This window comes from Fructobacillus sp. ESL1096, from assembly GCF_058511985.1.
On sequence record NZ_CP196400.1, the window covers coordinates 930,001 to 1,391,373 of the forward strand.

The 461,373-nt window shown below is 43.8% G+C and carries 425 protein-coding genes, 8 tRNA genes, 1 other RNA gene, 2 pseudogenes, 3 riboswitches and 3 other annotated features (1 of these 442 only partly in view); of the genes and pseudogenes, 363 read left to right on the top strand and 73 right to left on the bottom strand.

The genetic code is table 11. The features are described 5' to 3' along the window. Nucleotides 1-40: 40 nt before the first annotated feature. From ACSYSR_RS04525 to ACSYSR_RS04585, 13 genes are all read left to right on the top strand, one after another. Nucleotides 41-114, top strand: a tRNA-Trp gene (locus ACSYSR_RS04525). Nucleotides 115-116: 2 nt separating this feature from the next. Further along, nucleotides 117-189 (top strand) — tRNA-His (locus ACSYSR_RS04530). Between the two features lie 26 nt (nucleotides 190-215). Then, a tRNA-Leu gene (locus ACSYSR_RS04535) sits at nucleotides 216-299 on the top strand. A gap of 135 nt (nucleotides 300-434) precedes the next feature. Then, a complete protein-coding gene (rsmG, locus tag ACSYSR_RS04540) occupies nucleotides 435-1,151 on the top strand; it encodes a 16S rRNA (guanine(527)-N(7))-methyltransferase RsmG (protein WP_489816024.1) in 717 nt (238 codons plus the stop codon). A 19-nt stretch (nucleotides 1,152-1,170) separates the two neighbouring features. Further along, complete coding sequence (locus ACSYSR_RS04545; protein WP_252773535.1) at nucleotides 1,171-1,929, top strand: ParA family protein; 759 nt, start codon at nucleotides 1,171-1,173, stop codon at nucleotides 1,927-1,929. Further along, on the top strand, nucleotides 1,922-2,821 hold the full coding sequence (locus ACSYSR_RS04550) for a ParB/RepB/Spo0J family partition protein (protein ID WP_489816023.1): 900 nt from the start codon (nucleotides 1,922-1,924) through the stop codon (nucleotides 2,819-2,821). The genes ACSYSR_RS04545 and ACSYSR_RS04550 overlap by 8 nt, the downstream gene beginning before the upstream one ends. 1 nt (nucleotide 2,822) lies before the next feature. Next, on the top strand, nucleotides 2,823-3,026 hold the full coding sequence (locus ACSYSR_RS04555) for a DUF951 domain-containing protein (protein ID WP_047975534.1): 204 nt from the start codon (nucleotides 2,823-2,825) through the stop codon (nucleotides 3,024-3,026). Between the two features lie 33 nt (nucleotides 3,027-3,059). After that, on the top strand, nucleotides 3,060-4,160 hold the full coding sequence (gene ychF / locus ACSYSR_RS04560; RefSeq protein WP_252773537.1) for a redox-regulated ATPase YchF: 1,101 nt from the start codon (nucleotides 3,060-3,062) through the stop codon (nucleotides 4,158-4,160). A 27-nt stretch (nucleotides 4,161-4,187) separates the two neighbouring features. Next, nucleotides 4,188-4,895 (top strand): DUF1129 domain-containing protein, encoded by a 708-nt coding sequence (locus ACSYSR_RS04565; RefSeq protein ID WP_489816022.1) that lies wholly within the window; start codon nucleotides 4,188-4,190, stop codon nucleotides 4,893-4,895. A gap of 3 nt (nucleotides 4,896-4,898) precedes the next feature. Continuing rightward, a complete protein-coding gene (locus ACSYSR_RS04570; RefSeq protein ID WP_047975531.1) occupies nucleotides 4,899-5,588 on the top strand; it encodes a response regulator transcription factor in 690 nt (229 codons plus the stop codon). Nucleotides 5,589-5,590: 2 nt separating this feature from the next. Continuing rightward, the gene (locus tag ACSYSR_RS04575; RefSeq protein ID WP_252773539.1) at nucleotides 5,591-6,718 is read left to right on the top strand and encodes a sensor histidine kinase; all 1,128 of its coding nucleotides are present in this window, start codon (nucleotides 5,591-5,593) and stop codon (nucleotides 6,716-6,718) included. A 4-nt stretch (nucleotides 6,719-6,722) separates the two neighbouring features. Further along, nucleotides 6,723-8,048, top strand: coding sequence for a D-alanyl-D-alanine carboxypeptidase family protein (locus ACSYSR_RS04580; RefSeq protein ID WP_252773540.1), 1,326 nt, complete (start codon nucleotides 6,723-6,725; stop codon nucleotides 8,046-8,048). Nucleotides 8,049-8,156: 108 nt separating this feature from the next. Next, nucleotides 8,157-9,500, top strand: coding sequence for a glucose-6-phosphate isomerase (locus ACSYSR_RS04585; RefSeq protein WP_252773541.1), 1,344 nt, complete (start codon nucleotides 8,157-8,159; stop codon nucleotides 9,498-9,500). Between the two features lie 125 nt (nucleotides 9,501-9,625). Here ACSYSR_RS04585 and ACSYSR_RS04590 read toward each other — a convergent pair whose 3' ends face one another. Then, nucleotides 9,626-10,243 (bottom strand): GntR family transcriptional regulator, encoded by a 618-nt coding sequence (locus ACSYSR_RS04590; RefSeq protein WP_252773542.1) that lies wholly within the window; start codon nucleotides 10,241-10,243, stop codon nucleotides 9,626-9,628. Between the two features lie 169 nt (nucleotides 10,244-10,412). Between ACSYSR_RS04590 and ACSYSR_RS04595 the strand changes: the two genes are divergently transcribed. Both ACSYSR_RS04595 and ACSYSR_RS04600 read left to right on the top strand, forming a co-directional pair. Next, nucleotides 10,413-11,603 (top strand): quaternary amine ABC transporter ATP-binding protein, encoded by a 1,191-nt coding sequence (locus ACSYSR_RS04595; RefSeq protein ID WP_489816021.1) that lies wholly within the window; start codon nucleotides 10,413-10,415, stop codon nucleotides 11,601-11,603. After that, nucleotides 11,596-13,311 carry an ABC transporter permease/substrate binding protein gene (locus ACSYSR_RS04600; protein WP_489816020.1) on the top strand — a complete coding sequence of 572 codons (1,716 nt, stop codon included), beginning with the start codon at nucleotides 11,596-11,598 and terminating at the stop codon, nucleotides 13,309-13,311. The genes ACSYSR_RS04595 and ACSYSR_RS04600 overlap by 8 nt, the downstream gene beginning before the upstream one ends. A 131-nt stretch (nucleotides 13,312-13,442) precedes the next feature. On the opposite strand, the gene ACSYSR_RS04605 is transcribed toward ACSYSR_RS04600, so the two are convergent. Both ACSYSR_RS04605 and ACSYSR_RS04610 read right to left on the bottom strand, forming a co-directional pair. Beyond that, entirely contained in the window at nucleotides 13,443-14,666 is a 1,224-nt protein-coding gene (locus ACSYSR_RS04605; RefSeq protein ID WP_489816019.1) for an ABC transporter permease, read from the bottom strand. Continuing rightward, nucleotides 14,659-15,555, bottom strand: a complete 897-nt coding sequence (locus ACSYSR_RS04610; protein ID WP_489816018.1) for an ABC transporter ATP-binding protein — start codon at nucleotides 15,553-15,555, stop codon at nucleotides 14,659-14,661. Before ACSYSR_RS04610 ends, ACSYSR_RS04605 begins: the two co-directional genes overlap by 8 nt. Nucleotides 15,556-15,951: 396 nt before the next feature. On the opposite strand from ACSYSR_RS04610, the gene ACSYSR_RS04615 reads away from it, so the two are divergent. Beyond that, a tRNA-Glu gene (locus ACSYSR_RS04615) sits at nucleotides 15,952-16,023 on the top strand. 162 nt (nucleotides 16,024-16,185) lie between these two features. Here ACSYSR_RS04615 and ACSYSR_RS04620 read toward each other — a convergent pair. The 4 genes from ACSYSR_RS04620 to ACSYSR_RS04635 all read right to left on the bottom strand — a co-directional run bounded on the left by ACSYSR_RS04620 (nucleotide 16,186) and on the right by ACSYSR_RS04635 (nucleotide 19,003). Further along, nucleotides 16,186-17,259 (bottom strand): site-specific integrase, encoded by a 1,074-nt coding sequence (locus ACSYSR_RS04620; protein WP_489816017.1) that lies wholly within the window; start codon nucleotides 17,257-17,259, stop codon nucleotides 16,186-16,188. A gap of 78 nt (nucleotides 17,260-17,337) precedes the next feature. Beyond that, nucleotides 17,338-18,186, bottom strand: a complete 849-nt coding sequence (locus tag ACSYSR_RS04625) for a PH domain-containing protein (RefSeq protein ID WP_489816016.1) — start codon at nucleotides 18,184-18,186, stop codon at nucleotides 17,338-17,340. 20 nt (nucleotides 18,187-18,206) lie between these two features. Next, nucleotides 18,207-18,608 carry a hypothetical protein gene (locus ACSYSR_RS04630; RefSeq protein WP_489816015.1) on the bottom strand — a complete coding sequence of 134 codons (402 nt, stop codon included), beginning with the start codon at nucleotides 18,606-18,608 and terminating at the stop codon, nucleotides 18,207-18,209. Between the two features lie 8 nt (nucleotides 18,609-18,616). After that, nucleotides 18,617-19,003, bottom strand: a complete 387-nt coding sequence (locus ACSYSR_RS04635) for a hypothetical protein (protein ID WP_489816014.1) — start codon at nucleotides 19,001-19,003, stop codon at nucleotides 18,617-18,619. 144 nt (nucleotides 19,004-19,147) lie between these two features. Here ACSYSR_RS04635 and ACSYSR_RS04640 point away from each other — a divergent pair, with 144 nt between their 5' ends. Together ACSYSR_RS04640 and ACSYSR_RS04645 are read left to right on the top strand one after the other, a co-directional pair. After that, nucleotides 19,148-19,363, top strand: coding sequence for a helix-turn-helix domain-containing protein (locus ACSYSR_RS04640; RefSeq protein WP_489816013.1), 216 nt, complete (start codon nucleotides 19,148-19,150; stop codon nucleotides 19,361-19,363). Between the two features lie 31 nt (nucleotides 19,364-19,394). Beyond that, entirely contained in the window at nucleotides 19,395-19,553 is a 159-nt protein-coding gene (locus tag ACSYSR_RS04645; RefSeq protein ID WP_489816012.1) for a hypothetical protein, read from the top strand. Here ACSYSR_RS04645 and ACSYSR_RS04650 read toward each other — a convergent pair. Then, on the bottom strand, nucleotides 19,531-19,713 hold the full coding sequence (locus ACSYSR_RS04650; RefSeq protein ID WP_489816011.1) for a YegP family protein: 183 nt from the start codon (nucleotides 19,711-19,713) through the stop codon (nucleotides 19,531-19,533). The two genes, ACSYSR_RS04645 and ACSYSR_RS04650, sit on opposite strands and share 23 nt — an antisense overlap. A 71-nt stretch (nucleotides 19,714-19,784) precedes the next feature. Here ACSYSR_RS04650 and ACSYSR_RS04655 point away from each other — a divergent pair, with 71 nt between their 5' ends. The 48 genes from ACSYSR_RS04655 to ACSYSR_RS04890 all read left to right on the top strand — a co-directional run bounded on the left by ACSYSR_RS04655 (nucleotide 19,785) and on the right by ACSYSR_RS04890 (nucleotide 50,280). Continuing rightward, nucleotides 19,785-19,988, top strand: a complete 204-nt coding sequence (locus ACSYSR_RS04655; protein WP_489816010.1) for a hypothetical protein — start codon at nucleotides 19,785-19,787, stop codon at nucleotides 19,986-19,988. Between the two features lie 249 nt (nucleotides 19,989-20,237). Next, nucleotides 20,238-20,459: a hypothetical protein gene (locus ACSYSR_RS04660; protein ID WP_489816009.1), complete on the top strand. Its 222-nt coding sequence runs from the start codon at nucleotides 20,238-20,240 to the stop codon at nucleotides 20,457-20,459. A 64-nt stretch (nucleotides 20,460-20,523) separates the two neighbouring features. After that, nucleotides 20,524-20,706, top strand: coding sequence for a hypothetical protein (locus ACSYSR_RS04665; protein ID WP_489816008.1), 183 nt, complete (start codon nucleotides 20,524-20,526; stop codon nucleotides 20,704-20,706). After that, nucleotides 20,703-21,092, top strand: coding sequence for a hypothetical protein (locus ACSYSR_RS04670; RefSeq protein WP_489816007.1), 390 nt, complete (start codon nucleotides 20,703-20,705; stop codon nucleotides 21,090-21,092). The genes ACSYSR_RS04665 and ACSYSR_RS04670 overlap by 4 nt, the downstream gene beginning before the upstream one ends. A 128-nt stretch (nucleotides 21,093-21,220) precedes the next feature. Beyond that, entirely contained in the window at nucleotides 21,221-21,979 is a 759-nt protein-coding gene (locus tag ACSYSR_RS04675; protein ID WP_489816006.1) for an AAA family ATPase, read from the top strand. Between the two features lie 4 nt (nucleotides 21,980-21,983). Next, entirely contained in the window at nucleotides 21,984-22,586 is a 603-nt protein-coding gene (locus ACSYSR_RS04680; RefSeq protein ID WP_489816005.1) for a DUF669 domain-containing protein, read from the top strand. Between the two features lie 51 nt (nucleotides 22,587-22,637). Then, nucleotides 22,638-23,486 (top strand): helix-turn-helix domain-containing protein, encoded by an 849-nt coding sequence (locus ACSYSR_RS04685; protein WP_489816004.1) that lies wholly within the window; start codon nucleotides 22,638-22,640, stop codon nucleotides 23,484-23,486. Continuing rightward, nucleotides 23,483-23,716: a helix-turn-helix domain-containing protein gene (locus ACSYSR_RS04690; RefSeq protein WP_489816003.1), complete on the top strand. Its 234-nt coding sequence runs from the start codon at nucleotides 23,483-23,485 to the stop codon at nucleotides 23,714-23,716. The genes ACSYSR_RS04685 and ACSYSR_RS04690 overlap by 4 nt, the downstream gene beginning before the upstream one ends. Then, nucleotides 23,703-24,422: a phage antirepressor KilAC domain-containing protein gene (locus ACSYSR_RS04695; protein WP_489816002.1), complete on the top strand. Its 720-nt coding sequence runs from the start codon at nucleotides 23,703-23,705 to the stop codon at nucleotides 24,420-24,422. Before ACSYSR_RS04690 ends, ACSYSR_RS04695 begins: the two co-directional genes overlap by 14 nt. 23 nt (nucleotides 24,423-24,445) lie before the next feature. After that, nucleotides 24,446-24,622 (top strand): helix-turn-helix domain-containing protein, encoded by a 177-nt coding sequence (locus tag ACSYSR_RS04700; protein ID WP_491708344.1) that lies wholly within the window; start codon nucleotides 24,446-24,448, stop codon nucleotides 24,620-24,622. A 7-nt stretch (nucleotides 24,623-24,629) separates the two neighbouring features. Beyond that, entirely contained in the window at nucleotides 24,630-25,061 is a 432-nt protein-coding gene (locus ACSYSR_RS04705) for a helix-turn-helix domain-containing protein (protein ID WP_489816000.1), read from the top strand. Between the two features lie 8 nt (nucleotides 25,062-25,069). After that, a complete protein-coding gene (locus ACSYSR_RS04710; protein ID WP_489815999.1) occupies nucleotides 25,070-25,747 on the top strand; it encodes a putative HNHc nuclease in 678 nt (225 codons plus the stop codon). Nucleotides 25,748-25,770: 23 nt separating this feature from the next. Then, nucleotides 25,771-26,175: a hypothetical protein gene (locus ACSYSR_RS04715; RefSeq protein ID WP_489815998.1), complete on the top strand. Its 405-nt coding sequence runs from the start codon at nucleotides 25,771-25,773 to the stop codon at nucleotides 26,173-26,175. An 84-nt stretch (nucleotides 26,176-26,259) separates the two neighbouring features. Continuing rightward, nucleotides 26,260-26,481, top strand: a complete 222-nt coding sequence (locus ACSYSR_RS04720; RefSeq protein WP_489815997.1) for a hypothetical protein — start codon at nucleotides 26,260-26,262, stop codon at nucleotides 26,479-26,481. Further along, a complete protein-coding gene (locus tag ACSYSR_RS04725) occupies nucleotides 26,481-26,708 on the top strand; it encodes a hypothetical protein (RefSeq protein ID WP_489815996.1) in 228 nt (75 codons plus the stop codon). Before ACSYSR_RS04720 ends, ACSYSR_RS04725 begins: the two co-directional genes overlap by 1 nt. 28 nt (nucleotides 26,709-26,736) lie before the next feature. Beyond that, a complete protein-coding gene (locus tag ACSYSR_RS04730; RefSeq protein ID WP_489815995.1) occupies nucleotides 26,737-27,111 on the top strand; it encodes a hypothetical protein in 375 nt (124 codons plus the stop codon). Continuing rightward, on the top strand, nucleotides 27,108-27,278 hold the full coding sequence (locus ACSYSR_RS04735; protein ID WP_489815994.1) for a hypothetical protein: 171 nt from the start codon (nucleotides 27,108-27,110) through the stop codon (nucleotides 27,276-27,278). Before ACSYSR_RS04730 ends, ACSYSR_RS04735 begins: the two co-directional genes overlap by 4 nt. Continuing rightward, nucleotides 27,278-27,625 carry a YopX family protein gene (locus ACSYSR_RS04740; protein ID WP_489815993.1) on the top strand — a complete coding sequence of 116 codons (348 nt, stop codon included), beginning with the start codon at nucleotides 27,278-27,280 and terminating at the stop codon, nucleotides 27,623-27,625. The genes ACSYSR_RS04735 and ACSYSR_RS04740 overlap by 1 nt, the downstream gene beginning before the upstream one ends. A 120-nt stretch (nucleotides 27,626-27,745) precedes the next feature. After that, nucleotides 27,746-28,135, top strand: a complete 390-nt coding sequence (locus tag ACSYSR_RS04745) for a RusA family crossover junction endodeoxyribonuclease (RefSeq protein ID WP_489815992.1) — start codon at nucleotides 27,746-27,748, stop codon at nucleotides 28,133-28,135. Nucleotides 28,136-28,156: 21 nt separating this feature from the next. Next, nucleotides 28,157-28,567, top strand: coding sequence for a DUF722 domain-containing protein (locus tag ACSYSR_RS04750; protein WP_489815991.1), 411 nt, complete (start codon nucleotides 28,157-28,159; stop codon nucleotides 28,565-28,567). A 290-nt stretch (nucleotides 28,568-28,857) separates the two neighbouring features. Beyond that, on the top strand, nucleotides 28,858-29,007 hold the full coding sequence (locus tag ACSYSR_RS04755; protein ID WP_489815990.1) for a hypothetical protein: 150 nt from the start codon (nucleotides 28,858-28,860) through the stop codon (nucleotides 29,005-29,007). Between the two features lie 26 nt (nucleotides 29,008-29,033). Continuing rightward, the gene (locus tag ACSYSR_RS04760; protein ID WP_489815989.1) at nucleotides 29,034-29,195 is read left to right on the top strand and encodes a hypothetical protein; all 162 of its coding nucleotides are present in this window, start codon (nucleotides 29,034-29,036) and stop codon (nucleotides 29,193-29,195) included. 179 nt (nucleotides 29,196-29,374) lie between these two features. Beyond that, the gene (locus ACSYSR_RS04765; RefSeq protein ID WP_489815988.1) at nucleotides 29,375-30,154 is read left to right on the top strand and encodes a terminase small subunit; all 780 of its coding nucleotides are present in this window, start codon (nucleotides 29,375-29,377) and stop codon (nucleotides 30,152-30,154) included. Beyond that, nucleotides 30,141-31,421, top strand: coding sequence for a PBSX family phage terminase large subunit (locus tag ACSYSR_RS04770; RefSeq protein ID WP_489815987.1), 1,281 nt, complete (start codon nucleotides 30,141-30,143; stop codon nucleotides 31,419-31,421). The genes ACSYSR_RS04765 and ACSYSR_RS04770 overlap by 14 nt, the downstream gene beginning before the upstream one ends. Nucleotides 31,422-31,430: 9 nt before the next feature. Beyond that, on the top strand, nucleotides 31,431-33,005 hold the full coding sequence (locus ACSYSR_RS04775; protein WP_489815986.1) for a phage portal protein: 1,575 nt from the start codon (nucleotides 31,431-31,433) through the stop codon (nucleotides 33,003-33,005). Then, on the top strand, nucleotides 32,971-33,837 hold the full coding sequence (locus tag ACSYSR_RS04780) for a minor capsid protein (RefSeq protein WP_489815985.1): 867 nt from the start codon (nucleotides 32,971-32,973) through the stop codon (nucleotides 33,835-33,837). Before ACSYSR_RS04775 ends, ACSYSR_RS04780 begins: the two co-directional genes overlap by 35 nt. Before the next feature lie 152 nt (nucleotides 33,838-33,989). Next, the gene (locus ACSYSR_RS04785) at nucleotides 33,990-34,523 is read left to right on the top strand and encodes a capsid assembly scaffolding protein Gp46 family protein (RefSeq protein WP_489815984.1); all 534 of its coding nucleotides are present in this window, start codon (nucleotides 33,990-33,992) and stop codon (nucleotides 34,521-34,523) included. Between the two features lie 14 nt (nucleotides 34,524-34,537). Then, the gene (locus tag ACSYSR_RS04790) at nucleotides 34,538-35,446 is read left to right on the top strand and encodes a hypothetical protein (protein ID WP_489815983.1); all 909 of its coding nucleotides are present in this window, start codon (nucleotides 34,538-34,540) and stop codon (nucleotides 35,444-35,446) included. Nucleotides 35,447-35,467: 21 nt separating this feature from the next. Next, on the top strand, nucleotides 35,468-35,803 hold the full coding sequence (locus ACSYSR_RS04795; RefSeq protein WP_489815982.1) for a phage head-tail connector protein: 336 nt from the start codon (nucleotides 35,468-35,470) through the stop codon (nucleotides 35,801-35,803). After that, complete coding sequence (locus tag ACSYSR_RS04800) at nucleotides 35,800-36,087, top strand: hypothetical protein (protein ID WP_489815981.1); 288 nt, start codon at nucleotides 35,800-35,802, stop codon at nucleotides 36,085-36,087. The genes ACSYSR_RS04795 and ACSYSR_RS04800 overlap by 4 nt, the downstream gene beginning before the upstream one ends. A 1-nt stretch (nucleotide 36,088) precedes the next feature. Then, nucleotides 36,089-36,448: a hypothetical protein gene (locus ACSYSR_RS04805; protein ID WP_489815980.1), complete on the top strand. Its 360-nt coding sequence runs from the start codon at nucleotides 36,089-36,091 to the stop codon at nucleotides 36,446-36,448. Nucleotides 36,449-36,566: 118 nt separating this feature from the next. Next, complete coding sequence (locus tag ACSYSR_RS04810) at nucleotides 36,567-36,854, top strand: hypothetical protein (RefSeq protein ID WP_491708337.1); 288 nt, start codon at nucleotides 36,567-36,569, stop codon at nucleotides 36,852-36,854. 9 nt (nucleotides 36,855-36,863) lie between these two features. Beyond that, nucleotides 36,864-37,415, top strand: coding sequence for a phage major tail protein, TP901-1 family (locus ACSYSR_RS04815; protein ID WP_489815978.1), 552 nt, complete (start codon nucleotides 36,864-36,866; stop codon nucleotides 37,413-37,415). Nucleotides 37,416-37,486: 71 nt separating this feature from the next. Further along, on the top strand, nucleotides 37,487-37,864 hold the full coding sequence (locus tag ACSYSR_RS04820) for a tail assembly chaperone (protein ID WP_489815977.1): 378 nt from the start codon (nucleotides 37,487-37,489) through the stop codon (nucleotides 37,862-37,864). Between the two features lie 89 nt (nucleotides 37,865-37,953). Continuing rightward, nucleotides 37,954-38,247: a carbohydrate-binding protein gene (locus tag ACSYSR_RS04825; RefSeq protein WP_489815976.1), complete on the top strand. Its 294-nt coding sequence runs from the start codon at nucleotides 37,954-37,956 to the stop codon at nucleotides 38,245-38,247. Then, nucleotides 38,240-41,116, top strand: a complete 2,877-nt coding sequence (locus ACSYSR_RS04830; RefSeq protein ID WP_489815975.1) for a phage tail tape measure protein — start codon at nucleotides 38,240-38,242, stop codon at nucleotides 41,114-41,116. Before ACSYSR_RS04825 ends, ACSYSR_RS04830 begins: the two co-directional genes overlap by 8 nt. Nucleotides 41,117-41,124: 8 nt before the next feature. Then, nucleotides 41,125-41,916 carry a distal tail protein Dit gene (locus tag ACSYSR_RS04835; RefSeq protein ID WP_489815974.1) on the top strand — a complete coding sequence of 264 codons (792 nt, stop codon included), beginning with the start codon at nucleotides 41,125-41,127 and terminating at the stop codon, nucleotides 41,914-41,916. Nucleotides 41,917-41,951: 35 nt separating this feature from the next. Beyond that, nucleotides 41,952-44,081: a phage tail spike protein gene (locus ACSYSR_RS04840; protein ID WP_489815973.1), complete on the top strand. Its 2,130-nt coding sequence runs from the start codon at nucleotides 41,952-41,954 to the stop codon at nucleotides 44,079-44,081. Between the two features lie 5 nt (nucleotides 44,082-44,086). Then, nucleotides 44,087-44,500 (top strand): hypothetical protein, encoded by a 414-nt coding sequence (locus ACSYSR_RS04845; RefSeq protein WP_489815972.1) that lies wholly within the window; start codon nucleotides 44,087-44,089, stop codon nucleotides 44,498-44,500. Next, complete coding sequence (locus ACSYSR_RS04850) at nucleotides 44,484-45,740, top strand: BppU family phage baseplate upper protein (RefSeq protein ID WP_489815971.1); 1,257 nt, start codon at nucleotides 44,484-44,486, stop codon at nucleotides 45,738-45,740. Before ACSYSR_RS04845 ends, ACSYSR_RS04850 begins: the two co-directional genes overlap by 17 nt. A gap of 11 nt (nucleotides 45,741-45,751) precedes the next feature. Further along, the gene (locus ACSYSR_RS04855; RefSeq protein WP_489815970.1) at nucleotides 45,752-46,933 is read left to right on the top strand and encodes a BppU family phage baseplate upper protein; all 1,182 of its coding nucleotides are present in this window, start codon (nucleotides 45,752-45,754) and stop codon (nucleotides 46,931-46,933) included. A gap of 14 nt (nucleotides 46,934-46,947) precedes the next feature. After that, the gene (locus tag ACSYSR_RS04860) at nucleotides 46,948-47,289 is read left to right on the top strand and encodes a YomQ N-terminal domain-containing protein (RefSeq protein ID WP_489815969.1); all 342 of its coding nucleotides are present in this window, start codon (nucleotides 46,948-46,950) and stop codon (nucleotides 47,287-47,289) included. After that, the gene (locus ACSYSR_RS04865) at nucleotides 47,289-47,420 is read left to right on the top strand and encodes an XkdX family protein (RefSeq protein ID WP_489815968.1); all 132 of its coding nucleotides are present in this window, start codon (nucleotides 47,289-47,291) and stop codon (nucleotides 47,418-47,420) included. Before ACSYSR_RS04860 ends, ACSYSR_RS04865 begins: the two co-directional genes overlap by 1 nt. Before the next feature lie 27 nt (nucleotides 47,421-47,447). After that, the gene (locus tag ACSYSR_RS04870) at nucleotides 47,448-47,747 is read left to right on the top strand and encodes a hypothetical protein (RefSeq protein ID WP_489815967.1); all 300 of its coding nucleotides are present in this window, start codon (nucleotides 47,448-47,450) and stop codon (nucleotides 47,745-47,747) included. Between the two features lie 28 nt (nucleotides 47,748-47,775). Next, entirely contained in the window at nucleotides 47,776-48,087 is a 312-nt protein-coding gene (locus ACSYSR_RS04875) for a phage holin, LLH family (RefSeq protein ID WP_489815966.1), read from the top strand. 12 nt (nucleotides 48,088-48,099) lie between these two features. Then, a complete protein-coding gene (locus ACSYSR_RS04880; protein ID WP_489815965.1) occupies nucleotides 48,100-49,008 on the top strand; it encodes a peptidoglycan recognition protein family protein in 909 nt (302 codons plus the stop codon). Between the two features lie 658 nt (nucleotides 49,009-49,666). Next, a complete protein-coding gene (locus ACSYSR_RS04885; protein WP_489815964.1) occupies nucleotides 49,667-49,873 on the top strand; it encodes a hypothetical protein in 207 nt (68 codons plus the stop codon). A 5-nt stretch (nucleotides 49,874-49,878) separates the two neighbouring features. Then, nucleotides 49,879-50,280 carry a hypothetical protein gene (locus tag ACSYSR_RS04890; RefSeq protein ID WP_489815963.1) on the top strand — a complete coding sequence of 134 codons (402 nt, stop codon included), beginning with the start codon at nucleotides 49,879-49,881 and terminating at the stop codon, nucleotides 50,278-50,280. Nucleotides 50,281-52,017: 1,737 nt separating this feature from the next. Here ACSYSR_RS04890 and ACSYSR_RS04895 read toward each other — a convergent pair. Continuing rightward, on the bottom strand, nucleotides 52,018-52,869 hold the full coding sequence (locus tag ACSYSR_RS04895) for a hypothetical protein (RefSeq protein WP_252773547.1): 852 nt from the start codon (nucleotides 52,867-52,869) through the stop codon (nucleotides 52,018-52,020). A 108-nt stretch (nucleotides 52,870-52,977) separates the two neighbouring features. On the opposite strand from ACSYSR_RS04895, the gene ACSYSR_RS04900 reads away from it, so the two are divergent. Further along, nucleotides 52,978-53,523 (top strand): TetR/AcrR family transcriptional regulator, encoded by a 546-nt coding sequence (locus tag ACSYSR_RS04900; protein WP_489815962.1) that lies wholly within the window; start codon nucleotides 52,978-52,980, stop codon nucleotides 53,521-53,523. A 136-nt stretch (nucleotides 53,524-53,659) separates the two neighbouring features. Here the strand turns inward: ACSYSR_RS04900 and ACSYSR_RS04905 are convergent, their stop codons facing one another. Both ACSYSR_RS04905 and ACSYSR_RS04910 read right to left on the bottom strand, forming a co-directional pair. Continuing rightward, nucleotides 53,660-54,205, bottom strand: a complete 546-nt coding sequence (locus ACSYSR_RS04905) for a hypothetical protein (RefSeq protein ID WP_489815961.1) — start codon at nucleotides 54,203-54,205, stop codon at nucleotides 53,660-53,662. A 531-nt stretch (nucleotides 54,206-54,736) separates the two neighbouring features. Further along, nucleotides 54,737-55,309 (bottom strand): GNAT family N-acetyltransferase, encoded by a 573-nt coding sequence (locus ACSYSR_RS04910; RefSeq protein ID WP_489815960.1) that lies wholly within the window; start codon nucleotides 55,307-55,309, stop codon nucleotides 54,737-54,739. 724 nt (nucleotides 55,310-56,033) lie between these two features. Here ACSYSR_RS04910 and ACSYSR_RS04915 point away from each other — a divergent pair. Continuing rightward, a complete protein-coding gene (locus tag ACSYSR_RS04915; protein ID WP_489815959.1) occupies nucleotides 56,034-57,605 on the top strand; it encodes a DHA2 family efflux MFS transporter permease subunit in 1,572 nt (523 codons plus the stop codon). A 199-nt stretch (nucleotides 57,606-57,804) separates the two neighbouring features. Further along, nucleotides 57,805-57,960, top strand: coding sequence for an NINE protein (locus ACSYSR_RS04920; RefSeq protein WP_489815958.1), 156 nt, complete (start codon nucleotides 57,805-57,807; stop codon nucleotides 57,958-57,960). A 321-nt stretch (nucleotides 57,961-58,281) separates the two neighbouring features. Here ACSYSR_RS04920 and ACSYSR_RS04925 read toward each other — a convergent pair whose 3' ends face one another. Then, nucleotides 58,282-58,410 (bottom strand): hypothetical protein, encoded by a 129-nt coding sequence (locus ACSYSR_RS04925; RefSeq protein ID WP_489815957.1) that lies wholly within the window; start codon nucleotides 58,408-58,410, stop codon nucleotides 58,282-58,284. A 30-nt stretch (nucleotides 58,411-58,440) separates the two neighbouring features. Further along, on the bottom strand, nucleotides 58,441-58,590 hold the full coding sequence (locus tag ACSYSR_RS04930) for a hypothetical protein (RefSeq protein WP_252773554.1): 150 nt from the start codon (nucleotides 58,588-58,590) through the stop codon (nucleotides 58,441-58,443). Nucleotides 58,591-59,112: 522 nt separating this feature from the next. On the opposite strand from ACSYSR_RS04930, the gene ACSYSR_RS04935 reads away from it, so the two are divergent. The 4 genes from ACSYSR_RS04935 (at nucleotide 59,113) to ACSYSR_RS04950 (ending at nucleotide 61,328) form a co-directional block, all read left to right on the top strand. Further along, a complete protein-coding gene (locus ACSYSR_RS04935; RefSeq protein ID WP_489815956.1) occupies nucleotides 59,113-59,676 on the top strand; it encodes a hypothetical protein in 564 nt (187 codons plus the stop codon). Between the two features lie 76 nt (nucleotides 59,677-59,752). Next, nucleotides 59,753-60,028, top strand: a complete 276-nt coding sequence (locus ACSYSR_RS04940; RefSeq protein ID WP_489815955.1) for a hypothetical protein — start codon at nucleotides 59,753-59,755, stop codon at nucleotides 60,026-60,028. Nucleotides 60,029-60,158: 130 nt separating this feature from the next. Continuing rightward, a complete protein-coding gene (locus ACSYSR_RS04945; RefSeq protein ID WP_489815954.1) occupies nucleotides 60,159-60,905 on the top strand; it encodes a gamma-glutamyl-gamma-aminobutyrate hydrolase family protein in 747 nt (248 codons plus the stop codon). Between the two features lie 144 nt (nucleotides 60,906-61,049). Next, complete coding sequence (locus tag ACSYSR_RS04950) at nucleotides 61,050-61,328, top strand: hypothetical protein (RefSeq protein WP_252773558.1); 279 nt, start codon at nucleotides 61,050-61,052, stop codon at nucleotides 61,326-61,328. 55 nt (nucleotides 61,329-61,383) lie between these two features. Here ACSYSR_RS04950 and ACSYSR_RS04955 read toward each other — a convergent pair whose 3' ends face one another. The 8 genes from ACSYSR_RS04955 to ACSYSR_RS04990 all read right to left on the bottom strand — a co-directional run bounded on the left by ACSYSR_RS04955 (nucleotide 61,384) and on the right by ACSYSR_RS04990 (nucleotide 68,936). Then, nucleotides 61,384-61,926: a hypothetical protein gene (locus ACSYSR_RS04955; RefSeq protein WP_489815953.1), complete on the bottom strand. Its 543-nt coding sequence runs from the start codon at nucleotides 61,924-61,926 to the stop codon at nucleotides 61,384-61,386. A gap of 11 nt (nucleotides 61,927-61,937) precedes the next feature. Next, nucleotides 61,938-62,450 (bottom strand): shikimate kinase, encoded by a 513-nt coding sequence (locus ACSYSR_RS04960; RefSeq protein ID WP_252773560.1) that lies wholly within the window; start codon nucleotides 62,448-62,450, stop codon nucleotides 61,938-61,940. Beyond that, a complete protein-coding gene (locus ACSYSR_RS04965; protein ID WP_489815952.1) occupies nucleotides 62,447-63,304 on the bottom strand; it encodes a prephenate dehydrogenase in 858 nt (285 codons plus the stop codon). The genes ACSYSR_RS04960 and ACSYSR_RS04965 overlap by 4 nt, the downstream gene beginning before the upstream one ends. 5 nt (nucleotides 63,305-63,309) lie before the next feature. Beyond that, nucleotides 63,310-64,596, bottom strand: coding sequence for a 3-phosphoshikimate 1-carboxyvinyltransferase (aroA, locus tag ACSYSR_RS04970; RefSeq protein WP_489815951.1), 1,287 nt, complete (start codon nucleotides 64,594-64,596; stop codon nucleotides 63,310-63,312). A 9-nt stretch (nucleotides 64,597-64,605) separates the two neighbouring features. After that, nucleotides 64,606-65,775, bottom strand: coding sequence for a chorismate synthase (aroC, locus tag ACSYSR_RS04975; protein ID WP_489815950.1), 1,170 nt, complete (start codon nucleotides 65,773-65,775; stop codon nucleotides 64,606-64,608). A gap of 84 nt (nucleotides 65,776-65,859) precedes the next feature. Next, nucleotides 65,860-67,296 carry an MFS transporter gene (locus tag ACSYSR_RS04980; RefSeq protein ID WP_489815949.1) on the bottom strand — a complete coding sequence of 479 codons (1,437 nt, stop codon included), beginning with the start codon at nucleotides 67,294-67,296 and terminating at the stop codon, nucleotides 65,860-65,862. 12 nt (nucleotides 67,297-67,308) lie between these two features. Beyond that, the gene (gene aroD / locus ACSYSR_RS04985) at nucleotides 67,309-68,061 is read right to left on the bottom strand and encodes a type I 3-dehydroquinate dehydratase (RefSeq protein WP_252773565.1); all 753 of its coding nucleotides are present in this window, start codon (nucleotides 68,059-68,061) and stop codon (nucleotides 67,309-67,311) included. Next, the gene (locus tag ACSYSR_RS04990) at nucleotides 68,058-68,936 is read right to left on the bottom strand and encodes a shikimate dehydrogenase (protein ID WP_252773566.1); all 879 of its coding nucleotides are present in this window, start codon (nucleotides 68,934-68,936) and stop codon (nucleotides 68,058-68,060) included. Before ACSYSR_RS04990 ends, aroD begins: the two co-directional genes overlap by 4 nt. Nucleotides 68,937-69,817: 881 nt before the next feature. Between ACSYSR_RS04990 and ACSYSR_RS04995 the strand changes: the two genes are divergently transcribed. From ACSYSR_RS04995 to ACSYSR_RS05045, 11 genes are all read left to right on the top strand, one after another. Further along, a complete protein-coding gene (locus tag ACSYSR_RS04995) occupies nucleotides 69,818-71,344 on the top strand; it encodes an anthranilate synthase component I family protein (protein WP_489815948.1) in 1,527 nt (508 codons plus the stop codon). After that, the gene (locus ACSYSR_RS05000; RefSeq protein ID WP_489815947.1) at nucleotides 71,328-71,927 is read left to right on the top strand and encodes an anthranilate synthase component II; all 600 of its coding nucleotides are present in this window, start codon (nucleotides 71,328-71,330) and stop codon (nucleotides 71,925-71,927) included. The genes ACSYSR_RS04995 and ACSYSR_RS05000 overlap by 17 nt, the downstream gene beginning before the upstream one ends. Further along, nucleotides 71,920-72,933 carry an anthranilate phosphoribosyltransferase gene (gene trpD / locus ACSYSR_RS05005; protein ID WP_489815946.1) on the top strand — a complete coding sequence of 338 codons (1,014 nt, stop codon included), beginning with the start codon at nucleotides 71,920-71,922 and terminating at the stop codon, nucleotides 72,931-72,933. The genes ACSYSR_RS05000 and trpD overlap by 8 nt, the downstream gene beginning before the upstream one ends. Next, nucleotides 72,930-73,721: an indole-3-glycerol phosphate synthase TrpC gene (gene trpC / locus ACSYSR_RS05010; RefSeq protein ID WP_489815945.1), complete on the top strand. Its 792-nt coding sequence runs from the start codon at nucleotides 72,930-72,932 to the stop codon at nucleotides 73,719-73,721. Before trpD ends, trpC begins: the two co-directional genes overlap by 4 nt. Further along, nucleotides 73,714-74,439 (top strand): phosphoribosylanthranilate isomerase, encoded by a 726-nt coding sequence (locus tag ACSYSR_RS05015; protein WP_489815944.1) that lies wholly within the window; start codon nucleotides 73,714-73,716, stop codon nucleotides 74,437-74,439. Before trpC ends, ACSYSR_RS05015 begins: the two co-directional genes overlap by 8 nt. Then, complete coding sequence (gene trpB / locus ACSYSR_RS05020) at nucleotides 74,439-75,647, top strand: tryptophan synthase subunit beta (RefSeq protein ID WP_489815943.1); 1,209 nt, start codon at nucleotides 74,439-74,441, stop codon at nucleotides 75,645-75,647. Before ACSYSR_RS05015 ends, trpB begins: the two co-directional genes overlap by 1 nt. Then, nucleotides 75,640-76,437 (top strand): tryptophan synthase subunit alpha, encoded by a 798-nt coding sequence (gene trpA, locus ACSYSR_RS05025; RefSeq protein WP_489815942.1) that lies wholly within the window; start codon nucleotides 75,640-75,642, stop codon nucleotides 76,435-76,437. Before trpB ends, trpA begins: the two co-directional genes overlap by 8 nt. Nucleotides 76,438-76,646: 209 nt before the next feature. After that, nucleotides 76,647-76,750, top strand: a riboswitch (TPP riboswitch). A 120-nt stretch (nucleotides 76,751-76,870) separates the two neighbouring features. Then, entirely contained in the window at nucleotides 76,871-78,187 is a 1,317-nt protein-coding gene (locus ACSYSR_RS05030; protein WP_489815941.1) for a solute carrier family 23 protein, read from the top strand. Then, nucleotides 78,180-79,301, top strand: a complete 1,122-nt coding sequence (locus ACSYSR_RS05035; RefSeq protein ID WP_489815940.1) for a LuxE/PaaK family acyltransferase — start codon at nucleotides 78,180-78,182, stop codon at nucleotides 79,299-79,301. Before ACSYSR_RS05030 ends, ACSYSR_RS05035 begins: the two co-directional genes overlap by 8 nt. Nucleotides 79,302-79,312: 11 nt before the next feature. Then, complete coding sequence (locus ACSYSR_RS05040) at nucleotides 79,313-80,788, top strand: acyl-CoA reductase (RefSeq protein WP_489815939.1); 1,476 nt, start codon at nucleotides 79,313-79,315, stop codon at nucleotides 80,786-80,788. A 2-nt stretch (nucleotides 80,789-80,790) separates the two neighbouring features. Next, complete coding sequence (locus ACSYSR_RS05045) at nucleotides 80,791-81,558, top strand: SDR family oxidoreductase (RefSeq protein WP_489815938.1); 768 nt, start codon at nucleotides 80,791-80,793, stop codon at nucleotides 81,556-81,558. Nucleotides 81,559-81,661: 103 nt separating this feature from the next. Here the strand turns inward: ACSYSR_RS05045 and ACSYSR_RS05050 are convergent, their stop codons facing one another. Together ACSYSR_RS05050 and ACSYSR_RS05055 are read right to left on the bottom strand one after the other, a co-directional pair. Continuing rightward, a complete protein-coding gene (locus ACSYSR_RS05050; protein WP_252773578.1) occupies nucleotides 81,662-82,402 on the bottom strand; it encodes a sulfite exporter TauE/SafE family protein in 741 nt (246 codons plus the stop codon). 655 nt (nucleotides 82,403-83,057) lie between these two features. Beyond that, the gene (locus ACSYSR_RS05055) at nucleotides 83,058-83,576 is read right to left on the bottom strand and encodes an NUDIX domain-containing protein (RefSeq protein ID WP_489815937.1); all 519 of its coding nucleotides are present in this window, start codon (nucleotides 83,574-83,576) and stop codon (nucleotides 83,058-83,060) included. A gap of 171 nt (nucleotides 83,577-83,747) precedes the next feature. On the opposite strand from ACSYSR_RS05055, the gene tgt reads away from it, so the two are divergent. From tgt to uvrA, 11 genes are all read left to right on the top strand, one after another. Further along, nucleotides 83,748-84,965: a tRNA guanosine(34) transglycosylase Tgt gene (tgt, locus tag ACSYSR_RS05060; protein WP_489815936.1), complete on the top strand. Its 1,218-nt coding sequence runs from the start codon at nucleotides 83,748-83,750 to the stop codon at nucleotides 84,963-84,965. Nucleotides 84,966-85,012: 47 nt separating this feature from the next. Beyond that, nucleotides 85,013-85,321, top strand: coding sequence for a preprotein translocase subunit YajC (gene yajC / locus ACSYSR_RS05065; RefSeq protein WP_252773580.1), 309 nt, complete (start codon nucleotides 85,013-85,015; stop codon nucleotides 85,319-85,321). A gap of 137 nt (nucleotides 85,322-85,458) precedes the next feature. Beyond that, complete coding sequence (locus ACSYSR_RS05070) at nucleotides 85,459-87,192, top strand: ABC transporter ATP-binding protein (RefSeq protein ID WP_489815935.1); 1,734 nt, start codon at nucleotides 85,459-85,461, stop codon at nucleotides 87,190-87,192. Continuing rightward, nucleotides 87,185-88,957, top strand: a complete 1,773-nt coding sequence (locus ACSYSR_RS05075; protein WP_489815934.1) for an ABC transporter ATP-binding protein — start codon at nucleotides 87,185-87,187, stop codon at nucleotides 88,955-88,957. The genes ACSYSR_RS05070 and ACSYSR_RS05075 overlap by 8 nt, the downstream gene beginning before the upstream one ends. Before the next feature lie 118 nt (nucleotides 88,958-89,075). After that, nucleotides 89,076-90,305: a glycosyltransferase family 4 protein gene (locus ACSYSR_RS05080; protein WP_489815933.1), complete on the top strand. Its 1,230-nt coding sequence runs from the start codon at nucleotides 89,076-89,078 to the stop codon at nucleotides 90,303-90,305. Between the two features lies 1 nt (nucleotide 90,306). Next, nucleotides 90,307-91,386 (top strand): LTA glycolipid anchor biosynthesis glycosyltransferase, IagA/BgsA family, encoded by a 1,080-nt coding sequence (locus ACSYSR_RS05085; RefSeq protein WP_489815932.1) that lies wholly within the window; start codon nucleotides 90,307-90,309, stop codon nucleotides 91,384-91,386. A gap of 10 nt (nucleotides 91,387-91,396) precedes the next feature. After that, a complete protein-coding gene (locus ACSYSR_RS05090) occupies nucleotides 91,397-92,452 on the top strand; it encodes a lysylphosphatidylglycerol synthase transmembrane domain-containing protein (protein WP_252773585.1) in 1,056 nt (351 codons plus the stop codon). 5 nt (nucleotides 92,453-92,457) lie between these two features. Then, nucleotides 92,458-92,718 (top strand): DUF1797 family protein, encoded by a 261-nt coding sequence (locus tag ACSYSR_RS05095; RefSeq protein ID WP_252773586.1) that lies wholly within the window; start codon nucleotides 92,458-92,460, stop codon nucleotides 92,716-92,718. 20 nt (nucleotides 92,719-92,738) lie between these two features. Further along, the gene (locus ACSYSR_RS05100) at nucleotides 92,739-94,853 is read left to right on the top strand and encodes an LTA synthase family protein (RefSeq protein ID WP_489815931.1); all 2,115 of its coding nucleotides are present in this window, start codon (nucleotides 92,739-92,741) and stop codon (nucleotides 94,851-94,853) included. A gap of 112 nt (nucleotides 94,854-94,965) precedes the next feature. Further along, entirely contained in the window at nucleotides 94,966-96,975 is a 2,010-nt protein-coding gene (gene uvrB, locus ACSYSR_RS05105) for an excinuclease ABC subunit UvrB (RefSeq protein WP_489815930.1), read from the top strand. 87 nt (nucleotides 96,976-97,062) lie between these two features. Then, entirely contained in the window at nucleotides 97,063-99,951 is a 2,889-nt protein-coding gene (uvrA, locus tag ACSYSR_RS05110) for an excinuclease ABC subunit UvrA (protein ID WP_489815929.1), read from the top strand. A gap of 84 nt (nucleotides 99,952-100,035) precedes the next feature. Here uvrA and ACSYSR_RS05115 read toward each other — a convergent pair whose 3' ends face one another. Both ACSYSR_RS05115 and ACSYSR_RS05120 read right to left on the bottom strand, forming a co-directional pair. Continuing rightward, the gene (locus tag ACSYSR_RS05115) at nucleotides 100,036-100,998 is read right to left on the bottom strand and encodes a thymidylate synthase (RefSeq protein ID WP_252773590.1); all 963 of its coding nucleotides are present in this window, start codon (nucleotides 100,996-100,998) and stop codon (nucleotides 100,036-100,038) included. 78 nt (nucleotides 100,999-101,076) lie between these two features. Next, nucleotides 101,077-101,556, bottom strand: a complete 480-nt coding sequence (locus ACSYSR_RS05120; protein ID WP_252773591.1) for a deoxycytidylate deaminase — start codon at nucleotides 101,554-101,556, stop codon at nucleotides 101,077-101,079. Nucleotides 101,557-101,666: 110 nt separating this feature from the next. Between ACSYSR_RS05120 and ACSYSR_RS05125 the strand changes: the two genes are divergently transcribed. The 12 genes from ACSYSR_RS05125 (at nucleotide 101,667) to ACSYSR_RS05180 (ending at nucleotide 111,403) form a co-directional block, all read left to right on the top strand. Beyond that, on the top strand, nucleotides 101,667-102,527 hold the full coding sequence (locus ACSYSR_RS05125) for a bifunctional 5,10-methylenetetrahydrofolate dehydrogenase/5,10-methenyltetrahydrofolate cyclohydrolase (RefSeq protein ID WP_252773592.1): 861 nt from the start codon (nucleotides 101,667-101,669) through the stop codon (nucleotides 102,525-102,527). Between the two features lie 184 nt (nucleotides 102,528-102,711). Continuing rightward, nucleotides 102,712-103,671, top strand: a complete 960-nt coding sequence (locus ACSYSR_RS05130) for an ATPase, T2SS/T4P/T4SS family (protein WP_489815928.1) — start codon at nucleotides 102,712-102,714, stop codon at nucleotides 103,669-103,671. Between the two features lie 3 nt (nucleotides 103,672-103,674). Further along, nucleotides 103,675-104,709: a type II secretion system F family protein gene (locus ACSYSR_RS05135; protein ID WP_489815927.1), complete on the top strand. Its 1,035-nt coding sequence runs from the start codon at nucleotides 103,675-103,677 to the stop codon at nucleotides 104,707-104,709. A gap of 221 nt (nucleotides 104,710-104,930) precedes the next feature. After that, nucleotides 104,931-105,254, top strand: a complete 324-nt coding sequence (gene comGC, locus ACSYSR_RS05140; protein WP_252774427.1) for a competence type IV pilus major pilin ComGC — start codon at nucleotides 104,931-104,933, stop codon at nucleotides 105,252-105,254. Further along, nucleotides 105,238-105,636 (top strand): hypothetical protein, encoded by a 399-nt coding sequence (locus tag ACSYSR_RS05145; RefSeq protein ID WP_252773595.1) that lies wholly within the window; start codon nucleotides 105,238-105,240, stop codon nucleotides 105,634-105,636. Before comGC ends, ACSYSR_RS05145 begins: the two co-directional genes overlap by 17 nt. A 34-nt stretch (nucleotides 105,637-105,670) precedes the next feature. Then, nucleotides 105,671-105,871: a hypothetical protein gene (locus ACSYSR_RS05150; RefSeq protein WP_489815926.1), complete on the top strand. Its 201-nt coding sequence runs from the start codon at nucleotides 105,671-105,673 to the stop codon at nucleotides 105,869-105,871. Beyond that, complete coding sequence (locus tag ACSYSR_RS05155; RefSeq protein ID WP_252773597.1) at nucleotides 105,852-106,316, top strand: hypothetical protein; 465 nt, start codon at nucleotides 105,852-105,854, stop codon at nucleotides 106,314-106,316. The genes ACSYSR_RS05150 and ACSYSR_RS05155 overlap by 20 nt, the downstream gene beginning before the upstream one ends. After that, on the top strand, nucleotides 106,306-106,626 hold the full coding sequence (locus ACSYSR_RS05160) for a hypothetical protein (RefSeq protein WP_252773598.1): 321 nt from the start codon (nucleotides 106,306-106,308) through the stop codon (nucleotides 106,624-106,626). The genes ACSYSR_RS05155 and ACSYSR_RS05160 overlap by 11 nt, the downstream gene beginning before the upstream one ends. 37 nt (nucleotides 106,627-106,663) lie before the next feature. After that, a complete protein-coding gene (locus ACSYSR_RS05165) occupies nucleotides 106,664-107,668 on the top strand; it encodes a class I SAM-dependent methyltransferase (RefSeq protein ID WP_489815925.1) in 1,005 nt (334 codons plus the stop codon). 42 nt (nucleotides 107,669-107,710) lie between these two features. Then, a complete protein-coding gene (locus tag ACSYSR_RS05170; RefSeq protein WP_489815924.1) occupies nucleotides 107,711-108,943 on the top strand; it encodes an acetate/propionate family kinase in 1,233 nt (410 codons plus the stop codon). Nucleotides 108,944-109,114: 171 nt separating this feature from the next. Then, nucleotides 109,115-110,332, top strand: coding sequence for a glycoside hydrolase family 73 protein (locus tag ACSYSR_RS05175; protein ID WP_252773601.1), 1,218 nt, complete (start codon nucleotides 109,115-109,117; stop codon nucleotides 110,330-110,332). Between the two features lie 126 nt (nucleotides 110,333-110,458). After that, nucleotides 110,459-111,403: a GRP family sugar transporter gene (locus ACSYSR_RS05180; RefSeq protein ID WP_252773602.1), complete on the top strand. Its 945-nt coding sequence runs from the start codon at nucleotides 110,459-110,461 to the stop codon at nucleotides 111,401-111,403. A 143-nt stretch (nucleotides 111,404-111,546) separates the two neighbouring features. On the opposite strand, the gene greA is transcribed toward ACSYSR_RS05180, so the two are convergent. After that, on the bottom strand, nucleotides 111,547-112,038 hold the full coding sequence (gene greA, locus ACSYSR_RS05185; RefSeq protein WP_252773603.1) for a transcription elongation factor GreA: 492 nt from the start codon (nucleotides 112,036-112,038) through the stop codon (nucleotides 111,547-111,549). A 62-nt stretch (nucleotides 112,039-112,100) separates the two neighbouring features. Next, on the bottom strand, nucleotides 112,101-114,731 hold the full coding sequence (locus tag ACSYSR_RS05190) for a YfhO family protein (RefSeq protein WP_489815923.1): 2,631 nt from the start codon (nucleotides 114,729-114,731) through the stop codon (nucleotides 112,101-112,103). Between the two features lie 99 nt (nucleotides 114,732-114,830). On the opposite strand from ACSYSR_RS05190, the gene ACSYSR_RS05195 reads away from it, so the two are divergent. Then, a complete protein-coding gene (locus ACSYSR_RS05195) occupies nucleotides 114,831-116,870 on the top strand; it encodes a peptidoglycan D,D-transpeptidase FtsI family protein (protein WP_489816527.1) in 2,040 nt (679 codons plus the stop codon). 80 nt (nucleotides 116,871-116,950) lie between these two features. Here the strand turns inward: ACSYSR_RS05195 and ACSYSR_RS05200 are convergent, their stop codons facing one another. After that, nucleotides 116,951-117,355: a Fur family transcriptional regulator gene (locus tag ACSYSR_RS05200; protein WP_252773606.1), complete on the bottom strand. Its 405-nt coding sequence runs from the start codon at nucleotides 117,353-117,355 to the stop codon at nucleotides 116,951-116,953. Nucleotides 117,356-117,611: 256 nt separating this feature from the next. On the opposite strand from ACSYSR_RS05200, the gene ACSYSR_RS05205 reads away from it, so the two are divergent. The 5 genes from ACSYSR_RS05205 to ACSYSR_RS05225 all read left to right on the top strand — a co-directional run bounded on the left by ACSYSR_RS05205 (nucleotide 117,612) and on the right by ACSYSR_RS05225 (nucleotide 122,038). Further along, the gene (locus ACSYSR_RS05205) at nucleotides 117,612-118,286 is read left to right on the top strand and encodes a VIT1/CCC1 transporter family protein (protein WP_252773607.1); all 675 of its coding nucleotides are present in this window, start codon (nucleotides 117,612-117,614) and stop codon (nucleotides 118,284-118,286) included. Between the two features lie 14 nt (nucleotides 118,287-118,300). Beyond that, on the top strand, nucleotides 118,301-119,017 hold the full coding sequence (locus ACSYSR_RS05210; protein WP_252773608.1) for a VIT1/CCC1 transporter family protein: 717 nt from the start codon (nucleotides 118,301-118,303) through the stop codon (nucleotides 119,015-119,017). Between the two features lie 122 nt (nucleotides 119,018-119,139). Continuing rightward, nucleotides 119,140-120,507: an FAD-dependent oxidoreductase gene (locus ACSYSR_RS05215; RefSeq protein ID WP_420842361.1), complete on the top strand. Its 1,368-nt coding sequence runs from the start codon at nucleotides 119,140-119,142 to the stop codon at nucleotides 120,505-120,507. An 81-nt stretch (nucleotides 120,508-120,588) separates the two neighbouring features. Further along, complete coding sequence (locus tag ACSYSR_RS05220) at nucleotides 120,589-121,452, top strand: YihY/virulence factor BrkB family protein (RefSeq protein ID WP_252773610.1); 864 nt, start codon at nucleotides 120,589-120,591, stop codon at nucleotides 121,450-121,452. Then, nucleotides 121,445-122,038 (top strand): DUF1054 family protein, encoded by a 594-nt coding sequence (locus ACSYSR_RS05225; protein WP_252773611.1) that lies wholly within the window; start codon nucleotides 121,445-121,447, stop codon nucleotides 122,036-122,038. The genes ACSYSR_RS05220 and ACSYSR_RS05225 overlap by 8 nt, the downstream gene beginning before the upstream one ends. Nucleotides 122,039-122,126: 88 nt before the next feature. Here ACSYSR_RS05225 and ACSYSR_RS05230 read toward each other — a convergent pair whose 3' ends face one another. After that, a complete protein-coding gene (locus tag ACSYSR_RS05230; protein ID WP_489815922.1) occupies nucleotides 122,127-124,199 on the bottom strand; it encodes a cation:proton antiporter in 2,073 nt (690 codons plus the stop codon). Between the two features lie 190 nt (nucleotides 124,200-124,389). On the opposite strand from ACSYSR_RS05230, the gene ACSYSR_RS05235 reads away from it, so the two are divergent. Further along, nucleotides 124,390-126,942 carry a M1 family metallopeptidase gene (locus ACSYSR_RS05235; RefSeq protein WP_489815921.1) on the top strand — a complete coding sequence of 851 codons (2,553 nt, stop codon included), beginning with the start codon at nucleotides 124,390-124,392 and terminating at the stop codon, nucleotides 126,940-126,942. Between the two features lie 357 nt (nucleotides 126,943-127,299). On the opposite strand, the gene ACSYSR_RS05240 is transcribed toward ACSYSR_RS05235, so the two are convergent. Next, the gene (locus tag ACSYSR_RS05240) at nucleotides 127,300-128,646 is read right to left on the bottom strand and encodes an HD domain-containing protein (protein WP_252773614.1); all 1,347 of its coding nucleotides are present in this window, start codon (nucleotides 128,644-128,646) and stop codon (nucleotides 127,300-127,302) included. Between the two features lie 81 nt (nucleotides 128,647-128,727). On the opposite strand from ACSYSR_RS05240, the gene ACSYSR_RS05245 reads away from it, so the two are divergent. From ACSYSR_RS05245 to ACSYSR_RS05255, 3 genes are all read left to right on the top strand, one after another. Continuing rightward, on the top strand, nucleotides 128,728-129,168 hold the full coding sequence (locus ACSYSR_RS05245; protein ID WP_489815920.1) for a YwiB family protein: 441 nt from the start codon (nucleotides 128,728-128,730) through the stop codon (nucleotides 129,166-129,168). Nucleotides 129,169-129,193: 25 nt separating this feature from the next. Next, nucleotides 129,194-129,754: a DNA-directed RNA polymerase subunit delta gene (rpoE, locus tag ACSYSR_RS05250; protein ID WP_489815919.1), complete on the top strand. Its 561-nt coding sequence runs from the start codon at nucleotides 129,194-129,196 to the stop codon at nucleotides 129,752-129,754. 83 nt (nucleotides 129,755-129,837) lie between these two features. Further along, a tRNA-Lys gene (locus tag ACSYSR_RS05255) sits at nucleotides 129,838-129,911 on the top strand. Between the two features lie 148 nt (nucleotides 129,912-130,059). On the opposite strand, the gene nadE is transcribed toward ACSYSR_RS05255, so the two are convergent. Together nadE and ACSYSR_RS05265 are read right to left on the bottom strand one after the other, a co-directional pair. After that, nucleotides 130,060-130,881: an NAD(+) synthase gene (gene nadE, locus ACSYSR_RS05260; protein ID WP_489815918.1), complete on the bottom strand. Its 822-nt coding sequence runs from the start codon at nucleotides 130,879-130,881 to the stop codon at nucleotides 130,060-130,062. Further along, the gene (locus tag ACSYSR_RS05265; protein WP_489815917.1) at nucleotides 130,878-132,320 is read right to left on the bottom strand and encodes a nicotinate phosphoribosyltransferase; all 1,443 of its coding nucleotides are present in this window, start codon (nucleotides 132,318-132,320) and stop codon (nucleotides 130,878-130,880) included. The genes nadE and ACSYSR_RS05265 overlap by 4 nt, the downstream gene beginning before the upstream one ends. 270 nt (nucleotides 132,321-132,590) lie before the next feature. On the opposite strand from ACSYSR_RS05265, the gene nrdD reads away from it, so the two are divergent. From nrdD to udk, 33 genes and pseudogenes are all read left to right on the top strand, one after another. Further along, complete coding sequence (gene nrdD, locus ACSYSR_RS05270; RefSeq protein ID WP_489815916.1) at nucleotides 132,591-134,801, top strand: anaerobic ribonucleoside-triphosphate reductase; 2,211 nt, start codon at nucleotides 132,591-132,593, stop codon at nucleotides 134,799-134,801. Beyond that, entirely contained in the window at nucleotides 134,737-135,318 is a 582-nt protein-coding gene (gene nrdG, locus ACSYSR_RS05275; RefSeq protein ID WP_489815915.1) for an anaerobic ribonucleoside-triphosphate reductase activating protein, read from the top strand. Before nrdD ends, nrdG begins: the two co-directional genes overlap by 65 nt. A gap of 231 nt (nucleotides 135,319-135,549) precedes the next feature. Next, nucleotides 135,550-136,338, top strand: coding sequence for a Fe-S cluster assembly ATPase SufC (gene sufC / locus ACSYSR_RS05280; RefSeq protein WP_489815914.1), 789 nt, complete (start codon nucleotides 135,550-135,552; stop codon nucleotides 136,336-136,338). A 1-nt stretch (nucleotide 136,339) separates the two neighbouring features. Beyond that, nucleotides 136,340-137,530 carry a Fe-S cluster assembly protein SufD gene (gene sufD, locus ACSYSR_RS05285; RefSeq protein ID WP_489815913.1) on the top strand — a complete coding sequence of 397 codons (1,191 nt, stop codon included), beginning with the start codon at nucleotides 136,340-136,342 and terminating at the stop codon, nucleotides 137,528-137,530. Continuing rightward, the gene (locus tag ACSYSR_RS05290) at nucleotides 137,511-138,725 is read left to right on the top strand and encodes a cysteine desulfurase (protein ID WP_489815912.1); all 1,215 of its coding nucleotides are present in this window, start codon (nucleotides 137,511-137,513) and stop codon (nucleotides 138,723-138,725) included. Before sufD ends, ACSYSR_RS05290 begins: the two co-directional genes overlap by 20 nt. Next, nucleotides 138,722-139,225, top strand: coding sequence for a Fe-S cluster assembly sulfur transfer protein SufU (gene sufU, locus ACSYSR_RS05295; RefSeq protein ID WP_489815911.1), 504 nt, complete (start codon nucleotides 138,722-138,724; stop codon nucleotides 139,223-139,225). Before ACSYSR_RS05290 ends, sufU begins: the two co-directional genes overlap by 4 nt. A gap of 2 nt (nucleotides 139,226-139,227) precedes the next feature. Next, entirely contained in the window at nucleotides 139,228-140,658 is a 1,431-nt protein-coding gene (gene sufB / locus ACSYSR_RS05300) for a Fe-S cluster assembly protein SufB (RefSeq protein WP_489815910.1), read from the top strand. 3 nt (nucleotides 140,659-140,661) lie between these two features. Further along, a complete protein-coding gene (locus ACSYSR_RS05305; RefSeq protein WP_489815909.1) occupies nucleotides 140,662-140,970 on the top strand; it encodes a metal-sulfur cluster assembly factor in 309 nt (102 codons plus the stop codon). 400 nt (nucleotides 140,971-141,370) lie between these two features. Further along, on the top strand, nucleotides 141,371-142,387 hold the full coding sequence (locus ACSYSR_RS05310) for a HoxN/HupN/NixA family nickel/cobalt transporter (RefSeq protein WP_489815908.1): 1,017 nt from the start codon (nucleotides 141,371-141,373) through the stop codon (nucleotides 142,385-142,387). A gap of 84 nt (nucleotides 142,388-142,471) precedes the next feature. Next, nucleotides 142,472-142,693 (top strand) — a binding site (T-box leader). Between the two features lie 50 nt (nucleotides 142,694-142,743). Further along, entirely contained in the window at nucleotides 142,744-144,123 is a 1,380-nt protein-coding gene (locus ACSYSR_RS05315) for an amino acid permease (RefSeq protein ID WP_489815907.1), read from the top strand. Between the two features lie 358 nt (nucleotides 144,124-144,481). Continuing rightward, a complete protein-coding gene (gene pyrG, locus ACSYSR_RS05320) occupies nucleotides 144,482-146,101 on the top strand; it encodes a CTP synthase (RefSeq protein WP_489815906.1) in 1,620 nt (539 codons plus the stop codon). 106 nt (nucleotides 146,102-146,207) lie between these two features. Next, nucleotides 146,208-148,001, top strand: coding sequence for an excinuclease ABC subunit UvrC (gene uvrC / locus ACSYSR_RS05325; RefSeq protein WP_489815905.1), 1,794 nt, complete (start codon nucleotides 146,208-146,210; stop codon nucleotides 147,999-148,001). 274 nt (nucleotides 148,002-148,275) lie between these two features. Then, complete coding sequence (gene obgE, locus ACSYSR_RS05330) at nucleotides 148,276-149,592, top strand: GTPase ObgE (RefSeq protein ID WP_489815904.1); 1,317 nt, start codon at nucleotides 148,276-148,278, stop codon at nucleotides 149,590-149,592. Between the two features lie 142 nt (nucleotides 149,593-149,734). Next, complete coding sequence (locus ACSYSR_RS05335; protein WP_489815903.1) at nucleotides 149,735-151,105, top strand: DEAD/DEAH box helicase; 1,371 nt, start codon at nucleotides 149,735-149,737, stop codon at nucleotides 151,103-151,105. A 294-nt stretch (nucleotides 151,106-151,399) separates the two neighbouring features. Further along, nucleotides 151,400-152,230 carry a DNA-formamidopyrimidine glycosylase gene (mutM, locus tag ACSYSR_RS05340; protein WP_489815902.1) on the top strand — a complete coding sequence of 277 codons (831 nt, stop codon included), beginning with the start codon at nucleotides 151,400-151,402 and terminating at the stop codon, nucleotides 152,228-152,230. A gap of 127 nt (nucleotides 152,231-152,357) precedes the next feature. Continuing rightward, nucleotides 152,358-153,068: a DUF975 family protein gene (locus tag ACSYSR_RS05345; protein ID WP_489815901.1), complete on the top strand. Its 711-nt coding sequence runs from the start codon at nucleotides 152,358-152,360 to the stop codon at nucleotides 153,066-153,068. Then, nucleotides 153,065-153,667: a dephospho-CoA kinase gene (gene coaE, locus ACSYSR_RS05350; protein ID WP_252773627.1), complete on the top strand. Its 603-nt coding sequence runs from the start codon at nucleotides 153,065-153,067 to the stop codon at nucleotides 153,665-153,667. Before ACSYSR_RS05345 ends, coaE begins: the two co-directional genes overlap by 4 nt. Further along, nucleotides 153,667-155,169: a DnaD domain protein gene (locus ACSYSR_RS05355; RefSeq protein ID WP_489815900.1), complete on the top strand. Its 1,503-nt coding sequence runs from the start codon at nucleotides 153,667-153,669 to the stop codon at nucleotides 155,167-155,169. The genes coaE and ACSYSR_RS05355 overlap by 1 nt, the downstream gene beginning before the upstream one ends. A gap of 8 nt (nucleotides 155,170-155,177) precedes the next feature. After that, on the top strand, nucleotides 155,178-156,134 hold the full coding sequence (gene dnaI, locus ACSYSR_RS05360; protein WP_489815899.1) for a primosomal protein DnaI: 957 nt from the start codon (nucleotides 155,178-155,180) through the stop codon (nucleotides 156,132-156,134). Between the two features lie 97 nt (nucleotides 156,135-156,231). Further along, a complete protein-coding gene (locus tag ACSYSR_RS05365; protein WP_489815898.1) occupies nucleotides 156,232-157,320 on the top strand; it encodes a YibE/F family protein in 1,089 nt (362 codons plus the stop codon). Beyond that, entirely contained in the window at nucleotides 157,317-158,096 is a 780-nt protein-coding gene (locus tag ACSYSR_RS05370; protein ID WP_489815897.1) for a YibE/F family protein, read from the top strand. Before ACSYSR_RS05365 ends, ACSYSR_RS05370 begins: the two co-directional genes overlap by 4 nt. Beyond that, nucleotides 158,080-158,382, top strand: coding sequence for a hypothetical protein (locus ACSYSR_RS05375; RefSeq protein WP_489815896.1), 303 nt, complete (start codon nucleotides 158,080-158,082; stop codon nucleotides 158,380-158,382). The genes ACSYSR_RS05370 and ACSYSR_RS05375 overlap by 17 nt, the downstream gene beginning before the upstream one ends. Before the next feature lie 86 nt (nucleotides 158,383-158,468). Further along, a tRNA-Cys gene (locus ACSYSR_RS05380) sits at nucleotides 158,469-158,539 on the top strand. Between the two features lie 536 nt (nucleotides 158,540-159,075). Beyond that, nucleotides 159,076-159,312 carry a hypothetical protein gene (locus ACSYSR_RS05385; protein ID WP_489815895.1) on the top strand — a complete coding sequence of 79 codons (237 nt, stop codon included), beginning with the start codon at nucleotides 159,076-159,078 and terminating at the stop codon, nucleotides 159,310-159,312. A 402-nt stretch (nucleotides 159,313-159,714) separates the two neighbouring features. Further along, nucleotides 159,715-160,029, top strand: coding sequence for a SemiSWEET family transporter (locus ACSYSR_RS05390; protein WP_059393695.1), 315 nt, complete (start codon nucleotides 159,715-159,717; stop codon nucleotides 160,027-160,029). Nucleotides 160,030-160,270: 241 nt separating this feature from the next. After that, nucleotides 160,271-162,304, top strand: coding sequence for an ATP-dependent DNA helicase RecG (recG, locus tag ACSYSR_RS05395; protein ID WP_489815894.1), 2,034 nt, complete (start codon nucleotides 160,271-160,273; stop codon nucleotides 162,302-162,304). Between the two features lie 42 nt (nucleotides 162,305-162,346). After that, nucleotides 162,347-163,375 carry a phosphate acyltransferase PlsX gene (plsX, locus tag ACSYSR_RS05400; RefSeq protein WP_489816526.1) on the top strand — a complete coding sequence of 343 codons (1,029 nt, stop codon included), beginning with the start codon at nucleotides 162,347-162,349 and terminating at the stop codon, nucleotides 163,373-163,375. Nucleotides 163,376-163,438: 63 nt separating this feature from the next. Continuing rightward, nucleotides 163,439-163,687 (top strand): acyl carrier protein, encoded by a 249-nt coding sequence (locus ACSYSR_RS05405; RefSeq protein ID WP_252773634.1) that lies wholly within the window; start codon nucleotides 163,439-163,441, stop codon nucleotides 163,685-163,687. 109 nt (nucleotides 163,688-163,796) lie between these two features. Beyond that, nucleotides 163,797-164,243, top strand: a pseudogene (locus tag ACSYSR_RS05410) (SprT family protein); the annotation flags it as partial. 57 nt (nucleotides 164,244-164,300) lie between these two features. Continuing rightward, the gene (locus ACSYSR_RS05415) at nucleotides 164,301-164,516 is read left to right on the top strand and encodes a hypothetical protein (RefSeq protein ID WP_489815893.1); all 216 of its coding nucleotides are present in this window, start codon (nucleotides 164,301-164,303) and stop codon (nucleotides 164,514-164,516) included. 99 nt (nucleotides 164,517-164,615) lie between these two features. Then, the gene (locus tag ACSYSR_RS05420; protein WP_489815892.1) at nucleotides 164,616-165,632 is read left to right on the top strand and encodes a substrate-binding domain-containing protein; all 1,017 of its coding nucleotides are present in this window, start codon (nucleotides 164,616-164,618) and stop codon (nucleotides 165,630-165,632) included. A 123-nt stretch (nucleotides 165,633-165,755) separates the two neighbouring features. Further along, nucleotides 165,756-167,099, top strand: coding sequence for an MFS transporter (locus tag ACSYSR_RS05425; RefSeq protein WP_489816525.1), 1,344 nt, complete (start codon nucleotides 165,756-165,758; stop codon nucleotides 167,097-167,099). Nucleotides 167,100-167,282: 183 nt separating this feature from the next. Further along, nucleotides 167,283-167,918: a uridine kinase gene (gene udk, locus ACSYSR_RS05430; RefSeq protein ID WP_252773636.1), complete on the top strand. Its 636-nt coding sequence runs from the start codon at nucleotides 167,283-167,285 to the stop codon at nucleotides 167,916-167,918. A gap of 87 nt (nucleotides 167,919-168,005) precedes the next feature. Here the strand turns inward: udk and ACSYSR_RS05435 are convergent, their stop codons facing one another. Beyond that, nucleotides 168,006-168,857, bottom strand: a complete 852-nt coding sequence (locus tag ACSYSR_RS05435; protein ID WP_489815891.1) for a MurR/RpiR family transcriptional regulator — start codon at nucleotides 168,855-168,857, stop codon at nucleotides 168,006-168,008. A gap of 152 nt (nucleotides 168,858-169,009) precedes the next feature. On the opposite strand from ACSYSR_RS05435, the gene gnd reads away from it, so the two are divergent. The 16 genes from gnd to ACSYSR_RS05515 all read left to right on the top strand — a co-directional run bounded on the left by gnd (nucleotide 169,010) and on the right by ACSYSR_RS05515 (nucleotide 190,631). Next, a complete protein-coding gene (gene gnd / locus ACSYSR_RS05440; protein WP_252773638.1) occupies nucleotides 169,010-169,918 on the top strand; it encodes a phosphogluconate dehydrogenase (NAD(+)-dependent, decarboxylating) in 909 nt (302 codons plus the stop codon). 154 nt (nucleotides 169,919-170,072) lie between these two features. Beyond that, nucleotides 170,073-171,611 carry a gluconokinase gene (gntK, locus tag ACSYSR_RS05445; RefSeq protein WP_489815890.1) on the top strand — a complete coding sequence of 513 codons (1,539 nt, stop codon included), beginning with the start codon at nucleotides 170,073-170,075 and terminating at the stop codon, nucleotides 171,609-171,611. Nucleotides 171,612-171,659: 48 nt separating this feature from the next. After that, complete coding sequence (locus ACSYSR_RS05450) at nucleotides 171,660-173,042, top strand: gluconate:H+ symporter (RefSeq protein ID WP_252773640.1); 1,383 nt, start codon at nucleotides 171,660-171,662, stop codon at nucleotides 173,040-173,042. A 144-nt stretch (nucleotides 173,043-173,186) separates the two neighbouring features. Continuing rightward, nucleotides 173,187-174,797, top strand: coding sequence for an APC family permease (locus ACSYSR_RS05455; protein ID WP_489815889.1), 1,611 nt, complete (start codon nucleotides 173,187-173,189; stop codon nucleotides 174,795-174,797). A 191-nt stretch (nucleotides 174,798-174,988) separates the two neighbouring features. Continuing rightward, entirely contained in the window at nucleotides 174,989-176,416 is a 1,428-nt protein-coding gene (locus tag ACSYSR_RS05460; RefSeq protein ID WP_489815888.1) for an APC family permease, read from the top strand. A 99-nt stretch (nucleotides 176,417-176,515) separates the two neighbouring features. Continuing rightward, on the top strand, nucleotides 176,516-177,850 hold the full coding sequence (locus tag ACSYSR_RS05465) for an aspartate aminotransferase family protein (RefSeq protein WP_489815887.1): 1,335 nt from the start codon (nucleotides 176,516-176,518) through the stop codon (nucleotides 177,848-177,850). A 278-nt stretch (nucleotides 177,851-178,128) separates the two neighbouring features. Then, a complete protein-coding gene (gene alaS / locus ACSYSR_RS05470; RefSeq protein WP_489815886.1) occupies nucleotides 178,129-180,810 on the top strand; it encodes an alanine--tRNA ligase in 2,682 nt (893 codons plus the stop codon). 135 nt (nucleotides 180,811-180,945) lie between these two features. Beyond that, nucleotides 180,946-181,197 carry an IreB family regulatory phosphoprotein gene (locus ACSYSR_RS05475; protein WP_252773645.1) on the top strand — a complete coding sequence of 84 codons (252 nt, stop codon included), beginning with the start codon at nucleotides 180,946-180,948 and terminating at the stop codon, nucleotides 181,195-181,197. Then, entirely contained in the window at nucleotides 181,197-181,628 is a 432-nt protein-coding gene (gene ruvX, locus ACSYSR_RS05480) for a Holliday junction resolvase RuvX (RefSeq protein WP_252773646.1), read from the top strand. Before ACSYSR_RS05475 ends, ruvX begins: the two co-directional genes overlap by 1 nt. 45 nt (nucleotides 181,629-181,673) lie before the next feature. Continuing rightward, nucleotides 181,674-181,973, top strand: coding sequence for a DUF1292 domain-containing protein (locus ACSYSR_RS05485; RefSeq protein WP_252773647.1), 300 nt, complete (start codon nucleotides 181,674-181,676; stop codon nucleotides 181,971-181,973). Between the two features lie 444 nt (nucleotides 181,974-182,417). Continuing rightward, entirely contained in the window at nucleotides 182,418-183,350 is a 933-nt protein-coding gene (locus ACSYSR_RS05490) for an aspartate carbamoyltransferase catalytic subunit (protein ID WP_489815885.1), read from the top strand. After that, nucleotides 183,347-184,615 carry a dihydroorotase gene (locus ACSYSR_RS05495; protein WP_489815884.1) on the top strand — a complete coding sequence of 423 codons (1,269 nt, stop codon included), beginning with the start codon at nucleotides 183,347-183,349 and terminating at the stop codon, nucleotides 184,613-184,615. Before ACSYSR_RS05490 ends, ACSYSR_RS05495 begins: the two co-directional genes overlap by 4 nt. A 4-nt stretch (nucleotides 184,616-184,619) precedes the next feature. Then, complete coding sequence (locus tag ACSYSR_RS05500; RefSeq protein WP_489815883.1) at nucleotides 184,620-185,705, top strand: carbamoyl phosphate synthase small subunit; 1,086 nt, start codon at nucleotides 184,620-184,622, stop codon at nucleotides 185,703-185,705. 1 nt (nucleotide 185,706) lies between these two features. Then, a complete protein-coding gene (gene carB / locus ACSYSR_RS05505; RefSeq protein WP_489815882.1) occupies nucleotides 185,707-188,877 on the top strand; it encodes a carbamoyl-phosphate synthase large subunit in 3,171 nt (1,056 codons plus the stop codon). Between the two features lie 3 nt (nucleotides 188,878-188,880). Further along, complete coding sequence (locus ACSYSR_RS05510) at nucleotides 188,881-189,816, top strand: dihydroorotate oxidase (protein WP_489815881.1); 936 nt, start codon at nucleotides 188,881-188,883, stop codon at nucleotides 189,814-189,816. A gap of 158 nt (nucleotides 189,817-189,974) precedes the next feature. Continuing rightward, nucleotides 189,975-190,631: a glycoside hydrolase family 73 protein gene (locus tag ACSYSR_RS05515; protein ID WP_489815880.1), complete on the top strand. Its 657-nt coding sequence runs from the start codon at nucleotides 189,975-189,977 to the stop codon at nucleotides 190,629-190,631. A 94-nt stretch (nucleotides 190,632-190,725) separates the two neighbouring features. Here ACSYSR_RS05515 and ACSYSR_RS05520 read toward each other — a convergent pair whose 3' ends face one another. Further along, complete coding sequence (locus ACSYSR_RS05520; RefSeq protein WP_489815879.1) at nucleotides 190,726-191,904, bottom strand: ATP-binding protein; 1,179 nt, start codon at nucleotides 191,902-191,904, stop codon at nucleotides 190,726-190,728. A 199-nt stretch (nucleotides 191,905-192,103) separates the two neighbouring features. Between ACSYSR_RS05520 and pcrA the strand changes: the two genes are divergently transcribed. From pcrA to ACSYSR_RS05535, 3 genes are all read left to right on the top strand, one after another. Continuing rightward, on the top strand, nucleotides 192,104-194,353 hold the full coding sequence (gene pcrA, locus ACSYSR_RS05525) for a DNA helicase PcrA (protein WP_489815878.1): 2,250 nt from the start codon (nucleotides 192,104-192,106) through the stop codon (nucleotides 194,351-194,353). An 82-nt stretch (nucleotides 194,354-194,435) separates the two neighbouring features. Next, nucleotides 194,436-196,475: an NAD-dependent DNA ligase LigA gene (ligA, locus tag ACSYSR_RS05530; RefSeq protein WP_489815877.1), complete on the top strand. Its 2,040-nt coding sequence runs from the start codon at nucleotides 194,436-194,438 to the stop codon at nucleotides 196,473-196,475. Nucleotides 196,476-196,553: 78 nt separating this feature from the next. Continuing rightward, entirely contained in the window at nucleotides 196,554-197,699 is a 1,146-nt protein-coding gene (locus tag ACSYSR_RS05535) for a CamS family sex pheromone protein (RefSeq protein ID WP_489815876.1), read from the top strand. A 54-nt stretch (nucleotides 197,700-197,753) separates the two neighbouring features. Here the strand turns inward: ACSYSR_RS05535 and ACSYSR_RS05540 are convergent, their stop codons facing one another. Beyond that, nucleotides 197,754-198,632 carry a hypothetical protein gene (locus ACSYSR_RS05540; protein WP_489815875.1) on the bottom strand — a complete coding sequence of 293 codons (879 nt, stop codon included), beginning with the start codon at nucleotides 198,630-198,632 and terminating at the stop codon, nucleotides 197,754-197,756. Between the two features lie 64 nt (nucleotides 198,633-198,696). Continuing rightward, nucleotides 198,697-198,781, top strand: a riboswitch (SAM riboswitch). An 80-nt stretch (nucleotides 198,782-198,861) separates the two neighbouring features. On the opposite strand from ACSYSR_RS05540, the gene metK reads away from it, so the two are divergent. After that, nucleotides 198,862-200,019 (top strand): methionine adenosyltransferase, encoded by a 1,158-nt coding sequence (gene metK, locus ACSYSR_RS05545; protein WP_489815874.1) that lies wholly within the window; start codon nucleotides 198,862-198,864, stop codon nucleotides 200,017-200,019. Between the two features lie 113 nt (nucleotides 200,020-200,132). Here the strand turns inward: metK and ACSYSR_RS05550 are convergent, their stop codons facing one another. From ACSYSR_RS05550 to ACSYSR_RS05565, 4 genes are all read right to left on the bottom strand, one after another. After that, nucleotides 200,133-201,026: a hypothetical protein gene (locus ACSYSR_RS05550; protein ID WP_489815873.1), complete on the bottom strand. Its 894-nt coding sequence runs from the start codon at nucleotides 201,024-201,026 to the stop codon at nucleotides 200,133-200,135. Nucleotides 201,027-201,506: 480 nt separating this feature from the next. Next, a complete protein-coding gene (gene ppcA / locus ACSYSR_RS05555; RefSeq protein ID WP_489815872.1) occupies nucleotides 201,507-203,024 on the bottom strand; it encodes a phosphoenolpyruvate carboxylase in 1,518 nt (505 codons plus the stop codon). A 150-nt stretch (nucleotides 203,025-203,174) separates the two neighbouring features. After that, the gene (gene rnjA, locus ACSYSR_RS05560) at nucleotides 203,175-204,857 is read right to left on the bottom strand and encodes a ribonuclease J1 (protein WP_489815871.1); all 1,683 of its coding nucleotides are present in this window, start codon (nucleotides 204,855-204,857) and stop codon (nucleotides 203,175-203,177) included. After that, nucleotides 204,857-205,072 carry an RNA polymerase epsilon subunit gene (locus ACSYSR_RS05565; protein WP_252773662.1) on the bottom strand — a complete coding sequence of 72 codons (216 nt, stop codon included), beginning with the start codon at nucleotides 205,070-205,072 and terminating at the stop codon, nucleotides 204,857-204,859. The genes rnjA and ACSYSR_RS05565 overlap by 1 nt, the downstream gene beginning before the upstream one ends. Nucleotides 205,073-205,443: 371 nt before the next feature. Between ACSYSR_RS05565 and efp the strand changes: the two genes are divergently transcribed. The 14 genes from efp to ACSYSR_RS05635 all read left to right on the top strand — a co-directional run bounded on the left by efp (nucleotide 205,444) and on the right by ACSYSR_RS05635 (nucleotide 216,350). Continuing rightward, a complete protein-coding gene (gene efp / locus ACSYSR_RS05570) occupies nucleotides 205,444-206,004 on the top strand; it encodes an elongation factor P (RefSeq protein ID WP_047975283.1) in 561 nt (186 codons plus the stop codon). Nucleotides 206,005-206,082: 78 nt separating this feature from the next. Continuing rightward, nucleotides 206,083-206,532 carry an Asp23/Gls24 family envelope stress response protein gene (locus tag ACSYSR_RS05575; protein WP_489815870.1) on the top strand — a complete coding sequence of 150 codons (450 nt, stop codon included), beginning with the start codon at nucleotides 206,083-206,085 and terminating at the stop codon, nucleotides 206,530-206,532. After that, nucleotides 206,532-206,942, top strand: coding sequence for a transcription antitermination factor NusB (nusB, locus tag ACSYSR_RS05580; RefSeq protein ID WP_252773664.1), 411 nt, complete (start codon nucleotides 206,532-206,534; stop codon nucleotides 206,940-206,942). Before ACSYSR_RS05575 ends, nusB begins: the two co-directional genes overlap by 1 nt. Before the next feature lie 199 nt (nucleotides 206,943-207,141). Beyond that, the gene (locus tag ACSYSR_RS05585) at nucleotides 207,142-207,936 is read left to right on the top strand and encodes a TatD family hydrolase (protein WP_489815869.1); all 795 of its coding nucleotides are present in this window, start codon (nucleotides 207,142-207,144) and stop codon (nucleotides 207,934-207,936) included. Then, entirely contained in the window at nucleotides 207,929-208,513 is a 585-nt protein-coding gene (gene rnmV, locus ACSYSR_RS05590; RefSeq protein ID WP_489815868.1) for a ribonuclease M5, read from the top strand. Before ACSYSR_RS05585 ends, rnmV begins: the two co-directional genes overlap by 8 nt. Next, the gene (gene rsmA / locus ACSYSR_RS05595) at nucleotides 208,497-209,384 is read left to right on the top strand and encodes a 16S rRNA (adenine(1518)-N(6)/adenine(1519)-N(6))-dimethyltransferase RsmA (RefSeq protein WP_489815867.1); all 888 of its coding nucleotides are present in this window, start codon (nucleotides 208,497-208,499) and stop codon (nucleotides 209,382-209,384) included. The genes rnmV and rsmA overlap by 17 nt, the downstream gene beginning before the upstream one ends. 97 nt (nucleotides 209,385-209,481) lie before the next feature. Next, a complete protein-coding gene (locus tag ACSYSR_RS05600; RefSeq protein WP_252773668.1) occupies nucleotides 209,482-209,712 on the top strand; it encodes a Veg family protein in 231 nt (76 codons plus the stop codon). A gap of 69 nt (nucleotides 209,713-209,781) precedes the next feature. After that, nucleotides 209,782-210,504, top strand: a complete 723-nt coding sequence (locus tag ACSYSR_RS05605; RefSeq protein ID WP_489815866.1) for a metal ABC transporter ATP-binding protein — start codon at nucleotides 209,782-209,784, stop codon at nucleotides 210,502-210,504. Next, nucleotides 210,497-211,282 (top strand): metal ABC transporter permease, encoded by a 786-nt coding sequence (locus tag ACSYSR_RS05610; protein ID WP_489815865.1) that lies wholly within the window; start codon nucleotides 210,497-210,499, stop codon nucleotides 211,280-211,282. The genes ACSYSR_RS05605 and ACSYSR_RS05610 overlap by 8 nt, the downstream gene beginning before the upstream one ends. Nucleotides 211,283-211,437: 155 nt before the next feature. Continuing rightward, on the top strand, nucleotides 211,438-212,271 hold the full coding sequence (purR, locus tag ACSYSR_RS05615) for a pur operon repressor (protein ID WP_489815864.1): 834 nt from the start codon (nucleotides 211,438-211,440) through the stop codon (nucleotides 212,269-212,271). Between the two features lie 6 nt (nucleotides 212,272-212,277). Then, complete coding sequence (glmU, locus tag ACSYSR_RS05620; protein ID WP_489815863.1) at nucleotides 212,278-213,654, top strand: bifunctional UDP-N-acetylglucosamine diphosphorylase/glucosamine-1-phosphate N-acetyltransferase GlmU; 1,377 nt, start codon at nucleotides 212,278-212,280, stop codon at nucleotides 213,652-213,654. A gap of 124 nt (nucleotides 213,655-213,778) precedes the next feature. Beyond that, entirely contained in the window at nucleotides 213,779-214,381 is a 603-nt protein-coding gene (locus ACSYSR_RS05625) for a YdhK family protein (protein WP_489815862.1), read from the top strand. Nucleotides 214,382-214,408: 27 nt separating this feature from the next. Continuing rightward, nucleotides 214,409-215,752 carry a dihydrolipoyl dehydrogenase family protein gene (locus ACSYSR_RS05630; protein WP_489815861.1) on the top strand — a complete coding sequence of 448 codons (1,344 nt, stop codon included), beginning with the start codon at nucleotides 214,409-214,411 and terminating at the stop codon, nucleotides 215,750-215,752. A gap of 76 nt (nucleotides 215,753-215,828) precedes the next feature. Then, nucleotides 215,829-216,350 (top strand): hypothetical protein, encoded by a 522-nt coding sequence (locus tag ACSYSR_RS05635; RefSeq protein ID WP_489815860.1) that lies wholly within the window; start codon nucleotides 215,829-215,831, stop codon nucleotides 216,348-216,350. Between the two features lie 59 nt (nucleotides 216,351-216,409). Here the strand turns inward: ACSYSR_RS05635 and ACSYSR_RS05640 are convergent, their stop codons facing one another. Then, nucleotides 216,410-216,661 carry a hypothetical protein gene (locus ACSYSR_RS05640; RefSeq protein WP_252773676.1) on the bottom strand — a complete coding sequence of 84 codons (252 nt, stop codon included), beginning with the start codon at nucleotides 216,659-216,661 and terminating at the stop codon, nucleotides 216,410-216,412. Nucleotides 216,662-217,037: 376 nt separating this feature from the next. On the opposite strand from ACSYSR_RS05640, the gene xseA reads away from it, so the two are divergent. The 5 genes from xseA to recN are packed head-to-tail and all read left to right on the top strand — an operon-like array spanning nucleotide 217,038 to nucleotide 221,945. Continuing rightward, a complete protein-coding gene (gene xseA / locus ACSYSR_RS05645) occupies nucleotides 217,038-218,306 on the top strand; it encodes an exodeoxyribonuclease VII large subunit (RefSeq protein ID WP_489815859.1) in 1,269 nt (422 codons plus the stop codon). 1 nt (nucleotide 218,307) lies between these two features. Next, entirely contained in the window at nucleotides 218,308-218,535 is a 228-nt protein-coding gene (locus ACSYSR_RS05650; RefSeq protein WP_252773678.1) for an exodeoxyribonuclease VII small subunit, read from the top strand. Next, nucleotides 218,528-219,406 carry a polyprenyl synthetase family protein gene (locus ACSYSR_RS05655; protein ID WP_489815858.1) on the top strand — a complete coding sequence of 293 codons (879 nt, stop codon included), beginning with the start codon at nucleotides 218,528-218,530 and terminating at the stop codon, nucleotides 219,404-219,406. The genes ACSYSR_RS05650 and ACSYSR_RS05655 overlap by 8 nt, the downstream gene beginning before the upstream one ends. Further along, entirely contained in the window at nucleotides 219,407-220,237 is an 831-nt protein-coding gene (locus tag ACSYSR_RS05660) for a TlyA family RNA methyltransferase (RefSeq protein WP_489816524.1), read from the top strand. It begins immediately after the preceding gene. A 25-nt stretch (nucleotides 220,238-220,262) separates the two neighbouring features. Next, entirely contained in the window at nucleotides 220,263-221,945 is a 1,683-nt protein-coding gene (gene recN / locus ACSYSR_RS05665) for a DNA repair protein RecN (protein ID WP_489815857.1), read from the top strand. 73 nt (nucleotides 221,946-222,018) lie between these two features. Here recN and ACSYSR_RS05670 read toward each other — a convergent pair whose 3' ends face one another. Together ACSYSR_RS05670 and ACSYSR_RS05675 are read right to left on the bottom strand one after the other, a co-directional pair. Beyond that, complete coding sequence (locus tag ACSYSR_RS05670; RefSeq protein WP_489815856.1) at nucleotides 222,019-223,326, bottom strand: NCS2 family permease; 1,308 nt, start codon at nucleotides 223,324-223,326, stop codon at nucleotides 222,019-222,021. A 260-nt stretch (nucleotides 223,327-223,586) separates the two neighbouring features. Continuing rightward, on the bottom strand, nucleotides 223,587-224,108 hold the full coding sequence (locus tag ACSYSR_RS05675; RefSeq protein ID WP_489815855.1) for an HdeD family acid-resistance protein: 522 nt from the start codon (nucleotides 224,106-224,108) through the stop codon (nucleotides 223,587-223,589). A 306-nt stretch (nucleotides 224,109-224,414) separates the two neighbouring features. Between ACSYSR_RS05675 and ACSYSR_RS05680 the strand changes: the two genes are divergently transcribed. The 10 genes from ACSYSR_RS05680 (at nucleotide 224,415) to ACSYSR_RS05725 (ending at nucleotide 235,813) form a co-directional block, all read left to right on the top strand. Next, nucleotides 224,415-225,692, top strand: a complete 1,278-nt coding sequence (locus ACSYSR_RS05680; protein ID WP_489815854.1) for a collagen binding domain-containing protein — start codon at nucleotides 224,415-224,417, stop codon at nucleotides 225,690-225,692. Between the two features lie 183 nt (nucleotides 225,693-225,875). Next, nucleotides 225,876-226,949 (top strand): glutamyl aminopeptidase, encoded by a 1,074-nt coding sequence (gene pepA, locus ACSYSR_RS05685; RefSeq protein ID WP_489815853.1) that lies wholly within the window; start codon nucleotides 225,876-225,878, stop codon nucleotides 226,947-226,949. Then, a complete protein-coding gene (locus ACSYSR_RS05690) occupies nucleotides 226,949-228,133 on the top strand; it encodes an FtsW/RodA/SpoVE family cell cycle protein (protein ID WP_489815852.1) in 1,185 nt (394 codons plus the stop codon). Before pepA ends, ACSYSR_RS05690 begins: the two co-directional genes overlap by 1 nt. 10 nt (nucleotides 228,134-228,143) lie before the next feature. Then, nucleotides 228,144-228,611 (top strand): YlbG family protein, encoded by a 468-nt coding sequence (locus ACSYSR_RS05695; protein WP_489815851.1) that lies wholly within the window; start codon nucleotides 228,144-228,146, stop codon nucleotides 228,609-228,611. Then, on the top strand, nucleotides 228,611-229,177 hold the full coding sequence (gene rsmD, locus ACSYSR_RS05700) for a 16S rRNA (guanine(966)-N(2))-methyltransferase RsmD (RefSeq protein ID WP_489815850.1): 567 nt from the start codon (nucleotides 228,611-228,613) through the stop codon (nucleotides 229,175-229,177). The genes ACSYSR_RS05695 and rsmD overlap by 1 nt, the downstream gene beginning before the upstream one ends. Before the next feature lie 8 nt (nucleotides 229,178-229,185). Then, the gene (gene coaD, locus ACSYSR_RS05705; protein ID WP_489815849.1) at nucleotides 229,186-229,662 is read left to right on the top strand and encodes a pantetheine-phosphate adenylyltransferase; all 477 of its coding nucleotides are present in this window, start codon (nucleotides 229,186-229,188) and stop codon (nucleotides 229,660-229,662) included. A gap of 110 nt (nucleotides 229,663-229,772) precedes the next feature. Further along, the gene (locus tag ACSYSR_RS05710) at nucleotides 229,773-230,492 is read left to right on the top strand and encodes a helix-hairpin-helix domain-containing protein (RefSeq protein ID WP_489815848.1); all 720 of its coding nucleotides are present in this window, start codon (nucleotides 229,773-229,775) and stop codon (nucleotides 230,490-230,492) included. After that, nucleotides 230,492-232,828, top strand: coding sequence for a DNA internalization-related competence protein ComEC/Rec2 (locus ACSYSR_RS05715; RefSeq protein WP_489815847.1), 2,337 nt, complete (start codon nucleotides 230,492-230,494; stop codon nucleotides 232,826-232,828). Before ACSYSR_RS05710 ends, ACSYSR_RS05715 begins: the two co-directional genes overlap by 1 nt. Further along, nucleotides 232,797-233,792: a DNA polymerase III subunit delta gene (gene holA, locus ACSYSR_RS05720; protein ID WP_489815846.1), complete on the top strand. Its 996-nt coding sequence runs from the start codon at nucleotides 232,797-232,799 to the stop codon at nucleotides 233,790-233,792. The genes ACSYSR_RS05715 and holA overlap by 32 nt, the downstream gene beginning before the upstream one ends. A gap of 287 nt (nucleotides 233,793-234,079) precedes the next feature. Then, nucleotides 234,080-235,813, top strand: a complete 1,734-nt coding sequence (locus ACSYSR_RS05725) for a BspA family leucine-rich repeat surface protein (RefSeq protein WP_489815845.1) — start codon at nucleotides 234,080-234,082, stop codon at nucleotides 235,811-235,813. Between the two features lie 252 nt (nucleotides 235,814-236,065). On the opposite strand, the gene ACSYSR_RS05730 is transcribed toward ACSYSR_RS05725, so the two are convergent. Beyond that, nucleotides 236,066-237,025, bottom strand: coding sequence for a Dyp-type peroxidase (locus ACSYSR_RS05730; RefSeq protein WP_489815844.1), 960 nt, complete (start codon nucleotides 237,023-237,025; stop codon nucleotides 236,066-236,068). A gap of 214 nt (nucleotides 237,026-237,239) precedes the next feature. On the opposite strand from ACSYSR_RS05730, the gene ACSYSR_RS05735 reads away from it, so the two are divergent. The 28 genes from ACSYSR_RS05735 (at nucleotide 237,240) to ACSYSR_RS05870 (ending at nucleotide 276,497) form a co-directional block, all read left to right on the top strand. Beyond that, nucleotides 237,240-238,040: a RecX family transcriptional regulator gene (locus ACSYSR_RS05735; protein ID WP_489815843.1), complete on the top strand. Its 801-nt coding sequence runs from the start codon at nucleotides 237,240-237,242 to the stop codon at nucleotides 238,038-238,040. 107 nt (nucleotides 238,041-238,147) lie between these two features. After that, entirely contained in the window at nucleotides 238,148-238,717 is a 570-nt protein-coding gene (gene ntdP / locus ACSYSR_RS05740; protein WP_047975116.1) for a nucleoside tri-diphosphate phosphatase, read from the top strand. Nucleotides 238,718-238,789: 72 nt separating this feature from the next. Then, nucleotides 238,790-242,395, top strand: a complete 3,606-nt coding sequence (locus ACSYSR_RS05745) for a PD-(D/E)XK nuclease family protein (protein WP_489815842.1) — start codon at nucleotides 238,790-238,792, stop codon at nucleotides 242,393-242,395. Next, nucleotides 242,388-246,512 carry a helicase-exonuclease AddAB subunit AddA gene (gene addA / locus ACSYSR_RS05750; protein ID WP_489815841.1) on the top strand — a complete coding sequence of 1,375 codons (4,125 nt, stop codon included), beginning with the start codon at nucleotides 242,388-242,390 and terminating at the stop codon, nucleotides 246,510-246,512. The genes ACSYSR_RS05745 and addA overlap by 8 nt, the downstream gene beginning before the upstream one ends. Before the next feature lie 97 nt (nucleotides 246,513-246,609). Then, entirely contained in the window at nucleotides 246,610-246,855 is a 246-nt protein-coding gene (locus ACSYSR_RS05755; protein ID WP_489815840.1) for a YqgQ family protein, read from the top strand. Nucleotides 246,856-247,046: 191 nt separating this feature from the next. Continuing rightward, nucleotides 247,047-248,027, top strand: a complete 981-nt coding sequence (locus tag ACSYSR_RS05760; RefSeq protein ID WP_252773701.1) for an ROK family glucokinase — start codon at nucleotides 247,047-247,049, stop codon at nucleotides 248,025-248,027. Nucleotides 248,028-248,167: 140 nt separating this feature from the next. Continuing rightward, a complete protein-coding gene (locus tag ACSYSR_RS05765) occupies nucleotides 248,168-248,743 on the top strand; it encodes a GTP pyrophosphokinase (protein WP_252773702.1) in 576 nt (191 codons plus the stop codon). 63 nt (nucleotides 248,744-248,806) lie between these two features. Further along, the gene (locus ACSYSR_RS05770; protein WP_489815839.1) at nucleotides 248,807-249,616 is read left to right on the top strand and encodes an NAD kinase; all 810 of its coding nucleotides are present in this window, start codon (nucleotides 248,807-248,809) and stop codon (nucleotides 249,614-249,616) included. Nucleotides 249,617-249,706: 90 nt separating this feature from the next. Beyond that, entirely contained in the window at nucleotides 249,707-250,612 is a 906-nt protein-coding gene (locus ACSYSR_RS05775) for an RluA family pseudouridine synthase (RefSeq protein WP_489815838.1), read from the top strand. 82 nt (nucleotides 250,613-250,694) lie between these two features. Further along, nucleotides 250,695-252,062, top strand: coding sequence for a magnesium transporter (gene mgtE / locus ACSYSR_RS05780; protein ID WP_489815837.1), 1,368 nt, complete (start codon nucleotides 250,695-250,697; stop codon nucleotides 252,060-252,062). 194 nt (nucleotides 252,063-252,256) lie between these two features. Continuing rightward, nucleotides 252,257-252,676, top strand: a complete 420-nt coding sequence (locus ACSYSR_RS05785) for a hypothetical protein (RefSeq protein ID WP_489815836.1) — start codon at nucleotides 252,257-252,259, stop codon at nucleotides 252,674-252,676. Between the two features lie 15 nt (nucleotides 252,677-252,691). Then, nucleotides 252,692-255,694, top strand: a complete 3,003-nt coding sequence (locus tag ACSYSR_RS05790; RefSeq protein WP_489815835.1) for a GH25 family lysozyme — start codon at nucleotides 252,692-252,694, stop codon at nucleotides 255,692-255,694. Between the two features lie 140 nt (nucleotides 255,695-255,834). Further along, entirely contained in the window at nucleotides 255,835-257,277 is a 1,443-nt protein-coding gene (locus ACSYSR_RS05795) for a flippase (RefSeq protein ID WP_489815834.1), read from the top strand. Between the two features lie 64 nt (nucleotides 257,278-257,341). Then, complete coding sequence (locus tag ACSYSR_RS05800; RefSeq protein WP_252773709.1) at nucleotides 257,342-257,974, top strand: sugar transferase; 633 nt, start codon at nucleotides 257,342-257,344, stop codon at nucleotides 257,972-257,974. A 34-nt stretch (nucleotides 257,975-258,008) separates the two neighbouring features. Then, nucleotides 258,009-258,632, top strand: coding sequence for a YveK family protein (locus tag ACSYSR_RS05805; RefSeq protein WP_489815833.1), 624 nt, complete (start codon nucleotides 258,009-258,011; stop codon nucleotides 258,630-258,632). A gap of 9 nt (nucleotides 258,633-258,641) precedes the next feature. Continuing rightward, nucleotides 258,642-260,033 (top strand): hypothetical protein, encoded by a 1,392-nt coding sequence (locus ACSYSR_RS05810; RefSeq protein ID WP_489815832.1) that lies wholly within the window; start codon nucleotides 258,642-258,644, stop codon nucleotides 260,031-260,033. Next, a complete protein-coding gene (locus ACSYSR_RS05815) occupies nucleotides 260,030-260,800 on the top strand; it encodes a DUF4422 domain-containing protein (protein WP_489815831.1) in 771 nt (256 codons plus the stop codon). The genes ACSYSR_RS05810 and ACSYSR_RS05815 overlap by 4 nt, the downstream gene beginning before the upstream one ends. After that, on the top strand, nucleotides 260,800-261,990 hold the full coding sequence (gene glf, locus ACSYSR_RS05820; protein ID WP_489815830.1) for a UDP-galactopyranose mutase: 1,191 nt from the start codon (nucleotides 260,800-260,802) through the stop codon (nucleotides 261,988-261,990). The genes ACSYSR_RS05815 and glf overlap by 1 nt, the downstream gene beginning before the upstream one ends. Before the next feature lie 61 nt (nucleotides 261,991-262,051). Then, entirely contained in the window at nucleotides 262,052-262,993 is a 942-nt protein-coding gene (locus ACSYSR_RS05825; protein ID WP_489815829.1) for a glycosyltransferase family 2 protein, read from the top strand. Nucleotides 262,994-263,178: 185 nt separating this feature from the next. Further along, a complete protein-coding gene (locus tag ACSYSR_RS05830) occupies nucleotides 263,179-265,071 on the top strand; it encodes a DUF6020 family protein (RefSeq protein WP_489815828.1) in 1,893 nt (630 codons plus the stop codon). 222 nt (nucleotides 265,072-265,293) lie between these two features. Then, nucleotides 265,294-266,193 carry a glycosyltransferase family 2 protein gene (locus ACSYSR_RS05835; protein ID WP_489815827.1) on the top strand — a complete coding sequence of 300 codons (900 nt, stop codon included), beginning with the start codon at nucleotides 265,294-265,296 and terminating at the stop codon, nucleotides 266,191-266,193. A 16-nt stretch (nucleotides 266,194-266,209) separates the two neighbouring features. Beyond that, entirely contained in the window at nucleotides 266,210-267,148 is a 939-nt protein-coding gene (locus tag ACSYSR_RS05840; protein ID WP_489815826.1) for a glycosyltransferase family 2 protein, read from the top strand. Continuing rightward, nucleotides 267,141-269,024 (top strand): DUF6020 family protein, encoded by a 1,884-nt coding sequence (locus tag ACSYSR_RS05845; protein WP_489815825.1) that lies wholly within the window; start codon nucleotides 267,141-267,143, stop codon nucleotides 269,022-269,024. The genes ACSYSR_RS05840 and ACSYSR_RS05845 overlap by 8 nt, the downstream gene beginning before the upstream one ends. Before the next feature lie 1,240 nt (nucleotides 269,025-270,264). Further along, nucleotides 270,265-271,209, top strand: coding sequence for an acyltransferase family protein (locus tag ACSYSR_RS05850; RefSeq protein ID WP_489815824.1), 945 nt, complete (start codon nucleotides 270,265-270,267; stop codon nucleotides 271,207-271,209). Nucleotides 271,210-271,377: 168 nt separating this feature from the next. Next, a complete protein-coding gene (locus ACSYSR_RS05855; protein WP_489815823.1) occupies nucleotides 271,378-271,821 on the top strand; it encodes a GtrA family protein in 444 nt (147 codons plus the stop codon). Nucleotides 271,822-272,009: 188 nt separating this feature from the next. Further along, nucleotides 272,010-272,735, top strand: coding sequence for a hypothetical protein (locus tag ACSYSR_RS05860; protein WP_489815822.1), 726 nt, complete (start codon nucleotides 272,010-272,012; stop codon nucleotides 272,733-272,735). 164 nt (nucleotides 272,736-272,899) lie between these two features. Then, nucleotides 272,900-274,600 (top strand): DUF6020 family protein, encoded by a 1,701-nt coding sequence (locus tag ACSYSR_RS05865; RefSeq protein ID WP_489815821.1) that lies wholly within the window; start codon nucleotides 272,900-272,902, stop codon nucleotides 274,598-274,600. A 469-nt stretch (nucleotides 274,601-275,069) separates the two neighbouring features. After that, nucleotides 275,070-276,497, top strand: coding sequence for a glycoside hydrolase family 68 protein (locus ACSYSR_RS05870; RefSeq protein WP_489815820.1), 1,428 nt, complete (start codon nucleotides 275,070-275,072; stop codon nucleotides 276,495-276,497). A 122-nt stretch (nucleotides 276,498-276,619) separates the two neighbouring features. Here ACSYSR_RS05870 and ACSYSR_RS05875 read toward each other — a convergent pair whose 3' ends face one another. Beyond that, the gene (locus ACSYSR_RS05875) at nucleotides 276,620-278,110 is read right to left on the bottom strand and encodes a DNA/RNA helicase domain-containing protein (RefSeq protein WP_489815819.1); all 1,491 of its coding nucleotides are present in this window, start codon (nucleotides 278,108-278,110) and stop codon (nucleotides 276,620-276,622) included. Nucleotides 278,111-278,346: 236 nt separating this feature from the next. On the opposite strand from ACSYSR_RS05875, the gene ACSYSR_RS05880 reads away from it, so the two are divergent. Beyond that, nucleotides 278,347-279,270, top strand: coding sequence for an aldo/keto reductase (locus tag ACSYSR_RS05880; protein ID WP_489815818.1), 924 nt, complete (start codon nucleotides 278,347-278,349; stop codon nucleotides 279,268-279,270). Between the two features lie 141 nt (nucleotides 279,271-279,411). On the opposite strand, the gene rpsT is transcribed toward ACSYSR_RS05880, so the two are convergent. Next, complete coding sequence (gene rpsT / locus ACSYSR_RS05885) at nucleotides 279,412-279,663, bottom strand: 30S ribosomal protein S20 (RefSeq protein WP_047974211.1); 252 nt, start codon at nucleotides 279,661-279,663, stop codon at nucleotides 279,412-279,414. 46 nt (nucleotides 279,664-279,709) lie between these two features. Then, complete coding sequence (gene rpsO / locus ACSYSR_RS05890; protein WP_047974261.1) at nucleotides 279,710-279,979, bottom strand: 30S ribosomal protein S15; 270 nt, start codon at nucleotides 279,977-279,979, stop codon at nucleotides 279,710-279,712. Nucleotides 279,980-280,277: 298 nt separating this feature from the next. On the opposite strand from rpsO, the gene gatC reads away from it, so the two are divergent. The 23 genes from gatC to ACSYSR_RS06005 all read left to right on the top strand — a co-directional run bounded on the left by gatC (nucleotide 280,278) and on the right by ACSYSR_RS06005 (nucleotide 309,651). Then, nucleotides 280,278-280,586, top strand: a complete 309-nt coding sequence (gatC, locus tag ACSYSR_RS05895; protein ID WP_489815817.1) for an Asp-tRNA(Asn)/Glu-tRNA(Gln) amidotransferase subunit GatC — start codon at nucleotides 280,278-280,280, stop codon at nucleotides 280,584-280,586. Then, entirely contained in the window at nucleotides 280,586-282,049 is a 1,464-nt protein-coding gene (gene gatA, locus ACSYSR_RS05900; RefSeq protein ID WP_489815816.1) for an Asp-tRNA(Asn)/Glu-tRNA(Gln) amidotransferase subunit GatA, read from the top strand. The genes gatC and gatA overlap by 1 nt, the downstream gene beginning before the upstream one ends. Before the next feature lie 11 nt (nucleotides 282,050-282,060). Continuing rightward, nucleotides 282,061-283,512: an Asp-tRNA(Asn)/Glu-tRNA(Gln) amidotransferase subunit GatB gene (gatB, locus tag ACSYSR_RS05905; protein WP_489815815.1), complete on the top strand. Its 1,452-nt coding sequence runs from the start codon at nucleotides 282,061-282,063 to the stop codon at nucleotides 283,510-283,512. Between the two features lie 153 nt (nucleotides 283,513-283,665). After that, on the top strand, nucleotides 283,666-284,730 hold the full coding sequence (locus tag ACSYSR_RS05910) for a diacylglycerol kinase family lipid kinase (RefSeq protein ID WP_489815814.1): 1,065 nt from the start codon (nucleotides 283,666-283,668) through the stop codon (nucleotides 284,728-284,730). Between the two features lie 2 nt (nucleotides 284,731-284,732). After that, nucleotides 284,733-286,118: a 23S rRNA (uracil(1939)-C(5))-methyltransferase RlmD gene (gene rlmD, locus ACSYSR_RS05915; protein WP_489815813.1), complete on the top strand. Its 1,386-nt coding sequence runs from the start codon at nucleotides 284,733-284,735 to the stop codon at nucleotides 286,116-286,118. A 69-nt stretch (nucleotides 286,119-286,187) separates the two neighbouring features. Continuing rightward, a complete protein-coding gene (locus ACSYSR_RS05920) occupies nucleotides 286,188-286,784 on the top strand; it encodes a GNAT family N-acetyltransferase (RefSeq protein WP_489815812.1) in 597 nt (198 codons plus the stop codon). 93 nt (nucleotides 286,785-286,877) lie between these two features. After that, entirely contained in the window at nucleotides 286,878-289,610 is a 2,733-nt protein-coding gene (gene mutS / locus ACSYSR_RS05925) for a DNA mismatch repair protein MutS (protein WP_489815811.1), read from the top strand. Continuing rightward, nucleotides 289,603-291,762, top strand: coding sequence for a DNA mismatch repair endonuclease MutL (mutL, locus tag ACSYSR_RS05930; RefSeq protein ID WP_489815810.1), 2,160 nt, complete (start codon nucleotides 289,603-289,605; stop codon nucleotides 291,760-291,762). Before mutS ends, mutL begins: the two co-directional genes overlap by 8 nt. 86 nt (nucleotides 291,763-291,848) lie before the next feature. Further along, complete coding sequence (locus ACSYSR_RS05935; protein ID WP_489816523.1) at nucleotides 291,849-292,334, top strand: YehS family protein; 486 nt, start codon at nucleotides 291,849-291,851, stop codon at nucleotides 292,332-292,334. A 129-nt stretch (nucleotides 292,335-292,463) separates the two neighbouring features. Continuing rightward, a complete protein-coding gene (murB, locus tag ACSYSR_RS05940) occupies nucleotides 292,464-293,342 on the top strand; it encodes a UDP-N-acetylmuramate dehydrogenase (protein WP_489815809.1) in 879 nt (292 codons plus the stop codon). A gap of 3 nt (nucleotides 293,343-293,345) precedes the next feature. Beyond that, a complete protein-coding gene (locus ACSYSR_RS05945; RefSeq protein ID WP_489815808.1) occupies nucleotides 293,346-295,445 on the top strand; it encodes a cation:proton antiporter in 2,100 nt (699 codons plus the stop codon). A gap of 2 nt (nucleotides 295,446-295,447) precedes the next feature. Next, a complete protein-coding gene (cdaA, locus tag ACSYSR_RS05950) occupies nucleotides 295,448-296,272 on the top strand; it encodes a diadenylate cyclase CdaA (RefSeq protein ID WP_489815807.1) in 825 nt (274 codons plus the stop codon). Beyond that, on the top strand, nucleotides 296,269-297,282 hold the full coding sequence (locus ACSYSR_RS05955; protein ID WP_489815806.1) for a CdaR family protein: 1,014 nt from the start codon (nucleotides 296,269-296,271) through the stop codon (nucleotides 297,280-297,282). Before cdaA ends, ACSYSR_RS05955 begins: the two co-directional genes overlap by 4 nt. A gap of 57 nt (nucleotides 297,283-297,339) precedes the next feature. Next, nucleotides 297,340-298,704 carry a phosphoglucosamine mutase gene (glmM, locus tag ACSYSR_RS05960; protein WP_252773733.1) on the top strand — a complete coding sequence of 455 codons (1,365 nt, stop codon included), beginning with the start codon at nucleotides 297,340-297,342 and terminating at the stop codon, nucleotides 298,702-298,704. A gap of 119 nt (nucleotides 298,705-298,823) precedes the next feature. Next, nucleotides 298,824-299,525 (top strand): ribonuclease III, encoded by a 702-nt coding sequence (rnc, locus tag ACSYSR_RS05965; protein WP_489815805.1) that lies wholly within the window; start codon nucleotides 298,824-298,826, stop codon nucleotides 299,523-299,525. A gap of 24 nt (nucleotides 299,526-299,549) precedes the next feature. Continuing rightward, nucleotides 299,550-303,107 carry a chromosome segregation protein SMC gene (smc, locus tag ACSYSR_RS05970; RefSeq protein ID WP_489815804.1) on the top strand — a complete coding sequence of 1,186 codons (3,558 nt, stop codon included), beginning with the start codon at nucleotides 299,550-299,552 and terminating at the stop codon, nucleotides 303,105-303,107. A 19-nt stretch (nucleotides 303,108-303,126) separates the two neighbouring features. Then, entirely contained in the window at nucleotides 303,127-304,443 is a 1,317-nt protein-coding gene (gene ftsY / locus ACSYSR_RS05975) for a signal recognition particle-docking protein FtsY (RefSeq protein WP_252773736.1), read from the top strand. Nucleotides 304,444-304,446: 3 nt separating this feature from the next. Beyond that, nucleotides 304,447-304,788 carry a YlxM family DNA-binding protein gene (gene ylxM, locus ACSYSR_RS05980; RefSeq protein ID WP_059393500.1) on the top strand — a complete coding sequence of 114 codons (342 nt, stop codon included), beginning with the start codon at nucleotides 304,447-304,449 and terminating at the stop codon, nucleotides 304,786-304,788. A 40-nt stretch (nucleotides 304,789-304,828) separates the two neighbouring features. Then, the gene (gene ffh / locus ACSYSR_RS05985) at nucleotides 304,829-306,304 is read left to right on the top strand and encodes a signal recognition particle protein (protein ID WP_489815803.1); all 1,476 of its coding nucleotides are present in this window, start codon (nucleotides 304,829-304,831) and stop codon (nucleotides 306,302-306,304) included. A 115-nt stretch (nucleotides 306,305-306,419) separates the two neighbouring features. Beyond that, on the top strand, nucleotides 306,420-307,229 hold the full coding sequence (locus ACSYSR_RS05990) for an HAD-IIB family hydrolase (protein WP_489815802.1): 810 nt from the start codon (nucleotides 306,420-306,422) through the stop codon (nucleotides 307,227-307,229). A gap of 260 nt (nucleotides 307,230-307,489) precedes the next feature. Then, entirely contained in the window at nucleotides 307,490-308,251 is a 762-nt protein-coding gene (locus tag ACSYSR_RS05995) for a class A sortase (protein WP_489815801.1), read from the top strand. Nucleotides 308,252-308,287: 36 nt separating this feature from the next. Continuing rightward, a complete protein-coding gene (ruvA, locus tag ACSYSR_RS06000; RefSeq protein WP_252773740.1) occupies nucleotides 308,288-308,911 on the top strand; it encodes a Holliday junction branch migration protein RuvA in 624 nt (207 codons plus the stop codon). Between the two features lie 107 nt (nucleotides 308,912-309,018). Beyond that, nucleotides 309,019-309,651, top strand: a complete 633-nt coding sequence (locus ACSYSR_RS06005; RefSeq protein ID WP_252773741.1) for a deoxynucleoside kinase — start codon at nucleotides 309,019-309,021, stop codon at nucleotides 309,649-309,651. A 50-nt stretch (nucleotides 309,652-309,701) separates the two neighbouring features. Here ACSYSR_RS06005 and mscL read toward each other — a convergent pair whose 3' ends face one another. From mscL to rpmF, 3 genes are all read right to left on the bottom strand, one after another. Continuing rightward, the gene (gene mscL / locus ACSYSR_RS06010) at nucleotides 309,702-310,154 is read right to left on the bottom strand and encodes a large conductance mechanosensitive channel protein MscL (protein ID WP_252773742.1); all 453 of its coding nucleotides are present in this window, start codon (nucleotides 310,152-310,154) and stop codon (nucleotides 309,702-309,704) included. Nucleotides 310,155-310,194: 40 nt separating this feature from the next. Continuing rightward, the gene (locus ACSYSR_RS06015) at nucleotides 310,195-311,907 is read right to left on the bottom strand and encodes an Rqc2 family fibronectin-binding protein (protein WP_489815800.1); all 1,713 of its coding nucleotides are present in this window, start codon (nucleotides 311,905-311,907) and stop codon (nucleotides 310,195-310,197) included. Nucleotides 311,908-312,039: 132 nt separating this feature from the next. Further along, the gene (gene rpmF, locus ACSYSR_RS06020; protein WP_047974236.1) at nucleotides 312,040-312,213 is read right to left on the bottom strand and encodes a 50S ribosomal protein L32; all 174 of its coding nucleotides are present in this window, start codon (nucleotides 312,211-312,213) and stop codon (nucleotides 312,040-312,042) included. Between the two features lie 224 nt (nucleotides 312,214-312,437). Here rpmF and ACSYSR_RS06025 point away from each other — a divergent pair, with 224 nt between their 5' ends. From ACSYSR_RS06025 to tuf, 7 genes are all read left to right on the top strand, one after another. Next, nucleotides 312,438-313,088 carry a DUF1361 domain-containing protein gene (locus ACSYSR_RS06025; RefSeq protein WP_252773744.1) on the top strand — a complete coding sequence of 217 codons (651 nt, stop codon included), beginning with the start codon at nucleotides 312,438-312,440 and terminating at the stop codon, nucleotides 313,086-313,088. A gap of 61 nt (nucleotides 313,089-313,149) precedes the next feature. Then, nucleotides 313,150-313,274, top strand: a sequence feature (ribosomal protein L20 leader region). 99 nt (nucleotides 313,275-313,373) lie between these two features. After that, complete coding sequence (gene infC, locus ACSYSR_RS06030; RefSeq protein WP_369795887.1) at nucleotides 313,374-313,826, top strand: translation initiation factor IF-3; 453 nt, start codon at nucleotides 313,374-313,376, stop codon at nucleotides 313,824-313,826. Nucleotides 313,827-313,884: 58 nt separating this feature from the next. Continuing rightward, complete coding sequence (rpmI, locus tag ACSYSR_RS06035) at nucleotides 313,885-314,082, top strand: 50S ribosomal protein L35 (protein ID WP_047974238.1); 198 nt, start codon at nucleotides 313,885-313,887, stop codon at nucleotides 314,080-314,082. A gap of 43 nt (nucleotides 314,083-314,125) precedes the next feature. Further along, on the top strand, nucleotides 314,126-314,545 hold the full coding sequence (gene rplT / locus ACSYSR_RS06040) for a 50S ribosomal protein L20 (RefSeq protein WP_252773746.1): 420 nt from the start codon (nucleotides 314,126-314,128) through the stop codon (nucleotides 314,543-314,545). A gap of 277 nt (nucleotides 314,546-314,822) precedes the next feature. Continuing rightward, nucleotides 314,823-316,718 carry a ribonuclease J gene (locus tag ACSYSR_RS06045; protein ID WP_489815799.1) on the top strand — a complete coding sequence of 632 codons (1,896 nt, stop codon included), beginning with the start codon at nucleotides 314,823-314,825 and terminating at the stop codon, nucleotides 316,716-316,718. A gap of 161 nt (nucleotides 316,719-316,879) precedes the next feature. Then, nucleotides 316,880-317,791 (top strand): type I restriction endonuclease subunit R, encoded by a 912-nt coding sequence (locus tag ACSYSR_RS06050; protein ID WP_489815798.1) that lies wholly within the window; start codon nucleotides 316,880-316,882, stop codon nucleotides 317,789-317,791. A 173-nt stretch (nucleotides 317,792-317,964) separates the two neighbouring features. Then, on the top strand, nucleotides 317,965-319,152 hold the full coding sequence (tuf, locus tag ACSYSR_RS06055) for an elongation factor Tu (protein WP_059393490.1): 1,188 nt from the start codon (nucleotides 317,965-317,967) through the stop codon (nucleotides 319,150-319,152). A 123-nt stretch (nucleotides 319,153-319,275) separates the two neighbouring features. On the opposite strand, the gene ACSYSR_RS06060 is transcribed toward tuf, so the two are convergent. Next, a complete protein-coding gene (locus ACSYSR_RS06060; protein ID WP_256470326.1) occupies nucleotides 319,276-319,407 on the bottom strand; it encodes a hypothetical protein in 132 nt (43 codons plus the stop codon). Between the two features lie 63 nt (nucleotides 319,408-319,470). After that, nucleotides 319,471-319,995 carry a hypothetical protein gene (locus ACSYSR_RS06065; protein WP_489815797.1) on the bottom strand — a complete coding sequence of 175 codons (525 nt, stop codon included), beginning with the start codon at nucleotides 319,993-319,995 and terminating at the stop codon, nucleotides 319,471-319,473. Nucleotides 319,996-320,312: 317 nt separating this feature from the next. Between ACSYSR_RS06065 and leuS the strand changes: the two genes are divergently transcribed. From leuS to guaA, 6 genes are all read left to right on the top strand, one after another. Next, a complete protein-coding gene (gene leuS / locus ACSYSR_RS06070; protein ID WP_489815796.1) occupies nucleotides 320,313-322,745 on the top strand; it encodes a leucine--tRNA ligase in 2,433 nt (810 codons plus the stop codon). Between the two features lie 114 nt (nucleotides 322,746-322,859). Then, entirely contained in the window at nucleotides 322,860-325,016 is a 2,157-nt protein-coding gene (locus tag ACSYSR_RS06075; protein WP_489815795.1) for a putative polysaccharide biosynthesis protein, read from the top strand. 178 nt (nucleotides 325,017-325,194) lie between these two features. Next, on the top strand, nucleotides 325,195-326,169 hold the full coding sequence (locus tag ACSYSR_RS06080; RefSeq protein ID WP_252773752.1) for a YitT family protein: 975 nt from the start codon (nucleotides 325,195-325,197) through the stop codon (nucleotides 326,167-326,169). Between the two features lie 76 nt (nucleotides 326,170-326,245). After that, nucleotides 326,246-326,342: riboswitch (purine riboswitch) on the top strand. An 88-nt stretch (nucleotides 326,343-326,430) separates the two neighbouring features. Then, on the top strand, nucleotides 326,431-327,543 hold the full coding sequence (gene guaB / locus ACSYSR_RS06085; protein ID WP_489815794.1) for an IMP dehydrogenase: 1,113 nt from the start codon (nucleotides 326,431-326,433) through the stop codon (nucleotides 327,541-327,543). A gap of 35 nt (nucleotides 327,544-327,578) precedes the next feature. Continuing rightward, a complete protein-coding gene (locus ACSYSR_RS06090) occupies nucleotides 327,579-328,538 on the top strand; it encodes an IMP dehydrogenase (RefSeq protein WP_489815793.1) in 960 nt (319 codons plus the stop codon). 3 nt (nucleotides 328,539-328,541) lie between these two features. Continuing rightward, on the top strand, nucleotides 328,542-330,083 hold the full coding sequence (gene guaA, locus ACSYSR_RS06095) for a glutamine-hydrolyzing GMP synthase (protein WP_489815792.1): 1,542 nt from the start codon (nucleotides 328,542-328,544) through the stop codon (nucleotides 330,081-330,083). Nucleotides 330,084-330,545: 462 nt separating this feature from the next. Here the strand turns inward: guaA and ACSYSR_RS06100 are convergent, their stop codons facing one another. Next, a complete protein-coding gene (locus ACSYSR_RS06100) occupies nucleotides 330,546-331,580 on the bottom strand; it encodes a branched-chain amino acid aminotransferase (RefSeq protein ID WP_489815791.1) in 1,035 nt (344 codons plus the stop codon). A 146-nt stretch (nucleotides 331,581-331,726) separates the two neighbouring features. Between ACSYSR_RS06100 and recU the strand changes: the two genes are divergently transcribed. The 5 genes from recU to ACSYSR_RS06125 all read left to right on the top strand — a co-directional run bounded on the left by recU (nucleotide 331,727) and on the right by ACSYSR_RS06125 (nucleotide 335,727). Then, complete coding sequence (gene recU, locus ACSYSR_RS06105) at nucleotides 331,727-332,434, top strand: Holliday junction resolvase RecU (RefSeq protein WP_489815790.1); 708 nt, start codon at nucleotides 331,727-331,729, stop codon at nucleotides 332,432-332,434. After that, nucleotides 332,431-332,988 (top strand): SLOG family protein, encoded by a 558-nt coding sequence (locus ACSYSR_RS06110; RefSeq protein WP_489815789.1) that lies wholly within the window; start codon nucleotides 332,431-332,433, stop codon nucleotides 332,986-332,988. The genes recU and ACSYSR_RS06110 overlap by 4 nt, the downstream gene beginning before the upstream one ends. Nucleotides 332,989-333,247: 259 nt before the next feature. Further along, the gene (locus tag ACSYSR_RS06115) at nucleotides 333,248-333,631 is read left to right on the top strand and encodes a DivIVA domain-containing protein (RefSeq protein WP_489815788.1); all 384 of its coding nucleotides are present in this window, start codon (nucleotides 333,248-333,250) and stop codon (nucleotides 333,629-333,631) included. A 56-nt stretch (nucleotides 333,632-333,687) separates the two neighbouring features. Next, nucleotides 333,688-334,056: RNase P RNA component class B (gene rnpB, locus ACSYSR_RS06120), an RNA gene on the top strand. A gap of 183 nt (nucleotides 334,057-334,239) precedes the next feature. Continuing rightward, entirely contained in the window at nucleotides 334,240-335,727 is a 1,488-nt protein-coding gene (locus ACSYSR_RS06125; RefSeq protein ID WP_489815787.1) for an ABC transporter substrate-binding protein/permease, read from the top strand. A 117-nt stretch (nucleotides 335,728-335,844) separates the two neighbouring features. On the opposite strand, the gene ACSYSR_RS06130 is transcribed toward ACSYSR_RS06125, so the two are convergent. Further along, on the bottom strand, nucleotides 335,845-336,876 hold the full coding sequence (locus ACSYSR_RS06130; protein WP_489815786.1) for a lactonase family protein: 1,032 nt from the start codon (nucleotides 336,874-336,876) through the stop codon (nucleotides 335,845-335,847). Nucleotides 336,877-337,105: 229 nt separating this feature from the next. Here ACSYSR_RS06130 and ACSYSR_RS06135 point away from each other — a divergent pair, with 229 nt between their 5' ends. The 3 genes from ACSYSR_RS06135 to ACSYSR_RS06145 all read left to right on the top strand — a co-directional run bounded on the left by ACSYSR_RS06135 (nucleotide 337,106) and on the right by ACSYSR_RS06145 (nucleotide 338,933). Further along, nucleotides 337,106-338,266 (top strand): AI-2E family transporter, encoded by a 1,161-nt coding sequence (locus tag ACSYSR_RS06135; protein WP_489815785.1) that lies wholly within the window; start codon nucleotides 337,106-337,108, stop codon nucleotides 338,264-338,266. After that, the gene (locus ACSYSR_RS06140) at nucleotides 338,263-338,775 is read left to right on the top strand and encodes a tRNA (cytidine(34)-2'-O)-methyltransferase (RefSeq protein ID WP_059393471.1); all 513 of its coding nucleotides are present in this window, start codon (nucleotides 338,263-338,265) and stop codon (nucleotides 338,773-338,775) included. The genes ACSYSR_RS06135 and ACSYSR_RS06140 overlap by 4 nt, the downstream gene beginning before the upstream one ends. An 86-nt stretch (nucleotides 338,776-338,861) precedes the next feature. Then, nucleotides 338,862-338,933 (top strand) — tRNA-Glu (locus ACSYSR_RS06145). A 197-nt stretch (nucleotides 338,934-339,130) separates the two neighbouring features. On the opposite strand, the pseudogene ACSYSR_RS06150 reads toward ACSYSR_RS06145, so the two are convergent. Both ACSYSR_RS06150 and ACSYSR_RS06155 read right to left on the bottom strand, forming a co-directional pair. Continuing rightward, nucleotides 339,131-339,406, bottom strand: a pseudogene (locus ACSYSR_RS06150) (tyrosine-type recombinase/integrase); the annotation flags it as partial. Between the two features lie 148 nt (nucleotides 339,407-339,554). After that, nucleotides 339,555-340,355 carry a manganese catalase gene (locus ACSYSR_RS06155; protein ID WP_252773764.1) on the bottom strand — a complete coding sequence of 267 codons (801 nt, stop codon included), beginning with the start codon at nucleotides 340,353-340,355 and terminating at the stop codon, nucleotides 339,555-339,557. A gap of 355 nt (nucleotides 340,356-340,710) precedes the next feature. On the opposite strand from ACSYSR_RS06155, the gene ACSYSR_RS06160 reads away from it, so the two are divergent. Further along, nucleotides 340,711-343,086 carry an FtsK/SpoIIIE family DNA translocase gene (locus ACSYSR_RS06160; RefSeq protein ID WP_489815784.1) on the top strand — a complete coding sequence of 792 codons (2,376 nt, stop codon included), beginning with the start codon at nucleotides 340,711-340,713 and terminating at the stop codon, nucleotides 343,084-343,086. Between the two features lie 175 nt (nucleotides 343,087-343,261). Here ACSYSR_RS06160 and ACSYSR_RS06165 read toward each other — a convergent pair whose 3' ends face one another. Together ACSYSR_RS06165 and ade are read right to left on the bottom strand one after the other, a co-directional pair. Beyond that, nucleotides 343,262-343,762 (bottom strand): hypothetical protein, encoded by a 501-nt coding sequence (locus tag ACSYSR_RS06165; RefSeq protein WP_489815783.1) that lies wholly within the window; start codon nucleotides 343,760-343,762, stop codon nucleotides 343,262-343,264. A 10-nt stretch (nucleotides 343,763-343,772) separates the two neighbouring features. Continuing rightward, complete coding sequence (gene ade, locus ACSYSR_RS06170) at nucleotides 343,773-345,431, bottom strand: adenine deaminase (RefSeq protein ID WP_489815782.1); 1,659 nt, start codon at nucleotides 345,429-345,431, stop codon at nucleotides 343,773-343,775. A 236-nt stretch (nucleotides 345,432-345,667) separates the two neighbouring features. Here ade and glmS point away from each other — a divergent pair, with 236 nt between their 5' ends. The 21 genes from glmS (at nucleotide 345,668) to ACSYSR_RS06275 (ending at nucleotide 375,895) form a co-directional block, all read left to right on the top strand. Beyond that, complete coding sequence (gene glmS, locus ACSYSR_RS06175) at nucleotides 345,668-347,473, top strand: glutamine--fructose-6-phosphate transaminase (isomerizing) (RefSeq protein WP_489815781.1); 1,806 nt, start codon at nucleotides 345,668-345,670, stop codon at nucleotides 347,471-347,473. Nucleotides 347,474-347,618: 145 nt separating this feature from the next. Continuing rightward, complete coding sequence (gene uppS, locus ACSYSR_RS06180) at nucleotides 347,619-348,404, top strand: undecaprenyl pyrophosphate synthase (RefSeq protein WP_489815780.1); 786 nt, start codon at nucleotides 347,619-347,621, stop codon at nucleotides 348,402-348,404. A gap of 90 nt (nucleotides 348,405-348,494) precedes the next feature. Continuing rightward, nucleotides 348,495-349,292, top strand: a complete 798-nt coding sequence (locus tag ACSYSR_RS06185; protein WP_489815779.1) for a phosphatidate cytidylyltransferase — start codon at nucleotides 348,495-348,497, stop codon at nucleotides 349,290-349,292. An 80-nt stretch (nucleotides 349,293-349,372) separates the two neighbouring features. Beyond that, nucleotides 349,373-350,626: an RIP metalloprotease RseP gene (gene rseP, locus ACSYSR_RS06190; RefSeq protein ID WP_489815778.1), complete on the top strand. Its 1,254-nt coding sequence runs from the start codon at nucleotides 349,373-349,375 to the stop codon at nucleotides 350,624-350,626. Nucleotides 350,627-350,704: 78 nt separating this feature from the next. Next, nucleotides 350,705-352,441, top strand: a complete 1,737-nt coding sequence (locus ACSYSR_RS06195) for a proline--tRNA ligase (RefSeq protein WP_489815777.1) — start codon at nucleotides 350,705-350,707, stop codon at nucleotides 352,439-352,441. Between the two features lie 55 nt (nucleotides 352,442-352,496). Then, on the top strand, nucleotides 352,497-356,810 hold the full coding sequence (locus ACSYSR_RS06200) for a PolC-type DNA polymerase III (RefSeq protein WP_489815776.1): 4,314 nt from the start codon (nucleotides 352,497-352,499) through the stop codon (nucleotides 356,808-356,810). A gap of 212 nt (nucleotides 356,811-357,022) precedes the next feature. Then, nucleotides 357,023-358,474 (top strand): NCS2 family permease, encoded by a 1,452-nt coding sequence (locus tag ACSYSR_RS06205; protein WP_489815775.1) that lies wholly within the window; start codon nucleotides 357,023-357,025, stop codon nucleotides 358,472-358,474. Nucleotides 358,475-358,593: 119 nt separating this feature from the next. Next, nucleotides 358,594-358,809 carry a cold-shock protein gene (locus ACSYSR_RS06210; RefSeq protein WP_252773775.1) on the top strand — a complete coding sequence of 72 codons (216 nt, stop codon included), beginning with the start codon at nucleotides 358,594-358,596 and terminating at the stop codon, nucleotides 358,807-358,809. A 2-nt stretch (nucleotides 358,810-358,811) separates the two neighbouring features. Beyond that, entirely contained in the window at nucleotides 358,812-359,387 is a 576-nt protein-coding gene (locus tag ACSYSR_RS06215) for an NUDIX hydrolase (RefSeq protein WP_489815774.1), read from the top strand. Beyond that, entirely contained in the window at nucleotides 359,377-359,685 is a 309-nt protein-coding gene (locus tag ACSYSR_RS06220; RefSeq protein WP_252773777.1) for a hypothetical protein, read from the top strand. The genes ACSYSR_RS06215 and ACSYSR_RS06220 overlap by 11 nt, the downstream gene beginning before the upstream one ends. Before the next feature lie 21 nt (nucleotides 359,686-359,706). Beyond that, nucleotides 359,707-360,384, top strand: a complete 678-nt coding sequence (locus tag ACSYSR_RS06225; RefSeq protein ID WP_252773778.1) for a 5'-methylthioadenosine/adenosylhomocysteine nucleosidase — start codon at nucleotides 359,707-359,709, stop codon at nucleotides 360,382-360,384. A gap of 51 nt (nucleotides 360,385-360,435) precedes the next feature. Then, on the top strand, nucleotides 360,436-361,092 hold the full coding sequence (ytpR, locus tag ACSYSR_RS06230) for a YtpR family tRNA-binding protein (protein ID WP_489815773.1): 657 nt from the start codon (nucleotides 360,436-360,438) through the stop codon (nucleotides 361,090-361,092). Between the two features lie 14 nt (nucleotides 361,093-361,106). Next, nucleotides 361,107-362,441, top strand: a complete 1,335-nt coding sequence (murC, locus tag ACSYSR_RS06235) for a UDP-N-acetylmuramate--L-alanine ligase (protein WP_489815772.1) — start codon at nucleotides 361,107-361,109, stop codon at nucleotides 362,439-362,441. An 82-nt stretch (nucleotides 362,442-362,523) separates the two neighbouring features. Further along, nucleotides 362,524-363,249, top strand: coding sequence for a Bax inhibitor-1/YccA family protein (locus ACSYSR_RS06240; RefSeq protein WP_489815771.1), 726 nt, complete (start codon nucleotides 362,524-362,526; stop codon nucleotides 363,247-363,249). Between the two features lie 81 nt (nucleotides 363,250-363,330). Further along, the gene (gene polA / locus ACSYSR_RS06245; RefSeq protein WP_489815770.1) at nucleotides 363,331-366,021 is read left to right on the top strand and encodes a DNA polymerase I; all 2,691 of its coding nucleotides are present in this window, start codon (nucleotides 363,331-363,333) and stop codon (nucleotides 366,019-366,021) included. A gap of 31 nt (nucleotides 366,022-366,052) precedes the next feature. Beyond that, nucleotides 366,053-366,391: a MerR family transcriptional regulator gene (locus tag ACSYSR_RS06250; protein WP_489815769.1), complete on the top strand. Its 339-nt coding sequence runs from the start codon at nucleotides 366,053-366,055 to the stop codon at nucleotides 366,389-366,391. Between the two features lie 148 nt (nucleotides 366,392-366,539). Further along, on the top strand, nucleotides 366,540-367,892 hold the full coding sequence (gene glnA, locus ACSYSR_RS06255) for a type I glutamate--ammonia ligase (RefSeq protein WP_489815768.1): 1,353 nt from the start codon (nucleotides 366,540-366,542) through the stop codon (nucleotides 367,890-367,892). Between the two features lie 144 nt (nucleotides 367,893-368,036). After that, nucleotides 368,037-371,099 (top strand): mucin-binding protein, encoded by a 3,063-nt coding sequence (locus tag ACSYSR_RS06260; RefSeq protein WP_489815767.1) that lies wholly within the window; start codon nucleotides 368,037-368,039, stop codon nucleotides 371,097-371,099. Between the two features lie 177 nt (nucleotides 371,100-371,276). Continuing rightward, the gene (locus ACSYSR_RS06265) at nucleotides 371,277-372,467 is read left to right on the top strand and encodes a metallophosphoesterase family protein (protein WP_489815766.1); all 1,191 of its coding nucleotides are present in this window, start codon (nucleotides 371,277-371,279) and stop codon (nucleotides 372,465-372,467) included. Continuing rightward, nucleotides 372,457-374,862 (top strand): AAA family ATPase, encoded by a 2,406-nt coding sequence (locus tag ACSYSR_RS06270; protein WP_489815765.1) that lies wholly within the window; start codon nucleotides 372,457-372,459, stop codon nucleotides 374,860-374,862. The genes ACSYSR_RS06265 and ACSYSR_RS06270 overlap by 11 nt, the downstream gene beginning before the upstream one ends. Continuing rightward, the gene (locus tag ACSYSR_RS06275; protein ID WP_489815764.1) at nucleotides 374,855-375,895 is read left to right on the top strand and encodes a 3'-5' exoribonuclease YhaM family protein; all 1,041 of its coding nucleotides are present in this window, start codon (nucleotides 374,855-374,857) and stop codon (nucleotides 375,893-375,895) included. The genes ACSYSR_RS06270 and ACSYSR_RS06275 overlap by 8 nt, the downstream gene beginning before the upstream one ends. 204 nt (nucleotides 375,896-376,099) lie before the next feature. Here ACSYSR_RS06275 and ACSYSR_RS06280 read toward each other — a convergent pair whose 3' ends face one another. From ACSYSR_RS06280 to ACSYSR_RS06290, 3 genes are read right to left on the bottom strand one after another with little or no spacing between them, the layout of a single operon-like run. Next, nucleotides 376,100-376,999, bottom strand: coding sequence for a peptidylprolyl isomerase (locus tag ACSYSR_RS06280; RefSeq protein ID WP_489815763.1), 900 nt, complete (start codon nucleotides 376,997-376,999; stop codon nucleotides 376,100-376,102). A gap of 49 nt (nucleotides 377,000-377,048) precedes the next feature. Continuing rightward, a complete protein-coding gene (locus tag ACSYSR_RS06285; RefSeq protein WP_489815762.1) occupies nucleotides 377,049-377,288 on the bottom strand; it encodes a hypothetical protein in 240 nt (79 codons plus the stop codon). Nucleotides 377,289-377,291: 3 nt separating this feature from the next. Next, nucleotides 377,292-377,720, bottom strand: coding sequence for an HIT family protein (locus tag ACSYSR_RS06290; protein WP_489815761.1), 429 nt, complete (start codon nucleotides 377,718-377,720; stop codon nucleotides 377,292-377,294). Nucleotides 377,721-377,816: 96 nt separating this feature from the next. On the opposite strand from ACSYSR_RS06290, the gene ACSYSR_RS06295 reads away from it, so the two are divergent. Genes ACSYSR_RS06295 through trmB form a run of 3 tightly spaced genes read left to right on the top strand, consistent with a single transcriptional unit; the run spans nucleotide 377,817 to nucleotide 380,482 of the window. Beyond that, complete coding sequence (locus ACSYSR_RS06295) at nucleotides 377,817-378,527, top strand: ABC transporter ATP-binding protein (RefSeq protein ID WP_252773792.1); 711 nt, start codon at nucleotides 377,817-377,819, stop codon at nucleotides 378,525-378,527. Further along, nucleotides 378,524-379,810: an ABC transporter permease gene (locus ACSYSR_RS06300; RefSeq protein WP_489815760.1), complete on the top strand. Its 1,287-nt coding sequence runs from the start codon at nucleotides 378,524-378,526 to the stop codon at nucleotides 379,808-379,810. Before ACSYSR_RS06295 ends, ACSYSR_RS06300 begins: the two co-directional genes overlap by 4 nt. Nucleotides 379,811-379,822: 12 nt before the next feature. After that, a complete protein-coding gene (trmB, locus tag ACSYSR_RS06305; protein ID WP_489815759.1) occupies nucleotides 379,823-380,482 on the top strand; it encodes a tRNA (guanosine(46)-N7)-methyltransferase TrmB in 660 nt (219 codons plus the stop codon). 363 nt (nucleotides 380,483-380,845) lie between these two features. Here the strand turns inward: trmB and ACSYSR_RS06310 are convergent, their stop codons facing one another. Further along, the gene (locus ACSYSR_RS06310) at nucleotides 380,846-381,091 is read right to left on the bottom strand and encodes a hypothetical protein (RefSeq protein WP_489815758.1); all 246 of its coding nucleotides are present in this window, start codon (nucleotides 381,089-381,091) and stop codon (nucleotides 380,846-380,848) included. 208 nt (nucleotides 381,092-381,299) lie between these two features. After that, nucleotides 381,300-382,319 (bottom strand): trypsin-like serine peptidase, encoded by a 1,020-nt coding sequence (locus ACSYSR_RS06315; RefSeq protein WP_489815757.1) that lies wholly within the window; start codon nucleotides 382,317-382,319, stop codon nucleotides 381,300-381,302. A 624-nt stretch (nucleotides 382,320-382,943) separates the two neighbouring features. Here ACSYSR_RS06315 and ACSYSR_RS06320 point away from each other — a divergent pair. After that, nucleotides 382,944-383,165 carry a hypothetical protein gene (locus tag ACSYSR_RS06320; RefSeq protein WP_489815756.1) on the top strand — a complete coding sequence of 74 codons (222 nt, stop codon included), beginning with the start codon at nucleotides 382,944-382,946 and terminating at the stop codon, nucleotides 383,163-383,165. Between the two features lie 139 nt (nucleotides 383,166-383,304). Here the strand turns inward: ACSYSR_RS06320 and ACSYSR_RS06325 are convergent. Beyond that, a tRNA-Arg gene (locus ACSYSR_RS06325) sits at nucleotides 383,305-383,378 on the bottom strand. 175 nt (nucleotides 383,379-383,553) lie between these two features. Between ACSYSR_RS06325 and ACSYSR_RS06330 the strand changes: the two genes are divergently transcribed. The 19 genes from ACSYSR_RS06330 (at nucleotide 383,554) to ACSYSR_RS06420 (ending at nucleotide 403,313) form a co-directional block, all read left to right on the top strand. Continuing rightward, nucleotides 383,554-383,880 carry a DMT family transporter gene (locus ACSYSR_RS06330; RefSeq protein ID WP_489815755.1) on the top strand — a complete coding sequence of 109 codons (327 nt, stop codon included), beginning with the start codon at nucleotides 383,554-383,556 and terminating at the stop codon, nucleotides 383,878-383,880. A gap of 42 nt (nucleotides 383,881-383,922) precedes the next feature. Then, nucleotides 383,923-384,687 carry a nicotinamide riboside transporter PnuC gene (gene pnuC, locus ACSYSR_RS06335; protein WP_489815754.1) on the top strand — a complete coding sequence of 255 codons (765 nt, stop codon included), beginning with the start codon at nucleotides 383,923-383,925 and terminating at the stop codon, nucleotides 384,685-384,687. 171 nt (nucleotides 384,688-384,858) lie between these two features. Beyond that, entirely contained in the window at nucleotides 384,859-385,431 is a 573-nt protein-coding gene (locus tag ACSYSR_RS06340) for a TetR/AcrR family transcriptional regulator (protein WP_489815753.1), read from the top strand. A gap of 140 nt (nucleotides 385,432-385,571) precedes the next feature. Further along, nucleotides 385,572-385,647: a sequence feature (ribosomal protein L21 leader region), on the top strand. A gap of 13 nt (nucleotides 385,648-385,660) precedes the next feature. Then, nucleotides 385,661-385,960 carry a 50S ribosomal protein L21 gene (gene rplU / locus ACSYSR_RS06345; protein WP_047975142.1) on the top strand — a complete coding sequence of 100 codons (300 nt, stop codon included), beginning with the start codon at nucleotides 385,661-385,663 and terminating at the stop codon, nucleotides 385,958-385,960. A 27-nt stretch (nucleotides 385,961-385,987) separates the two neighbouring features. Beyond that, on the top strand, nucleotides 385,988-386,302 hold the full coding sequence (rpmA, locus tag ACSYSR_RS06350; protein ID WP_047975143.1) for a 50S ribosomal protein L27: 315 nt from the start codon (nucleotides 385,988-385,990) through the stop codon (nucleotides 386,300-386,302). A 182-nt stretch (nucleotides 386,303-386,484) separates the two neighbouring features. Then, complete coding sequence (locus ACSYSR_RS06355) at nucleotides 386,485-387,579, top strand: M24 family metallopeptidase (RefSeq protein ID WP_489815752.1); 1,095 nt, start codon at nucleotides 386,485-386,487, stop codon at nucleotides 387,577-387,579. 229 nt (nucleotides 387,580-387,808) lie between these two features. Continuing rightward, complete coding sequence (locus ACSYSR_RS06360) at nucleotides 387,809-389,146, top strand: bifunctional metallophosphatase/5'-nucleotidase (protein ID WP_489815751.1); 1,338 nt, start codon at nucleotides 387,809-387,811, stop codon at nucleotides 389,144-389,146. 32 nt (nucleotides 389,147-389,178) lie between these two features. Then, on the top strand, nucleotides 389,179-390,243 hold the full coding sequence (locus ACSYSR_RS06365) for a YutD family protein (RefSeq protein ID WP_489815750.1): 1,065 nt from the start codon (nucleotides 389,179-389,181) through the stop codon (nucleotides 390,241-390,243). Between the two features lie 121 nt (nucleotides 390,244-390,364). Then, the gene (locus ACSYSR_RS06370; protein WP_252773861.1) at nucleotides 390,365-390,925 is read left to right on the top strand and encodes a biotin transporter BioY; all 561 of its coding nucleotides are present in this window, start codon (nucleotides 390,365-390,367) and stop codon (nucleotides 390,923-390,925) included. A 69-nt stretch (nucleotides 390,926-390,994) separates the two neighbouring features. Beyond that, entirely contained in the window at nucleotides 390,995-392,026 is a 1,032-nt protein-coding gene (locus ACSYSR_RS06375) for a biotin--[acetyl-CoA-carboxylase] ligase (protein ID WP_489815749.1), read from the top strand. Between the two features lie 17 nt (nucleotides 392,027-392,043). Beyond that, entirely contained in the window at nucleotides 392,044-392,658 is a 615-nt protein-coding gene (locus ACSYSR_RS06380) for a non-canonical purine NTP pyrophosphatase (protein ID WP_489815748.1), read from the top strand. Nucleotides 392,659-392,870: 212 nt separating this feature from the next. Next, on the top strand, nucleotides 392,871-393,881 hold the full coding sequence (locus ACSYSR_RS06385) for a tRNA dihydrouridine synthase (RefSeq protein ID WP_489815747.1): 1,011 nt from the start codon (nucleotides 392,871-392,873) through the stop codon (nucleotides 393,879-393,881). 499 nt (nucleotides 393,882-394,380) lie between these two features. Then, nucleotides 394,381-395,517 carry a cation:proton antiporter gene (locus ACSYSR_RS06390; RefSeq protein WP_489815746.1) on the top strand — a complete coding sequence of 379 codons (1,137 nt, stop codon included), beginning with the start codon at nucleotides 394,381-394,383 and terminating at the stop codon, nucleotides 395,515-395,517. 228 nt (nucleotides 395,518-395,745) lie between these two features. Then, nucleotides 395,746-397,287: a UDP-N-acetylmuramyl-tripeptide synthetase gene (gene murE, locus ACSYSR_RS06395; protein WP_489815745.1), complete on the top strand. Its 1,542-nt coding sequence runs from the start codon at nucleotides 395,746-395,748 to the stop codon at nucleotides 397,285-397,287. 2 nt (nucleotides 397,288-397,289) lie between these two features. Further along, complete coding sequence (coaBC, locus tag ACSYSR_RS06400; protein WP_489815744.1) at nucleotides 397,290-398,519, top strand: bifunctional phosphopantothenoylcysteine decarboxylase/phosphopantothenate--cysteine ligase CoaBC; 1,230 nt, start codon at nucleotides 397,290-397,292, stop codon at nucleotides 398,517-398,519. 49 nt (nucleotides 398,520-398,568) lie between these two features. Then, nucleotides 398,569-398,823 (top strand): hypothetical protein, encoded by a 255-nt coding sequence (locus tag ACSYSR_RS06405; RefSeq protein ID WP_252773868.1) that lies wholly within the window; start codon nucleotides 398,569-398,571, stop codon nucleotides 398,821-398,823. 241 nt (nucleotides 398,824-399,064) lie between these two features. Further along, nucleotides 399,065-400,756: an arginine--tRNA ligase gene (argS, locus tag ACSYSR_RS06410; protein ID WP_252773869.1), complete on the top strand. Its 1,692-nt coding sequence runs from the start codon at nucleotides 399,065-399,067 to the stop codon at nucleotides 400,754-400,756. A gap of 72 nt (nucleotides 400,757-400,828) precedes the next feature. Continuing rightward, the gene (locus tag ACSYSR_RS06415) at nucleotides 400,829-402,907 is read left to right on the top strand and encodes a PBP1A family penicillin-binding protein (protein ID WP_489815743.1); all 2,079 of its coding nucleotides are present in this window, start codon (nucleotides 400,829-400,831) and stop codon (nucleotides 402,905-402,907) included. Between the two features lie 49 nt (nucleotides 402,908-402,956). Further along, a complete protein-coding gene (locus ACSYSR_RS06420) occupies nucleotides 402,957-403,313 on the top strand; it encodes a YlbF family regulator (protein WP_252773871.1) in 357 nt (118 codons plus the stop codon). A 184-nt stretch (nucleotides 403,314-403,497) separates the two neighbouring features. Here the strand turns inward: ACSYSR_RS06420 and ACSYSR_RS06425 are convergent, their stop codons facing one another. The 3 genes from ACSYSR_RS06425 to ACSYSR_RS06435 are packed head-to-tail and all read right to left on the bottom strand — an operon-like array spanning nucleotide 403,498 to nucleotide 407,030. Then, nucleotides 403,498-404,847: an aspartate kinase gene (locus ACSYSR_RS06425; protein ID WP_489815742.1), complete on the bottom strand. Its 1,350-nt coding sequence runs from the start codon at nucleotides 404,845-404,847 to the stop codon at nucleotides 403,498-403,500. 57 nt (nucleotides 404,848-404,904) lie between these two features. Next, nucleotides 404,905-405,786, bottom strand: coding sequence for a homoserine kinase (thrB, locus tag ACSYSR_RS06430; RefSeq protein WP_489815741.1), 882 nt, complete (start codon nucleotides 405,784-405,786; stop codon nucleotides 404,905-404,907). Next, on the bottom strand, nucleotides 405,780-407,030 hold the full coding sequence (locus ACSYSR_RS06435; RefSeq protein WP_489815740.1) for a homoserine dehydrogenase: 1,251 nt from the start codon (nucleotides 407,028-407,030) through the stop codon (nucleotides 405,780-405,782). Before ACSYSR_RS06435 ends, thrB begins: the two co-directional genes overlap by 7 nt. Nucleotides 407,031-407,159: 129 nt before the next feature. Here ACSYSR_RS06435 and thrC point away from each other — a divergent pair, with 129 nt between their 5' ends. Beyond that, on the top strand, nucleotides 407,160-408,623 hold the full coding sequence (gene thrC, locus ACSYSR_RS06440; protein WP_489815739.1) for a threonine synthase: 1,464 nt from the start codon (nucleotides 407,160-407,162) through the stop codon (nucleotides 408,621-408,623). A 51-nt stretch (nucleotides 408,624-408,674) separates the two neighbouring features. Beyond that, nucleotides 408,675-409,766: an aspartate-semialdehyde dehydrogenase gene (locus ACSYSR_RS06445; protein ID WP_489815738.1), complete on the top strand. Its 1,092-nt coding sequence runs from the start codon at nucleotides 408,675-408,677 to the stop codon at nucleotides 409,764-409,766. Nucleotides 409,767-409,877: 111 nt separating this feature from the next. On the opposite strand, the gene lexA is transcribed toward ACSYSR_RS06445, so the two are convergent. Next, nucleotides 409,878-410,513, bottom strand: coding sequence for a transcriptional repressor LexA (lexA, locus tag ACSYSR_RS06450; RefSeq protein WP_252773877.1), 636 nt, complete (start codon nucleotides 410,511-410,513; stop codon nucleotides 409,878-409,880). Nucleotides 410,514-410,767: 254 nt separating this feature from the next. Between lexA and ACSYSR_RS06455 the strand changes: the two genes are divergently transcribed. Further along, on the top strand, nucleotides 410,768-410,989 hold the full coding sequence (locus ACSYSR_RS06455; RefSeq protein ID WP_252773878.1) for a YneF family protein: 222 nt from the start codon (nucleotides 410,768-410,770) through the stop codon (nucleotides 410,987-410,989). A gap of 10 nt (nucleotides 410,990-410,999) precedes the next feature. Here ACSYSR_RS06455 and ACSYSR_RS06460 read toward each other — a convergent pair whose 3' ends face one another. Continuing rightward, the gene (locus ACSYSR_RS06460) at nucleotides 411,000-411,635 is read right to left on the bottom strand and encodes a lysophospholipid acyltransferase family protein (RefSeq protein ID WP_252773879.1); all 636 of its coding nucleotides are present in this window, start codon (nucleotides 411,633-411,635) and stop codon (nucleotides 411,000-411,002) included. Between the two features lie 69 nt (nucleotides 411,636-411,704). Between ACSYSR_RS06460 and ACSYSR_RS06465 the strand changes: the two genes are divergently transcribed. From ACSYSR_RS06465 to ACSYSR_RS06565, 21 genes are all read left to right on the top strand, one after another. Next, nucleotides 411,705-412,469, top strand: a complete 765-nt coding sequence (locus ACSYSR_RS06465; protein ID WP_489815737.1) for a tRNA1(Val) (adenine(37)-N6)-methyltransferase — start codon at nucleotides 411,705-411,707, stop codon at nucleotides 412,467-412,469. A gap of 65 nt (nucleotides 412,470-412,534) precedes the next feature. Next, nucleotides 412,535-412,831, top strand: a complete 297-nt coding sequence (locus ACSYSR_RS06470; RefSeq protein ID WP_489815736.1) for a GIY-YIG nuclease family protein — start codon at nucleotides 412,535-412,537, stop codon at nucleotides 412,829-412,831. A 72-nt stretch (nucleotides 412,832-412,903) separates the two neighbouring features. Next, nucleotides 412,904-413,101: a hypothetical protein gene (locus tag ACSYSR_RS06475; RefSeq protein ID WP_252773882.1), complete on the top strand. Its 198-nt coding sequence runs from the start codon at nucleotides 412,904-412,906 to the stop codon at nucleotides 413,099-413,101. A 56-nt stretch (nucleotides 413,102-413,157) separates the two neighbouring features. Beyond that, a complete protein-coding gene (locus ACSYSR_RS06480; RefSeq protein WP_489816522.1) occupies nucleotides 413,158-413,985 on the top strand; it encodes an SPFH domain-containing protein in 828 nt (275 codons plus the stop codon). Nucleotides 413,986-414,206: 221 nt separating this feature from the next. Further along, nucleotides 414,207-414,980: a 30S ribosomal protein S2 gene (gene rpsB, locus ACSYSR_RS06485; RefSeq protein ID WP_489815735.1), complete on the top strand. Its 774-nt coding sequence runs from the start codon at nucleotides 414,207-414,209 to the stop codon at nucleotides 414,978-414,980. A gap of 118 nt (nucleotides 414,981-415,098) precedes the next feature. Then, nucleotides 415,099-415,983, top strand: coding sequence for a translation elongation factor Ts (gene tsf, locus ACSYSR_RS06490; protein WP_489815734.1), 885 nt, complete (start codon nucleotides 415,099-415,101; stop codon nucleotides 415,981-415,983). Between the two features lie 97 nt (nucleotides 415,984-416,080). Further along, nucleotides 416,081-416,806 carry a UMP kinase gene (pyrH, locus tag ACSYSR_RS06495; RefSeq protein ID WP_489815733.1) on the top strand — a complete coding sequence of 242 codons (726 nt, stop codon included), beginning with the start codon at nucleotides 416,081-416,083 and terminating at the stop codon, nucleotides 416,804-416,806. Beyond that, the gene (gene frr / locus ACSYSR_RS06500; protein WP_338348985.1) at nucleotides 416,806-417,351 is read left to right on the top strand and encodes a ribosome recycling factor; all 546 of its coding nucleotides are present in this window, start codon (nucleotides 416,806-416,808) and stop codon (nucleotides 417,349-417,351) included. Before pyrH ends, frr begins: the two co-directional genes overlap by 1 nt. Before the next feature lie 297 nt (nucleotides 417,352-417,648). Then, the gene (locus ACSYSR_RS06505) at nucleotides 417,649-419,010 is read left to right on the top strand and encodes a DUF2130 domain-containing protein (protein ID WP_489815732.1); all 1,362 of its coding nucleotides are present in this window, start codon (nucleotides 417,649-417,651) and stop codon (nucleotides 419,008-419,010) included. Nucleotides 419,011-419,061: 51 nt separating this feature from the next. Continuing rightward, nucleotides 419,062-420,009 carry a glycine--tRNA ligase subunit alpha gene (glyQ, locus tag ACSYSR_RS06510; protein WP_489815731.1) on the top strand — a complete coding sequence of 316 codons (948 nt, stop codon included), beginning with the start codon at nucleotides 419,062-419,064 and terminating at the stop codon, nucleotides 420,007-420,009. After that, a complete protein-coding gene (gene glyS / locus ACSYSR_RS06515) occupies nucleotides 420,009-422,066 on the top strand; it encodes a glycine--tRNA ligase subunit beta (RefSeq protein ID WP_489815730.1) in 2,058 nt (685 codons plus the stop codon). The genes glyQ and glyS overlap by 1 nt, the downstream gene beginning before the upstream one ends. 249 nt (nucleotides 422,067-422,315) lie before the next feature. After that, nucleotides 422,316-424,169: a translation elongation factor 4 gene (gene lepA, locus ACSYSR_RS06520; protein WP_489815729.1), complete on the top strand. Its 1,854-nt coding sequence runs from the start codon at nucleotides 422,316-422,318 to the stop codon at nucleotides 424,167-424,169. A 90-nt stretch (nucleotides 424,170-424,259) separates the two neighbouring features. Next, on the top strand, nucleotides 424,260-425,408 hold the full coding sequence (locus ACSYSR_RS06525) for a zinc-binding alcohol dehydrogenase family protein (RefSeq protein WP_489815728.1): 1,149 nt from the start codon (nucleotides 424,260-424,262) through the stop codon (nucleotides 425,406-425,408). 74 nt (nucleotides 425,409-425,482) lie between these two features. Further along, nucleotides 425,483-426,373: a 50S ribosomal protein L11 methyltransferase gene (locus ACSYSR_RS06530; protein WP_489815727.1), complete on the top strand. Its 891-nt coding sequence runs from the start codon at nucleotides 425,483-425,485 to the stop codon at nucleotides 426,371-426,373. A 20-nt stretch (nucleotides 426,374-426,393) separates the two neighbouring features. Beyond that, nucleotides 426,394-427,137 (top strand): RsmE family RNA methyltransferase, encoded by a 744-nt coding sequence (locus tag ACSYSR_RS06535; protein ID WP_489815726.1) that lies wholly within the window; start codon nucleotides 426,394-426,396, stop codon nucleotides 427,135-427,137. Nucleotides 427,138-427,232: 95 nt separating this feature from the next. Continuing rightward, a complete protein-coding gene (locus tag ACSYSR_RS06540) occupies nucleotides 427,233-427,628 on the top strand; it encodes a hypothetical protein (protein WP_252773893.1) in 396 nt (131 codons plus the stop codon). 95 nt (nucleotides 427,629-427,723) lie between these two features. Further along, a complete protein-coding gene (locus ACSYSR_RS06545; RefSeq protein ID WP_047974465.1) occupies nucleotides 427,724-429,349 on the top strand; it encodes an ABC-F family ATP-binding cassette domain-containing protein in 1,626 nt (541 codons plus the stop codon). Nucleotides 429,350-429,423: 74 nt separating this feature from the next. Then, nucleotides 429,424-430,587 (top strand): hydroxymethylglutaryl-CoA synthase, encoded by a 1,164-nt coding sequence (locus tag ACSYSR_RS06550; protein ID WP_489815725.1) that lies wholly within the window; start codon nucleotides 429,424-429,426, stop codon nucleotides 430,585-430,587. Nucleotides 430,588-430,721: 134 nt separating this feature from the next. Continuing rightward, nucleotides 430,722-431,168 carry a nucleoside 2-deoxyribosyltransferase gene (locus tag ACSYSR_RS06555; protein WP_252773896.1) on the top strand — a complete coding sequence of 149 codons (447 nt, stop codon included), beginning with the start codon at nucleotides 430,722-430,724 and terminating at the stop codon, nucleotides 431,166-431,168. Nucleotides 431,169-431,231: 63 nt separating this feature from the next. Further along, nucleotides 431,232-431,501, top strand: a complete 270-nt coding sequence (locus ACSYSR_RS06560; protein ID WP_252773897.1) for an ACT domain-containing protein — start codon at nucleotides 431,232-431,234, stop codon at nucleotides 431,499-431,501. Nucleotides 431,502-431,545: 44 nt separating this feature from the next. Further along, on the top strand, nucleotides 431,546-432,889 hold the full coding sequence (locus tag ACSYSR_RS06565; RefSeq protein ID WP_252773898.1) for a PFL family protein: 1,344 nt from the start codon (nucleotides 431,546-431,548) through the stop codon (nucleotides 432,887-432,889). Between the two features lie 117 nt (nucleotides 432,890-433,006). On the opposite strand, the gene ACSYSR_RS06570 is transcribed toward ACSYSR_RS06565, so the two are convergent. Next, a complete protein-coding gene (locus ACSYSR_RS06570; RefSeq protein ID WP_489815724.1) occupies nucleotides 433,007-433,267 on the bottom strand; it encodes a hypothetical protein in 261 nt (86 codons plus the stop codon). A gap of 140 nt (nucleotides 433,268-433,407) precedes the next feature. On the opposite strand from ACSYSR_RS06570, the gene xerC reads away from it, so the two are divergent. The 3 genes from xerC to ACSYSR_RS06585 all read left to right on the top strand — a co-directional run bounded on the left by xerC (nucleotide 433,408) and on the right by ACSYSR_RS06585 (nucleotide 436,271). After that, nucleotides 433,408-434,355: a tyrosine recombinase XerC gene (xerC, locus tag ACSYSR_RS06575; protein ID WP_489815723.1), complete on the top strand. Its 948-nt coding sequence runs from the start codon at nucleotides 433,408-433,410 to the stop codon at nucleotides 434,353-434,355. Between the two features lie 73 nt (nucleotides 434,356-434,428). After that, a complete protein-coding gene (locus tag ACSYSR_RS06580) occupies nucleotides 434,429-435,304 on the top strand; it encodes an aldose 1-epimerase family protein (RefSeq protein ID WP_489815722.1) in 876 nt (291 codons plus the stop codon). Nucleotides 435,305-435,377: 73 nt separating this feature from the next. Beyond that, complete coding sequence (locus ACSYSR_RS06585) at nucleotides 435,378-436,271, top strand: type I 3-dehydroquinate dehydratase (protein WP_489815721.1); 894 nt, start codon at nucleotides 435,378-435,380, stop codon at nucleotides 436,269-436,271. A gap of 253 nt (nucleotides 436,272-436,524) precedes the next feature. Here ACSYSR_RS06585 and ACSYSR_RS06590 read toward each other — a convergent pair whose 3' ends face one another. Next, nucleotides 436,525-437,403, bottom strand: coding sequence for an N-acetylmuramoyl-L-alanine amidase (locus ACSYSR_RS06590; RefSeq protein WP_252773903.1), 879 nt, complete (start codon nucleotides 437,401-437,403; stop codon nucleotides 436,525-436,527). A gap of 87 nt (nucleotides 437,404-437,490) precedes the next feature. Here ACSYSR_RS06590 and ACSYSR_RS06595 point away from each other — a divergent pair, with 87 nt between their 5' ends. The 4 genes from ACSYSR_RS06595 to ACSYSR_RS06610 all read left to right on the top strand — a co-directional run bounded on the left by ACSYSR_RS06595 (nucleotide 437,491) and on the right by ACSYSR_RS06610 (nucleotide 443,595). Further along, a complete protein-coding gene (locus tag ACSYSR_RS06595) occupies nucleotides 437,491-439,407 on the top strand; it encodes an ABC-F family ATP-binding cassette domain-containing protein (RefSeq protein ID WP_489815720.1) in 1,917 nt (638 codons plus the stop codon). Between the two features lie 102 nt (nucleotides 439,408-439,509). After that, nucleotides 439,510-440,388 (top strand): DNA-processing protein DprA, encoded by an 879-nt coding sequence (gene dprA / locus ACSYSR_RS06600; RefSeq protein WP_489815719.1) that lies wholly within the window; start codon nucleotides 439,510-439,512, stop codon nucleotides 440,386-440,388. Between the two features lie 184 nt (nucleotides 440,389-440,572). After that, on the top strand, nucleotides 440,573-442,714 hold the full coding sequence (gene topA, locus ACSYSR_RS06605) for a type I DNA topoisomerase (RefSeq protein ID WP_491706398.1): 2,142 nt from the start codon (nucleotides 440,573-440,575) through the stop codon (nucleotides 442,712-442,714). A 65-nt stretch (nucleotides 442,715-442,779) separates the two neighbouring features. Then, nucleotides 442,780-443,595 carry a hydroxymethylpyrimidine/phosphomethylpyrimidine kinase gene (locus ACSYSR_RS06610; protein WP_489815717.1) on the top strand — a complete coding sequence of 272 codons (816 nt, stop codon included), beginning with the start codon at nucleotides 442,780-442,782 and terminating at the stop codon, nucleotides 443,593-443,595. Nucleotides 443,596-443,686: 91 nt separating this feature from the next. On the opposite strand, the gene ACSYSR_RS06615 is transcribed toward ACSYSR_RS06610, so the two are convergent. After that, nucleotides 443,687-444,472 carry a glucose-1-dehydrogenase gene (locus tag ACSYSR_RS06615; protein ID WP_489815716.1) on the bottom strand — a complete coding sequence of 262 codons (786 nt, stop codon included), beginning with the start codon at nucleotides 444,470-444,472 and terminating at the stop codon, nucleotides 443,687-443,689. Nucleotides 444,473-444,550: 78 nt separating this feature from the next. Further along, nucleotides 444,551-445,102 (bottom strand): Ada metal-binding domain-containing protein, encoded by a 552-nt coding sequence (locus ACSYSR_RS06620; protein WP_252773909.1) that lies wholly within the window; start codon nucleotides 445,100-445,102, stop codon nucleotides 444,551-444,553. 195 nt (nucleotides 445,103-445,297) lie between these two features. Between ACSYSR_RS06620 and ACSYSR_RS06625 the strand changes: the two genes are divergently transcribed. The 11 genes from ACSYSR_RS06625 to pepT all read left to right on the top strand — a co-directional run bounded on the left by ACSYSR_RS06625 (nucleotide 445,298) and on the right by pepT (nucleotide 454,496). Next, nucleotides 445,298-446,563, top strand: a complete 1,266-nt coding sequence (locus ACSYSR_RS06625; RefSeq protein WP_489815715.1) for a tetratricopeptide repeat protein — start codon at nucleotides 445,298-445,300, stop codon at nucleotides 446,561-446,563. Between the two features lie 90 nt (nucleotides 446,564-446,653). Next, nucleotides 446,654-447,853 (top strand): CCA tRNA nucleotidyltransferase, encoded by a 1,200-nt coding sequence (locus ACSYSR_RS06630; protein ID WP_489815714.1) that lies wholly within the window; start codon nucleotides 446,654-446,656, stop codon nucleotides 447,851-447,853. Between the two features lie 4 nt (nucleotides 447,854-447,857). Continuing rightward, the gene (locus tag ACSYSR_RS06635) at nucleotides 447,858-448,355 is read left to right on the top strand and encodes a dihydrofolate reductase (protein WP_489815713.1); all 498 of its coding nucleotides are present in this window, start codon (nucleotides 447,858-447,860) and stop codon (nucleotides 448,353-448,355) included. Nucleotides 448,356-448,370: 15 nt separating this feature from the next. Next, nucleotides 448,371-449,222 carry a DegV family protein gene (locus ACSYSR_RS06640; RefSeq protein WP_489815712.1) on the top strand — a complete coding sequence of 284 codons (852 nt, stop codon included), beginning with the start codon at nucleotides 448,371-448,373 and terminating at the stop codon, nucleotides 449,220-449,222. Between the two features lie 18 nt (nucleotides 449,223-449,240). Beyond that, a complete protein-coding gene (locus tag ACSYSR_RS06645; RefSeq protein ID WP_489815711.1) occupies nucleotides 449,241-449,813 on the top strand; it encodes a DUF2140 family protein in 573 nt (190 codons plus the stop codon). Then, nucleotides 449,803-450,030, top strand: coding sequence for a YozE family protein (locus ACSYSR_RS06650; RefSeq protein ID WP_256470328.1), 228 nt, complete (start codon nucleotides 449,803-449,805; stop codon nucleotides 450,028-450,030). The genes ACSYSR_RS06645 and ACSYSR_RS06650 overlap by 11 nt, the downstream gene beginning before the upstream one ends. Nucleotides 450,031-450,053: 23 nt before the next feature. Next, nucleotides 450,054-450,902: a ribosome biogenesis GTPase YlqF gene (gene ylqF, locus ACSYSR_RS06655; RefSeq protein ID WP_489815710.1), complete on the top strand. Its 849-nt coding sequence runs from the start codon at nucleotides 450,054-450,056 to the stop codon at nucleotides 450,900-450,902. Then, nucleotides 450,895-451,659, top strand: a complete 765-nt coding sequence (rnhB, locus tag ACSYSR_RS06660; RefSeq protein WP_252773916.1) for a ribonuclease HII — start codon at nucleotides 450,895-450,897, stop codon at nucleotides 451,657-451,659. The genes ylqF and rnhB overlap by 8 nt, the downstream gene beginning before the upstream one ends. Before the next feature lie 95 nt (nucleotides 451,660-451,754). Next, entirely contained in the window at nucleotides 451,755-452,456 is a 702-nt protein-coding gene (locus tag ACSYSR_RS06665; RefSeq protein WP_489815709.1) for a tRNA (adenine(22)-N(1))-methyltransferase, read from the top strand. Then, nucleotides 452,440-453,228: a Nif3-like dinuclear metal center hexameric protein gene (locus tag ACSYSR_RS06670; RefSeq protein WP_489815708.1), complete on the top strand. Its 789-nt coding sequence runs from the start codon at nucleotides 452,440-452,442 to the stop codon at nucleotides 453,226-453,228. The genes ACSYSR_RS06665 and ACSYSR_RS06670 overlap by 17 nt, the downstream gene beginning before the upstream one ends. A gap of 26 nt (nucleotides 453,229-453,254) precedes the next feature. Continuing rightward, complete coding sequence (gene pepT, locus ACSYSR_RS06675) at nucleotides 453,255-454,496, top strand: peptidase T (RefSeq protein WP_489815707.1); 1,242 nt, start codon at nucleotides 453,255-453,257, stop codon at nucleotides 454,494-454,496. Nucleotides 454,497-454,588: 92 nt separating this feature from the next. Here the strand turns inward: pepT and ACSYSR_RS06680 are convergent, their stop codons facing one another. Continuing rightward, a complete protein-coding gene (locus ACSYSR_RS06680) occupies nucleotides 454,589-454,786 on the bottom strand; it encodes a YjzD family protein (protein WP_489815706.1) in 198 nt (65 codons plus the stop codon). A gap of 217 nt (nucleotides 454,787-455,003) precedes the next feature. On the opposite strand from ACSYSR_RS06680, the gene ACSYSR_RS06685 reads away from it, so the two are divergent. The 4 genes from ACSYSR_RS06685 to ybeY form a co-directional block, all read left to right on the top strand. Beyond that, on the top strand, nucleotides 455,004-458,405 hold the full coding sequence (locus ACSYSR_RS06685) for a DNA polymerase III subunit alpha (RefSeq protein ID WP_489815705.1): 3,402 nt from the start codon (nucleotides 455,004-455,006) through the stop codon (nucleotides 458,403-458,405). Nucleotides 458,406-458,500: 95 nt separating this feature from the next. Continuing rightward, nucleotides 458,501-459,919 (top strand): pyruvate kinase, encoded by a 1,419-nt coding sequence (gene pyk / locus ACSYSR_RS06690; RefSeq protein ID WP_252773922.1) that lies wholly within the window; start codon nucleotides 458,501-458,503, stop codon nucleotides 459,917-459,919. Nucleotides 459,920-460,012: 93 nt separating this feature from the next. Beyond that, on the top strand, nucleotides 460,013-461,014 hold the full coding sequence (locus ACSYSR_RS06695; RefSeq protein WP_489815704.1) for a PhoH family protein: 1,002 nt from the start codon (nucleotides 460,013-460,015) through the stop codon (nucleotides 461,012-461,014). Continuing rightward, a protein-coding gene (ybeY, locus tag ACSYSR_RS06700) for an rRNA maturation RNase YbeY (protein WP_489815703.1) crosses the window boundary here: on the top strand, nucleotides 461,014-461,373 show its 5' portion. The gene runs 123 nt beyond the window's last position; only the first 360 of its 483 coding nucleotides appear in the window; it begins with the start codon at nucleotides 461,014-461,016; its stop codon lies off the right edge, out of view. The genes ACSYSR_RS06695 and ybeY overlap by 1 nt, the downstream gene beginning before the upstream one ends.

Sequence of the window (461,373 nt, forward strand, 5' to 3'; positions counted from 1 at the left end):
TCATCATGTTATTTCGGCGATAGCTGATTGTTAATACCTTAGGGATATAGTTTAATGGTAGAATAGCGGTCTCCAAAACCGTTGATGGGGGTTCGATTCCCTCTATCCCTGCCATGGCGGTAGTGGTGAAGTGGTTAACACACTGGTTTGTGGATCCAGCATGCGAGGGTTCGATCCCCTTCTACCGCCCTAATAAAGTATTTATACTTTATATTGCCCTTGTGGCGGAATTGGCAGACGCGCTGGACTCAAAATCCAGTGGTGGCAACACCGTGTGGGTTCGACTCCCACCGAGGGCATCATGAAAAACCTGGACTTTCGTCCGGGTTTTTTCTTTGGACAAAAAACCGTTGAAACCTTGAATTTTCCCCATTTTTTAGGTATTCTTGTTAAGAGTAAACTAGGCAAAATAGGACCTGGTTTGGAGGATGATTTTGGACCAAGAAGCATTTGTAAAAAGCCTAAAGGAAGCTGGGTTAACATTGTCAGACCAGCAAATTGATCAGTTTGACCGGTATTTTTCCTTGTTAGTTGAGACGAATAAGGAATTTAATTTAACGGCCATTACGGACCTTGAAGAGGTTTATTTAAAGCATTTTTATGATTCGCTGACCTTGGCTTTTTACCAACCCGACTTAAAGGTCGCTGAACCAACATTGATTGATATTGGTTCTGGTGCCGGCTTCCCGGCAATTCCTTTAAAAATTGCTTTACCAAACCTAAAGGTGACGCTGATTGATTCTTTGAACAAACGGGTTAACTTTTTAAAAACAGTTGTTGCAGATCTCGGCTTAAAAAATGTAACGGTTTTGCATGGTCGTGCTGAGGACTTTGGTCAAGACCAACACATGCGTGAAAGTTTTGATTATGCCACGGCCAGGGCTGTTGCGCGCACTGCCGTTTTAGCTGAGTACACATTGCCGTTTGTTAAACTCGATGGACAACTTTTGGTGATGAAGGGGTCGGCTGGTGAAGACGAGTTGCAGGCCGGTCAAAAGGCTTTACAGACACTTGGTGGTCAATTCCAGGAAAGCTTCACTTTCACCTTACCAAATCAGGATCCACGAATGATTCAGATTATTGCTAAGGTACAAAAGACACCAAAGAAGTATCCAAGGCAGGCCGGTACTCCTAGCAAAAAGCCATTATAAAAGAAAAAGGAGCCAGCAGATGGCAAAGATTATTGCTTTAGCCAACCAAAAAGGTGGGGTTGGCAAGACAACAACAAGTATTAACCTGGGTGCTGCCTTGGCAAAAGCTGGTAAGCGGGTTTTGTTAGTTGATGCCGATCCACAGGGAAATGCAACCTCTGGTGTTGGTGTTGACAAATCAGAATTAGAGAATGATGTTTATGAAGTCTTGATTAATGGCGTTGCCGCTCAGGACGCTATTGTTGGTGCCGATACTTTGGATATTTTACCAACGACGATTCAGTTGTCAGAAAGTGAAGTACAGTTAGTTGATCTTCCACGACGAGAATTTCGCTTAAAGGATGCACTAGCACCATTGGCTGATCAGTATGACTATATTTTGATTGACAATCCGCCTTCATTAGGACTTTTGACGATTAACTCCTTCACAGCAGCCGATGCGGTTTTGATTCCAGTCCAAACGGAATTTTACGCTTTGGAGGGTTTGGGGCAATTGCTCAATACGATTGAACTTGTTCGTCAAGGTCTAAATCCTGATTTGGAAATGGCCGGTATCTTATTAACGATGTATGATACAAGAACAAATTTGGCAAGACAGGTGTCTGAGCAAGTACGCAAGTACTTTGAAGACCGGGTTTACCAAACGGTTATTCCGCGGACAGTTCGGTTGTCGGAAGCACCTTCGTACGGCCAGGCGATTATTGATTTTGACCCAAAGTCACTCGGTGCACGGGTGTATACCGAATTTGCTAAGGAGGTCATGGCGCAGTATGGTTAATAAAAGAGGTGGATTGGGTAAAAACATGGATTCGCTCTTTGGATCCAATGGTATTTCAAAGGAAGCTTTGGCCCATTCAAAAACAGTTAGCCGCAATCCGGAGGCAGGGGAGAAAGTTGTTTCGCTTCCCTTAGACCAAATTGAAGCCAACCCGTTTCAACCGCGGCTGCACTTTGATGAAGAATCGATCAAAGAGCTCGCTCAGTCAATTAAAGAAAATGGCCTGTTGACGCCGATTATTGTTCGTCAAAGCGGTGCTAAGTATCAAATTATTGCTGGGGAGCGTCGTTTCCGCGCAACTAAGACTTTGCCGGTGAAGGAAATTACCGCGATTGTTCGAGCAACCAATGACGATACCATGGCGACGTTGGCACTGATTGAAAACTTGCAACGAGATAACCTGGACCCGATTGAAGAATCACGGGCCTATGCCAACTTGATGGCCCAGTTGGATTTAAACCAAACCCAACTGGCTGAAAAGTTAGGAAAAGAACGGACAACGATAGCCAATGCTTTGCGCTTGTTAAGGTTACCCAATCAGGTTCAAGACTTGGTGCAAGCTGGTGAACTTTCCATGGGACAAGCCCGAGCCTTACTCGGTTTGGAAAAAGAAAGTCAGATGAATGCTGTTGTCCAAACGATCTTGAAAGAACAGTTGAATGTCCGCCAGGTTGAAACACTGGTCAAGAGAGTTAACGCCGGTGACCAAAAGCCTGCCAAAAAGGTTGAATCGCCATTTGCTAAGGATTTAGCAAATCGGTTAGAAGATAAATTTGGCACAAAGGTCAAGGTCAACACCGGTTCAAAGGGTGCAGGAAAGATTGAAATTGCTTATCTTTCAGAACAAGACCTGGCTCGAATCTTAAGTATTTTATCAATTGAGGTAGACTAAAATGGCGCAATCAATTGAATATGGTCTTGGTGACCTAGTTGAAATGAAGAAGCCCCATGCTTGCGGAACGAATGCTTGGGTGGTCAACCGACTTGGGGCCGATATTAAAATTACCTGTTCGAACTGTAACCGGACAATTATGTTAACCCGGTTTAACTTTGAAAAGCGCTTGAAAAAAGTCTTAAAAAAGGCCGAAGAAGATTGATTTTTACGGTTTAAGACGAAAGGATAAATAGACATGGCTTTAACAGCTGGAATCGTTGGACTACCTAATGTTGGTAAGTCAACACTTTTTAATGCAATTACAAAGGCTGGTGCAGAAATGGCAAATTACCCATTTGCCACCATTGAACCAAATGTTGGAATTGTCGAAGTGCCAGATGATCGCTTAGCGCGGATTCAAGAAATTGAACCGGCTGATAAGATTATTCCAACAACATTTGAATTTACCGACATTGCCGGTATCGTAAAGGGTGCTTCCAAAGGTGAAGGACTTGGAAACAAGTTTTTGGAAAACATTCGCCAAGTGAATGCTATTGTTCACGTTGTCCGTGCCTTTGATGACGATGAAATCATTCACGTTAATGGTAAAGTTGATCCACTTGATGATATTGACACCATTAATACTGAGTTGGTCCTAGCTGATTTGGAAGCAGTCGATAAGCGCTATGCGAAGGTTGCTCGTGCTGCGAAGGGATCCGATAAAGTTGCTAAGGCAGAAGCTGCTGTTTTGGAAAAGATTAAGCCTGTCTTGGAAGCTGGCAAGGCCGTGCGGACGGTTGATTTCTCAGAAGAAGAAGAAAAGGTCGTCAAGGGCTTATTCTTGTTGACATCAAAGCCAACGCTTTATGTTGCCAATATCGCAGAAGACGATATGGCGGATCCAACCAACTCGCCTTACTACCAAAAAATTAAGGATTTTGCTGATTCTGAAAAGGCTGAAGTAATTGCCTTGTCAGCCAATGCCGAAGAAGAGATTGCTCAGCTAGATGACGACGAAAAGGCCGATTATTTGGAATTAGCTGGTGTTCAAGAACCTGGTTTGAACAAGCTGATTCGCTCTGCTTACCACTTATTAGACTTGCGAACATTCTTTACTGCTGGTGGCAAAGAAACGCGGGCATGGACCTTTAAGGCCGGATACAAAGCTCCACAGGCTGCTGGTGTGATTCATTCGGACTTTGAGCGTGGATTCATCCGGGCGGAAACGATTGCCTTTGCTGATTTGGACGAATATGGGTCTGTTAAGGCCGTTAAAGAAGCTGGTAAGTTGCGATCAGAAGGAAAAGATTACGACGTTCAAGACGGCGATATTATCGAATTCCGTTTCAACGTATAATAAATTTAAAGGACGAAAGACAGTAAGATGACGCAAGTAGATTCGCAATTAAGCAAGAAGAATCAAGACTTTATTTTCCGATTTAAGAAGGGCTTGGCGGAAACTGACAAGCTCAGTAACGAACGCAAGGAAGAAATTGTGCAAACGATTTCTAAAAAGCTTTACGTCGGTCAAAAGGCAGGAAAAACAGCTGCGCAAATGTATGGCTCACCAGCTCAACTTTTGCAAGAGTATTTGAATCCCCGCCGCTTAGCTAAGAAGTTCCACGATTATTCCTTTACATTCTTGGCCACTGATACGGCCTTGGTCTTAGTGATGTTCTTGTCTGGTTTTTTCGCTATTACAATGAGTTTTGGCAAGAGTTCAAGCGAAAGCCAAGGAATCGGTGTTGTCTCAATGCTCTTGCTATCATTCTGGGGTGGTGCGATTTATACCCTGGCAATGCAACGTTTGGTTCCTAATCCAAAGGACAAGCATCCAAAGAAGAAAATGCCGACTTGGTTGTTACTGATTGTTGTTGCGATTTTGTGGGTCGCCGGTTTCACGGCCTTCATGTTTATCCCGACGGTGGTTAATCCGATCTTGCCTCTCTTTGGTAATGTGCTGGTCTTGGCTTTGGCTTGGTTAGCTTACCTGTTGAACCGTAAGCATGCTGGATTGGAACACGGTGGTATTTTAGCTATCTCAAAGTTGTCTCAACAAGCACGGGTAGATGAGGCTAATCAAAAGGAGTAAGGGATGAAAATCTTAGTTGTCGACGACGATCAAGAAATTGCTGAATTATTAGAAATTTACTTGAAAAATGAAGGCTACGAACCCGTGATTGCACAAGATGGGAAAGAAGCCCTTTCAAAATTAAATACTAACCCGGATGTTGCTTTAATGGTCTTGGACATTATGATGCCCAATATGTCCGGCTTAGAAGTGTTAAAGGCTGTTCGGAAGGACACGCATATTCCAATTTTGATGCTTTCGGCTAAGTCTTCTGATATGGACAAGATTCAGGGACTGATTTCTGGAGCCGATGACTACGTAACAAAACCTTTTAACCCTTTGGAAGTGATGGCTCGGATTCGTTCGCTTTTACGGCGGTCTCAAAACATGGTCCAAGAGCAAAAGCCGGATGTTTTGTCGGTGGCCTCTTTGGTTATCAATAAGGATTCCCACGAAGTGAAGACCACAAGTGGTGATTTGGTTAATTTGACGGCCTTAGAATTTGGAATTTTATACCTCTTGGCTTCTCATCCAAACCGCGTGTTCTCTGCCGATGATATCTTCGAACGTGTTTGGCAACAAGAATCTGTTGTTTCTGCTAAGACAGTTATGGTGCATGTTTCTCATTTGCGCGATAAATTAGAAGAAGCAACCCATGGTGACCAGGTTATCCAGACTGTTTGGGGTGTTGGTTATAAGATTGAAGTGAGTTAATTATGGTCAAGAAAAGTACAATTCTGGCGCAAACCGTTTTGTCATTAATTTTGGCTACTTTGACCTCCGCTGGCCTTGCCTGGGTGTTGGTTTTTGACCTCTTACAAGACAAAATGAATTGGTCAGCTCGGCAAAGCTGGCCTTTTTTTTACATTGTGTGGCTATTGCTATTGGCTATTTGGTTAATTCATCTCTGGCGCCGCAGTCGGGAACGTTTGTTATTGCTCAACCTGGCAAAACGACTGTACACCCTTGCTAATCATCCTGATCTTGGTCACAAGTCGAATGGCCATGATGAGTCGGACTTGCCCGAAAACCAAGAACAACGTCAGTTACCAACCTATAGCAACCAAGCACGGCAACTCACGGCTTTAGTCGATCGAGTAGTGGCCGAGTTCAATTTGGCCCATGAGGAACAGTTAGCCGTTGAAAAATCGAAGGATGAGATGATGACGAATATCTCTCACGATTTGCGGACGCCACTAACAGCCATTATTGGTTACCTAGGTTTGGTGGTGACGCCAAATTCGCCTTTATCAGAAGAAGACCAGGCTAAGTATTTAAAGACGGCTTATTATAAGTCCAACCAGATGAAGACATTAGTTGAAGACCTCTTTGAGTTTGCCAAGTTGCAAACAACGCAGGTAAGTTTGAATATCACCGATTTCTCGCTTGGTGACCTCTTTGATCAGGTCCTTGCGAATTATGCCATGGAGGCGGAAAATCGGCACCTGCGCTTTGCAACTAATTTAGACCCAAGTGTGATTGTGATGGCTGGTGACTCGGATAAATTAGCCCGGGTTTTGATTAACTTGGTTGAAAACGCATTGAAATATGGTCAAGGTGCTAGTTTTATTAAATTAACTGGTCAAGTCAGGGAGGCTGGATTGGTGGAAATCAGGGTCATTAATGATGGTCCTGCTATACCTGCTCGTTCGGCTAATCATATTTTTGAGCGCTTTTACCGAGTGGAAGAATCGCGCAACAGCAAGACTGGTGGTACGGGCTTAGGGCTCGCAATCGTGAAGGGCATTATTGACCAGCACAACGGTCAAGTAAAAGTCGAATCAGATGAGACGGCCACGGCATTCGTCATGACCCTCCCACTGAAACAAGTGAAAGAAGAATAGAGTGATGAGTGAAAAGCCAATGTATCGGTTACACGCCGCTAATCGAAAGAAAAAACGTGGGCGGTTTTGGGCCATCCTAATGGCCGTTTTGGTCTTAGCGATAGCCATGATAGGGGCAGGCCTGTATTTCTTGGTACCAGATGATGTTAAATCGTCGATTCAAGCCACGAAAGATCAGCCGGTTAGTTTAAATGTTGATGCCACCTCAGCTGTGGTAATTGATTTAACATCAGGCCAAGTTTTGGGTGAAAAGGATGCCAATAAACAAGCACCGATTGCCTCTGAGAGTAAAATGTTGGTGGCTTACGGCGTCTTAAAAGCAATTGAAGATAACCAATTGAAGTGGACTGACCAGGTAACCGTGCCGGCTAGTGCCGATCTTTCAGCACAAAATGCAGATGCTATTTCCCATTTGAACATGAAGACGGGTGATAAGCTTTCAGTACGCGACCTCTATTGGGCAATGTTTACTAATTCTGCCAATGATGCTGCGCTGACCTTAACGGCTGCCTTGACCAAGCCAGGACAAACGGCACAAGAAACGCTTGAATCCTTGGCAAGTGACCTGAATTTAAAGGGAACTGAATGGTATAACGGTGCTGGTTTGACAAATGGTGACTCTTATAACAATAACGAAGTTACTTCCGCATCTGATTCAGCTGCAAACCATGCATCAGCGATGCAGGTTGCTCAAATTGCTAAGAAGATTATGACAATGGATCCGACCTTAAAAACTGTGACGACCAATCCAACGATAACTTACACAAAAAACAAGACCGTCAAGGTGACGGAGACGTCTGATTTTGGTCAAGGATTTGCCAACATTATCAAAGGCTTGGATAATGAAAACGGCTTGAAAATACTTGGGTTAAAGACGGGTTCGACACCAGAAGCAGGGGCTTGTTTTACGGGTTATGTCGTTGACCAACAGGGACATGAGTTCTTGACAGTTGTGAACAATGCTGCCGATTACACGGATACAAAGCAACGGTTCCAAACGACCATTGATATGGTTAACCAGGTCTTGGCTAAAAAGAAAGCGTATACTTTTACGGCAGGTAAGCAACTGACAAACCACAAGACTGTTGGTGTTGATCATGAGGATCAAACAGTTGCCGTACAAGTAGCAGCAAGCAAGACCTACTGGACAAGTTTGAAAAAATCATTAAAGATACAGCCATTGAAAGACTTGAAGTCTCGCCCCGATGAAAAGAGTACCAACGTGGTGACCTATGCTAAGCCGGAATTGAAGGCGACCTTCCTGCCAGGCCTTGCTGACACGGATAAAGAAATTCCCTTACAGGTTTTGACGGCAACAGCTCAGAAATAGTTTAAAAAATTTGACTAATTTTTAGTCACAGCGTTAACTTTACCGTAAAGGGTGCTATAATAAAAATAGTGAAAGCGTTTACTTTCCGAACAGAAAGGGGTATTCTTCATGGCAGCAATTCATTTTGATTCGAACGGTTTAGAGAATTTCATTGCAGACAACGAGTTGGATGAAATTAAGGATCAGGTCCGCTTTGCGCATCAGACATTGGTGAACAAGACTGGCGCGGGAGCTGACTTTACTGATTGGTTCCACTGGGCTTCGAGCCAAGACCAAGCTAGCTTGGCACCGATTCATCAGGCGGCGGACGCGATTAAAAAGAATTCTAAAGTTTTGGTAGTGATTGGAATTGGTGGTTCTTATTTGGGATCACGAATGGCAATCGACTTTTTGAAGTCACCCTGGCATAACGAATTAGTTCAGGGCGATGAGGTCAAGGTTTACTTTGCCGGTAATGCGATGTCGCCAATGGCCTTAGATGAATTGGACCGGGTAATCGGTGACCAAGATTTCTCTGTTAACGTGATTTCAAAATCAGGAACCACGACGGAGCCAGCTGTTGCCTTCCGGTTCTTTAAGCAACGCTTGGTAGCTAAGTACGGTGAAGAAGGTGCCAAAAAACGTATCGTGGCAACGACAGATGCCAAAAAGGGTGCTTTAAAGAACGAGGCCACTGCCGAAGGGTACCAAACATTGGTCATTCCTGATGGCATTGGTGGTCGATTCTCTGTTTTGTCAGCTGTTGGTTTGTTGCCGATGGCAGTTGCCGGAGTTAATATTGAAAATGTTTTGGCCGGTGCAGCAGCAGCTGAAAAGACGTATAGCAGTGACGATGTCCATGACAACCCAGCCTTAGCCTATGCGGCTTACCGCCGAATTCTTTACGATAAGGGTTATACAACTGAAATTTTGGCTAACTGGGAACCATCGCTGCAATACTTGTCAGAGTGGTGGAAGCAGTTGATGGGTGAATCAGAAGGAAAGAACCAAAAGGGCATTTATCCTTCATCGGCGAATTACTCGACTGATTTGCATTCTCTTGGTCAATATATTCAAGAAGGTCGTCGTGATCTCTTTGAGACAGTTGTTCGTATTGACCATTCAAAGCATGATTTGCCAATCCCAAAGACTGGTAATAATGAAGATGGCTTGCTTTATTTGGAAGGAAAGTCATTGGAAGAAGTGAATAAGACTGCTGCGACTGGCGTTGTCTTGGCCCATGTGGATGGCGGTGTACCAAACTTAGCCGTTTTTTTGGATCGTCAAGATGAAGCTGGTTTGGGTGAATTGATTTACTTCTTTGAATTAGCTGTAGGTGTTTCAGGCTACCTCTTTAACATCAACCCATTCAACCAACCTGGTGTTGAAGCCTATAAGACGGCGATGTTTGCCCTTTTGGACAAGCCGGGCTATGAAGAACAAAGTCAGGTTTACCACGACCGGTTAAAGTAAGACAAAATAAAAACTAGAAACCAAATTTGCATGTGATGCGACTGGGTTTCTAGTTTTTTTGTCTAATTAGCACAGAGCTAAAAAATCGTTATTAGCTGATTTTGCAGAGACTGCTTTGTTGGCAGTTAGACAGCAAAGAATTGGTGGATGGCCTCAACCGTCTTGTCAGAACCAACGAAGTAGATAGTATCACCAGGCATGATATTGGCATAGGGGCCGGGAGACAAGGTGATTTCATCTTCGTGAAGAATGGCAATAATCGTCGCTCCGGTATTTTGCCAAATATTCAAAGACCCGATCGATTGGTTGAGCATCGGTGAATCGACCTCGGGAATAAATTCGTAAGGGGACATGGGATTATTCTTGCGCACACGTTGGGTTTGATCCAACAGGAGTGAAAAACCTTCCTCTAAATTAGCTAGGTCCTCTTTTTGCTTGGCGATTAAGCTTTTAATTTCGCTGTGAGTAGTTTGTAGATCGCGACTCTCTTTGGCTTGATTGAGAAATTCGTGGGCCTTTTCCCGAGAAAGAACTTCGACGCCAGAACCGTGAACAGGCTTGACGATATCGAGATCGGCTAGCACGGAAATTGCCTTGCGGGCGGTTTCAGCGGAAACGCCAAAGGTTGCGGCCAAGGTTGACCGAGCATGGAGCTTTTCGCCAACGAGAAATTGTTTATTAACGATGTGCTCAGCAATTTCCTGAGCGATTTGGTGATAACGGGGTTCTTTAACTTTCGGCATAACCGGTATCCTTTAAAAGAATTAGTGAATAAATATTCTAATTTGACAAAAGTGACCACTAGTGTATGATAATAGAGTGGTCACTATTGACCACCGCTTAAATCCACAACGGTGGTCACTTATTTAGTTTATTTTAAATGAGCAGGATAGTCAACTAATAGGAGGGTTTATGCCAAAAGTTCAGATTAAGCATTTAACCAAAATCTTTGGAAAGCGTCAAAAGGCTGCTTTGAAGATGGTTGAAGAAAATAAATCTAAGAACGAAATCTTTGAAAAGACTGGCTCAACGGTTGGTGTTTACGACATTAACCTTGATGTCAATGAGGGCGAAATCTTCGTCATCATGGGGTTGTCAGGTTCTGGAAAGTCGACGTTAATTCGTTTGCTCAATCGCCTGATTGAACCAACCAGTGGGGAAATCTTTTTGGATGGGAAAAACATTACCCATTACAACAAGAAAGAGATGCTTGATATTCGACGGAAGAAAATGTCGATGGTCTTCCAGAATTTTGCCTTATTCCCACACCGGACCATTCTGGAAAATACAGAATTTGGTTTGGAAATCCAAGGTGTGCCAGCAGCGGAACGGCGCGAACGTGCCGAAAAGGCCTTGGAAAATTCGAAACTTTTGTCCTTTGAGGACCAATATCCTTCACAGCTTTCGGGAGGAATGCAACAGCGAGTTGGCTTGTCACGGGCATTAACGAATGACCCTGACATTCTCTTGATGGATGAAGCCTTTTCTGCCTTGGATCCATTGGTTCGTCACGAAATGCAAGATGAGCTCTTAGACTTGCAGGCAACGGTGAAGAAAACCATTATTTTTATTACCCACGATTTGAACGAGGCTTTGCGTTTGGGTGACCGAATTGCCATCATGAAGGATGGTCAGTTACAACAAATCGGTACTGGAGAAGAAATTTTGACTAATCCAGCAAACGATTATGTTGAAAACTTCGTTGAAGATGTTGATCGTTCAAAGGTTTTGAATGCAGAATCCATCATGATTCCTGGCTTAACAATCAACGCTGATACGGATGGACCAAACGTTGCCTTACACCGGATGTCAGAAGAAGAAGTTTCTGGCTTGGTTGCCGTCGATGGTAACCGAAAGTTTGTTGGGTACGTGACATCTGACGCGGCCGTGAATGCTCGTCGTGAAAAGTTGACTCTGCGTGACGTGATCACAGCAATGCCAACAGTAACGCCTGACACGGTTGTTTCAGACATTATGCCAATCATTTATGACGCCCATACGCCAGTGGCCGTCGTTGATGAAAATCAGAAGCTTCACGGTATTATCATTCGTGGTGCCGTGATTGAAGCGTTAGCCCAAACGGAAGGAGACAATAATGATTAATTTATTATCAGTTGCCAAACTCCCAATCGACTCCTGGGTAACCGATGGGGTTAACTGGTTAACAAAGAATCTATCTGGATTTTTTACAGCGATTCAAAATAGTGGTTCCACTACGATGGATGGCATTACGAATTTCTTAACAGCGATTCCAATGCCAATCTTCATCATTGCCTTGGCATTGATTTCATGGCTGTTGACGCCTAAGAAATATGGTCAACCACTCTTTATCTTGATTGGTTTGGCCTTGGTGGCTAACCAAGGATTATGGTCTGACTTGATGCAGACTTTGACACTGGTCTTGATGGCCTCGGTTGTCTCTTTGGTTATTGGAATCCCAATGGGGATTTGGACGGCTAAGTCGCCAAAGGCCTACATGGTGATTAAGCCGATCTTGGACTTTATGCAGACCATGCCTGCCTTTGTTTATTTGATTCCAGCCGTTGCCTTCTTTGGTATTGGTGTTGTGCCTGGGGCCTTTGCCTCTGTTATCTTCGCCCTGCCACCAGTTGTGAACTTCACTTATCTTGGGTTGCAACAGGTGCCAACTGATTTGGTTGAAGCCGCTGACTCATTTGGGGCAACGACTTGGCAAAAGTTGTTCAAGTTGGAATTACCAAATGCGAAGAACACGATTATTGCTGGTGCTAAGCAAACGATTATGCTGGCTCTGTCAATGGTTGTGACGGCTTCTATGATTGGTGCACCAGGACTTGGTCGTGGTGTCTTGTCAGCTGTTCAACACGCCGACGTTGGTTCGGGATTTGTTAATGGAATCGCCTTGGTGATTTTGGCTATTATCATTGATCGCTTTGTTCAGCGTCTGAACACAGAGCCCGTCTCTGCACCAAAGTTGCCAAAGTGGCGTAAGTTGGCTACTTGGGCAATGTTGGCCGTGATTGCTATCGCCGGTATTGCTGGTAGCATCACTGCTCACCAAGCTTCAGGCAAGAAAGTCAATATTGGTTATGTTGAATGGGATTCTGAAGTGGCCTCAACGAATGTTTTGGCTGAAGCAATGCGTCAGCACGGCTATGATGTGACGATTACCCCACTTGATAACGCCGTGAACTGGCAATCAGTTGCTAACAAGCAAACTGATGCTACGGTTTCAGCCTGGTTGCCAAATACTCACAAGGCTTTGTACGCTAAGTATAAGAATGATGTCGATTTGCTTGGCCCTAATTTGAAGGGGGTTAAGTTAGGTTTGGTTGTGCCAGATTATATGGATGTCAACTCAATTGCTGATTTGACCAACCAAGCAAACAAGACCATTACGGGGATTGAACCTGGTGCCGGTGTGATGGCTGCCGCACAAAAGACGATTGATTCTTATGGTAACCTTTCTGGTTGGAATTTGCAGGCATCATCATCTGGTGCAATGGTTTCAGCATTGGATAAGGCTTATAAGGCTAAGCAACCAATTGTCTTGACTGGTTGGTCACCACATTGGATGTTCAACAAGTACAAGTTGAAGTACCTGGCTGATCCAAAGGGAACAATGGGATCACAAGAAACAATTAATACTGTTGTTCGTAAAAACTTGAAGCAGACGAACCCTGATGTCTACAAGGTGATGAAGAACTTCCACTGGACACAAGATGACATGCAGACGGTTATGCTTGATATCCAAAACGGTAAAACGCCTACAAAGGCTGCCGACGATTGGATTAGTAAGCACAAGTCTCAAGTGAACGCTTGGTTTAAGTAACAATTTGAATCAGGTTCGCCACCGTTTTGATGGTTAATTAAAAGCGACCCAAGCAATTTGATTGCTTGGGTCGCTTTTTGATTTGGGTTACTGTCGGTAAGCCTGGAAGGAGCTGGGGCTGATTTTACCGTTTAAGAGTGCTTGAGGGAAGCTAATAGTTGCTTCAAGATATTTTCATCTGAATAGGACAAAACGTTTTTAGCGTAAAGTTTTTGTCCATATTGAGCAAGCGCCACGAGAGCAATGAGCGAAATGGCCAATGATAGAAGAGCCTGCCACCAGCTGGCATATTGGTTGGCAAGCAAGCTTGGCATTGTTGATTGAGCCATGAAGGGGACATAGGCAAAAATATGAACGAGAATGTTATTGCCACCATTTGAAGCTGAAGCAAGACCAACAATATAGGGAATCATGGCCAGGGTCGTGACGGGGACCATGGCTTGAGAAACTTGTGAATTATCATTGACTAATGAAGCTGCAATGGCTGCTAAAATCAGGTAAAGGCCAGTGGCAACGATGATGAAAATCAAGGAATAAATTAGAAAAGCTGGGGTCAAGGCAGTCAAGTAGGAAAGGGCCTGCTTGACCACTGCAATTTTTTGACCGAAAAGGTTGGTTCCTATTCCTAAGACCACGTAAGAAAACAGTTGGGTAACCAGAAGACCAGTGATACCTAGCAGCTTACCGAAGTATTGTGCCCGAGAAGACGAGGCTGCTAATAGGGTTTCCATAATTCGTGACGATTTTTCATTGGCAATCTCATTACCAATTAAGGATGCATAGGTCGAAACAATGACTAAGACGATAATCGTTATAGCAACTGAAACAGCTGCTTTTGCAGCCTGGTTATTGTCGGCGTTTTCTTGACTAGCGTGACTTTGCACAGTTGTTTTCAGGCTAAACGGTGTCATCAATGCTGCGGTTTGTTTGGGGGTTAGACCATAATTTTCAGCCTGATTCATCAAAAAAATCTTGCTTAAGACCGCTTGTAATTGATCTTTATCAATTTTCGGCGCTTTTGGCTGCATCACTAATGTTCCTTGATCAGCGTTGAGAGTAAGGATGCCGTCAATGCTTTGCTTTTGTAAAGCCGACTGTGCAGAGTGGTCATCGGTAATTGATGAGACCTTGATATTGAGCTTGCTAGCTGTTTGGCTGATGGCCTCACGACTATTGGCCTGTCCAATAACAGCAATTTTGGCTGGTTGGTCGTTTGAAAAGTAGCTAATTCCGTAGCCTAGAAGACCAGCAGCAGCAATTAAAAGGATAGGTGAGATAATTAACCACCAAAAAGATTTTTTCTTAAGGCGACTGAAGTAGGTGTGCTTGGCTACGAGAAAGGTTAGATTAGTCATTGGTGCTGACCTCCGTTTTAAAGATTTCGGCTAGAGTGGGTGGCTGTTGTGAGAAGGCGGGGATGTACCCATTACTGGTCACCGCCTCGAAGATGGAATGTCCAGCCGCTTCAGAGTCTAGCGTCAGCAGAAAGCCACCATCTTTAGCTTCGACATGGTTGACGCCGGTCATTGCTAAATAGTCTGATTTTGTTAAATGAGGCGCTTCAACATAAAGACGGGTTCGGCCAAAGGATTCACGAATTTCCTGAACAGGTCCTTGCAGGACGGTTCGACCCTTTTTAAGCATTAGGAGTTGGTCTGAAATTTGGCTAACATTATCCATATTGTGCGATGAGAAGATAATCATTGCGCCACGATCTTTGAGGCGCTGAATTTCGTCCATAAAAATGGCAGCATTGACAGGATCTAAGCCAGAGAAGGGTTCATCGAGAATCACAAAGTCCGGCTCGAAAATCAGAGCCATAATCATTTGGATTTTCTGGGCGTTTCCTTTTGATAGAGATTGGACTAAGTCCCCTGGTTTTCCAACGACTTGTAAGCGGTCTAGCCAGTCTTGGAGCGCTACTTTTGCCGCTTTTTTGTCCATACCATGTAATTGGGCAAGGTAGACGACCTGTTCTTCAATGGTCTGTTTTTGATAGAGCCCGCGTTCTTCGGGTAGAAAGCCAATTTTTCGACGTAAATTAGCATCGATTGGATGTTGATCCCAGGCAATCGTACCTTCGTCAGCCTGGATAAAGTCTAAAATCATCCGAAAAGTGGTGGTTTTGCCGGCACCATTTTGGCCAATCAAGCCGAGAACTTCACCTGGTTGAAGGGTGAAGGAAAGATTGGCAACGGCTTGGTGACTGCCGAATGCTTTTGATAAGTTGGAAATGGTAATCATGGTCTGCTCCTGACATCTCTAATTTAATGGATGAATTGGGTTTAACTTAGGCTATTCAACAAACGTGGACTAGTTATTTAATACCAAAAATTGATCTTCATCACTTGTTCGAATATTCTCATTATCTCATAGTTTTTCTTTGGGTTCGACAGTAATTGAAGAGAGTTCGGTGTTGATGAAAACGGCTCTTGGGTTGGTGGGTCAGTGTAAATTGTTTGTTAGCTGGTGTCTTTGAGCCTGACAGTCACAAATTTGTGATACAGGCTCTGGTCAAAGGGGTTAACAAGGTAACAATAACGTTTGTTATACCAATAATTTGCTAATAGCAAACAATGCTAAAAAAATAATTGACGGGTGGGCAATAATCTAGTAAACTATTTAAGTATTGTTGACTATGGCCCCATGGTCAAGTGGTTAAGACGTCGCGTTCTCAGCGCGGAATCGAGGGTTCGACTCCCTCTGGGGCTATTTCGGTCTGTTTGGTGCAAATTGCATTAGACAGGCTTTTTTATTTTGTTATTTTAAAAACGCCCACGTTATCACATTTGTAGGCGTTCTTTTTGTAAAACTTTATGAAACGTTGTAAAACGTTTTACAATTATTTTCTTAATTGACTGTATCAAGACTGTATCATTCAAGTGCGTTTAAAAATGATAGAACTCGTTCCTTTTCGGAGGCTCGTTTATGCTCCATCAAATGAGCATAAATACTGATAGTAATGTTGGAATCAGCATGGCCTAACCATTCGGTAATTACTTGAACAGGGACATCATTTAGTATTAGAAAGCTGGCAAATGTATGGCGCAATCCATGGAATGTAATTGGCGTAGCGTGGAATTTTTCGAGCATTAACCGCAGACGTTTATTCACACCATTGTCAGTGGGCGGATATGAAGAAAATTTGCTAGCAAAAATTTGTCCTTGACCAAAATTCCAAGTCTCCATCTCTTCTGCTAAAATTTCAGGAATTGGTATTACTCGATTGGATGATTTTGTTTTCGTTGGCTTATTTACTTTCCTATCACTATCCCATGATTTATTAACGGATATAGTCATTTGATCAAAATCAACGTCATCTTTAGTCAGTGCAGCAACCTCTGCATATCGCATGCCTGTCAGCAGTGAAGTGTATATCATTCGGGCTGATGAGTCCTCTTTTCCTTTCATTTCTTCCAACAGTGCCTTCATTTCTTCAATCTCTAAGAACTTCAAATCAACCGATTTGCTTTTCTTTTCAGAGTATACAGTTGTATTAACTGTGAAATCCTTGTAGATAATCCCTTCGCTGATGGCATATCTCACAAAGGCACTGATAATGCTCCTGATTCTTCTAACTGAGCTTTTCACATGTTCTTTAGCATATTCGTTTAGTAATTTTTGCATATCGGCCGTTTTGACTTCGTTTACTTTTTTATCTGGCCACTTTTCTTTGAGAATGTTAATAACCGTTTTGTACCATTGAGCGCTTTTGTAGTATAAATTTGGTTCTTTAAATATTTCGTACCATTGCTTAAATTCGTCAATAAATAGACGGTTATCGTCTAATTCTTTACCATTCAATTTATCAAATTCGACTTTTTTGGCCCATTGTTGTGCTTTTGCTTTTGTTTTAAATCCTGATTTTACTTTTCGTTTGTCTTTGCCATTTAGTTTGTAGTAAACACTGGCTCCCCATCCATTTGAACGCTTATAAATGCTCGCCATATTAACTCCTTTTTCAAAAAATAGGTACAAATAAAAAGGCCTTTGGCCTTAATTTTGCATCAAATTATTGAATCACTATTAAATCCCAAGTATCTCCTTCTTTTTTGCATCAAACTCTTCTTGCGTAATAGCGCCCATATCAAGCAGCTCTTTTAATTCTTTGATTTGACTTAAGTTGCTTGTTTGTGGCTGCGCTTGAACAGGCTGCTGCGCTTGGAAAAGTTGTTGATTGTCGGCTGTCTTCTTATCTTGAACTGCTTTTTTGAGCTTTTCGACAAAGATAGGGGCATTGCGCTTATCAACGTTTTCAATGGCAATGGTATTTGCGCCGTTTGTAATCATGATGGTGGACAATACTAACTTTGACGAGTAAGAAACAGCGTTGATGTAATCAAATCCAATCTCTTCATAATCTCCTCCTACGAACATGTTCTTGTTGATGAACATCAAGCGGTTATTAGTAATAACAATCAGATATGAACGTCCTTCACGACCACCAGAGACGGCGTAGACAATCTTTTCCTGTGGATCTAAGTATTCATGCAAGTGATTGATTTCTTTTTTAGTACCGAAAAGATTCGAAACGCCTGCTGCTTCTAACTGGTCCTTGATTTCTTGATTTGGGTCTACTATTTCAGGGTCATCACGTAGATACTTTAAACGGTCGTTTTTAGCCTTTTCAAAATCATACTTTTCGCCATTGTTATAGAGCTCTTGTAAGTATTCGTATGGTTCACGCTTGATTTGACCTTGTTTTTTAAAGTCAAATTTCTTGATTCCTAGTTTAGCCATACACTGAGGATGAATAACTTTAGTATAACGACCATTAATTTTATTAATAGGATACCCATGCATAGCAACGCAAACTTCAGAGCACAATGGGCAAATCATTCCTTTAATTTCAGATTTAGCATTTTTGTTATCCATATACTTCTCTCCTTAAAATATTAATTTATAGCAAAAAATTTTACTCGTTCTTCTAGATAGCTAGGAATTCCATAGGCTTCCATAAATTGTAACCAATTGAATTCTTCGGCATCTTCCATATAAATGTTCATCAAGAATTTGATAGCTTGATTATTAGCCATGCGCTCATCTGGATTACCAACGTCATAAGCATGATAAGCAACCATCCTATGAGAATCAGGTTCGGCATGAACAATGTGCATTAGTTCATGGGTAAGTCTGAATGGAGTTTGTTTTTTCAAACTTGAGTTAGCATTGAAAACAACTTGTCTAGTAGATAAATCAGCAACATCAGGAACATCAGGGCTTAATCTATTGGTTGACAACAGCGTTATTCCTTGTCTTTCATATTCATTGATAATTCTTTCAACTATTTGTTTCAAATGTCACCTCACTCACTCTGTCCACTATCCAGAATTCTTTTAATTATATTCCAGTCATCATCAGAAATCGGCTTTCCTCCATAAGTAAGTATATTATGCTCAGGATTTTTTAAATCAAAAGTTTTTTTGTTTTCGTCATGATCTATTTCTTGCTCTTCATAACCAGAAAGGGTCATTAACTCTTTATAAGTAGTTTGGGTTGGATATGATGAAGCAATTATCTTTAACTTGTCAGGACTCGGTTTAATTGGTTGCTTAGTACGGCTATCTCCATTTACTAATGTGCTGAAGTATGTATGCGATACTCTATCGCCTGTTTTTTCAGCCATATCACGGTAACTTCCATTGCGTTTTAATTCTCTTATCTTTAGCGCCAAAGCGTTGTTTTCAAGCATGTAGACACTTCCAATCTGTATAATATGTTGTACGTTGTGTACAGTATACAATACAATTTAAAAAAATAATGTTATTTATGCTTTACACTGTGTAATTCTTGTTGTATAATATAAACATACCTTACGAAAGGGGGAACAAAAACGTTGAGCAACTTACGAAAAATCATGGGATTTTACAATATCAAGGCTACGACACTCGCTAAAGAAACAGGGCTATCCCGCTCAACAATCAATAATGCTATGGACAACGGTGATATTACAAGGTCAACAATGGAAAAGGTAGCAAAGGCTGTAGGGAACGATTTAACCGTTAACGATATTTTTTTTGCTCAAGATGTAAAGCTTGTTGTACATAATTAAAGCAAGATTTACAAAACAGAAAGGAGGAAGCATGAACGAAAAACAAGAACTATCTCAAGAATTAGATAACATTAAAAATATGTTCGATAGTATCGATGTAAATAAAAAGAGCAGTGTTGATACACTACTCTCCGCATCTGCAAAGATTATCCATTTAGCAAACAAAGTTACAGCTTTTCAGAGTCGATAACTAATGTATCTCTGTCAACATTTTCTTTGATTGATTGAATCGTTTTTTCAGCGCTACTTTTCAAAAGATAAGTTTCGCTTTGTGCTACTACTTGGCCATTGTCAGATTTCAATAAGAAATAATATTGGCCATCAACAGATTTTTTAATAACAAAATACAATGTACTATTCTCCTTTCATTTACTAGGCCCTGTAATGCCAGTAATAAAAGGATAGCAAAAAAGGAGAAAGTATGGAAAAGAAAGATAGTTTTCATGAATTAGCAAAAAAAATGTTTCCAAATCCTAAGCAAGAGGTGGTAGAAACACCCAAAAAATTCTATATAGATGGACATCAAATTGATTTCGTCAGTGAAGTGAAATCAGAAGATTTTGGCAAGGACGTAGTAAAAGTGACAATAACGTTTTTTGCTAAAAGCTTTAAATTAGAAAGCTAACTTAGAAGGCGGTGATGAATTGAACGGAACAGCTTATACAAAATTCGACATTAACGAAGAGTACACGCAAAAGCAGGTCATGGATAATCTAGGAATTAAAGCCCATGCAACTTTTAAAAAGTGGTTTAAGGATGATCCGAAATTTCCCAAGCCATTATGGCCGAGTGAAACGCACCCAGTCTATTCGGGTTATGAACTGTATAACTATTTCTTCAAACGAGCTAGGAAATACGCATAGGAGGCGAGAATATGACACTAATGCAATTCAACGATTTACTAATGTTAGCGATTGGAACGGGCGTAACCACGTTATCCATCATGGCGTACAAATACTACAAGCGAGCTCCACTGTTCGATTCATATGACATTGAGAATGATATTACCAATGACATTGTTATTCAGGGAAAACGGCTTGCTAAACATGATTTTAAAATCGCAAAACAAAAAGCCCGCTTGAGTAAGCGAGCTTAAGGCATAAATTTATCCGTCTAAAAATAATTTTATGCCCTAATTATAGCACAAAAGGGGGTTAAACATGAAAACAACAGGTAATTTTGTAGCTGACGATATGTCTTTATACCACCTTAATGGTCGTAATGATGACGAAATTGAAAGAGTGCAAGACAAGTTGGAAAAATTATATATCAAGCAATCTGAATTAAGCGAAGAAATTGAAGAACAAGAGACTTACCTAGAAGAATTGGGGGTGCAAGTATGAGAGATGTATCAATCGTAGATCCATACGGAGAAATCACATCAGGAGTTGATTTAGGGAACGAAGACTTTTTCACTTCGCTGTCGCCCAGTCAGAAAAGCGAAGTGTACTTCAAGATTCAAGAGGTGGAAGGAAATATCAAGAAGTTCAAGAAATACGCACGAGACTTCATGATTGATGGCGGCCAAATTGACGATATTGAAATTGGCGAAGTTAGTCGAAGAGTGACGATTAATGATCCCGAACTAATGCTTAAATACTTGAAATCTTACGGACTAGAGGTTCTTCAATTTAAAGGTGTGACAGACCTTAAGAAAATTCTAAACGAAGAAGAATTTGACGAGGTTACCGTCATCAAAAAGACTGAGAAAGTTAGTTTCAAAAAGTGAGGAATAAAAACATGACTAACTATTTATTGATCGCTAGTTTGACTGTTCAAACATTGAATCTACTATTACTAATTTTTGACCATAACTAATGTTTTCAACAATTAATTCAAACAAAGAAAGGAAAAACCATGATTGAGTTCAAGCCAGGAAAAATTATTCCATCTGGGAATATGTATTTCATCTATGGAGATGGTGGAACGGGTAAAACAAGCCTATCCAAGTATCTCAATGGGAATAAGGTCAGCTTCATTTTTGATGGATCTTACAACGCATTAGCAGACACAACAGATACATTCGTATTTGCATTTGACGATACTGATGCACCAAACATTCAGGCGCAGGTTGATTACTATGTCGATTCAGCGATTAGCAGTCCTAACTTTGACACAATCATTTTGGACAACGTGACGGCACTCCAAAACTGGGTACTGGATAACATTGATGGTCGAAGTAAAGACGGTCGTCAGAATTACCAAAAGTTGCAATCGTGGTTCAGAAATTTGGGAATGAAGTTACGCAAGAGCCGAAAGACAGTTCTCGTAACTGCTCACCAGATTGATAACGGTGCAAGTGGATTAGACGGCAAAGGACGATTTGAGGCCGATATGAATCAAAAGACGTTCAATGCATTGTCAGCACCATTTGACGTTGTTGGACGTATCTACAAACAAGATGGTCAACGATTTATCGACTTTGATCCAGAACAAGGAAATCATGGTAAGAATCGAATTGACGAACGTACTTTGATTAAGGCAAACGAATTGGTAGAGCCTGCTGAGCATAAAGAGCTACCAACAAAAAAGCCACAGAAAGCGCCTAAAAAGGCCGAGAAGACATTTGAAGAACAAGTAGCAGACGTTGCTAATGAATTAGGAAAGCGAGCATAAGACTATGGCATTTGGATTTACAACAGACGAGAACAACGTATTTGGTCAATCAGTACAAGAATCAGGTACTTACAACGTGAAGATTTTGGATTCATCAGAAGCCAAAACGTCATCAACTGGAAGTGAGATGGCAGTCTTTGATTATGAAGTAGTTGATGGCGAATATCAGGGCGGAAAAGTTCGATATGACAACATGGTTTGGAAAGATGGAACTGCGGAAGAAACCGAACGCTCAACAAAGAATTTTAACAATATGGCAGTTTCTGCAGGCGCTAAAAGCGGTGTTCAATTCAGTTCACTTGCTCAATACGTGAAATCAATGATTGGCAAGACAATCAACATCAAAGTTGAATGGCAGACAAGTGATTACACTGGTAAAACTAACCTGACTGTTCGAGCTAAGACTCATGTAGATAGTGATGGTTCAAAGCCAGATGGAATCACTCGTGACATGTTTGAGGCTAAGAATAGTTCGCCAAAGGCGCAAGCACCATCAAGCAACGCATTTGCAAGTAAGCAACCAGAGCAGACTGGATTCAATCCTTTTGCTGGCCAATCAGTAAACAATTCTGAAATCGACATCTCAGATGATGACCTTCCATTCTGATTGGTATAGATATTTATTTTAATGAAACAGTAGTAAGAGAAAGGACTGGAAATGTCAAATACTAGGTTCTTTTCACAAATACCTGCGTGGGTTGACGATTTGGACAATGTGAGTGATTTTCAAGTGCGTTTGCTTGGATTTATTTACACACTATCAAACACGGGGCAACATGCCTTTCCTAGTAATAGCTTTTTGGCTGACAAATACCATAAGACAACACGATCCGTACAGCGAGCACTTAGTGACTTGTATGAAAAGGGGTTGTTAAAAAGCACTGTCAAATACAAAGATGGCACTACAATTATCGAAAAACGGTATTTAGAGTTGATTGAGCCCGGGGTAGGGACACAAACGTCCCTACCTAACGACAAAAATGTCACCCCCCTAGGGACACAAACGTCCCTACCCCAGGGACATAAACGTCCCTACCCTAGGGACAAAAATGTCCTAGATAATAGATTAACTAATAAATTAACTAATAGATTAGATACACATAAGGGCGTTGATGAAGTCATTGACCCCATGCTGGCTTCAAAAATGTTGGCTGCTTATAACAAGGCGACCGAACGAAATAATAAGAACACGGGTACGTTCTCATCGTTAGCGATGAAAAATGTATCACTTGAGGATTTTCAAGATGTACTGAATTACATGGTTGCTACATTCTCTAGCGTGGAGTACATCACGGTTAAGTCACTAATCGGTAGGTTTGAAGAACATTTAACTAGTGCTAATGAACGCGGATTTGTTGATGGCAAAATTCCAAAACCAAAAAATGCCAAGGGTAAGCAAGAGCCAAAGATTGCAACGAATGCTGACATTCAACAGCAGCAAAAACAACCAAATCAGCCGCAAGAAGATTTGATGGCAATTCTGAACGGCAGGAAGACACATGTATGAATAATCGACTAAGGGAGTTGAGACAGGATAACCATTATTCGCTAGCAAACGTTAGTCGATACGCCGCATCAAAGGGTTTGAAGATGAGCACAGCAAGCTTATCAAACATGGAAACGGGCGTGACTAGCGTAAGAGATGTGCAATTGGTTTTGCTAGCAGAATTGTATGGGGTATCCGTTGATTATATTTTGAAGAACGAAAAGGGGAGGCTAGACGATGAGCGAATTTAATTTAATCAATTTGAACGAATCAGCTGGGAAAGAACCGACTGTATCTGCTCGAGAGCTTTATAAAGCTTTGCAAGTAAACTGGCGCTTCTCGGAGTGGTGGAAGTCGGCCAGCCGAACACTGGTTCAAGGACAAGATTTTCAACCCGTAGGTACACCTACGCCTTTAAAAAACCGTAGTGGAATAGCTGTTAAGGTTTTGCAGGATTACCAACTTGATGTTCGTTCTGCTAAGCACATTGCCATGATGAGCCAGACAGAAGTTGGCCGCCAGATTCGTGACTATTTTATCGACATCGAAGAACGTTTCAACGATCCAATGTACAAGATGAGCCAGATGGTTATCTTTGCACAGAATCAAATGAAATTGGTCATGGATGATGCCAAATTTGGTCAGCGTATCAAGTCGAGTAAGGACACCAACAGTGTGAAGACACTAGCCGAGTTCTTGACACAAAATGGTTTCCGAATTGGCCAGAATACGCTGTTCAAATTATTGCGATATGAAGGCTATCTGTGCAGGCGAAAGGGTGAGTCATTCAATTTACCCAATCATCAATTTGTTAAACAGGGATTGTTCGAAATCAACACGACCGAAACCCCTATGGAAAAGGGACAGGTTAGGGTTAATCGAACAACCAAGGTAACTCAAAAAGGTATGGACTACTTTTTGAAACGGTACTGCGAAGAGAAAGAGATAGCGGAATGAATACACGAGAAATCAGCGACAAGATGGCTGATAGATTAAGAGAGGTTCGGGAAAAACACCAAATGAGTCTAACCGATTTGGTCATATCGACCGAAGTGTCAAAGACACAGCTTAATCGTTTTTACAATAGCGACAGTCGAACGTTCACAGAAGAGACTTTCGAAAAACTATGGCGATTTGCCTATTATTACGACAAGTGAGTTAGAAATGCAGAAAATAACACAGGAAATGGCAGACGGAATTATCAGTGAGTTCAAAAAATCTGGAATGGACATCCTGCAGTTTGCTGAGTACACAGGGATTTCGGTTTTTGTTGCAAAGAAATTAATCAACGGAAGGTCGCTTGTATTCAACAGTTCTGTCTACGAAAGATTAGTTATCATTTCCGAAGAATTTGGATTTGGAACAGTTAGCAGTGGGGATTGTGCTGTTAATCGAATCAACTTCATGCTGATCAAGAACAATGTATCGATTGAAGAATTAGCAGACATGGTAGACATGTCAGAAGTCCGTATTCGAGCAGTTATAAAAGGGACAAGCGAGCCGAGTCCAGACGAATGGACGAAAATGGCTAAATCATTGAATGTGTCGAAACGTTACCTAATGGGCATTGATGATAATCCAGGAAGAACAGCGTAAGAGGTCTTATGGAAGTTGCAGGCAAGTTGCTCAGCAAGCGTGGCAATATACTCACAATTCAATTAGATGATGATGTTGATACAGACTTCTACACTGACTCGGTAGGGGTTGTGTTTCGTGATGAGCGGTCGATTACAGCCCAGCAACGCAAGTTCGCATATGCGATTATGGCCGACATTGCTAAATCTGACATTGGTGGCTTCTGGGCAGGCGACAACAAGGCGGTGGAGAACTATTTCAAAGCCAAGTATTGCCTTGATAACGACCTGGACTATATCAGCCTGTCAACTCGGTTAGGCAATCGGACGGAAGCCAACGAGTTCATCAGCATGTTATTGGACTTTAGCCTTGCACATAACGTGACGTTGTCCATAATGCCGATAAAAGAACTCGAGAGCGACTTTGGAAGACGTTTCGAGTATTCGTGCCTGATTAACAAAAAATGCGTTGTTTGCGGAACTAGCAATGGTATTCAGTTCGCTCACTGCAGGGCGATTGGCTACACAATGAGTCGGAAGGATATGAACCATCTTGGCTGGACTGGTATGGCGTTATGCCACGACCACCATATCAATCAACAGCACACAACCGAGTGGGGTATTAAGAAGTTTATGCAACACTACCACTTGCAGGGAGTGCCAGTAGACGAGCGGATTGCCAAGATTTATCACTTGAATTACTGGTAATTGTAATTGGTATAGGAGTAATTATGACTAAAAAATTCACTGAAAAAGAATATCGGAAGATTGTTGAGATTGCTGACAAATATTTTGTGCAACAAAAATTAGTGGTTGCACCCGTTATTATTAAATATATTTATGACGATCTTTTTTTCGACAAAACAGTAGATAACGAAAAAGTCAGAGGATTAAGTCAAGAGCTTTCTTTAATCGCACTTCCAAAATCTCGTGAATGGGCGCATGACCAGTTTGTTGAAACAGAGAAGAAGTACCGTTGGAAATATAAAAAAGTAGATGAGGATGGGGATGCTTACTGGCTTGATAGCCAATTCGAAATAATTGTTTTGGAACGCAATGACTACTACCCATTTACCGAAAAAGAAATAATCGAAGCCGGATATAATCCCGACATGTTCGAACGAGAGTTGGAATGATGGATAAAAACTCACATGATGAAAATGTTGACAAGATTTACAACCTGAATTACTGGTAAAAGTTAAATTGGTATAGGAGATTTTATGGAAAAAGTGAAAGCTATTACGATTTCGTACATGGTTCACAACAAAGAAAATGGTGAATTTTTTTATGACACAAAAAGAGTAGATAAAAAAGATTTCAAAGATGAGAGTTCTTTTGAAAAATTTTTGGAAGATGTTTTTAATCTAAAATCAGAAAACGTGATTTTCGGAAAAGATTTAAAAAAATACAAGATTGATTTCATTTATGAAGAGGTGGAGTGATGATTAAGACACTTGTTAGCACTAAGATTAAGAACTTGACTTATGAAGTCGGAAAAGAAGTATCTATTGGAAGCCAAAAATTAGTTGTTGAGTATATTTATTTGACAAATCGTTATGGAAAGAAATTAGAAAATACGGAAGAGTTTATTGTCACGCTAGAAGGAGGATATACGCTTTCGCTTCCTTATGGCGACTTTGGAATGTTATACCCGAACGAAGAATCATAGTGATGAACGAAATGTTAGAGGTGGAGTGATGAAGAAAATTCCTAAACAAACTTTCAAAGAAGCATTTGACGAAATCGATGAACTATCTTTTATTCGAGACGAAAGTCAACCGGTAATCGATCAAGAATTTGTGAATGGCCATACAGCAGTATACGCGCTGATAGAAGAGTTACAAGAAAATTATGCGCCACCTCTTGAATTGACAAAATCTCAAAAGGATATTTGGGACAAAGCTTATTCAGAAAAAATGGCAAAAGAAGACTTTATCTACTTTATTGACACGCTCTATGTAGAAGATACGTTTACAAATTTATTTACTGAATTGCTTACTGTATTTAGGTCACATAGCCGAGTGCTTATGACTGCATGGCTACACCCTGAATCAATTAAGGTAGTTGAGTGATGATATTAGGCAGCGAAGTGACCCAATGTTATTACAACGTAAATAAAAATATCCAATACTTATTGGCGAACGAAAAAATAAGCTATAAAGAGAAAAAGCGATTGATGAATTTAATTGTTGATGCCGTTTCTAAAATTGTTTATGAAAATGCCGAAGGGGAAGAGTAATGAGAGAGATTAAGTTTAGGGCGTGGGATGGAGAAAAAATTCATCCCGATGTAATTAGAACATTAAGCTTCTGCCTTATTGCAGACAATATAACAGTCGAACAATTCACAGGACTGCATGACAAGAACGGCAACGAATTATACGAGGGCGATATTGTTAAGGTTTACGGATTCTCTAAAGTTACTGTCGGTAAGGTAATTTATGAAGACTATTATTTTACCCTTGATGGATTCTGCGACATAAGTACAGACAGACCAGAAATGGCATTTTCAGAAAGTGAATTTGAAGTAAATTACGAAGTAATTGGCAACATTCACGAGAATCCAGGATTATTGGAGGGAAAATGAAGAGTACGATTGGAATTTATTTGTTGGTGTTGTTTGCAGCCGTTCTAACGGTGTTATCAGTAAGCGTAATATGGGCGTTTATCTACTTGATGTTTAAGTATCTTCGAGATTTTAAATTTAATGGCCATGATTGAGTTCGATTTACACGTTCTTAAATCATATACGCTCAATAAATACATTCAGGCCGAACGCCAGAACCGCTATTTCGGGTCTAAGATGAAGAAGCAGGCAACCAATTACTGCCAGCTAGTTGTACAGCAGGCCATGGTAGACGGTATGCGTTTCGAGTGGCCATGTATGTTGGAGTTGCGGTGGTATGTACCTGATATGCGGACTGATGCAGACAATTGGGCATTTATCAAGAAATTCATTTTAGACGGAATGCAAAAGGCTAATGTGCGGGGAGAAGTATTCTTGCCAAATGACAGTCTTAAATATTTGACTGGATTTCATGAATCTTTTGAAGTTGATAAAGAACGGCCACGGGTCGAAATTAGGGTAAAAAAATAATATAGACAGGAGTATGTTCAGTTGGCGGACAAAATCGACAAATTATTCACTGAATACTTTTCGGGCGAACTTGAGAAAGATATTTCGTTTAGAAAATTTGAATTAAGGACTGCTCATTCAACTGATGAGAACATTGGTGGCGGACGAGTTGAAAACGTCAACAACGAAAAGACAAAAGTTGAGGGCGTACTGATAAAAGAGTATGAAGACCATGAGCTTAATTTGCTCCAGTCAAGATACATTGCTGTTCATGATTTCATTATTGATAGTGATTTGGAATTAGTTAATATGCTTGATTATTATTATGACAAGCGCAAGGAATACGTTTGGAAAAAGGTGTCTAGACTGGTTTTTAAATCAGAAAGGCAATGCAAGTATGACCGAGATAGAGCAAAATACAGATTCCTGTTAAAAAATACTTGGATTAACTAAATGTTGCACTTTTTCAGTTTAAAATGGCGGTAAAATTGTAGTATAGAAACATTAGATATTTGATGTTTCGACAGCGACCAATCTGCTCCAATTACCTTTTTCTTTCTACGTATCAAGTCATGGGGTCGCTGATTATGGATAAAGAGCGGTGCAATCCCGCTTTTATTCTTAGCTTGCCGTAATCCAATCAGTTGGTAGCGAGCATACAGTCATCTCCTGGCGGAAGATGGCTGCGGTACATATAATGACTGTTTCCATTTTGGAAATAGTCTTTTTTATTGGAGGTAATCATGAAAAATAAAATCAAGAAGAATTTAGGTCGTGCGTTCGAATGGATGTGCGTAGGCGCGCTGTACATGACAGCAGTAGGTTTATTTGCTGGAGCAATCGGTATTATTATTTTAGGCATTAAAATTGCCTGGTTTGGAGCAACTTTCTAATGGTGTACGAGGACAAAGATACTAGAATGAAACGTCACAAAGACCAGGCAACTGCCGTTAATAAGCAGTTTGCAACGGTGACGGATGAGCAACCAGACAAACACGATTATCGACATGCTAACATGCGGGCTGGATTTCGATACGGTGTGATTAATTATCATAAACATATGGGGTGGTTGGATGATTAAGAAAGCTAAAGTATTTTTTCATAACAAAAATAAAAAAGCATCAAACGTCAGTCGTAATAAAGGGCTTAGCGTAAAAAGCAGTCATCAACATTTTTTGATTTATAAAATATATAAATAGGACAGCTTAGGCTGTCTTTTTTTGTACATAAAATTAAGTCGAAAGGAGGAGTTGCGATGACATGACAAAACGTGATGAAGCTAAGCAGGACTATTTAGCCGGTATGAAACCAAAAGATATTGCGGAAAAGTATGACGTTTCAGCAGCTACTGTTCGCTCTTGGAAATCTCGTTATTGGAACAACGAAACACCAGATAAAAACGTTGCAACAAAATCAAAAAGTGTTGCAACAAAAAAGGAAAACGTTGCAACAGCAAAAGAGTTGCACCCAGCTGTTAAAGAACTAGATGAAAGCGAACTTAATGACAAGCAAAAAGCCTTCGTTAGGGAGTATGTGAGACTTGCTAATGCAACACAGGCCTATATAAATGCTTATGATTCTGAATACAATACAGCAAGAGTAAATGGGTCGGCTTTACTGACAAATACTGACATTCAAAAAGAAATAAAACGTCTACGCCAGGCTCGATTAGCAGAGCTGGGCATAGGCGTTTTTGAGTTGATTGACGACATGGCCAAAGAAGCTAGGGCTGACATTCGTGACTTCGCTGATTGGGGTTCTGATGACTTTGAATCCATTGAGGAAGAGAGTGGCAAGCAATACACCAAACACAAGTCATGGGTTGCGCTGAAAGACAGCGACTCAGTCGATAGCTGGGCGGTCAAAAAGGTTACAGTAGGCAAAGATGGCCCAATGGTCGAACTGCATGACCGAAATAAAGCACGCAGGGAGTTGCTTGAATACCTTAATGGAAAGGGTGTCTTTGACAATGGCGCTAATAATGGCGAGATGATTATCAATATGGATTCATTCGAGGAGATTAAGCATGACGAAGATTGATTTAAATTTTCATAAATCGGTTGACCAGTCATACTATCAACTATTTTCGAGTCATGATCCATTTGTTGCGATTAAGGGAGCTCGTGGTTCTGGTAAATCTTGGGCGCAGGCTTATAACGTTATCTATGAGATGCTGCGACTACCATATGTTAATTGGTTAGTTATCAGGCAATATCAGAACACCAATAAGGAATCAACATATAACACGCTGAAAAAGGTCATCAATCTACTAGGGTTGAGTGACATTTTTAAATTCACAGTTAGTCCGCTAGAAATTACCATGAAATCAACAGGCCAGAAGATTTACTTTCGTGGTATGGACGACCCGCTGAAAATCACGTCTATTAGTGCTGAGAATGGCTACTTATGCCGAGCATGGTGGGAAGAAGCGTACGAGTTAAAAAGCCGTGAGGACTTCCAGACAGTCGTTGAATCACTACGTGGACAGTTGCCTGATGGTGGCTATTATCAACATGTTCTGACGTTTAACCCGTGGTCAGAACGCCATTGGCTAAAAGAAGAGTTCTTCGATGAAGACACCAAGCGTAATGGCGTGCTTAATTTCACGACAACTTATAAAAACAACAGCCACTTAGATCAGCAGTTTATTAACAATATGATGGAGCTCAAGAAGCGCAATCCTAATCGTGCCAGAGTAGCCGTAGATGGCGAATGGGGTATTGCAGAAGGACTTGTCTTTGAAGACTTGTTTGAGCTTGAAAACTTCGATATTAGCAAGATTCAGGGAAGACAAATCATGGGGCTCGATTTTGGTTTCACTCATGACCCGACTGCCTTTGTTAAAGCTGTTGTGAAAGACAACGATATATACGTCTATGACGGCTTTTACGAACAAGGATTACTAAATGAACCTATGGCACGAAAACTAGCCCAAGGGGGCGCTATGAAGGGAAAAGTATACGCCGATAGCGCTGAGCCAAGGACGATTGCTGAATTGCAGAGTCGAGGTTTGCGCACTATCGTTCCTGTTGGAAAGGGAAAAGATTCCAATCAACAGCGGATGGAGTTCATGAAGAATTATCGTTATCACATCCATCCAAGTGCCAGTTTCTTGCTAGAAGAAATGGAAACATTTACCTATAAGAAAGATAAGTTTGGCAAGATGACTAACGCTGTCGAAGATGGAGACGACCACGCTATTCAGGCATTAGGATATGCACTTGAGCCAATTATCTTTACCAACAAAGATGGCTCTTACATGAATTATCGAGAACGAGTTAAAGCGGCCAAGGACATTGGACTGTAAGGAGAAATTATGCCACAAGAATACAATACTGAGGCCTACACGAGCCTTAGAAATGCACTGATGGTGTACAAGGAAGACGAAACAAAACTAACGCCTGAACGAATTGGACAATTTATTGCCCATCATTACAATAAACAGCGACCACGATTATTGATGCTCGATTCCTACTACAAAGGAATCAATACCAAGATTCATGATAAGAATAGCCGAAGAGTTGACGAGTACGGAGCTGATGTGAGATTGGGACATCCATTTGCCCAAGAAATCGCTGATTTCCACACAGCATTCAGCGTTGGTAATCCAATCACAATTTCTGTTGACAGTGATGGCAATGGAATTGAAGACGAACACGATTTGCTAGACGATATTAATGCGTACAACGATATTGATGCGCTCTACTATGACTTGTTCAATGATATGTCTAAGTACGGCCGAGCGTTTGCAAATATCTATCGTGATTCAGATGACAAGCTGGAGCGTATCACACGCTTAAGCCCCGTTGACACGTTCATTATCTATTCGAATGAAGTTGACCCAGTGCCGTTGGTTGCAGTCCGCTACACGCCAGTAAATGATTTGCAGACTACTGATTCAGCGGAGTATGGCCAGTTCATTATTGAAACTTGGTCTGATAATCAGTACACGATTAGCCTGCCTACCGACATTGTTGGTGGAAGCGTTGTTGACGGGTACGTGAACAGAGAGGCTCAAGATTTGATTGCAATGCCTGTCGTTGAATTCTGGAACAATAGCCAACGATTAGGCGACTATGATGGTGTAATTAGTCTTATTGATGCCTATGATGCTAGTCAGTCCGACACTGCTAACTATATGCAGGATAGCAATGATGCCATGTTGGTCATTCAGGGCGACATCCAAGACCTGTTAGAAGGTGCTGAACTTGCTGTAGATCAAGACGATAAGGAATACTTGGAAAAATTGGTTGACGAAAAACGCCAGCTATTACAAGACATTCGTAAGAGCCGAACGCTATTCTTGAAGTCTGGAATTAGCGCCTCTGGTCAACAGACGAGCGTTTCAGCTAGTTATATTCATAAAGAATATGACAGTGCTGGTGTAGAAGCATATAAGACACGATTGTATAAGAATATTCACTCGTTTAGTCGTACTCCTGATGTATCTGATGACAACTTCGCCAGCAACTCATCTGGTGTGGCTATGCAGTACAAGCAGTTAGGTGTCATTCAGTTAGCTAAGACAAAACGCAGAATGTTCGAGAAAGGCCTGACGGCAATTTATCGAATTATTCAAGAGCTAGAATTGGCTGTGAAAGGTAAATGGGACATTGATTACAACAACATTAATTTCATGTTTACCGACAATCTACCAACTGATGATGTCAATACTATTCAGACATTGCAACAGGCTGGTGCTAGCTTCCCACGAGCTTATCTTGACCGCTTTGCGCCAGGAATCTCAACTGATGAGATGAACAGCCTGCGAGAAGAGCAGGATAGCAATAATCAGGCCATGCAAAACGAAGTAATGCACATCCAGGAACGTGATGCACTGATTAACAGTATTGGAGATGAGACTGATGACGAGCAATCGGGAGAAAGTTAAGCAATTCGCCAATCAACAAGCACTGAACGACAGCAGAAACGCTCAAGCGTTGCAAGAAATTGTGGATGATACTAGCTCTGACTACATGGACTGGTGGTCAGAATTCTTAGGAGAATATCCAGATTTTGAACAGGGCGATTATTCTGGTATACCAAATCAAGAATTAGTGAGCTATCTAGACAGCTATGCTAAGCAGAATGGACAAAATCCTGTCAAAGTTAGCAATGTCGACCAAATGATTGAGTATGCAGTCATTTTATTCACGACTGTTGTGGCCTACAAGGCAATTAAAAAGATTTCTAGTAATCTTAATAGCGAGGCCAATAAAACGGCTCAATTCGGCTTTAAAACGTATGATGTGAAGTCAAAACCAATTGACCACACGTTGGTTAATACAAATTTTGATGGGGTAAATTGGTCCAACTCAATTTGGAAGAATCAAAGCGCCCTTCGTGCAGATCTATCAAACATCATGCGCCAGTCGTTATTGCAGGGCCAAAACCCAGTGACGTACACCAAACAGCTAAAAGACAAGTTCGGTGTGCAAAAGTACCAAGCAGAACGTATCTTACGCACAGAATCTGCAAGAGTTTCGGCATTGCAACAGGCAAAAAACATCAAAAACGCAGGATTTGAGTACATGGAATGGGTAACGGGTGGTGGTGCATGCCGTTATTGCATGGAAATGGATGGAAAAGTGTTCAAAGCCGTTGATTTTGGAGAAGGAAGGTACACCATTCCAAAACACCCTAATTGCCGTTGCTCGTTAACTGGTTTTTACAAGCAAAACAGCAATGATGATAATTCTTCGGATGATGAAGATGATGATTAAGGCATTCACTTAAGTGTGAGTGCTTTTTTTGTACATAAATCGACCTGGGATGTCGTTAAAAGCACCAGAAATCAAATAACGGAACGAAAAGGTGGACTGTGTACCAGTAATGGCGGACAGTGTGCCTTTTGTTGTGTAAAAGGAGAATCGAAATGGCAGAAGAACCAAAAACACCAGAAACTAATGTAACTGATGAAGTCAAGGAAGAGGAAACGCCCAAGACTTACACGCAAGAGGAACTTGATAAGGAAATCGAACGTGAAGCTGAACGGCGGGTTGCCAAAGCCAAGAAAGGCTGGGACGAACAACTTGATGGAAAGTTGTCAGAGGCTAAAACAGAGGGCGCAAAGCTGGCTAAGATGTCTGCTCAAGAAAAGGCAGAAGCAGCGGCTAAAGAACGTGCTGATAAGTTATCTGCTCGAGAAGCAGAGCTTAACAAGCGAGAATTGACAGCGAATGTGCGTGATGTATTGGCCGAAAAGGATTTGCCATCTGAATTGGCCGAACCGTTGGTGGCATTGGGAGATGCTGATTTGATTGCTCAGACTGCTGATTCAATTTCTCGATTGATTTCAGAGCGGGTCAACAAGGAAGTTGACAGCAAGTTGAGCGGTGGCGGGAAACCAAAGGGCTCAGCAGAAAATATTGACACAAAGAGTGATTTAGCGAAATCACTTGGCCTATAAGGGGGAAATAACTAATGGCATATAACTACGTAACTAAGGATGGCGGCGTTTTCGACCAAAAGATTAACCAAGGATTGATTACTTCTGTGTTGGGAAACCAGGCCTTGCAATTTGTGAACGGTGGTAAGTCATTTACATTGACTACGATCTCAACATCAGGATTTAAGCCACATACTCGTGGAACTGGCTACAATTCAGGGTCTGTCACAAACGATAAGAAGGTCTACACAATGGGCCAAGACCGTGATATTGAATTCTTTGTTGATAAGGAAGATGTTGACGAAACTAACCAAGATTTGGCAGTCGGTAACATCACTAAGGTCTTTGTGGAAGAACAAGCCCAACCAGAAATTGATGCATATCGTTTCTCAACGTTAGCAGGATTGGCAAAGACTTCAACTGTTGAAAAGTTGGACGAAACGAACGTTTATACCCGTCTTAAGGCAGCTTTGTTGCCTGTACGTAAGTATGGTGTAACGGACATCATTGGTTTCCTTTCAACAGAAACCATGGACTACTTGGAGCGTTCAAAGGAATTTACTCGTTCAATCACGAACCAAAACGTTGGCCAAACTGCTTTGGAATCTCGTGTCACATCATTGGACGGTGTTCAATTGATTGAAGTACTTGATCCAACATTATTGAATACTAAGTTTGATTTCTCAGATGGATTCAAGCCACAGGCTGATTCACAGGCAATCAACTTCTTGTTCGTTGCAAAATCTGTAACGATTCCAGCTTTGAAGACTCAATCAGTTTACTTGTTCAACCCAGGCGAGCATACAAACGGAGACGGATACTTGTACCAAAACCGTTTGTACCACGATATCTTCGTTAAGGACCGCAAGAAGGATGGCGTATCTGTTTCAATTAAAACGGCTACTACAACTTCTTCTACTGATAGCTCAACGCCAGCTAAGTAATTGGAAAAGGGGGTGTAAGTGATGAGTTCAGCGACTGATTATGCTGTCTTGCTTGACCCTAAGGCGGACATTAACACAAAGCTTATCCTAATTGAAAATGGCGTGAAATCACGTCTGTCAGTCCTGTTAGGATTGCCAAACGGTGTCAACATTCCACCAAAGTTCAACTATATTGTTGACGAAGTGGTGGGGGCTCGTTTTTCACGTCTCGGCAATGAGGGATTGAAGCAATCGAATCAAGATGGTTTAACGCTTGTCTTCCAAGATGATGATTTCGCTAAATTTAAGAATGAAATTGATGAATATAGGTATGGCGATACGTCTAGTCCACGGACGGGACGGGTAACATTCCTATGATTTGTGAAGTGGAAACTTATACGCAAGTGAAAGGGAGTCAAGACCCACGAAAGCCGACTAAACATCAAGATGTGTTAGTTGGTAAGTACACAGTAAACGTGACCAATTTGAGTGCTGCGACTGCTTTTCGAAAGTACGGAACAGCTACTTACGGTCAAAAAGAACTGCGTACAAGCATGCCATTAGATGATTTTGATTATTGCCTAATCGGAGACAAGAAGTATGTGGTGCAAGAACGTCAGACGGTTAATTACCGTCAGTCGATTCTAGTAAAGGAGGCTTGAGATGACTGTAAAAGGGGCTGATGAGTTCAGACGTGCTATGCAGGCCAAGATGGTTAGAACTCCAGCTCAGGTAAAGTCGTTAATTTTATCAACGACTGCTAGCACGCAGCAACAGGCCATGCGACTCGAGCCAATAAAGACTGGTTTCTTGAGGCGTAGTAACAAGATTGATATTCAAGAGTCTCCACTTTGGATTATCGGGACTGTTTCTGCCAATGCGTATAACAAAGACTTTAACTATGGTTATGCACAGGAAAATGGTACTCGGTATATCAAGCCAAAGCTATTCATGTATCAGGCCTACCAAACTCACAAAGAAGTTTTCAAAAGTAATTTAAAGGCGGTGCTCATGAATGGTTAATGAGAAGCCAGATTATCAATTATATAAAACGATTGGCGGTTATCTTTATGACAAATATGGAGACCGCTTTTTTAGTACAGTTCCAGATTTAAAAAGCGAGAAATTCGAGAGTCCGTTGGTGTTCATGGGCGATTATAGCCTGCAGCAGAATACCCAAACTAAGGGCACTCTTGTGTCTCGTGCTTCGGTCACAATTCACGTCTATAACAAGGCGGAAGACCAGTATGACATGGATCAGTTAGAGCAAATCATGGCTGATTTATATGATTATGTGATGAAGCTCAAGCAGACGGACAACTACCTAGTTGAATTTGAGCCTCGATACACGATTAATAGTCGAGCATTCGAGCAAGAGGACAACATTCGGTTGGTCCATGGAACATTAGACGTTACATTTAGAATTTAGGAGGTAGCAATGGCTGACCAATTAGTTAAGCAATCGGGTGGTAAGGCAATTGTCTTTGCTCGCTTGCGTTCAAATCAAGCAACACAGGAAGGTACTCGTGTTGCTTACCAGACAACTTATTCATACAAGTTGTCTCGTGATAGCAAGACAGAAGATACAAAGGACGGCAAGGTAACCAAGGGTGGTGCTTTGGAAGGAACTTTGTCATTGGAATTGTTGTCATCAAATCAAGCAATCGTGCGTGATTTGGAAAGCGCTCAGGTAAATGCCTATTCACTTGATTTCTGGATTGTCTTCACGGACACACCAGGAACAAAGACAGGTACTTATGCAGGTCGTTATATGCGCGCTGATTTGACTTCTTTTGAAGAAACAGGCGATTCTGATAATTCAGTTTCAGTCAAGATTGAAGCCGCTATTCAAGACGGTTATGCACGCCTGGGAGACGTTACCTTGTCAGTGGATAACCAAGACAATGGCTACGCCTTCGAAGACCTTGGAAAGGTTTCCAATTCTGAAACCACAAGCACTAATAGTGCACCAACGTCTACAACTAAGTAATGATGCTAGCGACAACGGCTTAAACGTTCGAATGGGGTGTGAAGCCCACTAAAATTAAGGAGATTATGTACATGTTGAAGTTTGAAATCAATGGTCAAGAGCAAGAATTCAATTTTGGGATGAAGTTTATCCGTGAACTTGATAAGGCAAAGGAAGGACAAAACAATGGCTTGAAGTTTGGCGTTGGATTGCAATACTACTTGGCTTCCTTTATTCAAGACCAAAACCCATTGGCCGTTTCTGAAATCTTATTGGCCGCCAATCATGCAGCAGGCGGTAAGTTGACGACTTCAAAGCTCGACAAGTTCTTTGACGAAGAAGCGGATTATGAAAAAGTAACTTCTGACGTTATGGACCAACTTGAGAAAGGAAAATTTACGAGCCAAAAGGTAGCCGTCTTAACCGCTCAAATGGCAGCGGCGAAGGATCAAGCGGAAGCGAACAACTAAAAAATCTCGATAGCGCAGCTCAATACCACGAAATATTGGTAAATGGACTGCGCTATTTTAATGTGTCGAACGTTGAAGCTATTGAGCGGATGACTCCATTTGAGTACGAACTGCAGATGGAAGCGGCAGAGCTCAGAGAGTTGGACCGCAAGCATACGACACATGAGATGGCATGGGCATACATGGCCGTGCAACAAACAAATAGTAGTGGGGATAAGCTCAAGTACAACACATTCGATAAGTTCTTCGAAAACTCATACAAGAAGGCCTTTAACGAGGTCAAGGAGCGGACGAACCCCACTGTTAGCATGACAGTTAAGCGAGTTGAGAAAGAATATAACCTCGACTTACTCGATAAGTTGGAAAGGAGGGTAAATGGCTGAACAATATGGTGTTAGTGCCGTTTTTGAAGCGAATATAAGTAGCTTTATGGCAGGAATTACGACTGCTATGAGCGGTATGAGCCAGTTTGAAAATAAAACTAACCAATCATCAAATAATGCCTCCAATTCATTGAAAACAGTCGGAAAGGCCATGACAGTTACTGGTGCGGCAACGACTGCTTTGGGCGTTTCTGCTTTAAAGTCTTATGGCACTTTCTCGCAGACAATGAACCAAGCAGCCGTTGTTGCTGGTGGTACTTCTAAAGATATTGGTGGCCTGACAAAGGTTGCCGAAGAGATGGGAAATAAGTTGCCTGTCAGTTCGCAAGAAGCAGCTAATGCCATGCTGTCAATGGCACGAGATGGCGCTAGTTTAAGCACCATTAAGAAAGAATTCCCAGCGATTGCTCAAGCGGCGACCGCTTCTGGCGCTGATTTGCAGACGACTGCTGGTGTTGTTCAACAAGCAATGAACGTTTGGGGTGATTCCTTTGAAAGTCCTGCCCAAGCGGCTTCAATCTTGACACAAACGGCTAATCTTTCGAATGCTTCGATTGAGTCCATGCAACAGGCACTTGCCACCATTGGTGGTACAGCTAAAAATGCTGGTGTCAGCATGCAAGATGCTTCGACTGCGATTGGCCTTTTGACCAACAAGGGATTTAGCTCTGCTCAGGCCTCACAAGATTTGAATCATGCTTTGATTCAAATGCAAGCACCAAGTAAGCAGGCTAAAAAAACTATGGATCAGTTAGGCATTTCATTTACTGATGCACAAGGAAATATGAAGTCATTGCCAGCTATCTTGCAAGAAATTTCGGCTAATATGGATGGCATGTCATCATCCCAAAAGGCAGAAGCATTGAAGAAAATGTTTGGAACTGCTGGAATGGGTGCTGTATTGCCATTGCTTGACTCTATCAAGGATAAGTCAGGTAATACCACGACTTCATGGCAAGCATTTAGTGACCAGATTCAAAAGACATCACAAGATGGTGCGACAGCTACTAAATCACTGGAAGACCAGTCAGCGGAGATGCAACAGAACGTTGGTTCAAAGTTGAAACGACTGAGTGATAACTGGGGTTCTTACCAAAACGCCGCTGCTAGTTCTCAGAGTGGGGTAACTGGCGGACTAATTGATTCAACGAATCAAATTGTGCGTTGGGGAACGACTAGCAATGACTGGTTGGCAAAAGTCAGCCGTTCATTCGTTGGTCTTGCGCCTGTTATTGGTCCAGGGATAACTGCTACAGGTCAGTTCCTGAACAATATGAACCACATTACGAATGCAGCAACTTCAACTGCTAGTGGTATCAAAGGTTTTGCAACGAATATTGGTCCTGCAATATCTAATGCTAAACAGTTTTCTCGTGGAAGTGAAGAAATGGCTGCTGCAGTTAAGACAATGAGTAAAGAAAGTAAAACAGCAACTTTCGTCATGCAGGCACTTAACGTTACATTAGATGCACTTCCTGTTATTGCTATTGTCGCCGCTATTGCGGCCTTAGTTGCTGGACTTATTTGGTTCTTTACCCAGACAAAACTAGGAAAAGACCTCTGGAAAGAATTTGTCGATTGGCTAGGCCAGGCATGGAATGGTCTCGTTGGCGTGGCTAAGGTAGTCTGGCAAGCAATATCAAATGCTTTTACAACCGTTGTTGATGTTGTGAAGGAGATATGGAAACCAATTGGCGCATTCTTATCTGGAATATGGAATGGCTTTGTCGATAGTTTGAAACCAATTATTGAAGCGCTTAAAAATGCATGGAGTCCATTGTCAGAATTCTTTGGCATGCTGTTTAAGGGAATTTTAGTCATTATTGGAATTGCCCTTGCACCCTTGATTGGTACGATCACTGCCATTGTTGGTGCTATCCAAGTGGCATTTGCCTTCCTTGGACCAGTGTTGAGTGGCATTTGGAATGCTATTGTCATCATTATCTCTGGTGTTTGGAATGTGATTGTAGCGGCAATTACCATGTATATCAACGTTGTTAAAGATGTCATTGTTGGTGTGTTTAACGTGATTAAGGACGTTATTCAGACTGTCTGGAACGTTATTTCAGCGATTATCAGTGGTGTCTGGAATATCATTGTGACGATTATTAGTACCGCTATTAACGTTGTCGCAGGCGTTATTAAGGCAATCATGGCCGCTATTCGTGGCGATTGGTCTGGTGCATGGGATGCCATTAAGGGTGTAGCAAGTGCTATCTGGAATGGTATCTCATCGATTATCGGAACGGTTATTAAGACGATTGCCTCTGTCGTTGGCTCAGTTGTTCATGGTATTGCGAATGTCATAAGTGACGTTTGGAATTCAATTACGAATGTAACCAGTAGTATTTGGAACGGCATTAAAAACATTATTAGCAGCGCTATGCACATTGATTTGTTTGGAGCAGGTAAAGCCATTATTGATGGTTTCGTCAAAGGCCTTACATCAGCATGGGAAGCTGGTAAAAAGTTTGTTAGTGGAATTGCGAACTGGATTAAAGACCATAAAGGTCCAATCAGCTATGATGCTCGTTTGCTTGTTCCAGCTGGAAATGCCATCATGTCTGGATTGAATGGCGGCTTGAACAGCGGATTTAATGACGTGAAAAGTAATGTAGCTGGCATGGCATCAGAGATTAGCAATTCGTTTGGAACAGCTAATTTAGCGTACGAAATGACACCAATTACATCAGGATTTGATTTGAATTCTGATGGCACAGTATCAATGTCACTCGATAACCAAAAGCAACCAGCTAATATCAACATTGGTATGGGCCAGAACACTTATTCAACGTTCGTTGATGACATCAGCAATGAGCAGGGTAAGGCATATGACTTGCAGAAGAACAATGCTGTGAACGTCTTTTAGGAGGGACTATGAATTACGATTTCAAGGATCTAAATAAAACGACATCAGCGCCACAGGACAAGTCGATTGAATCTCTTACATTCAATGGGGTCAATATCGAGAGCGAAATACCTGAGTTTTTGACTGTCAACGTTGATGGTCGTGATGGTTATACTCGAAAGTTAAACACTGTTGATAGTCGAAGTGATGGGGACTACTTTTTGAGCTCAAAACTCGATAAGAACACCATCACAGTGAAGTATTTCTTGCTCGCTAACGACACAGAGGATTTTAATCGAGCGTTTACTCGTTTGAAGTTCCTGTTGCAGGGAAACGAGAAAGAGTTCTACTTTGCTGACGAGCCAGAGTTTTCGAGAATTGGAACTGTGACCAAGTTAGAGAATTCTGACCCAGGTTCATTGTCTGTGCAAGGAACGATTGAGATTACATGCAGTGACCCATACCGTCATGGACAGACGAAGGTTGTCAGCGGGTCAAACGTTGTTTACATCAACGACCCACAGCTATTGTATGACCAGAATGTCGACACCATCACGGCAAAGGTTGGTTCAGCCACCAATCAGGTTGTCATGACCATTGGCAACGACTGGAATATGACCTTAAACGGTTCTTTTCAGGTTGGTTCAACCTTGGTATTAGACATCAATAATCGAACGTTGACTAGCAATGGTAATAGCGTTCTGAACACGATTGACATTAGCAAGACCAACATTTTTGAAGCCAAAATTGTGAAAGGAGTACAAGTACGTTGTTCACAGGCAACGGAAATCACGGTTAAATACCGTGTCAAACTGTTATGATTTATCTCTTTGATAAACGGCAAGAAGTCGTTCAAATGATTGAAAAGTCTGATTTAACAGAGGGTACTCTGGACTTGAAAATCAATCAGGCTGCTAAGTTGGGCATCTCTTTGCCACCAGAAAAGTCACTGGATAAAAAGGTGCGTTATCTAGGAATCGAACACCCGTTGAAAGATGGCCAGTTCCTATTGTTGCGCTTGATGACAATCAAAGACAACGAGAATAGCATTGACTATTCATTCTATGAATTGGCTTACCAAGAATTGGGTACGTACACTTATATACAGGACAGACGATTTCCAAACGGTGCAAGTGCTAATGACTTGATGAGTGTGGCTCTTGGTGGCTCGCCATGGAAGTTGGGGCAAGTCAACGTACCTGGAAATCTCCAGACAAATTTTTACTACATCAGCAATCTTGAAGCTATTAACACGGTCACACAAGGACTAGGTGGAGAGGTTGTTTTTTATGTGTCTATTACTGGAAACAAGATTACTGGCCGTTATATGGACTATCTATATCAGCAGGGTAATGACACTTCAAAAGTATTTGTGCATGGCGATAACCTACTAACAGTTGACCGCACTGGCGACAATTCAAGTATTTATACCGCAATTTTGCCACGAGGAAAAGGCGAACAAGTCAGCGAAGGTCAAGGCGATAGCCCAGACGGATATGGTAGGCGTATAAACATTCAAGATATTGTCTGGTCAAAAGATAAGGGCGATCCATTGGATAAACCCAACGGAGATGTGATTCTGGTTGACCATGTAGCAACCCAAGAATATGGCCACATTGATGGCAACGAACGCCTCTTGATTAAGACTTATGACAACATTGATGACACGAATGAGCTGATTAACACTGCTTACCGTGAATTGATGGCCAGCAATCATCCATCTGTCCAGTATTCGGCCACCGTGGCTGAGACTGGCGGACTTGGATTAGGCGATACGGTCTTGATTATGCATAATGACCGCAACTTGTCGTACAAGACACGAGTTTTCGAAGTATCAGTGGACTTGGTTCGGCCAGAGAATTCGAGTTTGAAGCTCGGAGATGATTTGAGTTCGAATAGTCTCACTAGCACCATCTCTTCCATTTCAAGTAACGCCACAGCGGTCTCTAATGGCCTTGCTTGGACGTTTTCAAACGGTGGCCATAATGACACTACTTACAGTCCTGTAGCACCTACAAGCCCAAGACAGGGCAATGTATGGTACAAGTCATTGCCTAATGGCGATACAGAGCTGTACTACTATGATGGCAATGCGTGGGTATTAAGTGCTCAAACTGACTCTCAGTGGAAGAAGAATAGCGCTGAATTGAATGGCGACCATACGGTCTATCGTGGTCCAGATACGCCAAATAACCCGCAACAGGGCGATACCTGGTACAAGGATGATGTCAACGAGAAAAACGGCGTGGCTATGTATTCGTATTCTGGATCAACTTGGGTTAAATTCAACGGCATGACTGATGCCAATCGGCTGCAGCAGGGAATTATTGATGCCAATCGTGTCAACGTCCTTAACCTGGATGCCAATAATATTAGTACTGGTCATTTGTCAGCTAATTTCATTAAAGGCGGACAAATTGATGCTAGCCAGATTAACGTTATTAATTTGAATGTTAATAGTTTGGTTGGAAATATTTCCCAATTCATTCAATCAAATTGGAATGGTAATTATCAGTCAGTTTCAATTGATAATACCGGCATGAAAATTAGCTCAGATAATTTAGTTACAACATTCAATAACTATGGAATTGACTTAAATTGGAACAATCGAAGTCTAGGGTTTATTGGTCGAAACAATTTGGTTTCTGACGCAAATAAATTAGGATTAACAATTAGTCTTAATTCAGAAGCAGATTATTTTAGTCTTGGGGCAAAGAATAAAGATGATCCAAATGGTAATTATCCAACTAAGATGGGTTGGTACCGCCAAGGATTATCGAATTTAGACCCTGGCTTCTTCTTTTACGACACGGTTAATTTCAATCAAGCAATTCATATTAACAGTGGTATTTATGTCAATTACCCATCAGTATCTAACAGAGATTTGAGTAATATGCTATTTAATTTTGCTTTACAAAATTTCAAAATTATCACAGGAATTAGCTATGACGGAAAAGTAACTAATTACATTAATTATAATTGGTAGGAACAATGATAAAAATCGAAAACTCAAAATTGAATGATATCGCCAATTTCTTAGATAAAGCCGAATTATCTGGACGAGTGTCACGTCATAGGACTAAGTTGTTAGGCTCAATTGGGGAAGTCATGGTTGATTTGGCCAAAGATGAGAAGAAAATTATTACTGATAACGGGGCAACGATTGATGAAAAAGGCAATATTGTCGGTTTTCCAAATGACGAAGCACAGTTAGCTGCTCAAAAAGAGTTGGCGGATGTGAAAGTCGAAAAGTCTATCTTTAATGAGCGTGTTGAAGGCCAATTTAGTGGACTATATCATGCTCTTGATAATTATGATAAGGCACTAGCAGGAGCGGAGGCTAACGCCTATGACAACTTGCTTGAGGAATTAGAGGAAGGAGGATATAGTGAGCAAGACAATTAACTTAAATTTGGACACAGCAAAGTCTGATATCCAAAATCCTAAAATTTTATTGAGACAGGGAGATGGGAATTATCAAACGTTGCGAGTGACTATCACTAGTAATGGCGAGCCAACTGATTTGACAAATGCTGATGTCATTTATTTAGGAACGACATCAGCAGACCATAAGATTATTGACTCTAATATCACGAAAGTTGATGCACTGAATGGCGTGATTGACTATCGACCACCTAAGCAGTGGGGACAAGATATGGGTAATTTCAAGAACTCATATTTTGAAATCACGACAGGCGATTCAACTGGGTCAACGGCTTCATTTAAAGTATCTGTGCTCGAAGCGGTTGATTTGAACGCCGAACAAGCAGGCGACTATATCACTGTTGTTGATGGAATCGTGGCCACCGTTCGAAAAGAGCTATCCGATCAATTAGCTGACGTAAAAGTTAAAACGGACAATGCTACTGGGCTAGTCAAGCAGGCATCAGATAACTTGGTTGCCATGGCTCAAAACTACAACACGGATATCACGAATAAGTACAATGACGCTAAGAATAAAGCTAACGATATTAATCAAATGCTGAACACTGGGGCGTTTGCAAAAGTTGGTGCTAGCAATACTTTCACAGCAAATCAAACAATTTCGAAAGATTTGACAGTCAGTGGAGCATTACATGCAAATGCTGATAATGCAGTTCATGCTGATAAATCAAGCTACGCTGATAAGGCTGGTACATCTGGATGGGCAAACGGAGCTGGACAAGCTGATAACGCCACTCATGCTAGTAATGCCGACAACGCAACTCACGCAGTTAATGCTGATGTTGCCAATTCGGCCAAAAGTGCCAATGTAGCCAACAGCCTTAATCCAGCCAACAGTCAGACGGTTAATGACTTGACCGTAAATGGGCGAATTTACGGTAATGCTGTTGTTAAAAATATTAAGATTGGTAAATTAAACGCAGTAATTTCTCGTTTTGGTCCACAGGTTTTCTTGTCAATTCCTACGCAAGATTGGCCATACGATTCTGGTTCTCCATGGACGATAGCGTATGACATGGTCGTACCAATCGGATACCGACCTGTCAGCAAGGCTAATCTGCCAATGATGAATAGATTTGCAACATCATTCATGCAAGTTAATACTGACGGCACTATGTATTTTTCTTCAGAAAGTGTTGATAATTCAACAGGTTTTGAAACTATGGGAAGTTGGTCAACCAACGACTCATGGCCAGAATAAAGGGGAGTTGAATGAATGAAATTGTTCTCAATTTAGACACAACTAAAAACAACATTCCAAACCCGACTGTCATGCTCAGGCAGGGCGATAGTGAATATCAGTCCATTCGGGTAGCGGTCACAGATAACGGCACGCCATTGGACGTCACAAACGCCGTGATTACATTCATGGGCACAACGCCTGCGGGCACTAAAATTATTGACACCAATGTCAGTAAGACTAGTACCGTGGGCGTTTTTGAATACACTTTTCCAAACCAAGCGGGCGGGACGGATGGAGCTTTTGCCAATGCGTATTTTAAGATTACGGATGGAGATAAATTAGGCTCAACCGGCTCATTTAATATACAGGTACTAGATTCCATTGACATGACACAGGCGGAGGCCAGTGATTATGTATCGGTCGTTGATGGCGTTATTAGCTCGGTCAAGTCGCAAGTCGAAAGCAACATTCAGACGGCTACAAGCCAGTTAGATGGGACAGTTGCCAGTGCTCAATCAACATTGAATACAGCAGTCCAAGATGCGACTGAAAAGCTGAATCAGACAATTAATACTAGCAATTACGCTAGTCAGGAATACGTACAGCAGACAGTGACCAGTGGCCTTAATGCTATCAATAAGGTAGCCAATGCAGGCCATGCGGATACTGCTGATAGTGCCACTAATGCTGGCCATGCTACTACTGCTGACAGTGCGGCCAAAGCAGACGTGGTCGAGAAATTAGATGATAATACGTTCTACAGAATGGGCTCGTTCTATACCAAAGGATACTCATTCTTGGGCGGTGGCGTTGAAACATGGTACACACTGATACATCACGGCAGTGCCACTATTGAAGGCGACTTAACTGTCGGCGGAAAAATCAATAATAAGCAGTTGCAATTGACTGACAGAGTAGAAATCAAGACTAGTTTTGGTTTTTCGTTTTTCCTAAAACGGATTGGCCCGTTAGTTATCTGCTACAGCTATGGTGGCTATTCAAGTGACATTAATAATTGGGCCCGACTTGGTGCAATATTACCAATTGGTTATCGGCCATCAGAGCTACAATACGCTCAAACGTTTGTCGGCACTCAAAATATTGTGTTTGGAATCAATACTGATGGGTCCACATACAACGATAATGTTCATGTAGCCCCTGGTCCTGTCTACTTAAGCCTGGTATTCACGACTGCTGATGACATGCCTTAATGAAAGGAAAGGAAATGGAAAATAACACACAATCTACAATCGACAATAATAAGTGGTATTTCAAGTTTGATCCGAACACTTTTGCATTTATTCCGGGTGCAATCAGGTCAGAGGAACAGCCTGAGAATACAACAACAGTCGAACCAAGCGGTGTGATGAATCCCGTTTGGAATCCAAATACTAATTCATGGACTGGGCAATCTATGGAGGATTATTTGGCTGAGCAACGGGCCAATCAACCAAAGGTAGTTGATGCCAACCAACAGGCTTTGAATGCGACAGCTAATGTGCTATTAACCCGCTTGATTGCTCAGGATAAGCGAATTGCTGAACTGGAATCAAAGGAGGCTAAGTGATGTTTGACGTGTTAAAAAATTGGTATGAAATGGGACTGGAAAACAACGATAGCCTGAAGAATTGGGTTGTCGGTGAAATTATTACAGTCGACCAATACCAGCAAATTACTGGTATTGTTTACTCATTTTAAAAAAATAGCAGAATAACAGGAGGAGAAATGTTTGGACTAAGTGCGGGGGATTGGACTGGAATTATCCAGACATCAATCATTGTCGGTGGTACGTGCTATAGCTGTTACCAGGCAATTAAGAAAAACTTATCATCTAGTTTGAAACGTGAGCTAGAAAAGTTAGTCGATAGTACTAACTATCACAATGAGCGACTAACTCAGAGTATTGATAGCCTAGACGAAACAATCAAGGGCATTCGAGTAGATGTCGAAACGCTCGAGACACGGGTATCTAAGCACGATACCCAAATAGCTGTACTACAAGAAGTGACACATTCAGCCGACTGACGTTGGCTTTTTTTATTGGAGGATAATCATGAATCTAACTGACACATTAGTATTGGCAGCTACATTATTGACGATTGCAGCGCCTGCCGAACACGCCTTAGTGCGCTGGCTACGGACAAAGACCAAGAATGGCAATTTGCAACTATTGCTTACATGGGCTGACCAGGCTGTTGCCTTGCTCGAAAAAAGCGACTTGGGTGGCGCACAAAAGAAACAGCAAGCCGTTGATTATGTAGCGACTCGATTGGCTTCTAACAAGCTGACAGGCAAGTTTTCGCAAGAACAGTTATCAGCAGTTATCGAACAAGCGGTGGCGCAATTGAACGCCACTACTAAATAAGGAGGAACAAACATGACAGTATCAGGATTGGCTACACCTTACGGATTTCAAGATTTTCCAAACTACACGGAAGGACGTAGTGCATCAGTTAATAAGATTGTGATCCATCACATGGCAACAACTGACTATGATTCAGTCCCACGTATCTGGAAGACACGAGAAGCTTCCGCACACTATGGCATCGGACAAGATGGACAAATCCGTGCATACGTGGACGAGAACAACACAGCATGGCATGCTGGTCAATGGAATGCTAATTCTTCTTCCATCGGAATTGAGCACGCCAATACGACAGGAGCGCCTGATTGGGGAATTGCTCAGGCAACAATTGATGCCTCTGCCAAGTTGGTGGCAGATATTGCGCAACGTTATGGTTTTGGTCAAGTTGTTCCATATAAGAACCTGTTCCCGCACTCAGAATTTTACGGAACGGCCTGCCCTGGTCAATTAAAGGCTAAGTTGCAGGAGATTGCTGACAAGGCTAACAATATTATCGCTGGAGGTAATGCCAACGTTGCCACGCAGGATAATGGAGGGTCAGCGCCAGCTCCCAAGGTTGATAATCGCTCAGCAGCAATTAAGGAGTTCCAGGATAAGTGGAAGAACCGTTGGGCATTGCGTGGTACTTTCCGCATCCGAACATGCGAAAAGCAGTACAATATGTACCAAGTTTTAACCGATGATTTGAACGTTGAACCAAATTCATGGTACTACAACGGCATTCCTACCGGATTGCTGGAAGATGTGTCTGATCCGGAAGGACGTACATTTGAGGACGGTGCAATTGTTTGCTTTAAAGATTATGTAAACTCAGGCACGATTGATGCCTACGACACTAATACTAATTCAATTGGTATCCTATTCGCTGGGTACTCTGACATGATTTGGTTTGATGCAGATAAATTCTTGGCTCATCCATAATCAACGCCCTTCGGGGCGTACATAAAACAGTGGACCAAACAAATTGATAATTAACATTTTTTTGCCAATTTTTAGAGTGAAATGCCTTTATATCAGTTTTTATAGTAGTGGACCAAGTTAGCACCTTAAAACAGATTCGCAACTTATCACTTTAAAACAACATGCTAACTTGCCAACAACATCCAACTGCAGCCAACCGCGGCCAAATGTTGCGAACCGCATAGTCTTTCAATGATTATGCTATAATCTAATAGAAAGCGACTCGGGCTGTATGCAGTGGGTCGCGGGAATTGACGGGGGAAAACGCAGACGTGCGCCCGTCTTTTTTTTGTGCAAAAATAGCCTAAAACAGTTGACAAACATATATAATAATGATATTATATAAGTATAGAGAAAGGAGGAAAAAGATGAGCGAAAAAAAGCATAAAAAGAAAAAGCCAACCATGCTTGAGATAATTCTTGCAGTAAGTGCGCTACTACAAGCTATTGCTCAACTGATTAGCTCTTTAAAAAAATAAGAAGTAAGGCCCGCAAGGGTCTTCTTCGTGTACGCTCATTTTAACATTTTTATGAAAAATAATAAACCTTCATGGGTAGGATGGACGGCTTTAGTGCTGTCGGTAGTTTCGTTACTAATCGCAATTTATGGTGCAATCAAATGACAGATAAAAAAATGGGTCGGCCTGCAGTTTATGAAAGTTCAACGACTGCACAAAACGAGGCCAATAAGCGTTGGACTGAAAAGAACAAGGAACATAAAAAGTATTTAAATTACCGATCAACATCACGTTCATTCATTCGTAATCTAGCCAGTGAAGACGATTTAAACGAATTGGAACAATTGATTCAGGAAAGAAGAGGTTGATTTAAATGTGCAAATATATCTTAAGTAATCCAACCATAGTGGCAGCAATAATTGGTGTTACTGGTACTTTTTTGACAGTATATATTGGTTATAGAAACACGAATTTAAAGCGTAAGAAAAAAGAAGAAGCGATAAATTTCTTAAATAAGAAGCGGGAAGCTGTTGCTGAATTTTTAGCATTATGTCGACAATATAAAAAGAGTAATCAGAAGGAAGGCGAAAATGAATTAAAATTAATGAAAGTATATTATTTTTTAAAATTAACATACGGCAAACATGATAGTTATATACAACAAAGTATTGACAAGGTTTTCGAAAATAGGGATAGTGATAATACAGATAATTTGAGCGAGTTAGCCAAACAAGTAGAAAAAGACTGCCGAAAAGAATGGGAAAAAATGCGTTGATCATTCATTCGTAAGTCGTCTAGTAAAGAGAAATTAAACGAGATATCTAAGTTGACAAAAGAAGGATTTAAAAATATCGATGAAGAAGGACAGTAATCAAATAGCTAGAGATATTTTTAAAGTGGTAGAACCACTATGGAAGAAACAGCCGAATACACTATATGAGCTTCGTGTAGTCATGCCAAGATTCCAGCATGGTATTAATATATTCTTCGAATGGAATAAGATTGGTATGTCCACCACGTCCAGAGCAATTAAATCATACAAACCGATCCAAGAGGAAGACATTCTAGCAGCGCTTGAAATTTTAAAAAAAGAACATAATATAAATGTGAAATTGTATAACTAGATTAAGTTAACTGCTAGTCACTAAGAACTTGGGGCATACGTGTACCGAACAGAAGAGCCAAGTCAATCGCTGATTGATGAATTGTGATATAACTAAAATTTTCCAATAGAAATCAAAGAATTTGCATATTTATTTTTTGTTATAATGTGAATGGAACGCTATTGTGTCATATTCCATATGACAATAAAAAACACACTCGATTAGGACAAATCGGGAGTGTTTTTTTGTTCACTGTATCAAAACTGTATCATAATGGCTATAAACGGCTATATATCAACACTTTAATACTCCCTCTGGGGCTATTTTTGCCGATGCATTGCAAACAAGCAGTGCATCGGCTTTTTTGTTAGAAAAGGCTCTATATCAGTAGTTACATAAGATAAAAAAAGATAAAAAAAGATAAAAAACAAGTAAATAAATTTGCTAAAAATTTGCTAAATCATGGCAAAATTAGTCCTGTTTGCCCCAAATTTGCCCGAAAAAAATACCCCCCAAAGGGGGTAATCGAAGTTATAAATTGTTCAAATAATCAATTGATTTATCTCTTCTTGAGTTTTTAGTTCATGAATCATGTGGGCATATAATTCTATCGTGATTGTCGTATTCTCGTGTTCTAAGCGCTCAGAAATATAATTGATAACAACACTTTTAGATAACAGCAAACTAACATGAGTGTAATGCCAGTTTTTTGCTATGGGTAGCTAACGTAATTATTGGTTTCTTCAAGCTACTACTTAATAAGTAATCAATGGTCCTTGGGTTGTATATGATTAAATATTAATTATTTTAAAATGTGATTGTTAGAGCGTGTATATTTAACTGGAAAAAAAGTAGAGGGAAGGTGATGGACTTATGCAACTATAAGTATATCAGTAAGATATTTTAGTAATGCTGCTGATGTAAGAAAAATGCCAATTAATGGTTTAGCTCCCGCACTAATTACTCTTTTCGATGCTGTTCATGAAATTAAAAGATCGAAAATCCAAATGAAACGTTTCTATCTTGAGCTATTAAAGCAATTAAGAAAGATTATTTGATTGTTGATTTGGTGTTAGCAAACGGAAGCGATATTTATTAAAAGCAGTTGATCTACTTACTTTTAATAAATTAAATGTTGCACTTAATTTGGCATTGTATATTGGCATTTTTGATGGTGTTCTATAAATATATTTTAAAAAAGTCGATTAAGTGATCTGAAAGAGTGAAAGGTGCCAAGTTAATCATGATCGAGCAGTAAGACTAAATCATACAAGAATTGGCTTATAAATAAACTCGAGATAACGCCTATTGCTGGTTGTGCTTTAAGGGACCATGCTTTGGAATACTTGGGTAGGTAATTTAGCACAACATGTGTAAACGAAAAGGGCTCCCATCGGAAGCCCTTTGTCTCACTTTTTAAATTCTTTAGCTGCTTTTTTTAATGCAATTGGCACAATTAATTTTTGTAACCAATTTGGCTTCTTTGTCGATGCAAAATGAAGTCCATTGTTAAATTCAACCATTAAATGCCATTTATGTCCTTCTAAGATAGCATCCGGAGCTGACTGTGGCAGGAATACACCTAACTTGACATGTAAACCGTTCTGCTTTCCCTTGAATTGATGCATTCCGATAATCTTAGTATCTTGCATATTGTGAGCCAGGAGTGTTTTACCAAGCATAACCATGTCTGTATCAGCATCAGGGGTGATGGGTTTTGCCACACCTCGTCCAGGTACTAAGTGTAAGTAGGATGGATCTTTATACATACCAAATGTTTCGACAATTGTTTGTGTGCCCCCCTTACCAGCTTCAAAGTAGTAATGCTCAGGGTGAATTTTTGATGGCAAGTACAAATTGTTTTCCTTGGCCAGACTTTGATTAAAGAGGATGAATTGAATTAGTGAAATATTATCTGTTTCCACTTCCACAATGGCTTGTTTCATTGGCTTTTGGCCATCGGCTTCTGCAGCAATGTCTTCCCACATTTTATCGGCGCGGAGCAATTCGTCTTTGTAATAATCGAGCATTCCTTGCTTTCCAACTGCCTCTTTACTTTGGGCAAGAAGTTCTTTAGCTTCTTCCAAGGGAAGTTCAATGGCTTCTTCTGCGCTATATTGCTTGCCATCCATTTGAAGAGGAATACCCTTTTCACCAAACTCGTTAAAGACCTTTTCATAGCGGCTAAGTTCCATGTCATGAATTTGTTCTTGCGTAATCATTTCACCATCGATTTTAAATTGAATATTGAAATCTGCCATTTATTTTCCTCCAACTGTCTCGTTTGTATCTTTTAGTTATACCAAGTATACTTGGTGTCAGAAAAAAGAAAATACTTTTTAAGTAAGTTGCACAATTGGAGATTATCTGTGTCAGTAAAAAATAATATAAAGAGAACCAAACAGGTTGATCAATCAATTAATCTGCTGATTTTAGGATTGATAAGATTAATGAATACGAAGCCACTTGAAAAAATAACTATTAGCGAATTGACTAAGGAGGCGGGGTTATCAAGGCGGACTTTTTATCGTCACTTCCAAAGCATAGATGATATACTCACTTTAAAAGTCGAGCAGATCGTTGATAAACTCTATCAAAGAGCTGGATTGAAGGGACAGACGTTGGAGGAAGTTTTAAATGACGCTTATCATGTTTTGCTGTCAGATAAGGTCTTCTTGCAAAGTTTATTAGAAAATAATCATGAGTATTTGTTACAAAAAGTCATTTTACAGAAGCGTGAACAAAGTACGATGGATGTTCCTCATGATCAAATTCATAATTTAACGGCTTATTTTGGGGCCGGTGGTATCAGTTTCGTTATCATCTACTGGATTCATCAGGGGTTTAATCAAAAAATAGAAGAAGTTAAACAGGCCAACAAAGAGCTCGTAACGCATATTAAAAAATTAATGTAATGAATATGGATTCATTTAAAAACAAGATTCATAAAATAGGATAGCGCAGTAATTGTGTATTCCATAATAAAAAGCACCTTGGTAAACCATAAACTGTCCGGCAACCAGGGTGCTTATTTTATTAATATATAAGTCATTAATAGTGTATTGTCTCACTTGAAGAAGCCAAGGGATCAAGATCTTTGTCGCCAATGTGGTTATTATAGTCTTCCCCGTTATAGGTGAATCCTTGTGATTTGCTAGTTGGTTCTTTGGTGAAAATTTGGAAATATCCCATGCGTGCATACATTGCCACTACATTTTCTTTTTTACCATTGATAGTTAAGGTTGCTGGCCAGAATGTAGCACCGTCGGTGTAGTTTTCGTTCGGATCAATACTTCCGTTAGTAGTGGGCAAGGTTGTTTTTGTTTGACCATCATAATAAACGAGGCTGTTATTATTGGTATGTGACTGACTAAATGACGGTTGACTGCTTGAAACTGTTGAATTTGCTGACTCTTGTTGATTGGTTGACTTTGAAATGTGGCTCAAAATTACACTTGATGAGTTATCGCTATTTTTTTCGTCCTTGTTATTATTAGCATTACCGACAAAGTAAAAGCTGACCACCAGAATGACGACAATGGCTAAAACAGAAGTGAATAACAGGCCTTGGCTGTTTTTATTTGATCCGTGTTTCATGGTTATATCTCCGTTAAATATATTTTTTGCTTGCAAGCCCTGGAGGAATTTGTTAATTGTTCGTATCCACCCAATTTTGGTGGTAATTGTGCACGTTTCTCTAAATCTATCAGTAGGTCGATAATAGGTTGTATGTTTGCTTTTATTTCGGGGTACGCGTTATGGCTAAGTGTTGCTTTTCTAGCCAAGTACTGAACCAAGCTAAGCTAAGATTGTCCCCCTTTTCTCAACTGTCTAATATTATTTTGCTTTGTTATTTATCAGAATAATTCTAAATAATTTTATAATAAAAGTATCGACGAATTGTCTTAGCGGTTCAAGAGATAATTTGCCTGCAGCAAAGTCCTTATTTTGAATTTACCAGCGTAGTTTTTGCCTTTATGCCCATTAGTCGACTATTGATAAAAGATTCCAGCGGAAAAGAATAGTACAACTGTTTTGTACTGCGTTTCAATAATTTTGTCATTGCCTTTTTCTAATTCCGTTAAAACTGAATTTAACTGACTGTTAAAATTTATTAGAAATTAGAAACTATTGGTGACGATTGTTTACCTCTAGCTGAGTTTTCCATTCTGATTTTGTTAGTGACCAAACGTTTTCATCGTGGTAACCATCGGATAATCGTTCTTGTTGACGTAACGTGCCATCGAGGGTGAAGCCAGCACGTTTGGCAGTGTTATTACTACGAGTGTTATCTACTGCCGCATGAATGGTCATTTTATGCAAATCATAATCTTCAAAGCCAATTGCACACATCCCTTGAATTGCTTTTTGCATAATGCCTTTTCCGGAAAAATTAGTGCCGAGCCAATAGCCAATTTCAGTATTCTGATTGAGCCAGCTAAAACGGTTGAAGCTGATCATACCAGCAATTTCACCGTGATAAAGAATGACCAGATTGAGTGAAGCTTTTTCGACAAAGCGTTTCATAGTACTTTCCAAGAAGATTTGTTCATCCTGAGGAGATTTCATATTCTGAATCCAGGGGAGCCAGGGCTCAATTTCTTTTTGACTGGCGGTTAATAAATTAAATAGTGGTACTGCATCTTTTTCAGGGGTCGGCAGGGCCAGACTAACTTCCTGATCAATTCGATAAGTAAACATAACTTTCTCCCTAACATTTTCTAAATAGCATAACCTTAAATTAAACAAATTATTACGCACTTTAGGAGTGGGGTCAATAAGCTAATCATTGGATGGCTATATTTAATAAAAAATATATCGGGATGATCTGGGCTTTGAAAGTTGCATGAATTTTCAGGGGATATCTAATTATCAAATTTTACTGTTAATCCAAAGGATGAGCTAAATAGTTGAAAAACAAAAGAGATTTTTGCAGTAGTGGTTGCTTGAGTGGACATGATAACAAGTTCAGTGAATCATTCAGTTTTCGTATTTTCAATGAAATAAATTTAAAAACCTTGCTAAATGATAATTTATTGGTTACACTATGAATCTAGTCGATAAATCTTATTTATTGACGTAATCAGAAAAAGGCCTTAGCTTATGTATGATTTGTTGAATGGGATGTCTTTAGAGAACTCTAAAGGCACATTCAGAAATCATCTTTTTTTTTGCTTTCATTTTGATAAAAGCAACTAAGAGGTGAAACTTGTTCGGTTGATTCTTTTCTTGAAAGAAATTAGCTGTCGAATTCATTTGTTAAAGCGATACGAAAGTAAACAGGCCGCAAAAATTTATTTTCGAGTGATTACGTGAATACGAAGTGGAGTAGTTGGGCTGCTCTACTAATAAGATCTATTCAACAAATCATCACTATTAATGGCCGTTCTGATTACTGTTACTTGTATTCGGAAAGGAATTAGAAATGAGTAATTCAGGAAAAAGTAGTCCAAGGAAATGGTGGGCATTATTTGCACTATCCTTGGGCGTCTTTATGAGTTTGTTAGACGTAACAATTGTGAATGTTGCTTTGCCAATTATAGCTGAGGGCTTTAAGACCAACTTTAGCAATGTTCAATGGGTGATTAGTGCCTATACAATTTCGTATGCGGTGGTCATCTTGATTGTGGCAAAATTGGGTGATATGTATGGCCGTAAACGAATCTATTTAATTAGCATGCTGATTTTCGTTTTAGCTTCAACCATCAACGGTTTAGCACCGTCGTTGCTGATTTTAAATATTGGTCGGGTCATTCAAGCATTCGGTGGCGCCGGCTTAATGAGTTTAGCGCTGGCACTAGTCGCCTCTTTGTTTGATGGAAAAGAACGGGGAGTTGCCCTAGGTATTTTAGGTTCAGTGATGGGAATTTCAACTGTTTCTGGTCCTTTGATTGGTGGTATTTTATCAGAGTCATTTGGCTGGCCATCAATCTTTTATGTAAACATTCCAATTGGAATATTGGCAGGATTTTTAGTTTATTTCACAACAAAAGAAACGCCAAAGTATGGTGAAGGTCAGAAAATTGATTTCTGGGGGATGCTTTTATCTTCGGCAGCCATTTTTTCTGCGATTTATGGATTAATTCAAAAGGAAAATCATGCGCAATTATCATGGTTTAATCCTCAAATCGCATTCTGGTTAATTACAGCAATTCTACTGTTAGTGGCATTTATCGGTGTTGAATCGAGAATCGAAAAACCAATGATGGATTTATCCTTGTTTAGAAATAAAAATTTTGTTGGTTCGATTATTGTTGCCTTTGCCTTGGGATCCGGCATTTATGCGATGCAAATTTTTATCACTTCGATGATGGAAAATGCGCTGTCTTACGCAGCCTTTGAAACTGGGTTACGTCAGGTACCAATGACCATTTGGAGTTTGATTTTAGGGCCAGTTGCCGGTTATTTAACCAATAAGTTTTCAAACCGCCGCACAATTGCGGTTAACTTATTAGTGGGCGCTGTCGGTCTATTACTCTTCGCTAATGCCATGACAACCCAGCTGTCTTATCAGGAACTAATTTTGCCACTAATTTTGCTCGGAGTATCAAATGGACTCGTCAATCCGTTGTTGAATAATGCAGCCTTGGCAGATGCAAAACCGGCTGAAATTGGAATGGTATCAGGCCTAGTCAATGTCTTTATGCAGTTAGGAACATCCTTTGGAGTCGTGATCTTAGGGCTGTCTCAAAGTAGGACATATGATACTCATCTGCAGACTTTCTTTCATTCTTTTGATACCCATTTACCAGGCATTGAAAAGATCAAAGATCAGTTATTAGCAGAAGGACCCTTTTCGAGTCATAGCATTATGTCACAGGATATTCAGGCACCAATGACAATGGTGAAAAGTCTTCAGCATGCTGCCTCAAAAGCCTTTTACGCAGGAATGAACAGCGTGATGTTGGTTTCGGCATCGATTTTAACAGTCGCTGCTGTTCTAGCCTTTTTCTTGCTAAAAGATGGTCAAGCTGCTAAAAATTTAGAAAATAATTAATTGTGACTCAACTTGACTGAAACCCCTGAATGTTATCGACATTCAGAGGTTTTTCTTATTTTTTTTCAGGGTTTGCGTCTGATTTTTGGAAAAATGTCTTCAAAACAACATTTTGTATGTAAACAAAGTAAAATAAATAATAAAATTGTATTTAAATATTATCAATAAGATTATTTAAAAGATAAGGAGAAATATATATATGGATACTATATATGATGGCAATGCAAGGATTAACAACGTGAATAAGCATGTTTTTGTTTGGGTTTGCAATTTTTTGGTTGGTACCTTTGGTGTTGATCGCTTTATTCGCGGACAAATCGGCTTAGGTTTGCTCAAGCTACTTGTTGGTTCATAGATTAACTTTGGAATTTGGCCTTTTGTTGACTTTGTGATTGCTCGGGTTAAAGCTTATGGTTCCAATAATCATAGCAATCAACTAACGTTTATTAATGGTCGTTATGCTAACTAGGGATTGCGACTAAGCATTAATGAACTAGGTTACTAATCAGTAATGTCCTAATTTGAATTCTAACATTGGTGTCAGTTAACAAATTTTTCCGGATAACAAATTGTTACCATTTATAAAACCCCACCGTGATTGAACGGTGGGGTTTATTTTTTATTTGATGTTGTGAAAGTGGACCTAAGCCAATACTGATTTGGTATTAGTAATCGTTCACCCAAGCAAGGCAATATAGCCGACCATACTGAGGACCGCAATGATGCCAATCATAATGAACCAAGGACGAGTGTAAAGCGTGTCTCGGGGTTGTTGGTCTTCGTTTTCTTTGTTTTTCTTGTACATTAGGCGCTCTTCCTTTCTGAAAAAATTAGATTATTGGTATAAAATAATAGCGCGATAGCTGAGTGACCATGGTGAAATTGACACGATTTCATAACCTTGGTCTGTCAGATTGCTGATGGCTGTATTTAAATTTTTTTCAAAACCTTTAGCAGTATTAGCGATAATAACTTCTGTTTTCATTAATTCTCTCCGTTCTTTGGATAACAGGTACAAGTAACTGTCTTCCTTCATTGTAAGTAAAACGACGTATTTTTCAATGTTCGAGGTGATTCTTTTAATAAATTTAAAGGGATTCAGCTACGATTACGATAGTTGCCAATTCGGTGCTAAGAATTGAAACAGCTAGCTGGTATTGGATTTGTTCAGGTTGAAAATGGGATATGAATGACAAAGAAGATTAATTTCTTTGAGGAGATTTTAGCGTAGTAAACCTCAGCCCGCTATTTCGAAATTAGTTTCCGACAAAGTGAGATCCAGTCAGCTTAGTGGATGAACTTGTTTGTGGATGAGCCGTTTGATTTCTGTCAGTAAAGATAAGTTCGCTAAATTGTCATCAGAATGATAGACAAAAAAGCGACGAGAGAGTTAAACTAATGGAGTCAGTTACCAATTTTCTTGCAAAGAAATGGTACAAATTTATTAGGTTCGATTGAACATCAGGTTGTTTAGTGTCCTGATTTTTAATTGTTTGGGAGAATCAGAATGTTTTTCTTGTTTTCAATGACGATTGTCGCCTTGCTGTTTTTGACTGCAATTGTGCGGGCATACCATTTAGCTCGCCGCCGTCGTATTGTTGGTGCAATGTTTCGGCATGGAGTTAATCAGGTTTTGGTCGACCAAAACCAGCAGAGTGACCATGACTTTGATTTTGACGTTCATACGCCAAAAGAGGCCCATGATTATCTCAAGCAGCAATTCCAAGATGAAAATGCCTTAAATCTCGGTGATGGTCTCTTTATTGATGTTAAGACAGAGTATTTGTTTTATGACTTGGGCCATGCTGATGCCGACGGCAACCTTTATTTCATTGAAAACTTTGATGAAATTGAATACTATGAAGTGGTGGCGGAGACTGAGGAGACTAAGACCATTGCTGCTAACTTTTTAGATTTTGATGATGGTGATTTTGTTCAGACGACTTTAAGCCGTCGGGAAAATCCGGTTATAGGGGCTAGTCCGGCTGACTACTTTGAAAAATTGTTGAAAAAATGCGTCAAGCAAAACCGGCAAACCTACCAGGATTATTTGGTTGGGCAAGAGCGCTAAAAGCGGATTATATTCTCACTTAATCTATTTGAGTTACACTAGAGTTACAATCATGATATTGAATGAGGTATAAAACGTGTTCTTATTATTTGGTTTAATTTTAGTAGTGTGGGGAGTTGTTTCATTATTCCGCTTCACTTTATCTGTATTTTCATACTTTTTAATTTTGGTTGGCTTTTTGTTAATCATTGGTTTCTTTCTCCACCACTGGATCTTTTCGTTGATTCTTGCAGCCATTATCGTTTACATTGTCCGCAGTGGGAAACGTCGGGTTGTTGTTGAAGAACAAGCGGATACAGGCTTTGGCCGTCGCGATATTAGCGATGAGGCAGAACAAAGTGATTCAAAATAATTTTCAATCAGTAAAGACGACCGAGAGGTCGTCTTTTTATTAGCTACTAATTTTTTATCAATATTTTCCTTTTTTTCTCAACTGGTCTATAATCAAGATTGCTTATTATAGTTGAAAAGAGGACGAATTAATGAAAATTGGTATTACAGCAGATGCGAATATGCAGCAAACGGCCCCAAGTCGATTGAAGCTAGCTAACTACGTTCAAAAGAGTCTAGTAGATGTTTTGGTTAAAAATGACGTGGTGCCAGTGATTTTACCAATTGTTAAGTCAGCAATGGTAGCAGAGATGGTGCGCATGGTGGATGCCATTATTATTCCAGGTGGACCGGATGTTTCACCACATCTTTACGGTGAAGACCCACACCAACAAATTGGCGTAACTTATGTGCCACGCGATGACTTTGAAAAAGCAGTCATTGAAGAAAGCGTGCGGCAGAACAAACCCGTTTTGGGAATTTGCCGTGGTATTCAAATTATTAATGTGGCCTTTGGTGGCACGCTATATCAGGATTTGCCTTCACAATATGAACAGGAAGCGATTCGTCACGAACAGGTGCCCGATTCGGCTTTTCCAACCCATTTCGTCAATGTGGAAGAGAAAAGCTTCCTGGCCAAGTCTCAGGGAGCGCACCCGTTCGTGAACTCCAAGCACCATCAAGCAGTGAAAAAGATTGCCGATGGTTTCAAGGTCACGGCACGGGCCAAGGATGGGGTAATTGAGGCGATTGAAAATCCTGATTTGGCCGTTTACGGCGTTCAGTGGCATCCGGAAACTTTCTGGTCTGACCATGAAAAGCAGGAGAAGCTTTTCCAAGATTTTTTTGCCTTGGTAGCTGAAAAAAGCCCTAATGAACTAAATAGTGAACGGAATTGATTGTTAATAAGAATTGCAATAAACCCTTAATTTTACACTACTGAAACCCGGGTATTTATGCCAAATGGGAATAAATTTTGCAAACTGAATTGCTTATAATGGTGGCAAGCGAAAGCCAAATTTAATAGCAATGAGGTGATTAGAATGCAAAAATATTTATGGCCGGTGACAAAGGGCGGACTCATTTTTATGGGACTGCTGTTGATAGATTTCTTTGTCGCCATGTTTAATATTTCCCAGAGCGGGGTGACAGAAACGGCACTCGGAATTCGGATTGAGACCGAACGTGATGCTCGCTCAATGAGCAATTTTGTGACGGGTACCTGGGAGATGCTGGTATACTTTACCGTCTTTATGCTTTGCTGGTTGGCTTATTTTTATTTCAAAAATCAGACCCAAAGCAAACATTCTGCTGCCAAATAAAATCATCAAAAAACCGACTTTTTAGCCGGTTTTTTTTATGAGCGAATGCTGATTTTTATTTGATTTGATAAAGACACCAGACCATCTCGGGGTGGTATTCCTTGATGATGGTCAATGAATCGTGGGGGAGGAAGGATTGCTGACTGAAAATGGCGTATTGATAGTGGCCTTTCTCGAAGGCCTTTTGTGCCAGGGGCTTGCTGGGGACGAAGTCGATGGTTAGATTTTGGTGGCTATCAACCATGTATTGCTGAATTAACTCCGTTGTTGCTGGATGGAGGATGGCTTTTTTATTCTTGATTGCTTGGTTTTCCGTTAATAACATCGGCATGGTTGGTAAGAAAAAGGTCGTTTGAATCGTGAGATGATCGAGATAGCGGTAGTTATTTCTGGTCCAACTGTCGCCATTGTCTGATTGGTAGGCAGTTGGCACCAAAAAATAATCACCGATAAAATCAGTCAGGTGCTGGTAGACGTTCTCAAAGTTTTCATGCAGGGTGATTGTGAGAGCTCGATAGTCAGGATCCTCATCTTGCAGGTGCTTGGCGGCTTGATAGCTGTCGGTTGTTTTTGGTCCTAGAGTATGAATGGTAGCCATCGTCAATCCTCCTAAATGTTAACGTTGATTGAATGAATAATTTCTTTTGCGATATCAGCCGGTTGTTTGCCATCAACGGTAATAATTTCACTGGCAATTTTTTCGTACACTGGCTGGCGAGTCTGCTTGAGCGCTAGCAGACCGTCCATCCCCAGTTGCTGAAAGAGTGGCCGACTAGTAACCCCATCGGCCAAGAGCCGACTAGCAATGGTCTGGTCACTGGCATCCAAGAAAATGACGGGGCCAGGCTGATTTTTCAGTAGGCCTTGGTTGCTGACTTGAACGGGGGTGCCGCCACCAGTTGACAGGATGCCTTCTAGGCTCAGTGCCTCGGTTAAGACACTCTGCTCGAGCTGACGAAAGCGAGCCTCACCAAATTGTTCAAAGTAGGCGGGGATAGTTAGGCCCGCAGTCTGTTCAATGAGGGTATCAAGATCATTTTGCGGTAGGTTCAACTGGTGGCTAAGCTCTTTGGCAACAGTAGTTTTACCGGAACCCATAAAACCTATTAAGGTAATTCTCATCGCTTGTCCTCCAATCGTCGTCGGGCCGTGTTGGCGGCCTGGAGTTGGTCATGAATACTGTCCTGGTCATCAACCGAGATGGCAGTTCGTAACCGGGTTAGTTGCTTTTGAAATTGATCGATCTGTGCTAATAAATCAGTCCGCTCGCTCGTAAAAATAGCGGTCCACATGTCAGGGTCTGCCTTGGCAATTCGTGTGGTATCAAGCAGACCGCCGGAGGGAATACCAGGATCGATAGCCATGTCGTCCACCTCCGGAATGATTGTGTTGGTTAGTGCAAAGGCAACCATGTGGGGCAAGTGACTGGTAGCTGAGACTAGTTGATCGTGCTGCTCAGCAGTTAAAGCACTAAAGTGCAACTGAGCTGGAACCAAGAGTGCTTGATAGGCCTTGATAGTCGTGGGACTGGCATTGCCATTCACTAAGAAAAAACTGTGGTTGGCCAAAAGGTCCAGCCGGCTATTTTGGCTTCCCGTTAGGTGGGATCCGGCCATCGGGTGGCCACCTAGGAATTGGACACCGCGGTCCATTAAGGGTTCAGCGGCCCTTAGAATAGTTTCCTTGCTACTACCAACGTCGGTCACGAGAACACCTGGCTTTAAGTCCAGCTGAGCTAACTGGTGGAGGCTTTCACAGATACCAGAAACGGGGGTGGCAAGAATGATTAAATCAGCCTGGCTGGCTCCCGTTGCAAAGTCAACGGTTTGGTCGACAACCCCAGCAGCTACCATTGTGGTCACATTTTCTTGTTTAGAATCAAAAGCAGTTATGGTTGTGGTCGGGCTAGCGGCTTTGATGATTCTGGCCATCGTGGCCCCAATTAACCCTAACCCGTTGATAAAGACGGATTTCAATTTAATCAACTCCTTAATCGTTGTAAGTCAGCTAGAAAGCTGGGGTAAGAAATATTGACGGCATCAAAGTCACGAATTGTCACTGGCTTAGAAAGGAGGAGAGAGGCGATTCTCAGGGTCATTGCAATGCGGTGGTCATGGTGGCTATCCAAATCCGTACTGTGTACCTGCCAATTTTGCCGTCCGTCAATCACGAAACCATCGGGTAATTCCTCAATGGCAATGCCAAGCTTACGAAATTCTTCTGCAACGACGGCTAGCCGATCAGACTCCTTAAAGCGTAATTCTTCTGCGCCAGTTATGCGACTGATGCCATCCGCTCGAGCAGCTAAGAGGGCTAATAGGGGGACTTCATCAACAAGAGCGGGAATTTCTTCAGCACCGATTGTAAAGGGCTGTAGTTTTGAGGCGGTGACGGTAATATCGGCAGCAGGTTCGGTTTCATTGTTTGCCTGAGTCCGTTCTTGAATGGTTAGTTGTGCACCCATTTTCTTTAGAACTGAAAGGATGCCGGTGCGCGTTTGATTAATACCAACATTTTCAATCGTGATAGCAGAGCCGGGCACAATTGCACCCGCAACCAACCAGAAGGCGGCGGAAGAAATGTCACCGGGAACGGTGACGTGTTGGGCGGTCAGAGGATGGCCAGGGTGAATGATAATTTGGTGACCATGCCGGTCAATACTGGCTGGGCTAAAGGTCGCTAGCATTCGTTCAGTATGGTCTCTGGAGGCCGTTGGTTCCTCGATGACGGTCTCGCCCGTTGCCTGCAGAGCAGCGAGGATGATGGCACTTTTGACCTGGGCACTGGCAACCGGCAGGCGGTAATTAAACCCGTGGAGGGGGCGACCGAAGACCATTAATGGTAGGTGGTTTTCAGTGCTGGTAAAATTAGCTCCCATTTGACTGAGTGGGTCGGTGACCCGGGCCATTGGTCTTTTGGAAAGTGAGGCATCCCCGACCAATGTGGAAGCAAAATCTTGGCCGGCCAAAAGACCAGTGATTAACCGCGTTGACGTACCGGAATTCCCCATGTCAAGGGGTTGGCTGCTTTGTGTCAGTCCCTTTAAGCCAACACCTTTGACCAGTACTTGGCTTTTTTGTTCATCAATTTTGACCCCCAAGTCCTTGAAAGCCTGCATCGTGGAGAGGCAGTCAGCTGATTTCAAAAAATTATCAATCGTTGTGACGCCCGTGCTAATTGCCGCAAAAATAATGCTGCGGTGGGAGATACTCTTGTCACCAGGAACAGTGATGCGTCCTGTTAATTTTGTTCGATCTTGTTCTGCCATGGTTTATCCTTAGAAATTCTTGAGTTCGAGACGGTAGTCCGCAATTTGCTTTTGTAAGCGGGTGAGGTTGCTACCGTCAAAAGTATCGGTAATCGCCTTAGCCAATTCAATGGCAATCACACTTTCAATCACAATTGAAGCGGGCACAATCGCAGTGGTATCGGAGCGTTCCACTGTAGCCTTTTTAACTTCCTTGCTATTGATGTCGGCACTTTGTAATGGCTTGTAAAGAGTTGGGATGGGCTTCATGGCTGCCTTAACAATGATTGGCATGCCGTTGGTCATCCCGCCTTCAAAGCCACCCAGGTGGTCTGAATTACGGGAAAATCCATGACCCTCTTGCCAATCAATCTCATCCATGACCTGGCTGCCACGGTGTTCAGCGTTTTCAAAACCGTCGCCAATTTCAACGCCTTTCATCGCATTGACACCCATGACCGCCGCCGCCAGCTTGGCATCTAATTTTGTATCCCAGGAAACGTAGGAACCTAAGCCGGCAGGGACGTTTTCAGCAACTACACGAATTACACCACCTAAAGTGTCGCCGTTACGCTTAGCTGCATCAATTAAATCGTGAATTGCTGTCACCTGGGTCTCTTCAGTGAGGCGCATGTCGTTTTGGGTAATCAACCGTTCGATTTGATCAACGTCTGTGGGTTGGCTGCCTTCGGCATGGATGCCTCCAATGGCTTCAACGTAGCCAACCAATTTGATGTCGAGAGCTTGTAAGACCTGCTTGCAGATATTACCAATAGCGACCCGCATCGCTGTTTCGCGGGCGGAGGACCGTTCTAACACATTGCGCATGTCACGATGACCGTATTTCATGCCGCCAACTAAATCAGCATGGCCAGGGCGGGGCCGACTAACGGCACGCAAAGTATTTTCTGGTGTTTCAGCTGAGGTGGGATTCATGATTTCGGACCATTGCTTGTGGTCACGGTTTTTAACCGTTAAGGCAATTGGGGAACCAAGTGTTAGGCCGTGGCGAACGCCACCAGTGATAATGATTTGGTCGTGTTCGATCTTTTGTCGGTTGCCCCGGCCGTAACCACCCTGACGGGCTGCCAAGGCGGCATTAATTTCATCAATATCAAGGTGAAGACCAGCGGGGATGCCCGTGAGGATTCCTGAAAGTTCCGGTCCGTGTGATTCACCAGCAGTTAAGTAAGTCAGCATAATGTTTTTTCCTTTTCTATGGTTGAGATGGTTTTCAATGATAACGGCTATCATCGTCACGTTTTTTGTCAAATTGACCTTTTTTTATTTGAGTGAAGCCTGGTACTTGCGTGAATTATCCATGATTGTTTGGATGATATCTTGATTGTAAGTGACCAATTTTTTATTTTTAGTTTTTCTGGCAACGTGAGCGAGGACTTGCCGCTCACGGTCGAGATCTTTAATGGCAATTTGCCCGGATTGCTTAAATTGATGGACGTCATCGACAGCCGCAAAGCGCTGTTCGAGGAGGTCAATGATTTGCGTGTCGATACGATTAATTTCTGCCCTTGCAGCAGCCAAAGAGGTGTTAGCTGGTTTTTCTTTGGGGAGGGCCCAGTACATCATCAAGGCGACGACCAAACCGATCAGGGCCACGAGAATGTCGCCGGCCATCAAATTCAAATGTTGGTTTTTAACAATCAGGCCAGTCATGATTGGCACTGAGAAGGAGGCCAAGGAACCAAAAATAAAGAAGAGACCGGTTAACATGCCCTTGTGCTTTGGGTAGATGGACAAGAGGGTGTTTAAGGCGATTTGCATCAAGCCACCCGCCGCGCTCAAACCAAAGAGAAAAGCTGCGACGGCTGAAAGCGTTTCGTTGGTGCTCAAGGTAATGGTGGTGATGGACAGGAATGAGATAGCGTTTAGTGTTAGGAACAGTTCTTTTTTAATGGTTAAACGCTGTAGTAATATCACGACAATAATGACGCCACTGATGGAGCCTAGGCTGTACAGGGAAAGGAGGAAGTGCGCCATGGCAGCCGTAAAATTAATTTTCTTAGCGAAAATGGTAATCCATTGGGTAAACCAAATCATGACGGCCATCGATGTGTAACCATAGATGAAGAGCCCAGCGGTCAAGACTGATTTCTTAGCAAAGCCGAGTTGGAGACCGGATGTTTCTGTAACAGCGGCTGTTTTCTTGGCAGCCTGAACATTGATCGTCAAAATATTGACAAGGTTCACCAGTAAAATCCCTGCTGGAACCAAAAATGAAAGGCCGAACCACAGTTTTTGCTCGGTTAAGAAGAGCACAAGCATTGGCAAGATAAATTCGCCAATTGAAATGAAAGCCTTCAAGAAGACGCTATTACTAGTGCCATTTTGGTTAATTTCAGTTAAGAGCGGGTAAGTTGCTGAGTCGAGGGCTGAGTTGGCCACACCAGCCAAGATGGCGAGGCTGTAAGCTAAGGCAAGTGATTGGTTCAGTGGCGTAGCCACGAAGAAAATTAGGTAAGTAATCATCCCAATTAAGAGGGTTGTCTTGCGGCCAAAGCGGTCGGAAATAAAGCCCATAATCAGGTAAGCAAGCAGGCGACCAATCCCTATTCCAGAAAGGATAAAGGAGGCCACCGGTAAAGTGGCTTGCCAGTGCTGAGCCAGGGTGACCAGATTTTGGGTCAGAATAATCATGCCAAAGCCATGAACTAAGTAATTGGTGAAAAGCCCGGATTTGAGACGAAAGCGGGAAGTTTGCATAACGATTTCTCCTTAGAGTAGTTGAAAGATTTGCCGGATTTGAGCGATGGTTAGTTGGCCGGGCGCTGACTCCGCTGTTTCGTCCAGGCTAGCGAAAGTAATTGCCGACCCGCTGAGTTGGCCGGCGATGCGACTGATTTTTCCAAGGTCCCCCATGGCCATGGTGACGATTGGAATCGTCAAACTTTCCTGGGCGGTTTGGCTAACAGTCAAGAGACGGAAAACATCGGCCTTGGTTTTGGGCATAACGGCAATCTTGGCCATGTCTGCCTTCAAATTAGCCATTTTTTCAAATTGCTTTTGTAGAAAGGTCGTGGTTGGGGTTGATTGGAAGTTATGGTAGCTGGCGATAACCAGTTGATTGCGATCGTGGCTAGCCTGGATGGCTTTCTCAACCAAATTTAGGTCGTGGTCAACCTCGACATCGATGAGATCAAAATCACTTTGAGCTAGGTTGGCTAAAAGGTCGCCGTAATCTGCTTCTTCAAGGGGCATGGCGCCACCTTCGCCCTGTGTTCGAAAGGTAGCGATAATGGGCAAATCACCTAAACCAACCGTTAAAGCGGCTCGAATATCTTTGAGGTCCTTTAACTCTGGGGTATGGTCAAGGTGGTCAATTCGCCATTCAACTAAATCAGGCTGGCTTTCCCTGATCGCTGGCAGTTGCTCTTTCAGATCGGCTAGGTTGGTTGCGACGATTGGGAGGGCGATGGCGCTTTGGTCGTTTTCGCCGATGATGGTATTGTGACAAGTAAGTGTTTTCATTGTTGGTCCTTTTGCTCAATTGCTGTTTGGACGAGGTCGATTGGCATGTTTTGGCCGGTCCAAAGTCGAAAAGCGGCAGCGCCTTGTTCAATCATCATACCCAAGCCATTGTAAACATGGGCAACGCCGGCATTCTTGGCGATGGTCATGAGCTTGGTTTCTCTTGGGGCATAAACTGTGTCGTAAACGACCAAGTCTTTTTTGAACCAGGTCGGGTCTGTGACGAGGCTTTGGTCTTCCAATGGCTTCATGCCAACGCCGGTTGCATCACAGAAGATGTCGGCCCAAGCGAGGGCTTCTTGCAAAGCGCCTTGATCAGCCAGGTCAGTTAGGCTTGCCTGACAATTCGTTTTTTGATTGATGATGTCGACGGTTTCTTGTGCGTGGCCGAACCGCCCGTCGTGACGGTTGAAGATTCTGATTTCACTGAGGCCATCGAGGGCCGACTGGGTTGCAATCGGGGTTCCAGCACCACCGGCACCAATCAAGACCATCTTTTTTCCGGCGACTTCATGGCCTTTTTTCTTTAAATCAGTGACGAAGCCAACGCCGTCGGTGGTGTAACCGGTTAAGATTCCGTGATCGTTGACCACAGTGTTGACGGCCTGGTTTAGCTCAGCTGAGATATCGAGCTTGTCTAAGTAGGGGATGATGGCCTGTTTATTGGGCATTGAAACGTTAGACCCCCGCATCTCGAGGGTGCGGATAGCAGCGACGCCATCCTTGAGTTTTTCCTCTGGTACATCAAAAGCCAGGTAAACAAAGTTTAGGTTCAAAGCCTCAAAGGCGGTGTTATGCATGGTTGGTGACATAGAATGGCGGATGGGGTAGGCCATCAAGCCAATTAAGTAGGTGTGTCCATCAATTCTTGTCATATGATTCTTCCTTTCTGATTGAAATAAAAAAGCCGGCTAGGTAAAGACCTAGTCGGCTGATTGCTCACAGTGAGAAAGAAAAAATTCCATCATGGTTGCCATCGATTACCGACTAGGTGTTACATCTAGTCGGCCAACACAAAGATGGCTTTATTACCTAGATGCGGACGCTTGAGCACGTCCGCATCGAGAATTGGACGTGCTATCTAAAGTAATAAAAGCCATAATAACGACTCATCATTTGTGCTGATGATTTTTTCATTGTTGGAATCCCTTTCCGTTAAGTTGCTTTAATTAAAACACAGGAAAAATGTTTTTGCAAGATTTTTTATCATCTTTTTCTCATTTTTATCTTGTTTGCTTGATTTTCTTTAATGCTTAAATAATCCGCTATATAAGAAGAAAAAAGTCGTTTAATAGTTGCTATTTCTTGGATTGATTTATTTTTTAATCATAAAAATGAAAATAATCCTCATTTTTTCTTGACACTTTTTCATTTTGTGATTAAACTGAGGGCAATTAAATAGTTCGTCCATAAAAACCAATGATGTGGAGATCAAGATTGTTGTGCACGCTAAGAGAGTCGCCGATGCTGGGAAGGCGATGGGAACGCAGGCAGTTAAATGGACCACGGAGGGTTCCGCTGAAAGAGCATTTGCTCAAGTACGGGAAACGTCAGGCATACGTCAGTTGTCGGGGATATGTTAGTATCTCGCTAAGGAGGGGCTAAAGACCTTTTTTCATTGACTTTTTTGTTGAAAAATGAGTTTTTTGGCCTAATTAAGGTGGCACCGCGGAGAGAATCCGTCCTTAACAAAGCATAGATTGCGTTGTTATGGGCGGATTTTTTAGTTGAAAAAATGAAACGAGGTGACCAAAAGTTGAAACAATTAGACCTAAAGCAATATGGCCAAGAATATCCCTTCCTGCCAGTGATTGTTAGCAAAAGAATCAGTAATTTTGACCCAGAATTGCTCATGCAGGAACTGGGGACAACCAAGAATCAGACGATGATCTTTCAACGCGAGGGTGTGACCACTTTTTTCCTCTCACTTGAGCAAACGATTACCGGTCGTGATGGCCAAATCCAAGTAATGAGTGCCGATGGTGCGGTCGAAACCGCCCAGGGTGATCCAATTGCCTTTTTAAATCAGCTTTATCACCAGTATCAAATTCCCAAGGTGACAGACGCCATCCCCTTTGTGGCCGGACTAATGGGCTATTTTGCTTATGATTTTGTCCGTTACCATCCTGATGTTCACTTAGCGCCAGCCCAAGACGATCTTGGTTTAGCGGACTTCGAATTATTTTTACCAAAGGTGGTTGCCAATTATCGTCACGAGACCAAGGAATTGATTTTAAGCCAAACGGTACCGTCCGAAAGGTTGTCGACCGACTTCGATCAGGTTCAACAAAAGTTAAATGATTTGGCGAACCGGGCTGGTGAAATGATGGACCAAATTCAGGAAAATGATTTGGCAACTGCCGAGCTGGAAAACCAGGTTAGCTCAAATCAAGAGCTGCTTCAGGGTGATGAGGCCAAAAGCCAGTCAGCACTAACTTTTACCAATCAATTGACGCGGACAGCCTTCAGCGATCGGGTTCAAAAAACGAAAGAACATATTCATGCTGGTGATATCTTTCAGCTGATTTTATCCAATCCTTACCTGGCGAAAACTAATAATCAGCAACTCTTGCTGGGTGTTTTTACCAGGTTACAGGGTGGGCCCCAATCACCCTACCAATTCTACTTTCATAACGGTGACTACCAAGCAACCGGTGCCTCACCAGAAACCTTAATTAAAAAGACCGGGGACCGATTGTTCTCATATCCGCTAGCGGGTACGAGACGGCGGGGGAAAACAGCAGAAGAGGACCAATTTTTTGCCCAGGAACTGCAGCACAGCGAAAAAGAACTCGCGGAGCACAATATGCTAGTTGATTTGGGTCGCAATGATTTGGGTCGAGTGAGCCAATTTGGCACGGTCGCCGTTACGAAGCTGCGCCACCTGCTTTATTTTCCAAATGTGATGCACCTTGGCTCAACAATTGAAAGCCAAGTTCAGACTGATTTAACTCCCATCGACATTCTAAAAGCAACCTTGCCAGCGGGAACGTTATCCGGAGCACCTAAGATTTCGGCCATGCAGATTATCAATCAGTTGGAGAACCGCAAGCGTGGCATTTACGGTGGTGGTATTGGAACGATTGGTTTTGATGGCGACCTCGACTTCAGTATTGGGATTCGCTTAGCCTACCAAAAAAAGCAAAACCTGGTCGTCCAGGCCGGTGCTGGGATTGTGGCCGATAGCAGCCCAGCGGAAGAGTACCGAGAATTTGAAAATAAAAGCCGGTTAATGTTGGATTTGGTTACAAAGGAGGCGGCATCCGATGCTATTACTAATTGATAATTATGACAGCTTTACCTATAACCTCTACCAGGAAATTGGCAAGTTGACCAAGCAGACCATCAAGGTGGTTAAAAATGATCAGGTAAGAGTTGAGGACCTAGATGAACCAACGTTAATGGGACTGATTTTATCACCGGGACCGGGTCGGCCAAATCAGGCCGGGAACCTCAATGCCGTTCTGGCAGCTGCTATCGGTCGGGTACCTGTTCTTGGTGTTTGCCTTGGCCATCAGGCAATTGGCGAGGTCTATGGTGCCAAGATTGTTACGGCCCCGTTGATGCACGGGAAGACCAGCCTGATTCACCAGCAGGGAAAGCAGTTGTCGGGTATCTTAGCCGGGTGCCCGACCACTTTTACAGTTGGACGCTACCATTCCTTGATGATTGATCCAGCCACCATTCCCAATCACTTAACCGTGACCGCCCAGGCCGACGATGGGACCGTTCAGGCAGTTGCCGATGAAGAAAACCACGTTTACGGAGTCGAATTTCACCCCGAATCGATTATGACGGACCAAGCGGCCGCCAAACAAATTTTTACTAATTTTTTAGCTTATACGGGAGAGAGCAACCATGATTAAACCAGCCATTCAAAAAGTCAGCCAACAGCAAAACTTAACCTTCGATGAGTCAGCCGAGGTTATTAGTGAGATTATGACCGGCCAAGCAGAAGAAAATCAGATTGCCGCTTTTTTGACGGCATTAACAGCCAAGGGGGAAACGGCCGCTGAAATTGCTGGGGCAGCCCAAGCAATGCGGCAAGCGGCCCTGGAATTTCCTAAACAAGCAGCGGCCCTGGACATCGTTGGTACCGGCGGTGACCATTCTAATTCCTTTAACATTTCGTCGACGGCGGGTTTGGTCATTGCTAGTCTTGGTTATGATGTGGTCAAGCACGGGAACCGCGCTGCTTCTTCAAAAAGTGGTGCTGCCGATGTTCTCGAGGCCCTGGGATTTCCAATTAACCAGGAGGTTGGCCAGGCCGAGCAGCTACTAAAAGATCAGCACTTTACCTTTCTTTTTGCCCAAAAGTACCATCAAGCAATGAGGTATGTTGCCCCTGTTCGCCGCAGTTTGGGCATCCCAACCATTTTTAATGTTTTAGGTCCCTTGGCCAATCCAGCCGAACCAAAGCAAATGGTTTTGGGTGTCTATGATGGGGCGCTGTTGGAACCGATGGCTCAGGTTTTGCACCAACTCGGTGTACAGTCAGCCAATATTTTGTATGGAACGGATGGCCTCGATGAAGCTTCAATCTCAGCACCAACTAAGTTAGTACGATTGCGGGGTGATAAGGTTCAGTTCCAAACGATTATCCCAGAGGAGTTTGGCTTGAAGCGGGCAACCAAAGAAGAAATTGTGGGCGGAACAGCCCAGGAGAATGCAGCCATTACTCGGACTATCTTAGCCGGTGAAGAACGGGGAGCCAAGCGTGATATCGTGGTTTTAAATGCGGCCATTGGTCTCAATGCCGTCAATCCAGCTATCTCGATTGAACAGGGGGTGATATTAGCGCAGGAGGCCCTCGATAGTGGTCGGGTAGCTGATTTGCTTGCAAGGATAAGCACTGCGGAGGCCGTTGAATGATTTTAGATGATTTAGTGGCCGCCACGAAAAGCCGGCTAGTAAAAGAAAAAGTAGCGGTGTCATTAGCGACTTTGAAAGCTCAGACAGAGGCTCTGCCGGTGATTGACCCGCAAGCTGTTTACGACCGTTTTCTAGCACCAGGGATTCACGTGATTGCCGAGGTCAAGAAAGCCTCACCCTCCAGGGGTTTGATTGCGGTTGATTTTCCTTATCAAGAAATTGCTCAAACCTATGATCAAGCCGGCGTAACGGCCATTTCTGTCTTAACCGAGCCGGATTACTTTTTGGGCAAATTAGACTATTTGGCTGAGATTGCGGCCAAGGTAACCGTTCCAGTTTTGCGAAAGGACTTTGTCATCGACCCCTACATGATTTATCAGGCAAAGGTTGCGGGCGCAAAAATTATTTTGCTGATTGTGGCGATTTTATCTCCGCTAGACTTGCAAGTCTATTTGAACTTGGCTGAGAGTCTGGGACTGGCCGTGTTAGTCGAGGCACATGATGCAGATGAAATTAGTCGAGCGCTGGCCGTTGGTGCCAAGCTGATTGGGGTTAATAATCGCAATTTAAAGGATTTTACAGTCTCCTTTGATAACAGCCAGCGGCTCTTTAATTTGGTGCCCGATTCTGTTGCCTTTATTGCCGAAAGTGGCGTGCAAAGTCCGGCAGATATTGCACACCTACAATCCTTAGGAATCAATGGTGTGCTGATCGGAGAGGCCTTGATGAAGGCGGCTAGTCCAAAAGCTTTCATTGAAGCCGGATTGGGGGAGCAAACCCATGACTAAGATTAAAATTTGTGGCTTGATGACTAAAAAAGAGGCCCTGATGGCCAACGAGGCCCGCCCTGATTTTGCAGGAGTCGTCTTTGCTCCAGGTCGCCACCAGGTTACGAAAGCGGAAGCTTTAGTAGTGCGCACGACGCTTTATGAGTCGATTCCATTGGTTGGTGTCTTTGTTGCTGAACCGGTGGAAATGATTTTGGAATTGGTTGAAATGGGGACGATTCAGCTGATTCAGCTCCATGGCCGGCGACCAATTGATGAGGTCCGGCGGTTGGAAATGGCAGGCGTACCAATTATCCAAGCCCTGGTGGGTGATGATGCCATTGACCAGGCCAAGAGTTGGCAAAATCAGCTTCGGTGGTGTCGGCCACAAGCAGACAATGGCGGTTTGGAAGAAGGTCTAGATCGCAATCGGCAGTTAGCCAATTTTAGTGGCAGTTTGCAAGAACAATCAGTTAGTAATTTTGACCTAATTGATTTTTTAATGGTTGATGCTGGTGCTGGCTCTGGTCAACGATTAGATTGGCAGCGGTTAGCTGGTTTGGCCCCGAACCACCTATTTGTGGCTGGCGGGATTCGCCCTGATAATTTAAGCGATTTACTGCAGGTTTATCAGCCTGCTGGCGTTGATGTGAGTACTGGGGCGGAAACCAACCGGCATAAAGACCTAAAAAAGATGTTGGCACTGGTAGCCATTGCCCATCAAGAGGAGAGAAAGTAATGGAAGCAGAATACAAGACAAAGAAGCAGGGTGGTCGGTTTTTAGAGTATGGCGGCCAATATGTACCGGAAACTTTGATGAATGAGTTAAATAAGTTGGCTGCAGTTTACCAGGAAGCCCAGGCCGACCCTGATTTTCAGGCGGAATTGGCTGACCTATTGGCTAATTATGCCAACCGACCATCGTTGTTGTACTATGCCAAAAACATGACGGCTGACCTTGGTGGCGCCCAAATTTATTTTAAACGTGAGGATTTGAACCACACGGGGGCCCATAAGATTAACAATGTCATTGGCCAGGCACTGTTAGCTAAGAAAATGGGCAAGAAACGCTTAATAGCCGAAACAGGAGCGGGACAACACGGGGTAGCAACGGCTACGATTGCTGCCTTGTTTGGTCTGGAGTGCGAAGTCTTTATGGGCAAGGAGGACACGGATCGCCAACGGTTGAATGTTTATCGGATGGAACTCCTTGGGGCCAAAGTCCACGCCGTGACTTCCGGATCAATGGTGTTGAAGGATGCCATTAATGCTGCCTTGCAGGGCTTTGCGGCCCGGCCTGAGGATACGTTTTATGTGATGGGTTCGGCCACCGGCCCCCATCCTTATCCGGAGATAGTCCGTGATTTTCAAAGTGTGATCAGCCAGGAATCCAAGCAACAAATTCAAGACCAATTGGGACGTTTGCCCGATAAGGTCATCGCCTGCGTTGGTGGCGGATCCAATGCCATTGGTAGTTTTGCCCATTATATTAACCATGCTGAAGTTGAGTTGATTGGGGTAGAAGCAGCCGGCAAGGGCGTTGATACTGATTTGACGGCGGCTACTATCGAAAAGGGTCGCTTAGGTGTCTTTCACGGCATGAAGTCACTCTTTTTGCAAAATGATAGTGGCCAAATCAATCCGGTCTATTCGATTTCGGCTGGGCTCGATTACCCGGGTGTTGGGCCAGAACACGCAGCATTAGCAGCCGAGCACCGTGCCCAATACGTCGGTATTACAGATGATGAGGCCGTGGCTGCCTTTGAATACATTGCCAAGCAAGAGGGGATTATTGCCGCTATTGAAAGCTGTCATGCTGTGGCCTATGTGCAAAAATTAGCGCCAACGTTACCTAAGGACCAGGTCATTGTCTGCACACTATCTGGCCGGGGGGACAAGGATGTTGCCGCAATTGCCAAGTACCGGGGGGTTGAAATTCATGAGTAAAATTAGTCAAAGCTTTACGAATCATAAAAATTTTATTGCCTTCGTCACCGCCAATGATCCTGACATGGAGACGACTGTGAAAAATGTCGTGGCTTTGGCAAAGGGCGGGGCCGATATTGTTGAAATTGGCATTCCTTTTTCGGATCCAGTCGCCGACGGTCCCGTTATTCAAGCGGCCGATTTGCGGGCTTTGCGTGACCCTGATTTACCAATTGAAGTGATTTTTACGGCGGTGAAGGAAATTCGTCTGCAAACAGCGGTGCCTCTGGTTTTCTTGGTGTACCTGAACGTTGTTCTCCAGTATGGCTATGAACGTTTTACCGCCGACTGTGAAAAATTCGGTGTCGATGGCCTGATTATCCCCGATTTGCCCTATGAAGAACGAGGAGAGTTAGTTTCTTTTACTGACAAGCATGGGCTGGATTTGATTCCGTTGATTACAGTGACGTCTGGTGAGCGCATTGCGCTGATTGCCAAAGAGGCGACCGGTTTCATCTACTTGGTTTCTTCTTTAGGCGTAACGGGAACCCGTGAATCCTTTGCTGCTAATTTAGCAGAAGTTGTCGGGCAAATTAAAGCGGTAACGAATGTGCCGGTGGCTATTGGCTTTGGTGTACATACCGCTGACCAGGCCCAGGCAATGGCTGATTTGGCCGATGGGGTTATTATTGGCTCAGCCTGCGTCCAGATTGTCGCTGAAAATGGTCACAAAGCACCAGCAAAGTTACAGGCGTACGCTAAAGAAATCAGCGCTGCTGTTGATGGTGTGTCGGTTGGGAATGCTAAATGAATTGGTCAAAATTGAGTGCCGTTACCAACAAGTAAAATGGCCTAGTGATTGCTACCAAGATTGAGGTTGTTGCTGGTGGTGCATTTCGCCTAACTTTTTTGACCAGCGCTTTGGCTGCTACTATTCGTGGAACAGTTTCGAATTTGATTAAACAAAGTTGATTATATTTGTTCTAATATCGAATTTCATGTTATACTGAAAAAAATTAATTAATTCGCAAGGGGAGCATCACGCTGAGATTAGACAGAAATGTCTTAGACCCTATGTACCTGATCTGGTTAATACCAGCGTAGGAATGCAACTAATATTGATAACAAGGGGTCTTTTTTGGGACTTTTCGGTTGAGGTTGAATTCATCATGAATTCAACCTTTTTCTTTTGCTGGTAAAGACTGTTCAGGGTGGATTGATGAATTAAATTTTAGGAGAAAAAAATGATTCAACAGAACCATCAGCAGCAAGAAAGTTCCCCGGAAGAGATTCCATTGAGTACTAGTCAGACGATATTGATTAGTCTCCAACACATCTTTGTTTCCAATGTCTGGCTTGATCCGATTTTTGTTGCTTCAGCCGCGGGCCTCTCGTTAGCCTTGTCGACGAATTTGATTAGTGCCATTTTTTTGGCATCTGGTCTGGTAACGATTTTGCAGGCTTCAAAATTAGCACGGCTGCCGATTGTGCAAGGGCCTTCAGCGGCCTTTGACGCCCTCATGATTAGTGCTGGTAAAACCGGTGGTTTGCCAGCTGCCGGTGGTGCCGTCTTTCTCAGTGGCTTTATTGTTTTGCTGATGTCTTTATTTGGCTGGGTTCATCGCTTAGCTAAGAAATTGACACCTGCGATTAACGGGACCATTATTTTTTTGGTTGGCATTTCGCTTTCAAGTTTTACAATGTCAGAATTACTAGGGGGGACGCCTGGCACAAAAGGTTTTGCATCGCCAAACGTTCTTCTGGTGGCCATTACAACCACTTTGATTGTCGTCTTAGGATCGTTGTTTGGCCGAGGTTACTGGCGCAAGTTTTCCTTTTTGCTGGCCCTTGTGGTTGGTAATCTTTTGGCGGCCAGCCTGGGGATGATTGACTTGTCAAGCGTGCAAAGTCAACCGTTTTTTGGCCTACCACGGTTGTTTCCTTATGGACTATTTCGTTTTAATTGGGCCATTTTTCTGACCTTCTTCATCGCTTATTTAGTGGCAGTGATTGAAGCTTTGGGCGTTTATGAAGCCTCTGCAGATGTTACCAAAGAAGAATTAAGTGCAAAGCGTATTAGTCGTGGAATTGCAGGTGAAGCGGGTGGCTCAATGCTTTCTTCTTTGATTGGCGGTTTTCCAACCACAGCTTTTGCCCAAAACTTAGGAGTCATGAAGTTGACGGGAGTGCATTCTCGCAAGCCCATTCTATTGGCCGGGGGATTACTAATTTTACTAGGATTTGTGCCCAAGTTTGCAGCAGTACTCGCTTTGACCCCAGCACCCGTTATCGGTGGGATGTTTTTGCCGGCAGCGGCAACCTTGTTAACGACGGGCTTTGCAACCCTGCAGCAGGCTGATAAAGGCGAAGCTACTCGGATGAGTATTGGTCTGTCTTTGTTGCTGGCCATTGCCCTGCCATCTTATGCAAAAGGATTTTCGGGTATTTATCAGTCGCTCTTTTCAAATAGTATTTTAGTCGGTGCTCTGTCGATTGTGACCCTGCATGTTCTATTAATTGTTGTACCAGGATTTTTTGGAGGGAAAAAGAACCATGAGTGATTCGGTTGCTGCAATTCAAAAAGAAATTCTGAGTTTTATTGACCAACACCAAGTCATGGACGGCCACCATGAAAGTGATGAGGATTTCAATCAGTTGGCCCTCGATTTATTTCAATACCAATTTGACCATAATTTACCCTATAAAAAATATGCGCAACAACAACGAAAAAGTCCGCTAATGGTACATCGGTGGCAAGAAGTACCATTAATGCCGATTCAGGGATACAAGCAGTTAACGCTGTCGACAACGCCGATCACGGCGGGCGAAGCTGTTTTTATGTCAAGTGGGACAACGGATAAGACCCACCGTAGCCATAGCTACCATCCGACTTTTGCTGTTTGGAATGAGTCAATGAAAGTATCTTTCAAGCAGTATGTCCTCCCGGACGTTGATCAAATCACTATTATTGGCCTATTTCCGGATGAAAAGCACCTTGACAATTCTTCTTTGGCTCATTATGTCAGTCGCGCCATTACCGAATTTGGTGACCAACACAGCAGATCCTATGTCGATGCAGACGGGATTGATTATCAGGGCGTGGTCGCTGCTTTAACGGCGGCAGAAATTGATCACCGTCCCGTGATGCTGCTTGGCGCAAGTTTTTCCTACGTCCATTTTTTGGATTACCTACAAAAGCACCAGTTGGTCTTTCACCTGGCTGAAAAAAGTCGAATTTTTGATACCGGTGGTTTCAAGGGCCAATCGCGTCAAGTTAGCGAAGACCAGCTACTAGCTGATTTGGAAGCGGCCTTCGGTATTGGTCGTGACTATTATTTGAATATGTATGGCATGACGGAAATCAGTTCACAGTGCTATGACCAAAATTTGTGGCGGCTCAACCAGGGTTTGGACCTAATTTATAGTAAGCAAACACCAGCTTGGGTTCGCGTCAGGATTTTAGATACCGATACCTTGGCGCCTGTTGCGCCCGGACAAAAAGGTGTCTTGGCCTATTATGACCTTTCGAACTGGAACTCATGCTTGGGCATCTTAACGGAAGATTTAGCCGTACAGGATGACGTCGGCTTTACTTTGCTTGGTCGGATTGCTGGGGCGGAGTCAAAGGGGTGCTCAATTTCTGTTGATCAACTACTGCAAGCCAATCAAGCATGAAAGAGGATACAATGGCTAAAGAAGGAGAGACAACCAAAATCAACTTGTTTCTTGCGCCAAATGAGAGTCAATTTAATCGATTGAAAACCTGGTCGATTTCGGTGGGTAAGCAACGCTATGATTTACAGTATCCTGATTTGACAGAACAAGAAGTCAAAGAAACCATCAAGACGTTGAAAGACCATCAGCAGGCTTTTTTAAGTCAACTTTCGGTCGAAGAAATCATTCTGATGATTAGTACTGCCGCCGAAAAATGGATGGACCCGGAGTACAATGAGCGCCAGTTGGCACTAAAGTTATTACCGATTATCACGGGATACAGTGAGGAAACGATTAACTTGGAAATTAGGCGGTATATGCGCCTGTTTCGTGCCAAAGAGTTACGTCGCTTTTTAAATACGGAATTGGCAAACCCAGCAATTTTGGATGCTTTTCAGCCACAAGCATCCGGAAGCCTAACCAAGGCTTATGGTCCCCAAACAAGCTTTCACGTTTTTTCCGGTAATATTCCTGGTCTCCAGGTTTGGCCGCTCGTAATGACACTGTTGGTAAAATCAGCTAGCTTTGGGAAAACTTCCTTTGCTGAGCCGCTTTTCCCGGTGCTCTTTGGCCAAAGTTTATTAGCAGTGGAACCCAGATTGGCGGGTTGCTTGGCAATCTTTCCTTGGAAAGGTGGTAGCAAGAAGTCAGTTGAGAAAGCGGCTGCGGCTGGGACAGAGGCTACGATTGCCTATGGCTCGGATCAATCGGTGAAGAATGTTCAGACATTGGTGCCAGCTGGCCATTTATTTTTGCATTTTGGCTATAAAATCAGTTTTGCTCTGGTTGGTCAAGAGGCGTTGGCGACCGATCGGTATCAAGGTACCGTTAATCGGGCGGGTGCGGACGTAGCGATTTATGACCAGCAAAGCTGCCTGTCGCCGCAGTGTATTTTCGTTGAACGCGGTGGTTCTCTGTCACCAAAGGACTTTGCTAGTGCGTTAGCAGCTGATTTGGCAAGCAGACAACAACGGTGGCCTCGGGCGGACCTGGATGACCAACAAGCCACAGCCATTAACCGCTTAAGGGCACAATTTCAATTGGAAGCAATCGCTGATCACAGCTTGACAGTCTATTCTAGTCCGCAAAAGACAGATTGGACCGTTGTTTACCATGATCAACCCATCTTCATCAGTTCGCCATTAAATCGGTTTGTGCATGTGGTGGCCGTTGATAATTTACTGACTGTGCCGATTTACTTAAGACCCTACCAGCAGTACTTACAAACTGCCGGTATCGCTGTCGCACCAAAACGTCTGTTACCAATCACGGATACTTTGGGCCAAGCGGGTTTGTGCCGGATTACCGCCTTAGGGGAGATGACTCGGGCACGACCTGGTTGGCACCATGATGGTCGTTTTAATATATTAGATTTGTTGCGGTTTACAGATATTGAGCCAAGTGCAGAAAGTCTGGCTGAACACTTAGATACAGATGTGGAGTGGTAAAGATGTTATTAGAAAATCAAGTCGCACTGGTGACTGGGGCTAGCCGGGGCATTGGTGCTGCCGTTGCTAAAAAATTTGCTGCTGAGGGAGCACTTGTTATCGTCAATTTCTTGAAAAATCAGGAAAAAGCGGATGCAGTTGTGCAAGAAATCCAGACAGCCGGAGGACAAGCGGTCGCGATGGCTGCCAATGTTTGTGATGACCAGGCAGTTCAGGATATGATGACGATGATTGCTGATAATTTTGCAGGTTTGGATATTGTTGTTAATAATGCCCTAAGACACTACAGTTTTAATCCAAAAAACCGTCATCAGGTGGAATCGATGCCTTGGAGTGACTATCAGGAACAATTTGAGGGGGCAGTCAAGGCAGCTTACAATGTCAACCGGGCTGCCCTACCTTTGTTAAAGGCGAACCAGGACGGTCGAATTATTCAGATGATCAGTAACCTTGTTCAACAGCCAATGGTTCCTTACCACGATTATATTACTGCGAAGGCTGCTTTATTAGGCTATTCGCGGGCATTAGCCAAAGATCTTGGGCCATTTGGTATCCGCGTGAACACAATTGCACCTGGGCTGACTTATCCGACCGATTCGAGCAGTGCTACTGGTAATGACGTGCGTGAGCGGTTGTTGGCTCTCTCGGCAACGAAACGGTTAACCATTCCAGAAGATGTGGCTGGAACAGCTCTGTATCTAGCTTCAAGATTATCCAATAACGTGACGGGTCAGTGCATTACAGTTGATGGTGGTCTAACCATGAATTAACAATCAACTTGTTTTTTTATTAGGTGTTTGTTTGAATAAGTGAAACAAAAAAGGAAACAACTAGTCAGGGAGAAGCCTGACTAGTTGTTTCCTTTTTATCTTTTTAAAAGAACAAACGAATACCAAAGTACATAATGACAAAGCCAATGAAGGGCGATAAGAACTTGTTAATCTTTTTTGGATCAAATTGTTTTAGAACAAGGGGTGTCAGAATTGAACCCGCCACACCACCAATCATCAGATAAAGGCCAGCTGTCCAAGAAATAGGACCGCCACTTAGTAAGTGGCTGATGAGCCCGACGACAGCTAAAACCCACAGAACGTAGGTTGTGGTACCAGCAGCCTTGACTGCAGGCACGTTCATAATCGAAAGGCCCGCTACGGTGGCCGAGCCACCTGATAGGCCGCCAAAACCAACCATCAGGCCGGAAATTAGTCCAAAGACTGGTGCGACTTTACTATTCTCATTGGACTTTGCGTTCTCTTTTTTCTTACGGAAATTTTTGATGACCACAATCAAGCCCATCCCAGTCAACAAGATTCCGACGCCGAGATTGTAAACAGTGACGGGAATGAACCGGGAGACGGCGGTACCGATGATAATGCCTGGAATACCGGCTATAATTAATCGATTTCCAAGTTTACTTTCGATATTCTTTAACCGCCATTGTGTTATCATGCCTGAAAAAAGGGCGAAGACGGCAATTAAGAGCGAAGTTGGGACAGCGACGACAGTCGACATCCCTAAAGTCGAGGTTAGCACTCCAAGGTAAAAAGTGGCACCCCCACCACCAATTAAGGTAACAAAGCAGCCAATTAGGAAACCATAGAAAATTGCAATCATGAAAAAACCAGCTTTCAAATAAAAGATTTAACAAAACCGAGCAGGGTTTGCGGAGGTTCAGGAGATGAACCTTCAAACAGAATGACACTAATTATTAGTAGTCTACCAGTCTTTGCCAAAAAATGCAGGGTAGGAGTTGGTTAAAAGAAAAAAGTGCGAGGACGTCAGCAGCAAAAAGAGCGGAAAATTTTAGTATCAAAAAAGGACTGGGATTTCCAGTCCAAAGGTTGGCTAGTAACTTGGTGGCAGTGAAAGAATTAATGGAACGGTAAACAGGTCGGAATAAAAAATGCATTTTTTGGGAAACGTGCTAGAAATATAGTTAGGAACTCATTGATTACACGAAAGAATCCTGTTTACCCAATGTCGAACAATAGAAGTAGGAATTAAGACAAGTATTCATATAAGGACACTGCCACCAGGTTCCTAGCACCAAGATTATATCATAATTTTAAAATAACGACCATTATTTAAAAATATTATACAAAAGCAGGGCGATTAACTAAAAAATAAATTTAAATATTGAAAGTTGCCGGTACCATAGTTTGGTCAGGGAGATTAAGGTTGATTGGGGCTGATTTATTCAGACTGTGACAACCGTTTTTTTCTTAGTCAAGCAACGACCCGTTGCTCTTCAGGAAAAATAAAAAAGGCCTTAGGCCTTTTTGTTTGAAAAAGATTCGCGTAACCATGGTTGGTTACTGGTCTCATTTTCAGTTAAAACACGTTCGAGCGTTTCCGCCGCCGCAGGCACAAACATTTCTGGTCTTGGGTTAACCGGAATAAAGTCGGCGGCCAAAGTTTCATCACCATCGACAACTAAATCAGCTGCGCTGGCACCAGGAACTAAGCGGACCTCAAAGCCCATTGACAAGGTCTCTTGGGCATCGCCCCATGAATTTTTGTCTGTGACGTGGCTGGTTACGCCTAAGAGCCGGACTACTTCGACATCGAGATTGGTTTCTTCTTTAAATTCACGGACAACGGCCTGCATTGGTGACTCACCATACTCCAAGAACCCCCCTGGGAAGCCGTAGCCATTCTTTGAATCACCACGTTTTTCTAATAAAATAGCGTCGTGGTTTTCATTCCAAAGTACGCCCCAGGCAGAGGGAAAAATCATGCCTTCGTGACCAACTTTTGCCCGCATTCGAGCGATATAATTTTGTTCCATCAAATAACCAGCTTTCTTATTTTTAGCTTTGAGTTAATTTTACAATAGTATCATAACATTCAATCATGGTGTTTTGCGGGCTGTTTTTTGCAGACTAATTTGCTTGTCAACCGTTTCCAAGATCGACCGTGCTATAATGGGAATAGTGAAAATTTTTGAAGTAGGTGAAATATGACACAGCAAAAGGGTGCCGTTTGGTACGAACACCTTCATACTGAAAAACATACCGGTGCACGTCGTGGCCGATTACATACTCCCCATGGAACCTTTGAAACGCCAATGTTTATGCCAGTTGGAACTCAGGGCGCCGTTAAGGGCGTGAATAATCGAACATTGAAGGAAATTGGGTCCCAGTTTATCTTGGCCAATACTTACCATTTGTGGGTTCGCCCCGGAGATGAGTTAATTGCTGAGGCCGGCGGCTTGCACAAGTATATGGGTTGGGATCAGGCCATTCTAACCGATTCGGGCGGCTTTCAAGTCTTCTCATTATCCGATTCGCGTAAATTGAGTGAAGAAGGGGCGACCTTTCGTAACCACGTGAACGGCGACAAGATGTTTTTGTCGCCGGAAGTGGCCATGCGCATTCAGAACAATTTGGGTTCTGATGTCATGATGCAGCTGGACGAAGCCATTCCTTATTTTGAAACCTATGAGTATATTCGGGATTCCATGCAACGATCATTACGTTGGGCAGACCGGGCACAACAGTATCACAAGAAGACCGATACTCAGGCTTTATTTGGAATTGTCCAAGGAGCTGGTTTCCGCGATTTACGGACTGAATCCGCTCAGGAATTGGTCAAGATGGACTTGCCAGGCTATGCCGTGGGTGGTTTATCTGTTGGTGAATCAAAGAAAGAAATGAATCGGGTTTTGGACTTTACCATGCCAATCTTACCCGAGGATAAGCCCCGTTATTTGATGGGGGTAGCAGCTCCTGACTCCTTGATTGATTCGGTTATCCGCGGGGTGGACATGTTTGATTGTGTCTTGCCAACGCGAGTCGGCCGTAAGGGGACACTGATGACCAAGCGCGGTCGAGTGGTAATTAAGAATTCGAAGTATAAGAATGATTTTTCACCTATTGATCCTGATTTGGAATATTATTCAAAGAATCCCATCCGGTCAAATCAGTTTGGCAATTTAGCGCAATACGATTTGCCATCTTATAGCCCTTATCAAAACCTATCAAGGTCTTACTTACACCATCTCTTTAATGCCAATGAGTTGCTGGGAGCGCAAATTGCCTCAGAGCATAACCTGCGCTACCTGTTAAACTTAATGGAAGAAATGCGGACTGCGATTGAAGAAGACCGACTCTTGGAATTCCGTGAGCAGGTCTTGGAAGATTATGGTTATAATAAACCCAATGCGCGTTTGTTCTAAAAATTTGTTACAATAGTTTAAACTAAAATAAATTAAAGGAAGTTTTTATGCAAAGTTTCATTTTCCCTCTATTAATTATTGTTGTGATGCTCTGGTGGATGTCACGGACAAGCAAGAAGCAACAACAACGCCAACAAGAGATGCGCAGCAATCTGAAGCCAGGTGCTAAGGTGATTACCATTGGTGGTTTGCATGCTGTTGTTGATGCTGTCAACGAAGAAGCAAAGACTGTTGATTTGGACGCCGAAGGCGTTATTTTGACTTTTGAAGCAACGGCTATCCGGACTGTTAAACCTGAAGAGGCTAAGTCTGACGATAACACCGCTGAAGAAGCAAAGGACGAAGCAAAAGATTAAGACGTGACTCGTTTTTTTTAACACAAACAGTCGTCTTGGACCCTCCCAGCAATTCGGGAGGGTCTTTTTACCAGTAAAAAGGGACAAAAATTCTAAGGAATGCTGATTTGCCCCAAAAACGTGATGAGGAAGAATTGATGAATTTATTATTACATTATGCCAGGCCTTATTGGAAGCAAATCACCTGCGCTGTTTTAGCAGTCGTGACGATGGCAACGGCAACATTATTGCAGCCTCAGTTTTTAAAGCGGATGCTATCGGCCATTATTGCTGATAATTCACAGGCCGTTCTCCATAATGGGGTTTGGCTGCTAGTACTAGCCGTTGTTGGTATGATTGCCGGGGTTTCAGGCACCTATTTTGCTTCCCAAGTTTCCCAAAGTTTTGCGGCTGATTTACGACGAGCAGAGTACGAAAAAATTCAGTCGTTTTCTTTGACACAAATCCAAAAGTTTTCATCTGCTAACCTGGTGATTCGACTAACCAATGATATTAACCAGGTGCAACGGTTTGCCATGCAGTTGCTGCAAATTATTTTACGTGTGCCAATTTTGTTTGTCGGTGGCTTGGTGTTGGCCATTTGGACCATGCCTAGTCTTTGGTGGGTAATTGTTTTGATGATTATTTTAATCATGTTGGCAACTGGACGTATTTTTGGCAAAATGGGTGGTTTGTTTGGTAAGTTCCAACATATCTTGGACAAAAACAACACTCTTACCCAAGAAAGCCTTTCAGCCGTCCGCGTCGTGAAGTCCTTTAACCAAGAAAAGCAGGAAGAAGATAACTTTGCAGCTAGTACTAAGGAATTGACTGATTTAAACCAAAAGATTTCTTATATTTTCTCATTAATGCTGCCGGTTTATATGCTAATTTCCTATATTGCCATCGCTGCGGCTTTACTTTTGGTTTCGCAAACAATTTTGAAGAATCCCGATGAATTGGCAAAAATTACACCTTTTATCACCTATTTAAATCAGATTTTGTTCTCCTTGCTGATGATGGGGATGGTTTCCAACATGGTTTCCCGCGGTTTGGTTTCTTTGAAGCGTATTGGGGCGGTGATGGCCGAGCCCAGTACCATTAATATCCATGCCAATGCTGAAACTGGAGCGGTTAAGCGGTTGAATGGGGTGATTACTGTTCGCAATCTTTCCTTTGCCTATCCAAATGATGACAAACAGGTTTTGCGCGATATTTCCTTTAACCTTCCCGCTGGTCAAACGCTTGGCATCGTTGGTTCGACCGGGTCCGGCAAGTCAACTTTGGCACTGTTGTTAGCCCGTTTGTATCAGCCGAGTGCGGGTCAGATTGACATTGATGGCCAAGATTTACAAACCATCGACCAAGAAACGCTGCATCAAAACCTATCAATTGTCTTGCAAAAGCCAGTCTTGTTTTCCGGCACGATTGAAGACAACTTAAAGATGGGGCGTCCTGATGCCAGTTTGGCTGATTTAGAAAAGGCAGCCGACCAGGCTCAGGCCAGTGAATTTATTAACCAATATCCTGACCGCTTTGGTCAAGAAGTGTCTGAAAGGTCTTCTAACCTTTCTGGTGGGCAGAAGCAACGGTTGTCGTTGGCGAGAGCCCTTGTTAAAAATCCGAGTTTGTTAATCTTGGATGATTCAACCTCGGCCTTGGATGCCCGGTCAGAAAAGTTGGTTCAAGAAGCATTAGCCAAGGACTTTGTGGCAACCACTAAGGTGATTATTGCTGAAAAGATTGCTTCCATTATCCATGCAGATCAGATTCTAGTCATCGATCAGGGGCAGATTGTTGGTGCAGGAACGCACCAAGAACTACTCGAGCAGTCTGAAATTTATCAAGATATTTACCAAAGTCAAAAAGCAAAGGAGGACAACCATGGCTGAAATCAAAACAGCACTTGCTTACTTTGTTAAAAATTTAAAGCAATATTGGCGAGCTTTGTTTATTTCGTTGCTTTTAATTTTAGTGGCAACTTATGCACAAATTAAGGCACCGCTTTATTTAGGGGATGCCATTTCGTCCTTGACTGATTATTTGGTTGCCTCGCTCACGCCTGGGGGTCATGGTTCCTTACATGACTTTTATGTGGCCGTTTTTTCCATGATTGCTTTTTATGTGTTGACCGAATTTGCCTTGCTAATTTCAGGTCTCATGACTGCCAAAATTTCGTCTGATTCAGTGGGTGTGATGCGGCGTGGCTTGTTTGGCAAGCTTCAAAAAATGCCGGTGCGCTACTTTGATACCCACCAGGACGGAAAGGTTTTATCACTCTTTACTTCTGATTTAGATAATATTTTTACGGCGATGAATAACGCCGTTTTTCAGATTTTCTCTCAAGCGTTGCTTTTTGCTGGTGTGATTTGGATGATGTTTGCCAAATCAGCAACGATGGCGTGGGTAACCTTAGCCTCAACGCCAATTGCCATTATTGGTGCCTTACTGATTGCTAAATATGCTCAAGTTCAAATTAACCACCAGCAGGCGGCGACAGCTGATATGAACGGTTATATTAATGAACAGTTGGCAGGGCAAACTGTTCTGTTGACGGAAGGCCGCCAAGCGGATTCAATTGAAAAGTTCGAGCCGTTTAACGATCAGGTCCGAGTAGCTAGTCAAAAGGGACAGTTCTATTCTGGCCTGTTAAATCCTTTGATGCAGGGGTTCTCTTTGCTTAACTTAGCGATTGTGATTTTCTTTGGTTCGTGGTTAGTTTTGCATAATGGCATGGACAAGGCCTCGGGTTTGGCCTTGGTTGTTGTCTTTGTTAACTACTCACAGCAGTTGTTTCAACCAATTACTTCATTGACGACTATTTATAATGCCCTGCAACTGGCCGTAACGGGTGCTAACAGGATTACGGAAGTTGAAGAGGAAGACGATGAAGTTAATAACGGGAAAAAGATTGCTGGTCCATTAAAGGATGAAATTGCTTTGAAGCATGTTGATTTTGCTTACAATCCTGATCGACAAATTTTAAAGGATGTTTCAATTACGGTCAAAAAGGGACAGATGGTTGCTTTGGTTGGGCCAACGGGTTCTGGTAAGACGACTGTGATGAACCTTTTAAATCGTTTCTATGATCTTTCAGGTGGTGAAATTACCTATGATGGGACCAAGTTACAAGACTTTGACCTTTATTCCCTGCGTGATCGAGTTGGGATTGTTTTGCAGGAATCAGTTATCTTTTCCAAGTCAATCATGGATAATATTCGCTATGGTCGGCCGGATGCCAGCTTAAAAGAAGTCCAAGAGGCCGCTAAACAAGCCCGCATTCACGACTTTATTATGTCCTTACCGGACCAATATGATACACAAATTTCTCCTGAAAAAGATCTTTTCTCCAGTGGGCAAAAGCAGCTCCTTTCGATTGCTCGGACAATCTTAACGGATCCAGTTTTGTTAATCTTGGACGAAGCAACATCAAACGTTGATACAGTGACCGAGGCAAAAATTCAAGAGGCAATGGACAACGTTATGGCTAACCGAACTTCCTTTGTAATTGCGCACCGTCTGAAGACAATCTTATCTGCTGACCAAATTGTTGTTTTGAAGGATGGCCAAGTCATCGAGCGTGGTTCTCATGAGGAATTGATTAAGAAAAACGGCTTCTACGCTGAACTTTATACGAATCAAATGGTCTTTGAATAAGGACTGCAGTGGTCCAAAATGATGATTTCTTGCTGGAGCAAGATTTGGAACGGTCTCAGCGAGATGGTATACTAAAAGTATTATGCCCACGGGCAAGCAATGAGCAATGGAGATTCCTATGAAAATTGGCTTATTTACGGATACTTATTTTCCACAGGTTTCCGGTGTCGCCACCTCAATTCAAACCTTAAAAAATGCTTTGGAGGCCCAAGGCCACCAAGTCTATATTTTTACGACCACGGACCCCAAGGTTGACAAGCATACGCCAGAAGAAGGAATTTATCGTTTTTCATCGATGCCTTATTTTGGCTTCAAGGATCGTCGTTTGACTTTTCGTGGTTTAATTCAGGCTGTTGAAATTGCCCGTGACTTGGGCTTGGAAATTGTGCATACCCAAACGGAATTTTCGTTGGGCTTAATTGGCAAGTATGTGGCCCGACGGTTAAAGATTCCTGTTATTCATACCTATCACACGCAATATGAAGATTACACACATTATGTTGCGAAAGGGATGTTAATTCGGCCCAGTGCAGTTGGTCATATCGTCAAGGCCTACCTGAAGGGAATGGAGGGCGTAATTGCTCCTTCTGAGCGGGTCAAAGAAAGTCTCCTCAGTTATGGTGTGACGATTCCAATTCCAGTGATTCCAACCGGTGTGGCTATCAAAAAGCGAGAAGCTCATCACGATCTTCGTAAGCAGTACGGTTTGGCTGAGAATCAGCCGGTGATTTTATCTTTGGGAAGGTTAGCTTTTGAAAAAAATGTGGCTTTGACCATTTCTGCCTTTTCTGAGCTTTTGCAGACCGTTCCCGATGCCAAGCTCATGATTGCTGGTGACGGCCCAGCTAAAAAATCACTGGAAGAACAGGTTGAAGACATGGGCTTGCAGGAAGCGATCATTTTTACGGGAATGATTAATCATGACCATGTCGGTGATTACTATCGAATGGCTAACGTTTTCGTTTCCTCATCAGATAGTGAGACACAGGGGCTAACTTTTATTGAAGCCTTGGCAGCCGGCCGGCCGTTTGTCGCTGTTCGTTCACCTTATTTAGAAGAAGTGGTGACCAATAAGGCCATTGGAACGTTAATTGATGATTACGACGAGTTCCTAGCTGCCACTTTATACTACTTACAGCATTCTGATACAGCTGCCGATGATCAAATTCGGGCAGCAGCAGTAAAAAACGTTGATGCAACGACTTTTGCGGATCGAGTCTTAAACTTTTATGACCAGGTCTTGCAGAATTACCACCATGATGACGTTGATGACGATTCAGACCAGTTAACGGATGAAGAGGTCGGCTATATCAAACGTCTCTTACGCAACCCCTTTAGGAGAAGCTAACTTGAAGGTTCTGTTATATTTTGAAAACCAAAAATTGATTGCCAAATCAGGAATTGGTCGAGCAATGCGCTTGCAACAAGAAGCGCTAGCACCAATTGCTAATGTGGAGGTAACGACTGACCCCAAGTGTACAGACTATGATATTTTGCATATCAACACTTATGGCGTGAAATCGATGTATATGGTCAAAAAGGCCCACAAGATGGGGAAAAAGGTGGTTTACCACGCTCATTCGACTTATGAAGACTTTCGTAATTCATTTTTTGCCTCAAATTTGATTGCACCCTTGTATAAAAAGTACTTGGTAGCCCTCTATGGTCAAGCCGATGCTTTGATTACGCCAACGCCGTATTCAAAATCACTTTTGAAAAATTACGGTCTCACACAGCCAATTTATGCTATTTCAAATGGGATTCGTTTGAGTAAATATGCAAACGATCCACAAAAAATTCAGGCCTACAAGGATTATTTCCGTATTCAACCAGGACAAAAGGTTGTGATGTCTGTTGGTCTATTCTTTGAGCGTAAGGGGATTTTTGACTTTGTTGAATTAGCCAAGCGGCACCCAGAAATTACCTTTATTTGGTTTGGTCATACCAACCCCGCCATCTTGCCACGCAAAATTCGCCGGGTTGTCTTTGGTGGCGAACATCCCAAAAACCTCATTTTCCCGGGTTATTTATCTGGCGATGTGATTTTAGGGGCCTTTGCTGGGGCTGATTTGTTTTTGTATCCATCTTATGAAGAGACAGAGGGAATTGTTGTCTTAGAAGCCTTGGCCTCTAAGCAGCGTCTCTTGGTTCGTGATATTCCAGTTTATGATTCTTGGCTGAAAGACGGCGTTAACAGCTATAAGGCAGAAGACTTAGACGACTTTGACCGTCAAATGGTCGCAATTTTAGCCGGTAAAAAATCTGATTTGACGCAGGCTGGCTTCCAAGTTGCACAAGAAAAAGATTTAAACCGAGTTGGCGAAATTCTTGCTGAGGTTTATCAAGCAGTTTTAGATAATCGCGCCTTGTCACTTAACCCTGACCAGGACGAGGCGCTTATGCCAGCTTGGTCGACGAATCGGTCTTAGGAGATTCTTGATGGGTGCTTTAAAATCCAAAAAAAACCAATTATCGGCCTTGCTTGTCCTCGTGCTAACAGGTCTAACCGTCTATTATTTGACGCGGGAATTAAGTGGCCGTGAAAAGCAATTAGAGGCTGCGCTGAAAGTCTTAGACTGGCATTTTCTTGTGCTTGCATTGTTGACGATGATGCTGTCGTTGCTGCTAGAGGCATTGGCTACTAGATCTCTGCTGAGTTCTGTTGATCGAAAGAATACGAGTTGGGGAACGTTGATTCGTGTGCCGTTGTTGAATCAACTAGGGACGGGTCTGACGCCTTTTGCTTCCGGGGGACAGCCAGCACAACTATATGCGTTAACTCGAGGAAAAATTGAAGGTAGCCGCGCTTTATCTGTGACTTTGATGAAATTTTTGGTTTATCAAATTGTGGTCGTTTTGTTCTTTATCGTCGGCTATGTAGCCGCTGATTCTTTCATCTACAAAAATGTTGATCCAGCCTTTGCGACTTTCATTCCTTTTGCTATCGCTATTCACGCCGTCGTGATTATCGGTCTGCTGTTGATCATGTTTTGGCCACAGCTGTCTTTGAAGGTTGTTGAGTGGTTTGGCCGTGGCGCGCGAAAGTTTATGAGTGCCAGTCGAGTTAAAAAATTAGTTGACACGACGGAAGATAAGGTCAATAATTTCCATCAGGAGTCAAAACGTGTGGCCCGCTCGGCCAAGTCACTCCTGGTAGCAACTCTGTGGACTGCTCTGCAATTAATTGCCTTTTACCTGGTGCCCTATTTTGTTATCCGGGCCTTTGGCTATGCCTCCGTGAACCCCTGGCTGATTTTAACAATGAACATTATGATTGTGATGGTTATTTCGTTGTTTCCAATTCCAGGTGGTGTTGGGGGGGCGGAGCTGTCCTTTCAACTGCTCTTTACGCCTTTTGTTAAGAACCCAGCAACGCTAGTCTTGGTTATCTTAATTTGGCGCATCATTACTTATTACTTCTGTCTCTTTGCTGGTATTTTAGCCTATGTAATTCCTAATAAGGAGCAGCGGTTGGCAAAGAAACAAAGGGGGTAAAAAGAATGGATGAATTAGCCAGTAAAAGTGTTTTAACAACGATATTAAACCGGCTCTTTGCCATGGAAAAATCAACGGACCAGCGTTTTCAAGTTCGACGTTTTGATTCTTACGGCTTAGAGGTTTTAAAGGTAACCCTTGATCAAGAAGACAAGGTTTGGACAATCGAAGAACACCGGCGCAATAAGCAATATAAATTTGATGATGTTGATTTGGTTGCCATCGAGATTTACGATGTCCTCTTCGATATTCAACATACCTTTTAAGTTTTGTGAGGAAAACCAATATGTTAGCTCGTCTTAAAAATGAATTCAAGCCAAAAAAACTCTGGCAAAAGATGAAGAATACTAAGGACTTTTGGACTAGTATTAGTGGTTTTTTTGTTTTGAACCTTTTTTTTGTGTGGTTAAAGACTTATATTAATTACCACATCAATTTTTCTTTGGGTGCCCAAGGACCAATTCAGGATTTCTTGCTGTTCTTGAATCCAATCCCAACGGCCATTATTTTGCTCGGGATTGCACTCTATTTTCGCGGGAAAGTGGCTTATATTCTAGCCTGGGTGATGAACTTAATTCAGACCCTTTGGCTCTTTGCTAATATCCTTTATTACCGTGAGTTTTCTGATTTCTTATCCTTTGGGATTATGGGATCTGGTTCATCAACGGGAAATAACCTGGGCAAGTCAATTGCAGCCATTATTCGCCCAACGGATTTCTTAGTCTATGTTGACTTGATTGTGATGGCCGTCCTCTTACTCTTTAAGTTTTGGCCGATTGATAAGCAAGCGATTCAAAAACGTTATGCGATTTTGACAACTATTTTAGGAATTGTCTTGATGTTGGTCGATTTCGGTGTAGCTTCGGTTGACCGATCGGGCTTGTTGACGCGCTCATTTGATAACAACTATATTGTCAAGTACTTAGGCTTAAATGAATACGCTGCCTTTAATGCCTGGCAGACCAATAATCAAACGAAATCTCGTAAAGAAGCCAGTGCCGCTGATTTACAAAAGGTTCAAGATTTCTTGAAGCAAAATTCAGTGCCGGCCAATATTTCATACACTGGAACCGAAAAGGGGAAGAATGTCTTCGTCATTCACCTTGAGTCTTTCCAGCAATTTTTGATTGATTACAAGGTTGATGGTCGCGAAGTAACACCAAACTTAAACGCCTTCTACCACGATCAAAATACCCTTTCGTTTGATAACTTCTACAACCAAGTTGGACAAGGAAAGACATCTGATGCTGAAATGATGCAGGAAAATTCCTTGTACGGACTTTCAACCGGATCAGCAATGACCAAGTACGGTTCCAGCAATACCTTTGAGGCGACACCGGCCATTCTAGGCCAACAGGGCTATACTTCTGCCGCCTTTCATGGTGATGTGCCAACCTTCTGGAACCGAAACAATACTTATAAGTCCTTTGGCTATAATTATTTCTTCTCAAAGAACTTCTATAAGGATAGCGATAAGCCAAGTTATAACGTTGGTTATGGAATGAAGGATAAGATTTTCTTGAAGGATACTGCTCAATATATCGAACAGTTACCACAGCCATTCTATGCCAAGTTAATTACGGTGACGAATCACTACCCATATGAAATTGATAAGGAAGATACTGATTTCCCAGCTACAAAGACTGGTGATACTACAGTTGATGGTTATGTTCAAACAGCGCACTATCTTGATCAGGCTTTTGGTGAACTGATGGCTTATCTCAAGCAGGCTGGCTTGTACGATAACTCTGTCTTTGTTTTGTACGGTGACCATTATGGTATTTCTGAAAATCATAAGCCTGCCATTGCGAAATTATTGGGTAAGACTTCTGTTAGCGATTACGACTTGGCCCAATTCCAAAAAGTGCCATTCATGATTCATGCAACTGGCTTGCAGGGTGGAATCAACGATACCTACGGTGGTGAAATCGATATGATGCCAACTTTGATGAACCTTTTGGGGGTTTCAACAGAAGGGATGACCATGTTCGGTCACGATTTGTTGTCAACTCAGAATCCACAAATTGTTGCTTTCCGTGATGGTGATTGGACGACACCAACTTATACAAAGTATAAGAACCAGTACTTCGATAGTAAGACTGGTCAGAAATTGTCAATCGATAATAATCCAGCGTTAAAGGCAACGGCGCAGCGAGTGCAATCATACGTTGATGAATCGCTATCAAATTCGGATAAGGTAATTACAGGTGATTTGCTTCGCTTTGATAAGAACCGTTGGAATTTCCACCAAATTGATAAAAAATCGTATGACTATACGAAGGCCAATACCTTGAAAGCATTGAAGGCGAGTCAGTCGTCGAGTCCAACTTCGATTTTAGCCTTACGTAACGGCCAATCGACTGTAGCGGATTATAAGACTGATGCACCAGAGTTGAAATAAAAAACAAAACAAGAAAACGGACACGTTCAAGTGATAGAACATGTGTTCGTTTTTTGTTATATTTGTTATAATATTCCTGAATGATTTTTTTACCAGGCGAGGAGGATTTATCTTGATTACACCGCAAAAAGATCAAAGCTTTGAAGTCGTTTCAAAGTACCAACCGACTGGTGATCAGCCGAAAGCGATTGATAAACTCGTGAAGGGTTTAAAAAATGGCGTCAAGGAGCAAATTTTGCTCGGGGCAACGGGAACTGGGAAAACATTTACAATTTCCAATGTGATTGCTCAAAACAATAAGCCCACCTTGGTCCTGTCACACAACAAGACCCTGGCTGGTCAGCTCTATTCAGAATTAAAGGAATTCTTCCCACATAATGCGGTTGAATACTTTGTTTCTTATTATGATTACTACCAGCCAGAGGCTTATGTTCCTTCTTCAGATACCTTTATTGAGAAGGATTCCGCGATTAATGACGAAATTGACCAATTGCGTAATTCGGCAACCGCTTCACTTTTTGAGCGTAATGATACGATTGTTGTTGCTTCAGTCTCGTCAATCTTTGGTTTGGGTGACCCGCACCAGTACCAAAACCACGTGATTTCCTTGCGGGTCGGTAACGAATATGGTCGCAATCAATTGATGCGCGACCTGGTTGACATTCAATTTACTCGAAACGATATTGACTTTCAGCGTGGAACTTTCCGGGTGCGCGGCGATGTGATTGAAATTTTCCCGGCCTCCCAGGATGAGCTGGCCATGCGAGTTGAGTTCTTTGGCGATGAAATTGACCGCATTCGACAAATCTCAGCCTTGACGGGTCAAGTTGTTTCTGAACGCGACCATGTGGCGATTTTTCCGGCTAAACACTTTATGACTGATGATGAACGGATGAAGGCAGCCCTGATTGGTATTCGCCAGGAAATGGAAGACCAGGTAAAGAAATTTGAAAAAGAAGGAAAACTTCTTGAAGCCCAAAGGATTAAGCAACGAACCGAATATGACCTCGCCATGTTGAATGAAATGGGCTTTACTTCTGGAATTGAAAATTATTCGCGCTGGATGGACGGACGCAAAGAAGGGGAACCACCATTTACCCTTCTTGACTTCTTTCCCGATGATTTTTTGCTTGTTGTCGATGAAAGTCACGTGACGATGCCACAGGTGCGCGGAATGTACAATGGTGACCGTGCTCGAAAGCAAACTTTGGTTGATTATGGTTTCCGTCTCCCTTCAGCATTAGATAACCGTCCTCTGCAATTACCAGAGTTTGAAAAACATGTTAATCAAATCATTTATATGTCGGCCACGCCAGGTGATTACGAACTTTCTCGGGTACCCAAACGTGACATTGTTGAGCAAATTATCCGGCCAACCGGCTTGCTCGATCCGGAGATTGAAGTCCGCCCAGTGATGGGGCAGATCGACGACTTAGTCGGTGAAATTAACCTGCGGGTAGAACGCAATGAGCGCGTCTTTATTACAACGCTGACAAAGCGGATGTCAGAGGATTTGACGGACTATTTGAAGGACGTTGGTATTAAAGTAGCTTACCTGCATTCCGATATTAAGACGCTTGAACGAACGGCCATTATCCGTGATTTGCGTTTGGGAAAGTACGATGTGCTCGTCGGTATTAACTTGTTACGTGAAGGAATTGATGTCCCCGAAACCTCTTTGGTAGCCATTTTGGATGCTGATAAAGAAGGTTTCTTGCGTAATCCTCGCTCGTTGATTCAAACAATTGGTCGGGCTGCACGAAATGCAAACGGCCACGTGATTATGTATGCCGATAAGGTGACAAGGGCAATGCAGGAGGCGATGGATGAAACGGCTCGTCGTCGTGACATTCAGATGGCTTATAACAAGGAACATGGCATCACGCCACAAACAATTAAAAAAGAAATTCGCGACTTAATTAGTGCAAGCAAGGCGGCTGAAGAAGTTGAAGACGTTGACTTGACCCAAGTTGACTTTGCTGATTTGCCAAAGTCAGACCAGACTGAAATTTTGGAAAACCTAACTAGCCAAATGAAGGCTGCAGCCAAGGGCTTAGACTTTGAGACTGCTGCTAAAATTCGCGATAATATTATGAAATTGAGGAAACGGGCCGGCCGGTAAAGGGTTGGTCTCTAGTCACCGCTGTGATAAAACAGGGGTGAACTTGCCAAGCGGGTTTTGGCTCGTTTGACCATGAAAGAGGATTTTATGGCGAAAGATAAAATTGAAATTCGCGGGGCTCGTGCCCATAACTTAAAAAATATTGATGTTGATATTCCCAAGGAATCCCTCACGGTTGTGACTGGCCTATCGGGATCAGGAAAGTCCTCTCTAGCTTTTGATACCCTCTATGCCGAGGGGCAACGACGCTACGTGGAATCATTGTCCGCCTACGCCCGGCAATTTTTGGGACAGATGGATAAGCCTGATGTTGACTCGATTGACGGCCTCTCACCGGCCATTTCCATTGATCAAAAGACAACTTCGAATAATCCACGGTCAACGGTTGGGACAGTAACCGAGATTTCGGATTACTTCCGCCTCTTGTTTGCTCGAGTAGGGAAACCTGACGATCCAAAGGATGGGACGAAAATTCTCCATTCGATCGATCAAATGGTCGAATACGCTCAAAAAGCGTTACCTGAGGGGACCCGTCTGCAGGTTTTTGCACCGATTATTAAACACAAGAAGGGCACCCATGAAAAGGCCTTTGCTCAGATGCAAAAGCAGGGTTATTTACGGGCTCGCATTGATGGTGAAATTGTCGAACTTGATACAGTTGATGACCTTGCTTTGGAACGCAACCGCTTCCATGATATTGATGTTTTGGTGGATCGAATTGTGTTGCGGGCTGATGCTCGGTCGCGCCTTTTTGATTCAATTGAAGCAGCGACGAACCTAGCGGGGGGATTAGTCGTTTTGGAACCAGTTGGCCGTGGTGATGAGGAGGTTCCCGCGCCATTGAGGTTCTCAGACCACTATTTGGGTGACCTGAAAGATTTTAAGGTTGGCCGGTTGGAACCGCGACTCTTTTCTTTCAACGCACCAATGGGAGCTTGCCCAGTTTGTCAGGGACTGGGGGCAACCCAGGAGGTTGATTTAGACCTCGTTGTGCCTGATGATACCTTGACGCTGAAACAGGGCGCTCTGGCGCCTTGGAACCCAATTTCTTCCAATTACTATCCTGCATTGTTGGAACAGTTCTGTGAACAATTTGGAATTGACCAAAATGTGCCCTTCATGGACTTATCAAAGAAGGACCAAGACCTGATTTTATATGGTTCGGGTGAAAAAGAATTCCATTTCCATTTTCAAAACGATTTTGGTGGCGTTCGTGATGCTGATCAGGTTTTCGAAGGGGTGATGAATAACGTTTCCCGGCGGTATAAGGAAACCAACTCTGACTTTACTCGTGACCAAATGGCCCAGTACATGACGCGATTAACCTGTCCAGCATGTCATGGATACCGGTTAAATCCGGCGGCCTTGTCGATTAAGGTTGGGGGGCGCAATATTGGTGATGTCACTAATTTGCCAGTTGATGAAGAGCTGGCATATTTTGCTAATTTGACCTTTGGTCCCCAAGACCAGGAAATTGCTCAACCAATTTTAAAAGAAATTCAAGATCGACTTGGCTTTTTGCGGTCGGTTGGCCTTGATTATTTGACGCTATCTCGTTCTGCAGCGACATTGTCTGGTGGTGAATCTCAGCGAATTCGTTTAGCAACACAAATTGGATCCAACCTATCTGGAGTTCTTTATGTTTTGGATGAGCCATCGATTGGTTTGCACCAGCGCGATAATGACAAGCTCTTAGCATCAATGCAGTCAATGCGTGATTTGGGCAATACGTTGGTTGTCGTGGAACACGACGAGGATACCATGGAGGCGGCCGACTACCTCATTGATGTCGGCCCTGGTGCTGGGTCACTTGGTGGCCAAATTATGGCTGCTGGAACACCGACCGAGGTCATGCAGAATCCAAAATCTTTGACGGGTCAGTACCTTTCGGGGAAGCGGTATATTCCAGTACCAAAGTCTCGTCGGAAGGGTAATGGAGCAGAAATTGTCATTCGAGGAGCAAAGGAAAATAACCTGAAAAACATTACGGCGAAGTTCCCACTGGGCAAGTTTGTGGCCGTAACGGGGGTTTCTGGATCGGGCAAGTCGACACTCGTCAATACCATTTTAAAACGGGTTTTGAAGCAAAAACTCAACAAGAATTCAAATAAGCCTGGTGCTTACCGCTCGGTTGAAGGAATTGAAAACCTCGAACAAGTAGTTGATATCGACCAATCGCCAATCGGTCGAACGCCACGGTCAAACCCTGCCACTTATACAGGTGTTTTTGACGATATTCGCGAGTTGTTTGCCCAGACAAATGAGGCTAAACTCCGTGGCTATTCTAAGGGACGGTTTTCTTTTAATACGAAGGGTGGCCGTTGTGAAAACTGTCGTGGTGATGGAGTCATCAAGATTGAGATGAACTTTTTACCTGATGTTTACGTAGCCTGTGAGGTCTGTGGTGGTACTCGTTACAATTCTGAAACCTTGGAAGTTACTTATAAGGATAAGACGATTTCTCAAGTTTTGGATATGACCGCTAAGGAAGCCCTCGATTTCTTTGCACCAATTCCAAAAATTGCGCGCCGTTTGCAAACAATTAATGATGTTGGTTTGGGCTATGTAAAATTAGGTCAGTCCGCAACAACCCTATCAGGTGGTGAGGCGCAGCGAATGAAGCTGGCTTCCGAATTACACCGAAGGACAAACGGGAAGACGATTTATATCTTAGATGAACCAACAACTGGCTTGCATACCGATGACATTGCTCGATTGCTAACGGTTTTGAACCGTTTGGTTGATGCCGGCAATACGGTCGTCGTTATCGAGCACAACTTGGACGTAATAAAATCAGCTGACTGGTTGATTGATTTGGGTCCAGAGGGCGGTGCCGGTGGTGGTAAGATTCTGGTCACTGGGACACCGGAAAAGGTTGCGAAAAATACCGAATCTTATACGGCAAAGTATTTGAAAAAAATTATGGACCGGGATATTGCCCGTGAAAAGCGTGATGAAAAATCAGTGCAGCCCTAAAGAACAATAAAAACGGCAGTGACCATCTGCTTTTGATGGTCACTGCCGTTTTGTTTTCTAATAATTGAAAGTGCTTAGCTTGGCTTAAACCGCAACCGCACCACGGATAGCCGGTTCTGATTCATAATCCAAAATTTTAATATCATCCATGGTGTAATCAAAGATTGACTTGACCTCAGGGTTCAGCCAAAGCTTTGGCAATGGATGCATTGGTCGACTAATTTGTTCTTTGACTTGGTCGATGTGGTTCTTGTAGATATGTGTGTCGCCGATGGTGTGGACGAAGTCACCAACTTCCAGACCAGTTTGAGCAGCAATCATGTGAATCAACAGCGAGTAAGAAGCGATATTGAAGGGAACGCCTAAGAAAAAGTCACCTGAGCGTTGGTAAAGTTGTGCGGAGAGCTTACCATCGCTGACGTAGTACTGGGATAAGACATGGCAGGAAGGCAATGGTGCCTGGGGAGTTGTTTCTGCATTCCAGGCAGACAAAATTAAACGCCGAGAGTTCGGATTGTTCTTGATTTGGTCGATTAAGTTGCTAACCTGGTCTGTGGTACCACCTTCGGGCAAAACTGAAGCCCATGACCGCCAGAGCTTACCGTAAACTTCACCGATATAACCGTACTTTTCCATAAAATCATCATCGTTTAAGATTTTGTCGACGAAGATGTCCTTTTGTTCCTGGTAGAGAGCATTGAACTGGGAATCGGTTTGTGACCGCAAGCCAAAATCAGTCATGTCCGGTCCGCTGTACTCGTCAGACTCAATCCAGTTTTTAAAGGCCCATTCGTCCCAGATATGGTTATTGTTTTGCAACAAGAAGCGGATGTTATTATCACCGCGCAAGAACCAGAGCAATTCTGATTTGATCAGCTTGAAGAAAACTTTTTTAGTGGTTAAAAGAGGAAATCCTTCCTGGAGGTCAAAGCGCATCTGTGTCCCAAAGATTGAATAGGTTCCGGTCCCAGTTCGATCATCCTTGTAGTGGCCTTCGTTTAAAATTTTAGCCGCCATATCGAGGTATGTTTGTTCGTTTTGACTCATGATTAGTCCCCTTTAATAAAAAATTATCCTTCTCAGTATAGCAAAAAAGCCAAGAGTACTCCTGGCTTTTTCTTGGGTCTAGTCTTGAATAAATTGAGTGAGGTTAATTTGCTCAGCTGTCTGTTCTTCAAAGGGGACTTGGACTAAGGCAACATTTTTTTCTTCTAAGAGGGACTCGGCAAATTCGTCATTGTGATAGTCGCGCATGAAGTTAATCTTTTTAATGCCGGCTTGAAGCAAGAGTTTTGTACACTGCACGCAGGGAACATCGGTGACATAGACTTCTGATCCTTCAACGGCAATGCCCATCGAGGCGGCCTGCATTAAGGCGTTTTGCTCGGCATGAACGGCTCTAATACAGTGACCATCGACGACATAGTCACCAACTTCCGTACAGTGAGGGGTGCCAGAAACGGCCCCGTTGTAGCCAGAGGCGATAATGCGATGGTCCTTAACAAGGATGGCGCCAACGTGACGTCTAGTGCAAGTTGACCGGGTGGACAGGATGGCGGCTTGTGCGATAAAGTATTGATCCCAAGAAATACGGTTGTCAGACATGAAAAAAATTACCTTTCTGTAAACAAAAAACGGTTTTATTCTGATAAAATTGTCTTACAAAGATATTTTATAATAAAACGTTCGGAAAATCAGGAGCAAGGAGAAACGTAATGGCAACTATTTTAGACGGAAAGGCCCTCTCGAAGGACCTCAAAATCGCACTGGCGGACAAGGTCAAGGAATCGGGGTTGAGTCCAAAGTTAGCGGTTGTTTTCGATCCAAAAAATGATGGATCACGTCTCTATGTTGGCATGAAGCAACGAGCAGCAGCCAAGGTTGGTATTGCCACTGAGGATATTGCGGTTGCTGACGATGTGACAACAGAAGCCGTCTTAAAGATTGTAGCAGATTTGAACGCAGATCCAAGTGTAACTGGTATTTTGGTTCAAGCGCCATTGCCAAAAACTGTCAATGACCAACAGGTTTTCTCAGCCATCGCCCCTGAAAAGGATGTTGATGGATTAGGGGCCTTCAACCAAGGGATGCTCTTTGGTGACCAACCTGGCGAATACGCTGTGGCTGCCACTCCACAAGGAGTGATGACGCTGTTGAGGCATTATGACATTGATTTACATGGCAAGAAGGCTGTTGTTGTTGGCCGGTCTCAGCTTTTTGGTCGACCAATGGCTGCTTTGTTAAACAACGCGAACGCAACGGTAACGATGGCTCACCGTTACACCCCACGTGAAATGCTTTTGGATTCCCTCCAAAATGCGGATATTGTGGTCGTTGGGGTTGGGATTGCCAACTTTATTACCGGTGACCAAATTAAAGATGGTGCTGTTTTGGTTGATGTCGGGATGAACGTCGTCGACGGGAAGACCACGGGTGATATCGAATTTGCCTCAGCCGAAAAGAAGGCTTCTTTCATTACGCCAGTGCCAGGTGGTGTTGGTCCGATGACCATCGCTACTCTGTTGGAAAATACTTTTGCAGCCGCTCTGAACCAAGCAAAAAGCAGTAAGAATTAATTATGTTTATCTAAAAGATCGAATTCATTGGATTCGGTCTTTTTTGTTTACAAAAAGGTTCCTTGCCTAACCTGCTCGAGCGGACAAGGAATGATGGAAAATTGGCCACGTCAACAGCTTTTTTGGTTGAGCAATTTTTTACTGAACTGGTCGTCTTATTCACTAGCAACGAAGGGAGGACACCATGATCAAGAAAATGGCCAATTGGCCAGAACATGAACGGGCAGACCCCGCGGATTGGATTCAAGCCGTTTTAACCTGGGGACAGACGAAAAAGGTAGCTGATTTTTATTTTTTACCAGCAGAGGGCAATGATTATCAGGTTCGTGGGCAAATTCTGGGCGTAGTCAGAACCCTCGCAGTGATGCAAGCGGACTTTGGGAAACGGGTTTTGGCCGTGATTAAGTACCGGGCAGGTTTAAATTTGGCTGAAAGTCGACGTCCACAATTGGGCCGTTTTGATTTTGGCCGGGGCTTTGTCCGTGTCTCAACCGTTGGCGACTTTTTGGGACAAGAGAGTGCCGTTTTACGGCTAATTTATCCTAATCTAGCGCAAAATCGCTGGTTTGACCCAGCTGTATTTGAAGATTTAGTAGCTGAAAAAATCACTGCGGGTCTCTATCTGGTCGCCGGCCCCACTGGATCAGGCAAAACCAGTACCCTTTATCGTTTGTTGGCAGCTTGGTCACCAGGGAAAGTCGTTTTAACAGTCGAAGATCCAGTTGAAATTTATCAGCCAGCCTTTTTGCAATTACAAGTTAACGAACAGGCTGGGATCGATTACCAATCCTTAATTAAGGTGGCTTTGCGCCATCGGCCGGACTTATTGGTGATTGGTGAGATTCGTGATGCTAAAACTGCTCAGGCTGCCCTGCAAGCGGCCTTAGCCGGTCATTTGGTTTTAAGCACTCTGCATGCTAATTCGGAGCTTGCTGTTTTCGATCGTTTGTTAAACCTCGGTCTTGACCATCAATTACTGAATCAAGCCTTGGTCAAAACGATTTATCAGCGTTTGCTCCCGGGATTAGATGGTCAGTTAGGTGTTGTTTGCGGGGTGGTTAATTGGAGGGCAGGTGAAGTGATTCGTCATCTCTCCTATGCAGAAAATTTAAAGCGCTATCAACAAGAAAATCAGGAGGTTTAATCGATGCGTAGAAAACGAAAAAATCGCTTTGCCGAAAGTGACCAAGTTCTTTTCTTAGCCGAACTTGGGGAGTTGACGGCATCTGGTTATGCCTTATCACTGAGTCTCGATGTTTTAGCGAGTGCACATCCAAGCTGGCAGAAACGGCTATTGACCATCCGAGGCCAGTTGGAACATGGTCATCCATTAGCTACTAGTTTGGGAATGGTTTTAACTCCTTCGATTGGAATTTATCTTGATTTGGGGCAGTCGCATGGTAATTTTGACCAAACGCTGATAGCGTTAGCGAGCAACTTTGATCATGTGTTGCGCTATAAGCAAAGGCTCCGTCAAATTTTAACTTATCCGGTGATTTTATTGGTCTTTTTGCTATCCCTGGTGGTGGGGATGGAGACGTATCTTTATCCGATTTTTCATGCCTTGTCGGCTGGGCAAGAGGGAAGCCAGGGCACAGGCAGCAATCCTGCTCTCTTTTCTTTGCATGTTTTAGTCTTTTTCTTTGTGTTTTTTTTAGCCATGATGGTTGTCCTGCTTTTTTGGCTGAAGCATTTATCACCACTGCAACGAATCCAAGTTTTCACTCGAGTGCCCTTTTTAGGGACACTCGTGCAGACACTCTTAACTTATTTGTTAGCGGAGCATCTTGGGATTTTGTTGTTAGCAGGACACACGTTGCCAAATGTGATTGACCGTTTTGCTGCTTTAGCCACTAAGAAAAATGGCTTAGTTGTGGCCATTGCTAAACGGGCCCAAGAAGCCGTGCAGAGTGGCCAGACTTTGCAAAGCTGGATTAATGAGCAGGGCTATTTGAAAAAGTCACTAGCAACTTATTTAGACAGAGGGTTTACTGGACCGATACTTGGTACCTACTTGACTTATTATGCTAAGAGCGAATTTCAACGGTTTGATCGCCAAACTAGTCAATTATTGGGTCTAATTCAGCCGCTCTTTTTTGCCCTGATTGGGCTAACTATTGTTTTGTTATACCTCGCAATGCTATTACCGCTGTATAAAAATTTAGGAGGAATGTCGCTATGACGCACACACTGGACCTTGCTAAGCACGCACAAACTCGAATTGGGGGACAATCTCGGTTTTCAGGAAGACCGCGAAATGGCTGTCGCTATCAAAACTTTCCGTTTAATCAAGTACGGCCCATTCATGCTTGTAACCCAAAGACTATTTGTCAACCCTATAAACGCTTTTGGCTGAAACGGGACCATCGTAAAATTAGTCAATCAAAGGCTTGCTATGCTGCAATTCGTGCTAAAAACCGACGAGTACTAACGAAACAAAAAGGATTCACGTTGATTGAAGCGACGGTTGTGCTCTTTATTATCGGTCTGTTGATGTTGCTGATTTTGCCAAACTTAACGCAACAACGCGATAAGGCGCAGCAAACTCATGCAAAGGCAATGGTCGCTACTGTACAGACACAGGTTGATTTGTACGTTAATGACCACCCAGAAAAGAAACAGGTCACAATGGCTGATTTAGCAAAGGAAAACTACCTGACCAAGGAACAGCTTGAAAAAGTTAAGGCACTGAAAATTGTAATTGCAGGTCATGAAGCTAAAATTTAAATCGTTTACCTTGGTCGAATCCGTGATTGCCCTAAGTCTGGTATCACTTTTGCTCGGACTTGGGTTGGCCTTACGACCGAAGCAAAATCAGCAGAGTTTTGAAGATTTTCAACAGCAATTTGCTGCCTATTTTCAACGAGCCCGTCTATTAGCACAAGCACAAGAGATTGAAAGTGTTCTCAATTTTCAATCAGACCGCTTGGTGATTGGTCAAGAAGTGCTTTTTTATCCAGACAACAGCAAAATTGGTCAAACAACAAAAGTCGTGATTAAGCCCAGTGGCTATGTGGCCCCAGGTCATATTTCCTGGTCTCAGGGGCAAGTAACCTGGCGTCTTATTTTTCAATTTGGAGGTGGTACCTATCGTTTTGAGAAAGTTTAGCAAATCGTCAGGGTTTGTCCTCGTTGAGGGAATCATGGCACTGACGTTAATGACAGGTGTCGTCGTTTTTGAACTAGAAACATTGCACAATTATCAGCAAAAGCAGCAGGAATTAATTTTGCAAAATCAGGTGGCCAATCAAGAAAAAAGAAAAGCATTAGAGAGATGGCAATCTTTTGTTGACCAAAGACAAAAACGGAAGGAAGAGGGCAATCATGACGGTCATTGCCAGTAAAAATAACCAAAGTAGCTTTACTATGGTAGAAGCAATCATGGCCCTGGCGGTGGCCGCAATGGTCTTTGAAGCGTTAATGGTCATTTTGCCACAAAGGAAGAAGGGGCAGACACAAGATTTATCGACTGATGTTCAGGCAGCTTTAACCCAGTTAGGTCGGCAACACTATCAATTGGATCAAGTTCAAACTCGTGAAATTCATTTGAGGAAAACTAGTGGTAAGCCGGTAACGTTGAGAGTTTTCAAGAATTATTTAGTTTTGGATGGGCCACATAACGGTCGCGTATTTTTATTACGAGGAATTGACGATTTACGGGTTGAAAATTTTGGAACCTACCAGCGTTTGACTGTTTTGTCTCAGGGACACAAGAAAGCGAGCGGAATCCTCTTTTTACCCAAGACCAAGCAGACTATTGTAAGTAGAGAGGGAAAAGATGGTCAATAACCGACAACGCCAGCATCGAAACCGTCAGCCGGCTTACTTATTGTTACCCACCATTTTGACATTGACACTCATTGGCTTGATGTTTTTTTTACAAACAAAAATTTTTCACCAAAAGCTGCATACGCAATTATTGCTGCTGAAAATAACGACTATCGATACGAAACAAATTGAAGCATCACGATTGTTTTGCCAAGATAACCAACAATTTGGCCAAATTCAGGGTGATTCTTGGGTAATTGAGCCGGAGAAAAGGCAGATTAAAATTACTTCGAAAAATCAGGATTACTATCGGCCACTTTTAACCCCTTAGCCTTGTCTAGACCAGCAAAAAGGGCTAGAATAAGACCATGATAAATCGACAAATTCCTGCATATTTTGAAAAAATTGATCGAGCCGTCATGACGGTGAAAGATCAAGAAAAAACTACCAATCGAGTAGCCCTTGTAATGGCTTTAGAGAGGCTGAATAAAAAAGAAATTCTTAGCTCCGACCATGACCAATTAGCTGCTGATTCTAAAAAGGCATTACAGTCGTTAGATGAAGTTGACTGGACAAGCTTGCCTTTTAGCGACCGACGGAACATCTTGCAACTTTTGGTTCTGAAAGCTGATCGAGAGGATAAGTTACCAGCTAACCTTCAGTTAACCCCAGATGGGATTGGTTATCTCTTGGGCGAGCTGATTTACCAAACAGCTAACCCTAATGAACAAACGAGTATCACGGACATGGTCGTTGGCACCGGCAACCTGCTATGGACAATCGTTGAAAGCTTTAGTCGCCATGGCCTTTCGGCTACCGACTCAACCGGCATTGATAACGATGAGAGTCAGCTTGCTTTGGCCAGTGAATTAGCGACCGCACTGCAAGAAGATCCAACACTGCTTTTTGGGGATGTTATTAGCTTGGCAAAAGAGAAAATCGCACCAGCTGATGTTGTAATTGGTGACTTACCAATCGGTTACTACCCGCAAGCGGCGCCGGAAAGTTTTGTCACAGCCTTTTCGGAACAAGATGGGAAATCTTATGCTCACTATTTGATGATTGAAAAATCATTAGACTTAGTGAAGGATGATGGCTGGATTTATCTCATTGTGCCAAATGATTTATTAACAGGGTCACGGCATGAGTCTATCTTGAAATTATTCTCAAAAAAGGCTCAATTAAAGGCCTTTTTAACACTGCCAGCTGAGTATTTTCAAAATCAGGAACAGGCGAAAGCTTTCTTGGTTTTGCGGAAGAAAAATGCGCTGCCAAAGCAAGAAGTTTTGATGGGACAGTATCCCTCTGTTAAGGACCAAAAGGCCTTGCAAGAATTTTTGCAAGATATCCGAGCCTGGGGTAAACTAAAGTAAGTTAGAAATGAATTAAAAAATAAAGATAGGTGGATTTTTTTCATGGCAAAGATTATGGCAGTGAATGCCGGTAGTTCTTCATTGAAGTTTCAGCTCTTAGAGATGCCACAAGAGCAAGTAATCGCCCAAGGGTTAATTGAACGAATTGGAATGGATGACGCCATTGTAACGATCAAGTTTGCAGCCAATGATCAAGCGGCTAAAAATGATGACGTTGAGGTATCTGGTGACAAGGCTAAGTTTAAGACTGTTACTGCCATCAAGGACCACCAAGTTGCCATTAACTTGATGCTTGAAAAGTTATCAGAGTTGGATATTATTCAAGACTTTAACGAAATCGTTGGTGTTGGTCATCGCGTTGTTGCTGGTGGTGAATACTTTGATAAGTCTGTTTTGGTTAACGATGATGTCTTAGCTAAAATTGATGAATTGGCTGATTATGCACCATTGCACAACCCAGCAAATGCATTGGGAATTCGTGCCTTCCAAAAGTTATTGCCAAACGCAACTTCTGTTGCCGTCTTTGATACTTCTTTCCATCAGACAATGCCAAAGGTCAACTACCTTTATTCATTGCCTTATGAATACTATGAAAAGTATGGTGCACGTAAGTATGGTGCTCATGGAACTTCACACCGCTACGTTGCTGGCCGCGCTGCTGATATCTTAGGTAAGGATTTGAAGGACTTGAAGTTGATTACCTTGCACCTTGGGGCCGGCGCTTCAATCACGGCTGTTAAGGGTGGTAAGTCATTTGATACATCAATGGGCTTCACACCATTGGCAGGCGTGACGATGGCGACTCGTTCAGGTGATGTGGACGCTTCTTTGGTGAACTTTATTCAAACCAAGGAAAACTTGTCAAATGAAGAAATGTTGACCATTTTGAACAAAAAGTCAGGGTTGCAAGGGATTTCACAGGTCTCAAGTGACATGCGTGACCTTTTGGCTGCTCGTAAGGATAATGAACAGGCTGACTTGGCCATTAAAATCTTTGTTGACCGTGTTGTTCGCTACATTGGTCAGTACATTGCTGAAATGGGTGGTGCTGATGCCCTGGTCTTTACTGCCGGAATTGGTGAAAATGCTGATTGGGTTCGAGAAGAAATTGTTGACCGTCTAGGGTACTTTGGTATTAAGATTGACCAGGATAAGAACACTGGTTGCCGTGAAGAGGCTGATGTTTCAGCTGCCGATGCAAAGATTAAGACACTGGTTGTGCCAACTGATGAAGAGTTGATGATTGCTCGTGATGTGCAAGAATTGATGGCCTAATTGTATAATGACTTAGCCAAAAGAAAACATAATGAGTACAGCGTTATCGCACTCATTATGTTTTTTATTATATTTTCTTAGCAAGGGGAGTATACTAAGAGTTACTGGTTAAATTCCCGTACAAATCGAGTTGACCAGGCGAAATAAGATTGAAGATTGGAAACATTACAAATGGAATTTGAAAAACGTCGGCAATCGTCAAAGAAAACAAAAAAACATAGTTGGCGGTTCCGAATTATCATGATCCTATTCGTTTTGCTATTGGCAGCAGGTGGGGTCTTCTGGTTCAATCGCCAAGGATATCAGGCTAAGAATCCAAATGACACCACGGTAACAATGGTGACAGTCAAGGATAAGGCGAGCGTCAAGCAAATCGGTGCCCAGTTACAAAAAGAGGGGATTATCCGCAACAGTCACTACTTTGTTAGTTATGCAAATAAGTATGGGGCTAAGAATATTGCGGGTGGCACTTATCCGTTGTCACAGGTTCAAGATATCGCTGAGATTTATCAAGAATTAACAGAGGGTTCTGGAGCTGAACCGGTCTTGTCTTCTGACTATACCTTTATTTCAAATACGAAGACAGCAGATCAGACAGCACAAACGATTGCTGATGCCGCTGGTGTATCAAAGTCTGATTTATTGGCTGCCTATAGTGATAGTGATTTGATGGCGCAGGCTAAGAAGGAATATCCACAGTTATTCTTAAACGCCAAGAGCGACCAAACTTTGTATGATTTCGTTTACCCAGGAATCTATCGTTTCAAGAAAGAAAAGTCGGCTAAAGACTTGGTCATGACCATGTTGAAACAGACGAATAAGACCTTAAAGCCGTACTATGCCCAGTTGAAGGCCAATAAAATTCCAGCATCAACTGCTATTTTACTGGCAGAAAATGGTGGTAAGAAAGAATTTGATCGTCGTTTAGCCTTTATTAAAAAGATTGCGCCATACAGCCAGAATCTGCAATCCCAGTATGGGATCTTGGCATCAATTTCAATCGCTCAGGCCATCCATGAATCAAACTGGGACGATTCTGCGTTGTCATCAAAGTATAATAATTATTATGGTGTGAAGACGGATGATACTACGGCTGGTAAATCAGTCGTTTTGCAGACTCAAGAAGTTGAAAACGGTCAAACGGTGACGAAGAATGCTCGCTTTGCAGTTTATGATTCTTATCAAGATTCGATGAAAGCGCACGCTAAGACAATCGCCAATGGCAATACTTGGAATGCTAACCAATTTGCTGATGTTTTGGCCGCTAAAAATTACAAGGATGCTGCTCAAGCATTGTCAACTGATGGTTATGCTACAGACCCTAGTTATCCAAAGCTGATTATCCAAATTATTGAAAATTGGAACTTAGCTCAGTACGATAAAAATTAACCTTTGAAAGCCTGCTTTGTCAGGCTTTTTATTATTTTTTGAAATTTTTTTGTAAAAAAAGTTGTGTAACCGTTTACATTCGTGTAGAATATAGCTTGTAAGATAAGTGAAAGGAACTTAAACATTATGAACTTTGCAATTTTAATTGCCTTGCTCCCAGCTCTATTCTGGGGTTCAGTTGGGCTTGTATCAACAAAGATGGGCGGATCAGCCTCACAACAAACTTTTGGAATGTCAATCGGAGCATTGATTTTCGGAATGCTGACACTCTTCGGTTTTGTATTGCCACATGGCTTCTACCTTGGTTCTGAAATTTGGGTTGTTGGTATTTTATCAGGATTGGTTTGGGCCATGGGAATGGTTTTCCAGTTTTTGCTCTTCAAAGAAATGGGTGTTTCATTAGGAATGCCTTTGTCAACAGCCGGACAAATTATCATGAACGCCTTGTTGGCTGCCACTCTCTTGGGCGAGTGGGAGAACGCAGCTATGTGGATTGTCGGGGTTATCTCGATTGCCCTAGTTGTGACTGGTGCGACCTTTATTTCAAAGCCAGATAAGACTGCAGCAACGCCTTCAAAAATCGATGCTAAGGGAATCTTCTACTTAGTCATGTCAACTGCGGGCTTCATGCTTTACTTCGTTTTGCCTAACTTTTTGTCAAAGATTGGTTATATCTCAGAAGATATTAAGTCTGCTGGCCATGGCTTGAATTATATGACGGCGATCGTTGGTCCTCAGGCCATTGGTCAGGTTATTGGTTCACTGATTATCGTGCTCTTTGTTTTCCGCGAAGGAAAGCAAATGTTCTCAAAGCCAACTTGGAAGAACTTGTTAACTGGTTTGGTTTGGGCCTTTGGAAATATCTTCATGTTCGTTTCATCTGCTAACCCAGCCGTTGGTCAAACAATTGCCACTGCTTTGTCACAGTTGAGTATCGTAGTTGGTACCTTTGGCGGTATCTACATCCTGCATGAAAAGAAGACTTCTACTCAAATGAAGTTTATCATTGCCGGAACGCTTTTGGTGTTGGTTGGTGCCATCTTGATTGGTAACATTCACTCCTTTTCATAATTCATTAATTGATTACCATCAGCAACATAATATAAATCAAAAAGGCAGGTGCTTCCAAGAAGGGAAGGGCCTGCCTTTTACTTTGCTGATTTTACCTTAATATTAGAAAAAACCACTCAATTTGCTTTGAGTGGTTTTTTGACTTAGTCTTGCTTTGCCTTAACAGACAAGATTTCAACTTGAATTTCAACGTTGTTAGGTAACGGCACCTTGACAGTGTCGCCCTTATGCTTGCCAAGCAAGGCAGCAGCCATTGGTGATTCATTTGAAATTTTACCAGCCATTGGGTCTGCTTCAACAGAACCAACGATGGTATAGGTTTCGGGATCTTCATCTGGCAGTTCCTTGAAGGTTACTTCCTTACCCAACGTTACTTCATCGCTGTCAGAGTTGTCAGCTGAAATGATTTCAGCGTTTTCAATCATCTTGCGAACAGTAACAATCCGTCCTTCAACAAAGGCTTGTTCGTCCTTCGCTGATTGGTATTCAGAGTTTTCAGACAAGTCGCCGTAGGAACGTGCGATTTGAATGCGGTTAGTAATTTCTGGACGTTGCTTGGTGATTAAGTCGTCAAGCTCCGCTTGCAATTTGTCACGACCTGCGGCCGTCATTGGGAATTTTTTTTCTTCCGCCATGGTTCTCTTCCTTTCAGTGCCATGTAGCACAAAAAATACAGCACGTTGAATATATCACGGTCCTAGCCTCGGCGCAAGGTTTCTCGTCGATTCTTTTTAAAGGATGCAGCGGCAGCGATTAAGAGGGCTGTTAGGATTGATAAAAAGAGACCGGGAACTAGCAGCGGTGGTGTATAGCTTAAGGTCAAACGATGTTTACCAGGGCTTGTTGGGATCGCAATCAGACCTTGGAGCACCGTCTTTGTTTTGACCACCTTGCCATCAACCTTGGCCTGCCAACCCGAGGCAGCTGGAATACTAGTCATAATTAAGGGCTGGTCGGCTGTTGTGACAATCGTACCACTAATTTTGCGTGAGTTGGCTTTTTTAATGGTCAGTGAGTGCTGCTTTAGTTTTGCTAGATCCTGGTTAACGGCTTGCTGATCGAAGTAGTAGATGGCAAAGTCGTCAAGGTAACGCGAATCGGCGCCAGCATTTAAGGTAATCGTTAAGATTTGAGTCTGGCCCTGCTTGTGGGTATTGAGATTCAAGGCCACAGTATGGTCATATGAACTTGACTGGGTCAGAAGTTCACCATTTAGTCGGAGGTCGACTGAATCGAGGTTGATTGCACCACCAATATTAAGATAGTAAGAATCATTAGTTGTTGGTGTGTAAGCTAAGGTTAAGACGGCTTTCTGATCTTTATTGACCTTTTGAATTGTCCCACCGGTCAAATCTGCTGTCGTTGTTAGGTTTTCAGTTTTGAGTACTCGGAAAGGCTCTCGGTATAGTAATTGCTGCTTTGATTGACCGGCAAGATTGGCGAGGAGGTTGGCTTGGTTGACTAGGGGATAACGTAGGGATAGTGGGGTAGTCAAGGCTTGATTTGAAGCTGCATAGGCGAGGCTGAGAGCTGTTGGATTCTCTTTTAGCGCCCAATTCTTGCCACTGGCAACGGTTTTTTGTTGATCGTAGTCGGGCCGATTGCTTTGCTTCAAATAAGCAGCACTAGTATTTAGGTGGCCAGTTGTTTTGATAAAGTATTTAAAGGCTAGCAGGGAATCTGTGATGGTCGTTCCATTAACATAGGAAATTTTTGAATCGCCTTCGATTTGGCCGATGTTTTGGTAAAACTTACCTGTAGTGGCAGGGAGCAGGGATGAAAAATGGCTGCCGGCCTTAAAATTAGCCGAAAAGCCATCGTTATTCGTCCGACTGAGGCCCTGGCTAATGCGATACCAAGAATTATCGTGTTGAGTGGCTGCCTTGGAAACCGCTGTGAGTCGAGTGACACCAGCCTCATAGGTGGCCTTTGTTAGATAGGAAAGATTGTTTAACGTTTTACCGGCATTGAAAATCAGGTAACCCGTGGTCACAATCAATAGAAGTAACATCTTCACTTGCTTATCGTCGTCTAGCACAATTAAAATTAGGATTGTTAAAAGATAACCGCAGAGAAAGCCGAGAAGGGCGTTTTTATCTAGGTAAGAAACTTTCAGCAACTGGCTAGAGCCCCAAATTGTCAGCGCTAAAACAGCCACAAGGTAAAAAGTACGGGCGAGCAGGCCGGGCTGCCAAGTTGGTTGAAAACCCTTGGCAGCTAAGACAATTAAAAAGAAAGAAATTAAAAAAGAGAACCGAGCTGGATACCAAACGGGGTACTGTCCGCCATGGAAAAGTAAGATCAATGGCGCAAAGGTCGTTGCCAAAATTAAAATCACTAAGATGAGGCCAGCCATCAATTTCTCGCGAAGTAAAACCTTCTTGCTAGCAAAAAAGGCCCAGAGGGCAATTAAAATTAATGGTGCTACTAAAAAATTAGCTTGACCGGTTTGCATTTGATCAAAATCAAAGGACCCGGGCATTAACTTCAGAAATAATAAGAGCGGGTTATTATCAAATTTGAATAACCAGGTGGAATTGTGGGTCGTTTTCCCCATCTTTAGTTGGGCATAGGTTGGTAGCCAGAGCCAAGCGGTTAACAAAATGCTTAAGAGTCCTGATTTTACCAATGTGAAAATGATTTTTAGCCGATTTTTGTTTTGACTATCAAGGAGGCGAAAGGGCACGTAAAGAAATAAGAAGAGCCCCACCATCCAAGCGATGTAATAGTTGGTGATAATCGTTGCCACCAACATTGCTAAAAAGGCTCCAGAACCATGGTGAGCCAGAAGTCGTTCCAATGAAAGAATCAGCAAAGGGAAAATGGCAGCGGTATCCAGCCACAGCAAGTTTAAATCGTTAGCGATAAACCAGGCTGAGAGCGGGTAATTAATGGCGAAAATTAGAATCCAGTAGCCCGATAACCAATTCATCTTCTTAATTAAAAGCGCCATGGAAAAGCCGGCCAAACCAATTTTTAAAACGGTAACGACTAGAATCCAAATCGGCATGGTCTTCGTTGAGGCGAGTAAGAAGAGTAGGTTAAATGGTGACATTAAATAATAAGACCACTCACCAACCATGTCACCACCAATTCCGGATGAAAAGGAATAAAAAAAGGCAGATGGGTCAGATAGAAGTGTATGCTTAAACTGAATAAAGTAATCCAGGTATTGCTGGCCTAAATCAACCGTTAAAATGGTTGATGAACCAAAGGGGGTCATCCCGCGACCAGCAAAATAAGCAGTCATTAAAATAACTGGAATCAGAAAAGAAAGTGTGACTGGAGAAAAAAGGTATTTTTGAGCGATTTGTCTGTAATTATTCATGCCTCTAGAATAACAAAATTCGGTTGAAATTTAGCGATAAATTCGCTTTTTATGGTAAAGTAGAGAGAATCATAATGAACATAAATGGAAAGAATTCAAATGAAGCGCAATCCTTACCTTGAAGACCGTGATAAAAATGATGCTCGAGCAAACTTGCCGTCCCGGCTAAAGTTACTTTTAGGCGTCGTCATTGCTTTAACATTGGCATTGATTATTCAATTGGCCTTTTTGACAATCAAACAGGGGCCAGCCTTTGAAACAGAGGTGAGCAAGTCTGATGAAACAGTTGAATTAGGCAGTGCTCAGCGTGGCCTGATATATGATAGTACCGGAAAAGTCATTACCGGCAATAAACCCGAGGCAGCTATTACCTATACGAGAGGTAAATTAACGACTTCGACCCAGATTGCTAAGATTGCCAAGACGCTATCAAAGTATATTTCAATCGATACTAGTCGTTTAAGTGACCGGGCGAAGGCTGATTACTACCTCGCGACAAACCCAACACAAGCGACAAAGATTCAAACGAAGTTACAAAAGCAATATGGGAAGACTGCTGATAGTTGGTCGTCTACTCAATTAAGTACTTACCAAGCTCAGTACGTGATGAATCATAATCTGGACAAGGATATTGATGCCAATCAGGCAATGATTTTCCAAAAGATGTCAGGAGCCTATGCGCTATCGACAACTTATATCCAAGAATCAGGTGTTTCTGATAAGGCTCAGGCTGAAATTGGCGAACGGTTGTCCGATATGCCTGGTATCAAGATTGGTGAGTCTTTCTCTCGTGATTATCCTGAAGGTAATGATTTCGAACCAATGGTTGGTACGGTAACCAATGAATCGACTGGTTTGCCGGAAGACAGGTTGCACATACTATTGGCACAGGGTTATTCACAAAATGAACCAGTTGGTAGCTTTGCTCTTGAGAAGCAGTATGAATCGTTATTGAAGGGCTCACCGTCGCAAACGGTCATTTCGACGATGAATGGTGTCAAGAGTTCTGATATTAAGTACGAGGGGCAGGCTGGTGACTCTTTGAAGTTGACGATTAACTCTGCCTTTCAAAAGAAAGTACAACAAATTTTGGAAGATAATTTACCTGGTGGTGATGTGCAGGGGGCTTATGCGACTGTTATTAATCCCTATACTGGCGCAATTTATGCCATGGGTGGGGTTAGTCGTGATAGTAAAACTGGAACGAAGACGGCTAATCCGTTAGGAAACATTAATGCTGCCATCGTCATGGGGTCTGTTGTGAAGCCAGCCATTCTAGCCACTGGTTTCCAAAAGGGTGTGGTCACACCAACAAACAATACGATGTATGATCAGGCAATTAAGATTCAAGGAACGCCAAACATTACTTCGTACTGGAACCAGGGCGGTAGTCCGGTTGCCGTTGATGCACCAATGGCCTTGGAGCGGTCTTCGAACACCTATTTCGTTCAATTAGGAATGAAAATTGGTGGCCAGACTTATTCTCCCGGTGAACAGTTGAAGCTTCGTTCGGATGCTTTCCAAACGTTGCGCAATGGTTTGGCACAGTTTGGCTTAGGGACAAAGACTGGGATTGATATTGATGGCGAAACAGCCGGTTATCGTGGACCGACAAGTGGTGCTAATATTGGAAAATATTTGTACGAATCATTCGGGCAGTACGATTCCTACACGACAATGCAATTGGCCCGTTACGTTTCGGTCATCGCCAATGGTGGCTACTTAGTTCAGCCACACTTGGTTGGCTCGGTCTTGCAAAGTGATGTTTCGGGTAAGAACCAAAAGACCGTTTGGACGGCGCAGCCACAACTTCAAGGTCAAGTTTCTTTGACGACTGACCAGTGGAACGTCATTAAGAATGGAATGTACCGAGTGGCCAACGGTTCGGATCCGCATAACACGGGCTCTAGTTTGCACGGCTTGTCGCCAGAGGTCTATGCTAAGACCGGAACTGCTGAAACAACGACCAATGGTCATTCAACTTATACTGAATCAATGGTGGCTTATGTTCCTGGTCAACCATTTGCTATGTCTTTGGCTATTCCAGGATTGAATTCCTATCTGGATGGAACGAATGGTCGTATCTCAAAGGAAATTATTAATGCCTTCTGGGATACTGTCATGAATAAGCCAAGTTAAAATGACTTAAAAGACAAGCGGCATCAAAAAAACCAGTACTGAAATTTTTCAGTACTGGTTTTTTGTGTTGCAATTGTTAATTAGTCGTTTACATTTGGTTTGACGCCATACAAGTCAATTCGATACTCAGTAATTTTTAAACCGGTTGCAGCTTGGGCAGCCTTGATCAAGGGCGCAGGGTCAAAGTTAGCTGCATCGATAATCTCGTTAGTCTGCGTATTAATGACGTGATAATGGGGATGAGAAGCGGCATCATAGTGACGCTTACCATCTGAAATTCCCTCAATCACGACGACTAATTTAGCATTAACAAATTTCTCTAAAGTATTATAAACAGTTGCTAGAGAAATATCTGGTAAATCATTATGAATCATTTCCGCCGTAGGGTGGGTATCGTGACTCATCATGTACTCTAGTAAGGTCAACCGTTGATTAGTTGCCTTAAGTTTGTGTTCTTGTAAAACGGATTTCAGCTGATCAAGCATATTTTCCCCTCCTAATGTATCGAATACATTACGATTATAACATGTGCTTAGAACAATTCAAAGACTTCTTGTCAAATATTTTAAAATTTGTAGTTATTTGCCAGAATTATTCTTAACTAATTATATAAATAAGAATAAAGTGGACATTAATGACTTAGAAAAGATACTTATTTGAACTGATAGATATGCTTGACAAACGAAAACGGAGCTGATAAACTATATTAGAACCATTCTTAATTAAGGAGGATTATTGAGAATGAAAAAGAAATCATTAATGGCCCAAAACAACTTGGTTCGTGCGGGCGTCATGGGAGGCAATGATGGGATTTTATCGGTTGCCGGGATCATTATTGGTGTTGCCGGTGCGGGCCAGAGCTTAACGGCCGTAATGCTATCTGGTTTTGCCGGAACGCTAGCCGGTATGGTCTCGATGGCGATGGGGGAGTATGTCTCGGTTGAATCGTCCAGGGATGCTCAGGATCGGGCTCGAAAAGAAGAATCGAAGGTTTTAGACCAAGATTACGACAAAGAATTTAATTTTGTCAAAGACAAGTATCAAGCTGATGGCATTTCAGCTCAGATGGCTTTGCAGGCGACAAAAGAAATGATGGCAAAGGATCCTTTAGAAACAATGGTGCGTGAACGCTTTGGTTTTTCGTTAAATTCCAAGGTTTCTGCGGGTGGTGCTGCTATCGTCTCTTTTTTCGCCTTCCCAACCGGAGCAGCCTTTCCAATGACATTGATGGGCTTAGCAAAACCAGAGTGGCGGATTGCAGCGACCTTTTTAGCAGTCTTAGTGGCATTATTAATTACGGGTTATTTAGCTGCCGTGATTAATGGTGCTAACCGCATGCGAGGCGCCCTAAGGAACCTTGTCGCGGGAATATTAACGATGGCTGTGACGTTAGCAATCGGTTCACTCTTTCGCTAATGGAGGAGAAAAAGATGAAAAATGTTTGCAGTAGAGTTACTGATCGTTTTGAGAAAAAAAAGAACGGTCAAACCATGGAAGAGCGGCTAAATGCGATTCGAGCCGGAATCCTCGGTTCAAACGACGGCATCTTAACCGTTGTTGGGGTTGTTTTCTCAGTTGCGGCAGCGACAACCAACCGGCTGGTCATCGTCATTGCCGCCTTGTCGGACTTACTGGCCTGTGCCTTATCAATGGGATCGGGTGAGTTTGCAGCCGTTTCCTCGCAGTCTGATAGTGAGCGGGTTGCCGTTGATCGTGAACGTGTGGCGCTAAAAGAAGACTTTGATGAACAGTTGACAATAGTTCAAGCCTATTATGAAGACCGGGGTGTGACAACCGTAACAGCCAAGGCCATTGCGATTGAATTGTTAGCACAAAAACCATTAGAAACGATTTTATCCGTTAAATATGATATGACCCTTGGTCATTACGTTTCACCAATTGAGGCCTCTTTTGCTTCAACATTCTCGGCAGCTCTTGGTGGTGCCTTACCATTGCTGGCGTTACTCTTATCACCAATGAAGTATCAATATATTGCAGCAATTTTGGCAACGGTAATGGCGGTTTCTTTGACCGGTCTTATTTCGGCTCTCTTATCGAAGGGAATGGTGAAACGAGCGATTATCAGAAATATTTGGATTGGGCTTTTAACGATTGTGATTCACTTTAGCATTGGTCAGCTATTTTAAAACAAGGGGTCCTAAAAATGGTCTAACTGAAATTTTTTAAAAAAGTCTTGGCTTCACGCTGAAAAAATTTTATAATGTATGTGAAGTTTTGTTATAGCAAATTGATGTTATTTTAACGGAGGATGAAAATGAAAGTTGTTGTTGTTGGTGCCTCTCATGGTGGTCATGAAGCCGCACATGAAGCTTTAACTAGGTACCCAGATGCACAAGTTACTGTTTATGAAGCAGGCGACTTTGTGTCCTTTATGTCTTGTGGAATGGAATTATTCTTAGAAGACAAGGTGACAAACCGTGATGATGTTCGCAACTTTAAGCCGGCTGATTTGGAAAAGTTTGGTGGCAAAGTTTTGACGCAACATGAAGTGACTGGGATTGATACGGATGCTAAGAAGGTAACCGTTAAGAACTGGGCGACCGGTGAAGTTTTGGAAGACTCATATGATAAGTTGATTTTGTCTTCTGGTGTAATGCCAGCGACAATCCCAGTACCTGGTGCTGATTTGGATAATGTTTATCTGATGCGTGGTCGTGATTGGGCAACTAAGATTTACGATAAGTTGCACGATGATGCTGTTTCTTCCGTTGTTGTCGTTGGAACTGGTTACATTGGAATCGAAGCTGCTGAAGTCTTTGCGAAGGCAGGCAAGCAGGTCACAGTCATTGACTTGATTGACCGCCCATTGGGGAATTACCTTGATGCTGAATTAGCTGAAAAGGTCCGGGTTGAATTGGAAAAGAATGGAGTGAACTTGCACCTCGGTCATACGGTTGCTGCTTTTGAGGGCGATGGTACGTTGGCCAAGGTCAAGGACGATGCCGGTCAAGTGTTTGATGCTGATTTGGCAATTGTTGCGGCTGGGGTGAAGCCAAATACGAAGTACTTGCAAGGAACAATCGACTTAGACCAACGTGGTTGGATTAAGACGGATCCATACTTGCGAACTTCTGCCGAGGATGTCTACGCGATTGGTGATGCAATCTTGCCACTCTTTGCTCCAGCTGGCCAGCCAGCACCGATTGCTTTGGCTTCAACTGCTCGTCGCGAAGCACGCTATGTAATCGAAACGATGACGATGGATAAGCCTGCTCGTTCATTTGCTGGTGTTAATGGTTCATCCGCTTTGCCAGTCTTTGATTACAACCTGGCAACAACCGGTGTGAACGCCAATAATGCCGCTAAGATGAACTTAGAAATTGCTTCCTCATTGTATGAAGCGACCATCCGACCTGAATTCGTCAAGGAAGGGAACCCAGAAATTAGTGTTAAGCTGATTTTCAACCCTAAGACGCATGCGATTTTGGGTGGCCAGGTCTTGTCAAAGGCCGAAGTTACCGCCCATGCGAACACGATTGCCTTAGCAATTAAGGGCAAGATGACCTTGGAAGACTTGGCCGAAGCCGACTTCTTCTTCCAGCCTGGTTATGACCGTCAATGGTCTGTCTTAAACTTGGCAGCCCAGACTGCTTTGGGTCAAATTCCATCTGTTTAACTTTAAAATTAGCTTTTTTCAACTTAAAAAGACCTCAAACTGTGAGGTCTTTTTGCTTGTAATTATGGCATAATAGGATTTATGAAAAAACGTTTTAAAAAAATCTGGGCTTATCTGGACCACCGTTTTCGGGCTGATGCTCTGGTGACTTATTTTACTCGTGCACAGTTAACGTTAGTTGGGCCAACTTTTGCCTACTATGTGGTTTTGACACTGATTCCACTGTTGATCATGTTCGTGTTGACAATTGCGGCATTGAATTTGAAAACAGAGCATGTAGTGGTTGTTTTGGCACAGATGTTGCCTTCTTCGATTGCTAACTTTTTAACACCAATTGTGAATTCGGTTGCCCATACTAATACAAAATCTTATCTTTCTTTTTCACTAATTTTTATTGCTTGGTCGCTATCACAAGTTTTGGCCGTTTTGCGCAGTACCTTCAACAAAATTGCTGATAAGGAAGAAGTGGGGTTACCAATTCTTTCAAGACTTTGGGCCTTTCTATGGTTAATCGTCATGTTGGTAACCGTTGCCGCCATCATTTTGATTGGGAATATTACGGCATTGCTGATTAACCATTGGACCGGGATTGTGATTGCCTCACCAACTCGCTGGCTGGTCATTATTGGCTTGTGGATTTTTTTGATTTGGGTAAACTACCGCTTACCGGTAAAGGCTGCCCGTCCGTCCTTTTTAGCAGTGATAGTGGGGACATTGATTGATCTATCGTTATTAATGCTCTTAAACCGCGTTTTTGTTTGGTTTGCTGATATCCAGTTCCATCGATCCGGTGTATACCAGTCCTTGGCGTCGATTGCTGTTTTCTTGATTTGGTTGGACCTTTTGGCAACGATTTTGGTCGTGGGCTTTATTCTAATGACATGGTTAACGGAATTCCCGTTCTTTAGTAAGGACGATCAGGAGAAGGAGAAAGAAAATGTTTAACCAACAGGATTTTCTTGTTTTTGCCGATCCAACTTTGGATGGACGGATGGATAAAATTCGCGCAATTATTGATCCGAAGTTCGAGGACTTTGCCGATTTGGCATTACCAATTTTAAAAGAAGATGGTCAGGAGTGGTATGCACACGTCGCCAAGCATAAAATGCGTAAGACCAATGCACCAGATAATACCTGGGTGGCCTTTGCCCCGAATAAGCGGGGCTATAAGATGATGCCCCATTTCGAGTTGGGTTTGTGGGCGGATAACTTGTATCTTTACCTGGCCGTTGAGGAAAATATGAAGCCCAAGGATTTGGCTAACATTTTGCCAAAGCTGCGGACGGTGGTGGACCAAGTGACTCAGCTACCAAGAGAGTATTGCCTATCATTAAACCATATGGTAAATGAAAATCAGGAATTGGCCAGCTATTCGAATGCGGTGGATCGCTATGAAAAGGTTAAGGCGGCTGAGATTTTGGTTGGCTTGAAGGTACCGGCTGATTCGCCATTAATGGGCCAGGAGAAGCTAACAGAGACCTTGATTCATGCCCTAAAGACGCTGCTACCAATTTACGAAAAATTGCGCTAAGGGCCAAGTAGGGCAATTAGAAGAATAAAAAAACCAGGCGTTTTGCTTTATTGCAAAGTACCTGGTTTTTTATGTGCGATGCTTAGTCTTAATTAGCAGTGAAGTCCATCAATTGGAGAGTCTGGGCTTGATTAATTTCGTGATAAAGTTGGTCACCAAGGGCTGGTGAAATTGCTTTTTTCTCCAATTCGCTAGTGACAAAACGGTATTCATGTCCGAATGCGTGAATGTAAGCTTCGGCAGGCACTGTGACATTAACGTGTTGATAATCATGCGCAACCAAATCAAAGAAGCGATCTAAGAGGGTCCTGACCTGGTCGATATTGCCGGTTTCTTGGCCAGCAATCATTTGTTCTGCCAAGTGCTTGGCGAGCAGCTGGTCAGCATAACTTTGGGTATCAGCGTTTAAGGCCCAAACAGCGTGACGGTTATCACGGAAATTAGCCATCATTCGTTGCTGTTTGGGACGTGCTTTAAGGTGCTCTTGCTGATAACGAGCACGTTGTTTACGGGTAAAGGTACGAGTCTTTATGTGGAACCGGAGTTCCCCTTGCAACCGTCGGAGTTTACGGACCAAGTGCATCAATGGATGCCGCTTGGTAGCTGGGTTAATCAGGCCACGTTGAATAATCTTAGAATAGATGGCAATCGTGTTCTCAGCAAAGTTCTGTTGAACGTGATCGGAATCCAAATAGTCGTTCAATTCATCGAAGACAGCGTTCATGAGTGGCAGGACGGCCGTCGTAAAATCAGCTTGAGCCAATCGACGACCATTGGTAAACTTTTGCGTTTGCAAGGTTTGACTGAGCGCTTTTTTAATGGCGTGTTTTGCTGAGGACTGTTCGACAGCAATAATGGCCGTGTCAATCATTTGCTTGCGGACGCGATCGAGATCCTCCGGGCTAAACTCTGCCGTTTCTGGTTTCAGCAAAAGGGGCAGAGACACGCTGGCAACAGCAAGGGAAAGCAAAATCACGAGGGTGGCCACAATTTGAATTTCATCTAAGAAAGGCAGGGGGCGACCATTGATTTTGGTTGGTAATGACATTGCCAAGGCCAAGGTAACGGCCCCGTGGACGCCAGAAAGGCCAAAGAGACGGGCGCGAATTCGACGGTTTTTTGTATGTTTTTTACCAAAGAACTCGGTTAGGTTTTGATCACTTTGGAGTGTCACCCAAAGAAAGCGACCTAAAAACATCGCCAGGTAGATGGCTGCAGCCAGGGCAAGCAAAATCAGTGAGCCGATCCAGCCAAAGTGGGTCATCGTTTTGAAAATGGCTGGTAGTGCTAGACCTAAAATTACAAAGACGATCCCGTTCAAAACGGTTGTTGTGGTCTGCCAAATGGTAGCGGTCACGATTTGACTTTCGGTGGCGATGAGCTGCAGTTTTGAATGTTCCCAGTTATGCACTAAGCCGGCCGCAACGACGGCTAAAATACCGGAAGTGCCAAGGTGCTCAGCGACAATATAAATAACAAAGGGAGTTAAGAGGTTTAAGGGAATGGTTGTTGCCTGAGCAGAAGTTGCGTGGAAGTTTAAATACATCCGTAACCCAACTACTAATAAAGAAAGGATAGCGCCAACTAACAGGCCTCCTAAGGATACAAAAAGAAAATAGCCGATACCTGTCATCGGTGACAAAGACCCCTTAGTAAAGAATGAAAGGGCTAGGTCCAGTAAAACAATTCCGGTTGCATCATTAAAAAGCGACTCTAGTTCAAGTGACTTATTTAATCCCTTAGGCATGGTTAGGCCCTTGGTCATTGACTTAACGGCCACGGCATCCGTTGGGACAACGATCGCTGCCAAAGCAATCGTTAAGGCCAATGGCCACTTAGTGGGGAAGTTGGCGTTGACTAAGGCAACTAAGACCATCGTAAAAAGCGCCAATACGACTGACAGTTGGATAATGGTCTTGGCGTGTTTGCGGATGGTATTGTAAGGGTGGCTTTGTCCCTCTTGAAACATGATGGGAGCAATAATCAAGAATAAAAAGAACTCGGAATTGATTTGAAAGCCGTGAAAGGTTGGTAGGATGGAAAAAAGGGCACCGATTACAATTAAAATCAGTGCTTCTGGAATACGCTTGACAAAGGGTTGAACAATGTTAGCCGCAACAACGGCACCCACGAGCAAGGCGATAATCAATAAAATCGACATGGGCTTCTCTTTCTCATAAATGGATTGACCATTGAAAGGTCTTCTTCCTAATAATTATAGGGCTTTCCAGATTATGAGGCAAGCGTTCGCCTTTCCGCATTTGCTTACTATCTTTTATCTCATTTTTTAGTTATAATGGCATTGTTGTTAATTATATATTAATAAATTTTTAATAAAAGGTAGGTGCCTCATGGCTGCAATTCCACGTCTTTATGAAACATTCCAACCCAATCATTATGATTTGTTTTTGGATATCTCACGCGAAAATAAGTTGATTGTTGGAAAAACGACAATTACGGGTCACGTGACGACGACTGATTTAGCATTACATCAACACGACTTAGTGGTGGAGACATTAAAAGTCAACGGTCAAGCGGTTGACTTTACAATGGACAATGACCAAGATCAAGTGACTTTTAAGGCTGATCAACCTGGTGAAATTGAAGTTGAGGTTACTTACCATGCTCCCTTAACGGACAATATGAATGGAATTTATCCATCTTATTACAATGTTGATGGCCAAGCCAAGCAATTGGTTTCCACACAATTTGAAACTTACTTTGCCCGCCAGGCTTTTCCAAGCATCGATGAACCAGAAGCCAAGGCAACGTTCTCTTTGGCCATTAAGTTTGATGAAAAGCCAGAGGAATCAGTTATCTCAAACATGCCAGAGCAAAAGGTCGAAGAGGGCGTGCATTATTTTGACAAGACAGTCAAGATGTCTACCTACCTCCTAGGCTTTGCCTTGGGTGACTTGCAAAGCAAAAAGACCAAGACGAACTCTGGTGTTGAAATTGGGGTTTTTGCTACCAAGGCTCACCCTGCTGATAACTTGGACTTTGCACTTGACATTGCAAAGCGGTCAATCGAATTCTTCGAAGACTTCTATCAGACACCGTATCCATTGCCACATTCTTGGCAAGTGGCCTTGCCTGATTTTTCGGCTGGCGCCATGGAAAACTGGGGTGTTGTGACTTATCGTGAAGCTTGCTTGCTCGTTGATCCAAAGAATTCTTCGACGGCAACCAAGCAATATGTGGCGACCATCGTGGCTCATGAATTGGCTCACCAATGGTTTGGTGACTTGGTGACCATGAAGTGGTGGGATGAGTTGTGGCTGAATGAGTCCTTTGCCAATATGATGGAATACGTAGCGACAGACTTCTTGGAACCTGACTGGCATATCTGGGAATCCTTCAACGCTGTTGAAGTTCAAAAGGCGCTTCACCGTGATGCCATTTTGGGTGTTCAGCCCGTTCACGTCGAGGTACATCATCCAGAAGAAATCGATGCACTCTTTGACCCCGCCATTGTCTATGCCAAGGGTGGGCACTTGTTGGTCATGGTCCGTGCCTTGATTGGAGACGACGCCTTGCGCAATGGTTTGAAGCAATACTTTGCCAAGAAGAAGTACGGCAATGCAACTGGTGATGACCTCTGGGCCGCCTTGGGTGAGGCATCTGGCAAGAACATTGGTGCGATCATGCATTCTTGGTTGGAACAACCAGGTTATCCAGTTGTTTCTGTCAAGGTGGAAGATGGTCGCGTTAAGGTTAGCCAAAAGCCATTCTCAATTGGTGGTGACAAATCAGCTGTGCCAAATGCCGATAGCCGGATTTGGCAGGTACCGTTGGCTGCCTCTGCCGTCTCGGCACCAGATTTGTTGACGACTGAAACCATGGATTTAGGTGATTACGAAACACTGCAACGTGAAAGTGATGGCGCCTTTACATTGAACGTTGGCAATACTGGTCATTATATTGTGCAATACGATGACACACTTTTGGCCGAACAGGTGGCAAATTTGGAAACGGCCAACGCCATTTCGCAAGCCCAATTCTTGCAAAACAACTTGTTGTTGGCCCAAGCTGGTCAAGGCTCCTTTGCTGATTTGCTTTGGGTCTTGCCAAAGTTGGCAGACTCAACGTCTGAATTGGTTCAGTCACTGATTTATCAAGTAATTGCTCAGGTCAAAGCCTTTGCGACAGATGGTTCTGATTTGGAAAAGAACTTGCAGACCTTTGTCAATGACCTTTCAAAGCAGCAATTGATTCGTCTTGGCTTTGACAAACGTGCTGGTGAAAGTGTTGACGATGAAATGGTACGAGCTGAAGTCCTGTCAGCAGCCCTCTTTGCCAAAAATGCTGATTTGGTGGCTCATGATCACCAAGTCTTTGAAGAGGCTGGTGGGGATGTTACGAAGTTGCCTGCCAATGGTCGGGCAGTGATTTTGAAAAACGAAATCCAAAATTTCAACACGCAAGAAAAGTTCAACCAATTCTTGACGGACTACCAAAAGACGGCGGAAGCGGCCTTGAAGTCTGATTTGGAAGCCGCTTTGGTAACGAGCCAGGATGAAAGTCAGTTGGAAACCTTGGTTGCCAACTACCAGAATGCTGATGTGATCAAGCCACAAGACCTCCGTGGCTGGTTCCAAGGTATCTTGGGCAATGACAAGGGTCAAGCTTTGGCCTGGGACTGGGCAAAGAATAACTGGGACTGGTTGGAAGATCGCCTCGGTGGTGACATGTCCTTCTCATCTTACGTAACGGTGATTTCGCGGATTTTCAAGACAGCGGAAAACTTGGCCGAATTCAAGGACTTTTTCACGCCTAAGTTGGACCAGCCAGGTTTGGCTCGTGAAATCGTGATTGACCAAGCAGTGATTGAAAACCGGGTGAAGACGATTGCCGACCAGACAGCTGACGTTGACCGCGCTTTGGCCTTGTTGGCACAAAAGTAAGCCTTTAGGCACAAGCAAAATTTGCATAAAATAAAAAGTGTTGCCCTTTGATATGAACCCCGAAATTTAGAAAAAATTTCGGGGTTTTACTAGGTCCAAGTAATCAAAAAGACAAAATTACAAGTGGTTATCTTTAGTAAGGGTCGGATGATGGTGCCAAACAGACTACTCAAGAAGACAAAATGGATTAAGTGCAAAGAAAAAGGACTGTCACCAATCGAATAGCGGGTGTCAGTCCTCAGGTCACTCAATGATCTGCTTTGATTTTTGATTTCCAGCAGACCATTCATAGATAAAATGGGTTTGATTGTGTGGAAAATCTGTGGTAGACAGCAATTTTTTCACCGTCATTGCTTTTTAATGTTCACCAGGGATGAATGTATCATTTTTAATTAGTGAGCGAAAATTTTGGTGAACCTGGGAGAAGAGGTCGTCTGGGCCATTGTTGAGCATTTCCTTTGGGAAAAAGAAGCGTTGGTCCAAGGAAGCACGCCCCTTAATGGAGGCAACAAGGGCCGAGAGTTGTGATAACTCACGGTGGCTACCGTCGCTTAAGACAAGCTCGATTTGGGTCCGTGGTTTCTTCTCGCTTGGCTTATAATCATCGTAAGGAAGGTCATAGGCGTCATTTTGAGCGGTGTAGTAGTCTGGGTCGAAGCCGGCATCCTTAACGATTTGCTCGAGTTCAGCTAGATAGGGTGCCGACTGGTCGTTAATTTGGATGGACTTGAACGGCCGACGGTTTAAGAATCGAGATGAGAGGTCTGCTAAGATTTGGTCAGGATAGTCCTGCCAACCATTGATGGCCGTCATAAAGAGGTTGTCATCAAGGCGTAGGTACTCATCAATGGTTAAATCATGGTCGGGCTGAAAGACAGGCGCCAGCAAAGGACCAACCAAATCGCCAGTATTGTGTCCCTGTGAAAGAAGCTCTTTGACACGCCCTAAGAGATGTTCTAGGATAACTTCCATCCCCCGTGAAACCGGGTGGAAGTAGACTTGCAGATACATCTGGTAGCGGGAGACGATGTAGTCTTCGACAGCATGCATACCAGCAATATCGTAGACAATGCCGGTTTTGCAAGGCTTCATCGTGCGCATTATCCGGTCGATATCGAACTCACCGTAAGTTGCACCGGTGTAATAGGCGTCGCGGAGAAGGTAGTCCATTCGATCTACGTCTAATTGGCTGGAAATTAGTTGGACGATCTGTGGGTTTTCATAGGTTTTGGCAATCACTGAGGCGACTTTGTTGGGGAAATCAGGACTGTATGACTGCAAAATCCGATTAATCTCGGTGTCGCCAGTAATAATGTCCTGGGTCATCTGTTCATGGTTGGTGTGGAAAAGGTGCTCAAAAGTGTGTGAAAAGGCACCGTGGCCAACGTCATGTAAGAGAGCGGCGACGACCGTCAGCATCTGTTCCTCTGGGTTCCAAAGGCCGTCACCGGGTGTTTTGCTGCGATAGTATTCGTTAAAGTAATCGGTAATCCGTCGAGCTAGTTCGTAGGCACCGACTGAATGGCCGAAACGGTCATGGACGGCCCCGTGGAAAACAAAGGCAGTGACGCCAAGTTGTTCAACCCTGCGGAGTCGCTGAAACTCAGGCGTATTAATCAGGTCTAAGACTAATTGGTCTTGGATGTGAATGAATTTGTGAATTGGATCGCGGAGAACTTTTTCGTGTGCTAATTTTTCCGACATATTTGACCTTTCCCTTCGTACTTTTTCTTATTATAATAGACTTTAGCTGTTTGTGAAAATATTAGGAGCAATTTTAGCCAAATGAGCCAAAAAGAAGTACAAGTAAAAATTAGTCACCAGGTCTTTCAAGATGCAGGTGACGAGCGGTATGAAATTGAAACAACCGGTGTATTAACCATCAAGGGTGATAGTGTATACCTGGCCTACACCGAAAAGATTGACGATCAAGGTGAGACCAATGTCGTCTTTAAGTTTAGCGAAAATCAAATCAGCCTCAGCCGCCACAACGTGACGAAGACCCGGATGGTCTTCCGACCTGGTTTGGTTGAACACCAACCCTATCAAACAGTGGCAGGCATGATGCTGCTTTCAACCAATACCAGCCAGCTTGACTTTGCCTTTGATGAAGTTCAGCTAGCCGGGTCTTTAGATTTAGCCTATGCCTTGTCTGCCAATGATCAAGTGGTTGGTCAATACCAGGTTGCCTTGCAATTTGGGCCAAAATCCAGTATACTCAACTAGTTAGAAGCGCGAAAGGACGAGAGCCATGTCAAATTTAGAAAACGGTCAACTCAAGGAAGAGATGTCCTTGGTGGAAATCGCTACGGCCATTTTAGCAGAAGAAAAGAAGGCCATGGCCTTTACAGATTTAGTAACGGCCATCCAAAACTTTTTGGAAATCGATACGGATGCGTTCCAAAGTCGATTGTCACAATTTTATACGGACTTGAACACTGACGGTTCGTTTATTTCCTTGGGAAATAACGAATGGGCTCTGCGTTCATGGTATCCAGTCGATGCAATCGATGAATCAATTCACGAAATTGATGATGAAGAAGAAAAGCCAAAGAAGAAGAAGGCCTCTAAGAAGGTTAACGTCTTTGCTGATTCTGCATCAGCCGATGACGACGTGATTGACTATAACGATGATGATCCAGAAGACGATGACTTTGATGACCTTGAAGGTCACAATGCTAAGACTGGTGATGGCAATGATGCCGAAGATGACGACGATGCTGAAAAGGACGAAGCCATCGAAGATAACCTGACGGAATTAGCCGGTTCAGATGACTTGGATGACTTATCTGATGGGGATGAAGAGCAATAAAAAAAGTAAAAATATTTTTTAAAAGGTATTGCTTTTTTACTCTTGCTTCGGTAATATATATAAATGTGCTAAGGCACAGGATTGCTTCCGTAACTCAGTTGGTTAGAGTAGGGGATTTTTAATCCCAAGGTCCTCGGTTCGAATCCGAGCGGGAGCACTGAGTTAATCAGGCGACCTTGGGAGATTCCAAAGAAAAGCAAAACTTGAAAAAGTTTTGCTTTTTTTTTGCCGAAAAAAAACAGTATAAAAGGACTTCAGAATTTACCGTGTGGTAGAATCTGGAGTCCTTTTTTTGCTGTTAATGATTAATAAAACCAAGTGTCATAAATCGTAATTGGTTCATGTCGCTTTTGCTGGCTATTTAAGTAGAGTGATTCAATTTTTTCGGCATCACTAGTTGCAACCTGCTTGCCTTCCAAATAGTCGTCTATGGCCTTGTAAGCAACCCCTAGGGCAACTTCGTCTGGTAGTTGTGGCCGGTCGTCTTCTAAATCAGCTGTTGGTGTCTTTTCATACAAATGAGTCGGAGCTGAAAGAGCTTCAAGCAAGGACCGTCCTTGGCGCTTATTTAACCGCCAGAGGGGGTTGATATCCGTGCCACCATCACCGTACTTGGTGAAAAAGCCGGCAATGGCTTCGGCCGCATGATCGGTACCAATCACAACTGCCTGGTGTTCTCTGGCAACCGCATACTGAGCAATCATACGCATCTTGGGCTTAATTGAACCCCGGCTTAAGTCATCAACGACTAAACCAGCCGCGCGTAAAGATGTCACCATGGCATCGGTCGCTGATTTGATATTGGTTGTAATCGTCTGATCAGGATTGATGAAGGCAAGCGCTGCTTTTGCGTCGTCTTCATCTTGCTGCTGCCCGTAAGGCTGGCGGATGGCGATGAATTGATAATCTTCTTTTGTTTCTTCTCTTAGCTCGTCAATGGCCATTTGGCCTAATTTACCAGCCAATGTTGAATCCTGCCCACCAGAAACGGCCATGACCAATCCTTGATAGACACTATGGGTCAAATACTGCTTTAAGAAGTCAACCGACCGTCTTATTTCGGCCTGCGGATCGATCACGGGTTGTACGTGTAGTTCGGCGATAATTTTGGCTTGAAGAGGTCTCATGCTTTCATCTCCTTGATTTGTTGACGGATGGTTTGAATTAAGTCGTTTTTGGCATCGTAGAGGTCCTGTGCCAAATCAACTGGGTAGGTTTCCGGATTTAAGATGCGTTTGTACTCATCCCACAGATTATCCAGTGAGTTTTTGGCGTAGGCCTTAATTTCTTTGATAGTAGGCAGGTCGTAGACTAATTTTCCATTGACGAAAATGTCATGGAGAATAGGCGTTGCCTGAAAATCAGTGACCTCTTTGGAAAGAAGGGGATGGTTCGGATCAAACATGTGGAGTGTCTCGACTTGATTTGGATCCTGGCCAAAGAAGGTCAAATAATCACCTTCTGACTTGCCATCCTTCTTATCAGTAATCCGCCAAATTTGTTTTTTACCGGGCGTGGAAATTTTTTCGACGTTATTGGACAACTTAATGGTGTTTTGCCCATCGATGTTGACCATTTTGTAAACGGCACCAAGGGCTGGTTGGTCGTAGGCGGTAATCAGTTTCGTACCGATGCCCCAAACATCAATCTTGGCCCCCTGACTTTTCAAATTCAAGATGGTATTTTCGTCCAGGTCATTGGAGGCGTAAATTTTGGCATTGGGGAAGCCAGCTTCATCGAGCATTGTCCGAACCTTCTTTGATAGGTAGGCCATATCACCTGAATCAATCCGGACTCCTTGGAAGTTGATTTTGTCGCCAAATTCCTTGGCCACCTTGATGGCATTTGGCACGCCTGATTTTAAGGTGTCAAAGGTATCAACCAAGAAAACAACATCATGGTGGGTCTTCGCATAGGCAAGAAAACCTGCATAGTCACTTTGGTAGGCCTGAATCAAAGCGTGAGCATGCGTCCCTGAGATTGGAATCTGGAAAAGTTTGCCCGCCCTGACGTTTGAACTGGCATCAAAACCGCCAATATAAGCAGCTCGAGTTCCCCAGAGAGCAGCATCAAGCTCCTGGGCCCGTCTGGTTCCAAATTCAAGCAAGGGCTGACCATCGGTAACTGAAGCGATTCGGGCCGCTTTAGTTGAAATCAGTGTCTGGAAGTTGATGATGTTCAATAAGAGAGTTTCCAACAATTGGGCGTCCACTAACGGTCCATCGACTTGGATTAATGGTTCGTGGTTAAACATGACCTCGCCCTCGATAGCCGAGCGGATGGTCGCCGTTAACCGCCAATCCTTTAAATAGTGCAAAAAGTCCTCTTCATAGAGGTTTAAAGACCGTAAGTAATCAATATCAGCATCAGTAAAGTGAAGGTTTGTTAGCGCCTTAACGAGTCGTTCCAACCCAGTGAAAACAACGTAGCCGTTGTCAAAGGGCATCTTGCGGAAATAGGCTTCAAAGACCACTGGTTTTTGATCGATTTTGTCTTTCCAATAGGTGTAAATCATATTGATTTGGTATGCATCAGTATGCAATACCAGTGAATCGTCTGTGTACATAGTTCCGTCCTTTTTTCTCCTATTATACGCAGAATTGGTTCATTGTTAAAAAAGTTTTGTGAAGAATTTCAATAACAAATAGTTATTTTTTTGTTGCTAATTTTTTCTGATTGTAAACAAAAAGTAATTATCATTCTAAACTCCTTGTGCCCTAAGACTAAGAGCACTTGAAGGGACTTTTTTCACAAGCGAACATCTGTTCTAAAAAACGAAATCGTTGTAGTATTTGAGTTACCCCAAAAAATAAAAAACAGGAGGGAGTAATTTAGAATGGTACAGACAATCGAAAAGAATCAATTGAAACAACTAACCGTGATCAAGCAAAGTGGTGAAGCAATGGCCTTTTATGCTTATAAGATTGATTTTATCTTGGATCACCTGAATTTATCGATCGAAACTGCTCAAGCCATTATGGCAGAATTGACCAAAACTTTGGCCAAGACCAAGAAAGTCACAACTGCAGAAATTCGAACGCTTTTGAATGCTTGTTTAGAAAAGTATGGTGAAGAAGAGGCCGTTAACCAGTATCAAACATATTGGGAAAAAGACAAACAAAAGTTCGCTGATGCTTCCAATGTTCAAAAGCGAATTGAAAAATTATTCGATCAGGATGCATCCGTTGTTCATGAAAATGCGAATAAGGATAGTCGGGTCTTCAATACCCAGCGCGATTTGGAAGCTGGTGCCGCTAGTCGCGCATTAGGAATGCAAATGCTACCAAAGATGGTTGCCAAGGGTCACATGCGTGGTGACATTCACTGGCATGATTTGGACTATTCGCCCGTGACCCCTGCTACTAATTGTTGCTTGATTGATTTTGACAACCTTTTGAACAACGGGTACAAAATCGGTAATGCCTGGGTTGACTCACCAAATTCCATTCAAACGGCAACGGCACAGATGTCACAAATCATTGCCAATGTTGCTTCCTCCCAATATGGTGGTTGCTCGGCTAACCGAATTGACCAATTGTTGGCTCCCTTTGCCAAGAAAAATTATGACAAGCACTTAGTCGATGCGAAAAATTGGGTCACAGAAGAAAAGCAAGCGGCGTATGCCAAGGAAAAGACCGAAAAAGACATTTATGATGCCATGCAGGCTTTGGAGTATGAAATCAATACTTTGTATTCTTCCCAAGGACAAACGCCCTTTACAACGATTAATTTTGGCTTAGGAACAAACTGGATTGAACGAGCAATTCAAACGGCCATCCTGCAAATTCGAATCAAAGGGCTTGGTAAGGAACGACGCACAGCAATCTTCCCTAAGCTGACTTTTACGGTTAAACGTGGTTTGAACCTTAATCCCAATGATCCCAATTATGATATCAAGCAATTGGCACTCGAATGTTCAACGAAGCGGATGTATCCTGACTTGCTGATGTACGACAAGATTATCGACATTACTGGCTCCTTTAAGACGCCCATGGGTTGTCGGTCCTTCTTACAGGGTTGGGAAGATGAAACCGGTCAGGAAGTTAATTCCGGCCGCATGAACCTGGGTGTTGTTACGGTTAACCTTCCTCGGATTTCACTTTTTGCGAAGCAAAATCGGGAACTTTTTTGGCAAATCTTTGATGAAAAGATTGCCTTGACCCATCAGGCCTTGGCTTATCGAATTGAACGAACGAAGGAAGCCGTGCCAGAAAATGCACCACTCTTGTACATGTATGGTGCTTTTGGCAAGCGCTTGAAGAAGACTGATAGCGTTGATGAAGTCTTTAAGAATGGTCGGGCTACGGTTTCGTTGGGTTATATCGGCCTGTATGAGACGGTTGCTGCCTTTTATGGTTCTAACTGGGAAGGAAACCAAGAGGCGCACGACTTCGCCGAGGAAATTGTTAAGCGAATGCATGACTACTGCGTTGAATGGGAAAAGGAGAGTGGTTACCATTACAGTCTCTATTCCACGCCAGCCGAATCGCTGACGGATACTTTCTGTGAGGCTGATATTGAAAAGTTTGGCAGGATTGAAGACATCACGGAAAAGGAATACTACACGAATAGTTTCCACTATGATGTCCGTAAGCACCCAACGCCTTTTGACAAAATCAGCTTTGAAGAAGCCTTTCCTAAGTACGCTGCTGGCGGCTTTATTCACTACTGCGAGTACCCAAATTTGCGTCAAAATCCCCAAGCTTTAGAAGCTGTTTGGGATTGGGCTTATGACCATGTTGGCTATTTAGGAACTAATACGTCAATTGATAAGTGTTTCAAGTGTGGTTTTTCGGGTGACTTTCAGGCTACTGCCAAAGGATTTGCCTGTCCACAATGCGGTAACCATGATCCGCAGCTGTGTGATGTGGTCAAGCGGACCTGTGGTTACCTTGGTAACCCACAACAACGTCCAATGGTTCATGGCCGTCACGTTGAAATTGCAGCCCGAGCAAAGCATTTAACACAGGAGATGATTACAGATGTCGCAAGCTACCAGAAAACCAAACAATCCGATGCCCAAAGAATGGACCGCAGCAGAGCTTAGTCAAGGATTTATTGCGGACTACAAAGCCTTTAACTTTGTTGACGGTGAGGGTGTGCGGTGTTCCTTATATGTTTCTGGCTGCAAGTTTATGTGTCCGGGCTGTTATAACGTGGTTGCACAAAACTTCCATTATGGTCAGCCCTATTCAATGGCACTCGAAGACCAAATTATTGAAGATTTATCCAAGGATTATGTTCAAGGTTTGACACTATTGGGTGGGGAACCTTTCTTGAACACTCAAGTCTGCAGCCAATTGGCCAAGCGGATTCGCCAGGAATTTGGTCATACAAAGGATATCTGGTCTTGGACCGGTTATACCTGGGATGAGTTAATGAAAGAAACCGATGACAAGCTAGAATTATTGTCTTTAATTGATATCTTAGTGGATGGTCGGTTCTTAGAAGAAGAAAAGGACCTCACTCTTCAATTCCGTGGTAGTGCTAACCAGCGCATTATCGATGTGCCAAAATCACTTGCTTCGGATGAAGTGGTTATCTGGGATAAATTAGTGCACTGATTTTTTTGGTCGGCGGATTGAGCAGATTAGCTGATCGTAATCTTTGAAAATGAGTGGCTCAACAGTTTCTAACTTTTGGGAGCAAAATAGTGATCTTTAGGGGACTGCAACACCCTGCTGGTGGGGAACAGTGACATGGTGTTGTGGTTCTTGTCATCTCGTCTTAGATTTTGTTCCAAGTAAGTTGATGATAATTAGAAAATAATGATATTTATGGGGATGGGATGACCAATGCAGACGCTAAAAATTGAAGACCTTCACGTTCAAATCGATGGCAAAGAAATTTTAAAGGGTGTTAACCTCACGGTTAATACGGGCGAAATTCACGCCATTATGGGACCCAACGGTACCGGAAAATCGACCTTGTCGCAAACCATTATGGGCCATCCGGCTTATCAAATTACCCAGGGGACCATCGAACTTGATGGCCAAGACTTAAGTGAAATGAGCGTCGATGAGCGCGCTCGAGCGGGCTTGTTTTTGGCGATGCAATATCCGGCTGAAATTCAGGGCATTACGAATTTTGAGTTTATGCGCTCGGCCGTGAATGCCAGGCGTGCCGATAACGACCAAGTGGATGTGATGACTTTCATGAAGGAACTGGAAGAAAAGCGGAATTTTTTGTCGATGAACGCTGAGATGGCCAGTCGCTATTTGAATGAAGGCTTTTCTGGTGGAGAAAAAAAGCGGAATGAAATTCTGCAAATGTTGATGATTAAACCAGCGATTGCGATTTTGGATGAAATTGATTCTGGTTTAGATATTGATGCCCTAAAAGTCGTTTCAAAGGGCGTCAATAGCATGCGCTCGACTGATTTTGCCACCTTGATGATCACGCATTACCAACGCTTGCTTGACTACATCGTGCCAGATTATGTGCACGTGATGATGGACGGTAAAGTCGTGAAGACAGGTGGCCCTGATTTGGCCAAGCGCTTGGAGGGTGAAGGTTATGCGGCCCTGCGCGATGAATTAGGCCTTGAAATTACGCTGACAGACGAAGATGTACCGGTGGTGTGAGATGGAAGAGGACAAAAGACAAGCGATTACTGAATTGCCCCTACCAGACTTTCCCAAAGTCCGGTTTCAACACTGGGGTCTGACGGATTTAGTTCCTGGTCAAGGGCAGGTAAATCAGCCCCTGCTGGCCAAATCCGGTGATGTCGGCATCGAGCTCGCGGGTCTGAGCCAAAGCTATTATGATTTGCCAAGTGATTTGGTTCAGGCTGGTGTTTTATTGCTACCACTAAAGCAGGCACAGCAAGACTATCCGAACTTAGTTGAACAAGTTTTTGACCGGATGGCTGAAACAAAGGACCGCTTGACGGCAGAAAACCAGCAAAGCGCCAATACAGGTCTCTTTGTTTACTTGCCGGCCGGGGTGACTGTTAGTACGAACTTGAACCTTTTTTTGGCTCATTTGGGTGCAGCAGGTGACTTGGTTGGCCGAGTAGTGATTTATGCTGATCGAAATAGTCAAGCACGAATCGTCAGTCAATTAGAAACGGTTACTGCAGGCATCAGCAATGTTTCCTTAGTGGTTGAGGTTTTGGCCGCTGCCGGTGCCAAACTGAAGCTGGTTAACTTCGACCACTTCGACCAGGAGACGACTGGCTTTATTAATCGACAGGCTGTTGTTTTGCATCAGGCGGAGGTCAACTGGGTCAACGCGGCCTTTAACGATGGCAACGTGATTAGCCAATTAACGACCAAACTGGTTGGGGAAGGTGCTCAATCAGAAACCGGTGTCGCCGCGTTTACTTCGGGCAAGCAGGTCCAAGGCTTTAATACGGAAATCCAAAATATCGGTCGGCACACGGTTGGTCATATTTTCCAACGTGGGGTGATTTTGAATCGTTCAAGCCTAATTTTTAATGGAATGGGCCGGATTATTAGGGGAGCCAAGGGGTCCGATGCCCAACAAGAATCACGCGTTTTGATGCTATCAAAGCGTGCCCGTGGTGAGGCCAACCCGTTGCTTTTGATTGACGAAAGTGATGTCACTGCTGGGCATGCGGCCTCTGTTGGTCAGGTCGATGACCAGCAATTGTACTATTTGATGAGTCGCGGTTTGCCGCTAGAAGTTGCTAGACGGTTGGTAGTTCGCGGCTTTGTAGGCGAAATCCTCGCTAAAATTCAGGACCAAAAGGTCGAAAATCAGGTTGTTGCGGCAATTGAAAGAAAGTTAAACAATGAAAACGGTACGAGATGACTTTACAATTTTAAATCGGCAGGTCAACGGTCACCCGTTAACTTACCTTGATGGGGCGGCGACGAGTCAAAAACCAATCCAGGTCTTAGACCAGATGCGGGCCTATTATGTGAAAGAAAATGCGAATGTTCATCGTGGCGTTTATACGCTCTCGCAAGAGGCGACAACTAACTATGAGGGTGCGCGGGCCAAGGTTGGGGCCATGATTGGTGCGACTTCTGCCAAAAACATTGTCTTTACCAGGTCGACGACCGAAAGTCTGAATTGGCTGGCCCAGGGCTATGGACGAAACCGGCTGAAGGTCGGGGATGAAATCTTGTTAACTCAGCTCGAACACCACTCGAACATTGTTCCTTGGCAGGTGCTGGCAAAGGTGACCGGGGCTAAGTTACGCTATGTTTCCCTGACAGCCGACGGGGAAATTGACCTGGTTGATTTTAAGAACAAACTCAGTCAGAAAACGAAAATTGTTTCCTTTGCCCACGTTTCCAATGTGCTGGGTAGCCTGGCACCCGTTAAGCCAATGGTAGCGCTGGCTCATGAGGTTGGCGCGACGGTCATTGTTGATGGCGCTCAGGCCGTTGGCCATTTTCCAATTGATGTTTCAGATTTGGATGTTGATTTTTATGCCTTTTCTGGTCACAAAATGCTGGGTCCCACAGGAATCGGGGTGCTGTACGGGAAAGCTGATTGCTTAAAGGCTATGACACCGGTGCAATACGGTGGGGAAATGATTGAACGGGTAACGTTAACAGAAGCAACCTTTCAAGAAGTTCCCTGGCGCTTTGAAGCTGGGACGCAAAACATTGCCGGCGCCATTGGCCTCGGGGCAGCTGTCGATTACTTGACCGAGGTTGGCTTAGAGACAATCGCCAACCGAGAGGAAGAGTTGATGGCAGCTGCTCTGTTAGCCCTGAAAAAAATTCCCGACGTGACCATTTATGGGCCAAAGACTGCTAAAAAACACCATGGTGTTTTGTCCTTTAACCTAGCAGGCATTCATCCGCATGACGTTGCCACTGTTTTGGATATGGCTGGCGTAGAGGTCCGGGCGGGCCACCATTGCGCTCAGCCATTAATGGATTATTTGGGCATTCAATCGGCCGTCCGGGCCACCATTGCCTTTTACAACAACCAAGAAGACCTTGATCGCTTCGTTTTGGCTTTGCGTCAGGCCCGGGAGTACTTTGCATGAATCAAGCAGACTTAGGAACTTTATACCGGCAGGTCATTTTAGACCATGCCAAAAATCCGCACCATTTCCAGACGCTACCAGCCTCTGTAGGCCAACAGGTTGAGAAATTCAACCCCAGCTGTGGGGATGTTTTACAAGTACGAATGATTGTTTTGGAAAATCAGATTCGCGATATGTCCTTTGATGGAGCGGGTTGTGCCATTTCGATAGCCGCTGCTTCGATACTGACTGAGCAGTTGATTGGGGAAAGTTTGCCGGTGGCCCGGAGAAAATTAGCGGCATTTTCTGAATTATTAGTGGCTGATCGGGACCCAGTCCAAGGTAGTCTGTTTATTGGTGATGGCCAATCCGTTGAGGCTGAAGGTGGCAAAGTCCAGGAAGTTGATCTTGGCGAATTATCAGCTTTGGCCGGCGTTCGTCAGTTTCCAACCCGACTCAAGTGCGCCACTCTCGCCAGCCATGCGGTGACTGATTTAATAGCCAAAATCGAGGGAGAGTAAGAATGGAAATCGATCGACAAGAAGACCTGCAGCGAACGCGGTCAGCAATTGGAGCCGATGAGGAGTATGCTCATGGTTTTCATGATGACTACCAGGCAGTCTATTCGACCGGGCAGGGGCTTAATGAAGACGTTATTCGTAAAATTTCAGCTAAGAAACAAGAACCAGCTTGGATGCTTGATTTTCGTCTTCAGTCTTACCAGGCTTATTTGAAAATGCCGATGCAGGATTGGGGCCCAGACCTGTCCGAGTTAGATTTTGATGAAATTTATTACTATAACAAGCCAACCAATGGTAAATACCGGGATTGGGATGCAGTCCCCCAAGAATTAAAAGACACATTTGAACGGTTGGGCGTTCCGGAAGCCGAGCGAAAGTGGCTGGCCGGCTCGTCTGCCCAATATGAGTCTGAGGTGGTTTACCACCGGATGAAAGAGGAGTTCGAGAAGACGGGGATTGTTTTCACGGACACCGACACGGCTGTGCAGGAATATCCCGAACTAGTTCGAGAATACTTGGGTTCATTGGTGAAACCTACCAATAATAAATTAGCCGCTTTAAACTCGGCCGTCTGGTCCGGGGGAACCTTTATTTATGTACCAAAGGGGGTTCATGTCACGACACCCATCCAGTCTTATTTCCGGATTAACACGGAAAAGGAAGGCCAGTTTGAACGCACCTTGATTATTGTCGATGAGGGCGCCCATGTTGATTATGTTGAGGGGTGCTCTGCACCAACTTACTCGCAAGATTCCCTACATGCGGCCGTGGTTGAAGTTATCGTGAAAAAGGACGGCTATTGCCGCTATACGACTATTCAAAACTGGTCGAACAACGTTTATTCACTGGAAACAAAACGATCAGCGGCCGAGGAAAACGCCACAATGGAATGGGTCGATGGTAACTTTGGTTCAAAGACAACGATGAAATATCCATCGGTTTATTTGAATGGTCAGGGAGCCAGGGGAACCATGCTTTCGATTGCTGTTGCCGGTGCAGGGGTTAACTTAGATTCTGGTGCCAAGATGATTCATAATGCTCCCAATACGTCCTCTTCGATTGTGTCCAAGTCGATTGCTCATGATGGTGGCTCAACTGATTACCGGGGAACAGTCAAGTTTAATCGGAATGCGGCCGGTTCTTTTGCTCACGTTGAATGTGACACCATCTTGGTTGACGACCAATCGTCAGCAGATACCATTCCATACAACACTGTCTTGAACGGGAATGTCTCGATGGAACATGAGGCAAAAGTTTCCAAGGTTTCTGAAGACCAACTTTATTACCTGATGAGTCGAGGGATTTCGGCTGAAAAGGCAACCGAAATGATTGTAATGGGCTTTGTGGAACCATTTACGAAAGAATTGCCGATGGAATACGCGGTGGAATTGAACCGTTTGATGAAGTTTGAAATGAGTGGATCGGTAGGTTAAAAAATGGATGCAGGAAAAAAAGAAGAAATCATGTTGGCCTTGAGTCAGGTGATTGACCCGGATTTTCGTGTGGATGTTGTTAATTTGGGTTTTATTAACGAAATTGATTTAAATGACCAGGGCTTGTGTACGGTCAATATGACTTTGACAGTGATTGGGTGTCCGATTATGGGTACTTTAGAAGAAATGGTTGTTCATGCCTTGGACGTCCTTGATGGCGTTGAGCAAGTTAAGATTGAATATCGTTGGGAACCGGCTTGGTCGGTTGAAAGGCTCTCACCATACGCCAAAGCAATGTTGGGCCTAAGTTAGAAAATAACGCTAAAACTTAATATTTTAATTGACAGCGTCTGAGCAAGCCCTTTGTAGCAAGCGTTAGTCCAAAAAAGAGTGGAAAAAAGCGCTACAAGAATGATCAAGATGCTGCCAAAGCAAGTGCAATGGAACGGGAATATTCAAAAACCATGACTATTTTGTAGAAAGGTAGGGGGATGGCTCAATTGCCAGCTGACGGTTGCCAAGAATTAATCATGAATCAACAATAGGTAGATTGCTTGATTATCCAATTGGGCCCTTCAAGCGAAAAATGACCAAGGACTTGCGATTAATCAAATGATGGTCAACATGGCGCTGATTTTTACGAGTTTGGCTTAGTACCATGGATTTTATGACTGAAGTAGATTTTAGAAAATAGAAAAGAGGAACAGTATTTATGACAGATAGTCACAGTTGGAAGTTCGATATTAGCCGATATGGGGCCTTTATTCTTTGCATCTTGGCCCTGGGGACCATGTTTTTGAGTACTGGGATGGACAAGTATCCTCAGTTACTCGGGATGGCCGGCATTTCGTTTACCTTTGGCCTACGCCACGCTTTTGATGTTGATCACATTGCTGCCATCGACAACATGACCCGGAAAATGTTAAATGACCACAAGAATACGAGAGGGGTAGGGTTTTCCTTTTCCTTCGGGCATTCTTTGGTCGTGGTGTTGTTAACTTTATTGACGGTACTTTTTGTTGAGTGGGCTGATCATTCTTTGCCAATTTTGGAGTCCGTTGGTGGCATGTTTGGGACCATGATTGCCGCTGTGATGTTGTTAATGCTGGCTTGCTTTAATACCTTTATCCTGCGTGGTATTTGGAAAAATTTTAGGCAAATGAAGAAGGCGGCTTTGGACCCCGATAACGAGCAATTAGCCGCTGAGTCAAAGATTTACAGCTTGTTTATGAAGATGTTGAACTTAGTTAACCATAACTGGCAAGTGGCCATTGTTGGTTTCTTATTTGGTTTGGGTTTTGATACGGCCACGCAGGTGGCCGTTCTAGCCACCTCGGCGACGGCAACGACTGCCGGTGTTCCCTGGTACGCCATCTTATCCGTGCCCCTGTTCTTTACCGCAGGAATGTGCTTGATGGATACTTTGGACGGCTTCTTCATGTCAACAACCTACAATTGGATTATTTCCACTTCTTACCGTAAGGTCTATTTTAATCTGATTTTGACTAGTATCTCGATTATTGCTGCCGGCTTTATCGGCATTGTTGACTTGATTCAATCGATGGCAGCTATGTTCCACTGGGAAAACTTCTTGACCAAGTGGGCGGGAGCCCTTGATTTCAACGAATTGGGTATTATTTTAGTGGTTATTTTCGTTGTTGCCTGGGCGGTTGCTTTGCTGATTTGGAAGTTGATGAACCTGTCGAAATATGAGCAAGTTGGATCGTAATCTTTGGAAAAATCAGGATGACAATGGCTACCGCCGGATTGTCTTTGATAAAAGTACTTGCAATTTTTTTCAGATACGCTTACAATTATCACATTCATGAGGACGAGTAATCGGTACAAGTCTGCTAGAGACGTCACGGTTGGTGAAAGTGATGGGCGAAGCCGGTGAAAACTCCCTCAGTAGTGGCCTTTGAGTAATGCGTGAAATGAAGCCCGGTTGTCAGCCGTTATCATGGCAAAAGAGTGTTGTCTAGGTCTTTTTACTTAGGCAAAACACGGGTGGTACCACGCAACAAGCGTCCCTAGAGATTTCTAGGGGCGCTTTTTTGTTTGGCCAACCGCGTGAAGGAGAAACAGATGGAAAATGGAAAAGAATTAAAGCGGTCATTGTCGTCGTTCCAGATGGAAATGATTGCCCTTGGTGGAACAATTGGTGTTGGACTCTTCTTGGGGTCATCATCGACCATCAAATGGACGGGGACGTCCGTCCTGCTGGCTTACCTATTGGCCGGTTTGGTCTTATATATTGTGATGCGGGCATTGGGTGAAATGCTCTACGTGAAACCAATTGTTGGATCATTTGCCAACTATGCAACGAAGTATATTCATCCGGTTGCTGGTTATCTAACCGTATGGGCGAATGTCTTTCAGTGGTTGACGGTTGGAATTTCGGAAACAATCGCCGTTGGCGATTACATGCATTACTGGTGGCCGGGTGTGCCAACCTGGGTAACGGGTGTGATTGTCTTAATCCTGTTGACGTTAACGAACTTGGTGACGGTGAAGGCCTATGGTCGATTGGAAGCCTGGTTCTCAATTATTAAGGTTTTGACGATTGTCTTTATGATTATCTTGGGTCTGTTGATGATTGTCTTTGGCTTTGGTAACCATGGCCATGCAATTGGCTTTTCAAACCTTTGGTCACACGGACCATTCTTTGCCCATGGCTTCAAGGGCTTCATGTTTGCCTTGTCAATTGTGGTCACTTCTTACCAAGCCATCGAGATCATTGGTATTACGGCCGGTGAAGCGGCCCATCCACAAGAAGCAATCGTCAAGTCGATTAAGTCGATTGTTGCGCGAATCTTGATTTTCTACGTTGGGGCAATCTTTGTGATTGTGACGATTTATCCTTGGGACAAATTAGATACGGTTGGTTCACCATTCGTTGAAACTTTTGCCAAGGTCGGTATCACGGCTGCTGCTGGAATCATCAATTTTGTTATGTTGACGGCGGCTGCATCAGCTTTGAATTCCGGTCTATTTTCATCATCACGAATGCTGTACACATTGGCACAGCAAAAGGAATTGCCACCAGTCTTCTTGAAGTTGTCAAAGAACCGCGTGCCAGACGTTTCCGTTTTGGCCATGTCTGTTGGAATTCTGCTGGGAATTGTTCTAAATGCCGTCTTACCAATTTTCTGGAAGGGGTCTGAGAACATTTTTGTCTTGGTCTACTCGGCTTCAACCTTGCCTGGCATGGTGCCATGGTTTGTCATCTTGATTTCGCAAATTAAGTTCCGGAGGGAAAATCCAGACCTGATGAAGGGGCATCCGTTCATGTTGGCCTTGTCACCATGGTCGAACTACTTTGCAATTTTCTTCCTATTAATTACTTTGGTTTTCATGGTGATTAACCCAACGACTCGGGTACCACTGGCCATTGGCTTTGCTTTCTTGTTCTTCATGGGGTTCTTGTACTTCTGGACGCACCGTAACCAGCAAGAAGTTAAGTAAAAGTTGGCTTTTCTGACAGGGACTTTTTGTTTGCTGAAAACCTCAAGATTGATAGTGTTATACCAAACACCGATTGCTTGCCTGTCAGCCTTTCTTTCAAAACACTTTAGCCCTGGTGTTGTTGTGAATGGTTGGGTATCTTCTGCCTTTAAAACTGCAATGCTTTGGTCTAGATAATTATTTTATCTAGTGTTGACATTCAAGGGGGCAGTCTGTAATATATATTAGGGCTCACATTTAATGTGAAAATCTTTTATGGCTCCCAAGCTACCGCTTGGGAGCCTTTCTATTTTATTTAATGAATTTTGGCTAAAACCATAGCAAAATTCAGTGTGTCAGGCAAAACATAGGAGGCATTATGGCAAAGAAGCAAACCAAGTATATTTTCGTTACCGGTGGGGTCGTTTCGTCCCTTGGAAAAGGGATTGTAGCAGCTTCTTTGGGTCGTTTGTTGAAAAACCGCGGCTTGAAGATGGCAATTCAGAAGTTGGATCCTTACATCAACGTTGACCCAGGTACCATGTCTCCATACCAACACGGGGAAACGTATGTTACGGGAGATGGCCTTGAAACTGACTTGGATATGGGTCACTATGAGCGGTTCATGGACATCAACACCAACATGTACTCAAACGTGACGACTGGTCGAATTTATTCAGAAGTTTTGGCCAAGGAACGTAAGGGTGATTACCATGGTGCAACTGTCCAGGTCATCCCACATATCACGAACGCTATCAAGGAGAAGATTGTTAAGGCTGGTGAATCAACTGATGCTGATGTGGTCATCGTTGAAGTTGGTGGAACGGTTGGCGATATCGAATCATTGCCATTTATTGAAGCCTTGCGTCAGATGAAGTCAGACTTTGGTAACGAAAACGTCTTCTACCTGCACACATCATTGATTGTTTACTTACAAGCTGCTGGTGAAGCAAAGACAAAGCCAACGCAACATTCTGTGACGACACTGCGTTCATTGGGTATTCAGCCTGATATGTTGGTTCTGCGGACGCAAAACCCATTGACGGATGAAATGAAGGAAAAGTTGGCAACCTTTACGGATGTTAACCCACAAGCGGTGATTGAATCACGCGATGTGGATACTTTGTATGAAATTCCTTTGAACTTACAAGAACAAGGAATGGACCAAGTGGTTGTCGACAAGTTGAAGCTGGACGTTCCTGAAGCCGACATGACGGAATGGAAGGCCATGGTTAATGCCATCGAGAATCCAAAGAAGACCATCCATGTTGCCGTAGTTGGTAAGTATACTGACTTGCAGGATGCTTATATTTCAGTGAACGAGGCTTTGAAGCACGGTGGTTATTCACAAGACACTGATGTTGAAATTGCCCATATTAATTCTGAAACGGTGACAAAAGAAAACGTTGCTTCCTTGTTGAAGGATGTCGATGGTATCATGGTTCCCGGTGGCTTTGGTCCTCGCGGAACAGAAGGTAAGATTCAAGCAATTCGCTATGCCCGTGAAAACAACATTCCATTTTTGGGTGTTTGCTTGGGAATGCAATTGGCCTCTGTTGAATTTGCCCGTGATGTCTTGGGTTATGCAGATGCCAACTCAATCGAGTTGAATCCTGAAACAACCCACCCTGTCATTGCCTTGATGGATGACCAAAACCAGGTTACCGACTTGGGTGGTACACAACGTCTTGGCTTCTATCCAACTTGCTTATTGGAAGATACCAAGACTGCTGCTGCTTATGGTAACAAGTCCGAGGTTGATGAGCGTCACCGTCACCGCTATGAATTTAACATTAAGTACCGGGACGAATTTGAAAAGGCTGGTATGGTCTTCTCAGCAACATCACCTGATAACAAGTTGATGGAAGTTATCGAATATCCAAAGAACGATTTCTTTATTGCTGCCCAATACCATCCAGAATTTATTTCACGGCCAAACAAACCAGAAGGTTTGTACAACAGCTTTATCACTGCGGCTGTGGCCTATAAAGAAAAGTAAGCACCAAGCTAATTTCTTAATGAATGCTTTGTTTTGAAAATAAAAAGGTCGCCAAATTGTTTGGCGGCCTTTTCGTACATAGAAGTCACGGGGGTATAATAAAGTTATGTTAGCCAATATCTCAAAACACCTTGAACAAAAACTGCTCCTCTTACCAGCCGAACCAGGTTCTTATCAAATGAAGGACCGCTTAGGCAAGATTATTTATGTTGGTAAAGCCAAAAACTTGAAGAACCGTGTGCGGTCATATTTTAAGCAGGACCATACTGGTAAGACGGCCGAATTGGTTGCCAACATTGTTGATTTCGACTTTATTGTGACCAATTCCGATAAAGAAGCCTTCTTGTTGGAAAACGAGTTAATCAAGAAGTATAAGCCTTATTACAACATCCGTCTCAAGTATGGAACAGGCTATCCATACATCAAGATTACCCGCGAAACTGATCCACGAATGGCTTTGGTTTCAGAAGTTAAGAAGGATGGGGCCTTTTATTTTGGTCCCTATCCTAACGTTTATGCCGCTCAGGAAACGCTCCATTTCTTGGAGAAAAATTATCCACTAAGACGGTGCAAGGGCCGCCAAGGGCGTCCTTGCCTTTACTATTCGATGGGCCAGTGTCTTGGTGCTTGTTTTCGGGATGTCCCTAAGGCAGAGTATACAGCTCAGGTTGATCGGATTAAGCGCTTTTTGTCAGGCGATACTAAGGTCGTTAAGCGTCAAATTGAAAAACAAATGGGCCAAGCAGCTGAAAATTTGGAGTTTGAGCGCGCAGCTGATTTACGCGACCAACTGAAGTACATCGACGAAACGGTTGAAAGTCAGCGGATTTTGTCGAATGATTCAACGCCACGTGATATCTTCAATTTTTACCTGAACAAGGGCTGGATTACAGTTTCCGTGATGTTTGTTCGGCAGGCTCGCTTAATCCGCCAAAGTAAGCAAACCTTTGCCGTTGTTGGTGACGGAATCGATGAATTTACGACTTTTATTCAGCAATTTTACCTACAGAAAAATATTCAAAAGCCAAAGGAAATTTTGGTACCACAGGGTGTTGACCACGACCTTTTAGCTGCTGCCTTGGATGTTCCGGTACGAACGCCCGTCCGCGGTGAAAAGAAGGATTTGTTAGACTTGGCAGAAAAGAACGCGAAGATTGCCTTAGATGAAAAGTTCCGCCTGATGGAACTCAATGAGCAGAAGACTTCGGGGGCAATGAAGGAAATCACCGATGTTCTTGGAATTTCGATGGGCCATCGAATTGAGGCTTTTGATCATTCTCATACCCAAGGGGAAGAAATTGTGTCGGCAATGGTGGTTTTTGAAGATGGGCGGCCAAACAAGGATATGTATCGGAAGTACAAGATTAAGTCGACCGACCATGCTGATGAGTGGTTGGAAACGCAGGAAGTCATTCGTCGACGTTATTCTCGCCTATTGAAGGAGGGAGCTGAAATGCCGGACTTAATTTTAATGGATGGAGGGATTATCCAGCTCCATGCGGCCAAGGAAGTTTTGGAAGATGAGTTGGGCCTGGATTTACCAATTGCAGCTATGGTTAAAAATGATAAACACAAGACTGCTGATTTGATTAATGGTCAGACTGAGGAGGTCGTGCGTTTAGATCACCAGTCCCAGGGTTTCTTCTTGGTTCAACGAATCCAAGATGAGGTCCACCGTTTTGCCATTACTTTCCATCGTCAGTCGCGGTCGAAAAAGTCATTGTCCTCGCGTTTGGATGCGATTACGGGTGTTGGCCCTAAAACCAGGCAGAAGCTGTTGACGAATTTTGGCTCCATTACCAAGATTGAAGCGGCAAGCATCGAAGAGTTGGAAGCCTTGGGATTGTCGTCTAAGGTTGCTCAGCTGGTCCATTGGTCACTTTCCGAGCAAAAGTCTTAGGAAAAATCAGTTTGATTGGCCAGTGAAATGAGCGTGTTTTGAAATCATGTTGGCGGATCATTGGCGCTTTACCTTTAATTTGCAGTATATTGGTAATGTTGATGCATTTGGCGCTCACCGTCAAAATTTTACTACGGCGAAAAAATTGGGTCGTTTTTGTCCTGATTTATCGTCTTAGAGACAGAAGTGTAGGCAAAGAGAACTTTCTGTGATACACTTAACTCTCTAGATTCATTGGATTAAAAAAGGAGTAGCGCATTGCGCGCGAATACAGATGGCGTTTGTTGATCAAGCACAAGTTGAGCTAAAAGCAGGTAAGGGTGGCGATGGAATTGTTTCCTTCCGTCATGAAAAGTTTGTGGCCATGGGTGGTCCCTTTGGTGGGGACGGTGGTCATGGTGGATCCATCATCTTAAAAGTGGATGAGGGGCTGCGAACTTTGATGGATTTCCGTTATAATCGTCACTTTAAGGCCCAGTCTGGTGGCAATGGTGGGACCAAAGGGATGACCGGTGCGTCTGCTGACGACCGGGTTATTAAAGTTCCCCAAGGGACTATTGTGACCGATGTTGATACCGGTGAGGTATTAGGTGACTTAGTGCGCCCTGATCAGACACTATTGGTTGCTCGTGGTGGTCGTGGTGGTCGCGGAAACATCCGCTTTGCCACACCAGCTAACCCAGCTCCTGAATTATCAGAAAATGGGGAACCGGGTCAAACGCGACAAATTAAGTTAGAGCTGCGGGTTTTGGCTGATGTTGGTTTGGTTGGCTTCCCGTCCGCTGGGAAGTCAACATTGTTGTCCGTGGTTTCAAATGCGAAGCCAAAAATTGCAGCTTACCACTTTACCACCATTGATCCCAATATTGGGATGGTCCGCTTAGGTGATCACCGTGACTTTGTAATGGCTGATTTGCCAGGATTGATTGAGGGGGCTTCGCAGGGTGTTGGCTTAGGCTTCCAATTCTTACGCCACGTTGAACGTACGCGTGTGATTTTACACCTGGTTGATATGTCTGGCATTGAAGGACAGGATCCTTATATACAATATAAGAAGATTTTGACTGAATTAAAGGAATATGATCCAACAATTTTGGACCGACCACAAATCGTTGTTGCCACTAAGATGGATATGCCTGACTCCAAGGATTTGTTTACGAAGTTCCAAGAACAGGTTCAAGCAGATTCTGGTTTGGCCAAGACGCCTGAAATTGTGTCAATTTCAGCTGTCACTCACGATGGTGTTGACACACTTTTGCGTAAGACAGCGGACTTGTTGGATCAGGCACCAGTCGCAACGGCTTACCAGCAGGAAGAAGAGACAACGGAAGAGAAGATTTACCAGTACAAGAAGCAGGCTCCTGTCATTTCCGTTGACTGGGATGATGAGCTGTCTTGCTGGTTGATTTCTGGACCGGAAGTCGAAAAGCTTGCCGCAATGACGAACATGCAGCGTGAAGCAACGATTATGCGTTTTGCGCGTCAACTTCGCCATATGGGTGTGGATGATAAGCTGCGTGAAGCTGGCGCCGAAGATGGCGACGATGTTCGAATTAATAATACAAACTTTGTCTTTGAATATTCTGAATAGGCCAAACAATCTTGGCTACCATTCAGTCGAAAAAGCCCACCTACAAAAATCGTAAGGCGGGCTTTTGTTATAATAGAAGTCAATGCTAACAATTGGCCGCTTGCCGTCAAAAGGTAGTCGTCAAAAATAAGGAAAATAAAGAATGATTTTACCGGAACTTGCTAATTTATTTTATGAACACTTTCAGGAAGAAACGCCAATTCAAAAGGCTCTTTTTGACCGAATGACTGCCGGTGAATCCGTCTTTGGCCTGGCACCGACTGGTTCTGGAAAAACGCTGGCTTTTGCTTTGCCGGTGCTGTCTAAGATTGATCTCACAGCCAAGCAGAGTCAGGTTCTGATTTTAGCACCGTCACAGGAATTGGGCGCTCAGTTAGCCCAGGTCATTCGCCCGTATGCCAGTGAGGTCGGTGTGAAGGTTGCTGCCTTAATTGGTGGGGCCAATGGGAAGCGGCAGGCAGATAAGTTGAAGAAGGAGAAACCGGCAATCGTGGTTGGTACACTTGGCCGGATTTTGACGATGATTGATGGTGGGGCGTTGAAAACCAAGCACCTGAAGACCCTAATTGTCGATGAGGCGGATGCCACCTTGACTGAAGAACACCAAGAAGACTTAAACATCTTAGCAAATGCCTTGCCTGAATTGGACCAAGTTGCTCTGTTTTCAGCCACCTCGGGTGTCGACTTGGCCTGGGTCAAGGAACTCTTTGGTCACTCTGTGAAGCCGGTTTCCGTGGAAAATCAGGCACCGAAAACCATTGATCACACATACTTGCACGTTGATGCCAAGGCTAATCACAAAGTTTTAATTGAGTTAGCTCGCCGACACCAACAAGCCTTAGTTTTCTTTAACACCATTGGGGCATTGGTGGCCGCCCAGGCCGCCCTACGTCATGAACATGCATCCGTCATGTCCGTTGGCAACAATGAGAAGTCACATTTAAAGCGGGCAGATGCCCTCCAATCATTTAAGAAGGGCAAGCTCGACTTGTTGCTGGCGACTGATGTTGCTGCCCGTGGTCTGGATATCCTGGGCTTGCCATTAGTCGTCAACGCACAAATTCCGAATAACTTGACCACCTACCTCCACCGGACTGGCCGAACAGGGCGCGCGGGCCTTGCTGGTCAAGTATTGAACCTTGGTAACGATCATGATATCCGAAAGTTAAAGCAGTACTTACCAGAAGAAATCAGCCTGGAAAAGTTCGACTGGGCCAAAGCCGATGAAAAGCAGCAGGAAGCCAAAAAATTGCAGAAGGCCAGCGCAACGGTGGCTGACGATGGTGCTGATTTGGATATGAAGCAACAGCTACGCGTTGAAAAGAAGCAGGCTGTCAACCGATTAGATGGCAAAAATCGTAAGGCGGATAAGAAGAATCGTCAAAAGCAGTCCGAAGAAAAACGCGAATTGACTGCTAAAGAAGCGGCTAAGTCGAAAAAAAAGCATCAGGCCCGAAAGAAGAAGAATAAGGGCAAGCCCAAGTGGGCCAGCCGACCTCAGGATTCGAAGTAATTTAAGCGGTTCGCCGTTTTTTCCAGTGTGCCAATGGGTAGATGGCTAACGACAGTCGGTCCAATCGTTGGCAATCGTGCCTGTGCTATAATGAAAACAATATGAACTTTATTGACAGATTATCCAAAAGATAGTCGGGCAATTGTGCCTGGCTATTTTTTGTTATAATATTTCTTGAAAAATATTAATGAATTTGTTGATTTAACCAGGAATTGTCAAGGTTAGGCTAAAAGTTAGCTCAAGAGTCAGTCCATGAAATTAAAAACGTTGCTATGAAGGGAGTTATAAACCCAAATGCCAGAATTACCTGAAGTTGAAACTGTCCGCCGGGGGCTAACTGCTCTTGTGCAAGGGGCAAAAATTAACAGTGTGGCTGTGCCGTATCCAAAAGCCGTGGTTTCTGATTTAACCGACTTTCAGACCGACTTAGCCGGGGCCACGATCAATCAAATTGACCGGCGAGGCAAGTTTTTGCTTTTCCGGCTTTCAAATCAGAAAACCCTGGTTTCCCATCTACGGATGGAGGGCCAGTACTCGGTTGAGCCTGAAGGAGCAACTCCACATAAGCATACGGAGGTTATTTTTACTCTAGATGACGACCGCGACTTAATGTACAATGATACCCGCCGCTTTGGTCGGATGCAATTGGTGCCAACAGGTCAAGAATACCAGGAGGTTTCTGGCCTAGCAAAAATGGGGCCGGAACCCACTGAAGCGGATCTAGATATTACCTATTTGACTTCGATTTTAGCCAAAGCTCACCGCAAGATTAAGCCTTTTTTGCTCGACCAGTCCAACGTGGCAGGACTTGGTAATATCTATACGGATGAGGTTCTTTGGCAGACCAAGATTCACCCAGAGACCTTAACTGATCACTTAGCGGCTAAAGAGGTAGCAAAACTGCGGCAAAATATTATTCAAGAGATTAACCGGGCGACAGTTCATCATGGCACGACCGTCCATTCTTTCTCTAATGTTTTTGGCGAGGTTGGAAAGTTCCAAAACGAACTCGATGTCTATGGTCGGGCAGGTGAACCTTGCAAACGCTGCGGGACGACCCTCGTCAAAATTAAAGTTGCCCAGCGCGGAACGACCTATTGTCCAAAATGCCAGGTGCAAAAGTAAGAAAAAACCTGGCTTGTCTTTTGGTTTTGATTAAACTATAAAAAACAGCACGATTAATGGCTTTTTCATTTTATTGATCTTTAACAACCCAGCAGGGGGTAATTGTGCCTTCTCGCGAAAGGAACTCATGACAGAAATCACACCAATCTCGCAAAACCGTGTTAAGTTGACTGCGAGAATACATCTACAAAAAAATTTTTTTGCAGCCATCAAGGCTAACTGGCTTGTCATTTTATTTAATCTTTTTCAAACCGCTTTAGTGCTGACGACGACCTACCTTGTGTTGCTGAACTATCATCAAACCGGTCAAATGGTTTACCTTAACCAGCGCAGTGCTTATTTTAGTCAGACGATTGCCAGTACAATTGCCTTAGTCTTTTCTTGGTCTGCCAAGTGGGCGATTGTGGACCAATTTCAAGAACCAAAGGCCAAGGTAAAATGGAAGCAAAGTATTCAAGCTTTTCGCTTTGGTCGGTTCTTTGCCACCTTTATGCTTGCTTTCGTGCAAAACATTCTGCTCTTTTTGTGGTCAATATTGGTGATTCCGGGCTTCGTTAAGTCCTTTTCTTACTCACAGACCTATTATGCCTTTAAAATGGATAGCCTGTTTGGTCGTCAGCAGAAATCCTTGACCGATTATATTTCGATTTCTCGGCGAGTTATGTCCGGACGTAAAATGGAATTGTTTCAACTCGAACTTTCCTTTTTAGGCTGGCACTTGCTCGGATTTGTGACTTTTGGGTTAGCCTATATCTACGTGACACCATATTTGAATACGGCACGGGTTGTCTATTCAAGCCAAGTCTTTGCGCAAGCTTTACAGAAGGGGGAAGCATGAAAATCATCGGTTTAACAGGAAGTATTGCTACTGGAAAGTCAGCGGTCACCAAAATTGTGACAGCTGCTGGTTACCGGGTGATTGATGCCGACTTGGTTGCCCGCGAAGTAGTCGAACCAGGGACCTTTACCCTGGAAAAGATTAAGGATGTTTTTGGTCTGAATATCGTTGAAAACGGGGTCTTGAACCGTAAAAAGCTCGGGCAAATAGTCTTTCAGGATCCAGGTAAGTTAAAGGAACTGACAGCGATTACGAGTCCAGCCATTTACTCGGCGATTGAGGATAAGGTCAATTTTTTTAAAAATCGTGGTGAAAAGGTGATTTTTGTCGCTATTCCGCTTCTTTTTGAACAAAAGTACGATGAGTCTGGGTGGTTTGACCAAATTCTGGTGGTCGCAACCGACCCGCGGATTGAGCTTGACCGATTGATGGCTCGTGACCACTTAGATGAATATGCGGCTCAAAGCCGAATTAAGGCCCAAATTTCAATTGAAAAGAAGGTCGAAAGTGCAGACGTTGTTTTTGATAATAATGGCACTGAAGTAGAGCTGAAGGCGCAAGTCGAAAAGTATTTAACTGATTTAAAGAAGGAAGAATAATGGCTGTTTCCAAGCAGACAATTGAATTTCAGGCAAAAGAATCGGCCTATTTGAGTTTGCAGACACCGATTAGTCTTGCTGATTTGAACCGAGTTTTTAGTTTGTATTTGCCTTTTTTGGGTGCCAAAGCTTATGCCCTTTATCACTTCATGGTTCAAGAGAGTCAGGCCGGTACAAAAAAATGGTCTGATCACTACTTGCTGCTAGATACATTAACCCTCTCATTGCCTGATTTCGTCCATGCCCGCAAGGCGCTGGAGGCAGTCGGGTTGTTGAAAACCTTCTATCAGGAGGTGGGTGGTTTTGCTGGTTATACTTACCAAATTCAGTCACCAATGCTGGCAAAGGACTTCTTTAACGAGGATTTGCTGGCGGGCCTCCTCTTTTACTTTGCCGGTGAGGACCGTTTTCAAGTCCTAGCTGACCGCTTTGCGGGTCAGTCGGCCGGTCAAGTCAGCGGTGCCAACGTTGTTAACCTTTCGGCTAGCTTTTTGGAATTCTTTGATAATCCGGTAGCAGGCCGTCAGCCAAAGGTTGAATTGGCAGGACCTTCGTCGCTGGACGATTTGGACTTTAGTTCGCAGCGTTTTGACTACGATGCAATGGTCGCCCTGATACATGGCACAACGGCCACCAATTTAGCATCTGACCGGCAATTAATCATGACCCAGCAGGTTCTTTACGGGCTGAACGAGGCTGAACTAGCAACGGCCATTACGCGTAGCATTAACCTCGATGACCATCGCTTAAACCGAGCTGCCTTTATGTCTTATTTGCAAAATCAGTGGGGCAAAAGCGCCGAAAAGACAAAATTAGCCAATCGGGGTAACCAAGCCGAAACGACTGCAGCTGGTCGTGGGCAGGGTAATCAAGCAAGTGGTTTAGAAAGCCGGCAAGCTGGTGGAGAAAAGGAGCAGGTGACTCAGAATTTAAACGGTCAGCAGCTGACTGGAGTCCAGGGCCAGCCAACAGGTCAGATGTCTGGTAGTCAGAGCCAGGCCAATCAGTCGATACCAAAGCAATCAAGAGCACTGCAATCGCTTTATCAGGCGGCTGATTTCTTAAGCCCAATTGACTTTTTACGGCAAATTAAAGAAAATAATCATGGTTACGTAACGAAGTCCGAGAACCAGTTACTAAGCAACCTGGTCCAACAAAATATTTTGCCAGTTCCAGTGATCAATATCCTGATTTATCAGGTCTTGGTAAATATGGATAATTCGGATTTGAAGCGGAACTTGGTTGATTCGATTGCCAATGACTGGGCGAAAAACCAGGTTGATACTGCGCCAAAGGCGGTGGCTGCTATTAAAAACCACCAGAACCAGCAGAAGGCACGCACGAGCACGAATCAAAGCCGTTATCAAAGTCGGTATAGCCGGTCTGGGCAGAAAGTTGAACCTAAGATGGCTCAAAATGATCAGTTAACTAACCAGGCCAGTCAGGGTGATGATGCAGCGGCCATGATGGCACTGTTGAAGGATCGTAAAACTAAGAATTGAGGTTTGTAATGAAAGATTTAGGGTCAGCCTTAAAAGATTTTCAAAAAAAGTATCCCCAAGTTTCCAATGCCCGTTTGGCACAAACCCTTGAAATTATCAAGAATGATCAAGATGTTCAAGATTTTTGGCAGGCACATCAAAAAGAGTTGAAACCCGATGCTTTTGCAGTAGCAATGATGGACCTGTTTGAGTATGTTAACCAAAAACATCAGAGTAAAAATCCTGCTAGTGGGCTTTTTCCTGGTTACCATCCCATTCTCACGATTGAAAAGGGATACCCACATGTAACTTACCAAGCTAGTCCGAAAACCCAGGAATTTTTAATGCAGAAAAAGATGTTGAAAATGTTTTCGGTGCCAAAGGATGTGCGTCAGGCTGATTTGAAGCAATTAGTTGCAGAGGTGGGCCAACATCCTGGCCGCCAGGCTGCTGTTTCAGCTGCTGTTCGGCTGTTTGACGCCTTGGTTTCACAGGATAAAGGACACCAGCACGACTTTATTCAAGGCCTTTATCTTTATGGGGATTTTGGTGTTGGGAAAACCTATTTGATGGGGGCCTTGGCCAATGCCTTGTCCGCCAATGGCATTTCGGTCATGATGGTCCACTGGACATCGATGATTGAGGATTTGAAGGCTGGCTTCAACAAAAATAGTACTGATCAAAAAACAGACGATATTATCGCCCAGGCTAAGCAGGCTGAAGTGCTGATTTTGGACGATATGGGAACGGATAATCTGACTGCTTGGGCGAGAGACTCAATTTTGTCGGTTATCTTGGAATACCGGATGCAAAATCAGTTGACCACTTGCTTTACTTCTAATTTTGATTTAACCTCTTTAGAGGAGTATTTGAGTCAAACAAGAGAGGCCAAAGAGCCGGGCAAGGCGGCTCGCTTGATGCAACGAATCCTTTTCTTGGCCCAGCCAGTGGCCGTGGCCGGCGAAAATTTGCGGTTGCACCGTTAAAAAAATTCTGTTGGGGCTGGACAGTTACTGTGACAGCCCTTTTCTTTTGTAAGTTCTAATTTTGTCCTTTTGAGGAGGGCAAGAGGGGATATTGATCATGAAAAAACAGCTAGGGCGTTTGGCCATTATTGCTGTTGTAACCATTCTGGCCTTTTTCTTGGCCCGTTTTGATAGCTTTTTGTACGCTGCCCCTATTGGCCAAGTAACAGCTGTCAAGCAGACCAGTCAGGAAACAACGACGGATGAATTTGGCAACCAGGACGGTCAATTTACTCAGAACCTGACGGTTAAACTACTCAACCGCTCGGGCCAAACGGTTAAGATTCAAAATCAGGTGATGGCCTCGCAAACGATGACCACTGATTATCAAGTTGGTGACCAGATTCTGCTCAAGGAGTATTCTGGATCTTATCAAATCGACACGATTAAGCGTGATTCAACACTTTTAGCCTTGATAGTCTTACTAGTCTCAGCCACGGTGATTTATGTTCGTTTTAAAAAAACCAGCTTTTTGTTACTATCGGTTGTATTGAACGCTGCCGTTTTTGTGCTGGCATTGGTTGTTGACGTCCATGTTAAGAGTTTGCCAGTTATTCCCTGGTTTGCCCTGGTGGCGGTTGCTTTAGCGGCTCTTTCGCTTTACCTGGTCTTAGGACGCGGCCGGCAGGCCCATATTACGTTAGCAGCGACTGCTATCACAACTGCCTTGGCGGTTTTCGTCATGTGGTTTGTCCTGCTCATTACTGGTGGAATTGGTGTGCATTTTGAAACCATGTCCTTTGTGACCCAGGTTCCTGCCCCAATTTTTTATGCACAGACGATTATTGGTGTTTTAGGGGCGGTAATGGACGAGTCGGCTGATATTGTTGCCGGCCTCTTTGGCCTTCATCGCGAATCGCCTCACCGGCCCTTCCGAGATTATTGGCAGGCAGGTTTGTCGGTTGGTCGTGAAATTTTGGGCACTTTGACCAACGTTTTGTTTATGATTTTTATTGCTGAGACGATTCCGATGGTGATTTTGATGCTACGAAATGGTAATAACTGGTCGTATATTTTGGATCAGGTCATGAACCTCGGCATCTTGCAGACAGTTGTTTCTGCGCTGGGAATTGTTTGGGCAGTCCCACTCACGGCCGGCCTGACAGCCTGGAAATTACGTCATCAAGAAGAGGAGGCGGCAAAATGAATACAATTTTTGTCTTGATTGTGATTCTTCTTCTTTCATTAATGATTGTCGGTGGTCAGCAAGGACTAAAAACTTTTTTTGGGCTGGTCTTGAACTTTTTCCTGATTTTTACGTTGATTATCCTTGTTAATTGGGGCTTTAATCCCTATATCGTGACGGCCATTATTTCCTTGATGATTCTTTCAGTGGCCATCTACCTTTCGGCTGGCCGAAGCAAGGTCATGGCAATTGCCTGGCAAAGTTCTTTGGTGGTGACGACTGTTGTTGGCTGCTTGTCTTTTTTAACTCAACACTTTGCCCAGGTTCAAGGCTATACTCTCGAAAATTCGGATGAATTAGAGGGCTTGTCGTTAAATATCGGTATCAATTTTAGCCATTTAGTTGTGATTGTGATGGTCATTTCGGCTTTGGGGGCGATTGCTGAAGCTTCGATGGCAATTACTGCTGATTTATTTGAGGTGATTGATCGCTCGCCTGATATTACCAAAGACTCTTTAAGCGAGCACGCGAAAACAATTGGAAGTCAAATTCTAGGAACGGCAGTCAACACGCTCTTCTTTGGGATGTTAGGGGCTAATATTCCGCTCTTAATTTGGTACCTGCGTTTGCATTACACATTGGCAGAATTTATTAATGCTAAGCTTTTAGTAATGGAAGTGGCCACGATGCTACTAGGTATGATTGGGATTTTGTTATCGATTTGGCTGTCAACTTATCTGGTCGAACGCCGTTATCAAAGGGAAGGACGGAACTTGTTAGATGAATCAGACCTTTAATTTGATTGAAGAAATTACTCGTAACGATGGTACGGTTTACTATGAATTAGGAAACATCTCCGAAAACTCTCGAGCAGAGTACGCTGCTGAGCATGGAATGATTAAGGAAGTGCGAATTTTAAAGATGAACATTCCGCGCTCTTCCCACGTGGAAAAAGTGGAAGACTTTATTAATCATCACTATGATTTTTTGCCATTGGAAGCTGATCATTTTGATGAGTGGGTCAAACCAGATAATATTCAAGCGGAGATGAAACAAATTCTCTTGGATAATAAATTAGGTTAAATCAGCTCGTGCAAGCACTTTGATAAAGGTATTGTAATTTAGACCAATTTTCTTTATAATTATAAGCGTTGTTTAAACGTTTTGTTGGTGGCATAGCCAAGTGGTAAGGCATGGGTCTGCAACACCCTGATCGCCGGTTCGACTCCGGTTGCCACCTTTTCGGCCGTTTTCTAGGAATATCTAGAGGACGGCTTTTTCTTTTGTAAGCATGGTGTTGGTCGGCTTGATAGCAGTTTTCATTTTCTCTCTCCTTGTGGTTGGTTGACGCCAATTTGCATACCAATGAAACCAAATAATTCAGACCATAAAAAAGGGCAGCACATGCTAAGAAGTTTTATGGAATGCTTCGTAAATCTAATCAAGAAAATCTAGCTGAAAAATAGCCAAAAGTTCTGGTATGAAGAAGGATGATACAAAGTCAATTCTTAATTATGTACTATTTGAAAAGCATTATTTGCAATCAATAAATGATTCTTTTGTATATGAAAACAGAAGGTTTGACCCTGATTATTACATGGCGAATAGTTTTGTTAGGCTTCGTGACGGTACTCCGAATCATGCAGCTGTGGTACTATTGAGCATGAGCTGTATGATATTGACTTGATGAAACCAGGATTAGGATATGAATACGCTCATAAGTTAACAGAAAAAAATATATAATTATCGTGAAGCCATAAAGAAGGGGGAATAGATATGTTCGTAAGGTTTATACCGATCGTAGATAATGGTGCAATCAGAAAATTCAGATTAGAATGGTCACAAGAAGACGTAGCATTTGCAACAATCAATAAAAATACCGGTAAATTCACATACGAAGGATACCGTTCCCCAATGTCTTCAACTAATCCTTATAAAATAGAAGAACTAGCAAGGAAAACACTTCAATATGATGGAAATGACCTACCGGCTTTTTCATACGGTGTTGGATAACATAAATTAACGAAGCACTAGCTAAACGGCTGGTGCTTTTTTAGTGCATATTTTTAAACAAACCATTTGATGAATATTCAAGTGGTTTTTTAATGCCTTTAATTTCGACCTAGGCACGTCGTTAAACAACCTAAATCGGTTGTCGACCGTCATTAGGCAGACAGTACGTGATAGCACCACGTTAAAAGCATAGCTGAAATCTCAATTGAATCCAATTATTCGCTTGGTAGACGTTTAAACTGATGCCCGGCGGCTTCATCAATAGCAGAATTTTTTAATGGTAAAACGTCTTTTTTATTATCCAACACTTCGCTTTGATTGTCCTTGCTCTTTTTCTAATTGTGTTATAATTGGCACAATCATTCGAGCGAATGATGGAATAGGAGATACAAAATCATGGGCATGCGTGTTGATAATTATGTTTCACCAGAAGAAAAAAAACAGGTAGATGAGAAGCGGATTAAGATGTTGAAGATCTTTTCTAAGGTCGCAACCGTGATGAACATCTTGATGTACGTTTCATACTTTCCACAGATTGTTTCTAACTTTAGTGGGAATCCAGTTAACTGGCTCCAACCAGCCGTTGCGATGGTCAATGCTACGCTATGGACTGGTTATGGTTGGCTGAAAACTTATAAGGATTGGCCAATCATCATTTCCAACGTTCCTGGAATCTTCTTCGGAGCGATTACGTTCATCACAGTATTTATTCATTAAAAAAACAAAAGTCGCCATTGGCGTCTTTTTTTATGGTTAAAAATGAGATGGTCAGTGTTTCTCTGACTAGCAATGATAGAAAAACAAGACAAAAAAATTGGCGGATTTCCTTTTGATTTTGTTGGCAAAAGTGACTGGGTTATTGCCAAAGAGATGATGACCTGCTTACTAGCGGAGGCGATATTTCCTTTCACTCTTGAAAATGGTAAAATATTGTTTATCAAAAAGAGGGGATAGACTCATGTCATTGGCTTTAGAAGACCCGGTTTCAGCACTGTCCGGTGTCGGGGAAAAGAGACAAGCTGCGTTACGCGACTTGGGTATTTTTACAATCGAAGACTTGTTGACTTACTATCCTTTTCGCTACGAGGACTTGGGTGCAAGGCGACCATCGGAAACACTTGATGGGGAAAAGGTCACGTTCAAAGGGGTTGTTTCCACACCCGCCGTGGTTCGCCGCTTTGGAAAACGGTCGCAAACCGTTTTAGGGCTGTTGATTGACCGTGAAAATATTCGCGTAACCTTCTTTAACCAGCCCTGGGTTGCTAAAAACATTGAAGTCGGACAAGAAGTTGCCGTTTATGGAACCTATAACGCAGCCAAAGCGGCCCTATCTGCTATCAAATTAGTTCCGGCCACAACCGATGCCTTGGATCCAATTTATCCGGCCTCCAAGGGGGTCAAGGCGAAGACAATTGCTGACTTGGTTGAGCAGGCCTGGGGGCAATTGCGCGGACAGATGCCAAACCTGGTGCCGCAACACTTACGTGACAAGTACCGTCTGCTTGACAAAAATCAGCAAATCGAGTTGGCTCATTTTCCTAAGGATTCAGCGGAAGCCAAGGCCGGTCGTCGGTCGGCTGCCTTTGAAGAGTTCTTTATCTTTCAGATGCGCCTTCAATTAATTAAACAGGCGGACCAAGCCTTTGGTGGTCAACCACTTCATTATGATAAAGAGGCGGTTTTCAAATTGATAGACCGCCTTCCTTATGAGTTAACCGCTGCTCAAAAGCGAGTGGTCGGCGAAATTTTAGCCGACCAACACGACGGACGACACATGAATCGTCTCCTACAAGGCGATGTTGGTTCTGGAAAAACGGTAGTGGCAGCCATCGCCATGTATGCAACGGTGACTGCTGGCTGTCAGGCAGCCTTAATGGCGCCAACTGAAATTCTGGCTCAGCAACATGCTAAGAGTCTGGCAAAGCTCTTTGACCAAGCGGGGATTGACCTGCGGGTGGAACTGTTGACTTCCGGCCTGAAGGCTGGCCAGCGCCGTCAAATTTTAGCCGATTTAACTAATGGCGAAATTGACATTGTTGTTGGTACCCACGCTCTGGTGCAAGATGACGTTTACTTCCATCACCTCGGTTTAGCAGTCATCGATGAACAACACCGTTTTGGTGTGAAGCAGCGATCAAAGTTACGTGAAGGGGGAATGAACCCTGACATCCTGGCCATGACGGCGACACCCATTCCCAGGACCTTGTCTATTACAGCCTATGGCGAAATGGAAGTTTCCGTGATTGATGAATTGCCAGCTGGACGGAAACAGATTATGACGAGTCAGCTTTCTCAAAGACAGTTTGACCAGGCTCTGGCCTTAATGAAGGCGGAATTGGCTAAGGGGGCCCAGGCGTATGTCGTCACGCCCTTGATTGAAGAATCTGAGACTTTGGATGTCCAAAACGTTACCGAAGTATACCAGCGCTTACAGGTGGCCTTACCGGACTATACGGTTGGACTTTTACATGGTCGGTTGAAAAAAGACGACAAGGACACCTTGATGCAGGGCTTCAAGGACAATCAGGTCCAAGTTTTGGTTGCGACAACTGTTGTTGAGGTTGGGGTCGATGTGCCCAATGCTTCAATTATGTTAATATTAGATGCTGACCGTTTTGGTTTGGCCCAGCTCCATCAATTGCGGGGCCGGGTTGGCCGCGGTGACCGCCAGTCTTATACGGTTTTAGTGGCCGATCCTAAGACCGACTATGGTAAGGAACGACTCAAAGCCTTGGTCGATACAACCGACGGCTTTGAATTGGCCCAGCGCGACTTGGAGTTACGGGGCGCAGGTGATATTTTAGGGACGAAGCAGTCGGGGATGCCTGAATTTCAGGTGGGCGATCCGGTCAAGGATTTGACGATGCTGACCATTGCCCAGCAGGAAGCCTTAAGCCTGGTGCGTGAGTCTGGCTGGGATAACAAGGTGGATAATCAGCCCCTAGTAACCTACTTATCCAAAACCATGGCGCAGTTCCGCCATTTTGATTAGCAAATTTAAAAATAAGACGATAATTTTAGGAGAAAAATTGTGATTAAGATTGCCATTGATGCGATGGGGGGGGATTTTGCCCCCGATGAAATTGTTAAGGGAGTTGAAATGGCCCGTGACCGTTATGCCGGTTTGGAATTTCAACTGTTTGGCACTGAAGCTAAGGTCCGTCCATTGATTAAAAATAGTGACCGAATTACGCTGATTGCAACGACAGAGGAAATTGAGATGGGTGAAGAACCCGTGAAGGCAATGAAAAATAAGCCAGACTCTTCTTTGGTGCGCGCTGCAATGGCTGTAAAAAATGGAACGGCCGATGCCTTGTTCTCTGCTGGAAATACCGGTGCCATCCTGTCTTCTGCCATCTTTATTGTCGGTCGGATTAAGGGCGTTGACCGTCCGGCCTTGGCTTCTGCTATTCCATCATTTGGTGGTCCCAATGATTCATTTGTTTTCATGGACTTGGGAGCCAATGCTGAAAATAAGCCAGCGCACCTTTATCAATATGGTATTTTGGGTAGCTTCTATGCCCAGTCTGTTATGGGGATTCAAAATCCCCGTGTTCGTTTATTAAATAACGGGGGCGAAGAAGATAAAGGAGATGAAACCCACAAGGCAGCTCACCAGTTGATGAAGCAGGCAACTGCCTTTAATTTCTTAGGCAATGTTGAGGCCCGTGAAATTCTGGAAGGTACCGCCGATGTTGTTGTCGCCGACGGTTTCTCAGGAAATGCTGCTTTGAAGGCCATGGAAGGAACAGCTTTGACGATGATGGACCAATTGAAGGATTCTATCAAATCAGCCGGACTTCGTGGGCTGTTGGGCGCCCTCATGATGAAGCCAGCCTTGCGCTCCTTGAAGCATAAGATGGACTTTAATGAACAGGGTGGTGCCGTGGTCTTGGGTGTGAAGGCACCCGTGGTTAAGACCCATGGTTCGGCTAAGGCTAATGCTGTCGCCAACACGATGGGTCAGATTCAAACGATGGTTCAAGAAAACTTGGTTGAAAAGACCACGAACTTTATTAAAGAAAATGCCGACGCTTTGAAGGCAAAGAAAATTGAAAAATAAAAATCAGCTTGACGGTCGTGAGTGCTATTGGTCACGCACCGCTAACTGCTGAGGGAGTAACAAATGGCATTTACAAAAGAACAGATTTATGACCGGTTAGCAAAGGAAGCCGCCCAACGGTTTTCATTAAAGGCTGAGAAGGTTAGTCCCAATCTGAACTTTGCTCAGGATACATCGGCTGATTCAATTGACGTGGTTGAGTTGGTCTTAGAGGTTGAAGATGAATATAATATGGAAATTCCAGACGAAGCGTTGGATTCCTTGACGACGTTACAAAAGGTCGTGGATTACGTCTATGTTCACCAGGCGTAAGCGTCAGCAGGTTCGCGCGGGGATGCAAGCGTCACGGTCGACAGCTGCATACCGAAAATCAGCAGCGGCTAAAGGAAGTGAACTTGGTCGTGGCTTTGAATCAGCAGAGCTAAGGCAAGACGATTTACAGGCCTTTGTTGAAAAGGTCTCTTTAGAGTCCTTTGGCCGGCCGTTTAGGCACCAAGCAATCTATAATAATCGGTTGCAAACCACCGGTGGTCGCTACCATCTGGCTGATCATCATATTGACTTTAACCCGAAGATGGCGCACCAGGACGATTTTATCGGGGTTGTCAAGCACGAACTAACCCATTACCACCTCCACCTAGCGCACCGAGGCTACCGGCATAAGGATGCTGACTTCAAGTCCCTCTTGCAGCAGGTCGGTGGGTCACGCTATGCACCAGCTTTGGGGCCGACAAAACAGCAGACTGTGAAGTGGCATTATCGTTGCCAAAACGGTCACGATTTTTATCGCAAACGACGAGTGGATACGAAAAAATACCGCTGTGGTCAGTGTCGAACGCAACTGACCTTGGTTGAGGAAATGCGTTAGCGTTTGAAAAAAGTGGTCATGAGACCATCATTTTTGCTGAATCAAAGGAAAGAAACCATGACCTTACTTAAAGTTGGCTGGAGTTTGCTCATTTTACTGGCCTACCCAATTGTATTTTTGTGGGCAACTAACCATGGCTGGCCAACCTGGCTGACCCTTGTTGCCGCATTTTTTTTAATGCTTGTTGGTAGCTTTGGCTTTATGGGCATTGCTTACTGGCGATACCGTCAACAAGAATTGGTTGATACGCACCAAGATGAAAATGACTTGTAATATAAATGAAAGTGAAAAGGCCGTGTAAGCGTTTGCACAAGCGGCCTTTTTTTGCTATGATTGAATTTTAGAAGAGGCTTTATATAAGGAGTTATGGCGATGGCAGAGCAAAAGAAAAACGCAACAATTTATGATGTCGCCGAAAAGGTTGGGGTTTCACTGGCCACTGTTTCCCGAGTTGTTAATGGTAATGATAATGTACGTCAGTCAACCAGAGACAAAGTATTGAAGGCAATCGATGAGCTAGGCTACCAGCCCAATGCGGTAGCCCGTGGCTTAGCTTCCAAGAAAACAACCACGATTGGTGTTGTGATGCCGGATGTGACGAATATTTTTTATTCTGAATTGACTCGTGGTGTTGATGACATCGCCCAAATGTACCAATACGATGCTTTGCTAACGAATACCGATGATGAACAGGACCGGGCGGTTACTGCCATTAAGAACTTGTTAACGAAGCAGGTGGACGGTATTATTTATATGGGCACCAAGCTTTCAACTCCAGTTATGTCAGTGATTCAATCAGCTGGGGTGCCAATTGTCTTGGCTGGATCAGTGGCAGAGAATGAGGCTTTACCATCTGTCAATATCGATTATGTGACCGCCTTTGAAACGGTCACATCAAAGTTGCTTGCCCGCGGCCATCGAAGAATTGCCCTGGTCCTTGGTTCAAGGGATCGAGCAATTGATCAAGATTTTCGTTTGGTTGGTTATCAACGTGCTTTGCAAGAAGCAGGAATTGACTACGATGATCAACTCGTTTTTGCTAAGGCACGGACCTATGAGGCCGGTCAGCTACAAGCTGCGGATTTAATGGCCCAGAACGTGACGGCCGTGGTTGCTTACGATGACGAAATTGCTGTCTCCGTCTTAAACTATTACCAGGACCACGGATACAAGGTGCCAGAAGACTTGGAGATTGTGACATCAAACAACACGAATTTTTCGATTGTTTCTCGACCGGAGCTTTCATCAATTAATCAGCCTAAGTACGATATTGGCGCAGTTGCTATGCGGATGTTAACGAAGTTAATGAATGGTGAAAAATTAAAGGAAACACAAATTAAGTTGCCATACACGTTGATTAGTCGAGGATCGACAAGAACTCAATCATGATTGCAGGAAATCCGTTCTAGGGTTCCTTTTTTATTTAGAATCATTATAAATAACTTGCCATTTTTAAATTTTTTCTATAAAATAAAGTGATAATCAACAAAGGGGGAATTTTCCTTGAAAAATATGAAGCGTTTGTCGCCATTTTCATTGGTCTTGTTATTGACATCCTTTACGATGTCAATCTCACAGTCAACGATGACGACAGCCTATCCAATTTTAATGAAGCAGTTTGGAATTAACGCTGCTAATGTCCAGTGGGTGACCTCTGGCTTTATGGTTGCTATGACCTTAGTGATGCCGTTGTCGCCCTGGTTACTAGATAACATTCCGTTGAAAAAATTATTGAATTTAATCGTCGGTGTTTTTCTTATTGGAACGCTGTATGCAATGGTCACACCAAACTTTCTTGGTGTTGTGATTGGTCGCTTACTTGAAGGAGTCGCTGTTGGGGCACTTTTTCCAACTTACCAGGCGGTCATCCTGGAAAATACACCAAAGGATGACCGTGGTGTGGCGATGGGGACCGTTGGTCTGGTCATGGGTTCAGCACTGGCCGTTGGTCCAATTGTTTCCGGTATCGTTTTGCAGTGGGGATCATGGCGGATTTTGTTTGGTTTATTCTTTATCGTTTTGCTGGTTTTGATTACCACAATGCAATCCAAGATTGAAAATACACACAAATTAGAGCCACGTAATTTTGACTTTTTGTCAGCCTTTCTTTTAATCGGCTTTGCGGGTATCCTCTACACAATCTCGGTTTTGCCCGCCACTGGTTGGAATTGGACATTAAGGCTGATTTTACTACTTTCAGTTATTTTCTTGTTAACGTTTGTTATTCGCCAATGGAAGGAAGAAACACCCTTTTTGGATTTACGAGTTTTCAAGTATCGGGGCTATTTACCGGCCATGTTGCTCACGGGAATGTCTTATTCTGGCTTAATTACCGCGACGGTTTTGATGCCGTTGTACTTCCAAAAAGTTTATCATCTGGTACCGGTTATCTCAGGTTTGTTGATGATTCCTGCGGCAGTCTTCTTGTCTTCTATGAACCCACGGGCTGGCCTGTTGCTCGAAAAGATTGGTCTGCGTCCCTTGGTCTTGCTCGGTTCAACGATGATGGTCTTAGGCTACTTGGACTTAGCTGTTTTTGGAACTAAGCACATGTTATTAGCCATCATCGGTGCTATGCTCTTGGAGGGGGGAAACGCCTTCATCATGATGCCAGCGGTTACGGCTGCTAACAATGCCTTGCCTAAGCATCTGGTTTCCCACGGTACAGCTATTATTACGACTATGCGTCAGCTGATTGGGGCAACATCGATTTTGGTTGCCAGCATTCTGATTGGTGTGTTTATCAGGACAACTTCGTATGGAGCTGCTTTGAATCACACGGCTGCCTGGTTTATTTTGATTCCGTTTTCTGGCTACTTATTGGCCAGTCGGATTCGTGTACAAAAAGAAGATTAAAAATTAGAAAAAGGTTTGCCTTCATTTGAAGCCTGAAATTTGACAGACAAATTTCAGGCTTTTTATGTCATGGATTTTCCGTTTTAAAAGAAAATGATACTAGCTTTTGGGGCCGTTATCACGTAAAATAGGTTGGATAAGAAAAAAATGATTGAGTGGGCTTTTTGGCCCTTGGAGGCAATTTTGGCAAAGAAACCGTTACTAATTGGTATTACAGGTGGGTCTGGCTCTGGTAAGACCACCGTTTCCAAGGCGTTAATCACTCGTTTAAGTGCAAACCAGCCAGTTTTGTTGCAGCAAGACGTTTACTACAAGGACCAATCGGACAAGCCAATGTCTGAACGGGTTAAAACGAACTATGATCATCCGGATTCGATCGAAACGGATCGATTCGTTGCTGATTTGGAAAAGTTGATTGACTACCAGGCAATTGACATTCCAGTTTATGATTATGCACAGCATACGCGGTCAAGCGAAACGGTACATATTGAACCGGCCGATGTGATTATTGTTGATGGCGTTTTGCTTTTCAATGATGCTCGAGTTCGTCATTTGCTTGACTTGAAGGTCTTTGTTGCTACGGATGACGATATTCGTTTTATCCGCCGTCTTCAACGCGATACGCATGAGCGTGGCCGGACAGTTGAAGGGGTGATTGAGCAATACTTGGCAACCGTTAAGCCGATGCATAATCAATTCGTTGAGCCAACAAAGCGTTATGCAGACATTATCGTACCAGAAGGTGGTGCAAACTTTGTGGCAATCGATATGTTGATGAACCAAGCAATTGCGATGGTTGAAAAAGAAGAGCAAGAATAACCAATAAAAACGCACTGTTGATGAAACAGTGCGTTTTTATTGACTAATGCTGATTTTTGCAGCGGAAAATTGCTCCGTGCAGTCTGATTAATGAAGGCGAGTGCTTTCGATGACGTCACGCATGGTATCGACGACGTGTTGTGTTTGTGTTGGTAACTTTGATCCAGCAAGGGTGAAAAGTGTGTCGATTATGGTTAGCTGGGCAACCAAGGAGGACATTGATTCTGATCGAAAGTTAATTTCTTCAGCTAAAGAGAGAAAGACTAAATTAGCCATTTCAGCCAAGGGAGAATCAGCGAAAGAAGTAATCGCGATAAAGGGCACTTGATTGTCCTTTAGCTTTTGGGCAACAAAGAGAGTATCTTCGTTGCGACCGGAGTGGGAAATCACGACGGCAGTATCTTGCGGCGTTAACTTGACTGCCTGCATCAATTGGATGTCGTAATCAGGGTGTGAGATGACATCAATTGGGGTACGCAAGAACTTGTGGTAGGCATCAAAAGCGGCAATTGAAGAGCCTCCGATGCCAAAGAAGCCGACGCGCTTTGCCGAGGTCAGCCACTTAACTGCCTGGTCTAATTTTTCGGCGGTCAAATTGTCGATTGTCATTGAAAGGGCATTTTGAGCGCCGGCAAAAACCTTTTTCGTAATAGCGGCAGTGTCGTCGGTATCCTCAATCTCACCAAACAGATCGACTGGAGGTTTTCTTTGATTATAAGAGGCGAGAGCCACCGAAAAGTCGCGATAGGAGGCAAAACCGATTTTTTTAACAAAACGTGAAATCGAAGCGGTGGATACGCCAGTTTCTTCAGCCATTTCACGGATGGTGCCGGTTGCAGCTTCGGCGGGTTTGGCTTTAATATAAGTAATCAGTTTACTTTCGGTCTGATTATAACCGGATGGACTTTGTCCAAGTTTAGCAAAAATTGAATTTGGCATAATTGTCTCTCTTTATTATTGAAGAACCTAAGAATATAAATACTATACCTAAGTTGAAATTTATTTTCAATTATCACTTGCATCATGTAAATGATTTTCATATAATAGAACTTGTAGTTTAAATAGAAGAATTTAAAAAAGAGGTAATACACATGAAGTTTGCCATGATCGGCCTTGGTAAGATGGGTCTTAACTTGGTTAAGAACGCCGTTGACAATGGTCACGAAGTTGTTGCATTCGACTTGAACAAGGATTTTGTTGCAGAAGCAGATGCTTACTCAGACAAGGTTGAAGGCGCCAGCTCAATCGATGACATGTTGGCTAAGTTGCCATCACCAAAGGTTGTTTGGGTAATGGTACCAGCCGGTGTTCCAACAAACTCAACAATCGATACTTTGATTGAAAAGATGGATAAGGGCGACATCATCATTGATGGTGGAAACTCAAACTACAAGGACAACTTGGAACAAAACAAGCGCACTACTGCAGCTGGTTTGAAGTTCTTTGATGCTGGTACTTCTGGTGGGATGTCAGGTGCTCGTAACGGTGGAAACTTCATGATTGGTGGCGATGACGCCCAAGCATGGAAGACAATCGAACCATTGTTTGCTTCAATTGCCTTGGAAGATGGTTACTTGTACACTGGTCGTTTGGGATCAGGTCACTACTTGAAGATGGTTCACAACGGAATCGAATACGGTATGATGCAAGCCATCGCCGAAGGCTTCGAAGTATTGGAAGCTTCACAATTCGATTACGACTACGAAGCAGTCGCAAAGTTGTGGAACCACGGTTCAGTTGTTCGTTCATGGTTGATGGAATTGGCCGAAGAACAATTTGCTAAGGATCCAAAGTTGTCAAAGATTTCTGGACGGATGCACTCATCTGGTGAAGGAAAGTGGACAGTTGAAGAATCACTTGACTTGGAAGTTCCAGCACCAGTTATCTACTTGTCACTTGCAATGCGTTACCGTTCATTGCAAGAAGACACGTTCACTGGAAAGGTTGTTTCAGCATTGCGTAACGGCTTTGGTGGACACGCAATGGACGCTGCTAAGTAATTTAAGATTTGTTTTGAAACTTGCTCCCGTTACTTGGGGGCTTTTTCTTTGAAAAGCTTATTCTTTCAAGCATCTTGCTATTCTAGATTACGTTGATTAATCAGAAAGAAACCCGAGTGGCCTTTTTTTCTGGAATTGTGATGGAGAAATAATCATGGATTATATGATTGGTATCGATTTAGGAACGACCTCGACTAAGGCCGTTTTGTTCGATGATCAAAACCAAGTGGTGGCCCAATCGAATGTTGGTTATCCCTTATATCGGGATCAAACGGATATGGCGGAAGAAGACTTAGAAGAAATCTTTGTCGCTTTTACCAACGCCCTAGCTGCTGTTGTTCGTAAGGCCAACTTGAGTGAAGGAAACAAGATTACAGCTGTTTCCTTTTCATCAGCAATGCACTCATTGATTGCTTTTGATAAAGACTGGAAGCCACTGACACGTGTTATTACTTGGGCCGATACTCGTGCCGTTAAGTATGCTGATGAATTGAAGGAATCTGGTCAAGGGATGGAAATCTACCAAAAGACCGGAACGCCAATTCATCCAATGGCACCTTTGTCCAAGTTACTTTGGCTGAGAAATGACCAGCCAGATATTTACAAGAATGCTGCTCATTACTTAGGCATTAAGGAATATTTGTTCTTCCGTTTGTTTGGTGCGAACAAGATGGATATTTCAATTGCCTCAGGAACTGGCTTGTTCAACATCTTTAACTTGGACTGGGATGAGCAAGCTTTGTCAGTAACCGGTTTATCAAAGGATCAGTTGCCTGAACCTGTTTCACCATATGAATATGAAACAAAGATGAAAAGCGATTACGCGACAGTGCTTGGCTTGCCTGCTGACACACCATTTGTTTATGGTGCCGGTGATGGCCCATTGTCAAACCTTGGTGTTGATGCTGTTCAACCTGGTGTCGCAGCAATCACGATTGGAACTTCTGGTGCCATCCGTGTTGTTTCTGATAAGCCTGTTATCGATCCAAAGGGTCGGACATTTACTTATGCCTTGGACAAGGATCACTGGGTTGTTGGTGGACCGGTTAACAACGGTGGCGATGTCTTCCGTTGGGCCCGCGACAATCTCTTTGATGCCGAGAAGTCAACCGCTGCACTGCTTGGGCAAGACGCTTATGACTTGATGACTGAAGTGGCATCAAAGATTCCTGCCGGTTCAGATGGCTTGCTCTTCCATCCGTACTTGGGTGGTGAACGAGCACCAATCTGGGATGCAAACGCTCGTGGTTCATTCTTTGGTTTGAACCATTCACACACTCGTGCAAACATGATCCGCGCCGTTTTGGAAGGTATTACCTTTAACGTCTACATGGTCTCATTGGCCTTGGAAGAAGTTGTTGGTTCATTAAAGTCCATCCAGGCAACTGGCGGTTTTGCTCGCTCACCGTTGTGGCGACAAATGTTTGCTGATATCTTTGAACAACCAGTGACAGTGCCACAAGCCTTTGAATCGGGTGCGTTAGCTGCGGTTGTTGTTGCCCAAAAGGCCTTGGGTCAAATTGATGATTTGTATGAAATCTCAAAGTATGTTGGTAAGTCAAATACTTACCAACCAGACCCAGAAAACTTCGAAGCTTATCGGGAATTGGCACCAATCTTCATTCGCTTGTCACGCCAATTGCAAACTGAATATGATAACATTGCCGACTTCCAGCGTAAGCACATGAAGTAAGGCGCAGAGATAATAGGAGAGAAAGCCAGGTGGCTTTCGTATGGATAAATGGAATTTGTTATGTTATTCGTGTCCATCTTACTCTTGTTGGTTTTAATCACCAAGTTTAAGTTGAATACCTTTGTATCGTTGGTCATTACGGCCTTCGTTTTGGCCCTCTTATTGGGCATGAACCCATCAAAGATCCCAGATGCCGTTTTGGGTGCCCAGGGAATGGGAAATATCTTGGGATCAAACGCCGTTATCTTCATCTTTGGTGGGATGATTGGCCGTTTGGTTGCTGATGCTGGTGGTTCTTATCGAATCGCTAAGACCTTGATTGCTTGGTTCGGTTTGAAGCGCTTGCAATGGGCTGTTTTGTTAGCTTCCTTTATCATTGGAATTTCAATGATTTTCGGAGTTGGCATGGTTTTGTTGATTCCAATCGTTTTTGCCGTTGCCATTGAAGCGGGTGTCCCATTGCTTTATTTGGGAATTTCAATGACGGCTGCCTTGTCATCTGCACAAGGCTTCTTACCACCACAACCAGCTCCAACTGCTGTTGCCTCACAATTAGGCGCAAACGTTGGTTTAATGTTGATTGTTGGTTTGGTTGTTTCAATCATCACAGCTATTGTTGCCGGCCCTGTTTATACAAAGTTGGCGCAAAAGTTTGCCCCTGATGCTTTCCAATTCAAGGAACATATTGAAGCGGTTGGTGAAGTCAAGGAATACGACTTGGATAAGTCACCAAGCTTTGCCATGTCAGTTTTGACTTCTGTCTTTCCATTGATCTTTATGATTATCGCCACTGTTTATAAGTTGGTGGTTTCAGGCGGCAAGGCCCCAGCTAACCCTGACATGGTTTACCGAGTAATTGATTTCTTGGCAAACCCTGCCGTTGCGATGACGATTTCTTTGGTCTTTGCCATCTTTGCGATGGGACCAGGACAAAAACGTTCAATGAAGGAAGTTGAAACTTCATTGACTGAAGGTTTGAACTCAGTTGCCGGCATCTTGTTGATTGTTGGTGGTGGTGGTGCCTTGCGTGGTGTTTTGGTAACATCAGGTATGTCAAACCAAATCGCACACTTGTTCCAATCATCAGGTTCAATGTCGCCAGTCACAATTGTTTTGTTTGCTTGGGCAGTGGCTTCATTGCTGCGAATTGCCGTTGGTTCAGCCACGGTTGCTGGTATCACGGCGGTTGGTGTCGTGAATGGTATTTTAGCTGCTAACCCACACGGTGATTTGTTACTTGTGTTGGTTGCTTTGGCCATTGGCGCTGGCTCATTGATTGCTTCTCACGTTAATGATGCTGGATTCTGGATCTTTAAGGAATACTTCGATTTGACGGTTAAGCAAACCTTCCAAATTTGGACGGTTTTGGAAACAGTTATTTCTGTAACCGGTTTAATTGTGATCTTAATTATTACAGCACTTTTTGTTTAAACTAGTGCAAAAAAACTGTTGGTATGAACAACCAGCAGTTTTTTTATATAATAGAGTTGCAATTTGTAATCGTTCTGGTACAATAGTGACCATTGGTGGTTCACTTGTAAGTGGTCACTTTGATAAATGTGACGGAAGGATATTATGAAATCTCATAAAATTGGTTTACTACAACTTGTTCTTTTGGGACTAGGATCATTGATTGGTTCTGGTTGGCTGTTTGGTTCTTGGGAGGCAACTCGTGTTGCTGGGCCAGCCGCTATTATCTCATGGGTGATTGGGGCAGGCGTGATCGGTGTGATTGCCTACACCTATATTGAATTGGGAACAATGTTTCCGCAGTCGGGTGGAATGTCAAAGTTTGCCCAGTATACTCACGGATCACTCTTAGGCTTTATTGCCTCTTGGGCGAACTGGGTATCACTGATTACTTTAATTCCAATCGAAGCGGTGGCAGCCGTTCAATATATGTCAACTTGGCCTTGGAAATGGGCAAATTGGACCCACCATTTCTTAAGTAATGGTCAAATCACGACACCTGGATTGCTCGTTGTCTTTGGCTTTATTGCGGTTTTCACGTTGCTCAACTACTGGTCTGTGACCTTGTTGACTCGCTTTACTTCAGCAATCTCATTCTTAAAAATTGGGGTGCCATTGTTGACGATTGTAATGTTGACCATTTCAAGTTTCCATCCTGGAAACTACGGTTCAACGGTTCACCAGTTCATGCCGTATGGAACAGCACCAATCTTCGCGGCAACAACTGTTTCTGGTATTATCTTTTCTTTTAATGCCTTTCAAACAATTATTAACTTTGGTTCAGAAGTTAAGGATCCAACAAAAGATATTTCTCGAGGAATTGTGATTTCCTTAGGAATCGCAGCAATTTTGTACATCTTGATTCAATCAACCTTTATTACGGCGATTGAACCGTCTGAAATTGCTAAATTTGGTTGGCACGGAATCGACTTTCAGTCACCGTTTGCTGATTTGGCCATCTTACTTGGCTTAAATTGGTTGTCAATCTTGCTGTATACGGATGCCTTTGTTTCACCATTTGGAACCGGTGTTTCCTTTGCGGCCTCAACCGGTCGTGTCTTGGCTGCCATGGCTTCCGATAAGCACATTCCACAATACTTGGGTAAGATTAACAAAAAGTACGGAATTCCACGAATGGCCATGGTAACGGACGCTATCTTGTCAATGATTATGGTAACGGTTTTCCGGTCATGGGGAACTTTGGCGGCTGTTATTTCAACTGCTACCTTGATTGCCTATTTGACGGGACCAGTTACGGTCATGTCATTACGCAAGATGGCACCTGATTTCAATCGACCATTTAAGTCAAAGAGTATGAAGTACATGGCTCCTCTAGCCTTTGTATTGGCCTCATTAGCAACTTATTGGGCAATGTGGCCAACCACAATCGAAGTTATTTTGATTATTGTCTTAGGATTACCATTCTACTTCTTCTACGAGTGGAAGCAGGGATGGTCAATGGACCGCGCTAAGCAACAAATAAAGGGGTCTTCCTGGTTGCTTTGGTACTTGGTTGCTTTGTCAATTGAGTCTTATATTGGTTCACATGAATTTAATGGAATTGGCCTGGTGAAGTATCCATTGGACTTTGTGATGATTATTGTCGTTGCTTTGGCCTTTTACTTCTGGGGAACTGGTTCACGTTTGGTTACTAAGCATTTCCGCCGCGCCAAGAAGATTAATGATACAGTTGAAGTCGAAGAACCTGAACTTTAATATTGATTTAAACAAAAAGAATCGGTTAATCCGGTTCTTTTTTTTATTCAGCAAGAGATTCTTCTGATAACAAGGCGGTAAATGAGAAAACAGTCAATTTATAAAGTTAGGATTAATAAAGTGTTTGACATTTAAATTAGAAAATGCTAATATTTTTGATAGTTTATAAATTAAGAAAGTAGGAGATGCTTATGGCAGATAAAAGCGGAATGGGCTCTTGGTTTAGGAGAGCTGATCCATCAGCATTCGAACAAAGTGATGCCCATCTGAAAAAAACACTGGGTGTGAAGGAAATGTTGGCCTTGGGGGTTGGAACAATTGTTTCCACGGCCATCTTTACCTTGCCAGGAATTGTGGCCGCCAACCACGCTGGTGCAGCCGTTAGTTTGTCCTTTGTGGTTGCTGCGATCGTTTCTGGTTTGACAGCCTTTGCCTATGCGGAGTTTGCTTCTGTTTTGCCATTTGCCGGTTCCGTTTATTCTTGGGCCAACGTTGTCTTTGGTGAAGTGTTCGGATGGATTGCCGGTTGGGCTTTGCTGGCTGAATACTTTATTGCCGTGGCCTTCGTTGCTTCTGGTTGGTCGGCCAATTTCCACCAATTCTTAGCTAATTTCGGCCTGTCATTGCCAAAAGCCTTGAATGGCTCTTTTGCCGCCGGAAACGGTGGGGTGATTGACCTCTTCTCACTGTTGGCGGTTTTGATTGTGGCCACTTTGCTTTGGAAGGGTACGAACACAACGGCCAAGGTTGAAAATACTTTGGTGGTCTTGAAGGTTTTGGTAATCTTGCTCTTTATCGTTGTGGGGGCCACTGCTATTCATCCTTCAAACTATGCTAACTTTATTCCAGCTCATAAACCAGGAACAACTTTTGGTGGTTGGCAAGGAATTTCAGCGGGCGCTTCACAAATTTTCTTGGCCTATATTGGCTTTGACTCAATTGCTGCTAACTCTGCTGAAGCAAAGAACCCACAAAAGACAATGCCTCGTGGTATCATCGGTTCTTTGGTTGTTGCCACGGTCTTGTTCGTGACAGTTGCCTTGGTTATGGTTGGAATGTTCCATTATACACAATATGCTAACAATGCTGCGCCAGCTGCGTGGGCCTTGGAAAAGGCTGGGCACCCACTTGTATCAAATATTCTTTCTGTTGTTGCCTTGGCTGGAATGTTTACGGCCATTATCGGTATGATGTTGGCTGGCTCTCGTTTGCTATATGCCTTTGGTCGTGATGGTTTGTTGCCAAAGGTCTTGGGTGACGTTAACGGTAAGGGTTTGCCAAACAACGCTTTGTTAGTTTTGACGGTCATTGCCGTTTTGGTTGGTTCTGTTTTCTCATTCAACGAATTGGCAGGTTTGATTTCAGCCGGAACATTGATTGCCTTTATCATGGTTTCTGTTGGAGTTTATGCCTTGCGTCCACGAGAAGGGAAAGATTTGCCAGTACCTGGCTTTAAGATGCCTCTTTATCCAGTTTTGCCTGCTTTGGGTGCCTTGGGTGCCTTTTATATCTTCTGGTCATTGGACATTCAGGCCCGTGTTTATGCTGGCTTCTGGTTCATCTTAGGATTGCTGGTTTATCTGTTCTATGGTTCACGCCATTCACGTTTGCAAAAGTAAAGCAACATGACTCAACTCAATATTTTTTCTTGAAAGCCCGGAATTTTCCGGGCTTTTATTGTATAATGATTAAAAATAAATGAGAAAAAGAGGTTGGGTATGAGCAGAAATTTATATATTTTAGCCGAAGAGGATCAAAACAGAAATGCAGCGGCCCGGATTAAGTACTTTGATTTAGTCGTGCAATCTGGTTCTGGAGCAACAGTGACGGATGCTGATGGCAAAACCTACATTGACTTGTTGGCCTCGGCTTCTGCCATTAACTTTGGCCATTGCCATCCAAAGGTGGTTCAGGCCATTAAGGACCAGGCTGAAGAGCTAATTTTATATACGCCAGCTTACTTTGCGAATACGACCACGGCTAAACTTTTGGACCGGCTGTCTCAACTGACGCCGGGTAACTTTGACAAGAAGGTCGCGTTGGGAAATTCTGGCTCAGATGCTAACGAGGCGATGATTAAATTTGCTAGGGCTTACACGGGTCGGCCCAATGTAGTGACCTTTACCGGGGCTATGCACGGATCGACCTACGCAGCCTCAATTGCTTCAGCGATTTCATTGAACCAGGTCCGCAAAATTGGTCCGTTGATGCCCGGTTTTTATAAGGCACCCTTCCCAGACAGTCATGACCGATTACAGGGCGAGAATGAGCATGACTTTTCTTTGCGTAAATTTGCTGAATTTAAGCAACTTTTTGAAAGTTATCTACCAGCGGATGAAACGGCGTTGGTTTTAATTGAACCCATTCAGGGTGACGGCGGAATTGTGAAGGCCCCACAAGAATACCTGGAACTGGTTTATCAATACACTAGGGAAAACGGCATTGTTTTTGCTGTGGACGAGGTTAACCAGGGATTAGGCCGGTCTGGCACAATGTGGTCGATTGATCATTTCGGGATTGTACCTGATTTACTAGCCATTGGAAAATCAATTGCCTCCGGTTTACCATTGTCTGCCGTCGTTGGGAAAGCTGAGATTATGGATGCCTTGCCTGCACCGGGCCACCTCTTTACGACTGGGGGCAACCCGGTAGCGGCCGCAGCTGCCCTGGCTGGCTTAGATGTCTTAAAGGAAGAAGACTTAGTGGGCCGGTCAATGCGGCTGGGCCAGCGAGTGCAAGAATACTTTGATCAAGCTCAGAAACGCTACACCTGTCTTGGTGATGTCCGCATTTACGGTCTTGACGGTGGCATTGATATCGTTGATCAAGATGGGCAACCAGACGCCCAATTGGCGAGTCAAATCATTTTTAGACTCTTTGAGTTAGGGGTCGTTATGATTACGCTTCGTGGCTTTATATTGCGTTTCCAGCCACCTTTGGTGATTACAGACGAACAGCTAGACCAGGTTTTTGCAATCTTTGACCAGGTCTTTACGGAGGCTGACAATGGCACTTTGAAGCCACTGCCAAAAGACCGTGCAATTGGCTGGTAAAGAGACTTTCGCCAAGAAAAAATTGTGCTATAATTATCCTTAGTAACTGGATATGCGGTCTTATAGCTTCTTTTTAGCAAGGTGTTGGTTGATGGAAAACACTAGGAACATGAGGGCGTGCTCCCAGGATAAATGCCAAAAAATGGCCGCATCCTAGCGTTATCAGGAATTAAAGGTAAAGATTTGAAAGATCATTACAAACAGCGGTGGTACCACGGTCACGCGTCCGCTCTTTGTTTTGGTCTTTTTTTAATTAGCCGAAAACCAAAGGAGAATTCATGAAAGAATTATCATCAGCCGAAATCCGGCAAATGTTCTTAGATTTTTTTGCCAGTAAAGACCACTTAGTTGTACCGGCCAAGTCATTGATTCCAGAAAATGATCCATCACTATTGTGGATTAACTCTGGGGTGGCTACTTTAAAAAAGTACTTTGATGGCTCTGTTGTTCCACCAAAACCTCGATTAACGAACGCGCAAAAGGCCATTCGGACGAACGATATTGAAAACGTTGGTAAGACTGCCCGCCACCATACGCTGTTTGAAATGATGGGAAACTTCTCAATTGGAGACTATTTTAAGGCAGAAGTCATTCCTTGGGCCTGGGAGCTCTTGACGTCACCAGATTGGTACGGGTTGGACAAGGAAAAACTATATGTCACAGTTTATCCAAAGGACCAAGAGTCACGCAAAATCTGGGAAGAAAAGACTGATTTGCCAGCTGGTCACGTTTACGAAGTCGAAGATAACTTTTGGGATATCGGTGAAGGCCCTTCAGGCCCCGACTCTGAAATTTTCTATGACCGCGGTGAGGCCTTTGCCGATTTGCCAGCCGATGATCCTGAAATGTATCCAGGAGGCGAAAATGAACGCTACTTGGAAATCTGGAACATTGTTTTCTCACAGTTTAACCACTTACCTGGATTAACGGACAATAGCACCTACCCGGAATTACCACATAAAAACATTGATACGGGTATGGGACTCGAACGATTGGTTTCTGTTTTCCAAAATGGCCGGACAAACTTCGATACGGACTTATTCTTGCCAATTATTCATGAAACTGAAAAAATAGCTGGTGGGGCCAAGTACGACGAAACCAAGGATACGGCTGAAAACGTTTCCTTTAAGGTAATTGCCGACCACATTCGAGCAATTTCCTTTGCTATTGCTGACGGAGCCAAGCCAAGTAATGAAGGCCGTGGTTATGTTATCCGCCGCTTGCTTCGACGAGCTGTTTTGCACGGCCAAAAGTTGGGTATTCAGGGTGAATTCTTGGCAAAATTGGTACCAGCCGTGATTAGTACATTGGACTCTTATTATCCAGAGCTAAAGGCTAATCAGGCTGAAATTGAAAAGACAATTTTGGCGGAAGAAAAGCGCTTTAACAAAACTTTGAAGGCCGGTTTGTCACTCTTGGACGAGGTTATTGCTCAAGCCAAGAAGAATGGCCAAAAGGCGATTGCGGGAGCAGATGCTTTCAAGTTGTCTGATACGTATGGTTTCCCAGTCGAATTAACGGAAGAACAGGCCGAAGACGCTGGTCTGTCAGTTGACTTAGCTGGTTACCAAAAAGCTTTGCAAGAACAGCGTGACCGCGCTCGGGCTGCCCGTTCAACGGAGAATGCGATGGGCGTGCAAAACGCTGCCTTAACGGATTTGAAAGTGCCATCAGCCTATGTTGGTTGGACTGACAAGACGGTTCTTGGCGCTAAGGTCGTGGCCGTTTTGGTTCACGATGAAAATGGTGTGGCCCAAGTAGCAACAGAAGCTCATGCTGGTCAAACAGCTTGGTTGGTCTTTGATCAGACGCCTTTCTATGCTGAAATGGGTGGTCAGGTTGCTGATTTTGGAACGGTTAAGGATGAAAATGATCACATCTTAGCCCAGGTGACGGATGTTCAAAAAGGGCCCAATGGTCAGCATATCCATACAGTACAAATGATGGCGGATTTGAAGGTTAACCAGGTGGTTGACTTGGCCATTGATTTGGATCGTAACCGGGCCGTGTCCTTGAATCACACCGCGACCCACATGTTGGATCAAGCGTTGCGGAATGTGATTGGTGGGGATGTCCACCAGGCTGGTTCTTTGGTGGAACCAGAGTATTTGCGCTTTGACTTTAATCATGAAGGACCGGTTGACCAGGCCACGTTAAATCAGATTCAAGACCAAGTCAACGAGCAAATTGCCAAAAACTTGCCGGTTACTTGGGAAGAAATGTCCCTTGAGAAGGCCAAGCAGGTTGGCGCTGTTGCAGTCTTTGATGATAAGTACGGTGACACGGTTCGCGTGGTTTCCATTGGTGACTATAACCGGGAATTTGATGGTGGTACCCACGCTCAGTCAACAGCTGAGCTGGGACTCTTTAGGATTGTTTCTGAATCCGGTATCGGGGCGGGGGTTCGCCGAATTGAGGCGTTGACTTCAATTCCGGCCTTAACTCGCTTTGAAGCAGAGGAACAGACGCTGGCAGCCATTGCTAAGGGCTTGAAAGTACCAAACCTTTTGGCCGTGAAGGACAAGGTTGAAGAAGTACAAGCCGATTTGAAGGCAGCTAACCAGCAAATCGAAGCGATGCAGGCACAATTAGCCGCTCTGCAGGCTGGTAAACTCTTCAATAATCCAAGGCAAATTGGCCAACTGACGGCTGTGATTGCCCAAGTTAAGGTTGATAATGCCGGTGGCTTACGCCAAATGGCAGATGCTTGGCGCGATCAGGGTGCGTCAAACATCTTGGTTTTGGCTGCTGCCATTGGTGATAAGGTCAATTTGCTAGTTGGTGCTGATAAGACAGCCAACGCTTTAGGTATTAAGGCGGGTGATCTGGTCAAGGCGATTGCCCCAACTGTCGGTGGTGGCGGCGGCGGCCGACCTGATTTGGCTCAAGCCGGTGGAAAGGACCAGAGCAAGATTACTGAAGCGCTCGACCAGGCCGAAAAAATTATTGGTCAAGTTTAATATTTTCTTTGATAGCAGGTCGACTAAAGGCAACTGGCAAATTGGTCAGCTTGGAATTTAGTCGGCTTTTTGCTTGGAAACGTGTTAAACTAAAGACACGTAAAAGTGAAAACTATGAAGAAAGGAGTGTGTACGATGAGTGTGAACGATGAGACTGCGATTTTTGACTTCGGTAACCAGGCACCAAAGGATATCCATGAAACGATGGTATTGGTTTATGCCGCTTTGGAAGAAAAGGGTTACAATCCAATCAATCAGATCGTTGGGTATTTAATGTCTGGCGACCCAGCTTATATCCCCCGACTCCATGACGCGCGTAATTTAATTAAGCGCCACGAGCGCGATGAAATCATCGAGGAGCTCGTACACGCCTATTTAAATAAGTAATGCGGATACTAGGACTTGATGTAGGCTCAAAAACAGTTGGTGTGGCCGTTTCGGACCCAATGGGATGGACGGCCCAAGGGGTGGAAATCATCCGAATCAACGAGGACGAAAAAGTCTTTGGCTTAGACCGTTTGGGTGAAATTCTCCAAGAAACAGGCGCAAAAGGCGTCGTTTTAGGTCTGCCTAAGAATATGAATAATACCGAGGGCCCTCGTGCCCAAGCAGCGCGATCGTATGCTAAGATGGTGGAAGACCGTTTTAGTTTGCCCACTGATTTTCAAGATGAACGACTGACGACGGTTCAGGCTGAACGAATGCTAATCGAAGAGGCGGACGTTTCTCGTAAGAAGCGTAAAAAGGTCATCGACAAGATTGCCGCAGAATTCATTTTGCAAAATTATTTGGACGCTAACGGCAAGTTGACCAAGTAAATTTTTTACTTTGGTGCAATCGTAACAATAACAAAGGATTTTTTTATGGCTAAGCAAAACCCAGAAATTGACAAGATTACTCTGATTGATGAGAATGGTGACGAAACTCTATACGAAGTTTTGTTTACTTTCCATTCAGAGGAATTTGATCGTTCATACATCTTGCTCGTTCCAGACGGCGTTGAGGAAGATGAAGAGGTTGATGTACAAGCATACATTTTCAACCCGGCCGAGGATGGTGAAGCAACGGAAGAAGATTTGCTGCCAATTGAAGATGATGCAGAATGGAACATGGTTGAGGAAGTGTTGAACACTTTCTTGGATGATGATTCAAACTTTAATTAAGCATGTTGTTTAGTCACCACATTGTCGTGGTGACTTTTTTATTGGCAAACGTAAATCATTGATGAACCAAAGCTGTTAAGACTAAAAATTAGCAGTGACCATTGTTAGCTTTTCTAATAAAAGACAAAAATTGACCTTTATACCCTTTTCTGTCAGAAAAGCTTGCCAAAGGTATTTACAGGTGCTAAAATACCAACAAGCAAATAAAAGTTGCAATCCTTTAAAGCAGACCGGAGAGTCGCTAAGGTGGACAAGCAGCAAGGTAATGGTTGGAAGAAATTTCAGACCCCTGGGCGAGACCCTGGCAATCCTTGACAAAAAGGCTGACAAAAACGGACGAAGTGCAAGCTAATTGAGTCCAGTCAACCACCACTGACGCTCTGATCTTAGGATCAGGGCGTTTTTTATTGGAAAATTGCAGCGGGAAAATCAAGGGGCATTGAGATGACGAATTGGAACAACTGCCTAGACCTAGCAGATTTATCAGCAACGCAATTACAAGAAGTTTTGGACTTAGCCCAAGACTATCAGGCAGGGAAAAAAGCACCAGCGTTGAAGCGTCCGGTATACGGTGTGAACCTCTTTTTTGAGAATTCCACCCGAACCAAGTCATCTTTTCAGATGGCGGAGAAGAAGTTAGGTATTGACCTAATTGAGGTTAATCCGGCAACGTCTTCTGTTCAAAAGGGCGAAACGCTGTCGGATACGCTGCGCACATTGGAAGCAATCGGCGTTGACTTTGCCGTTATTCGCCACGGCCAAACCGGTTGGTACGAAGAATTGATGGAAAATCCTTATGTAACACTGGGGTTATTCAACGCTGGCGATGGCGCTGGAGTCCATCCATCACAAACACTCTTAGATCTATTAACGATTGAAAATGAATTTGGCCGAATTGATGGCCTAAAGGTTGGTATTATTGGTGATTTGGCTCACTCACGAGTGGCAAAATCAGACGCTAAAATCTTAAAGTCGTTGGGGGCAACACTTTACTTTGGTGGACCTGAGTCCTGGTACAGTCGGGACTTTGATGATTTGGGCACATTTGGCACACTGGCAGAAATTTTACCGGAATTAGATGTGGTGATGATGCTCCGGGTGCAATTAGAGCGCTTCGATGAGGCTAACCGTGATGCCTTCACGGCCGTTGATTATTATCAACAGTTTGGCTTAACACAAAAACGAGCTAAGCTTTTGCCAAAACAAAGCATTATCATGCATCCAGCCCCAGTTAACCGCAATGTTGAAATTGCCAGTGAATTGGTGGATGGCGACAAATCACGGATCTTTACTCAAATGGGCAACGGGGTTTTTGCCCGGATGGCGATGATGACCAAGGTCCTACAGGCACGCGGCTTAATGGAGGTTGACAAATGAGAGTATTAATCAAGCATGTAGCAATTAACAAGCGCTGCCTGGACATCTTAATTGTGGATGGCAAGATTGCAAAAATTGCCCGTGGAATTGAGGTTCCAGCTGACGAAGAAATTAACGCCCATGGTGCCACGGCCATTCCTGGTTTGATTGATGTTCACGTCCACTTCCGCGAGCCAGGACTAACTTACAAAGAAACCATTGAAACCGGCTCTCAGGCAGCCGCTCACGGGGGTTTCACAACGGTGATGACCATGCCAAATGTCAAGCCGGTCGTTGATACTGCCGAAAAGGTTCGTCACCAGGTTTTGCTCAATCAGGAAAGTAGCCTGGTGAAAATTGGCCAATTTGGTGCACTATCGGCTGACCTGGTTGGCGTTGGCGCAGCTGATTTACAAAAAATGGCTGATGCCGGTGCCATGGCCTTCTCCAATGATGGTCATGGGGTGCAGGATGCACAGACGATGCTGGAAGCCATGAAAGCGGCTCGGCAGGCTGACCGCGTAATTTCGGCTCACTTGGAAGATGATTCCTTAATCCAAGGGGGAGTGATGAATGCTGGACCGCAAGCCAAACGATTGAACTTGCCCGGGATGACAGGTTTATCTGAATCAACTCAATTAGCTCGTGACCTGGTGATGGCACAAGCAACCGGGGTGAAGTACCACATCGCCCATATCTCAACCAAGGAATCTGTTGCTCAGGTTCGTTTGGCCAAGCAAATGGGCCTGGCTGTCACAGCGGAAGTATCACCACACCACTTGTTCTTAGATGACAGTATGATTGAAACCGATGACCCAATGTTCAAAATGAACCCGCCATTGCGGTCAAGAGCAGACCGATTGGCCCTAATCGCTGGACTTTTGGACGGGACGATTGACATGATTGCGACCGACCATGCGCCACATAGCGCAGAGGAAAAATCGGGCTCCATGAACGATTGCTCATTTGGCATTGTCGGATTAGAAACGGCTTTGCCACTAGTTTATACCCGCTTTGTTAAGAGTGGCTTAGTCGACCTGGAGACTGTCCTTGATTGGATGGTTCGACGACCAAAGCAAGTCTTTAACCTCGTATCGGCGGGTGAATTACGGGTTGGGGATGCAGCCGATATTGCGCTGGTTGATTTCATTCACCCATACAAGATTAACCCAGCAGAATTTGAATCAAAGGGAAAGAATACCCCATTTACTGGTCAAGAGGTTTATGGCAAGGTCTTAAAGACCTTGGTTGACGGCCACTTGGTCTATCAAGCAAAGAAGGAGTAAGGCAATGCAAGGATACTTAGTATTGAAAAATGGATCAGTTTATGCCGGTGAGCGTTTTGGCTCCGAAAAAGATCTGCTAACAGAAGTAGTCTTTTCAACCGGAATGACTGGCTACCAAGAAACGATGACCGATCCCTCATATTTTGGACAAACAATGGTCTTTACCTACCCTTTGATTGGTAATTATGGCATTAACCTGGACGATAACGAAGGGACAGGCAGCAAGCCCGCAGTTGATGCCATTATCGTCAAGGATCTGGCCCGCCGTCCTGCTAACTTTCGTTCTGTGATGACCCTTGCTGATTTTGCCAAGGAAGAAGATTTGCCAGGGTTGACAGGCGTTGACACACGGAAATTAGCCAAGGAAATCCGTGACCATGGCTCCATGCCCGCCGTCTTGGTTTCTGAATTAAATCAGGAAAAGATTGATGCTCTTTTTGCTCAAGATTATCCATCATTGTTGTTGGCCCGGGCAAAGAAGGAAGAGGAAATCGAGACCTTCGTTGGTAAAGTGGGTGGTCCAAAGATTGCTCTGTTGGACTTTGGCTTGAAGGGGTCAATCGTCAAGGCGCTGCAAAAGCGTGGTGCAACCGTAACAGTTTTCCCTGGCACAACGCCAGCGTCTGTTATTGAGGCCAGCAAGCCTGACGGGATCTTACTATCAAATGGACCTGGCGACCCCACTCAGTATGGTTATGCAACGAAGACTATCCTTACATTGCAAAATCAGTACCCAATCATGGGTATTTGTTTAGGACACCAACTTTTTGCCATTGCCAACGGTGCTAAGACTTACAAGATGAAGTTTGGCTACCGTGGCTTTAACCACGCCGTGACGGATGTCGATCACAAGCGGAAATACTTCACCTCACAAAACCATGGTTATGCCGTCGACCGGGCTTCATTGGCCGGGACGAATTTAGAAGTAACCCACGAAGAAATTAATGCTGAAACGGTTGAAGGCGTTCGGTTGAAAGATAAGGAAGCATTTTCAGTCCAATTTCATCCGGATGCTTCGCCAGGACCACACGACGCCGAATATATCTTTGACAACTTCATTAACAAGTTGACGGACAAGAAGGGAGCCTAAGATGCCCAAGCGAAATGACATTCATAAAATTTTGGTAATTGGTTCAGGACCAATTATTATCGGTCAAGCGGCCGAATTTGACTATTCCGGTTCACAGGCCTGCCTTTCATTAAAAGAAGAGGGCTACCAGGTGGTGTTGATTAACTCCAACCCTGCTACGATCATGACGGACCAAGAAGTTGCCGATCAGGTGTACTTGGAACCAATTACTTTGGATTTCGTCAAGGAGGTTTTGTACCGAGAAAAGCCGGATGCCATTTTGCCAACCTTAGGGGGCCAAACCGGCCTAAATATGGCAAAGGACTTAGCCGATTCAGGTATTTTGCAGGAACTAGATATTGAATTGCTGGGGACAAAGTTGCCAGCCATCGAACAGGCTGAAGACCGGGAACTTTTCAAGGATTTGATGGAAGAATTGAATGAACCAGTACCGGAATCGCAAATTGCCACAACAGTCGCTGAAGCAGCTGATTTTGCAGGGAACATCGGGTACCCTGTGGTTGTTCGTCCCGCCTATACGCTTGGTGGAACTGGTGGTGGCTTTGCTAATAATTTGGCTGAATTAGAAGAAATCACCGCCCATGGCTTAGAATTATCACCAGTGACCCAGGTTTTGATTGAAAAGTCGATTGCCGGTTATAAGGAAATCGAGTTTGAGGTGATGCGTGACGCCGCCGATAACGCTTTGATTGTGGCGGGGATGGAAAACATTGACCCAGTTGGCGTGCATACCGGTGACTCCATCGTCGTTTCGCCAACGCAGACTCTATCAGACCGGGACTATCAAATGATGCGGGATTCCGCTTTAAAGATTATCCGAGCCTTGAAAATTGAGGGTGGCGTGAACATCCAAATGGCTTTGGACCCAAAGTCTTTCCAGTATTACATCATTGAAGTTAATCCCCGTGTTTCTCGGTCATCAGCCCTAGCTTCAAAGGCAACAGGTTACCCAATTGCTAAGATGGCGGCCAAAATTGCCGTTGGTTTGCATTTGAACGAAATTAAAAATCCCGTGACTCAAACGACTTGGGCGGCCTTTGAACCAGCCCTTGATTACGTTGTGACCAAGATTCCGCGGTTCCCATTTGATAAGTTTGAACATGCTAACCGCACGTTGGGGACACAAATGAAGGCGACCGGTGAGGTCATGGCGATTGGGCGGACGCTGGAAGAATCATTGTTAAAGGCGGTTCGTTCACTTGAAGTCGATGAAAAGGATTTGAGTGCTGGTTACTTTGACGGGGTTTCAACAGAGGACCTGCAGGCACAATTGATGCCAGCCAAGGACGACCGCCTCTTCGCCATCGCCGAATTGATTCACCGTGGTGTAACGATTGAAGCAATCCATGATATTACACAGATGGACTTGTTCTTTTTGGACAAAATTTTGCACATTATCGAAATTGAACGAGCTGTTCAGGCAGATCCGGACAACTTTGAGAAAATTAAGACGGCCAAGGAATATGGTTTCTCTGATGCCTGGTTGGCGAAGTTGACTGGCAAAACGGAAGCTGATTTCCGTTTTTGGCGCAAGAAACAAGGCTTGTTACCAACCTTTAAAATGGTTGATACGGTTGCCGGTGAATTTGAATCGAAGACGCCCTACTACTACGGCACGTATGAAGACGAAAATGAATCAATTGTCACGGATCGACCTTCCGTTTTGGTGCTTGGCTCTGGTCCAATCCGGATTGGCCAGGGAGTTGAGTTTGATTATGCCACTGTGCATGCAGTGAAGGCCATCCAACAGGCCGGTTATGAAGCCATTATTCAAAACTCAAACCCCGAAACGGTTTCAACTGATTTTGCTATTTCCGATAAGCTTTATTTTGAACCATTAACCCTAGAAGATGTCTTGAACGTGATTGACCTCGAGCAACCCTTAGGTGTGGTTGTGCAATTTGGTGGCCAAACGGCCATTAACCTAGCTGCTGGTTTGGAACAGGCCGGCGTTAAGGTTTTGGGAACAACCGTGGCCGATTTGGATCGCGGCGAAGACCGAGATGAATTTGCCAAAGTGATTGATCAGCTTGAATTGCCAAAGCCAAAGGGTGAAACGGCTACTACCAAAGAGGAAGCCTTGAAGGCCGCCAATGACCTTGGTTATCCGGTTTTGATTCGACCATCTTATGTGATTGGTGGTCGGTCAATGGCCATCATCGATTCCGATGATGACTTGAAGACCTATATGGAACAGGCAGTTAAGGTTTCAAACGACCATCCCGTTTTGATTGATGACTACCTCACTGGTCAGGAAGCTGAAGTTGACCTGATTTCAGACGGCACGGACGTGTTGATTCCAGGAGTGATGGAGCACATTGAACGCTCTGGTATTCACTCAGGTGATTCTTTTGCGGTTTATCCAACGCAACAAATGTCTGCCAACGTGAAGGCACAAATCGTTGAATCTGCTCAAAAGTTGGCTAAGAAATTGAACGTGATTGGCTTGATGAATATTCAGTATGTGATTCATGATGAAATCGCCTACGTGATTGAAGTTAACCCACGGGCATCCCGGACATTACCATTCTTGTCAAAGGTGACGGAGATTCCAATGGCTCAGGTAGCCACACAAATTATGTTGGGCAAGTCCTTGAAAGACTTGGGTTACCAATCCGGTTTGGTTCCGGAAACAGTTACAGTTCACGTGAAGGCACCGGTTTTCTCATTTGCCAAATTAGCCGGCTTGAATTCGACGGTAGGGCCAGAAATGAAGTCAACTGGTGAAGTCATGGGAACTGCTGACAACTATGATCAAGCACTCGCCAAGGCGCTGGTTGGTGCTGGTTTACCAATTTTGCATCAGGGTCGAATTCTTTGGGACTTGGCTAAAGCAGACCAGCAAGAGGGCTTGGCCTTGGCTAAGCGTTTTGCAGCCCTTGGCTTTGACTTGGTTGCTGCTGACGACAATTGGACTTTCTTGCAGGAAAATGGTGTTGCAGTTGAAGCAGCACCAGCTGATTTGCCAATGGCAATGGCTAAGCAAGAATTGCAAATCATGGTCAACACACTTGACCAGGCTGACCAGGCTTTGGCAGGGGAGAGCCCCGTCCGAGCAGCAGCCATTGTCAACGAGGTGGCCTTATTTACCGCCTTGGATACCGTCGCTGCTTATTTGACGGTTTTGGAATTACCAGAAGAAACACACTTTGTAAAAGCATTGGGAGAATAATTGATGACCGATATTGATTTGAACGCCGACCTCTTTGGGCAAACTTTAACGAGTCCATTGCTCAACGCCTCTGGGGTCCACTGTCAGACCAAAGAAGAATTGAATGATTTGGCACATACGAGCAACTTGGGTGCTATGGTAACAAAATCAGCAACACTTCAGGCTCGTGCAGGGAATCCAAACCCACGGTACTATGATCTCAAAAATGGTTCGATTAACTCGATGGGGTTGCCAAACTTAGGCTATGATTTTTACCTTGATTATGTTTTGCAAGAACAGACAAAGCCAACAATTTTGTCTGTTGCTGCTCTGTCAGCGGCTGATGCGATTACCCTGCTAAAAGACTTGCAGGATTCTGACTATCAGGGACCGACTGAATTGAACTTGTCTTGCCCAAACATTGTTGGAGAACCGCAATTAGCTTATGACTTTGAGGCCACCGACCGGGTCTTAAAAGAAGTCTTCAGTTTTTACACGAAGCCATTGGGCGTGAAGTTACCACCATATTTTGATCTAGTTCACTTTGACAAGATTGCTGCTGTGTTGAACAAGTACCCATTGACCCACGTGAACACGATTAATTCTGTTGGTAACGGCCTGTGGGTCGATATTGAACAGGAACAAGTGGTCACAAAGGCCAAGGGTGGCTTTGGTGGCTTGGGAGGAACAATGGTGCTGCCAACGGCTTTAGCCAACGTTCGCGCTTTGCGCCAACGCTTGCATGACAGCATTAAGGTCTTGGGAACCGGCGGTGTGACTTCCGGGGAAGATGTTTTTGCACACATTCTTTGTGGGGCTGATTTGGTTTCAGTTGGTACTCAGGTGATGAAGGAAGGCTTGGGCGTTTATGACCGTCTTGCTGAAGAATTGCAGGCGATCATGGCCCATAAGGGTTACCAAAGTTTGGCCGATTTCCGTGGCAAGTTAAAAGAACTGTAAGGCGGTTTTGTTAAAAAATAAGTCAGCCTTTCGACTGGTAAAATGATTTAACCAACAGTGATGTTGGTTTTTTCTTTTTTGGCAAATAAAATAGAAAGGCGTATACTGGCTATATTCAATTTCAGACAGCAATGATTCTAATGAAAGGGGGTGTCCAGGTGGCTAAAAAGCGGAAAAAGAAAAAATGGTTTTTTTTGCCAAAAGCGAAGAAAAAACGACGAATGTACTTGATGATCTTGCTTGTTTTTCTAACATTAATTGCTTTGACCGTGGTGATGAGCCGATCAATGACGACTAACAAAGAGCAAATTATCTATCAAGATGAAGCTAAGCAAAAGCAGCTGCAAATATGGGCCCCCTATGCACAAAAGATGCAATATAAGTACCGCATTTTTGCTTCGATTTCACTGGCACAGGCCATTTTAGAATCGGATTGGAACCAGTCTAGTCTGTCAAAAGATTATAACAATTTGTACGGGATGAAAGCATCGGCAGGCCAGGCCGGAGTGGTCGTTCCAACCAATGAGTATGAGGACGGTCATTGGATTGTAGTGGATCAAAAATTTGCCTCCTACCAGACCTGGCAGGAATCGATGGAAGCCCATGCCCAGCTAATTTCAAAGGGGACCCACTGGAATCCCAACCAATATGAGCATGTGCTGGCAGCCAAAAATTATCAGGCCGCGGCGCAGGCCCTTGTCCAAGACGGGTATGCGACCGATCCAACCTATGCAGCAAAATTGGTGGCAGTGATTGAAACTTGGAATTTAAAGCGCTTTGATTTAACGGTAAAAATGGGCAATGCCAACGCTTAATGGTTTAGTTTAGGAGATTTATTAGAATTGTTTCAATTAAAAAGAGAACCGGATTACGCGCGTTCATGAACGCGCGTACGGTTCTCTTTTTGCTTTATTGTTTGTTTGGGGATGCAAAAATCGTGACGGTTCGATTCGGTTCCTGGCTAACTTTGATTAGTGCTTGGCCAGTTTGTAGCTGACCTAATTTTTGCCCAGCTTTAGCAGAGTTGGCTAGGAGGGGCAATGCTTGCCATTCCTTTTGATTCGTCAGCCGATGGGCAATTGTGGCTGAAAATTGTCCTAGTAGAGCAGTTGGCAGGTCGAGTGGCGACTGGGAAGCAAAGGCCACCTGGAGGCCTTCCTTGCGTCCCTCACGCAGAATTTGCGCTAAACCACTGTCTTTGTCTTGCTCGGCTTGGTTGTTTTTCAAAAGGAAGCGGTGGCCCTCGTCGATTAAGAGGTAAACCGTCGCCTTATGGGTGCTTTTGGCTTGAAAGCTGAGCAGCTGGCGCCAGACGGTGGACATGATGGTGGCTTGGAGGGCACCGAGGTCTTTCAGCTGAGCCAGGTTGATACTGATTTTAGCGCCGAAATCAGCCTTAGCCGTTGCTAATTTGAGCAGGTAAAGCAAGTCGTACTTGGTTGTTTTTACCTGAGTATTTGGTGCAATGGCCTTTAGGCGCGGATCCGCGAGGCGGTCGGCTAGTTGGTCGATGGCCGTCAACAAATCAGGATCAGTGCTGGCCAAATTCTCTTCTTGATCAATAAACCCTTGGTGGGCTAGCAAGCGCAATTGGGGGGCGAGGAGGCTCAATGAGAAAGACCATTGACTTTGATAGAGTTGACTTTTTAAAGCATAAAAGGCATCGGCGGTTAGGGCTTTAGTGTTTAAAATGACCTTTTGCTGTTGGTTAAGATTGTAGTTAATCCGTAAGGCTGTTTGAGCTTGTCCTAGTAGCAGCTGCCACTTGGTTGGCCAGGTCAAACCAAGCGCAGTCAATAAGTCTTTTGGTGCTAACTGGCTGAGATCAAAGTAGACGTTTTGGCCAACGCTGTAGGAAACCTGCTGGTCGTCTGCTCGGCTAAACTCGCCGGTTGGGTCGAAAATGATTTGCCCGAGTCGATTTTCTTGTAACTGTTGGCTAATTTGTTTGAGGGTTGTTGATTTGCCAGACCCAGTTTGCCCAACCAAAAGAAGGTGTGGGGCGAAAAGCGTTGTGGCCGCTGGTTGGTACTTGTTTTTGAACCACCCCGTTTGGCCCAAAGTGAGTAAGTGTTCGCTAGTTTGCATGATTTTTCCACCTTTAATTATAGTTACCTTACCAAAAAATCAGACAGACTGTAAATGGTTAATTGCTGGTAATCAAGGCCAAACTGTTGGTATTTTGTCGACGCACGAATTAGATTAGGGCAGTTTTTTGTCCTAGCCTGATTTTCCTTGAATTATGATAAAATAAGAGCAGTGAACAAAAACGATTTAGGATGGCAAAATGACTGTTGAAGAATTAACCAAGGGTATGAATAGCAAGCAAGCGGAGGCGGTCAGGACGACAGAGGGACCGCTTTTAATTATGGCTGGTGCCGGATCTGGGAAGACCAGGGTTTTGACGCACCGCGTTGCCCATTTAATTGAAGATTTAGATGTGGCGCCCTGGCGGATTTTGGCCATCACCTTTACGAATAAAGCTGCCCGTGAAATGCGGGAACGAATTGGTAAATTAGTCGATGAGCAGCTAGCCCAATCCGTTTGGGTTTCAACGTTCCATGCCCTGGCTGTTCGAATTTTGCGTCGAGATGGTGAACGGATTGGCTTGGGCAAGAACTTTACGATTTTGGATAGTTCTGCTCAAAGGACGCTGGTTAAACGGGTGATTAATGATTTGAATTTGGATTCAAACCAGTATGATCCACGGACAATCTTAGGGACCATTTCCAATGCTAAAAACGATTTGCTAACTGCCAAGGATTACCGAGAGCAGGCCGCTAATTTTTATGAAGAACGTGTAGCAGAAGTTTATTCTGCTTACCAGAAAGCTTTGCGTCAGGCTCAGTCAGTTGATTTTGATGATTTAATTATGTTGACGATTGAACTCTTTGAAAAGGCCCCTGATGTTTTGCAACGCTATCAAGACCAGTTCCGTTACCTCCACGTCGATGAGTACCAGGACACCAATGATGCCCAGTATAAGATTGTCAACATGCTGGCTCAAGGTTCACAGAACTTAGCCGTTGTTGGGGATGCCGACCAGTCAATCTATGGTTGGCGTGGTGCCAACATGCAAAATATTTTAAACTTTGAAAAGGATTGGCCTCAGGCACAATCAGTTTTCTTGGAGCAAAATTATCGGTCAACTCAATCCATTTTGGATGCTGCTAACGATGTGATTAATCACAACAACGAGCGAGTGCCGAAAAAACTCTGGACCGAAAACGGAGCCGGAGACAAAATCACCTATTATCGGGCTCAGTCTGCCCAGGATGAGGCCTATTATGTGTTGGGCCAAATTCAAAAGGGGCAAGGCGAAAACCATCAATCTTTGTCCGACTTTGCAATTCTTTACCGAACGAACGCTCAGTCCCGGGCCATGGAAGAGTCTTTGGTCAAAGCAAACATCCCTTATACCATTGTTGGTGGTCATAAGTTCTATGACCGTAAGGAAATTTTGGACGTGATGGCCTACCTGTCTTTGGTCGCAAACCCGGCTGATAATGCGGCCCTAGAACGGATTATCAATGTTCCTAAGCGGGCGATCGGTCAGTCAACAGTTGACCGGCTTTTTACCTTTGCTAACCAAGTTAACTTACCAATGTTGGCGGCTATCGATCAAGTCGAAATGGCCCAGGATATCCGCCCAGCAGCGGTGACAAAGTTGCTTTCCTTTGCCGAAATGGTGCATAACTTCCGCCAACAAGCAGAGTTCTTAACTGTTTCGGAGTTAACGGATTTGATTTTAGAACAGTCCGGCTATCGCCAGGAATTACAGGCAAAATCAGACCCTGAGTCGCAATCACGACTGGAAAACCTGGATGAATTTTTGTCTGTTACCAAGGAATTTGATGACAAGTACGATGCTCAGGCGGACGACGCAGTCAATCCGTTAACTGATTTCTTAGGTTCGACGGCCTTGATGGCCGACCTGGACAATGTCGAGGAAGATAGCGGGGTGGTCACGTTAATGACCTTACATGCCGCAAAGGGGCTTGAATTTCCGACGGTCTTCTTGATTGGCCTAGAAGAGGGCTTATTCCCATTGGGCCGGGCGGCACAAGACGAGGATCAATTAGAAGAAGAACGACGTCTGGCCTATGTCGGTATTACGCGAGCTGAGCAGAAACTTTATTTGACGAATGCTTTCTCCCGTTTGCTATATGGCCGGACACAGGCGAACCAACCTTCTCGCTTTATTGATGAAATTTCACCCGAATTGATTGAGCAGGCCTATCCGGCAAGCGGCTCTGGCGTTTCTGCCGGTTTGTCCTCGAAGTTTCTCCGGGCAACGAGTACTACTTACCAGGGGTCTGCGAAGGCTAGTCCGGTTCAAAAGAAATCAGCTGAAACCACTGGTGCTGAAGGGGTCATGTGGCAGGCTGGCGACAAGGTTTCTCATAAGAAGTGGGGAATTGGGACGGTTGTTTCAGTTACCGGTGACCAAGCTGACCAAGAACTTAAAGTCGCCTTCCCGGAAGATGGCATCAAACAACTCTTGGCTGCCTTTGCACCAATTACACGAGTTGATTAAGCGGCAAGGAAAACACTGATGCTTTTTTCTTGGTACAGCCATTGTGACCAACAGCTAACTGACCGTGTAGAAAGGATTTTTTATGGCAAGTAATCCACAACCAACGAATATGTCGACCAAGGATGCGCAAGTCGCAATCAGTCAGCTACAAGACGAGTTGACCGATTATGGAATTGCCTATTACGAGCAGGATGCGCCAAAGGTTGAAGACCACGTTTATGATGAAAAGTATGCCCGGTTGGTGGCCTTGGAACAGGCCTTTCCACAATTTGTGACACCAGACTCGCCAACGCAAAATGTTGGTGGCGCCCAGACCAAGTCCGGCTTGGAAAAGGTGCAACATCCGGTGCCAATGCTTTCTTTGGGGGATGTTTTTTCATTAGACGAACTTCAAGAGTGGGAGAATCGTACCATCAAAGCGTTGGGGCAACAGCCGGCCTATAACTTGGAATTAAAGATTGATGGCTTGGCAGTTTCTTTGAAGTACGAAAATGGTCGCTTAATGCAGGCCTCCACTCGAGGCAATGGCCTGATTGGTGAAGATGTCACGGCTAACGTCAAGACCATTGCAGATGTGCCCCAAGAATTAGAAGAGCCCTTAACAATCGAAGTTCGTGGTGAGATTTATATGCCAAAGGCTTCCTTTGCGCATTTGAATGAAGAACGGGAAAATCAGGGTCAAGAACCCTTTGCCAACCCACGTAATGCGGCGGCGGGTTCGTTACGTCAACTAGATGCACGCGAAACCAAGAAGCGCCAGCTGTCTGCCTTTATTTACTATACGGCCGAGGCCGATACGTTGGGTGTGACCAGGCAATCAGAAGTCTTGCGCCGTTTTGCCGAACTTGGTTTGCCAACCAACAAGGATAACCGTGTCATTGGCCAGATGAAAGAGATTGCGCCCTATATCGCCGAATACACCGAAAAACGTGACGGCCTGCCTTATGGAATTGATGGCGTTGTCGTCAAAGTGGATGATATCGATTCCGAAATTGACTTAGGCAACACGGTTAAGGTACCCCGATGGTCGATTGCCTATAAGTTTCCACCGGAAGAGGAGCAGACGATTGTCCGTGATATCGAATGGACGGTCGGCCGAACGGGTGCAGTGACACCAACGGCTGCCATGGACCCGGTTTTCTTGGCTGGGACAACGGTGCAGCGGGCTTCCTTGCATAATCCGGACTACCTCGAGGAAAAAGATGTTCGCGTTGGCGATACAGTGACCTTGCACAAGGCCGGTGATATTATCCCAGAAATTGGGCAGGTCATCCTAGACAAACGCCCAGCAGATGCCAAAAAGTATCAAATTCCAACGACTTGTCCTTCCTGTGGCGCTGATTTGGTCCATGTTGAGGGTGAAGTGGTGTTACGTTGTATTAATCCGGCTTGTCCAGCGCAACTGCAAGAGGGGTTGACCCATTTTGCCTCGCGCAATGCGATGAATATTGATGGCCTTGGCCCACAGATTGTTAGCCAACTTTTGGACAAAAAATTGGTGACCGATGTGGCTTCGATTTATTCCTTGACGGTTGAGCAGTTACTATCTTTAGATAAGTTTCAAGAAAAATCAGCCAATAACTTGGTGGCTGCCATCCAGGCTTCCAAAGCCAATTCCGCCGACCGCTTGCTCTTTGGCTTGGGTATCCGCTTGGTTGGGGCGAAAGCGGCGAAAACTATGATGGCAAGCCTACAAGACTTACCAAGCTTGGGACAGGCCAATGCGGAACAAATTGTCGCCATCGATGGAATTGGTCAAGCGATTGCGGATTCGGTGGTGAAATACTTCGCTGAACCCCAGTCGCAAGCCCTTTTGGCCGAATTGGCCAACGCTGGTGTGAACCTGGAATACTTATCCGAAACGGGTCCAATTGATGAAAATTCATTTTTCTATGGTAAAAAGATCGTTTTGACTGGTAAACTAGAACAGAGTTCACGTAGTGAAATTGCTGCCTGGTTAGAAGCTCACGGGGCCAGCGTCACTGGATCAGTTTCGAAGAAGACTGATTTAGTGATTGCCGGTACCGATGCGGGGTCAAAACTGACCAAAGCAAACGATCTTGGGGTCACTGTCTGGAATGAACAAGAATTCTTGTCAGCCCAGCAAAATGAGGCCGGTTAAAGCAGTCGGCCGTGGTCAGAAAAACTTGCCGGTGGTTGTACTTGGCGTTTTCAGCCAAACTGTCAAAGAGGAAGAACAATGTTAAAACGGATTTCAAAGCGGGGCTATATCCTAATCGGCCTCGCGCTTCTGATTATTTTAGGAGCCTTTTTTTACTTTATTAATATCGCTTCGGTCACACCCAGTGTTTCCAAAACAAAGGGTGTTCAGTTAACCCAAAGTTCTGCGGGGGATTATCAAACGGTCATCAAGGATGGGCATTATTTGACATCAGCCGCTCGGGGTATTACTGCAACATCTTTGAACAATTCTTTGGATGTCCAAGATTTTGAAACGTCATTGTTGAATTTGTCTAAGTCGCACTTTAAGACTGGTCGCTACATCTTCCAGGAAGGTCAGTACCTTGATGCTGACACCGTTAATGGTCTCTTAGCCCGTCAAACGGATAGTAATGCAACTGGCTTGAATCCAAAGGATAATGGCAAGACGGATAGTTCGAGAAATCCGATTTACGTTCAGACGTTAACAGAACAAGATTTCATGACCAAGAGCGGCAATAACCTGCAATTAGCTGGAATGGTTGTGGGCGTGGCGATGAATAGTCAAGATGCTTACCAAAAGGAACAGTATGGTGCGACTTATTATCAGACGATTTCAGATAAGGATCGGATTGCTTACGGGCAAAAGATTGCGCCAAAGTTGATCAAGACGATTCGTGAGCAACAAGGTGTTGGCAAGAACATTCTAATTGTCTTGGCCATGTATGACACTGCTTCTCAGGATTCATTGGCTCCAGGTTCTTTCTATGCCGAAGCCACCTCAAAGTCAGGTACTGATATCGGTAGTTGGTCAGATATCAACGAAAAGTCGATCGTTTTGCCAAAAGAATCTGATGACACTTCGAGCCTTGGATCTGATGAAAATACTGGCTTTAATAACTTCAAGACTGATATTTCTAACTTCTTCCCAAACATTGCGGGGGCAACAGCTTCTGCTAAATTTACGAATAATAAGTTGTCTTCTATGAACGTAACGGTGACAACGCAATTCTATTCACCAACCGAAATTGAAGCCTTCTCCAACTATGTTGCCACCTCTGCGATGAAGTTCTTACCTTCATCAGCTCCTGTACAAATCAAGATTCAAACGGCTAATGAAATTCAGGCTTTGCTTGTTCGTAAGGCCGATGATAAGTCCTATACGATTACAAAACTTGATCAATAAGTTTGATTACAAACTAAAAACGCTTAGAATCGCTTCTAAGCGTTTTTTTGTTTTTTAATGGTAGTAGGACATGACGGTAACAATTAGTCCGAAAATGGCCACTAAGGGCTGAATTTGATAGGTTAATGGCCGAATAAAGGTTAAGAGATACGCAGCTATGGCGAAAACGATTGTGATCAAGGCGATTGGTGAGAAGCCTTCCAATATGAGGGCGGCGAGGATAAAAAGTGGACCGGTTATGAGTCCTAATTTTCGTCCTTTAACTGTGGGTAGGAAGAGGGGAGTGAAGTAAAAGGCCGTGGCAAAGACTAAAAGCCATGATTGCTTCAAAAAATCAGGTTCAACATAGTTGTTGGCCAGATAGTTGATGCAAATTGGCACCGAAAAGGTCAGCAAGATGCTCAAACCGGCTAAACCAAGCGGGTTCTTCAACTGAAAGGCTCGAAAGGGTAAAATCAGCAAGAAGCAAATAAAGAGCAGGAGGAGGGCTAAAACTTCAAAGCGCGACCGTAATTGTGAATTGAAAAGCACAATTAAAGAAGCAGCTAAGGAGGCCCAAACATGCCAGTCGGCCTTGGCAAACCGATTTTTAACGAGGAAACCCAACGTCATTGCAGAAAAGATTGAATAGGCAATTAAGGACCAAATTTGCCAGTTACCAGCATTTTGCCAAACTTGATGGTAGATAAGGGGCTGTTGCCACCAGATGATGTTTAAACCGACTGCAATCGCTGGAACCGTATAGCGATGAGGGGCTGGTAGGGCAGCGACTTGGCCTTGGTTAGCTTGTTGGTGCTGTTGTTTTTGTTCTTGGCGGCGTTGTGACCGGGAGAAAAAATCAGCCGTTTTTTCCTGGAGTGGTTCGTCACTTGCGCCATTCAGTGGCGTGCTGGTTTGTTGATCAGGAGTGATTGTTTCATTTTCTTTTGTCATCAGAACCTCGAAAGTCAATTGCTATTTCTTATTCTATCATGTAGAATATAAATTATAAATTACATAACTATCAAGAGCAGGGAAGTGATACAGCACGGTGAACCTGCACCAACCGGCATTTGCACGGTGGTAATTCTGTAAGATAGGCAACTTGCAAAGCGCTTTGGGTTGTCCAAGGTGCTTTTCTTTTGTCTCTATATTGTTAGTTAATTTAAAGGAGAAAAAGAAAATGACAAAATTTTTTACTGCTGAATCAGTTGCCAATGGCCATCCGGATAAGGTAGCGGACCAAATTGCTGATGCCATCTTGGATGCTGTGTTGACAGAAGATCCAAAGGCTCGGGCCGCCATTGAAGTGACCACATCAACGGGCGATGTTTCGATTTTTGGTGAGTTGTCAACGACTGCTTATGTGAACGTCCGTCAAATTGCCGTTGATACGATCAAGGCCATTGGCTACAATCAGCCGGAATTTGGTTTTTCAGCTGATTCAATCAATGTTTCGAACAAGATTGTGGAACAATCACCAGATATTGCTCAAGCTGTTGATGCGGCCGAAGATGATCCAGACCAATTAGGTGCCGGCGACCAGGGAATGGTTTTTGGCTATGCCACCAATGAAACGACTGATTACTTGCCATTAGCTTTGGACTTGTCCCATCAGTTAATGCGTAAAATTCGTCAGGTACGAAATGACCAAGAATTGGCTTACTTACGCCCAGATGCCAAGGGTGAAGTAACACTAGAATTGACGGATGATGGCCAGGTTAAGCGTATTGCGGCCGTTGTTTTGTCAACTCAGCACGATGCAGAAGTAACATTGGAACAATTACGTGCTGATATAAAAAAGTTCGTGGTTGATCCGGTCTTGCCTGCTGATTTGGTTGATGACCAAACGAAGTATTATATTAATCCATCCGGCCGCTTTGTCTTGGGTGGTCCTCAAGCCGACTCTGGTTTGACAGGCCGTAAAATTATCGTCGATACTTATGGGGGGGCAGCCCACCACGGTGGTGGTGCTTTCTCAGGAAAGGATGCCACCAAGGTTGACCGGTCGGCCGCTTACTATGCTCGCTATGTGGCCAAGAATTTGGTGGCTGCTGGCTTGGCTGACAAGATTGAGCTCCAGGTAGCCTATGCAATTGGTGTTGCCAAGCCGGTTTCGTTGAATATTGAAGCATTTGGGACTGAAAAAGTCGCAGAAGACAAGATTGAAGCCATCGTTGAGAAGCTTTTTGACTTCCGTCCTTTGGCAATCATTAATAGCCTAGACCTTCGTCGGCCAATTTATAAGCAAACAGCTGCTTACGGTCACTTTGGTCGTCCTGATTTGGACTTGCCATGGGAAAAGTTGGACCAGGTTGAGAAAATCAAGGCAGAGTTGTAGGCCAAGTTTCTTTAGAAAAATCAAAATTATTTGGATTGAATTTCGATAAGATCAACCAATAAAAGACCTGAATGCAGTCAAAGGACGCATCCAGGTCTTTTAATTTGTGTTGATTAGTTTTCGGCAACTCCCATGATTGGGTAAGTCCCCGCGATTGTCATGGTGAAGGAATAGGCCCCGGATTGAAGGGGGCGGCCATCAGTTTTGACCGACTGAATATCTTTGATATGAAAATCGGCAGGAATGGTTAGGGGAATGGTTGTAAAGCCCTTTCGACTAGGATTTTCCACGCCTTTTTTACCACGTAGATAGGTCAGCATGATTTGTGGCCAAGGCAGTTGGTTAACTAGGCGGATTTCGGCTGTGTTGCCATCTTTGCTCGGAATAATTTGTAAACCGAGTGTCTTGGAATGGTTTTGATAGGTCTGACCAAAACGAAGGGTCCAAGAAAAACTGATTTTGTTTTGGTTGCGGGAAGCCTGGCCCCAAAAAGAAAATATTTGCTGAAAGGCATGTTTCCATGCAAATTTTTGATTGAATTCAGGTAAAATGGCTGAAAAATCAGGACCAACTTGGAAGGTATCCAAGAAGTATTGCTTACCCTGCTTTGGAACAGAGCCCGTTACTAGTCCAAGAGAAACCTGCCGGATAGTTTGGGTATTTAAAGCAGTTAAAATTTGATGCACAAGATGACTGGATGAGTGGTTTTTATCCCCCCAGTTAATTAACAAAAGTGGCCAGCGCAGGGTATCATCAAAGTCTAAAATTGCGGCTAAAGTTGCATTCAAGGAAGCCGAATTACCAATGACGACGATTGGGAGGCTGGCTTCTGTTTGCATGGTCTTAGCGATTTTGCGGGCAAGGCTGTAGACCGAGATGTGCGTAGAGGCCTTTTGAAAACTTGTGACCGCTTGGGCGGCTGTTAATTGACTTTTGATTTGATCCAAGGCTCCAAGATCTTTTGGGCGAATCAAGGTTGTATCAATAATAAAGTGTGCTGATGTCATAATTTTAAGTCTTTGCTATGTCGTTAAAAAAGGCATGCCAGTGCATGCCGGATACCCAAACGGCGGGCATCATTTTACGTTTATCAGAATACGTCGATTATAGCAGAAAATCAAGGTTGGTGATGATTTTTTTCTTGACATTTGTTTTGCTGTCGGTCTTTGGTATAAAGAAATAACGAGCAAAGTAAAAAGACTAAGTTGAGTGATATGATTCCCCAAATTTAGACAGACCAATTGCGGGTATTGACTATATTCAAATGAGTCAAAGCAGACCCGATTAATAGTCATTATCTTTGCAAAGTTAGTATGATTGTGCCAAAGAGATCAATCAAGAAGGTAAAAGCATTCAGAACAAACAAAAAGGACTGACGCCAATTCAATAACGGCCGTTAGTCCTCAAGGCCGCTCAATGAGCTGACCTAATTTTTTTGCTTTAAATCATCAGGTAGTCTTTATGGTGATTGAACTTTAATCGTTTGCTTAACCCAAGAAATGACGCAATTGGGCCATACGATTAATCAAGGCGGTAATGGCCACGGAAGCGCCTTCCTTGAATTCAACAACTTGGAGGGCAATTTCGGCGTGTTGTTGCTCAGCCATTGTTTCTGGTCCAATGTGGAGGTCAAAGGCATCCTTGAGGATGACGATGTCTTCTTCGACATCTTGCCAGGCTGGGCTTTGCGTCTTCAAAATTTGAAGGGCATCCCAATTGATATAGTGAGCTAATTCACCAAAATCAGCGCGCATACTTGGGTAATAGCGGTTCAAGACAGCTAGCTGTTCTTCATTGAGGCTTTCATATGCCCGGCCAAAACCAATAAATTCGGGTGGTACACCGATTGAATAAAAGGCGCCGGTAAAATTAATGGCTCGGGGTAATTCGATGTTATCAACGGAACGGGAATAGCCCAAAACCCCCACGTGCTGACGACGGTCACGGCGCTTTGGGAAGGCCTTGAAGATTGGTTGGACGTCAGGAACTAATTGTTCGAGTGTTTCCTGGTAGAAGGCTGCTGATTTTTGGGCGATATCGGAAAGAATGGCTTCGTCTTCAGCGCTAATTACCAATGGCTTTGCCTTTGGTAATTCTTCTTTCAAGTACTTGATGCCGGCCCTTGTTTCGTCGATGGAGAAGTCATAACGGAATGCTGACTGAACAGTTGCTGTTCTGACACCAGGGAATTCACGGACATAGCGTTTGACACGTTGAGGTGAAAGGCCACCACGGAAGATGGCAGACCCCGTTCCAGAAATTGGGTAGATGGCGATACCTTCCTTCTCGGCAAATTGGTGCAAGCGCGCTAAGGCTAACTTATTTCCAATAATGGAAGACATAAAGCCGGCTGAAAGAGCAGAATCAGAACCGGCTAAAAAGACACGCAGGTGCTTTGGCCGGAAGCCAAAGTGTTCTTCATGTAGGTTCAAGTATTCCTTTAAAATTTCTGGTGCGTGGTATTGCGTTTCAAAGTCTTCGAAGAGTGGAATCATCTCGATGTAAGCCTTGTTGTCTTCCGTGGGTGTAAAGGTTGCATCTTTGAACTGGGCCAGCTTTTCAAACAAAAGCTGCATTTCAATGATTTGATCAGCACGTTGAGCCATTGGTAAAATGGCTTCAAACAAGGGGCGTTGGTCAAAACCAAGGTCATTGGCAAAGTCTTCGGAACTTAAAAAGGCCGTCATGGCTTGCATTAAGTTGTAGCCTTTTTCTTCCCAAATATTTGGGAAACGGAACGTCAAAAATTTGTCACGACCAAGTTGGTGTTCCTTAAAGTATTCATAGTGGGTTGAGAAAAGGCGGTCGATGACTGCCGCATCGGCGTGTTTCCCTTCCCAGTCCCACATGTATTCATCAACATCGAGGGTCTGGTAATTTTGAAAGGCTTCATCAGTTTCCCGGTAAGCACTGATGAAAGGTTGTTGTGCGGTGTCCCAGAAGGGGGCGTTGGCGTTATCAGGGTGTTGTGTTCCCATAATCGCCGGAATCTTGCGTTCTGTCATCTCTTAAAGCTCCTTTTTGGGATAGAAACGGATAATTAATCGTTAAACAAGTAAAACCCTAAACAAAATGTTAACGATACCCTTTAATAATAGCAGATTTTAGTCTGAAAAAAACGTCTAAACGATAAAATCATTTAGACGTTTTGTGTTTTAAATCATAATCAGCATTGGCAAAATCATTGGCTTACGAGCCGTTTCTTTATGCAAATACTTGGAAAGATCATCAATGATGACCTGACGAATATCGGATTCACTAGCATTCTTTGCAGACATTGCCTTACGAATCGTATTGAAAATGACATGACGACCATCATTAATGAGGTCACCAGATTCACGCATGTAAACAAAACCACGGGATAGGATATCAGGTCCGGAAAGGATTTCCTTCTTTTTTAAGTCAATCGTCGCTGTGACGATGACCAAACCATCTTGTGACAATTTTAAGCGGTCGTGTAAGACGATCGAACCAATATCACCAATTCCTGAGCCATCGATATAAGTATCTTCGGCAGGGAAGTGTCCGGCAATCCGTGGTGGATTCACACCGTCAAGAGCGAGGACATCACCGTTTTCTAGGATAAAGGTATGGTCCTTTGGAATATCCAACTCTTCGGCTAGGCCAGCATGGACTTTGAGCATCCGGTATTCACCGTGGACGGGCATAAAGTATTCAGGCTTCATTAATGATAACATCAACTTTTGTTCTTCTTGGCCACCGTGACCAGAAGTGTGGATATTGTTTAACTTACCATGAATAACGTTAGCGCCACCTTCTTCTAGTTTATTAATTACAGCGTTAACAGAGGCTGTGTTCCCAGGAATTGGGGAAGAAGAAAAAATCACGTTATCGTTTGGCTTTAAGCGAACCTGCTTGTGCGTCCCATTAGCAATTCGTGCCAAAGCGGCCATTGATTCTCCCTGTGATCCGGTTGAGAGAATCAAAAGTTCGTCATCTGGGATATTTTTAATCTGTGACTGCTCAATCAGAGCATCGTCCGGGATGTTTAAGTATCCAAGGGCTCGCCCGTTCGTCATGGCTGATTCCATTGATCGGCCGAAGACGGCAATCTTACGACCATGAGCAATGGCTGCATCTGTTGCCATTTTGATTCGGTTCATGTTGGAAGCGAAAGTAGCAAAAATAATCCGGCCGTGCTTGAGTTGTTCAAAAAGTTTTTGAACAGTTTTTTCAACCCAGGCTTCTGATTTTGTCCACTCGGGCCGCTCAGCGTTAGTTGAATCGGACATTAGTAACAAAACACCTTCTTCGCCAGTACGAGCCATTGACCAGAGGTTTGGTTTTTGCTTGGTGGTTGGTGTTAAATCAAATTTGAAATCACCGGTTTCAACAATCGTTCCAACGGGTGTTTTGACTGAAACGGCAAAAACGTCTGGGATTGAGTGAGTGGTGCGAATGAATTCAACTGACATTTGGTTAAATTCAATTACCGACCCATCCGTAATTTCATGGAGTTCAGCGCGGTTTAAGAGCTGCTTTTCTTCTAATTTGTTACGAATTAAGGCCATTGCCAGTGGGCCAGCATAAACTGGTACATTGACGGCTTGTAAAAAGTAAGCAATCGCCCCGATGTGGTCTTCGTGTCCGTGGGTAATCACCAGAGCTTTTACTTTGTCAATGTTTTCGACTAAGTACGAATAGTCTGGAATGACATAGTCAATTCCTAAAAGGGAGTCCTCCGGAAACTTAATTCCGGCATCCACGACGATAATTTCGTCCTGGTATTGGATTCCATATGTGTTTTTTCCAATTTCGCCAAGTCCGCCAAGGGCGTAAACGCCGACTTCGTTTTCCTTAATATCAACTGCTGACATTAGGCGAAGGTTGTTAACTTAAATTCCGGGTTAGCCTGTTCGTACACCAGTGCTGCATCGGATAATTCTTCAACATCTTCGATGTTAAATTCGGTATTTGCTTGCGCAGCTGCGAGCGCGGCTGGCTTTGATTCGGCCTCAATGTAAAAGGCCTCAGTGTTTTCCCGCTTTGGATTGCGGTCGAAATGACTTTGATAGTAAACTTTGTAAACCATGTTTGTTCCTCCAAGTTTAATTTTTAATTGATCACGAACGAAAACCTTAACTTTTATTTTACCACAGCTGGCAGGGGATGGGGCGGTTTCTTAAGAAGGCGTAGCCTTTGTCAAAAAAATAGTTGTTGGTACGAATCGTTTTGTCATTAATAATCAAATTTTTTTGTGTTTAATTTTTAGTAAATACCAAATCAATGTCTTGGAAAGTATTTATATATAAAAGTATTTATATATAATGGAAGCTGGTGCTGGTTTAATCTTTTGCTGACAAAGCGAGTTGATATAAAACCGTCATTTTGAAAGAAGAGTGCGTATTGACTAAAAATTTGTTATAATAAAATACAATTACTTAACGAACGAGGGATATACTCATGGCAATTGGCATGAATGATTTGAAGACAGGTTTGACGATTGAATACTCAAACTCAATCTGGCGTGTATTGGAATTCCAACACGTGAAGCCTGGAAAGGGAGCAGCCTTTGTGCGCTCTAAGTTGAAGAACTTGCGGACGGGTGCGGTTAACGAAGTAACCTTCCGTCCTGGTGATAAGTTTGAACAGGCCGAAATTACAACGCGCCCAATGTCATACTTGTACGCCGAAAACGACGGTCGTGTCTTTATGGACACTGAAACTTACGAACAAATCAACATTTCAGATGATAACTTGCAAGAAGCCTTGAAGTTCATGCTTGAAGGAATGGAAGTTAAGATTACGATGTATGGTTCAGAAGTCTTGGGGGCAGAGTTGCCATCAACTGTTACTTTGAAGGTAACGGAGACGCAACCTGGTATCAAGGGCGCAACAGCTACTGGTTCAGGCAAGCCTGCTACTGTTGAAACTGGTGCCACTATTACAGTGCCAGATTTTGTTAACGAAGGTGAAACCATCATTGTTAATACTGAAGATGGGTCCTACAAGGGTCGGGCCTAAGGTTGCTTAGGCTGCTTTCTTGATGAAGCAGTCTTTTGTATTTATTGGTACCGATTTTATCGGTTGATTGGAGGAACAATGGTCAAGCAAGCCAACTTAGCGAATAAGAACTTTTTACTATCCGCTGAAAAAATGGAAGATGGGCAAACAATGGTTGCTCGGCACGCCTTGGAATTGATTGCACAGGCAGCAACCCTTGAGGTTGAGGGTGTCGCGGCCATGCAAACAAATGTCTACGACCATTTTCCAAAATCTTTAACCAATATTGCCAAAACAAAGGGTGTTTTATTGGAAAACGATGAAGATGGTTTGAATTTTGACGTCTCTGTTGTTTTGCATTACGGTGTTGTCGTACCAAAGGTGGCTTTTGCTATCCAACAATCAATCAAGAAAAACTTGGCTGATTTGACTGGCTTAACGGTTACGGAAGTGAACGTGAATATTGCCGATTTGGTCCCCGATGAGACAAACAATACCCTGGACCCAGACCATTTGTTTGATCATGACCTGGCAAAGGAGCCCAGCTAATGACTCAATTATCACGACATGAAGAACGGCAAGCGGCCGTCCAGATTCTCTTTGCTTGCGCCAACAAGACGCCAGATGAAGCTGAAATGGATTTGGTCTATGACTTAGTTGTCGGTGATCAAGATTATCATGCTTTTTTGCCCCAACTGGTTAACGGTGTTTTAGCGCGAAAAACACAATTGGATGCTGATATCGCAAAACACTTAGCCTTAGGCTGGAAGGTTGACCGAATTGCACGGGTTAACCTTGTTATTTTGCGCATCGCAGTTTATGAATTGCAGATGCCAGAACCGGCACCCTACAAGGTTGTAGTGGATGAAGCGGTTGAACTTGCCAAGGAATTTGCTAGCCAGCAAGATGCTCAGTTTGTTAACGGTGTCTTGAAGAATTATGCACCAGTCGGTGCTTAAAATGAGGACTGCTCAGTTCAAAACCTCGCTTTTTGGGGGATAAGTTGCTGAGTAGTCTTTTTTTATCAACAGGCCACTAGTTCACATATCAGCACGGGAATTAGTATTTTTTGGTAATAATGTTTGTCTATTTCCTCACGAATTCAAAAGAAAAATGCCATCCTGTGCTAGAATAAAGGAAGTAAAAAAGGAGGCCATCATGGCGATTTACCATCCAAATGAACAACCAGCACCATCATATGACAGTCATACACATTTGAATGACGATGAACTGTACTTTGATGTGCCAGCATACTTAGCGCGGGCACATGAATTCCAAGTAGTTGAAATGAATGTTGTCGGCTATAACGCAGTTGGCAATCAACGGGCTTTAGCCATTGCAGAAGAAAATGACGGCGTTTACGCTATCTTAGGCTATCAGCCTGAGGATACACCTGATTTTGATGAGGCGGCTCTTGCGACGCTTACCAAACAGTTGGACCAAGATAAGGTTGTTGCCGTAGGTGAAACCGGCTTGGATTATCACTTTGATACCGATAAAGATGTTCAAATGAAGGCCTTTTTAGCACAAATTGGTTTGGCAAAAGAAAAGGATTTACCGGTTGTTATCCATAACCGAGAAGCCTTCGATGATGTTTACCGTGTTTTAAAGGAGCAGAAGGTGAAAAAGGCGGTCATTCATTCCTTCTCCGGTACCAAAGAACAGGCCAAGGCGTTCGCTGATTTAGGTTATTATCTTTCCTTTTCTGGTGTGGTGACCTTCAAAAAAGCGGAAGAAGTTCGAGAAGCAGCCAAGGTTATCCCATTGGACCAAATTTTGGTGGAAACAGATGCACCATACCTGGCGCCAAGTCCAAATCGTGGTAAACGCAACGAACCTGGTTGGACTAAGTTTGTGATTGATGATTTGGCCAAAACACTTTCAATGTCAGCTGATGATCTGGCAACACGAACTAAGCAAAACGCTGAACGGGCTTTTTTGAACCATGACTGACCGACCCAAAATTAAGGCGATGGTTGTCGTGGAAGGGTGGTCGGATACAAAGCGCTTAAGCCAAGCGGTTGATTGTGACACGATCGAAACCAGGGGAGCAGCCCTGGGCGAAGAGGTTATCGTTCGCATTCAAAAGGCGGCTTCAGAGCGGGGGGCCATTGTACTAACTGATCCGGATTTTAATGGAAACCGGTTACGGCGATTAATTACTGAAGCAGTGCCGGAAGTTGCTCAAGCAACAATTAGCCAGGAGCAGGGGCGGGCACAAAAGGACAATCCCCACAAATCATTGGGGGTGGAACATGCACCGTTGAGTGTTTTGTCTGCCTGCCTGGTGGCGGCTGATCGGCAAGTTGGTCGATCTCGACCGAATTCTGACATTGATCGGGACTTTCTGGTGGATTTGGGCTTAATTGGTGGGCCAACTGCCAAGGAACAACGAATTTTACTAGGGCAAAACCTACAAATTGGTTATGCTAATGGCAAACAACTGTATCATCGCCTTTTAGCCTATGGCATTATGCAAAAGCAGGTTGTGGCAGCCTTGAAAGGAAACATTAATGGAAAAGTCAATTAAAATTGCCAATCCAATGCGGACTCAAGCAATTTTAAATCAGTATGGCCTGCGGGCTAAAAAAAAGTTTGGTCAAAATTTTTTGACTGATCAAAATATTCTAACTGGGATTGTAGCTGCAGCAGAGTTGAGTAAAGAGGACGCCGTAGTCGAGATTGGCCCTGGTATTGGTGGGTTAACCGAATATTTGGCCCTGGCCGCCGACGAGGTCCTCGCCTTTGAAATTGACCGGGACATGGTCAAGGTCTTAGGTGAAACCTTGGCACCGTATGAGAATGTCACGGTTCAAAACGATGATGTCTTAGAGGTTAACTTGAAGCAAACGTTAGCTGAACATTTTGGACTGAATCGTTCGGTCAAGGTGGTTGCTAATTTGCCGTACTATATCACGACACCCATTCTTTTAGGTTTATTGCAGGCACAGATTAACTGGTCCCGACTAGTGGTAATGATGCAAAAGGAAGTGGCTGACCGCCTAACGGCTGAGCCGGGGACGAAGGAATATGGTGTTTTGTCGATTACTTTGTCTTACTACGCTAATGTTCAGACTGCCTTAACAGTGCCACGAACTGCCTTTAATCCGTCACCAAATGTGGATTCGGCTGTTGTTTCTCTAACTCCAAGAGAACCTGACCAACCAGTTGATAATCCTGATCAACTGTTCTCGCTAGTTAAGGCGACATTTGCCCATCGACGGAAGTCACTTTGGAATAATCTTCTACAACGTTTCGGCAAGGATGAAGCAATTAAGGAGCGGCTAAAAAGCGCTCTAGACCAATCGAATATTCAACCGGGGGTTCGAGCTGAAAAACTAACCCTCAACCAATTAACGGACTTGTATTTAGCCCTGATGGAACAGGGATTCTATGCGTGATAACTGTTAACGCCAAAAACCGCAATGTTTGCTAATATTGAACTTTTGTTACTAATGTGTTATAATAGTTCTTGTTTAATGAGAAAGGCGGTCGAAAATGTCAACTTTGGAAGATATTAAGTCGCGCTTGGACGCGCACATAGGCGAAACAGTCACTGTAGTTTCTCAAGCAGGTCGTAAGAAATTTACGGAACGTTCCGGAATCTTGCGTTCTACTTTCCCATCACTGTTTGTGGTTGAACTAGATGAAGAAGCTGATTTTGAGCGTGCTTCATACAGTTACACAGACGTTTTAACGAATAACGTGGAAGTCACGTTTGCCGATTAAGGAAATACATAAAAAGCCCGTCAGGGCTTTTTTTGTTGGTCTGGTTTTAAAACGAAAGAGGAGAATGCCATGAGTGCGCAGATTGTTGTTAAAAACTTTACCGCTGCCTTTGGTGATCGTCTGATTTTAAAGGATGTTTCCTTTAAAATTGATGAACACCGCTTTACTGTCATTGTTGGTGAAAATGGAACCGGCAAGACGACTTTAATTAAGGCCTTGATTCAAGAGGTCATTGGTCAAAAACATTTGGGCCATGAAAACAAGAAACAGAAGGCGATGATTGAGGTCAACAGCCAGAGCTTGGCCTACGTACCACAGTTTCGTGATTTAGGGGATGATTACCCACTGACGATTCGGTCCTTTATCGCCTTAGGCTTAAAATCAGGGCTACGTCCCTGGCTCAATGCTCATGAAAAATCAGCCATTGAACAAGCTTTGAAGCAAGTTGACTTAGCTGATTTAGCCGATCTACGGCTATCGGATGCCTCTGGTGGGCAGAAGCAACGGGCCTATATTGCTCAAGCACTAGTCCAAGAGCCTGATTTGTTGATCTTAGATGAGCCGACCGCTGCTTTGGACGCTAACCATGCCTTAGCATTGGTAAAGAGCGTCCGCGCCTTGCAGCAAAGGCGCCAAATTGGTGTTTTGTGGATTTCACACGATACCTCTTGGATCAAAGAGTATGCAGATGGTTACCTTTGGTTATATGACGGCCAAATTCAAAGTGGTCGAGCAGCTGATTTACCAGATGCGGCTGCTTCACAACACCGCCAGGAGGTAAAATATGTTTGATCAAGTTTTTATGCAAAATGCTTTTATTGCCGGCACGGTGATTTCAATTGTTGCTGGAATCGTGGGAACTTTCGTGGTAGCTCGGTCATATAACTTCTTGAGCCATTCTTTAAGTGAAATTGCGTTTGCTGGTGCGGCCTTTGGTTTCTTTATTGGTTGGCCACCACTCTTGGGGATGGTCATTTTTACCATTTTGGCTGCGTTATCAATTGGGGGGCTTGAAAATGCCAAGGTCCGCCAGGACAACGTGACTTCTGCCGTTTCAGCCTTTGCCATCGCCTTAGGAATTCTTTTCTTGGCCCTTGGCCATACTGCCAACTCGGCGGCAACCGGCATTTTATTTGGTTCCGTGCTGGGGATTTCTCACACTGATTTGCTAATCTTGGCGGGGATGGCTCTGGGAGTCTTTGTCGTTATTTTCTTGTTTTACAAACCATTGCGCTTACTGGCTTTTGACGAGGCCGGACTATTACTTTCACGAGGGAAAAAGACCTGGTTGAAAATCCTTTTCTTAGTAGTGATGGCACTATCCGTAGCCATTTCTTCACAATTAGTTGGCTCATTATTAATCTTTGTCTTGGTTACTTTGCCGGCAGCTTCAGCCCGCTATTATCAGGGTTCTGTTGGTCGTTTGATGGCTTTATCGGTCTTCTTTGCCTTGTTCGGAACTTGGATTGGATTGGCTTTGGCCTACGTAACGAACCTGCCAACCTCTGCCTTTATTGCTGGGATTGAAGTGTTGATTTATCTGCTTTCAATTTGGTTAGCTAAGGAATAAAATGATTAGGTCAACCTTTTTGTAACAAATATTAATAAAAACCGGAGTTAAAAACGAATGTTCGTTTTTAACTCCTGGTTTTATGCTATAATAGTTGCGATGGAAATTAATACTCTGAGGAGGAAAGGGCAGCCTTTTTGCCCACAAAAATACCTATGAAAACACGTCGAGCTGACCGTTTGGTCGATATGTCGCATTATTTATTGGACCACCCGCGCCAACTGATTTCACTGAACTTTTTTGCTGATCGCTATGAAGCGGCAAAATCGTCAATTTCCGAAGATTTGTCAATCATTCGCCGGACCTATAAAGCACGTGGAACAGGTGAAGTCAAAACCTATCCAGGGGCAGCCGGAGGAGTTTACTATACACCCTTAATGGCAGCTGGCGAAGCCAAAGACTTTGTTGATGGTATTTGCCAAATTGTCAATGATGAATCTCGCGTTTTGCCGGGCGGCTATGTTTACTTATCTGATTTGTTAGGACAGCCAAATGTCTTACGACAGACCGGACGATTGATTACAACTCAGTATGTTGGGGAAGAAATTGATGCAGTGATGACCGCTGCAACGAAGGGAATTCCTTTGGCTCAAGCAGTTGCTGACCAGTTAAATGTGCCTTTTGTGATTGTTCGTGATGATGCTAAGGTGACCGAAGGCTCGATGATTTCAGTTAATTACTTGACTGGGTCCTCAAAGCGCGTTGAAAAGATGGCCTTATCTAAGCGGTCTTTGAAGGCCGGCGCCCGCGTCTTGATTGTCGATGACTTTATGAAGGCTGGCGGAACCATTCAGGGAATGCAAACTTTGGTCCGCGAATTTGGTGGTACTGTTGTTGGGACAGCTGTCTTTGCTGAAGGTCGGTCAAATGTCCGTTTGTTAGAGGATTATACTTCTTTGTTGCACGTTGAAACCAACTTGGACTCTGGTCAGTCGATTAGTGTGCAGCCAGGAAACTATTTTGCAGAAATTTATCAAGGTAAGGAATAAGAAACGATGCAAGCCACAAACGTTGTCATTTTGGCGGCCGGGAACGGTTCGCGGATGAAATCAGACCTGCCAAAGGTCTTGCACCAAGTTGCCGGTCGGGCAATGGTTGATTGGGTAGTTGCTGCGGTGGCACCATTGAAGCCAAATAAAATTTTAACGGTCACCGGCGTCGGGGCCAAGCAGGTTCAAGACCACTTAGCCGGGAAGACCGACTTCGTTGTTCAAGAACAGCAATTAGGAACCGGTCACGCTGTCTTGCAGACGAAGCAGGCATTAGCTGATAACCAGGGGGCGACACTGATTTTATCAGGGGATACGCCACTCTTTACAACGGAAACGCTGCAGGCGCTTTTGGATGAGCACGCTCGGACCAAGAATGCTGTTACGGTTTTGACGGCCTTTGCAGAAAATCCAACGGGTTATGGTCGGATTGTCCGTGGTGAGGACGAAATGGTCTTAAAGATTGTTGAGGAAAAGGATGCGTCCGTCACGGAACGCCGTATCCAAGAAATCAATACAGGTGTTTACATTTTCGATAATCAACTCTTGTTTCAAGCTCTTTCTCAGGTTGGTAATGATAATGTTCAAGCCGAATACTACCTGCCTGATACGCTCGACATTTTGCGGGAAATGGGGCAACAGATTGGGGCCTACCAGACGATGGACTTTTCCGAATCGATGGGGGTCAACGATCGCGTTGCCTTGGCTGCAGCCAATAAGATTATGCGAATGAGGATTAATCAGGGACACATGCAAAATGGTGTTGAATTAATTGATCCTGATAATACCTATATCGATGCAGGTGTTCAAATTGGCCAAGACACGGTGATTGAAGGCAATGTGACCTTGAAGGGAAAGACGGTGATTGGTCAAGAAAACGTTTTGACAGCCGGCACCCGAATTGAGGATTCAACAATTGGGGATGAAAACATTATTACTTCCTCGCAACTTGAAGAAGCACTAGTGGGAAACAAGACAACAATTGGTCCCTATGCTCATCTGCGGCCATTGGCTGATATCAAAGACCAAGCACATTTGGGAAACTTTGTTGAAGTCAAGAAGGCAACAGTTGGCCTTGGAGCTAAAGTTGGTCATCTTTCTTATGTTGGTAATGCTCAATTAGGAGCAGATGTGAACGTTGGGGCCGGAACGATCTTCGTCAATTACGACGGCGTGAATAAATTTGATACGATAGTCGGTGACCGTGCCTTTATCGGATCAAATACGAAGATTATTGCCCCCGTGACTTTAGCTGATGAAAGCATCACGGCAGCGGGTTCAACGATCACAGATGATGTTAACTTTCATCAAATGGGTATCGCGCGTAGTCGACAAGCAAATAAAGATAATTTTTGGGACAGAATGCCCCATAAAAAAGGATAGGGAAACCTATTCTTTTTTTATTTGGAATAAAAAGACATTCCTTGCCTATATAATTGAATTTGTTTATAATTAAAACGTTGTTATTTAAACTATACCAATATGAAAGTCGAAGAAGGAGCAGAAAATGCAGAAGAAAACAATTGGTTGGTTATTGGCCCTGGGACTAGTCTTTATCTTGGGTTTGGTACTGGTTTTGGGAATGGGAAAAAAGGATAAGCGCCATACCCAAAAGATGACCATGTCTAGTAGTCAGATGCAGATGTCCTCATCATCAGCGATGGCCATGTCGTCTTCGATGTCTGGCATGGACATGGATGAAAGTTTACCAACTGATTTACCAAATGCTAATCAACCGAAGTACCCGGTTGGCTCAAAGATTACTTTAGAGGCTGACCATATGACGGGAATGAAGGGCGCTAAGGGAACTGTCGTGGCCGCCTATGCTGTCAAACTCTATGAGGTCGATTACCAGCCAACTAATGGCGACAAACAGGTCAGCGGTCACAAGTGGTTAACCAAGGAAGACTTTTCTGACATGATGGATCACCAAGTAGGTGATATGGTCACGTTAACAAGTACTCATATGGCCGCAATGAAGGGGGCTAAAGCAACCATCACAAAGGTGGTTAATGGTCCTGCTTATGTAGTTAGCTATCAGCCAACCAATGGTGGTAAGATGGTCATAAATCATAAGTACTTGGTTGAAAGCGAAATCAAGTCTCGATAATCGAGTGAAATGAAAGGATGGAACGCAATGGATTTTTCAGTACTATACATTGGCAGCGGACAGGCAAGCTGGAACGGCGCGGTCCCACTGGCTAAGTCTGGCGCTAAGGTGGCCGTGATTGAAGAAAGCCAATACGGGGGTGTGTGTTCGAATAAGGGTTGCAATGCCAAGATTATCTTGGATAAGCCTTTGGAATTAATTAACCGAGTCAAAGACCTTCAGGGTCGGGGAATTGATGGTGTCCCAACTGTTAACTGGGAAGATTTGATGGCCCACAAGCACGAATTGATTGTGCCACAGGATGCCCACGGCAAGGAACGGTTGGATAACGTTGGCATCACGACAATCACCGGCCATGCCGAGTTTGTTGATTCACATACGGTTGCTGTTGATGGCACAACCTACACGGCCGATAAGATTGTCATTGCTACTGGGTTACGTCCCCACGTCTTGGATGTCCCAGGCCATGAACTTTTTGAAAATTCGACTGACTTTCTTTCCTTGCCACATATGCCCAAGCATGTAACTATTTTGGGTGGTGGCTTCGTGGCCATTGAATTTGCGACGATTGCTAACGCTGTGGGGGCTCAGGTTGATGTGATTACCCGGTCAAACCGTTTATTGCGTCAGTTCCCGGCCAAGTATGTGGCCGAAGTCCAGGCTGATTTGAAGGCCCGTGGTGTTCGCTTTATTCCCGATATGAACATCAAGAGTGCTGAAAAGAGTGCGGCTGGTCAAATTACCTTGACCGGCGACCATGAGTTCCAATTGACAACTGACTATGTCTTGGATGCAACCGGCCGCGTGCCAAACCATGATCAGTTGAATTTGGAGGCAATCGGGGTCGAAGCCAACCAGCGTGGGATTGTGGTGAATGAATACTTGCAAACGTCGGTTGAAAATATTTATGCAGCCGGTGATGCTGTTGACAAGCAGATACCAAAGTTAACGCCAACCGCAGCTTTTGAATCCCGATATTTGACTGCTCGTTTTAAGGGGGACAACGACGGACCAATTGCTTATCCAGCAATTTCAGAAGTTGTCTTCACCTCACCAAGAATTGCCCAGGTTGGGGTTCACCTTGACCAGGCCTTGGCAGAACCTGATCGTTATGAAGTTGTGGAAGCCTCTTATGATGGTGACTGGTATCGTCAGGTAGAAAATGAGCAGGGGGCGAAGCTTTCACTGATTTTTGATCAAAATAGCAAGGCTTTGGTTGGCGCAGCGGAAAAGTCGAATAACGCTGACAATACCATTAATACGATTGTGCCTTACATTCAAATGAAGATGACTAAGGAACAGTTGAACGACTTAGTTTATGTTTTCCCATCAATCGAGTACACTTTGCAACGGCGCTTGCCACTCGTCTGATTTTGATAAAAGTGTTTAATGAGTATAGCGGATTATGCTATACTTTTTTTATTAGAAATAAGGGGAGTGACAGACTATGTCAATCAATGGCCAAGCCATTATCGATCAAATTGAAGAGCAAAATTATGTTCAAGAAACCTTAGCAGTCAAGGATGGCCAGAGCATTGATTTAGATGCCCTTTTTTCAGCTTTTTTGCCTCTAGCCCAAAAAGAAAATTTGGCGATGGCAAAGGCAGATATTGACGGTGGCATTGAAGAGGGGGGCACAACTTTTTCTTTGGAAGTCAACGTGATTAACTTGCCATTGCGTTACGCCAACCAGGAGAAGAAATTGGTTTATACCGATCAGGACTACGACCTGCAGGTTTATACAATCGTTGATAACCCAAACGTCTCCAAGTCACGGTTAAAGATTGCTAAATTGTCTTCATTAGCAGCCCTGCTAGATGACAGTGATGGCGTCTTTGCCAAGGCAGCTGCCTGGTTCGATGACCAGCTGCAGGTTATCATGGAAAATCAGCAACAAGCCGAGCAGGAGGCTGTTGAAGAACCTACTAAAGCAGACGAAGCTGATGCAAAGGGTGCTAGTAAAAAATAAATAAAAACAGCTTATAACACCTGCTTTCTAGCGAAGTACAGATGTTACAAGCTGTTTTTTTACTCCAATCTGATTTTAGCAGACAAGTGGTAGGAAGCATGGTGCTTTTCTACGGTGGCCTTTAGAATCTTTGGATTGGCTGTATGGGCTTGGGAAATTAGTTCACCGAGGTCGTAAGCCTCAATGACTTCCTTGACCAGGTCCTTTGGACTTTGGTCCATGTCGGGGACGGCTAAGTCTTCCCAGTCACGGTCTTTTGCCGGGCCCATTTGGACCAGTTCTTTTGTTTTAATCTGTTCAATGATAATCATGTGCCTATTATACGGTTTGCCACTTTGCCTGTAAAGCACTGGTTTGGTTGGGTATGCTTGCTTTTTGCCGAGGGCTCTGGCATAATGAAAGTATGCGATGAGTCGAATGCGTTTTTAGAACGCACACGCGGCCTACTGTATTAAATTACCAGCCACGGATTTGGCGTAGGTGATAATGGTATTGTGGAATGCCATTATCTCACCATGACTAACAGTCTTTGACTGTGGTGACGTAGACTTACTTGAACTTTGTTCAAGTCGCCCGTCAGAGCGAATCTGGCATGCCAAACTAAGCAGCTAACTTCGGTTAGCTGTTTTTTTATTGAATGATTTCTCTGGTATAATATGAACTAAGAATGCGTTCTAGGAGGCCTTAATGGCAGATTCGTCACAGTACCTGACAGTTGGTGCGTTAACCGGCTATTTGAAAGCAAAATTTGACCGTGATCCATACTTGGCCAAGGTTTATTTAACGGGAGAAATTTCAAACCTAGGCAATCGAAAGGGGCGCCACCTGTATTTTTCTTTGAAGGATCCAGATGGTAAATCAGTCATTCGAGCAACGATGTTTTCCTATGCGTCAAGATTGAAGTTTGAGCCCAAGGAGGGGATGAAGGTTCTGGCCATTGGCCGAGTGCAGATTTATGAACCATCTGGTTCTTACTCGATTATTTTAGACCAAATGACGCCTGATGGTATTGGTGACCTTTTCTTAGCCCTTAATCAGTTGAAGGAAAAGCTGAGTCAAGAAGGACTGTTTGCCCAAGAAAAGCAGGCCTTGCCATTACTACCCAAAAAGATTGCCGTGATTACTTCACCCACGGGAGCTGTGGTTGAAGACGTTGCTAAGACGGTTGAACGGCGCTTGCCGGATGCCCAGGTAATCTTGTTACCGGCGGTTGTCCAGGGTGAAGGGGCGGTGCCATCGTTACTGAATCAGCTGAATCGAATTGACGACCTTGACTTCGACACGGTCATTATTGGACGAGGTGGTGGGTCAATTGAGGACCTCTGGGCCTTTAATGATGAAGCTCTGGTACGTAAGGTGGCGGCATTAAAAACACCCGTGATTGCTTCGGTTGGTCATGAAACGGATAATACGCTGGTCGACTTGGTTGCTGACCGCCGGGCAGCAACACCAACGGCAGCAGCAGAACTCGCAACACCGGTGACGCGGCAAAACATCCTTGATCGCTTGTTTGAGTTGAAGACACGCTTGGTGGTTGCTGGACGGCAAACCATTACCCAACGTCAGCAGGTCTTAGACCAAATTGTCAATCGCCCAATTATGCAACAACCAGACCGATTATACGCCGCCTACCAGCAGGAAGTTGACCAATTAACGAGTCGCCTTGGTCGTGGCTTTAATCGTCAGCTCGAACAAAAACAATACCGCTTTCAACAGGCAAAAAATGGCCTAGTCAAAGAGCAAAAGCAATTGTTACGACCTTACCAGGAGGCTCTTTCCCTAGCCAGCACGAAGTTGGACTTGGTGTCACCACTGAAAATCTTAGCGGCGGGTTACACGATTGTGAAGGGACCAAAAGATCAGGTTATCAAGCAAAAAGCTGATTTACAAGTTGGGGACCAGGTCCACTTAACTTTTGCGGATGGTGAAGTGCCCGCTCAAATTACAGGAGAATAAAATGGCTGAAAAAGTATCATTTGAAGATAAGTTAAAACAACTCGAAGTTATCGTATCGGCTTTGGAAAAGGGCGACCGTCCCTTGGAAACCGCTTTAACGGACTTTCAGACGGGCGTTTCCTTGGCCAAGGACCTGCAGAAAACCCTGCAGGATGCTGAAAAAACTTTGGCTAAGGTTATGGATGATGATGGCAATTTGACTGATTTGGAACTAACCAACCATGACTAAATTTAACAATTTTTCAAAAAAATATCAGCCACAGGTTAATGCGGCTTTAAAAGCTGAGGTTGATCAGCAAGGACCAAAAAAGTCCTCCAGTGACTGGAAACAGATGCTGACCTATGCACTCTTAACACCCGGAAAACGCTTGCGACCATTGTTAGCCTTGGCCGTGATTGATTCCTTTGGCCAAGAAATCACGGTGGATGCCATTCAGGCTGCCACGGCCCTTGAGTGGGTTCATGCTTATTCCTTGGTCCACGATGATTTGCCGGAAATGGATAACGATGCCTACCGTCGCGGACAACTAGCTGTTCATGCCCTTTATGGCCCAGCCAGCGCCGTTTTGGTGGGGGATGCGTTGCAGACGGGAGCCTTTGCTCTCTTGACTGCTCTGACGGGCGTAAATGCCGAGCAAAAGGTCGCCATGGTGGCAACGTTAGCTGAAAAAGCTGGTGCTAACGGGATGGTTTTGGGTCAGGTCTTAGATATGCAAAATCATGATATCAATGAGGACCAGGTCGCCTTAGCAGCTGTTTTGGATCAAGTCTACCAAAAAAAGACGGCTGATCTCCTCCAAGCGGCTGCTTTGATTGGTGGCCATTATGTCAACCTTGCTGCAAAAGATTTGAACCATTTGGCTGATTTTGCTGGCGCATTTGGCCTACTTTTCCAAATTCAAGATGATTTGGCTGATTATGACCAAGATCAAGAAGAAGGCGTTGTCTCCTTGGTTCACTTAGTTGGGCGAGACCAGGCGCATGAATTGGTGGTCCAGTTAACAAAGCGGGCTAAGCAGGCTCTTTCTGATTTAACTCAGGAAAATGAAAACTTTGATTCAGAATTATTAACGAGCCTTTTGGCTAAAATTGGAGCGTAAATCGTGGCAGTAGCAAAAGAACGTGTGGATGTCTTACTCGTCCAACAGGGACTCTTTACCTCTCGAGAACAGGCAAAGCGAGCCATTATGGCCGGGCAAATTCTTGGCGAAAATGAGCAACGGCTGGATAAGGCGGGTGAAAAGATCCCGGTTACAACTGAATTACACTTTAAGGGTGAACCATTGCCCTTTGTTTCGCGTGGTGGCTATAAATTAGTAAAGGCGATCGAGACTTTTGGCCTGGCCATGGCCGACCAAATTGTTTTAGACATCGGTTCTTCCACGGGTGGTTTTACGGATGTGTCGCTGCAAAACGGTGCTGCTCATGTGTATGCCTTGGATGTTGGGACCAACCAGTTGGCTTGGAAGCTGCGAATTGATGACCGTGTGACGGTCATGGAAAATACTAATTTTCGCTATGCTAAGTTGGTTGACTTTTTGGAGGGCCAACCTACGCGGGCAACTATCGATGTTTCCTTTATTTCTTTGTCGCTGATATTACCGACCTTGAAGGACATTATTGCCCAGGGTGGAGAAGTGGCAGCCTTGATTAAACCTCAATTTGAAGCGGGTCGAGAAGCAGTTGGGAAGCACGGCATCATCAAGGATCCCGTTGTTCACCGTCAGGTCTTGGCTGCAACTTTGCCAATGATGGTGGAAAATGGCTTTACCGTTGCTGGTTTAACCTACTCACCAATAAAAGGTGGGCAGGGAAATATTGAATTTTTGGCTTGGCTCAGGCGGTCTGATGAGGCTCAAATTGATTCAAGTGTTGCGATTGATGAAGTAGTTGCTGCTGCCCATGGCCAGTTAGACCAGGCTGGCAACTGAAACTGACTGGTAGAAAGGATGCAGGATGCTTGAACAATTAACCATACAAAATTTTGCGATTATTGACCAAGTTGACTTGTCATTTGACGACCAATTAACCGTTTTAACGGGTGAGACAGGTGCCGGAAAATCAATTATTATTGATGCTTTGGCCATGGTCACCGGTGGCCGGGCCAGTACGGAAATGATTCGTAAGGGGGCCGACAAGGCCGTCTTACAGGCCGTTTTTTCCCTTGTAGGCGACCGAGCTGCTGGCTTACGAGAACAATTGAGTGCTGCTGGGATTGAACTAAGTGACGACCAAGTTGTCATTTACCGCGAGTTTAACCATAAGGGGCGGTCAATTGTGCGGATTAACGGGGTGATTGTGCCTCTCAAGGTGCTGTCTGAATTTGGGGCTCAGTTGGTTGAAATCCAGGGCCAGCATGATACCTCACTGCTGTTAAATCAGGACCACCATTTAGACCTGTTGGATCAGTTTGCCGAAACTGATTTAAGCCGGTCTAAGGATGAATATCAAGGGCTTTTTGACCGTTATCGTGATCTGACCCGCCAGATTGATCAACTAAAAAATCGAAGGCAGGATATTAACCAGCGGTTGGACCTGCTGTCTTTTCAGCAAGAAGAGCTGAAAGAAGCCAACCTACAACCGGGAGAAGAAGATCGGCTCTTGGCCGATCGGAGTAAGCTCGCAAACCATAAAAAGATTGCGGATGCCCTAGACCAGGCACAGCAGGCCTTGAATCCAGGTTTGGATGGCGGTGCGATTGACCTTTTGGCTGCCGCTCATCAAGCAATGACTCAGGCTGCCTCCTATGACCAAGACTTTGAAAACTTGGCTCAATCGTTGTCCGAGGCCTACTATGCTGCGCAGGATGCCGGTCGTGATTTAGACGAGGCAGTTTCTGATTTGACCTTTGACGAGGGGGCTTTGGTGGAAATCGATGATCGTTTGCAGGTTATTCATAACCTAAAGCGGAAGTATGGCGACTCTGTCGATGAAATTTTAGCCTTCCAGCAAAAGGTTGATCGCGAACTAGCCGATTTAGATGGTGGCTCTTTTGATTTGGAATCATTGACAAAGGAAAAGGAAGCGATCAAGAAGAAAATTGTTGCCGCTGCTCAAGCACTGACCAACAGCCGACAAAAGGTGGCTAAGAAGTTGGAGAAAGCAGTTAACCGTGAGTTGGCAGACTTACTGATGGAACAAGCCTATTTTGAAGTTCAATTCACCCCCGTTACAGGCTTTTTGCCTAGCGGAGCAGACAGGGTAGCCTTTTTTGTTCAAACCAACCAGGGGGAAGGAACGAAGCCACTAGAAAAGGCAGCTTCCGGTGGTGAGGCTTCACGGCTGATGTTGGCTTTAAAAACGATTTTCATTGCCCAACATGGCCTACCAACGGTTGTCTTTGACGAAATTGATACTGGTGTTTCTGGTCGAGTTGGTTCCGCCATTGCCAAGAAGATGCAAACAATTGCCGAGAAGACTCAGGTCATGGCCATCACCCATTTACCCCAAGTGGCCGCAGCGGCCACCCACCACTTCTTGATTGAGAAGTTTAATCTGAACGATCGGACGGTGACACAGGTTAAAGATCTGCCGGAAAATCAGCGTGATCAAGCGATTGCGATGATGCTTTCTGGTAATCAGGTAACCGATGCCGCCCTGGCGAATGCCAAGGATTTGCGGGCAAAGGCCCAGGGATAAGATTGATAAAAGCAAAGAAAAAGCGTTGGAAGATTAATTCCAACGCTTTTTTTGTCGTCAGCATCAAGCTGATTTAGCTATGAGTTGAGTACAAGAATAAGACGAAAATAACGGCTAAGAGGTACATCAACCAGTTAACTTCCTTTGCACGCTTTGTAGCAACCATCGTGATTGGGTAAACGATAAAGCCAAGGGCAATACCATCTGAAATTGAATAAGTTAATGGCATACCAACAACAACCAAGAAGGCCGGTGCGGCAACAGCCAAATCCTCCCACTTAATCTTTTGTAAGTTCTTGGCCATCATGATTCCAACGATTACCAAAGCAGGGGCAGTCACGGCATCCGTTACCACTGACAACAATGGTGAGAAAATCAGGGCAGCGAAGAAGAGCAAACCAGTTACAACCGAAGTCAAACCAGAACGGCCACCAACGGCAATTCCTGATGATGATTCAACGTAAGCTGAAGTTGGTGAAGTTCCCAAAACTGCACCGGCGGTCATCCCAACGGCATCGGCCATCAAAGCCTTACCGGCACGTGGCATCTTGTTGTTTTCCATGAAGCCAGCTTGTTCGGCCAAGCCAATCAACGTTCCAGCCGTATCGAAGAAGGTCACAATCAAGAAGGTCAAGACGACAACCCACATTTGGAAGGTATTGATGTGACCGAGGTAGTTGATTGATTCTCCAAAAGTTGGCTTTAAGGAAGGAACAGAACCAATGATTGAACTTGGCATCTTAATCAAACCGAAGATGAAGCCAACGATTGTTGTACCAATCATCCCAACGAAGATGGCAGCTGGTGTGTTAACGGCCAGCAAAACTAAGGTCAAGACGATTCCAAAAATAGCTAGGAGCGTGTTGGCGTTGGTCAATGAGCCCATTGCAACCATCGTATCCTTGTTGGCTACAATCAAACCAGCATTGTGCAAACCAATGAAGGCGATAAAGAGACCGATTCCAGCAGCGATAGCAATTTTCAAATCCGAAGGGATGGCATCGATGATTTTTTCACGAATCTTAAACATGGTTAAGAGCAAAAAGATAACGGCAGCAACTAGGATACCAGCCATTGCAGTTTGCCACTTGACGCCCATACCAATAACAACGGAATAAGCGAAGAAAGCATTGACACCCAAACCTGGGGCAATTGCGATTGGGTAACGGGCCACCAGACCCATAAAAATTGTCGCAATTCCAGAGGCTAAGGCAGTGGCCGTAAAGACGGCCCCCTTGTTCATACCAGCATCACCAAGGACGGTTGGATTCAAGAACAGGATGTATGACATGGCTACAAAAGTAGTCAAGCCGGCGACCACTTCTTTTCTGAAAGAAGTGCCCAGTTTTTCAAACTGGAAATATGACGAGAGAAAGGACATAAGTGACTCCTTATAATATTTTTCCTACCTGAATATTTTAGCAAGAAATGTTTGCTTTGTCTGAGTGAAATGAACAAAATTCCTCAATAAAAACGAACATTAAATGAATTTAAAATTAATTGTTCGCCGTTTATAATTTTAAATTTTAATAATCGTCATTTCAATCTCAGAAAAAGGAGTAAATCGCCTATCTCTGGGAGTTTCTTTTTTTTTACGGAATCGATGCTAATTTGATCGAATATTGTGATGTAGTAAAGAATTTAAAAACGGAAAAACATCAAAAGCCGGTAGACCCCAAGAACGATGAGGCTAACCCCTAACCATATCCACAATAAGGCCCCACCAAAGAGAGGGCTAGCCATCAACAAGACACCGGCAATAAGATGCAAGACAGCTGAAAAGCTTAGCCAAGATTGGTGATCAACGAGGCGGCTAACGACCGAAAGTTGGATAACACCCTCAAACAACCAGGCAATTCCTACCATTAGACCAACAACCATAAAGACAGAAACTGATGCAACGTGCATATTAATAAAGATAATTAAACCAGCCAAAATATAAATAAATCCCAGCAGACTAGCACCAATCTTGTTCCAACCAGTTAGTGCGGTGTTTTTGATAGCATGAACAATTTTAAATAAACCGGAAGCAACCATCATGACACCAATGATAGCCGCAGCAACGGTTGCCGTATCGGTGGGTAGAACGACAACTAAAAGACCAAAGATAATGGCTACAAGGCCATCAATCCCCATAAAGTAGCGTAATGAATGACTCGACATAATTTTCTCCTTTTTATTGCTTATATGACTATTATAACGTTATTGTGTAGCATTTGAAATAAAAAATCATTAGTTAAAAAGTTCATTTTGGGATAAAAATATTGATACTATACCCTAGATACTGATGTGATGGCTTAAAATAGTAATAATAGGCCCTAGGAAGCAATAGCTAGACTTAATTTTTAGTTTTAAAAAGAAACTTATTTGGATTAAAAGTGTCATATTTAAGAATTAAATGTTAAAATATTGGTAATTATTGTTGCTTATATGACAAAAAATCATGAGATGACTTAAGTGAGGATAGTTATGAAAACGATTGATTTTAAAAATGGGTCTTTACTGGTCTTTTTTGCTAGTTTCTTGTTAATGCTCGGAATCGGTGTTGGGCCGGCAATGACAAAAGTTTCTGCTGGAGATGTTTCTTCAGCCTACATTACCAGTGCTTCTGTTTATAAAACCAGTAATCATCAAACAGATAATTTTGATCCTTACGATGATTTAACGGTTCGATGGAATTTCGACATTCCTAAGGGGGCTGGCATTGCGACCGATCAACCCATTACGGTGGTGGTTCCTGACGTTTTTCAGATACCAAATTCGCTTGATTTTCAAATTCATGAGCAAAATGGTGGCGTGATTGCCAATGCTCATCTGGATAAGAATACCCGAGAAATTACGGTTCATTTCACCAGCGATGGTGCTGCTGCCAATGTTAGTCGTGCCTTATCTGGCTATTTCGAAATTAATTCTAACTGGGATTTGTCTAAAGTTTCCTTGAATACGAAAAACACCATTAATTGGCAACTGGACCACAGCGTTGTTCCCGGTGCTAGCACCGATATTTACATCAATCAGGGGAGTGCTCCTGACAAAACCGAAGTTCTATCAAAATTTGGCTGGTTTGATTTGAAGGATCCAACACTGTTGCATTGGAAGGTTCGAATTAACTATCGTAAGCAAAACATTCAAAATGCGGTAGTTGTTGACCAGTTGGATGGTCATTCAACCTTTGTGCCAGATAGTTTTGGTTCGACGGTTGACTCATCTGATGGTGGGGCGTTGCCGGTTGATTTGTCTAGATTAACGCTGGATTCTGATTCTAAGTTCCATATTGATTTTGGAGATATTAATCAAACCTATGTATTGACTTACGAGACCCGTTTGAAATCAGGTGCCCAGGCTAGTTCGTACGGAAATACCGTTAATTTGACTGGTGATAACTTGTCAACACAATCTAAGACTGTGATGGTTGAAAAGATTGATGGTGGTGGGAATGCTTCTCTTGGACCAAGCACGCCGTCAAAACCAAGTACGCCAAATTTAACTCCAGAAACTGGCACAACAGTCTCTACGCCAGTAGACAAAAAGTCACAACCAGCAGCTACCAGCCAACCAAGAAGATCGCAAGCCAGCACAGCTGTACCTGCTTTTGCACCAGCGGAAATTGCGGCACAACCGGTTGCCAAGGTTGCCTTACCAAAGACTGCTCGCTTTGTAGCTAGTCACTTTCAGGCTTTCATTTTGGCTGCCGTTGCTGTGTTTTTGACCAGCCTGACGTTGATTTTGAAAAAACAGAAGCGTTAATCATTTTGCTTATTATAACTATCAATCCTCGATAAAGTCCTTATCGGGGATTTTTGATTGTCTTTTCAAAAGTTATCTGCCAAGGCGACTTCAGCTTTTTCAACGAAGCTGAAACTTTGCCAGTCCCCCTCAACTAAGCTATAATAAAGTAACTTTTATATTAAAAACCTTGAGGAGGGCGTTATGGATCAACATACTTGGGAGCAACTCGTCAAATATACGGAATTGCAGGGAACATCTGGTCAGGAAAGTCAGGTTCGTCAAGCATTCAAACAGGACTTAACGCCTTTAGTTGACGAGGTTTACCAAAACAAGCTTGGTGGTGTTTTTGGTGTGAAAAACCAACAGTCCAATGGTCCTCGTGTGATGTTTGCTGCTCACATGGATGAAGTTGGCTTTATGGTCTCTGGCATTCTACCAACCGGGGCTTTGCAAGTGGTTGCCTTGGGTGGTTGGAACCCCATGACTGTTTCTGCTCACCGCTTTACACTCTGTACCAAAGATGGCCAATATCCAGTGGTATCATCTTCTGTTTCGCCACACTTGTTGCGTGGTCAGGCGGGTGGTCAAGGACAATTGACGATTGATGATATTCTTTTTGACGCTGGTTTTGAATCTGCTGACCAGGCCCAGACTTTTGGCGTTCGTCCAGGAGACTTTATTGTGCCAGCCACCAAGACAGCCCGTCTTGCTAATCCTAACCGGGCGGTTTCCAAGGCCTATGATAACCGCTTTGGTATGGTAACAATTTTATCTGCTCTAGAAGAATTGCAAGGAGTGGAAACGCCAAATACTTTGATTGCCGGGGCAAATGTTCAAGAAGAAGTTGGTCTTCGCGGATCTAAGCCTGCTGTTAATCAGTTGAAGCCAGATGTTTTCTTTGCAGTGGATTCTTCGGCAGCAAATGACGTTGATGGTACGGTTGGTCGTCAAGGAGTCATGGATCAGGGAACGCTGATTCGCGTTTTTGATCCGACAGTTGTTACGTCGCCTCGCTTAAAGGAATTTATTTTACAAACAGCAGAGGATAATCATATTCCTTACCAATACTTTGTTTCAAAGGGTGGCACTGATGCTGGTGGCGTCCAAGGTCAAGGCTTCGGTCTTCCTGCTGTTGCTTTGGGTGTAGCATCTCGTTACATTCATACTCATGAAACGGTTTGGTCAATCCCTGACTTTGAAGCGGCTCAGGCCTTAGTGGTAGCGATTGCAAAGTCCTTAGATGAAAGTGTTTATCAAGATATTTTGGAGCGGTAATGTTTAAAAAGCTAGAACGTTTGGATTACTGGATTGCGGTGCCTTATGCCGTGCTATCGGCCATCGGGATTGTGATGGTCTTTTCGGCGACCCAAAATGCTTATTTATCACCCATTATGTCTTTTTCAAAGCAGGCGATATTTGTGATTGTGGGTTGGTCAATTGCCTTTGTTACTTTCCGATTGAATCGCTCTATTTTGCGATCACAAAGCGTGCTCAATTTTTTAATGGTTGGAACCACCGGTTTACTGATTGTCGCACGTTTAGCACCGGCCATTAACGGGGCTCATGGGTGGATTAACCTGGGACCGGTGACCTTGCAACCAGTTGAACTATCAAAGATTGTGCTGATTTTGTATTTTGCCCATTGGTTCGATAAAAAGCCCTGGTTGCCACGAGCAGGCCTCAGGCGTCAGATTCGTCAATGGACCGCTCCTGGTATGTTACAAAAGCTCTTTTTACCAGCCGTAATGTTGTCGATGAACCTTTTAATGCCCGATTTGGGCAACCTATTTATTACTTTAGCCGTCTTGTTAATGATGATGATGGCAGCGGGAATGTCCTCTCGGGCTTGCGCCATTTGGTTACTTCTATTCTTTATTGTCTTGGTCTTTTTGCCGGATATTATCGGCTTTTTCCATCTGGGAAATTCGTCTTCTTATGCCATCAGACGTTTGACAAACTTTGTCAATCCTTGGCATAACGTTGACCAGAGTCGGCAACTATTGTACTCTTACTACGCAATTTCGCATGGTGGTTTGTTTGGTGTCGGACTAGGAAATTCATTGCTGAAGCCTTACCTGCCAGAATCTAACACTGATTTTATTATGGCTGTTGCAGCAGAAGAATTGGGAGCCTTGGCCATCTGTCTAGTTTTGTTGATGGTATTGATGTTAATCGGTCGTTTAGTCTATTTAGGAATCAAGCAAAAGGGGCAGTATAATCGTCTCTTCTTGTATGGGCTTGCTAGTCTCTTATTAATGCAGTCCTTTGTTAACTTGGGCGGCGTCTTGGGATTATTGCCCATTACTGGGGTTGTTTTCCCCTTTATCTCAGGTGGTGGTTCATCCTTTGTCTTTTTCTCGGCAGCTATTGGCATTGCCTTGAACGTCTCGGCCAAGGACAAGGAACTAATCCAACCAAATCCGCAAGATTATGCGGCACGAAGGGAATTAAAACGTTAAGATGTTTACCATGAAAGAACGCCGAGCCGTGTATGTTTTTTTACGCGGTTTGAAGCATATTGAACAATTAAAAAAATTCGGTGACATTAGCTACATTTCTAAGAGAATGGGCTATGTTGAACTTTATCTGGATGAAGTTGATGTTGAAAAAACGATTGATAAGCTGAACCAGTATCGGTTTGTTAAGACAGTCAAAGTTTCACCGCGGCCCGATATTGATCCTGATTTGGGTGATGTCCATGATGATGTTTTCTTTGAAGCTTACGATCAGACCCAAGAAGATACTGGAAAGGATCAACCTGACGCAAAAAAAGCGAAGGCAAACAATCAGGGAAAAGACAGGGAAACTAAAAAAGCGACAGCTGGCCAAGCCCAAAATCAGCAAGGGAAAAAAAACGGTCGCCAGGGTCATGAACAGCAGGATGGCCAAACTGTGCACCAGAATCAAGAAACGGCTAAAAAGGGAGGAAAGTCCTAATGCGTGTGATTGCAGGAAGGTTTGGTGGTCTGCGCTTGGATGCCGTCAAGGGACGGGAAACACGGCCAACAACGGATAAAATTAAGGAAGCTATTTTTTCGATGTTGATGCCTTATATCAATGGTGGCCAGGTGCTGGACTTGTATGCTGGGACGGGTGGTCTAGGTATCGAAGCAGTTTCACGGGGGATGGACCATGCAGTCTTAGTAGACCGCCAGCGAGCGGCCATCGAAGTCATCGAGAAAAATATTGATAAAACCCATGCTGGAGAGGCCTTTACGGTCTTGAAGGTCCCAGCCACTGCTGCGTTAAGTCGTTTAGCTGGTCAAGGAAGGTCTTTTGATTTGATTCTACTGGATCCACCGTATGCTCAGGAAAAGCTAAAGGCTGATTTGACGGCAATGGAAGATGGTGGGTTGCTTGCAACCGGGGCCATTATCATGATTGAATCCGACCAAGTTGCTGATTTACCAAAGACAGGTCCTAACTTAAATTTATTGAAGCAAAAGGATTATGGGATTACTCGAGTGAGCCTTTATCGGTACGAACCTCAAGAAAAAAAGTGAGTGGGAAAATGAAAAAAGCAGTCTTTCCAGGGTCTTTTGACCCGTTGACCAACGGCCACTTGGATATTATTCAACGCGCTTCTGAAATTTTTGATGAAGTTGTTGTGGCTGTGGGAATTAATACGAATAAAAAAGGGTTGTTCACACCGGCTGAACGCTTGGAGTTGGTGGAAGAGGCCGTAGCCGATTTACCAAACGTTCAGGTTGGCCAAGTCGACGGCTTGACTGTTGACTATATGAGCGAAATTGGTGCGAGATACTTAGTCCGTGGTCTCCGGAATGCCAAGGATTTTGAGTACGAACGTGATATTGCGGAAGTCAATTCTGTCTTGGCTAGTGTTGAGACAGTCTTGCTCTTGGCAAAACCGGAAAATCAGAATGTCTCATCATCGATGGTGAAAGAAATTGCCAAATTTGGTGCTGATAAGCTTGATGCTTTCGTTCCAGCGGTGGTGGTAACCGCCTTACAAAAACATTTTCAATAATCAACAGCCAACAGCTCGTTGGTACGTATCCAAAAAAATTGGCTATTCGTACTAAAAAGTGGGTTGGCTTTTTGTTTGCGCCTCGTCTAATTGGCCAGGAGGTCGAGCAGATGACGTACAAAAAATTATTGACTTGGATGATGGAAAGTTTGATTGATTACTGGCGCTATTTGATTGTGGCTGGTTTGGGTTTATTGGCAGTGATTGTTGTCTTTTTTCGATTGAACTTCTTGGGTGCAGCGCGGGAAGTCAAGCAAGATAGCTCCGTTCCCAGGCTATCCTCTGCGGTCAATGAAAAACAAGAAAAGATAGTGAATAAGAATGAAAAGGGAAAAATCAATGCTAATGGTCGCGTGATGGTTGATCTCAAGGGTGCGGTTAATCACCAGGGAGTGGTCGACTTGCCAACGGGAAGTCGTCTCCAAGACGCTATCCAACAGGCTGGTGGCTTAACGGATCAAGCCGACCGTAATCGTATTAATTTAGCCCAATTATTGGTCGATGGCCAGGCGCTTTATATTGAACAAGTTGGCGAAGAAGGGCCCAGTCAGCTAGGGGGCAACGGCTCTAATGGAGTTGCTAATGCTAGCGGTGTTCGAGCAGGCGTAACGGCAGGTTCTTCAGGAAATAGTGGGGGAACACTCGTGAATTTAAACACCGCTAGTGCCAAGGAGTTAGAGACTTTGGCTGGCATTGGTCCCAAGAAGGCGGAGCAGATTGTGGCTTTTCGTGAAGAAAAACACCGTTTCCAGTCGGTTGAGGATTTGAAAGAAGTCGGTGGCATTGGTCCTAAACGCTTTGAGCAATTGAAAAATCAGGTAACAGTTTAATGACGCTGCAGGCAACGTTGAAAGCTGCTTGGCTGGTGGGCGCTTTGTCATTATTGGTTTACCGGTCGAATTTGTTGACCATCTGCTTGGCATTATTGTTTACTTTGCTTGCTCTTTTCACAGTGCGTGGCAGGGACTTGTTGATCGTGTTTGTCTTGTCATTGGCTTTTTTATTGTATTTTTTGATCGATCAAAAAACATTAGATCGTCAGGCTAATCTTCCCGATAAAAAAGGACAGTCATTTGCGATACTAGCCTATCCAGACGAACAAACTACTAATTCTGAGGGGCGTGTTGCTGGCATTGGCCGCTTAAAAAGTTCTGGTGATCGTGTCTATTATTACTACCAGGCACATAACCCGGAAGATTTAAAACGATTTCGGTCGATGGCTTGCCCGACTCTGTTACATGGTCGGGGAGATTTTACGCCAATTATGCCGGCGACTAATTTTTATCAATTTGATTTTAAAGATTTCGCTAAAACAAAGAGAATCACTCATCAAGTTCGCTTGCAAGAAGTAGACTTACGGTTAAATCCTACAGCTAGCTGGTTTGACCGACTGAATGCTCAATTTCACTATTGGCACGCAATTTTGTCAGATCGTGCTAAGGCACTGCCTAACCCAGTAAGTAACTATGCCTTGGCACTCTTACTCGGTTCAAAGGATCAGACTTTGTATGATGATAACCCTAAAATTCAGGAATTAGGCTTGATTCATCTCTTTTCACTATCAGGCTTCCATGTCGCTTTTTTAATGGCTGTCATTCGTTGGCTGGGGCGTTTGGCCGGCCTTTATCAGGAGATCACTTTGGCCATAATGGCTCTTTGTTTGATTTTCTTCTATTGGCTGACGGCCTGTCCGCCAATTCTTGTTCGTGCAGTTATTACTGGTGAAAGCAGGATTTTTGCGCAAGCATTTAACTACCGGTTTACCTCGATTCAAATCTGGTCATGGTCGTTATTATTGACGTTGTTTGTTCATCCCCAGATTTTATTGACTCTGGGGGGGCAGCTGTCATTTTTCTTAACTTTGGCCTTAGCAGTTTTACCTGAAAATTGGTCGGCTTGGCAAAAGGGACTTTTTTTATCAGTTTTGTCCTTTCCCCTCATCGTGGCCCAGCAGTATACTTGGAATATTTGGCAAAGTCTTGCTAATTTGATTGCTATCCCAGTTTTTTCGCTAGTGATTCTACCCGTTGTGTTGTTTGCTTTTTTCGGCCAGGTGATACCGGGTCTGGCTGACATAGCCAATTGGCCGGTGACAATATTTGACCAAACCGTCTACTGGATGGGCAATCTTCCAGGAAAAATTGTTATCGGCGCACTGCCTTGGCCAATTTTACTGACTTTGGGGTTGGCTCCATGGTTTTTATTGGGGGCCGAGAAAGTTGGTCGTCGGTGGGTGGTTGCTACTTGGCTGTTTGCTTTTTTAACTGGATTTTTTCTAGTACACTTTTCAAAAACTGGCGAGTTTACAACCTTTGATATCGGCCAGGGGGATGCGGCCCTGCTGAAAGAACCATATAATCAATCGGTGACTTTAATCGATACAGGTGGCAAGGTCTCATTTCAAAAATCAGGCTTTTCTAGCCAGGAAACGGTTGAAAACAGGCTCCATCGAAACCAGAGTTGGCCGAAAAATCAGGAGGGGCAGGCACGGTCAGTGATCGTACCATACTTGCATGCACGTGGGATTAGCCGCATCAATACGTTATCGTTGTCTCACCAGGATCAGGACCACCTTGGCGATGCTCGAGTGATTTTGACGATGTTTCAAGTTGACCAAGTTTTATTACCAGCCGGGATGACGGAGCAGCCAGCTTTTTTGAAAAAGGTTCAGCCTTATTTGGGACGAACCAAGGTTATTTCAGTGACTGATCAGGTACAGCCAGCTAACTTGCCATTGCGGATTTTGCACCCGTTTCGACAGGGAAGTGGGGAAAATGAAGATTCCATTGCCCTGGGTGGTCGGATTGGTCCGCTGGTCTTATTTACTGCTGGTGACTTGGATCAGGCTGGGGAGAAAAGGATCTTGGCTAGGTATCCAGATTTTCGTCCGGATGTGGTTAAGTTTGGTCATCACGGATCAAAGACAGCGACAAATCCAACTGTGATTGCTGAGTGGCAGCCGACCTATGGCCTGATTTCTGCTGGTCGAAAGAACCGTTATGGCCATCCAAATCAGGAGGTTCTAGAAATTGCTGCTAGACAAAAAATGATTGTCTATGATACCAGGCGTCAAGGTATGCTAAGATATGTATATGAAAATCACGAAAAAGGACATTTCCAGGTAAAAAGCACCAATGACCTTACAAACAGTAAAACAACAAATTGATCAGGGGGCATTGCCAAACCTGTACTTGGTGACCGGTAACGAGCCCGCGTTAATTCAAAAAGCCCACCGATTATTTGCTTCGATTATTGATCCGGCCGAGCAAGAAATGAACCAATCGACTTATGATTTCGCTGAAGTGGGCCTGGACCCAATTCTTGATGATTATTTAAGTGCTCCTTTTTTCGGCGATCACCGCTTAGTTTTGGTTGAAAATCCGTCCTTTTTAACGGCTGGATCGAAATTGACGGCCAATCAAGAAAAGGCTTTGCAAGAAGCACTGGACCAACCAGTGCCTGGAAACCTCTTGGTTTTGTTTGCCAATGAGGCCTCTTTAGACAAACGCAAAAAGGTAACCAAGTTCGTTTTGAGTCGGGCTGAGCTGCTTGATTTGCCAGCATTGGATGAACGCCAAACCCGCCAGGCTCTGCACCAGTTCTTAGGCCAGCGACGAGTTGAAATCAACCAAGAGGCTGAGGCAGAGTTACTGTTAAGGACTCAGGCCTCTTACTCGCAAGTCTTGGCTGAATTGCCCAAACTCTTGGCTTACGCTAGTCAAACAAAGACGATTGATTTAACAGGGGTAACAGGACTAGTTTCGAAGGAGTCAACGGCGCAGGCTTTTGACTTGGCCGATTTGGTTTTGAAACAGAAAAAAGCCGAAGCCCTGCATCTGTACCATGACCTCATCAAAAATGGTGAAGCACCGTTACGGTTAAATGCCCTTCTGCTTGGCCAATTTCGTCTGTTATTACAGGTTGCTGGTTCAACCGGAAGCGACCAGTCGTTAGGAGCCACTTTGAAAGTGCATCCTTATCGGGTAAAGTTGGCACGGCAATCATTAAGTCATTATCGGTTGGGGCAGGTTCGAGCCGGATTCTTAAATATTTTGCAGATGGAAATTAAGATGAAGTCCGAAACGGTTGATCCACTCTTTTTATTTGAACAGTTTCTGTTAGAGTTTTAAAAAAAGGAACAAGCAGGGTAACAACATTGCTGGTGATAGGTGGTAAAGCTCCCAGCGTTAAGTTTTGATAGTTTCCCAGAATGTTTGAAAATTGCTATGCCGATATTTTTTAGACTGGCAGCAGTTTTTTTTATTGCAATTGTTGATTTATGTTACTTGAATAAAATCGGTATATTTAAATATACCGATTTTTTATTGAAATAATTTAATCATAAATATTTTTTCAGATATTTTATATGGTATTTTCATTTTGAAAGTATTACGATAATTAACGAAGGGAGCAATTTATGAAACGAATGTTAAATAATTTAGATGAAAAAAATGAGCGCAAAGTTTTGCATAAAGTTAAGAAAAATTGGGTTGTTTTATCTCTACTTTCATTTACGTTGTTCGGTGTAAATATTGCTTTACAAAATGAACATTCCTTTTTATCATTTGGAACACAGCAGGTAAGTGCTGCTGATGTGAGTGTCAGTGGCTATGATGGTTCTGCCCACTGGTCTTACGATGCGTCAACGAAGACGTTGACTTTTGATGGCGCAGGGACTTTGGCAGGTGGTTCGCTTTTTTATGGACACAATATTCCAGTGGAAGTGGAACATATTGTTTTCGCTCAAAAAGTCGCTGCAGTAGCTGATTCTAGTTATCTCTTCTCGACCCTTGAGGGGACTGGATCACACTTAGAGAGTATTGATCAACTTGAAAATCTTGATACTCAAAACGTTACGAACATGGCTGGTATGTTTTCTGGAGATAGTGCCCTCACATCATTAAATTTAATGAGTTTGGATACTCGAAATGTTACGAACATGGCCGGCATGTTTTATGGCGTATCAAAGCTGACTTCCTTAGATTTATCTAATTTTGATACCAGCAAGGTCAATGATATGTCGAATATGTTCCTATATGATTCTTCCCTAGAGTCACTAAATATCAGTAGCTTTAACACAGAAAATGTAACGACAATGGAGAGGATGTTCTATAATGATGTGACATTGAAATCCCTCGACTTATCAAACTTTATTACTAAAAATGTGACGAACATGGAAAGCATGTTTGGAAAAACAACTGGGTTAACGGATTTAAACATTGCTAACTTTGATACAGATAATGTTACTAGTATGGTAAATATGTTTACTTCAATGGGGAATGACTTTGATCGAGTCGCCGTGGTTTTACCCCAACAGCATTTTGATACGAATGCTGAAATTGGTAGTGGTTTTCAATTTATTACTGCTGCTTCAGCTCGGGATGGTGGAACGGCTGCACAGCCTAAAGGGCAACAGTTGACAACTAGCCAGTACCAGGAACGTTTTAACTCGGGTACGGCCGCTGCTGATACTTATATCTTTGGTAATACTCAGGATGAATTGCAAGATTCGACCGATAATCGGGATGTTCAAGAAACAATTCACTATCAGTATGCAGACGGCAGTCAAGCTGCAAAATCAGTGACCCAAACGGTCACCTTTAAGCGGCCAGTTACCACTGATATAGTAACTGGTTTGAAGACCTATGGCACATGGTCACCCGACCAAAGTTTTGCCGCAGTATCGAGTCCAATGATTCAGGGGTACAGCACCGATCAGAGTGAAATTGCTAGTCGAACAGTAACAGCGACAGCGCAAAACTTAGCTTACACGGTGACCTATACCAAGGACGCACCAAATTCGAGTCATTCTGGTTCAAACACCAACGGTTCAAACGCCAACGGTTCAAACGCCAACGGTTCAAATACCAACGGTTCAAATACCAACGGTTCAAACGCCAACGGTTCAACCACCAATGGTTCAACCGCCAACAATTCGAACACGGAGGTCTTGCCAGAGAATCATCAAACTGCAAAGAAAACAGTGACTAATCACTCCGGTTCGAATACGACAGCTGATGATGCTGACCAGTTGCCAACATTACCATTAACTGGAAAGCAGACTCAATCCTTCGGGGGTATATTCTTGATGATAGTTTCCGGTCTAGTGACAGTAGTTTCTTTCTTGGTAAACAAGAAAGAAAAGAATTAAGAAAGTGTTGCACTGCTTGTTGAGTGATCGATAATAGCTGCTGCAAAAAAATTCGTCGAATTTAAAACTCCACAAATTAAAATTGCCAGCTAAGTGGCTTTTAGCAATTAAGTTCCGATAAAAGATTGGTCCTTAGTTGCTTTTTTGTTGGTATTAAAAGTGCTGCTGACGTAAAATCAAAAAAACCACAAAAGAATTATCTTTTGTGGTTTTTTGCTTGCCAAACTGGGTTGAACAGTTTATTTTAATTTTTTAATCAAAATCATCGTCAGCAATTTGTGCTAATGTATCGCGGGATGGGATGAAGAAAAGTTGACCTGACAAAAGTTCTGAGAAGGTCAATAGGAAGTCGGACTTATCAACCATGTTTTGCAACATGCCCTTCGTTACTTCCCAATGACGGGCGTAGCCCATGAAATAGGTGCCGGTATTGCCGGTAGCAGGGTCAGAATAAGGGACGTTCATGCGAATGATTTTCTGTTCAACGCCATTTGGTTCGTACTTAGAAGTGACGTTATGGGCATTTTCGTACTTCTGGTCGTCTTCCAATTCCAAATCAGAAAACTTTTCGCGCCCAACAGCTTTTTCCTGTTGCTCGGTCTTCATTTTATTCCAGAAGTCCATGTTGTGACGCCATTTTTGCGCAAAGGCGTATGAGCCATTTTCAAAAGCAGCGTCTTCATCGCCAATCAGGGCATAGTCGGCAGAATCTTCCGGTGCCGGTGCTTCGGTTCCATCAATGAAACCAATAATAGCACGACCTTCGAAATAGCGGAAACCCTGGGTCGAATCAACAACCTCAGTAAAGTCTTTCAAGAACTTCATAAATTGGGTTTGAGCTTCGACGACAATGGCTTGGTTATTGGCACGAATATGGAAGAAAAGGTCACCTTCGGTGGCAGGCATGCTATATTTTGGTCCCTTCATACCGGTAAAGGTTTCAAGTTCCTTTGGCTTGGCAGACTTTGGGAAAAGTAGTTCCCAAGCGTGACTGGAGAAGCCGATGGCAACCTTCAACGTTGAAGGGGAACCGTCGTTTTGGCCATCGCGGATTCGTAAGGAGCGGATGATGGCTTGTGAGCGGTCCGCAAAATCGACGATGGCATCATGCAGGTCGCTTTGTGGCAAATCTTTAAATTTCAATACGGTAAACTGGACGCTTTGCCCGATGTCTTTCCAGACATCTTGGGCGACTTTCGGATTAATTGGCATTGTAGCAATTCCTCATTTCCTAATTTTACTTTTTTCATTGTACCGCTCTTTTGCTTGAAACGCTATAAATAAGATTGATTCTAATTAATTTGAATATTTTCTAATGAAAATCAGTTGAAAAACTTTGCTGTGAGTCTAATTTGAACAGCAATTGCTTGTCGCTGTTGGTCTTGCATGACTGGTATTTTTAGGCAAAGCTTCGTAAAATAGACCTATGAAAACAATCACGAAAATTGCTACACAAAAGCGAAATGGCCGCTATAATATCGAATTAGATGGGCAGTTTGCCTTTGGGCTGTCCGAAAATGTTTTGGCAAAGTTTGGTCTTTTGAAGGGCCGTCAACTTGATGATGCTATGATTGACGAACTAAAGAAAGCGGAAAAGGTTGACCAGGGTCTCAAAATTGCGTTGAACTATTTGAGTCCTGCCTTGCGGACTGTTCGCCAGGTTAAAGATCGGCTGAGGCAAAAGAAGGTCGAAGCTGGTGTCATCGACCAAGTCATCAGCCACTTGGGCCAGCAGGGACTATTAGACGATACGGTTTATGCTAAGCATTATGTCGCCACGAAACAAGTCTTCAATCCTAAGGGACCAAGGGGGATTGCGCAGGATTTGAAGCAGGCCGGTGTCCAAGAAGACATTATCGAAAACGCTATCTTAGACTTTGCAGAAGAAGACCAAGTTTTAGTTGCAACAAAGATGGCAGAAAAATTAGCGCGGACCCATCGACGGGATTCGACAATAGTTCGTCAACAAAAAGTTGCGCAAGCTTTGGTGCAAAAAGGTTTTGCCTATGATTTGGCTAATCAGGTGATCAATGATTTAGATATTGCAAATGATGTAGACGATGAGCAAGAAAATGCCAACAAGCAGGCAGAAAAGCTCGCTCGCCATCATCAGCGCCTTGCTGCTCGAGACCGATTTTATAAGGTGAAGCAGGGTCTGTATGCCAAGGGTTATCGCGGTGAGGTAATTGAGCAGGCTCTGGAAACAATTGATTTTGAAGAGGAATAACAAGGTACTTGCATCCTCTTCTTAGAAAAAATTGACCATATTAGCCAACTGATTTTAAAATTATGGTATAATTGAAAAGGAATTTTTGTCAGAAAAGTGGGACGAGCATGATTGTTGATAAGCCAAGTCGCGGACCGCGCGAAGGGGATGTCATCACGATCAAAAGCTATAAGCATGACGGCTCGCTGCATCGAACCTGGCGTGACACGATGGTGTTGAAAACCAGTGAGAATGCCATTATTGGTCTAAATGACCATACTTTGGTGACAGAAGATAATGGTCGGCGCTGGGTAACTCGCGAACCGGCTATCTTGTACTTCCATAAGAAGTACTGGTTTAACATCGTCGCGATGATTCGCGATAACGGGATATCTTACTACTGTAACTTAGCCTCACCATACACTTTGGATAAAGAAGCGCTCAAGTATATTGATTATGATTTGGACGTTAAGGTTTTCCCAGATGGGGAAAAACATCTCTTAGATGCGGATGAGTATGCGGCCCATAGTAAACAATGGCATTACCCTAAAGAGGTTGATCAAATTTTAAAGGCACACGTTAAAATTTTGGTTGACTGGATTAATAACGAAAAAGGACCATTTTCGCAAGGGTACGTCGATGTTTGGTATTCTCGTTACCAATATTTGATGCAACAGCGGTTAAAAGATCGTCGTTGACTAAGTTAGAAGAACACGGAAGCGTGTTCTTTTTTGTATAATAAACATAACTAAAATAGATTAGGGGATAACATGGCGGTTACGATTTTATTGACACCGGGTGAGGTAGACAGCCGGCAACAACTGGTTGAACAAATTCACAACCAGCTGGTCCACCAGGACCGGCGTGATATTTATTACGTGGTGCCTAATCATGTGAAGTTTGATGCGGAAGTTGACGTCTTAAAACGGTTGGCTCGGGCTCAGGGTTATTCGGCAGACCAAGTTTTTGCACAATCTCAGGTTCAGGTTTACTCGTTAACCCGGTTAGCTTGGCGTTTTTTACAGGCAGAAGGGAAGGTCCAGCCACCAGTACTGGGAGAGGCGGGTCTTTTTGTGCTGGTTTCTCAAATTTTAAAAGAGAATGCCAGCCTCTTGCCAACTTTTGCCCGAATGCAAGCCAAAAAAGGTTTTGTGCAAAATTTGGTTAGTCAGTTAGCTGAATTACGTGGCGCAGAAATCAGTCCTCAGGATTTGCTGGCTATCTTGGACCAGGTCCAGGAAAGTGGGCAAACGAATCCCTTGCAGACCAAAAACTTGAACCAGAAGCTCCGCGATTTGGCAATTGTAGCAGACGCCTTCAACGAGGCCTTGGCGGAGCGCTATTTGTTGGCCCAAGAAGCCCTACCTTATTTTGTTGAGCAAAGCGAGAACTTGGACTTAAGTAATACTGTCATCTATCTTGAAGGGTTTACCGGTTTTACGGCTGGTGAATGGTCCGTGATTCATTTTTTGATTGAAAAAACTGATTTGACCTTGGCCATCTTGGGTGACAAAGACCAGTTGACCACGTTTGAGTCTGGGGATGTTTATGCCAAACCGCTGACAACAGCTTTGACCATTATCAAACGCGCCAAGCACAAGGAAATTGATATCACGGTTTTGGATGGCCGGCAAAGGCAGCCTTTTGACTTGGTGGCTGATCGCCCTGTCGAACCTGCTGAAAAGCAGGCTGCAACTAAGTCGGTATCAGAAAACAAAACAAGAAAAACTACGAAGGAAATCCTATTACCGGTTTGGGCTAAGTTAGGCTCCTATCAAGAGCCTGAAGAAAAACAGGTTGAACCTGATTTACAAGCCTTTGTGGCGGATAATACTGTGACGGAATTAGAAGAGGTGGCTCGGCGGATTCGTCAAGATTTACAAGAACAACCCGACCTTCGTTTACGGGATATTTTGGTTTTAGCCCGCGACTTGGGCCCTTATAGCAAGCATTTACCGGCAGTGATGAACCAATTTGACCTGGCGTATTTCTTAGATAATGACATTAAGATGGGAAACCATCCCTTGGTTGAATTGGTGACGAAGTTGCTTGGTCCTGCCAATCAGGCCTTTTATCCGGAAAATATTCTCACAATTTTGAAAACTGGTTTCTTGCGTCCCAGTCAAGACGGCCAGTTGATTAGTGATGATATTTATTTTGAAACCGTGGCCTACCTGGATAATTATTTGGCTGGCCATCGTCCCTCTGCACGAAAATGGCATGACCGGCAGGCACAGTTTATTTTATTTGAGGATAACGGTGAGCCCGATCGCCCTGGCTTTGACCAAGATCAACGGGTTAACCACCGCCTGAACTTGTTGAAGGGTTTCGTGGTGGAAGCTCTCGATGCCATGCACCAAGGATTAAAGCAAGCGAAAACGTTAAGCGCTGGGGCCCGTTTTTTGATGGCTTACCTTGATCAATTTCAGGTTAAAAAGGCGATTATTAACCATCGGGATGCTTTGGTGGCAGCTGGTGACTTGGTTAAGGCACAACAGGTCATGGAAGTTTGGCAGCTCTTTATTAATATTTTGGACCAAGTGGTTCAGGTCGCCGGTGAGCAAGCCTTTGACCGCCAGGTTTTTTTGGCAGCACTACAATCAGGCTTTGCCGGAGGGAAGTTTACCGGGATTCCTAACCAGTTAGACCAGTTAACCATTTCAGAGGCTGGAATCGTGCAGAGTCAAAAGTACCGAATTTTGTACTTTATTGGAGGGACCCGGTCGGCTTTGCCAGCACAGGTTAAGAATAAGACCGTTTTGACGGATCAAGATCGTCTGCTCGTCCAGCCGGCATTGGCCGAACAAGAAACACCACGTTATTTGCGACAAACCGCTGCAGCCCAGATGGCCGAAGAAAACTTGGTTTTCTATGGAGCGCTGCAGGCCGCTTCGTCAAAGGTCGTTTTGTCCTACCCACTGTTAAATCAGGAAGGTCAGCAAAATGAGATGTCGCCTTACTATAGTCGCCTGCTAAATTTCTTTTTGGTACCAGTGCAACCTGTAGCAGGGCAGGCTAAGAATTTGGCTGATTTAACGGCGCATTACTTGGGTACACCAGCAGCGACGCTTTCGCAATTGGCTAAGATGACTGATATTGTCGGCCAGGAAACTGATTTTCAAATTGTCCGAGATACTTTGGCCGATACCGGTTTAGGCGGCCAGGTTGACAGGGTTTTGTCGAGTCGCCACTACCAAAATCAGGCCCGGATTTTGACCCCTGCTTTGGCCAAGGAGTTATTTCAGCGGCCCCTGCGGGTTTCAATTTCACAAATTGAAGCCTTTTATCAAAATCCCTATGAATACTTCTTGAAATATGGTTTGCACTTGCAGGAACGGCCAAGTGCCGAGCTAGATGCTGCTTCGACGGGGATTATTTATCATGACCTCTTTGAAAAGGCAATTTTCAACCTGATTGAAAAGAAGGAAAGTCTCCGCGACCTGACACCAGCAGAGATTAAGGCAGTTGTTCAAGGTGAATTAGAGCGGCTAGTCCAGGAACCGCCATTTGCTGAGTTAAATGAGGATGGGCAAGGTAAGACAGTGGCCAAGTATTTGGACCAGGTTGCCCAGGAATTGCTCAAGCAGTTAACGCAGGCAGCTCAAACCAACCAGTCTGTCCCAGACAGGGTTGAAACGCTCTTCGGCTTTCCTCAGGGTGATTTGATGGCCTTGAGTTTAGGTGAGGGGGACCGGGAGGTCATTGTCCGTGGTAAGATTGATCGATTAGACCGACAAGATCCAGCTGGGAACTTTGCCACTTTGGTTGATTACAAGACATCCAAAAAAACTTTTAGTTATCGTGACGCAGCCAATGGCCTGCAGCTACAATTGCTGACTTACTGGCAGGCTGTTCAGGAAAACGCCAAGCAGTTGGGCATTCAAAACGTTGGCGGGGCTTTCTTTGCCCCAATCCAGCAAGAGGTGATTCCACTGGCTAAATTCCGCGGTGATGTGGATGAATTGTTGGCTGGTAAAGCCACTAGTCAAAGCTTTCAGTACCGGGGCTTGGCCTTGGATAATCCTGATTACCTAGACGAATTGGAACGACTGGCGCCAAAGGAAAAGGCGCGCTATTATCAGTTAACGATGTCAAAGGATGGACAGCCAACGGCCACATCGGAAACGATTACCGCTGCTGATTTCGCGCTATTAGCTAAGAAAAACCGAGAACTCTTGCAAGAAGCGGCCGCAAAGATTCAGGCTGGACAATTTCCAATTCGACCGGTTGAAAGCGCCCTACAATATTCCGCCTATCAGGACATCATGCGCTTTGATAAGGTCTTGGGGGACCATTACCAGGTGCCGAAGTATACCGGTCGGAAGCAAGCAGTTATCAAACAGTTACAAGCAGAAGAGGATGGTGAAAATGGCTAGACGATACACCGAAAATCAGGCCAAGGCAATTAGCCATAGCGGCCACAATATCCTAGTGGCGGCCTCGGCTGGTTCCGGTAAGACAACGGTCCTCATTGAACGCTTAGTTCAAAAAATTTTAGCCGGTGCCAGTGTTGATGAATTTTTAATCGTGACCTTTACCAACGCGGCTGCTGCGGAAATGAAGGAACGGTTAGAAGTAGCGCTTACGGAACAAATTGGCCAGGTGACAGATGACCAGCAAAAACGTTTTTTGCTGGATCAGTTGACACTTTTACCCGTTGCGAATGTCTCGACTATCGACTCCTTTGCGCTGAAACTCATCGATACGTACTACTATAAAATTGGTCTCGATCCTAGTTACCGGCTCTTAGCCGATCAGGCGGAGCTGAACCTGCTAAAGGACCGGGTGATTGGGACGGTCTTTGCTGATTTTTATGACCAAAGCCATCCTGACCATGAAGCTTTTTTGGCCTTAGTCAATAATTTTGCTAATCCAAATCAGGATCAGAACCTCAAAGAAAAAGTCTTAAAACTGGCTGATTTTGCCTTAGCCCGGCCGGACGGTTCAAAGTGGCTGGCCTCTTTGGCGGGTGACCCTGACAACGGTGAGTTGCAGAGTCAGCCGGCCTCGATGAAAGCCACTAACAGCGGTAGTTTACAGACGAAGTTAGCCTTGGAGACTGAGACAGATTCAGAATCAGTGGCTGCTTCAAGGCCAGCGCTAGTTGACCAGAACAACTTTCAAAAGTTGTTAGCACCAAAAATTTTGGCAACTTTTAACCAGGCGGACCAGGTTTTTACTGGAATCTTGCAAGACATCGAGGGCATTAGCGAGTTAGAAAAGACAGCCAATTTTGTCCAGAATACCTTGGATAGGGTCCATCAAATTCAACAGGCGTTAACCGAACACCAATCCTTTGATACTCTACGGGGGTTGATTGCAGCCGAATGGGGCAAAATTCCACAAGCGAAGACGGCCAAGGTCTTTAAGGAGGATCCTGACTTAGCAGCACTGTTGGATGAAGCTAGAGCCGGCTTTAGCACCTTTTTTGCTAAATCTGGTCGTGTTGGCGCAGTTATTAACCTGAACCAAACTATTTTTGCTTTGACAGAAAATCAGTGGCAACAGGTCAATGTGGCCGGTGACCGGTTAGTGAGAACGCTGGTGACGGTGACGCAGACGTTTTTGACTGCTTTTGCTGCTAAGAAGCGGGAGGAAAACTTGCTGGACTTTTCAGATGCCGAGCAGTTGTCCTTGCTGATTTTACAGCAAGAAGATGTGTTGAACTTGGTGCAAAGCCAATTTCAAGAAATCCTGGTTGATGAATACCAGGATATTAACCGACTCCAGGAAAGCTTCTTGAAAAGCTTGTCAAACGGTGAAAATATGTACATGGTCGGGGATGTCAAGCAGAGCATTTACGGTTTCCGTCAGGCAGATCCGTCGCTCTTTACCGGTAAATACTTTGACTTCGCTAGGGAGGACAGCCCAGATGAACGAATTGAATTGGCTGAAAACTTTCGATCAGAAAATAACGTGACGACAGTGATTAACCAGATTTTCACCCAATTGATGGATGAAGAGCTGGGTGATATTCCATACCAGGATTCTGCTAAATTGATTGCCGCAGCCTCCTATCCGGAAATGGTGCCAGCGATTTTTCAGCTGGATATCATCGAACAGGCAAAACTGGAGGAAAATGCCTTTGTGACTGATGATCGTGGTGAAAATCAGACGGGGGTAGCAGCCGATAATAACGAAAAACGGGCCAGTCAGTACCGATACTTAGCACAAAAGATCCAGGGATTGATTCAAACCGGGGAAGTCTATGATCAAACGGCCGGTTTGATGCGTCCAGTCAAGTTTTCCGACATCGCGATCTTAACGCGGTCAAAGACTGGTTATGTTGAATTATTGCGCACGTTAAATCAGGCTGGTATCCCAGTCCAGTCGGATGGGGTTGGAAACTACTACCAGGTCATGGAGGTGTACTTAGTCCTTGACCTCTTGCGAATTGTTGATAATCCTCATCAGGATATTGCCCTTGCGGCCGTCTTGCGATCACCAATTTTTGCCTTTGATGAAAATGATTTGGCGGAAGTTCGCTTGGCTGACCGCCAGCACGATTTCTATACCGCCGTGGTAGCGGATGCCCAGCAGCATGCCCGCAGCCAAAAATTCTTGGAGATGCTCGGTTCCTGGCAATCATTGGCTCGGCAAAATGATTTGGTTGGCTTGGTTTTGGCGATATACCAGGATACCGGTTGGCTGGATTATGTTGGTGGCCTGCCCGGCGGGAACCAGCGGCAAGCTAATTTGCACGCCCTGTATGAAAAGGCCGGTGCTTTTCAAGAGAACGGCCAATCAGGGCTGTACGCCTTTATCCAATACATTGAAGAAATTCAAAAGAACGGCCAGGAAGTGGGCGAAGTCGCCCAAGAAGCGGCCGAGGAAAGTGTTGCCTTGATGACCATCCATGCTTCTAAGGGGCTGGAATTTCCAATCGTAATTTTGCCAGAGCTTGAAAAGGAGTTGAATGCCCGCGATATGCAAGGGGACTTCTTAGTGCAAAAAGATGCCGGTGTTGGTATTGATTACTTGGAACCAAATGCCAAGGTTAAGGTAGCGACAATGGCAAAGTATGCCGTCAAGGAAGCTTTGCAACGACAGGCTTGGTCAGAGGAGATGCGCCTTTATTACGTGGCCTTAACTCGGGCCAAACAGCAGCTCTATCTGGTCGGTACTGTTGCTAAGCAAGAAGATGAAAGTGCCCGGCCACGGGCGCTTTATCTTGAGGCGCGGTCAACAACTGGGCAGTTCTTAGGTCGCGACTTACGTCTTCGGTCCAAGTCTTACTTGGATTGGACGTTGATCACTTTGGCTCGGTTGCAGGTGCCAGCGCTGACTGAGTGGCTGGGCGAGGTCCAAACGCCACGGTTGCCATCAACTCAAACGCCACAAACTGGCATAATTCAAGTCGCCATTATTCCAGAAGAAGAAGTTGGCCCCTTGAAGGTGGAATCAGCTGGCTCGTCAGCCATATCACCGGCTGCTGGACCAGCAAATGCTGGCACATCGAAGCAGCCAATTGACAGCGACCTTCTGCGTGACCGTTTGAATTACCAATATCCTAACTGGCCAGCGACCCAAACAGCCGCCTATCAATCAGTCTCTGAAATTAAGAGTCTCTTTGAGGATCCGGACCAAAGTCAATTGGCAAAGTTAACCTTGGATCAGGCCGGTCACCAAATGCCATGGCCGTCTCATTCTGCTGAGAGTGAAAATAGCGCAACATCCCAGCAGCCGGTGGCGGAAAAGTGGCAGCGATTCGAAGAGAGGACCACGAACAAGCAGCAACCATCCCGAGGCAATGCTGTCTTGGATAACAGTAGGAAAAGCGAGCCCAACTGGTTTGCTCAGTCGGCAAGCGAAGAAAGTGCCAGTCACCGTCCTGACCAGCGTGTCTTGGATCCGACGGCTCATGTACTCACGACCGATACCTTACCGGTACCAGCCTTTGAAGAGGACGGTCAAGTTAAGCCAGCGCCAACTGCGGTGGGGACCGCGACCCATCTGATTTTACAGTTGATTGATTTTAACCAACCCTACACGTTGGCTGGCCTTGAAGAGCTGTTGGCTAGTTTGGTGACGGATGGCAAGGTTTTGGACCAGGTGGCTACTCTGGTTGATTTGGATCAGATTCTGGACTTCTTACAGACGGACATGGCACAAACAATTGCTCGTCATTCAAAAACACTGCACCGGGAAAATCCATTTTCAATGTTGGTGCCTGCTAACCAGGTCTATCCTGATTTAACCGAAACGGAACCAATTTTAATTCATGGAATCATTGACGGTTACTTTATTGATGACCAGCAAAAAACGATTACGCTCTTTGATTACAAGACAGACTATGTGGCGAAAACGCCAGGGCCAAAGCAAAATGAGGGCTTGGCCAAGATTCGCCACCAATATACTGGCCAAATTCGTCTCTATCAGTCGGCTTTGCAGCAGGAATATCCTGGCTACCAGGTCCAAAATGGACTTTTAATTCTTTTGGCTGGTCATAAAACGCTTGAAATTTCGGCTAGGCGGCCGGTGGGACTTTCGTAATCGGCTTTGTCAGCGTATAATGGCAGGCAAGTCAGGTGGGTTTCGCCGACTGTTTGTTAAGGCCAAAAATTAGGTCTGCATGAAACGGGGAATTTTGATGAAAAATTTTTACGATATTTTACAGTACTTAAAAACTTATGACGTGTTCATTCACTTAGGCAAGCGTCTCTGGGATATTGAAATGGCCGCTTTGGAAGTTGATAACCTTTACAAAGCCGATGTGCTTCTAAAAGAAGACTACCAAAAAATGAAAGTTATCTTGGCCAAGGAGCATGACCAGGAGGCAAAGCTGACTGGGGATTATTCTGGTCCGGACTTTTTAGCCGCAAGTAGTGTGCAATAAATTTTATGGTCGGCTGATTTTTCTTTAGTTGGATTGATTGGACAATCAGAATAATATTGTTTGAAAAATAACTTATGTTGTTTTTTTGTAAACGCTTGCATAAGGTGGACAACCTTTGTTAAAATAACTGAGTAATCTAAGATACAGGAGGAATGTTCTGTCAGGCCACTGCGGCAGAGCTACAGTAAATTATGGCAAAAGATAAATTAATCGGGGTTGACCTCGGTGGAACTACCATTAAGTTTGCGATTTTGACTGACGAGGGTGAAGTCCAACAAAAGTGGTCAATTCAAACCAACATTTTGGAAGACGGTAAGCATATCGTCCCTGACATTATTGAATCAATTAATCATCACTTGGACTTGTACCAATTGGACAAGAGCCGCGTGATTGGCATTGGTATGGGAACTCCTGGAACAGTTAACCGTGAAGAGGGAACTGTTCAGGGTGCCTACAACTTGAACTGGGCACAAGAACAAGCGGTTAAGGAGCCAATCCAAGCTGGAACTGGTTTTGACTTAACCATCGATAACGATGCCAACGTTGCTGCCTTAGGTGAAGCCTGGAAGGGTGCTGGTAACAACGATGCCGATGTTTCCTTCATTACTTTGGGAACTGGTGTTGGTGGTGGCTTGGTTGCCAACCATGAATTGATTCATGGGGTTGCCGGTGCTGGTGGTGAAGTTGGCCACATTATCGTTGAGCCAAATGGTTACTTGTGTACTTGTGGTAACTATGGCTGCTTGGAGCAATACGCTTCTGCAACCGGTGTTGTTCACTTGGCACAGGACTTTGCTGAACAGTATGCTGGTGAATCAAAGTTAAACCGGATGATTGATAATGGTGAAGAAGTAACTTCAAAGATTATCTTTGATTTGGCCAAAGAAGGTGACTATTTGGCTAACGAAACGGTTGATAAGTTGGCTTACTACTTGGGTTATGCAGCTGCCTCCATTTCAAACATCTTGAACCCATCAGCTATCGTGATCGGTGGTGGTGTTGCTGCAGCAGGTGAATTCTTGCGCGAACGTGTTGAAAAGAACTGGACAAAGTTTGCCTTCCCAACTGTTCGAACTTCAACTGTTGTTAAGTTGGCTGAATTGGGCAATGATGCTGGTGTTATTGGCGCTGCTTCATTGGCTAACAAGAACAAAAAAGAAATTTTGCTCTAATTAACGTTTAAATATTCAACAGAAAACAAACAACTGACCGGTTGTTTGTTTTTTATTATCTCAAGGGGCCAGCAAACTTATGGTAAAATAGGAAGTGATCTTGGTAAGCAAATTGCCAACGTTTCAAGGAGGACCGAGTAGTGGAGTGGGAAAGTTTTTTTGAACCATACACCCAGGCCGTCGCAGAGCTAAAAGTGAAGTTGAATTATCTCAGCGCACAGTACCAAAAGGACGGACAGCCAACGCCGGTTGAGTATGTTACGGGTCGGGTGAAGTCCCAGGCGTCAATTGAAGAAAAAATTGTGCGTCGGCACTTGCATGAAGACCGTCTGGCCCTCGATTTGCAAGATATTGCCGGTTTGCGGATTATGACCAAATATATTGAAGATATTTATGCGGTTGTGGAAATCTTACGCAAGCGGACTGATTTTACCATTTTGGAAGAACGCGATTACGTGATGAACGCTAAGCCTTCAGGCTATCGGTCATACCATATGGTGATTGAGTACCCTGTTTCCTTATTAGATGGGGAGCACAAGGTTTTAGCAGAAATTCAAATCAGAACCTTGGCAATGAACTTCTGGGCAACAATCGAACATGATTTGCGCTATAAGCATGGTGAGATTTCACCGGAGATGGCCGAAGAATTAACGGAAATTTCCAATCAGACCTTTTCACTGGAACAAGAATTTTCAGAAATAAAGGCCAAAGATTAAGAAGAGCCGGCTTAGGCCGGCCTTTTGATTAGCAAGCAGAAAAAAGATCTTAGAGGAGCAGGCATGAAAGTCGCCTTATACAATAATGATCAGGCCCAGTCGCTTGCCATTGTGGCCGACCTGAAAAAAGAATTGAAAGCCCAGGGAATTGCTTTGGACCGGGAAAACCCCGATTTAGTGATTTCTGTTGGTGGGGATGGCACCTTACTTGGAGCCTTTCAAGAATATATCGATGGCAATGACGACCTACGTTTCGTTGGTTTACATACCGGTCATCTTGGATTTTATACTGACTGGCTGGGCAGTGAGGTCAAGGAACTGGTGAAAAGCTTAGTCCAAGATGAAGGCCAGCGTGTTTCTTACCCGTTGTTGAAGATGACAACTGTGATGGCCGATGGTGCCAGGCAGGAATATTTGGCCTTGAATGAGGGGACGATTAAACAGCCAGTTGGCACAATGGTCGCCGATATTTGTTTAAGTGGCCGGCTCTTTGAGGGCTTTCGGGGGGACGGTGTCGCCATTGCAACGCCAACTGGATCAACTGCTTACAATAAGGCCAATGGTGGGGCAGTCTTACACCCATCATTAAAGGCAATCCAAATGTCTGAAATTGCGTCGATTAATAATCGGGTCTTTCGAACGTTGGGGTCACCATTAGTGGTCCCGGCGGGACAGAAAATTACCATTCGACCCAAAACCAAAGCTTTTTTGTTGACCTGTGATCAGTTAGAAATTTTGGCCGAGGGCATTGAGGCCGTTGAATTTGAGGTGGCCGAAAAAGAAGTTCATTTTGCTTCCTTCCGTCATTTAGACTTTTGGAGTCGGGTGAAACAGGCCTTTATCGCTGACAGCAGTGATGAAGACGTTGAATAAGTGGCAGGGGTGGTGTCTGGTTGAACAAAGATACTGTTTTTGCATGGAATTGAAAGGAGCTGGTTGACAGACCGGCACAGATAAATTAGTATGAAATTTTCTTGGACATATCAGGGAAAAGAAGAACGGAAGGTCCGCTCTTTCTTACAAAGTCACGGTGTTTCACACCGGATGTTTTCACAAATGAAGCATAATGGCGGTGCCATTTTAGTGAATGACCAACAGGTTTATACCTCCGATTATATTCAGGATGGCGACCTAGTCACGATTGTGATGCCGGTTGAAACGGGCAATGACTTGGTCGTTCCCGATTTCACGCCATTGGCTGTGATCTATGAAGATGAACATTTTTTGGCTGTTGATAAGCCATACGGTGTTACCACTGTCCCAGGACATGCCGATCGACTACATACGTTGGTCAACCAGGTGAAGGGGCACTTGCTTGATGAGGGCGCCGAAGATTTGGTCCCCCACGTCGTAACCCGTCTTGACCGCGACACTTCCGGGATTGTACTGTTAGCCAAGCACCGTTTTGCTCACGCCGTTTTGGACCAACAATTGCAAGATCATTCGGTGGAAAAGTTCTACACAGCCTATGTTTCTGGCCATTTGCCAGACGATCATGGCCTGATCGAGGAACCGATTGGCCGTTTGCCGGGTGACTTTATCAAGCGCACGGTTACACCCGACGGTAAATTATCAAAGACGGAATATTGGGTAGAACATCGGTACACTAATAATGAAAATCAGCCGATGACCCGGGTTAGGGTTCAGTTGCATACCGGACGGACTCATCAAATTCGTGTTCATTTTGCTCACATCGGCTTTCCGTTGGTGGGAGATGACCTGTATGGCGGACCTTTGTGGTATGGGTTGAAGCGTCAGGCCTTGCACGCCTACCAAATGACCTTCTATGATCCTTTTATTGAAGAAAACCGTCATCTGCAAACGGATTTACCGGCCGATTTACAGGCATTAAAGGACATTCAAGGGTAAAAACGTATACGAATGAGGTTGAAGCTAAGCTGATTTTGTAGTATTTTCAAGGAAGATAAACGAAGTGGAAAGGAATCCTTTCATGGAATTAGACAATGAGCAGCAAGTCCAACAAGCTGTCCATGCCTTAACGGATTTGCTCGAAAACGGACAAGACGATGATTTTATGACCGAATTTATGACCCTGCACGACTTTGAAAAGGGCCAGGTTTACGCTAGCTTTTCGAAGAATATTCGGGAGGTTGCCTGGCGGGTCATGGATGACGAAACGCTTGCGACTGTTTTTGATAACTTGGAAGGCGATGCTGAAGAAGTCGTTGATCTTTTGCAGGAGGTGCCACCACAAAAGGGCGCCAACATCCTCGTTGAAATGTTTGCCGATAATGAAGCTGATTTGTTCCAAGCCATGCCGGCCCGGTTAGCTTCAACGTATTTGGCATTGATGCCTGATCGAGAAGCTCAGGAAATCAGAAATTTGATTAAGTATGAGGACCAGACGGCCGGGGCCCTAATGGCGACTGAATACTTGGCAGTAGATGCTGGCTCAGTAGTCAAAGACGTTCTAGCCCAAGTAAAAAAGCAGGCAGAAGAGGCTGAGTCAATCATTTATGTTTATGTGGTTGATGAAAACCATCGCCTGGTTGGAATTGTTTCCTTGCGGGACTTACTCACACATCCGGATGAGATGACGATTGAGTCAATTACTAATACCCGGGTTATTTCGGTCAAGGCGGGTGATGATCAAAAAGAAGTTGCCCAAGTCGTGGCCGACTACAACTTCTTTGCTATTCCGGTGACCGATGACGATCAACATTTGTTAGGAATCATTACAGTTGATGATATTGTTGATGTGATTGACGAAGAAGCAGTTGAGGAGTACTCAGGTTTAGCTGCCGTCGATGTTTCTGATACCGATGATAGTCCCTGGCATTCTGCTTTGAAGCGGATGCCGTGGTTCTTGGCACTGTTGGTTTTGGGCCTGATTTCCGTCGCCCTCGTCGCTAGCTTTGAGCACACGATCCGTCAGGCACCAATTCTGGCAGCATTTATCATGGTTATTGCTGGGATTGCTGGTAGTGCAGGGACGCAGTCCTTGGCTCTGGCTGTCCGCCACTTTGGTTCAAGCACGGATAAGTCGTTTTGGAAGAATCTGATTTCTGAGTTGCTGTCTTCCTTTGTGTTAGCCATCTTAGCGGGTATAGTCCTTTTCGTCTTTGTTTTCCTTTGGCAAGATAATGAAGGTTTGGCCCTAGCCGTTTCCTTGTCTGCAACCGTTGCGATTCTGCTTTCAGCCCTGTTGGCTTATTTGGTACCGGCAGCACTGCGTAAAGTGAATTTGGATCCAGCATTGGTGAATGGACCGTTGGTGCAGACCGTGGTTGATTGGGCGGCTATCCTGGTTTACTTTGGGATTGCTACTAGTATGTTGAATGAATTTATTGGAAAATAGTGTTGAAGCGCTGTCATGAATCCATGACAGCGCTTTTTTAGTTCGGACTACTTTTATTTTATTAAATGAAAATTAAGAATAGCTTGAAACCTGCAAAAAAAGAGTTCGATAGTGTAGAATATTCAGTGATAGGCTTGGCTGACTTTCTTAGGCTAGGTCACCTTTGAAAGAACGATTACTCAAGGAGAATTTTTATGAAAAAAATTGGGACAATTATTGGTTTTATTTTAGTCGTAGTTGCCATTGCTATGGGTGGCTATGCGTTAGGGACTAATCACAATTCAAAACAGTCAGCAACTTCATCGAATTCGGCTTCAACCTCTTCAGCAGTGTCATCTGCAACTAAAAGTACTAGTTCAAGTAGCTCAGCATCATCTTCTGCAACCAGTCAAAAGGGTGCCAACCCAGAAACATCAGCTAGTTATGATCCAAATAAAACATTGAATGGTCAAACGGTTGATTCATCAACGATTCAACAGGTAACAGCTCAGTTGAAGGCGGCTGGTTTGCCAGCTGATCAGTGGGCACCAAGTGATATTAAGCAAATTATTACGCAAGCATCACAACAGGGAATGTCACCCGTTGATTATGCTAAGCAAAACTATCATCAATAAGGAATTAAAAGAAACATGAATGTAAAAAATGGGTTACTGACATTAGCCGCTATCTCAACCTTTGGATTAGTGGTTGACCAAAATCAAATACAAGTACACGCTGACGGTGTGCCAAGAGTTACGGGGGGGCAAGCTGGCTTACCCCGAATGGATGTTGTGGATGTTTCTTCAAACAATGGTTACCTTTCAACAAACGACTTTCAAATCATGAAAAATAATGGTGTTAGAGGTATTATTGTTAAGCTGACAGAAGGGACATACTATCGAAATCCGTATGCCTCGAGTCAGGTTAATAATGCGCGTGCTGTTGGTTTGAAGGTTTCAGCATATCACTACTCTACTTTTAATAATCAAAATAGTGCCCGGTCAGAAGCAAATTTCTTTGCCGATTATGCCAGCCAACTCGGTTTTAATAGCAGCGATTTAATGGTTAATGACTTGGAAGATAGTTCGACGACGGGCGGAGATGTCTCTGGAAATAGTTGGGCTTTTAATGACCAACTTAAAAATCGTGGTTTTACAAACGGAGCACTCTATACGTATACGTCTTATAAAAATAATAATGGTTTAAATACTTGGTTTCTGGCAAACGACCATATCTGGATGGCCGCTTATCCATATTATCCGTCAATCAATAGTTTATGGAATAGTCAATATGGTATGTGGCAGTGGTCGTCTAACGCTGGCTTTGGCGGTATAAGTGGTACTTTTGATGTTTCCATCGATTATAGTGGGATTGCTAGCCAGCTATTAAATGGTTATGTGTATGATGGTTCCCAAGGCCATGATGGTTACCGCTGGTATGATAATGGTCAATTAGGCAACGGGAAACGCTGGTACGCCGGTACATATTATTGGTTTAGTAATGGCGAACGAATCGATAATTCATGGCAGAGTGATGCGACCGGAACGTACTATACTGGAGCAGATGGTCGCAGTTACCAGGGACTGCAAACAATTGGTAATGCTCAATATTACTTTGGAAGTGACTTCACCCTGCAGAAGAGCCAGTATGTGACAGTGAATGGTTGGCAGTACTATGTGAACGCACAAGGAATCGCAATGCCTCTTGGCACTGGTTATCTTTATACAGGAGCTAGCGGCCATGATGGTTATCGCTGGTTTGATAACGGTCAAATTGGCAGCGGAAAGCGCTGGTATGCCGGTACGTATTATTGGTTTGATCAAAATGGCGAACGAATTGATAACTCATGGCAGAGTGATGCGACCGGAACGTACTATACTGGAGCAGATGGTCGCAGTTACCAGGGACTGCAAACAATTGGTAATGCTCAATATTACTTTGGAAGTGACTTCACTTTGCAAAAGAACCAGTATGTGACGGTCAATGGTCGACAGTACTATGTGAACGCGCAAGGAATCGCAAGGTCTGCAGATACGGGTTATATTTATACAGGAGCTAGCGGCCATGATGGTTATCGCTGGTTTGATAACGGTCAAATTGGCAGCGGGAAGCGCTGGTATGCCGGTACGTATTATTGGTTTGATCAAAATGGCGAACGAATTGATAACTCATGGCAGAGTGATGCGACCGGAACGTACTATACTGGAGCAGATGGTCGCAGTTACCAGGGACTGCAAACAATTGGTAATGCTCAATATTACTTTGGAAGTGACTTCACTTTGCAAAAGAACCAGTATGTGACGGTCAATGGTCGACAGTACTATGTGAACGCGCAAGGAATCGCAAGGTCTGCAGATACGGGTTATATTTATACAGGAGCTAGCGGCCATGATGGTTATCGCTGGTTTGATAACGGTCAAATTGGCAGCGGGAAGCGCTGGTATGCCGGTACGTATTATTGGTTTGATCAAAATGGCGAACGAATTGATAACTCATGGCAGAGTGATGCGACCGGAACGTACTATACTGGAGCAGATGGTCGCAGTTACCAGGGACTGCAAACAATTGGTAATGCTCAATATTACTTTGGAAGTGACTTCACTTTGCAAAAGAACCAGTATGTGACGGTCAATGGTCGACAGTACTATGTGAACGCGCAAGGAATCGCAAAGTCTGCAGATACGGGTTATATTTATACAGGAGCTAGCGGCCATGATGGTTATCGCTGGTTTGATAACGGTCAAATTGGCAGCGGGAAGCGCTGGTATGCCGGTACGTATTATTGGTTTGATCAAAATGGCGAACGAATTGATAACTCATGGCAGAGTGATGCGACCGGAACGTACTATACTGGAGCAGATGGTCGCAGTTACCAGGGACTGCAAACAATTGGTAATGCTCAATATTACTTTGGAAGTGACTTCACTTTGCAAAAGAACCAGTATGTGACGGTCAATGGTCGACAGTACTATGTGAACGCGCAAGGAATCGCAAGGTCTGCAGATACGGGTTATATTTATACAGGAGCTAGCGGCCATGATGGTTATCGCTGGTTTGATAACGGTCAAATTGGCAGCGGGAAGCGCTGGTATGCCGGTACGTATTATTGGTTTGATCAAAATGGCGAACGAATTGATAACTCATGGCAGAGTGATGCGACCGGAACGTACTATACTGGAGCAGATGGTCGCAGTTACCAGGGACTGCAAACAATTGGTAATGCTCAATATTACTTTGGAAGTGACTTCACTTTGCAAAAGAACCAGTATGTGACGGTCAATGGTCGACAGTACTATGTGAACGCGCAAGGAATCGCAAGGTCTGCAGATACGGGTTATATTTATACAGGAGCTAGCGGCCATGATGGTTATCGCTGGTTTGATAACGGTCAAATTGGCAGCGGAAAGCGCTGGTATGCCGGTACGTATTATTGGTTTGATCAAAATGGCGAACGAATTGATAACTCATGGCAGAGTGATGCGACCGGAACGTACTATACTGGAGCAGATGGTCGCAGTTACCAGGGACTGCAAACAATTGGTAATGCTCAATATTACTTTGGAAGTGACTTCACTTTGCAAAAGAACCAGTATGTGACGGTCAATGGTCAGCAGTACTACCTTGATGATCAAGGAAAAGCAAAGGCCGTTTGAAAAATACAAAACTCAATGATTTTAAGTGAGAAGGAAGACTAAATATTTTAGTTTTCCTTCTTTTTATTGAATTTTTGGTTTAAAGAGCCGAAGTATAGTAAACTATAACAATATATTTAAATTTTTTAAGGACATGTCAAATGCAAGTTGCTAAAAATTATCTTTATAATGCAGCATATCAATTACTGAATATTATTGCGCCCATTATTACGTTGCCTTATTTGGCACGTGTTTTGGGGAAAAATGGTGTTGGAGTGGCTTCTTGGACGAACTCACTAGTTACTTATTTTCTCTTAATCGCAAGTTTGGGGATTGTTACTTATGGTTCTCGAGAAATCGCTTATGTTCATAAGAACGAAGCATTACGGCAAAAAAAGTTTTGGGAAATTCAGACGATTCACTTTATTGCAGGTTTTGTAGCCTTGATTTTGTATGTGCTATTCATTTATGCCGGTGGTGCGTTTAATCAGCGTATTCACCAAAATGAATTATTTCTCTGGTATCAAATTTGGGTGATTTTTTCAGGTATTGTTGATATTTCCTGGTACTTTATCGGTTTAGAAGACTTTAAAAAAACTGTTTTACGCAACATGATGATTAAGTTAGCGATGACTGTTTTGATTTTTGTTTTGGTAAAAAAGCCAACTGATATTGGTGCCTATATTTTGCTACTAGCCTTGTCACAGGTTTTTGGTAATCTTTCGATGTGGTTCTATTTGATTGGCAAGTTCCGTTGGCCAAGGTTGAAAGAACTTAATTTAAAGTCGCACTGGCATCCTGTTTTCATGATGTTTTTACCAACGATTGCGACGCAAATTTATTTGCAGCTAAATAAGACAATGCTGCCATTTATTACTGGGGCAACTGCGTCATCTGGTATTTACGATAATGCGGATAAAATTATTAAGGTTTGCCTGGCTTTAGTTACATCAGTGGGAATGGTTATGTTACCACGGATGTCAGCCCACTATGCTGCTGGTGAACACGATCAGATGAAGAAGGCGATTCATTCATCAATGGATTTTGTGTCAGCAATTGCCGTGCCACTTGCCTTTGGAATTGCTGCAGTTGGACCAACGGCAATGCTGTGGTTTTTAGGAAAATCATGGGGGGACGTTGGTTCGGCCCTTGTGTTATTGACACCAATCATTGTTTTCATCGGCTGGTCGAATGTTATTGGTAACCAGTTCTTAATTCCTACGAAACGCCTAAGTGAGTATACTTGGTCAGTAACCTTTGGTGCCGTTTTAAACGTGTTCCTGAATTTCTTTTTAATTTTTATTTGGGGCGTTAAGGGGGCGGCATTGGCAACAGCTATTTCAGAATTTGCTGTTATTGCTTATCAACTATTTGTGACCAGAAACGATATGAAAGTGCGAGCCCATTTCGTTGGACTATGGCGCTATTTGTTGGCTGGGCTGGCAATGTATTTTGCGGTGCTATACTTTGTTGCTAACCATGGTATCGGTATCAAGAGCACATTGATTGAAACGGTCATAGGTGGTTTTGTTTACTTGCTTGTACTCGTTATTCTTCATGCACCTATTTTAAAACGGTTATTGAATTGGCGTTCCTTCCGCTAATAGGGTGATTCTGGTATAATAAGAATTGTTGTGCACTAAATTTTAAATATTGGAGGATGGGGTTTTGAAACAGTTCCTGTTTTATCGCCTTCCCAAACGAATTTTAGATATTGTTGTTTCCTTTGTAGCTTTAATTGTTTTTTCACCAATTTTTTTGGTAATTGCGGCGATTATTAAGTTTAGCAAGGGTACAAGTCATGTTTTTTATGCTCAAGACCGTGTCGGTCAGGGCGGTAAGCATTTTAAAATTTATAAGTTCCAGTCCATGGTTGACAATGCTGATCAAATCCTTAAATCAGATAGCCAGTTGTATCAAAAATTTGTTGATAATGGTTATAAATTGCCGACTAGAGAAGACCCTCGAATTACGAAAATTGGGGCGATTTTGCGCAAAACGTCACTCGATGAATTGCCACAATTCTGGAATACTTTAATTGGGAATATGTCAATTATTGGCCCACGGCCAGTGGTTGAGAGTGAATTGGTTGAATATGGCGACGAAAAACGAATTCAAAAATTTTTGTCTGTCAAGCCCGGTGTTTTCGGCCTTTGGCAAGCTTCTGGACGATCAAATATCGGATATCCAGAGCGGGCTGAAATTGAACTCGATTATGTTGACCGTGCTAACTTAGGTTTGGACTTTAAAATTATGTTTCTAACAGTTGTTGCAATTTTCAAGGGTGATGGAGCCTTTTAAATAAAACTGTATTTTCCAACGAGGAGAAATAAAAATGGAATTTTCATTAACTGATTTGGCTAAACGCTTTTGGCATTTTGCCTGGTTGATTGTACTGTGTGTTATTGTTTTTGCTGGTTCAGGGTTCCTGTACGCTAAATCTGGGAAGGTCATTACTAATTTTGCGGCTAGTCGAACAGTTTTAATTGCTAAGAATAATACGGATGTCCGTGATCCGAATTCGCGTGTTCAGGCAGACAAGGCATTGATTCCAACTTATCAAAAGGTAGCCCAGGATGACGCCATTGTAACTGCTGTTCAAAAAACACTCCCATTTAAAATGAGTAAGAGTGATATTTCATCTGCCGTAAATGTTCAAAATCCAACAGATACTGTGGCGCTTGCATTCCAGGCTTCTGGTTCAACAACCTATCGAGCAAAGACATTAGCAAACGTCTATGCAGAAACTTTTGCTAATGTTGGGCCAACTCTGTACCCCGACATGGGAAAGCCAGATGTATTGTCGAAAGCGACAGGGTCGGATGTTACTCGCTCTGCGTTGAAGAATGCAAAGAAATTAACATTGTTTGGAGCTGTTTTTGGTTTTGTTTTGTCAACCGTCATTATCTTGATTTTAGGAATTCGTCAAAATTATGAAGTGGCTCGAAATCGGGAATAATTGAGGATTATGGTTAACTTTCTTTTACCAATAACTTTTTTTTCAAAGACATATTCTTATTCAGTTGCTGAGCCAATGGCAATGGTCAGTTTCCCATTTATGATTATTGTCATTTTGATTCAGCTATATCGTTTTCCAAATAGGATGAAAAATCTTATTCCTACACCTAAAGCATTTTTCCTTGCTGCATTCGTTTGGTTTTTTCAATTATTGGCAATGTTTTTGTCATACCGCAAAACAGGTGAAACTTTGGTAACATGGGGCCTTTTACATTCGCCAATTACTCTAGCAGGATGGACACTTGCTGTATACATAGCATGGGCAGTGATTCAAGTTACTGTTATTACGGAAAAGGATGAAAAACAATTTATTAAAGCTGGCATAATTGGGCTTTTATTTTATTTAATATTTGTCCTGTTTCCCCAAGTTTTTCTTACAGTGCATTTAAATATTTTCAATGATTATGTTAATTTGTTAGCCAAGTTTTTTGAGGAGCGTTGGAAATCGATGCCAGGCTATGATTTTTATAGCAATGGTTCATACTCTGCAACTCAATTAAGAGTGAATGGCTTTGAGCCAGAAGCTTCTTATCTGGCAAATTTATTGAGTGTTACCTATATCCCTATACTAATAGGCATAACAGTGACTGGCCAAAGAATTTGGCTTAAAATTAATTCAACAAAATTGCAATTAATCTTTAATGTAAGTATTACCTTTATTGTTTTATTAATTTTGATTTTTGCTAAAACTACGACCGGAATTTTAGCTGCAATTGTTGCTTATTTTATATGGATATCTTGGTCACGCGGGGCGTTAAGAAAATCAATTTTGTGGATTGCTTTTATTGGAATGATTTTTTTAATTGCTGCTTATTTAAAAATTGGCGTCATTCATAATATGCTTAACCAGTTTCTATTTGCTAAACAGGGTACTGATAATCGTTGGGGTGGCACAATAGGGTTAGCATTAACTTTTTTATCACATCCTATTTTAGGAGTGGGTACCGGGTTTACTTCATATTTTACGATAGAGAACTTTCCTATATCAGCTTCACAAAATTTTGAATTTCAACATGTTTACTCTCAAACTGGTTTTCCGATTTTGTCTGAATTTCTAGGTTGGTTATCTACTTTTGGAATGATCATTGTAATTCCAGCGTTAATGTTATTAGGAAATTTAATTGCTCGTTCATTTCTGATTGAAAGTCAATTAAATGGTGCTACTCCAGAATTAGTTGATCAATCCTGGTCTCGGAGTTTGCATATTAGCTTTATTTCTATGATTATTCTTGTTTTGTTTTCATCGATTTTTATCATTCGGATATATTTGTGGCCGTATCTTTTAATGTTCTTCTTTTATCGGAAACATATTATGCGTTTGGAGGAGGAACTGAAGCAATGAAAGTTTATATTGCAACACACAAACCATATGAAATGCCCCAGGATAAGCTTTACCAACCATTGATGGTTGGTTCATCTTTAAGAGAAGAAATTCCAACCGGTTATCAGCGCGATGACCAGGGCGAAAACATTTCGACTAAAAATCCGAACTTTAATGAATTAACTGGCATTTATTGGATGTGGAAAAATGCCGAAGAAGATGCAGTCGGTTTGGTTCATTATCGCCGTTATCTAGGCCAAAAAGGTGGCCATGATTACGCTAAACGGCTCAATCACAAAAACATTGAAAGTTTGTTGAGTCAGTATGATCTGATATTGCCAAAAGAACGCAATTATTACATTGAAAATCAGCGGAATCATTATCTTCATGCTCATGCTCATGAACCTTATGCGATAATGGAGCAGGTTATTCAAGAGGATTACGCAGACTTCTATCCGGGATTCCAACGGATGGAGCGATCAACAAAGGCGCATCTGTTTAATATGTTTATCATGAAAAAAGAAGTTTTTGATGATTACGCAGAGTTTGTTTTTGGTGTTTTGGGAAAAGTGCAAGAAAAAGTGGACTTGTCCACTTTGCATGGTCAAGATACTCGTGTTTTTGGTTTTTTGTCAGAACGGTTAATGGATACTTGGCTCAATACTCGAAACTACTCTTATACGGAAGTCCCGGTGATTTGTCTTGAAAAGACGAATTGGCTGGACAAGGGCACGCAATTTTTGAAACGTAAGTTTCTTCCAAATTCTAAGAAAAAGGTACATTTCTAATGGCAAATAAGTTTAATACTAAAAATTATGATTACTTAATCGTTGGTGCTGGTCCCTTCGGGATGACTTTCGCCTACGAAGCAGCAAAGCGTGGTAAGCGTTCGTTGGTTGTTGAAAAGCGCCCGTTTATTGGCGGTAATACACATACGCACGTGGAAAACGGCATCACTGTTCATGATTTTGGTGCTCACATTTTTCATACTGATAACAAGGAAGTTTGGGATTACGTCCAAAACTTTGCTGAATTTAACAACTTCCAAAACCAAGTTGTTGCCAACTATAACGGTAAGCTCTTCAACTTACCATTTAACATGAACACGTTCTATCAAATGTGGGGGACAAAGACACCTGCCGAAGCTAAGGCTAAGATCGAAGAACAAAAGTCTGCTGCTTTAAAGGAGTTGGGTGATCGTCAACCACGTAACTTGGAAGAACAAGCGATTTCATTGATCGGAACGGACATTTACCAGGCTTTGATTAAAGGTTATACCGAAAAGCAGTGGGGTCGTAAGGCAACTGAATTGCCAGCATTCATTATCAAGCGTTTGCCAGTTCGTTTTATTTACGATAACAACTACTTTAACCACCGTTACCAAGGAATTCCTGTTGGTGGCTATACGCAGATTTTTGAGAACATGGTTAAACGTTCAAATGGATTGATTGATGTCCTGACTGATACTGATTTCTTCGATCACAAGGATGAATTTATGACAGAATTCCCACGTGTTCTTTACACGGGAATGATTGATCAGTTCTTTGATTACAAGTTTGGTGAATTGGAGTATCGTTCATTGCGCTTTGAAAGCGAAACGATTGACTCCGATAACTACCAAGGAAATGCCGTTATTAACTATACGGATGCTGAAACACCTTTTACGCGTCAAATGGAATGGCGTCACTTTGATGGTTTGGCAGATGAAGGAAAGACCATCATTACGCGTGAATACCCACAAGACTGGGATCGCACGAAGGAAGCTTACTATCCGGTTAACGATGATAAGAACACTGAATTGTATAAGCAATATGTGAAGGCTGCTCGTGAAGAGGCACCTGAAGTACTCTTTGGTGGTCGTTTGGGTAAGTATCGTTACTTTGATATGGACCAGGTTTTCAATGATGCCTTTAACACTGTTCGCCAAGAATTTGGTGTGGCAGATGACTTTAACTTTGCACATGATGATGTGAAGTAAAGGTTCTAAGACACCCATTTCAGGGTGCCATACATATTGATTTGATTAGGAGAAGTGTTTGATGAGTATTAAGAACAAATCAGCAATTTTATCCTTAGTTGTTCCGGTCCATAATGAAGAAGCAACTATTAACATTTTTTATGATACGTTGCAAGATGTAAAAAAAGAATTGCCTATTGGCATAAACTTTTATTTTATTGATGATGGTTCAGACGATAAAACTTTGTCAATTCTAAAGATATTAAATCAAAAAGATGAGAATGTTCATTACTTATCTTTTTCTCGAAACTTTGGTAAGGAAGCAGCTTTATATGCTGGATTACAGCATGCAGATGGTGATTATGTTGCTGTTATGGATGTTGATTTACAGGATCCACCGGAATTATTACCAGAAATGTTAAATGAAGTCATGAACGGTCCGTATGATGCCGTGGGAACTCGTCGTGTTGATCGTCGTAGGACGAAAATTATAAGAACGTGGTTTTCAACCATTTTTTATAAATGGATGAATCGTGTTTCTCAAATGCATTTGGTAGAGGGGGCACGTGATTATAGAGTGATGACGAGACAAATGGTTGAGGCTATTCTATCTTTGTCTGAAAATCAGCGGTTTTCAAAGGGAATTTTCACATGGGTCGGATTTAGTACTAAATATATCCCCTTTGAGGATCGTGATCGTGTGGCTGGAAAATCTTCATGGAGTTTTTGGAATTTAACCAAGTATGGTATTGAAGGCATTGTTTCTTTCTCTACATTGCCGCTGACCATCGTGACATTCTTAGGCTTGTTTTCCTTTGGTCTAGCTGTTATTGCGGGATTTTTTATTGTAGTACGAGCATTAATTAATAACACGTCAGTTGCTGGGTGGCCATCAATGGCCACAATTGTTCTATTTATCGGTGGAATCCAAATGCTTAGTTTGGGGGTAATTGGTCGATATATAGCAGCAATTTTTATGGAAACAAAGAATCGACCAATTTACATTACCAAAGAAGAAAAATGATGAATAAAGAAATTAAATTACTTTTCGCTTAGCAAGTGATTTTCGATATTCGGTAATGTTGATAGTTCTAATTATTTTTTAACTGGGAATAGCCTTTTTTGAAATGGTTGGATATTTTATTCGCAACAAATAATTAATAAATCTTTGAACAAGCCTAATCAATATGGAAAATAATCAGTGAATTTATGGAAAAAATTAAAAAGTTAATTAATTATATTTTTTTGTTTATCAGTTTTTTTGCAATTTCCGTTAGTTATCCTACAACTGTTTTGACTGGCAACTTGCTAATGAGGTTAACTGATCGGTTATCAGCAACTGTCTATCAAAGTTTGTTTGGTGTTTTAGTAGTTGTATTTTTAGTATTTTTTCAATGCAAGTATCGTCGTTCAGTGATAAAGTGGTCTGAATGGCCTTATTGGTTTTTTGGAACGATAACTGCCTGTCTTTACGTAATTACGTTGTCCGTTAGTAATCTCAATGTAAATAATCTGACAGGGAAATTGAATGTATTCATAACGATAATTGCTCTTTTAGGTTTTTCTTATTTGTTTACTAACTTTGCTGCTTTGTTAGGTCAATTAATAAGCCATTTAAAATTAAAAAAATGGTTGGTAAACTATTGGTTAGTTGTTTTTATTTTGATTGTTGTTTGGTTTCTTCAAGTTTTTCCTCTATTACCGGGGTTAGTAACGTGGGATGGATACAGGCAATTTGTTGAATACTTTCACACATATATACCTTCACTAAATTTTACTTATTATCCAACTGGTCACCATCCCTGGTCATCAACGTTGATTTTAGGTTTTCTATTCTCCATTGGTCGGGCAATTGGCGGTGTTAATGTTGGCTTGTTCACTATTGTACTTGTTCAGATATTATTGGCTGCCCTAATTTTTGCTAAAGTAGTATTTTTCGTAGGGAAAAATTGTGGCAAAATTGCAGCTATTTTAGCAATGATTTTTTATTCATCACCATTTGTTGCTTTTTGGGAAGTAACAATTGAAAAGACACCACTCTTTTTAACTTTCACGACTTGGTTTGTATTGACTTATGCTGAAATACTGTTAACAAACAGGCAAAAAAATGTTTCAAAATGGCTTTATATTGAGATAACATTTTCCGGAATTATGATGGCGATGTTCCGTAATGATGGTGTTTACGTTGTATTTTTGTCGTTAATTATCTTGATTATCGTTGAGAGTTTTCAACGTAAAAAAGATGCTCGTCAACTTTTATTTGTTTTTCTAATTTTTCTTACTGCTTATTTAGGCTGGTATAAAGTTGCATTACCACTGATGAATGTACTTCCAGGCTCAACGGGAGAAGCCATTAGTGTACCGATGCGACAACTTTCAGCTGTTGTGATCCACGATCCAAAATCACTTAGTAAGAATGATTTGACAGTTATTGATAAAATTACACCTATTAAAGATATTCCTGTCAATTTCAATGTGAACAATGCAGATAATTTGAAATCACTTTATCCTGTTGATACTTTTTTGCGCAGCCCAGCAGAAATTAAGATGATTCAGTCTGGCAAGTTAAAAAAGACATCAACACCTGTAACTAAAAAAGAAACAAGTGATTATTTAAAAGTATGGATTGAGCAAGCTTTTCAGCATCCGACAACTTATATAGCAACTTTTCTAGCTGGAAACAGTCAATTTTTGAATCCAATTATTGACGATAATCCTGGTTCGAGAGGGATTATGTACGGTAATGGATATATGAAGAGTGCCACTTTTTTGCAACCTGGTTGGTTTAATGAAGTTCATTACTGGATGAGTGATAGTATGCGAAGATATATTTCTTGGCCAAATATTATTTTTTCTTTACCAATTATCCGTACAATTTTGCAACCTGCGTTTGCATTATGGACTATCTTATTTAGCACTTTCTATCTAATGTATCGTAAAAGTTTTGCAGTCTTAATTTGTATTCCTGTGGGATTGCTTTGCTTAATTTCACTTTTATCACCATTAAATGGTGGTGAAAAGTATATTCTCCCTGCCATGTATGTATTACCAGTGATTTTATCCGTTGTCATAGCAACAACACAAAGGGGATTTCGAAAGTAAGTGATTACTTTACTAAGGTAACACAACATTGGGTGCAAATTATAAAGTGGTCAGTATCAGAAATTAAATATCAGAGTTAAGCCTGTTTGAATTTTGTTAAAATAATCGATGGGAAATTAGATTCAAGGTAAGTTTTAATTTTGATAAAATGAATTATAGTAATACAAAGCGATAAAGGGCTATGATATAATTCTGGATGGACTAAATTAATAAGGATAAATTATGACACAAAAAGTTTCAGCGGTCGTTGTTACCTACAATCGGCTTGCTTTGTTAAAGGAAGTTATTCAAAGCTTACAAGAGCAAACTGTTCCAGTAAGTCACATTATTATTGTTGATAATGCGAGTGAAAACGAAACGAAAGAATATTTGGAATCACTTGGTAATCAGATTGATTATGTCCGTCTCGAGGAAAATCTTGGGGGAGCAGGAGGCTTTAATCGAGGCATCCGATACTTCATGGAAAACACAGATGACGATTTTGTGTGGGTAATGGATGATGACACAGTGACCCATTCAGATACATTACAGAATTTACTATCATTTGCTGAACAAGAACCTAATTTTGGTTTCTTAGCATCAGATGTTCGTTGGATTGATGGTCACCGAGCAAAAATGAATCAACCCGCTCCGATGAATCGATTAAAAGTTATTCCAGAGGATCAGACTGAGCCTATTCGCTTACAAAATGCAACGTTTGTTTCATTATTGGTACGTCGTGAGATTGTGGCTCAAATTGGTTTACCAATTACCGATTTCTTTATTTGGGGCGACGATATTGAATACACTGAACGTGCCGGACGAGTGGCTCCTGGTTATTTTGTTCCATCCGCAAAGGTTACCCATAAGATGGGGGCAAACGTTGGTTCTAGTCTTTTAAATGATGGGCCCGAACGAACACCGCGTTATTTTTATTCATATCGCAATAAAGGATACTATATTCGTAAGCGAGATTGGTATCGAAAGAATCGCGCTCGTCTTCGTACGTTGGCTGAATACTGGCAAATTAAACTTTCGAAAACTGACCGGAAAGCTGAAAAGCTTGCAGTAATGAAAAAGGGAATGAAGGCAGGAAAGAGTTTTAATCCGACTATCGAATTTGCGAACAACGATGAGGTTTAGAGAGGGTACTAAAGATATGGATAAGCTAGCTATTTTAATTCCTGCATACAATGAAGAACAAACGATTGAAAAGGTTGTTCGTGATGTAAAAACTGCTATTAATGATATTGAAGGATCAGTCGTTTATGTATATGACAACAACTCAAAAGATGAGACCGCAAGCATTGCTAAAAAAGCTGGGGCAGTAGTTCGGCATGAGTATGCTCAAGGTAAGGGCGCTGTTATTCGACGAATGTTTCGTGAAATTAATGCTGAGGCATATATAATGATTGATGCTGATGATACATATCCTGTTGAAGCAATTCCTGAAATGTATCAAAAGGTTGTTGAAAGAAATGTTGATATGGTTGTAGGCGATCGATTATCATCAACCTATTTTGAAGAAAATAAACGTCCCTTTCATAATGTAGGTAACAGTTTAGTTAAGGGACTGATTAATTCCCTTTTTAAAACTAGTATTAGTGATATTTTGACAGGATATCGAGCTTTTTCTTATCGTTTTGTAAAAACTTTTCCAGTGTTATCGAAAGGGTTTGAAATTGAAACAGAGATGTCAATACATGCGACAGAGTATGGCATGCTCGTTGAGAATCAGGTAATTGAATATCGTGATAGGCCTGAGGGATCTGAGTCCAAGTTAAATACTTATGGCGATGGTTTGCGGGTTATTAAGACTGTGATCAATCTTTATCGTGGTTACCATCCTTTCGCTTTCTATTCTATCTTTTCATTAATTTTTTTCCTTATATCAATGATATTATTTGTTTGGCGAGTCTTAGTTCCTTATTTTGAGACACAAACTGTTGCTAATTTTCCGTCGTTAATTGTTTCGATGATATTAGTGGTCTTATCATTTATAACGTTCTTTTCAGGTTCTATTCTTGACTCTATTCAAACAAGTAATAGACGAAATTTCGAACTAAATTTGATTAATACAGAAAATAAAAATGACTAGTATGAAGAGTAAAGCTATAAATTATATTTTTCTATTTTTTAGTTATTTAGCGTTGGGAGTAGGATACTCCAAAACCGCGGGCAATAATTTTTTGGAAAATATTAATAATCGTTTTTTGGTAAGTCCTGAAAGTAGTTTACTATCTGCTTTTATTTTATTTTGTTTATTTTGGTTTACCAAAAAAAATAATGTATTTGTAAGAAAATTTTGGCCTTTTTGGTGTTTTGGTATTGTTGTCGCTGTTATCTATGTTTTAACCCAATCTTTTTCGATAAATGAAAGTGCTAATCTTGCTGGAAAGCTTAATGTATTAATTACCACCATTGCTATAGTGGGTTTTACATATGTATTTACTTCTTTGGGTGTGTATGTAAGTAACTTATTAGGCAGTTTAAAAATTAAGCAATGGCATGTTAAATACTGGCATATTGTTTCAATACTATTAATTGTTTGGATAATACAAATTTTTCCTTTATTTCCTGGGGTGGTTTCCTGGGATGGGTATCGACAATTTTTAGAATTTTTTCATACTCATATATCATCTTTAAACTTTACCTATTATCCAACTAATCATCATCCATGGGCATCAACACTCGTGTTAGGTATGATTTTTTCATTTGGAAAATTTTTAGGTGGAACGAATTTTGGTTTATTCTCAATAGTCATAGTGCAATTATTTGCGTCTTCTTTAATCTATGCAAAAATAATTCAATTTATTGGAGAAAAATGGGGAAAGGTACCAAGCATAGTAGCATCGGTATTTTACGCTTCTCCGTTTGTGGCTTTTTGGCAGGTAACTATCGAAAAAACCCCATTATTTTTGGCATTTACAGCATGGTTTGTGTTGTGTTTTGTTAAAATTTTATTATCTGATGTAAAAAAAGAAGTTAGTAATTTGTTAATTATTAATTTAATTATTTCTGCTATTCTTATGTCTATGTTCAGAAATGACGGTGCATATGTTGTTATTCTGTCATTACTTGTTTTATTTATTTTGAAAATTATACAGAATAAAACAGTTAGTTATAAATATTTTGCTATTTTATGTACCTTTTTGCTTGTTTATGTTGGTTGGAATAAAATTGCTTTACCGATGATGAATGTTATTCCCGGTTCTACCGGAGAAACGATCACTATGCCAATGAGGCAACTTTCTGAGGTGGTCATTAATGATCCTGATTCTTTGAGTAAAAAAGATTTGAAAATTGTTAATAGAATAACACCAATCAAAGAAATATCATCACATTTTAACGTTAATGATGCCGATGATTTAAAGTCTCTATATCCTGTGGATTCTTTTTTGCGTAGTTCGTACGAAATCAAACAAATACAGGATGGTCAACTCAAAAGGGAAGCTACACCAAGAATTAAGAGCGACACAAGCCAATACTTAAAAATTTGGTTTATACAGTTTTTCAAGCATCCCAAAAAGTATATAAATGTATTTCTTACTGGCAATAGTCAGTTTTTGAATCCAATTTCAGACTCAGATTCTGGTTCTCGTGGAATTATGTATAGTAATGATTACATGAAAAATAATACTTTTTTACAGCCAGAATGGTATCATCAAGTTCATTATTGGTTTTCTGATAATGCTCGGAAAAATATTTCTTGGCCAAACGTTATTTTTAAGTTGCCAATTATCAGAACTATATTACAGCCTGGTTTTGTCCTGTGGTTAATTTTATTTAGCTTTTCATACTTTATCTATAAGAGAAGTTATTTAGTGGTTATCTGCCTTCCAGTAGGCTTGTTAGCATTTGTTGCATTATTATCACCCGTGAATGGTTATGAACGCTATATGCTTCCTGCAATGTTTGTTGCTCCTTTATTATTGACTGTATTAGTTAATGTTTCTTTAAAAAAAATAGAGTAAATCTAGGTAGTTAGTAAATAAATATTAAGTAATGAGTATATTAAGTGGTTCAAAATACATTAACATCATTTGAAAAATATTGTTGAATTGTTTATATTTTTGTGCTGGCACAGCCAAAATTGTTTTCTCAGCCGTAATTGACTTTTTATTTTGAGTATTTTTTTATTCGAAATCGATTTTGCTATATATCAAATCGTTGTTTTTAACCATGTTATTTGCATATTTGATTAACTGAGTTTGTTTTTTCATTTATTTGCTGGTGTTGGACTTTCAAGTCTTACTTCGGCAAATTTTGTATTTTAATGTAGGCTGAATTGTTAGTAAAGTGTTTGGTAGATTCTAATTTTTGGTGTGCATCAACTACGTCAGATTGTTTTTATTTGGACTAGTGTTTAAATCATCTTTGTGATTGTGTTAGATTATTTTGTAAGTAAGTTTTAACTTTTCAAAGAACTAGCAGAAATAATAAAGATAAGATTCATGAGTAGTTAATTCAAAGGGCCTAAAATGTTTAGGCCCTTTTTAGTTAACCAATTTTAAAATGAGAGAGTAACCAAGTATGATGAACAACTCAAGATTAAATAGTCTTAAACTAAATGTTTTTGTGGGCGAATAATTTTAACTTGTTTTTTAATCCAATTTTACGTTGCTTAATCAGTGTAGTGCAGGTCTAAAAAAGAATTGTATGTTTAAAAGTATTGTAGCTCATCATCGATTATTGAAATGAAAAATAATGGTTCAACGTCATTTTCTGCAATAAAGCAATGAGATCGTTTAAAGTATCGACGGTGCTGAAGTTATTAAGGTGGTAAAATTAAATAGTTAAATTATTTTTTCTTGTTGTTTTGTTTTATTTATTAGTACTGTAAGGAATGCTTCTGTCTTTTGTTTTAAATTTTTATTTTGTAAATTAATGATAAAATAGGATGTTGACCGAAAGTGATATAAGAAAAAATCTAATTAACATGTCAGATATAAATATTATTTCTAAACTATGCTTAATTTAAGAAAGAGTTTTTAAATTAGAATTGGATAGGTAATAAAATTATTGACATGTATTACAAGTAGTAATAATTAGTTAACATTGGATATTTATTATTTTTTTATACTATTGTTAAAATGATGAAGATAATTAATATGAAAATTTGAGATTAAGAACCATTAAAATTTCATTTAAAATGAGTAGTTAATTTTATGATATATTATTAGAATGGATTTAGTATCTTTGGGAGTATAAAGCATGACAAAAAGAATTGAATGGATTGATGTCGCCAAAGCTATCGGTATTGTACTGGTTGTTTATGGACATGTGATTTTAGGACTGCATGATAGCGGTATTTGGGGAGCTAGTCAAAATTATGATTGGCAGCACTCAATTATTTATAGTACTCATATGCCATTATTTTTCTTTTTGAGTGGTATTTTTGCGGTTCGTTGGGTTGAACGTCCCGCCAAAAAAGCAATTGGTCAGAAAGTACGTACCTTGATTGTTCCTTACTTTATCTGGGGCTTTGTTCAAGCCGCTGTCATGCAGGTCTTTTCGAAAAGTACCAATAATGGTCAGGGGATTGGAAATGCATTACAGCTTCCATGGATGCCATACGCACAATTTTGGTTTCTTTATGATCTCTTTTGGATGTTTCTTGTCTACTATTTGATTATCCATGTGTTTCATTGGCCATTCTTTTCATTATTAATTTTTTCGTTCTTATTTTTTGGAATTTCGCCTTTTTTGAACTTTTGGGAGTTTTGGCGAATCGGTTATTATTTTGTGTTTTTCTTAATAGGAACAAAAGTGCTTAGCTTAGGATACTATTTGGATAAAATGAATCCAATTGTTGATTTTATTTTATTTATTTTGTTACAGGTGGCTTATTTTGAGTTAGATTTATCAAAGTTTTGGCATAATGTATTTTCTTTTTTTGTGGCTATGATTGGTATCTTTGTTATTATTCATCTTGCTAAATATGTTAATCATTGGTCTGTAGATTATATTGGTCAAAACTCAATGGTTATTTATGTTTTACATATTATGTTTACTGCAGGAAGTCGAATTTTTCTAGCAAAAGCTGGTTTGGATAATCTCTATTTACAAGGGATAGTTGGACTTCTCTTTGGAATTTTGGGTCCTTTGGTAGTTTACCAAGTAATTCGTAAAATGAAGTTTGATCAATACTTGTTTTAAAATTGTTTGTTTTAGTAATCATTAACTGTTGGCCAGAGTATTTCAACTGATAATTAGATGTTTTTTGAATCATGGATGAAAATTAACAGATTAAATGAAAAACTGATTGTTTTCGCTGTAACCATCATGTATGCTACCTAATGTATCTGAATTTGATTGAGGAGTATCATGGAAAAAATAATTGATTTTTATAAAAAGTACGAAGAGACTGTTTTGTATCTCTTTTTTGGCGGAGCGACCTTTGTTGTTTCTGTTGTAACTTATGCACTCTTTTCCGCAGTATTGCATTGGACTTATACTTTGGCTTATGTGGTTTCTTGGTTTTTGGCAGTATTTTTTGCCTACGTAACAAATCGGATTTGGGTCTTTAAATCAGAAGTACGCAATAAAGCAGGATTATTTCGTGAAATTTGGCAATTCTACTTAGCACGAATTGTTACTGGTGTGATTGGTTGGTTGATTCTGATGTTTGGTGTTAATCTGTTACATCAGAATGATCTCATTTGGAATGGCATTCAAAATATCTTTGTCATTATCTCGAATTATGTTTTAAGTAAGCTTTACATTTTCAAAGAAGTAGAAGAAGTAATTGAAGATAAAATTAATAAATAGTTTGGAAAAAGAGCCTGTAATTGCAGACTTTTTTTTTCTTTAATTTAAAAGTGAAAAAATATTTTTTAAGATAGTCAAATAAACATTGACCGATAGTAACAATCGCTATATACTCAATACATCAGTTACATTTATGTTGCAATGCGATTAAAGTGTAGGAGATAATACGCATTTAAGGAGTCTGCAAGATGTTTAGAAAGAAAAAAATCTTGCTAACAATGACAGCGGTGACTGTCGTTTTAACACTTGGGGCCACTACTTTTATTGTTAATGCTGTTACAAACCCAACTAATCAACAACTTGGATTTATAACTAAAAAGAAAAGCAGTTCGGCCCAGTCTTCTAGCCAAAAAAGTGTCGCTTCCACTAATCAAAAGACCCAATCAGCTACTACCAGTGGTAACCAGCAAAGTGCTGCAACTAGTGCTAGTACCGGAAACCAGGAGGCTAATGCTAGTTTGAGTGAGAACTCCAATACGAAATCAGCATCATCTGCTCTCAATTCAACCTCAGCATTAAGCAACACGCTTACTCAGGATGATTTTCGTTCTAGTGATGATTTAGCTTATCGGATGATCGCTCTCTATGGCTTGGCTCATGGCGATGATCAATGGCAAAAATTAAGTTTGATGCAGTCAAAAGGAATTGTTTTGACGCAAGTTGCTAATCAGTCGAACCCAACTTTTATTGCTAAGGCTGTTGGTGGTGCTGATAATGATGGTGCTTATTATAAGTATTTAATGAACGATACTAGTTCATCAAGTCAAAACGCGACAAAGCCGATGTCCTTTAGTCAAAATAATACCACCAATTATCGAGCATCAATTACTGATGTTTTGAATTATGCAAATCAGGTTGGCGGTCGGCTGGCAATTCAAAAGTTGCATTTTCAGTTAATTGAGAATACAAATTAAAAGAGCCCTTAGGGCTCTTTTTAATTTATACTTTTTTTCTATATGATATGTTAGAATAAATATGCTGTAGTTTAGAAAATTGTTATTACTATAAAATTGTATTTTTAATAATTACTATTAAATGTTTAGCTTTTAATATAAAAATATTTTGATAAGGAAAAGTCATGATAAAAAAATACCTAAAATTATCTTCGAAAATAATTGGAATGATAATAATAATTTTTTTAGCGATAACAACTTCGTTCGGGCAATACTTTAGAAGGTTTGGCTACAATTACGCAGCTAATCAAGATGGTTTAGAACAAAAAATATGGTTGATTAGCGCCTTTTTATTGTCATTGCTATTAATTTTATTTTTTTGCATATTAGTAAGGACTGAATTTGTTTTACCACGCATGCGATTAACATTAGTTAATGGTCTCTTCGAGAGACCATTTTTAATGGCAATTATCCTCTTTTTATTTTGGAGTATTATCGTTTTTTTGGTATTTCCAGGATTGTGGAATTGGGATTTTAATAATCAGGTATCTGAGTTACTTGGCAGTAATAAGAATTTTGTTCATTCAGATATATATCCGATTGCTCACTATTTGTATACAAGTAAAGCAACAGAGTTAACGAATCAACATGGTCTTATCTTAACTTTGTTTTATGATTCCATTGTATACTTATCTGTGCAAATTTTTGGAACAACTTTTCAGGGGATTTTTGTATTATCATTTGGACAATTTTTGCTCGGAACTTTTTCAATTGTGTATGCTTTAAGATACTTTACTCGAAAATCTTCAGGCTTAACTAGATTGACTGTTTTTTTAATTATAGCAGTAAACCCGTATTTTCCTGTTTACCTGAGTCAACTTACGAAAACACCATTGTTTGCTATTTATTTTTTGATATTTTTAACTATATACGCTCAACTATACGAAGGTTTTGTAATATCAAGAAAAAAATATGTTTTACTGTTCTTAACAACTTTAGGCATGCTTATTGCTGTTAAATTTGCATTTGTACTCTTAGTTTTGTCGGTTAGTGCTTTTAGTATTCTTCTTAGAAAAAACTGGCATTTTTTTCTTTTATCTACTGGTTCGGCAATTTTAATTTTTAAAATTCTTATGATTTTAATCAGTATGTCTAGCTATGTTAAACCGGATGATAATATTGAAGCGAAAGCAATTCAAATTCAACAAGTTGCCCTATATGTTAAAACATATCCGAATGAGATAAATGAGTTAGATAGAAAAAATTTAAGTAATATTTTTATTCTTAGTAGTTTTCAAAAAAATTATTCTCCAAGAGATTCAGACCCAATTAAGTCTACTGGTTCAATGGATCCAAAAGGGTCTTATTTATATACAACGGTTACTGAATCAGATTGGGAAAAATTTGATGGTATTTGGTACCGAATGCTGATAAAGCATCCTAAATTGTTTCTTTATGCCTTTTTTGCTAAAACGTTTGGTTATTTTGATGTGTTAGATCAGCCTCGAAGGGATGTTGCAAATACTGATCACTTTGCGTTTGAGGTTGGTAATCCGAAAAAATATTCTTATAAGGTAAGTGATGAAGAAAAGAGCAATTTAAGTCTATTAAAAAAGATTCTTAGTTTTTATGATAGTATGCCAGTTTTTTCGTTATTTTCCAGGCCTAACTTTTGGATTGTTGTAGTTCTTATATTAATTAGCAGTAAATTAATTTTTACAGGTGATTTTAGGTTTATATTATTGTTTGCGCCTTTTTTGCTTCTAACTTGCGTACTTATTGCCACACCTGTAAATAATTTAGATAGATACGGTTCTCCGTTTCTTTTAATAATGCCTATAATTATTCCGTGGTTGAAGAATATCAAAGCTACAGAGGTGAAATGATTTTATAATTTTTATTAGAGTACAGTTTAAATCTTATTCTTCGCGTGTTGATTAATTGGGTTTTTATTTTGAAAATATTTTTTCATCTTGCTGGTTTCTCGTATGAAAATTGATTCGGCTTGTCACTATAGTTTATTTTAGATTAAACTATAGTGACTAATTATCGTTAACTGGTTGATATGAACAATCGTTAATTAAACATAAACAAGTACTAGAGTTTTTAATCTATAAAAAGTTTTTCCATGGTGAATTAATTTTTGTTATCTAATAACGAACTAGACTATTTTTAATTTTTGATAAATAGCTGTTGTGCTAATTTTACCAAGGACCCTGATGAATGGAATGAGTAATAATGACTAACAGAAAAAAAGTGTTAATTTGGCTAAGTTTTGGACTCCTAATAATTGTTATTGTGTTGGCCATCTTTAGCCATTTTCAAAATAAAAATGAATCTATAAAAGCGACGAGTTTGAATAATAAAATCGGTCAAGTGGCTCACTACACGCGAGCTGAAATGAATAAGATTCCAGAATTATTATCAAATAAACAGTATTTAGCCCCCACAATCGATCATAAATCCTTGAAACAAGAGATTCCGGGTGCCAAGGTTTATGATGAAGCAACCGGTAAAATGGTGAGGATGGATGTTTGGGATTCTTGGCCGGTAACGAATCCTGACGGTACGGTAGCTGATTTTCACGGATATCGACTAGTTGTTGGTTTAACGGCTAAGAATGGCCGTTATTCGGGAGCACCCACGAAGATGGGATTGTTCTTGCAGAAAAACAATGCTAAACAGGATGACCTGAGTACGTGGCACTTTGTTGGTTACGTCTTTAACTCAAAAACTGAGGGGGTTGCTGACAAAGATTACGACAAGTATTTACAGAATTCCGTTGGTGAATGGTCTGGATCAACCGTTTTGATGAAAACCAAGGACAATACTCTCCGTTTTTTTTATGCGAATGCATATGAAGAAAATGGTATATCAGCTCAGGTTTTAACAACTGCTCAAATTACGGTAAACCCAAAAGATAGCAAAAATTGGTCGTCAGGGTTGACCATTGACCATACAAAGGCAACTGATCGAAAAACAGTCTTTTCGGGTGATGGTAAAATTTATCAAACCGCTGACCAGGGCGAAGGAAAGGGAAAGTATTTTAGTGACGATATCACGTTGCGCGATCCACACTTTGTTCAAGACGGCGACAAGTACTATCTTGCATTTGAAGGCAATACCGGACCCGAGTATAACTATCAAGGCGCCAATAATTTTACTAACCAAGCGTATTATGGAAAATCAGCTTTCTTTAAGAGTGATTCAGCACGCTTACTCTCCAATAAGAATACAGCAGAATATGAGAAAACTTATTTTGCTAATGGTGCCATTGGAAAGATCGAATTGAATAAAGACTTTTCTGTTAAAAAGGTGATGCAACCAATGGTGACCGGAAATGCAACCAACGATGAATTAGAGCGAATTAACCTCTTTAAGCACAATGGGCGTTGGTACGTTTTCACATCGACTTGGGGCTTCCATATGGCAACGGATAATGAAACTATCACGAAAAATTCTTACTTGTTAGGATTTAGCTCCAAAGATGGTATTAATGGAACTTACAGGCCACTGAACTCAAATGGTTTAGTGATTGCCGGCCAAGGTGAGGGTACGAACCCCAAAAGCTTTACGTATTCTTATCTAGTCATTCCAAATGGCAACGATAAAAGTAATCGCTTTGTTGTAACTTCGTTTGAGAAAAATAGCACCTTCGCACCAAGTTATTTGTTGAATATTAATGAAAATAAAACTTCAATGATTACTAACAAAACTTTGGGTCAAGGTGTTTTGACCGATAATGGTAAATATTTTAGTGCTAGTCCGCAGAAGTTAAAATAAAGATGCAGACTGAACCAGCTGCCGATAGCGAATCGGTGACTTTTTTTGTTTAATTCAAATAACGAAATATTTAGGTTTATATGGAATTAATAATATTTTTTAAAAATGTCATTTTACTTAATTTATTTTAAGAGTTCTAGCGCTCTTTCCATAAGTTCAATGTTATTAACAATGATAAGCTTTAATTTTTTTCTTGTTCTTGTTATATTTTGGAATAATGATTGACTAGTCATATAGTGTGTGCCACTGCTTTCCAATTTTCCTCTTGAATTGTAGTATAGATTGGATCCGATAAGGGTAGCAACATTATTAAATTCTTGTCCGATGACTGTGAACGCATTGTTATGAAAGGTATTGTATTGTGTATATTGATCACGACTATACGCAATAGATCCTGGCAGAACTAGTACTTCAAATTCTTGATCTTTCTCTAGTTGCGCCATGAATTCTTTTGCATCATTATCATCATGAAAGAAATCTATAGAAATATTGCCTTTTTCAATTGGATGGTTAGTATCAGTTTTGTAATTTTTATCCATTAACCCCTTAATGAATTCTGCAAGAGAAGCATTTGAACGAATTTTGTTTTTTAGGGTAATATGCTGTATATCTTCTTTTTCAGAAAGATCCGCTATTAATTTTAATCCATATTCTTTAAAACTAAGGGTTTGCTTAGGATCACCGAAAAAGAAGATTTTAGTATTAATTTCATTTATAAATTTGTTAACTGACTCTTTTGAGAGTCGTTGCATTTCGTCTACAAAGATTATTACATCATCATTAATTTCTGATTTAAATAGAGATTCAAGTGAATTAATTCCAATGATATTAAACCCTTTATTGATTAACAAGTTATGTCCGGCGTTTAATTTGCCACAATGAACAATGTAAACTTTTTTTTCGTTATTAATGTAATCTGAAGCTAAATCATAAAGTAAAAGGGTCTTACCAGTACCAGCATTACCAGTTAAAATGATTGTTTTCTGATTGGATGTTTTTAATTCACTTTTTTTTGCTTGCTGAGAAGGGGTTAATAAATAGTCATGATTAAGGAAACGTTCTGTATCATTGAAAGGCGATACTAAATAATGTGAGGGTTCAAAAAGTGATTCAACTTGTTTATTATCATTGTTTGGGGTATTTAAATAATTGATTATTTTTGTATCTTGAGACACGTCTTTTAATTGATTGTTATCTAATAGTTGATAAAGTTTATTGGTTTCCGCATTGTATATGTAATAAAACTGTTTATCTATGCCTGATTTAGAAAGATAAAAGCGGTTTTTAATTAATTGTTCGCACATTTCGGTTGTTGATTTGTTTCCTGATTTTAGTTCAATATTTAGTATGAAATCCTTTGTGATTTTAATGATATCAAATTCTTTGTTAATCCCAGGAATTGTAAAATCTAAATAAAGACTATCGGTTTTAACATACAAGTTGTTATTTGAATTGTTAGTTAGGTTTTCAAGAAACGATACAAAACTTTCAATAGTTTTTGGTTCTTTAGCTTTTAGCTGTATACCTAGGTATTGTTCAAAATTTTTTGCTGATTGTTTGTTTATTTGATGAAGCGAAACAATCGTTTTTAAATTTGTTTTAATAATAGTCATTTTTTTCTCCCTTAATTGCAACTTACATTAATCTTATTTTAATATGATTTGGAATTAAAACAAGTATGTTATAAAAAGAGATGCTTTTATGCTTATATTCTAAATAAAATTTTAGAATATGTAATGTTATTGTTTATTATAATAATTCCTTTGTTATTCTGATTGCACTTAGTTTACAATATGTATGAACGATTTTTTAAAACAACAAAAGTAACCGATTCAGGAGGAAGAAACGCATGGCAAAAGAAGTGACAATTGGCAAGACTGATGTGAAGACCACTAAGCTTGGTTTGGGGACTAACAAAGTCGGCGGTCACAACCTTTTTCCTGGTTTGAAGGATGAAGACGGCTATGCCTTGGTCAAAGAAGCCCTGGACGCAGGGGTCGTCTTGATTGATACTGCCTATATGTATGGGGAAGGCCGGTCTGAAGAAATTATTGGTGATGTTATTCAAGACTACGACCGGTCAAAGATTGTGATTGCGACCAAGGGGGCTCAGGATGCCAGCAACGGTAATAAGCCTAACAACAGTCCAGCATTTTTGAAGCAAGCCGTTGAGGACTCCTTGAAGCGTTTGAAGACCGATTATATCGATATCTTCTACATCCACTTTCCAGATGAAGCAACGCCAAAAGACGAGGCCGTTGCGGCATTGAACGAATTGAAGGAAGCCGGTAAGATTCGGGCAATTGGGGTGTCAAACTTTAGCCTTGAGCAGATTAAAGAGGCCAATAAGAATAACCAGGTTGATATTGTCGAAGATCACTACAGCTTGGTTTACCGTGGGGCCGAAAAGGATGAGTGGGCTTACTTAAAGGAAAATCAGATTTCCTTTGTTCCATATTTTCCATTGGCATCTGGCCTTTTGACGGGTAAGTACACGAGGGATGACTACACCAAGTTTGAAAAGCAATACAGCCAGGACCAATTTACTACTATTTTGTCTGCCTTGGACAAAGTTAAGACGATTGCCGCTGGCCATGGCGTAACTGTGGCCCAAACAATCCTGGCTTGGTACATTAAAAACCCTGCCATTGGGGCCGTGATTCCTGGTGCGCGCAATGCTGATCAGGTCAAGGCAAACGTTCAGGCGTTGGCTGTTGACTTGACGCAAGCTGAATATGAACAAATTGATCAGGCATTTGCAGCTTTTAAGTAATTGCGATTGGAAAGTAGTGGGCTGTCTTTAGTTGTCAAAGTCATGGTTGGCAGTTTTTAACTGGCGAATCAACAATTAGCTCAACAAAAAAATCCCCCAACTCAATTGAGTTGGGGGATTTCGTTTATCAATTTTAATTGATTACTTTACGTACTTAGCCAAACGTGACTTTTGACGTGAAGCCTTGTTCTTCTTAATCAATCCCTTTGATTGGGCGTGATCGATAGCTGATGATACTTGCTTGTACATTTCAGCAGTATCAGCAGATCCGGCCTTGGCAGCCTTCAAGAAGCGCTTAACGGCAGTGCGGTAAGCTGACTTTTGTGGTTCGTTACGATCGTGCTGCTTAGCACTCAAACGAACTCGTTGAATTGATGATTCAATAATTGGCATATGTCCGTCTCCTTAAATTTGATTCTGGTTATTTGTAAGCAAAAGCTTATCGACGCAAACCTAAGCGCTTGATCAATTCACGGTAACGCGTAACGTCAGTACCACGGAGGTAACGGAGCAAGTTACGACGGCGACCGATCTTCTTCAAAAGACCACGTTGTGAATGAAAATCATGCTTGTGCGTTTCCATGTGACCGTTCAATTCGTTGATGTCAGCAGTTAAAACTGCAACTTGAACTTCCACTGAACCAGTATCGCCTTCATGGCGGGCATATTCCTTCATGATTTCGTTCTTACGTTCTTGTGTAAGGGCCATAATCATTTCCACCTTTCTTAAATGTCTCCAAGTGCTGAGAGAAACGACGGTGAGACGTCAATCTAAGGACTTGGACAGTTGTTTTGACAACATGACTAATTATACGGGTTTTTCAAAAAAAATCAAGGATGCTTGACATGCAAGCAAAAATCAGCTTTGTCATTTTCTTAATTGGCAAGCATTCTGCCATTTAGCAGGGGCAACTAAGGGCTTTTATGGTAGAATAGAACAGTAATTACATCAGAAAGGATAGCCTTGAAAAAGACGGAAAAATCCACTTTTTCAGGCAGGTGACCCCATGGCAACATCAATTTCAAAAGAAGAAGTCGCTCACGTTGCAGACTTGGCCAAACTGAGTTTTTCCGACCAGGAACTTGAGCACTTTACTGGACAACTCCAGGAAATCGTGGCAATGTGCGAGAAGATGGCAGAGGTGGATACAACCAATGTCGAACCAACTTTTTCAGTAACACCGAATGTGAACCATTTACGAGAAGATGTTGCGGATAATTGGCATGAAAAGAAGGCCTTGTTGGCCCAAGCACCAGAAGAGGCAGCCGACTTAATTAAGGTACCCGCTATTTTAAACGGGGAGGATGAAGCATAATGACTTTTAATTATTTTGACAAGACCTTAGCCGACTTGAATGCTGATTTGAAAGCTGGCAAAATCACGGCCGAAGAATTGACCAAGGAAACTTTGGCAAACATCCAAGCAACTGATGAAGACTTGCAGGCTTTCGTCCGGATGCACGCAGACGAAGCTTTAGCTAAGGCTCGTGCCGTTGATGAAAAGGGTGATTTTTCAAATCTCTTGGCTGGTATTCCGATGGCCATCAAGGACAATATTGCCACTAATGGTTTGGAAACAACGGGGGCTTCCCACATTTTGTCAGGGTTTAAGCCAGTTTATGATGCAACGGTGACAACCAAGTTGAATGATGCTGGTGCAGTCATCGTTGGTAAGGCCAACATGGACGAATTTGCCATGGGTGGGTCAACTGAAACTTCTTACTACAAGAAAACGAAGAACGCCTGGGACCACACCAAGGTTCCAGGTGGTTCCTCTGGTGGATCGGCTGCTGCTGTTGCCGCTGGTCAGGTTCCTTATGCCCTTGGTTCTGATACCGGTGGATCAATCCGCCAGCCAGCCGCCTTTAATGGTTTGGTGGGGATGAAGCCCACATATGGTCGAGTATCACGTTTTGGTCTTTTCGCCATGGCCTCCTCTTTGGACCAAATTGGTCCATTGACCCGAACCGTTAAGGACAACGCCTTCGTTTTGAATGCCATTTCTGGTTTTGACAAAAAAGATTCCACTTCTGTTGATTTGGAAGTACCTGATTTTGCTGAAAAGATTGGTCAAGATATCAAGGGCATGAAGATTGCCGTGCCGGAAGAATACTTCCAAGAAGGAATTTCAGTTGAAGTTGCCACACAAATTAAGGCTGCCATTGCTCAATTAGAAGCCCTGGGGGCAACTGTTGATACGGTTTCATTACCACACACACAATATGGGGTTGCTGCTTACTACATCTTGATGTCATCAGAAGCTTCGTCAAACTTGCAGCGTTACGATGGTATCCGTTACGGGTTCCGTGCACCAGACGCTAAGTCACTGGAAGAAGTTTATAAGAACACCCGAACTGCAGGTTTCGGAGATGAAGTCAAGCGCCGGATTATGTTGGGAACATACTCGCTTTCAGCTGGCGCTTACGATGCCTTCTTCAAGAAGGCTGCTCAAATTCGGACATTGATTATCGAAGACTTTAACCAGGTCTTTGCTGACTATGATTTGATTGTTGGTCCAACGACACCAACCCAACCTTATGGCATTGGTGAAGAAATCGGTGACCCAAAGACCATGTACTTGGGCGATGTTTTGACGATTCCAGTGAACTTGGCTGGTTTGCCAGGATTGTCAATCAATGCTGGCTTTAATGGTGGCATGCCAGTCGGCTTGCAATTGATTGGAAAGCCATTTGATGAAGCAACTCTTTACCAAGTTGCTTATGCCTTTGAACAAGTAAACCACTTCTATGACCAACATCCGGTTGTAGCAGGGGAATAAGGAGGAGACAAATGGCAAACGAAAACTTTGAAACAACAATTGGACTTGAAGTCCACGTTGAAATGCAAACGAAATCCAAGCTCTTGTCACCTTCGCCCGTCCACTATGGGGATGCACCGAATGAAAATACCAACGTGATTGATTGGGGTTATCCCGGGGTTTTGCCAGTTGCAAACAAGGGTGCGATTGAATACGGGATGCGGGTGGCCATGGCCTTGCATGCCGAAATTACAGAAGAGATTCGTTGGGACCGGAAAAACTACGTTTATCCGGATAACCCAAAGTCATACCAGACAACTCAAACGCGAACACCGTTAGGCCGTCATGGTTATTTAGACGTTAACATGCCTGATGGTAGCGTGAAGCGAATTGGGATTGAAGAACTCCACGTCGAAGAAGATGCTGGAAAGAATACGCACGGTACTGATGGCTATTCTTACGTTGATTTGAACCGGCAGGGAACACCATTGGTTGAAATCGTGTCGAAGCCTGATTTGTCTTCGCCAGAAGAAGCCTACGCTTATCTGGAACAATTACGCCGAGTGATCTTGTTTACAGGTGTTTCTGAAGCCAAGATGCAAGAAGGACAGATGCGAGCTGACGTTAACGTTTCATTGCGTCCACGAGGATCAAAGACCTATGGAACGCGAGTGGAAATGAAGAACATTAACTCATTCCACTATGTTCAATCTGCTTTGGAATTTGAAGAACGCCGTCAGGCACAGGTTATTCGTTCTGGTGGCAAGGTTCGCCAGGAAACTCGTCGTTACGATGAGCCAACCAAGTCAACGCTTTTGATGCGGGTCAAGGAGGTGGCGGATGATTACCGTTACTTCCCAGAACCTGATTTGTCACCGATTCATATTGATCAAGCTTGGATTGACCGTGTTCAAGCTGAACTGCCAAAGTCAGCTGGCGACCGGCAAGTGTCCTATGTCCAAGACCTTGGTTTGGAACAATACGATGCCGAAGTTTTGACACAAACGTTGGCAATGGCGAACTTCTTTGACGCCACTGTCAATGCTGGGGCCGAATCAAAATCAGCTGCAAAGCGCGTTGCCAACTACTTAATCGGTGACGTGAACGCCTACTTGAACAAGAACCAGATTGAATTGCAGGATACTGATTTGACACCTGAAAACTTGGCTGGCATGGTGAGGTTGATTGAAGACGGTACCATTTCAACTAAGCAAGCCAAGAAGGTCTTTGAGGCCATTATGGAAGGGAAAGAACCAGAAGCCTACGCGAAGGCGGAAGGTTTGGTTCAGATTTCGGACCCAGCCGTTTTGACACCAATGATCAATGAAGTCTTGGATGACAACCCACAGTCAATCGAAGACTTTAAGGGTGGTAAGGACCGGGCAACAGGTTTCTTGATTGGCCAATTGATGAAGAAGTCCAAGGGCCAGGCTAACCCTGGTGTCTTGAATAAACTTTTGTTAGCCGAATTGAACAAGCGCTAACCAATAATCAAGCAGTAATTGTCGGTTGACCGAAGTAGTTGGTCAGGTTACTGTCATAAAAGCACCGCTTTGCGGGCTTTTGTACATATACTTTAGGAGGAAGTCGAGGCTTTACTGATTTGAGGAATGGTCGGGAAGCTTCGCAGGTGAGCCATGAAACGAGCACGAATTATTTATAACCCCAGTTCGGGTCGGGAAACAGCGAAACGCGAAATGCTAGACATTATCCGGGTGTATGAAGAGGCGGGGTACGAAACATCGACCTATGCGACTACTCCAGAACCTTTTTCAGCCCAAAAGGAAGCGACTCGAGCCGCCTTTGAGGGCTTTGATCTGATTGTGGCTGCTGGTGGAGACGGCACAATTAACGAAGTTGTTAATGGGATTGCGCCTTTGAAGCGTCGGCCGAAAATGGCAATCATTCCCGCCGGCACAACCAATGATTACGCCCGCGCCCTGAAGGTTTCCCGTGATGATCCATTGGAAGCTGCCAAGGTAATTTTGAAGGGGCAGACGATTAAAATGGACATTGGTCGAATTTCGACTCGCGGTGGCTTAGTGGAAGCGGACGGGCAGATTTTGGCCCCAGCTGATGCCCGCTACTTCATGAACATTGCTGCTTTAGGTACGCTTTCGGAAGTGACCTATGCCGTACCATCCGTGATGAAGTCACTTTATGGCTACTTGGCCTATCTTGTTAAGGGAGCTGAGTTATTGACCCGGTTGGAACCGGTTCAGGCCAAGGTGGTTTATGATGATGGCGAGTATGATGGCGATATTTCGATGATTTTCTTGGCCCTAACGAATTCGGTTGGTGGCTTTGAATCCATCGTGCCCGATGCTAAATTAGATGACGGTCAGTTTACGTTACTGATTGTAAAGGCCGCTAACTTGTGGCAGATTACGCAGTTGGCTGCTCAAGTTTTGAATGGTTCTCACGTGAATAATCCACAGTTAATTTATAAAAAAACGTCAAAGGTTGAAATCACACCGCTATCAGATGACCATCCAATCAAGGTCAACCTTGATGGCGAGTATGGTGGGGATGCCCCAATGACTTTTGAAAACTTAAAACAACATATTGAATTCGTTGCAGATTTGTCAGCGATTGATGTTGATGCAACGAACGCCAAGATTCAAGAAGAGTTCGTCGAGCAGGTCGAAGCTCTTGAGGCGACCCAGCACGAACCTAAAGCAAATGAGAAGGAAAAGAACTAAGCATGGCTAAAGCCAACCGCACAATTAAACAGGCCGCTCCAATTCATAAAAATGAAGTCATCACTGCTTCGGTGACCGATTTAACCTATCAAGGTCTGGGCGTAGCGAAAGTGGATGGGTTTCCGCTCTTTGTAACCAATGCGCTGCCAGGTGAAAAGGCCGACATTTTGGTGACAAAGGTCCTAAAAAATTACGGTTTTGCCCGTGTACAACGGTTGTTGAAAAAATCAGCGGACCGAGTGGAGTTGACAGATCAGTTGGCCTTAACGACAGGGATTGCGCCATTAGCCAACTTAGCTTATCCGGCTCAGTTGGCTTGGAAAAAGTCTCAGGTACAGCAATTATTTAAAAAGGCCCGACTTGACGTGGAAGTGGCCGATACAATTGGGATGGCCGATCCAACCCATTATCGTAATAAGGCACAAGTACCGGCCAGAATGCTGAATGGTCGTCTAGAAACCGGTTTTTTCCGTCGTGGGTCGCATAAGTTGATTCCGACCGATTCCTTTTACATTCAAGATCCCGCCGTGGATGAAGCTATTCGTGTGACCCGGGATGTCTTACAAGAGTTTGGTATTTCTGCTTACGACGAAGAAGAGGACCGTGGTGTCATCCGTCACGTCATGGCTCGCATTGGAAAAGCGACTGGTGAATTAATGGTCGTTTTGGTGACGAAAACCAAGAAGTTACCAGAAGCTGGGGCAATTGTAGCCGCACTAAAGGCTCGTTTACCAAAGCTTAAATCGGTCATTCAAAATGTCAATCAGTCCCAAACAAACGTGATTATGGGTTATCAAAATCAGGTATTGTGGGGAAAGCCAGCCATTGAAGATATTTTGCTGGGCAAGAAATACCTGATTGGCCCTAATTCTTTCTATCAGGTTAATCCCGAAACAACCGCTAAGCTTTACCAATTGGCCAAGGAAAAGGCCGAATTGAAAAAGACGGATACCGTGATTGATGCCTATTGTGGTATCGGGACAATTGCGTTGACGGTGGCCAACGATGTTTCTGAGGTCTACGGAGTCGAATTAGTCGAAGCGGCCATCGATGATGCCAAAGAAAACGCCCGCATTAACCAAGTTGCCAATAGTCATTTTGTTGCGGCTGATGCGCCAAGTCAGATGCTCCAGTGGGCTGAAGAGGGCCTAAAGGCGGATGTTGTCTTTGTTGATCCGCCGCGGAAAGGCTTAACAACTGATTTTATTGAGGCCGTTAGTACAATCAGCCCAAAGCGCCTGGTGTATGTTTCATGTAATCCGGCGACAATGGTGCGTGATCTTAAGGAGTTGGTAGATCATGGTTATGCCCTTGAGGGTCCTATCCAACCGGTCGACCAGTTCCCACAAACAACTCATGTTGAAGCAGTGGCAGTGCTGACAAAATAAGCCTAGTTGTCAGTTTGACAGGTAGGCTTTTCTTGTTTCGAATAACTTTTAGGATGAGGTATCACTCTTATGGCAACAGATCAAATTATTTTTCGTCCAGCAACAGCGGCTGATGCGGCCGAATTATTAGCTATTTATGCACCCTACATTCGTGAAACGGCGATTACCTTTGAGTACGAGGTGCCCACGGTTGCTGAATTTCAAGCACGCATTGAAAAGACGTTGAAGACACACCCATACATCGTGGCCGTTTTAGATGGCGTGATTTTGGGCTATGCTTATACAAGTCCGATGGGCTCTCGTCAAGCCTATGCCTGGTCGGTTGAAACCTCCATTTATATTCGCCAGGATGAGCGCCATCATGGTTTGGGTAAGCGCCTTTACAAAATGATTGAGCAAATTTCGCGTGATCAAAACATTATCAATGTCAATGCCTGCATTGCGGTGCCAAAAATCGATGATGAACATTTGACAACAAATAGTCGTGATTTTCATGAGCATTTGGGTTACCGCTACGTTGGCGCCTTTGACCGGATTGGCTATAAGTTTGATACTTGGTATGACTTAGTTTGGATGCAAAAGGCGGTTGTGGATTATCCGGTTGAGCCCAAGCCAGTGGTCAGCTTTGCTGATTTATTAAAAGAGGGTTATCAACTTACCGAATAAAAAAGTCTTTTGTCAATCTGACTCGTCAAATGGCAGTGAAAGGCAAGAAAAACGGTAACATCGCTTCAAAACTGTTAAGAGGAGGGCCATAATATGGCGACAAAAGAACCAACCCCGATGATGGTGCAATACCATCAAATTAAGGATCAGTACCCCGACGCCTTTGTTTTTTATCGAATGGGCGATTTTTATGAGCTCTTTGAAGATGATGCGATTAAAGGGGCCAAAATTCTTGAACTAACATTAACGGCACGGAATAAAAATTCAGCTGAGCCGATTCCGATGGCCGGAATTCCCCACCATGCCGTCTCAGCCTATATTGATATCTTGGTTGATGCCGGTTACAAGGTAGCAATTGTCGAGCAAATGGAAGATCCGGCAACGGCTAAGGGCATGGTCAAACGGGATGTTGTCCAGTTAATTACGCCAGGAACAAAGCTTTCCTCCAAAAATGGGGATGGCAAGGATAATAATTTTTTGGCTGCAGTGGTAGCGACTGGATCACGTCTTGGGGATGCTGATCAGGCGGCTTTTGCCTTGGCTTATATTGACCTTTCGACTGGCGAATTGAAGGCAACGGAATTAATGGATGAGAGCGCCGTTTTGGATGAACTTGGTGCTCTGGAGGTTAAGGAAGTTGTTTTAGCAAAAGAGGGTGATTTTTCAACACCAGCATTGGCGGCTGCTATTGGCGAAAAGGGCCTGGTTGTCTCTTATCAGGGTCCGGTTCAGCCTTCCGCTACGATTACCTATCTAACAAAAGATTTAAAGAAACCTGCCAAGCAGACAGTTACAGGACTGCTTCTCCAGTATCTATTTGATACGCAAAAGCGGTCTTTGGACCACATTATGCCGGTGCAAACATATGAGCGCCAGGCTTATTTGGTCTTTAACCAGGTGACACGGGTCAACCTTGATTTGGTTGAAAATGCGCGGACCAAGCAAAAAGCTGGTTCTCTTTTCGCACTCTTAGATCAAACGAAGACGGCTATGGGTGGGCGGTTATTGAAGCAGTGGCTGATTAAACCCTTGAAGGATTTGCAGAAAATTCAGGCTCGGCAAGAGGCCGTGGCTGCCTTTAACGATGATTTTTTCACTCGAGGAACGGTCCAGGATCAGTTGAAGTACGTTTATGATTTGGAGCGTTTAGCCGCAAAAGCTGCCTTAGGAACCATTAATGCCCGTGATTTGGTGCAATTAAAGCGTTCGCTTCAGGCAGTACCGGATATGCAAGCCGCTTTGCAGGCTGAGCACGTTAATCCAATCTTGCAGACTGCTGGGGCAGAAATTGATCCCTTGCTCGATTTGGCAAGCCTGATTGAACAAGCCATTGTCCCTGAACCACCAATTTCGGTTCGTGATGGTGACTTAATTCAACCGGGTTATGATGATTTGGTTGATTCTTATAACCAGGCCTTAGCTGATAACCAAGATTGGCTCGCTGCTTATCAAAAGCAAGAACAGGAAGCAACTGGGATTTCGACTTTAAAGGTCAAATATAACAAGAACTTTGGTTACTTTATCGAAGTAACTAAGGTAAACCTCGACAAATTAGAAGAGGGACGTTATCATCGTAAGCAAACATTGACGAATGCTGAGCGATTTACAACGCCTGAATTGAAGGAACATGAAGACCTGATTTTTGCAGCGCAGACAAAACGTTTTGACCGCGAATATGATTTGTTCTTGGCTATTCGCGCCAAAGTTAAGGAAGAAATCAGTCGCTTGCAGACATTAGCACAAAAAATTGCCCGACTTGACGTTTTGGCGGCTTTAGCTGATGTCGCTGAAAACCGACATTTTACGAAACCAGAGTTTAAAACGGATGGTGACCGGGCACTAACAATTAAGCAGGGCCGTCATCCAGTGATTGAATCCCTCTTGGGACCTGGCGAATATGTTGCTAATGATGTCTTTTTTGATGAAAAAACCAAGATTCAACTGGTAACCGGTCCGAATATGGCTGGTAAGTCTACTTACATGCGCCAGGTCGCCTTAATTGTCGTGTTAGCTCAGATGGGGGCCTTTGTGCCTGCAGATGAAGCGACTTTGCCAATCTTTGATCAAATCTTTACCCGAATCGGGGCCAATGATGACCTCGTTAACGGTCGATCAACCTTTATGGTTGAAATGGCCGAGGCCAACTCGGCGCTTCAGGGGGCAACCTCTCAGTCATTGATTTTATTTGATGAACTGGGACGTGGTACAGCCACTTACGACGGAATGGCTTTAGCACAGGCCATTATTGAGTACTTGGATCAGAATCTTCACGCGACGACGATTTTTGCTACTCACTATCATGAACTAACGGCTTTGGCGGCTAGCCATCCTGCCATTCAAAACGTCCATGTTGGGGCGCAGTTAACCGATGATGGCGCTTTACACTTCTTACATCAGGTTCAGCCAGGAGCGGCTGACCGTTCTTATGGGATTCAGGTAGCTGCTTTGGCAGGGTTGCCGAAATCACTCTTAACAAATGCTGAGGCAATTTTAAGAGCCTTAGAAGCCCAAGGGGTAGGGCAAGTTGAAGGTGTAGAAGAGACGGTGGCAAAGCGTTCGAGTGCTGCTGTCAAAGATACTGTTAGCCCGGCAATGAGAAACGCTTCGACTGAAGCAACGCCAATTGGGGATGGTCTGGCACAGGACATTCCACTTTTTGAAATTGCCTCTGCTCAAGAGCTTCCAGCAGCGGAAATGGAGTCAATCAATCCGGCTGACCAGAAGGCCCTTGATGAACTTGATCGGGTTAACCTTAACCAATTGACGCCATTGGCGGCTCTCAACTTAATTGCCAAATTACAGGAAATGAGGCAAGAAAATGACTAAAATTCATGAACTGCCTGAATTATTGGCCAACCAAATTGCGGCCGGTGAGGTCATTGAACGTCCTGCCTCAGTGGTCAAAGAATTGGTTGAAAATGCTATTGATGCCAATGCGACTCAAGTAGAAGTCGTGATTGAAAATAGTGGTTTAGATTTAATTAAAGTAATCGATAATGGTCAGGGGATTGACCAAGCAGAAGTACCGTTGGCCTTTGTTCGTCATGCCACTTCGAAAATACAAGATCGGCATGATTTGTTTAATATCATGACTTTGGGCTTCCGTGGTGAAGCCTTACCATCGATTGCAGCGGTTGCAGATGTCACTTTGCAAACCAGGACAAAGCTTGCTGAAACTGGCTTTCTTTACCAGGTCAAAGGTGGACAGGTGGCCCAGGAGGGGCCAACGGCTGGTCGCTTTGGAACCATTGTTGCCGTTCGTTCGCTGTTTTACAATACGCCAGCTCGGCTCAAGTATTTGAAAAAACCACAGACCGAGCTGTCGTTGATGGTAGAAACGATCAATCACTTGGCCATGGCTTATCCAAATGTTGCCTTAACGCTGAGCCATAACGGGAAAACTCTGGTGAAGACACCGGGTAACGGTGATTTGCGGCAAGTATTAGCAGTTGTTTATGATCGCAAAACGGCTGAAAAAATGGTTGCTTTTGAGGGGGGTTCCGACCATTTTAAGGTCAATGGTTACTTGTCCTTGCCGGAACAGACTCGGTCTTCTCGGTCTTATTTTGCTGTTTTGGTAAACCACCGTTTTGTTAAAAATTTCTCTGTTTCAAATGCTATTAGTGCGGGTTATGGTTCAAAGTTGATGGTTGGCCGTTTTCCAATCGGTGCCATTAATATTGAGCTGGACCCACTGCTGGTTGATGTCAATGTGCACCCCCAGAAGGCTGAGATTCGGTTGAGTGAAGAGGGAGAATTGACGGAATTGATTACGCAGGTTATTGCTAATCGTCTTCGTGGTGAAAACTTGATTCCTGCAGCGCTTGATAACCTGGGTCAAGGGGAAAAAGAAGAAAGCCCGACCGCTGCGGTAGAAGAACCCAGTGTCTTCGTGAAAAATCCAGCCACAGAGGTTCTTTCGGTCCCGGTTAAGGCTGACCGGGTAGTTGAAATTCATGATGAAGGTCAACTGGCCGATGCACCAGTCGCTAATTTTGCCAGTCGCTATGCCAAAGAAGAGTATCAGCCGATCTTTATGGAAGAAAATCAGTCTCAGCCAAAAATTGCTGAACCGTTAGCAGCTTATCAGCCAGATACTTCTATCAACCAGTCAACTAGCGCCGCCAAAGAAAATGGAGGCTTATACAACCATGCCGATACTGGCTTGGCTGCACTAGCAAATCAGGCTATGGGCCTGGGCATTGAACAGAGTACACAGCCAGAGGATTCACAGACAAAACAGCAGCAAAATGATTGGTTGAGTGGGCAGCAACATCAGGCTCAGACTAAAGTCGCGACCCCTAAGCCGGTTAACCAAGATTTGGACTTAAGTGATCAAGCTAGTAAAAAGACCGGTTTTCCTAATCTGGACTACATTGGTCAGATGCATGGAACCTTTCTCTTTGCCCAAGACCAGGATCATTTGTACTTGGTTGATCAGCACGCCGCCCAGGAACGGTTGAATTACGAATATTATCGGCAGGTGGTTGGCCAGGTAGGCGAAGACCAGCAGCAATTGCTGGCACCGATTACGCTGACGTATTCTACGGCCGATATGTTAAAGATTGCTGATTTTCATGAGATTTTTGAGCAGGTGGGCCTTCATTTGGAAGAATTTGGCCCAAACACGATTGCTTTGTATGAACATCCAGCCTGGATTTTAGCTGAACAAGCTGAAGGCACCATTAAAGAAATGATTGATTGGGTTCTTCATGATGGTAAGCTGACTGTAGCAGCCTTTCGAGAAAAAGCTGCGATTATGATGTCTTGTAAGCGGGCGATTAAGGCCAATTGGCATATTTCGGATGAAGAGGCGAAGACGCTCTTACGTGATTTAGCACAAGCAGAAAATCCCTATAACTGTCCTCATGGCCGGCCAGTTTTGACCTCGTTTACTATCAAAGAAATGGAGCGAATGTTTAAGCGCATCCAGGATTCACATGAATCGTGGCAAACGTACGATACCCATCCATTTTAAACTGGGTTGCAACGATTATTGATGATGAACTTTTTAACGCGGGCGCTAAAGTACGCTCGATAAGCAGTGCTTTCAAAGGAAAATTAATGAACTATAACGATATAATAATTCGGTTGCGCTATGCACTTGATTTATCTAACCAAGAGGTTATTCGACTTTTTACCTTAGGTGGGGTCAAAATGACGCAAAAGGATTTGGACCGAATTTTGACAAAACAAGAAGAGGATAGTCAACCGGATCAGGCGCTTTCAGCCCATGATTTGGAGGCCTTTTTGAATGGCCTAGTGATTGATCGGCGTGGTGAGCGCTTAGATAAAGATGGACAAGCCGTGCCACCAACTTTTGATATGGCCAAAGCTGATTTGGTCAATAATGTGGCCATCAAGAAAATCAAAATTGCTATGGCTTATACATCGGATGATTTACAACAATTATTGGCTTTGGCAGGGGCTAAGGTTTCTAATGGCGAATTGTCGGCAATTTTGCGTCGCCCTGACCACCGGAATTATCGACAAGCTGGTGATCGTTATTTGCGTAAGCTATTAGCGGGCATGGGTAAAAAGTACCGGTAAGACGGTCTTTTGTCTGAATAGTTGAGATGAATTCAAGAAAGACGACGCATTTGCGCCGTCTTTTTTCTTCCTAATAAAAATAGTAAAGTTTGGTATGATAGAGAAAGTAGGATACTAATGGAGATTACTATGAAAATTGCCCAAGGTTTAATACAAAAAGAGCAAGAAATTGCACCTTACGCCTACACCCAAGCCGGTGGCGTAACGGATTATTTGGCGATCCCGACCTCAATAGCTGAGTTGACCGCCTTGCTAGATTGGGCCAAACAAGAAAGCTTGCCTGTTCATGTTTTTGGTCGACTGTCCAATTTGGTCGTTCGTTCAGGTGGACTGCGAGGTTTGGTGATATTAACGACTGAACTAAAGGCTGTTCGACAGGAGAACAATCAATTGTTAGCCCAAGCTGGCTGTGACATTATTTGGTTGGCTGCCTTAGCTCGCGATAAGTCCTTAACTGGTTTGGAATGGTCGGCTGGAATTCCTGGATCCGTTGGTGGTGCGGTCTTCATGAACGCCGGTGCTTATGGTGGACAAGCCGATATGGTCGTTTCCTCCGTGCTAGCGGTGATGCCTGATTTAAGCTTAAGGACTTTTACAAAAGATGAATTAGCGTTTGGTTACCGCCATTCTGTTTTTCAAGAAAATGGCGGGGTTATCGTTCAAGCAACCTTTGATTTGGCACCTGGTGACCAACAGGCTATCCAAGGGAAAATGGATCAGGTTAACTTGGCCCGTGCCAATAAGCAACCCTTGTCATGGCCATCGAACGGTTCCGTCTTTAAGCGGCCAACTGGTTACTTTGCCGGTAAGCTGATTATGGATGCCGGATTGCAAGGTACACGTGTTGGTGGGGTTGAAGTTTCGAAGAAGCATGCCGGCTTTATGGTCAACGTGGACCAAGGAACGGGTAACGACTACGAAGACTTAATTCACCTTGTGCAAGCAAAAGTTTTTGAGGAGTACCATGTTCGCCTGGAACCTGAAGTTCGTATTTTAGGAGACCGGTAGCCTATGGATATTATTGAGTTAATGATTGTCTTAGTGATTGGTGTTGCTATCTCAAGCATCATCTCTCACTTTGTTCCAGCCGTCCCAATTTCATTATTTCAAATTGCGATTGGCTTTTTATTGGCAACGATTGGTGGAACCTATATTGAGGTGGATTCCCACTGGTTTATGATGCTTTTTGTGGCTCCAATCCTGTTTAACGATGCCTGGCGGTTTCCAAAAAGGGAATTGTGGAAATTACGGGTACCAATTTTGATGAATGCCATTTGGCTCGTCTTGGTGACCACGATTTTGGGTGGCTGGCTGATTCACTTTTTGATTCCAGAGCTACCAATTGCTGGTTCACTAGCCTTGGCAGCTGTGTTATCACCAACGGATCCAGTTGCGGTTCAAGCGATTGCAAAACGGGTGAAGCTTCCAGAAAACCTCTTACACGTGGTGACGGGAGAGAGCCTAGTAAACGATGCGACCGGGTTGGTTTCGTTTAATACGGCTATTAAAGCAGTAGTAGCCGGGACTTTCTTATTGACGGACGCTTTGTTAAACTTTGCTTGGATGACCCTGGCTGGGATTGTGACCGGCGTTGTGATTGGGGCCATCATTATCTGGTTGCGTGATTCTGTTTCACGCTTTGGTTTAGCTGATGTTGTATTCTATACGGTGATTACAGTTTTGCTACCCTTTATTATTTATTGGGTGGCTGAATACCCCATGCACGCTTCTGGCTTGATCGCTGTTGTGACGGGTGGAATCACTGCCAAAATTTTAAATGACCGCCACGTTGGTCTTTTATCGGCCGAAGCAACGATTGTTTCAGTTCATGCTTGGGAGGTCTTAGTTTACGTCTTAAATGGTTTAATCTTTGTCTTGCTTGGTGTTACCTTGCCAAACGCCTTGCATAATATCTTAGAAGACACCAATATCTCCAACATCCAGGCCTTGACTTATGGTTTAATTGTCTGGTTCATTATCTTTTCTTTACGCGTGTTGTGGGCTTTGGCTATTCAAATCAGTCAGAGGTTCCGGCATCAGGCGAAAGTAGTTTCTTTTAAATCAGCTATTGTGTCGGGCTTGACGGGGGTTCGCGGCGCCGTTACCATGGCTGCGGTTTTGACTATTCCTGTAGTCACCAACAAAGGCACAATGTTTATTGGCCGTGATTTAATGATTTTTATCGCGGCGGTAGTGGTCATCTTTTCTTTGGTAGTGGCTTCTGTCATGCTACCACTGGTGACAAAGCAGACAACGAAGCACGATTTCACTCAACCGGAGGGCGCAACGGAGGTTGATGAGGCTTTGCCGGAGGACCACCGGGCTGATTTATCAGAAGATCAGGCCCGTCTATGGATTATGCGAATCGGCATTCAAGCATTACGGGATGTCCAAAATAATCAAAATCGGCGAATTGCCCACGAACTAATTACTCGTCGGCAAAAAAAGGTCCGCCAATTACGACGGAAGCTCCATGAAGATCAGGACCAGCATGATTTTGCGGCCGAGAAAGACCTGGAGTTGCAGGAAGTTGCTTTGAAAGCGGAACGTAATCGTCTTCAACAACTATTAGTTGATGAAGAAATTACGCCGATTACTTATTCTTTGCAGGATAGACGCCTTGATCAAATTGAAGCTGATTTGGGAACAACTCGTGAATTCTTTGCTAATAAGCGTTTGAAGTGGTTGTTGCGGCGTTTGGCCGTTAAGGTCCGCATTTGGCTGGCTGAGGAAGAAAATGATCGGGTCCAAGAAGAGGCCGACCATGCTACTCGTGAACTACTGAAGGCTGCTATTGCGGCCATCTCAGCATATGTAGAAAAACAAGTCGGCGATACCGTCATGCAGCGCGTTTTACGGCAAGAAGCGTATAATTTAATTGTGATCTACCGTTTTCAAATTGAAAAGACCAAGGCGATCTCGACATTTGATCAACAAGAAGAAGACGATCGCATGCGATTGGAGCTCGAGTTAAAAGCGTTAAATGCGGAGCGGGATTTCATCCAGCAACTCTATGAACAAAAACGGATCTCACGGCAAACGAGTATTAATTTAAGACAAGTAATAAACTATGCGGAAACCAGAGTCTTGGTTGGCCGCAACGAGGAGTAGAAATGGGAATTTGGGCATACATGACCAGTAGCAATCTGGTTCATCTATTAGATGTATTGATTATCTGGTTCTTGTTGTATAAGGTCATTACCTTTGTTGAAGGAACCCGCGCATTACAAATCCTTTTTGGGGTTGGTGCCATTATCTTAATCAAAGTCGTCGCTTGGTATACCGGTTTGGTGGTTGTTTCTTGGTTAATGGATCAGTTAATCACTTGGGCACCAATCGCTTTGGTCGTGATTTTCCAACAAGAAATCCGACGTGGCCTCGAAAATTTGGGTCGGCGCCTAACGGTTCGTCGCCATCACATCGACAATGAACAGGCTCGCGAATTGATTAAGGGCTTGGACATGGCTTTGGAATATATGTCTAAGCGGCGAATTGGCGCTTTGATTACGGTTAATGGGAAAGATACCTTAGAAGAGTATATTAAGACTGGTATTACTCTCGATGCCAAGGTAACAGGGCAATTACTGATTAATATCTTTATTCCCAACACGCCTTTGCATGATGGGGCGGTTATCATCAATAATGACCGGGTAGCAGTGGCTGCTGCCTATCTGCCACTATCAGAATCAACGAGAATTCCAAAGGAATTGGGAACTAGGCACCGGGCAGCTGTTGGAATTTCAGAAGCAACAGATGCCGTCACAGTGGTTGTTTCAGAAGAAACTGGTGAAATTTCCATTACTCAGCGGGGAGACTTATTGCGAAATATGGATCGTGACTCTTACTTAAACTTCTTTGAGAAGCAGTGGATTGATCCAGTTGGTAAGAAGAGCAAGAAATCCTTGTTGGGACAATTGTTCCGGGGGAAGAAATTATGAGTAAGTGGACTTCATCAAAAATCGTGAACGTGGCTTTTTCATTTTTGTTGGCACTTTTAATTACCGCTTACGTTTTGTCAACAAAACCGAGCTACTCGGGATCGAATAATAACCAATATACATCGTTGTTGCCAGAAAAAAAGGCAACGATTACGTCACCCTTGACGGTACAATTTAATTCTTCAGATTATGTCATTGTCGGGGCGCCAAGTTCTGTTGGAGTGACCCTTCAGGGGTCATCAGCCTTAGTAACCGCGGCTCAAAATCATAATGAAATTCAAGCTGTGGCTGACTTGCGTGGTTTAGGAGTTGGACAACATACTGTTAATGTTGCTTTGACTGGTGTCAGCTCGTCGTTGACTGCGACCGCTAGTCCTCAGACTGTAACAGTTACCTTGGCAGAAAAAGATTCTGCTAAGAAAGATGTTCAAGTTCAATATGACGACTCAAAGATTGCTTCTGGCTACCAGGTAACCAACACAACGGTTGATCCAAAGACGGTGACAATCACTGGACCAAAAGAAAACGTGGATGCTGTTGATCATGTTGGTGCCGATGTGACCCTAAACAAAAGTACGAAAGCGAACGTCACACAATCGACTAAATTGACGGCTTATGATAAGAATGGCGACGCTGTTCAGGTAACCTTATCGCAACAAACAGCACAAGTGTCAATGACAATTTCTAGTTCCGGATCGAGTTCAAGTGCAAGCTCCAGTAGCAGTTCACAATCAAGTACGAGTGGGTCGTCTTCGACGACTAAGAAAGTGAGCTTAGTAGGCCAGGCGAGTGCCGGTTCGACGGACAATTTTAACATTAGCTTCAGCCCAAGTGCCGTGACAATTACTGGTTCAAGTGATACACTAAGTAGCATTGATTCTTTGCCTGTTAGTCTGGACCTGTCCAATATTACTAGCAAAGTGACCAAGACCGTGAGCCTGACGAAACCGAGTGGCGTTGATAGCCTGTCGGATCAAAGTGTTCAGGTGACAATTAGTCCGAAGTCGTAAGGTCTGATTTGTTTGTGCTGAAATTATTGGCCAACCATAAGTGGAGATAAATAAAAAATGACAGAATCGCAGTTAAAATACTTTGGAACAGATGGGGTCCGAGGCATTGCCAATGAAGGTTTAAAACCTGAATTGGCCTTGAAACTCGGTCGTGCTGGTGGGGCAATTTTAACTCGCCACAATGATAATCCTGATCGACGCCCAGTTGTAATCGTTGGTCAAGATACTCGAATTTCTTCTGAAATGTTGCAAGAGGCTTTGATTGCTGGCTTGCTTTCTGTGGGTGTTGACGTGTTGAATTTGGGCGTCATTACTACGCCAGCCGTTGCTTACTTGGTTGAAGCGTTGGAAGCAGATGCTGGAATTCAGATTACCGCATCACATAATCCAGCCGCTGATAACGGGATTAAGTTCTTCGGTCGAGATGGTTTTAAGCTTTCAGATGAACTTGAGAACGAAATTGAAACCCTCTTAGACGGTGATGGCTATGAGCAATTACCTCGACCAAGTGCTAAGGGTCTGGGTGTTGTTTCTCATTATCAAGAAGGTGCTCAAAAATATTTGGCCTTCTTACAAAAGACGATTCCCAGTGACCTATCTGGCTTTAAGTTAGCCTTAGATGGAGCCAATGGGGCAACCTTTGACCTTCTGCCACGTCTGTTTGCAGACTTGGGAGCTGATTTCAAGACGATGGGGACAGAACCCGATGGCTTGAATATCAATGACCAGGTTGGTTCGACCCATCCAGAAGCTTTGATTGATATGGTTAAAGAAGGTGATTTCTCAGCTGGTTTGGCCTTTGATGGGGATGGCGACCGTTTAATCGCCGTTGATGAAAACGGTGAAATTGTCGATGGTGATAAAATTATGTATATCACTGCCCGTTTTATGAATAACCAGGGTCGTTTGAAGCACCAAACTGTGGTCTCAACTGTGATGTCTAACATTGGTTTCTATAAAGCATTGGAAGCTCAAGGAATCAAATCTGTCCAGACACAAGTCGGCGATCGCTACGTAATGGAAAAGATGGTTGAAGATGATGATAACCTTGGTGGGGAACAGTCTGGTCATATTATTTTCCGTGACTGGGCTAAAACCGGGGATGGTTTGTTGACGGCTTTGCAACTACTCTTTGTGATGAAGGAAACGGGACAATCACTGTCTGAATTGGCAGCCGATGTAACGCTATATCCACAAAAATTAGTGAACGTGAAGGTGCCAGATAAGCAAGCAATGATGCAAAATCCAGTCTTGCTGGCTAAGATTGACCAGGTTGAAAAGCAGATGGCCGGTGACGGCCGGGTGCTGGTCCGTCCTTCTGGGACGGAATCAATTGTGCGAGTAATGGCGGAAGCCAAAACCGAAGAGTTGGTTAACGCTTATGTTGATTCAATTGTTCAAGTCGTTGAAGCTGAAAAATAAAAGTTAAAAACCAAGGTAAGCCAAAGCGCTGATCCTTGGTTTTTTGTCCTTTTTTGCAACAAAAGCTGACCTGAAAATCTGTTATAATAAAAACAACTGAATTTTGAAAGGAAAACACCTTGTCACCATCTGACTTTAGTAACTTTTTAAGAGAAAAGTTTCAAATTAGTTTTAATAACTTAAACCTTTTGCAAGAGGCTTTGACCCAACGCAATTACTTGAATGAACATCCTCAGGAACAGGGCCGGGATTATCAACGACTCGAATTTTTGGGTGATGCCATCATGCAGGCAACGGTGACGGAATACCTCTTTAAGCGCTATCCTGATTGGGATGAAGGTCAATTGACTGAAATGCGAATCACCATGGTTCAAACAAAGTCCTTTGCTCACTTCGCCCAAGTCATCCACCTGAACGAGGCCATTCGTTTAGGTAAAGGTGAAGAAATGAATGGTGCCCGGTCACGTCCTTCACTTTTGGAGGATATTTGGGAAGCCTTTATTGGCGCCTTGTTCTTAGATCAGGGCCAGGCTGCCGTCGTTTCTTTGTTGAACCAGACGGTCTTTGCAGCCATTGATGAAAACTTCTTTGACCAATTTATTGACTTTAAGTCCCGCTTGCAAGAAAAGTTGCAAGCTCAGGGGTCCGTTGACATTACTTATCAAATTGAAAATGAAATCCGTAACGAAGATAACAGTCAGCTCTTTGAAGTTTTCGTTGCGGTTGATGGCAAGACTTTGGCTTATGGGTCAGGACAATCCATCAAGGATGCGGAAAAGGCGGCCGCACAAAAAGCTTATCAAGATTTAACCGCCAAATAACACACAAGAGTATACAAAGCGCCCATGAAATTAAAGACACTGGAAATTATTGGCTTTAAGTCTTTTGCCAATAAAACCGTGATTGACTTCCAGCAGGGAATGACTGGGATTGTTGGTCCAAATGGTTCTGGAAAATCAAATATTATTGAAGCCATCCGTTGGGTGATGGGGGAACAGTCGGCTAAAGATTTGCGAGGCAATAAAATGGCCGATGTCATTTTTGGTGGAACAAAGAACCGCAAACCCTTAAACCGGGCGGAAGTTTCGATTACCTTTGACAATGCTGATCATTATATTGCTTCTGATTTTACCGAAATTCGAATTACTCGAAGGTTGTACCGGACAGGAGAATCCTCGTATCAATTAAACGGGACGGAATGCCGGCTCAAGGATATCCATGAACTCTTTATGGATACCGGTCTTGGTCGGGATGGCTTTTCAATTATTTCCCAAGGTCAGGTTGAAAAGATTTTTTCAGCGAAGCCGGAAGAACGACGGGGAATCATTGAAGAAGTCGCTGGTGTCTATAAGTACAAGCAAAATAAGGACAAGGCCGAAAAGGACTTGGCTGCCACGGAAGATAACTTGGACCGTGTTGATGATATTATTGCTGAAGTGGAGGGGCGATTAAACCCTTTGGCTGACCAGGCTCTCAAGGCCAAAGACTATTTGGTTAAGCGCGAAAGTTTTGAAAAATTAGACCAGGTGCGATTGACCCGATCGATTTTGTTGCTGCAGGGACAAGTGGCTGAACAAAGTCAGGAGGCCGGTAAAACCAAGGAAGCTGTTGCTTATCAGCAAAAACAGGTAAGCTTAATTCAGGATAATCTTGGTCAAAGTCGTGGCCAATTAGAGGCTATCCAGCACGACCGTGACAACTTACAGGCAGAGATTGTTGCCAAGGCTCAGGAAAAAGAACGGTTGATTGGGAATCAGAAGCTGGCCTCACAAGAGCAGGCCACATTGGTTCGTGATTTAGCCCATTTAGTTGATCAACAAAAAGACGAACAGGTTCAAGTCGAAAAAACGCAGGCTGAGTTAACTCAGGTACAAAAGCAACTGGCGGCCTTAGTCGACCAAGAACAATCATTAAAACAGACTATCAAGCAAATTGACCAGGAGCATGGTGCCACCAAGATTGATGCAGTGCAAAATGAACTGGCTGAAAACCGCAATGCTTATGTGACCACGATGCAAGCGATTGCTTCCTTACATAATAAGCTGACTTATCAAGAAAAAGCCTTGGCCCAAACGGAAGCACAGTTAGCTTTGAAAAAGACGGCGATGACAAAGGCCCAGGATGATTTAAAAGCGGCAGAAAGTGCCTTGGCAGCTTATCAAAAAGAACATCCAGACCAAACGACTGGTGAAAATCCTTTTGAGGACCAAGTGGCACAGGCAAAGAATGCTTTAGCAGATGCCAAGGTAGCGGCTCAGGATCAACAAAAAAGTTGGCAAGAGGCGGCCTATGCCCTCGATCAGCAGCGGTCGCGTTATCAGGCAGAAGCTTCATTAGATGATTATGCTGGTTTTTATCAGGGTGTTAAGAACCTGATGGTGCCTGCTGTGCGGCAAAACTTTCCAGGCATCAAGGGCGTCGTTGCGGAATTGTTAACGGTTCCAAAATCCTACACGAAGGCGATTGAAACCGTCTTGGGTGGGGCGTTACAGCAAATTGTAGTGGACACGACTCAAACGGCTAAGTCGATTGTTGCCTACCTGACTAAAAACAAAAAGGGTCGGGTAACCCTTTTGCCGATTGATACCATTCGTCCTCGTCAGGCCCGTGACATAGCCGCTGCTAGCCGTGAAAATGGCTATATTGGCTTAGCTGCTGACTTAGTTTCCGTGCCGGCTGGGATGGAAAATATCCTCTCTTCATTGCTGGGGACAACCTTGGTTGTTGAAGATTTGGCGGCGGCTACACAGGTTGCTCGGGCTTGTCAAAATCGTTTGCGAGTTGTTTCATTGGACGGTCAGTTGGTCAATGCCGGTGGTTCTATTACCGGTGGTGCTAACTTTCGTCAAGGGCCATCTGTTCTGTCCCGGCAGGCTGATTTAAAGGAAAAAGAAGCGGCGTTAGCCAAGCAACAGGGGCTGGTTGCCGACCTGGCTGAAAAGCGTAATCAAAGCCAAAATCAGGTCAACACCTGGCAAGAAAAATTGGCGGACTTGATGCAACAAAGTCGAGACTTTGTTGCCCAGGGGCAGCAAGTTGATTATGAATTGGCCAGCTTAAAGGATACCGTTGATCGCCACCAAACCAGCGTGCAAACACTATCTTTGGATCTAGCAGATTTGCAGGTTGCTAAAGAGGACGCTGAACAGGAACAGGCAGCGGCCCAAACGGCATTGACTGAAAATGAGGATAAGAAGGGGACAATCGAAGGGAACACTGCTGATTTGACCGCCGAGTTGGACCAGTTAACTAAGGACCAACAAGCTTATCAGGGCCAAAAAGCCGAATTCCAGGCAGAACTCGCGAAGGTTTCCGCTCAGCGTTCGGCTCAGGAGGAAAATCAGCACCGCTTGACCGAAACTTTGACAAAGGGGCAAAATCACTTATTGTCACTGCAAGAGCAGGCTGGGCAGATGCAGGAAAACCTCGACCAGGCAAAGAGCGCTGAAGAACTGAGTCAGGCGGTCACTGATTTGTCGACTGCCTTAACAACGGCCCAGGAAAAGGCTGATTTGTTAGCTGATCAATGGGCCAAATTATCAACGACGGTCAAGGAAGAGGAAGAAAAACTTGCCTTGGCCCAAGAAGAGTTGAATAACGAGGTTGTTGACCAGTCAGCTGCTAATCATCGTTTGCAAAGTAGCCAAGAACGCTTGGCTAAGCAAATTGCAACGTTGCGCCAGACCTATGGTCTGACCGTAGAATCAGAGAATGACGTGGTTGCTTCTGATTTGTCTGACCAAGAAGTTGACCAAACCTTGGCTGAGACCAAGAAGGCCATCGATGCACTGGGGCCAGTGAACATCGCGGCCATCCAGGAGTATGATGAAATTAAAGATCGCCACGACTTCTTGACCAGCCAAGCAGAAGATCTGAAGGCAGCCAAGGAGACCCTGCAGGATACAATCGATGAGATGGACCAAGAGGTTCAGATTCGTTTTCAGGAAACCTTTGATGCCATTGCAGCTAATTTCTCAGATGTCTTTACGAAGATGTTTGCGGGTGGCCAGGCCCAAATTGAGTTGACCGACCCAGAACACTTGCTAACGACTGGAATTGACATTAAGGCGCAACCGCCTGGCAAAAAATTCCAGCAAATGTCGTTGTTATCTGGTGGTGAAAAGGCCTTGACTGCCATTTCGTTGTTGTTTGCGATTTTGCAGGTTCGCCCTGTACCATTTGCCGTCTTGGATGAGGCTGAGGCAGCCTTGGATGAGGCGAACGTCGACCGTTTTGCGGCTTATTTGAAAAATTTTGCTGGCGATACCCAATTCATCACGATCACGCATCGCAAGGGAACGATGGTTGCTGCTAAAATCTTGTATGGTGTTACAATGCAAGAAGCAGGGGTGTCAAAGATGGTCGCGGTTAACCTGGAAGAGGCACACCAACAACTCGCTTAATCACATAGGAGAGTAGTCTATGGGACTTTTTGATATTTTTAAGAAAAAGAAGGAAGCTCAGGAAAATCAGTCGGCCGAAGTTGGTCAGCAGACAGCACCTGAGTCAACAGTAAGAGACTCAGAAAAGCAGTTAACTGATGCAAATCAAGATCAGCCGGCCGAGAAAAGAGCAAAGGCAGTAACAGAGGATCAACAGGACCAGCCCGCTACAAAAACAGCTACTGAAACAACCGGACCGGCAGGGGCTGACAAAGACAAAGCTGACCAAGAGTCTGCTCAAGTGCTTACAGAGGATAGTGACAACGAACGTGAATTTGATCAACCTGTCACTGCTGAGCATAAGCAGAGTCAGGACCAAGGGCAAAAGCAAGATCAAAACGCGGACCAAGGCCAAGACGAGCAATCCAACCAGGCGGTCTATGACCGCGGCTTGAAGCAATCTCGTCAGGGCTTTGCTGACCGATTTAACCGCTTTTTAGCCAACTTCCGTTCGGTTGATGAAAACTTCTTTGAGGAGTTGGAAGATACCTTAATTGGGGCTGATTTAGGCTTTGATTTGGCAATTCAAATTTCCAACCAAGTTCGTGAAGCTGTTAAGGTGCAAAATATTAAGGATAAGGGCCAAATTCGTTCTTTGATTATTGAACAGATGGTGGCACAATATGATGCTCAAGGTCAAAATGAAGACCAATCCATGCATTTTGCACCAGCAGGTCAACCAACCGTGATTCTCTTTGTTGGAGTAAATGGTGTCGGCAAAACGACGACCGTGGGGAAATTAGCTTCAGCCTATCAAAAAGAAGGGAAAAAGGTCCTTTTGGCAGCAGCGGATACCTTCCGTGCGGGTGCGGTGAAGCAACTGCAGGAATGGGGTAACCGGGCTGATGTACCGGTTGTGGCTGGGCCTGAAAAGGCCGATCCGGCTTCTGTTGTCTATACGGCGGTTGAACGAGCCAAAGAGGAGCACTATGATGTCTTGTTCGTTGATACGGCCGGTCGCTTACAAAATAACGTCAACTTGATGCAAGAGCTAGCCAAGATCAATCGAGTTGTTAAGAAGGTCTTGCCAGATGCCCCACAAGAGGTTCTGCTGGTTTTGGATGCAACGACGGGGCAAAATGCTTTGCAACAGGCCAAGTTGTTCCAGGACTCTTCTGATGTGACCGGGATTGTCTTAACTAAGATGGATGGGACAGCTAAAGGTGGTATTGTTTTTGCCATTCGTGACAGCCTACATTTGCCAGTCAAATGGATTGGCTTTGGTGAAAAGGCAACTGATTTACGCGTCTTTTCGGCTGAGGACTTTGTTTATGGTATGTTCAAGGACTTGGTCTAGGCGATGGATTTAGACAAAAAAAATCAGGTGAATGCTTTATTACCGTTTTATGGACCGTTGTTGACGGTTAAGCAACAAAATTACTTGCGGGCATATTTTGAGGATGATTATTCCATCATTGAGATTGCCGAGGCCGAAGTTGTTAGCCGGCAAGCCGTTTCGGATAACTTGAAGCGTGGCGTTGATTCTTTGGAACACTACGAGGCCGTTTTAGGGCTCTACAAGGATTCAGTCCACCGGCAGGCGCAAGAACAGGATTTGCTGGATTACGTTGCCGAGCACTATCAAAACGATCAACATTTAAAGCAAATTTTAGACCAACTGGTTAACCAAGAAATTAATTAAGGGGGAAGCCGGAGTCCCGAAGTGGCCCGGCCAAGCAATCATGGCTTTTGAAAACTTGACACAGCGCCTCTCCAAGACGTTGAAAAATCTAACCGGTCAGGGCAAGATTAAAGAAGAAGACCTACAGGCCTCTCTTCGTGAAATCCGTTTAGCCTTACTGGAAGCCGATGTTTCTTACTCGACAGTGAAGAAGTTCATCGACCAAATTCGCCAAAGGGCGAAGGGCCAAGAAATCCTGGAAGGGCTGAATGGCGCCCAACAGGTTATCAAAATTGTTAATGAGGAGTTAACAGCCTTGATGGGGGACCAAGCGGTTCCACTCAATAAATCAGAAAAGATTCCGACAACCATCATGATGGCTGGTTTGCAAGGGGCTGGTAAAACGACCACCATTGCCAAATTAGCTTATAAGTTAAAGCGCGAAAATAACGCTCGTCCACTTTTGATTGCAGCCGATGTTTATCGTCCAGCCGCCATTGATCAGTTGGAAATCTTGGGAAAAGATTTGGAGGTTCCAGTCTTTTCACAGGGGACAGATGTTGATCCACGTGAAATCGTCAAGGCTGGGTTAGCCCAGGCCAAGGAAAACAAAAATGATTATGTCTTGATTGATACGGCCGGTCGTTTGCAAATTGATGCCGAATTGATGGCTGAGTTGAAGGACATCGAAACGATTGCTCAACCAGATGAAGTGCTCTTGACGGTCGATGCGATGACCGGACAGAACGCAACTGAAACGGCCCAAGGCTTTGCCAACGAGTTGCACTTGACCGGTGTCGTTTTAACTAAGTTGGATGGTGATACCCGTGGTGGTGCTGCCTTATCAATTCGTGATGTCACGGGTCAGCCAATCAAATTCGTTGGTCAAGGTGAAAAGCCAACCGACCTGGATGTATTTTACCCAGACCGAATGGCTTCACGAATTTTGGGCATGGGGGATATGCTGACCTTTATCGAAAAGGCTCAGCAAGAAGTGGACGAAAAGAAGCAGGCCGAGCAGCTTGAAAAGATGCGCCTGAACACTTTTGACTTCAATGACTTTATCGACCAGCTGCACCAGGTTCAAAACATGGGACCAATGGAAGACTTACTGAAGATGATTCCTGGAATGGCCGGAAATCCAGCTTTAGCGAACCTGCAAATTGATGACAAGCAGTTTGCCCATATGGAAGCGATTATCTCCTCAATGACGAAGGCTGAACGGGAAGATCCCGACTTGTTGAATCCATCTCGCCGTCGTCGTTTGGCAGCGGGTGCAGGGCGGCCAATTGTGGAAGTCAACAAGATGATTAAGCAATTCGACCAGATGCGCAAAATGATGAACCAAGCTTCAAACGGAAACTTCTCCGGCATGGAATCCATGATGGGGCAAACCGGAATGGACATGTCTCAAATGATGGGGGGCATGGGTGGTGGTATGCCAAGTGGCAACTTTGGCCAAAAGGTTCAAAATTTTGCCATGAAGCAAGCAGCCCGGAAGATGAAGAAGTTAAAGAAGAAGCGTGGCAAAAAATAATTAGTGCCTGTTGTTAGTGAAACGATACGATAGCAGGTGACCGGTGGCAGTCATTGCCTATGGTAGAAAAAGAGGCGACATACCCCAGTTATGGAACGTAGCTACAGATAGGAAAATGATGACGATTAAACTAATTGCAACTGATTTAGACGCCACCTTTTTACGAGCGGACAAGAGTTTTGACCGCCAGGCTTACCAGGTAATGGTCGATTTAGCCAAGAAAAAGAATGTAACCTTTGTGGTCGCAACAGGTAATCATCCAGATAAGGTGGCCAAATACTTTGCTGGGGCTAACCAGGACTTTATATTGATTGCTAACAATGGCGCTGAAGTCGTTGAAGAGGGTGAGATTATGAAGACTTACCCAATTGAGCCGGCCGTTTTTCAGCCAATTGTGGAAACCGTTTTAGCTAATCGCGACAGAGTCTCAATGGGCTTAGTCTTTACTGGCGTCACCCAGGCATTTATGCTGAAAGAAATGGCCGCTTTGGGGTATGGTGACCGTAAGGCACAGCAATATTTCCAGGATTTGAAGATTGTGGATAATTTGAGTGAAATTAACGAACCAATTTTGAAGATGACGGTCGATCTACCAGACTTTGAACGTCCTTTCATGGAAGCGGTTAATAACCATCAGCTGCCAATCCACGTCACAACTTCGGGTTATGGTGCCGTCGACTTAGTCAATCCAGCTGTGAACAAGGGTGTGGCCTTAAAGGATTTAGGCGATCAGCTAGGTATTGCGCCAGAAGAGATGGTCGCCTTTGGTGATGGCTTGAATGATTTGGAAATGTTGCAATTGGTTGGTCATCCCTTCGTGATGCCGAATGCCGATTCTGAACTCTTTACTTACGAGTTTGAGGAAGCGGTTGCTGATTCCAACAATGATGGGGTTTTGAAGACTATTTTAGCTAATATCCTTTAAGCAGAGGGAAAACTAGTCATTGATTTTTACTAAGTAATTGGTACAAATGAGCCGTTGGTTTATTAATCAACATTTAAAAGCAATCGAATGATTGCTTTTTTTTAGTGCTGAAACTACGTTTTTTAGGTCAAACGGGACCGGCTAGACCAATCAGTTTTTATGCTATAATAGTGGCATTAAGTCAAACGGTTTAATGCTGATTTTTACTAAAAAAATCAGTATCATGAGACAACGAAAAACTGTCAGGAGGATGCAGCCAAATGACTGACCGCATGAGGAAGTGGGTGCAACGCCTGCTTTGGTTAATAATTATCGGAATAATTGCTTTGTTGGGCTATCGTTGGGCTGAATCACAGCCCGCATTAAGTCCAGTAAAAACGGTGCCAAAACAGCTGTTTGGTCAAACAAAAATTTATAGTCAAAATGATCGACAACAGATTGCCGGCAAAATTAGTGCTCAAGATCAAAGCGCTAAAGGATTAACAAAGCAAGGCTTTGTGGCGATTCCCAAGTTATCGATTTTACTACCAATTTACGATAATGCCTATTCAGCCGTTGCCTTGAATGTAGGGGCTAATACGGCACAAAAAGGTACCCCTGTACCAACAATGGGACAGGGAAACTATACGTTAGCTGCTCATAATTGGGATAATGGTTATACAGCCTTTTCGGCTTTACAACAGAAACTTAATCAAAATGCACCTTATTATCAAAATGGTCAAGCGGGAAATTCAAGCTGGTTAAATGGTCAGTCAATCTACCTGGCTAATGGTGATGGGGTCTTTACTTACCAGATTACCGGTCAGGTTGGTGTTGATGAGAATGATGGCTCTGTTTTGAATCCTGATGACCGTGATGACGATAAGGCAAAAATTACGATTATTACCTGTCTCTTCCCTGATACGACGAAGCGTATCATTACCAATGCTAAGTTCATGAAGTTTGAATCTTGGGCCGATGCTAGCAATGATGAAGTTGGCTATTTTGATACGAAAAAGCAAAAAATTAACTTAGTTCCGTAATCTGCTTTACGGTAAAATAGATATCCAGGAGTTATTATGTATGAATATTTGCGGGGCGTGATTACCCAGGTTTGGCCAGGTTATATCGTCTTAGAAAGCAAAGATGGTATTGGCTACAAGATTTTTCCGGCGAATTCCTATCACTACACTGTTGACCAGGAAGCCCAAGTTTTCGTCGAACAAATTGTTCGTGAAACGGAGTTAACCCTTTATGGTTTTGCCTCGATGACGGAAAAGGGACTGTTTAACAAGTTGTTAAATGTTTCAGGCATTGGGCCTAAATCAGCTTTGGCAATCCTAGCTGGTGCAGACCCAGCTTCCTTGGTGGCAGCCATTGACCAAGATGAAGTTGGCTATTTGACGCAGTTTCCCGGGGTGGGAAAGAAAACCGCGCAACAGATTATCCTGGATTTGAAGGGGAAAATGGCGGACTTTGCGAACTTAGCTCAAGATCAAGAGCTTCGCTTAGGCCTTGACCTGTCAGATTCTGCTCGCTTGGTTGCCAGTGATAGCCAAAATCTGGCCGATGCCATGGCGGCTTTGGAAGCCTTGGGTTATGCCCAAAAGGATATTAAAAAGGTCAAGAAGGCCTTGGCCGGCGAAAAGGGCAAGACAGAGGAGCTGATTTCAAAAGCTCTGGCCCTGCTAGTTTCAGCATAAAGAACTGGTTAAATGCGGTGTAAGCAACCGTTTGTCACAAGAGCGCAAGCTGGGGTTTTCTTTTCAGCAATGAGGGAAGGCCATGGCAACAAAACAGAGGAGCATGTATGGTGATTATTACAGCAGGAATGATTGGTGTTGGGAAAACAACGTTGACTGGTTTGATTGCAGACCATTTTGAAACGCAGGCCTTTTTTGAACCAGTAGGGGATAATCCGGTTTTGCCACTGTATTACAAGGATCCAAAGCAGTATGGTTTTTTGCTCCAAATTTTTTTCTTAAACCGTCGTTTTGAGATGATTAAAAAGGCGTTGGCTGATGATAACAATGTTTTGGATCGGTCAATTTATGAAGATGAACTCTTTACAGAGGAAAACCATAAGGACGGCAATATTTCTGATATGGAAATGGACGTTTATCATAATTTATTGACGCGCATGATGGACGAACTGCATGCTTTGCCGAAGAAGGCGCCCGATTTGATGGTTTATGCTGATGCCGATTTTGAGACAATTTTGGCTCGAATTAAGAAGCGTGGCCGGGATTACGAACAGTTTGATGGTAATGATGAATTGAAGGCCTACTACCGCAAGATGTGGGAAGCTTATCAGGGGTGGTTTGACTCTTATGACCAATCACCAAAGATTAAGGTTAACTTGCAGCAGTATGATTTGGAAGATCCAAAAAATCAAGAAATTGTCCTGGGTCAGATTGATGATGCTTTGAAGGCAATCCGTTAATTACCCGGATAAAAAAGCCTGTCTTTTAAAGACAGGCTTTTTTATCTACTTTATTGATTGCTAGCAGATTGGGATTGTGAGTCAGTTCCATCTGTTGCTGTAGTTTGGGCGTTGGTTGTTTGCTGTTGATCAGCTAAAATCTTTTTGATGTCTTGAAGTACAAGCAATTCATCGCTTGGAGCGGGTGCGGGTTTTTGCTTTGGCTTAATAATGTACTTGCTGATGATCTTAATCAGAAGAAAAACAACAAAGGCTGTAATCAAGAAATTGATAACATCATTCAAAAAGGCGCCATATTTGAATGTCAGGTGCTTGTAGGGAACCCACTTTAAACTGTTTAAGTCGTTTCCCCCACCAGTGAAAAAGCCAACCAAGGGGTTAATCAGGTTTGTTGTCAATGATTTGACTAAACCAGAGAAAGCACCACCAATGATTACCCCAATTGCTAGGTCAATCATATTACCACGATTAATGAAGGCCTTGAATTCTTTGATGAAATGCATATTACTTACTCCTTACATGATTCAGAATAAGTCTATTTTATCACGAATGTTTCAATTTTTGCACTAAAAGTGGGTCAGGTGTGACGTAAGTAGTCGATTGGCCTTCAAAAATAACGTAACCGGGTTTGGCGCCGTTTGGCTTCCGCAATTTTCCTGCTGGTAAGTAATCAACGGGCACATTGGCTGAATCGCGGGCCTTTGAGAAATAAGCAGCTAATTTAGCAGCTTCTTCGATGGTTTCTTGTGATGGATTGTCAGAATGGATAATGACATGAGAACCAGGTAACTTCTGTACGTGCAGCCAGATGTTCTGGCGGTTAGCCTTTTTTAGGGACAATTTGTCATTTTGGAGATTGTTTTTGCCAATCTCAATCAGCGTGCCATCACTAGCCGTAAATTGGTCGGGAGCAGATAAAACATGTTTTGGTTTTTTCGTCTGTTTTCCCTTGGTCTTGATCTTGACTTTTTCGCGTAGGTAGCCCTGTTCAATCAATTCAACCTTGATGTCAGCAACGTCTTTGGGCGAAGCCACTGCCAATTGGCTAGCGATTTGATTAAAGTAGTCAATTTCTGCTGCAGTAGTTTTCAGCTGCTCTAAGACATAGTCCTTGGCTGAGCGGAGCTTACGGTACTTACGGAAATAACGGTTGGCATTTTGTAAACCGTCAAAGCGGGGGTCGAGGTCAATAGTCAGCAACTGGTTATTGTCATAGTAATTTTCGATTTCAACCGAATGCATGCCTTTATGAACGAGGTGCGGATAAGTAATCAGCAAGTCGCCCTTGACCTTAAAGCTTTCAGCATTTTTTGAATCTGTCAGGGTCTGTTGGAGCTTTTTTTCCTTGGTTTGATTTTTTTTCAATTCGTTTTTAACCAGGCGAACTAAGGTCCCGGCCTGCTGGTTAACGCGGTCGGCTTCCGCCTGACCCTGGAAGTAGGCATCCAATAAATTACCGAGTGTATCATAAGGCTGGCCTGCTTGTTCAGAATCCCAATCAAAAGCGGCAAAGGTATACTTGTTGTCTACTTGATAAAGGGTCGGCTGTGGTGAGTCGAAATGAACCAACCAGTCCTGAGCTGTTTGCATGGTATTTGCCCCAGTTTCCAAATGCTTGGCCAAATTCTTGGCTGAAAGAGTGGCAAATCCCTGGTAGGTTTGCTGAATGGCTTTTGGCCAGTCAACCTTGTCCATGTCTAGTAAAATTTTAGCCAAAGCCGTCAAATCTTGGCCAAATGGATTGGTCATATTTTGGGCAGGGGGCAGGGTATAGGTCGCACCGGGAATCAATGACCGGACACGGTTTTGGTCAGCTGGGACGTGTTTGATTAGTTCCAAAATGCGCTGATCTTTTTCTCGAACTAAAAAGAGGTTTGAATGCCGACCCATCATTTCAAGCGTTAAAATCAGTGTTTGATCATCGCCCAGTTCATCGTGTGTACTAATCGAGAAGTGAAGAATTCGGTCATTTTCTACCTGTGCAACCGAACTTAACCGGGCTCCTTCTAAGTTACGACGCAAGAACATCGCAAAATTGGGCGGCGTAGCCGGATTCTGATAGGGAATTCGAGTCACTTGGGCTCTGGCATAGGCTGGGTTAGCCGAAAGCAAGACCGGATAGTTCTGACCATTATTGCGAACGACCATTATGATCTCGTTCGGGTAAGGCTGGTGAATTTTCGTAATACGGCCACCAGCGAGTTGTTCATTTAATTCTTTGGCCAACGAATGGACAAAGAGGCCATCAAGGGGCATTGTCTTTCCTCCTTCAAAGGGGTATCAGTTCTATTATAACGAAATCAGCATCGAAAAAGTGATGAAAGCAAGGAATTGGGCACTGATTTGGTCACAAAAAAACCTCACTACACAGAGTGAGGTTTTTAAAACTTACTTATTTTCGGTCACTTGCTTACCGTTGTACATCCCTGATGGAGAGACGCGATGAGCAACGCGGTATTCACCAGTAGTCTTGTCCAAAACAATGTTTGGCACATTCAAACCGATGTGTCCGCGGCGGTTACGCTTGTGAGACTTAGAATTTTTGTTTGATGGGGTAGCCATGCTGGCACCTCCTTTCGGTTCAATTTATCAACCTGTTAAGTTTATCTAATTTATAAGGGAATGTCAACTGGTGGAATCTTTTTTCCTTGTAAAATCTTTGAAATAATCGGCTAAAAAGGCTTAACGAACGGCCTTAGTTCTGTTAAAATAGATGATATTAAATTATCTCTTCTCTTGGCGTTTAAAGGGGGAGTCAAACGAATGTAATGGGGTACAAAAACGCGATGACGAAACGAAATGTAATGAATATGCTAGTTGTTCACCTGGTCGTCTTGGCCTTTATTTTGTTCGTTTTAGTGACGCCAACCCATTTTGACTTCTTAATGTGGAACGTCTTTTTGGCTTTGTTGCCATTGGACTTCGCCTTGTTGGTGCTCATTTTTAAATCGAAGCTGCTACAAGCATTTTTTTCCTTTCTCTGGTTGTTGTTTTTCCCAAATACCATGTATATGATCACGGATTTTATTCATTTGCAATATATTAGCGATTCATTGGACGTTCGTTATCAGTATTTTAATTATTCAGTTTTATCAGCTGGGATTTTTATTGGTGTTTATCTAGGCATTCTTTCATTGGAATTACTAATTCAAAAGTTCTTTATTAAAAGAAGCGGGTTAACCGTCTTGGTGCTTTTGGCCATTGTTTCACTGGTGTCGTCCATTGGTATTTATCTGGGACGGTTCTTGCGGCTAAATTCTTGGGATGTCTTTACAAACTTTAAGTTTGTACTGGCCAATACACAGGATGCCGTTTCGGCCCACATGGTTGCCTTTGTCCTGCTTTTTGCGGCTGCTCAGTTTGCGATTTTAGTTGTTTATCACTTTGGTGATCGCTTATTGGCTAATTTGGCTGTTGAAGGTAGCCAGCACGATTGAGCTTGAATAAAAATTAGAAAAGTCTTGACTTAAAGATGAAAAGTGCGTATAGTATTGATTGTTGAACAAGTAGGAGCACCCGCTTCTCGCCTCGTGACGATTGCTGTTGCTAGGCAGATACACGTTGTACTTTTTGTACAGTCAGGTAAAGTGGGTGAACTTCGGTTTGCCCATTTTTTTCTTCGTTGTTCACAACAAAATTTTTGGAGGTACCTAGCCATAGCACGTCAACCACGACAAGTTGATTTAGTCAACGATAATATCCGAGCAAGTCGGGTTCTATTAATTCATGACGGTAAGCAAGAGGAAATGTCAACGCGTGATGCACAAAACATTGCCGATGACTTGGGACAAGATTTGGTGCTTGTCCAGGCCAATGCTGTACCACCTGTTGCCAAAATCATGGATTGGGGAAAGGCCAAGTTCGAAGCGCAAAAGCGTCAAAAAGAACAACGCAAGAACCAAAAGGTTGTCCAGGTGAAGGAAGTCCGGATGTCACCAGTGATTGATTCTGGTGATTTCGAAACGCGGAAGAAAGCTGCCATTAAGTTCCTTGAAAAGGGAAACAAGGTGAAGTTGAACTTGCGTTTCCGTGGCCGGATGATTACTCACCAAGATATTGGACGCGAAGTCTTAGAACGAATGGCCAACGAATTGGACGATATTGCCAAGGTTGAACAACGTGCTAAGATGGATGGTCGCCAGATGTTTTTGGTCTTAGCTCCTAAAAAGGGTTAAGCACGATTCATTTTGACGGTCGCTAGATACTTGAAAAACGATAGGAGAATATGGACTCATGCCCAAGATGAAGACTCACCGCGCTTCAGCAAAGCGTTTCAAGAAGACAGCTAAGGGTGGCTTTAAGTCAGCCTCAGCTTACACATCACACCGTTTCCACGGTAAGACAAAGAAGCAACGTCGTCAATTACGTGGTACTCGGATGATGAATAAGACAACCATCAAGAAGTACGCCAAGTTGTTGTCTACCCTCTAATTTAAAGGGTCGTTTAATTAATACTATTTAGGAGGAATTACCCATGCGAGTTAAGGGTGGTACAGTTTCACGCGCACGTCGCAAAAAGTTTATTAAGTTGGCTAAGGGTTACCGTGGCCAACGTCGCATCAATTATAAGGTTGCTAAGCAACAAGTCTACAAGTCATACTTGTACGCTTACCGTGATCGTAAGAACCGCAAGCGCGACTTCCGTAAGTTGTGGATTGCTCGGATTAACGCGGCAGCCCGGATGAATGGTTTGTCATACTCAAAGTTGATGCACGGTTTGAACATGGCTGGTGTCGAATTGAACCGTAAGATGTTGGCTGATTTGGCCGTATCTGACTTTGATACTTTTGCTAAGTTGGCTGACCAAGCAAAGCAGGCCTTGGAACAAGGTTCTGTCTTGGTTCAGGAACGTACAGCAGCAACAACTGAAACAACTGTTAAGGTTGAACGTTAATTTTAATGAACGCCTATCAAATCAGACTTAGAATATTCTAAGTCTGATTTTTATTTTCAGCCCAAGTCGTTTCAGGCTTGGGCTTTTTCTTTTTTTGATGTGCATTTTCTAATTTTTTTGCCAATTTTTGCGTTGAATCGGGTCGCTTTTGCCCAAGCTAGGGGATTTTATGTTAAACTAGATGTAATTGAAATCGAGACAAGAAGAGGCCAATAATCCAAGCTGCCTTTTCAAGATGATTCGCTTTAAAAAAGTAGTAACGACAAAAGGATAGAACATGACAGATTTAAGAATAATTCCCTTTGGGGGAGTGCGTGAAAACGGCAAAAACATGTATGCCGTTTCGGTCAACGATGAAATTTTCATCTTAGATGCCGGACTCAAGTACCCCGAGACGGAACAACTCGGGATTGACGTTGTCATCCCTGATTTTGAGTACCTCGTTAATAACCAAGAAAAAATTGCTGGAATCTTTTTGACACACGGTCATGCAGATTCGATTGGTGCTTTGCCATACTTGTTGCAACAGCTGCAGGTGCCAATTTTTGGTTCTGACTTGACCATTGCTTTGGCGAAATTAGCCATCCAAGCAGAAGCTGATTTAAAGGCTTTTGATGATTTTCACGTGGTTAATGAAAATACTGAAATTGATTTTGGTGCCGTTAAGGTTTCATTCTTCAATACCACGCATACCATTCCCGAAGCTTTAGGAGTCGTTTTGGGAACGGATGAGGGTCAGATTGTTTATACTGGTCATTTTAAGTTTGACCAAACCGCAGAGGATTCTTATCAAACAAATTATGCTCGTTTGGCTGAAATTGGTGCTAAGCCAGTTTTGGCATTGTTAGCTGATGCGGCCGGAACTGAAGATATTGGCAAGCCAATGGTGAGCGAGAAGAAGATTCATCAGTATGTTGAAGACAGCTTTGTGGCTGCCAAAGGCAAGCGAATTATTGTCGCTGTGGTCGCTTCTAATATTCAGCGTGTCCAGCAGGTTATTGACGCTACGGCCAAGACTCATCGTCGCTTGATTTTTTCTGGGCAAGATGTGGAACAAATCGTTCATGCTGCTTTGAATTTGGGAAAGTTGAATTTGCCATTGCCAAAGGAAGAACTTTTTGCTGATTTGAAAGATTTAGAGACATTGCCGGCAGGCCAAATCGTTGTTTTGGAAACCGGTAAAATGGGCGAACCCGTTAAAAATTTGCACAAGATGGCTAAGGGTGAAAATCCTAATATTAGCTTGGGCGCTGCTGATTTAGTCTTTATTGCAACAACACCGTCTTTTGCTGTTGAGTCTTATGTGGCCCAAACACGAAACTTGCTCTTCCAACAAGGAGCCGACGTCAAACAGATTTCAGCTGATTTACGGTCATCTGGTCACGGATCAGCTGAAGACGTGCAGATGATGATTAATTTCATGAAGCCAGAATTTTTCTTCCCTGTTTCCGGTGAATTCCGAGTGATGGTGACGGCAAAAACTGCCGCCGAGGAAGTCGATATTCCAGCAAAAAAAATTATCATGGCTAAGCGTGGTGACCAGTACGTTTATGATGGCCAAACTTTTGAAAAGAAGGGTGGCTTTACGATTGGGGAAACCATGATTGACGGTGATTCTTTGAATGACATCGGTAATGTCGTTCTTCGTGATCGTCGGATTTTATCTGAAGATGGTGTCTTTGTCACAGTCGTAACAATTGATCGCAAGAAGCGCAAGGTTGTTTCAAAGCCAAAGATGACGTCTCGGGGTTTTGTTTATGTTAAGGCAAACCGCGACTTGATGAAGGAGGCTGGTAAGCTGACGATTGATGCCATTGAAGACTATTTGAAGAATGCGAAAGCCTTTGACTGGAATGAACTTAAGAATGGTGTTCGGGAATCATTGTCTCGTTTCTTGTTTAACGAAACTCGTCGCCGGCCAATGGTAATGCCCGTGGTGATGGAAGTTAACCAAAACCGCCGACCACACCATTCAAAGGGGCAAGAAGCTGCTGGTCAAAAGGGCAAGAAGACCAACGGGAATAAAGACCAAAAAAAGGGTCAAAAAAAGTCGGGACAAGGTAACAACCAAAAGAAACAAAATAATCAAGTAAAGCAAAATAAGCCCAAGAATCCGGGAAATAAGGGCAAGGGTCAAAAGAACCAAGCCAAGCAACAAACTGTCAACCAATAATTAAAATTTTAGGTGGTTAAACGGGGTTAATTCCTGACATTGGCATTTGCAGCAATTGGCAGTAATAGTTATCAATCATTTTGAAAAAAGACCCGTCAGGGCCTTTTTTCTTTGTTAGAATAGAGGCGCAAGTTGCCTTATTAGAGTAAAAGGAGTTTCACTTGGAAAAGACATTGATTGAAATCAAAGACCAGGCTGAGGCCGAATTTAACCAGGAACACTACCATCAGGCAGCTGGTCTATTTGTGACAGTTTACCAAGAAGAGCAAACTTTGACCCTCAACCGCCAGTTGGTGCTGGCGCTAAAAGAGGACCAACAATACCAATTAGCCAAAGATTATGCTTCTGATTTTTTGTCCGATTATGCGCAACATGAAAATTTGTTCTTGTTGTACTTTGACCTGCTTTTGCAAATACAAAACTTTGTGTCCGCCCAACAATGGGCTTTGCAGAGTCCAAACCAGGAACTAATCGAAGGTCTGTTGGTACAAATTCGAGACGGTGAAAGGAAGGCCGAAAACCAGCAGGGGCAGACGCTTAAGACGATTGCCCAGCATTTTTACCATCTTAGCGACGAATCGATGGTGGCACAACAGGAACGCTACCAACAAGCCTTACACTTGCCCGTAGCTACCTTTGTCACAGGGGCGAAATTCTTACTAGTTGATCCCTTTGCCAGTCCGCTGATGCGCAGTACGCTTTTGAGTGACCTACAGGAGCTTGGGGAGACTGGGGTTGTGACCTACCAATGGCTTAATCAAGAACGCCATCAAATTGATTTGCAGGCTATCTCGCCCGTGTTCACCAATCAGATCTTTCAAAAACTTGTTGCGGCTTTGGATGACCAAGTTGGTCAAGAAGATCCAATTGCCTACCAGGCTTTGTTTGACCAGCTACGTTTAGAAGCCATGCTATTGTTTCCGCGATTAGAAGAAAGTATCTTGGATGCCATGGCCTGGGTGGATGCTGACTTGTCAGCCTTTTACCAAGAGCAGGCACCAGAAGAAGAGACTAAACAAAAACAGGTACACGACTTGGTTTTGCAGGCATTGGCTGAGCTGGCAGGGCAGTAGACTCCTTAGCAAATGGGTGTTTACAAAAATTCGAGAACTTAGTATAATAAGTGTCGGCTTAAGTGCCAGAAAAACGCAGTTTAATGGTTGCCTTTATGGCCCAGGCGTTGTAAAATATAAACATACGATTTTCTCGGGACAAAAACTGAGAGATAAAATTGGAGGAAACTACATTGGCTAAGGAAACTTACGTTCGCAATAAGCCCCACGTTAACATTGGTACGATCGGACACGTCGATCACGGAAAGACTACTTTGACTGCTGCTATCTCAAAGGTATTGGCAGAAAAAGATGGTGGAACTGCTACTGATTTCGCTGAAATCGATAACGCTCCTGAAGAAAAGGAACGTGGTATCACGATCAACACGTCTCACATCGAATATGAGACTGATGCTCGTCACTATGCCCACATCGATGCCCCTGGTCACGCGGATTACGTTAAGAACATGATCACTGGTGCTGCTCAAATGGATGGTGCCATCTTGGTTGTTGCCGCAACTGATGGTCCTATGCCACAAACTCGTGAGCACATCTTGTTGGCTCGCCAGGTTGGTGTTGAACATTTGGTTGTCTTCTTGAACAAGACTGACTTGGTTGACGATGAAGAATTGATCGACTTGGTTGAAATGGAAGTTCGTGAATTGCTTTCAGAATATGATTTCCCAGGCGATGACATTCCTGTTATCAAGGGTTCAGCTTTGAAGGCTTTGGAAGGTGATGAAGAACAAGCTAAGGTCATCATGGAATTGATGGACGCTGTTGATTCATACATCCCAACTCCAGCACGTGAAGATGACAAGCCATTCTTGATGCCTGTCGAAGACGTATTTACGATCACTGGTCGTGGTACTGTTGCTTCTGGTCGTGTTGACCGTGGTGTTTTGACTACTGGTACTGAAGTTGAAATCGTTGGTTTGAAGGATGAAATCCAAAAGACTACGGTTACTGGAATCGAAATGTTCCGTAAGACTTTGGAAGAAGCTCAAGCTGGTGACAACATTGGTGCTTTGCTCCGTGGTGTTGACCGTGACCAGATCGAACGTGGTCAAGTTTTGGCTGCTCCTGGTTCAATCAAGACTCACAAGAAGTTCATGGCCGAAGTTTATGTTTTGACTAAGGACGAAGGTGGTCGTCATACACCATTCTTCACTAACTACCGTCCACAATTCTACTTCCACACTACTGATGTTACTGGTGTTGTTGAATTGCCAGCCGGTGTTGAAATGGTTATGCCTGGTGACCAAGTAACGTTCGACGTTGAATTGATTGCACCAGTTGCCATTGAAAAGGGATTGAAGTTTACTGTTCGTGAAGGTGGCCACACTGTTGGTGCCGGAACTGTTACTGAAATCGAAGAATAATAATTTATTATTTCTTCAAAAGCCCACTTTAGTGGGCTTTTTCTTTTGCTTAAAATTGCACGTTCCAAATTAAAACCCGCTACTGTCAGTAATTACTGAACAGCCAGCGGGCTTTTTTAAGTTTTATTTGTCTTTTTTAATACCCAAAGCCTTGTCTCGCGCTTCCTTATCTTGCTGTGTATCAAGAATGGGTAGGTCGATGAGTTCTTCTAAGGGTGTGTTAATGTGCTCTTCTTGGTTGACAATTCGTCCCATGAATTTTGCCTCCGTTTTATTGATTGGCGTTATTATACCATTTTACCAGTTGATATGCTGGGACTAACGGTCTTTGCGTTCAATCAAATAAGTTAAATCAGAATGGGTTTGGTAGCTGGCCTTATCTGTATCATTTGTGATGGAAACATCGAAGTTGGCTGCCTGCTGGTTCCGGGTTAAGTTGACAATCAAGAGGCCATCATCCTTAAGGTGGTCCCAAAGAAGGGTAATTTGTTTGTTGAGTGTTTCTCGGTCCGGAAGGGAAGTGCCGGTGTCGGATCCATAATCAAGGATGGCAAGGTCAAGTTTTGAAATTTTACCAATTTGTGCTTGCAACTTGTCTTGAGTCAAAACGCCGTTGATAACATCAACGCGGTCTTGTAGGCCGGCCATAAAAAGAGATGAAACGATTTGGTTCGCATTTTCTTTCTCTTCGCTAAAGGTCAAGACTTGGCCCTGTGAGCCCACACGGCTTGATAAAAAGCGTGTGTTTAAGCCGATACCAGCAGCACCATCGACAACGAGGTTACCAGGTGCGACTGTTTCTTCAAGTGTACTTTGAATAAAATGTCGATTTGAAATTTGCATCGCGAGCTCCTTTTTCTTTTCTAATCTATAGTATACGAATTTTTACTGATTTATGCTATAATGAAGGTACTTTTCAACAATAGTAGTGATTGCGGAGCGTCAGAAAGTAAGCGGGGCTGAAAGCTTGCCAACCAAAATCATGAACTCGGTTGAAACCCCTACCGGTGAAGTGGAGTAGTCGGTACGTCTTGCTGCGTTAAGGCAACTTCGAGGTTCAAGCAATTGAACAAAACGTAGGTGGTACCGCGATGATAATCGCCCTATGTTAGGCCCAAGTGGCTTAACATAGGGCGTTTTTTAGTAGATGGAGGAATAAAATGGGATACGATCACAAAACAATTGAGAAAAAGTGGCAAAATTTTTGGGATAAGAATCAAACCTTTGCAGCATCAGATAAATCAGATAAGGAAAAGTTTTATGCCTTAGACATGTTTCCCTATCCATCTGGCCAAGGATTACACGTAGGTCATCCAGAAGGATATACAGCCACAGATATCGTATCGCGTTTTAAGCGCGCTCGTGGCTTTAATGTTTTGCATCCAATGGGTTGGGATGCTTTTGGTTTGCCAGCCGAACAGTATGCTTTAAAGACGGGTCACAATCCCGCAACCTTTACGGACCAAAACATTCAAACTTTTAAGAACCAAGTGAAGTCATTGGGCTTTTCTTACGACTGGGACCGTGAAATTAAGACAACGGATCCAAGCTATTACAAGTGGACGCAGTGGATTTTTGAAAAGCTCTATGAAATGGGCTTGGCTTATGAAGATGAAATCATGGTCAACTGGGCTCCTGATTTTCCAGGTGGTGGCCTGGTCGTGGCCAACGAAGAAGTGATTAACGGCAAGACGGAGCGTGGCGGATATCCAGTTTACCGTAAGCCAATGAAGCAATGGGTTTTGAAGATTACGGCCTATGCTGACCGTTTGATTGATGATTTGGATGACTTGGATTGGCCTGAAGCGATTAAGGAGCAACAGCGCCACTGGATTGGTCGCTCAATTGGTGCCGCTATTCGCTTTGCAGTTGATGGGCATGCCGGTCAGCAGATTGAAGTTTTCTCAACTCGTCCAGATACTTTGTTTGGCGCTTCTTACCTGGTTTTGTCACCAGAACATGATTTGGTTGACCAGATTACGACCGCTGATCAAAAGGCAGCCGTGGCGGCTTATCAAGAAGAAATTGCCACTAAGTCTGACTTGGAACGAACTGATTTGAACAAGGATAAGTCAGGGGTTTTCACTGGAGCTTATGCGAAGAACCCGGTTAATGGCGAATTGTTGCCAATCTGGATTGCCGACTATGTCTTAGCTTCTTATGGAACTGGTGCTGTGATGGGCGTGCCAGCGCATGATCAGCGTGATTACGACTTTGCTAAAAAGTTTGACTTGCGCATTCTTCCAGTTATTGAGGGTGGCAATATCGACAAGGAAGCTTATAGTGGCGAAGGCGTACACATTAACTCAGGCTTTGTCGACGGCTTGGGTAAGCAAGAGGCTATCGATAAGATGATTGCTTGGTTAGAAGAAAATGGTGCTGGTGAAAAGAAGGTTAACTACCGCTTGCGTGACTGGATTTTCTCTCGTCAGCGTTACTGGGGTGAACCAATCCCTGTTATCCACTGGGAAGATGGTACACAGACGTTGGTCCCAGAGGATGAATTACCATTGCGTTTGCCAGAAATGACAGAGGAGCAATTGAAGCCTTCTGGTACTGGTGAATCACCATTGGCCAATGCTAAGGACTGGTTGGAAGTGACTCGTGAAGATGGCATGAAGGGTCGCCGTGAGACCAATACCATGCCACAATGGGCTGGATCATCATGGTACTTCTTACGCTATATCGATGCAAAGAATGACCAGGCTTTGGCTGATCCTGAGAAATTAGCTTACTGGAAGAATGTTGACCTGTATGTCGGTGGGGCAGAACACGCTGTTTTGCACCTCTTGTATGCTCGTTTTTGGAACAAGGTCTTGTATGACCTTGGCGTGGTCAAGGAAAAGGAGCCATTCCAAAAATTAGTTAACCAAGGAATGATTTTGGGTGCTAATCACGAAAAGATGTCCAAGTCGAAGGGCAATGTGGTTAACCCTGATGACATCGTCAACGAGTATGGAGCCGATACGCTTCGAATTTATGAAATGTTTATGGGACCTTTGACTCAGAATAAGCCATGGTCTGAAGAAGGGGTGACGGGATCTCGTCGTTGGTTAGACCGTGTTTGGCGCTTGCTCATCAATGAGGATGGTTCTGTAACGGACAAGTTGACGGATAAAACCGATGACACGCTCAAAAAGGAATACAATTTGACGGTCAAGAAGGTGACGGAAGACTTGGAAAACATGCATTTCAATACTGCTATTTCAACGTTGATGGTCTTTGTTAATGATGCCTATAAGGCCGACAAGCTTCCAGCTGCCTACATGGAAGGTTTCGTGCAAATGTTAGCACCATTTGCACCACATTTGGCCGAAGAATTGTGGCAAAAGTTGACGGGTTCAAAGGAATCAATCACTTATGTTGCTTGGCCAACGTATGACGAAAAGGCCTTGGTCGACGATACAAAGGAAATTATTTTCCAAGTGAACGGTAAGGTTCGTTCAAAGCAAGTTTTGTCAGCTGATGCCAGTCAGGACGACTTGATTGCAGCAGCTCAGGCTGATGAAAAAGTTCAAAAAAACTTGGATGGTTTAGAAGTCAAAAAAATTATTGCCATTCCAGGTAAGTTCGTTAATATTGTTGCGAAGTAAGAGCGAACGTGTTATCTTGGTGTTTAGCTGATTTAATTGAAACAATCCAAGAATAGCCCGTTAGGAAGATGGATTTTTCTTCCTAATGGGATACATATTAAAGGTGATACCGGTATGAGCCAGGATTTTTACAACAAACAAGAGGGTGACCAAGAAAAAAAGGATCTGACGCCACTTGATGAAAAACATCTAACGGCTGACGAGTTGCTCGCCAAGTTAGAGCAAAATCTTCGTCCCAAAACCAAGCAAGAAAAAATGGTTGCTTTTTGGCCAAAACGGTCGCAACGACAAAAACAGAATTTGAATCATAGCGGCCCAAAAGATAATCCAAAAAAATTGTCTGAATCCGAGCTTGAAGTCAAACGACCAGCAGTAGCAACAAAAAAATCAGCCTTCTTGAAGCGCCGGTCAACGCAGTCGGCCAACCAAAAAGATAGTGATGAGAACCAGCCAGTTGATGACGTCACAACGGCTTTGGCAGACCAAACAGTGGCTTCGTTGGGACGGTCTGCCAGTGATGAACAGGCGCTGGACCAAAGCCAGGGCGGTGGGAATACTGCCTTGGTCCGGGGGTCCTTTTGGTTATCATTGGGAAACATTGTTTCTCGCCTCTTAGGAGCAGTTTATATCCTGCCGTGGTTGGCCATGCTTGGCAAGGCAGCTAACCAGGGCAATGCGCTCTTTTCGCAAGGGTATAATATCTATGCCATCTTACTTTCAATTGCGACCTTTGGTTTTCCATCAGCCATTTCCAAGGTAATGGCCCAGCTAATTGCTAAAAAAGATCAGGATGGATTGTGGGCCCTTACTAAGCGCTCACTACAAATCGGGGTAGTGCTTGGCATTATCTTTTCGACCTTGCTGTACGTTGCAGCGCCACTCTTATCGAACGGCAATGCTCAGGTTGTGCCAGTTTTGCATTCTTTGACACCGGCTGTCTTGGTCTTTCCAGTGATGTCGATGGTCCGGGGAATTTTCCAGGGCCACCAATTGATGCATATTTCAGCCTTGTCTGATATTTGGGAGCAGGTTGGCCGTGTGATTTACTTGCTGTTAGCTACCTGGATCGTCTTAAGCCATGATAGTAGCAACTGGACCGGGGCCGTTGTTCAATCCACCTTTGCTGCCTTTATCGGAGCACTCTTCTCATTGGCTGTCTTGGGTTATGGTTGGGTGCGCTATGCACGATTGATTCATCCAGTTGCCGGCGTGCCGGATGAACAAGCCGCTTTGGCAAAAATGAGTGCTGCCAACCAGCCAGCAGTTGCTGAAAAGCAAACAGCGACTGACCAACCTTTGCATCGCCATCAGCAACAAGATGAAAGGCAAGACCAAAAGGCTCAGCCAACTGGGCCGAAAGCATTATCGCTGGTCATCAATATTTTGAAAGAATCATGGCCATTTGTTGTCATAGGTTCCTCAACGAATTTGTTCTTGTTCGTTGACCAGTACACGTTCTTTCCATTGATGAAGGCTTTTTTTCATACGAGTCTTAGTCAGTTACAGATTGATTTTGCCTTGTTTTCGGCCAATCCGAATAAATTAGTGATGATTGTCATTTCTTTTGCCACCAGTATTGCGGCCACGGCTTTGCCAATCTTGGCAGCCAAAAAGGCGGCTAAGCAAATGGGCGTCCTAAAGGAACAGCTAATTGCTGTCTTGCGGTTGACCTCCTTAGTCTTAGTGCCATCTGCTCTTGGTATGTATGCCGTTTCGGATCCTTTATACCGATTCTTTTACCCAATTGATCAAACGGTCCAAGCCGGGGTTTACTTGCTCCAGTTCTCAGCTGTTTTGACGATTATTATGTCCTTCTTTATGCTGTTGGCCTTTGTTTTGCAGGCCTTATCACATGGTAAAGAAGTAATGCGGGCCTTTGGTTATGGCTTGTTCATTAAGGTTGTGATTCAAGCACCGTTGATTTACCTCTTCCAAGGTATGGGAGCTTTGATTGCCACAGCCCTTGGCCTAGGTTGGTCGCTCTACTTGATGATGAAGTACTTAAAGGAACATTACCAAGTTTCGTTGAGAACGATTCAGGATACTTGGGTCAAGACTTATCTATCAGCGGCCGTCATGGCTATCGTTGCCTTTGTGTTAACTTGGCTTTCAAAGACCTTCTTGCTGACAACGGCAACAAAGGTCGGTGCTGGTTTAGCAACTGCTTTAGGGGTTGTCGGTGGACTGGCCGTTTTGCTGGTTTTATATCGCCGTTTTGGCCTGTTAAATCAGGTGTTAGATCGTGGGCATGAGCCAGACCAAGTTGAATAATTTAATTAATTGTTAGTCAGACCTTTGTCTGGCTTTTTTTATATCAAGAATCAAATCATCATGGTTTTTCTCATCTCTGCTTTTGTTTGGAAAAAGTTGGCTACTAGGCTGAAGATATGGGTCTTCTATGATATTATGAGAGACAGTGATAAATTCTTTTTTGAAAGAGAGGCTCGCCATGCAAGCTTTAACAAAATCTTGGCGTAAGGCCGCACTGACAAGTGCTGTTTTCGTAATCTCCGTTGGACTACAGGTTTTTGGATTGAATTATTTCTTAATCCCCAATAGCATTTTTTCTGTTGGAATTAATGGAATTTCGCAATTGCTGTCCCTGTTGGTCTTTGATGCTTGGCATTTACGGATTCCAACTGGATTGTTCTTTTTGATTTTCAATATTCCAATTGGTGTGATGGGCTGGAAATTAATTGGTGGTAAATTTACCATCCTCTCCTTTATTAACGCGATGGTGGTGGCTTTGGCTCTGATTTTCGTGCCAGTCCATCCTTTTACGACTCAACCGCTCTTGGCCTCACTCTTTGGGGGCCTCTTAGTTGGTGCTTCGGTTGGAGTTGCTTTGCGGTATGGTTTTTCAACTGGGGGCTTTGACATTATTTCGATGGTTGTGCAAAAGCGAACTGGAAAATCAATTGGCGCCTTTAACAACGCAGTTAACTTTGTGATTGTCTTGATTGCTGGTTCCTTTATTGGTTGGCAAAATGCTCTGTACACGTTGATTGGCATTTATGCCACTGGACGAGTAATCGATGCCATTTATACCGGTTACCAAAAACTCACAGCTTTAATTGTCACAAGTCGGGGACCGGAAGTCATCGACGCTTTGCACCGTGATTTGATTCGTGGCATTACTATTTTGCCTTCAGAAGGTGCTTATACGAAGCGGGAGTCAACGACATTAATGATGGTGCTATCTCGTTTTGAACTCTTTGAAATGCAGGAAACTGTTCGCCAGGTCGACCCAAAGGCCTTTATTAATTTCTTGTCAACGGTTTCCGTTGCGGGTGAGTTTTGGGATGCCGACCGGCAATTACAAATGAAAAAATCAATGGGACCAAAGGCGGTGACAATTGATGCTCAATTGGAGGCTGAACAACAGTTGGCCGATCAGTTGGATCAACTAAAAGATGAGGATTAAATTCTCATCTTTTTATAATTTAATGTTCGGGAATTTTTATTGCTAAATGAGAAAAAACCGAGTACAATTATCAATAATAATTTAAGAGAAATTTACAGATATATCGCTGGAAAATGGCCAGCAGTCTCTACCGCGCCCCAAAAGTCGTGACTATCCGTGAATGCCAATCAAGGTTTTTTGAGGGAGCATTTTGCGGAGCTGTGGTAGCTGCAAAGTGCTCTTTTTTTGGTCGATCTTGTAAGCAGGATGGTGAGGAGAATCATGGCAGAATTTAAGATTAAAAATAAGTTCGTCCCAATGGGTTTGACCTTTGAAGATATGAAAATGGTCGCCAAAAAGCAAGACGAAATTTCAGTTGATGCCGTTTCTTTGGAAACGGAATTGACGCCTACACTCAAGCTGAAAATTCCTTTGCTATCAGCCGCAATGGATACTGTCACAGAAGCTAATTTTGCCATTACCCTGGCACAGTTTGGTGGCTTAGGTGTTGTTCATAAGAATATGACAATCACTGATCAAGCCGGGGAAATCAAGAAGGTGAAGGAACACCAAGTTGATTTGAATCAATTCCCCAATGCAGCTTTGGATGCCGAGGGTCGCTTGCTTGTTGCCGGTGCCGTTGGGGTAACCAATGACACGGTGGACCGTGCTGGTGCAATGGTCGCTGCGGGTGCTGATGCCATTATTTTGGATTCTGCTCACGGTCAATCAGAAGGGGTTTTGCGTAAGGTTCGCGAAGTTAAGAATGCTTTCCCTGACGTCAACATCATTGCTGGCAACATTGCCACTGAAGGCGCTGCTTCTGATTTGTATGATGCGGGTGCTGATGTCGTCAAGGTTGGAATTGGACCTGGATCGATCTGTACAACACGTGTTGTTGCCGGAATCGGTGTCCCACAGTTGTCTGCCATTCGCGATGCTGCTAAGGAAGCTAAGCGCCGTGGCAAGGCAATCATTGCTGATGGTGGTGCTAAGACGCCCGATGACATCATGAAGGCTATTGCCATGGGGGGGAACGCCGTGATGCTCGGTTCAATGTTCTCAGGCACAAAGGAAACCCCCGGGGCAGTCTTTGAAGACAACGGCCAGAAGTTTAAGTTTTACCGTGGTATGGGATCCATTGCTGCTATGGAAAATGGTTCAAAGGATCGCTACTTCCAGGGCGAAGTTAACGAAGCGAAGAAGATGGTACCAGAAGGAATTGAAGCCCGAGTTGCCTATAAGGGTACTTTGGCTGACATTTTGTTGCCAATCTTGGACCACTTACGCAAGGAAATGGCCGAAATGGGTGTGCACAACGTGCAAGAAGCCATTGACCAGGCCGAAAACGTTGAGAAGACGACCGACGTCTTTGACTACCAGGCTTCTTTGTAATTTTTACGAACACAAACCTTTGATCGGGAGAAATTATGACTGATATGAATACACGACACGGCTTGGGGTACGACGAAACCCTTTTGGTCCCAGCAGCTTCAAACGTTTTGCCACATTTAGTCGACTTGAAGACGCATTTGGGCGTATTGGCGTTGAATAACCCATTGGCAGCTGCAGCAATTAATCCAGCTGCTAATCAACAAGAAGTCGTTTTGGCTGTGGCTCAATCTGGTGGATTGGGCTTGGTTGCTGCTAGTGAAGCTGTTGCAGATCAAGTGGCAGCTGTTGAAGCTGTGCGTGCCGCAACTGTTGATTTGGATCAGCACCCACGGACTTTGGCAACTGAAGATGGTCACGTGGCCGTTGGTGCTGAAATTTGGTTGGCCGCTGATGTGAAGGAGCGCGCATTGGCACTTGCTGGTGCTGGCGCTTCTGCTTTGTTCCTATATTTAAATGATGATTTGACGGCTGATATTGCCGCTGAAATTAAGGACTTGAAGGCGGCCTTGAGCCACGTTATTTTGGCCGTTGGCACCATTGAAGATCCTGCAGTTGCTAAGGAACTCTTCGACTTGGGTGTCGATGCCGTGATTGCTGGTCGTTCAGTTCATTCTGACTGGCCTGATGACATTCACTACCCATTCTTGACGACTGTGATGGGCATTGCTGAAGTGGCAGACTCAATGGATAAGACGGTTATCGCTCAGGGCGGTATCCATTATTCAGGTGATGTTGTTAAGGCCTTGGCCGGTGGCGCTGATTTGGTCATGGTCTCTGATTACCTTGCCAAAGAAGACGTCGCCGAAGACGCTGTTTTCCAAATTGATGGTGGTTTACGGGCCGGAATGGGGTATACTGGTTCACATACGGTTGCTGATTTAAAAGAGTCCGCACAATTCGTTCAAATCACAGATAACGGCTTGAAGGAATCACATCCCCATGATGTGGAAATCACTAAAAAAGCGCCAAATTACGTTGAACAGGAAAGAGACTAAGCCATGACCACAGGTAATGACAAAATCTTAGTATTGGACTACGGGTCCCAATACAACCAATTGATTACGCGACGCGTTCGAGAACTCGGCGTTTTCTCTGAATTGAAGTCATCGAAGATGACGATTGATGAAATTAAGGAATACAACCCGAAGGCAATTATCCTTTCGGGTGGTCCAAAATCAGTTTACGATGACGATGCTTATCCAATTGACCCTGAAGTATTCAAGTTGGGAATTCCAGTCTTGGGTGTTTGTTACGGGATGCAATTGATGGCCCAACATTTGGGTGGTAAGGTCGAAGCAAACCCTGGAAACGGGGAATTCGGTCAGACTGTCATCAAGCAGACTGCCCCTTCCAAGCTCTTTGCTGGTACACCAGAAGAGCAAGTTGTCTTGATGTCACACTCAGACAACGTTACAAAGTTGCCTGACAACTTTGTTGTGGCTGCCGGTTCTGAAAAGACGCCAATTGCAGCGATTGCTAATGATGATGACCGTCTGTACGGCGTTCAATTCCACTCTGAAACAACATTGTCTGAACACGGTAAGGAAATCATTAAGAACTTTGTCATTGATATTGCCGGAGCGGACGCTTCTTGGACAATGGCTGGTTTCATTGATGAACAAATCGAAAAGATTCGCGCCGAAGTTGGTGACAAGAAGGTCTTGCTTGGTTTGTCTGGTGGGGTTGACTCATCTGTTGTTGGTGTCTTGTTACAAAAGGCCATCGGCGACCAATTGACTTGTATCTTTGTTGACCATGGTTTGTTGCGTAAGAACGAAGCACAACAAGTGATGGACATGTTGGGTGGCAAGTTTGGTTTGAACATCATCAAGGTCGATGCACAGGATCGTTTCTTGTCAAAGCTTGCTGGTGTTACTGATCCAGAGCAAAAGCGTAAGATTATCGGTAACGAATTTATCGAAGTCTTTAACGATGAAGCCATCAAGTTGAAGGACGTTGACTTCTTGGCCCAGGGAACGTTGTATACGGATGTGATTGAATCTGGTACGGATACGGCCCAAACAATTAAGTCACACCACAACGTTGGTGGTTTGCCTGAAGAAATGAACTTTACTTTGATCGAACCTTTGAACAAGTTGTTCAAGGATGAAGTTCGCGCCTTGGGTGAAGAGTTGCAAATGGATCACGAGTTGGTCTGGCGTCAACCATTTCCAGGACCAGGTCTTGGTATCCGAATCATGGGTGAAATCACTGAGGACCGGTTGGAAACTGTCCGTGAATCCGACTTTATCTTGCGCGATGAAATCGCCAAGGCTGGTTTGGAAGGTGATGTTTGGCAGTACTTCACTGTCTTGACAAACAATAAGTCTGTTGGTGTCATGGGTGATTACCGGACGTATGAATACACGATTGCTGTCCGTGCCATCACTTCTGTTGATGGTATGACAGCGGACTTTGCCCGCTTGCCATGGGATGTGTTGCAAAAGGTTTCTTCACGAATTGTCAACGAAGTGGATCACATCAACCGCGTCGTGTACGACATTACCGCTAAGCCACCTGCAACGGTTGAATGGGAATAAATAATTATAAGGCGCAGAACTCAAAGTGCACAGCGTAATTTAATGGCATTTTAAGCAAAGTGCACTTAATAAAGTTTACTTGGTTTGTGGCCAATAGCTCGTTAAATTTTAAAGCCAGTTCTGAGAAATCAGAACTGGCTTTTGTAGTTGCTATAAAAAATGTTGCTAGACGATCAAAAAAATTGACTATACAAGAAACACATAAACATTATAAGAAAATTGTTAACTTTGCAACAGCAAAGGCTATGGTGATTACGGATCATCAGACTTTTATTAGTGACAGAACCGGACAACTGAGCAAAAATAACGTTAAATTGAATCCAGCCATTCGGCTGTTTTTTATTTTGTAGCGCTGGTTTATGTAGATAAAAAATCAGAACGAGCCACACGGCTTGTTCTGATTTATCGGACATCAAATGATTTAGTTGGTTAACCTGATTTTTTAAGTTGTAAAATCGGCTATTAGACCAAAGGGACGTCTTGGACCCAACCTTCAGGACCTTTTTGGTCGCCGTATTGGATACCAATCAAGCGGTCATAGAGGGCTTGGGTCTTTGGGCCAACTTCACTTTCTGAGAAAAAGACATGTTTCTTTCCTTCATGGGTAATGGAACCAACAGGTGAAATGACGGCCGCTGTTCCCATGGCCCCAGCTTCGGCAAATTGATCCAAATCATGGATTGAAATTGCTTCCTCCACCGGATTCATGCCCATTTCTTCGGCCAAGGCCAAGAGGGAGTATTTTGTAACAGAAGGGAGAATTGATGGTGATTTTGGCGTCTTGAATTGGCCATCCTTGGTAATACCAAAGAAGTTTGCAGAACCGAGTTCCTCGATATACTCATGTTCGCGTGGGTCCAAGTAAACAACATCGGAATAGCCGGCCTTGTGGGCGTTGTCACCAGGCAACATCGAAGCGGCATAGTTACCACCAACCTTGGCTTGTCCGGTTCCACCGTGGGCAGCACGGTCAAATTCAGAAGTTACAAAGGCTGTTGGCGTCAAGCCACCTGGATAGTAGGCACCAACTGGCATGGCAAAGATGGTGAACAAGAAGTCGTGGCCAGGGTGGACACCGATTTCAGGCGAAGTCGAAAGCAACAATGGTCGCAAGTACAAAGAGCCACCCGATTCGTAAGGTGGGATGAAATCTTGGTTAGCCTTAACCACTTCCTTAACGGCTTCAACAAACTTATCTTCTGGATAAGGCGCCATTAACAAACGTTCTGCTGAGTTATGCATTCGATGGGCGTTACGGTCAGGGCGGAAGATGTTCACACCACCATCCTTACGCCGGTAAGCCTTCAAGCCTTCGAAAACTTCTTGCCCATAATGCAAGGCGACAGCTGATTCGCTCAAATGGAGGGTTGAATCAGTAGTCAATTCGCCTGGTTGCCACTGACCATCGTGGTATTCGGCCTTATAGCGGTAGGGCAGGTCATGATAACCAAAACCCAAGTTATTAAAATCGAGGTCGCTTGCTTTTGCTTTCGTCATAATAATTCTCCTTCTTTTACTCAATGATTAATCTTATATTAAAATAAAATGAGAAAAAGTCAAGGGGTTTTATGAGATTTCCATCAATCTGCCTGATTGATGGAATATGTTAAAATAAGCGTAACTTAAAATTTCGAGGAAACACGATGGTGAATTATCCTAAGGGTGTCCATGGCGATGGACAGCAAGTGCAAAATCAAATTCAACGTGGCAAGAAGACACAAAAGGGTCTCCTCTTTGGTCGGCGGGGGATGGCTTTAGAGAGCCTGATTAACGATGCCAATGAATACTATTTGGCCAACCATCTTGCCGTTATTTATAAGAAACCGACACCGGTGACGATTGTCAATGTTGATTATCCAGCCCGATCAGCAGCCAAAATCACGGAAGCCTATTTTCAGCAGCCATCAACAACCGATTATAACGGCGTTTATCAAGGCCGTTATGTTGATTTTGATGCGAAGGAAACCAAGAACAAAACTTCGTTTCCAATGAAGAACTTCCATGAACACCAAGTCCGCCACTTATCCGAGGTGGTGGCCCAGGGAGGCGTTGGATTTGTCCTCATCAAATTCACGCTCCGAGATGAAACCTACCTGTATCCGGCACCAGACTTGATTTACAATTGGCAAGCCCTGAATGGCCACCGGTCATTGCCATATGCCGATGTCGTAGCAGCAGGTTACTTGGTCAAACCAAGTCTGATGCCCAGCCTGGATTATTTGCGGGCGCTTGATGATTACTTGGCAGATTTGTCGGTTGGCAAGCGGGTAGGTCAGCCCAATCAGTCTCAAGCAGTGGGCGGTGATCGTCTAGTCAAACAATCGCAATCCGACGGACGGCACCCGCTATGAGTCGGATTTGGATGACGGGTTATCGGACCTACGAATTGGGTGTCTTTAAGGAAAAGGATCCCAAGGTTCAAGTTTTGAAGTATGCTATCAAAAAAAAGATGATAGAACAGTTGGACCTGGGTCTGGAATGGGTAATTACAGGCGGTCAACTCGGAGTAGAGACCTGGGCGATTGAAGTTGCGCTGGATTTGAAAAGGGATTATCCAAATTTGCAGGTTGCTTTACTTTTACCCTTTGGTCACTTTGGATCGCAGTGGCAGGAGGCGAGCCAGACGCGGCTGGCTAATTTAAAACAGCAGGTGGATTTTTACGCCGATGTTCATCAGGAAGACTATCAGGGACCATATCAATTGCGCCAGTATCAGGAATTTGTCTTAAACCACACGGATGGTGCGGTGCTCTTGTATGATGCCGAATTTCCGGGAAAATCTCAGTACGATTATCAAGCCATTTTAAATTTTCAGGCGCAGTCCCCATATCCACTGGAAATGGTTAGTATGGATGACTTGCAAGAATTTGCCAATGATTACCAGGAAAATCAGCATGACCAATGAGGAGGCGGAGATTTCTGAGATAAGAGGCGGAGCAAACTGATCGATTCGTCTTAAGACGACTTTATCCTGAGTACTAGGTGTTTTTCTGGCTTTAATCTATCCAGAAGCGACAAAAAGTTGGATAAAATGGCGAAAGTTAACGTTTGTTTAATCTGAAACAATTACATTAGTATTACTAGCATGACTGTCAAACTTGCTACTGCCAGATTTTCCTGGTATTATTAGCCTAGTTCAATTAGAATTTAAAGGAGTGTTTCTTGTGGCTCAAGTAAAGTATACTCAAAAAGATATTTACAACCGTGTTTTTAAGGAAAAGCGCGTTGGTGTTGGCTATGATCCCAATGATGTTGATGGTTTCTTGGATGACATCATTTCTGATTACGGTGTTTTCACTAAGCGGATTGAAGAATTGCAGACACAAGTCGGCCAATTGCAGACTGCTTTGAAGCAGACTCAAGAAGAGTTGAGTGCTGAAGATCACGTTCGTGAAGCTCAACCGGTTGCACCAGCACCGGTCGTTGAGGAGGTGCCAGCACCTGCTCCAGTTCAAACGTCAACCGCAACACCAACTAATCTGGATCTCATTAAGCGCGTCGCGAATTTGGAACGAGCTGTATTTGGTTCAGAAAATGGTGCAAACTAAGTTAAAAAGTGGTAAAATTTTACTGCGATTAACAATGGTTTAATTGTTTAATAGCAGGTACCGAGTAATTGCGCATGATATTTCTCATGTGAGGAAGGTCCATGCTCGCACACTCTGCGATGGGTGTAGTGTTTGTGCTGGGATAAAAAATAAACCCAGGCATGGTGAAAACCATGACGGCGGCTGAAATGGCTACGGCTTTGCTATGTCAAAATAGGTCTGAAAGTGCCATAGAAACGGATTCCTAGGTGAAAATTTAGGACTTGAGACGAGGTAAACCCCACAAGCGGGCAACCCAAACTTTGGTAGGGGCGGCTGACCTAGTGAACTGAAATGATGGTCGGTATGGCGGCAACGCTTAGATAGATGATTACTGAAGGTGCTTAATCCCTGGTAAGTACTGGAACAAAACATGGCCTACAGGTACCTGTTACAGGGAGTCCACACTTGGTGTGGGCTTTTTTTTATGGCTTTTTATTGGTAGAATAGGTAAGTGCGAAAAGAGCTTGACCATTTTGCGAGCTCTTTTTTGATGTCAGCCATTGCAATGAATGGTCAGATAACAAACAAATAAAACTGTTGGTCTGTGACTGACAAAAGGATTGAATATGTTCAAAACACTTAGCAAAAAAATGCTGACTTGGTTAACCTTGGCCATCTTAGTCTTGCCCCTTTTACTAGCATCCGCAACAGCCTTCACGACTAAGGTGAATGCAGCTGAAACGGATCCTACTTTGGAACGAATTCAAAAGAAGGGAACGTTGGTCGTTGGCTTGTCAGCCGACTATGCACCTTATGAATTTCATAGCCAAATCGATGGTAAGGACCAAATCGTTGGTTTTGATGTTTCCTTAGCAAAGGCGATTGCTAAGAAATTAGGCGTAAAAATTCAAATTGAAGACATGGGCTTTGATGCTCTCTTGGGTGCTTTGAAGACCGGAAAGATTGATATGATTGCTTCTGGTTTCTCAGCAACGCCAGAGCGAGAGACACAAGTCGACTTTTCCCATGTTTACTTGAAGTCACCGCAGACGATGATTGTGCTGAAAACAAACAAAGCCAAGTATGAAAGTGGTGAATTGTCAGCCTTCTCCGGTCAAAAGATTGGGGCACAAACGCAAACTATCCAGGAAGATGCTGCTAAGACAATTCCTGGGGCAACAGTTGTTTCACTGCAAAAATATCCCAACCTGATTTCTCAGTTGTCACAAGGGGTTGTGGCGGGAGTCGTGGCTGAAAAGACGATTGCCCAAGCCTATGCGGATCAGAACCCCAAATTTGCCATGGTTGAACCAAAGTTTTCAACGGATTCCACGGGACAGACGTCGATTGCCGTTCCTAAGAATTCACCAGCCTTGGTTGCTAAGGTTAACCAGGTGATTGATAAAGTGACGACCAATGGTCAGTTTGATGGCTGGAAGAAGCAAGCTCAAAAGCAGATGTTTGCCTCCAAGGACAAGTCCTATTGGCAAAAGTATGGCCACTACTTTGTTGAAGGAACTGGCATTACTTTGGCCTTAGCTGTGGTTGGTGTCTTGATTGGGACCACTTTGGGAACTTTCTTTGCCCTCCTGAAGCTTTCATCTGTCTTTATCCTGAAGGCGATTGGTAATATTTACGTTGAATATATAAGGGGAACACCTTTGCTGGTCCAGGCCTTTATGGTCTTCTTTGGAACACAGGCGATTGGCTTACACCTATCGGCCTTTGTAGCGGGTTCACTGGCAATGGGTTTGAATTCTGCTGCTTATGTGGCCGAAATCATCCGTTCTGGAATTGAATCGGTTGATCAGGGGCAAACAGAAGCTGCCCGGTCTTTGGGACTTTCCCATGCCAAAGCGATGCGCTTAGTAATCTTGCCACAGGCTGTCCGAACAATTTTGCCAGCTTTGGGTAATGAATTTGTTTCGGTCATCAAGGAAGGATCTGTTATCTCTGTTATTGGTGTTGGCGAATTAATGTATGAAACGGGCGTTGTTCAGGGAGCTTCCTTTGAACCATTTATGCCACTGGTGATTGCCTCATTGATTTATTTCGTGTTGACCTTTACTATTTCGCGCGTATTGGGCTATGCTGAACGGCGCATGGATCGTTAATTGAATATTTTTATTGAAGGCCCTTGCGATAGCAAGGGCCTTTTTTCGATGGTTTTAATAAAAAAGGACGTAAAAAAAGAGCTGCCAGAGCAACTCTTTGAAAAAATCAGTTTGATTTTAGCCTTCGAACTTTACTCGGACACCTTCAGGGATGGCGAAGTCTTTTTGAACTAGCGTCAACTCACCGGTTCCTTGGTCACGTGAGAAGACGGAAACGTTATTTGTTTTTTGGTTAGCGACAACCAAGAATTTTTCGGCGGGGTCAAAGTTCATATCGCGGGGGAATGAGCCTTCAGTTGAAACTGTTTGAATTAATTCAATTTCTGCTCCCATGTTGGATGTTTGGAAGACAGAAACAGAATCGTGACCACGGTTTGACGTGTAGATGAAGCGGCCGTCTTCCGTCAAGCGGATAGCAGCAGCACCATTGTGTTCATCCCAGTCAGAAGGGATTGTTGAAATTGTCATGACATGGGCAAATGAGCCGTCTTCTGCGTCGTACTTCAACACGGAAAGCAAAGATGACAATTCCCCTAGGACATAAGCATACTGTCCGTCAGGTGAGAAACGCAAATGACGTGGTCCAAAACCGTCTTCTGCCTTATAGCGATCGACATCGGTCAACAAGCCGGAAGGGTCGACAGCAAGAGTAATGACTTCATCGGTCCCCAAATCAACAACAGCCAAACGGTTGTCAGGTGTTAGGTTGACATAGTGGACATGAGAGCTGTCTTGTTCTGGTCGAGGACCAGAACCGCTGTTATGCCAAGTGTCTTTTAAGACTAAGGAACCATCGGGTTGAATGGCATATACTTCAACTGTACCGCGGTGGTAGTAGCCGGCAAAGACTAATTGGCGGTCTTCATCAACGGCAATGTAAGCGGGGGCAGAACCCTCAGTTACATTCAAACCAATTTCAGACATTGGGCGAGTCGCGTTATCGAGTGAAACTACACCAGCTTCATCGCCACGCTTTTCGACGGCGTAAACAACGTTTTCCTTGGAAATTGCCAAGTAGGTCGGATTCGTGCCAGCAAAAACCAAGCGCGCATCGGACAATTGGCCGGTTGCTTCGTCAAAATCAGCTTCGTAAATGCCCTTTGAACTTTGGCGGGTATAAGTACCAAATAGTACGTGATGAACAGTCATGTTCAGTGTCACTCCTTTTTTAATATTCTAATCAGGGTTATTGTAGCATATTTTTGCAATGGGCTCGACAGAGTAGCTAAAAAAGTAACGACATGTTGATTCCTGATTTTTTAAGGAGAGGGGCTAAGTTACCATAGAATTACCAGGTGGAAAGCGTGGCTAAGGCTCTTTTTGAGGCAATGCTATGGTAAAATGTTTAGTAATAGAAATGTCATGAAAAGGAGCAACTATGCCAAAAGAAAATGGAAAAAAATCGATTGGGTTGACATCGGTTAAGGGACTTAAAACTTTGACCGCAGTGGTCTTAGTCCTATTAATCATTTGGTTAGCCTACCAGGTACGCTTTATTTTTGGACCGATTGAGTCCTTGGTTGCTGCGGTTGGAGCACCTATCTTGATTGCTGGAGTCTTTTACTACCTATTGAACCCCTTGGTCACGAAATTAGAAACGAAGTTAGGCTGGAAACGCAAGCACATCGTCTTGGTCGTGATTGTTCTTTTCTTGCTAATTATGGTGGCAGCGATTGCCTTTTTGGCACGGGTAATCACGGTTCAAGTAACGGAACTATTAACCCATTGGCCAAGTTACTTGCGTGAAGGTCAAAACTGGATTAAAGAGACTTTTGAAGGGCAGCAGTATGATCAGTTACGCAATATTCTAGTCACGTCGAATGACCAAATTAACCGCACAGCAATTGCTTGGGTGCAAGCGCACATGGCTGCTAGCATTTCTGGTGTTGGCTACTTTGCTGCTCGCTTAAGCGAAGTTGGTGTTGTTTTGGTTTCAACACCTTTCATTTTGTATTATTTGCTAGTGGACGGTGCTCATTTACCAGAATTTATCATCGATAAGTTGCCGCCCAAAGTTCGATCATCAACGAAAAATCTTTTGGCAGAATTATCAGAACAGATTGCAAAGTATATTCGGGGGCAATTGGGAGTAGCGCTGTCCGTAATGATTATGTTTGCCGTTGGTTATACACTGATCGGCTTGCCTTCTGGAATCTTGCTGGCCATCTTGGCTGGTGTCTTGAATCTGATTCCTTACTTAGGCTCCTTCTTGGCCCAGATACCTGTGTTTGCGGTTGCTTTTGTCACCGGTGGGGTGAAGATGGCCGTTTTGGCAGCGATTGTCTTGGCGATTGAGCAGCCACTAGAAGGCCATGTCATTACGCCGAAAATTTTGGGGGATGCCTTGGATATCCATCCGGTGACGGTGATTGTTGTATTATTGGCTTCTGGCCAAATTTTTGGTCTGCTGGGCTTTATTCTGGCGGTCCCTGGCTACGCCGTCTTAAAGGTTTTGGTTGTCCATCTTTATACCTGGTGGCGGACAAACTCAAAGTTATTTAAGGAAGAATTGGATAAAGAATTGGGAGAAACGAAATGACGAATCACGTTGTTTTATTTGAGCCGGTCATGCCGGCAAATACGGGAAATATTGCTCGAACAACTGCTGGTACGAATGCTGTCTTGCATTTAATTGAACCCCTAGGTTTTGATATTTCAGATAAAGCGGTTAAGCGAGCTGGTTTGGACTATTGGGACCATGTTGATTTGGTCAAGCACGACTCCTTACCTGATTTTTTGGCTACCTTGAAGCCAACTGATCACCTATACCTGGTTTCAAAATTTGCTAATCAGGACTATACGGATCCGGACTACACATTAGACGATGGTGATCATTACTTCCTTTTTGGTAAGGAAACAACCGGGTTGCCTGAAGTCTTTATGCGTCAAAATCCAGAAAAGGCAATTCGGATTCCACAAAATGACGAACACATTCGTTCTTTGAATTTGTCGAACACAGTTGCGATTGTGGTCTATGAGGCCTTGCGTCAGCAAGATTTTGCGAACTTAGATAAGATTCATACCTACGAACAAGATAAATTAAAATAAATTTCTAAAAAAGGGTTGCAATTTAGAGATATGGTTGCTATACTAATATAGTTGTTTGATAGAGATATCAAGCAACAACTGACCATGGCTCGTTGGTCAAGTGGCTAAGACGCTGCCCTTTCACGGCGGAATCGAGAGTTCGATTCTCTCACGAGCTACTAAACGTCATCTAGTGCAAAACTGCATTAGATGGCTTTTTTGTTTGAATAAGGCTTTATATCAACGTTTGTAGCGTGTATAGAAGTATATAAAAATCTATCGTTTTCTAAACAAAATTCGCAGATAAGGGCACTTTTTGCCAAATTTGCAGAGGATTCGCAGTAAAAAAAACACCCATTTGGGTGTCTTTTTTGTCTTAAAAACTTTCAAGAAATTCCATCGATTGATTGACTTCGCTATCTTTCAATTCGTCAATCATGTGGGCATAAATTTCAAGCGTTGTTTTAATATCTTTGTGACCAAGTCGTTTCGAAATGTACTGGATAATCTTGTGATTCATTAAGAGCATACTAGCATGCGTGTGGCGCAACTCGTGGAAAGTAATATTGTTAACGTTCAATTCATCGATCAACTTATCTAAATGTTTATTAGCCGTTGCAATCGATAGCGGATAACCATCTTTCCGTAAGACAAAGAAACGGTTATTGAGGGTGTCTGATTTTTTAACTCACCCCAAAAAAAGCTGCCCTCCTCTTCGTGATTCAAAGAGGGGAGCAGCTTCTTGCATATATAAGGAAAGGACACCAATAGTTGGCGAAAAATTTAGTTTGTAATGAAAATTAGCCTTGGTTGTTCTTCAAGCGCTTATCGGCAGGCTTTACCTCTGGCACACCACCCATGGCTTCAGGATGTTCTTGGTAGGCGAACTTGTGTCCATCCTTGGCTACCTGGCCTTCAAAGGCCTTTGATCCAGTACCGTCGGAGAAGCTCATGATGGTGTGGGCGAATTCTGAATGCTCGATATCGCCCATATCGCCAGGAACGATTACGCCGTACTTTTCTTCTAGTTCTTCTTGAGCCTTCATGAACTGAAGTTGGTGTTGTGTTTCACGAGCTAACAAGAACTTCAACATATCACGGATTCCCTTGTCTTCCGTCATATTGTAGAGACGAGAAACTTGCAGACGGGCCTGTGATTCGCGAACGACGTTGAAACGCATATCGGCCACTAAGTTACCAGATGAAGTCACGTAGCCGGCATTCCAGGCTGCACCGTTTGGATTCGTCAGGCCGGCGTTCAAGCCATGAACGAGTGCGTGTTCGGGGTCCATACCCGATAATGTTGCTGCCTTGAGTGGGTCGCCGGCAACGTCGGCATCAGAAATTGGCGCATCTTCGAGTAAATAGCCAATCATTGTTGAAATCATTTCCACGTGGCCGATTTCTTCGGTTCCGGTGTCTAAAAGTAAGTCTTTATACTTTTCATCGCCAGTTGATGACCAGCCTTGTGAAAGGTATGACATCATGCCGGTTGTTTCGCCCCATTGGCCACCCAAGGCCTCTTGAAGTCGACGGGCCATTAATGGGTCCGGACGGTCAGGCTTGGCGTTGTATTGCAACTTCCGAGTGTGCGTGAACATAATTTCCTACTTTCTGTGCTATCCGTGAGAATGTTTGTTAAAAATAAACAGTACCAATTTATATTTATTTATAAAATGATGACTATAAAACGCCTATTCTCTAGTAATTAACATCAAAATTAGATGGAATATATAAACCTTTCCAATTTCAACATTTTGCGTTGGAATTAGTTTATCATGGACGACAATCATAGGTAAAGGAGAAATTAGAAAAATGGTCTAGACGGCCACGGATAAAGTCCGTGTTTTCGGTACTGAAAACACTAGGAGTGACAGAGTCGACTGTGCTAAGATAGAAGGAGTAAACTAGACATTTTTAGACCGTTTAAATGGTCTGAGGCAAAGGAGAACCCTCATGGCTAAGCAGACGAAACGTCGTAGTCAAAAGAAAAAGAAAGTAAGTCGGGCAGGTACTGCTGGCCAAATTGTTGGCCTACTGATGATTATCTTATTATCAATTTTTGCAATTTTTCAATTAGGACTTTTTGGCATTTATTTGGCCGATATGGTGCGTTTTTTCTTTGGAAACCTTTACCAAATTACTTTGTTGCCGCTGATTGCTTGGGCTGCGGTTTATTTGGTGATGGATAAAAGTTATCCCATTCCCGGTCGCATATATGTCGGAGTGGCGATGATCTATCTGGCAACAGTCTTGTTGTCATCGATGCTTTTCTTCACACAGAACGAATTGCCAGGCGGTGGTTATGCTTCTCAAGTAATTCGATTGATCGGTCAAGATATGACTAACCAATCCGCTGGAACACCGGTTGGAGCTGGTATGTTAGGAGCCCTTTTATACCAAATAACCTTTACCCTCTTATCAAACGTTGGTGCGGCAATTATTATCGTTGTTTTGTACCTTGCAGGTGTGATTGTCACTTTCCGTTTACCTGCGCGTGACCTGGCACAAAAAGGTGTTGTTAAGGCTCATGAAAACTTTGCGGAGTTTCAAAAGCAGCAGAGTCAAAAGCGTGATCAGCGCCAATTGCTGGCTGAGAAGAAGCAACAGAATTTGACGGAATTTGGTGACCATCCATTTGGCTTGAGTAAAACGGAACCACAGGCAGATGAACCGTCGGCAGATCCATTTTTCCCGGATCCTGCCAAAGATATTGATGGTGATGGTGCTGATTTGCCAGTAGAAGAAAGCCTGAATATGGGTGCCGACCCGGTTGAACCAACTATTAACTGGCAGGCACCGACAACGCCAAGCCCGGCTGTACCAGCGCAAGCTACTAATCCACAAGAACATGAAGACGTCCACCTCAATGCCACTACTGTGGACGACGATGATTATCAGTTGCCACAAACCTCTCTCTTAACGAAGACTCAGCCAACCGACCAAACCAAGGAAGCCCAAGGTTTGAATGCAAAATCTCGTCTGGTCCATGACACATTGCAATCCTTTGGTGTGGACGCAACTGTATCCTCGGTTTCCTTGGGACCAACGGTTACTCAGTATGAGCTCAAGCCGGGGCAGGGGGTCAAGGTTAACCGGATTGCTAATTTGGCGGATGACCTCGCCTTAGCCTTGGCGGCAAAATCAATTCGAATTGAAGCACCCATTCCTGGAAAGCCCTATGTCGGGATCGAAGTGCCCAACGATACACAGGCGGTCGTTGGTTTCCGCTCGATGATTGAACAGTCTAAAACCTTCGACCAAGGGTTGCTAACGGTTCCTTTGGGCCGTGACGTGACTGGCAACATTGTGTCAGTGGACTTATCAGCAATGCCGCACTTACTGATTGCTGGATCCACTGGTTCTGGAAAATCAGTTGGGCTGAATGGTATTATTGTTTCTTTGCTCTTAAAGGCCAAGCCGTCCGAAGTAAAGTTGATGATGGTAGACCCCAAGGTGGTTGAGCTTTCAATTTACAATGGTATTCCACATTTGCTGACGCCTGTTGTTTCTGATCCACGTAAAGCGGCGAAGTCGCTACAAAAGTTAGTCGATGAGATGGAAAACCGCTACGACCTACTGGCTCAATTTGGTAAGCGAAATATCGGCGAGTATAATGCAGCCGTAGAAGATAACAATGCTCATGCCAAGGAAACCGGTAATGCAATCATGACGAAGCTGCCTTATATTGTGGCAGTTGTCGATGAATTTGCTGATTTGATGGCAACGGTCGGCTCTGAAATTGAAGTTTCGATTGCGCGCCTGGGAGCCAAGGCGCGAGCGGCCGGTATTCACATGATTCTCGCGACCCAGCGGCCCGACGTGAAAGTGATTAACGGAACGATTAAGTCGAATATTCCTGGTCGAATTGCTTTTCGAACGGCATCGGGAATCGATTCGCGGACGATTTTGGATACAAACGGGGCCGAAAAATTACTTGGTCGCGGGGATATGATTTTCGCCCCACCTGGCAAGGCTCATAAACGATTGCAGGGCGCCTTTATTTCTAATCAGGATGTGACTGCCATTGTTGATTTCGTCAAGGGTGAACAAGATGCCGTTTATGATGAAAAGATGACGGTCACTGATGAGGAAGTAGCCCAGGATGAAAATGGCGGTGGCGGTAACTCGGATGATGAATTGTTTGAGGAGGCGCTTGAATTCGTGATTGACCAACAGAAGGTCTCGACTTCATTGCTCCAACGTCGTTTCCGGATTGGTTATAACCGGGCGGCTCGCTTGGTTGACGACCTTGAAAATGCCGGCTATATTGGTCCGGCTGACGGGGCTCGGCCACGCCATGTCAACGTTAGCAAGAAAACCGATGAATAGATGGATAAATGAAGCTAAGTAAAAAAGCGGAACTGCCAAAGTAGATGGTGGTTTCGCTTTTTTTGATACTTATTTTGGAAATAATTTGATGGGACGCATGTTCGGCAAGATGAGGGGGAGCTGCATCAAAAAAACGTCACTCTCAAGAGCGGCGTTTTTTAATCAATTATTCCAATTATTCCTGGAAAAAGGGCACGATTTGTTTGGCAAATGAACCGTCGGGGTCGTTGACAAAGGTCTTGTAGGCGGCCCAGTAAGCATCTTCAATGAGGAGCGGTTCAGCAATGTTGTTTGGGATTGCCGTTCGTGGAATTCCACCACGGTTATCGCGAGGACCATCGTATTTTTTTGTGAAGTCGTCGAAACGCTTTTCAATCACAATCGCTTCGGGACCAAACCAGTTATGGGGTTCCTTGGTTAAGAAGCTCTCTTCAATTTGGTAGGGTGTCCAATCGGGGAGGTCGACCGCAATTTTCATTGGGTGAACCAACGTTTGTAACTGGACTTGGCCAAGAGCAATATCGGCGATAGCCCCCGCCATGGCTGAAGGCAAATGGCGGGCCTGATTTTCCTTGGCAACCAGGAGAAATTGGCCGGTCATTTTTTCATCGGTTGTGACTTCTTGGCCGGCAAGAACGTTGAGTAATTCGGTTGGGGTAATATTAATAGCTTGCATGAAAGATAGTTTAATCCTGAATTGGAATAAAGGCAAATTGCGTAAAGTCAAAGAGCCCTTGGTCGGTAATTTTCAACGAAGGAATTACGGGCAAGGCCATGAACGAAAGGGTTAAAAACGGATCGAAAGTTAGCGGTGAAATTTCCGCAAAGGCCTCGTTTAGGGTTTGCTGTTTTTGGATTAATTCTTCGTAAGGCAGATCAGACATCAAGCCGCCAATCGGTAATGGAAGGGTCGTCACCTGGCCATCTTTAACAACTACTTGGCCACCACCGATTTCCTTGAGGGTTTCAACTGCCAAAACCATGTCGTCATCATTAACACCAGCAACAATCAAGTTGTGGGAATCGTGGGCAATGGTGGAAGCGATGGCCCCTTTTTTTAGAGAAAGCCCCTTGATGATCCCCAAACCGTGGCCGAGGTCGTGGTAGCGCTCAATCACGGCTACTTTGGCGAAGGTTTCGTTTGGTGCGAATTGCCCATTTCCATTAACCGGTACGCTTTCGACCTGGTGTTGTGTCGTAATGTGGTGGGGCTCAATTTCAATGACATGGGCGGGCTTGTTGGCATCTAATGGGAGAGTTAAATCAGCCTGTTCAAAGGTCAAATTGATTTGTTGACCGGGAAGCAACAAGACATCTTCTTGCCTATTTTTAAAGAATTGGCCACCAACCATGACCTGGTCGATAGTAACTTGTTTTGGATCGGTTAATATGACCAAATCAGCCTCAAAGCCTGGTGCCAATGCCCCAACATTTTGCAGGTGGTGGGCATTGGCGCCGTTATAAGATGCAAGGGTGTAGGCCAATTCAGGCGCGAGACCATTCTTGATAGCTAAGGCGATATTAAAGTTGATTGATCCTTCTTTTTGGATGTCTGCGGCTGATTTATCATCGGTGGCAAAAGCGAAGTGACCCTCGTTGGCTTTGGTGATGGCAGGGAGGAGGGCGCGCTCGTCACGTTCAACAGTTCCTTCACGCAAGAAGACGGCCATTCCGGCGTTGACGCGGTCTAATGCTTCTTTTTTGCTGGTGGCTTCGTGGTCAGTGTCGATACCATAGGACCGGTAGACGGCTAGTTCCACAGGACCTAACCCTGCCCCGTGACCGTCGACGTGTCGGTGGGCCTCTTTTGCATCTGCAATTTTTTTCAACATGTCGGTCTGACCGTTAGCAACTGCTGGAAAATCCATCACTTCGGCTAAGCCGGCAATTTCTGGGTGTTGGTAGAAGGGACGGAGAGCATTTGCATCCAGTGTTGCGCCAGCGTGCTCAAAGGGAGTCGCTGGCACGGAAGAGGGCAACATATAGTGGATATGCAGAGGTGTCTTTTTGGCAGAGTCGAGCATATATTGGATGCCTGAAATGCCTGCCACGGAAGCAATTTCATGTGGGTCAGCAAAAATGCGAGTAACGCCGTTTTCCAGAGAAAGCCGACCAAATTCAGACGGGGTTAACAAGGAAGATTCAATATGGAGGTGAGCATCGATAAAACCGGGTACGAGAAAGCGGTCACTGCAATCAATGGTGGCTTTGGCCTCTAAGTCTTTGTTATCACCGACAAAGACAATTTTTTCGCCCTTAATCCAGAGATCCTTTTCCTCAAATTCTTGATTAAAGACGTTTAAGACTTGGCCACCGGTGAGGTGGTAATCGACTTGCTGTACCATTGTGCACTCCTTTTTTATTGTGAATTTTATCTAGTTTAGCACATGTCAACAGAGCTTTGGCGCTGATTTAAGCGTTGGGGAAATCAGTTTTGTGAAGAAAATTGACTACTACCAATCATTTAGTCTATACCAATTGTTGATTTTGGGATTGACTAAGCAACGAATACTGATAAAATAGCAGTTGTTAACTTAAAAAGTATTACCAAACCAATTTTTTTGAAAGCGAGAAATTTTGTATGTGTGGAATTGTTGGAGTAACCGGTGTTGAACAAGCTTTGCCATGCCTTTTGCATGGTTTGCAAAAGTTGGAATACCGTGGTTACGATTCTGCCGGTGTTTATCTGATGGATAATGCAGGCAATGATGCCTATATTCGTGAGAAGGGACGGGTTGCCAAATTAGCTGAAAAGGCTAAGGCCAACGGCTTTATTGGGACTTCTGGTATTGCGCATACTCGTTGGGCAACTCATGGTAACGTGACCATTGAAAACGCCCACCCACAAAAGTCATCCGATGACCGTTTTTACTTGGTTCACAACGGCGTGATTGAAAATTACCAAGAGTTGAAGGCCGAATACTTGTCTGGTGTTCACTTTGTTTCTGAAACGGATACGGAAGTTGCCGTTCAATTAGTTGACAAGTTTGCTACCGAAGACGGTTTGTCAAACGTAGAAGCTTTCCGAAAGATGATTTCTTTGTTGGGCGATAACTCAGCTTATGGTTTCTTGTTAATTGATACAAAGGAACCTGGTACCTTGTTTGCCGCAAAGAAAAAGTCGCCACTTTTGGTTGGTGTTTCTGACCATGGTAATGTGGTGACGTCTGATGCTGCAGCGATGGTTGATGTGACAAAAGAATTTATTGAATTGCGCGATGGCGATATCGCCATCATTAAGCCAGACTCAGTCGCCGTTTATGATGCTCAAGAAGAACCAGTTGATCGCCAACATTTTACATTAGAAATTGACCCAGAAGACACTGATAAGGGCGCTTATCCCTACTACATGTTGAAGGAAATTGATGAACAAGCAGTTGTTGCTCGTAACATCGCTGCTCATTACTTTGATGAAGAGGGACAGTTGCAGGGAATCGGTTGTGCCATCACCGACAAGATGAAGGAAGCGGACCGTTTGTATATCGTAGCAGCTGGAACTTCTTACCACGCCGGTTTGGTTGGTAAGCGCTACTTCGAACAGTGGGCGAAGATTCCAACAGAAGTGCACATTGCTTCTGAATTTGCTTACGACCAACCAATGTTGTCAGCTAAGCCATTCTTTATCTTCTTGTCTCAGTCAGGTGAAACAGCTGATTCCCGTGAAGTATTGGATAATGTTAAGAAGCAGGGCTTCCCAGCCTTGACGTTGGCTAATGTGATGAACTCAACGTTGACCCGCGAAGCTGATTTTGCCTTGCCAGTTTTGGCTGGCCCAGAAATCGCCGTAGCTTCAACCAAGGCCTATACGGCTCAAGTTTTGGTGCAGGCCATCTTGGCTTCAGCCTTAGGGAACCCTGGCTTTGATTTGAAGGCAGAATTGGCTAAGGTTGCTGTTGAAATCTCAGCTATTACGGATGAAAAGGAAACCTTTAAGAAGATTGCCGAAACGGCCCTGAAGGACCAAAAGTCAGCCTTTTATATTGGGCGTGGCTTGGATGCTGCAGTTGCTTTGGAAGCAGCTTTGAAGTTAAAGGAAATTTCTTACGTGCAAACAGAAGGGTTTGCGGCCGGGGAATTGAAGCACGGTACGATTTCTTTGATTGAAGACGGCACACCGGTCTTTGCGCTGTTGACGCAGAAGAAGACGGCCGGATTGCTCCGTGGTGAGGTGGCTCAGGTGGCCGCCCGTGGTGCCAATACGGTGGTGATTGCCTCAAAGAGTTTGACCAAGGATGGCGATGCCTTTGTTTTGCCTGAGGTGGCAGAACTGTTGATGCCAATCTTGGCCGTTATCCCAGCCCAGTTGATTGCTTATTATGCAACATTGGATCGAAATTTGGATGTTGATCGTCCTCGTAACCTGGCAAAATCAGTCACGGTTCAATAAAGCGTGTGGCTGCCAATCATCAAAAAACAACACTAGTAACCAAAATGTCGGCGAATTTCAGCCGGCATTTTTTTGTTTGCCTGCTTTTTTCTGGTAAAATAGTGAAGAATGAATTAAATAACGAAAGTCGGACGGAGACAAAAAGATGAGCCTGTTGGCAAAGGTATTTTCACATAAAAAGAAACATTTAGTTGGCCACCACTTGGTCTTAAATGAACTAAAAATTCCAAAGCACTTAGCCATTATTATGGATGGCAATGGTCGTTGGGCCAAACAACGGCATATGCCCCGGGTTGCGGGTCATAAGCAAGGGATGGAAACGGTCAAGACGGTCACTAAATTAGCCTCCTCTGCCGGTGTTTCAGTTTTGACCCTCTATGCTTTTTCAACTGAAAATTGGTCACGACCCAAGGATGAAGTTTCTTTTTTAATGAAGTTACCGGTCACATTCTTTGATACCTTTGTGCCAGAGTTAATTGAACAAAATGTTCGAGTAGAAACCATTGGCGCGATTGATGCCTTGCCAGAAGCAACCAAGCGGGCAGTTTACGATGCTAAGGAGCAAACCAGTCAAAATACTGGGATGGTTTTGAACTTTGCCTTAAACTATGGTGGCCAAAAGGAGATCGTTGATGCGGCGGCAATACTCGCTCAAAAGGTTCAAGGCGGCGACATGGCGGTTGAAGACATTAATCCGGCGACCTTTGCTGCTGCATTAACGACTGGTTTCTTAGGTGACTTGGCTGATCCTGATTTGATTATTCGGACTTCTGGTGAAGAACGGCTCTCAAACTTCTTGCCTTATCAGGCGGCCTATTCAGAGTTTTACTTCACACCGGTTCTTTGGCCTGATTTTGACCAAGAACAGTTTGAGTTGGCCTTGGAAAGTTTTACCAAGCGTGACCGCCGCTTTGGCAAGGTGAACTCATAAAACCAGTAACAACATCTAACAGCCAACCGGATGAAAAAGTGGGTCGGTAGAAACGAAAAAAGATTTAAATTGTGAAAGTGAGAAATTCCGATGAAAACGCGGATTATTACGGCCGTTTTGGCTTTGATTGTTTTTGTTCCTTTAATTATTATTGGTGATTTACCATTGCTAGTGCTGACCATTGCCCTAGGAATTGTGGCGATGAGTGAAGTCTTAAAGATGACCCACACGCTATTGGTTTCTTTTGAAGCGCTGATTTCTTATATCGGAGTTGTCGCCATTATCCTGCCAAAAGATTTTTGGCAAAGCGGATTTTGGCCGGCAACGGTGAACAGCCAATCTGTGATTTACGGCCTGGCCTTTTTGTTTCTTGCTCGAACGGTTTTTGCCAAGAAGAGCTTTAATTTCCAAGATGCCGGTACGCTCTTTTTAGCCATGGTCTATATTGGAACAGGGTTCCACTACTTCTACTTGGCTGATTTCCGTGGCTTGCCCGTCTTATTCTTTGGTATGCTTTTAGTTTGGTTAACGGATTCTTTTGCTTATTTTGTCGGTCGGTCCTTTGGTAAGCACAAGCTGTCACCTAATCTTTCACCTAATAAGACTTGGGAAGGTTCTGTTGGTGGAACAGCCATTGCTGTGGCAGTTGTGGTTACCTTGTACGCTTTGACTAATGCTTTGCCATATGCCGTCTGGGATTTGGTGATTATGGCTATTTTGCTGTCGATTGCTGGTCAAATTGGCGATTTGATTGAATCTGCTTTGAAACGCCATTTTGGTGTTAAGGATTCTGGCCGAATTTTGCCAGGTCATGGTGGAATCTTAGACCGCTTTGACTCCATGTTGGTTGTGATGCCACTGATGGCTGTTTTGGGAATGCTTCAGTAGCAGCTAAAACCGGTTGTCTGGCTGCTTTTCTCAGCAAAAATCAGTATAAGAACTTTGTAACTATTTTAAGGATGAAATAAATGAACATCACTGCGCTAATCGCTTTTTTGATTGTTTTTGGCCTGTTGGTCGGTTTCCATGAATTTGGACACTTTATTGTCGCCAAAAAAGCAGGTGTCTTGGTTCGTGAGTTTGCCATTGGTATGGGACCAAAAATTTTATCATGGTATAAGAATCAAACGGCTTATACGATTCGTCTCTTGCCCGTTGGTGGCTATGTGCGCATGGCGAGCGAGATGGAAAAGGATGAGCTGGAAGCAGGACAACGTTTTCGATTGGTTTTAAATCAGGCCGGCGAGGTCGAAAGCATGGATGAGCGGGTTGACCAGGATGGCCCGGGTTTCTTTTTTCAAGTCGATTCAGCTGACTTAGTCAATGAGCTGGTCATGACCGGTTACCGTCAAGATGAGGAAAACTTGTTGACGTTGAAGGTTGCCAAAACAGCGATTAAGACCGACCAAGAGGGGATTACCACGCGCATCGCTCCCGCTACCACGTGGGTTGAATCAGCGCCTGTCTGGAAGCGGTTGTTAATTAACTTTGCGGGACCGGCAATGAACTTTATTTTGGCGATTTTAGCGGCCGGAATCTTAAGTTTTGCCTTGCCATCCGTTCATTTTAATGAACCAATTATTGGCCAGGTGGTCAAGAGTGAACCGGCTGCTCAGGCAGGCATCCAGTCTGGGGATCAGATTTTAGCTGTCAATGGTCAAAGTGTCCAGAGCTTTACTGATTTTGCCAATGAGGTTACCAAAAAAGCCGATCAGCCATTGCAATTGAAAATCAGTCGTTCTGGTAAGACACTGAATAAAACGGTCACACCGGAATTGATTGAGATTGCAGGACAAAAACAAATTCGAATCGGGGTTGGGGTCAAAAGTTATCGCGATCCACTAGCAAGAATTAAGTTTTCTTTCCTTAATACTGGTACATGGTTTACCCAGGTAGGTAATGGAATCAAGGATCTCTTTGTGGGTGGCTTTTCCATTAATAAGCTAGGCGGCCCCGTGATGTTAGCCAAGACCACTGCTCAGGCATCACATCAAGGATTTGTAACGGTGCTGGCATTATTGGGCATTTTATCGGTCAACCTAGGCTTAATTAATCTTTTACCAATTCCGCCTCTAGATGGTGGTAAAATCTTTTTAGACCTTATCGAGGGAATCTTTAGGCGACCTGCGCCTGCCTGGTTGGCAACAACACTGACTGGTGCTGGAACAGCCTTACTGGTTGTCTTGATGATCTTAGTGACCATTAAAGACTTGGGTCAATAATTATTTCAAATAATGTCGGTCGCTTGTTCATGATAGACCATTGCCTATTAAATTAAAATTAGTCGAAAGAAGGACTTTATGAAACAATCACAGCTTTTTATGCCAACCTTGCGGGAAGTTCCTGCTGACGCTGAAGTAAAATCACATCAACTACTCTTGAAGGCCGGTTACATTCGACCTGTTACAGCTGGGATGTTTGCTTACTTACCATTGGCAAAGCGTGTATTGAACAAAATTGAAGCCATCATCCGGGAAGAAATGGATGCAATTGATGCCAACGAAATGTTGGTACCTGAAGTTTTACCTGCTGAATTGTGGGAGCGATCAGGTCGCTATGCAACTTACGGTCAAGATTTATATAAATTCAAGAACCGTCAGGACCGTGATTTTATCTTGGGCCCAACGCATGAAGAGACTTTTACGGAACTTTTTGCTAACGATGTGAAGTCTTACAAAAAGTTGCCATTAATGGTTTATCAAATTCAAGCCAAGTTCCGTGATGAAGGTCGTCCACGTTTTGGCCTTTTGCGGACGCGTGAGTTTATTATGAAGGATGCCTATTCATTTTCAGCTAATCAAGCTGGCTTGGATGCTGCCTTTACTAAGATGGAAACAGCTTACGTCAAGATTTTTGATCGCATTGGTATTGATTACCGGGTAATTGTTGGTGATGCCGGTGCCATGGGCGGTTCTGATTCAAAGGAATTTTCGGCACCTGCAGCTGCTGGAGAGGACACGATTGTCTACTCTGACCAAAGTGAATATGCGGCAAACTTGGAAATGGCTAAGGATGCTTACGTTCGAAAGGGCAATGCACAAGAGAATCAAGAATTAGCAGAGTTACAAAAGATTGATACGCCAAATGCAAAGACGATTACGGAATTAGCAACTCTTTTGGACGAAGATCCGGCTCAGCTAGTGAAGACTATTATGGTGGTCACGCCTGATCAAGACTTGGTTGCAGTTGTGACGACCGGTGACTATGAAGTAAATATGGTCAAGGTTCAAAATCATTTGGGTTATCCAGAAGTGGAACTGGCTGATGAAGGATTAGTCAAAGAAACTGTCGGGGCATCATTTGGCTCATTAGGACCCGTTGGTTTGCCAGAAAAGGTTCAATTGTTGGTTGACGAAAGAGCTGCCGATTTGGTGAACTTTGCCGCTGGGGCCAATGAAGATGGCCAGCACCTCTTGAACGTGAACTGGGGTCGGGATGTTGAATTGAACGATGATCAGGTTGCTGATTTCCGGACGGCCAAGGAAGGTGATCTTTCCGTTGATGGTAAGGGAAAGCTACAATTTACCAAGGGAATTGAGATTGGTCACATCTTCAAATTAGGCACAAAGTATTCAAAGGCCTTGGGTGCGCAAGTGCTTGATGAAAATGGTCGTAATACTGACATGATTATGGGTTCTTATGGAATTGGCATTTCTCGTTTGTTGGCAGCGATTGCGGAACAAAAGAGTGATGACAGGGGACTGGTTTGGCCAGCAAGTGTTGCGCCATTCGCTGTTCACCTTGTACCAATCAACTTAAAGGATGATGACCAGGCGAAGGTGACAGCAGAATTGGAAGAATCACTGACTGCCCAAGGATTAGAAGTTTTGGTTGATGACCGTAAAGAACGTCCAGGTGTAAAGTTTGCCGATGCTGATTTGATTGGTTTGCCAATTCGCATTACGATTGGCAAGAAAGCCGGTGAAGGGGTTGTGGAAGTCACTGTCCGTGCTACTCAATCTGAATTTGAAATGCGAATTTCAGAAGTAAATGAATCGATTGCCGTCTTACTAGATGGACAAAAAGATGCACAGTAAGTTTGACAAAAAGCCGATGTAGATCGGCTTTTTGCTGTCATAGAAAGGTTTTGGTATGCCACTGAGCCCAACAGAACAATTAGAACAATTACTGACCCAAACAAAGCAAGGGGAAGAAAACCGGGCGTATTTTCAAGGTGGATACTTAAAAGCGGTTGAGGTCAATCCGGTTGAAAAGTCCTGGCGCTTTGTTTTAGCGTTAAATCAGGTCTTACCCTTCCAGGCTTATCTGAGTCTTTCCCAGGGTCTGCAAGGGAACTTTCAGCATGTTTCCTCAGTTGACTTGGCTGTTGAAGCAGCTGATACAACAGTTAGCGACGAAGTGATTCGCAACTATTTTCACCTCGCCTTAACTAAAACTAGTCTGCCTTTTGCCGTTGGGCAACAGTTAGCGGCTTCTTCTCAAATTAGCCTGGTAAATGACCAGGAGGTGTTGATTGCCACGGCGATGCCAAACTTAGCAGCTGCCATGACAAAGGCTGTTCTGGCTGAATTAAAGGAAGTTTATCAAAGCTTTGGCTTGCCTGATCTGGCCTTTACTGTCCAAGTCGATGAAAAGGTCCAGGAAAAGCTTTCACAAGATTATCAGTCTCACCATCAGGCTGTTCAAGAAAGTATTAACCAGGCCATCGAAAAGGCCAATGCGGCTAAGCCAAAGAAGTCTGCTTCCGGGGTTGCCCTACGCCTTGGCCGGGCAATCAACTCGGATATCCCGGTTACTCGCTTAGAGGAAATCGACGGTGAGGAATCGCGGGTCGTTGTCGAGGGCTTTGTCTTTGCTGATGAAGTTCGGGAACTGCGGTCTGGTCGCCAGTTGATGACTTTAAAGATTACGGACTATTCCTCTTCTATTACAGCAAAGAAGTTTTCAAACAATGAACAGGATGAGGCCGTCTTTGATCAATTAAAGGCGGGACAGTGGGTCAAAGTTCGTGGAAACGTTCAAGAAGACACCTATGCTCGTGAATTAGCCTTAAATATCTATGACCTGCAAGTCGTTGACCATGAAAAGCGGGCCGAACCCTATGAAGGTGAGCAAAAGCGCATCGAACTGCATGCCCATACCAATATGTCTGGGATGGATGCGGTCACTGATTTTAATGGTTTGGCTGGCTTGGCTGAAAATTGGGGCCAGACGACGTTAGCAGTCATGGATAACGGCAACGTTCAAGGTTATCCAACAGCGATTGCTGGGGCAAAAAAGCATCATTTGAAAATGATTTATGGCATGGAGGCCAATGTCGTTGAAGATGGTGATCCGATTGCATATAATTCCCGAGACTTAGACCTCTTGGCTAAGGATCAAACCTACGTCGCTTTCGATTTGGAAACGACGGGGCTGTCAGCCGTTTCGGATCGGATTATTGAATTATCGGCTGTCAAGATGGAATTAGGCAACGTGGTTGATAAGTTTTCAGAATATATCAATCCCGGCTTCCCACTATCCGAATTTACGACAAATTTAACGTCGATTACCGATGCCATGGTGGCTAATGCCAAACCGGAAAAAGATGTGATTAATGCCTTTCGGGAATGGTCCGCTGGAACGGTTTTGATTGGCCATAACGTGACCTTCGACGTGGATTTCTTGAATGCTACTTATGACCGGTATGGTGAAGTAGCAATTTCAAATCCTGTGATTGATACGTTGACCCTAACGCGCTGGTTGTATCCTGACTATAAGTCTTACCGCTTGGGCACTTTGGCCAAGAAGTTTAGTATTGAGTTGGAACAGGCTCACCGAGCCATTTATGATGCTGAAACGACTGGTCACTTGGCTTGGAAGTTACTAAAAGAGGCCAAGGAACGTTTTAACTTATCAAATCTTAATCAATTAAATGATCATATGCTTGATGGTGGGGCTTGGCGCCATGGTCGACCATTTCACCTGTCTTTGTTGGTGCAAAACGAGACGGGCCTGAAAAATCTGTATCGCTTGGTTTCGGAATCAAACGTTCAATACTTTAACAAGGTGCCACGGATTCCGCGATCCGTTTTGGTGAAGTATCGCGAGGGGCTGTTAATCGGAACGGGTGATACAAATGGCGATGTTATTGTCACCCTAATTGAAAAAGGCTATCAAGCGGCTAAAAAGAAGGCTACTTTTTATGATTACCTGGAAATTCAGCCATTGGCAAACTATCAGCCAATGTTGGATAGTCAACTAATTGCTAATAAAAGTAAGCTGGAAAAGTTAATCAAGGAAATGATTCAGCTTGGCCAAGAATTAGGTAAGCCCGTTGCGGTAACGGGTGACGTCAAGTATACGAACCCTGAAGATAAAATTTATCGAAGTATCTTGATTGGGTCACAGCCGGGAAATCCGTTGAACCGGACGAACTTACCGGACTTGCACTTCCGTACGACCCAGGACTTGCTCGATCAATTTGCTTTCTTGGGTGAGGATGAGGCTAAACAAGTTGTCATCACGAATACGCATGAAATCGCAAATCAGATTGAGAATATTTCGCCATTAAAGGAAGGATCATTCCCACCAAAGATTCCAGAAGCCGGTGACGAATTGCGCGAAAAAACCTTTGCCGCTGCCAAGAAGGCTTATGGCGATCCCCTGCCCGAGTTGATCCAGGAACGAATTGACCGCGAATTGAAGTCAATTATTGGGAACGGCTTTGCGCCTCACTACATGATTGCCCAACGCCTGGTGGCCAAGTCCAATAAGGACGGCTATCTGGTTGGTTCTCGTGGATCGGTTGGCTCATCCTTCGTGGCGACCATGTCTGGAATTACCGAGGTTAATCCTTTACCACCACACTATCGGTCGGCTCATGGTGATTACTTTGAGTTAGCCGATGAAAAGCAGTATGGTTCGGGCTATGACTTGCCTGACAAGGAAGACCCAAACCATCCCGGTGAAATGCTGATTGGTGACGGGCAAAACATTCCCTTTGAAACCTTCATGGGCTTCACCGGAAATAAGGTGCCTGATATCGATTTGAATTTCTCGGGTGATTACCAGCCAATTGCCCATAACTATATGAAGGTGATGTTTGGTGAAAAGAAGGTTTATCGTGCTGGCACGATTGCGACCGTCGCCGAAAAAACGGCCTTTGGTTATGTGAAAGCCTATGAGCGTGACCATGATCAGCACTACCGTGGCGCTGAAGTGGAACGTTTGGCTTCTGGTATTACCGGGGTCAAGCGGACAACGGGGCAGCATCCTGGTGGCATCCTGATTGTCCCGGCTGATTATGAGATTTATGATTTTACGCCGGTGCAATACCCAGCTGATGACCAAACGGCCCTGTGGCAGACGACTCACATGGATTATCATTCCATTCACGATAACCTTTTGAAGATGGATATTCTGGGACATGATGATCCAACGATGGTTCGTACGCTCAAGGATTTGTCTGGGATTGATCCACAGTCAATTCCAGCCAATGATCCGGGTGTTTTGAGCCTCTTTACCTCAACTGAAGCCCTGGGGGTAACTCCTGAACAAATTAATTCGAAGACCGGAACCCTTGGGTTGCCCGAATTTGGAACGAACTTTGTGCGCGGGATGCTAGAAGACACGCAGCCACACACTTATTCGGAATTACTACAGATTTCTGGTCTGTCCCACGGAACGGATGTGTGGCTTGGAAACGCCCACGACTTGGTTGAAAACGGCACGGCGACAATCGCTACGGTGATTGGAACCCGTGACAAAATCATGACCGATTTAATTGGCTATGGCCTGCCTTCAGAAGATGCCTTTAACATCATGGAAAAGGTTCGAAAGGGAAAAGGGATTACTGATGAGTACCAGGCACTGATGCGTCAGCATGAGGTGCCAGAGTGGTATATCGAATCTTGTTTGAAGATTAAGTATATGTTCCCCCGAGCCCACGCGGCGGCTTACGTTTTGATGGCACTGCGGATTGCTTACTTTAAGGTCTACTTCCCAGCGGTCTATTACGCAACTTATTTCTCAGTCCGTGCCTCGGCCTTTGATGTAGTTGCCATGGCTCGTGGTAAGGAAGCAGTTAAATCAGCTATCGCCAAGATTCGTGATCTTGGCAACGATGCTACCAAGGGTGACCAAGATTTGCAGACCGTCTTGGAAATGGCTAATGAAGCATTAGAACGGGGGATTTCATTTAAGATGGTCGACCTTTATCGGTCGGAAGCGACGGATTGGGTCATCGATGGGAATGAGTTGATCCCACCATTCTCAACAATTCCTGGTTTGGGCGATAACGTGGCCAAGCAGATTGTGGCGGCTCGTGTCGAAAAGAAGTTTATTAGTAAGGAAGACTTGAAAAAGCGGGGAAAGGTCTCGCAGACCATTATTGAGTTCTTAACGTTGCACTCGGTCATCTCGGATTTGCCGGATGAAAATCAGTTGTCTTTGTTTGACTTTTAGCTCTGGCCAGCGGATGGTTCACGTCGGATGTTTTCGATGGAATTGTTAGGCAGTTAATGCTTGATTTTTAAGTTGGTTCGCGAGATAGTTAACGTTTGCTTTTTCAGCAGGGCCGTGAGATAGTTAAGACAAAAATGCACCACTGCTGTGGCGGATATCAGCAGTTATCAAAAAAATAAGAAAAGGAGCCGGCGCTTTGCCAGCCGGATAGCATGCAATCATTTTTTAAACTCAAAGAAAACAACACCACGGTACGCCGTGAAGTGGTGGCCGGGATTACGACTTTCGTGTCCATGGCTTACATTTTCTTCTTGAACCCACAAATTTTGGGCCAAACGGGGATGCCAGCTTTGGCTGTCTTCGTGGCAGCCATTATTGTGGCCGTTTTTGGAACTTTGGCGATGGGCTTGTATGCCAACGTTCCTTTTGCCCTAGCCCCTGGAATTGGGATGCAGGCCTATTTTACTTATACCATCGTCTTTGGCTTTGGCTTTAAGTGGCAACAGGCTTTGGCCATTGTTTTCTTGGTTGGAATTTTGGATGTCATGATTACGTTGACCCATGGTCGCCAAGCAATCGTGAAGGCGATTCCAACTGAGCTAAAAGCCGCAATTGGTGGTGGGTTAGGTGTCTTTGTGACCTATATTGGCTTGAAGAATGCTGGATTCATCAACTTTGTTATTGATGGTAACAACTTGATTACCGTTAATGATCAAGCCTATCATGGTGGATCAGTTCATGGTCCATTGACCTCCTTGTTGGCTTCTGGTGGGGTAACACCAGAATTAACGAAATTTACGCAAGCACCAGCACTTTTGGCCTTGATTGGCTTGCTGTTGCTAACCTTTATGTTGATTAAAAAGGTCCCAGGCGCATTTTTGATTACGCTAATCGTAACGACTTTGATTGGTATTCCAATGGGGGTGACAGATGTGCACCTGTCATCAGCAACTTCTTTGTCACACGCCTTTGCTGAATTTTCATCTACCTTTGGTGCTGCTTTTGGTCCACACGGTATGCAGTCACTCTTTGGTACTTGGCAAAAGACCATTTTGGCGGTCGTAACGATTTTCGCAATGGGCTTAACTGGTTTGTTTGATGCGATTGGAACTTTGATTGGCATTGGTAACCAGACCGGTATTTTCTCTAAGGAAGACCAAGAAGCCTTTGTTGCTGATAACTCCTTTAATTCGAAGATGGACAAGGCCTTGGTTGTCGATACCTTTACGACGACCTTAGCGGGAGCTGTTGGAACTTCGAATACGACAACCTTCATTGAATCAGCGACTGGGGTCGCGGCGGGTGGCCGAACTGGTTTGGCCAATGTCGTTACCTCGATTGGCTTCATATTGATGCTTTTCTTGGCACCATTGGTATCGATTGTGCCAACGGCCGCTATCGCACCACTGTTGATTGTGGTTGGAATCATGATGATGGCTGAGTTTAAAAAGATTGATTGGGCAGATTTGGCGGTCGCCTTGCCAGCCTTCTTTACGTCAATTTTTATGGCCTTCTCTTATTCAATTTCTTATGGAATTGCCGCAGGATTTATCTTTTATATTGTTGTCAAGATTGCCCAAAAGCAATTCAAGACGTTGTCACCAATTTTGCTGGTGATTACCGCCTTCTTCTTGATTAACTTTATCTTGATTGCGATTATTTAAAGCAAAGCAGGATTGAAAGACGACTTTTGTCGTCTTTTTTTTGGTCAATTTCAGTACTGATTTGACAGAAAGAAGACTTTTACTAAGCGATTCAGACCGTTTTTTGCTATAATAGAGCTATGAAATATGGAACAGTAAAAATTTGGCAAGCCGAACGTGGCTATGGCTATATCACACCCGATCAAAAGGGACCGGACGTTTACGTCCATTTTAACGGCATTGCTGGTGATGGTTTTAAATCCCTTCACCAGGGGCAACGAGTTGCCTACGTCCTGGTTCAAGGCAAGGATGCCTTTCAGGCTGCCCAAGTCCAGGTTATCGACAGAAAGGACTAAGCATGGCGGAAAAAGAACGGTTTTTATCAAAGCAAGATGTTTACCAAGGCAAGATTTTCTCTGTTGAGAAGCGCCAGGTGGAACTTGCTGACGGAAGTAAGGCGCAACGTGATATCGTCCACCATGCCTTGGCCGTTGGAATCTTGCCACTAGTAGATGCCGATCACGCTATCTTAGTTCGTCAATGGCGCGCTGCAGCCGATGATTTTGTGCTAGAAATTCCGGCTGGCAAAGTTGACAGTCGCGACCACGGAAACCAAGAGGAAGCCGCACGGCAAGCTGCTATCCGGGAACTAAACGAAGAGATTCGTTTTCATCCTGGTTCTTTGACGGCATTTGCGACTGTTTATGAAGCCATTGGCTTTACGGATGCAAAAATTGTCCTTTACCTAGCAACCGATATGACAGCTCTGGTAAATGCTAAACAACTGCCACAGGACCACGGCGAATCTTTGGACCTCTTGACGGTTTCCTATGATGAAATGGCCGCGCTTTATCAACGAGGCGAACTCAATGATCAAAAGACGTTGACGGCTTATTTCTACTGGACAAATTGGAGATTAACAAATGGCAAATAATCATTTTTTCACCCGGTCAGGGCAAAGTCGTGAAGATAAGAAGCGGGCAAAGATACGCAAGCAAGTTGAGCGTGAATATGAAAAGGCCCACCCGGATCAAATTACAGTGGTGGAGCCGGAAAACCGAGCCGAGATGCGCCTGACTAAAAAAGGTCGCTTTGAACTGGGATCAAATGGTGAATTAACAGAAAAGGGGAAGACAGACCGTCTAGCATACCGCTATAACCGTGGGATGATTTTAGTGGCAGTTTTGATTGTTTTGACGTATCTTTTCTTTTTCTTTGTCAATTTTAACTAAAGATCAGTGAGGAAACCTACTTTGAAGATTGGAATTATTACCCCAATGCCGGAAGAAAAAAAGGCATTGACGAACGCTATCCAAAACCCAGTTGAAAAAGACTTTGCTGATTTGACAGTTTTGGTTGGTGAATATGCTGGTCAAAAAATTTTTTTAGCGGAATCAGGGATTGGTAAGGTCGCTGCTGCAACGGCAACGACGATTTTAACCCAGGTTTTTGACGTGGATTTGGTCATCAATACCGGCTCTGCCGGCGCATTGCAACCAGAATTAGCCATAGGTGACCTGGTGATTGGTACGAAATTAACATACTTTGATGCTGACGTTACGGTCTTTGGCTATGACTTCGGACAGTTGCCAGCCCAACCAGCCTATTTTGAAGCTGATGCAGACTTGGTTCAGGCGTTTGAGGCCTTGACGGATAGCCAGGCCGGTTTGATTGTCTCTGGTGATAGCTTTGTTCAACAAGACAAAAAAGAAGAAATTAAACAACACTTTCCGCAGGCCCTTTTGGCCGAAATGGAAGGGGCAGCCGTTGCCCAAGTTGCAACGCGTTTTAACGTACCGTTTATTGTCTTGCGGGGCGTTTCTGATTTGGCTAATGGTGAATCATCTGTGACTTTTGATGAATTCGTTGTCGAGGCCGGCCAAAAATCAGCCCAATTATTACTGGCTTACCTAGATTCATTGTCTGCCTGAAGAGCGGATAGCCAGCAATTGAAAATATTTTGAGATAGAGGATAAAAAATCATGATTGCAGTTTATAATCAGGCAGCGGTTGGCGATATTTTAATGCTAACCTTTGCGCCAGCGACAAGCAAGGTGACCCAAGAAACCAAGGGACAGGTGACCAAGGTGGTTGATGCGCAAAGTAAGCAAACATTGGGCATCAATATTAATGGGGTCGGCCCAGCTTTGGCATTGACTGACCAAACCGGTCAAGTTTTTTTGACGGAAAGCCAAGTTGCTCAAGTGAACCAGATTCTGCAAGATGCTGGTTTTGACGATGCTATTGCCGTTGAACAATCAAACTTGGTTGTTGGTGAAGTCGTTTCAATGACTGGACATCCTGATTCTGATCACTTGCACGTGACTCAGGCAAACGTTGGTAATGGGAAAAACCTCCAAATCGTTTCTGGTTCTCCGAACATGCAAGAGGGAATCCGTGTCGTTGTTGCTAAGCCCGGCACAATGATGCCTTCCGGTGCCATTATTTGGGATGGCGCTTTGCGTGGTGTGCCATCAGCTGGGATGATTGTTTCTGGCCGCGAACTTAAGTTACCAGGTGCACCTGATAAGCCAGGCGCACTAGTTCTGCCAGCTGATTTTGGCCAAATTGGCCAGGCTTTTGATGCTGCTGCTGCCCAAAGTTTGTATGCGGACGGCTTGATTGATACAAACTATTAAGAGGGGCGATTGTCATGTCAGAGAAGTATTATTTGATCGGGATTAAGGGTACTGGAATGGGACCTCTTGCCCAAATTTTGCATGACCAAGGTAATGAGGTCTTGGGGTCGGATATTGACCAGTTTACCTATACCCAGGCGCCACTTGAGCAGGCAGGCATTAAAATTTTACCTTTTGACGCTCAAAACGTCTTGGATAATCAGGATGCAACTTTTATCCGTGGTAACGCCTTTGAGGATGACCAGGTTGAAGTTCAGGCCGCATTACAAGCTGGGGTTAAGATGATTTCTTATCCGGAGGCCGTTGCTAGGCAAATTGACCAGGCCACGACTATTGCGGTCGCTGGTGCTCATGGTAAAACATCAACTACCGGTCTTTTGTCACACGTCTTTAAGAACGTTGCCAAGACCTCTTACTTGATTGGGGACGGAACTGGCCACGGTGTGGCGGGTTCTGATTTCTTCGTTTTAGAGGCTGATGAATACCGGCGTCACTTTGCTCCATACCATCCGGACTATGCCATTTTGACCAACATTGACTTTGATCATCCGGATTACTACCATGATTTGGCAGATGTTCGCTCGGCTTTTGTTGATTTTGCCAAAGGTGTTAAAAAGGGCATTGTGGCTTGGGGTGATGATCCAAGTTTGCAGAAGTTGGGAGTTGACGTTCCCGTTTACTATTACGGTGATCAGGCCGGCCGTGATGACTTCTTGATTAGCAATGTTAAGAAGACGACTGCTGGCTCAACTTTTTCAGTCAGCTTTAAAGGGCAGGACTTGGGCGAATTTGCGATTCCAATTTTTGGTCAGCATAACGTCTATAATGCCACAGCGGTCATTGCCGTTGCATACCTGGAAGGTTTGGATTTGGCGAATGTTCGCGCGCACTTGTTGACTTATCCTGGGGTCAAGCGCCGCTTTTCTGAAAAGAAAGTTCAGGACATTGTCATTATCGATGACTACGCCCACCATCCAACGGAAATTCAAGCGACGATTGATGCTGCTCGGCAGAAGTACCCAGCAAAGGAAATTGTAGCGGTTTTCCAGCCGCACACATTTACTCGGGTGATTGCTTATAAGGATGAATTTGCCCAGGCTTTGCAGGCGGCTGATACGGTTTACTTGACGCCAATATTTGGTTCTGCCAGAGAAAGCAAAGGAACAGTTTCTGCCCAAGACATCGCCGATGCTTTGCCAAATGGCGCTGTTGTCTTGAAGGAAGACGATGTATCACCACTGTTGAAACACCATGACGCTGTTTTGGTCTTTATGGGAGCTGGTGATATTCAAAAGTACGAGTACGCTTATGAAAAACTGCTTGGCCAAACTTTGCCTGATTTGAATTAAGGGAAGACCCTTTAATCTAAGATTAAGATTTTTTTGTTACCATATAGATAGAAAAATTGACAATACCAATGGGAGGTATCTGATGGATAATTTTGATATGAACGCTCGCCGCGATGTGACGGGCGCTGATGAAGGCATGAAGTCCTTCTTCCAGCGTGTTTATGGCTATATGGCAATTGCCTTGGCTGTAACGGCCGTTGCCGGCTACGTCGTTCAACATTTCTTTTTGCAACAAGTTGCCCAACTCTTTTTGGGTAGCTGGATTGGGATGGCAGCGGTTGTTGTCGTTGAATTGGTCATTGTGGCCATGATTCGCAACGCTTCATTTGCCAATAATCCCTCCAAGGCCTTTGGTCTTTTGATGGCCTTTTCGGCTGTCCAAGGCTTAACGCTTGGTTTGATTTTGGCTGTTTACACGGTTGCTTCAGTCGGTGCTGCCTTTATTTCAACTGCGGCTTTGTTTGCCGGTATGGCTGCTTATGGTTATTTTTCAAAGAAGTCAATGGCTTCAATGGGCCCAATCCTCTTTGGCTCACTGATTGGGATCATTGTGGCATCAGTAATTAATATCTTCATGGGTTCTTCAACCATGCACTTGTTGATTTCAGTGGCAACTGTTATCGTGTTTGCTTTGTACACTGCTTACGACAACAATACATTACGTCGGGTTTATGTTCAATTGTCAGCTAACGGTGCGAGTGAAGCTCAGACAACCGGGTTGGCCGTGTCTGGGGCTTTGATGCTCTACCTTGATTTCATGAACATTTTCTACGCTTTGATCCAACTTTTCGGCGATAACCGAAATTAACACGTCAGAAAAACTAACATCGCTCGCTTCGGCGAGCTTTTTTTGTGCTAAACTACAAACAAGTTAAATAAGGACTAACCAATGACTAAAAAACTACTTTTAATTGATGGAAATTCGCTGGCGTTTCGGGCTTTCTACGCGATGTACCAACAGCTAGACCGAATGGTAACACCGGAAGGATTACATACCAATGCCCTTGTGGCTTTTAATAACTTTTTAGAATCAATCGTCTTACCAATGCAACCTGACTATGCTCTTGTCGCTTGGGATGCTCAATCAGGTAAGAAAACCTTTCGTGGTGATCTTTATGCTGACTATAAGAGTGGTCGGGATAAGACACCGGTTGAATTTAAGGAACAATTTCCATACCTGCGTGAAATGGTGTTAGCACATGGTCTTCATAACTACGAACAAAATGGTTTGGAAGCAGACGATATCATTGGGACACTATCAAGGGAAGGAGAAAAAGCGGGTGATGACGTCACCATCATTACCGGAGACCAAGATTTGACGCAGTTGGCTACCGATCAGGTGACTGTGAAAATTACCAAAAAAGGTGTGACTCAGATTGAAGAATACACACCCGCTCATATAAAAGAAAAGTTCGGGCTGACACCAGCGCAGATTATTGATAAAAAGGCTTTGACTGGTGATACCTCTGATAATTATCCTGGGGTAACAAAGGTTGGTGAAAAGACAGCTTTGAAACTGTTAACTGAATACCATGATCTGGATAACTTATACGCCCATGTTGACGATATGAAAAAGTCCAAGATGAAGGAAAATTTGATTGCGGATAAGGAAGTTGCCTATCGCGCACGAAAATTGGCCACAATCATTACTGATGCTGATTTATCAATTTCCTTGGGGGACTTAGCCTACAATGGACCGAAAACCAAGGGCTTGGTTGAACTGTTTGAGAGCTTACATTTCAAATCAGCGCTGGCCAAGCTTAAAGCGCATCAATTGGTTGGTCAAGATGATACTTCCGTTGAAGAGGTCGAGTCACGAGGCGCTAATTTTCAGCCAGTCAAGGAATTGAACGATGCGGCCTTAGCTGCCCTTGCTAAAGCAGATACCTTAGCGATTCAGATCGATACAGATGCGGATAATTATCATACAGCTGACATGCTAGCCTTTGCTATCGGTAATGATGATTTGGGGTACTTTGCCAGTCTTGACTTTACCTGGTTTGAAAATCAGACACTCCGTGACTTGATTGAAAATCCAAAACAGAAGTTACGACTTTTCAATGCCAAGGAAGTTTGGGTTTTGATGCATCGCTTGGATTTGCAGCTTGCTGGTGTTGATTTTGACTTTATGCTCGTCGCCTATCTGCTTGATACAGTTGGCAATGACAATGTCTTGTCAACCCTGGCCGCTCGCTTCGGTTTGTATCTGCCAGCTGATGAAGATTTTTATGGCAAAGGTGCCAAGTTTGCTGTGCCCACTGATGATCAGGAGGTTTATGATCACCTTGGACACAAGGCGGAAGCGCTTTATGGCTTGCGTGACAAGGCCTTTGAGGAATTGGCTGAGCACAAGCAAACAGATCTCTACCATGATGTTGAGTTGCCATTGTCATTTGTCTTAGCCAAGATGGAAGCCCAAGGGTTTGCCGTTAAGGAAGACCGTTTGGAAAAGATGGGCCAGGAACTTGACGAAAAAATTAGCCAACTCAAGGAAGAAATTTATCGGATTGCCGGTGAGGAATTTAACATTAATTCGACCAAGCAGTTAGGGACGTTGCTCTTTGAAAAGATGAACTTGCCAGTGATTAAGAAGACAAAGACCGGTTATTCAACTGCTGTTGAAGTCTTGGAAGAATTGGCACCACAGGCGCCAATCGTTAGCCATATTCTTGAATATCGGCAACTGGCCAAGATTAAATCGACTTATGTTGATGGCCTCTTGGCCGTTGTTGGTCAAGCTGATCAAAAAATCCACACCCGGTTCTTACAGACGTTGACTCAGACTGGTCGGCTGTCATCGGTTGACCCGAACCTGCAAAACATTCCGATGCGGACGGAGGAGGGGCGTAAAATTCGCCACGCCTTTGTTCCCAGTCATCCCGATTGGTTGATTTTCGGTGCGGATTATTCGCAGATTGAATTACGGGTCTTGGCCGCCATTACTGGTGATCCAAACATGAAGAAGGCCTTCATGGATGATGATGACATTCACGCCGAAACGGCTCGCGCCGTCTTTGGCTTGAAGGCCAATGAACCGGTTGATGCTAACCATCGCAGAACGGCTAAGGCCGTTAACTTTGGCATTGTCTATGGTATTTCTGATTTTGGTTTATCAAAGAACCTTGGCATTTCGCGCAAGGACGCTAAGGCCTTTATCGAAACCTATTTTAAGGAGTTCCCTAAGATTCATGGATGGATGGAACAGATTAAGGAGCAGGCTCATCAAGATGGTTTTGTTGAAACGATTGAACATCGCCGTCGCTACCTGCCAGAGATCAATTCCAAGAACTTTAACCGTCGATCATTTGCTGAACGAACAGCAATGAATTCGCCAATCCAAGGTTCGGCAGCTGATATTATTAAAATTGCCATGATTAAGGTTGATCAGGCCTTAACCAAAGAGGGCTTACAAGCCAAAATGCTTTTGCAAGTTCACGATGAACTGGTCTTTGAATGTCCAAAAGAGGAGTTAGAGCAAGTACGAAAGTTAGTAACCTCCGTGATGGATTCCGCCGTTCATTTGTCCGTACCATTGAAAGTTGAGGACCATGCCGGTCCCACCTGGTACGAAGCCAAGTAAGGTTTTCATCACCAGCTGAAAGGAGTTTTTCATGTCCAGTTCTGAATTGCAACGTAACCGAGCCGTTTTACCAATGTCAACCGTCCGTGAGTTGACTCTTCTAACCGACCGCCAGATTCGTTACTATGAACAGCACGAATTAATCACTCCAAAACGTGGTAAGGGTGGTCAACGGCGGTTTTCCCTAAATGATATTGACCGCCTCTTGCAAATTAAAGATTACCTCGATGCTGGTGATTCTACTGCCGATATCAAAGAACTCTTTGCTAAGGCCGAGCGGAAAAATCAGCAACAGATTGGTGCTGATAGCAGTCTGCGCCGTTCATTGCAAGATGAATTTGCTCAAATTGCTCGCTTTAATAACCACTGATTTTGACGGTTGATTGACCGAACAAAATGTATTTTGTGAACAATGAATTGATGATTGAAAAAGCTGACCAGTTGGCCAGCTTGGCTGGAGAAAGCCTTCAGCCAAGAAAAAATGTACCCACTATAGCAGCCAAGTAAAGGAGTCTCCAATGGCAAAACCTTCTTACACAAAAGCAGACATTAAGCAGATCGTTCAAGACGAACAAGTTGAATTCATTCGCGTGACATTCACTGACGTGTTGGGCGCTATCAAGAACGTTGAAGTGCCAGTTTCACAACTGGACAAGGTCTTAGATAATGACCTGATGTTCGACGGTTCTTCAATTGAAGGATTCGTTCGGATTAACGAGTCTGATATGTATCTTTATCCTGATTTGTCAACATTCATGATTTTCCCATGGGCAACTGACGCGCATGGTGGAAAAGTTGCTCGTTTGATTGCAGACGTGTATTCAAAGGACCGGACACCATTTAAAGGGGACCCACGAATTGCCTTAAAGGCCGCCGTTTCACGCGCCGAAGCCGAAGGCTTTACTGCTTTTAACGTTGGTACTGAACCAGAATTCTTCTTGTTCAAGTTAGATGAAAAGGGTGAACCAACCATGGAACTAAACGACCATGGAAACTACTTCGACCTGGCTCCATTGGACCGTGGTGAAAATGTTCGTCGTGAAATCGTTTTGACACTGGAAAAGATGGGCTTTGAAGTTGAAGCTGCCCATCACGAAGTTGCTGCTGGTCAGCATGAAGTTGACTTCAAGTATTCAGACGCTGTTGACATGGCTGACAAGATTCAGACTTTCAAGTTGGTTGTGAAGACAATCGCCCGTAAGAACGGTTACTATGCTACCTTCATGCCAAAGCCAGTCTCTGGTATCAATGGCTCAGGAATGCACACAAACATGTCTTTGTTTGATAAGCAAGGCAATGTTTTTGATGGTCATGATGCTGACAAGAATTTGGGCTTGTCTGATACAGCAATGCATTTCTTGGGTGGTGTTTTAAAGCACGCCCCGGCCTTGACTGCCTTGGCTAACCCAACGGTTAACTCATATAAGCGTTTGACGCCTGGCTTTGAGGCCCCAGTTTATGTTGCTTGGTCAGCATCAAACCGTTCACCAATGGTGCGAGTACCTGCCTCACGTGGTTTAGCTACTCGCTTGGAATTGCGTTCAGTTGACCCAACAACCAACCCTTACACCGTTTTGGCGGCAATCTTATCAGCAGGTTTGGATGGTATCGATAACAAGTTGGAACCATCGGCTGCAGTTGATAAAAATATTTACTTGATGGACGAAAACGAACGTAAGAAGGCCGGGATTGTAAACTTGCCCGATACGTTGTTGGCTGCCCTTGATGAATTAAGTAATGATGATGTTGTCATCGATGCAATTGGTACTCATATTACTGATAAGTTTATCGAAGCAAAGCGCATCGAATATACGTCATATCGTCAATTCGTTTCACAGTGGGAATTGGATAACTATTTCATGAACTATTAATTCATATTTTAAAACCGGCTGTAGGCCGGTTTTTTTATAAATGAAGTAGATTTATTTGTTATTTGATATATTGAAAAAATAAAAGTATCTGTTATAATATGTTTGTAACATAAACAATTTAATAAACATATAAGGAAAGTTTTTATGGAACAGCAAATGGAACATTACAAGATGTATAAATCAGGGAAAAAGTTGGTGTATGCTTCAATCGTTGTTTTTTCATTGTTTGCAACGAGCGGATTTTTAGCCAATCAAGAAAAGGTCTCGGCTGATACAACACCATCAAGTACTACGTCATCAGCTAGCACTGCAAGTAGTACAACACCATCAAGTACTACGACATCAGATAGTACGGCAAGTAGTACAACACCATCAAGTACTGCGACATCAACTAGCACTGCAAGTAGTACAACACCATCAAGTACTGCGGCATCCGATAGTACGGTAAGTAGTGTAACACCATCAAGCAGTACAGCTTCAGCAGATGCTACACAATCTGATGACACTCTTGTGCGAAGTGGGCAAACTTCAGCTGATAGTTCAAACCTATCTGGATTACAAATTTCAATTTCTAACGAAGCTCAAACCTTGGCTGCTGGTAGCACACTGAATTTAACAGTGAATGTCAGTTTGAATTCTTTGGCCACTTCTGTTAAAGCCGGTGACAAGATTACGTTGACCATTCCTAACAATTTGGTTAATTGGGATGCGGTTACTACTACCGGTGGTAATCAATATGGAACTTTTTCTCATGACGCTTCAACAAATACGCTGACTTTTACTTTTTCTAAGAATTTTGAAAATCAAGTTGGTTCATTTGGTTTCGGAGTTCATGCCCCCATTAAGTCTGATGCACCAGATACAAGCGATAATGTGATTACGTCTACGTTTGTTGCTTCTGATGGGCAAAGTTTAACCATTCCAGTTTCTTATGCCAAGTTTAGTACAGGGGCAGTGCCTCCTGCACAGCCCCTGCCGGCTGGTACTAATCGTATGCAAGCCCCTGGAACTGGTGTCGGAACTAATGATCACAAGTATAGTGGTGATGATATTACGACTAATGATGCAGTTAGTCACTGGCCAGAAGTTTTTTCTAATCAGATTAATCAAGATGGGAAAACTATTACAACAAATGTGATGAGCCTTTATGATATCTTGCAACCGGATCAAGATAACTCAAAATCATTGACCGGTCGAAAATATCTGTTTGAAGTTTCTGGTCCCGATGCTTCGATTGATTACAATTCATTCCGTTTCCAGTTACCAAAAAATGGGACTACCACTGCAGGTCAGGGCTGGGGTACTTTAAGTCAAATTCAGAATGGAGATATTGACGGACAGGCCCATCCAGGTTTTATTTTAGTTCCTTTATCCTCAACTGAAGCACAATTGATTATTCCTGATGGTATGGACATTCAAAACATGACCGTCTTCTTTAATCTAATTGCTCCAGATTACCAGGGAACTTATACTTATAATCAACCTTATACTGATAATCAAGGAACTGGTAGTTGGAATGTTTCATACAACATGACTTGGCAAAATCCATATGCTTCGTTTGCTTCGGTACCGGTTATTTCAGTTCCACAGTCTAAGTTCGCAATGACAACTGATAACATTCCTGATGTGAACGCTTGGCTAAAATCAGATGTAACGGCCAGTGTCACAACAGATAGTGGTAACGTTGATCTAACCAAGGATATTCAGATACTAAATGATGGTGGTGCAACGGCTGCTTGGAATAATAAGCAGCCAGGGACGTACACAGTTAGCTATCAAGTTGTTTATCAAACAACAGATTCTACCGGCAAGACCCTCTACTCAATGGCGAAGGCAACAGGTAGTGTAACGATTGCTTCTCCATCTAGTCCTAATGTTCAACAGGGCAAAGTAATTGTTCGTTATACGGACGAAAACAATCAAGAGATTGCTGGAATGCCTGAAAAAGAATTGATTGGTTTGACAGGAACTGTCTATACTGTTGATACACCAAGTATTAAAGGTTATCATTATCAAAAAGCTGATGCGGCATTAGTCGGCGCCTTTGGAACAAGTGATCAGCCAACGACGATAACTTTGTCGTACGCTAAGGATGCGCCAACCGTAACCAATGAAACGAAGACGGTTAATGAAACCGTGCATTATCAATATGCTGATGGTGGACAGGCTGCTGCTGATTACGTTGCCACTCCAGTTACTTTGACACGGACGGTTTCAACAGATGCTGTAACTGGCGAAAAAACTTATGGTAACTGGACTGCAGATCAAAGTTTCCCAGCTGTAACCAGTCCAGCACTGAAGGGTTATACCGCAAATCAGCCCGAAATTGCAGCTCAAACAGTTGATGGTGATTCAAAGGATTTGGATTTCATCGTTACTTACACGAAGAACGCCCCAGCACAGTCAACGGATACCAAAACAGTAAAGGAAACGGTTCACTATCAGTACGCTGACGGTAGTAAGGCAGCTGACACTTATGAGAAGGATGTAACCTTTACTCGTACTGCATATACGGATGCTGTGACCGGCGATGTGACTTACGGAGCATGGAGTGCTGACCAAGATCTCGTTGCTGTTCAAAGCCCTTCTTTGAAGGGGTATACGGCAGACAAGTCTGAAATAGCGGCTCAAAAGGTAACTGGCGACTCTCAAAACTTAGACTTCACCGTAACTTACACTAAAAATGCACCGGCTGAATCAACTGATACGAAGACGGTTAATGAAACAATTCACTATCAGTACGCTGACGGTAGTAAGGCAGCTGACGACTATGTGGCTACGCCAATTACCTTCACTCGTAGTGTCTCAACTGATGCCGTAACTGGTGAAAAGACCTATGGTGATTGGACAGCAAATCAAAGTTTTGCAGCAGTAACCAGTCCGACATTACAGGGTTATACGGCTGACCAAACGAGCATCGCTGCTCAAAATGTAACGCCAGATTCAAGTGACTTGGTTTACACCGTTAAATACACGAAGGATGAGCCTAAAGGCACGACCACGACAACAACTGATTCAAATGATGGAAATGTGGTTGTTCAAAATCAAATTGACAAAGTTGTTAATCCTCAGGCTGACACCAATCACGTTTTGCCAAATACGGGATTGAGGTCTGAACGAAATCAGTCCAATACGAATCTTTTGTTTGCTCTATTTGCTAGCTTTGCAGGACTTGGAATTTTCTCACGTCGTAAGAAGAATAAGTAATAATATTAGCTAAATCAGAAGGCAAGAATCGTCTCTACGATTCTTGCCTTTTTTTATGAAAAAAATACGAAATTCCTTGTGGTTAGTGGCAAAAGTAGGGACGTATTTTGTATAATAGAGAATACGAACGCCTGTTCTCTTTGGGCGAGTTGATGAAAAGACAGTGGAAGGAAGACTATGCTTAGTTTTATTCATGCCGGGGATGTTCATCTGGGCAACCCCTTTACCGGATTGAGCCAAAAGCTGAGCCCGGACTTTCAAAAAAAGGTTCAATTGGCGACTTTTACGGCGCTGAACCGCTTGCTTGAATTTGCGGTTGACCAAGAGGTTGATCTGGTTTTATTCCCAGGTGACCTGTACCACGGTGCCGACAATTCACCACTTATTCAGGAGCACTTAACGAAAGTCTTGACGCAGTTGAATCAGGCTGGCATTTGGTCTGCCATTTCCTTTGGAAACCACGATTTCCAGCAAGGACAGCAAGTCCATCCAACTTGGCCAGAGCGAGTTTTGGTTTTTGGCCCGGAAGTTGAAACAAAGACAATTACGACTAAATCAGGTGCAAAAGTTTCCATTTCAGCCTTTTCCTATACGAATCAACACCATCGTCAGTCAGCTTTGCCGAGTTATCCGGTCAAGCAGGCTGGAGTTGATTATCATTTAGGGATGTATCACGGCGTGGTTGGCCAGGAAGGTGGGAACTATGCGGCCTTCTCATTAAAGGACATGATGGCAAAGGGGTATGATTACTGGGCCCTTGGCCATATTCATGTTCGTCAAATTTTGCACCGTAACCCTGTAGTTGCCTATTCTGGTAACCTCCAGGGTCTCAACCACAATGAGACTGGCGAAAAGGGCTTTTTCCTAGTTTCCGACCAGGATGGTCAAGGTCTAGTACCGGAGTTTTATCCAGTTGCGCCTGTTTTATGGCAACAAGTCGAAATCTCGAACTGTCCTGATTTGGTAACTTTGCAGGGCCAGTTAAATGCTTACCGCTGGGAACAGCCAACCTTGGTGATACTAGAATTAACCGGGCAGGTTGGTCCGGATATTCAAGCTGCCGCGCGCTTTGGAACCTTATTGGAAAGCTTGCAAGCTAGCCGAAAAAGTACTAGTGACTACTGGCCGGTCAAAGCTCAGGTTGTGACAAAGGCTGCTAATCAGAAACATTCACGTCCAGGATTGCCAGCTGATGTTGACCTACAGGCAGCCATTCGCCGGGTCGTCCAGGCAGACAGTATTGGGCAGTGGCTTTCTGATCAGGCTCCGGCGTTTATCAGAGATTATTTTTATTCAGAAGAGGGGCAGGCCGACTTAGCCGACCGTCTTTACCAGGACCTAGTGGAAGGAGGCCAGGATGAAGATTAAAACTATTCATATTTCTGGTTTCGGCCGTTGGTCAGATTTAACACTAACTGATTTGGCCGACTTTCAGGCTTTTTTTGGTCAAAATGAAGCCGGAAAATCGACCCTTAAGGCTTTTATCTTGGGCGTTTTTTTTGGCTACAAGGCCCGAGCTAGTCAAAAATATGAACCCCGGTCGGGAGCGGCCTATGGTGGCTACCTGGACTTAGAAATCAGTCAGAAAACCTATCGTATTCAACGAATTAATCGAACACAGTCGGAGTTAACGGTCGTTAACTTGGCGGATGGTCAGGCTCTGGCTGATGGCGAAGAATTTTTAACCCAACTATTTGGACCACTGAGTCGAGTGGACTATGAGCAGATTTTTGCCTTCGATGCCAAAGACTTACAGTTAGTCAATCAGTTGACGGGTCCTGATTTGGAAAAACACTTGTTGACCTACACGCAACCGCGGGCGTCAAAGTGGTTAGCCTGGGCAACTGACCAGCAAAAAGAGGGGAGTCAACTCTTTGCTAAACAAAAAACAGGTAAGCGCCCGCTGAACCTAGCAAGTCAGGCTTACCAGCACCAGCAGGAAAGCCGCTTCGATCTGGCACAATCATTAAGCCAGTATCTTGAAAAAGGCAATCAGGTGGAAGGCCTACAGAAACAAACTGCGGGCCAAGACCAACAATTAGCAGTGACTAAGGAGCAATTAATAACGGCTCGGGATTTGTTGTCCTATTGGGAGCTTTATCAAGAAGCACTGGCATTGGAAGCTGCGGGTGCTGATGGTGGGCAGCAAGTCAACCGTTCCCAACAAAAAATTAGTGTCGCGGATCAGGACCAGTTAAAGCAATTAGCCCTGCAACTCGACTGGCTGAACCAGCAACTAGAGGAGGCCAATCAACGTCGAGCTAAACTTAAAGATAGTCAATTGACTAGCCTCAATCAGGCCGAAGTTATGGCCGTGCTGGAGGAATTGACCGAAACCAGCCAATCTCTCAAGGGAGTACTGGGACAGATTCATAGTGCCGACCGGCAAGTTGAAAAGTTTAAACAACAATTTCGCGGGAGAGCACCAGAACCGCTTAATACCGCTGATTTCCGTCTTCTTCAGGAACAAAATTATTGGCTTGGTGGAGCAGTGGCCAGTGGGGTGCTGTTAATCGGATCCTTTTTTCTACGATTGGCCCTACCGGTTGAAGTTCTTTTAGCCGCTGTCACTTTCGTCGCTGGCTATTTAGCCAAAGGTCATCATGACCGAGTTGCCGCAGTGATGGCTCCCTTTGCGCCCTGGAATAAGGAAACGATTCTGGCAGGCCAGTACGCTGCCACGTTGGCTCAAGATGCTAAAAAGTTGTCTCGTGACCTAGGCCGTCAGGCCCAGAGGTTAGCCAGCCAAATTAGTCACCACTTGAACCAAATTGATGCCAAGCGCTTTACCCATCTCCATGAATCAATGGAAGATAATTATCAAGATTTGCTGGCGGCCGTCGATCAGGCCAGTCAACTGTACGGCTTGGATCCGGCTGCCGGCTTAAAGCGACGGGTAGAAAAGGATCATGTGGCCGACCTTGAACACCAACTTTATCAGGAACGTGATCAAGTGCAGGCACAGATACAAAAAATTTTGCAAGAAAACAGGTTGACCTCACTTGGTCAGTTGTCCACTGCTTTAGCTAAGCAAAATGACCGAGATAAGAACGACCAGCGCCTGGCTGATTTATACCAACAGATTGGTGCAGACCGTCGTCAACGGTTGGTCAAATATCGAAACCGTCCTGCCTTAGAAAAGGCAGTAACGGATCTGGTAGAAAACCAAAAGCGCCTTGAGTTTGCTCAAGACCAGGCTAACCAGCAAGTCCAAGCCCTGCAAGTTGACCAGGCTGCCTTGGTTTCTGAAACCCAGTTTCAGGATTTGACCCAGGCGGTGGCTAACCAGGCGGCACGCTTGACCGAAGACTTTGGTCGATACCTAGAAAAGTCGCTCTTACCGGCTTTGATTCAAAATATTTTTAATGGTCAGGACCAAGCTTTGAGCAGTCGGGTTCAAGATCAAGCGGGAACTTACTTGCAGCGTTTGACCCTGGGCCACTACCCAAAAATGCAAATTACGGAGAAACAGGTCCAAGTTTTTGACCGAAACAACCAGTCCTTCACTTTGGCTGAGTTGTCGACCGGAGCGGCAGACCAGGCTTATTTGGCTGTTCGCTTGGCCTTGATTACAAGTTTGCAGTTAACAGAAGGCTTGCCAATCCTAGTTGATGATGCCTTTGTAAATTTTGATGAGAACCGTCAGGCGGAAGTGCTATCCTTATTACAGGACTTGGCGCAAGACCGGCAAGTTCTTTTTTGGACTTTTACCGGTCAGCAAGTAGCCGACCAGCAGATTAATTTAGGAGAGATAAATGGCTAAGTTATTATTACAGTACCGCGAAAATGATCCGGTTGATGCCTTTGCCTTGTTAAAGAAGGCTGAAGTTCGTCAAACGAAGACTGGCAAGGATTATTTGGCTTTGACCTTTGCCGATAGGTCGGGTGATATTCCTGGAAACCTGTGGGATGTGACTAAAGAAGGCATTGAACAGTTTCAAGCTGGCCGAGTCGTTAAGGTTACGGGTACTCGGTCAGCTTTTAAAGGCAACCCGCAAATTCAAATCAGTCAACTTCGTTTGACTGATAATGGTGAACCTAGTTCAGCAGCAGATTTTATCAAAAGCGCCCCCGTTAAAAAAGCTGATTTAGAAGCAGAGCTAACGGATACAATCTTTAAGATTACTCAGCCAACATGGAACCGCTTAGTTCGCCAATTGTTCAAGAAGTTCCACGATGACTTCATGGAATTTCCTGCTGCCAAGACGAACCACCATGCCTTTGCTCGTGGCTTGGCCTTTCATAGCCTGTCAATTGCGCGCTTAGCGGAAACGGTTAGCGACCTTTATCCTCAGTTAAATAAGGACTTGTTGCTGGCCGGTGCGCTTTTGCACGACTTGGGCAAGGTGATTGAGCTTTCAGGGCCGGCCTCAACGGAGTATACTCGGGCCGGCAAGCTGATTGGCCATATCACGCTGATTGACGAGCAACTGGTTTTAGCAGCCAATGAGCTGAAGATGGATTTGAATCAGGAGGATGTTCTGATTTTACGACACGTTGTGCTGGCCCATCATGGTCTTTTGGAGTATGGATCACCCGTTCGCCCCCAGATGATGGAAGCCGAAATTCTGCATCAGTTAGATGAGATGGATGCTTCAATTCAAATGCTGACGGGTGCTATGGAACAAACAGAACCTGGTGAGTTTTCCAAGCGGATTTTTGCCATGGATAACCGGGCCTTTTACCGTCCGGAAGGTGTTCAAAGAGCAGAGGGGCCAACGGATGACGATTTGCCACCGCTACCACCAGAAGACCCTGAAGCGGGGTCGCCAATTGACCCAACGGCGCTGTTCTGAATTTTAAAAAAGGTGTGGGTAAATCGGTACCAAGTGAAACCTGGCCAGATGTTCATGCGTGTTCAAGCAAGTTTTGCCAAAGGCTTCGTGTGTCCAGGAAACTCTTAATGAAGCGGGGCAACCAAGTGCTCTTACAAGCTACAACACTAAAAAAGAGGATTCCGATTGGAATCCTCTTTTTGTTTTTAAACTATCACTGATTGATTAAACGCCGGCAGTTAAGTAACCTGACAAGGCATTCTTCAAATCAGAATCTTTGATGGTGACATCGTTCTGACGGAGAATTTTACCAACAATCTTTTGAATTTCAGTTGAGTTGTTTGAATCGTTCAAGAAGTCGCTGGTCAACTTATCCTTCAATTTTTGTTCAACCTTGCTCTCGGCAGGCTTACTTGCCATATTGTCAGTACGGACAACATAGTAGTTTGAGCCAGATGAAGGCTTAACTGGTGCTGATGAATAAGTACCGTTATCCTGGTTAAAAGCGGCCTTCCGAATTTCAGAATCAACTGTCGTATTGGTTGAATCAAAGGCAGGCAATTGACCGGACTTATTGACCTGGGCGTTCTTTGATGAATACTGCTTGTAGACATCATCCCATGAAGTTCCGTTGTTTAAGGCATCGATTGCCTGTTGAGCGGTATCCTCGTCTTTGGCTGTAATCAAAGAAATTGTAGTATCAGGGACGTAGTTGTTATAGGCGTCGTTTAACTTATCCTTTGAGATCTTATAGTTGGCCTTAACGGCTGCGTTCATGACAAGCTTTTCACGCAATGAATCCTTGTACTGAGTGTCTGTCAAACCTGATTGTGACAACATTGAAGCAAATGAATCGCCATATTGAGCCTTGGAAGTCGTGTAGGCATTGGTAACATCTGATTTTGAAACCTGTGAGCCGTATTGTTTTTCCAAGACCTTATCAATCACCATTTGGGCGAAGACTTGCTTACCAGCAGACGAGGACTTGACCTTGTCGTAATATTCTTCTTGGGTAATCTTACCGGCATCGGTTGTGGCCAATGTCTTTGACGTTGACAAACCGAGATAGGCAACGCCAGCAATAAAGACGATGACGATGAATCCCCAGATAACTTTGCGGTGCATAAAATTAGTTTCCTTCCGAATTGAAATAATTGATACGAAGACTATTCTATCACAGTTTCGAACGGTTCGACTGAGTTGCCTTCATTTTTTCCTGAACATCTTTGATGCGATCGAGGTGAACTTGGTTTTCATATTGGGTGCGCTTAGCTGCCCGTTTTAGTTCTGCTAAATCAGCCTGGTTTGCTTCGAGCGATTGTGTCAAGACGGTGACCTGTTTTTTTGCCTTCTGACTAAGGCGTAAAATCGTCTTAAATTCTTTCAGAGTTGCTTTTACTCGTGCAAATGCCATGATTTACTCCAATTCTTTCTTAATATTTTGAGCTAGTTCCTCGTAGCGATTTTCATCGTACTGGTCGGAGTGATCGATCGTCGGTGCCAGGGCATCATTTAGCCCGTCACCATCACGACGGGGAATCAAATGCCAGTGAGAATGGATGACGGTTTGACCAGCGGAAGGACCATTGTTAGATGAGATATTGATGCCGGTAATTGTCTTATCGGCAGCCTTGATGGCACGAGCTAAGACCGGTAACTTCAGCAAAACCTTTTGGGCAATGACATCATCGTAGGCGAAGATGTCATCGACGTGCTTTTTGGGAATTAAGAGCGTGTGACCAGGGGTAACCTGGGAAATATCCAAAAAGGCGAGTAAGTCGTCGTCTTCATAGACTTTATAAGAAGGAATTTCTCCTGCGATGATTTTGTCAAAAATATCTGCCATAATGGCCTCCTTTTTCCTGTGTTTCTTTATTTTCTATTATAGCAAAATTCAGGTAAAACAACCGTTATCAGACTAGAACCTGGTATAATAAAGGCTATGGGACTATCAATTAAAAAATTATATGGGGGCTACGCTGGTCAGGATGTCTTAAAAGACGTCTCCATCACGGTACCAGATGGGCAAATTGTTGCATTAATCGGCTTAAATGGGGCCGGAAAATCGACTACCTTCAAGCACGTTATTGGAGAACGTCCAATTCGATCAGGTAAGGTTGTTTTCAACGAGGTGGACCTTGTTGAAAATCCAACTGCCTTTAAGGAGCAGTTAGCCTATATTCCGGAGCAGCCGATTCTTTATGACGAGTTGACCCTAGCGGAACACATTCATCTAATGTTGGCTAGCCACGGCCTCGATGACCAGGAACATTGGCATCAGGCGATGGCTTTGTTGGTAACCTTTCGCTTGGATAATAAGTTACACTGGCTACCCAAGCATTTTTCCAAGGGCATGCAGCAAAAGGTAATGTTAGTGGCGGCTTTTAGTCTTAAAGCGCCATTAATGGTCATCGATGAGCCATTTCTTGGTCTGGACGTTTTGGCTCAAAAAGCTTTGGTTCAACTCATGGAGGAGCGAACCAAGGCAGGTGGTGCAATCCTTTTGACGACACATTTGCTGTCCTCAGCGGCAGCCTTTGTCGATCAATTTGTCTGGTTGGACCAGGGCGAGGTTCGAGAGCAGGCAAGTCCCGCAGAATTAGCGGCTGAACATCAGATATCCTTAGTTGAAATGGATGAACTCTTTTCATGACGGCGGCCACTAAGAAACTTGACTTAAACCGGCTTTACAAGGACCGGTCAGCGGTTATGAAGCGGCAAAATCAGCGTTACCTTCGCCTGCTGTTTAACGATCATTTTGTCGTCTTTCTGTTAATCATAATTGGGGCGGCTATCCTGTCGTTTCAATCATTAGCTCAGCAATCCCTGGAAACACCAATTGCTTTTTTACCATCCTATTGGCAGTTGGGACTCATTTTTTGGTTAGTTTTGGCTCAACAGTTCGGTTCTTTTGTGACTTATCTTAAGCCGGCCGACCGGATTTTTCTATCGGCTGGAGATAACTTTCTGACGAAAACTTACCTCAACCAAGCTTGGCGCCGGTCCTTCATCTTGGCAGCCGGTTGGCAGATTGCTTTTCTTGGTCTTGCCTGGCCAGTAATGAATCTTATTGGTCTCGGCAATCCTGTTGATTGGTCGCTATCCTTGCTGACACTGGTGGCCAGTAAGGCCTTTATGCTTGTTCAAGCCCTTGATCGCCATGAGCGGGGAAATACTTGGACCGGTTTTGATCAAACACGCGCAAGTTGGCTAATTCGCCTCGCTATGCCGTTTGTTTTGGCTTTTTCGATTGTTTTGTTACCTCATTCATGGCGACTCTGGGTTCTGTCAGGATTTATCGTTATTTTGACTGTGGCTGCTTTGACCTGGTTTTTTCAGCACCAACAAGCTCGGCGCACAATCGATTGGCATGTTGCTTTGACCACAAGCCAACGGCATCTTCAAGTTGTTTGGCAGTTTTACGGTCTATTTGCTCAGGTACCAAATCAGGAGGGAACGGTCAAACGTCGTGCGTACTTGGATAACCTTCTCGGCCGATTTTCTTTTCAAAAGGAACCGGTGCGTCGACTGTTCTGGATTAAGCTCCTGCGCGGTGGCGATGAGTTTGTCTTAGTTCTGCGCTTGGTCATAATCGGAATGATTTTACTGGTGGCTTTACCTAAAGATGGTTATTACTTGCAGGCGGCAGGAATGGTTTTGTTGGTTTACTTGATTAACTTTCAGTTACTTCCTGTCTTTGAAAAAACGCGGGCAGTGCTGTGGACTCGGTTAGCCTTTGCAGATAAAAAGCAGCAAGAAAAAACCTTTTTGGTTGTCCTCGCCGAAATTACTAGTACTGTTATTGGTTTGACCTTCTTGGTCATGTTGTTGATAGCCGGTCCTGCAGCTGCCTTAGCCGTTTTGGTTGGTGGTCTACTTTTAGCCTTGGTTCTTTATGGACTTTGGCTGCCGAAAACTTTGCACAAAAAGAATTAAAAGGAAATACTTATGCATTTACGTTCGAAACCATGGGCCAAGCCTTGGCTTGAAGCTCATACAGATTTGGTCATTGACCAGGAACACGCACAAAAGTTGCGTGGTCACTGGCAAGAAATCTTTGACCAAGACCAACCAATTCACGTTGAAATTGGGTCAGGAAAGGGCCAGTTCATTATGGAAATGGCCAAGAAGAACCCGCAGATTAACTATATTGGGATGGAAATTCAAGAAACGGCGGTGGCGATTGCGGCCCGCAAGTCTTTTGAGGCTGTTGGCGTTTTGCCAAACTTGCGTTATCTTTACGGTAACGGTTCAGGAGTGGAAACTTATTTTGAGAAGGGTGAAATCCAAAAGATTTACCTGAACTTCTCTGATCCATGGCCAAAGTCACGACATGAAAGCCGTCGTTTGACTTATAAGACCTTCTTGTCTTCTTATCGGGCAGTTTTGCCAGAGGGTGGGGAAGTCGAATTTAAGACTGATAACCGCCATCTTTTCGAGTATTCTTTGGTTTCTTTCATGGACTTTGGAATGCGCTGGACGCCAGAAGACTATAGTTTGGACTTGCATGCTGATGCTGATAAGGTCGCCGGTAACGTTGAAACGGAATATGAACAGAAGTTCATGGCCTTGGGCCAACCGATTTATAAGGTGAAGGCTCATTTTTAAAGAAGTAGCTAAAAAGGCCGGAAGGCCTTTTTTTAGTGGATTAATATTTGTCAAAAATAGCTGAAATGTTGAGTCAATCTAAATACTTAAAAATCCATTTTTACAGGTGATTAAAGACTGAAGCCGACAGCCAAGAGATATAAATGTCACGGTTGATCTAACAGGTGTCAGCCGGGCAATAGTGATGGATAAAATGTGTTAAAAAGTCTGTGCCATTGATTTCACAGGTGGTGTTAAAACTAGCGAAAAAATTAGGTTAGATTTAATAATATAAAAAATCCTCTTATGGACTTTGATTGTCAGGCAAGGGTTGTCTTCAATCGATTTGCTCGTAAGAGGATTTTTTATTAGTGTTTTGCTCTGTTAAAGAAAGTTTCTAGTGTTACGGAATCCGTCAATGGCCAGCTTTGCTGAAAGCTGGTCAGGGAAACGTTGAACATGGAGGTTAACGATGTCAGAGTTAGCAAAAAGTTCGACCCGTTGAACGAGGTAGTGGGGCATGTCGACACCGGTTGTTAATGAAATGATATCACCGCGACTAGGAGTGATAGGAAGCTTGACATCCGTTTCAACACGAGCTGAGGCAAGAATGAAATTATATTGAACCATTAACTTTTCCTTTCGTAGCCTTAATTGATGAATTAAAGCTGTTAATGCATTGAACTACTCTCATTGTATTTGTTTTCGAACGGAATGTAAAACGTTTTCAGCAAGCAATCACTATTTTTAATCCAAAGATTGATTAGCGATTTTGGACCAGCCTTTTGGACTGAACATGGTGTTATCAACATGTTTTGAATTGTTGTTTGAATGAAATTTATAGCTCCGAATGATTTGCTCGACCTGGTAGGGACAAGTCTAAAACACCGAAGTTATCTGCGTTTTTTTGGCCAACGATAGCGGTTGCTTCACCATTATGATCAAAATAGACACGCTGGTTGCCCAATTGACGCCAACGTCTGCGTGAATTTTCAGGTGCTAAATCTTGGTCATGCTCATGCATTCGTTCTTGAATCCAGCAATTTAAGCCGGAGTCAATTCTGGTAGCAAAATTACCATAGGCATTTGATGAACTAACAATGCCAACGACTTGGTTGAACGAATTGAGCAGTGGGCCACCACTACTACCATGTGACCAATTTATATTCGTTGTTAATAGCTGACGACCGGTGATGGCTGAAACGGTACCGTAATCAGCGTACATACGGTCATCCTGGTTCTCCGGTTCATTCATATTTCCAGGACCAAGTGTTGCCGGGAAGCCAATGGCTGAGACAATGGAACGGTTTATGTCTTGCGGACGAAATTCACCTAGCGGTAGTATCGGCGCACCTTGTACGGGTTGATTTAAGTGGATTAATGCAATATCGTTATCACCAGCATCACCATTGGGTCGAAGGGCAGCCTCGAAGTATTCTGCCGGAATAGCAACTGTTTGACCGTGATAATGCCAACCGAATGGGTATCTTTCGACTGTTGAGCCAGATTCCCCGCCATAGGCCGGCCGAATTGATAGCGAGCTGGGATTAATTAACTGTCTGGGCCAGTCTGAAAAGGTTGTTCTGTCACTTTCATCACGTTGACGTAAAACAACGTGGGCGGCGGTTAAAACAGTGTCGGGGGCAATCAAGACACCACTAGCTGAATCACCCGTTTCACCATCAACGATAAATACGACTGAGGAAAAAGGCGACCGTCTTGTATCTGGAACTTGACCTTTTTGAAACTTAGCTGTATCAAAAACATAAGCAGATGCCTGATTGTCCGTCAGTTGCATGCCGAGTAACGTGGCTAGGGTCAAAGTGGCCAATTCGCCCCATTTTTTAATATTATTCATGAGTTCTCCTTTACCGAACGTTAGTGTGACACAGTTTGTCTGATAAAAAACTACCGAAGAAGTGGATGCCATCGTAACGAAAACTGTTGGCGGAGGACTGCTGGCCAAGCTTTGCTTTTAGTTAAGTTGACTAGATTTTGTACAAAATTTTTTGCTTTTTTCATCCAAGCACCTCCTTGGGTGTCCTTAATATAGCACATCCCTAAATTAGGCGTAATCGTTGTTATGAAAGGCTTTTGAAGGGGGATTGGCTGAAAAATAAGCGCTTTTTACCTGTTGAAATCAGGTTCATATTATTCTATTTTGGAATAAATTGAAGGTGGGGACAAAGATACGCATTGTTGGTAGCTAACTGGGTACATTTGATTCGAAAGTGATGTTTCGAGGGCATAAAAAGAAAAAGCCAACCATGCTTGAGATAATTCTTGCAGTAAGTGCACTACTACAAGCTATTGCTCAACTGATTAGCTCTTTAACAAAATAAGAAGTGAGGCCCGCAAGGGTCTTCTTCGTCTACGCTCGTTTTAACATCTTTATGAAAAATAATAAACCTTCATGGGTAGGCTGGACGGCTTTAGTGCTGTTGGTAGTTTCGTTACTAATCGCAATTTATGGTGTAATTAAATGACAGATAAAAAAGTAGGGCGACCAGCAGAGTATGAAAGCTCAACGACTGCGCAAAATGAAACAAACAAGCGCTGGGCTGAAAAGAACAAAGAACACAAAAAGGATCTATTGTATAGAACCGATTCACGATCGTTCATTCGCAAGTTAGCAATAGAAGACGACTTCAATGAGTTAGAACAACTTATTCAGGAAAGGCGAACCAACGTAAGCGATGATTGATGAATTGTGATTAAGCGTGACAATAAAAAGCACCCTAGTCTCTTAATTGAGATTGGGGTGTTTGTTTAATTGACAGTTCGTGTTGTCGTGTGAAAGTCGTGCAGATGACTGGTAAACGTTGATATATCAACGCTTTCGATGCACTGAGGGGGGTTCGAACCCTCGACCTGCCGGGTAGAAACCGGCTGCTCTATCCAGCTGAGCTACCAGTGCAAATCATAAAAATCTAACACAATTAAGAATAGCAAAAAAAAGACTGAATTACTATTAAAAATTTTACTAACTGATCAAAAGGGGAAAGCTTGTTCGTTAATTGTTACACGGAAATCCTTGTTATCTAGAGGCTCATCACTGATAATTGAGGGCATAGACATAAAAGGAGATAGAAATGTTAACTTATCTTTATTTAGCCCTCGCTATTATCGCTGAAACGACTGGTACGACCCTAATTGGCAGTACAGCTGGTTTTACAAAATTGTTACCGACAGTTTTGACCCTAAGCTGTTATGCCCTGTCTTTCTACCTTTTGTCGCTAGTCGTTAAATCGATGCCGGTTTACCTTGCATATGCAATCTGGTCGGCAAGTGGTATACTAGTTGTTACGTGCTTGAGTGTTGCCTTGTTCAATGTTCATTTGAATTGGCAAACAATCGTTGGCCTAGCCTTTTTGGTCCTAGGGGTGGTTTTGGTTAACATCTTTGGCAGCGTACATTAAAATGTTCGGGGAAGACTATCCCTGAGCCGTTGGAGGAGCTTTATGAGTAACGAACAATCAACGTCTGGTTATACCTGGCAGGATGTAAAGACGAACATGAAACAGATTTTCACCTGGTCTTATTATAAAGAAGGGTTTTCTGGTTGGGATAAGCAATCTTATGCCTGGTTAGCAATTGGTCTAGTAGTCATTTTGGTGACTGGTTTCCCACATGGATTGGAAACTTTGTCAGTTTTGTCCATGGTTGGTGGGGCGATCGGATTTGCTTGTACTTTGGCCATTACGGCAAACAAACGAATTAATGGTTTGCTAGGTTTTATTTCAGCCATTCTGATTTCGATTGTGGCCTTCCACTCGAAAAACTACTCTGATATTGTGATGCAGATGGTTTATGTAGTGGCATTAGATTTGAATTTTATGTTTTTCGGTAACGCTTGGCAAAACCGTAAAATTAAAGCAATGAATGCTAATGGCTGGCGTTTGGCTCTGGTAACTTTCGTAGTGGCGTTCTTCTTGCTCTTTATGATGGACACACATTTGCTGATTTCTCCGCGGCCATGGTTAGACGCTTTTTCAGCAGCAATCGGGGTAACCGGTGCCGCATTAACCATTGCCAAGTTCCACTCACAATATTGGATGTGGACATTGCAGGGACTGATGTCAGTTACCCTCTGGGGAGTAACAGCATGGCAAGGAGATGCCAACTGGGTCTTGTTTGTCACTTATATCCTTTACTTGGGAAATGATGTGATCGGCCTGTTCTTCTCGCCATGGTCACGAGCTACAAAGACAGCTAATGCTAAATAAGGTTTCGTAGCAGTCATATTTTTACTAGTGAAAAAGGTCGATAATTGTCGTTTAGGACAATTATTCGACCTTTTTTGTTAATCTGCTTGATATTTAAGTCAATTTAATTCTTTGTTGTTATAATCAAGACAAGTTGAATCGCTTTATCCTTTTAAAGATTGGAGAGATTACATGACTAAGAAGTTAACGGATGCTCGTGTCTTACGTTCAAGACAGGTTCTTCGTTCAGCAGCGATTGAATTATTATCAAGAACAGATCATTTTTCAATTGCCGAATTACTGTTGAAAGGTCGCGTGACTCGTGGAACCTTTTACCGACACTATAATAATAAGGCGGACTTGATCAATGATGTCAATCGGGAACTTATTCGTCAGTTTACGGAAAAGACTGAAGAAAAGTTTCGTGTACGTGAGGTGTTGGAAGTTATTTCAGAGCAAGGAATATTCTATAATGCCGTTTTGAACAACGGTCAGGATAAGTCTTTAATGGTTGATTTGATGGCCGCACTACGCGAACAACGTGATCGGGCCTTGGCTGATGTAGGCGATGAAAAACTAAAGAAACACTTGATTTATCAATGGGAAATCATCGTCGCTGGTTTCTGGGCTTGTGTGTCTTTGTGGCTGCAAGACTCGATGGCACTGACTTATGATGAAATTCTCGAAGAATTCCGTGAAATTTGGCGGGTAACGATGACGCGGACGAAAAAGACGGGATTATTACTTTTTGATTTTGATGTCTAGTTGCTAACAATGAAAAATTATGCAACTCTAAATTAGCAAAGACACATTGGAATCATTGCTTTGATTATGCGTTAAAATGGTTAAATATAAAGATTTTCTTGATAAAACGGGACAACTTTGATAAAATTAATTAGTTGTTAGCGCAGCTACAACCACACATCTCAGGTTTAAGAAGCTAGTGATAGCCGCCTAGAGATGGTGAGTCTAAGTATAAAAGGAGAATTCAATAATGGCCTACGCAATTATTGTTACTGGCGGCAAGCAATACAAAGTCGCTGAAGGCGATACCATCTTTGTTGAAAAGTTGGACGCACAAGAAGGGGACAAGGTTGTTTTCGACCAAGTCGTCTTGACTGACTCAAAGATCGGTACCCCATTTGTTGATGGTGCTAAGGTTTCTGGAACTGTTGAAAAGCAGGGTAAGGAAAAGAAGGTTGTTACTTTCAAGTACCGTCCTAAGAAGCATTCCCACACAAAGCAGGGACACCGCCAACCATATACACGCGTGAAGATTGATTCCATCGCGTAATCATCACTGTTAAAGGAGAATAGACTTATGTTGATGAATCAAGATAACTTGCAACTCTTTGCCCACCACAAGGGGGGTGGATCATCTGCCAACGGTCGTGACTCAGCTGGTCGTCGTTTAGGTACGAAGGTCGCTGATGGACAAGCCTTGACTGCTGGTTCAATCATTTACCGCCAACGTGGAACGCACATCTACCCAGGTCAAAACGTTAAAAAGGGTGGCGATGACACACTTTTTGCTTTGACTGACGGTGTTGTTAAGTTCGAACGCAAGGGTCGTGACAAGCGCCAAGTTTCCGTTTATACTCGGGAAGAATACAATCAGTTACTTGCTAACGCCTAACTAATTGGGAAAAAACAGCTTTGGCTGTTTTTTTTTTTGCCTAAATTTTGCTTGATTTGGTCTTTTAAAACATTGGACAATTATTTTGTATTTCTTAAAACAAAATGAGAACTTTCTTTTAGAAAGCTTCAAACTTATGGTACAATAGCCGCAAGCTATATTAAAATTTGGAGGGTCATACCGTGGGATTTTATGAAGAACGTTTGAACAAGTTTCAAAAGCTGTTGAAGAAGTTGGACTTGCAGGGAATGATTATTTCCAATGCCTCGAACTTGAATTACCTGATTGGTTTTGGTGGGGTTCCTGGTGATGGTGTTTTGGTTGTATCCTTAGCTGATGCTGCTTTTATCACGGATGCTCGTTACGAAAATGAGTATGTTGGTACGTTACCACAGGGTGTTTCACTGAAGGTTACGCGTCAATACTACGAAAAGGCTGTTGAAGTTGCTCGCGAATTTGGGATCGAAAAGCTCGGCTTCGAATCTGATTTGCCATATGCTTTCTATGAAGAGTTAGATGACTTGCTGCCAGCCAATGTCAGTTTTGATGCCGTTCCAGGTGCTGTCGAAGCGTTGCGTGAAACGAAGGATGATCAAGAAGCTGATGCGTTGCGCAAAGCTGCTCAAGCATCCATCAAAGCCTTTAATGCTTTGTTGAAAGAAGTTAAGGTGGGGATGACTGAAAAGGAAGTCGCTAACCGTTTGGATGTCTTGCAAAAGCAATTTGGGGCGGAAAAGCCTTCCTTTGAGACGATTGTTGCTTCCGGTTATCGTTCAGCGATGCCACACGGAATGGCCAGTGATAAGAAGCTGGAAGCTGGTGAACTGGTGACGGTTGACTTTGGTTACTATGTTGATGGGTACACATCTGACGTTACCCGGACGTTTGCCTTGGGCGAAATTGATCCTGAATTGAAGAAAGTTTATGAAATCGTCAAGGAAGCCAATGAAAACACGATTGCTGTTTTGAAGGCTGGTATTTCGGCCTCTGAGGTTGACCGAGTGGCCCGTGACTTTATTACAGAAAAGGGCTATGGTGAGGAATTCCAGCACTCAACAGGCCACGGTGCTGGTCTGGATATTCACGAAGGCCCTTACCTTTCATCGCGTTCGAGTGACGAAGTTCAAGTTGGTAACCTTTTGACGGTCGAACCTGGAATTTATTTGGCCGGCAAGGGTGGCGTCCGGATTGAAGACGATGTCTTGATTACGAAGGATGGCCATGAAGTTTTGACTGCTGATTTGCCAAAGGACTTAATCGTTTTACCAGTTGATTAATTTCATCAGGGATTTAAAAAAAGACTGAACTCGGACATGTTCGGTCTTTTTAATTTTGGAAAATAACTTAGTAATTTAATTCGGCGCGGTATTGTCATTCCTTTAATTTTTATCAAATCAGGTTGGTCGCTGTATGCTGATTTTGTCCTTATTTTTAATGCATACTTTTTGATAAAAGCTTTCTGAAAAAGGCCCTTTAATGATAAGATAAGATGAACGGGGGTAAGCTATGGAAGCCATACAATTACGACACACCAATGATTTGCATTCGCACTTTGAGGCCTGGCCACGCCTACGGCGCTTTTTGCTAGCTAAAAAAACTGCGGATACAACTTTTAACTTCGATATTGGTGATGCCATTGACCGCTTCCATCCGCTAACTGACGCCACTTTGGGCAAGGCGAACGTCGACTTGATGAATGCTGCTCATTATGATGCTGTTACGATTGGTAATAATGAAGGTTTGGGTATGGCCCATACTGATTTAAACCATTTATACGATCAAGCAAATTATTCAGTTATTCTGGCGAACTTGAAGGAATTGCCCGGGGACAATCAGCCTGCCTGGGCAGAACCTTACAAGATATTGACCACTAATAATCAAACGAAGGTTGCCATCATTGGCTTGACGGCTCCCTATGAAATGACTTATCGATCACTAGACTGGCAACCGCTAGCAGTTAAAGATGTTTTGGATGACTTGGTGCCAAGGCTGCGAAAAGAGGCTGACCTGGTGATTTTACTTTCACACCTGGGCCTGCCAACCGACCGTGAGTTAGCTGAAAAATATGATTTAGACGTCATTATTGGTGCCCACACCCATCACGTTTTGCCTGATGGCGAGATGAATCACGGTACCTTGTTGGCAGCGGCAGGACGTTACGGGGACCACGCTGGCGAAATTGATTTGGTTTTAGATGAAAACCATCAGCTGATTTCTAAACAAGCGCGAGCCATTCCACTTGGTGAATTGCCAACCGAACCTGGTGACTTAGCTGAAATTCAGGCTCTTCATGATCGAGGGGCAGGGTTAGAAGAAGCGCAGAAAATTGTTCATTTTAACCAGGGCAAAACAATTTCTGATCAGGGACAAGCCTGTTTAGCAGCTTTGAAGGAGTCGACAGGATTGCCCGTTGCTTTTTGTTCTTCTGGTCTGTTTTTGCAGGATTTGCCGGCTGGAACTGACACGGCTGAGGATTTTCTAGCCTCAATGCCGCATGCTATCCATCCTATGGTGACGACCTTGACCGGAACCCAATTAATGACCTTAGTTACCGAGTTTGAGGAGCGGGAAAATGCCTTGGTTAACCACAAAATGAAGGGCTCCGGTTTTCGTGGGAAAGTTTTTGGTCATCTGCTGATTGATGGTCTTGATCGTAATGATGACGGTCAATTACGGTATGCGGGTCTTGTTGTTGAACCAGAAAAAACTTATCAAATTGCAACCTTAGACCATTATCGCTGGATTAGTTTTTTCCAAGTGTTGGATGAGGCACCCGCTAAGATCAATCAAAAAATCTTTCTGCGAGAACTACTTGCACAATATTATCAGGAACATGCCCAGTAGACTGAACAGTTACTAGCGGCTGAAGAGGAATTATGAACCACGAAAGTCTTAAAGAACGGACAATCACCCAACAAGCTGAGCGTGAAAAAGAATTTCAGGTCAGTGTTTTTGGGGATGAAATTACCATTGATGGGTTGAAGTTGACTTTGCAGGAAAATTTCAAGGATGCCTTTGATGCCAGTAAATTAGCGATTCGCTATACACCGCTTTTAAAGCAGTATGACTACATTGTTGGTGACATTTCGGCAGACCAATTGCGCTTGCGCGGCTTTTATCAAGATGACCGCGAAGTGACTGCCGACCAAAAAATTAGTGCTTTGGCTGATTATCTTTATGAATATGTAAATTTTGGTGCGCCTTACTTCGTCTTATCGAATGCAACTCATTCTTTCCGACCAGTTAAGGTTCATGATTTCTTAGCCGATTGGGAAGCTGCTAACCCTAAGAAAACAGTGCGTAAACCGTCGAGGCTGAAGAAACCTGTTACTAGCCGTAAACCAGCCAAGGTGACGAACGGCCGTAATCAACGCCCAAGCAACAGGGGTGGACAAAATGGTGAGCAAAGACAGAATGAAACTGGATCAGCGAAGCGCGGTTCGAGTGGAAATAGCTCCAAGCGAAAGAATCACCAACATCGTTTCAAAAAAATTGAGCGAAAGACAAATAAGACGGTTCAGGAATTATCCAATCAGAAGCCGGGAAGAGAAGCTGATAGTCCAGTCTCTGCAAAGAAGGGTGCCCTAGCTAATAATCGTCGCCGAAATCAGCAGCAAAAGGCTAACCAGGATGGCGGCCCAGGGCAAAAACGGCAAGGAATGAAGGGTGGTCAAGGAAGCGGTCAACGTCAAAAGTCGAGGACGCAACATCAAAACGAAAACCGTCAGGATGGATCAAACCAGAAAAATACTCGCCAGGGTCACGGAACTAAGGCGAGCCAGGCTGGTAAGAATACAAAACAGGGGCAGATGAAACAGGGAAATAACGCTTCGACAAATTCGCAAAAGCAACCTGCTACTTCGCAACAGGGAAAGGATCACCAATCTCGAGCAAAGTCAGCCACTAACAAACGTTCCTTTACAATCAAGGAAAGACAATGACACTGATAAAACCAGTAATCGCAATCGATTACTGGTTTTATTTTGACAATCGAAGTATTTCTTGTTAATATTTTAGTTACCTAGTCAAACTGAATTGGGTTACTAAAAAAGGAGCATGTTCATGACACCAAAATCACGTTTACAAGATTTAACGAAAGGTGCTGTCTTTGTTGCGCTATTAATTGTGTTTGCTATGATTCCAGGAATTCCGTTGGGCTTCTTGCCAGTACCGATCGTACTGCAAAACCTAGCTGTTATGCTGGTGGTCCTTATCTTAGGGCCAAAACGAGGAACGATGGTAATGGCCGTTTTCTTTCTTTTAGCAGCGGTCGGCTTGCCTGTTCTTTCTGGTGGTCGCGGTGGTTTAGCTGTTTTGACTGGCCCAACAGCTGGTTATATCTGGGCTTGGCTCCTTTTACCGTCAGTTTATTGGCTGTTGAATCGCTGGGTTTTTGGCCATCGAAACTTAGCTCAACCGGCTTGGTGGCAGAGTGTTATCCTGCTGATTATCGTTGATTTGATCTTGAACTTTGGCTTGGGAGCGGCTTGGCTACATTTTAACCAGGGCCTTGGCTTCTGGTCAGTTTACTGGGCAAATATGGTCTTTGTACCTGGTGATTTACTGAAAATTGCTTTAGCAGTCTTTTTGGATCAGGCCCTTTGGCGGGCGAGCCAGCATTAAAATTTTAGCGGCCGCGGTGAGGCTGTTTTGCGGCCCATGCTAGTCAGCGACGATTGGAGGGGAAATTTGATGGAGAAACAAGAACGCAGTACCAAAGACCGGGTTTTAGCTATTTTATTAACGCAGCCAGGTGTTTATTTTTCCGGGGATAGCTTGGCACAGGTATTGAATTTATCGCGTGAATCGATTTGGAAAGCGGTCCGGTCGTTAAAGGTTGATGGTCATCAAATTGCGAGTCGTAAGAAGGCTGGTTATGCCTATTTAAGCAGTCGGCAGGTTGATCCTCTTGTGTTAAAGCAGTGGTTGCATCTTTTGGATTCTGATTTGGCTGAAAATCAGCAGCCAAAAGTCCGGGTTTTTGAACAAATTGATTCGACCCAGGCTTATGCAAAGGATCTGGTTGCCAAACAGCCGTTGACAAAGCCAACCTTGTTGGTTGCCCGAGAGCAAAGTGGTGGCTATGGTCGCCAGGGCCGGGCATTTTATTCGCCAAAAGATCGGGGGCTATATGTTTCGTTAGTCATGCCTGTAGCTGTTGGCACACGATTAGCACCTAGTCTTTTAACGACCTCAGCTGCTGTTGCTTTAGTTCAGGGGCTGCAAGTTTTTTTTCCAGCAGCTCCTTTTCAATTGAAATGGGTCAATGACCTGATTTTACACCGACGTAAAATTGGTGGTGTGATTACGGAGGGGATTTTTGACTTTGAGAGCCAGCAGTATTCAGCTGTGATTCTCGGCTTTGCCATTAACCTAATGCCAGGGGCCTTCCCTGATGGACTCGAGTCCAAGGCAGGAACTGTGCTGACAAATGATGCAAATAATTTGGACTTAAATTTGGTTTTGGCTCAATTGGTTGTCAACCTCTTAAAAATGGCGACAACCTACCAAGATGGTGCCTATCTGCCAGCGTATCGAGAGCGTTCTTTGTTGATTGGTCACACGATAACTGTTAAGGTTGGTACAGATGAAAAAACAGGGGTAGTGACCGGTATTAGTGACCAGGGTGGCTTAATGATGACCGAGAATGCTACGGGTCAACAAGAGACGCTGTATGCAGGTGAAGTGACCAAGGTTAAGCTGCTGGAAAACTTGAATTTGTAGGAAAGAGAACTGCCGATATGGACTTTGTATTTGCTTCAAATAATTCTGCTAAGACGAAAGAAATGGCTGTTTTGGCTCAAGCAATGGGTCATAGCGTGACTAATTATCGAGATATCTTGAAAAAGGAATTGGCTTTTCCAGAGGAAACGACCGATTCGCAGCTAGAAAATGCCCAGGCCAAAGCTTCTTTTATTCACCAGTATTTGCCAAATGATTGGATTTTGGCCGATGATACCGGCCTTTACCTCCAGGCCTTTCCTGACCGTTTTGGTGTAACTTCTTCACGGGAATTTAAGAGCTTGCAGGTTATTGGTCAGGAAGCCGAGATTAATTATATCTTAGATCTTTATGACCAAGGGCAGGAGCGGTCGGCTTACCTTTTGGCGATTCTTTGCGCCTGTAGTCCGACCGGTCAATTGTATACTGGTACCGGCAAGGGTGGCGTTAAAATTGCCACGGAACCACGTGGTGGGGAATTAATTGGTGGACTGGATGATATTATGGAGGCCGAGAATGGTCTGACTTTGTCTGAAATGGCCCTGCCCGAATTAGTTACTTATCACGACCGTTCTCGCGCACTGGCTCAGGTTTTACAGGAAATTAAAGCGACAAAGGGACCAAATTCTTTTTAAAAATCAAAAATAAGCAATCGGCCGAGTGCTACTGTACTGATACAAACGCCGCAATTTTGATGAGCAAATTGCGGGACTTGTCTTCAATGGTAGTGTCGGTTTTTTCTTTGGGAGGACTTATGAACAACCTGGATTTTTGAAAAAGACAGCCAACCATGCTAAAATAGTAAGGTTGATTTTACTGGGCTTTTAAAAAGCCGAAAGGAGGGCTTATGACAACTGCTAAGAGTGCATTTTGGCAACAGGTTGTGGATGAAGCCAAAGATGAAAACGGAAATAAACGCCCATTCTTCTCAATGGCACCAATGGAAGCGGTCACCGATACGATTTTCCGTCGTGTGGTGGCAAAAGCTGGTGGGCCGGATGTGTATTATACGGAGTTCACGAATGCGGCTTCCATGGTTCATCCCGAAGCCAAGTTTTCGGTGCAGGGTCGCCTAGCGGTTGCGCCGGGTGAACAAATGCCAATTGCTCAAATCTGGGGGTCAAAGCCGGAAGTGATTGCCGAAGCGGCGAAGTTGCTTCCTGAAATGGGCTACCAGGCCGTTGATTTGAATATGGGTTGCCCAGATGGCACGGTGATCAAGAACGATGCTGGGTCTGATTTGATCCGTCATCCAGACCGAGCCAAGGCATTAATTGCTGCAGCCAAGGAAAGTGGTTTGCCCGTATCTGTAAAGACCCGATTGGGCTTTTATAAGGTCGAGGAGTACCACGACTGGTTGACGATGATTTTTGAACAGGACATTCAAGTTCTGACGATTCATTTGCGAACTCGCAAGGAAATGTCCAAGGTTGATGCTCACTTCGAGTTGATTGACGACATTATTGCCATGCGTGATCGGTTGGCACCTCAGACACTCCTTCAAATCAATGGGGATGTCAAGGACTACGAGCACGGGCTGGCTTTGGCTACCGCACACCCAGGGATTGATGGGGTGATGATTGGCCGTGGTGTCCTAAATGATCCATACGCCTTTGAACCAGGCCACCAAGAACACACTTTATCAGAGTCAATTGCTCTTTTGGAACTGCAGTTGGACCTGTTTGATGAAGTGAACCAGACGGTTTCTACCAAGAATTTTGAAGCATTGAAGCGTTACTTTAAGATTTATTTGAGGGGCTTCCCGCATGCTTCCCAGCTACGACAATTGCTGATGGAAACCCATGCAACTGACCAAGTTCGGGCTTTATTGGCGGAACACGTTGGTGATCTTTTGTAGACGCCAGCACGCTAAGACAGATTATCGAATAAATAAAAGGACTGATACCCGGTATTTTAACGGTGTCAGTCCTTTTAGGTTGCTTTTAAATTGGGGTAATAAATCTGTTTTTTGGTGGTTGATCGGACTGAAGTAGGCCAAAAATGACCAAAATCAGCTTGGATAGGCTGTTGGTGATTCGTCATAACTAAAGGTAATCGCCGTTTTACGGTTTTGCCACAAGGCGTTGCAGTTTGAGCAACAGCGTTTTTTCTGCCAGCACTATCACACCAGGTTTTCGATTGCTAAAAGGACAGTTCAAATGTTGATTAACATGAACTTGAACGTTTTGTCTGATTTGAGTTCTTGGTTTAATTAATGCTATAATGGCAACATTAAATAAAAACTTTGGTTGAGGTCATACTCAAGGCGGAACCTAACGGGGGAGTTAGGTTCGCTTGGAGTGGGCTTTTTTCTTTGCTCATTTCAAGTGATTTAGCTATTAATGAGGAGAAAGAAAATGACGGTTTGGACATTTGGATTGATTTTGTTTGGGGCTTTAGCAATGTCTTGGTTAGCGGAATGCTTGCGCCTGCCAACGGTTGTCGGTCAAATTGGGGCAGGGATTATTTTGGGACCAGCTGGTTTGCGCTTGTTGTCTACTAATCATAGCCTGGCCACGTGGGCAGAGGTCGGCGTTTTGCTCTTGATGTTTCTGGCCGGAATCGAATCTGATTTGGGATTATTAAAGCGCCATGCCCGGCAGGCTGGAGCAGTGGCTCTAGCTGGAGTGGTAACACCTTTTGTGGTCTTTTTAGTATTGGGACTGACCTTGGGGATGACTGATGAGAAATCTCTTTTTTGGTCGGTATTATTTTCGGCGACGTCCGTTTCGATTACGGCGCAAATTTTGACTGAGTACCATCAGGTTCAATCAGACGCCGGGGCAACTATCCTGGGTGCGGCCGTTTTAGATGACATTTTGGCGATTCTGATGTGGACAGTTTATCAGACGGCTTTTGGCATTGGTGAGGAAACCAAGCGCCCATTGTGGTTTACGCTTGTATTGATGGTCATGTTTTTACTTGGCCTAGTAGCAGTTTTGCTTTACGTACTGCCTAAAATCTTGCCAGCAATTAGTCGCTTGTCGCTGCCGGGAGCTGTTTTGACCTTTGCTTTGGTCATTGTTTTACTAAGTGCAACCATGTCAGAAACAATTGGCTTTTCGGCTGCCATTGTGGCTTTTGTTGTCGGTGTGCTTTTTTCTCGGCAAAAATCAGCTGGGTCGATTGAACATGGTGTCACTTTAATCGGGCAAACGGTCTTTATTCCGATATTCTTTGTTAATATCGGTTTAAAAGTCACACTGGTCGGCCAGTTAGTGAATTTGCCATTGATTGCGATTTTGACCATCTTTGCGATTTTGACGAAGTTTTTTGGGGCTTACTTTGGGGCTCGGCTGGTTAAGGTGCCAGTTTTCGATGCCCGGGTTGTTGGTGTTGGAATGGTGTCGCGTGGTGAGATGGCCATTGTGATTGCCGATTTGGCGCTGTCAGCTCATGTCTTGAGCTCGGGTCACTATGCCATGTTAACCCTGGTGATTCTGTTAACGACAATTTTTACACCAATTGCCTTAAAACCTTTATTAAGAAAATAAGTGGACTGATAACTTGGATAACCCTTGGTCTACGGAACAGAAAAGCAGCCAAAAAATGCCATCAGTCAACTGATCGGAGTTGATTTGTCTTTTTGCTGAGGGTAAATCATATTGCGGGAAATTCCTTGATAAAAGGCCGAGTATTCTTGGTCTTTTTTTGCTAAAAAAGAGCTTGGCTTCAGTCTTTTTACCGGTTCGCTTTTGGTGGGCCTATGCTATAATGAGCTTATGCGATTAACTAGACAAGATGTGACAAAAATTTTACAAAAACACGACTTACTTGTCAGCGAACCCACTGATGATTTAGTCTTTGACCACCTCCACTATGACACTCGTCAGGTCCAGGATCAGACGCTCTTTGTTGTGAAAGGGGCCTTTAAGGCAAAATACCTTGATGGGGTTGCCGGCGTGACGGCCTTGGTAGCCGACCATGATTTGGGGATTGATTTACCCCAATGGTTGGTGACTGATAGCCAAAAGGCTTTATCAGTGTTGGCGATGGCTTACTTTGATTACCCACAAGACCATCTTTGGATTGGAGCCTTCACGGGAACCAAAGGGAAGACAACGGCTGCCTACTTTGCCTATACGATGCTCAAGGAGGCAACAAAGGGGAAGACGGCACTGTTTTCGACGGTCGATCGAATCGTTGGTCCAAAACCGGCGGATAAGAAAAAATCAGATTTGACCACGCCCGAATCCTTTGAACTCTTTAAAGATATGCGTCGAGCGGTGGATAATGGCATGACCCACTTGGTCATGGAAGTCTCCTCGCAGGCATACTTGCGCAACCGCGTTTACGGTTTACGTTTTAACGTGGGGGCCTTTTTAAATATTTCACCGGATCATATCGGACCAAATGAGCACCCAACCTTTGCCGACTATTTGGCCCATAAGGAAATGCTGTTGGATCACTCTGACCATGTGATTTTGAATGCTGAAATGGACCATTACCAGGAAATCTTTACCCGTGCTGCTAGTCGACATGACCGGGTCTTAACTTATGGCCGGACCAAAATGACCCCAGTAAATGCTCAGCAACCATTAGTGACCTTTACGAGTCAAGAGTCTGCTCTGCACGAATCGCATTTCACAGTCGCAGCTGGTCCGATGGTTCCTGATTTACAAGTGATTAGTGGTGGTTACCGTTTAAACCTTCCCGGTGACTTTAATGAGGAAAACGCCGTGGCAGCGCTCATGATGGTTGGTCTAGCTGGAGCTGACCACGGCTCGATGGTAAAGGGATTGGATGAAGTCACGATTCCAGGGCGGATGCTTTCATTAAAGTTGCCTGGTCACGGTGTGGCCTTTGTCGATTACGCCCACAACTATGTTTCATTACTGTCGCTTTTGGCCTTTGCCAAGGCGCAGTCCCCAGACGGACAAGTCATTGTGGTTTTGGGTGCACCAGGAAATAAGGGCGTTTCCCGCCGAGCTGATTTTGCCAAAGTCTTGTCACAAAAGGCAGACCAGGTCTTTTTGACAGCTGATGATCCCCAATACGAGAACCCGCTGACAATTGCTAAGACGATTGCTGATGGCATTAAAAATGATCATGTCCGAGTTCATTTTGAGATGGACCGGATTACTGCCATTCATCGGGCGATTGATTTGTCCGGTGAAAATGACTTGGTTGTAGTGGCCGGTAAGGGTGAGGACCCTTACCAAAAGGTTGGCGGCGTTGACACACCATATATCGGTGATTATGCCGCTGTGAAGGAGTGTCAGCGGGCGCTTTTGTCAGGTCAAAAATTACTTGTGGAGGATTAGCCATGACATTCTACCAAGATAAAAACGTCCTCTTAGCTGTAACGGGTGGCGTAGCGGCCTATAAGGCGGCTGAATTAACGCGACTGTTGATCAAGGCCAAAGCGAATGTCAAGGTGGTGATGACGGATGCGGCTCAAGAGTTTATACCAGCCAAAACGTTGGCGGTACTGTCGACGCACCCCGTTTTGACCGATGCGAGTTGGCAGGGGGCTGGCAGTGAGGTTGACCATGTTCAATTAGCAAAGTGGGCTGATTTGATTGTGCTGGCGCCTTTGACAGCTAATACCTTGGCTAAATTGGCCTTGGGACTCGCCGACAACGTCTTAACGGCCACGATTATGGCCAGCGCAGCGCGCAAGATTGCTGTACCGGCAATGAACGATGTCATGTGGAGTAATCCTGCAGTGCAGCGGAATGTTGACCAGCTGAAGAAAGATGACTTTGACTTTATTGGACCGACTAGTGGTTTTTTGGCTGAAGGTTATGAAGCCAAAGGCAGGATGGTTGAACCAGCTGAAATTGTGACGGCGATTACTGATTTAGCCTGGGATGGCTTTCAGGATGCTGTTTTCGAGGAAAAGCCTTTAGTGGGTAAAAAGATTGTGGTTACTGCTGGTGGCACGCGTGAGCCAATCGATCCAGTGCGCTATTTGACGAATAAGTCTTCCGGTAAAATGGGTTATGCTTTAGCCGAAGCTGCCCGAGCAGCTGGTGCGACTGTCACGTTGGTGGCGGCAACCTCGCGACCGGTGAATCCAGCCATTCGAGTTAATTTAGTTGGTGACACGAGAGAGATGTTGGCAGCCGTTCAAAAAGAAATGGCGGTAGCTGATGTATACATTGGCGCGGCGGCGGTATCTGATTTTCGGGTGGCTGAAGTATCCGAACACAAGGTTAAAAAACGTGGCGATGAGCACATGATTTTAGATTTGGTGCAAAATCCCGACATCTTAAAGACCGTGGGTGAGGCGAAAAAGCCGGGACAGGTAGTGGTTGGCTTTGCGGCCGAAACCGAAAACCTGATCGAAAATGCCCAGGCTAAATTAGTCAAAAAACATGCCGATTTGATTGTGGCGAATAATGTTTTAGAGGCCGGCGCCGGTTTTAACAAGGATACGAACAAGGTGACCTTGGTCACCGCCGACCAAGACCCCATCCGGGTGGCGGCTAAATTGAAAACAGAAGTTGCTGAAGACATTATCGCCCTGGTGGCTGATTTACTAACATCTTGAAACTTTATGGTATAATAGTGACCTATATGAAAGTAAGCAGGAGGCTGTGATGAGCAAGGAAGACGAAAAGCAAGAATCCAAGTATCATGTGGGGGATGAGTTGCTCGCCCCAGCATACGGGAACCTTGAAAATCCCTTTACCGGTAAGGTTGAAAAGGTTTACGAAAATGCATTGTTGGTCGAAATCATTGAAAATGATCCAGCTGACCAACCAGCCGTCAATGAAATGAACCACCGCGCTGTTGTTCGAATGGCCGATGTGGAAGTCATCAAGGCAGCACCCCAGGATAAAAAGTCTGAATAAGGCCTTCTTGGTTGTAATTGAAAAAGATAGAAGGCAGGTGCCCAGCTTTGCAGTGACCTTAACGTTAGTGTGAGTTAAGGGCTGGCCCTGGCCCGCGCGGCTTTTTCTGCTCAGAATTTGATAACAAAGTGGCCATCATGGCTATTAGAGTGGTACCGCGGGCAGGGCTCGTCTCTTTGGTTAATAAGAGACGAGTCCTCTTTTGCAAGATAGTGAAGCAATTAATAAAAGGATAATAGCAATGGCAACAAATCAAGCAGTGACTTCCGCCTTACAGGCGGTCCTACCTGACATGACAGCTGAAGAAATCGCAAACAAGGTCGAAGCGCCTAAGGACACCAAGATGGGTGACTTGGCTTTTCCAACCTTTACTTTGGCAAAGGTTTTAAAGAAAGCCCCACAACAAATTGCGGCTGACCTCGTTGAACAAATCGACCAAAGTGGTTTTGAAAAGGTTGTCGCAACTGGCCCTTACATCAACTTTTTCTTGGACAAGCAGGCGATGACACAAGAAACATTGACCGCTGTTTTGACTGCTGGTGACCAGTATGGCAAAAACAACCGTGGTCAAGGACAAAATATTACTTTGGATATGTCCTCTCCAAACATTGCTAAGCCAATGTCAATGGGGCACCTGCGGTCGACAGTGATTGGAAATGCTTTGGCGAACTTAGCTGAAGAAAACGGCTATCAACCGGTTAAAATCAACCACCTTGGTGACTGGGGCACCCAGTTTGGTAAGCTGATTTATGCTTATAAGACTTGGGGATCTGAGGAGGAGGTCAAGGCCGATCCAATTGCCACTCTTCTGAAGTATTATGTGGAATTTCACGATAAAGCGAAGGAAGACCCATCATTGGACGATGAAGGCCGTGCTTGGTTTAAGAAGCTTGAAGATGGTGACCCAGAGGCTAAGCGCCTTTGGGCCTGGTTCCGTGAAGAATCATTGAAGGAATTTACAGAAATTTATGACCGTTTGGGCATTGAATTTGATTCCTTTAATGGGGAAGCTTTCTACAACGACAAGATGGATAAAGTCGTTGAAATGTTGGAAGAAAAGAACCTGCTGCAGGAATCACAGGGTGCACAAATTGTTGACTTGTCACCAATTAATGAAAATTTGACACCAGCGATGATTAAGCGAACTGATGGTGCCACTTTGTACATGACCCGTGATTTGGCAGCAGCCATTTATCGTAAGGAAACTTATGATTTTGCGAAGTCTTTGTACGTTGTTGGTGGCGAACAGCGTGAGCATTTTGTGCAATTAAAGGCTGTTTTGACTTTGCTTGGCTTACCATGGGCGGATGATGTTGAACACATTTCCTTTGGTTTGATTACCTTTAACGGTAAGAAGATGTCAACTCGTAAGGGTGATGTTGTCTTGTTGAAGGATGTTTTGGATGACGCTCACGAGCTTGCCCTTTCACAAATCAATGAAAAGAACCCTGATTTGGCCAACAAAGACCAGGTGGCCGAAGAAGTCGGCGCTGGAGCGGTGGTCTTCCACGATTTGATGAATGACCGGACCAATAACTTTGACTTTAACCTCGGTGAAGTTGTTCGATTTGAAGGGGATACCGGACCATACGTGCAATATACGAATGCACGGGCCCAATCAATTCTCCGGAAGGCAGGCGTTGCAGTTAACGAAGGACAAATCAGTCTGGATGATTCACAAACGTGGGACATTGTGACGACCTTGGCAAACTTTCCTGCTACTGTTGTGCGTGCCTTTGACCACCGTGAACCGTCAGTAATTGCTAAATATGCATTAACGTTGGCTCGTTCGTTCAATAAGTATTATGCTAATTCTAAGATTTTGGCAGAAGACGAAAACTTGAATGGTCGCCTCGCTTTGGTTAAGGCCGTCTCCACGACTTTGACAATTGCGCTCTCAATCCTTGGTGTGCAGGCACCAAAGGAAATGTAAAAAACTCTTTTTATCGGTGACCACCTGTGCGTTATGCGACAGGCATGAGCCCTGTTGGTTAAAGGAAAATGGATGAAAGCAAAATTTTCACTTAAAAATACAGCCTTTTGGAAACGAACGGCTCCCACTTGGAACCGGTATCAAATTGGTCGACTTCTGATTCTGATTTTTATGTCGCTGTTCTTAGTGACGTCAGTCTACTTAGTGACGATGGCCAAGACGACGCACGTACAAAAGCTGGAAGCATCACTATCACAAACGACGAATATCTACGATAGTTCGAATAACTATGCTGGGTCGTTGTACTCGCAAAAAGGTACCTATGTCAAATATGATCAGATTTCACAGAATATGCGCGATGCTGTTCTGTCAATTGAGGATCGTAATTTTTATAAAGAACATGGGTTCTCCGTTTCTGGCCTTGGTCGAGCAGCGTACTTGTTTGTTCGCAACCGCTTGACCGGTTCACATGTCATTTCTGGTGGTGGATCGACCATTACCCAGCAACTGGTAAAAAATGCTTATTTGACCCAAGAGCAAACCTTTACTCGAAAGGCCAAAGAGATTTTCTTATCGATGCAAGTTGAACAGGTTTATTCGAAAAATCAAATTTTGACGATGTACCTGAATAATGCATGGTTTGGTCATGGTGTTTGGGGGGTTGAAGATGCTTCTGAGAAATACTTTGGTGTTCACGCAAAGGACTTGACGACGGAACAAGCGGCTACTCTGGCCGGCATGCTAACGAATCCTTCTGGCTTTAATCCAATCGATAATCCAGACCGCTCAAAGGCTCGTAGAAACTTGGTTTTGCAAACAATGTATGAAAACAAGAAGTTGACCAAGGAGCAGGAAAAGGCTGCTCAGGCAACTGATATTGTGTTGCATGACAACTATACGGGTGATGAGTCGTACCATTATCCATGGTTCTTTGATGCCGTGATTAACGAAGCCGTCAATAAGTACGGTTTGGACGAAAAAGACATCATGAACCGCGGTTATAAAATCTATACAACTCTAAACCAAAAGGACCAGGAAAACATGCAAAATGATTTCCAGAAAAGTAGTCTTTTTGGCAATCAGTCACAGGCACAGGCGGCTTCGATTGTCTTAGATGCTAAGACAGGTGGGGTCCGAGCCGTTATCGGTGGCCGTGAAACCCAACATACTTTCCGCGGCTTCAACCGTGCCACTCAGTCACAGTTGCAACCCGGATCGATTATTAAACCTTTGGTTGTTTATGCGCCAGCATTGGAAGCTGGTTACAGTATTAATACCAAGTTACCTAATAAGAAGATGACCTTTGGTACGAATAATTATTCTCCAAATAATGCGCTGAATGTCGAAACGGCTGATGTGCCAATGTATGTGGCCTTAGAGCATTCATATAATATTCCAGCTGTTTATTTGTTGAATAAGTTAGGTGTCAATGTTGGCTTTGATTCTGGTAAGAAGTTTGGCTTGCCATTGGTTGATGCAGATAAAAATTATGCCTTGGCCCTTGGTGGTTTGACGACTGGTGTGTCACCATCTCAAATGGCGTCTGCCTATACGGCTTTTGCAAATGACGGAACAATGTCACAAGCACACTATATTACTAAAATTGTTGATTCTTCTGGTAAGGTCATCGTAGCGCAGCCAAAGGTAACTCAAAAGCAAGTGATTTCAAAATCAGTTGCGGATAATATGACCAAGATGATGCTTGGTACCTATACCAGTGGAACTGGAACGGGTGCAGCACCATCTGGTTATAAGATTGCTGGTAAAACTGGAACGACTGAAAATCCTAATGATTCAAACAATGCTAATTCATCAAAGGATTCATGGGCCGTGGCTTATACCAAGGATATTGTTCAAGTTTCCTGGGAAGGTTTGGAAGGTGACAATACCAGTTCGCTACCAATCGGCTTGATGGGCACAATTGGCTACTTTGTTAAAACTTCATTGGGTCAAATTTTACCAAATACGACCGGAGATAACTTTAGTGTTTCAGACGCTAGTCAAACGAGCACTAGCAATACTAATACTTCATCATCTTCGTCATCATCAAATTGGTTTACTGACGCAGCACATAATTTCAGCAATGGTGTTAATACTACTGTTGCCGGTGCGGCCAAAGTATGGGATACTATTACTGGAGTATTTAATTAAGAATGATTAGTAATTTTATTGCTCCGATTTGCACTTGAAAGGGATAAGAATGACTGTTAACATTTACGATAACGCAAACTCAATGGCCAAAGTTTTGGTTGAAACTGACCAATACAAGTCATGGCTGACTGCCTTTGATGCAGTTCAGGCTGATGCTGCTGCCAAGGATTTGTTCAAGCAATTCCAAGCAATCCAAATGACTGTGCAACAAATGATGCAAGCACAGCAACAACCTACTCCTGAGCAAGAAAAGGAATGGGATGCTGTCGCTAAGCAAGTCCAAGAAAATGACAAGATTAAGGACTTGATGGCCGCAGAACAGATTTTGAACACATTGTTGGGTGAAATCAACGAAATCGTGACCAAGCCTGTGTCTGAGTCATATGCAAAAGTCCAACAAGCTTAATTTGTTAGAATAAATCAGAAAAAGGCTGGACGGGTTAAACCGTCCAGCCTTTTTTATTAGCGTTCACGCCTATCAAAGGTTCTGTTTTCTTTTTTGTGTTATTTGCACGCCAAAACCGTCTAATTGATTGAGGGCAAAAAAAAGACCATCATGGTGCAATGGTCTTTTTTAAACTAGTTTTACTTTAAAAGATGTTATGATAAATTGCTTTGACCGCGTTATCAACATCTTTGGATTCGACACCAAGCATAATTGAAATTTCAGAAGCACCTTGGTTAACCATCTGCAACGAGATACCGGCGTCCTTTAGTGGTGTAACGATTTCAGTAAAAGCACCAACACGATTGATCATTCCTTGTCCGACAACCATGATAATAGCAAAGTTATCATGCCAAGCCATTGTATCGGGTGACAATTCACGCTCGATATCTGTTTGGATTTGTTCGATTTGTTCCTTATTGAGGCTTTTCTTATTGAAGATAATCGTCAAATCATCAATTCCAGAGGGCATGTGTTCGTAGGGAACACCATGCCGGTCCAAAATTTTTAAAATGCGCATGGTAAAGCCGATTTCCTTGTTTAATAGGTAACGGTGAAGGTAAAGGGCACAAAAGTTGTCCGAAGCGGCAATTCCCGTTACACGGCGTTCCGGCTTATTTTGTTCAGCTGGGCCAATCCAAGTACCAGGAGCGGTTGGGTCATTGGTATTTTTGACGTTAATTGGCACCTGAGCCTGAATTGCTGGGATAATGGCTTCATCATGGAAGACCGCAAAACCGGCGTAGGATAATTCGCGCATCTCACTATAAGACATGTTTTTAATCGCTGCGGGGTGGCTGACTAACCGAGGATTAACAGCGTAAATAGCCGAAACATCTGTAAAGTTTTCATAAACTTCTGCCATCAAGCCACGAGCCAAAATAGCACCGGTAATATCTGAACCACCGCGAGAAAAGGTCACCATTTCGTCCCGGTCATTGTAGCCAAAGAAACCCGGGAAAATATAACGGGTGTCATCTTTGATTTCAAAGGCGCCGAGGTCTCGGTAAGTGGCTGTTTCATTTAGGGTTGCAGTTGTTGCATCGGTTTCCATATGAAGCTGTTTTGGATCAACGAAGACTGCTTTTTCGCCTTTAGATTGAAGAATCAAGGCTAGCAATTGTGCGTTTAAATACTCACCATGGGCAGCAAAAGCAGCTCGCAAATAAGAGTAGGAGCGATAATGATGATCCGCCAATTGGTCAATTTGGTCAGGAATCGTTTGGAAAATTCCCTGATCGAGGTTAAAGTGGTCGGCAATCGTTTGGTAGCGTTCTTTTAACGCTAAGACAGTTTCAGTAGCGTCCTCATCGTTGATGGTTTCGTTGGCATAGCGAATTAAGAGGTCAGTGACCTTGATTGGAAATTCCTTTGCCTTACCAGGGGCGGAGGTCACGACGACTTGCCGGCTTTCATCCTGATTTAAAATATCGATGACACGTTCAAACTGGGCTCCAGTTGCTAAAGAGGAACCACCAAATTTTGTTACTTTCATAATATTGCCGGTCAGAAACCGACACTCCTTTCATTAAGTCAAAAGCAAATGGGGACCTTAGTCCAATGAACCCGTGAAGGTTGTACCAGTTTGCTGTACAGCTAAAACCATGGCTGTGCCGTTAAGGTTGAGGTCATTAATGGCTTCAAGCAGTTGGTCAGCTTGTTTTTTTGCAACCAGTGAGACAACTGTCGGTCCAGCTCCCGATAGGTATGTTCCTGCAAGACCTAGGTGGTGTGCTAAGGTACGAATTTGTAAAAATTCAGGTGCCAAATCAGCCCGATAGGGTTCATGCATTTGGTCTTCTTCTACTAAAGCCATTAATCGCTTTTGATCACCTAAGTAGCAAGCTGCAACCAAGTTGGCGAGGTGTTGGCTTTGGTGAACGGCTGTTTTGAGTGCTAAGGTTGTAGGCAAGGCTGCTCGGGCTGCCGCTGTTTTTAATGAATAATCTGGGATAAAGGTTACCGCGACTAAGTCTTTTGGAAAAGGAAGGGGGGTGGCTTGTACGCCAATTTTGTTTTCGTCTGTTAATTGTAGGCCACCTAAAATAGTTGGTGCAACGTTGTCTGGGTGACCCTCAAGGGCTGCTGCCTCTTGTAAAATTTGATGACGATTAATCGTTTGCCCCACCAAATAGTGTCCTAAGAAAAGGCCAGCAACTAATGCTGATGACGAAGATCCCAGGCCGCGAGCCAGTGGAATGTCACTTTTAACGACTAGTTGGTGGGGGGTAATATCTGGATCAACAAATCGAGCAGTTTGAACAATGAGATTGCTTTCATCATTTGGAATATCTGCGCCAAATGGGTGATCAACTTGCCAAGTATTAGTTTTTGGGCCAATGGTTACGGTTAAATTAAGGTCTAGTGCCAATCCAAGGCAATCAAAGCCGAGACCAAGATTGGCTGAACTGGCGGGTACAGTAATGGTTAGCATGGATAAATCACAAACTCCTTCGCTAATGTCCGATTGGTTGTTAAAGCAGCAAGAAGAGCATCGTGCTGATCTTTGGACATTTCTTTGGTATAAAGGACAAGCTGAGAGCCAAGTCGGCTATTTTCATGGCTGGCTTGACGGACGATCAATGATCGGAGTTCATCCTTGGTGTCTTGGCTGACGCTAGTTGTTCCAGTTGTATTCAAAATCCAGCAATAGGCCTGGCCTCGTTGACTAGCTAATGTCATCTGTTTTTCTGGCAACGGTTGCTGAGCGTCCTTTGGTGTAGTTGCGGCAGCCAAAATATCGGCCAAGACAGCTTGGGCAGTTGGGCGTGCACCAGCCCCAGGTCCATAGAAAAGCGTTTGACCAAGGTTATCACTGTTCACAACAATGGCATTATTTTCATTGTGGACCTGTGACAGAGGTGATTGTGGTAAGACGACCTGAGGAGCCACGATCACCGCGACTGAATTGGCACTGATTTGATCAATGCGAAAAAGGAGCTTGAGCTGGCCACCCAAAGCTTTCACGGCGGCAATGTCCTCGTCAGTAATCTTTTGAATACCGGTAATTTGAATGTCTTGTAAGCCGACTTCTAATCCAAAGACCAGGCGAGCCAAAATAATGGCCTTGTAGGCGGCATCGTAGCCGGCGACATCATTTGTGGGATCTGCTTCGGCAAAGCCTAAGTCTTGCGCTTGCTTTAGAGCATCTCCGTAAGACAGGTCATTATCGGCCATTTGAGTCAACATGTAGTTGGTTGTACCGTTAACAATACCAGCTAGCGAACGAATTGTATCGGTCCGGAAATATTCGCGCAGGGTTTTGATAATTGGGATACCACCGGCAACAGCCGCTTCGTATAGGAGGGGGACCTGAGCCTTGTTTGCTAAGTCGAGCAGTTCTTCTCCAGCGGTGGCAATCAGGTCCTTATTAGCCGTAATGACCGGCTTTTTACTTGCCAAAGCGGACTTGATCCAATTTTTAGCAGGACCAGTACCACCGGCAACTTCAACAACCAAATCAATTTCTGGATCATCTAAGATGTCTTTTGGGTCTTTGGTCAGTTGGATGGTGGAGCTTAAACCAGGACGGTCCTTGGTTAAAGAAGTGACCATTGCGGTTTTTACGGTCAGTTCTAAACCAGTATTTTCACTGATTTTTTCTTTTTGTTCCTCTAAGATGGTTAACAAGCCCATCCCAACTGTTCCTAAGCCAAAAAGGCCAATCTTAACTTCCATGATGACTCCTTCTATCGTTTTTTACTGTCAAGTAAGGATAATTTCTATTAACTTTACCATTTTCCTGCCTAAAAAGGAATGTTTTTGTTATAATACCATTAGAAATCAATGAGATTGAAGGAGTGCGTCATGGAATATGTCTCGACCCGGGGAGAAGCCCCTGCTGTTTCTGCCGCCCAGGCCATCCTCCGGGGATTAGCACCAGATGGTGGTCTTTACGTGCCAAATCAGTGGCCAACTTTGCATCTGGATTTAAAGACCATCGGTCAACAATCCTATCAGGACCTGGCGGTTGAAATTTTTGCTGCTTTTTTGCCTGATTTTACTAAAGCAGAAATTCAAGCCGTTGTGCAGGCAGCCTATGGTAGCCAATGGGATACCGATAAAATTGTGCCAATTAAAGATGCAGGGAACAACTTGTACTATTTGGAGCTCTTTCATGGCCCAACATTGGCCTTCAAAGATATTGCCCTTCAGGCCTTACCCCATTTAGTGATGACAGCAGCTAAAAAAGAGGGGCTCAACAAAGAAATTGCTATTTTAACAGCAACGTCTGGGGATACCGGAACGGCGGCGATGGCTGGTTTTGCTGATGTACCTGGCACAAAAATTGCAGTTTTGTACCCACAAGTTGGCGTTTCGGATATTCAACGCCAACAAATGGTCTCCGAACCGGGGAAAAATACTTATGTTTATGGCATAGAGGGAAATTTTGATGATGCTCAGCAGGCTGTTAAAGGTCTTTTAGGTGATTCAAATTTTGCAACCTTCTTAAAGGAAGAAGATATTCAAATCTCATCGGCGAATTCGATTAATATTGGTCGCTTGGTCCCACAGATTGTCTATTATTTCTACGGTTATGGTCAGTTAGTTGAAAGCGGCCAAATTAAGCCTGGTGAAGAAATTGATGTACTCGTGCCAACAGGTAATTTCGGGAATATGCTAGCAGCTTATTATGCCAGTCAAATTGGCTTGCCGGTGGCTGATTTTACGGTTGCTTCGAACGAAAATCATGTTTTAACAGAATTATTCCAAACAGGGGTATACAATAAGAATCGTGACTTCAAGGTGACGAATGCACCGGCTATGGATATTTTGGTCTCGTCAAACTTGGAACGCCTGCTGTATTTTGCTGGTGGCCAGGATGCTGACTTGATCAAAAAGGATATGGCAGACCTACAAAGTCAGGGCAGCTATCACTTGGCAGACAAAACAAGAGCTGGTTTAATGAAGTTTTCTGCTGGTTGGACAGATCAAGACCAAGTTGAAGAAACGATCCGAAAGACTTTTGTTGCTTCTGGTTACTTGATTGATCCGCACACGGCGGTGGCCGTTCATCAGTACCAAGATGATGGCCACCCAACCCTTTTGGCTGCAACTGCTAGCCCTTATAAGTTCCCACAAACGGTTCTTGCAGCACTGGGTGAAGAAGTTATTGGTGAAGAAGGGGGCTTAACTGCTTTGGCAGCAGCAACCAAAACGACCATTCCTGACCAAGTGAAGAATTTATTCCAGCGACCTATTCGTCATCAGACCTTTATTCAGGCAGCTGATATTCAAAGGCAAATTGAAAGCGCCTTGAAGACAGACTGATTTTCTTATGTTGATGATTATGTCATTTAAAAAAGAAAGAGAGAATTTTTTATGGTAGCAAAGACAGCCTATAATGTGGCGGTACTCGGTGCAACGGGTGCTGTTGGACGTCGAATTTTGGACCAATTGGCTCAATCAACGATTCCGGTTGGTGAGGTCAAGGCTTTGGCTTCTGCTCGTTCAGCCGGTCAAAAAATCAGCTTTAAGAATCAGGAGTTAACCGTTGCAGAAGCAACGGAAGATTCCTTTACTGATGTTGATCTTGTGCTGGCCTCTGCTGGTGGATCAACTTCAAAGACTTTGGCTCCGGCAGCTGTTAAAGCTGGTGCGGTTGTTGTTGACAATTCTTCTTACTGGCGGATGAATGATCAGGTGCCATTGGTCGTCCCAGAAGTTAATGCCGCTGCGTTAAAGGAGCATCAAGGAATTATTGCTAACCCTAATTGCTCAACGACGCAATTGGTGATGGCGCTTGACCCAGTTTACCGACAATTTGGCTTGAACCAGGTGATTATTTCGACTTATCAGGCGGCCTCAGGTGCTGGAAAAGCAGCGATGGACGAAGTTTTGGCTGAAGCACAGGCTCGTTTGTTGGGAGATAACATGGCGGAGTTAGCCCATGTTTTACCTGTGAAGGGTGATAAAAAGCATTTCCCCTTGGCCTTTAACTTGCTGCCACAAATTGATGTCTTCGAAGAGGAAGGTTACACACACGAAGAATACAAGATGATCCATGAAACGAAAAAGATTATCTTGGGCGACAAGAATGCTAAGGACATTAAGGTGACGGGTACGGCTGTTCGCGTGCCAGTTATGATTGGTCATGGTGAAAGTGTCTATATTGATACTGGTGACGAAAACGTGACGCCTGACCAAATTCGTCAGGCAATTGGTGCCGTTGATAACGTGATTATTGAAGATGACCCAGCCACACAAACCTACCCTCAACCTCTTTTGGCTGAAGGTAAGCGGGAAACGTTTGTTGGTCGCATTCGCCCTGATTTGGAAAATCCGGGTGCTTTCCACTTGTGGGTTGTTTCTGACAATTTGCTGAAGGGCGCTGCCTGGAATACGGTTGAAATTGCCCAAACATTGGTTGAAATGGACCTGGTCCGTGTCCCCGCGGAATCAAGCTTTGCATAAATAATTTTGATAGAGCCACCGACTGAAAAATTGGTGGCTTTTTTAGTGCTGCTATTTTGGGGTTAAAAAAACTCTACTACATTTTGTAGTAGAGCCTTGAGCAAGTTGTTTTTAGTAAATAGCATCACGGTAAAGGGAGACGACTTTTCCCAAAATGGACACAGATTCCAAAATAATAGGCGCCATTGTATCGTTTTCTGGTTGCAGGCGGTAGTGACCGCCTTCTTGGAAGAAGCGCTTGACCGTGGCCTCGTTGTCTTCGTTCATGGCAACAACAATATCACCGTTGTCGGCATTTTGTTGCCGACGAACAATCACCTTGTCGCCATCTAAAATACCGATATTAATCATTGATTCACCGCGAACGTTGAGCATAAAGAGATCACCATCGTAGGGAATTAGATTTTCTGGAATGGGGAAGAATTCGGTTGCTTCTTGTTCGACTGCTAGAATTGGTTGACCAGCTGTCACTAATCCTAAGAGTGGAATCTTGCCCGAAGTGGCTGAAATACCAAGAATTTCAAAACCGGCTGGTGTTACTTCAATCGCCCGAGCCTTGGTTCCTTCGCCTTTCTTCTCAAGGTAGCCGTTTTTAATCAAACGGGCAATGTGACCATGGATGGTCGAAGAAGAAGATAGGCCGACTGCTTCACCAATTTCACGAATAGTGGGTGGGAAACCGTTTTTACTTTGATAGTCGTGAATAAATCTCAAGACTTGAATTTGTTTTGAATCAGAACTTGCCATATGTACTTTCCTACCTGTATTTACTATGTTTATCTTAGCGAATTTTAACTCGAAAAGCAAACAAATGTTCGCAAAAAAAGTTTAAGAAATATTAAATTTTATTACAAAAAGGGGATTAAATTTAAAATAGTGGATAAAGGGATGTTTTATGCAAGTTATCGACTCGTTTTCCACTGTTTTTGTAAAAAGATACTGTCAAGCCAACCTTTATGCTATAATATTTTATAGATTTTCGTAGTTAAAGGAGACCAATAATGGTTATATTAGTTGGAATTTTGGCTTTGGTCGTTGGTTTGGTTGGGGGATTCTTCTTGGCCCGCTTTACGATGAAGTCATACTTGGCGAAGAACCCACCGATTTCAGAAGAAATGATGAAATCAATGATGATGTCAATGGGCCAGAAGCCATCACAAAAGAAGTTGAATCAGATGATGGCTCAAATGAAGGCGCAAAATGCCAAAGCACAAAAAAAATAAGCCCAGCGGCTTATTTTTTTTGTGCTTTTGGATCAACGTAAACCCAGTTTGGATCAATTTCTTTGTCTAAAGCGTCAAAGGATTCTTGAATCTTTTGATTGTATTCGGCAATTTTTTCGTCCGTCAAGCGGGCTTTGGGGTCAATTGCGATTGGTTCACCAAAATTAATTGTGGTATTATTGCGTTTAAATAGGTGTGAAAACTTCACAGGCCCTTGGTATACTGCTGGGACAATCGGCTTCTTTGAAAGCTTGGCAATCAGGATTGATCCTGATTTTAACTTTTGAGAATGCCGTGATCCGGTTGGGAACATGATGAGCGAGCGCTGGCCATCCTTTAACTCGTTGACGGGATGTTTGATGGTATCGGCCCCAACATTGCGCCGATCAACTGGGAAGGCGCCCAAGGTAGTAATTAAGGCACGCAAAGCGGGATTTTTGAAAAGTTCCTTCTTAGCCATAAAAATGAAACGTTTTGGGTAGGCCGCCATAGCATACCAAACGGGATCCCACCAAGAACGGTGTGGTCCAACCAAAACATAATTTTCGTTTTTTGGTAGGCGCTCCTTGTGGAGGTAGGTAACGCGACCATTAATAATGGCCACAAAGGTCACAGTAAAGACCCGGATAAAGCGATAGAATAACATCTGCTTGTCCCTTTCTAATTGACTTAACAGAATAATTTTACTTAGTTTATGGAGATATTGCAACAAACCATGGTAGCAGAAAAATTACGAGCAGGAGAACGCCTAGACGGCCTGCCATCACAACAGATTCAAATTATTCAAAATCCAGATATGTTTTCTTACTCGTTAGATGCTGTTCTCTTGGCTTATTTTGCTAAACCTAAGCAAAAGGGGCGGGGGCTTTCGGTTGATTTGGGAGCAGGTACGGGCGCAATTGGCCTCTTTTATGCTGCCAAGGTCACTGGCCAGGTAAAATTAGTGGAACTGCAACAAGACTTAGCGGAGATGGCACAGCGTTCAGTTGTGTTAAATCACTTGGAAAAGCGCGTGAGCGTGATTCAGTCTGATATGCAGGAAATTTTTACTGAGATTAAGCCGGGCTCGGTGGATACGGTTTTGTCGAACCCACCTTATTTTTCCTTGAATGAAAAAACCAAGCAAAACTTGGATGAACATTATCAGCTAGCCCGGCATGAAATTGCCATTGATTTACCACGCTTAGCTCAAGTTGCTAATAAGTTGTTGAAGAACAACGGTAAATTTTATCTGGTGCACCGTCCAGACAGATTGGAAGATATTATGTCCTCCTTAGCTGCCCGAAAATTAGCGGTCAAGCGCATTCAGTTTGTTTACGGCAAGGCTGACCGTGAAGCCAACATGGTTTTAGTAGAAGCGATCAAGTCGGGCAAGCCGGGTGGTGTTCGAATTTTGCCACCAATTATTGCCTATACAGCTGCTAACGAGTACACGCCTCAGGTACAAGAAATTTTGTATGGGCAACCTTGGCAACTGTAAACTTGATCAAGATGGTTGCGCGAGGAGGGAATTTTGCTAACCTTCAAGGAGGGGAGACTTCAATCATGGCAGATGAGCATGACAAGACTTATGATTTTTATGTGCTTTATACGGCTGATGGCTATTTCTATGGTGGCTTTTCCGATAACGCTCACCGACGGTTTTTAGTCCATCAGGCGGGGAAGGGCGCCAAATTTACCAGAGTAAAGGCCAGGCACCCACTGCAACTGATTTACCAAGAAACGTTTGCGAATAAGCATGATGCCCTTTCGGCTGAAGCTAAATTTAAGCACCTGAGTCGACCGCAAAAAGAAGCCTTCCTAATGGAACGGGCAGTCGATTCGACAATTTGGCAGAAATAGGTTGAGGGATTTTATGAGACTCTTGATCCATGGTAAAATGGAATAAATCATTTGAATTGAAGGTGGCAAATAATGATTACTACTTTTGAATTAAACAATATTATTGGGCGTCAAGTGTCTTTTAGAGACTGCGACCCGAGAGAGAAGTTAGTGAAGGTTATTGGCAATTTTTATCACTATGATTTAGCTTTTGGGACTAATGTGGTTCCAGAAGAGACCTATGTGATTGAGCGTGCCGAGGGGAACGTCTTAATCCTCCAGAAAAAGTAAGGACGGTATTTATGTCGATTTTGCTGATTATCATCATTGTTGTAATCGTTTTGGCCCTGGTTTCCTTTAAGATTGTGCCTCAAAATAGTGTTGGCCTTTTGGAAACGTTGGGGAAGTATTCGTCAACGCGGCAGACGGGGTTGAATTTCCGCTTGCCTTTGGTACAAAAAATCAGGACAGTTTCCTTGGCCCTGCAACCACTGAAGTTGGCAGGTTATTCAGTTATCACCAAGGATAACGCTGATATTGGAGCGACAGTGACTTTGAACTTCCATATCACGGATCCTGTGAAGTATTCGTATGAAAACACGAATTCGATTGAATCAATGCAACAATTGGTTCGCGGTCACTTGCGCGACATTATTGGGCGGATGGAATTGAACGAGGCCTTAGGCTCAACCAGTCAAATTAATAAGGACTTGGCTGAAGCGATTGGTGATTTAACGAATACTTATGGTATTAATGTTGATCGGATTAACATTGACGAATTGAAGCCAAGTGCAGCTATCCAGTCTTCAATGGACACACAGTTGAAGGCTGACCGGGAACGGGTGGCAGCTATTTCGCAAGCTGAAGGGGAGGCCAAGTCAATTGAACTCCGGGCCAAAGCGAACAATGAGGCCTTAATTGCTACGGCCAAGGCCAACGCCGAGGCAACGCGAACAAAAGCAGATGCCGAAAGTTATCGGATTGATAAGGTTCAGGCCGCTTTGAAGAACGCCGACCAAAACTATTTCAATAACCAATCGATTAATGCTTTCGAAGCTTTGGCTAAGTCAGATGCTAATTTGATTGTTACGAATGGTGCCGATTTGGACCAAACTGGACAAAATGCTGTTTTGGCCAAAACTTTGGGTCAGGAATTAGGCAACGAACAAGATTAGAAACATTGGCCAGCCGATTATGGCTGGTTTTTTCTTTGAAGTAATATGTTCTAGTTAAAATCAGAAAAATCCTTGCTTTTCGCTCAAAACCTTAGTAAACTAGTATCTGTTGTGGATACAACAAAAATACACACGGTAAACGAGAACGTGCAGGTGCAAGTGATTGATCATTTGTCAGCACGGACCAAGAATTTACCGGAGGTTAAACCTAGGAGGCCACTATGGCAGTTATTACAATGAAGGAACTCCTCGAAGCAGGGGTTCACTTTGGACACCAAACTCGTCGTTGGAACCCAAAGATGGCACCATACATCTTTACGGAACGTAACGGCATTCACATCATTGACTTGCAAAAGACTGTTAAGTTGATTGACGAAGCTTACAACTTTATCCGTAATGCTTCAGCTGATGGGGCTAACATCTTGTTTGTTGGTACTAAGAAGCAAGCATCTGATGCAATCGCTGAAGAAGCAACACGTGCTGGTCAATTCTATATCAACCACCGTTGGTTGGGTGGAACTTTGACTAACTGGAACACAATCAAGACGCGTGTTCAACGTTTGAAGGACTTGAAGGCAATGGCCGAAGATGGTACTTTCGAACAACTGCCTAAGAAGGAAGTTGTCTTGTTGAACAAGCAACGTGAGAAGTTGGAAAAGTTCTTGGGTGGAATCGAAGACATGCAAGACTTGCCAGATGTTTTGTTTGTTGTTGACCCTAAGAAGGAAGAAATCGCCGTTAAGGAAGCCAACATGCTCAACATCCCTGTTGTTGCTATGATTGACACAAACGCTGATCCTGACGATGTTGATGTTAAGATTCCTGCAAACGATGACGCTATCCGTGCCATTCGTTTGATTACTGCTAATATGGCTGATGCCGTTATCGAAGGCCGTCAAGGTCAAGACAACGCTGCTGAAGATGCTTTCATCGAAGGTGACGAAAACACGGAATCAATCGAAGAAATCACAACAATCGTTGAAAAAGACAACTAAGTTGAAATTCGTTTATTGATTTGCCGTTCCGGTGGACCTGCTTGGGACGCTGAACGGCTTTTTCTATGCTATACTAGAGACTGTTAAAAGATAATAAAGAAGCTAAAGGAGCATTTGCATGGCTGTTACTGCAAAGTTAGTGAAGGAATTACGTGATAAGACATCTGTTGGAATGATGGATGCCAAAAAGGCTTTGGTTGAAGCTGAAGGCGACATCGAAAAGGCAATTGACTTGTTGCGTGAAAAAGGAATGGCAAAGGCCGCTAAGAAGGGTGACCGTGTTGCTGCCGAAGGTATGACTTACGTGATGACTGAAGGCAACAAGGCTGCCATCATCGAATTGAACTCAGAAACTGATTTCGTTGCCGGTAACAAGGAATTTAATGACTTGTTAGTTGCTGTTACTAAGACAATCTTGGAAAAGCAACCTGCAGACGTTGAAGCTGCTTTAGCTTTACCAGTTGCTGGTGAAGAAGACCGAACTGTTAACGATAAGATCATCAACGTTTCTCAGATTACTGGTGAAAAGATTACTTTGCGCCGTTTCGCTACTGCTGAAAAGACTGACGGTGAAGTCTTCGGTGCTTACTCACACATGGGTGGCTCAATTTCTGCTTTGGCCGTTTTGACTGGTTCAAATGAAGAAGCAGCCCGTGACGTGGCTATGCACATCGCCGCTATTGCGCCACAGTATGTTTCTGATGATCAAGTTCCTGCAGATGTTATTGCTAAGGAAAAGGAAGTTCAATTGGCTTCTGAAGACTTGAATGGCAAGCCTGACAACATCAAGGAAAAGATGGTTGAAGGCCGGATCAAGAAGTTCTTGGCGGATATCACTTTGCTGGACCAAGATTTTGTTAAGAATGGTGACCAAAAGGTTGCTGATTTCGTTAAGCAAAACGGTATGACTGTGAAGTCATTCGTTCGCTACCAAGTTGGCGAAGGTATCGAAAAGCAAACCACAAACTTGGCTGAAGAAGTTGCTAAGCAAATCAACAACTAAGTTCATTTAAAAAGTATCCAAAAATTTGGATGCTTTTTTTTTGGAATTGGCGACTATATTTTTGCTATAATAGATAGCGATAAGAAAGAGGAAAACCATGACGGATACAAAGTATAAAAGAGTTTTAATGAAGCTGTCAGGCGAAGCCTTGGCTGGTGCTAAGGGTCAGGGAATTGACCTGGAGACAGTCGCCCAAATTGCCAAGGAAATCAAGGCAGTCCATGATATGGGCACTCAAATTGCCATCGTTGTTGGTGGTGGTAACCTATGGCGTGGTGAACCCGCTGCCCGTGTTGGGATGGAGCGGTCACGCGCTGATTATACCGGAATGCTTGGAACGACTATGAACGCTTTGGTCCTTCAAGATGCTTTAGAGCGAGCCGGTGTTGATACACGCGTGCAAACGGCGATTACGATGCAACAGATTGCAGAGCCTTACATTCGTGGTCGGGCCATTCGCCACCTTGAAAAGGGGCGGATTGTCATCTTTGCTGCGGGAACTGGTTCGCCATACTTCTCAACTGATACAACCGCTGCTTTGCGGGCCAACGAAATTAATGCTGACGCGATTTTGATGGCAAAGAACGGTGTTGATGGTGTCTATGATTCAGATCCAAATACGAACCCAAATGCTCAGAAATTTACCACTTTGACGCACTTAGACATCATTCAAAAAGGCTTGAAGGTCATGGATTCAACCGCTTCATCCCTCTCAATGGAAAACAACATGCCACTTGTTGTCTTTAACTTGAACCAACCAGGTAATATCGAACGGGTCATTAAGGGCGAGACAATTGGAACCACAGTCACTGGAGAAAAATAATGGCTTTTGATTTTACAAGTACCAAAGAACGGATGCAGGGCGCTCAAGAAGCTTTGCGTCGTGAGTTAGCAGAAATTCGGACTGGTCGGGCCAACCCCCGCATTTTGGACCGAGTAGAAGTAGAATATTACGGTGCGATGGTGCCGTTGAACCAAGTTGCTTCGATTTCAGTACCTGAAGCACGTTTGCTTTTGATTACACCATTTGACAAGAACGCCTTAGAAGCAATCGTGACGGCGATTAACGTTTCTGATTTGGGTTTGAACCCAGCTTCTGACGGTAACATCGTGCGTTTGGCTATTCCACAAATGACGGAAGAACGTCGTAAGGAATTGGCGAAGGATGTTAAGGCTGAGGCCGAAAAGGCTAAGGTTGCTGTTCGTAACGTTCGTCGTGATGCCATGGATGCAATCAAAAAGGACAAGGAAATGACCGAAGACCAAGTCCATGACGCTGAGGATCAGGCTCAAAAGTTGACGGATGACAACACAAAGGCAATTGATGAAATTGCAGCAGAAAAAGAAAAAGAATTGTTGAAAATCTAAGAGTATTAGATCGATGATGATTACTGAAAAAGCTTGCTAATCACTTGGTTAGTGGGCTTTTTCTGTCTTAAACAAGTTTTTTTCTTGACCTTTTTAAGAAAAATCGGCATAATATGAATAGATTAGTTTAAGGCTTTGACCCGGTCTGGCACCCGGTGAGCTGAGAACCGTGAAAGTGTCAACGACTGAGCAATTGGTTGTTGGAAATCAGGTGGAACCGCGCGTTAGCGTCCTGATGTCAAATTTTGACATTGGGGCTGTGAACCGCGGTTTTTTTTGTCAGATAAGGAGGGGTTTATGGCCAAACTGAAGTATCATTTGGAGTCGGACACGGTTTTGGTTTTAAACGAGGACGGCCATGTTGGCGATACCTTGGATTTGAAAGACGAACTTCAAGTTGATACGAATCAACTTGGCGTGGCTGTGCAAACGGCCATTGATGAAAAATTAGCTCAGGAAAAGGTCGATTGGGAAAAGAGTCAACAACGCTTATTAAAGGCACAAATTGACCAGGAAAAGCAAAAGGCTGATTTGACATTGGAGAAGGCTAAACAGGCTGAAAAGGATGCAGCGCAGCAAGATAAGGCAAAACTGCAAGAGCAACTGACTCAGCTACGTTCACAGTTGGCTGCGTTCAAGGATCAGGAGGCTGCCACAAAGGAGTTGGCGCTGGCTAAACAAAAGGAACATCTGCAGAGCGCCTACCAGGCTGAAAAGGACCAGGCTGGGCAGAATCGACAGGAACTAGAAAAGCAACTAGCCGATTTGAAAAATCAAGTTGAAAACCAAGGTCGCGATCAAGAGTTGGCCTTGGCAAAGGTGAAGTCGGACTATGATGCCCAACTGCAGGCCGCCCAAGAGCAAGTCGAGTTCTATAAGGACTTTAAGGCTCGGCAGTCAACTAAAGAGATTGGTGAAAGCCTAGAAGTTTACGCTCACCAGGAGTTCAACAAAATCCGCCCATACGCCTTTCCTAATGCCTACTTTGAGAAGGACAACGAGGTTTCAAAGCAATCCGGATCGAAGGGTGATTTTATTTTCCGAGATTATCAGGATGGTGTGGAATTTATTTCGATCATGTTTGATATGAAAAACGAGGCGGACGCAACTGAACAGAAGCATAAAAATGCTGACTTTTTTAAGGAACTGGATAAGGACCGCAGGGAAAAGAACACCGAATATGCTGTCTTAGTCTCGATGCTGGAAGCCGATGATGAGTACTATAATACCGGAATTGTTCAGGTACCGGACTACGAGAAGATGTACGTCATCCGCCCGCAATTTTTTGTTCATTTTATCGGCCTTTTACGCAACGCGGCCTTGGACTCGCTTCAATACCGGCGGGCGCTGATTGAGGAGCAAAATCAAAACATTGATATTACCAATTTTGAGGATAGTATCACCGCCTTTAAGGATCGCTTTGCTAAAAATTATAATTCCTACTCGAGTAACTTCCAAAAAGCAATCGAACAGATTGACCGGGCGATTAGTCAGATGGAAAACGTGAAAAAGAGCTTGACGACTTCTGAAAATCAGATTCGTCTTGCTAACAATAAGTTGGAGGATTTGACCGTCAAAAAGTTGACGAGGAATAATCCAACCATGACGAAGAAGTTCGCTGATTTAAAAGCGGACCAGGAAGGTGATCGAAAGCCGTAAATTCGTCACATTGTTTTAAAATTTTAATGATGAAAAATAAAGGAAAGACTTATGTCCAGTGAAAAATTATCAGTACAAGACATTATTTTGACCCTGCAAGAGTTTTGGGCCGCAAAGGGCGCTAACTTGATGCAGGCTTACGATAACGAAGTTGGAGCGGGAACTCAAAGCCCTTATACCTTCTTGCGCGCTAACGGTCCAGAACCCTGGCGAGCAGCCTATGTTCAGCCTTCGCGGCGACCAGCCGACGGTCGTTATGGTGACAATCCAAACCGTTTGTTCCAACACCACCAATTTCAGGTAGTGATGAAGCCTTCACCTGACAATATTCAGGAATTGTACCTTGCTTCTTTGGAAGCCTTGGGTATTAAGCCCTTGGAACATGACATTCGTTTTGTTGAAGATAACTGGGAAAATCCTTCAATGGGTGCGGCCGGAATCGGTTGGGAAGTTTGGTTAGACGGGATGGAAGTGACGCAGTTCACTTATTTCCAACAAGTTGGTGGAATTGAAGTTGATTCCGTTACGGCTGAAATCACCTATGGTTTGGAACGGCTAGCCTCTTACATCCAGGATGTGCCAACGGTTTATGATTTGGAATGGGGTCATGGCGTTCTGTATGGTGATATTTTCAAAGAACCGGAATATGAACACTCAAAGTATGCCTTTGAGGAGTCAAATCAGGAAATGTTACTCCAACATTTTGATGATTATGAAAAGGAAGCTCAGCATAATTTGGCATTAGGCTTGGTTCATCCGGCCTATGACTATATTTTGAAGTCATCTCATACCTTTAACCTTTTGGATGCCCGAGGAACGGTTTCTGTAACAGAACGAGCTGGTTATTTGCACCGAATTCGAACAATGGCTCGGCAGGTTTCAAGGGTCTTTATTGAAGAACGAGCTAAGCTTGGCTTCCCATTGTTAAAGGACGAGGCATTACGTGAAAAGTACTTGGGTGCTAAGGGAAAGTACGCCAAGAAGGAGGAGCAGGACTAATGGCAGATTTTATTTTAGAAATTGGTTTGGAAGAAATGCCAGCCCACTTGGTGACGAGTTCTGAAAAGCAGCTTGTCGACCGAGTTTCTGATTTCTTAGACGAACACCGACTCGATTATGAAGCGATGAAGCCATTCTCAACGCCACGACGCTTAGCTGTCGAATTGACTGGCTTGGCGACCGGCTCAAAAGCCGTTGAAGAAGAAAAGCGGGGACCAGCCATTGACCGCGCTAAGGATGACAACGGTGATTGGTCGAAGGCTGCTCAGGGATTTGCTCGTGGACAGAAGACGACGCCAGAAGCCTTGATCGAGAAGGATGGCTACTTGTGGGCCAAGACTGAAATTGCCGGTGTTTCAGCTGCGGAAATTTTAGCAAAGTTGGGCAAGGAAGTTGTTGAAAAAATGACCTTCTCAACTTACATGAAGTGGGGCAATCACAGTTTCGCTTATATCCGTCCAATCCGCTGGTTAGTGGCCCTTTTGGACCAGGATGTGGTTGATTTTTCTGTTTTGAACGTTCAAACAGGTCGGACAACTCGTGGTCACCGTTTCTTATCAACGGAAAATGTGACGATTGCGGGTGCTGCTGAATATGAGCAGACATTGCAAGATGCTTTTGTGATGGCTGATGCAGCCAAACGCAAGGCAACCATTCAAGCGCAGTTGGAAAAGATTGCTCAGAGCCAAAACTGGCACTTGAATTTGACCACTGATCAAGCACAAGACCTTTTGGAAGAAGTTAATAATATCGTCGAATGGCCAACGGCCTTCGCCGGTAACTTTGACCAAAAGTACCTGGATTTGCCAAAGGAAGTCTTGATAACTTCGATGCGTGACCATCAACGCTTCTTCTTTGTGACGGATGACCAGGGTGACCTATTGCCACACTTCCTTTCTGTCCGCAATGGAAATGAAGAAAACTTGGCCAACGTGGTTGCCGGAAATGAAAAGGTCTTGGTTGCTCGTTTGGAAGACGCTGTCTTCTTCTACCAAGAAGACCAACAAAAGTCGATTGATGACTACATGGACCGGGTGAAAAAACTGGTCTTCCATGAAAAAATTGGTACCGTCTACGAACACATGGTTCGTGTCCGGGCTTTGGCTGGTCAATTGGGACAAGTACTTGGTCTTTCATACGAAGAGTTGTCTGATTTGAACAGGGCCACTGAAATTTATAAGTTTGACCTGATGACTGGCATGGTCGGTGAATTTGACGAATTGCAGGGTGTGATGGGGGAACACTACGCCAAGCTCTTTGGTGAAAATGACGTCGTTGCTCATGCGATCTTGGAACACTATTTGCCAACTTCAGCAACCGGCGCAGTAGCTGCTTCAAAAATTGGAGCGGTGTTGGCTGTCGCCGATAAGCTCGATTCCATCGTGACCTTCTTTGCGGCTGACCTGATTCCTTCAGGTGCCAACGACCCTTATGGTTTACGTCGGGCAGCAACTGGAGTCGTTAAGACGCTGGAAGCGCATGACTGGCGTCTTGACTTGGAAACCGTTTTGGCTAACTTCAAGGACCAAAACAAGAATGTAGCGGATGCTGATTTGGCCCAGGTCATGGCCTTTTTGACAGACCGTGTCAAGAAGCAAGCAGCCGATGCTGGCGTTCGTTCTGACATCGTTTCTGCTGGAACGGCCAACGTAGTAACTGGTGATTTGGTTTACGTGGCCGACCGAACAGCGGTCTTAGCAAAGCATTCAAAGGATGCAAACTTCCGCGATGTGATTGAGTCTTTGTCTCGAGTAAGTCGCTTAGCTAGTAAAGAACGCAGTGATGTCCCTGTTAAGCCGGACTTGTTTGAAAATGATCAGGAAAAGGCTTTGTACGCAGCAAGCAAGAACTTGAACTTGGTTGACTTGGAGAAACAGGGCGCAGAATCACTGTATCAAGCATTGGCTGCCTTGCAAGAACCAATTGCTGCTTACTTTGAAAATACGTTGGTTAATGACAAGAAGAAGGCGATTAAGAATAACCGCTATGCACAGTTGCAGGCCTTAGACAAGTTGATAGTTGGCCTTGGGGATATTGAACAAATCGTTGTCAAATAAGTAAACTTATAAGTTTACTTGACTAAAGAAACAGGTGAGAATAGCATCTACCTGTTTTTTTGTGCATGAAAGTGATCTGGGAGACCACTAAAATTAGCCAATATGTTGTTAATGTTTGCTTGGTTGACCTTGAGTGAATGCCTTTTGAAGATTTCAAGTATTAAGGCAAAGCAAGAATAACGCTTTGTTTCACCAGGGTTTTCCTGTAAAATGAAGAGTAAGTACAGACTCTAAAAAAGCAGGATATTCATGGCAGATTTTACTTTAGAAGAATTAAAAAAACGGCAAAAGCGCATTCGAAACTTTTCAATCGTGGCTCATATTGACCACGGAAAGTCGACGATTGCCGACCGGATTTTGGAACAGACCCAAACGGTGGCCGAGCGTGATATGCAAAACCAGCTGCTGGATACCATGGATTTGGAACGGGAGCGCGGCATTACCATCAAATTGAATGCGGTTGAGGTTCATTATAAAGCTAATGATGGCGAAACTTATATCTTTCATTTGATTGATACACCGGGGCACGTGGACTTCTCTTACGAGGTTTCACGGTCTTTGGCAGCGGCGGAAGGGGCCATCTTAGTGGTCGATGCCGCCCAGGGAGTGGAGGCGCAAACCTTAGCCAATGTTTATTTGGCAATTGATAATGACCTTGAAATCTTACCGGTCATTAATAAAATTGATTTGCCTGCTGCTGATCCAGAGATGGTCAAGGGCGAAATTGAGGATGTGATTGGTCTTGACGCTTCTGATGCCGTCCTAGTCTCGGCTAAGCAGGGAATCGGTATTCCTGAACTCTTAGAACGGATTGTTTCTGATTTTCCAGCACCGGATGGTGATCTGGAAGCGCCATTACGGGCTTTGATTTTTGACTCACAGTATGATGCCTATCGTGGCGTAGTAGTGAACTTGCGAGTGCGTGAGGGTGTTGTTAAACCTGGTGACCGGGTGAAGATGATGAACACCGGGGCAGAATACGAGGTGACGGAAGTCGGCGTGATGTCACCGGATGCACAAAAGCGTGATTACCTGATGGCTGGTGACGTTGGTTATTTGACGGCGTCAATCAAGGACATTCAAACCACACATTCAGGTGATACGGTGACACTGGTCGACAATCCAGCCGATGAACCGCTCCCTGGTTACCAACCAATGACACCAATGGTTTATTCGGGATTGTATCCTTCAGATAATGCCAAGTATGGTGACTTACGAGAGGCTTTGGAAAAGTTGCAGTTAAACGATGCTGCGCTGACTTTTGAACCCGAAACTTCACAGGCTTTGGGCTTTGGTTACCGAGTTGGTTTCCTCGGGCTCTTGCACATGGATGTGATTCAAGAACGTTTGGAACGTGAGTTCGATTTGGACTTGGTCACAACGGCACCTTCTGTTACTTACCGAGTAACGACGGTTGACGGTGAGGTTTTGATGATTGAAAACCCGTCTGAATTGCCAGAAAGTCAACAAATCAAAATGATTGAAGAACCGTTTATTCACGGAAACATTATGGTGCCAAATGAGTATGTTGGGGCAGTGATGGAGCTAGCTCAGCGCAAGCGTGGCGAATTCGATACAATGGAGTACTTGGATGAAAACCGGGTGAACGTCAAGTATTATTTGCCGTTGTCCGAAATTATCTTTAATTTCTTTGACAAGTTGAAATCATCAACGCGTGGCTATGCTTCTTTGGATTATGAAATCGATGGCTATCGCCCAGCTGATTTGGTCAAAATTGATATTCTTCTCAATTCAGAAAAGGTCGATGCCTTGTCCTTTATCGTGCACCGTGATTTTGCGGCAGAACGGGGTCGCGTGATTACTTCTAAACTGAAGGAAATCATTCCAAGGCAAAACTTTGAAATTCCGGTTCAAGCAGCAATTGGCAACAAAATTTTGGCTCGAACAAACATTAAGGCTTACCGAAAGGATGTGACTTCAAAGATTCACACGGGTGATCCTGATCGGCGGGCGAAGCTTTTGGACAAGCAGAAGCGTGGTAAAGCGCGGATGAAAGCCGTGGGAACGGTTACCGTTCCTCAAGAAGCCTTTATGGCGGTTTTGCAGACGGATGATGACGAAAAGTATGCTCGCGGTAATTAAGTTTGTTACCACCTGAGTGGTCTTGTTTGAAAAAATAAAGAATCCAGTTTAAAATAACGGTACAAACGATTCGAAGGAGAGCATAGTTGAATGTCCTTAAAAACTGTATTTCAAAAAATAACCAACTATTTTCGACCCAAAATGATTGCAATTGGTATCACTCATAATGGGCCTTTAGAAGCAACAGACGCTTTTGTGGAACGACAAGTACGCCAACCAAAGCCAAACGGCGATGAGGTTTTGGTTCGAATATTGGCAACAGCTGTTAACCCTGTTGATACGAAGATGCGGGCTGGTTATCGTCAGGATGGCGTCTTTCGCGTTTTTGGTCTTGATGTTGTTGGTGTGATTGAAGAGGTTGGTAAGGACGTGACGGACTTTTCTGTCGGCGACCGCGTCTTTTACGCTGGTAAGCAACACGCCTTCGGTGCCGATGCCGAGTTTCAAGTGATTGAGGCGGACTTAATTGCGCTGGCACCAAAGAATTTAGACAATGTGGATGCCGCAGCCATGCCTTTGACTGCCATTACGGCTCATGATGTTTTGCACCATGGTTTTCATTTACCGATCATTCAGAATAGTGCCCAAGGAAAATCAGTGCTCATTATCAATGGTGCTGGTGGTGTTGGTTCAGTCTTGGTTCAAATGGCCAAGTATCTCGGACTAACAGTGATTGCAACGGCGGGAACAACTGAGTCAAAGAACTGGGTGAGAGAATTGGGTGCTGATTTTGTCCTTGATTATCATGAAGACTTGCAAAAACAGTTGGTAGCCATTAACTTTGCTCAAGTTGACTACATTGCCAACTTGCAGGATACGACGGCCTATTGGGACTTGATGGCGGCGGTCATTAAGCCCTATGGTGAAATCGCGGCCATTGTTGAAACTACTTTACCAGTTGACTTAGGTGACTTAAAGAGTAAGGCCGTTTCCTTTTCTTGGACCTTTATGTTAGCGCGTGGCAATGAGAACTTTAACCTTGCTGAGCAGGGACAAATTTTGCGTGATGTCGCTAACCTTTTGGACCAAGGGGTAATTCGGCCAACCGTTACAAAGGTTTATCAGGGATTATCGGCTGAAAATGTACGTCGTGCCAATCAGGATGTCACTAGTCACCACACGATGGGGAAAGTGGTCATCGATTGCATGGCCGAAGAAGAGGCCAATAATAAGGTTGAGCAGACAATTGCCAATAATGTCGCACCAGTGAAGGTTACGATGGCAGATGCTAATAATTAACACGATTTGGGACGGGGACCAAGCGGTCCTCGTTTTTATTTGTGTTGTTGTAGGAATAGTAAACGAGGAAAAAGATGATTACGTATCAAAAGGTTGTTTGGCAGGTGCCGGCTGAAAATCAGGATGTGGTGATTGCAACTTTGGTAGCACTTGGAGCAGAGGGCGCCGAGCAGGGGACAGAGACGGTTACCATTTACCAAGATATTCAGCAAGAGGGCTTTGAAAAGCAGATTGCAACTTATATTGACGGGTTAACAACCCTTGCTGAACGGGGGCTAGCCATTAATAGTCAACCAATTTCACAGGAGAAATTGGACTCAACTGTCTTTGAAAACGAATGGAAAAATTACTACCATGCTAGTCGGGTGACCAACCAGTTTACGGTTGTGCCCGCTTGGGAAGACTACCAAAAAGATCAGGACCAAGAAAAATTAATTGTGATGGATCCCGACCAAGCCTTTGGGACCGGTACGCATCCAACCACTTCTTTGATGCTTCAAGCCTTGGAAACAGTGGTGCGTGGCGGTGAAAAAACGATTGACGTTGGGACTGGGTCGGGTGTTTTAGCGGTAGCTGCTAAACACCTGGGGGTTGGTTTAGTATTGGCAACTGATATTGACCAAGAGTCGGTTTCGACGGCCCAAGCTAATTTAGCGTTAAACCCTGTGGCGCATGATGTGACCGTTATTGCGTCGGATTTGATGCAGGATGTACCAAAAGAATGGAATCAATCTGATTTAATTATGGCGAATATTTTAGCTGATGTGATTACGCCACTGATTCCCCAAGTAGTGCCAATGCTCACGGCAGGTGGTTACTTCTTAGTTTCGGGAATTTATGACGATGTGGAACCAGCCATTGAGCGGGCTTTAAAAAGCCACGGACTGACGATTGTTCAGCACTTGAACCAAGGAACTTGGCATGCCTTTATTACAAAAAAGGCGGATGACTTAATCAGCGACTGATTTTTTAGGAAGAGAAAACGATGCAACGTTATTTTTTAGAAGAACCGATTCAAAAGACCATCATCTTGACAGCAGATATGCCGGCCTTTAAGCACTTGGTTAAGGTTTTACGAGCCAAAGTGGGTACAAAAGCGGAATTTTTTGATGGCCAATCGCGCTTGGTGCTTGGGCAGGTCGAAGAAATCGGCCAGAGTCAGGCGGTGATTAAGGTGCTAACCGACATTGATCAGCAGGTTGAATTACCTGTTGAAGTCACGTTGGTGGTTTCTCCAATTAAAAAAGATCGCAACGAGTGGCTGGCGGAGAAGGCAACCGAACTGGGTGCCAGTCGCTTACTTTTCGTGCCGATGGAGCGGTCGGTCGTTGCTTGGAATGAAAAACAGAAAGCTAAACAGTTAGAGCGGTTGCGGGCCAAGGCAGTCGGTGCTGCCGAACAATCACACCGGCTGAAAGTGCCAGAAATTCGTTTTGCTGATTTTGCTGAGGTTTTGGCACTGGAAAAAGATCAGGGGTTGGTTGCTTGGGAAGAATCTGCTAAGCAGGGAGAAAAAGCGGCTTTGGTGGATTTGGCACAGATTAGTCAACCCGGTCAGCATTTTGTTGCCGTCTTTGGACCAGAAGGTGGTTTGACTGAAAAGGAGATTAATACCTTGCAAGAGGCCGGTTATCGTCCCGGTGGTTTGGGGCCCCGAATCTTGCGGGCGGAAACGGCACCACTGTACACGTTAGCCGCTTTATCAACATTATTAGAATTAGAAAAATAACAGAAAAATGAGTCTAGGTTGTGAAAAACCTTGCCCTCATAGGTTAAACAGCCTATAATCTGTTATAACAATTTCACTGTGAATGAGGTTTTTACATGCGTAATTTTTTAAATAAATTACACCACTCTGCTTGGTTTTATAACTTATTGGTCATGCTTTTCGTGGCAGTCTTCTTGCCATTTATGGCCGACAAATTTGATTGGTCAGATATTAATCTGGTCTTTTGGCTTTGCTTTGTCTTAAATGGGGGCTTTGCCTTGTACTTTGGTGCTTACATTCGCAAGCAAGGTCTGCGTTTTTACTGGATTTTTGCGCAGCCACTGCTTTTTGCCTTGGTGACGACCTGGTATTTTGACTGGGTTGATACTGAATACGGTTATTATTTAGCCGGTTTGTACTTGGTTTTGACGATTTTTACTTTTTGGTCTGATACCCGGTCTGATCCTGATGAAGACTTATTGCCAATCGATGGCGGTTATGAAGATCTTTAAATAATCAAAGAAAGCGTCCCCCAAAAGGGGGCGCTTTTCTGTTAAAATACTAAGAGAATAATTTTTTACTTTTTACCCCTTTGGAGGAAGCATTCGTGATTACTGTTGCAGACATGTCATTTTCATTTTCTGGTAAGAAACTTTACCAGGACGTTAACTTAAAGTTGGTCCCGGGCCATACATACGGCATTATCGGAGCCAATGGTGCTGGGAAGTCAACCTTTTTGAAATTGCTTCAAGGAGAATTGGAACCGACTGAGGGTGTCATCAGCATTAGTGATAACGACCGGATGTCATCTTTGCAGCAGGATCACTTCGCCTTTGACGACTTTACGGTGATGGATACGGTCATCCAGGGACATGAACGCCTCTACCAGGTTAAGACTGAAATGGATGCTATCTATGCTAAGCCTGATTTTTCAGATGAAGATGGGGTGCGAGTAGGCGACTTGTCTGCTGAATTTGAAGAGCTGGACGGTTGGAACGCTGAAACTGAAGCAGCCCAACTATTGACGAAGTTGGGCATCGATGAATCAATGCAACAGAGCATGATGGGCGACTTGACTGAAAACGATAAGGTGAAGGTCTTGTTGGCTCAGGCCTTGTTTGGTAATCCAGATATCTTGGTTTTGGATGAGCCCACCAACGGGTTGGACGTGCAAACGATTGCTTGGTTGGAAGACTTCTTGGCCGACTTTGAGAACCTCGTAATTGTTGTTTCGCACGACCGTCACTTCTTGAATGTTGTTTCAACGAATATCTTAGATGTCGACTACGGTAAGATTACGCCGTTCGTTGGAAACTACGATTTCTGGCGTGAATCAGCTGAATTGGCACAACGCTTGGCCTCACAGCAAAATGCTAAGAAGGAAGAGCAAATTAAGCAGCTGCAGGAATTCGTCGCGCGCTTCTCAGCCAATGCCTCAAAGTCAAAGCAGGCAACAGCTCGTAAGAAGCAGTTGGATAAGATTACTTTGGATGATATCAAGCCTTCATCTCGTAAGTACCCTTACATTTCCTTCCCGTTGAACCGTGAATTAGGAAATGACTTAGTTCGCGTTGAAGGGGTTTCCAAGACGATTGATGGTGAAAAGGTTTTGGATAATATTACCTTTACTGGTCGTCCTGGCGACAAAATTGCTATCTTGTCCCGGTCTGATTTGGCAACGACAACGTTGATGCAAATTTTGGCAGGTACGATGGAACCTGATACAGGTTCTGTCACTTGGGGTGTCACGACAACCCAGTCATATTTGGCTAAGGACCTGAATGATAATTTCGACGACCAGGAAAAGGTCATTTTGGACTGGTTGCGTGATTTTGCCGAAGAAGAGCAGAAGGACAACACGTCATTGCGTGGTATGCTTGGCCAAATGCTCTTTAAGGGTGATGACGCCTTGAAGCAAATTAAGGTTTTGTCTGGTGGTGAAAAGGTTCGAATCGTTTTGGCTAAGTTGATGCTATTAAAGGCCAACGTTTTGTTGCTTGATGATCCAACAAACCACTTGGATTTGGAATCAATCCAGTCATTGAACGATGCGGTTGCGGACTTTAAGGGTTCTGTCATCATGACATCTCATGACCACGAATTTTTGGAGACGACGGCAAACCATATCGTTGAAGTTTCTGCCAAGGGTGTCGTTGACCGTTTGGATACCACTTATGATGACTTTATTAACACCGACAGTATTCAAGCTAAGGTGAAGGCCTTGTACGATTAATGATGAGCTGATGGTGAAGGCCGTTAAGGAGCGCTTTCGAGCGCTTTTTTGCTTAAGTAAAAAGGAGATTTTTAATGACTGTAGGTATTGATAAATTAGCTTTCTACACACCAGGACTAGCGCTTGATATGGTCGAATTGGCCAAAGCGAGAGGCGATGAGCCTGATAAATATACGATTGGAATTGGCCAGTCGGTTCAGTCTGTCGTGCCAAATTACGAAGACGTGGTGACAATGGGCGTCAATGCCGCTAAAAAAATCTTGACTGCTGCAGATATTGAGGCGATTGAGATGCTGATTTTTGCCACTGAATCTGGGGTGGATAATTCCAAATCAGCGGCCGTCTTTGCGCAGAAGTTATTGAATTTATCGCCATACATTCGCACCATTGAAATGAAGCAGGCTTGCTATGCTGGCACTTACGGTCTGATGCAAGCCAAGGACTACGTGCGCCTGCATCCTGATAAGAAAGTTTTGGTTATTGCGGCCGATATCGCCCGCTATGGATTGAAGACAGCCGGAGAAGTCACACAGGGGGCCGGTGCAATTGCCATGGTGGTCAGCGCTGACCCAGCTATTGCTGCTATCGAAGATGACTCTGTTTATATGAGTCAGGACGTTCCTGATTTTTGGCGACCAGTGGCCTCAACAACGGCCTTGGTTGACGGTCATCTGTCAACGGATATTTACAAGGAAATGTTTTTGACGCTTTGGAGCCGATATACAGCCAAGACAAAGTTAGCGTTGGCTGACTTTGCAGGTTTTGCCTTCCATTTACCATACACGAAGATGGGGAAGAAGGCCTTGGACCAGATTCTGGACCAAGCAACGCCTGAGCAGCAAAAATTTTTGCAGGAGCAACTGGCGGCCTCACAGGTTTATAACCGTCAAGTTGGTAACCTCTACACAGGGTCAGTCTATCTCGCGCTGCTTTCGTTATTGCAACAGGGACAAATCATTGCAGGTCAACGGTTGGCCGTCTTTTCTTATGGTTCTGGAGCAGAGGCCGAACTCTTTTCATTAAAAATCCAAGAAAACTTCCAATCTGCTATTGTCGGCCAGGACGTCGTTACGATGTTGGCCGACCGTCGTTTGCTTTCAGTTAGTGAGTATGAGGATGTCTTCAACTCACAGCTATTTGATTATCAGGTTGATGCGACGACGGCGGGTCCCAAAAACACGGATCGCTGCCAATTTGTTGGCTGGCAAAATGGCCACCGTCGCTATCAGATGAGCTAAAGACAAACATTGGTGACAAAGTGTGGCCAATGTTCTATTTTTGTTCTATTTTTCATTTAGAATGTTATCCCGTTGCAACCTGCTTTTGGTAAACTAATAGAATAGATAAGCAGGTAAGAAAAGGAGAATTATCCATGGCAAAGCGGATTTATTTGGCTGGACCATTTTTTTCAGAAACACAGATTAAGAAGGCTGAGCGTCTTGAAAAGGTCTTGGAAGAACACGACCAGGTGGGCCACGTTTTTTCACCTCGGAAGCATCAGCATGCTGAATATGAACTTTTTTCGGAACCATGGCGTCATGCTGCCTATGGGTCTGACGTTGAAGCCATTGATAATTGTGATGTGATGGTAGCGTTGGCTGATTTTGACCGGGCCGATACTGATTCAGGCACTGCTTGGGAAATCGGTTATGCAAAAGCTAAGGGAATCCCGGTTGTGGTCATCAAAGAGGAAGCAGATATTACGTTGAACTTGATGATTGCCATGTCATTAACGGCATACTTTGACAAGATTGAAGATGTCGCTGCGTATGATTTAGAAGCTTTGCCAGCAAAGCCATACGATGGCGAAGTTATCTAAAAATCAGAAAAAGGCAGGCCTGACAAAAATCAGGTTTAAAACGATCAATTAGAGGAGAAAATCATGATTAAAGCAGTTGTCACCGTTGTTGGCCAGGATCAAGCAGGAATTGTAGCTGGCATCGCAACCACCTTGTCAAAACATGGAGTCAACATTTTGGATATGTCGCAGACGATTATGTCGCAGACCTTTACAATGTCAATGTTAGTAGCAATCGACGCTGCTGCTGATTTTGATGAAGTCTATGCCTCTGTCAAAGAAGAAGGCGCTCGCTTAGGTGTCACGGTGCATGTACAACGAGAAGAAATTTTTGATACGATGTCCCACATCTAATTTAAAAAATTAGTGCGAACAAAGACAAAGAAAAGAAGCAAATAATGGATACAACACAAATTCGAGAAACAATTCAGATGGTCAAAGAAGATAATTTTGACATCCGAACAATTACGATGGGGATTTCTTTGCTGGACACGGTTGGTGGCTCAGTTGATGAAACGGCGAAGAACGTTTATAAGAAGGTCACAACCTATGCCAAGAACTTGGTAGCAGTTGGTCAACAGATTGAACGCGAATATGGTGTACCCATTACGAATAAGCGTATTTCAGTGACGCCCGTTTCCCTAATTGCTGGCAATGCTGATGAAAAGGAAATCCTTGTTTTGGCGCATGCCTTAGACGATGCTGCCAAGGAAGTTGGTGTTGACTTTATCGGTGGTTACTCCGCCTTGGTGCAAAAAGGTTTTTCACACGGTGATTTAGCCTTGATTAAGTCATTGCCAAATGCTTTGACGCAAACGGATGTGGTGATGTCATCCATTAACGTTGGTTCATCTAAGGCCGGGGTCAACCTTGATGCCGTGAAATTGATGGGTGAAACGATTAAGGCCATTACGGACAAGTCTGATACAGCAAATTCAAAGATGGTTGTCTTTGCCAATGCCGTTGAAGATAACCCCTTTATGGCTGGAGCTTTCCATGGTGTTTCAGAACCAGATGTGGTGATTAATGTCGGTGTTTCGGGTCCTGGTGTCGTTAAGCGTGCTTTAGAACAGGTGAAGGGTGAATCGATCACAGTGGTTGCCGAAACCATTAAAAAGACGGCCTTCAAGATTACCCGTGTTGGTCAGTTAGTGGGGACAATTGCAGCGGAACGCCTCGGGGTACCATTTGGAATTGTTGATTTGTCCTTGGCACCAACTCCAGCACGCGGTGATTCTGTGGCTGAAGTCTTGGAAGAAATCGGCTTGGAACAAGTTGGAACGCACGGAACAACTGCTGCTTTGATGCTCTTGAATGATGCCGTTAAAAAGGGTGGTGTTATGGCTTCACAAGGTGTTGGTGGCTTGTCAGGAGCCTTTATCCCTGTTTCAGAAGATGCCGGAATGATTGATGCCGTACAGGCTGGCACGTTGTCATTGGCTAAGTTAGAGGCGATGACATCTGTTTGTTCTGTTGGGTTGGATATGATTGCCATTCCGGGTGATACACCAGCAACAACGATTTCAGCAATGATTGCTGATGAAGCGGCAATCGGTGTGCAAAACAATAAGACCACGGCTGTGCGCATTTTGCCAACGAATGGTACCAAAGTTGGCGATATGGTTGACTATGGTGGTTTGTTGGGAACTGCTCCAGTTATGCCAGTAGTGGCTAAGTCTTCTGCCGACTTTATTAATCGTGGTGGCCACGTGCCAGCGCCAATTCATTCCTTTAAAAATTAAAAAATAAAAATGAGCCCAAACCAGGACCTGGTTTTGGGCTCATTTTTTGCTGGTGCTACTGATTTTGTTGATAAATGCCGAAAAGCCCACTGCAAAACAGTGGGCTTTTCAGGTGGATTAGTTAAAATCATTGTGTTGATGGTGAGCGCGTCGACCATAAGAATAACGGTCGTTTTCAGCAATGACCCGCTTATTGAGCAAGTCTTTGGCCTCATGGTGGGTCGGTGTAAAGGTTGTGCCGTTTTTCCATGCTTCTCGTTGGTCACGGTGGTTTAATATGTTATCACGGATGCTCAAGAAGAAGGCATTGACTTTGACCCGCTTCAACCCCAAAACGTGGCGCAAGTAACTGCTCGTTGAATTAACTGGTAGGTTCATGACGAAATCCTCCGTATCGTTTTTGTAATTAGTATTACTATACAATGCAAGTCCTTTAATTACTGCTACATCGATCAAGGTTAGAGGAATCCTAACTATCTTAAGGAGTTCTTAACCTTTATCCATTGTATAATGGCAATATGGAAATCAATGCTGTCCAACAATACCAACAATACCTGCAGGCAGAACGTGGCTATTCACTTCAAACAGTGAAAGCGTATCGAACCGATATTGACGAATTTGTTAGTTATTTGACCGATAATGGTGGTTTCACAGGCTTTGCTAGTATTAAAAGCTTAGATGTTCGAGTTTATTTGGCTGGTCTATATGATCAAATGCTCGCCCGCACGACGATTGCCCGCAAGGTTTCAAGTCTGAAAAATTTCTATGCTTATTTGGTAAGTGAAAATTTAGCCACCGACAATCCCTTTGACGGGGTAGCACTGCGGAAACACCAAGCGCATTTGCCAGAATTTTTTTATGACAATGAGCTGTTGGAACTCTTCCAAGTCGCTTATGATCAAAATGACCACCCGCTCTGGCGCCGGGATGCCGCTTTGCTGGAATTTTTATTTGCCACGGGAACGCGAGTATCTGAGTTTGCGGGGTTGACATTGGATCAAATTGATTTAAATCAACGGTTAGCGCTCATTCACGGGAAAGGAAATAAGGACCGTTTTGTACCTTTTGGTTCATATGCTCAGCAGGCCTTGGTGGATTATCTGGAAAATTGTCGGCCGGGCTTATTAGCTAAAAACCACCGATTAGACCAGGAAGAGGTTGTGTTTTTAAATGCTAATGGCGGTCCGATTACCTCGGCTGGTGTGACTTACATTTTGAACCAATTAATGAAAAAAACGAGTTTGACAGGTAAAATTCATCCCCATATGTTGCGCCATAGTTTTGCGACCGCTTTATTAAATCGGGGAGCTGATATGCGAACTGTGCAAGAATTACTGGGGCACGAAAACCTTTCAACGACCCAAATCTATACCCATGTTTCAAAAGCCATGCTTCAGGATTCCTATCAAAATTTCTTTCCACGGGCAAAAAAGGTGAGTGAAAGACACACAAAAAGAGAAGGATGATTTTTATCCAAAAGTTTTTTCAGTACGGGCCAATTAAATTGTCATTCTAGGGAATAGATAGTAGAATAAAGTTATGATAATTCTGGAGAATGACAAATTAAAGGTACAGATCAGTGAGCATGGTGCGGAGCTGATTTCAGCATGGAATAAGGAAGCAGAACTGGAGTATATCTGGTATGGGGATCCCATGTATTGGGGTCGGCATGCACCTAACCTGTTCCCAATTGTAGGCCGCCTGCAGGGGGACCAGTATGAATTGGCTGGTCAAACCTATTATATGAACCAACACGGTTTTGCTCGGAATATGGATTTTTTAATTGTCAGCGAACAAGATGACGCGGTTCGTTTGCGTTTGGAGGATTCCGAATCAACACGGCGAATTTATCCTTTTGCCTTTATCTTTGATGTCATCTTCACCTTGAATGGCTCTTCACTAAAGGTGGAATATGAGGTCAAAAACCCAGCGAGTCATGATTCATTATTCTTCTCTGTTGGTGGCCACCCAGCTTTTAATCTCCCCCTTGATGGTGGCAAATTCTCAGATTACTATTTATCTGTGACGCCAGAAAAGGTTTATGATCGGATTCGCCTGGTTGGACCATATTCGAATCCAAACGTGCCCACGCCATTTTCTTCAAATATTCCATTGCGCTTGCGACAGGAAGACTATCATGACGATGCCATTATTCTCAAACTTGATCGTCAGAAAACAACCTTCTTGCTGGCTCGGCTAGCAAATCAGCATGGGATGGAAATGACAATTGATAACGCTCAGTTTGTTGGCATTTGGACACCAGCTGGTAAAGATGCGCCCTTTATTGCTGTCGAGCCATGGTGGGGGATTGCTGATACAGTTGATGCAACCGGAAACTTCAAGGAAAAATTTGGCGTTAACGTTCTTGCTGCGGGTGATACTTTTAATGGTTCTTACTCGATGAACTTCTTTTAAGCGAAATATTTTAAATCAATCAATGAAAGAAAAAGCCAGCTGTTGATTCAGCTGGCTTTCGGATTATTAGACTATGAAAATTACAGAATTATTTGAACAAAAAAAGCCAATTGCCCAATCAGCATTGGCTGTCCCAATGGCGTTAGGGCCAACCGATAAATTTACCCCTTTCAAGCAGGCATTAGACCAAAAGAATCCAGATGTTGTTATCTGGCAGGCCGATGCGATTGCTGATGAGTTTTCTAAAGAAGTGGTTTGGGATCAGGTAAAGGCCGGTGGTGCACAGGCGGTTGAAGAACGTGACGCCTCTGCAATGAAAAAAGCTGCAATGAAGGCAGAATTAGACCAGGCATACCAAGAATTTCTGTCTAATTGGCCAGCCATGCACCAGCAAATTGTTCAGGAACTGGTGGATAATGCTCTGCAGACAGCAGGGGATCACTTGGTTTTGCTGGCTTATACTGCCAAAGCTGCTGGTGGAAAAGGTGAGTTAGCCCCGGCTGATCAAGCTTACTTTTTAGCAACGGCACTGCAGGCTGGAACTAGTCGCTTTGCCGGCGTCTACTTACCAGAGGAGCTGGATGAAAATCTGCAGGAAAAAATCATTGCTGTGGCGGAGAAGGTGGCTGTGCCGGTTATTCGAACAGGCACACTTCATGATCTGACACCAGAAACGATTCGAGCGGTTTTCTCGTCTTTGTTAATCAAGAAGCCGGATGTTGTCAACTTACAGGTTGCATCTGATCGGTTAGCTGAAATTGACTTAGCCGATTTTGAATTAATTTTAGCTGGTTTGGCTGATCAAGCTGGTGAAACAGCCCTCGTGTTAACGGTTACGGGTATCCTCTCCAAGGATCAAATTGAATCTTGGCTTGTTTTCCAATCGGCCTTAGTGACTCTGGCCTTAGGGGAAAATTGGCAGACACCTTTGATTAAAAGTTCTGTTGCTGAACTAGGGTGGGCTTGATATCGGCTACCACTTCAAGTAAGCAGATCTAGATTGATCATTTCGCTCTTTTCTTGATTGCCAATGCATGGTATAATGAAAACAACCAACTGAGGTAGTTTATCTATCTACCTACCCAGCACCCGCAAGGGTGCTGTTTTTTTATGCTTAAATTGCCGTATTTACTAGTTAGCCGCTTAAAAACACTAATAGTAGGCAGAAAGAAAAAACTCCGTTTCCTTTATCGGTCGATAGGGAAAGCGGAGTCTTTGTTTTACTGTTCATTATAGTTGGGGTAAAGAGTTTTTAGATAGGTAGTCAAGCCTGATTTAATATCCTTGGCAATCTTTTGTTGGTAGGAACTTTGGCGAATGTAAGAAAAGTCATGGTCTGAATTAATGAACCCATTCTCGAGTAAGACGGCCGGTCTGGTGACGTCTTTAATCACAAGGTAAGGCATTGTTTCATAACCACGATTTTCCAATGGCAGGTTATTCAGTGAGCCGTTTAAAGCTTGAGCGAGTGCTTGTGAGTTGTCATTATAATAATACTGGGAAACGCCCGAAGCGCTGTTATTCGATTCTGAGGAGTCAAAATGTAAGGAAATTTGGGCATCAGCATTATACTTTTCAGCTTTGCGGGGGATGTAAAGGAGGGGAACAACGACATCTTTAGTGCGGACCATGATGACCCGTACACCAGCCTCAGTCAGAACTTTTTCAGTTGCCAATGCTGTTTTTAAAGTGTACGTCTTTTCGTAGTGCTTGCCATCTGTTGAAAGCGCACCAGTATCGGAACCACCGTGACCTGGGTCTATGACGATGGTCGCTTCGGAAAGTTGCGTGGCTGTCTTTAACTTGGTGTTGTTAGCAACCCAGGAAGCGACCCAACCAACTTTTTGGTTGTTATCGCGTTTGACCTGCCACCAACCATTGTTTTTGGCAACGACTGTTAGCTTGGTACCGGCCTTCAGCTTGGTAATTTGTTTGTAGTTGATCCCCGGACCAGTTCGCAATGGAACCTGGTCCGGTCGGGTCGTCAGTTGGTTTTGTTGTGCCAGCGAGATGATTAGAATCATGGTCGCGAAGGTGAAGACACCAACGATGATGGCTCCGATTTTATTTTGTTTAATCCAATTTATTAATTGAAACATTAATCTGGCCTATTCTTCATATACTTCTGTTTATTTTATCACGAATATTCCAGAAAAAGGGTTCTTGATTCGAGTATAATAGATGACATGAAACAATTTAGAGTACAAAATTTAACGTCTGTCTACGGTGAAAAGGTCCTCTTTGATGACCTTTCCTTTTTGATTACCCAAGGGGACCGCGTTGGTTTGGTTGGGGTTAACGGATCTGGGAAAACAACCCTTTTAAATGCCCTTTCCGGCAAACAACCAGCTGATCATGGGGCCATTTCGACCCAAAATGATTATCGCATTGGTTACTTGGAACAAGATCCTGATTTGGCTGGACACATGCAGGTCTTAGATGCCATTTATGCCGGCGATCAACCGGTTTTTCAAACCATTCGTGCTTACCAGGAATCCTTAGATTTTCTGGCGCAAGATCCCGAAAATGCGAAGGCAGCAAGCCGCTTTGAAAAGGCGCAGGCTGCTATGGATCGTGATGATGCCTGGACCATTGAGGCCCAGATTAAGACTATTTTAACGCAGTTACATTTAACGAATTTAAATCAGGAAGTGGCCAGCCTATCTGGTGGGCAAAAAAAGCGGGTTGGCTTAGCGCAAGTTTTGATTCAAGAGCCTGACCTGTTGATTTTAGATGAGCCGACCAATCACTTGGATTTTGATTCGATTGCTTGGCTGGAACAGTATTTGGCCAAGTATAAGGGGGCATTGTTAACGGTCACACACGATCGCTATTTCTTGGATCGGGTGACGAATCGAATTTTTGAGCTTTCTTTTGGCAAGCTGTACGAATACCAGGGAAATTACCAAGATTACGTTGAAGGCAAGGTCATCCGCCAGGAAAATGAGGCGGCTGCTGAGCACAAGCGTGAAAAACTGTACGAAAAAGAACTGGTGTGGATGAAAAAATCAGCTCGAGCACGGACAACCAAGCAGAAGGGCCGGGAAAGGGCCTTTGCAGAGTTGGAGGAATCGCTAGGGAATGTCCGTACGGATCAGGATGTTGAAGTGTCATTGGGACAACAGCGCTTAGGAAAGAAAGTCATTGCCTTAGACCATGCCTCCTTGGCTTTTTCCGACCAAGTGATTTTTAAGAACTTATCATTGCGTTTTGGTCAGCGCGACCGAATTGGCATTACTGGACCCAATGGGGTTGGCAAATCTTCTCTTTTGAATGTTTTAGCTGGGCGGTTGCCCTTGACTGATGGAGTGTTGGAAATCGGTGAAACGGTGCGAATCGGTTACTACACTCAGGTAACGGAGGAGATTCCGGCTGATAAGCGCATGATTGAGTATTTGACGGATGTTGCTTCGAGTGTGAAAGACCGTGATGGCAACGTTATTTCGGCTAAAGATCTCTTGGAACAGTTCCTTTTTCCAAGTTTTATGCATGGAACTTTGGTTCGCAAGTTATCTGGTGGTGAGAAGCGCCGGTTGTACTTATTGAAAATACTTTTGCAAGAACCAAATGTTTTGTTGCTCGATGAGCCAACCAACGATTTGGACATCGGAACTTTGACCGTTTTGGAGAACTTTCTTTCTCGCTTTGCAGGAACCGTTGTGACGGTTTCCCACGATCGTTACTTTTTGGATAAGGTGGCCGACTATGGCTATTATTTGTCTGGTAATGGTCAAGTTGATCGCTATAATGGGGAATTCTCATTTTACTTGGATGAGGTTGTCTTACCAAGTGAAAAGGATGCCGGCCGCAGTCGTCTGGATAAAAAAGACAAAGCAACAACTGCAAAATCAGTAACGCCAGCTCAAAAGCCGAAAGAGCGTAAGTTAACCTACATGGAAAAACGCGAATGGGAAACGATTGAGGATGAAATTGCTGATTTGGAGGGACAAGTTGAGGCCTTTAATGACCAAATGGCCGCCAACGGTGCTGATTACCAAAAGGTTGCTGCAATTCAGGTCCAATTACAAGAAGTTTCGGATGCTCTTGATGCGAAAATGGATCGTTGGGCTGAATTGAGTGAAATTGTTGAAGGACAGGGCTAAGGCTCTGTTTTTTTATTCAGGTTGCCATGGCTATTTTTAGCTTTGAATGGCCGTTGGTCCTCCTTGCTTTCGTCTAATGGTGTTGAAAGAAGGGAGAAACTGATGAATTTGAATCAATTTTTGTTAGCGCTTCACCTGACACCTGGATTGGGTCAAGCGAAGGAGGCGAAGGTGATTGACGCCTTAAGTCAACAAGGTCATCCAGAGCAGGGACCCTATCCTTGGCCTTTTTTAACGTTAGCTCTTGTTCTTGGTTTGGAACCCGGATCACAACCATATCGGCAGATTCAGGCGAGCTATGAATGGTCATTAGATAAAGCCCTAGCATACCAAGGGGATTGGTTGACCTACTTTGATAATAATTACCCTAAACAATTGAAAGAAGTTTATCAGCCACCGTTAGTCCTTTTTTACCAGGGGGACTTACGGGCGCTGACGCTGCCCTTACTAGCAGTGGTTGGGGCTAGAGCAGCCAGTCCTTATGGATTGGCAGCACTCCGGCAATTGTTGCCAGCGGTCCTTAAGGCGGGGATTGGTGTTGTTTCTGGATTAGCAAAGGGAATTGACGTGATGGCCCACCAGATGACCTTTCATTATGGTGGTGTTCCAGTAGCAGTCATTGGCACGGGTCTGGACCGGGCATACCCAGCAAATCACCGTGTATTGCAAGACCAGGTTGGTCTGCAAGGGTTATTAGTCTCCGAGTACCCAGTCGGGTCTTTGCCATTGAAAAATCACTTCCCAGACCGTAATCGAATTATTGCGGGTCTTTCGAGCGCTACGTTAGTGGTCGAAGCCAAGCACCACTCCGGGTCTCTGATTACTGCTAATTTAGCGTTACAAGAAAATCGACAAGTTCTAGCGGTTCCTGGTCCGATTAATGCCCCCTTGTCGGTTGGCCCCAACGAATTGATTCAGGCTGGCGCGTTGCCAGTCTTAACCAGCAGTGATATCATTAGAGCGGTTTCATGTTTGACTTAAAAATTGCCATTATATAGTAGGAAAATGATTTTACCTATCTTGCCAAAGCCTAGCTTTGGCTGGTATGATGGGAGAGTTAAACCAAAAGGAAAGTTTGCTTTTAGTTGGTGACCGTGATTATCGACTCCAAAATAATCGCTTTTGTCGTCTATCAAGCAGCTTTAGAAAAATGGGGAATCACACGTTGGTAGAAGCAAAGACCAAGAAAACAATTACTCCAAAGAAAAAGAGTAAAAAGAAAACAAGTAAAAAATTAGTAATTGTCGAGAGTCCGTCAAAGGCTAAGACAATTGAAAAATATCTTGGCTCGACGTATCAAGTTGTTGCCTCGATTGGCCATGTTCGCGACTTACCTAAGTCAACATTGGGTGTAGATGTTGACCAGAATTACGAACCAAAGTACATCAATATTCGTGGTAAGGGACCAGTGATTAAGGACCTGAAAAAGGCTGCCAAGTCCGCTAAGCAAGTTTACCTCGCATCCGATCCGGATCGTGAAGGAGAGGCGATTGCCTGGCATTTACAGCATATTTTGGCTCTTGATCCAGAGCAAAAGAACCGTGTAGTCTTTAACGAAATTACCAAGGATACGATTAAAAACGCCTTCAAGGAACCACGGACGATCAATCAAGATTTGGTTGATGCTCAGCAAGCTCGGCGGATTATTGATCGGTTGGTGGGTTACTCGATTTCACCAGTGTTGTGGAAGACAGTTAAACGCGGCTTGTCAGCCGGTCGGGTACAATCCGTTGCCCTTGGTTTGATTATTGCCAGAGAGCGTCAGATTCAGGCTTTCCAACCAGAAGAATACTGGACACTGGATTCGGAATTCAAGAAGGGCAAGGCGAAGTTTAAGGCGAACTTCTATGGCTTTTCTGGCAAGAAGCAACCGTTGCCTGATAATGCTGCCGTCCAAGCAGTTATGGCGGATTTGGATGTGAACAAGCCCTTCCAGGTGTCAGAAGTTAAGGCGAAGGAAAGAAAGCGGCAACCACAGCCACCATTTACAACATCGACCATGCAACAGGCGGCCAACACGCAGTTAAAGTTCCGAACACGGAAGACGATGATGACGGCTCAGCAGCTCTATGAAGGAATCAATTTAGGACGTGGCCTTGGTCAAGTTGGATTGATTACCTATATGCGTACGGATTCGACAAGACTTTCAGCTGTGGCGAAGAATGCCGCTGCCCAGTATATTCATGACGAGTGGGGCGAAGAATACTCAAGCCATAAACCTGTTGCTGGAACACCGCAAGAAGGCGCCCAAGACGCCCACGAAGCAATCCGTCCAACCGATGTCACGAAGACACCGGCATCGATTAAGGATAAGCTGACTCCTGACCAATTCAAGTTGTATTCCTTGATTTGGTCGCGCTTTGTTGCGTCTTTGATGACACCAGAAGTTTTGGATACCCTAGCCGTGACGGTTGAGCAAAACGGCGTCTTGTTCCATGCCAATGGATCAAAAACGAAGTTTGCTGGATTTACGAAGGCCTATCCGGCTGCCAAGGAAAAAGATAACCTGTTGCCTGATTTGGCAGAGGGGGACGAAGTCGATTTGGCAAAGACAAATCCTGAACAGCATTTCACGATGCCACCAGCGCGTTATACTGAAGCGGCCTTAATTAAAGCCTTGGAAGAAAACGGTGTTGGTCGTCCTTCAACTTATGCACCAACGTTGGATACCATTCAGCGGCGAAACTATGTGCGAGTGGATGCACGGAAATTCGTGCCGACTGAATTAGGTGAAATTGTCCAGACTATTGTTGAGGATAAGTTCCCAGATATTACCGATACCAAATTTACGGCCCAAGTTGAAAATTCACTGGATGAAATTGAAATTGGTGATAAGAAGTGGGTGCCGGTCGTCGACGAATTTTACAAGCCATTCTCAAAGGAAGTTCAGTCCGCCGAGGAGACCTTGGAAAAAATTACGATGCACGATGAGTTGGCCGGCATGGACTGTGAAGTTTGTGGTGCGCCAATGGTGATTAAGATGGGACGATATGGCAAATTTTATGCTTGCTCGCGTTTCCCGGATTGTCGCAATACGAAGGCAATTGTGCAAGAAATTGGTATCACTTGTCCAAAGTGTGGCAAGGGGCAGGTAGTTGAGCGTAAAACCAAGCGTGGTCGGAAGTTTTATGGTTGTTCTCGCTATCCCGACTGTGACTTTGTTTCATGGGATAAGCCAAAGGATCCAAACCAAGGAGACGATCAGCAGGCTTTTGCAACTGGTGAAGACCAGCAGGCAAGTGCTACAGTCGCTACGACGACTAAGAAAAAGGTCACCGCGAAGAAAAAAACGAGTGAAGCGAAGTAAGAGAATTTTGAAAAGCCGCCGCTAAGGACGGCTTTTTTTGAGAAATGAGTATGAAAGGTCGCTGTATGGCTACAAATAACAAAGTTTTAACCATCGCGGGATCAGACTCGCTAGCCGGTGGAGGTCTCCAAGCTGATTTGGCTACCTTTGCGGCAGCTGGCCTAGCTGGTTTTTCGGCGATTACGAGTATCGTCAGTATTCAGCCAAGCAATGTGGCTGTCTTTCCCGTGCCAGATGAGGTTTTTGACCAGCAACTAAAGTCTCTGGCCCAGGTCACAGACTTTGCCGCCATTAAGGTGGGGATGCTAACGTCGGTCAAGCAATTGGACCGGGTGGTTGCCTTCTTACAAGATTATACTGGCCCGATTGTCGTCGACCCCGTGTTAGTCTTGAAGGAAGGCCACTTAGCTGAAAACAAAGTGCTAGTTCAAGGATACTTGGACCGCCTATTGCCGTTGGCAACGGTTACGACACCAAATTTAAATGAGGGACTGGCATTGGCAGATCAAAATGGTGCTTTGGTGAGTACGTCGACTAATTTGGCAGAATTAGCAAAAGAAATTAGTCAACGCGGTCAGACTGCCGTGTTTTTAAAGGGTGGTCAGGGATTTGTTGACCATCAGGCCCTTGATGTTTTGACAGTAGGAGGACAAATCAGTTATTTGTCACAACCTGCCTTGGGTAAGAGTGCCTTTGTTAATGGAGCCGGCTGCACTTTAGCGGCGGCGATTACAGCCAAATTAGCCTTGGGCGAGAAACTGCCAGAAGCGGTTGAGCAGAGTCAGTGTTTTGTTCATCAGAGCATTCAACAGGGTTATCGCTTGAATGCCAGTCGAACGGATGGCAACGTTTTTCAGATTGGTGCCAAATGGTCGAAATAAGGCGGGGTAGTTAACCCGACACTTACTGATTTTTTTGACAGAAAAAAGAGTTCTTCTACTAGAAGAACTCTTTTTTGTATGCGTTTAAAAATTAGCCCTTGCCATCCTGGAAGGCGGCATAAAGGGTCATCCCTCCATCAACGAAGAGGGTGGTACCGGTAACGTACTTGGCCTGATTGGAAGCTAACCAAACGGCAGCATCGGCCACGTCTTCGGGATCGCCAATCTTTTGCATTGGAATCATCGACTGTGTTTCTGCATATTGAGCCTTGTCAGCAAACTTTTTGGCATTAATTGGCGTGTTAATAGCGCCGGGTGCGATATTGTTGACGCGAATGCCCTTTGGCGCATATTCCATGGCAATTGTTTCGGTAAAGAGCTTAACCCCACCCTTAGCAGTTGCATAAGAAGCAAAGGTCGGCCAAGGGATTTGCTGGTGGACGGAAGACATGTTGATGATGTTGCCAGTTCGGTCATTATCTAACCAGTAGTTCAGGGCTTCTTTTGCCCCAAGGAAGACACCGGTCATATTAATGCCAATGACTTTATTCCACTCCTCAAGTGTAATCTGGTGAGTTGGTGTTTGAATTTCCATTCCGGCATTATTGACCCAAACATCTAAACCACCAAAGTTATCAATCGCGGCCTGTAAAAGGGCTTTGACGCCGGTTTCAGTTGAAACGTCGGCCTTGATAGCAACAGCATCGCCACCATTTTTTCGAATCTCGTCGACGGCTGCTTGAGCCCCGGCTTCGTCGGAATGGTAATTAATGACAACGTTCATCTTTTCTTGAGCAAAGCGCAACGCAATTGCGTTACCAATACCCTTAGAGCCACCGGTAATAACGGCAACTTTTTTGTTCAAATCGTTAAACATCTAGTTCCTCCTTGTACAAAAAACAGCGAAAGTTGGTTTCGCTGTCTACTGTAACTTAATGAACGTGGATTGGCAAGTTTATTTGTTTTGCTTGCGGTATTGAACGGCCGTTACGCCAACTTCCTGCTTGAAGACGGTATTGAAGTATGAGAGGTTAGGGATGCCAACCTTAAGGCCGACAAGGGCCACTGAGTCTTTGCCATCCTTGAGTAGTTTCTTGGCATGAAACATCCGCACTCGTAATAGATAACTTTGTGGGCTTTCTTTAGCGACAGTCATAAAGGCTCGGTGAAGAATGCCGGATGAGACAGAAAAGTCTTCACTCAAGGATTCGAGTGTGATTCGATTCTTATAATTGGCTGAAAGAACACCTTTCACCCGGAAGACTAAATCAGCCTTATCGGATAGTTCACCAAAGGGCTGACAATCAGAGCAAGGTTGGAAGCCTTCGAACAGGGCCTCGTCATTTGTTTTAAAAATCTGAATATCTTCAGGGTGGGTGTCACTACCGTGAATACATGAGGGACAACAAACCCGCTTATCGGTTGTGACACCGTAGATAAAGCTACCGTTATATTCCGCATCTCGATTGTGAATTGCTTGCCAACGCTTTTTTGTTAATGAGTACATCCTGAAGACCTCCTTTTAGAATTTATCTAGTTCCCAGAAATTGCTTATGAAAAAGCTCCAAACAATAATAACACAAATTGGTCTATTTGAGTATTGCTATTACTTTACAAAGAAGGTTTTTTGTGTTTCAAAGGCTGATTTAGTAAAATAGAAAAGAGCAATCACGCAAAAAGCGTTTGGAAAGGCGATTAAAAATTGACAAATTATGCAGAAGAAATGATGGCTGCTATTCGCTTGGGACAAATGGACCAAGCCCAGAAAGCCTTTCAAAAATCACTAGCCGAAGATGATGATGACCTGGTCTATTCATTAGCTGAAGACCTTTATGCCATTGGCTTTGTCGAGGAGTCTAAGCAAGCCTACTTACACCTACTAGCCAAGTACCCAGATGAGGGCGACTTGAAGACGGCTTTGGCGGAATTAGCGATTGAAGAAAACGACTTGGATTTGGCTCAGGACTACCTAGCTCAAATCCCAAAAGATTCACCAGCCTATTTGCAGGCCTTGTTGGTTAAGGCAGACTTGTACCAATCTGAGGGCCTCAGTGAATCAGCCGAACATGCCTTGGAGCAGGCGTCACAGTTGGCACCAGACGAACCGGTCGTGACCTTTGCCTTGGCTGAATTTTACTTTACGACTGGCCAGTACCATCAGGCCATTCGTGGTTACCGTCAACTCTTGTTAGCCGGTCAACGACGGATTGCCAAGGTTGACATGGCTGCGCGAATTGGGACGGCCTACGCAGCCATTGGAAATGTTGATAACGCGATTGCTTATCTTGAACAGATTAAACCCATTGACATGACGATTGATACTAAGTTTCAACTGGCCTTTTTGTATGTCGAGAAAAAAGCGGATGAGGACGCCTTACCACTCTTTGAAGATATTTTGGCGGCAGACCCTCAGTACACTTCCGTTTACCCACTGCTTGGGCAATTGTATGAACGGATTAACGATCTTGACCAGGCGGAAAAGACTTATCGCTTGGGGCTGTCCTATGATCAAACGAACCCGGTCTTGTATCGCCAAGCTGGACTCTTGGCCTTTAAATTGGGTCAGTATGACCAAGCCCAAGCCGATTTCAATCAGGCACTTGGCCTTGATGACCAAGACTTAGCAACTTATAGTGCTTTAGCTGACCTCTATCTAGCCCGTCACAACTATGATGCCGTCATCGAAACAATTGGTGCAGCTCAAGAGTTGGATTTGGTTGACCCCCGCTTTAGTTGGGACTTAGCACGCGCTTACCATGCCAAGGAAGAAGAAGAAAAGGCAGAAGAACAATGGCAGGCCGCACAGGTTGATTACCCGGCGGATCCTGATTTTTGGCACGACCTTGCTGACTGGTATCACGAGGTTGGTCGACGAAAAGAAGAATTAACTGCCTTAGAAAAGGCTGTTAATTTAAATCCCGACAACTTTGAATTAGCCGACCGCTTGGCTGATTTATCGCTTGATTAAAAAAATGAATGGAAATCCCTTTGTTTCGTGCATTCAAGGTGAAATCTTGCTAAGATTAGATGAATAGTAAATGATTAGAAGGAGGTGGCGATGAAGCTTGAACTGTTACCAAGTGAATTGACGGCTGCCAAGCCGATTCTAAAACAGATTAACCAAGCCGGCTTTCAAGCTTATTTTGTTGGCGGTTGTGTTCGTGACATTATCTTAGGAAAACCAATTCACGACGTTGATATTGCTTCTTCTGCCTACCCAGAAGAAATTAAAAAAATATTTAAAAAAACGGTTGATACTGGTATCCAACATGGCACTGTTATGGTCTTGGACCACGGTGAGGGATATGAAATTACGACTTTTCGAACGGAGTCTACTTATACGGACTTTCGTCGACCTGACCAAGTAACGTTTGTACGGTCATTGAGTGAGGACTTGAAACGCCGAGACTTTACCATTAATGCCTTTGCCCTCGATGAAGATGGTCAAGTCATTGATTATTTTGACGGCCTGAATGATTTGTCTAACCGACAAATCAGGGCAGTTGGTTTAGCAAAAGAACGCTTTACAGAGGACGCTTTGCGAATGATGCGTGCCCTGCGTTTTGCTGCGCAATTAGATTTTCAAATTGAAGGCCAGACTTTAGCCGCCCTGGTGGAGCTAGGACCTAATTTAGCTAAAATCGCCGTTGAGCGTATTCGAGTCGAATTTGAAAAGATGTTGCAAGGGCAGGCTGCTGGGGTAGCTTTGCAAGTCTTAGTTGAAGCTGGACTTTTGCCTTACCTACCAGGAAAAACTGGGTTGATGACGGAAGCCAACGTTTTCAAGGTGGCTACGCAGCTGGAAAGAAAACAACCGCAAAGTCAACAAGTTGTCTGGGCTTTGTACCTGGGGCAACAGGGCTTTGATGGGCCCACCCTGCAAGCGCAGTTACGGCAGTGGAAGCTATCGAAAGAAGTGATGCAGGCCGTGACGGCGGTTGGGCCACTGTTAGCTGATGTCAACCAGATTGACCGGTGGGCGATTTATGAGCACAATGCCCACGTGGAAACGTTACTGGAAACGCTGACAATCATGGGAATTGACGAAGGCGTGACGGACAACATTCAAAAAACCTATGATAGCCTGGCGATTTATTCAATGAAGGACCTGGCCTTAAGTGGTGGAGACTTGATTGCTGCTGGTTTGGCAAAACCGGGTCCTGATTTAGGCGCGGCGTTAAAGAAAATGGAACGGGCTGTGGTCTTAGGGCAGGTGAACAATACCAAAGAGGCCTTAACCACCATGGTGAAGGAGTAGACAGATGGCAACAGTTAAAATGGTTTGGGCGGAGGATGACCGCCACGCAATTGGTAAGGATGGGGATTTACCTTGGTCCATCCCATCAGACTTACAACACTTTAAAAAAGAAACGGTCGGGTCGACCATGGTGATGGGCCGTGCAACTTGGGCAGCCATTGGCCGTCCTTTGCCACAACGTCAAACGGTTGTTTTAACTCGAAAAAGTGATTTTGACCCCGGCTTTAAGGAGGTCGTTGTTGTTCATTCCCTTGTTGATTTGCAAGCTTTGATTGATGATGAAACCAGCCAAGGGCACGTCGTGACTGTTGCTGGTGGTGCTCAAGTCTTTGCAGCGCTGATGCCAATGGCGACTGATTTGATTGTCACGAAGGTCAAGGGAGACTTCGGAGGGGACACTTTTGTCGATCCAGTTGATTTGAATCAATTCAGGTTAACAAAGCAACAAGAGGCCGTCGATGGCGACTATCAATTAACCTTTTTAACATATAAACGGAAGTAAGTAGGAGACGATTCTATGGCTAAAGTACAGATTGTAACGGATTCAGCTGCTAAGTTAACTCAGGCAGAAATTGACCAGTATCACATCAAGGTTGTCCCATTGACTGTTCAGATTGATGGCACCATTTATCAAGACGGGGTGACCATTTCAGCTGAAGAATTCTTGGAAAAAATGCAAGAAAGCAATCAGTTGCCACAGACTTCACAGCCATCGATTGGGGCCTTTAAAGAAGTTTACGATCAGTGCTATCAAGAAGATCCGGAAGCAACGGTCTTATCTTTGCACCTGTCATCTGGTTTATCTGGTACAGTAAATGCGGCCGCTCAGGCAAATGCCTTAACAAAAGCTGATGTCCATGCATTCGATACGTTGAGCGCTGACCGGTCTGAGGCGTTTGTAATCCTGGCAGCAGCGAAAGCAGCGCAAGCTGGTCAAAGCTTAGAAGAAGTTTTACAGGTTGCAGAAACTGCCAGGGACCAAACTTACATTTTTTTGTCATTCCGCTCACTCGATAACATGGTTGCTGGTGGTCGCTTATCAAAGACACAGGGCTTGATTGGTAATCTGCTGAATATTAAGGTTGGTGCCAAGGTCGATGCGGAAGGCAAAGTGGATGTTGTTGTGAAAGGGCGCGGCTTAAAGACCATTAAAGCCTTTAATGAAAGCGTGATTGAGCAAATGAAGGGCTACCAGCAGATGAAGGCGATTGGAGTAACCTATACCGGCATCAAGGATGAGGCCGAAGAAATGGTTCAACGCTTAAATGCCATTTGGCCAGACATTGACATTCTCTTGTCAGTGGCAACACCAATTATCTCGACACATACGGGGATGGGCGCTTTGGCCATTCTCTTTGAAGCAGAATAAAGAAAGAGTTGATATTAAGTGAAAAAGGGTAAGGTCGTCATTTTAACAATTGCTGGGATTGTGGTCGTTTTAGGTGCGGGGGCGGGTCTTGCCTATATGAACCTGGCCAACCAAACAGGTCCAACGGTTAGCACCAAGAAAGCAGATAGTGACCAAGCGACTGGTACCAAGAAGGTATTGGCAACTAAGTCATTCACTAAAGACGAAGTCAATGAGATGATTCAGTCCCAATTGCAAAATAGTCATTATCAGGTTAACCTTGATGGAAAGAACATTGTAGCAACCAGCACGAGTTCGAGTTTGAAGGGCCAATTAACGATGACACCCAAGGTTACCAGTGCTGGCAACGTTGTTTTAACTGTTAACAAGGCGAAGGTTAATTCGCTGGATGTTCCTGCCAAGGCTGCCCTTGGCTACCTACTTAAGCAAAATATGGCACCAGCCGGTGTGGCGATTCAGCCAAGTCAGGGGCAAATCACGTTGGATTTGTCGCAGTTAACACAGGATGGTCAAACAGCTTACCAAGCTAAGCAAATTGATGTCCAGAATGGAATTTTTAAATTTTCAGAGGTAGATACTAGTGCCCAGTAAGTCACGAACTTTTTATGGTTGGTTGATGACCAACCGCAATTCGGTTGCAGCAACCGAAATTCAACAATTTGCCAACAATGCCTTTTTGGACCAAAGCTTTCCAAAACAGTCGACCGATTTTGATGAACTTTCGAATTACTTGGAGGGTTCAGCGAGTTATTTAATGTCGATGACTATTTTTGATGAGGCTTGGTCAGAGTACCAAGCATCGCGGTAAGAAAAAGACAGGAAGGAAAGTCCATGGGACAATTAATACAATGGTATCCTGGTCATATGGCCAAGGCCTTTCGCCTGATGCGCGAAAACTTAAACTTGGTAGACATTGTTTTTGAACTGGTTGATGCCCGCTTACCAGCGTCATCACGTAATCCAGAAGTGGATAAATTGATTGGTGATAAGCCAAGACTGCTGGTTTTAACCAAGGCTGATTTAGCCGACCCCAAGCAGACCAAAGCTTGGAAAGAACGCTTTGAAAAAGAAGGGCTAAGTGTAGTCGTCTTGGATACGAGAAGTCCAAAGACACCTCAGACGATGACAAAGGCGGCCAAAGCTGTTTTGGCCGATAAAATCAGGGCCCAAGAGAAGCGTGGAATTGAGAATCGCCCCATTCGAGCAATGCTCGCTGGGATTCCCAACGTTGGTAAGTCAACCCTGCTCAATCACCTTGTCCAAAAGAATGTGGCACCGACAGCCAACAAGCCTGGGGTGACGAAGAAGATTGCTTGGCTAAAGACGCCAGCAGGGTTGGAAATTTTGGATTCACCAGGTGTCTTGTGGCCTAAATTTGAAGACCAGCAAATCGGTCTTCGCTTGGCCTTGAGCGGAGCGGTAAAGGATACACTCTTTGCCAAGGATGATGCGGTATTGTCTCTGATTGCTTTTTTCCGGGATTATCGTCCGCAAGCTATTATTGAGCGTTATCACCTGGCGGATGACGCCTTTACGATGCTGTCTGATGTGGATATTCTCTTAGCCATTACGGCTAAGCTGGGTTTTAAGGACGATTATGATAAGGCGGCTGTACGCGTTTTAAATGATCTTCGTCAAGGAAAGTTGGGTACGTATACCCTGGATTTAATTCATGGCTGAAACGATTGTAAGCATTAAAACGGCTTTAAAAACAGCTGCCTCGGATGACTGGCGCTTAGCTGCCTGGCGGCTAGATGACCGTCAAGGTGTCAAGGCTGCTTTAGCAGCTTTTGATCGACGGCAGGAAAAATTAGCCGAGCAAAAGGCGGCCTTTTTGTCGCGCTTTTCTTTGGAAGAACCACTTTGGACAGCTGGTTATCAAAACATTGCCGGTGTTGATGAGGTTGGTCGGGGGCCCTTGGCGGGACCTGTTGTTGCTGCGGCAGTAATCTTGCCACAGAATTTTGATCAATACGGCGTCATTGACTCAAAGCAGGTGAGTGAAAAACACCGTTTGGAATATGTTCAGGCGATTAAGGACGAGGCCGTTGCTTATGGGATTGGCGTGGTTAGTGCGCAAGTGATTGATGAGGTGAATATCTATCAAGCCAGCCGGCTAGCGATGAAGGAAGCAGTGGAACAGTTGCAGCCCATGGCCGACTATTTATTAGTTGATGCCATGACGATTGATACAGATTTGCCACAGCAATCGCTGATTAAGGGGGATGCTCGTTCTAACTCGATCGGTGCAGCCAGTATTTTGGCCAAGGTCACACGTGACCAAATGATGGCTGACTATGACCGAGAATATCCCGGTTATGATTTTGCTCATAATGCCGGTTACGGCACAGCTAAGCACCTCTCAGGTTTAGTGGCTTTAGGCCCATCACCGATTCACCGGTGCACTTTTGAACCGGTGAAAAAGCTTTTATCATGATTTTTTATGGGGCGCAAAAATTTTGTGGCTCCTTTTTGCTCGTTAGCTTGGCACTGGCACAAGCAGTAATTTTTTAATTGAGAAAGGAATTGCTTATGACAGCAATTAAACTGAGCCCGCGGTTAGCCGCAGTGAAAGATTTGGTGAATGACCAGGCACGTGTTGCCGATATTGGGTCAGACCATGCCTATTTAGCGGCAGCCCTGTTACTGGAAAAGAAGAGCGAATTTGCCTTGGTGGGTGAGGTTGCGCAGGGTCCTCTCGAGAATGCTATTCATACGGTGGCCCATTATGGTTTGTCTGACCAAGTAACTTGTCGGTTAGCGGACGGACTAGCAGCGATTGAACCCGCTGATCGAATCGAAACCGTTGTAATTGCCGGAATGGGTGGTTTGCTGATTGAGAAGATTTTGACTGCTGGCCAAGATAAGGGGCCGTTTAACCAATTAATTTTACAGCCGAATACTGATCAGGCGGCGGTTCGTTTGTGGCTAAGTAAAAACGGTTATCGAATTGATCAAGAAGAAATTGTGCAAGAGGGACACCACCGTTATGAAATCATTGTGGCCGTTCCCGGTCAACAGGAGCTGACCCGTGCCGACTGGACCTTTGGTCCAAAGCTCCTGCAGGCAAAAAGTCCAGTTTTCTTGGCCAAGTGGAAGCAAGAACGCAGTCGAGCGGCTGAGGTTTTGTCACGATTAGAAAACGCACAACAGACAGGCACTGAAAAGTATGTAAACTTACAAAAAAAGCTCAATTTTATCAACCAGGAGGTTTTTAATGGTCAAAGCAAGTGAATTAATTGAACAAATTGAGGCCTTTGCACCAAAGTCGTGGGCTGAACCGGGCGACCCAACTGGGTTACAGATTGGCCAGCCGGACCAACCAATTCACCGTGTCTTGACGACCCTGGATGTACGGCCGGAAGTTGTCCAGGAGGCCATTGATTTAGGGGCTGATTTTATCTGGGCTCATCACGAAGCCATGTTTCGGCCTGCTAAAAACCTCGATTTGTCGGACCCACAAAATGCCATGTATGCACTCGCGATTAAAAATAACATTGTGATTTATGCCTCTCATACTAACTTGGATGCTGCCATTGGTGGTTTGAATGATTGGTTATGCCAGGCATTTGGGATTGAAAATCAGGCGCCACTTCTGCCAAGTGATGAGGGCAAGCCCGGGATGGGGCGGATTGGTGAGTTGAAGACTGCCTTGACCATGGCTGACTTTGCGAAACAGGTGAAGACTGTTTGCCAGGTCGCTGCTGTGCGTCTGATTACCAATGATGCGACTAAAATTGTGAACCGGGTTGCCATTCTAGGTGGTGATGGTGGTAAGTATTGGCAAAAGGCGCAAGAAGCTGGCGCTGACCTTTACTTAACTGCTGATTTGTACTACCATGTTGGTCATGATGTATTGGCCGCTGATTTTGCCGTGTTAGACCCCGACCACCATATGGAAGCCTTGGCCAAAGAACCGATGGCTCAAAAAGTGCAAGAGTGGTTTGATGGACAATTACCGGTCACGGCTAGTCAGATAAATACTGATCCCTATACCTATTTTTAGGTCTGTTTGCAAGCAGGAGGTTTTGCATGTCTGAGAAGTACCCACAGTTAGTGTCTCGTTTCTTACGCTATGTCAAAGTTGATACGCGGTCTGATGAAGAGAGTCAGACGATTCCATCATCGCCAAAAGAAGTTCAGTTTTTAAAGGATTTGGCCGTTGAATTAAAGGAAATCGGCTTGGAAAACGTCCGCACGATGAAGGATGGCTATCTTTTTGCTGAATTGCCTTCGAATTTACCAAACGGACGGGGAACAAAGATCGGCTTTATTTCCCATGTGGATACGGCTGATTTTGAAAGTGAGCATGTCAACCCACAAGAAGTTGATCACTACGACGGACATTCCGTTTTGGAGTTGGGGACGTCCGGCTACAAGTTGGACCCAGAAGTGTTCCCGCATCTCAAGAACTATCAAGGACATGATTTGATTACGACGGACGGGACCACCTTACTAGGTTCTGATGACAAGTCTGGTGTGGCTGAAATCATTGCTTTGGCAGAATATTTGTTGGCCCACCCAGAAGTAAAGCATGGTCCAGTTCGCTTTGCTTTTGGTCCGGATGAAGAAATTGGTATCGGCGCTAATCATTTTGATGTTGCTGCCTTTGATGCTGATTTTGCCTACACCGTTGATGGCGGTCCGTTGGGCGAATTGGAGTGGGAAACCTTCAATGCTGCGCAGGCCGAGATTGTGATCACCGGTCAAAACGTTCATCCTGGTACTGCCAAGGGAGCAATGGTTAATGCCATTCAAGTCGGGATTGATTTTCATAATGCGTTGCCTGAGCATGACCGTCCCGAAAAGACAGAGGGTCGTGAAGGTTTTTATCATTTGATTGATATGGCAGGAACGCCAGAGAAAGCTACGTTAACTTATATTATTCGTGATCACGATCGGGAAAAGTTTGAAAGCCGCAAGCAAACGCTGGTCCAAATCGTCGACCAATTAAATCGGGATTTGCAAAAAGACCGAGTAGCTTTGACCCTAAAAGATCAATACTACAACATGGGTGATGTCTTGAAGGATCACCAAGAAGTTGTTCAATATGCCGATCAAGCCATGATGGATTTGGGCATCACACCGGATACACAACCGGCTCGAGGTGGTACGGATGGATCAAAGATTACGTTCTTAGGTCTGCCAACGCCAAATCTTTTTGCCGGTGGTGAAAACATGCACGGTCGTTATGAATTCGTGTCAAAACAGGTGATGGAACAGGCAACTGATGTTTTGTTAGGGATCTTGACAAAGGCGGCAGAGTCAAAGTAAGCAGACTGGCTTAACTTGATTAATTAAAATTAATGGCAATAAAAAAGACTAGGATTTTTTCCTAGTCTTTTTTTAAGTAAACTGTTGGTGTTTTAGGCTTGGTTGTCTGCCTTTTCTGCATTTGGAGAATCTGACAAGGCAGGTACCAAAACGAGGGCAGCTTCACCAACGATAATCGTTACGAGAGCTGTCACACCTGGATTGAAAGTTACGCCGGTCATTTGTCCGACCAAGTAACCAAGAACTTCACCAAACAGTGCACACCAGAAGGCGGCGGTAATATAGCGCATGTTTCCACTTCCTTTATGATTTACCCACTATGATACGCCCCTCTGATAAATTCGCAAGAGAATTTGTTTGATTTAAGGACAACAATTTCAGATAAGTGTTGGTTAAAAAGGCCAAGCAGCTAAAGAGGGGCGGGCGATGTTCTTGGAATTTTTCAGCTAGGCAAACAAATTTTCGGTATAATGTTTTTAGACTAGTGACGCCGTCAAGGAGGACTTTATGTACGCACCATTACAACAAAAAAGCGCTTATTCGCTTTTGCAAAGTCCTAATTCGGTAGAGCAAATTATTCAAGTGGCCAAGGACCGGGGCTATCAAGCGGTCTCTTTGGCAGAAGAAAACGTGCTTTATAGCGTGGTTGCCTTTTACAAAGCGGCCAGAAAAGCCGGTATTAAACCAGTTTTTTCGCTGGTCTTGCAGGTTAATGGCTTGGTGAATGTGGCCACAGCTTTCCCGGTTTTACTGACCGCTAAAAATCAGGTTGGTTATCAAAACTTGGTTTATTTGTCTTCTAAAAAGATGGCAAATCCTGATCAGGCGCTTCAATTGTCTGACTTGACTGGTCACCTCGATGGGCTTTCTTTAACTTTGTCGCCAAAATCAGAATTGGGGCAGTTAATTGTTGTCGAAGATTCGGCGGTTAAAAATTACCTGGATCAGTTAACTGACAAGGTTGGTGGAGCTGATTTTTACTTAGGCATTAATCCATTAATGTCGGTTCACCACCAAGACCTCTTAGTCGCTTATGCCATGGCCCATCAAGTGCGCTTAATCGCTTGGGACCAAGTCGATTATTTAAACGAGGAAGATGTTTTTTTTGCTCAAGTTTTGCGAGCCATTAATCAGGGAACTCAGTTAGAAGACTTGGACCTTTTAGCCCGTGAAAAAGGGGCCTATTACCTCAGGTCACAGGCGGAAATTGCTGAATTGTATCAAAAAAATGCGGCTTTACGTGGTGCTTATCAGAATAATGAGGCCCTGATTGGTGAGGCGAACGTTGACTTGGCGTTCAAGTCACCAGCCCTACCTGTTTTTCAACAGGATTCTGGGTTGGATTCGAAAACATATCTGACCCAATTGGCCAATGCGGGCTTAAAGCGTCGGCTAACGGGCCATGAGGAGTCCTTTCAAGACTATCAGGACCGGCTGAACCATGAGTTGACCGTCATCGTGGGACTTGACTTTGCTGATTATTTCTTGATAGTTTGGGACATTGTTAAGTACGCCAGAGACCACCATGTCCAAACTGGTTCCGGTCGTGGATCCGCTGCGGGGTCCTTGGTTGCTTATACATTAGGGATTACCAATGTTGATCCCTTAGCCGAAGGATTGCTATTCGAACGGTTTTTAAATCCTGACCGAGCATCGATGCCCGATATTGATATTGATTGGCCAGATGACCGTCGTGATGAAATTCTTGCTTACCTTCATGATAAGTACGGTCAGGAATCTTTCGCACAGATTATTACTTTTGGTACTTTGGCAGCTAAGCAGGCATTGCGCGATACAGCCCGTGTTTTCGGCCTTGATGCCAAGGCACAAAAACGGCTTTCAGAGGGCGTACCGGCTGGTAAAAATGGTCGTAAGGTGCCTCTGAAAGAAGCCTGGACGGCGCCTGACCAAAAGCTTAAACAAGCGATTTATGACTTGGACTTTGGTCAACTGCTGCTAAAAACGGCTTTGGCAATTGAAAACTTACCGCGAAATTATTCAACCCATGCTGCCGGCGTCGTCCTTTCAGACCAACCATTAGTGGCCACGTTGCCGGTTCAAGTTGGCAATGATGGCTATCTCTTAACTCAGGTTGAGAAGGGGCCAGTTGAAGAACTTGGCCTATTAAAAATTGATATTTTGGGCCTGACGAACTTGAAAATTTTGGCACAAACGATTGCCTTGGCTCAAGACGATCTGCCAGCTGATTTTGATATTAAAAAAATTGATTTTCAGGACAAAGAAACCTTGCAACTTTTTGCCAATGGCAATACAACAGGCATTTTCCAGTTTGAGTCGGCTGGTATGAAAAATGTCCTAAAGCGACTGGAAGTGGATGATTTTCATTTGATTGTGGCGGCCACGGCCCTTTATCGACCAGGTCCTAGCCAACACATCGACCCCTTTATTAAACGACGCTTGAAACAAGAACCCGTGCCGACGATTGACCCTGTCGTTGACCAAATCTTGGCCCCAACCTACGGTATCTTAGTTTATCAGGAGCAGGTCATGCAGGTGGCTGCTGCCTATGCTGGCTTCTCATTGGCCCAGGCGGATTTTCTTCGGTCGGCGATGTCCAAGAAAAAGCTTGAGCAGATGGCAGCGGTCAAAACTGCTTTTATAACTGGAGCACAGCAAAAGGGGCACCGTCTTGACGAAGCAGAAAAACTGTTCGCTTATATCGATCAGTTTGCTAATTATGGTTTTAATAAGTCGCATGCAGTCGCTTATAGTCAACTATCGTTCCAGCTGGCCTACATGAAGGCCCATTACCCATTGGCCTTTTATACAGCAATTTTGAATGCCCACCAAGGCGGTGTCGAGAAGGCGCAAGCCTATTTGGCCGAGGTCAAGCAACTCGGTTTGAAGGTTTTGCCGCCAGATGTTAATACCTCCACTAGGGATTGGTCTATCCAAGCTGGCGCTCTGGTTATGGGCTTGGGCAATATTAATGGCTTGCAAACGGCCTTTGTGACAACCTTATTGGATAGTCGCAGTCAGATTGGTCGCTTTGCTAGTTTGCAAGACCTGATCAAGGCTTTGCCTGAGAAATTCCGCGATGAAAAGTTTTTAAATCAGCTTGCCTATGCAGGGGCACTTGACCATTTTGGCTATAACCGGGCGGAACTCTTAGCCAATTTGCCGGACTTGATTAATGCGGCTAGTTTTGGTGACTTAGTTTTGTCAGAGACGAAAATCAAGAAATTGGCTGATTTGCCGTTAGTAGAGCGACTGCAAACGGAAAAAGAGGCCCTTGGCTTTAACCTATCGGGCCATCCAACTGAGGCTTTTCAAGCCGATTACGACCGAGGAACCGTGACGGCTATGGTCAATTTAGTTGCTGGGCAGCGTGTCAAAGTTTTAGGCCTCGTTAAAAACGTCAAGGTTATCCAGACGAAACGGGGGGACGATATGGCCTTTGTTAATTTAACGGACATGACCGGCAGCGTCGATGTCACCATCTTCCCCAAAATTTATGACAAGGTCAAAGCGGTCTTAAAGGTTGGACGCTTAGTTCAGGTAGGCGGCAACACAGAAGTCCGCCAGGGGCTCTCTGTTATTGGCAATTTCGTTGACGCAGTGGATGCCAGCCAAAGTCAAAATTTCCAAGCTGATTTGGACAAAAAACATCCGGTTCATCAGCAAACAGCACCAACAAAAAAGACTGCTCAGTCAGGTACATGGTTTTTGCGTCTGGATGAAGACCATGATCAAGAGCCGATTAAAAATCAGCTTTGGCAGGTTATGCAACAAAATCCTGGTGACTACCCGGTTATTTTGTATTGGCCGAAGACAAAGATAAGGCGAATGTTACCACAATCTTACAATTTAGCTGGTTCAGACCAGTTAAAGCGGGCATTAGAACAGGTTCTATCTAGTAAAAATGTCGTTTTCCGACAAAAAGACTAAATTGTGTCTTGTGAATTGGTTATAGAGTGTATTACAATATGAAAAGGAAGTTGTTTGTAGGCAACTCACCAAGATATCAAAGGAGCTATTTACCCATGAAAAAGACGAAGATCGTCTCAACACTTGGTCCATCATCAACTGATGTAGACACAATTGTGAAGTTAATCGAAGCAGGTGCGAACGTATTCCGTTTCAACTTCTCACACGGTGATCACGAAGAACATTTGGGCCGTATGCAAGCAGTTGCAGAAGCCGAAAAGATTACCGGTAAGACTGTTGGTCGTTTGCTTGATACAAAGGGTGCCGAAATCCGGACTACTAAGCAAGCTGATGGTAAGATTCAATTCTCAACTGGCGATGTATTCCGTATCTCAATGGACGACAGCATCGAAGGTACAAAGGAAAAGATTGCAGTTACTTATCCTGGATTGTTTGACGACGTTAAGGTTGGCGGACAAGTGCTCTTTGATGATGGTTTGTTAGCTACTACTGTCACTGAAAAGGACGAAGCAAACAAGGAATTGGTTGTTAAGGCTGAAAACAATGGTTTGTTGGGATCACGTAAGGGTGTGAACGCTCCTGGTGTTTCAATCAACTTGCCTGGTATCACTGAAAAGGATGCTGATGACATTCGTTTTGGTTTGGACCACGAAATCAACTATATCGCTGCTTCATTCGTTCGTAAGCCTGAAGATGTTTTGGATATCCGTGCCTTGTTGAAGGAAAAGAACATGGAACACGTTCAAATCATCCCTAAGATTGAATCACAAGAAGGTATCGATAACTTAGATGCTATCTTGGAAGTTTCTGATGGTTTGATGGTTCCACGTGGAGACATGGGTGTTGAAATCCCTGCCGAAAACGTGCCTTTGATTCAAAAGGAAATGATTGACAAGATGAACGTTTTGGGATTGCCAGTTATTACTGCTACTCAAATGCTCGACTCAATGGAAGAAAACCCACGTCCTACACGTGCCGAAGCTTCCGATGTTGCCAACGCTGTCTTTGATGGTACTGATGCAACAATGCTTTCTGGTGAATCAGCTAACGGTGATTACCCAGTTGAAGCTGTTGCTATGATGGCCGCTCTTGATGAAAAGGCTGAATCAGCTTTGTCATTGTACAGCCGTCATGCTGATACTTTCTACGGTGATGATGATGTTGAATCAGTTGCTTCAGCAGCAGCTCGCTTGTCAGATTCAGTTGAAGCTAAGGCCGTCGTTGTTTTGACTGAAACTGGTTACGCTGCACGAATGGTTTCAAAGCACCGTCCTGCTGTCATGACCATTGCAATGACAAAGTCAGAACGTGTTCAACGTGGATTGACTTTGAACAACGGAATCTTGCCTGTTTTGGTTGACACACCAAAGACTGTTGATGACTTGGTTGCTAAGGCCAAAGAAGAAGCCCAAGCTCAAGGATTGGCAACTGCTGGTGACAAGATTGTTGTTGTGACTGTTGCCCCAATTGACATGGCTAAGTCAACGAACAACGTTTCTGTTGAAACAATCTAATAAGTTTACTGAAAAAGTCCGATTTTGTCGGGCTTTTTTTGTTCTAAATTGTGTTAAAATAGGGTAAGTTCAACTAAATGAGGTGCGGAATTTTTGACAACGCAAACTGAGAAACTATTCACTTTTGAAAACATTGAACAGCAGACCAAATTAACGGGTCCAAAGGATCAACTTTTGGTTTTAATAGAAGAAGGCCTGGCCGTTAAAATGCTCGTTCGTGGCAATCAGGTAGCTGTCCAAGGCGATTCGAACCAAGCTTCTTTGGCACTTGCCGTTTTGGAAGCACTGACACAATTAATTAAGAAACAAATCTCCGTTGGTCCTGCTGACGTTATCTCTGCGATGACGATGGCCAAGCGGGGAACGCTGGATTACTTTGCAGATTTGTATAGTGAAAGTATTATCCGCGATAACAAGGGCCGTGCAGTCCGGGTTAAAAACTATGGTCAGCGCCAATATGTTCAAGCGATTCGCAAAAATGATTTAACTTTTGGGATTGGACCAGCTGGAACAGGAAAAACTTTCTTGGCCGTTGCCATGGCCATCTCGGCCTTAAAGAAGGGTGATGTTGAGCGAATTGTCATTACTCGTCCTGCGGTCGAGGCTGGTGAATCACTTGGGTTCTTACCGGGTGATTTAAAGGAAAAGGTTGACCCTTATATGCGGCCGATTTATGATGCCATGAATGCTTTAGTCGGAGCAGACCATGTTGCTCGCCTAATTGAACGGGGTGTCCTAGAAATTGCGCCACTCGCCTATATGCGTGGTCGCACCCTTGATGATGCCTTTATTATTGTCGATGAGGCTCAAAATACGACAAATGCCCAAATGAAGATGATTTTAACACGCTTGGGCTTTGGCTCTAAGATGGTTGTTAACGGGGACCCCTCTCAGATTGACTTACCGCATGGTGTTCGATCTGGGCTGGTTGCTGCCCGTCGGATTCTTCGCGATGTCAACCGCATCGCCTTTATTAACTTTGAAAGTGGTGACGTTGTTCGTCATCCAGTTGTTGGTCTGATTGTTTCCGCTTATGAGGATGCAGATGCCCGACTAGCAGAACTAAAAAACGCACAGAAAGAAGCCAATAACTAATGGATTTAGCATTAATTGATCAGACGAGCGATGGTGTAACACAGTTTCACCAAGACCTTGTCCAATCTGTTTTAAATTATGCTGGTGCCTATCTAGAATTACCAGACAACACTGAGATGTCAGTGACCTTTATGAATAACGATGCCATCCAGGCCTATAACCGCGACTATCGTGGCAAGGATAAGCCAACGGACGTCATTTCTTTTGCCATTGAAGAAGATGGCGAGGATAGCCCTGTCTTGCTTGATGAAGAAATGGCCGCCGATATCGCTAAAAATATTGGGGATATTTTGGTCTCCGTTGATATTATTGAAAGCCAGGCGGAATACCTTGGTCACTCTTTTGAACGTGAACTTGGT

Coding starts and splice junctions, on each gene's coding strand:
- ACSYSR_RS04575 (WP_252773539.1), top strand. CDS start 5,591: ATGGTCAAGAAAAGTACAATTCTGGCGCAAACCGTTTTGTCATTAATT.
- ACSYSR_RS05680 (WP_489815854.1), top strand. CDS start 224,415: ATGAAAACGATTGATTTTAAAAATGGGTCTTTACTGGTCTTTTTTGCT.
- ACSYSR_RS05475 (WP_252773645.1), top strand. CDS start 180,946: ATGAGTGTGAACGATGAGACTGCGATTTTTGACTTCGGTAACCAGGCA.
- trpC (WP_489815945.1), top strand. CDS start 72,930: ATGATTTTAGATGATTTAGTGGCCGCCACGAAAAGCCGGCTAGTAAAA.
- obgE (WP_489815904.1), top strand. CDS start 148,276: ATGGCGTTTGTTGATCAAGCACAAGTTGAGCTAAAAGCAGGTAAGGGT.
- ACSYSR_RS06370 (WP_252773861.1), top strand. CDS start 390,365: ATGACACCAAAATCACGTTTACAAGATTTAACGAAAGGTGCTGTCTTT.
- ACSYSR_RS06290 (WP_489815761.1), bottom strand. CDS start 377,720: ATGGCAGATATTTTTGACAAAATCATCGCAGGAGAAATTCCTTCTTAT.
- ACSYSR_RS06005 (WP_252773741.1), top strand. CDS start 309,019: ATGGTGATTATTACAGCAGGAATGATTGGTGTTGGGAAAACAACGTTG.
- ACSYSR_RS06475 (WP_252773882.1), top strand. CDS start 412,904: ATGATTACTACTTTTGAATTAAACAATATTATTGGGCGTCAAGTGTCT.
- gatA (WP_489815816.1), top strand. CDS start 280,586: ATGACTTTTAATTATTTTGACAAGACCTTAGCCGACTTGAATGCTGAT.
- glmU (WP_489815863.1), top strand. CDS start 212,278: ATGCAAGCCACAAACGTTGTCATTTTGGCGGCCGGGAACGGTTCGCGG.
- ACSYSR_RS05415 (WP_489815893.1), top strand. CDS start 164,301: ATGACCTTACTTAAAGTTGGCTGGAGTTTGCTCATTTTACTGGCCTAC.
- ACSYSR_RS06340 (WP_489815753.1), top strand. CDS start 384,859: ATGACTAAGAAGTTAACGGATGCTCGTGTCTTACGTTCAAGACAGGTT.
- ACSYSR_RS06300 (WP_489815760.1), top strand. CDS start 378,524: ATGACGGCGGCCACTAAGAAACTTGACTTAAACCGGCTTTACAAGGAC.
- purR (WP_489815864.1), top strand. CDS start 211,438: ATGAAAACACGTCGAGCTGACCGTTTGGTCGATATGTCGCATTATTTA.
- ACSYSR_RS06390 (WP_489815746.1), top strand. CDS start 394,381: ATGACGGTTTGGACATTTGGATTGATTTTGTTTGGGGCTTTAGCAATG.
- gatB (WP_489815815.1), top strand. CDS start 282,061: ATGGCAAACGAAAACTTTGAAACAACAATTGGACTTGAAGTCCACGTT.
- rlmD (WP_489815813.1), top strand. CDS start 284,733: ATGGCTAAAGCCAACCGCACAATTAAACAGGCCGCTCCAATTCATAAA.
- trpA (WP_489815942.1), top strand. CDS start 75,640: ATGAGTAAAATTAGTCAAAGCTTTACGAATCATAAAAATTTTATTGCC.
- ACSYSR_RS04920 (WP_489815958.1), top strand. CDS start 57,805: ATGGATACTATATATGATGGCAATGCAAGGATTAACAACGTGAATAAG.
- ACSYSR_RS05610 (WP_489815865.1), top strand. CDS start 210,497: ATGTTTGATCAAGTTTTTATGCAAAATGCTTTTATTGCCGGCACGGTG.
- coaD (WP_489815849.1), top strand. CDS start 229,186: ATGAAAAAAGCAGTCTTTCCAGGGTCTTTTGACCCGTTGACCAACGGC.
- ACSYSR_RS05155 (WP_252773597.1), top strand. CDS start 105,852: ATGACGGTCATTGCCAGTAAAAATAACCAAAGTAGCTTTACTATGGTA.
- guaB (WP_489815794.1), top strand. CDS start 326,431: ATGGCAGAATTTAAGATTAAAAATAAGTTCGTCCCAATGGGTTTGACC.
- ACSYSR_RS06615 (WP_489815716.1), bottom strand. CDS start 444,472: ATGTTTAACGATTTGAACAAAAAAGTTGCCGTTATTACCGGTGGCTCT.
- ACSYSR_RS05245 (WP_489815920.1), top strand. CDS start 128,728: ATGAGCCAAAAAGAAGTACAAGTAAAAATTAGTCACCAGGTCTTTCAA.
- ACSYSR_RS05575 (WP_489815870.1), top strand. CDS start 206,083: ATGGTCAAGCAAGCCAACTTAGCGAATAAGAACTTTTTACTATCCGCT.
- ACSYSR_RS06670 (WP_489815708.1), top strand. CDS start 452,440: ATGGTCAAAGCAAGTGAATTAATTGAACAAATTGAGGCCTTTGCACCA.
- ACSYSR_RS04675 (WP_489816006.1), top strand. CDS start 21,221: ATGATTGAGTTCAAGCCAGGAAAAATTATTCCATCTGGGAATATGTAT.
- ACSYSR_RS05290 (WP_489815912.1), top strand. CDS start 137,511: ATGAAAACGGTACGAGATGACTTTACAATTTTAAATCGGCAGGTCAAC.
- ACSYSR_RS06270 (WP_489815765.1), top strand. CDS start 372,457: ATGAAGATTAAAACTATTCATATTTCTGGTTTCGGCCGTTGGTCAGAT.
- ACSYSR_RS05100 (WP_489815931.1), top strand. CDS start 92,739: ATGTTAGCTCGTCTTAAAAATGAATTCAAGCCAAAAAAACTCTGGCAA.
- ruvX (WP_252773646.1), top strand. CDS start 181,197: ATGCGGATACTAGGACTTGATGTAGGCTCAAAAACAGTTGGTGTGGCC.
- argS (WP_252773869.1), top strand. CDS start 399,065: ATGGCAACAAATCAAGCAGTGACTTCCGCCTTACAGGCGGTCCTACCT.
- gntK (WP_489815890.1), top strand. CDS start 170,073: ATGGATTATATGATTGGTATCGATTTAGGAACGACCTCGACTAAGGCC.
- ACSYSR_RS05050 (WP_252773578.1), bottom strand. CDS start 82,402: ATGATTGCAATTTTCTATGGTTTCCTAATTGGCTGCTTTGTTACCTTA.
- ACSYSR_RS06640 (WP_489815712.1), top strand. CDS start 448,371: ATGGCTAAAGTACAGATTGTAACGGATTCAGCTGCTAAGTTAACTCAG.
- pepA (WP_489815853.1), top strand. CDS start 225,876: ATGGATCAACATACTTGGGAGCAACTCGTCAAATATACGGAATTGCAG.
- ACSYSR_RS04570 (WP_047975531.1), top strand. CDS start 4,899: ATGAAAATCTTAGTTGTCGACGACGATCAAGAAATTGCTGAATTATTA.
- mgtE (WP_489815837.1), top strand. CDS start 250,695: ATGGAATTAGACAATGAGCAGCAAGTCCAACAAGCTGTCCATGCCTTA.
- ACSYSR_RS05170 (WP_489815924.1), top strand. CDS start 107,711: ATGGCAAAGATTATGGCAGTGAATGCCGGTAGTTCTTCATTGAAGTTT.
- ACSYSR_RS06250 (WP_489815769.1), top strand. CDS start 366,053: ATGTCCAGTTCTGAATTGCAACGTAACCGAGCCGTTTTACCAATGTCA.
- ACSYSR_RS04555 (WP_047975534.1), top strand. CDS start 2,823: ATGGCGCAATCAATTGAATATGGTCTTGGTGACCTAGTTGAAATGAAG.
- ACSYSR_RS05880 (WP_489815818.1), top strand. CDS start 278,347: ATGGCAAAAGAAGTGACAATTGGCAAGACTGATGTGAAGACCACTAAG.
- ACSYSR_RS04655 (WP_489816010.1), top strand. CDS start 19,785: ATGGAAAAGAAAGATAGTTTTCATGAATTAGCAAAAAAAATGTTTCCA.
- ACSYSR_RS05305 (WP_489815909.1), top strand. CDS start 140,662: ATGGATGCAGGAAAAAAAGAAGAAATCATGTTGGCCTTGAGTCAGGTG.
- ACSYSR_RS06160 (WP_489815784.1), top strand. CDS start 340,711: ATGGCTAAGCAGACGAAACGTCGTAGTCAAAAGAAAAAGAAAGTAAGT.
- glmS (WP_489815781.1), top strand. CDS start 345,668: ATGTGTGGAATTGTTGGAGTAACCGGTGTTGAACAAGCTTTGCCATGC.
- dnaI (WP_489815899.1), top strand. CDS start 155,178: ATGAAAGATTTAGGGTCAGCCTTAAAAGATTTTCAAAAAAAGTATCCC.
- ACSYSR_RS05425 (WP_489816525.1), top strand. CDS start 165,756: ATGAAGCGTTTGTCGCCATTTTCATTGGTCTTGTTATTGACATCCTTT.
- ffh (WP_489815803.1), top strand. CDS start 304,829: ATGGCTTTTGAAAACTTGACACAGCGCCTCTCCAAGACGTTGAAAAAT.
- smc (WP_489815804.1), top strand. CDS start 299,550: ATGAAATTAAAGACACTGGAAATTATTGGCTTTAAGTCTTTTGCCAAT.
- ACSYSR_RS05240 (WP_252773614.1), bottom strand. CDS start 128,646: ATGTCGGAAAAATTAGCACACGAAAAAGTTCTCCGCGATCCAATTCAC.
- ACSYSR_RS05180 (WP_252773602.1), top strand. CDS start 110,459: ATGAACTTTGCAATTTTAATTGCCTTGCTCCCAGCTCTATTCTGGGGT.
- mutL (WP_489815810.1), top strand. CDS start 289,603: ATGACTAAAATTCATGAACTGCCTGAATTATTGGCCAACCAAATTGCG.
- ACSYSR_RS05130 (WP_489815928.1), top strand. CDS start 102,712: ATGATCAAGAAAATGGCCAATTGGCCAGAACATGAACGGGCAGACCCC.
- aroC (WP_489815950.1), bottom strand. CDS start 65,775: ATGCTGACTTACTTAACTGCTGGTGAATCACACGGACCGGAACTTTCA.
- ACSYSR_RS04595 (WP_489816021.1), top strand. CDS start 10,413: ATGCCAAAAGTTCAGATTAAGCATTTAACCAAAATCTTTGGAAAGCGT.
- ACSYSR_RS04910 (WP_489815960.1), bottom strand. CDS start 55,309: ATGTTTACTTATCGAATTGATCAGGAAGTTAGTCTGGCCCTGCCGACC.
- thrB (WP_489815741.1), bottom strand. CDS start 405,786: ATGCTAACCATTACTGTACCCGCCAGTTCAGCCAATCTTGGTCTCGGC.
- glnA (WP_489815768.1), top strand. CDS start 366,540: ATGGCAAAACCTTCTTACACAAAAGCAGACATTAAGCAGATCGTTCAA.
- tsf (WP_489815734.1), top strand. CDS start 415,099: ATGGCTGTTACTGCAAAGTTAGTGAAGGAATTACGTGATAAGACATCT.
- ACSYSR_RS06470 (WP_489815736.1), top strand. CDS start 412,535: ATGGCAGATGAGCATGACAAGACTTATGATTTTTATGTGCTTTATACG.
- ACSYSR_RS06405 (WP_252773868.1), top strand. CDS start 398,569: ATGAGCAAGGAAGACGAAAAGCAAGAATCCAAGTATCATGTGGGGGAT.
- ACSYSR_RS06140 (WP_059393471.1), top strand. CDS start 338,263: ATGACGAATCACGTTGTTTTATTTGAGCCGGTCATGCCGGCAAATACG.
- ACSYSR_RS04890 (WP_489815963.1), top strand. CDS start 49,879: ATGTGCAAATATATCTTAAGTAATCCAACCATAGTGGCAGCAATAATT.
- ACSYSR_RS05095 (WP_252773586.1), top strand. CDS start 92,458: ATGGATGAATTAGCCAGTAAAAGTGTTTTAACAACGATATTAAACCGG.
- ACSYSR_RS04660 (WP_489816009.1), top strand. CDS start 20,238: ATGACACTAATGCAATTCAACGATTTACTAATGTTAGCGATTGGAACG.
- ACSYSR_RS05375 (WP_489815896.1), top strand. CDS start 158,080: ATGAATCAGACCTTTAATTTGATTGAAGAAATTACTCGTAACGATGGT.
- ACSYSR_RS04855 (WP_489815970.1), top strand. CDS start 45,752: ATGAATGAAATTGTTCTCAATTTAGACACAACTAAAAACAACATTCCA.
- ACSYSR_RS05710 (WP_489815848.1), top strand. CDS start 229,773: ATGACGTACAAAAAATTATTGACTTGGATGATGGAAAGTTTGATTGAT.
- coaE (WP_252773627.1), top strand. CDS start 153,065: ATGAAAATCATCGGTTTAACAGGAAGTATTGCTACTGGAAAGTCAGCG.
- ylxM (WP_059393500.1), top strand. CDS start 304,447: ATGGATTTAGACAAAAAAAATCAGGTGAATGCTTTATTACCGTTTTAT.
- ACSYSR_RS04875 (WP_489815966.1), top strand. CDS start 47,776: ATGAATCTAACTGACACATTAGTATTGGCAGCTACATTATTGACGATT.
- xerC (WP_489815723.1), top strand. CDS start 433,408: ATGGAAATCAATGCTGTCCAACAATACCAACAATACCTGCAGGCAGAA.
- ACSYSR_RS05450 (WP_252773640.1), top strand. CDS start 171,660: ATGGAATTTGTTATGTTATTCGTGTCCATCTTACTCTTGTTGGTTTTA.
- metK (WP_489815874.1), top strand. CDS start 198,862: ATGACAAAATTTTTTACTGCTGAATCAGTTGCCAATGGCCATCCGGAT.
- ACSYSR_RS05310 (WP_489815908.1), top strand. CDS start 141,371: ATGACAGATAGTCACAGTTGGAAGTTCGATATTAGCCGATATGGGGCC.
- rseP (WP_489815778.1), top strand. CDS start 349,373: ATGAACATCACTGCGCTAATCGCTTTTTTGATTGTTTTTGGCCTGTTG.
- ACSYSR_RS04835 (WP_489815974.1), top strand. CDS start 41,125: ATGAATTACGATTTCAAGGATCTAAATAAAACGACATCAGCGCCACAG.
- sufC (WP_489815914.1), top strand. CDS start 135,550: ATGCAGACGCTAAAAATTGAAGACCTTCACGTTCAAATCGATGGCAAA.
- ACSYSR_RS05640 (WP_252773676.1), bottom strand. CDS start 216,661: ATGATTATCATTGAACAGATTAAAACAAAAGAACTGGTCCAAATGGGC.
- ACSYSR_RS05550 (WP_489815873.1), bottom strand. CDS start 201,026: ATGACATCAGCACACTTTATTATTGATACAACCTTGATTCGCCCAAAA.
- ACSYSR_RS04820 (WP_489815977.1), top strand. CDS start 37,487: ATGTTGAAGTTTGAAATCAATGGTCAAGAGCAAGAATTCAATTTTGGG.
- ACSYSR_RS04665 (WP_489816008.1), top strand. CDS start 20,524: ATGAAAACAACAGGTAATTTTGTAGCTGACGATATGTCTTTATACCAC.
- ACSYSR_RS05805 (WP_489815833.1), top strand. CDS start 258,009: ATGGAATTTTCATTAACTGATTTGGCTAAACGCTTTTGGCATTTTGCC.
- polA (WP_489815770.1), top strand. CDS start 363,331: ATGACTAAAAAACTACTTTTAATTGATGGAAATTCGCTGGCGTTTCGG.
- ACSYSR_RS05910 (WP_489815814.1), top strand. CDS start 283,666: ATGAAACGAGCACGAATTATTTATAACCCCAGTTCGGGTCGGGAAACA.
- ACSYSR_RS05365 (WP_489815898.1), top strand. CDS start 156,232: ATGAAAAAACAGCTAGGGCGTTTGGCCATTATTGCTGTTGTAACCATT.
- ACSYSR_RS06550 (WP_489815725.1), top strand. CDS start 429,424: ATGACTGTAGGTATTGATAAATTAGCTTTCTACACACCAGGACTAGCG.
- rpmF (WP_047974236.1), bottom strand. CDS start 312,213: ATGGCTACCCCATCAAACAAAAATTCTAAGTCTCACAAGCGTAACCGC.
- ACSYSR_RS05125 (WP_252773592.1), top strand. CDS start 101,667: ATGGCAACTATTTTAGACGGAAAGGCCCTCTCGAAGGACCTCAAAATC.
- ACSYSR_RS06320 (WP_489815756.1), top strand. CDS start 382,944: ATGACAGATAAAAAAGTAGGGCGACCAGCAGAGTATGAAAGCTCAACG.
- ACSYSR_RS04645 (WP_489816012.1), top strand. CDS start 19,395: ATGAACGAAAAACAAGAACTATCTCAAGAATTAGATAACATTAAAAAT.
- ACSYSR_RS05385 (WP_489815895.1), top strand. CDS start 159,076: ATGTTCGTAAGGTTTATACCGATCGTAGATAATGGTGCAATCAGAAAA.
- ACSYSR_RS06220 (WP_252773777.1), top strand. CDS start 359,377: ATGGCAAATAATCATTTTTTCACCCGGTCAGGGCAAAGTCGTGAAGAT.
- ACSYSR_RS06260 (WP_489815767.1), top strand. CDS start 368,037: ATGGAACAGCAAATGGAACATTACAAGATGTATAAATCAGGGAAAAAG.
- ACSYSR_RS06585 (WP_489815721.1), top strand. CDS start 435,378: ATGAAAATTACAGAATTATTTGAACAAAAAAAGCCAATTGCCCAATCA.
- ACSYSR_RS05215 (WP_420842361.1), top strand. CDS start 119,140: ATGAAAATGAAAGTTGTTGTTGTTGGTGCCTCTCATGGTGGTCATGAA.
- ACSYSR_RS05810 (WP_489815832.1), top strand. CDS start 258,642: ATGGTTAACTTTCTTTTACCAATAACTTTTTTTTCAAAGACATATTCT.
- ACSYSR_RS05745 (WP_489815842.1), top strand. CDS start 238,790: ATGGCGGTTACGATTTTATTGACACCGGGTGAGGTAGACAGCCGGCAA.
- ACSYSR_RS04745 (WP_489815992.1), top strand. CDS start 27,746: ATGGCCATGATTGAGTTCGATTTACACGTTCTTAAATCATATACGCTC.
- rpmA (WP_047975143.1), top strand. CDS start 385,988: ATGTTGATGAATCAAGATAACTTGCAACTCTTTGCCCACCACAAGGGG.
- ACSYSR_RS04870 (WP_489815967.1), top strand. CDS start 47,448: ATGTTTGGACTAAGTGCGGGGGATTGGACTGGAATTATCCAGACATCA.
- ACSYSR_RS05860 (WP_489815822.1), top strand. CDS start 272,010: ATGTTTAGAAAGAAAAAAATCTTGCTAACAATGACAGCGGTGACTGTC.
- ACSYSR_RS05030 (WP_489815941.1), top strand. CDS start 76,871: ATGATTCAACAGAACCATCAGCAGCAAGAAAGTTCCCCGGAAGAGATT.
- ACSYSR_RS05695 (WP_489815851.1), top strand. CDS start 228,144: ATGAAAGAACGCCGAGCCGTGTATGTTTTTTTACGCGGTTTGAAGCAT.
- ACSYSR_RS04925 (WP_489815957.1), bottom strand. CDS start 58,410: ATGTACAAGAAAAACAAAGAAAACGAAGACCAACAACCCCGAGACACG.
- ACSYSR_RS04805 (WP_489815980.1), top strand. CDS start 36,089: ATGACTGTAAAAGGGGCTGATGAGTTCAGACGTGCTATGCAGGCCAAG.
- ACSYSR_RS06285 (WP_489815762.1), bottom strand. CDS start 377,288: ATGGCATTTGCACGAGTAAAAGCAACTCTGAAAGAATTTAAGACGATT.
- ACSYSR_RS04790 (WP_489815983.1), top strand. CDS start 34,538: ATGGCATATAACTACGTAACTAAGGATGGCGGCGTTTTCGACCAAAAG.
- pepT (WP_489815707.1), top strand. CDS start 453,255: ATGTCTGAGAAGTACCCACAGTTAGTGTCTCGTTTCTTACGCTATGTC.
- ACSYSR_RS06540 (WP_252773893.1), top strand. CDS start 427,233: ATGCGTAATTTTTTAAATAAATTACACCACTCTGCTTGGTTTTATAAC.
- ACSYSR_RS05845 (WP_489815825.1), top strand. CDS start 267,141: ATGACTAGTATGAAGAGTAAAGCTATAAATTATATTTTTCTATTTTTT.
- ACSYSR_RS05600 (WP_252773668.1), top strand. CDS start 209,482: ATGTCAACTTTGGAAGATATTAAGTCGCGCTTGGACGCGCACATAGGC.
- ACSYSR_RS04915 (WP_489815959.1), top strand. CDS start 56,034: ATGAGTAATTCAGGAAAAAGTAGTCCAAGGAAATGGTGGGCATTATTT.
- ACSYSR_RS06685 (WP_489815705.1), top strand. CDS start 455,004: ATGTACGCACCATTACAACAAAAAAGCGCTTATTCGCTTTTGCAAAGT.
- guaA (WP_489815792.1), top strand. CDS start 328,542: ATGACCACAGGTAATGACAAAATCTTAGTATTGGACTACGGGTCCCAA.
- rpoE (WP_489815919.1), top strand. CDS start 129,194: ATGTCAAATTTAGAAAACGGTCAACTCAAGGAAGAGATGTCCTTGGTG.
- recG (WP_489815894.1), top strand. CDS start 160,271: ATGTCATTGGCTTTAGAAGACCCGGTTTCAGCACTGTCCGGTGTCGGG.
- uvrA (WP_489815929.1), top strand. CDS start 97,063: ATGGCGAAAGATAAAATTGAAATTCGCGGGGCTCGTGCCCATAACTTA.
- ACSYSR_RS05315 (WP_489815907.1), top strand. CDS start 142,744: ATGGAAAATGGAAAAGAATTAAAGCGGTCATTGTCGTCGTTCCAGATG.
- ACSYSR_RS05160 (WP_252773598.1), top strand. CDS start 106,306: ATGGTCAATAACCGACAACGCCAGCATCGAAACCGTCAGCCGGCTTAC.
- ACSYSR_RS06415 (WP_489815743.1), top strand. CDS start 400,829: ATGAAAGCAAAATTTTCACTTAAAAATACAGCCTTTTGGAAACGAACG.
- pyrG (WP_489815906.1), top strand. CDS start 144,482: ATGGCAAAGAAGCAAACCAAGTATATTTTCGTTACCGGTGGGGTCGTT.
- rnjA (WP_489815871.1), bottom strand. CDS start 204,857: ATGTCAGCAGTTGATATTAAGGAAAACGAAGTCGGCGTTTACGCCCTT.
- rsmD (WP_489815850.1), top strand. CDS start 228,611: ATGCGTGTGATTGCAGGAAGGTTTGGTGGTCTGCGCTTGGATGCCGTC.
- ACSYSR_RS04670 (WP_489816007.1), top strand. CDS start 20,703: ATGAGAGATGTATCAATCGTAGATCCATACGGAGAAATCACATCAGGA.
- ACSYSR_RS04635 (WP_489816014.1), bottom strand. CDS start 19,003: ATGCTTGAAAACAACGCTTTGGCGCTAAAGATAAGAGAATTAAAACGC.
- ACSYSR_RS06295 (WP_252773792.1), top strand. CDS start 377,817: ATGGGACTATCAATTAAAAAATTATATGGGGGCTACGCTGGTCAGGAT.
- ACSYSR_RS05055 (WP_489815937.1), bottom strand. CDS start 83,576: ATGGAACAAAATTATATCGCTCGAATGCGGGCAAAAGTTGGTCACGAA.
- murB (WP_489815809.1), top strand. CDS start 292,464: ATGAAAATTGCCCAAGGTTTAATACAAAAAGAGCAAGAAATTGCACCT.
- ACSYSR_RS05945 (WP_489815808.1), top strand. CDS start 293,346: ATGGATATTATTGAGTTAATGATTGTCTTAGTGATTGGTGTTGCTATC.
- ACSYSR_RS05690 (WP_489815852.1), top strand. CDS start 226,949: ATGTTTAAAAAGCTAGAACGTTTGGATTACTGGATTGCGGTGCCTTAT.
- ytpR (WP_489815773.1), top strand. CDS start 360,436: ATGATTGCAGTTTATAATCAGGCAGCGGTTGGCGATATTTTAATGCTA.
- ACSYSR_RS05045 (WP_489815938.1), top strand. CDS start 80,791: ATGTTATTAGAAAATCAAGTCGCACTGGTGACTGGGGCTAGCCGGGGC.
- ACSYSR_RS04585 (WP_252773541.1), top strand. CDS start 8,157: ATGGCAGCAATTCATTTTGATTCGAACGGTTTAGAGAATTTCATTGCA.
- sufB (WP_489815910.1), top strand. CDS start 139,228: ATGGAAATCGATCGACAAGAAGACCTGCAGCGAACGCGGTCAGCAATT.
- rpsT (WP_047974211.1), bottom strand. CDS start 279,663: ATGCCAATTATTGAATCATCAATTCAACGAGTTCGTTTGAGTGCTAAG.
- rplU (WP_047975142.1), top strand. CDS start 385,661: ATGGCCTACGCAATTATTGTTACTGGCGGCAAGCAATACAAAGTCGCT.
- ACSYSR_RS05585 (WP_489815869.1), top strand. CDS start 207,142: ATGGCGATTTACCATCCAAATGAACAACCAGCACCATCATATGACAGT.
- aroA (WP_489815951.1), bottom strand. CDS start 64,596: ATGGCAGAACAAGATCGAACAAAATTAACAGGACGCATCACTGTTCCT.
- ACSYSR_RS04885 (WP_489815964.1), top strand. CDS start 49,667: ATGACAGATAAAAAAATGGGTCGGCCTGCAGTTTATGAAAGTTCAACG.
- ACSYSR_RS04610 (WP_489816018.1), bottom strand. CDS start 15,555: ATGATTACCATTTCCAACTTATCAAAAGCATTCGGCAGTCACCAAGCC.
- tgt (WP_489815936.1), top strand. CDS start 83,748: ATGACACAGCAAAAGGGTGCCGTTTGGTACGAACACCTTCATACTGAA.
- mutM (WP_489815902.1), top strand. CDS start 151,400: ATGCCAGAATTACCTGAAGTTGAAACTGTCCGCCGGGGGCTAACTGCT.
- ACSYSR_RS04825 (WP_489815976.1), top strand. CDS start 37,954: ATGACTCCATTTGAGTACGAACTGCAGATGGAAGCGGCAGAGCTCAGA.
- ACSYSR_RS05875 (WP_489815819.1), bottom strand. CDS start 278,110: ATGACTATTATTAAAACAAATTTAAAAACGATTGTTTCGCTTCATCAA.
- ACSYSR_RS04845 (WP_489815972.1), top strand. CDS start 44,087: ATGATAAAAATCGAAAACTCAAAATTGAATGATATCGCCAATTTCTTA.
- ACSYSR_RS04720 (WP_489815997.1), top strand. CDS start 26,260: ATGGAAAAAGTGAAAGCTATTACGATTTCGTACATGGTTCACAACAAA.
- sufU (WP_489815911.1), top strand. CDS start 138,722: ATGAATCAAGCAGACTTAGGAACTTTATACCGGCAGGTCATTTTAGAC.
- ACSYSR_RS06635 (WP_489815713.1), top strand. CDS start 447,858: ATGGCAACAGTTAAAATGGTTTGGGCGGAGGATGACCGCCACGCAATT.
- ACSYSR_RS05605 (WP_489815866.1), top strand. CDS start 209,782: ATGAGTGCGCAGATTGTTGTTAAAAACTTTACCGCTGCCTTTGGTGAT.
- ACSYSR_RS06205 (WP_489815775.1), top strand. CDS start 357,023: ATGCAATCATTTTTTAAACTCAAAGAAAACAACACCACGGTACGCCGT.
- ACSYSR_RS04730 (WP_489815995.1), top strand. CDS start 26,737: ATGAAGAAAATTCCTAAACAAACTTTCAAAGAAGCATTTGACGAAATC.
- ACSYSR_RS06080 (WP_252773752.1), top strand. CDS start 325,195: ATGCAAGCTTTAACAAAATCTTGGCGTAAGGCCGCACTGACAAGTGCT.
- ACSYSR_RS04695 (WP_489816002.1), top strand. CDS start 23,703: ATGAGCGAATTTAATTTAATCAATTTGAACGAATCAGCTGGGAAAGAA.
- ACSYSR_RS05455 (WP_489815889.1), top strand. CDS start 173,187: ATGAAATCTCATAAAATTGGTTTACTACAACTTGTTCTTTTGGGACTA.
- ACSYSR_RS04680 (WP_489816005.1), top strand. CDS start 21,984: ATGGCATTTGGATTTACAACAGACGAGAACAACGTATTTGGTCAATCA.
- glyQ (WP_489815731.1), top strand. CDS start 419,062: ATGTCCAGTGAAAAATTATCAGTACAAGACATTATTTTGACCCTGCAA.
- ACSYSR_RS05465 (WP_489815887.1), top strand. CDS start 176,516: ATGAGCAGAAATTTATATATTTTAGCCGAAGAGGATCAAAACAGAAAT.
- ACSYSR_RS06680 (WP_489815706.1), bottom strand. CDS start 454,786: ATGCGCTATATTACCGCCGCCTTCTGGTGTGCACTGTTTGGTGAAGTT.
- ACSYSR_RS06110 (WP_489815789.1), top strand. CDS start 332,431: ATGAGTCGGATTTGGATGACGGGTTATCGGACCTACGAATTGGGTGTC.
- ACSYSR_RS04950 (WP_252773558.1), top strand. CDS start 61,050: ATGCAAAAATATTTATGGCCGGTGACAAAGGGCGGACTCATTTTTATG.
- ACSYSR_RS04715 (WP_489815998.1), top strand. CDS start 25,771: ATGACTAAAAAATTCACTGAAAAAGAATATCGGAAGATTGTTGAGATT.
- ACSYSR_RS05565 (WP_252773662.1), bottom strand. CDS start 205,072: ATGGTTTACAAAGTTTACTATCAAAGTCATTTCGACCGCAATCCAAAG.
- mscL (WP_252773742.1), bottom strand. CDS start 310,154: ATGCATTTCATCAAAGAATTCAAGGCCTTCATTAATCGTGGTAATATG.
- ACSYSR_RS05345 (WP_489815901.1), top strand. CDS start 152,358: ATGACAGAAATCACACCAATCTCGCAAAACCGTGTTAAGTTGACTGCG.
- rnhB (WP_252773916.1), top strand. CDS start 450,895: ATGGCTGAAACGATTGTAAGCATTAAAACGGCTTTAAAAACAGCTGCC.
- thrC (WP_489815739.1), top strand. CDS start 407,160: ATGGAATATGTCTCGACCCGGGGAGAAGCCCCTGCTGTTTCTGCCGCC.
- ACSYSR_RS06360 (WP_489815751.1), top strand. CDS start 387,809: ATGGAAGCCATACAATTACGACACACCAATGATTTGCATTCGCACTTT.
- ACSYSR_RS06565 (WP_252773898.1), top strand. CDS start 431,546: ATGGATACAACACAAATTCGAGAAACAATTCAGATGGTCAAAGAAGAT.
- ACSYSR_RS06310 (WP_489815758.1), bottom strand. CDS start 381,091: ATGGTTCAATATAATTTCATTCTTGCCTCAGCTCGTGTTGAAACGGAT.
- ACSYSR_RS06445 (WP_489815738.1), top strand. CDS start 408,675: ATGGTAGCAAAGACAGCCTATAATGTGGCGGTACTCGGTGCAACGGGT.
- ACSYSR_RS05835 (WP_489815827.1), top strand. CDS start 265,294: ATGACACAAAAAGTTTCAGCGGTCGTTGTTACCTACAATCGGCTTGCT.
- ACSYSR_RS04725 (WP_489815996.1), top strand. CDS start 26,481: ATGATTAAGACACTTGTTAGCACTAAGATTAAGAACTTGACTTATGAA.
- ACSYSR_RS04685 (WP_489816004.1), top strand. CDS start 22,638: ATGTCAAATACTAGGTTCTTTTCACAAATACCTGCGTGGGTTGACGAT.
- ACSYSR_RS05485 (WP_252773647.1), top strand. CDS start 181,674: ATGGCTAAGCAAAACCCAGAAATTGACAAGATTACTCTGATTGATGAG.
- ACSYSR_RS05335 (WP_489815903.1), top strand. CDS start 149,735: ATGATTTTACCGGAACTTGCTAATTTATTTTATGAACACTTTCAGGAA.
- efp (WP_047975283.1), top strand. CDS start 205,444: ATGGCAATTGGCATGAATGATTTGAAGACAGGTTTGACGATTGAATAC.
- ftsY (WP_252773736.1), top strand. CDS start 303,127: ATGGGACTTTTTGATATTTTTAAGAAAAAGAAGGAAGCTCAGGAAAAT.
- ACSYSR_RS06195 (WP_489815777.1), top strand. CDS start 350,705: ATGAAACAATCACAGCTTTTTATGCCAACCTTGCGGGAAGTTCCTGCT.
- recN (WP_489815857.1), top strand. CDS start 220,263: ATGCTTGAACAATTAACCATACAAAATTTTGCGATTATTGACCAAGTT.
- ACSYSR_RS06630 (WP_489815714.1), top strand. CDS start 446,654: ATGAAGCTTGAACTGTTACCAAGTGAATTGACGGCTGCCAAGCCGATT.
- ACSYSR_RS06090 (WP_489815793.1), top strand. CDS start 327,579: ATGACTGATATGAATACACGACACGGCTTGGGGTACGACGAAACCCTT.
- lepA (WP_489815729.1), top strand. CDS start 422,316: ATGGCAGATTTTACTTTAGAAGAATTAAAAAAACGGCAAAAGCGCATT.
- ACSYSR_RS06045 (WP_489815799.1), top strand. CDS start 314,823: ATGACAGATTTAAGAATAATTCCCTTTGGGGGAGTGCGTGAAAACGGC.
- ACSYSR_RS06215 (WP_489815774.1), top strand. CDS start 358,812: ATGGCGGAAAAAGAACGGTTTTTATCAAAGCAAGATGTTTACCAAGGC.
- mutS (WP_489815811.1), top strand. CDS start 286,878: ATGGCGACAAAAGAACCAACCCCGATGATGGTGCAATACCATCAAATT.
- ACSYSR_RS04840 (WP_489815973.1), top strand. CDS start 41,952: ATGATTGAAAAGTCTGATTTAACAGAGGGTACTCTGGACTTGAAAATC.
- ACSYSR_RS05080 (WP_489815933.1), top strand. CDS start 89,076: ATGAAAATTGGCTTATTTACGGATACTTATTTTCCACAGGTTTCCGGT.
- ACSYSR_RS05120 (WP_252773591.1), bottom strand. CDS start 101,556: ATGTCTGACAACCGTATTTCTTGGGATCAATACTTTATCGCACAAGCC.
- dprA (WP_489815719.1), top strand. CDS start 439,510: ATGAATTTGAATCAATTTTTGTTAGCGCTTCACCTGACACCTGGATTG.
- ychF (WP_252773537.1), top strand. CDS start 3,060: ATGGCTTTAACAGCTGGAATCGTTGGACTACCTAATGTTGGTAAGTCA.
- addA (WP_489815841.1), top strand. CDS start 242,388: ATGGCTAGACGATACACCGAAAATCAGGCCAAGGCAATTAGCCATAGC.
- ACSYSR_RS04945 (WP_489815954.1), top strand. CDS start 60,159: ATGAAAATTGGTATTACAGCAGATGCGAATATGCAGCAAACGGCCCCA.
- ACSYSR_RS04795 (WP_489815982.1), top strand. CDS start 35,468: ATGAGTTCAGCGACTGATTATGCTGTCTTGCTTGACCCTAAGGCGGAC.
- ACSYSR_RS05825 (WP_489815829.1), top strand. CDS start 262,052: ATGAGTATTAAGAACAAATCAGCAATTTTATCCTTAGTTGTTCCGGTC.
- ACSYSR_RS05225 (WP_252773611.1), top strand. CDS start 121,445: ATGTTTAACCAACAGGATTTTCTTGTTTTTGCCGATCCAACTTTGGAT.
- ACSYSR_RS04800 (WP_489815981.1), top strand. CDS start 35,800: ATGATTTGTGAAGTGGAAACTTATACGCAAGTGAAAGGGAGTCAAGAC.
- recU (WP_489815790.1), top strand. CDS start 331,727: ATGGTGAATTATCCTAAGGGTGTCCATGGCGATGGACAGCAAGTGCAA.
- ACSYSR_RS05850 (WP_489815824.1), top strand. CDS start 270,265: ATGACAAAAAGAATTGAATGGATTGATGTCGCCAAAGCTATCGGTATT.
- ACSYSR_RS05115 (WP_252773590.1), bottom strand. CDS start 100,998: ATGAGTCAAAACGAACAAACATACCTCGATATGGCGGCTAAAATTTTA.
- ACSYSR_RS05090 (WP_252773585.1), top strand. CDS start 91,397: ATGGGTGCTTTAAAATCCAAAAAAAACCAATTATCGGCCTTGCTTGTC.
- ACSYSR_RS04710 (WP_489815999.1), top strand. CDS start 25,070: ATGGAAGTTGCAGGCAAGTTGCTCAGCAAGCGTGGCAATATACTCACA.
- ACSYSR_RS06280 (WP_489815763.1), bottom strand. CDS start 376,999: ATGCACCGCAAAGTTATCTGGGGATTCATCGTCATCGTCTTTATTGCT.
- murC (WP_489815772.1), top strand. CDS start 361,107: ATGTCAGAGAAGTATTATTTGATCGGGATTAAGGGTACTGGAATGGGA.
- ACSYSR_RS06185 (WP_489815779.1), top strand. CDS start 348,495: ATGAAAACGCGGATTATTACGGCCGTTTTGGCTTTGATTGTTTTTGTT.
- ACSYSR_RS06465 (WP_489815737.1), top strand. CDS start 411,705: ATGGTAGCAGAAAAATTACGAGCAGGAGAACGCCTAGACGGCCTGCCA.
- lexA (WP_252773877.1), bottom strand. CDS start 410,513: ATGGCAAGTTCTGATTCAAAACAAATTCAAGTCTTGAGATTTATTCAC.
- yajC (WP_252773580.1), top strand. CDS start 85,013: ATGCAAAGTTTCATTTTCCCTCTATTAATTATTGTTGTGATGCTCTGG.
- ACSYSR_RS04880 (WP_489815965.1), top strand. CDS start 48,100: ATGACAGTATCAGGATTGGCTACACCTTACGGATTTCAAGATTTTCCA.
- ACSYSR_RS05230 (WP_489815922.1), bottom strand. CDS start 124,199: ATGTCGATTTTATTGATTATCGCCTTGCTCGTGGGTGCCGTTGTTGCG.
- ACSYSR_RS05435 (WP_489815891.1), bottom strand. CDS start 168,857: ATGCCAAATTCAATTTTTGCTAAACTTGGACAAAGTCCATCCGGTTAT.
- ACSYSR_RS05265 (WP_489815917.1), bottom strand. CDS start 132,320: ATGTACACAGACGATTCACTGGTATTGCATACTGATGCATACCAAATC.
- ACSYSR_RS05460 (WP_489815888.1), top strand. CDS start 174,989: ATGGCAGATAAAAGCGGAATGGGCTCTTGGTTTAGGAGAGCTGATCCA.
- nrdD (WP_489815916.1), top strand. CDS start 132,591: ATGGTACAGACAATCGAAAAGAATCAATTGAAACAACTAACCGTGATC.
- ACSYSR_RS04830 (WP_489815975.1), top strand. CDS start 38,240: ATGGCTGAACAATATGGTGTTAGTGCCGTTTTTGAAGCGAATATAAGT.
- glf (WP_489815830.1), top strand. CDS start 260,800: ATGGCAAATAAGTTTAATACTAAAAATTATGATTACTTAATCGTTGGT.
- ACSYSR_RS05935 (WP_489816523.1), top strand. CDS start 291,849: ATGAACTATAACGATATAATAATTCGGTTGCGCTATGCACTTGATTTA.
- ACSYSR_RS06665 (WP_489815709.1), top strand. CDS start 451,755: ATGACAGCAATTAAACTGAGCCCGCGGTTAGCCGCAGTGAAAGATTTG.
- ACSYSR_RS04705 (WP_489816000.1), top strand. CDS start 24,630: ATGCAGAAAATAACACAGGAAATGGCAGACGGAATTATCAGTGAGTTC.
- ACSYSR_RS05205 (WP_252773607.1), top strand. CDS start 117,612: ATGAAAAAGAAATCATTAATGGCCCAAAACAACTTGGTTCGTGCGGGC.
- ACSYSR_RS04740 (WP_489815993.1), top strand. CDS start 27,278: ATGAGAGAGATTAAGTTTAGGGCGTGGGATGGAGAAAAAATTCATCCC.
- ACSYSR_RS04625 (WP_489816016.1), bottom strand. CDS start 18,186: ATGGATAACAAAAATGCTAAATCTGAAATTAAAGGAATGATTTGCCCA.
- ACSYSR_RS05145 (WP_252773595.1), top strand. CDS start 105,238: ATGAAGCTAAAATTTAAATCGTTTACCTTGGTCGAATCCGTGATTGCC.
- ACSYSR_RS06505 (WP_489815732.1), top strand. CDS start 417,649: ATGGCCAAACTGAAGTATCATTTGGAGTCGGACACGGTTTTGGTTTTA.
- ACSYSR_RS06590 (WP_252773903.1), bottom strand. CDS start 437,403: ATGTTTCAATTAATAAATTGGATTAAACAAAATAAAATCGGAGCCATC.
- gatC (WP_489815817.1), top strand. CDS start 280,278: ATGGCAACATCAATTTCAAAAGAAGAAGTCGCTCACGTTGCAGACTTG.
- aroD (WP_252773565.1), bottom strand. CDS start 68,061: ATGAAAACACTTACTTGTCACAATACCATCATCGGCGAAAACGACCAA.
- rpsB (WP_489815735.1), top strand. CDS start 414,207: ATGGCAGTTATTACAATGAAGGAACTCCTCGAAGCAGGGGTTCACTTT.
- ACSYSR_RS04955 (WP_489815953.1), bottom strand. CDS start 61,926: ATGGCTACCATTCATACTCTAGGACCAAAAACAACCGACAGCTATCAA.
- ACSYSR_RS05790 (WP_489815835.1), top strand. CDS start 252,692: ATGAATGTAAAAAATGGGTTACTGACATTAGCCGCTATCTCAACCTTT.
- ACSYSR_RS06385 (WP_489815747.1), top strand. CDS start 392,871: ATGACAACTGCTAAGAGTGCATTTTGGCAACAGGTTGTGGATGAAGCC.
- trpB (WP_489815943.1), top strand. CDS start 74,439: ATGGAAGCAGAATACAAGACAAAGAAGCAGGGTGGTCGGTTTTTAGAG.
- ACSYSR_RS06560 (WP_252773897.1), top strand. CDS start 431,232: ATGATTAAAGCAGTTGTCACCGTTGTTGGCCAGGATCAAGCAGGAATT.
- ACSYSR_RS06460 (WP_252773879.1), bottom strand. CDS start 411,635: ATGTTATTCTATCGCTTTATCCGGGTCTTTACTGTGACCTTTGTGGCC.
- carB (WP_489815882.1), top strand. CDS start 185,707: ATGCCCAAGCGAAATGACATTCATAAAATTTTGGTAATTGGTTCAGGA.
- ACSYSR_RS06555 (WP_252773896.1), top strand. CDS start 430,722: ATGGCAAAGCGGATTTATTTGGCTGGACCATTTTTTTCAGAAACACAG.
- ACSYSR_RS06365 (WP_489815750.1), top strand. CDS start 389,179: ATGAACCACGAAAGTCTTAAAGAACGGACAATCACCCAACAAGCTGAG.
- ACSYSR_RS04550 (WP_489816023.1), top strand. CDS start 1,922: ATGGTTAATAAAAGAGGTGGATTGGGTAAAAACATGGATTCGCTCTTT.
- ACSYSR_RS04770 (WP_489815987.1), top strand. CDS start 30,141: ATGACGAAGATTGATTTAAATTTTCATAAATCGGTTGACCAGTCATAC.
- rplT (WP_252773746.1), top strand. CDS start 314,126: ATGCGAGTTAAGGGTGGTACAGTTTCACGCGCACGTCGCAAAAAGTTT.
- ACSYSR_RS05195 (WP_489816527.1), top strand. CDS start 114,831: ATGAAGCGCAATCCTTACCTTGAAGACCGTGATAAAAATGATGCTCGA.
- murE (WP_489815745.1), top strand. CDS start 395,746: ATGCGATTAACTAGACAAGATGTGACAAAAATTTTACAAAAACACGAC.
- ACSYSR_RS05625 (WP_489815862.1), top strand. CDS start 213,779: ATGCAGAAGAAAACAATTGGTTGGTTATTGGCCCTGGGACTAGTCTTT.
- ACSYSR_RS05635 (WP_489815860.1), top strand. CDS start 215,829: ATGTCAATCAATGGCCAAGCCATTATCGATCAAATTGAAGAGCAAAAT.
- ACSYSR_RS04865 (WP_489815968.1), top strand. CDS start 47,289: ATGTTTGACGTGTTAAAAAATTGGTATGAAATGGGACTGGAAAACAAC.
- ACSYSR_RS06025 (WP_252773744.1), top strand. CDS start 312,438: ATGACGAAACGAAATGTAATGAATATGCTAGTTGTTCACCTGGTCGTC.
- ACSYSR_RS06610 (WP_489815717.1), top strand. CDS start 442,780: ATGGCTACAAATAACAAAGTTTTAACCATCGCGGGATCAGACTCGCTA.
- ACSYSR_RS05405 (WP_252773634.1), top strand. CDS start 163,439: ATGGCATTTACAAAAGAACAGATTTATGACCGGTTAGCAAAGGAAGCC.
- ACSYSR_RS05490 (WP_489815885.1), top strand. CDS start 182,418: ATGACGAATTGGAACAACTGCCTAGACCTAGCAGATTTATCAGCAACG.
- ACSYSR_RS05070 (WP_489815935.1), top strand. CDS start 85,459: ATGAATTTATTATTACATTATGCCAGGCCTTATTGGAAGCAAATCACC.
- xseA (WP_489815859.1), top strand. CDS start 217,038: ATGGCAGATTCGTCACAGTACCTGACAGTTGGTGCGTTAACCGGCTAT.
- ACSYSR_RS04905 (WP_489815961.1), bottom strand. CDS start 54,205: ATGAAACACGGATCAAATAAAAACAGCCAAGGCCTGTTATTCACTTCT.
- glyS (WP_489815730.1), top strand. CDS start 420,009: ATGGCAGATTTTATTTTAGAAATTGGTTTGGAAGAAATGCCAGCCCAC.
- ACSYSR_RS04765 (WP_489815988.1), top strand. CDS start 29,375: ATGACAAAACGTGATGAAGCTAAGCAGGACTATTTAGCCGGTATGAAA.
- ACSYSR_RS04935 (WP_489815956.1), top strand. CDS start 59,113: ATGTTTTTCTTGTTTTCAATGACGATTGTCGCCTTGCTGTTTTTGACT.
- ACSYSR_RS05755 (WP_489815840.1), top strand. CDS start 246,610: ATGAAAAATTTTTACGATATTTTACAGTACTTAAAAACTTATGACGTG.
- ACSYSR_RS05040 (WP_489815939.1), top strand. CDS start 79,313: ATGGCTAAAGAAGGAGAGACAACCAAAATCAACTTGTTTCTTGCGCCA.
- ACSYSR_RS05840 (WP_489815826.1), top strand. CDS start 266,210: ATGGATAAGCTAGCTATTTTAATTCCTGCATACAATGAAGAACAAACG.
- ACSYSR_RS05500 (WP_489815883.1), top strand. CDS start 184,620: ATGCAAGGATACTTAGTATTGAAAAATGGATCAGTTTATGCCGGTGAG.
- ACSYSR_RS05165 (WP_489815925.1), top strand. CDS start 106,664: ATGATAAATCGACAAATTCCTGCATATTTTGAAAAAATTGATCGAGCC.
- ACSYSR_RS05535 (WP_489815876.1), top strand. CDS start 196,554: ATGTTAAAACGGATTTCAAAGCGGGGCTATATCCTAATCGGCCTCGCG.
- ACSYSR_RS05730 (WP_489815844.1), bottom strand. CDS start 237,025: ATGCCAATTAATCCGAAAGTCGCCCAAGATGTCTGGAAAGACATCGGG.
- ACSYSR_RS04545 (WP_252773535.1), top strand. CDS start 1,171: ATGGCAAAGATTATTGCTTTAGCCAACCAAAAAGGTGGGGTTGGCAAG.
- ACSYSR_RS04990 (WP_252773566.1), bottom strand. CDS start 68,936: ATGACAAGAATTGATGGACACACCTACTTAATTGGCTTGATGGCCTAC.
- ACSYSR_RS05235 (WP_489815921.1), top strand. CDS start 124,390: ATGGCTGCAATTCCACGTCTTTATGAAACATTCCAACCCAATCATTAT.
- ACSYSR_RS05995 (WP_489815801.1), top strand. CDS start 307,490: ATGACTGACCGCATGAGGAAGTGGGTGCAACGCCTGCTTTGGTTAATA.
- ACSYSR_RS05355 (WP_489815900.1), top strand. CDS start 153,667: ATGGCTGTTTCCAAGCAGACAATTGAATTTCAGGCAAAAGAATCGGCC.
- ligA (WP_489815877.1), top strand. CDS start 194,436: ATGGCAAGTAATCCACAACCAACGAATATGTCGACCAAGGATGCGCAA.
- ppcA (WP_489815872.1), bottom strand. CDS start 203,024: ATGACAGAACGCAAGATTCCGGCGATTATGGGAACACAACACCCTGAT.
- ACSYSR_RS06620 (WP_252773909.1), bottom strand. CDS start 445,102: ATGTACTCATTAACAAAAAAGCGTTGGCAAGCAATTCACAATCGAGAT.
- ACSYSR_RS05795 (WP_489815834.1), top strand. CDS start 255,835: ATGCAAGTTGCTAAAAATTATCTTTATAATGCAGCATATCAATTACTG.
- ACSYSR_RS06165 (WP_489815783.1), bottom strand. CDS start 343,762: ATGCAAGCTATTAATATTACCCCAACCGAATTACTCAACGTTCTTGCC.
- ACSYSR_RS04700 (WP_491708344.1), top strand. CDS start 24,446: ATGGCTGATAGATTAAGAGAGGTTCGGGAAAAACACCAAATGAGTCTA.
- pcrA (WP_489815878.1), top strand. CDS start 192,104: ATGACTGTTGAAGAATTAACCAAGGGTATGAATAGCAAGCAAGCGGAG.
- coaBC (WP_489815744.1), top strand. CDS start 397,290: ATGACATTCTACCAAGATAAAAACGTCCTCTTAGCTGTAACGGGTGGC.
- ACSYSR_RS05735 (WP_489815843.1), top strand. CDS start 237,240: ATGAAAACAATCACGAAAATTGCTACACAAAAGCGAAATGGCCGCTAT.
- ACSYSR_RS06075 (WP_489815795.1), top strand. CDS start 322,860: ATGAGCCAGGATTTTTACAACAAACAAGAGGGTGACCAAGAAAAAAAG.
- ACSYSR_RS06420 (WP_252773871.1), top strand. CDS start 402,957: ATGACTGTTAACATTTACGATAACGCAAACTCAATGGCCAAAGTTTTG.
- ACSYSR_RS05830 (WP_489815828.1), top strand. CDS start 263,179: ATGGAAAAAATTAAAAAGTTAATTAATTATATTTTTTTGTTTATCAGT.
- ACSYSR_RS06580 (WP_489815722.1), top strand. CDS start 434,429: ATGATAATTCTGGAGAATGACAAATTAAAGGTACAGATCAGTGAGCAT.
- ntdP (WP_047975116.1), top strand. CDS start 238,148: ATGATTGTTGATAAGCCAAGTCGCGGACCGCGCGAAGGGGATGTCATC.
- ACSYSR_RS05035 (WP_489815940.1), top strand. CDS start 78,180: ATGAGTGATTCGGTTGCTGCAATTCAAAAAGAAATTCTGAGTTTTATT.
- ACSYSR_RS04755 (WP_489815990.1), top strand. CDS start 28,858: ATGAAAAATAAAATCAAGAAGAATTTAGGTCGTGCGTTCGAATGGATG.
- rsmA (WP_489815867.1), top strand. CDS start 208,497: ATGGAAAAGTCAATTAAAATTGCCAATCCAATGCGGACTCAAGCAATT.
- ACSYSR_RS04895 (WP_252773547.1), bottom strand. CDS start 52,869: ATGGCAGATTTCAATATTCAATTTAAAATCGATGGTGAAATGATTACG.
- ACSYSR_RS06210 (WP_252773775.1), top strand. CDS start 358,594: ATGAAATATGGAACAGTAAAAATTTGGCAAGCCGAACGTGGCTATGGC.
- ACSYSR_RS06425 (WP_489815742.1), bottom strand. CDS start 404,847: ATGAAAGTAACAAAATTTGGTGGTTCCTCTTTAGCAACTGGAGCCCAG.
- rpsO (WP_047974261.1), bottom strand. CDS start 279,979: ATGGCCCTTACACAAGAACGTAAGAACGAAATCATGAAGGAATATGCC.
- ACSYSR_RS06265 (WP_489815766.1), top strand. CDS start 371,277: ATGCTTAGTTTTATTCATGCCGGGGATGTTCATCTGGGCAACCCCTTT.
- ACSYSR_RS06530 (WP_489815727.1), top strand. CDS start 425,483: ATGATTACGTATCAAAAGGTTGTTTGGCAGGTGCCGGCTGAAAATCAG.
- pnuC (WP_489815754.1), top strand. CDS start 383,923: ATGAGTAACGAACAATCAACGTCTGGTTATACCTGGCAGGATGTAAAG.
- ACSYSR_RS04785 (WP_489815984.1), top strand. CDS start 33,990: ATGGCAGAAGAACCAAAAACACCAGAAACTAATGTAACTGATGAAGTC.
- ACSYSR_RS05015 (WP_489815944.1), top strand. CDS start 73,714: ATGACTAAGATTAAAATTTGTGGCTTGATGACTAAAAAAGAGGCCCTG.
- ACSYSR_RS05760 (WP_252773701.1), top strand. CDS start 247,047: ATGGCAAAAGATAAATTAATCGGGGTTGACCTCGGTGGAACTACCATT.
- ACSYSR_RS06525 (WP_489815728.1), top strand. CDS start 424,260: ATGTCCTTAAAAACTGTATTTCAAAAAATAACCAACTATTTTCGACCC.
- ACSYSR_RS05390 (WP_059393695.1), top strand. CDS start 159,715: ATGCGTGTTGATAATTATGTTTCACCAGAAGAAAAAAAACAGGTAGAT.
- ACSYSR_RS04690 (WP_489816003.1), top strand. CDS start 23,483: ATGAATAATCGACTAAGGGAGTTGAGACAGGATAACCATTATTCGCTA.
- ACSYSR_RS06155 (WP_252773764.1), bottom strand. CDS start 340,355: ATGTTCACGCACACTCGGAAGTTGCAATACAACGCCAAGCCTGACCGT.
- ACSYSR_RS05510 (WP_489815881.1), top strand. CDS start 188,881: ATGACCGATATTGATTTGAACGCCGACCTCTTTGGGCAAACTTTAACG.
- ACSYSR_RS04605 (WP_489816019.1), bottom strand. CDS start 14,666: ATGACTAATCTAACCTTTCTCGTAGCCAAGCACACCTACTTCAGTCGC.
- glmM (WP_252773733.1), top strand. CDS start 297,340: ATGACAGAATCGCAGTTAAAATACTTTGGAACAGATGGGGTCCGAGGC.
- uvrC (WP_489815905.1), top strand. CDS start 146,208: ATGTTAGCCAATATCTCAAAACACCTTGAACAAAAACTGCTCCTCTTA.
- ACSYSR_RS05630 (WP_489815861.1), top strand. CDS start 214,409: ATGGATTTTTCAGTACTATACATTGGCAGCGGACAGGCAAGCTGGAAC.
- ruvA (WP_252773740.1), top strand. CDS start 308,288: ATGTATGAATATTTGCGGGGCGTGATTACCCAGGTTTGGCCAGGTTAT.
- ACSYSR_RS05675 (WP_489815855.1), bottom strand. CDS start 224,108: ATGTCGAGTCATTCATTACGCTACTTTATGGGGATTGATGGCCTTGTA.
- ACSYSR_RS06330 (WP_489815755.1), top strand. CDS start 383,554: ATGTTAACTTATCTTTATTTAGCCCTCGCTATTATCGCTGAAACGACT.
- ACSYSR_RS04620 (WP_489816017.1), bottom strand. CDS start 17,259: ATGGCGAGCATTTATAAGCGTTCAAATGGATGGGGAGCCAGTGTTTAC.
- leuS (WP_489815796.1), top strand. CDS start 320,313: ATGGGATACGATCACAAAACAATTGAGAAAAAGTGGCAAAATTTTTGG.
- ACSYSR_RS06275 (WP_489815764.1), top strand. CDS start 374,855: ATGGCTAAGTTATTATTACAGTACCGCGAAAATGATCCGGTTGATGCC.
- cdaA (WP_489815807.1), top strand. CDS start 295,448: ATGGGAATTTGGGCATACATGACCAGTAGCAATCTGGTTCATCTATTA.
- ACSYSR_RS05200 (WP_252773606.1), bottom strand. CDS start 117,355: ATGCTTGATCAGCTGAAATCCGTTTTACAAGAACACAAACTTAAGGCA.
- ACSYSR_RS06375 (WP_489815749.1), top strand. CDS start 390,995: ATGGAGAAACAAGAACGCAGTACCAAAGACCGGGTTTTAGCTATTTTA.
- pyrH (WP_489815733.1), top strand. CDS start 416,081: ATGACGGATACAAAGTATAAAAGAGTTTTAATGAAGCTGTCAGGCGAA.
- ACSYSR_RS05670 (WP_489815856.1), bottom strand. CDS start 223,326: ATGTCCTTTCTCTCGTCATATTTCCAGTTTGAAAAACTGGGCACTTCT.
- ACSYSR_RS05815 (WP_489815831.1), top strand. CDS start 260,030: ATGAAAGTTTATATTGCAACACACAAACCATATGAAATGCCCCAGGAT.
- ACSYSR_RS06065 (WP_489815797.1), bottom strand. CDS start 319,995: ATGCAAATTTCAAATCGACATTTTATTCAAAGTACACTTGAAGAAACA.
- ACSYSR_RS05990 (WP_489815802.1), top strand. CDS start 306,420: ATGATGACGATTAAACTAATTGCAACTGATTTAGACGCCACCTTTTTA.
- ACSYSR_RS06240 (WP_489815771.1), top strand. CDS start 362,524: ATGGATAATTTTGATATGAACGCTCGCCGCGATGTGACGGGCGCTGAT.
- ACSYSR_RS05770 (WP_489815839.1), top strand. CDS start 248,807: ATGAAAGTCGCCTTATACAATAATGATCAGGCCCAGTCGCTTGCCATT.
- nadE (WP_489815918.1), bottom strand. CDS start 130,881: ATGAGACCTCTTCAAGCCAAAATTATCGCCGAACTACACGTACAACCC.
- ACSYSR_RS04960 (WP_252773560.1), bottom strand. CDS start 62,450: ATGAGAATTACCTTAATAGGTTTTATGGGTTCCGGTAAAACTACTGTT.
- ACSYSR_RS06200 (WP_489815776.1), top strand. CDS start 352,497: ATGCCACTGAGCCCAACAGAACAATTAGAACAATTACTGACCCAAACA.
- ACSYSR_RS06315 (WP_489815757.1), bottom strand. CDS start 382,319: ATGAATAATATTAAAAAATGGGGCGAATTGGCCACTTTGACCCTAGCC.
- ACSYSR_RS05865 (WP_489815821.1), top strand. CDS start 272,900: ATGATAAAAAAATACCTAAAATTATCTTCGAAAATAATTGGAATGATA.
- ACSYSR_RS04565 (WP_489816022.1), top strand. CDS start 4,188: ATGACGCAAGTAGATTCGCAATTAAGCAAGAAGAATCAAGACTTTATT.
- ACSYSR_RS05420 (WP_489815892.1), top strand. CDS start 164,616: ATGGCAGAGCAAAAGAAAAACGCAACAATTTATGATGTCGCCGAAAAG.
- ACSYSR_RS05650 (WP_252773678.1), top strand. CDS start 218,308: ATGGCTGAAAAAGTATCATTTGAAGATAAGTTAAAACAACTCGAAGTT.
- trmB (WP_489815759.1), top strand. CDS start 379,823: ATGCATTTACGTTCGAAACCATGGGCCAAGCCTTGGCTTGAAGCTCAT.
- ACSYSR_RS05715 (WP_489815847.1), top strand. CDS start 230,492: ATGACGCTGCAGGCAACGTTGAAAGCTGCTTGGCTGGTGGGCGCTTTG.
- sufD (WP_489815913.1), top strand. CDS start 136,340: ATGGAAGAGGACAAAAGACAAGCGATTACTGAATTGCCCCTACCAGAC.
- ACSYSR_RS05655 (WP_489815858.1), top strand. CDS start 218,528: ATGACTAAATTTAACAATTTTTCAAAAAAATATCAGCCACAGGTTAAT.
- ACSYSR_RS06130 (WP_489815786.1), bottom strand. CDS start 336,876: ATGACTGTTCATCACGTACTATTTGGTACTTATACCCGCCAAAGTTCA.
- ACSYSR_RS05075 (WP_489815934.1), top strand. CDS start 87,185: ATGGCTGAAATCAAAACAGCACTTGCTTACTTTGTTAAAAATTTAAAG.
- ACSYSR_RS05540 (WP_489815875.1), bottom strand. CDS start 198,632: ATGACAAAAGAAAATGAAACAATCACTCCTGATCAACAAACCAGCACG.
- ACSYSR_RS04780 (WP_489815985.1), top strand. CDS start 32,971: ATGAGACTGATGACGAGCAATCGGGAGAAAGTTAAGCAATTCGCCAAT.
- ACSYSR_RS05725 (WP_489815845.1), top strand. CDS start 234,080: ATGAAACGAATGTTAAATAATTTAGATGAAAAAAATGAGCGCAAAGTT.
- ACSYSR_RS06060 (WP_256470326.1), bottom strand. CDS start 319,407: ATGGGACGAATTGTCAACCAAGAAGAGCACATTAACACACCCTTAGAA.
- pyk (WP_252773922.1), top strand. CDS start 458,501: ATGAAAAAGACGAAGATCGTCTCAACACTTGGTCCATCATCAACTGAT.
- ACSYSR_RS06455 (WP_252773878.1), top strand. CDS start 410,768: ATGGTTATATTAGTTGGAATTTTGGCTTTGGTCGTTGGTTTGGTTGGG.
- ACSYSR_RS04580 (WP_252773540.1), top strand. CDS start 6,723: ATGAGTGAAAAGCCAATGTATCGGTTACACGCCGCTAATCGAAAGAAA.
- ACSYSR_RS04930 (WP_252773554.1), bottom strand. CDS start 58,590: ATGAAAACAGAAGTTATTATCGCTAATACTGCTAAAGGTTTTGAAAAA.
- ACSYSR_RS05920 (WP_489815812.1), top strand. CDS start 286,188: ATGGCAACAGATCAAATTATTTTTCGTCCAGCAACAGCGGCTGATGCG.
- rpmI (WP_047974238.1), top strand. CDS start 313,885: ATGCCCAAGATGAAGACTCACCGCGCTTCAGCAAAGCGTTTCAAGAAG.
- ACSYSR_RS04815 (WP_489815978.1), top strand. CDS start 36,864: ATGGCTGACCAATTAGTTAAGCAATCGGGTGGTAAGGCAATTGTCTTT.
- ACSYSR_RS05220 (WP_252773610.1), top strand. CDS start 120,589: ATGAAAAAACGTTTTAAAAAAATCTGGGCTTATCTGGACCACCGTTTT.
- ACSYSR_RS05000 (WP_489815947.1), top strand. CDS start 71,328: ATGCTATTACTAATTGATAATTATGACAGCTTTACCTATAACCTCTAC.
- nusB (WP_252773664.1), top strand. CDS start 206,532: ATGACTCAATTATCACGACATGAAGAACGGCAAGCGGCCGTCCAGATT.
- ACSYSR_RS06535 (WP_489815726.1), top strand. CDS start 426,394: ATGCAACGTTATTTTTTAGAAGAACCGATTCAAAAGACCATCATCTTG.
- ACSYSR_RS05210 (WP_252773608.1), top strand. CDS start 118,301: ATGAAAAATGTTTGCAGTAGAGTTACTGATCGTTTTGAGAAAAAAAAG.
- nrdG (WP_489815915.1), top strand. CDS start 134,737: ATGTCGCAAGCTACCAGAAAACCAAACAATCCGATGCCCAAAGAATGG.
- ACSYSR_RS04590 (WP_252773542.1), bottom strand. CDS start 10,243: ATGCCGAAAGTTAAAGAACCCCGTTATCACCAAATCGCTCAGGAAATT.
- ACSYSR_RS06100 (WP_489815791.1), bottom strand. CDS start 331,580: ATGACGAAAGCAAAAGCAAGCGACCTCGATTTTAATAACTTGGGTTTT.
- ACSYSR_RS05855 (WP_489815823.1), top strand. CDS start 271,378: ATGGAAAAAATAATTGATTTTTATAAAAAGTACGAAGAGACTGTTTTG.
- alaS (WP_489815886.1), top strand. CDS start 178,129: ATGAAAGAATTATCATCAGCCGAAATCCGGCAAATGTTCTTAGATTTT.
- ACSYSR_RS04760 (WP_489815989.1), top strand. CDS start 29,034: ATGAAACGTCACAAAGACCAGGCAACTGCCGTTAATAAGCAGTTTGCA.
- ACSYSR_RS04860 (WP_489815969.1), top strand. CDS start 46,948: ATGGAAAATAACACACAATCTACAATCGACAATAATAAGTGGTATTTC.
- ACSYSR_RS05785 (WP_489815836.1), top strand. CDS start 252,257: ATGAAAAAAATTGGGACAATTATTGGTTTTATTTTAGTCGTAGTTGCC.
- ACSYSR_RS06135 (WP_489815785.1), top strand. CDS start 337,106: ATGCCAAAAGAAAATGGAAAAAAATCGATTGGGTTGACATCGGTTAAG.
- ACSYSR_RS04775 (WP_489815986.1), top strand. CDS start 31,431: ATGCCACAAGAATACAATACTGAGGCCTACACGAGCCTTAGAAATGCA.
- ACSYSR_RS06595 (WP_489815720.1), top strand. CDS start 437,491: ATGAAACAATTTAGAGTACAAAATTTAACGTCTGTCTACGGTGAAAAG.
- ACSYSR_RS05520 (WP_489815879.1), bottom strand. CDS start 191,904: ATGCAAACTAGCGAACACTTACTCACTTTGGGCCAAACGGGGTGGTTC.
- uppS (WP_489815780.1), top strand. CDS start 347,619: ATGAGCCTGTTGGCAAAGGTATTTTCACATAAAAAGAAACATTTAGTT.
- ACSYSR_RS04980 (WP_489815949.1), bottom strand. CDS start 67,296: ATGCAAACTTCCCGCTTTCGTCTCAAATCCGGGCTTTTCACCAATTAC.
- ACSYSR_RS06015 (WP_489815800.1), bottom strand. CDS start 311,907: ATGCCCCTTGATGGCCTCTTTGTCCATTCGTTGGCCAAAGAATTAAAT.
- ACSYSR_RS06380 (WP_489815748.1), top strand. CDS start 392,044: ATGGACTTTGTATTTGCTTCAAATAATTCTGCTAAGACGAAAGAAATG.
- ACSYSR_RS04600 (WP_489816020.1), top strand. CDS start 11,596: ATGATTAATTTATTATCAGTTGCCAAACTCCCAATCGACTCCTGGGTA.
- ACSYSR_RS05150 (WP_489815926.1), top strand. CDS start 105,671: ATGGCACTGACGTTAATGACAGGTGTCGTCGTTTTTGAACTAGAAACA.
- holA (WP_489815846.1), top strand. CDS start 232,797: ATGACCTTACAAACAGTAAAACAACAAATTGATCAGGGGGCATTGCCA.
- ylqF (WP_489815710.1), top strand. CDS start 450,054: ATGGGACAATTAATACAATGGTATCCTGGTCATATGGCCAAGGCCTTT.
- gnd (WP_252773638.1), top strand. CDS start 169,010: ATGAAGTTTGCCATGATCGGCCTTGGTAAGATGGGTCTTAACTTGGTT.
- frr (WP_338348985.1), top strand. CDS start 416,806: ATGGCTTTTGATTTTACAAGTACCAAAGAACGGATGCAGGGCGCTCAA.
- ade (WP_489815782.1), bottom strand. CDS start 345,431: ATGGTACAGCAAGTCGATTACCACCTCACCGGTGGCCAAGTCTTAAAC.
- ACSYSR_RS05135 (WP_489815927.1), top strand. CDS start 103,675: ATGCGTAGAAAACGAAAAAATCGCTTTGCCGAAAGTGACCAAGTTCTT.
- ACSYSR_RS06125 (WP_489815787.1), top strand. CDS start 334,240: ATGTTCAAAACACTTAGCAAAAAAATGCTGACTTGGTTAACCTTGGCC.
- greA (WP_252773603.1), bottom strand. CDS start 112,038: ATGGCGGAAGAAAAAAAATTCCCAATGACGGCCGCAGGTCGTGACAAA.
- ACSYSR_RS05775 (WP_489815838.1), top strand. CDS start 249,707: ATGAAATTTTCTTGGACATATCAGGGAAAAGAAGAACGGAAGGTCCGC.
- trpD (WP_489815946.1), top strand. CDS start 71,920: ATGATTAAACCAGCCATTCAAAAAGTCAGCCAACAGCAAAACTTAACC.
- ACSYSR_RS06570 (WP_489815724.1), bottom strand. CDS start 433,267: ATGAACCTACCAGTTAATTCAACGAGCAGTTACTTGCGCCACGTTTTG.
- ACSYSR_RS05370 (WP_489815897.1), top strand. CDS start 157,317: ATGAATACAATTTTTGTCTTGATTGTGATTCTTCTTCTTTCATTAATG.
- ACSYSR_RS05190 (WP_489815923.1), bottom strand. CDS start 114,731: ATGAATAATTACAGACAAATCGCTCAAAAATACCTTTTTTCTCCAGTC.
- ACSYSR_RS06435 (WP_489815740.1), bottom strand. CDS start 407,030: ATGGAAGTTAAGATTGGCCTTTTTGGCTTAGGAACAGTTGGGATGGGC.
- ACSYSR_RS05955 (WP_489815806.1), top strand. CDS start 296,269: ATGAGTAAGTGGACTTCATCAAAAATCGTGAACGTGGCTTTTTCATTT.
- rnmV (WP_489815868.1), top strand. CDS start 207,929: ATGACTGACCGACCCAAAATTAAGGCGATGGTTGTCGTGGAAGGGTGG.
- ACSYSR_RS05495 (WP_489815884.1), top strand. CDS start 183,347: ATGAGAGTATTAATCAAGCATGTAGCAATTAACAAGCGCTGCCTGGAC.
- ACSYSR_RS05175 (WP_252773601.1), top strand. CDS start 109,115: ATGGAATTTGAAAAACGTCGGCAATCGTCAAAGAAAACAAAAAAACAT.